Annotated in this window: 440 protein-coding genes, 2 tRNA genes, 1 other RNA gene, 34 pseudogenes and 1 riboswitch (2 of these 478 running past the window's edge); of the genes and pseudogenes, 275 read left to right on the forward strand and 202 right to left on the reverse strand. The window is 37.1% G+C overall.

Features of this window, described 5'->3' with window-relative positions; all coding sequences use genetic code 11:
- From HX13_RS08770 to HX13_RS08810, 10 genes and pseudogenes are all read left to right on the forward strand, one after another.
- Positions 1-941, forward strand: partial view of a helix-turn-helix domain-containing protein gene (locus HX13_RS08770; RefSeq protein WP_050020776.1) — the 3' portion only. It extends 196 nt beyond the left edge of the window; only the last 941 of its 1,137 coding nucleotides appear in the window; its start codon lies off the left edge, out of view; it ends in the stop codon at positions 939-941.
- 57 nt (positions 942-998) lie between these two features.
- Positions 999-1,643 carry a hypothetical protein gene (locus HX13_RS08775; RefSeq protein WP_050020777.1) on the forward strand — a complete coding sequence of 215 codons (645 nt, stop codon included), beginning with the start codon at positions 999-1,001 and terminating at the stop codon, positions 1,641-1,643.
- Between the two features lie 285 nt (positions 1,644-1,928).
- Complete coding sequence (locus HX13_RS08780; protein ID WP_050020778.1) at positions 1,929-2,108, forward strand: hypothetical protein; 180 nt, start codon at positions 1,929-1,931, stop codon at positions 2,106-2,108.
- 127 nt (positions 2,109-2,235) lie between these two features.
- Positions 2,236-3,639: a dihydrolipoyl dehydrogenase gene (gene lpdA, locus HX13_RS08785; RefSeq protein ID WP_050020779.1), complete on the forward strand. Its 1,404-nt coding sequence runs from the start codon at positions 2,236-2,238 to the stop codon at positions 3,637-3,639.
- Between the two features lie 377 nt (positions 3,640-4,016).
- Positions 4,017-4,841 (forward strand): S1 RNA-binding domain-containing protein, encoded by an 825-nt coding sequence (locus HX13_RS08790; protein WP_050020780.1) that lies wholly within the window; start codon positions 4,017-4,019, stop codon positions 4,839-4,841.
- Positions 4,842-5,027: 186 nt separating this feature from the next.
- On the forward strand, positions 5,028-5,621 hold the full coding sequence (locus tag HX13_RS08795; RefSeq protein WP_050020781.1) for a TetR/AcrR family transcriptional regulator: 594 nt from the start codon (positions 5,028-5,030) through the stop codon (positions 5,619-5,621).
- 90 nt (positions 5,622-5,711) lie between these two features.
- Complete coding sequence (locus HX13_RS25995) at positions 5,712-5,891, forward strand: hypothetical protein (RefSeq protein ID WP_316931282.1); 180 nt, start codon at positions 5,712-5,714, stop codon at positions 5,889-5,891.
- 7 nt (positions 5,892-5,898) lie between these two features.
- Complete coding sequence (locus HX13_RS08800; protein WP_316931298.1) at positions 5,899-7,065, forward strand: TolC family protein; 1,167 nt, start codon at positions 5,899-5,901, stop codon at positions 7,063-7,065.
- Positions 7,066-7,071: 6 nt separating this feature from the next.
- Positions 7,072-8,133 (forward strand): efflux RND transporter periplasmic adaptor subunit, encoded by a 1,062-nt coding sequence (locus HX13_RS08805; RefSeq protein ID WP_050020782.1) that lies wholly within the window; start codon positions 7,072-7,074, stop codon positions 8,131-8,133.
- A 7-nt stretch (positions 8,134-8,140) separates the two neighbouring features.
- Positions 8,141-11,327: pseudogene (locus HX13_RS08810) on the forward strand (efflux RND transporter permease subunit).
- A 287-nt stretch (positions 11,328-11,614) separates the two neighbouring features.
- Here the strand turns inward: HX13_RS08810 and HX13_RS08815 are convergent.
- Together HX13_RS08815 and metE are read right to left on the reverse strand one after the other, a co-directional pair.
- Complete coding sequence (locus tag HX13_RS08815; RefSeq protein WP_050020783.1) at positions 11,615-12,061, reverse strand: KTSC domain-containing protein; 447 nt, start codon at positions 12,059-12,061, stop codon at positions 11,615-11,617.
- A gap of 354 nt (positions 12,062-12,415) precedes the next feature.
- Positions 12,416-14,684 (reverse strand): annotated as a pseudogene (gene metE / locus HX13_RS08820) (5-methyltetrahydropteroyltriglutamate--homocysteine S-methyltransferase).
- A gap of 177 nt (positions 14,685-14,861) precedes the next feature.
- A riboswitch (cobalamin riboswitch) is annotated at positions 14,862-15,047 on the reverse strand.
- Positions 15,048-15,176: 129 nt separating this feature from the next.
- On the opposite strand from metE, the pseudogene HX13_RS08825 reads away from it, so the two are divergent.
- Positions 15,177-15,666: pseudogene (locus tag HX13_RS08825) on the forward strand (Lrp/AsnC family transcriptional regulator).
- 118 nt (positions 15,667-15,784) lie between these two features.
- Here HX13_RS08825 and HX13_RS23920 read toward each other — a convergent pair.
- The 3 genes from HX13_RS23920 to HX13_RS08835 all read right to left on the reverse strand — a co-directional run bounded on the left by HX13_RS23920 (position 15,785) and on the right by HX13_RS08835 (position 17,498).
- Complete coding sequence (locus HX13_RS23920; protein ID WP_238555190.1) at positions 15,785-16,039, reverse strand: hypothetical protein; 255 nt, start codon at positions 16,037-16,039, stop codon at positions 15,785-15,787.
- The gene (locus tag HX13_RS08830) at positions 16,011-16,544 is read right to left on the reverse strand and encodes a hypothetical protein (RefSeq protein WP_238555191.1); all 534 of its coding nucleotides are present in this window, start codon (positions 16,542-16,544) and stop codon (positions 16,011-16,013) included. The genes HX13_RS23920 and HX13_RS08830 overlap by 29 nt, the downstream gene beginning before the upstream one ends.
- Before the next feature lie 195 nt (positions 16,545-16,739).
- Positions 16,740-17,498, reverse strand: a complete 759-nt coding sequence (locus tag HX13_RS08835) for a hypothetical protein (RefSeq protein WP_050020784.1) — start codon at positions 17,496-17,498, stop codon at positions 16,740-16,742.
- Positions 17,499-17,736: 238 nt separating this feature from the next.
- Here HX13_RS08835 and HX13_RS08840 point away from each other — a divergent pair, with 238 nt between their 5' ends.
- Genes HX13_RS08840 through HX13_RS21990 form a run of 4 tightly spaced genes read left to right on the forward strand, consistent with a single transcriptional unit; the run spans position 17,737 to position 22,514 of the window.
- On the forward strand, positions 17,737-20,037 hold the full coding sequence (locus HX13_RS08840; RefSeq protein ID WP_050020785.1) for a tetratricopeptide repeat protein: 2,301 nt from the start codon (positions 17,737-17,739) through the stop codon (positions 20,035-20,037).
- A 15-nt stretch (positions 20,038-20,052) separates the two neighbouring features.
- Complete coding sequence (locus tag HX13_RS21980) at positions 20,053-21,516, forward strand: WG repeat-containing protein (protein WP_128572293.1); 1,464 nt, start codon at positions 20,053-20,055, stop codon at positions 21,514-21,516.
- A complete protein-coding gene (locus tag HX13_RS21985; RefSeq protein ID WP_128572295.1) occupies positions 21,485-22,246 on the forward strand; it encodes a tetratricopeptide repeat protein in 762 nt (253 codons plus the stop codon). Before HX13_RS21980 ends, HX13_RS21985 begins: the two co-directional genes overlap by 32 nt.
- Entirely contained in the window at positions 22,206-22,514 is a 309-nt protein-coding gene (locus tag HX13_RS21990; protein WP_128572297.1) for an SEL1-like repeat protein, read from the forward strand. The genes HX13_RS21985 and HX13_RS21990 overlap by 41 nt, the downstream gene beginning before the upstream one ends.
- Before the next feature lie 132 nt (positions 22,515-22,646).
- Here HX13_RS21990 and nudK read toward each other — a convergent pair whose 3' ends face one another.
- From nudK to HX13_RS08865, 4 genes and pseudogenes are all read right to left on the reverse strand, one after another.
- Entirely contained in the window at positions 22,647-23,228 is a 582-nt protein-coding gene (gene nudK / locus HX13_RS08850) for a GDP-mannose pyrophosphatase NudK (RefSeq protein ID WP_050020786.1), read from the reverse strand.
- A gap of 43 nt (positions 23,229-23,271) precedes the next feature.
- Complete coding sequence (locus HX13_RS08855) at positions 23,272-24,060, reverse strand: TIGR01777 family oxidoreductase (RefSeq protein WP_316931299.1); 789 nt, start codon at positions 24,058-24,060, stop codon at positions 23,272-23,274.
- Between the two features lie 138 nt (positions 24,061-24,198).
- A pseudogene (locus tag HX13_RS08860) lies at positions 24,199-24,568 on the reverse strand (hypothetical protein).
- 2 nt (positions 24,569-24,570) lie between these two features.
- Entirely contained in the window at positions 24,571-25,173 is a 603-nt protein-coding gene (locus HX13_RS08865; RefSeq protein ID WP_050020787.1) for an HPP family protein, read from the reverse strand.
- A 439-nt stretch (positions 25,174-25,612) separates the two neighbouring features.
- On the opposite strand from HX13_RS08865, the gene HX13_RS08870 reads away from it, so the two are divergent.
- Entirely contained in the window at positions 25,613-26,638 is a 1,026-nt protein-coding gene (locus HX13_RS08870; protein WP_050020788.1) for a methyltransferase, read from the forward strand.
- Positions 26,639-26,805: 167 nt separating this feature from the next.
- Here HX13_RS08870 and HX13_RS08875 read toward each other — a convergent pair whose 3' ends face one another.
- Positions 26,806-27,162 carry a helix-turn-helix domain-containing protein gene (locus HX13_RS08875; protein WP_050020789.1) on the reverse strand — a complete coding sequence of 119 codons (357 nt, stop codon included), beginning with the start codon at positions 27,160-27,162 and terminating at the stop codon, positions 26,806-26,808.
- Between the two features lie 328 nt (positions 27,163-27,490).
- Here HX13_RS08875 and HX13_RS08880 point away from each other — a divergent pair, with 328 nt between their 5' ends.
- From HX13_RS08880 to HX13_RS08915, 8 genes are all read left to right on the forward strand, one after another.
- Positions 27,491-27,823: a single-stranded DNA-binding protein gene (locus HX13_RS08880; RefSeq protein ID WP_045497669.1), complete on the forward strand. Its 333-nt coding sequence runs from the start codon at positions 27,491-27,493 to the stop codon at positions 27,821-27,823.
- Between the two features lie 14 nt (positions 27,824-27,837).
- Entirely contained in the window at positions 27,838-28,293 is a 456-nt protein-coding gene (locus tag HX13_RS08885; protein WP_228377656.1) for an HRDC domain-containing protein, read from the forward strand.
- A gap of 201 nt (positions 28,294-28,494) precedes the next feature.
- Entirely contained in the window at positions 28,495-29,844 is a 1,350-nt protein-coding gene (gene hisS, locus HX13_RS08890; RefSeq protein ID WP_050020791.1) for a histidine--tRNA ligase, read from the forward strand.
- Positions 29,845-30,049: 205 nt separating this feature from the next.
- Positions 30,050-30,910 carry a PH domain-containing protein gene (locus HX13_RS08895; protein ID WP_050020792.1) on the forward strand — a complete coding sequence of 287 codons (861 nt, stop codon included), beginning with the start codon at positions 30,050-30,052 and terminating at the stop codon, positions 30,908-30,910.
- A gap of 10 nt (positions 30,911-30,920) precedes the next feature.
- Positions 30,921-31,562, forward strand: coding sequence for a PH domain-containing protein (locus tag HX13_RS08900; protein ID WP_157837424.1), 642 nt, complete (start codon positions 30,921-30,923; stop codon positions 31,560-31,562).
- Positions 31,543-31,752 (forward strand): SHOCT domain-containing protein, encoded by a 210-nt coding sequence (locus HX13_RS08905; protein WP_050020794.1) that lies wholly within the window; start codon positions 31,543-31,545, stop codon positions 31,750-31,752. Before HX13_RS08900 ends, HX13_RS08905 begins: the two co-directional genes overlap by 20 nt.
- Positions 31,753-31,771: 19 nt before the next feature.
- Positions 31,772-32,419, forward strand: a complete 648-nt coding sequence (locus tag HX13_RS08910; RefSeq protein ID WP_050020795.1) for a GNAT family N-acetyltransferase — start codon at positions 31,772-31,774, stop codon at positions 32,417-32,419.
- 79 nt (positions 32,420-32,498) lie between these two features.
- Positions 32,499-33,311, forward strand: a complete 813-nt coding sequence (locus HX13_RS08915; RefSeq protein ID WP_050020796.1) for a class I SAM-dependent methyltransferase — start codon at positions 32,499-32,501, stop codon at positions 33,309-33,311.
- Positions 33,312-33,834: 523 nt separating this feature from the next.
- Here the strand turns inward: HX13_RS08915 and HX13_RS08920 are convergent.
- Positions 33,835-34,677: an isoaspartyl peptidase/L-asparaginase gene (locus HX13_RS08920; RefSeq protein ID WP_050020797.1), complete on the reverse strand. Its 843-nt coding sequence runs from the start codon at positions 34,675-34,677 to the stop codon at positions 33,835-33,837.
- Between the two features lie 140 nt (positions 34,678-34,817).
- On the reverse strand, positions 34,818-35,708 hold the full coding sequence (locus tag HX13_RS08925) for a cyanophycinase (RefSeq protein ID WP_050020798.1): 891 nt from the start codon (positions 35,706-35,708) through the stop codon (positions 34,818-34,820).
- Positions 35,709-35,903: 195 nt separating this feature from the next.
- Here HX13_RS08925 and cphA point away from each other — a divergent pair.
- Positions 35,904-38,535 (forward strand): annotated as a pseudogene (gene cphA, locus HX13_RS08930) (cyanophycin synthetase).
- A 71-nt stretch (positions 38,536-38,606) separates the two neighbouring features.
- Here the strand turns inward: cphA and HX13_RS08935 are convergent.
- The 9 genes from HX13_RS08935 to HX13_RS23930 all read right to left on the reverse strand — a co-directional run bounded on the left by HX13_RS08935 (position 38,607) and on the right by HX13_RS23930 (position 47,904).
- Positions 38,607-39,791 (reverse strand): hypothetical protein, encoded by a 1,185-nt coding sequence (locus HX13_RS08935; protein ID WP_050021383.1) that lies wholly within the window; start codon positions 39,789-39,791, stop codon positions 38,607-38,609.
- A gap of 263 nt (positions 39,792-40,054) precedes the next feature.
- Positions 40,055-40,888: a type 1 glutamine amidotransferase gene (locus HX13_RS08940; RefSeq protein WP_050020799.1), complete on the reverse strand. Its 834-nt coding sequence runs from the start codon at positions 40,886-40,888 to the stop codon at positions 40,055-40,057.
- A 33-nt stretch (positions 40,889-40,921) separates the two neighbouring features.
- Positions 40,922-42,040 (reverse strand): carboxylate-amine ligase, encoded by a 1,119-nt coding sequence (locus HX13_RS08945; RefSeq protein WP_050020800.1) that lies wholly within the window; start codon positions 42,038-42,040, stop codon positions 40,922-40,924.
- A gap of 31 nt (positions 42,041-42,071) precedes the next feature.
- Entirely contained in the window at positions 42,072-43,025 is a 954-nt protein-coding gene (locus tag HX13_RS08950) for a RimK family alpha-L-glutamate ligase (protein WP_050020801.1), read from the reverse strand.
- A 241-nt stretch (positions 43,026-43,266) separates the two neighbouring features.
- Positions 43,267-43,980, reverse strand: coding sequence for an alpha/beta hydrolase-fold protein (locus HX13_RS08955; protein ID WP_050020802.1), 714 nt, complete (start codon positions 43,978-43,980; stop codon positions 43,267-43,269).
- Positions 43,981-44,005: 25 nt separating this feature from the next.
- Positions 44,006-45,220, reverse strand: a complete 1,215-nt coding sequence (locus tag HX13_RS08960; protein ID WP_050020803.1) for an acetyl-CoA carboxylase biotin carboxylase subunit family protein — start codon at positions 45,218-45,220, stop codon at positions 44,006-44,008.
- Between the two features lie 140 nt (positions 45,221-45,360).
- The gene (locus HX13_RS08965) at positions 45,361-46,728 is read right to left on the reverse strand and encodes a M17 family metallopeptidase (protein WP_238555192.1); all 1,368 of its coding nucleotides are present in this window, start codon (positions 46,726-46,728) and stop codon (positions 45,361-45,363) included.
- A 53-nt stretch (positions 46,729-46,781) separates the two neighbouring features.
- On the reverse strand, positions 46,782-47,411 hold the full coding sequence (locus HX13_RS23925; protein WP_238555193.1) for an alpha/beta hydrolase: 630 nt from the start codon (positions 47,409-47,411) through the stop codon (positions 46,782-46,784).
- Entirely contained in the window at positions 47,368-47,904 is a 537-nt protein-coding gene (locus tag HX13_RS23930; protein ID WP_238555194.1) for a hypothetical protein, read from the reverse strand. The genes HX13_RS23925 and HX13_RS23930 overlap by 44 nt, the downstream gene beginning before the upstream one ends.
- A 202-nt stretch (positions 47,905-48,106) precedes the next feature.
- On the opposite strand from HX13_RS23930, the gene glgB reads away from it, so the two are divergent.
- The 5 genes from glgB (at position 48,107) to HX13_RS08995 (ending at position 53,798) form a co-directional block, all read left to right on the forward strand.
- Positions 48,107-50,053, forward strand: coding sequence for a 1,4-alpha-glucan branching protein GlgB (gene glgB, locus HX13_RS08975; RefSeq protein WP_050021384.1), 1,947 nt, complete (start codon positions 48,107-48,109; stop codon positions 50,051-50,053).
- A gap of 1 nt (position 50,054) precedes the next feature.
- Positions 50,055-51,461 (forward strand): glycogen synthase, encoded by a 1,407-nt coding sequence (locus HX13_RS08980; protein WP_050020805.1) that lies wholly within the window; start codon positions 50,055-50,057, stop codon positions 51,459-51,461.
- A 251-nt stretch (positions 51,462-51,712) separates the two neighbouring features.
- Positions 51,713-52,981, forward strand: a complete 1,269-nt coding sequence (locus HX13_RS08985; RefSeq protein WP_050020806.1) for a glucose-1-phosphate adenylyltransferase — start codon at positions 51,713-51,715, stop codon at positions 52,979-52,981.
- A gap of 228 nt (positions 52,982-53,209) precedes the next feature.
- Positions 53,210-53,440, forward strand: a complete 231-nt coding sequence (locus HX13_RS08990; protein WP_128572301.1) for a hypothetical protein — start codon at positions 53,210-53,212, stop codon at positions 53,438-53,440.
- A 46-nt stretch (positions 53,441-53,486) separates the two neighbouring features.
- The gene (locus HX13_RS08995; protein ID WP_238555291.1) at positions 53,487-53,798 is read left to right on the forward strand and encodes a hypothetical protein; all 312 of its coding nucleotides are present in this window, start codon (positions 53,487-53,489) and stop codon (positions 53,796-53,798) included.
- A gap of 53 nt (positions 53,799-53,851) precedes the next feature.
- Here the strand turns inward: HX13_RS08995 and HX13_RS09000 are convergent, their stop codons facing one another.
- Both HX13_RS09000 and HX13_RS23935 read right to left on the reverse strand, forming a co-directional pair.
- Complete coding sequence (locus HX13_RS09000) at positions 53,852-54,982, reverse strand: S41 family peptidase (RefSeq protein ID WP_238555195.1); 1,131 nt, start codon at positions 54,980-54,982, stop codon at positions 53,852-53,854.
- A gap of 92 nt (positions 54,983-55,074) precedes the next feature.
- The gene (locus HX13_RS23935) at positions 55,075-55,317 is read right to left on the reverse strand and encodes a hypothetical protein (RefSeq protein WP_238555196.1); all 243 of its coding nucleotides are present in this window, start codon (positions 55,315-55,317) and stop codon (positions 55,075-55,077) included.
- Between the two features lie 197 nt (positions 55,318-55,514).
- Here HX13_RS23935 and HX13_RS09005 point away from each other — a divergent pair, with 197 nt between their 5' ends.
- The 4 genes from HX13_RS09005 to apaG all read left to right on the forward strand — a co-directional run bounded on the left by HX13_RS09005 (position 55,515) and on the right by apaG (position 61,219).
- The gene (locus HX13_RS09005; protein WP_238555197.1) at positions 55,515-56,522 is read left to right on the forward strand and encodes an SRPBCC family protein; all 1,008 of its coding nucleotides are present in this window, start codon (positions 55,515-55,517) and stop codon (positions 56,520-56,522) included.
- Between the two features lie 114 nt (positions 56,523-56,636).
- Positions 56,637-59,450, forward strand: coding sequence for a 2-oxoglutarate dehydrogenase E1 component (locus tag HX13_RS09010; RefSeq protein ID WP_050020810.1), 2,814 nt, complete (start codon positions 56,637-56,639; stop codon positions 59,448-59,450).
- Between the two features lie 41 nt (positions 59,451-59,491).
- Positions 59,492-60,748 (forward strand): 2-oxoglutarate dehydrogenase complex dihydrolipoyllysine-residue succinyltransferase, encoded by a 1,257-nt coding sequence (odhB, locus tag HX13_RS09015; RefSeq protein ID WP_050020811.1) that lies wholly within the window; start codon positions 59,492-59,494, stop codon positions 60,746-60,748.
- Between the two features lie 81 nt (positions 60,749-60,829).
- Positions 60,830-61,219 carry a Co2+/Mg2+ efflux protein ApaG gene (apaG, locus tag HX13_RS09020; RefSeq protein WP_050020812.1) on the forward strand — a complete coding sequence of 130 codons (390 nt, stop codon included), beginning with the start codon at positions 60,830-60,832 and terminating at the stop codon, positions 61,217-61,219.
- Between the two features lie 135 nt (positions 61,220-61,354).
- Here apaG and HX13_RS09025 read toward each other — a convergent pair whose 3' ends face one another.
- The 3 genes and pseudogenes from HX13_RS09025 to HX13_RS09035 all read right to left on the reverse strand — a co-directional run bounded on the left by HX13_RS09025 (position 61,355) and on the right by HX13_RS09035 (position 63,912).
- Positions 61,355-61,909 carry a 3'-5' exonuclease gene (locus HX13_RS09025; RefSeq protein WP_050020813.1) on the reverse strand — a complete coding sequence of 185 codons (555 nt, stop codon included), beginning with the start codon at positions 61,907-61,909 and terminating at the stop codon, positions 61,355-61,357.
- Positions 61,910-62,035: 126 nt separating this feature from the next.
- Positions 62,036-63,019, reverse strand: coding sequence for a glycosyltransferase family 2 protein (locus HX13_RS09030; protein WP_050020814.1), 984 nt, complete (start codon positions 63,017-63,019; stop codon positions 62,036-62,038).
- Position 63,020: 1 nt separating this feature from the next.
- Positions 63,021-63,912, reverse strand: a pseudogene (locus tag HX13_RS09035) (lysophospholipid acyltransferase family protein).
- An 80-nt stretch (positions 63,913-63,992) separates the two neighbouring features.
- On the opposite strand from HX13_RS09035, the gene HX13_RS09040 reads away from it, so the two are divergent.
- Positions 63,993-64,562 carry a thioredoxin family protein gene (locus tag HX13_RS09040; protein ID WP_082129233.1) on the forward strand — a complete coding sequence of 190 codons (570 nt, stop codon included), beginning with the start codon at positions 63,993-63,995 and terminating at the stop codon, positions 64,560-64,562.
- A 69-nt stretch (positions 64,563-64,631) separates the two neighbouring features.
- Here HX13_RS09040 and HX13_RS26315 read toward each other — a convergent pair whose 3' ends face one another.
- From HX13_RS26315 to HX13_RS09065, 7 genes are all read right to left on the reverse strand, one after another.
- Complete coding sequence (locus HX13_RS26315; RefSeq protein ID WP_410493118.1) at positions 64,632-64,817, reverse strand: bacteriocin-like protein; 186 nt, start codon at positions 64,815-64,817, stop codon at positions 64,632-64,634.
- Between the two features lie 74 nt (positions 64,818-64,891).
- Positions 64,892-66,292 (reverse strand): aldehyde dehydrogenase, encoded by a 1,401-nt coding sequence (locus HX13_RS09045; RefSeq protein WP_262483537.1) that lies wholly within the window; start codon positions 66,290-66,292, stop codon positions 64,892-64,894.
- A 194-nt stretch (positions 66,293-66,486) separates the two neighbouring features.
- Complete coding sequence (locus tag HX13_RS09050; protein WP_050020817.1) at positions 66,487-67,254, reverse strand: hypothetical protein; 768 nt, start codon at positions 67,252-67,254, stop codon at positions 66,487-66,489.
- Positions 67,251-68,003, reverse strand: a complete 753-nt coding sequence (locus HX13_RS09055) for a hypothetical protein (protein WP_157837425.1) — start codon at positions 68,001-68,003, stop codon at positions 67,251-67,253. The genes HX13_RS09050 and HX13_RS09055 overlap by 4 nt, the downstream gene beginning before the upstream one ends.
- Positions 68,004-68,307: 304 nt before the next feature.
- Complete coding sequence (locus HX13_RS23940) at positions 68,308-68,856, reverse strand: HlyD family secretion protein (RefSeq protein WP_238555198.1); 549 nt, start codon at positions 68,854-68,856, stop codon at positions 68,308-68,310.
- 9 nt (positions 68,857-68,865) lie between these two features.
- Complete coding sequence (locus HX13_RS23945) at positions 68,866-69,357, reverse strand: biotin/lipoyl-binding protein (protein ID WP_238555199.1); 492 nt, start codon at positions 69,355-69,357, stop codon at positions 68,866-68,868.
- Positions 69,358-69,362: 5 nt separating this feature from the next.
- Positions 69,363-70,619 carry a TolC family protein gene (locus HX13_RS09065; protein WP_050020819.1) on the reverse strand — a complete coding sequence of 419 codons (1,257 nt, stop codon included), beginning with the start codon at positions 70,617-70,619 and terminating at the stop codon, positions 69,363-69,365.
- Positions 70,620-70,832: 213 nt separating this feature from the next.
- On the opposite strand from HX13_RS09065, the gene HX13_RS23950 reads away from it, so the two are divergent.
- On the forward strand, positions 70,833-71,114 hold the full coding sequence (locus HX13_RS23950; RefSeq protein ID WP_238555200.1) for a hypothetical protein: 282 nt from the start codon (positions 70,833-70,835) through the stop codon (positions 71,112-71,114).
- 80 nt (positions 71,115-71,194) lie between these two features.
- Complete coding sequence (locus tag HX13_RS23955) at positions 71,195-71,641, forward strand: helix-turn-helix domain-containing protein (RefSeq protein WP_238555201.1); 447 nt, start codon at positions 71,195-71,197, stop codon at positions 71,639-71,641.
- Between the two features lie 210 nt (positions 71,642-71,851).
- Here HX13_RS23955 and rplI read toward each other — a convergent pair whose 3' ends face one another.
- From rplI to HX13_RS09105, 7 genes and pseudogenes are all read right to left on the reverse strand, one after another.
- A complete protein-coding gene (gene rplI, locus HX13_RS09075; RefSeq protein ID WP_050020820.1) occupies positions 71,852-72,352 on the reverse strand; it encodes a 50S ribosomal protein L9 in 501 nt (166 codons plus the stop codon).
- A gap of 180 nt (positions 72,353-72,532) precedes the next feature.
- Positions 72,533-72,836, reverse strand: a pseudogene (gene rpsR / locus HX13_RS09080) (30S ribosomal protein S18).
- A 31-nt stretch (positions 72,837-72,867) separates the two neighbouring features.
- Positions 72,868-73,209 carry a 30S ribosomal protein S6 gene (gene rpsF / locus HX13_RS09085; RefSeq protein WP_047095723.1) on the reverse strand — a complete coding sequence of 114 codons (342 nt, stop codon included), beginning with the start codon at positions 73,207-73,209 and terminating at the stop codon, positions 72,868-72,870.
- 154 nt (positions 73,210-73,363) lie between these two features.
- Positions 73,364-74,713: a chloride channel protein gene (locus HX13_RS09090; protein ID WP_050020821.1), complete on the reverse strand. Its 1,350-nt coding sequence runs from the start codon at positions 74,711-74,713 to the stop codon at positions 73,364-73,366.
- 224 nt (positions 74,714-74,937) lie between these two features.
- A complete protein-coding gene (locus tag HX13_RS09095) occupies positions 74,938-76,368 on the reverse strand; it encodes a serine hydrolase domain-containing protein (protein WP_050020822.1) in 1,431 nt (476 codons plus the stop codon).
- A gap of 224 nt (positions 76,369-76,592) precedes the next feature.
- Positions 76,593-77,903, reverse strand: a complete 1,311-nt coding sequence (locus tag HX13_RS09100) for a dihydrolipoamide acetyltransferase family protein (protein WP_050020823.1) — start codon at positions 77,901-77,903, stop codon at positions 76,593-76,595.
- Between the two features lie 63 nt (positions 77,904-77,966).
- Positions 77,967-78,794, reverse strand: a complete 828-nt coding sequence (locus HX13_RS09105) for an S-adenosyl-l-methionine hydroxide adenosyltransferase family protein (protein ID WP_050020824.1) — start codon at positions 78,792-78,794, stop codon at positions 77,967-77,969.
- A 134-nt stretch (positions 78,795-78,928) separates the two neighbouring features.
- Between HX13_RS09105 and HX13_RS09110 the strand changes: the two are divergent.
- The 5 genes and pseudogenes from HX13_RS09110 (at position 78,929) to HX13_RS09130 (ending at position 83,225) form a co-directional block, all read left to right on the forward strand.
- Positions 78,929-79,890, forward strand: a pseudogene (locus HX13_RS09110) (PhoH family protein).
- A gap of 114 nt (positions 79,891-80,004) precedes the next feature.
- Positions 80,005-80,667 carry a porin family protein gene (locus HX13_RS09115; RefSeq protein ID WP_050020825.1) on the forward strand — a complete coding sequence of 221 codons (663 nt, stop codon included), beginning with the start codon at positions 80,005-80,007 and terminating at the stop codon, positions 80,665-80,667.
- 136 nt (positions 80,668-80,803) lie between these two features.
- The gene (locus HX13_RS09120) at positions 80,804-81,301 is read left to right on the forward strand and encodes a hypothetical protein (protein WP_050020826.1); all 498 of its coding nucleotides are present in this window, start codon (positions 80,804-80,806) and stop codon (positions 81,299-81,301) included.
- Positions 81,302-81,729: 428 nt separating this feature from the next.
- Positions 81,730-82,401: an outer membrane beta-barrel protein gene (locus tag HX13_RS09125; protein ID WP_050020827.1), complete on the forward strand. Its 672-nt coding sequence runs from the start codon at positions 81,730-81,732 to the stop codon at positions 82,399-82,401.
- Positions 82,402-82,589: 188 nt separating this feature from the next.
- Entirely contained in the window at positions 82,590-83,225 is a 636-nt protein-coding gene (locus HX13_RS09130; protein WP_050020828.1) for an outer membrane protein, read from the forward strand.
- Between the two features lie 82 nt (positions 83,226-83,307).
- Here the strand turns inward: HX13_RS09130 and ffh are convergent, their stop codons facing one another.
- Positions 83,308-84,669, reverse strand: coding sequence for a signal recognition particle protein (ffh, locus tag HX13_RS09135; protein ID WP_050020829.1), 1,362 nt, complete (start codon positions 84,667-84,669; stop codon positions 83,308-83,310).
- A 457-nt stretch (positions 84,670-85,126) separates the two neighbouring features.
- Between ffh and HX13_RS09140 the strand changes: the two genes are divergently transcribed.
- The 35 genes and pseudogenes from HX13_RS09140 (at position 85,127) to HX13_RS09315 (ending at position 119,942) form a co-directional block, all read left to right on the forward strand.
- Positions 85,127-85,498: a hypothetical protein gene (locus HX13_RS09140; protein WP_050020830.1), complete on the forward strand. Its 372-nt coding sequence runs from the start codon at positions 85,127-85,129 to the stop codon at positions 85,496-85,498.
- Between the two features lie 59 nt (positions 85,499-85,557).
- On the forward strand, positions 85,558-86,655 hold the full coding sequence (gene atpB, locus HX13_RS09145; RefSeq protein ID WP_050020831.1) for a F0F1 ATP synthase subunit A: 1,098 nt from the start codon (positions 85,558-85,560) through the stop codon (positions 86,653-86,655).
- Positions 86,656-86,706: 51 nt separating this feature from the next.
- On the forward strand, positions 86,707-86,901 hold the full coding sequence (atpE, locus tag HX13_RS09150; RefSeq protein WP_002979108.1) for an ATP synthase F0 subunit C: 195 nt from the start codon (positions 86,707-86,709) through the stop codon (positions 86,899-86,901).
- A gap of 81 nt (positions 86,902-86,982) precedes the next feature.
- Positions 86,983-87,480, forward strand: coding sequence for a F0F1 ATP synthase subunit B (locus HX13_RS09155; protein ID WP_050020832.1), 498 nt, complete (start codon positions 86,983-86,985; stop codon positions 87,478-87,480).
- A 2-nt stretch (positions 87,481-87,482) separates the two neighbouring features.
- Complete coding sequence (gene atpH, locus HX13_RS09160) at positions 87,483-88,022, forward strand: ATP synthase F1 subunit delta (protein WP_050020833.1); 540 nt, start codon at positions 87,483-87,485, stop codon at positions 88,020-88,022.
- Positions 88,023-88,038: 16 nt separating this feature from the next.
- Complete coding sequence (atpA, locus tag HX13_RS09165) at positions 88,039-89,616, forward strand: F0F1 ATP synthase subunit alpha (RefSeq protein ID WP_050020834.1); 1,578 nt, start codon at positions 88,039-88,041, stop codon at positions 89,614-89,616.
- 77 nt (positions 89,617-89,693) lie between these two features.
- On the forward strand, positions 89,694-90,557 hold the full coding sequence (atpG, locus tag HX13_RS09170) for an ATP synthase F1 subunit gamma (RefSeq protein WP_050020835.1): 864 nt from the start codon (positions 89,694-89,696) through the stop codon (positions 90,555-90,557).
- Between the two features lie 275 nt (positions 90,558-90,832).
- Positions 90,833-92,191, forward strand: coding sequence for a hemolysin family protein (locus HX13_RS09175; RefSeq protein ID WP_050020836.1), 1,359 nt, complete (start codon positions 90,833-90,835; stop codon positions 92,189-92,191).
- A gap of 15 nt (positions 92,192-92,206) precedes the next feature.
- Positions 92,207-92,512 carry an ATP-dependent Clp protease adaptor ClpS gene (locus tag HX13_RS09180; protein ID WP_050020837.1) on the forward strand — a complete coding sequence of 102 codons (306 nt, stop codon included), beginning with the start codon at positions 92,207-92,209 and terminating at the stop codon, positions 92,510-92,512.
- Positions 92,513-92,786: 274 nt separating this feature from the next.
- On the forward strand, positions 92,787-93,401 hold the full coding sequence (gene udk / locus HX13_RS09185; RefSeq protein WP_050020838.1) for a uridine kinase: 615 nt from the start codon (positions 92,787-92,789) through the stop codon (positions 93,399-93,401).
- Between the two features lie 2 nt (positions 93,402-93,403).
- Positions 93,404-93,758 (forward strand): annotated as a pseudogene (locus HX13_RS09190) (FtsB family cell division protein).
- Positions 93,759-93,805: 47 nt separating this feature from the next.
- Positions 93,806-94,846, forward strand: coding sequence for a methylmalonyl-CoA mutase family protein (locus HX13_RS09195; RefSeq protein WP_238555202.1), 1,041 nt, complete (start codon positions 93,806-93,808; stop codon positions 94,844-94,846).
- A 123-nt stretch (positions 94,847-94,969) separates the two neighbouring features.
- Positions 94,970-95,410, forward strand: coding sequence for a DinB family protein (locus tag HX13_RS09200; protein ID WP_050020839.1), 441 nt, complete (start codon positions 94,970-94,972; stop codon positions 95,408-95,410).
- Positions 95,411-95,629: 219 nt separating this feature from the next.
- Positions 95,630-95,863 carry a GxxExxY protein gene (locus HX13_RS26000; RefSeq protein WP_316931283.1) on the forward strand — a complete coding sequence of 78 codons (234 nt, stop codon included), beginning with the start codon at positions 95,630-95,632 and terminating at the stop codon, positions 95,861-95,863.
- A gap of 280 nt (positions 95,864-96,143) precedes the next feature.
- Positions 96,144-97,289, forward strand: coding sequence for a class I SAM-dependent methyltransferase (locus HX13_RS09210; protein WP_050020840.1), 1,146 nt, complete (start codon positions 96,144-96,146; stop codon positions 97,287-97,289).
- A 127-nt stretch (positions 97,290-97,416) separates the two neighbouring features.
- The gene (locus tag HX13_RS09215) at positions 97,417-97,692 is read left to right on the forward strand and encodes a hypothetical protein (protein ID WP_050020841.1); all 276 of its coding nucleotides are present in this window, start codon (positions 97,417-97,419) and stop codon (positions 97,690-97,692) included.
- A gap of 162 nt (positions 97,693-97,854) precedes the next feature.
- Positions 97,855-99,234, forward strand: a complete 1,380-nt coding sequence (locus HX13_RS09220; protein WP_050020842.1) for a dipeptidase — start codon at positions 97,855-97,857, stop codon at positions 99,232-99,234.
- Between the two features lie 244 nt (positions 99,235-99,478).
- On the forward strand, positions 99,479-100,288 hold the full coding sequence (locus HX13_RS09225) for a T9SS-dependent choice-of-anchor J family protein (RefSeq protein WP_050020843.1): 810 nt from the start codon (positions 99,479-99,481) through the stop codon (positions 100,286-100,288).
- A 131-nt stretch (positions 100,289-100,419) separates the two neighbouring features.
- Positions 100,420-101,229: a T9SS-dependent choice-of-anchor J family protein gene (locus HX13_RS09230; RefSeq protein ID WP_050020844.1), complete on the forward strand. Its 810-nt coding sequence runs from the start codon at positions 100,420-100,422 to the stop codon at positions 101,227-101,229.
- Between the two features lie 180 nt (positions 101,230-101,409).
- Positions 101,410-102,420: a T9SS type A sorting domain-containing protein gene (locus HX13_RS09235; RefSeq protein ID WP_050020845.1), complete on the forward strand. Its 1,011-nt coding sequence runs from the start codon at positions 101,410-101,412 to the stop codon at positions 102,418-102,420.
- 135 nt (positions 102,421-102,555) lie between these two features.
- Entirely contained in the window at positions 102,556-103,443 is an 888-nt protein-coding gene (locus HX13_RS09240) for a T9SS-dependent choice-of-anchor J family protein (RefSeq protein WP_050020846.1), read from the forward strand.
- Positions 103,444-103,521: 78 nt separating this feature from the next.
- Positions 103,522-104,229: an SDR family oxidoreductase gene (locus HX13_RS09245; protein WP_050020847.1), complete on the forward strand. Its 708-nt coding sequence runs from the start codon at positions 103,522-103,524 to the stop codon at positions 104,227-104,229.
- A gap of 196 nt (positions 104,230-104,425) precedes the next feature.
- Positions 104,426-105,172 carry an electron transfer flavoprotein subunit beta/FixA family protein gene (locus tag HX13_RS09250; protein ID WP_050020848.1) on the forward strand — a complete coding sequence of 249 codons (747 nt, stop codon included), beginning with the start codon at positions 104,426-104,428 and terminating at the stop codon, positions 105,170-105,172.
- Between the two features lie 39 nt (positions 105,173-105,211).
- Positions 105,212-106,159 carry an electron transfer flavoprotein subunit alpha/FixB family protein gene (locus HX13_RS09255; RefSeq protein WP_050020849.1) on the forward strand — a complete coding sequence of 316 codons (948 nt, stop codon included), beginning with the start codon at positions 105,212-105,214 and terminating at the stop codon, positions 106,157-106,159.
- 179 nt (positions 106,160-106,338) lie between these two features.
- The gene (locus HX13_RS09260) at positions 106,339-106,938 is read left to right on the forward strand and encodes a bifunctional nuclease family protein (protein WP_050020850.1); all 600 of its coding nucleotides are present in this window, start codon (positions 106,339-106,341) and stop codon (positions 106,936-106,938) included.
- Between the two features lie 21 nt (positions 106,939-106,959).
- Positions 106,960-108,342, forward strand: coding sequence for a nucleoside permease (locus tag HX13_RS09265; RefSeq protein WP_050020851.1), 1,383 nt, complete (start codon positions 106,960-106,962; stop codon positions 108,340-108,342).
- A gap of 357 nt (positions 108,343-108,699) precedes the next feature.
- Positions 108,700-109,083, forward strand: coding sequence for a hypothetical protein (locus HX13_RS09270; RefSeq protein ID WP_050020852.1), 384 nt, complete (start codon positions 108,700-108,702; stop codon positions 109,081-109,083).
- 28 nt (positions 109,084-109,111) lie between these two features.
- Entirely contained in the window at positions 109,112-109,522 is a 411-nt protein-coding gene (locus HX13_RS09275) for a hypothetical protein (RefSeq protein ID WP_128572305.1), read from the forward strand.
- Between the two features lie 57 nt (positions 109,523-109,579).
- Positions 109,580-110,758, forward strand: a complete 1,179-nt coding sequence (locus HX13_RS09280; RefSeq protein ID WP_050020854.1) for an acetyl-CoA C-acyltransferase — start codon at positions 109,580-109,582, stop codon at positions 110,756-110,758.
- A gap of 106 nt (positions 110,759-110,864) precedes the next feature.
- Positions 110,865-112,355: an MFS transporter gene (locus HX13_RS09285; RefSeq protein ID WP_050020855.1), complete on the forward strand. Its 1,491-nt coding sequence runs from the start codon at positions 110,865-110,867 to the stop codon at positions 112,353-112,355.
- Positions 112,356-112,522: 167 nt separating this feature from the next.
- Entirely contained in the window at positions 112,523-114,685 is a 2,163-nt protein-coding gene (locus HX13_RS09290; protein ID WP_050020856.1) for a M12 family metallo-peptidase, read from the forward strand.
- Between the two features lie 152 nt (positions 114,686-114,837).
- Positions 114,838-115,765, forward strand: a pseudogene (locus HX13_RS09295) (mevalonate kinase).
- Between the two features lie 10 nt (positions 115,766-115,775).
- Positions 115,776-116,706 (forward strand): annotated as a pseudogene (locus tag HX13_RS09300) (UbiA family prenyltransferase).
- A 65-nt stretch (positions 116,707-116,771) separates the two neighbouring features.
- Positions 116,772-117,941, forward strand: coding sequence for a proline dehydrogenase family protein (locus HX13_RS09305; RefSeq protein WP_050020857.1), 1,170 nt, complete (start codon positions 116,772-116,774; stop codon positions 117,939-117,941).
- A 933-nt stretch (positions 117,942-118,874) separates the two neighbouring features.
- Positions 118,875-119,942 carry a T9SS type A sorting domain-containing protein gene (locus HX13_RS09315; RefSeq protein ID WP_050020859.1) on the forward strand — a complete coding sequence of 356 codons (1,068 nt, stop codon included), beginning with the start codon at positions 118,875-118,877 and terminating at the stop codon, positions 119,940-119,942.
- A gap of 296 nt (positions 119,943-120,238) precedes the next feature.
- Here the strand turns inward: HX13_RS09315 and HX13_RS09320 are convergent, their stop codons facing one another.
- A complete protein-coding gene (locus HX13_RS09320; RefSeq protein WP_050020860.1) occupies positions 120,239-120,787 on the reverse strand; it encodes a helix-turn-helix transcriptional regulator in 549 nt (182 codons plus the stop codon).
- Between the two features lie 907 nt (positions 120,788-121,694).
- On the opposite strand from HX13_RS09320, the gene HX13_RS09325 reads away from it, so the two are divergent.
- Positions 121,695-122,804 (forward strand): M14 family zinc carboxypeptidase, encoded by a 1,110-nt coding sequence (locus tag HX13_RS09325; protein WP_050021386.1) that lies wholly within the window; start codon positions 121,695-121,697, stop codon positions 122,802-122,804.
- A gap of 84 nt (positions 122,805-122,888) precedes the next feature.
- On the opposite strand, the gene HX13_RS09330 is transcribed toward HX13_RS09325, so the two are convergent.
- A complete protein-coding gene (locus HX13_RS09330) occupies positions 122,889-123,398 on the reverse strand; it encodes a DUF4920 domain-containing protein (protein ID WP_050021387.1) in 510 nt (169 codons plus the stop codon).
- Between the two features lie 155 nt (positions 123,399-123,553).
- Here HX13_RS09330 and HX13_RS09335 point away from each other — a divergent pair, with 155 nt between their 5' ends.
- The 19 genes and pseudogenes from HX13_RS09335 (at position 123,554) to HX13_RS26320 (ending at position 138,299) form a co-directional block, all read left to right on the forward strand.
- On the forward strand, positions 123,554-124,951 hold the full coding sequence (locus HX13_RS09335; RefSeq protein ID WP_128572309.1) for an APC family permease: 1,398 nt from the start codon (positions 123,554-123,556) through the stop codon (positions 124,949-124,951).
- Positions 124,952-125,110: 159 nt separating this feature from the next.
- Positions 125,111-125,245, forward strand: a complete 135-nt coding sequence (locus HX13_RS25460; protein WP_262483517.1) for a hypothetical protein — start codon at positions 125,111-125,113, stop codon at positions 125,243-125,245.
- On the forward strand, positions 125,217-125,552 hold the full coding sequence (locus tag HX13_RS09340; RefSeq protein ID WP_238555203.1) for a GPW/gp25 family protein: 336 nt from the start codon (positions 125,217-125,219) through the stop codon (positions 125,550-125,552). Before HX13_RS25460 ends, HX13_RS09340 begins: the two co-directional genes overlap by 29 nt.
- A gap of 23 nt (positions 125,553-125,575) precedes the next feature.
- Positions 125,576-127,459, forward strand: a complete 1,884-nt coding sequence (locus HX13_RS09345) for a type VI secretion system baseplate subunit TssF (RefSeq protein WP_050020862.1) — start codon at positions 125,576-125,578, stop codon at positions 127,457-127,459.
- Positions 127,460-127,474: 15 nt separating this feature from the next.
- Entirely contained in the window at positions 127,475-127,660 is a 186-nt protein-coding gene (locus HX13_RS09350) for a hypothetical protein (RefSeq protein ID WP_050020863.1), read from the forward strand.
- Positions 127,661-127,721: 61 nt separating this feature from the next.
- Positions 127,722-128,405 (forward strand): DUF3829 domain-containing protein, encoded by a 684-nt coding sequence (locus tag HX13_RS09355; RefSeq protein ID WP_050020864.1) that lies wholly within the window; start codon positions 127,722-127,724, stop codon positions 128,403-128,405.
- 555 nt (positions 128,406-128,960) lie between these two features.
- Positions 128,961-129,092 (forward strand): hypothetical protein, encoded by a 132-nt coding sequence (locus HX13_RS25465; RefSeq protein ID WP_262483518.1) that lies wholly within the window; start codon positions 128,961-128,963, stop codon positions 129,090-129,092.
- 286 nt (positions 129,093-129,378) lie between these two features.
- The gene (locus tag HX13_RS22460; RefSeq protein ID WP_156173331.1) at positions 129,379-129,537 is read left to right on the forward strand and encodes a hypothetical protein; all 159 of its coding nucleotides are present in this window, start codon (positions 129,379-129,381) and stop codon (positions 129,535-129,537) included.
- A 248-nt stretch (positions 129,538-129,785) separates the two neighbouring features.
- On the forward strand, positions 129,786-129,938 hold the full coding sequence (locus HX13_RS22465) for a hypothetical protein (RefSeq protein ID WP_157837426.1): 153 nt from the start codon (positions 129,786-129,788) through the stop codon (positions 129,936-129,938).
- A gap of 54 nt (positions 129,939-129,992) precedes the next feature.
- Positions 129,993-130,142 carry a hypothetical protein gene (locus HX13_RS22470; RefSeq protein ID WP_156173329.1) on the forward strand — a complete coding sequence of 50 codons (150 nt, stop codon included), beginning with the start codon at positions 129,993-129,995 and terminating at the stop codon, positions 130,140-130,142.
- A gap of 72 nt (positions 130,143-130,214) precedes the next feature.
- A complete protein-coding gene (locus HX13_RS22475; protein ID WP_156173328.1) occupies positions 130,215-130,373 on the forward strand; it encodes a hypothetical protein in 159 nt (52 codons plus the stop codon).
- Between the two features lie 255 nt (positions 130,374-130,628).
- The gene (locus HX13_RS25470) at positions 130,629-131,372 is read left to right on the forward strand and encodes a lanthionine synthetase LanC family protein (RefSeq protein ID WP_050020865.1); all 744 of its coding nucleotides are present in this window, start codon (positions 130,629-130,631) and stop codon (positions 131,370-131,372) included.
- A 31-nt stretch (positions 131,373-131,403) separates the two neighbouring features.
- Positions 131,404-131,835: a lanthionine synthetase LanC family protein gene (locus HX13_RS25475; RefSeq protein ID WP_262483538.1), complete on the forward strand. Its 432-nt coding sequence runs from the start codon at positions 131,404-131,406 to the stop codon at positions 131,833-131,835.
- Positions 131,836-131,840: 5 nt separating this feature from the next.
- Positions 131,841-132,719, forward strand: a complete 879-nt coding sequence (locus tag HX13_RS25480; RefSeq protein ID WP_128572313.1) for a lantibiotic dehydratase — start codon at positions 131,841-131,843, stop codon at positions 132,717-132,719.
- Positions 132,703-134,046, forward strand: a complete 1,344-nt coding sequence (locus HX13_RS25485; RefSeq protein WP_050020868.1) for a lantibiotic dehydratase — start codon at positions 132,703-132,705, stop codon at positions 134,044-134,046. The genes HX13_RS25480 and HX13_RS25485 overlap by 17 nt, the downstream gene beginning before the upstream one ends.
- Positions 134,036-134,401: a thiopeptide-type bacteriocin biosynthesis protein gene (locus tag HX13_RS25490; protein ID WP_050020869.1), complete on the forward strand. Its 366-nt coding sequence runs from the start codon at positions 134,036-134,038 to the stop codon at positions 134,399-134,401. The genes HX13_RS25485 and HX13_RS25490 overlap by 11 nt, the downstream gene beginning before the upstream one ends.
- Before the next feature lie 31 nt (positions 134,402-134,432).
- Complete coding sequence (locus tag HX13_RS25495; RefSeq protein WP_262483539.1) at positions 134,433-134,933, forward strand: thiopeptide-type bacteriocin biosynthesis protein; 501 nt, start codon at positions 134,433-134,435, stop codon at positions 134,931-134,933.
- Between the two features lie 175 nt (positions 134,934-135,108).
- A pseudogene (gene uvrA / locus HX13_RS09390) lies at positions 135,109-137,941 on the forward strand (excinuclease ABC subunit UvrA).
- Between the two features lie 223 nt (positions 137,942-138,164).
- Positions 138,165-138,299, forward strand: coding sequence for a bacteriocin-like protein (locus HX13_RS26320; RefSeq protein ID WP_082129230.1), 135 nt, complete (start codon positions 138,165-138,167; stop codon positions 138,297-138,299).
- Between the two features lie 28 nt (positions 138,300-138,327).
- Here the strand turns inward: HX13_RS26320 and HX13_RS09395 are convergent, their stop codons facing one another.
- On the reverse strand, positions 138,328-138,882 hold the full coding sequence (locus HX13_RS09395) for a hypothetical protein (protein ID WP_050020871.1): 555 nt from the start codon (positions 138,880-138,882) through the stop codon (positions 138,328-138,330).
- Between the two features lie 198 nt (positions 138,883-139,080).
- Between HX13_RS09395 and HX13_RS09400 the strand changes: the two genes are divergently transcribed.
- From HX13_RS09400 to HX13_RS09415, 4 genes are all read left to right on the forward strand, one after another.
- Positions 139,081-139,593, forward strand: a complete 513-nt coding sequence (locus tag HX13_RS09400) for a DUF421 domain-containing protein (protein WP_050021388.1) — start codon at positions 139,081-139,083, stop codon at positions 139,591-139,593.
- A gap of 4 nt (positions 139,594-139,597) precedes the next feature.
- Positions 139,598-140,089: a GNAT family N-acetyltransferase gene (locus HX13_RS09405; protein ID WP_050020872.1), complete on the forward strand. Its 492-nt coding sequence runs from the start codon at positions 139,598-139,600 to the stop codon at positions 140,087-140,089.
- Between the two features lie 110 nt (positions 140,090-140,199).
- Entirely contained in the window at positions 140,200-140,382 is a 183-nt protein-coding gene (locus HX13_RS09410; protein ID WP_050020873.1) for a hypothetical protein, read from the forward strand.
- Positions 140,383-140,486: 104 nt separating this feature from the next.
- Complete coding sequence (locus HX13_RS09415) at positions 140,487-140,708, forward strand: hypothetical protein (RefSeq protein ID WP_050021389.1); 222 nt, start codon at positions 140,487-140,489, stop codon at positions 140,706-140,708.
- A 45-nt stretch (positions 140,709-140,753) separates the two neighbouring features.
- Here the strand turns inward: HX13_RS09415 and HX13_RS09420 are convergent, their stop codons facing one another.
- On the reverse strand, positions 140,754-141,068 hold the full coding sequence (locus HX13_RS09420; RefSeq protein ID WP_050020874.1) for a DUF4286 family protein: 315 nt from the start codon (positions 141,066-141,068) through the stop codon (positions 140,754-140,756).
- 149 nt (positions 141,069-141,217) lie between these two features.
- Between HX13_RS09420 and gyrA the strand changes: the two genes are divergently transcribed.
- The 9 genes and pseudogenes from gyrA (at position 141,218) to HX13_RS09465 (ending at position 151,427) form a co-directional block, all read left to right on the forward strand.
- On the forward strand, positions 141,218-143,812 hold the full coding sequence (gene gyrA / locus HX13_RS09425; protein ID WP_050020875.1) for a DNA gyrase subunit A: 2,595 nt from the start codon (positions 141,218-141,220) through the stop codon (positions 143,810-143,812).
- 28 nt (positions 143,813-143,840) lie between these two features.
- Positions 143,841-144,191 carry a hypothetical protein gene (locus HX13_RS23975; protein ID WP_238555204.1) on the forward strand — a complete coding sequence of 117 codons (351 nt, stop codon included), beginning with the start codon at positions 143,841-143,843 and terminating at the stop codon, positions 144,189-144,191.
- Between the two features lie 19 nt (positions 144,192-144,210).
- Positions 144,211-144,867: a tetratricopeptide repeat protein gene (locus HX13_RS23980; RefSeq protein ID WP_238555205.1), complete on the forward strand. Its 657-nt coding sequence runs from the start codon at positions 144,211-144,213 to the stop codon at positions 144,865-144,867.
- 254 nt (positions 144,868-145,121) lie between these two features.
- Positions 145,122-145,958 carry a 1,4-dihydroxy-2-naphthoyl-CoA synthase gene (locus HX13_RS09435; RefSeq protein ID WP_002979196.1) on the forward strand — a complete coding sequence of 279 codons (837 nt, stop codon included), beginning with the start codon at positions 145,122-145,124 and terminating at the stop codon, positions 145,956-145,958.
- Positions 145,959-145,982: 24 nt separating this feature from the next.
- Positions 145,983-147,353: a hypothetical protein gene (locus HX13_RS09440; RefSeq protein ID WP_050020876.1), complete on the forward strand. Its 1,371-nt coding sequence runs from the start codon at positions 145,983-145,985 to the stop codon at positions 147,351-147,353.
- On the forward strand, positions 147,350-148,279 hold the full coding sequence (menA, locus tag HX13_RS09445) for a 1,4-dihydroxy-2-naphthoate octaprenyltransferase (RefSeq protein WP_050020877.1): 930 nt from the start codon (positions 147,350-147,352) through the stop codon (positions 148,277-148,279). Before HX13_RS09440 ends, menA begins: the two co-directional genes overlap by 4 nt.
- A 17-nt stretch (positions 148,280-148,296) precedes the next feature.
- A complete protein-coding gene (locus HX13_RS09450; protein ID WP_050020878.1) occupies positions 148,297-148,743 on the forward strand; it encodes an SRPBCC family protein in 447 nt (148 codons plus the stop codon).
- A gap of 37 nt (positions 148,744-148,780) precedes the next feature.
- The gene (locus tag HX13_RS09455; protein WP_050020879.1) at positions 148,781-149,980 is read left to right on the forward strand and encodes a hypothetical protein; all 1,200 of its coding nucleotides are present in this window, start codon (positions 148,781-148,783) and stop codon (positions 149,978-149,980) included.
- A 759-nt stretch (positions 149,981-150,739) separates the two neighbouring features.
- A pseudogene (locus HX13_RS09465) lies at positions 150,740-151,427 on the forward strand (metal-dependent hydrolase).
- Positions 151,428-151,545: 118 nt separating this feature from the next.
- Here HX13_RS09465 and ffs read toward each other — a convergent pair.
- Positions 151,546-151,643: signal recognition particle sRNA small type (gene ffs, locus HX13_RS22005), an RNA gene on the reverse strand.
- Between the two features lie 130 nt (positions 151,644-151,773).
- Here ffs and HX13_RS09470 point away from each other — a divergent pair.
- The 13 genes and pseudogenes from HX13_RS09470 to HX13_RS09530 all read left to right on the forward strand — a co-directional run bounded on the left by HX13_RS09470 (position 151,774) and on the right by HX13_RS09530 (position 163,271).
- Positions 151,774-152,376: a DUF4199 domain-containing protein gene (locus HX13_RS09470; protein ID WP_050020881.1), complete on the forward strand. Its 603-nt coding sequence runs from the start codon at positions 151,774-151,776 to the stop codon at positions 152,374-152,376.
- A gap of 16 nt (positions 152,377-152,392) precedes the next feature.
- Positions 152,393-153,343, forward strand: coding sequence for a glycosyltransferase family 2 protein (locus HX13_RS09475; RefSeq protein WP_050020882.1), 951 nt, complete (start codon positions 152,393-152,395; stop codon positions 153,341-153,343).
- Positions 153,344-153,446: 103 nt separating this feature from the next.
- A complete protein-coding gene (locus HX13_RS09480) occupies positions 153,447-153,740 on the forward strand; it encodes a hypothetical protein (protein WP_050020883.1) in 294 nt (97 codons plus the stop codon).
- 368 nt (positions 153,741-154,108) lie between these two features.
- Positions 154,109-154,810 (forward strand): GIN domain-containing protein, encoded by a 702-nt coding sequence (locus tag HX13_RS09485; protein WP_050021390.1) that lies wholly within the window; start codon positions 154,109-154,111, stop codon positions 154,808-154,810.
- On the forward strand, positions 154,788-154,988 hold the full coding sequence (locus HX13_RS09490; RefSeq protein WP_050020884.1) for a hypothetical protein: 201 nt from the start codon (positions 154,788-154,790) through the stop codon (positions 154,986-154,988). Before HX13_RS09485 ends, HX13_RS09490 begins: the two co-directional genes overlap by 23 nt.
- A gap of 185 nt (positions 154,989-155,173) precedes the next feature.
- A complete protein-coding gene (locus tag HX13_RS09495) occupies positions 155,174-155,527 on the forward strand; it encodes a four helix bundle protein (protein ID WP_050021391.1) in 354 nt (117 codons plus the stop codon).
- A gap of 256 nt (positions 155,528-155,783) precedes the next feature.
- Entirely contained in the window at positions 155,784-157,499 is a 1,716-nt protein-coding gene (locus HX13_RS09500) for a phospho-sugar mutase (RefSeq protein WP_050020885.1), read from the forward strand.
- A 14-nt stretch (positions 157,500-157,513) separates the two neighbouring features.
- Positions 157,514-158,422 carry a hypothetical protein gene (locus HX13_RS09505; protein WP_050020886.1) on the forward strand — a complete coding sequence of 303 codons (909 nt, stop codon included), beginning with the start codon at positions 157,514-157,516 and terminating at the stop codon, positions 158,420-158,422.
- Positions 158,423-158,450: 28 nt separating this feature from the next.
- The gene (locus HX13_RS09510; protein WP_050020887.1) at positions 158,451-159,704 is read left to right on the forward strand and encodes a pyridoxal phosphate-dependent aminotransferase; all 1,254 of its coding nucleotides are present in this window, start codon (positions 158,451-158,453) and stop codon (positions 159,702-159,704) included.
- A gap of 258 nt (positions 159,705-159,962) precedes the next feature.
- On the forward strand, positions 159,963-160,934 hold the full coding sequence (locus tag HX13_RS09515; RefSeq protein WP_316931284.1) for a phosphatase PAP2 family protein: 972 nt from the start codon (positions 159,963-159,965) through the stop codon (positions 160,932-160,934).
- 220 nt (positions 160,935-161,154) lie between these two features.
- On the forward strand, positions 161,155-161,877 hold the full coding sequence (gene kdsB / locus HX13_RS09520; protein WP_050020889.1) for a 3-deoxy-manno-octulosonate cytidylyltransferase: 723 nt from the start codon (positions 161,155-161,157) through the stop codon (positions 161,875-161,877).
- A 118-nt stretch (positions 161,878-161,995) separates the two neighbouring features.
- Positions 161,996-162,659, forward strand: a pseudogene (locus HX13_RS09525) (histidine kinase).
- A 36-nt stretch (positions 162,660-162,695) separates the two neighbouring features.
- A complete protein-coding gene (locus HX13_RS09530; protein WP_050020890.1) occupies positions 162,696-163,271 on the forward strand; it encodes a glutathione peroxidase in 576 nt (191 codons plus the stop codon).
- Between the two features lie 118 nt (positions 163,272-163,389).
- On the opposite strand, the gene HX13_RS09535 is transcribed toward HX13_RS09530, so the two are convergent.
- Positions 163,390-164,049 (reverse strand): NAD(P)H-binding protein, encoded by a 660-nt coding sequence (locus HX13_RS09535; protein WP_050020891.1) that lies wholly within the window; start codon positions 164,047-164,049, stop codon positions 163,390-163,392.
- Positions 164,050-164,180: 131 nt separating this feature from the next.
- Here HX13_RS09535 and HX13_RS09540 point away from each other — a divergent pair, with 131 nt between their 5' ends.
- Together HX13_RS09540 and HX13_RS09545 are read left to right on the forward strand one after the other, a co-directional pair.
- Complete coding sequence (locus HX13_RS09540; protein WP_050020892.1) at positions 164,181-164,537, forward strand: MmcQ/YjbR family DNA-binding protein; 357 nt, start codon at positions 164,181-164,183, stop codon at positions 164,535-164,537.
- 85 nt (positions 164,538-164,622) lie between these two features.
- The gene (locus HX13_RS09545; RefSeq protein ID WP_238555206.1) at positions 164,623-165,117 is read left to right on the forward strand and encodes a hypothetical protein; all 495 of its coding nucleotides are present in this window, start codon (positions 164,623-164,625) and stop codon (positions 165,115-165,117) included.
- Positions 165,118-165,157: 40 nt separating this feature from the next.
- Here HX13_RS09545 and HX13_RS09550 read toward each other — a convergent pair whose 3' ends face one another.
- Positions 165,158-166,078 (reverse strand): bifunctional riboflavin kinase/FAD synthetase, encoded by a 921-nt coding sequence (locus HX13_RS09550; RefSeq protein WP_050020893.1) that lies wholly within the window; start codon positions 166,076-166,078, stop codon positions 165,158-165,160.
- 206 nt (positions 166,079-166,284) lie between these two features.
- Between HX13_RS09550 and atpD the strand changes: the two are divergent.
- The 3 genes and pseudogenes from atpD (at position 166,285) to HX13_RS09565 (ending at position 169,066) form a co-directional block, all read left to right on the forward strand.
- Positions 166,285-167,794, forward strand: a pseudogene (atpD, locus tag HX13_RS09555) (F0F1 ATP synthase subunit beta).
- A gap of 90 nt (positions 167,795-167,884) precedes the next feature.
- Entirely contained in the window at positions 167,885-168,166 is a 282-nt protein-coding gene (locus HX13_RS09560) for a FoF1 ATP synthase subunit delta/epsilon (protein ID WP_050020894.1), read from the forward strand.
- A gap of 81 nt (positions 168,167-168,247) precedes the next feature.
- Positions 168,248-169,066: a hypothetical protein gene (locus HX13_RS09565; protein ID WP_050020895.1), complete on the forward strand. Its 819-nt coding sequence runs from the start codon at positions 168,248-168,250 to the stop codon at positions 169,064-169,066.
- 181 nt (positions 169,067-169,247) lie between these two features.
- Here HX13_RS09565 and HX13_RS09570 read toward each other — a convergent pair whose 3' ends face one another.
- From HX13_RS09570 to HX13_RS09585, 4 genes and pseudogenes are all read right to left on the reverse strand, one after another.
- On the reverse strand, positions 169,248-171,443 hold the full coding sequence (locus HX13_RS09570; RefSeq protein ID WP_050020896.1) for a B12-binding domain-containing radical SAM protein: 2,196 nt from the start codon (positions 171,441-171,443) through the stop codon (positions 169,248-169,250).
- A gap of 83 nt (positions 171,444-171,526) precedes the next feature.
- Positions 171,527-172,414, reverse strand: a complete 888-nt coding sequence (locus HX13_RS09575) for a DMT family transporter (protein ID WP_238555207.1) — start codon at positions 172,412-172,414, stop codon at positions 171,527-171,529.
- 72 nt (positions 172,415-172,486) lie between these two features.
- Positions 172,487-173,759, reverse strand: a pseudogene (locus HX13_RS09580) (aminotransferase class I/II-fold pyridoxal phosphate-dependent enzyme).
- A gap of 83 nt (positions 173,760-173,842) precedes the next feature.
- On the reverse strand, positions 173,843-174,880 hold the full coding sequence (locus HX13_RS09585) for a PLP-dependent cysteine synthase family protein (RefSeq protein WP_050020897.1): 1,038 nt from the start codon (positions 174,878-174,880) through the stop codon (positions 173,843-173,845).
- A gap of 221 nt (positions 174,881-175,101) precedes the next feature.
- Between HX13_RS09585 and HX13_RS09590 the strand changes: the two are divergent.
- From HX13_RS09590 to HX13_RS09655, 15 genes and pseudogenes are all read left to right on the forward strand, one after another.
- A pseudogene (locus HX13_RS09590) lies at positions 175,102-178,589 on the forward strand (DUF2723 domain-containing protein).
- 88 nt (positions 178,590-178,677) lie between these two features.
- Positions 178,678-179,226 carry a hypothetical protein gene (locus HX13_RS23985; RefSeq protein WP_238555208.1) on the forward strand — a complete coding sequence of 183 codons (549 nt, stop codon included), beginning with the start codon at positions 178,678-178,680 and terminating at the stop codon, positions 179,224-179,226.
- Positions 179,223-180,014, forward strand: a complete 792-nt coding sequence (locus HX13_RS23990; RefSeq protein ID WP_238555209.1) for a hypothetical protein — start codon at positions 179,223-179,225, stop codon at positions 180,012-180,014. The genes HX13_RS23985 and HX13_RS23990 overlap by 4 nt, the downstream gene beginning before the upstream one ends.
- Positions 180,015-180,246: 232 nt before the next feature.
- A complete protein-coding gene (locus tag HX13_RS09600; protein WP_050021393.1) occupies positions 180,247-180,774 on the forward strand; it encodes a DUF1697 domain-containing protein in 528 nt (175 codons plus the stop codon).
- 346 nt (positions 180,775-181,120) lie between these two features.
- Complete coding sequence (kdsA, locus tag HX13_RS09605) at positions 181,121-181,930, forward strand: 3-deoxy-8-phosphooctulonate synthase (RefSeq protein WP_050020898.1); 810 nt, start codon at positions 181,121-181,123, stop codon at positions 181,928-181,930.
- Between the two features lie 44 nt (positions 181,931-181,974).
- On the forward strand, positions 181,975-184,212 hold the full coding sequence (locus HX13_RS09610) for a TonB-dependent receptor plug domain-containing protein (protein ID WP_050020899.1): 2,238 nt from the start codon (positions 181,975-181,977) through the stop codon (positions 184,210-184,212).
- A gap of 165 nt (positions 184,213-184,377) precedes the next feature.
- Positions 184,378-184,749 carry an HYC_CC_PP family protein gene (locus tag HX13_RS09615; protein ID WP_410493126.1) on the forward strand — a complete coding sequence of 124 codons (372 nt, stop codon included), beginning with the start codon at positions 184,378-184,380 and terminating at the stop codon, positions 184,747-184,749.
- Positions 184,750-184,864: 115 nt separating this feature from the next.
- Positions 184,865-185,338, forward strand: a complete 474-nt coding sequence (locus HX13_RS09620; RefSeq protein WP_050020900.1) for a DUF3347 domain-containing protein — start codon at positions 184,865-184,867, stop codon at positions 185,336-185,338.
- Positions 185,339-185,428: 90 nt separating this feature from the next.
- A complete protein-coding gene (locus HX13_RS09625; protein WP_238555210.1) occupies positions 185,429-188,203 on the forward strand; it encodes a multicopper oxidase domain-containing protein in 2,775 nt (924 codons plus the stop codon).
- A gap of 385 nt (positions 188,204-188,588) precedes the next feature.
- Positions 188,589-189,644: a hypothetical protein gene (locus tag HX13_RS23995; protein WP_238555211.1), complete on the forward strand. Its 1,056-nt coding sequence runs from the start codon at positions 188,589-188,591 to the stop codon at positions 189,642-189,644.
- Positions 189,575-190,336, forward strand: coding sequence for an outer membrane beta-barrel family protein (locus HX13_RS25500; RefSeq protein WP_262483540.1), 762 nt, complete (start codon positions 189,575-189,577; stop codon positions 190,334-190,336). The genes HX13_RS23995 and HX13_RS25500 overlap by 70 nt, the downstream gene beginning before the upstream one ends.
- Before the next feature lie 55 nt (positions 190,337-190,391).
- Entirely contained in the window at positions 190,392-190,778 is a 387-nt protein-coding gene (locus HX13_RS25505) for an outer membrane beta-barrel protein (RefSeq protein ID WP_050020903.1), read from the forward strand.
- Positions 190,779-190,830: 52 nt separating this feature from the next.
- Positions 190,831-191,502: a histidine kinase gene (locus tag HX13_RS09645; protein WP_050020904.1), complete on the forward strand. Its 672-nt coding sequence runs from the start codon at positions 190,831-190,833 to the stop codon at positions 191,500-191,502.
- A 164-nt stretch (positions 191,503-191,666) separates the two neighbouring features.
- Complete coding sequence (locus HX13_RS22480; RefSeq protein ID WP_157837427.1) at positions 191,667-191,834, forward strand: hypothetical protein; 168 nt, start codon at positions 191,667-191,669, stop codon at positions 191,832-191,834.
- A gap of 9 nt (positions 191,835-191,843) precedes the next feature.
- A complete protein-coding gene (locus HX13_RS09655) occupies positions 191,844-192,596 on the forward strand; it encodes a LytR/AlgR family response regulator transcription factor (protein ID WP_050020906.1) in 753 nt (250 codons plus the stop codon).
- An 18-nt stretch (positions 192,597-192,614) separates the two neighbouring features.
- On the opposite strand, the gene HX13_RS09660 is transcribed toward HX13_RS09655, so the two are convergent.
- The 3 genes from HX13_RS09660 to HX13_RS09670 form a co-directional block, all read right to left on the reverse strand.
- A complete protein-coding gene (locus HX13_RS09660; protein WP_050020907.1) occupies positions 192,615-193,115 on the reverse strand; it encodes a GNAT family N-acetyltransferase in 501 nt (166 codons plus the stop codon).
- 190 nt (positions 193,116-193,305) lie between these two features.
- Positions 193,306-194,172 carry an RNA polymerase sigma factor RpoD/SigA gene (locus tag HX13_RS09665; protein WP_002979276.1) on the reverse strand — a complete coding sequence of 289 codons (867 nt, stop codon included), beginning with the start codon at positions 194,170-194,172 and terminating at the stop codon, positions 193,306-193,308.
- Positions 194,173-194,451: 279 nt separating this feature from the next.
- The gene (locus tag HX13_RS09670) at positions 194,452-195,243 is read right to left on the reverse strand and encodes a S1/P1 nuclease (protein ID WP_050020908.1); all 792 of its coding nucleotides are present in this window, start codon (positions 195,241-195,243) and stop codon (positions 194,452-194,454) included.
- Between the two features lie 407 nt (positions 195,244-195,650).
- On the opposite strand from HX13_RS09670, the gene HX13_RS09675 reads away from it, so the two are divergent.
- The 5 genes from HX13_RS09675 (at position 195,651) to HX13_RS09690 (ending at position 199,978) form a co-directional block, all read left to right on the forward strand.
- Positions 195,651-196,592 carry a type VI secretion system baseplate subunit TssG gene (locus tag HX13_RS09675; protein ID WP_050020909.1) on the forward strand — a complete coding sequence of 314 codons (942 nt, stop codon included), beginning with the start codon at positions 195,651-195,653 and terminating at the stop codon, positions 196,590-196,592.
- A gap of 120 nt (positions 196,593-196,712) precedes the next feature.
- Positions 196,713-197,192: a TssN family type VI secretion system protein gene (locus HX13_RS25510; RefSeq protein WP_262483520.1), complete on the forward strand. Its 480-nt coding sequence runs from the start codon at positions 196,713-196,715 to the stop codon at positions 197,190-197,192.
- A gap of 22 nt (positions 197,193-197,214) precedes the next feature.
- On the forward strand, positions 197,215-197,550 hold the full coding sequence (locus HX13_RS25515; protein ID WP_262483521.1) for a TssN family type VI secretion system protein: 336 nt from the start codon (positions 197,215-197,217) through the stop codon (positions 197,548-197,550).
- A 26-nt stretch (positions 197,551-197,576) separates the two neighbouring features.
- Positions 197,577-198,716, forward strand: coding sequence for a hypothetical protein (locus HX13_RS09685; protein WP_050020910.1), 1,140 nt, complete (start codon positions 197,577-197,579; stop codon positions 198,714-198,716).
- Positions 198,717-198,814: 98 nt separating this feature from the next.
- Positions 198,815-199,978, forward strand: coding sequence for an aminotransferase class V-fold PLP-dependent enzyme (locus tag HX13_RS09690; RefSeq protein WP_050020911.1), 1,164 nt, complete (start codon positions 198,815-198,817; stop codon positions 199,976-199,978).
- A 67-nt stretch (positions 199,979-200,045) separates the two neighbouring features.
- On the opposite strand, the gene blaIND is transcribed toward HX13_RS09690, so the two are convergent.
- Positions 200,046-200,771, reverse strand: coding sequence for an IND family subclass B1 metallo-beta-lactamase (gene blaIND, locus HX13_RS09695; protein ID WP_050021396.1), 726 nt, complete (start codon positions 200,769-200,771; stop codon positions 200,046-200,048).
- Between the two features lie 204 nt (positions 200,772-200,975).
- Positions 200,976-201,635 (reverse strand): metal-dependent transcriptional regulator, encoded by a 660-nt coding sequence (locus HX13_RS09700; RefSeq protein ID WP_050020912.1) that lies wholly within the window; start codon positions 201,633-201,635, stop codon positions 200,976-200,978.
- A gap of 240 nt (positions 201,636-201,875) precedes the next feature.
- On the opposite strand from HX13_RS09700, the gene HX13_RS22485 reads away from it, so the two are divergent.
- The 4 genes from HX13_RS22485 to HX13_RS09720 all read left to right on the forward strand — a co-directional run bounded on the left by HX13_RS22485 (position 201,876) and on the right by HX13_RS09720 (position 206,659).
- Positions 201,876-202,049, forward strand: coding sequence for a hypothetical protein (locus HX13_RS22485; protein ID WP_157837428.1), 174 nt, complete (start codon positions 201,876-201,878; stop codon positions 202,047-202,049).
- Positions 202,018-204,888: a reprolysin-like metallopeptidase gene (locus HX13_RS09710; protein WP_050020914.1), complete on the forward strand. Its 2,871-nt coding sequence runs from the start codon at positions 202,018-202,020 to the stop codon at positions 204,886-204,888. Before HX13_RS22485 ends, HX13_RS09710 begins: the two co-directional genes overlap by 32 nt.
- A 218-nt stretch (positions 204,889-205,106) precedes the next feature.
- A complete protein-coding gene (locus HX13_RS09715) occupies positions 205,107-205,541 on the forward strand; it encodes a hypothetical protein (protein ID WP_050020915.1) in 435 nt (144 codons plus the stop codon).
- 86 nt (positions 205,542-205,627) lie between these two features.
- On the forward strand, positions 205,628-206,659 hold the full coding sequence (locus HX13_RS09720; protein ID WP_050020916.1) for a threonine aldolase family protein: 1,032 nt from the start codon (positions 205,628-205,630) through the stop codon (positions 206,657-206,659).
- Positions 206,660-206,696: 37 nt separating this feature from the next.
- Here HX13_RS09720 and HX13_RS09725 read toward each other — a convergent pair whose 3' ends face one another.
- Both HX13_RS09725 and uvrA (HX13_RS09730) read right to left on the reverse strand, forming a co-directional pair.
- Positions 206,697-207,197 (reverse strand): hypothetical protein, encoded by a 501-nt coding sequence (locus tag HX13_RS09725; RefSeq protein WP_050020917.1) that lies wholly within the window; start codon positions 207,195-207,197, stop codon positions 206,697-206,699.
- Positions 207,198-207,507: 310 nt separating this feature from the next.
- The gene (uvrA, locus tag HX13_RS09730) at positions 207,508-210,300 is read right to left on the reverse strand and encodes an excinuclease ABC subunit UvrA (RefSeq protein WP_050020918.1); all 2,793 of its coding nucleotides are present in this window, start codon (positions 210,298-210,300) and stop codon (positions 207,508-207,510) included.
- Positions 210,301-210,917: 617 nt separating this feature from the next.
- Here uvrA (HX13_RS09730) and HX13_RS09735 point away from each other — a divergent pair.
- Positions 210,918-212,729 (forward strand): TonB-dependent receptor plug domain-containing protein, encoded by a 1,812-nt coding sequence (locus HX13_RS09735; RefSeq protein ID WP_050021397.1) that lies wholly within the window; start codon positions 210,918-210,920, stop codon positions 212,727-212,729.
- Between the two features lie 156 nt (positions 212,730-212,885).
- Positions 212,886-213,521 carry a DUF2490 domain-containing protein gene (locus HX13_RS09740; protein WP_238555212.1) on the forward strand — a complete coding sequence of 212 codons (636 nt, stop codon included), beginning with the start codon at positions 212,886-212,888 and terminating at the stop codon, positions 213,519-213,521.
- Here HX13_RS09740 and HX13_RS09745 read toward each other — a convergent pair.
- From HX13_RS09745 to HX13_RS09795, 13 genes and pseudogenes are all read right to left on the reverse strand, one after another.
- A complete protein-coding gene (locus HX13_RS09745) occupies positions 213,518-213,964 on the reverse strand; it encodes a phosphohydrolase (RefSeq protein WP_050020919.1) in 447 nt (148 codons plus the stop codon). The genes HX13_RS09740 and HX13_RS09745 overlap by 4 nt on opposite strands.
- Before the next feature lie 80 nt (positions 213,965-214,044).
- Positions 214,045-214,380: a YegP family protein gene (locus HX13_RS09750; RefSeq protein WP_050020920.1), complete on the reverse strand. Its 336-nt coding sequence runs from the start codon at positions 214,378-214,380 to the stop codon at positions 214,045-214,047.
- 30 nt (positions 214,381-214,410) lie between these two features.
- A complete protein-coding gene (locus tag HX13_RS09755; RefSeq protein ID WP_050020921.1) occupies positions 214,411-214,725 on the reverse strand; it encodes a hypothetical protein in 315 nt (104 codons plus the stop codon).
- A 91-nt stretch (positions 214,726-214,816) separates the two neighbouring features.
- Positions 214,817-216,593: pseudogene (locus HX13_RS09760) on the reverse strand (acyl-CoA dehydrogenase family protein).
- A gap of 50 nt (positions 216,594-216,643) precedes the next feature.
- Positions 216,644-216,772, reverse strand: coding sequence for a hypothetical protein (locus HX13_RS26325; RefSeq protein ID WP_157837429.1), 129 nt, complete (start codon positions 216,770-216,772; stop codon positions 216,644-216,646).
- A 14-nt stretch (positions 216,773-216,786) separates the two neighbouring features.
- The gene (locus HX13_RS09765; RefSeq protein ID WP_050020922.1) at positions 216,787-217,965 is read right to left on the reverse strand and encodes a thiolase family protein; all 1,179 of its coding nucleotides are present in this window, start codon (positions 217,963-217,965) and stop codon (positions 216,787-216,789) included.
- Between the two features lie 101 nt (positions 217,966-218,066).
- On the reverse strand, positions 218,067-218,399 hold the full coding sequence (locus HX13_RS09770; protein WP_410493127.1) for a transposase: 333 nt from the start codon (positions 218,397-218,399) through the stop codon (positions 218,067-218,069).
- A gap of 72 nt (positions 218,400-218,471) precedes the next feature.
- A pseudogene (locus HX13_RS09775) lies at positions 218,472-220,867 on the reverse strand (3-hydroxyacyl-CoA dehydrogenase/enoyl-CoA hydratase family protein).
- Between the two features lie 56 nt (positions 220,868-220,923).
- Positions 220,924-221,376: a MarR family winged helix-turn-helix transcriptional regulator gene (locus HX13_RS09780; protein WP_050021398.1), complete on the reverse strand. Its 453-nt coding sequence runs from the start codon at positions 221,374-221,376 to the stop codon at positions 220,924-220,926.
- A 165-nt stretch (positions 221,377-221,541) separates the two neighbouring features.
- The gene (locus HX13_RS09785; RefSeq protein ID WP_050020923.1) at positions 221,542-222,465 is read right to left on the reverse strand and encodes an ABC transporter ATP-binding protein; all 924 of its coding nucleotides are present in this window, start codon (positions 222,463-222,465) and stop codon (positions 221,542-221,544) included.
- 101 nt (positions 222,466-222,566) lie between these two features.
- Positions 222,567-222,695 carry a GxxExxY protein gene (locus tag HX13_RS22015; RefSeq protein ID WP_082129228.1) on the reverse strand — a complete coding sequence of 43 codons (129 nt, stop codon included), beginning with the start codon at positions 222,693-222,695 and terminating at the stop codon, positions 222,567-222,569.
- A 153-nt stretch (positions 222,696-222,848) separates the two neighbouring features.
- Positions 222,849-223,820 carry a FecCD family ABC transporter permease gene (locus tag HX13_RS09790; RefSeq protein WP_050020924.1) on the reverse strand — a complete coding sequence of 324 codons (972 nt, stop codon included), beginning with the start codon at positions 223,818-223,820 and terminating at the stop codon, positions 222,849-222,851.
- A 23-nt stretch (positions 223,821-223,843) separates the two neighbouring features.
- The gene (locus HX13_RS09795; RefSeq protein ID WP_050020925.1) at positions 223,844-224,404 is read right to left on the reverse strand and encodes a TlpA family protein disulfide reductase; all 561 of its coding nucleotides are present in this window, start codon (positions 224,402-224,404) and stop codon (positions 223,844-223,846) included.
- A gap of 33 nt (positions 224,405-224,437) precedes the next feature.
- Between HX13_RS09795 and HX13_RS09800 the strand changes: the two genes are divergently transcribed.
- Positions 224,438-225,562, forward strand: a complete 1,125-nt coding sequence (locus HX13_RS09800; protein WP_050020926.1) for a ferredoxin--NADP reductase — start codon at positions 224,438-224,440, stop codon at positions 225,560-225,562.
- A 44-nt stretch (positions 225,563-225,606) separates the two neighbouring features.
- The gene (locus HX13_RS09805) at positions 225,607-226,176 is read left to right on the forward strand and encodes a vancomycin high temperature exclusion protein (protein WP_394331962.1); all 570 of its coding nucleotides are present in this window, start codon (positions 225,607-225,609) and stop codon (positions 226,174-226,176) included.
- Here HX13_RS09805 and HX13_RS09810 read toward each other — a convergent pair.
- A pseudogene (locus HX13_RS09810) lies at positions 226,173-228,774 on the reverse strand (BamA/TamA family outer membrane protein). The gene HX13_RS09805 and the pseudogene HX13_RS09810 overlap by 4 nt on opposite strands.
- On the opposite strand from HX13_RS09810, the gene HX13_RS09815 reads away from it, so the two are divergent.
- A complete protein-coding gene (locus HX13_RS09815; RefSeq protein WP_050020928.1) occupies positions 228,760-229,485 on the forward strand; it encodes a TrmH family RNA methyltransferase in 726 nt (241 codons plus the stop codon). The pseudogene HX13_RS09810 and the gene HX13_RS09815 sit on opposite strands and share 15 nt — an antisense overlap.
- A gap of 83 nt (positions 229,486-229,568) precedes the next feature.
- On the opposite strand, the gene HX13_RS24005 is transcribed toward HX13_RS09815, so the two are convergent.
- The 5 genes from HX13_RS24005 to porQ form a co-directional block, all read right to left on the reverse strand.
- Positions 229,569-229,709 carry a mitochondrial import receptor subunit TOM5 gene (locus tag HX13_RS24005; RefSeq protein ID WP_238555213.1) on the reverse strand — a complete coding sequence of 47 codons (141 nt, stop codon included), beginning with the start codon at positions 229,707-229,709 and terminating at the stop codon, positions 229,569-229,571.
- Between the two features lie 361 nt (positions 229,710-230,070).
- The gene (locus HX13_RS09825) at positions 230,071-230,379 is read right to left on the reverse strand and encodes a phage holin family protein (protein ID WP_050020929.1); all 309 of its coding nucleotides are present in this window, start codon (positions 230,377-230,379) and stop codon (positions 230,071-230,073) included.
- 79 nt (positions 230,380-230,458) lie between these two features.
- Complete coding sequence (locus tag HX13_RS09830; RefSeq protein ID WP_050020930.1) at positions 230,459-230,809, reverse strand: YtxH domain-containing protein; 351 nt, start codon at positions 230,807-230,809, stop codon at positions 230,459-230,461.
- Positions 230,810-230,901: 92 nt separating this feature from the next.
- Positions 230,902-231,576, reverse strand: coding sequence for a (d)CMP kinase (gene cmk, locus HX13_RS09835; RefSeq protein ID WP_050020931.1), 675 nt, complete (start codon positions 231,574-231,576; stop codon positions 230,902-230,904).
- An 85-nt stretch (positions 231,577-231,661) separates the two neighbouring features.
- On the reverse strand, positions 231,662-232,654 hold the full coding sequence (porQ, locus tag HX13_RS09840) for a type IX secretion system protein PorQ (protein ID WP_050020932.1): 993 nt from the start codon (positions 232,652-232,654) through the stop codon (positions 231,662-231,664).
- 167 nt (positions 232,655-232,821) lie between these two features.
- On the opposite strand from porQ, the gene pyrH reads away from it, so the two are divergent.
- Positions 232,822-233,529: a UMP kinase gene (pyrH, locus tag HX13_RS09845; protein ID WP_050020933.1), complete on the forward strand. Its 708-nt coding sequence runs from the start codon at positions 232,822-232,824 to the stop codon at positions 233,527-233,529.
- Between the two features lie 405 nt (positions 233,530-233,934).
- A complete protein-coding gene (gene frr, locus HX13_RS09850; protein ID WP_050020934.1) occupies positions 233,935-234,489 on the forward strand; it encodes a ribosome recycling factor in 555 nt (184 codons plus the stop codon).
- A gap of 173 nt (positions 234,490-234,662) precedes the next feature.
- On the opposite strand, the gene HX13_RS09855 is transcribed toward frr, so the two are convergent.
- The 4 genes from HX13_RS09855 to HX13_RS26335 form a co-directional block, all read right to left on the reverse strand.
- Positions 234,663-236,120: an LptF/LptG family permease gene (locus HX13_RS09855; protein ID WP_050020935.1), complete on the reverse strand. Its 1,458-nt coding sequence runs from the start codon at positions 236,118-236,120 to the stop codon at positions 234,663-234,665.
- Between the two features lie 121 nt (positions 236,121-236,241).
- Positions 236,242-236,889 carry a LolA family protein gene (locus tag HX13_RS09860; protein WP_050020936.1) on the reverse strand — a complete coding sequence of 216 codons (648 nt, stop codon included), beginning with the start codon at positions 236,887-236,889 and terminating at the stop codon, positions 236,242-236,244.
- A gap of 63 nt (positions 236,890-236,952) precedes the next feature.
- Positions 236,953-238,110 carry a DNA translocase FtsK gene (locus HX13_RS26330; RefSeq protein ID WP_410493119.1) on the reverse strand — a complete coding sequence of 386 codons (1,158 nt, stop codon included), beginning with the start codon at positions 238,108-238,110 and terminating at the stop codon, positions 236,953-236,955.
- On the reverse strand, positions 238,089-239,495 hold the full coding sequence (locus tag HX13_RS26335; RefSeq protein ID WP_410493128.1) for a DNA translocase FtsK 4TM domain-containing protein: 1,407 nt from the start codon (positions 239,493-239,495) through the stop codon (positions 238,089-238,091). The genes HX13_RS26330 and HX13_RS26335 overlap by 22 nt, the downstream gene beginning before the upstream one ends.
- Before the next feature lie 580 nt (positions 239,496-240,075).
- Here HX13_RS26335 and HX13_RS09870 point away from each other — a divergent pair.
- The 11 genes and pseudogenes from HX13_RS09870 to HX13_RS09915 all read left to right on the forward strand — a co-directional run bounded on the left by HX13_RS09870 (position 240,076) and on the right by HX13_RS09915 (position 252,317).
- Positions 240,076-243,036: a hypothetical protein gene (locus HX13_RS09870; RefSeq protein WP_128572323.1), complete on the forward strand. Its 2,961-nt coding sequence runs from the start codon at positions 240,076-240,078 to the stop codon at positions 243,034-243,036.
- Between the two features lie 30 nt (positions 243,037-243,066).
- A complete protein-coding gene (locus tag HX13_RS09875) occupies positions 243,067-243,567 on the forward strand; it encodes a hypothetical protein (RefSeq protein ID WP_050020938.1) in 501 nt (166 codons plus the stop codon).
- A gap of 228 nt (positions 243,568-243,795) precedes the next feature.
- Positions 243,796-244,011 carry a cysteine hydrolase family protein gene (locus tag HX13_RS25520; RefSeq protein WP_262483522.1) on the forward strand — a complete coding sequence of 72 codons (216 nt, stop codon included), beginning with the start codon at positions 243,796-243,798 and terminating at the stop codon, positions 244,009-244,011.
- On the forward strand, positions 243,968-244,363 hold the full coding sequence (locus HX13_RS09880) for an isochorismatase family protein (RefSeq protein WP_262483523.1): 396 nt from the start codon (positions 243,968-243,970) through the stop codon (positions 244,361-244,363). Before HX13_RS25520 ends, HX13_RS09880 begins: the two co-directional genes overlap by 44 nt.
- 71 nt (positions 244,364-244,434) lie before the next feature.
- Positions 244,435-245,007, forward strand: coding sequence for a Crp/Fnr family transcriptional regulator (locus HX13_RS09885; RefSeq protein ID WP_050020939.1), 573 nt, complete (start codon positions 244,435-244,437; stop codon positions 245,005-245,007).
- A gap of 161 nt (positions 245,008-245,168) precedes the next feature.
- Complete coding sequence (locus HX13_RS09890; protein ID WP_157837430.1) at positions 245,169-246,290, forward strand: serine hydrolase domain-containing protein; 1,122 nt, start codon at positions 245,169-245,171, stop codon at positions 246,288-246,290.
- 246 nt (positions 246,291-246,536) lie between these two features.
- The gene (gene ccsA, locus HX13_RS09895; RefSeq protein WP_050020941.1) at positions 246,537-249,812 is read left to right on the forward strand and encodes a cytochrome c biogenesis protein CcsA; all 3,276 of its coding nucleotides are present in this window, start codon (positions 246,537-246,539) and stop codon (positions 249,810-249,812) included.
- 198 nt (positions 249,813-250,010) lie between these two features.
- Positions 250,011-250,878, forward strand: a pseudogene (locus HX13_RS09900) (SPFH domain-containing protein).
- A gap of 86 nt (positions 250,879-250,964) precedes the next feature.
- The gene (locus tag HX13_RS09905; RefSeq protein WP_050020942.1) at positions 250,965-251,153 is read left to right on the forward strand and encodes a hypothetical protein; all 189 of its coding nucleotides are present in this window, start codon (positions 250,965-250,967) and stop codon (positions 251,151-251,153) included.
- A gap of 133 nt (positions 251,154-251,286) precedes the next feature.
- Positions 251,287-251,676, forward strand: a complete 390-nt coding sequence (locus tag HX13_RS09910; RefSeq protein ID WP_050020943.1) for a DoxX family membrane protein — start codon at positions 251,287-251,289, stop codon at positions 251,674-251,676.
- The gene (locus HX13_RS09915) at positions 251,676-252,317 is read left to right on the forward strand and encodes a sigma-70 family RNA polymerase sigma factor (RefSeq protein ID WP_050020944.1); all 642 of its coding nucleotides are present in this window, start codon (positions 251,676-251,678) and stop codon (positions 252,315-252,317) included. The genes HX13_RS09910 and HX13_RS09915 overlap by 1 nt, the downstream gene beginning before the upstream one ends.
- 103 nt (positions 252,318-252,420) lie before the next feature.
- Here the strand turns inward: HX13_RS09915 and HX13_RS22780 are convergent, their stop codons facing one another.
- Positions 252,421-252,570: a histidine kinase gene (locus tag HX13_RS22780; RefSeq protein ID WP_050020945.1), complete on the reverse strand. Its 150-nt coding sequence runs from the start codon at positions 252,568-252,570 to the stop codon at positions 252,421-252,423.
- 136 nt (positions 252,571-252,706) lie between these two features.
- On the opposite strand from HX13_RS22780, the pseudogene HX13_RS09925 reads away from it, so the two are divergent.
- The 8 genes and pseudogenes from HX13_RS09925 to HX13_RS09960 all read left to right on the forward strand — a co-directional run bounded on the left by HX13_RS09925 (position 252,707) and on the right by HX13_RS09960 (position 263,088).
- Positions 252,707-254,259: pseudogene (locus tag HX13_RS09925) on the forward strand (aldehyde dehydrogenase family protein).
- Between the two features lie 111 nt (positions 254,260-254,370).
- A complete protein-coding gene (gene lat, locus HX13_RS09930) occupies positions 254,371-255,696 on the forward strand; it encodes an L-lysine 6-transaminase (protein ID WP_050020946.1) in 1,326 nt (441 codons plus the stop codon).
- Positions 255,697-255,757: 61 nt separating this feature from the next.
- A complete protein-coding gene (locus HX13_RS09935) occupies positions 255,758-255,988 on the forward strand; it encodes a DUF2007 domain-containing protein (RefSeq protein WP_050020947.1) in 231 nt (76 codons plus the stop codon).
- A 174-nt stretch (positions 255,989-256,162) separates the two neighbouring features.
- Entirely contained in the window at positions 256,163-256,675 is a 513-nt protein-coding gene (locus tag HX13_RS09940) for a GNAT family N-acetyltransferase (protein WP_050020948.1), read from the forward strand.
- A gap of 116 nt (positions 256,676-256,791) precedes the next feature.
- Positions 256,792-257,133, forward strand: a complete 342-nt coding sequence (locus HX13_RS09945; protein WP_238555214.1) for a hypothetical protein — start codon at positions 256,792-256,794, stop codon at positions 257,131-257,133.
- 118 nt (positions 257,134-257,251) lie between these two features.
- Complete coding sequence (locus HX13_RS09950; RefSeq protein ID WP_050020949.1) at positions 257,252-258,439, forward strand: efflux RND transporter periplasmic adaptor subunit; 1,188 nt, start codon at positions 257,252-257,254, stop codon at positions 258,437-258,439.
- A pseudogene (locus HX13_RS09955) lies at positions 258,439-261,586 on the forward strand (efflux RND transporter permease subunit). The gene HX13_RS09950 and the pseudogene HX13_RS09955 overlap by 1 nt, the downstream one beginning before the upstream one ends.
- A gap of 86 nt (positions 261,587-261,672) precedes the next feature.
- Positions 261,673-263,088 carry an efflux transporter outer membrane subunit gene (locus HX13_RS09960; protein WP_050020950.1) on the forward strand — a complete coding sequence of 472 codons (1,416 nt, stop codon included), beginning with the start codon at positions 261,673-261,675 and terminating at the stop codon, positions 263,086-263,088.
- 118 nt (positions 263,089-263,206) lie between these two features.
- Here the strand turns inward: HX13_RS09960 and HX13_RS09965 are convergent, their stop codons facing one another.
- From HX13_RS09965 to HX13_RS22490, 3 genes are all read right to left on the reverse strand, one after another.
- The gene (locus HX13_RS09965; protein WP_128572325.1) at positions 263,207-263,521 is read right to left on the reverse strand and encodes a hypothetical protein; all 315 of its coding nucleotides are present in this window, start codon (positions 263,519-263,521) and stop codon (positions 263,207-263,209) included.
- Positions 263,522-263,591: 70 nt separating this feature from the next.
- Entirely contained in the window at positions 263,592-263,777 is a 186-nt protein-coding gene (locus HX13_RS26340) for a disulfide bond formation protein B (RefSeq protein WP_128572327.1), read from the reverse strand.
- 13 nt (positions 263,778-263,790) lie between these two features.
- On the reverse strand, positions 263,791-263,946 hold the full coding sequence (locus HX13_RS22490) for a DUF5993 family protein (protein ID WP_156173324.1): 156 nt from the start codon (positions 263,944-263,946) through the stop codon (positions 263,791-263,793).
- Between the two features lie 183 nt (positions 263,947-264,129).
- Here HX13_RS22490 and HX13_RS22025 point away from each other — a divergent pair, with 183 nt between their 5' ends.
- The 10 genes from HX13_RS22025 to HX13_RS10020 all read left to right on the forward strand — a co-directional run bounded on the left by HX13_RS22025 (position 264,130) and on the right by HX13_RS10020 (position 272,182).
- Entirely contained in the window at positions 264,130-265,101 is a 972-nt protein-coding gene (locus tag HX13_RS22025; RefSeq protein WP_128572329.1) for a GNAT family N-acetyltransferase, read from the forward strand.
- 377 nt (positions 265,102-265,478) lie between these two features.
- On the forward strand, positions 265,479-267,611 hold the full coding sequence (locus HX13_RS09980) for a type VI secretion system Vgr family protein (RefSeq protein ID WP_082129226.1): 2,133 nt from the start codon (positions 265,479-265,481) through the stop codon (positions 267,609-267,611).
- Positions 267,612-267,627: 16 nt separating this feature from the next.
- The gene (locus tag HX13_RS09985; RefSeq protein ID WP_050020952.1) at positions 267,628-268,872 is read left to right on the forward strand and encodes a polymorphic toxin-type HINT domain-containing protein; all 1,245 of its coding nucleotides are present in this window, start codon (positions 267,628-267,630) and stop codon (positions 268,870-268,872) included.
- A gap of 25 nt (positions 268,873-268,897) precedes the next feature.
- The gene (locus tag HX13_RS09990; RefSeq protein WP_050020953.1) at positions 268,898-269,188 is read left to right on the forward strand and encodes a GH-E family nuclease; all 291 of its coding nucleotides are present in this window, start codon (positions 268,898-268,900) and stop codon (positions 269,186-269,188) included.
- A gap of 70 nt (positions 269,189-269,258) precedes the next feature.
- A complete protein-coding gene (locus tag HX13_RS09995; protein ID WP_050020954.1) occupies positions 269,259-269,657 on the forward strand; it encodes a hypothetical protein in 399 nt (132 codons plus the stop codon).
- A gap of 18 nt (positions 269,658-269,675) precedes the next feature.
- Positions 269,676-269,855: a hypothetical protein gene (locus HX13_RS10000; protein WP_050020955.1), complete on the forward strand. Its 180-nt coding sequence runs from the start codon at positions 269,676-269,678 to the stop codon at positions 269,853-269,855.
- Positions 269,855-270,058, forward strand: coding sequence for a hypothetical protein (locus HX13_RS10005; protein WP_050020956.1), 204 nt, complete (start codon positions 269,855-269,857; stop codon positions 270,056-270,058). The genes HX13_RS10000 and HX13_RS10005 overlap by 1 nt, the downstream gene beginning before the upstream one ends.
- A 54-nt stretch (positions 270,059-270,112) precedes the next feature.
- Positions 270,113-270,508, forward strand: a complete 396-nt coding sequence (locus tag HX13_RS10010) for a tetratricopeptide repeat protein (protein WP_050020957.1) — start codon at positions 270,113-270,115, stop codon at positions 270,506-270,508.
- A 451-nt stretch (positions 270,509-270,959) separates the two neighbouring features.
- Positions 270,960-271,217 carry a hypothetical protein gene (locus tag HX13_RS10015; RefSeq protein WP_128572333.1) on the forward strand — a complete coding sequence of 86 codons (258 nt, stop codon included), beginning with the start codon at positions 270,960-270,962 and terminating at the stop codon, positions 271,215-271,217.
- Positions 271,218-271,297: 80 nt separating this feature from the next.
- Complete coding sequence (locus tag HX13_RS10020) at positions 271,298-272,182, forward strand: hypothetical protein (RefSeq protein WP_050020959.1); 885 nt, start codon at positions 271,298-271,300, stop codon at positions 272,180-272,182.
- Positions 272,183-272,251: 69 nt separating this feature from the next.
- On the opposite strand, the gene HX13_RS10025 is transcribed toward HX13_RS10020, so the two are convergent.
- Positions 272,252-274,744 (reverse strand): TonB-dependent receptor, encoded by a 2,493-nt coding sequence (locus tag HX13_RS10025; protein WP_238555215.1) that lies wholly within the window; start codon positions 274,742-274,744, stop codon positions 272,252-272,254.
- A gap of 452 nt (positions 274,745-275,196) precedes the next feature.
- Between HX13_RS10025 and HX13_RS10030 the strand changes: the two genes are divergently transcribed.
- Positions 275,197-275,385, forward strand: coding sequence for a bacteriocin-like protein (locus HX13_RS10030; RefSeq protein ID WP_050020961.1), 189 nt, complete (start codon positions 275,197-275,199; stop codon positions 275,383-275,385).
- 101 nt (positions 275,386-275,486) lie between these two features.
- Here HX13_RS10030 and HX13_RS10035 read toward each other — a convergent pair whose 3' ends face one another.
- Positions 275,487-276,461: a serine hydrolase domain-containing protein gene (locus tag HX13_RS10035; RefSeq protein WP_128572335.1), complete on the reverse strand. Its 975-nt coding sequence runs from the start codon at positions 276,459-276,461 to the stop codon at positions 275,487-275,489.
- Complete coding sequence (locus HX13_RS10040) at positions 276,409-276,615, reverse strand: hypothetical protein (RefSeq protein WP_128572337.1); 207 nt, start codon at positions 276,613-276,615, stop codon at positions 276,409-276,411. The genes HX13_RS10035 and HX13_RS10040 overlap by 53 nt, the downstream gene beginning before the upstream one ends.
- 297 nt (positions 276,616-276,912) lie before the next feature.
- Here HX13_RS10040 and HX13_RS22495 point away from each other — a divergent pair, with 297 nt between their 5' ends.
- The 3 genes from HX13_RS22495 to HX13_RS10050 all read left to right on the forward strand — a co-directional run bounded on the left by HX13_RS22495 (position 276,913) and on the right by HX13_RS10050 (position 278,353).
- Entirely contained in the window at positions 276,913-277,062 is a 150-nt protein-coding gene (locus HX13_RS22495) for a hypothetical protein (protein WP_157837431.1), read from the forward strand.
- Between the two features lie 167 nt (positions 277,063-277,229).
- Entirely contained in the window at positions 277,230-278,018 is a 789-nt protein-coding gene (locus HX13_RS10045; protein ID WP_202962915.1) for a cation diffusion facilitator family transporter, read from the forward strand.
- 261 nt (positions 278,019-278,279) lie between these two features.
- Positions 278,280-278,353 (forward strand) — tRNA-Ala (locus tag HX13_RS10050).
- 666 nt (positions 278,354-279,019) lie between these two features.
- Here the strand turns inward: HX13_RS10050 and HX13_RS10055 are convergent.
- Positions 279,020-279,964, reverse strand: a complete 945-nt coding sequence (locus HX13_RS10055; protein ID WP_050021400.1) for an MBL fold metallo-hydrolase — start codon at positions 279,962-279,964, stop codon at positions 279,020-279,022.
- A 555-nt stretch (positions 279,965-280,519) separates the two neighbouring features.
- On the opposite strand from HX13_RS10055, the gene HX13_RS10060 reads away from it, so the two are divergent.
- Complete coding sequence (locus tag HX13_RS10060) at positions 280,520-280,861, forward strand: hypothetical protein (RefSeq protein WP_050020964.1); 342 nt, start codon at positions 280,520-280,522, stop codon at positions 280,859-280,861.
- 34 nt (positions 280,862-280,895) lie between these two features.
- Here the strand turns inward: HX13_RS10060 and HX13_RS10065 are convergent, their stop codons facing one another.
- On the reverse strand, positions 280,896-281,459 hold the full coding sequence (locus tag HX13_RS10065; RefSeq protein WP_238555216.1) for a hypothetical protein: 564 nt from the start codon (positions 281,457-281,459) through the stop codon (positions 280,896-280,898).
- Positions 281,460-281,690: 231 nt separating this feature from the next.
- On the opposite strand from HX13_RS10065, the gene HX13_RS10070 reads away from it, so the two are divergent.
- Positions 281,691-282,263: a C40 family peptidase gene (locus tag HX13_RS10070; RefSeq protein WP_128572339.1), complete on the forward strand. Its 573-nt coding sequence runs from the start codon at positions 281,691-281,693 to the stop codon at positions 282,261-282,263.
- 110 nt (positions 282,264-282,373) lie between these two features.
- Here the strand turns inward: HX13_RS10070 and HX13_RS10075 are convergent, their stop codons facing one another.
- Positions 282,374-283,561 carry an MFS transporter gene (locus HX13_RS10075; protein WP_050020965.1) on the reverse strand — a complete coding sequence of 396 codons (1,188 nt, stop codon included), beginning with the start codon at positions 283,559-283,561 and terminating at the stop codon, positions 282,374-282,376.
- Between the two features lie 89 nt (positions 283,562-283,650).
- Between HX13_RS10075 and HX13_RS24010 the strand changes: the two genes are divergently transcribed.
- The 18 genes and pseudogenes from HX13_RS24010 (at position 283,651) to HX13_RS10155 (ending at position 299,853) form a co-directional block, all read left to right on the forward strand.
- Positions 283,651-283,872, forward strand: coding sequence for an AraC family ligand binding domain-containing protein (locus tag HX13_RS24010; protein WP_238555217.1), 222 nt, complete (start codon positions 283,651-283,653; stop codon positions 283,870-283,872).
- Positions 283,856-284,434 carry a helix-turn-helix domain-containing protein gene (locus HX13_RS10080; protein ID WP_238555218.1) on the forward strand — a complete coding sequence of 193 codons (579 nt, stop codon included), beginning with the start codon at positions 283,856-283,858 and terminating at the stop codon, positions 284,432-284,434. Before HX13_RS24010 ends, HX13_RS10080 begins: the two co-directional genes overlap by 17 nt.
- Before the next feature lie 139 nt (positions 284,435-284,573).
- Positions 284,574-285,185 (forward strand): methyltransferase family protein, encoded by a 612-nt coding sequence (locus HX13_RS10085; protein ID WP_238555219.1) that lies wholly within the window; start codon positions 284,574-284,576, stop codon positions 285,183-285,185.
- 83 nt (positions 285,186-285,268) lie between these two features.
- Positions 285,269-286,082 (forward strand): annotated as a pseudogene (locus HX13_RS10090) (2,3,4,5-tetrahydropyridine-2,6-dicarboxylate N-succinyltransferase).
- Between the two features lie 31 nt (positions 286,083-286,113).
- Positions 286,114-287,284: pseudogene (locus tag HX13_RS10095) on the forward strand (glycosyltransferase family 87 protein).
- Between the two features lie 5 nt (positions 287,285-287,289).
- The gene (locus HX13_RS10100; protein ID WP_050020967.1) at positions 287,290-288,219 is read left to right on the forward strand and encodes a glycosyltransferase family 2 protein; all 930 of its coding nucleotides are present in this window, start codon (positions 287,290-287,292) and stop codon (positions 288,217-288,219) included.
- A 1-nt stretch (position 288,220) separates the two neighbouring features.
- Positions 288,221-288,997, forward strand: coding sequence for a polysaccharide deacetylase family protein (locus HX13_RS10105; protein WP_050020968.1), 777 nt, complete (start codon positions 288,221-288,223; stop codon positions 288,995-288,997).
- 76 nt (positions 288,998-289,073) lie between these two features.
- A pseudogene (locus HX13_RS10110) lies at positions 289,074-290,173 on the forward strand (glycosyltransferase family 4 protein).
- 250 nt (positions 290,174-290,423) lie between these two features.
- Positions 290,424-291,281: an ATP phosphoribosyltransferase gene (hisG, locus tag HX13_RS10115; RefSeq protein WP_050021402.1), complete on the forward strand. Its 858-nt coding sequence runs from the start codon at positions 290,424-290,426 to the stop codon at positions 291,279-291,281.
- 12 nt (positions 291,282-291,293) lie between these two features.
- Positions 291,294-292,571, forward strand: coding sequence for a histidinol dehydrogenase (gene hisD, locus HX13_RS10120; RefSeq protein ID WP_050020969.1), 1,278 nt, complete (start codon positions 291,294-291,296; stop codon positions 292,569-292,571).
- 171 nt (positions 292,572-292,742) lie between these two features.
- Entirely contained in the window at positions 292,743-293,012 is a 270-nt protein-coding gene (locus tag HX13_RS24015) for a hypothetical protein (RefSeq protein ID WP_238555220.1), read from the forward strand.
- Between the two features lie 22 nt (positions 293,013-293,034).
- Positions 293,035-293,772, forward strand: coding sequence for an aminotransferase class I/II-fold pyridoxal phosphate-dependent enzyme (locus HX13_RS10125; protein WP_238555221.1), 738 nt, complete (start codon positions 293,035-293,037; stop codon positions 293,770-293,772).
- Positions 293,773-293,774: 2 nt separating this feature from the next.
- Positions 293,775-294,869, forward strand: coding sequence for a bifunctional histidinol-phosphatase/imidazoleglycerol-phosphate dehydratase HisB (hisB, locus tag HX13_RS10130; RefSeq protein WP_050020970.1), 1,095 nt, complete (start codon positions 293,775-293,777; stop codon positions 294,867-294,869).
- 2 nt (positions 294,870-294,871) lie between these two features.
- Complete coding sequence (gene hisH, locus HX13_RS10135) at positions 294,872-295,450, forward strand: imidazole glycerol phosphate synthase subunit HisH (protein WP_050020971.1); 579 nt, start codon at positions 294,872-294,874, stop codon at positions 295,448-295,450.
- Entirely contained in the window at positions 295,450-296,172 is a 723-nt protein-coding gene (gene hisA, locus HX13_RS10140; protein WP_050020972.1) for a 1-(5-phosphoribosyl)-5-[(5-phosphoribosylamino)methylideneamino]imidazole-4-carboxamide isomerase, read from the forward strand. Before hisH ends, hisA begins: the two co-directional genes overlap by 1 nt.
- Positions 296,165-296,917, forward strand: a complete 753-nt coding sequence (hisF, locus tag HX13_RS10145) for an imidazole glycerol phosphate synthase subunit HisF (RefSeq protein WP_050020973.1) — start codon at positions 296,165-296,167, stop codon at positions 296,915-296,917. The genes hisA and hisF overlap by 8 nt, the downstream gene beginning before the upstream one ends.
- Complete coding sequence (gene hisIE / locus HX13_RS10150) at positions 296,914-297,501, forward strand: bifunctional phosphoribosyl-AMP cyclohydrolase/phosphoribosyl-ATP diphosphatase HisIE (protein WP_050020974.1); 588 nt, start codon at positions 296,914-296,916, stop codon at positions 297,499-297,501. Before hisF ends, hisIE begins: the two co-directional genes overlap by 4 nt.
- Positions 297,502-297,729: 228 nt before the next feature.
- Positions 297,730-299,853, forward strand: a complete 2,124-nt coding sequence (locus HX13_RS10155; RefSeq protein ID WP_050020975.1) for a TonB-dependent receptor — start codon at positions 297,730-297,732, stop codon at positions 299,851-299,853.
- 165 nt (positions 299,854-300,018) lie between these two features.
- Here HX13_RS10155 and HX13_RS10160 read toward each other — a convergent pair whose 3' ends face one another.
- The 7 genes and pseudogenes from HX13_RS10160 to thrS all read right to left on the reverse strand — a co-directional run bounded on the left by HX13_RS10160 (position 300,019) and on the right by thrS (position 307,425).
- The gene (locus HX13_RS10160) at positions 300,019-301,194 is read right to left on the reverse strand and encodes a M20/M25/M40 family metallo-hydrolase (protein ID WP_050020976.1); all 1,176 of its coding nucleotides are present in this window, start codon (positions 301,192-301,194) and stop codon (positions 300,019-300,021) included.
- 200 nt (positions 301,195-301,394) lie between these two features.
- Positions 301,395-302,567 (reverse strand): M28 family peptidase, encoded by a 1,173-nt coding sequence (locus HX13_RS10165; protein ID WP_050020977.1) that lies wholly within the window; start codon positions 302,565-302,567, stop codon positions 301,395-301,397.
- 256 nt (positions 302,568-302,823) lie between these two features.
- Positions 302,824-303,168 (reverse strand): 50S ribosomal protein L20, encoded by a 345-nt coding sequence (rplT, locus tag HX13_RS10170; protein WP_050020978.1) that lies wholly within the window; start codon positions 303,166-303,168, stop codon positions 302,824-302,826.
- Between the two features lie 121 nt (positions 303,169-303,289).
- Positions 303,290-303,488, reverse strand: a pseudogene (gene rpmI / locus HX13_RS22030) (50S ribosomal protein L35).
- A gap of 281 nt (positions 303,489-303,769) precedes the next feature.
- Positions 303,770-304,591, reverse strand: coding sequence for an alpha/beta fold hydrolase (locus HX13_RS10175; protein ID WP_050020979.1), 822 nt, complete (start codon positions 304,589-304,591; stop codon positions 303,770-303,772).
- Positions 304,592-304,855: 264 nt separating this feature from the next.
- Positions 304,856-305,356 carry a translation initiation factor IF-3 gene (gene infC, locus HX13_RS10180; RefSeq protein WP_115960727.1) on the reverse strand — a complete coding sequence of 167 codons (501 nt, stop codon included), beginning with the start codon at positions 305,354-305,356 and terminating at the stop codon, positions 304,856-304,858.
- Positions 305,357-305,513: 157 nt separating this feature from the next.
- Positions 305,514-307,425 (reverse strand): annotated as a pseudogene (thrS, locus tag HX13_RS10185) (threonine--tRNA ligase).
- Positions 307,426-307,849: 424 nt separating this feature from the next.
- Between thrS and HX13_RS10190 the strand changes: the two are divergent.
- Positions 307,850-308,821 carry a dipeptidase gene (locus HX13_RS10190; RefSeq protein ID WP_050020980.1) on the forward strand — a complete coding sequence of 324 codons (972 nt, stop codon included), beginning with the start codon at positions 307,850-307,852 and terminating at the stop codon, positions 308,819-308,821.
- Between the two features lie 155 nt (positions 308,822-308,976).
- Here HX13_RS10190 and HX13_RS10195 read toward each other — a convergent pair whose 3' ends face one another.
- Entirely contained in the window at positions 308,977-310,521 is a 1,545-nt protein-coding gene (locus HX13_RS10195; protein ID WP_050020981.1) for a hypothetical protein, read from the reverse strand.
- Between the two features lie 148 nt (positions 310,522-310,669).
- Between HX13_RS10195 and HX13_RS10200 the strand changes: the two genes are divergently transcribed.
- The 4 genes from HX13_RS10200 (at position 310,670) to leuB (ending at position 315,084) form a co-directional block, all read left to right on the forward strand.
- Positions 310,670-311,833 carry a 2-isopropylmalate synthase gene (locus HX13_RS10200; protein WP_050020982.1) on the forward strand — a complete coding sequence of 388 codons (1,164 nt, stop codon included), beginning with the start codon at positions 310,670-310,672 and terminating at the stop codon, positions 311,831-311,833.
- Positions 311,834-311,861: 28 nt separating this feature from the next.
- A complete protein-coding gene (gene leuC / locus HX13_RS10205; protein ID WP_050020983.1) occupies positions 311,862-313,247 on the forward strand; it encodes a 3-isopropylmalate dehydratase large subunit in 1,386 nt (461 codons plus the stop codon).
- A gap of 123 nt (positions 313,248-313,370) precedes the next feature.
- The gene (gene leuD / locus HX13_RS10210) at positions 313,371-313,967 is read left to right on the forward strand and encodes a 3-isopropylmalate dehydratase small subunit (RefSeq protein WP_050020984.1); all 597 of its coding nucleotides are present in this window, start codon (positions 313,371-313,373) and stop codon (positions 313,965-313,967) included.
- Positions 313,960-315,084: a 3-isopropylmalate dehydrogenase gene (leuB, locus tag HX13_RS10215; protein ID WP_050020985.1), complete on the forward strand. Its 1,125-nt coding sequence runs from the start codon at positions 313,960-313,962 to the stop codon at positions 315,082-315,084. The genes leuD and leuB overlap by 8 nt, the downstream gene beginning before the upstream one ends.
- Positions 315,085-315,465: 381 nt before the next feature.
- On the opposite strand, the gene HX13_RS10220 is transcribed toward leuB, so the two are convergent.
- From HX13_RS10220 to HX13_RS10250, 8 genes are all read right to left on the reverse strand, one after another.
- Positions 315,466-316,071: a DUF4230 domain-containing protein gene (locus HX13_RS10220; protein WP_050020986.1), complete on the reverse strand. Its 606-nt coding sequence runs from the start codon at positions 316,069-316,071 to the stop codon at positions 315,466-315,468.
- A 2-nt stretch (positions 316,072-316,073) separates the two neighbouring features.
- Positions 316,074-316,637: a TlpA family protein disulfide reductase gene (locus HX13_RS10225; RefSeq protein ID WP_050020987.1), complete on the reverse strand. Its 564-nt coding sequence runs from the start codon at positions 316,635-316,637 to the stop codon at positions 316,074-316,076.
- A 2-nt stretch (positions 316,638-316,639) separates the two neighbouring features.
- Entirely contained in the window at positions 316,640-317,107 is a 468-nt protein-coding gene (locus HX13_RS10230) for a nucleoside triphosphate pyrophosphohydrolase family protein (protein ID WP_050020988.1), read from the reverse strand.
- A 267-nt stretch (positions 317,108-317,374) separates the two neighbouring features.
- Complete coding sequence (locus HX13_RS10240; RefSeq protein ID WP_238555222.1) at positions 317,375-319,894, reverse strand: reprolysin-like metallopeptidase; 2,520 nt, start codon at positions 319,892-319,894, stop codon at positions 317,375-317,377.
- Positions 319,797-320,306 (reverse strand): hypothetical protein, encoded by a 510-nt coding sequence (locus HX13_RS24020; RefSeq protein ID WP_238555223.1) that lies wholly within the window; start codon positions 320,304-320,306, stop codon positions 319,797-319,799. Before HX13_RS24020 ends, HX13_RS10240 begins: the two co-directional genes overlap by 98 nt.
- Before the next feature lie 387 nt (positions 320,307-320,693).
- A complete protein-coding gene (locus tag HX13_RS24025; protein ID WP_238555224.1) occupies positions 320,694-320,990 on the reverse strand; it encodes a DinB family protein in 297 nt (98 codons plus the stop codon).
- A complete protein-coding gene (locus tag HX13_RS24030) occupies positions 320,935-321,192 on the reverse strand; it encodes a DinB family protein (protein ID WP_238555225.1) in 258 nt (85 codons plus the stop codon). The genes HX13_RS24025 and HX13_RS24030 overlap by 56 nt, the downstream gene beginning before the upstream one ends.
- A gap of 17 nt (positions 321,193-321,209) precedes the next feature.
- Positions 321,210-322,349: an acyl-CoA dehydrogenase family protein gene (locus HX13_RS10250; RefSeq protein ID WP_027372239.1), complete on the reverse strand. Its 1,140-nt coding sequence runs from the start codon at positions 322,347-322,349 to the stop codon at positions 321,210-321,212.
- 222 nt (positions 322,350-322,571) lie between these two features.
- On the opposite strand from HX13_RS10250, the gene HX13_RS10255 reads away from it, so the two are divergent.
- The 6 genes from HX13_RS10255 (at position 322,572) to HX13_RS10280 (ending at position 329,641) form a co-directional block, all read left to right on the forward strand.
- Positions 322,572-324,431, forward strand: a complete 1,860-nt coding sequence (locus HX13_RS10255) for an endonuclease (RefSeq protein WP_238555226.1) — start codon at positions 322,572-322,574, stop codon at positions 324,429-324,431.
- Between the two features lie 280 nt (positions 324,432-324,711).
- On the forward strand, positions 324,712-325,317 hold the full coding sequence (locus HX13_RS10260) for a SatD family protein (protein WP_050020991.1): 606 nt from the start codon (positions 324,712-324,714) through the stop codon (positions 325,315-325,317).
- 3 nt (positions 325,318-325,320) lie between these two features.
- Entirely contained in the window at positions 325,321-326,016 is a 696-nt protein-coding gene (locus HX13_RS10265; protein WP_050020992.1) for a DUF3307 domain-containing protein, read from the forward strand.
- Positions 326,017-326,052: 36 nt separating this feature from the next.
- Positions 326,053-326,775, forward strand: a complete 723-nt coding sequence (gene purC / locus HX13_RS10270) for a phosphoribosylaminoimidazolesuccinocarboxamide synthase (protein WP_050020993.1) — start codon at positions 326,053-326,055, stop codon at positions 326,773-326,775.
- Positions 326,776-327,037: 262 nt separating this feature from the next.
- Entirely contained in the window at positions 327,038-328,537 is a 1,500-nt protein-coding gene (gene purF / locus HX13_RS10275; protein ID WP_050020994.1) for an amidophosphoribosyltransferase, read from the forward strand.
- Between the two features lie 84 nt (positions 328,538-328,621).
- Positions 328,622-329,641: a glycerophosphodiester phosphodiesterase family protein gene (locus HX13_RS10280; protein ID WP_238555227.1), complete on the forward strand. Its 1,020-nt coding sequence runs from the start codon at positions 328,622-328,624 to the stop codon at positions 329,639-329,641.
- A 181-nt stretch (positions 329,642-329,822) separates the two neighbouring features.
- On the opposite strand, the gene HX13_RS10285 is transcribed toward HX13_RS10280, so the two are convergent.
- The 4 genes and pseudogenes from HX13_RS10285 to aroB form a co-directional block, all read right to left on the reverse strand.
- On the reverse strand, positions 329,823-330,521 hold the full coding sequence (locus HX13_RS10285) for a porin family protein (protein ID WP_128572340.1): 699 nt from the start codon (positions 330,519-330,521) through the stop codon (positions 329,823-329,825).
- Positions 330,522-331,359: 838 nt separating this feature from the next.
- Positions 331,360-331,945, reverse strand: a pseudogene (locus HX13_RS10290) (porin family protein).
- A gap of 283 nt (positions 331,946-332,228) precedes the next feature.
- A complete protein-coding gene (locus tag HX13_RS10295; protein WP_050020996.1) occupies positions 332,229-332,873 on the reverse strand; it encodes a porin family protein in 645 nt (214 codons plus the stop codon).
- Between the two features lie 275 nt (positions 332,874-333,148).
- Positions 333,149-334,195, reverse strand: coding sequence for a 3-dehydroquinate synthase (gene aroB, locus HX13_RS10300; protein WP_050020997.1), 1,047 nt, complete (start codon positions 334,193-334,195; stop codon positions 333,149-333,151).
- A 169-nt stretch (positions 334,196-334,364) separates the two neighbouring features.
- On the opposite strand from aroB, the gene HX13_RS10305 reads away from it, so the two are divergent.
- Positions 334,365-335,477, forward strand: a complete 1,113-nt coding sequence (locus tag HX13_RS10305) for a pseudouridine synthase (protein ID WP_238555228.1) — start codon at positions 334,365-334,367, stop codon at positions 335,475-335,477.
- A 114-nt stretch (positions 335,478-335,591) separates the two neighbouring features.
- Here HX13_RS10305 and HX13_RS10310 read toward each other — a convergent pair whose 3' ends face one another.
- From HX13_RS10310 to HX13_RS10355, 12 genes and pseudogenes are all read right to left on the reverse strand, one after another.
- The gene (locus HX13_RS10310) at positions 335,592-336,149 is read right to left on the reverse strand and encodes a DUF4256 domain-containing protein (protein ID WP_050020998.1); all 558 of its coding nucleotides are present in this window, start codon (positions 336,147-336,149) and stop codon (positions 335,592-335,594) included.
- Positions 336,150-336,183: 34 nt separating this feature from the next.
- Positions 336,184-336,481: pseudogene (locus HX13_RS10315) on the reverse strand (DoxX family protein).
- 120 nt (positions 336,482-336,601) lie between these two features.
- Positions 336,602-337,180, reverse strand: coding sequence for a YdeI/OmpD-associated family protein (locus HX13_RS10320; RefSeq protein WP_050020999.1), 579 nt, complete (start codon positions 337,178-337,180; stop codon positions 336,602-336,604).
- Between the two features lie 125 nt (positions 337,181-337,305).
- Positions 337,306-337,764 carry an SRPBCC domain-containing protein gene (locus tag HX13_RS10325; protein WP_050021000.1) on the reverse strand — a complete coding sequence of 153 codons (459 nt, stop codon included), beginning with the start codon at positions 337,762-337,764 and terminating at the stop codon, positions 337,306-337,308.
- A gap of 64 nt (positions 337,765-337,828) precedes the next feature.
- On the reverse strand, positions 337,829-338,155 hold the full coding sequence (locus HX13_RS10330) for an ArsR/SmtB family transcription factor (protein ID WP_050021001.1): 327 nt from the start codon (positions 338,153-338,155) through the stop codon (positions 337,829-337,831).
- A 218-nt stretch (positions 338,156-338,373) separates the two neighbouring features.
- On the reverse strand, positions 338,374-338,655 hold the full coding sequence (locus HX13_RS10335) for a hypothetical protein (protein ID WP_128572342.1): 282 nt from the start codon (positions 338,653-338,655) through the stop codon (positions 338,374-338,376).
- A 7-nt stretch (positions 338,656-338,662) separates the two neighbouring features.
- Complete coding sequence (locus tag HX13_RS22040; RefSeq protein ID WP_128572343.1) at positions 338,663-339,160, reverse strand: ATP-binding protein; 498 nt, start codon at positions 339,158-339,160, stop codon at positions 338,663-338,665.
- The gene (locus HX13_RS10340; protein ID WP_050021003.1) at positions 339,130-339,936 is read right to left on the reverse strand and encodes a helix-turn-helix domain-containing protein; all 807 of its coding nucleotides are present in this window, start codon (positions 339,934-339,936) and stop codon (positions 339,130-339,132) included. Before HX13_RS10340 ends, HX13_RS22040 begins: the two co-directional genes overlap by 31 nt.
- Before the next feature lie 2 nt (positions 339,937-339,938).
- Positions 339,939-340,217, reverse strand: coding sequence for a DUF5131 family protein (locus HX13_RS10345; RefSeq protein WP_050021004.1), 279 nt, complete (start codon positions 340,215-340,217; stop codon positions 339,939-339,941).
- A 28-nt stretch (positions 340,218-340,245) separates the two neighbouring features.
- Positions 340,246-340,413: a DUF5131 family protein gene (locus HX13_RS26345; RefSeq protein ID WP_128572347.1), complete on the reverse strand. Its 168-nt coding sequence runs from the start codon at positions 340,411-340,413 to the stop codon at positions 340,246-340,248.
- Positions 340,373-340,699, reverse strand: coding sequence for a DUF5131 family protein (locus HX13_RS10350; RefSeq protein WP_050021005.1), 327 nt, complete (start codon positions 340,697-340,699; stop codon positions 340,373-340,375). Before HX13_RS10350 ends, HX13_RS26345 begins: the two co-directional genes overlap by 41 nt.
- A gap of 5 nt (positions 340,700-340,704) precedes the next feature.
- Positions 340,705-340,947, reverse strand: coding sequence for a hypothetical protein (locus tag HX13_RS10355; RefSeq protein ID WP_050021006.1), 243 nt, complete (start codon positions 340,945-340,947; stop codon positions 340,705-340,707).
- Between the two features lie 390 nt (positions 340,948-341,337).
- On the opposite strand from HX13_RS10355, the gene HX13_RS26350 reads away from it, so the two are divergent.
- The gene (locus tag HX13_RS26350; protein WP_128572398.1) at positions 341,338-341,388 is read left to right on the forward strand and encodes a hypothetical protein; all 51 of its coding nucleotides are present in this window, start codon (positions 341,338-341,340) and stop codon (positions 341,386-341,388) included.
- A gap of 228 nt (positions 341,389-341,616) precedes the next feature.
- Here the strand turns inward: HX13_RS26350 and HX13_RS10365 are convergent, their stop codons facing one another.
- The 6 genes from HX13_RS10365 to HX13_RS10390 all read right to left on the reverse strand — a co-directional run bounded on the left by HX13_RS10365 (position 341,617) and on the right by HX13_RS10390 (position 345,512).
- Positions 341,617-342,054, reverse strand: coding sequence for an ATP-binding protein (locus HX13_RS10365; RefSeq protein ID WP_050021008.1), 438 nt, complete (start codon positions 342,052-342,054; stop codon positions 341,617-341,619).
- Positions 342,029-342,934, reverse strand: a complete 906-nt coding sequence (locus tag HX13_RS10370; RefSeq protein ID WP_128572349.1) for a helicase HerA domain-containing protein — start codon at positions 342,932-342,934, stop codon at positions 342,029-342,031. The genes HX13_RS10365 and HX13_RS10370 overlap by 26 nt, the downstream gene beginning before the upstream one ends.
- A gap of 34 nt (positions 342,935-342,968) precedes the next feature.
- Positions 342,969-343,454, reverse strand: coding sequence for a hypothetical protein (locus HX13_RS10375; RefSeq protein ID WP_050021010.1), 486 nt, complete (start codon positions 343,452-343,454; stop codon positions 342,969-342,971).
- 10 nt (positions 343,455-343,464) lie between these two features.
- Positions 343,465-344,151 (reverse strand): hypothetical protein, encoded by a 687-nt coding sequence (locus tag HX13_RS10380; protein ID WP_050021011.1) that lies wholly within the window; start codon positions 344,149-344,151, stop codon positions 343,465-343,467.
- A gap of 153 nt (positions 344,152-344,304) precedes the next feature.
- On the reverse strand, positions 344,305-344,754 hold the full coding sequence (locus tag HX13_RS10385; protein ID WP_050021012.1) for a hypothetical protein: 450 nt from the start codon (positions 344,752-344,754) through the stop codon (positions 344,305-344,307).
- A 338-nt stretch (positions 344,755-345,092) separates the two neighbouring features.
- Complete coding sequence (locus HX13_RS10390) at positions 345,093-345,512, reverse strand: helix-turn-helix transcriptional regulator (protein ID WP_050021013.1); 420 nt, start codon at positions 345,510-345,512, stop codon at positions 345,093-345,095.
- A gap of 148 nt (positions 345,513-345,660) precedes the next feature.
- Here HX13_RS10390 and HX13_RS10395 point away from each other — a divergent pair, with 148 nt between their 5' ends.
- Entirely contained in the window at positions 345,661-345,891 is a 231-nt protein-coding gene (locus tag HX13_RS10395; protein WP_050021014.1) for a SymE family type I addiction module toxin, read from the forward strand.
- Positions 345,892-347,022: 1,131 nt separating this feature from the next.
- Positions 347,023-347,694: a YdcF family protein gene (locus HX13_RS10400; RefSeq protein ID WP_238555229.1), complete on the forward strand. Its 672-nt coding sequence runs from the start codon at positions 347,023-347,025 to the stop codon at positions 347,692-347,694.
- Between the two features lie 376 nt (positions 347,695-348,070).
- On the opposite strand, the gene HX13_RS10405 is transcribed toward HX13_RS10400, so the two are convergent.
- Positions 348,071-348,466, reverse strand: a complete 396-nt coding sequence (locus HX13_RS10405) for a VOC family protein (protein ID WP_050021015.1) — start codon at positions 348,464-348,466, stop codon at positions 348,071-348,073.
- 199 nt (positions 348,467-348,665) lie between these two features.
- Between HX13_RS10405 and HX13_RS25525 the strand changes: the two genes are divergently transcribed.
- The 3 genes from HX13_RS25525 to HX13_RS10420 all read left to right on the forward strand — a co-directional run bounded on the left by HX13_RS25525 (position 348,666) and on the right by HX13_RS10420 (position 349,796).
- Positions 348,666-348,866, forward strand: coding sequence for an SMI1/KNR4 family protein (locus HX13_RS25525; protein ID WP_202962916.1), 201 nt, complete (start codon positions 348,666-348,668; stop codon positions 348,864-348,866).
- Positions 348,847-349,119 carry an SMI1/KNR4 family protein gene (locus tag HX13_RS25530; RefSeq protein WP_050021017.1) on the forward strand — a complete coding sequence of 91 codons (273 nt, stop codon included), beginning with the start codon at positions 348,847-348,849 and terminating at the stop codon, positions 349,117-349,119. Before HX13_RS25525 ends, HX13_RS25530 begins: the two co-directional genes overlap by 20 nt.
- Before the next feature lie 80 nt (positions 349,120-349,199).
- On the forward strand, positions 349,200-349,796 hold the full coding sequence (locus HX13_RS10420) for a hypothetical protein (RefSeq protein ID WP_050021018.1): 597 nt from the start codon (positions 349,200-349,202) through the stop codon (positions 349,794-349,796).
- Positions 349,797-350,341: 545 nt separating this feature from the next.
- On the opposite strand, the pseudogene HX13_RS10425 reads toward HX13_RS10420, so the two are convergent.
- Positions 350,342-350,816: pseudogene (locus HX13_RS10425) on the reverse strand (DUF6428 family protein).
- Positions 350,817-350,872: 56 nt separating this feature from the next.
- Entirely contained in the window at positions 350,873-351,199 is a 327-nt protein-coding gene (locus tag HX13_RS10430; protein WP_050021019.1) for an ArsR/SmtB family transcription factor, read from the reverse strand.
- 234 nt (positions 351,200-351,433) lie between these two features.
- On the opposite strand from HX13_RS10430, the gene HX13_RS10435 reads away from it, so the two are divergent.
- Complete coding sequence (locus tag HX13_RS10435; RefSeq protein WP_050021020.1) at positions 351,434-352,042, forward strand: alpha-ketoglutarate-dependent dioxygenase AlkB family protein; 609 nt, start codon at positions 351,434-351,436, stop codon at positions 352,040-352,042.
- An 84-nt stretch (positions 352,043-352,126) separates the two neighbouring features.
- Here the strand turns inward: HX13_RS10435 and HX13_RS10440 are convergent, their stop codons facing one another.
- The gene (locus HX13_RS10440; RefSeq protein ID WP_050021021.1) at positions 352,127-352,396 is read right to left on the reverse strand and encodes a bacteriocin-like protein; all 270 of its coding nucleotides are present in this window, start codon (positions 352,394-352,396) and stop codon (positions 352,127-352,129) included.
- 413 nt (positions 352,397-352,809) lie between these two features.
- Between HX13_RS10440 and HX13_RS10445 the strand changes: the two genes are divergently transcribed.
- Complete coding sequence (locus HX13_RS10445) at positions 352,810-353,598, forward strand: XRE family transcriptional regulator (protein ID WP_050021406.1); 789 nt, start codon at positions 352,810-352,812, stop codon at positions 353,596-353,598.
- Positions 353,599-353,670: 72 nt separating this feature from the next.
- Here the strand turns inward: HX13_RS10445 and xth are convergent, their stop codons facing one another.
- The 5 genes and pseudogenes from xth to HX13_RS10470 form a co-directional block, all read right to left on the reverse strand.
- Positions 353,671-354,450 carry an exodeoxyribonuclease III gene (xth, locus tag HX13_RS10450; RefSeq protein WP_050021407.1) on the reverse strand — a complete coding sequence of 260 codons (780 nt, stop codon included), beginning with the start codon at positions 354,448-354,450 and terminating at the stop codon, positions 353,671-353,673.
- A gap of 167 nt (positions 354,451-354,617) precedes the next feature.
- Positions 354,618-355,103, reverse strand: a complete 486-nt coding sequence (locus tag HX13_RS10455) for a hypothetical protein (RefSeq protein WP_050021022.1) — start codon at positions 355,101-355,103, stop codon at positions 354,618-354,620.
- 197 nt (positions 355,104-355,300) lie between these two features.
- A pseudogene (locus HX13_RS10460) lies at positions 355,301-356,693 on the reverse strand (alkaline phosphatase).
- Positions 356,694-356,768: 75 nt separating this feature from the next.
- Positions 356,769-357,968, reverse strand: coding sequence for a GTP-binding protein (locus HX13_RS10465; RefSeq protein WP_050021023.1), 1,200 nt, complete (start codon positions 357,966-357,968; stop codon positions 356,769-356,771).
- 3 nt (positions 357,969-357,971) lie between these two features.
- Positions 357,972-358,310: a MerC domain-containing protein gene (locus HX13_RS10470; protein WP_050021024.1), complete on the reverse strand. Its 339-nt coding sequence runs from the start codon at positions 358,308-358,310 to the stop codon at positions 357,972-357,974.
- Positions 358,311-358,398: 88 nt separating this feature from the next.
- On the opposite strand from HX13_RS10470, the gene HX13_RS10475 reads away from it, so the two are divergent.
- Positions 358,399-358,815, forward strand: coding sequence for a Fur family transcriptional regulator (locus tag HX13_RS10475; protein ID WP_050021025.1), 417 nt, complete (start codon positions 358,399-358,401; stop codon positions 358,813-358,815).
- A gap of 82 nt (positions 358,816-358,897) precedes the next feature.
- On the opposite strand, the gene HX13_RS24045 is transcribed toward HX13_RS10475, so the two are convergent.
- A complete protein-coding gene (locus tag HX13_RS24045; protein WP_238555230.1) occupies positions 358,898-359,074 on the reverse strand; it encodes a hypothetical protein in 177 nt (58 codons plus the stop codon).
- Here HX13_RS24045 and HX13_RS26355 point away from each other — a divergent pair.
- Together HX13_RS26355 and HX13_RS10485 are read left to right on the forward strand one after the other, a co-directional pair.
- Complete coding sequence (locus tag HX13_RS26355) at positions 359,016-359,147, forward strand: hypothetical protein (RefSeq protein WP_394367070.1); 132 nt, start codon at positions 359,016-359,018, stop codon at positions 359,145-359,147. The genes HX13_RS24045 and HX13_RS26355 overlap by 59 nt on opposite strands.
- Positions 359,148-359,403: 256 nt before the next feature.
- A complete protein-coding gene (locus HX13_RS10485; RefSeq protein ID WP_050021027.1) occupies positions 359,404-359,901 on the forward strand; it encodes a hypothetical protein in 498 nt (165 codons plus the stop codon).
- Between the two features lie 53 nt (positions 359,902-359,954).
- On the opposite strand, the gene HX13_RS10490 is transcribed toward HX13_RS10485, so the two are convergent.
- Positions 359,955-360,464, reverse strand: coding sequence for a GNAT family N-acetyltransferase (locus tag HX13_RS10490; RefSeq protein ID WP_050021028.1), 510 nt, complete (start codon positions 360,462-360,464; stop codon positions 359,955-359,957).
- 207 nt (positions 360,465-360,671) lie between these two features.
- Here HX13_RS10490 and HX13_RS10495 point away from each other — a divergent pair, with 207 nt between their 5' ends.
- The 3 genes from HX13_RS10495 to HX13_RS10505 all read left to right on the forward strand — a co-directional run bounded on the left by HX13_RS10495 (position 360,672) and on the right by HX13_RS10505 (position 363,211).
- Positions 360,672-362,066 (forward strand): aminopeptidase P family protein, encoded by a 1,395-nt coding sequence (locus HX13_RS10495; RefSeq protein ID WP_050021029.1) that lies wholly within the window; start codon positions 360,672-360,674, stop codon positions 362,064-362,066.
- Between the two features lie 125 nt (positions 362,067-362,191).
- A complete protein-coding gene (locus HX13_RS10500; RefSeq protein ID WP_050021030.1) occupies positions 362,192-362,410 on the forward strand; it encodes a hypothetical protein in 219 nt (72 codons plus the stop codon).
- A gap of 192 nt (positions 362,411-362,602) precedes the next feature.
- Positions 362,603-363,211: a DNA-3-methyladenine glycosylase gene (locus HX13_RS10505; protein ID WP_050021031.1), complete on the forward strand. Its 609-nt coding sequence runs from the start codon at positions 362,603-362,605 to the stop codon at positions 363,209-363,211.
- Between the two features lie 174 nt (positions 363,212-363,385).
- Here the strand turns inward: HX13_RS10505 and HX13_RS10510 are convergent, their stop codons facing one another.
- The 4 genes from HX13_RS10510 to HX13_RS10525 all read right to left on the reverse strand — a co-directional run bounded on the left by HX13_RS10510 (position 363,386) and on the right by HX13_RS10525 (position 366,203).
- Positions 363,386-363,937 (reverse strand): TlpA family protein disulfide reductase, encoded by a 552-nt coding sequence (locus tag HX13_RS10510; RefSeq protein WP_128572351.1) that lies wholly within the window; start codon positions 363,935-363,937, stop codon positions 363,386-363,388.
- A gap of 1 nt (position 363,938) precedes the next feature.
- Positions 363,939-364,367: a hypothetical protein gene (locus HX13_RS10515; RefSeq protein ID WP_050021032.1), complete on the reverse strand. Its 429-nt coding sequence runs from the start codon at positions 364,365-364,367 to the stop codon at positions 363,939-363,941.
- Positions 364,368-364,462: 95 nt separating this feature from the next.
- Positions 364,463-364,642 carry a hypothetical protein gene (locus HX13_RS10520; protein ID WP_050021033.1) on the reverse strand — a complete coding sequence of 60 codons (180 nt, stop codon included), beginning with the start codon at positions 364,640-364,642 and terminating at the stop codon, positions 364,463-364,465.
- 187 nt (positions 364,643-364,829) lie between these two features.
- On the reverse strand, positions 364,830-366,203 hold the full coding sequence (locus HX13_RS10525) for an aldehyde dehydrogenase family protein (RefSeq protein ID WP_050021034.1): 1,374 nt from the start codon (positions 366,201-366,203) through the stop codon (positions 364,830-364,832).
- Positions 366,204-366,420: 217 nt separating this feature from the next.
- Between HX13_RS10525 and HX13_RS10530 the strand changes: the two genes are divergently transcribed.
- Complete coding sequence (locus HX13_RS10530; protein WP_050021035.1) at positions 366,421-368,079, forward strand: FAD-binding dehydrogenase; 1,659 nt, start codon at positions 366,421-366,423, stop codon at positions 368,077-368,079.
- Positions 368,080-368,090: 11 nt separating this feature from the next.
- Positions 368,091-368,895, forward strand: a pseudogene (locus tag HX13_RS10535) (SDR family oxidoreductase).
- A gap of 27 nt (positions 368,896-368,922) precedes the next feature.
- Here the strand turns inward: HX13_RS10535 and HX13_RS10540 are convergent.
- The 4 genes from HX13_RS10540 to HX13_RS10555 all read right to left on the reverse strand — a co-directional run bounded on the left by HX13_RS10540 (position 368,923) and on the right by HX13_RS10555 (position 373,094).
- The gene (locus HX13_RS10540; protein WP_050021036.1) at positions 368,923-369,702 is read right to left on the reverse strand and encodes a phosphatase PAP2 family protein; all 780 of its coding nucleotides are present in this window, start codon (positions 369,700-369,702) and stop codon (positions 368,923-368,925) included.
- 310 nt (positions 369,703-370,012) lie between these two features.
- On the reverse strand, positions 370,013-371,308 hold the full coding sequence (locus tag HX13_RS10545; RefSeq protein WP_050021037.1) for a sensor histidine kinase: 1,296 nt from the start codon (positions 371,306-371,308) through the stop codon (positions 370,013-370,015).
- Positions 371,309-371,426: 118 nt separating this feature from the next.
- Positions 371,427-372,041 (reverse strand): response regulator transcription factor, encoded by a 615-nt coding sequence (locus HX13_RS10550; protein ID WP_316931287.1) that lies wholly within the window; start codon positions 372,039-372,041, stop codon positions 371,427-371,429.
- A 57-nt stretch (positions 372,042-372,098) separates the two neighbouring features.
- Positions 372,099-373,094 carry an aldo/keto reductase gene (locus HX13_RS10555; RefSeq protein WP_128572356.1) on the reverse strand — a complete coding sequence of 332 codons (996 nt, stop codon included), beginning with the start codon at positions 373,092-373,094 and terminating at the stop codon, positions 372,099-372,101.
- Positions 373,095-373,302: 208 nt separating this feature from the next.
- Between HX13_RS10555 and HX13_RS10560 the strand changes: the two genes are divergently transcribed.
- From HX13_RS10560 to HX13_RS10570, 3 genes are all read left to right on the forward strand, one after another.
- Positions 373,303-374,568: an NAD(P)/FAD-dependent oxidoreductase gene (locus HX13_RS10560; RefSeq protein ID WP_050021408.1), complete on the forward strand. Its 1,266-nt coding sequence runs from the start codon at positions 373,303-373,305 to the stop codon at positions 374,566-374,568.
- Between the two features lie 57 nt (positions 374,569-374,625).
- Positions 374,626-375,624, forward strand: coding sequence for an SDR family oxidoreductase (locus HX13_RS10565; protein WP_050021039.1), 999 nt, complete (start codon positions 374,626-374,628; stop codon positions 375,622-375,624).
- 213 nt (positions 375,625-375,837) lie between these two features.
- On the forward strand, positions 375,838-377,685 hold the full coding sequence (locus tag HX13_RS10570) for a chloride channel protein (RefSeq protein ID WP_050021409.1): 1,848 nt from the start codon (positions 375,838-375,840) through the stop codon (positions 377,683-377,685).
- A gap of 98 nt (positions 377,686-377,783) precedes the next feature.
- Here HX13_RS10570 and HX13_RS24050 read toward each other — a convergent pair whose 3' ends face one another.
- From HX13_RS24050 to HX13_RS10600, 8 genes are all read right to left on the reverse strand, one after another.
- The gene (locus HX13_RS24050) at positions 377,784-378,155 is read right to left on the reverse strand and encodes an aldo/keto reductase (protein ID WP_238555231.1); all 372 of its coding nucleotides are present in this window, start codon (positions 378,153-378,155) and stop codon (positions 377,784-377,786) included.
- The gene (locus HX13_RS24055; RefSeq protein ID WP_238555232.1) at positions 378,118-378,729 is read right to left on the reverse strand and encodes an aldo/keto reductase; all 612 of its coding nucleotides are present in this window, start codon (positions 378,727-378,729) and stop codon (positions 378,118-378,120) included. Before HX13_RS24055 ends, HX13_RS24050 begins: the two co-directional genes overlap by 38 nt.
- A gap of 113 nt (positions 378,730-378,842) precedes the next feature.
- A complete protein-coding gene (locus HX13_RS10580) occupies positions 378,843-379,994 on the reverse strand; it encodes an efflux RND transporter periplasmic adaptor subunit (protein ID WP_050021040.1) in 1,152 nt (383 codons plus the stop codon).
- Between the two features lie 6 nt (positions 379,995-380,000).
- Positions 380,001-384,338, reverse strand: coding sequence for a CusA/CzcA family heavy metal efflux RND transporter (locus HX13_RS10585; protein ID WP_050021041.1), 4,338 nt, complete (start codon positions 384,336-384,338; stop codon positions 380,001-380,003).
- Positions 384,339-384,579: 241 nt separating this feature from the next.
- Positions 384,580-384,813 (reverse strand): hypothetical protein, encoded by a 234-nt coding sequence (locus HX13_RS10590; protein WP_050021042.1) that lies wholly within the window; start codon positions 384,811-384,813, stop codon positions 384,580-384,582.
- A 160-nt stretch (positions 384,814-384,973) separates the two neighbouring features.
- Complete coding sequence (locus HX13_RS10595; RefSeq protein ID WP_050021043.1) at positions 384,974-385,450, reverse strand: hypothetical protein; 477 nt, start codon at positions 385,448-385,450, stop codon at positions 384,974-384,976.
- Positions 385,443-385,580, reverse strand: coding sequence for a hypothetical protein (locus HX13_RS22500; RefSeq protein WP_157837432.1), 138 nt, complete (start codon positions 385,578-385,580; stop codon positions 385,443-385,445). Before HX13_RS22500 ends, HX13_RS10595 begins: the two co-directional genes overlap by 8 nt.
- A 500-nt stretch (positions 385,581-386,080) precedes the next feature.
- On the reverse strand, positions 386,081-386,863 hold the full coding sequence (locus HX13_RS10600; RefSeq protein WP_050021044.1) for a helix-turn-helix domain-containing protein: 783 nt from the start codon (positions 386,861-386,863) through the stop codon (positions 386,081-386,083).
- A gap of 71 nt (positions 386,864-386,934) precedes the next feature.
- Between HX13_RS10600 and HX13_RS10605 the strand changes: the two genes are divergently transcribed.
- Positions 386,935-388,140, forward strand: coding sequence for a CynX/NimT family MFS transporter (locus HX13_RS10605; RefSeq protein ID WP_238555233.1), 1,206 nt, complete (start codon positions 386,935-386,937; stop codon positions 388,138-388,140).
- A 94-nt stretch (positions 388,141-388,234) separates the two neighbouring features.
- Here HX13_RS10605 and bioA read toward each other — a convergent pair whose 3' ends face one another.
- The 6 genes from bioA to HX13_RS10630 all read right to left on the reverse strand — a co-directional run bounded on the left by bioA (position 388,235) and on the right by HX13_RS10630 (position 393,041).
- On the reverse strand, positions 388,235-389,527 hold the full coding sequence (gene bioA, locus HX13_RS10610; RefSeq protein ID WP_050021046.1) for an adenosylmethionine--8-amino-7-oxononanoate transaminase: 1,293 nt from the start codon (positions 389,525-389,527) through the stop codon (positions 388,235-388,237).
- Positions 389,528-389,633: 106 nt separating this feature from the next.
- Positions 389,634-390,617, reverse strand: coding sequence for a biotin synthase BioB (gene bioB / locus HX13_RS10615; RefSeq protein ID WP_050021410.1), 984 nt, complete (start codon positions 390,615-390,617; stop codon positions 389,634-389,636).
- 2 nt (positions 390,618-390,619) lie between these two features.
- Positions 390,620-391,231 carry a dethiobiotin synthase gene (gene bioD / locus HX13_RS10620; RefSeq protein ID WP_050021047.1) on the reverse strand — a complete coding sequence of 204 codons (612 nt, stop codon included), beginning with the start codon at positions 391,229-391,231 and terminating at the stop codon, positions 390,620-390,622.
- Positions 391,232-391,323: 92 nt separating this feature from the next.
- A complete protein-coding gene (locus HX13_RS24060) occupies positions 391,324-391,506 on the reverse strand; it encodes a hypothetical protein (RefSeq protein WP_238555234.1) in 183 nt (60 codons plus the stop codon).
- A 64-nt stretch (positions 391,507-391,570) separates the two neighbouring features.
- The gene (locus HX13_RS10625) at positions 391,571-392,425 is read right to left on the reverse strand and encodes an aminotransferase class I/II-fold pyridoxal phosphate-dependent enzyme (RefSeq protein WP_238555235.1); all 855 of its coding nucleotides are present in this window, start codon (positions 392,423-392,425) and stop codon (positions 391,571-391,573) included.
- On the reverse strand, positions 392,418-393,041 hold the full coding sequence (locus HX13_RS10630; RefSeq protein WP_050021048.1) for a hypothetical protein: 624 nt from the start codon (positions 393,039-393,041) through the stop codon (positions 392,418-392,420). Before HX13_RS10630 ends, HX13_RS10625 begins: the two co-directional genes overlap by 8 nt.
- A gap of 66 nt (positions 393,042-393,107) precedes the next feature.
- On the opposite strand from HX13_RS10630, the gene HX13_RS10635 reads away from it, so the two are divergent.
- The 8 genes from HX13_RS10635 (at position 393,108) to HX13_RS10665 (ending at position 403,918) form a co-directional block, all read left to right on the forward strand.
- Positions 393,108-394,694 (forward strand): PLP-dependent aminotransferase family protein, encoded by a 1,587-nt coding sequence (locus HX13_RS10635; protein WP_128572357.1) that lies wholly within the window; start codon positions 393,108-393,110, stop codon positions 394,692-394,694.
- A 194-nt stretch (positions 394,695-394,888) separates the two neighbouring features.
- Positions 394,889-397,120 (forward strand): TonB-dependent receptor, encoded by a 2,232-nt coding sequence (locus HX13_RS10640; RefSeq protein ID WP_050021049.1) that lies wholly within the window; start codon positions 394,889-394,891, stop codon positions 397,118-397,120.
- A 118-nt stretch (positions 397,121-397,238) separates the two neighbouring features.
- Positions 397,239-398,177 carry a pyridoxal phosphate-dependent decarboxylase family protein gene (locus HX13_RS25535; protein ID WP_262483524.1) on the forward strand — a complete coding sequence of 313 codons (939 nt, stop codon included), beginning with the start codon at positions 397,239-397,241 and terminating at the stop codon, positions 398,175-398,177.
- Between the two features lie 13 nt (positions 398,178-398,190).
- The gene (locus tag HX13_RS25540; RefSeq protein WP_262483525.1) at positions 398,191-398,757 is read left to right on the forward strand and encodes a pyridoxal phosphate-dependent decarboxylase family protein; all 567 of its coding nucleotides are present in this window, start codon (positions 398,191-398,193) and stop codon (positions 398,755-398,757) included.
- Positions 398,735-400,081 (forward strand): IucA/IucC family protein, encoded by a 1,347-nt coding sequence (locus HX13_RS10650; protein WP_050021050.1) that lies wholly within the window; start codon positions 398,735-398,737, stop codon positions 400,079-400,081. The genes HX13_RS25540 and HX13_RS10650 overlap by 23 nt, the downstream gene beginning before the upstream one ends.
- A complete protein-coding gene (locus tag HX13_RS10655) occupies positions 400,002-401,159 on the forward strand; it encodes a GNAT family N-acetyltransferase (RefSeq protein WP_128572358.1) in 1,158 nt (385 codons plus the stop codon). Before HX13_RS10650 ends, HX13_RS10655 begins: the two co-directional genes overlap by 80 nt.
- A 99-nt stretch (positions 401,160-401,258) precedes the next feature.
- Positions 401,259-402,596, forward strand: coding sequence for a lysine N(6)-hydroxylase/L-ornithine N(5)-oxygenase family protein (locus HX13_RS10660; RefSeq protein ID WP_050021052.1), 1,338 nt, complete (start codon positions 401,259-401,261; stop codon positions 402,594-402,596).
- Positions 402,572-403,918, forward strand: coding sequence for an MATE family efflux transporter (locus tag HX13_RS10665; protein ID WP_050021053.1), 1,347 nt, complete (start codon positions 402,572-402,574; stop codon positions 403,916-403,918). The genes HX13_RS10660 and HX13_RS10665 overlap by 25 nt, the downstream gene beginning before the upstream one ends.
- A 61-nt stretch (positions 403,919-403,979) precedes the next feature.
- Here the strand turns inward: HX13_RS10665 and HX13_RS10670 are convergent, their stop codons facing one another.
- The 5 genes from HX13_RS10670 to HX13_RS10690 form a co-directional block, all read right to left on the reverse strand.
- Positions 403,980-404,792, reverse strand: a complete 813-nt coding sequence (locus HX13_RS10670) for an alpha/beta hydrolase (RefSeq protein ID WP_050021054.1) — start codon at positions 404,790-404,792, stop codon at positions 403,980-403,982.
- Between the two features lie 6 nt (positions 404,793-404,798).
- Entirely contained in the window at positions 404,799-405,320 is a 522-nt protein-coding gene (locus HX13_RS10675) for a GNAT family N-acetyltransferase (RefSeq protein ID WP_050021055.1), read from the reverse strand.
- Positions 405,321-405,324: 4 nt separating this feature from the next.
- Entirely contained in the window at positions 405,325-405,906 is a 582-nt protein-coding gene (locus HX13_RS10680; protein WP_050021056.1) for a nucleosidase, read from the reverse strand.
- 141 nt (positions 405,907-406,047) lie between these two features.
- A complete protein-coding gene (locus HX13_RS10685) occupies positions 406,048-406,749 on the reverse strand; it encodes a DsbA family protein (protein WP_050021057.1) in 702 nt (233 codons plus the stop codon).
- A gap of 145 nt (positions 406,750-406,894) precedes the next feature.
- Complete coding sequence (locus tag HX13_RS10690) at positions 406,895-408,079, reverse strand: MFS transporter (RefSeq protein WP_050021058.1); 1,185 nt, start codon at positions 408,077-408,079, stop codon at positions 406,895-406,897.
- Positions 408,080-408,319: 240 nt separating this feature from the next.
- Between HX13_RS10690 and HX13_RS10695 the strand changes: the two genes are divergently transcribed.
- Positions 408,320-409,075 (forward strand): NUDIX hydrolase, encoded by a 756-nt coding sequence (locus tag HX13_RS10695; RefSeq protein ID WP_128572359.1) that lies wholly within the window; start codon positions 408,320-408,322, stop codon positions 409,073-409,075.
- Between the two features lie 83 nt (positions 409,076-409,158).
- On the forward strand, positions 409,159-409,890 hold the full coding sequence (locus HX13_RS10700; protein WP_050021059.1) for an MBL fold metallo-hydrolase: 732 nt from the start codon (positions 409,159-409,161) through the stop codon (positions 409,888-409,890).
- A gap of 23 nt (positions 409,891-409,913) precedes the next feature.
- On the opposite strand, the gene HX13_RS10705 is transcribed toward HX13_RS10700, so the two are convergent.
- Positions 409,914-410,543: a chloramphenicol acetyltransferase gene (locus HX13_RS10705; RefSeq protein ID WP_050021060.1), complete on the reverse strand. Its 630-nt coding sequence runs from the start codon at positions 410,541-410,543 to the stop codon at positions 409,914-409,916.
- Between the two features lie 194 nt (positions 410,544-410,737).
- Between HX13_RS10705 and HX13_RS10710 the strand changes: the two genes are divergently transcribed.
- The 8 genes from HX13_RS10710 to HX13_RS10740 all read left to right on the forward strand — a co-directional run bounded on the left by HX13_RS10710 (position 410,738) and on the right by HX13_RS10740 (position 418,558).
- The gene (locus tag HX13_RS10710; RefSeq protein WP_050021061.1) at positions 410,738-411,193 is read left to right on the forward strand and encodes a PPC domain-containing DNA-binding protein; all 456 of its coding nucleotides are present in this window, start codon (positions 410,738-410,740) and stop codon (positions 411,191-411,193) included.
- A gap of 124 nt (positions 411,194-411,317) precedes the next feature.
- Positions 411,318-412,340, forward strand: coding sequence for a ligase-associated DNA damage response exonuclease (locus tag HX13_RS10715; RefSeq protein ID WP_050021062.1), 1,023 nt, complete (start codon positions 411,318-411,320; stop codon positions 412,338-412,340).
- A complete protein-coding gene (locus tag HX13_RS10720) occupies positions 412,337-413,917 on the forward strand; it encodes an ATP-dependent DNA ligase (RefSeq protein ID WP_050021063.1) in 1,581 nt (526 codons plus the stop codon). Before HX13_RS10715 ends, HX13_RS10720 begins: the two co-directional genes overlap by 4 nt.
- Before the next feature lies 1 nt (position 413,918).
- Positions 413,919-416,351 carry a ligase-associated DNA damage response DEXH box helicase gene (locus HX13_RS10725; protein ID WP_082129223.1) on the forward strand — a complete coding sequence of 811 codons (2,433 nt, stop codon included), beginning with the start codon at positions 413,919-413,921 and terminating at the stop codon, positions 416,349-416,351.
- Positions 416,352-416,471: 120 nt separating this feature from the next.
- Complete coding sequence (locus tag HX13_RS26010) at positions 416,472-416,678, forward strand: histidine phosphatase family protein (protein ID WP_316931288.1); 207 nt, start codon at positions 416,472-416,474, stop codon at positions 416,676-416,678.
- Positions 416,605-417,075 (forward strand): 2,3-bisphosphoglycerate-dependent phosphoglycerate mutase, encoded by a 471-nt coding sequence (locus tag HX13_RS10730; protein ID WP_316931289.1) that lies wholly within the window; start codon positions 416,605-416,607, stop codon positions 417,073-417,075. The genes HX13_RS26010 and HX13_RS10730 overlap by 74 nt, the downstream gene beginning before the upstream one ends.
- Before the next feature lie 46 nt (positions 417,076-417,121).
- Positions 417,122-417,766: a ligase-associated DNA damage response endonuclease PdeM gene (gene pdeM, locus HX13_RS10735; protein WP_157837433.1), complete on the forward strand. Its 645-nt coding sequence runs from the start codon at positions 417,122-417,124 to the stop codon at positions 417,764-417,766.
- A 285-nt stretch (positions 417,767-418,051) separates the two neighbouring features.
- Positions 418,052-418,558 (forward strand): pyridoxamine 5'-phosphate oxidase family protein, encoded by a 507-nt coding sequence (locus tag HX13_RS10740; protein ID WP_050021065.1) that lies wholly within the window; start codon positions 418,052-418,054, stop codon positions 418,556-418,558.
- A 187-nt stretch (positions 418,559-418,745) separates the two neighbouring features.
- Here the strand turns inward: HX13_RS10740 and HX13_RS10745 are convergent, their stop codons facing one another.
- Positions 418,746-419,825 carry an Atu1372/SO_1960 family protein gene (locus tag HX13_RS10745; protein WP_410493120.1) on the reverse strand — a complete coding sequence of 360 codons (1,080 nt, stop codon included), beginning with the start codon at positions 419,823-419,825 and terminating at the stop codon, positions 418,746-418,748.
- A gap of 139 nt (positions 419,826-419,964) precedes the next feature.
- Between HX13_RS10745 and HX13_RS10750 the strand changes: the two genes are divergently transcribed.
- Entirely contained in the window at positions 419,965-420,783 is an 819-nt protein-coding gene (locus HX13_RS10750; RefSeq protein WP_050021067.1) for a helix-turn-helix domain-containing protein, read from the forward strand.
- On the opposite strand, the gene HX13_RS24065 is transcribed toward HX13_RS10750, so the two are convergent.
- The 13 genes from HX13_RS24065 to HX13_RS10805 all read right to left on the reverse strand — a co-directional run bounded on the left by HX13_RS24065 (position 420,765) and on the right by HX13_RS10805 (position 431,092).
- Positions 420,765-421,127: a DUF6766 family protein gene (locus HX13_RS24065; RefSeq protein ID WP_238555236.1), complete on the reverse strand. Its 363-nt coding sequence runs from the start codon at positions 421,125-421,127 to the stop codon at positions 420,765-420,767. The genes HX13_RS10750 and HX13_RS24065 overlap by 19 nt on opposite strands.
- Entirely contained in the window at positions 421,096-421,422 is a 327-nt protein-coding gene (locus tag HX13_RS24070; protein WP_238555237.1) for a DUF6766 family protein, read from the reverse strand. Before HX13_RS24070 ends, HX13_RS24065 begins: the two co-directional genes overlap by 32 nt.
- Before the next feature lie 30 nt (positions 421,423-421,452).
- Positions 421,453-422,982: an FAD-dependent oxidoreductase gene (locus HX13_RS10760; RefSeq protein WP_050021068.1), complete on the reverse strand. Its 1,530-nt coding sequence runs from the start codon at positions 422,980-422,982 to the stop codon at positions 421,453-421,455.
- Between the two features lie 27 nt (positions 422,983-423,009).
- Positions 423,010-423,168 carry a hypothetical protein gene (locus tag HX13_RS22505; RefSeq protein WP_156173320.1) on the reverse strand — a complete coding sequence of 53 codons (159 nt, stop codon included), beginning with the start codon at positions 423,166-423,168 and terminating at the stop codon, positions 423,010-423,012.
- Positions 423,169-423,191: 23 nt separating this feature from the next.
- Positions 423,192-423,938 (reverse strand): SDR family oxidoreductase, encoded by a 747-nt coding sequence (locus HX13_RS10765; protein ID WP_050021069.1) that lies wholly within the window; start codon positions 423,936-423,938, stop codon positions 423,192-423,194.
- A gap of 17 nt (positions 423,939-423,955) precedes the next feature.
- Positions 423,956-424,456 (reverse strand): CinA family protein, encoded by a 501-nt coding sequence (locus HX13_RS10770; RefSeq protein WP_050021070.1) that lies wholly within the window; start codon positions 424,454-424,456, stop codon positions 423,956-423,958.
- 112 nt (positions 424,457-424,568) lie between these two features.
- Positions 424,569-426,710 (reverse strand): catalase, encoded by a 2,142-nt coding sequence (locus tag HX13_RS10775; RefSeq protein WP_050021412.1) that lies wholly within the window; start codon positions 426,708-426,710, stop codon positions 424,569-424,571.
- 52 nt (positions 426,711-426,762) lie between these two features.
- A complete protein-coding gene (locus HX13_RS10780; RefSeq protein WP_128572360.1) occupies positions 426,763-427,122 on the reverse strand; it encodes a hypothetical protein in 360 nt (119 codons plus the stop codon).
- A gap of 419 nt (positions 427,123-427,541) precedes the next feature.
- Positions 427,542-428,114, reverse strand: a complete 573-nt coding sequence (locus HX13_RS10785; protein ID WP_238555238.1) for a ferritin-like domain-containing protein — start codon at positions 428,112-428,114, stop codon at positions 427,542-427,544.
- A gap of 126 nt (positions 428,115-428,240) precedes the next feature.
- Positions 428,241-428,519 (reverse strand): hypothetical protein, encoded by a 279-nt coding sequence (locus HX13_RS10790; RefSeq protein WP_050021072.1) that lies wholly within the window; start codon positions 428,517-428,519, stop codon positions 428,241-428,243.
- A gap of 470 nt (positions 428,520-428,989) precedes the next feature.
- Entirely contained in the window at positions 428,990-429,586 is a 597-nt protein-coding gene (locus tag HX13_RS10795) for a Crp/Fnr family transcriptional regulator (RefSeq protein ID WP_050021073.1), read from the reverse strand.
- Between the two features lie 289 nt (positions 429,587-429,875).
- Positions 429,876-430,082, reverse strand: a complete 207-nt coding sequence (locus tag HX13_RS10800) for a hypothetical protein (protein ID WP_050021074.1) — start codon at positions 430,080-430,082, stop codon at positions 429,876-429,878.
- Positions 430,083-430,207: 125 nt separating this feature from the next.
- Positions 430,208-431,092 (reverse strand): DMT family transporter, encoded by an 885-nt coding sequence (locus HX13_RS10805; RefSeq protein WP_128572361.1) that lies wholly within the window; start codon positions 431,090-431,092, stop codon positions 430,208-430,210.
- A 95-nt stretch (positions 431,093-431,187) separates the two neighbouring features.
- Here HX13_RS10805 and HX13_RS10810 point away from each other — a divergent pair, with 95 nt between their 5' ends.
- A complete protein-coding gene (locus tag HX13_RS10810) occupies positions 431,188-432,606 on the forward strand; it encodes a PLP-dependent aminotransferase family protein (RefSeq protein ID WP_050021076.1) in 1,419 nt (472 codons plus the stop codon).
- 153 nt (positions 432,607-432,759) lie between these two features.
- Here the strand turns inward: HX13_RS10810 and HX13_RS10815 are convergent, their stop codons facing one another.
- From HX13_RS10815 to HX13_RS10830, 4 genes are read right to left on the reverse strand one after another with little or no spacing between them, the layout of a single operon-like run.
- Entirely contained in the window at positions 432,760-433,356 is a 597-nt protein-coding gene (locus HX13_RS10815; protein WP_050021077.1) for a Crp/Fnr family transcriptional regulator, read from the reverse strand.
- Positions 433,356-433,733: a bacillithiol system redox-active protein YtxJ gene (gene ytxJ, locus HX13_RS10820; protein ID WP_050021078.1), complete on the reverse strand. Its 378-nt coding sequence runs from the start codon at positions 433,731-433,733 to the stop codon at positions 433,356-433,358. The genes HX13_RS10815 and ytxJ overlap by 1 nt, the downstream gene beginning before the upstream one ends.
- On the reverse strand, positions 433,730-434,191 hold the full coding sequence (locus HX13_RS10825) for a DUF1569 domain-containing protein (protein WP_238555239.1): 462 nt from the start codon (positions 434,189-434,191) through the stop codon (positions 433,730-433,732). Before HX13_RS10825 ends, ytxJ begins: the two co-directional genes overlap by 4 nt.
- Positions 434,185-434,649, reverse strand: coding sequence for a YfiT family bacillithiol transferase (locus HX13_RS10830; RefSeq protein ID WP_316931290.1), 465 nt, complete (start codon positions 434,647-434,649; stop codon positions 434,185-434,187). The genes HX13_RS10825 and HX13_RS10830 overlap by 7 nt, the downstream gene beginning before the upstream one ends.
- Positions 434,650-434,831: 182 nt before the next feature.
- Here HX13_RS10830 and pncA point away from each other — a divergent pair, with 182 nt between their 5' ends.
- Positions 434,832-435,437 carry a bifunctional nicotinamidase/pyrazinamidase gene (gene pncA, locus HX13_RS10835; protein WP_050021080.1) on the forward strand — a complete coding sequence of 202 codons (606 nt, stop codon included), beginning with the start codon at positions 434,832-434,834 and terminating at the stop codon, positions 435,435-435,437.
- Between the two features lie 767 nt (positions 435,438-436,204).
- Positions 436,205-436,276, forward strand: a tRNA-Arg gene (locus HX13_RS10840).
- 301 nt (positions 436,277-436,577) lie between these two features.
- Here the strand turns inward: HX13_RS10840 and HX13_RS10845 are convergent.
- Both HX13_RS10845 and HX13_RS10850 read right to left on the reverse strand, forming a co-directional pair.
- Positions 436,578-436,955 (reverse strand): T9SS type A sorting domain-containing protein, encoded by a 378-nt coding sequence (locus HX13_RS10845; protein WP_050021081.1) that lies wholly within the window; start codon positions 436,953-436,955, stop codon positions 436,578-436,580.
- Positions 436,956-437,067: 112 nt separating this feature from the next.
- Positions 437,068-438,516: a hypothetical protein gene (locus HX13_RS10850; RefSeq protein ID WP_050021082.1), complete on the reverse strand. Its 1,449-nt coding sequence runs from the start codon at positions 438,514-438,516 to the stop codon at positions 437,068-437,070.
- 566 nt (positions 438,517-439,082) lie between these two features.
- Between HX13_RS10850 and HX13_RS10855 the strand changes: the two genes are divergently transcribed.
- Entirely contained in the window at positions 439,083-439,541 is a 459-nt protein-coding gene (locus tag HX13_RS10855; RefSeq protein WP_050021083.1) for a PA2169 family four-helix-bundle protein, read from the forward strand.
- Between the two features lie 226 nt (positions 439,542-439,767).
- Here the strand turns inward: HX13_RS10855 and HX13_RS10860 are convergent, their stop codons facing one another.
- The 5 genes from HX13_RS10860 to HX13_RS10870 all read right to left on the reverse strand — a co-directional run bounded on the left by HX13_RS10860 (position 439,768) and on the right by HX13_RS10870 (position 443,719).
- Complete coding sequence (locus HX13_RS10860) at positions 439,768-439,953, reverse strand: hypothetical protein (protein ID WP_050021084.1); 186 nt, start codon at positions 439,951-439,953, stop codon at positions 439,768-439,770.
- Between the two features lie 42 nt (positions 439,954-439,995).
- Positions 439,996-442,497: a DNA ligase D gene (gene ligD, locus HX13_RS10865; RefSeq protein ID WP_262483527.1), complete on the reverse strand. Its 2,502-nt coding sequence runs from the start codon at positions 442,495-442,497 to the stop codon at positions 439,996-439,998.
- The gene (locus tag HX13_RS25545) at positions 442,472-442,711 is read right to left on the reverse strand and encodes a DNA polymerase ligase N-terminal domain-containing protein (RefSeq protein ID WP_262483528.1); all 240 of its coding nucleotides are present in this window, start codon (positions 442,709-442,711) and stop codon (positions 442,472-442,474) included. Before HX13_RS25545 ends, ligD begins: the two co-directional genes overlap by 26 nt.
- Before the next feature lie 45 nt (positions 442,712-442,756).
- Entirely contained in the window at positions 442,757-442,939 is a 183-nt protein-coding gene (locus tag HX13_RS22060) for a DUF3606 domain-containing protein (protein WP_128572362.1), read from the reverse strand.
- A gap of 270 nt (positions 442,940-443,209) precedes the next feature.
- Positions 443,210-443,719 carry an alpha/beta fold hydrolase gene (locus tag HX13_RS10870; RefSeq protein WP_202962918.1) on the reverse strand — a complete coding sequence of 170 codons (510 nt, stop codon included), beginning with the start codon at positions 443,717-443,719 and terminating at the stop codon, positions 443,210-443,212.
- A gap of 210 nt (positions 443,720-443,929) precedes the next feature.
- Here HX13_RS10870 and HX13_RS10875 point away from each other — a divergent pair, with 210 nt between their 5' ends.
- The gene (locus HX13_RS10875) at positions 443,930-444,784 is read left to right on the forward strand and encodes a hypothetical protein (RefSeq protein WP_050021085.1); all 855 of its coding nucleotides are present in this window, start codon (positions 443,930-443,932) and stop codon (positions 444,782-444,784) included.
- 367 nt (positions 444,785-445,151) lie between these two features.
- On the opposite strand, the gene HX13_RS10885 is transcribed toward HX13_RS10875, so the two are convergent.
- Positions 445,152-445,526 carry a hypothetical protein gene (locus HX13_RS10885; RefSeq protein ID WP_050021087.1) on the reverse strand — a complete coding sequence of 125 codons (375 nt, stop codon included), beginning with the start codon at positions 445,524-445,526 and terminating at the stop codon, positions 445,152-445,154.
- Between the two features lie 381 nt (positions 445,527-445,907).
- On the opposite strand from HX13_RS10885, the gene HX13_RS10890 reads away from it, so the two are divergent.
- On the forward strand, positions 445,908-446,135 hold the full coding sequence (locus HX13_RS10890) for a hypothetical protein (protein WP_050021088.1): 228 nt from the start codon (positions 445,908-445,910) through the stop codon (positions 446,133-446,135).
- A gap of 104 nt (positions 446,136-446,239) precedes the next feature.
- On the opposite strand, the gene arr is transcribed toward HX13_RS10890, so the two are convergent.
- The 4 genes from arr to HX13_RS24085 all read right to left on the reverse strand — a co-directional run bounded on the left by arr (position 446,240) and on the right by HX13_RS24085 (position 448,279).
- Positions 446,240-446,644 (reverse strand): NAD(+)--rifampin ADP-ribosyltransferase, encoded by a 405-nt coding sequence (arr, locus tag HX13_RS26015; protein WP_410493129.1) that lies wholly within the window; start codon positions 446,642-446,644, stop codon positions 446,240-446,242.
- Between the two features lie 217 nt (positions 446,645-446,861).
- A complete protein-coding gene (locus tag HX13_RS25550; RefSeq protein ID WP_262483529.1) occupies positions 446,862-446,984 on the reverse strand; it encodes a hypothetical protein in 123 nt (40 codons plus the stop codon).
- Between the two features lie 4 nt (positions 446,985-446,988).
- Entirely contained in the window at positions 446,989-447,654 is a 666-nt protein-coding gene (locus HX13_RS24080) for a hypothetical protein (RefSeq protein ID WP_238555241.1), read from the reverse strand.
- Between the two features lie 109 nt (positions 447,655-447,763).
- Positions 447,764-448,279, reverse strand: coding sequence for a hypothetical protein (locus tag HX13_RS24085; RefSeq protein ID WP_238555242.1), 516 nt, complete (start codon positions 448,277-448,279; stop codon positions 447,764-447,766).
- Between the two features lie 211 nt (positions 448,280-448,490).
- Here HX13_RS24085 and HX13_RS10905 point away from each other — a divergent pair, with 211 nt between their 5' ends.
- The 3 genes from HX13_RS10905 (at position 448,491) to HX13_RS10915 (ending at position 450,708) form a co-directional block, all read left to right on the forward strand.
- Entirely contained in the window at positions 448,491-448,736 is a 246-nt protein-coding gene (locus tag HX13_RS10905; protein WP_050021089.1) for a hypothetical protein, read from the forward strand.
- Between the two features lie 417 nt (positions 448,737-449,153).
- Positions 449,154-449,951, forward strand: a complete 798-nt coding sequence (locus HX13_RS10910; protein WP_050021090.1) for a serine hydrolase domain-containing protein — start codon at positions 449,154-449,156, stop codon at positions 449,949-449,951.
- Between the two features lie 22 nt (positions 449,952-449,973).
- Positions 449,974-450,708, forward strand: coding sequence for a hypothetical protein (locus HX13_RS10915; protein WP_050021091.1), 735 nt, complete (start codon positions 449,974-449,976; stop codon positions 450,706-450,708).
- Positions 450,709-451,070: 362 nt separating this feature from the next.
- Here HX13_RS10915 and HX13_RS10920 read toward each other — a convergent pair whose 3' ends face one another.
- Complete coding sequence (locus HX13_RS10920; RefSeq protein WP_050021092.1) at positions 451,071-452,063, reverse strand: T9SS type A sorting domain-containing protein; 993 nt, start codon at positions 452,061-452,063, stop codon at positions 451,071-451,073.
- A 236-nt stretch (positions 452,064-452,299) separates the two neighbouring features.
- Here HX13_RS10920 and HX13_RS24090 point away from each other — a divergent pair, with 236 nt between their 5' ends.
- On the forward strand, positions 452,300-452,611 hold the full coding sequence (locus HX13_RS24090) for a hypothetical protein (protein ID WP_238555243.1): 312 nt from the start codon (positions 452,300-452,302) through the stop codon (positions 452,609-452,611).
- 19 nt (positions 452,612-452,630) lie between these two features.
- The gene (locus HX13_RS10925) at positions 452,631-455,636 is read left to right on the forward strand and encodes a DEAD/DEAH box helicase (RefSeq protein WP_238555244.1); all 3,006 of its coding nucleotides are present in this window, start codon (positions 452,631-452,633) and stop codon (positions 455,634-455,636) included.
- Positions 455,637-456,656: 1,020 nt separating this feature from the next.
- Here the strand turns inward: HX13_RS10925 and HX13_RS10930 are convergent.
- On the reverse strand, positions 456,657-457,697 hold the full coding sequence (locus HX13_RS10930; RefSeq protein ID WP_050021093.1) for a M28 family metallopeptidase: 1,041 nt from the start codon (positions 457,695-457,697) through the stop codon (positions 456,657-456,659).
- An 87-nt stretch (positions 457,698-457,784) separates the two neighbouring features.
- On the opposite strand from HX13_RS10930, the gene HX13_RS10935 reads away from it, so the two are divergent.
- Positions 457,785-458,924: an aminotransferase class I/II-fold pyridoxal phosphate-dependent enzyme gene (locus HX13_RS10935; RefSeq protein ID WP_050021094.1), complete on the forward strand. Its 1,140-nt coding sequence runs from the start codon at positions 457,785-457,787 to the stop codon at positions 458,922-458,924.
- Between the two features lie 68 nt (positions 458,925-458,992).
- Here the strand turns inward: HX13_RS10935 and HX13_RS10940 are convergent.
- A pseudogene (locus HX13_RS10940) lies at positions 458,993-461,373 on the reverse strand (sodium-translocating pyrophosphatase) (it continues 359 nt past the right edge of the window).

Raw genomic sequence — 461,373 nt, forward strand, 5'->3', positions numbered from 1 at the left:
TTCCGGTATTAAGTATGGGAATGCTTTATCTTTACGTTATTTCAATTACTTTTAATATTCCGTTTCGTTCAGACTATCTGATCAGGCATTCTTTGTTCTTTCTGGGGTACAGTTTGTTTTTTATCGGGATTTCAATATTCTACAGCCGTATAGGGTTTAAAAATAGTATTCCTTATTTTACTGAAAAGGATCAAAACGGATTATTGAATCTGATAACATTTCCAATGGCTGTTGTGCCGGTGGTTTATATTGTTTTATGTTTTCTTGCTTTGAAAAAATATCAGAAAATGCTCCCTGAATATTATTCAGCACTTGAAAAGATCAATCTTAACTGGCTGAAGTATATTATTATTTCTTTAATTATCCTTTTTATTGGAGTTTTCTGCATGATTGCATTAGGAACACGAACGGATGTGATTCCTTTTGATAAGATTTTTCAAATTGTTGCTGTAGTACAAAGCGGATATTTATTCTGTATTGTATTCTTTAGCTTAAGACAGAGTATTGTGTTCCATCAGCAGACAACTCTTACTGAAGAGATCATCCTGAAACAGGAAGAGAAATCCGACGTTATGAATAAAAACAGTTCCGATGGTATTTCTCAAAAGCTTTTAGAATTCATGGAAACAGCTAAACCTTATCTGGATGAAGAGCTGAGTCTGCAGAAACTGTCTTCATTAATGAATATTTCCACCCATCAGCTTTCGCAGACTATAAATCAAGGACTCAATACGAATTTTTACAAGTTTGTGAATGCTTACAGAATAGAAGAGGTAAAGGAAAAACTGAAAGATCCTGAATTTGAAAAATATTCAATCTTAGGCATTGCATTTGAGTCAGGCTTTAATTCAAAATCTACTTTCAATAAGATCTTTAAAGAAGAAACAGGGATGACGCCTTCTGAGTTTAAGAAGTCCGGATCTGTCAAAAAAGAGTCCTAACCGATCATTTAGGACGATCAAACCTGTGTTTTATAGGAGTTTTGCCATCAAAAAATTATGGACACACCTCTTCATTTAAGTAATATTGTTGTGCATGTTATCAGTGGAACCATCGCACTCATTGTCGGATTTTTGATTCTGTTTAAAACAAAAGGAACACCTCTGCATGTAAAACTCGGAACCCTTTTTATCTATTGTATGATTGTTGTGGTAACGACTGGAGCTTTCGGAGTCATTGTATTTAAAAGAAACCTGTTCCTGTTATTAATTACTGTATTGGCAGCCTATAATACGTATTCCGGATTCCGGGTTTTAAAAGAAAAATCAAACCGTTTTTATTTAAAAGACCTTTTGGCCATGTTGGGTGCTTTAACCATTGCTTTGGTGTTTGTGTATTATCTTAAATTCATAGGCTTTTATTGGAACCCTGTAGTCATTTACTCCGGAGTAGGATATTTGCTGTTGGTGGTTTCTTATGATGTTTTTCGGTATTGTATTCCGGCATCCCGATATGGCAATTTGTGGCGCTATGAGCATTCCAGTAAAATGATCAGTGCAATGGGAGCGCTTTTATCTGCTTTTATAGGAACTCTTTTGCCGGATTATAAACCCTATAGCCAGATTTTACCGTCTTTGGTTATGATTTTGATTATGATTTTTTTCAACATTAAAATTTACATCCGATTGAAAAACAAGATGTAAGACCGAGTAATTAGATGTTTTGTATGTAAAAGAACCATTTACTTGAGGTATACTGTTGATTGTAATTTCAGGTTGATGGGTTTTTTAGTATTTTTGTGCCTCAAATAAGAAATACAATGAATATGATTCCTAAAATAGGGTGCGCTTGTGAAAAACCAGACCATAATTATACTGAATTTAGAAGCTCTGAACTAGGTATTGATCATACTAACGGAAGACATGGAGAAGTAACAATTCAGCAATGCAAATTATGTCAGAGAATATGGATTCATTATTTTGTTGAATATGAACATTATTCCAAATCGGGAAGATGGTACAAAGGAATTGTTTCTAAAAAAAGACCGTCCACAGATCACTCCGGAAAATGCCGTGGAGTTCTTAGAAAGTCTCGAATGGTATGTATATGGAGGTTCATTTTTTGACAGTACGGGAACGATCGGAAAAGGCGCTTTACAGCTAGATTGATCAACGCGTTAAGGTATTTAAATTTTTTTGATCTCAAAATTGATAAAACTCACTTTGGTGCTTGGTAATTTATATGTAAATTTGTGAGACTTAAGTAAGATAATAATAAACAAATTCATAAAATAACATGAGTCAATTCGATGTTACCGTAATAGGTTCTGGTCCTGGTGGTTATGTAGCTGCAATCCGTGCAGCACAGTTAGGTTTCAAAACAGCAATTATTGAAAAATATTCAACTTTAGGCGGAACTTGTCTTAACGTTGGATGTATTCCGTCAAAAGCGCTTCTTGACAGCTCTGAGCATTTCGAGAATGCAAAGCATAATTTTGCAAGCCACGGGATTATTATTAATGAACCTCAGGCAGATATTGCAAGAATAATTGAGCGTAAAAATGAAGTAGTGGATCAGACAACCAAAGGGATTAACTTCCTGATGGACAAAAATAAAATTACTGTTTTTGAAGGAGTAGGAAGCTTTGAATCTGCTACCCAGATCAAAATCACTAAAAAAGACGGTTCTTCTGAAACGATTGAATCTACATACACCATTATTGCAACAGGTTCCAAGCCATCCAGCTTACCTTTCATCTCTTTGGATAAAGAAAGAATCATTACTTCTACGGAAGCTTTAAATCTTAAAGAAATCCCTAAGCATTTAGTAGTGATCGGAGGAGGAGTAATCGGTCTTGAACTGGGATCTGTTTACTTAAGATTAGGAGCTCAGGTAACCATTGTTGAATTCATGGATAAAATTATTCCGGGAATGGATGGAGCTTTAAGCAAAGAATTGACTAAAGTTCTTAAAAAACAAGGAATGAAGTTCATGCTTTCTACAGCGGTATCTGCAGTTGAAAGAAATGGGGATACAGTAAAAGTTACAGCTAAAGATAAAAAAGGAGAAGAGGTAGTTGTAGAAGGAGATTATTGTTTGGTTTCTGTAGGAAGAAGACCTTATACAGAAGGTCTGGGTCTTGAAAAAGCAGGTGTGGAGCTTGATGAAAGAGGAAGAGTAAAAGTAAATGAACATTTACAGACTAACGTAGCCAACATCTATGCTATCGGAGATGTAATCAAAGGAGCAATGCTTGCTCACAAAGCGAGTGAAGAAGGAACATTGGTTGCGGAAATATTGGCAGGCCAAAAACCACATATTAACTATAACTTAATCCCTGGTGTTGTTTATACATGGCCTGAAGTAGCGGGTGTAGGTAAAACTGAAGAACAGCTGAAAGAAGAAGGAGTTGCTTACAAGGTAGGTTCTTTCCCAATGAGAGCATTGGGAAGAAGCCGTGCAAGTGGTGATGTTGATGGACTTGTTAAGATTATTGCAGATGAAAAAACAGATGAGGTTTTAGGAATGCACATCATAGGAGCAAGAGCTGCCGATCTTATTGCAGAAGGCGTGATTGCTATGGAGTTCCGTGCTAGTGCCGAAGATATTGCAAGAAGTTCCCATGCACACCCAACATATGCTGAAGCAATTAAAGAAGCAGCATTGGATGCTACAGGAAAAAGGCCTATCCACATATAGGATTTGATTAAATAATCATACATATAAAAAAGAGAAATCAGTTTTTGGTTTCTCTTTTTTTGTAAAAATCTACATAATCTTCTGAATCAGCAAGGCTTCTAATATTGCCTCAAACGCACTAAATCCGTGAAAAATCAAAAAACTTTATTGGTACTTTTTGATTTTCTTGGCTCTACAGCAATATACTGGTAAAACTTTTTAATGGCTTTGCAGTACCGAGATAGCTAGCAAGAAAAAGAAGGCTCTTATGATTTAGAATTTGTTTGAGGTAAATGTTATAGGTTTTATAGGATAAATACTCTTTAAAAAAGGGAAGATGATTCAATAGGTTTAAAATCTTTAAATTTCCGTACCTTTGTCAGCTAATTTTATCATCAATGCAACTCGGAAAAACTCAAAGTTTAGAAATTTCAGAAAAAAATAACTCAGGATGGATTCTCACGGATGGGTCTGGTGAAAAGGCTTTTTTACCTAAAATCTTTATTCAGGAAGAAAAAGAAATCGGTGAAGAAGTGGAGGTTTTCATATATCAGGATGATAGTAAATTAAAAGCGACTACCGAAATTCCATTGGCTGAAGTTGGTGAGTTTGCTGTAATGAGCTGTGTACAGAGCCTTCCCAGTGGGGCATTTATGGATTGGGGAATCATTAAAGACCTGTTTATTCCTTATAAGCAGCAGAAAACTAAAATTATTGAAGGAAAAAGATATCTGGTATATGTCTATGTGGAAGAAGACATGGAGCTGATCACCGGAACGACAAAATTCAAAAGAAACCCGCAATATCAGGATTTACCATTTAAAAAAGGTGATAAAGTAGACCTGATTATGATGAATGAAAGTGAACTGGGCTGGAATGTGGTGATCAATAAAAAATATATCGGGTTGATTTATACATCTGATGTTTTCAAAAAATTATATCCTTTATCAGAAGAAACGGGATATATTAAAGCAATCCGTGAAGATGGGAAAATTGATGTTTCTTTACAGCCTGAAGGATTTGAAAACATTGATGAATTCAAACAAAAGATTCTTAATAAGCTGGAAGAAAATTACGGACTCCTGTATGTTTCTGATAAATCTTCACCGGAAGAAATTAAAGAAGAGCTTCAGATGAGTAAAAAGAACTTTAAAAAAGCAATCGGAGGACTTTATAAAGATAAAATCATCGATATTTCAGATGATAAGATCAAATTGTTATAAACGCAATATTTTTATAAAAAAAAATAGAGAAAGGCTGCCTGTTGAGGCAGCCTTTTCTGTATCTCCAGCTTTTAATTAAAAAATAAAAACCTGATGCATATCATAACAATTCTGTTTAATTTTTTTGTTTAACAATTTTGTCAAAAACAAAAAAGAATTAATTTTGCACAAATTTGTTTAACAAAAATGTCAAATCAAGCAAAAAAAGACCAAACACAGGAATTGATCAAGGAGACAGCGAAGAATTTATTCTTTGTGAAAGGAAAATTTGATGCTACTACGCAGGAGATTGCCGATGCAGCGGGAGTGAACAGAACACTTATAAATTATTATTTCCGGTCAAGGGATAAACTGATTCAGATCATCTTTGATGAAGCCCAGAGAGTGGAACAGGAAAAATCAAAAATCATTCAGACAGCAAATCTTCCTTTCAAAGAGAAGATCAGCAAGTTTATTGAAAGCAGTCTGGCAACGAGTCTTCAGTATCCGTATCTGGAAACCTATATTGTTTCGCAGATCAACAAAGGGACCTGCCATCAGAGAGAAATTGAAGAAGATATCCTGGAAACCTTATACAAGGATATTGAAAAAGAAATGGAATTGGGAAATATTGAAAAAATGGCCCCTGTACAATTTATTCTGAATATGGTGTCGCTATTGGTTTTTCCAAGTGCTATAAGACCTTTATTTATGGAGAATCTTATGATTAGTGATGAAGAATATGATAAGATTATTTCTGAAAGAAAAGAAATAATTATCAATATGTTATTTAAAAGTTAAAAAAAACTAAAGTATTTCTAAAGATGATCCGTCATGCAGAAATAAAAATAATAACTAAAACAAACAAAAAATAAACGAAGTATAAAAATTATGAAAAGAAAACGTATAACTGCTAAAAAGCTAAAAATTGGGATAGCTGCAGCATTTATGATTTTCAGCTTTTCATCGGTGTCTGCCCAGCAGCAGGTTTCTCTGCAGGAAGCAATTAAACAGGCACTCCAGAATAAGGCAGAAGCTAAAAAAAGCTGCCTTACAGGTCAAAAAAGCTGAATACAAGATTGACGAGGCGAAGGCTGGAGCTCTTCCTCAGATCAGTGTCGCAGGAGGGGTTTCTTATAACCCGATTATCCAGGAGACTGTGGTGGAGATTATGGGGCAGAGAAACATTTTTAAAATGGGGCAGCCTTGGAACTCAAGCATTTCTGCAACACTTAATCAAGCTTTGTTTGATCAGAGAGTGTTCATTGGGTTAAAAGCAGCTAAATCTACAAGGGAGTTTTATGTGCTGAATTCTCAGTTGACCAATGAGCAGATCATTGTGAACGTAGCGACAGCCTATTATAATGTGTTTGTTCAGGAAGAGAATCTGAAAACATTGGAAACAAGCTATAAGAATACGGAAAAAGTAAGAAATATTATTAAAAGCTTGGTGGATAACGGGCTTGCAAAACCTATAGATCTTGACAGAACAAATGTTCAGCTTACCAATATTGCTTCCAATAAGCAAAAATTAATCAACGGAGTGGAGCTTGCCAAAAACTCTTTGAAATTTTATATGGGAGTTCCTATCGATTCACCTATTGAATTAGAGGAGAAAAGCATAGAACCGAGACCGGAACTTATAGCAGGACAGATCAACCTGGACAACAGGTCTGAAATTAAGGTTCTTAGAAAACAGATGGAACTTCTACAGTTTAATAAAAAAGCGACAGAAGCATTCCTTTATCCTACAGTAAGCCTTCAGGCTAATTATGGCTGGTACGGAATGGGAACAAAATTTCCTTGGTTTAATGGAATTAATAATGGGGTGAACTGGAGTGATGCAGCCTCTATAGGACTCAATGTAAACATACCGATCTTTACGGGAGGAGCTACGAAATCTAAAATCCAGCAGGCTGAAATCGATATTCAGGATCTGAACCAGGATATCGAAAATACCCAGCTAAGCCTGAGTTTAGATTATAAAAATGCAGCAACCAATATGGAAAATGCCTTAATCAATATTCAAAGTATGAAAGACAATGTTGCTTTGGCTGAAAAAGTACAGGCGAATACGCAGTCTAACTATCAATATGGTCTTGCAACACTTACAGATCTGCTTGATACTGATAATTCTTTGACTGAGGCAAAACAAAATTATGCGAACGCTTTATTAGATTATAAGCAAGCTGAAATTCAGTTGATGAAAGCAAGAGGAGAGTTAAACACATTACAAAACCCATAATAAACAATGAAAAAAACTTTAATATATATCATCGTAGCAGCTGTACTTATAGGATTGGCAGCATACAAGATTGCCGGCAACAAAGAGAAACAGACTCAGGAAGTAAAAGAGGTTGCCAAGCAGGTAGATAAAATCAATGTTAATATTGTAACCGTTACAAGAGAAAATATAGATACGGATTATTCTGCGAACGGAACTTTTATTCCTAAGCAGGAAATGAATCAGTCTTCCGAAATCTCAGGACGTATTGTCAACGTTTTGGTAAAAGAAGGTTCAAGAGTTTCTGCAGGTCAGGTGCTGGCAACCATTAAAAGAGACGCCATAGAGGTTGATGTTACCCAGGCTCAGAATAACCTGCAGAATGCTATTATTGATAACCAACGTTATGAAAACGCATACAAGACAGGTGGAGTTACCAAACAACAGCTAGATAACTCCAGACTTCAGCTTAAAAATGCTCAGGCAGCGGTGAGAGCCCAGGGAGTTAAAGTAAATGATACAAGTATCCGTGCTGGTATCAGTGGTACCATCAATAAAAAAATGGTTGAACCGGGAACTGTAGTTTCTCCCGGAACAGCGATGTTTGAAATCGTTAATATCAACAGCTTAAAACTTTCAGTTTTAGTAGATGAAAGCCAGATCGGAAAAATTCAGCTAGGCCAGGAAGTACCGATTAAAGTGAATGTTTTACCGGAAGATTCTTTCGTTGGAAGAATTACCTTTATTGCCCCTAAAAGTGATGCTTCTTTAAATTTCCCAGTTGAAATCGAAGTTCAGAACAGAGGCAACCTGAAAGCAGGTATGTATGCAACTGCTACGTTTAAAACAAACAATGGAGCAGAAACCCAAAATATGTTAACAGTACCTGCTGAAGCGTTTGTAAACGGAGTAAGCTCAGGACAGTTATTTGTAGTTGAAAATGGTGTTGCTAAAATGATCAAAGTAACCATCGGAAAAGTTTACGGAGACAAAGTACAGGTATTAAGCGGATTAAACGGTGGTGAAAAAGTTGTAACCAGCGGGCAGATCAACCTGGACAACGGGTCTAAAGTGAACATTATAAAGTAAACGATTTATGAAGTTAGCAGAAATATCGATTAAAAGACCTTCGCTGGTAATTGTATTGTTTACAATTCTGACGCTGGGAGGTATCCTGAGTTATACACTCATGGGATACGAATTGATTCCAAAGTTTGAAACCAATATGGTAACAATTTCCACGGTGTATCCGGGAGCTTCTCCCGCAGAAGTGGAAACTTCGGTCACCCGGAAGATTGAGGATGCCGTAGGTTCTTTGGAAAACGTAAAAAAAGTAGAATCTTCTTCATATGAAAGTTTATCCGTGATCATGGTTCAGCTGAACGATGGGGCTGATGTGGACTTCGCCTTGAATGATGCGCAGAGAAAGGTAAATGCTATTCTTGCAGACCTTCCGGATGATGTGAAAGCACCGTCATTGAACAAATTCTCCTTAGATGATTTACCGATTATTACGATGAGTATTTCATCAGATAAACTAAACAGTAAGGATCTCTATGACTTACTCGATAAAAAGATAGAACCTATTTTTTCCCGTGTAAACGGAGTGGCTCAGGTTGATCTTGTAGGCGGACAGGAAAGAGAAATCCAGGTGAACCTGGATGAAAAAAAATTGCAGGGGTATGGGCTTTCTATCGGGGATGTTCAGCAGGCAATTCTTTCTTCAAACCTGGATTTCCCGACGGGGAGCTTGAAAACAAGAACTACAAAATCCACGATCAGGCTATCCGGAAAGTATAAATCTATCGGGGAAATGAACAATCTTGTAGTCTCCAATAAAAATGGGGCACAGGTTCGTTTATCTGATATTGCTACCGTTTTTGACTCTCAGAAAGATGTAGAAAAAGTAGCAAGATTCAATCAGTTTCCAACGATCCTGATGCAGGTTAAGAAACAATCTGATGCGAATGCGGTAGCAGTATCTGAAAGTGTTCAGAAAACAATTAAAACCGTTGAAGAAGCATATAAAGTTCAGGGAGTAAAAGTAAAAATCGTAAACGATACAACAGAATTTACCCTTGAATCAGCAAACCACGTAATCTTTGACTTATTCTTAGCTATTATTCTCGTGGCCATTGTAATGTTGTTGTTCCTTCACAGTATCAGAAACGCATTCATTGTAATGGTTTCTATTCCGGCTTCATTGGTAGCAGCATTTATCGGAATGAATCTGATGGGGTATACGCTGAACCTGATGAGTTTGCTGGGACTGTCACTTGTGGTAGGGATTCTTGTAGATGATGCGATCGTGGTACTGGAAAACATTTACCGCCACATGGAGATGGGGAAAAGTAAGATCAGAGCAGCCTATGACGGAGCTTCGGAAATTGGATTTACGGTAGCAGCGATTACCCTGGTAATTGTGGTAGTATTCTTACCGATTGCGATGAGTTCCGGTCTTGTAGCCAACATTCTTGCACAATTCTGTGTCACGGTGGTTATTGCGACGATGCTATCGTTATTGGCTTCATTTACCATTATTCCATGGCTATCATCAAGGTTTGGTAAACTGGAACATTTGACAGGGAAGAACTGGTTTGAGAAATTTATTCTTTGGTTTGAAGGGTTAATCGACAAGTTTACTCACTGGGTTACAGATATCCTTGAATGGTGTCTGAAAACAACCTTAAGAAGAATTTCTACCGTTGTTGTTACATTCATTATTCTGATCAGTTCATTCTCTTTGGTAATCTTCGGATTTATTGGAGGCGAATTCTTCCCGCCGATTGACCGTGGGCAGTTCCTGGTACAGATGGAGCTTTCAAAGGATGCAACCGTTGAAAAGACCAACCAATTAACATTAGAAGTTGAGAAGTTTTTAAGAAACGATAAAGATGTTGTAGACCTTATTACAACCGTTGGACAGCAATCAACAGGTTTTGGTGGTGCTCAGGCAACTACTTACCAATCTGAGGTTCAGGTAAACCTTACAGACAAATCTGAACGTTCTGAAAGTACCAACATCAAGGCTGCAAAAGTAAAAAGAGCCTTAGAAGAGAAATTTACAGGAGTTGAGTTTAAAACAGCACCAATCGGTATCATGGGAGCAGAAAATGCACCGATCGAAATGGTAGTCACAGCTCCGGATAACGCAACAGCGGTAAAAGAAGCGACAAGAATTCTTGAGCTATTGAAAAAAAGTTCCGGGAGCAGTAGATGCAGAATTATCTACAGACTCTGGTAACCCGGAAGTACAGGTCAATATCGACAGAGACAAAATGGCTTCTCTGGGCTTAAACCTTTCAAGCGTAGGACAGACAATGCAGACTGCGTTTAACGGGAATACAGACGGAAAATTCAGAGCCGGAGAGTATGAATATGATATTAACATCCGTTTTGGGGACCTGAACAGACAGTCCATAGATGATGTTAAAAACCTGATGTTTACCAATCCTCAGGGACAGCAGGTTCGCCTGAGTCAGTTCGCTGAAGTGAAAATGGGTTCAGGGCCAAGTTTGCTTGAACGTAGAGATAAGTCTCCTTCTGTGAAAGTAAGAGCTAAAGCGGTAGGTAGACCGGTAGGGGATGTAGCCAATGAATGGGCCGCAAAATTCATGAATGATAAAAAGCCTGTAGGGGTAGATTATATCTGGAGCGGAGATATGGAAAACCAGCAGGAAGGTTTCGGTACGTTAGGAATCGCATTATTAGCAGCTATCGTATTGGTATATCTGGTAATGGTATCCTTGTATGACAGTTTTGTATATCCATTCGTAGTATTATTCTCTATTCCGTTGGCGATGATCGGAGTAATGGTGATCCTTGCCTTAACTGCCAACTCGTTGAACATCTTTACGATGCTAGGGATGATCATGCTGATTGGTCTTGTTGCGAAAAACGCGATTATGATCGTTGACTTTACCAACGCAAGAAAAGCAGCTGGTGCAACTACTCATGATGCATTGATCCAGGCTAATCACGCGCGTCTCCGTCCGATCCTGATGACCACGATTGCGATGATCTTCGGTATGTTACCGATCGCATTGGCAACCGGAGCAGGAGCGGAGATGAACAAAGGTCTTGCATGGGTAGTTATTGGTGGTTTGACATCATCTCTATTCCTGACCTTGATCATTGTACCGGTAGTATACTCCTTATTTGACTCTCTTCTGAGAAGAATGGGTAAAGATAATAAAGTAGACTACGAAGCTGAAATGAAAGCAGATTACGTACACAGAGAACTTAATGATGACGGGTTTACGCCTAAGCATCTGGATAAATAAAAATTAGCCTTTAATTAACCGGGAGCGCCTCAGATTTCTGAGGCGCTTTTTTATTAAAAATTACGACAGAAAATTATATGAAAAGAGATATAAATTTTGGCTGAAGTTGTATGATTGTTCTGATATTGAAAAATGGGCTTTAGCCCATTCCTATTAATGGTTATAAAAAATCAATAGGAGCGGGCTAAAGCCCGCTTAAGAATTTTAGCCTAAACACAATATTTTACATTTTTACAAAAAAAGACCTCTGGAACAACCAGAAGTCTCTCTATTTTAAATGGAAAAAATTATTCCGCCATTGCTTCCCCGGCTTTTCTATAGACAAAACTTCCATAGATATGTCTTCTCGCAAAACGGCTTGGTGAATCAGAGTTAATCATTTTAATATAGGTATTTCTCGGAACTCCCATATATTCATAGATATTTCCATTCAGATGCTGGACCGTTAAAACCGCTTTTTCAAGATAAAAATCCTGAATATTGGATTTTGTAATGGTTTCCGTATATTCTTCCTTGTATTTTTCCTGTGTTTCCGGATTGATACTTACCAGAAAATGATAGGCTTCGATCACAGACTTACTTTTTTCTTCCGCTTCCTGTTTACCGGCTTCATCATTGATAAATTTATCAGGATGCGTATCTTTCATCGTATTCCTGTAAATGGTTTTTAACTCTTTTAAGGTAACATTTTGATCAACTCCAAGAAGCTTTCTGTGTTCACCGATTCTTTTCATATGTAATTATCTATTGATTTCCAAGGATATTTCCAGTGCAATTTTTGCAGCCACCTGTTTTAGGAGACTTGTTCGTATTATCCTTATTTTCGGGGTGCAAAATTACAAAATTAAATCTGATAATCTGTAAAGTATTCATTATTAATTCATTTTATAATTATAATCACAGAAGTATTACCTGAAGGCTGCTGTTTACTATTAAGGAATGGATATCATAATAATGCGGAAGATTGCCTTCAACCGAAACAGACTTTAACCGCTAATGCTTACATTAAATTTGTTTTGGCCAAATATACAAAAGACAAAAGCAGAAGTTTGAACTCCTGCTTAAGAACTATCTCATTATGGTGCTGGCTATGCAAAGACCGCACTGGCCTCTCTTGAAGCTTCTACCATGGCAATAAGAGCTTTTTCAGTCTCTTCCCAATGGCGGGTTTTCAATCCACAGTCAGGGTTTACCCAAAGCTGCTGAGCGGGGATTACAGCCTGGGCTTTTTTCAGCAGCTCCAGCATCTCCTCCTTGGACGGCACTCTGGGTGAGTGGATATCATAAACTCCCGATCCTATTTCATTCGGATATTTAAAGTCTGCGAAGGCATTTAATAATTCCATCTGGCTTCTGGAACATTCTATGGTAATCACGTCAGCATCCATATCGGCAATATCCTTAATAATATCGTTAAACTCGGAATAACACATATGAGTATGAACCTGAGTAGAATCTTCAACACCGCTTGCTGAAATTCTAAAGGCTTCTACTGCCCATTTCAGATAATTTTGCCATTCAGATTTTCTTAAAGGAAGACCCTCCCGGATAGCCGGCTCATCGATCTGGATGATTCTGATGCCCGCTTTTTCCAGATCTTTAACCTCATTCCGGATAGCTAAGGCGATCTGCTTGCAGGTCAGGGAACGGGGCTGATCGTCACGCACAAAAGACCACTGCAGAATGGTAACAGGCCCGGTCAGCATTCCTTTTACCCATTTTTGAGTGAGAGACTGAGCATATTGTGACCAGTATACGGTCATAGGGTGAGGACGGTGTACATCTCCGTAAATGACAGGTGGTTTTACACACCGGCTACCATAACTCTGTACCCATCCGTTTTGGGTAAATGCAAACCCATCAAGCTGTTCCCCGAAATACTCTACCATATCATTGCGCTCAAATTCTCCATGAACCAGTACATCAATTCCGATTTCTTCCTGCCAGCGGATGGTTCTTTCCGTTTCTTTTTTCAGCAGCTCGTTATAATGAGCGGCTGTAAGTTCTCCCTTTTTGAATTGAGCCCTCCAGTTTCTTACTTCCATGGTTTGCGGGAAGGAACCAATGGTTGTGGTAGGAAATAATGGCAACTGCAGTACTTTTTGCTGAACTTCTTTCCTTACCGCAAAAGGATTTTTTCTTCTTGCATCTCCATCCGTAATGGCTCCGACACGGTTTTCCAGTGCCTTTTTGTTTTCGGCCAATAGCTGCAGCGTGTGATAATCGGGATTTCCTGACGCCAGTTTTTTTTAAGACAGCGATCTCATCTACTTTCTGTTTTGCAAAGGCCATCCATTGCTTGATTTCAGGCGATAAAATTGCTTCGTTTTTCTCCAGGTCAAGATCAAAAGGAGAGTGGAGTAATGAGCAGGATGGAGCAATCAATACTCTTTCCGGACCGATTTCATGGATTGCTTTTTTGATCAGTGCCAATGATTTTTCGAAATCATTTTTCCATATATTCCTTCCGTCTACAATGCCTAGTGAAAGGCTTAAAGTACCGGGTATTGCTTGCAGGACTTCATCCAATTGTTCAGGACATCTTACGAGATCAATATGCAAAACATCTGCTGGCAAAGAAACGGCCAGGGAAAGATTGTCCTTTAATCCCTCAAAATAAGTAGTTACAATAAATTTAAGATTGGGAAACTGTTTTCTGATTTCACCGTAAACCCATTGATAGGTCTCTTTTGTTTTTTCATTCAGGTCTAATGCTAAAAAAGGTTCATCAAATTGAACATATTCTGCACCATAGGCTTCCAGTTTCCGGAGGATTTCAAGATAAACAGGCAATAGATTTTGTGCTAAATCCATTTTGTCAAAACCATTTTCTTTTTCTTTACCCAGAAGAAGATAGGTAAGCAATCCGATTATAACAGGCTTTGCATTCATTCCTGCTTCCTTTGCACGGATAAACTCACTGATGATTTTATCGGAAAACAATCTGAACTGCTGGTTTTTTTGAAATTCAGGGACAATATAGTGGTAGTTGGTATCAAACCACTTTGTCATTTCCATAGCCGTGATATCCAATCCGTTTTTCTGGTAACCTCTTGCCATGGCAAAATAAAGATCCGGTTCTGAGTGAGATTCGTTTGAAGCAATTTCCTGGTAACGCTCCGGGATGGCTCCTACGGTCAAAGTCATATCCAGCACCTGATCGTAGTAAGAAAAATCATTACATGGGATAAGATCAATCCCTGCTTCCTGTTGCAATTTCCAGTTTTGAAGACTGATGGTTTTACCGGTTTCCAGTAATTGATTGAGAGAAATCTTGTCTGCCCAATAGTGTTCACAAGCTTTTTTAAGCTCTCTGTTGCTACCAATACGCGGGTAGCCAAGTAAGTGAGTTTGCATTTTTTATCAACTTTTAAATTAAACAATGATTTTAAAAGTTCCTTTGAATGCTTCAAAATACTTGCGCAGGAAGCTTGTAAAGAGGACAGGATACAAAAAGGACGTAAATTTCCTGTTAACGGTGGAATACGTTCAAAATGTATCATCTGTATGACCCGAAGCCTCAAACCGCGAAAGCATTGTCAATTCAGAACAGGCAGGTCTCCTGGCTTACAGCAGTATCTGTCATCCTTCCCGCTCTTTGGCAGTGGATATCCGGGACAGAACTTTTGGTATGCTGATTACAGTTGCGCGACAGCTCATGATTTACACATGATTCCCTATTAATTTACCTTACGTAAAACCTTTTCCGTTTGATGAAGTATTATAAAGAACAAAATAGGGTGTAAAGATATTTATTTAAGATAATTGATTGGGTATTTGATGAAAATTAAGGATGATATTTTTATTTTATGTTTTTTTAAAAGATAAATATTCTGTACATTTGAAAAAATGTCAGTAAAAAAAGAATATTATTCTGTGGATAGATTGGATGATAAGGATCTCCAGCTGCTGAGAATCCTTCAAAAAAAATGCGAAATTAACTGTAAAAGAGCTTGCGAAAGAAGTTAATCTCTCACCATCACCTGTTTTTGAGCGGGTAAAAAGACTGGAGCAGGAAGGGTATATTAAACACTATGCTGCCGTTTTGGAAGCTGAAAAGCTGAACCGCGGATTTACTGTTTTTTGCCAGGTTAAATTAAAGATCCATGACCGGGCTATCGGAAACAGCTTTGTAAAAGATATTATTCAAATTGAAGAAGTAGCAGAATGTTATAATATTTCCGGTGATTTTGATTTTCTGCTAAAAGTTCAGGTAAGAGATATGAGGCATTATCAGGATTTTGTATTCAATAAGCTTGGGTCGGTGGATTCTATCGGGAGCACCCATAGTACTTTTGTGATGGCGGAGGTGAAGAATACGCATGGGGTTTCGATATAGTATTGAATTTGTCAACGCGAAAACTTCGAGATGGATCCTATAATTCAATCCTCATATTATCAAATAAAAAACAGTACCCAATGGTGTACTGTCATTTAGTTTTATTATTTAATCAACCTTATGGCTCATCACAATTTTTCTTCAGCTTTGTAAAAATTTTATCAAAATCTTTATAGGCATTTCCCTCATCATCACGTTTAGGCCTGAAACTGCTGTTGGCACAGTTGTGAAAGCTTAGCCCGATCATGTCGATCAGTGCATAATCTTCTTTCTGGGGATCATTCATTTTAGCATTGAATCTTGCCATTACGCCTTTGGGATCAGCATTATTCTTACTTTTAAGCTCAATATAGGCTTTCCATGCAGCAAACATTTTTTTCTCGGTCAGGAGAAGAGATTGCATCAATGTGCTCTTTGCAGGTGCTGTAAAATTTACTGTCTTTAAGAGTGGAGGGATCAGAATAAGCGAGAATTTCTTCCTTATTCAGCTGATATTCATTCTCAAAAGACATAATGGTTTCCTGTTGTAGTTTTTTCCACATAGGGAGATTGATGACTTCAAGGCTGTAAAGCTCTTTTTTCTTTTCCTGATATTGTTTTTCTAATTGCTGTAAATATTCCTCTTTGTTTTTACGGATTTCTTCAAGGTTGGAAAGTTTAAATACAGGCTGGATATCAAATTGAACTCCATTGAATTGATACAGAAGTTTATTCACACCGTCTATTTCCTCTTTCTTATATTTGGTAGAATCAAAATATCCTTTGTTATCACAATTGAAAGTCTGATAATTGTAAGGGGTAAGATTGTTGTTTTTTGCAGGAGTTTTCTGCCCGCATATAGTAGTAACAGATAAGGCTAAAGAAAGCCCAACCATCATTTTTTTCATGTACATAGTAGTTGAAGAATCCGGATTTGCTATTTTGCTTCAAAATTAAGGCTTTAAATTTGAAAATTAAAGGATTAGACCAACTTTATATGTTTATTTTCTCACTTTGATAATTTTTTTAATGTCTATTGTTGTTTTGAGTGAATTTTTTGTTAAAAATCAGGAGGTTACATTATAATTCTATCCTTATGGTTCGTCACAATCTCTTTTCAGTTGTATGAAAACCTTTTCGAAAGTTTTCAATAAAATGTTCTCTTCATCAGCTTTGGGTCTGAAACTATGGTTTGCGCAATTATTAAAGGCATTCATAAGATCGATGAGTGCATAATCATCTTTTCGCGGGTCATTCCATTTAGCATTAAAGGTGTCGTTTGTTCCGGAATAAGAATCTTCATTTTTTTTAGGTTCAGATAAGCTCTTCCATACGAGGTGCATTTTCTGCTTATCCTGAGCAGTCATTGCATCAATATATTCTCTACAGGTATTGTAAAACTTAGTATTCTGAAGAGATTGCGGGTCAGTATAGCCCATGAGCAGGGCTTTGGTAAGCTGATATTCGTTTTCGAGAAGCTGAACAGATTCGTCACGCTGTTTTTTCCATATAGGGAGATCAATGAATCTGAGATTATTAAGCTCCTTTTTTCTTCCCAGGTATTCTTTTTCAGCTTGTTGTAAAAGCTGAGTGTTGTTTTTCCTGACTTTATCTAATTTTACAGGATTAAAAACAATAAGAGAAGAAAACGGGGACAGGGCCAGAGGATATAAAAGCTTATAGGTACCATCTATCTCTTCTTTTTTATATCGTGCAGGATCATAATACCCCTTGACATCACATCCAAAGGTTTGATAATTGTAAAGAACCAATGGACTTTTCTTAACAGAAGTCTTTTGTCCATAAGCAACAGCTGATAGCAATAAAGAAAAACCGATTATTGTTTTTTTCATATGAATTATTGTAAGGAAGCGGATTCTGATCTGATAACCGCAGAGTATATTCCGGACAAAATTAAGGTTTTATTTTCAGAATATATTTCGTCAGATAAAATCGTATACTTAAATTTTATAGATTTTAAAGAGCTTTTATGTGTTTTTAGTTTTGTTTTTTTTATTATTTTGCGTACACAAAGTAAACCTGGTCCTGTTTCCAGGAAATGCAACGATAGAATTATAAAACAAAATATTAATGTACGAAAACTTAGAACAACTGTTTTACAGGGGAGACCTGGAGCAGTGTATTGCAGAAGGAGAACACTACTTATTATCCCACCCGGAAGATGAAGAGGTTTTATTTTTAATGGCAGTTGCTTACCATGACATCGTTTATTATGACGGACATGAAGCAGTGTACGACGCCATCAGGGATCATGTAATACCTTACCTGCGCAGAATCCTGCATCTAAACCCAAATAATCAAAAAGCACTATACAATATTCTGGATTATCCTTTAGGCAATGAATATAACCTGATGCAGATAGCCAGAAGCAAAAAACATATCACCCAGGAAAATAAGGGGGAATTTATAGGGTATGCGGAACGTATGCTGGAAGACCGGGATTATGTAGGATATGGCTATGACTTTTTGGCTAAAATATATGAATCCCTTGAAGAAAATAAAGCGCTTTTGAACAGTCTTGAAGCCGGAATATATCATTTTCAGAAAGCAGATGCTGATAACCGTGAGATCAGGAACAAAAACACCTCGCTTTTCTGGATTAAAAAGATCTATTTACTGGACCGTACAAAAATGATTTCAGGAGAGGAACTTACAGCACTTATTGATAAAGAACATGCTACTTTTGTGAGCCGTAATGAATATGATTTTATCAATCTTGCCGATATTGCATTTGAAAATAATGCACCCGATCTTTCACTTAAAATGATGCTAAAGGCAATTAATGGTGAAAATTCAGCAGTTCATATTCATGAGAAACTGGCAGAATGGCACCAGCGTTTTGCGAAACTCATTCAAAACGGATTTAATAACCCTGATGTTTTCTATTATCAGCTCATTATTGAAAGAAATTATTGTGATCTGCTGAACCTTTCCCCGGACTTTTACTACTATCATGCTCTTGAAGTGATCAATTCCCGTCCGGAACTGTTCTCAGGATATCATTTTGCGGGTACATTCCTGTATGAAAACGAGCGCTATGCTGAAGCTATTCCTTTATTGGAAAAAGCTGTGCAATTATCATCCAATACTACGGCCTGGAGAAGAAAAGTAGAATCAGAATATCTTTTGAATGGAACCCTGCCATCCGAAATCCCTGTATTTTCTGATGATCCGACAGACATTTACAACGAAGGGGTTATGGTGAACGAGTTTATAGATGTATTAGAAGATGAAAGCGATAAACTGAAATGGCATGAAGCTGGCCGGATCGTATATGAGCAGGCACATGAAGCATTCCGAAAATATTTTGAGGAAGGTAAGTTTGAGAGTGATTATTATAACGATCTGCATACCAGGGCGATGTGTTGTAACAATTTAGCCATTAAGCATTCGTTGCTGGGAGATTATCAGGCAGCAATAGAGACTGCTTCTGAAGGACTCAGATATTCAGAGTTTATGGAACTTCACCTGACTTTGATTGATGCTCTGCTGAATGGAGGAAATTATGAAAGGGCAGAAGAAGCACTGAATAATTATTTCAGCTTATACGGAGAATCCGAAGATTATTTTTATAAAAGCCTTTACAACAGAGCACGTCAGGTTCAGCTTCATGCATTACTGGGAACTGATGATGTTTATAAAGAAGCAGAAGAAGTTCTTACCTATGCCTATCAGCATACGGTAGAGAATCCTGAAATTGATGATTATGACTACAGAGATCTGGAAGCCGGTAAAAATATATTGGAAGGTATTTTATTTCAACATCTGGACAGCCAGGAACTTCCTGTCAGAAAAGCTCATTATGAAGGGATGGCAGAACGTTTTCCACAGGAACCGAATCCTCAGTACGCCTTGATGCAGATTTATAATGAAGAGGAAAACTATGGAAAAGTAGCCTTAGCAGCGAAAAGATACCTTGAAAATAAAAAGGAATTCCTTTTAGATGCTTTTGATAAAGCAAAAACTATTTATATGATCGTGAAAAGTGATTTTCTTCAGGGAAATTACCAGGAAGCAGCTTCTGTTTTCAGTGAGTATGATGCTGAATGTGAAGAAGCCATGGATCCCGAAGAATATGTGCTTTGGTTAAGCTATGGAGTAAGAGTGTATGAAAAACTTAACAATAAAGAGCAGACTTTATCCCTCGCAGACCGATTCAATACTATTTATAATGCTGAAGGATGGGGCTATGACGATCTTGTGGAAAGTGTTGAGCTATCAAAAGCAGTTGTTTTGTATCAGTCCGGCAATTTGAAAGAAGCGCATGCCATATTGGATCAGGTGCGTTCGGTTGCAGATTATGATCCTGTTGCGGATGAATATAAAGCTTCATGGAAAAAACCGGGACTGTTTTCTAAATTCGGATTTTAATCACTAGAGCAAAAAATGGCACATCGTCTTTACGTTTATAATATAGATTCCAAAACAGGAGAGCAGTATCCATACTACCTGGGGGAATGGAATTACGAGATCCCGGAATTGCTCCTTCCTTTATTCTCGTGTGATCCAAGAGCAAAAGGAAAACTTCTGTATTTTGATAAAATTAATGGAGTAGAAAGGTTAAAATCATTCTATCAGTTGCTGGGCGAACATTATCAGTTGCTTTACAAAAAAGCATACTATGAACCCGTTAACAAAATGTTTGAAATGCTGGATAATCTTCCTTATGATACCTTCGTCATCAATGGATGGGATGTCTTCAATATGAGTGATGAAAAACATTCCGATCAGGCCAGAAACTGGGTATTTGAAATTAAGGAAAGAAGTAAGTTGTATGATAAAGCTATGGCCAAGCAGGATCTGGGCTGGCTGGAAAAAGAAATCATAACCAGAAGCGGTTATGGATCTTTTTTAGAAATGCTGGAAACAGACTGGATTGACTATGGTTTGGGTTACTGGAATGAAGATTTATATAAAGATATTTCAGAAACTTTTGAAGACAATGGCCTTTGGGGATTGAAGGACAAAAAAGGCAATATCATCACTCCGCCGGTTTATGAAGAGATCTTCGCTTTTAGTGAAGAAGGAATTGCAGTAGCACAGAAAAATGGTAAATATGGTTACCTGAGAAATGATGGGAAGGTCCTTATTGAATGTATTTATGAAGAAGCTTATGATTCTCTTTTTATCGGTAATAAAAATTATGGAATTATAGAAATAGATCAAAAATGTGGGTTACTTAATATTGAAACAGGGGAAATTGTAATCCCTTGTGAATATGAAGATCTTGAAATGTTAAGACATGTCTACCTTTTTAATGCTAAAAAAGAGGATAAGTTTTATCTCATTGATGTTTCCAATAAACGTGTTATTGAAGAGGGCTTTGATGAACCTTTCGAGTTTAATTATTCAGGATTGGTCTATCGTTCGTTGAAAGGAACATCCAAAAAAGCCTTTTACACATTTGAAGGGGTCTTTTTAGGAGAGCATCCTGAAGATGTATTGAGTGAAATTGGAGAAGGATATTATTGGGTTAAACCAAACAAATTTCAGAAAAAAATCAGTATTATTAAATCAGATGGAAGTCTTCTGGATACTGAAATAGACACCATAATGCTTCTGGATTATTATACTTCTTTTGCCTACAGGAAAGCCAAGAAATGGTACATCTATGATATAAAATCCGGTGAATTCAGGTTACAAACACATACCATCGAAAACATTCACAGGGATTGGTTTGTCCAGTTTATGAAAAATGTATTCCTGCTGTCTGATGAAAACGGCTGGGGCTTATATAACGCTGCTGAAGACCGTTGGCTGTTGCCTTCCTCTAAAGAATATAAAAAAAATAGAATCCTGCCGGGAAGAAATTTTCCGTGTGACTACTTCAGACGGAATGTTTTATTTTGATCAGAAAACTGATACTCAAAGCAGCATCTATGATTATATCGGTGAAGGAATAGAGTATAATGAACAGATGCTTTGTCTTTATAAAGGCGAGCAAATGTTTATATTGGACACCAAAAGACAATTACATCAGGTTTCAGATAACCAGCTGGGAGCTTTGTATGAAAAAAGACATAACCTTCGCGGAAAAGATCAAAAATATTTTCTTGATTTTTATAAAGGTTGGACGGAAAGAAAGGGCGCAGGCTATGAGAAATATTTTGATGACGCAACCCTGATGTCACGGGCTGAAGAATATATCAATGAAGGAAAAATTGAAGAAGCTGTAAGATTATATGAAATAGGTGTGAGCCGGGGAAATACAGACATGATGGTGGAACTCGGGTATATTTATGTTCACGATGATTACCCTGAGTTTTATGACCTGGAAAAAGGGCTCGCCCTCTATGAAAAAGCAGCTGCCAAGAATCACGCCATTGCATGGAATAACCTGGGCTATCATTATCAGAATGGTATTGGCTATCCTCAGGATATTAAAAAAGCGTTGAAATGCTTCAAAAAATCTGCAGAATCAGGAGAAGGGCTGGCCATGCAGAATCTTGGACTTCTGTATTTTTACGGCGAGTATGTACTGCAGGATTATGATCTTGCTTTAGAATACTATAAACAGGCAGAAAAGAAATTCTATTTTAATGATGAGAAGATCGCTGAAATCTATTACCAGAAAAAGTGATTATGACAATCTTCAGCGGTATTTAAGAAAAGACAAAGAAAATACCTATTCCAATATCTATTACGGAATCATGTATGACGAAGGGCTGGGAGTAAAGATGAACTCTAAAAAAGCAATTAAATACTACGAAAAATCGCTGGAATACGGCTATTACACTACGGCGTTAAGCAGGCTTTTATATTTTTATAAAGAAGATCCGGTCTTTACTGATCCGGAGAAATATCAGTACTGGAAGAGATTTGGTGAAGAGAATGATATGGAGCTGTAAGCAACATTTATTTTTTATATCATCATTACTATAAATGAACAGAGCTTTTGCCATTCCAAACTAATCCGACAGTGGAATGGCAAAGGTTTTTATAATACCGGGTTATTAATTACAAATATAGTATGCCAGAGCTTACAAAATTCCTTTTATACGCAGGTGTTGCAAAAGCATAATTGTTTTAGCATCATTTATATCCCCACTGTCAATCATTGTCAGTGTTTCTTCAAAAGGAAGCTCCAGAACTTCAATATTTTCACCCTCTTCTGCAAGTCCGCCACCGTCTGCCACTTTCATTTCATTAGAATATTCAGCAATGAAAAAATGTAGGATTTCCGTTACGGAACCGGGAGACATATAGGCTTCAAACACCTTTTCAACCTTGGAAATTTTATATCCTGTTTCTTCTTCCGTTTCCCGTTTGATGCAATCTTCAGGATTATCATTGTCTAAAAGCCCGGCACAGGCTTCAATAAGCATTCCGGAAGCATTTCCGTTAATGTAAGTCGGCAAACGGAATTGTCTTGTCAGAACAACAGTTTTAGATTGGGTATTATACAAAAGAATAACAGCTCCGTTTCCTCTGTCATATGCTTCTCTGCTATGTGTTTCAGTTGTTCCGTCTTTTTTTAGAATACTATAGGTTACTTTATTTAAGGTGTACCAGTTATCTGATAAAATTTCAGTTTTTAGAATGGTAATATTAGGATTTTGCATGGAATCTTTATGTTATGTCGTCAGACTTGTTTTTGATTAATTCTTATCTTTTTGGCTCCCTTTCTTGTAATAAATCAGATAATGCATCATTCAGATCCGGAAATTTAAAACGAAAACCCTCCTTCTGAATCTTAAGAGAAGAGGCCCGTGACCCTTCCAGTATTGCTGTAGCCAATTCCCCGAACATAAGCTTTAAAATAAATCCGGGAACATTAGGCAAAAGTAAAGGTTTCTTAAGAACATGAGCAATTTCTTTTGTTAAATCGCGGTTGGTAATATGCTGCGGTGAGGCTGCATTATAAGCACCATCAACGGCAGTATTCTTCAGGGCAAATTCATAGGTGTAACAGATGTCTTCAATATGAATCCATGGCATATATTGTTTGCCACTTCCCAGAGGAGATCCTATATAGTATCGAATGGGACGGACCATTTTCTTCAACGCGCCCTCTTTTTCACTCAGGACAACAGCTGTTCGTATTTTAACAACCCTTTCAGCAAGATGCTGCTCTTTAAAATGATCGGCAGCTTTCTCCCATAAAACGACTATCTCACTTAAAAAGTCGTTTCCCGGAGAATCATTTTCTTCATATATTTTTTCTTCGGTTTTTGTTCCGTAAAAGTTGATGCCGGAAGCTGAAATAAAGGATTTAAGCCTGATGTTTTTCTTTTTTAAAGTATCAGACAGCAATTTTGCAGAGTCAATCCTGCTGGAAATCAGAACTCTTTTTCTTTCCTTTGTCCATCTTTTTTCTGAAATATTAGCACCAGCCAGATGAATAATGTGGGATAGATTTTCAAAAGCAGCTTCATCTATACTTCCATTCTCAATATTCCATTCATATTCATTAGGTCGTTTTTTTCTTACGGGTGAGAAATCTTACATTGTATTCATGCTCAATCTTTTTAGCCAGTTCCTGTGCAATCAGTCCTCCGGCGCCGGTAATCAAAACATTTTCTTTCATAATATTTAGGTGATAAGGTGAACATTTATATTTGATTTTTTAACAATCAGAACAAAGTCTTCTTCTAAAAGTTTATAGCCGTAATCATAAATAAATCTGTATTCAGAGCCATTTTTATAAACTTTCAGATTGGTAAAATAATCAAAATCGAAACCTAAATTGTCGAGTCTGGATTTTGTAATTTTTGTTTTTCCGTCCGTATTTATTTCTTTTAGGATACGATAATTTTTGCGGAGCTTATTATTGACATTCCGCATCAGATTGGTAGAATCTTTGTTCTGCTTATTGTTATAGGCATTCCGGCAGGCATCATTGCAGAATTTTTTATCAGACCTCCCGATAATTTTTTTCGCCACATTCCAGGCAATTCATCATATTTATTTTTTCACTTTGTGTCCATGAGCATGTTTTTTCTTTAACAATCTTATAAACCTGCTGTGTGAAGGATAACTCCTGTTGGGCGTTATATTGTTGAAAAATAAAGCCACAAGCAGCAGGATAATACATCCTGATAAAACAGGAGAGATAACGTACCAATATCCTAATTCCGGGATTTTTCCGGTAGAACTTACCGCAATCAGAGCTGTTGCTCCCCCTGGTGGATGCAGTGTTTTGGTATACTGCATCAATACTATGGAAAAGGCTACTGCCAACGGCGCAGAAAGCCAGATAATATCCGGTACAAGCTGATAAACGGTAACCCCGGCCAATGCTGAAAGAACATGCCCGCCCACCAGATTCCTCGGCTGGGCCAATGGGCTTTGAATGGCTCCATAAATAAGAACACTGGACGCTCCGAAAGAACCGATCAGAAATATATTTTCCGTTTCTGCTAAAGAATGAGACTGTATAAAAGCAATCAGTCCAATCCCGAAAAAAGCTCCCAAAAATGACCAGAAATGCTCCTTGTAATCAACAAGTGTTTCTCTATAGATTACATATTTCGAGACCCTGTATGTTCTTTTTATTGTCTTCTTCATTGGATGTTCTTCTTTACTTTATAGATTGATTTATAAAACAAAGATACAGAATTATCCATTTGTAAATGGATCGTCTTGCGTTGGTAACAGTTTTTTTAAAATAAAAAATATAATATGAATGAGCAGATAAAATTGTTGTATGAAATAAGTTGTTTAATGTTGAAGCTGTTTAAATTTTTAGATTAATTATTTTAAACCACAATAGATTTACTAAATCCAAACTTTATGCATAATAATTAAGTAAACTTTCTACAGAATTATTTTAAACTTCCTTACGTGAACTGAAGTGTTTTAAAAAAAAACTCTTTGTTACTTTTGCGGTTGTGTGAAGTTTAAATAATTTCATTGAATATTTTGAATAAAAAATATTATTTTCATGTAATTGTTATAAATTGATTAATTGTAAATTATTATTAAAGCCAATTCAAAAACTATTACTATGGAAAAACAAGCCGTAAAACCGGAATTTACTTTAAAAATGTTTGAAGTATTGGGTGGTATGTGGATCTCCGGTTGTGTAAAAACAGCAGCAGAATTAAACATTGCAGACCTGCTGTCAGAGGCCCCCAAAACAATTTCTCTTCTGGCGAAAGAAACTCAATCTGATGAAAAAGCACTTTACAGAATCATGAGGGCATTAAGCAGTGTCGGGATTTTTGAAGAACTTGAAAACAAAACCTTTATTATGAATGATTTGGGGGCGGCCTTGCAGACGGATGTTCCCGGAACCGTAAAAGATTTTGTGCTGGCCAATATGGGTGAACATTTTCCGGGTTTTGGAGAGCTTACCCGTACTGTGAAAGAAGGTAAGGTTCCTTTCGAGCATGTGTACGGAATGAATCTTTGGGAGTATTATAAAAAGTATCCTGAACTGGCTGCCAATTTCGGAAGAGGAATGACAGGACTATCCAATATGGAATTGCAGGGAATTATCGGAAACTATGATTTTAAGCCTTATAAAACCATCGTAGATATTGGAGGTGGCAATGGGGTGATGATGTATGCTATGCTCAAATCGGCTCCTGAAAGTTCCGGAGTTATCTTCGATGAAGCTCATGTTATAGAAAAAACTGTTGAATTAATTCCTGAAAATTTAAAAAACAGATGTTCAACTGCTACCGGGAGTTTCTTTGATAAAGTTCCTGCAGGTGGAGATCTGTATACTATGAAGTGGATTATCCATGATTGGAATGATGAGGAGTGTATCCGGATTCTGAAAGTATGTTATGAAGCAATGCCAAAAGGAGCAAAATTATTAATTATTGATGGGGTAATTCCTGATGATTCCCGGAACCAACCTCATCTTGCAAAACTGTTGGATATTGTAATGATGGCCTGCCTCACAGGAAGAGAAAGAACTTTAGATGAATTTAAGCAACTTATACAAAAAGCAGGATTAAAGTTTACCCGGCTTGTTGATATAGGCACGCAAAGTAAAAGCATTGTGGAATGTGAAAAGATATAAAATATAAGTACCAAAATCTTTTAGCAAAAAACAGGAAATCTATTTAGCTTATCCTTTACAATCTAAGGTATTCTTAGTTAAAAAGAAAATCAGGATAGAACATCTTCTATCCTGATTTAATATATCTTAGTATCAGTCATCATTAGGTGGAAAGAATAGTCTTACTGTTACTTCTTCAGTCTATTGATTTCCTCTTTTAGCAGGCTGATGTATTCCTGTAGATTTTTAATGATTTCTATGCTTAACTCATTATTAATGGTAGCATTATTATTCCCAACATTAGCTTGTGTGTTATCATTAAAAACCGGATTATTTACAATAACGTTTGCTTCATCCTCTTCATAAATTTCATCAACAGGAACATCTAAAAAATTAGCAATCTTAGTCCATTCCGCTTGTGTTATCGATACAGCACCGCTTTCTTTTCTGCTATAATTGGAAACATCAGTGGGTATTATATCAGCCATTTGTTGTTGAGTATAGCCCTTTCTTTTTCGTACTGTGCGTAATTTTTCTTTTTGCATGTTAGACGTTTTTTACAAATTTGCAAAAAATAACTTATAAAAAATAGGGGGCTTTAAAAATTTTTATCATGAAAAATAAAATTTATTATTCCTGAGTAAGTTCATATTATTGCTCTTATTTTCAAACTGTATCAATATTTTTTTTTCTGTAGAAAATAAGTATTACTAAACAATTTTAATTTTACATATCCGACCGCAAACGACTACAAATGAATTTAAATAGTTTATAACCGACTGTTTTTAGGTGAGATCGCAAACTTTGCAACAGAGATTTGAGAAAGCAGTGAACGTCTCTTATCTGAATTATTAATTTTAAAATCTAAACGTTATGTCACTAAGAAACAAAGTAACATTAATTGGTTACACAGGTAAAGAAGTTGAAATGGTAAACTTCGAAAATGGAAATGTAAAAGCAAGTGTATCTTTAGCCACCAGTGATCACTACACCAATGCTAAAGGTGAAAAAGTAGAAGAAACACAATGGCACAATCTGATTGCTTTCGGGAAAGTTGCAGAAATTATGGAAAAGTATGTCCCTAAAGGAAAAGAAATTGCCATTGAAGGTAAGCTTACATACAGGTCTTATGACGATAAGGATGGTGTAAAGCGTTACATTACGGAAATTAGAGTAGATGAGATCCTGTTGTTAGGAGGTAAATAATTCTAAGAACTCAAATGATGAAAGTAAAAGTTTTTAAGATCAGACTTCCGGAAGAATTTCTCTACAAAGATCAGAAAATGCTTGATGATTTTCTGGAAGGAAACGAGATTATAAAAGTAGAAACTGCTTTTGTAAACGACGAATGTTATTGGTCAGTTATATTGTATTTTGACGAGCAAAAGCCAGTGAAAAATATGGTAAAAGAACCCAAAATTGTAAAATACTCCGCAGAAAATGATTCATTGACTTACGATGAAGAACAGATTCTCAACGCCCTTAAACTTTGGCGGTCTGAGAAAGCCAGAGAACAAAATCTGCCAACTTACTTTATTGCAAGTAATAAGGAATTAATGTCTGTAGCCAAGTATAAACCCGCTAAAAAAGAAGAATTGCTGGAGATTAAAGGTTTCGGAAAACATAAGATTGAAAATTATGGTGAAGAAATACTGGAAATCCTGGAGAGTGTCTGAACTGTCAGATTCAATTAAACGAAAAGAGCTGAAGAGAATATTTCTTCAGCTTTTCTGCTGTGAAAAAGTCACAATTCCTTATTTTTGCAATGCTTATCAAAAAAAGAACCTAAGGCCTTCAAAAAAAATGATTTACATCTTTTTGTAGTTTACTTTAGATAAGCGAAATAAATTTAATTATCATCATTTATCAATTATAAAATGAAGCCAAGTTTAGCAAAAGGAACGAGAGATTTTACAGCACAGGAAGTTTCCAGAAGAAAATATATCATCAATATTTTACAGAATAATTTTGAATTATTCGGATTTCAGCCATTAGAGACTCCAAGCTTTGAAAATCTTTCTACATTGACGGGAAAGTATGGCGAAGAAGGAGATCGTCTGATTTTTAAAATTCTTAATTCAGGAGAATATGCTGCCAAAGTAAATCAGGAAGACTGGGATAACAAGAACCATCAGAAACTTACCTCTCAGATTTCAGACAAGGCTTTACGTTATGATCTTACCGTACCTTTTGCAAGATTTGTAGCTATGAACCATGGGAAATTGACATTTCCTTTCAAAAGATACCAGATTCAGCCGGTTTGGAGAGCAGACAGACCACAGAAAGGAAGGTTCAGAGAATTTTATCAGTGCGATGCAGATGTAGTTGGGAGTGAGAGCTTATTCCAGGAAGTAGATTTGGTTCAGTTATATTTGAAATCATTTTCTGATTTAAAAGTTCCTGTAACGATTCATATGAACAACAGAAAAATCCTTTCCGGATTAGCAGAATATGCAGGTATTACCGATAAACTGATTGATTTTACCGTAGCTCTGGATAAGCTGGATAAAATCGGGAAAGAAGGAGTGGTTAAGGAATTATTGGAAAGGGAAATTTCCCAGGAATCTATTGATAAACTGGACTTCTTATTTGAACAATCTGATGATGCCCTGGAAAATCTTCTGCAATTGAAAGAAAAATTTGCAGGCAATGAAATCGGTATGAAAGGAGTGGAAGAATTAGAATTTGTTCTTACACAATCTTTAAACCTGGGTGTTAACAGCCAGAATCTTGTATTTAATATTACTCTGGCAAGAGGATTAGACTATTATACCGGAGCTATTTTTGAAGTAAAAGCAGACGAAGTAGCCATGGGCTCCATTGGTGGAGGAGGCAGATATGATAACCTTACGGAAGTTTTTGGAGTGAAAAATATCCCCGGAATAGGAATTTCTTTTGGATTAGACAGGATTTATCTGGTTATGGAAGAGCTTAATCTTTTCCCTGAAGAAGCATCTACTAAAATAGAATATCTGTTTGCTAATTTCGGAGGTGAAGAAACAACAGAAGCCTTGAAATTAATCATGCAGCTGAGAGCAAAAGGGATCTCAGCAGAATTATATCCTGAAAGTGCAAAGATTAATAAACAATTTACCTACGCAGAGAAGAAAGGCATTAAAAACCTCGTTTTCCTGGGAGAAGAGGAAATCAAAAACGGAAATGTTACCTTTAAAAACCTGGAAGCCGGAGAACAGAAAACCGTTTCTTTAGAAGAGTTTTTAGGATAACTCAATTAAAAAATATTAAAATGATTATAGTAGCGGCAAATCGGAGATTTGCCGCTACTATAATTTTGAGCCTGGAGCAGGTAAGCATTTCAATAATCAATATTTTAAACCTGAAATTAAATCAGAATTTGTAATTTGGATCCGATATAAGCGTAGAGCAAACATTGCTTTACAATATTAAAAAACTTTTAAACCTAAAACTCAGATGAATGCCATTTGCTCATTATGCGGAACCCCGCTTATCCCTGCAGATATGCTTGTAGGGAAAAACAGACTTGCTGACGGAGGTTATTTATGCTCAACATGTTTCAATAAAGCAATCAGTATCAATAAAGAACTTATCAATACCCTGCATCAGTTTTATTTTGCAGAAATAACAGGGATGTTCCTTAAAAGTAAAATTGATGCAAGTCAAAATCAGCCAGGAGCACAGCCGTCAGAAAGAAATTATTATGAGTATGATGCGCCTACCCGGCTCGATGAAATCAAGGATCAGATCGTTGCGCTAAATGCAAGACTGAGCGTTCTTGCCAATGAAGAAGTAAACGCATTGGAATATGTTCTGGAAAAAGATGAAAAACTATTGGCAATCGCAGAATGCATTTACCTGCAAAATAAAAGAGAGGGAATTGTCTTTGCCACTCCTGAAAGAGTCGTTTTTATTGATAAAAAGATTCTGGGAGGAATTGTCAGGAATGAATTTCCGCTCCGGGAAATTATTTCTATAGAACATCATGAACATTTACTGTATTCTATTCTTAAAATCAATATCAAAGGCGCTTCCGCAGAATTTAAGTTGCATAACAAAAATGACGGAAGGGCCTTTTGTACTGTAGTAAACGGAGGCGTTAAAGATTCCGGGAGTCCTTTGGAACAAGTAGGACAAATGCAGGCTTTTCACCAGAACATTCCCGGTCTGGCTCAGGAAGATGTATTTACCACTCAAAAACAATCTTCTGAAGTGATTTTTGAACAATTGGAAAAATTAGGTAAGCTGAGAGAAGCAGGAGTTTTAACTGAAGATGAATTTGCAGAGCAGAAAAAGAAACTGCTTGATAAATTGTAAAAATAAAAAAATGAATAAGAATTGTTCCTTATGCAGGGTAACACTAACTTCTATGGACACGCTTTTGGGAGAAAATAAGCTTTCAGATGGTGGTGTTTTGTGTAATCGATGCCTGGATAAAGCAAGTAATGTTAATCAGGAGCTGTTGTATAATCTTAGTAACTTCAGTATTGAGGATATTAAAAGTTTATTAGACAAACCTATCCAACCGGCAATAAAGCCGAAACAAACTCTTTCCGTTGTTACAGAGTCAGCGTCATATACTATTTCCAGAGAAGAATATAAACGCAGAAGAAGAAAAATTAAACATGAACTGGAAGAATTAAATGCTAGTCTTTCCGTATTTACCAAAGGAGAAATTAAAGAACTTCCTTACTTGATTCCTGAAGATGAAAAGATTATTGCAATTACCGACGCCCAGTTCATTAATACACTTGATGCAGGGGTATTGGTAGTAACTCCTTTAAGAATACTTTCAGTTTCCAAATCAATGTTTGGGGCTGCCAAGATCAATAACTATCCTAACGAAAAAATCAAAGCGGTGAATTTTGTCGCCCATCAGAGATCACCTATTATCCAGTTCCATTCAGACGAGAGACTGGTTGAATTTGAATGTTATATGGATAAAGAAGATGCAGAAAAAGTTTTATGACCGAATAAAAGAACTCTACAATACCTCTGAGATGCAAGACCAAAAGCAAAGGCATACTCCTGTGAAGGAAATCTCATCCAAAGAAATTTTTGAACAATTGGAACAATTAGGCAAGCTGAGAGAAAATGGTATTCTTACCGATGCAGAGTTTACAGAACAAAAAAGAAAACTGTTGGAACAGTTAAAATAAAAACTTTTAATATTGAATAATGAAAAATAAAGTGGAAATAGTGGAAAGATGGCTTACAGGATGGTGCATATCAAGGGAAGTGTTTTTTCCTGTTCAGTATCAATCCGGATTCTACGTTTTTGTAGGAGATGAAAGACAAAAAGAACGGTATGTATTTCCGGAGCTTAATGACGATTTCTTTGAACTTGCCCGGTCAATTGAAGAACCTTGGGTTTACCTTAAAGTCTGCACTTCTTCTGATCAGTTTATAGGAAATATTCCTGAAAGATGGCAGCTTCAGCCACAAGGATATATGATGACCTGTTTTCATCCAATGAGTTTTCAGGAGATTAGCCTGGCTACCGGGTATCGCTTGGAATTTTCCCGGTACAATTCAACTTTCGTGATTAAAATTCTGGCAGAAAATGGTGAACAAGCTTCGATAGGCCGTGTTTCCCTGGTTAATGATTTTGCTGTTTACGACAGAATTGTTACAGAAAAACACCATCAAAGGAAAGGATTGGCTACCTTTTTACTTAAAGAACTTGAGAAAATAGCCGTATCAAAAGGATTTTTGAATAATATTTTAGTGGCGACAGAAGAAGGGAAATTATTGTACGAAACCTTGGGTTGGAAGGTATATAGTTTATATACTTCTATTGTCATCCCATCCGGAACAGAAATTTAGTGTTTTAGCCGACAAAATAAAGATGAAAAATTGCTGAAAAGAACAATCATGCTTTCAGTACTTAATAAAAAGAATAAGTATGGAAAATTACCTTGAAATTAATAAAAACTCCTGGAATGCTAAAGTAGAACCGCATTTGAAGTCGGATTTTTACTTCGTTGATGAATTTTTAAAAGGAAGAAGCTCACTCAATTCAATAGAGCTTGACCTTCTCGGGGATATAAAAGATAAAAGCATTTTGCATCTGCAATGCCATTTCGGGCAAGATTCTATTTCACTATCAAGAATGGGAGCGAAAGTAACCGGAATTGATCTTTCTGATAAGGCTATCGAAACAGGGAAGGACCTGGCCGGGCAATGTGGTACAGATACGGAATTTATCTGTTCCGATGTCTATGATTTACCCAATATTCTGGATCGGAAATTTGATTTTGTATACACCAGCTATGGAACTATAGGATGGCTTCCCGATCTTGAAAAATGGGCCGGAGTCATTCATCATTTTTTGAAGCCGGGCGGAAAATTTATTATGGCTGAATTTCATCCTGTGGTCTGGATGTTTGATGATGATTTTACCAAAGTGGCTTACAATTATTTTAACGAAAAACCTATTGTTGAAACCTATGAAGGAACTTATGCAGATCCGTCTGCACCCATTGTCCAGCAATATGTTATGTGGAATCATTCTCTGGCAGATGTTCTGAATAATCTGATTAAAAAGGAAATGCGGCTGGAAACTTTTCAGGAATTTGATTGGTCACCATATCCGTGTTTCAGACATGTTGATGAGTTTGAAAAAGGAAAATGGAGAATTCCTCAGTTCGGGAACAAAATACCATTAGTGTATGCTTTAATAGCGCAAAAAAATAGAGGAGATCAGGAGCAAAAGTAAAAGAGTATAACTTGTACCATTTAAATCAATTTCATTGATCCTTTTTAAGCGTACATATCCATTGGCTTATTCAGTGACTTTATCGCTTTCTTTAAAAAGGTAACAGTATAATAATCAAAAAAGTCATCGCAATAGTATACGATGACTTTTTCTATATGAATGTTAAAAAAACTACTTTCAGCTTTTTAGCTTAAAGAATCTTCAGCTTTTGTCTTAGCTTCGTCTACTTTATTCTGAACCTGGGAAGCTACGTCATTAGCCTTATTCTTAAGATCATTTCCCCATTTGTTAAGATTATCCTTAGCTGTATTAATTTTATCTTTTACCGCCTGTTGATCCTCAGGAGAAGAATTTTTTATATTTCCAATATGCTAAAGCACCTAAACCTAATAAAGCCAATAGGCCTTTTGTTTTATTTCCCATGATTTCTATTTTTTTTAAATATTAATATTAAATTTGTTATAAGTAGTTATGTAAAATACGTGCCAAAAAAATAATAGGAATTATAAAAAAAATGTTAAATTTATGAGAAGACTTCAAAATTTTCGCCGTCAAAACTTGCAAAAACCATGGTAGGATAAGAGTCCTGGTGAAATATATTCCCTTCTTTATCAATGGCAATAGCTCCGGCAAATCCATCAATTGTTTTAAGCTCTTCAAATGTTTTGCTAAAGGCAGTCTGAAGGTTCATACCATCCGTAACACGGGTCACAATTTTAGCAGCAGTAGCATTGCTTACAATATCTTCTCCCACACCGGTACAGCTTACGGCACAGAATGAGTTGGCATAATTTCCTGCCACGGTTGCAGAATCCGAAATTCGTCCCGGGATTTCAAAACCTTTACCTCCTGTAGAAGTAGCAACGGCCAGTTTACCGTTCTTATCAATAGCAACACAGCCTACCGTTCCTTTTCCTCCATTGTTACGCTTGGCTTCATATTCTTTTCTTCGTTGAGGGATTTCAGTAGAAAAATCATCAAAACCATGTGATGAAGCATAGTTCTTGGCTCCCTGACCTCCCAGAACCCTGTCATCTTCCCTGATCAGATTTTTGGCAACGAAAATAGGATTTTTTACATCCTGAATATTGATGACACCGCTTAATTTCTGGGTTTCGCCATCCATAATAGCTGCACTCATGCGGATAATACCGTCACTCTGGATTTGAGAACCGGTTCCTGCATTGTACAGCGGATCATCCTCAAGAAGAGAAACGGCATACGCTACCGTGTCAAAGGCAGAATGATCCTGAAGATATTCATAGGCTTTCTTCGCAATTTCCTTTAATGAATTTTGTTTTGCCGTTTTTATTTCATGGCTTTGGTCGCTTTCTGAGAAAAAACCGCCGTGGATAATGATTTTCATAATAGTAGAATTTCGTATGGCAGGAATTTGTATTGCTAATAATACTGTTCCTGGTTAATCACGGAGAAAAGATAAGGATTTTATTCATACCGGATCTCTCATTCAAAATGAAATTCAGACCCTGCATCTTATGATGTACATTATCTATCCTGGGGAATCGGGTTAAACTGGGAGTTTTCTATGGTAAGTACTTTTGTTGTCAGGTCATAGTGATCATTCATAGACATGACATGTACGGTTAAATTGTCTATGGAAATAGGCTCTCCCAAATTGATATTGGTAAGGTTGGTATCCTTAATAAATCTTCCGTCTACTAAGATTACAAGCCCCGAACCTACTGCGGTCATGACATCATTATGAATAAAAAGACCGGTGTCTTCTCCCAGCCCGATTCCCAATGTTCTCGGATTGTTGACAACAGCCTGGAAAAGGCGTCCGATCCGGCCCCGTTGTACAAAATGGGTGTCTATAATCACATTATCAATGAGCCCGAGGCCTTGTGTTGTTTTAATTTCTCCTTTTAACAAAGCTTCCGAGCTGCTTCCCTGGTAAATCATATTTTCTGAAGCTGCGGCAGCCCCGGCAGAAGTCCCGGAATAAATGAAATCCTGTTCCTGGTATTTTAATAAAACCGTATCATGAAACCTGGTGCCTCCCAGAATAGATGTAAGCCTCAGCTGATCTCCACCGGTAAACATCATGACATCGGCAGCATTGGCTCTTGCCACTATCGCATCAGAATTGGCTTCTTCACGGTTGTGAACATCAAGAATATTGACATTCTTTGCGCCAAGAAATTCAAAAGCTTTTTTATATTCGGCACCTACAATCTGTGGAATCTGCGATGCGGTGGTGATGATTTCAATGACTGAATCTTCCTTATGCTTTGACTCGTTGATAATCTTTCTTAGGATTCCTCGTTCAAAAAAGTTAAGATTCTTTTCGATATTCTGGTCATAATCGGTTTCTGCAAAGCTCCCTTTGTTCACAGCTCCACCGATAACTATTAATTTTCCAACAGGTTTCGTCATACTACAAAATTAAAAAATAATTAACATTTGGCGAAATTCATGCCATCTTTAAATCGATTTTTAATGTTTTAAAAATGCTAATTAAAATTATTTTTTTTTAGTAAATCTTTAATTACGGTATGGTTTTGTTTGGGGTTTTACATTATCTTTGAGAGGTAAAGGAGTTATTGTTAACTGTTAAAATGCCCACAGACTATGAAAATCGAAAAGATTCAGGCGCTACGTGGTCCTAACATCTGGAGTATCAGAAGAAAGAAGCTGATACAAATGAGATTGGACCTTGAGGAGATGGAAGAATATCCTACCAATAAAATTGCAGGATTCAGAGAAAGAATTGAACAATTAATCCCCTCGTTGATTACCCACCGTTGCTCGGAAGGAGTAGAGGGAGGCTTTTTCCATAGAGTGGAAACAGGAACCTGGATGGGGCATGTCATTGAGCATATTGCATTAGAAATTCAAACATTGGCGGGTATGGACGTTGGTTTCGGAAGAACCCGTGAAACAAAAAACGCCGGGAGTTTATAATGTAGTCTTCAATTACCTTGAAGAAAATGCAGGTATTTATGCCGCAGAAGAAGCAGTTAAAATTGCAGAAGCATTAATTGAAGGGAAAGACTATGACCTGAATGCATGTATCCACAAATTAAAAGAAATCAGGGAGCGTGTGCGGCTCGGGCCATCTACAGGAAGTATTGTAGAAGAGGCCGCTTCCAGAAAAATTCCGTGGATCAGATTAGGAACCAACTCTTTGGTACAGCTTGGCTATGGAGTGAACCAACAGCGTTTTCAGGCAACGATTACAGGAAATACCAGTTCGATTGCTGTGGATATTGCATGTAATAAAGAACTAACAAAGAAAATGCTTCATGATGCAGCTATTCCGGTGCCATTGGGAGATCTGGTTGCAGATGAGGAAAGTTTGAAAAGTGTTATCGGAAAAATTGGTTATCCTGTTGTTTTAAAACCTTTGGACGGAAACCACGGAAAGGGTTCTTCCATAAATGTAAACGATTGGGAAGCTGCTAAGAAAGGTCTGGAACATGCCCAGCAATATTCCAAAAAGGTCATTGTTGAAAAATACATCACCGGTTACGATTTCCGCGTGTTGGTAATTAATAATAAAATGGTGGCCGCTGCAAGAAGAGTTCCTGCTCATGTTGTAGGAGATGGAGATCTGAATATTCAGCAGCTTATAGAAAAGGAAAACAAAGATCCGAGAAGAGGATACGGACATGAAAATGTGCTTACCGAGATTGATGTGGATAAAGATACTTTAACGTTATTGGAAAAACTTCAATATACCCTTGAAACTATTCCGCAGAAAGGGGAAATTGTTTATCTGAAATCTACAGCCAATCTTTCAACAGGAGGTACATCAATTGATGTTACAGATATGGTACATCCGGAAAATATTACCATGGCTGAAAGGATTTCTAAAATCATAGGCCTGGACGTATGCGGCATTGATATCATGGCAGAAAACCTTACACAGCCTTTAAAAGAAAGCGGTGGAGCAATCATAGAAGTGAATGCAGCTCCCGGATTCAGAATGCACCTGGCTCCAAGTGAAGGTTTACCAAGAAATGTAGCAGCTCCTGTTGTGGATATGCTTTATCCGCCGGGAAAACCTTTTACTATTCCAATTATTGCTGTAACAGGAACCAATGGAAAAACCACCACCACAAGACTGATTTCGCATATCGTTAAAAGTAATGGATATAGGGTAGGCTTTACCACTTCAGACGGTATTTATATCCAGAACACAATGCTGTCTAAAGGAGATACCACAGGACCGCTTTCTGCAGAATTCATTTTAAAAGATCCTACCGTAGAATTTGCTGTTCTTGAAACTGCCAGAGGAGGTATCCTGCGCTCAGGTTTAGGCTTTTCCCAATGTGATATAGGTGTACTAACGAATATTGCCGAAGATCACCTGGGAATGAACGATATCCATAGCCTGAAGGATCTTACCAAAGTGAAAAGAGTGGTATTGGACAGTGTGAAAAAAAATGGCTGGAGCGTACTGAATGCTGATAACGAATACTCCATGAGAATTGTAAATGATCTCGACTGTAATGTAGCTATCTTCAGTATGGATGAAAATAATCCTCATATGGTAAGGTTTGCCAAAGAAGGAAAAATTACCTGTGTATACGAAGAAGGGTTTGTAACTATTAAAAAGGGGGATTGGAAGATCAGAATAGGAAAAGCCAAAGATTTTCCGATTACTATGGAAGGGAAGGCCCGCTTTATGATTGAAAATGTATTGGCTGCAAGCCTGGCAAGTTATCTTTATGGATTTGGAATTGAAGACATATCCAATTCCCTGAGGACATTTATTCCAAGTGCACAGCTTACTCCGGGTAGACTGAATGTTTTCAAATTTAAAAACTTTAAAGTATTGATCGACTTTGCCCACAATCCGGCAGGTTATGAGGCGATTGAAGATTATCTTAAAAATATAGAATCCACCAAAAAAATAGGTATTATTTCCGGTGTCGGAGACAGACGTGACAATGATATCAGAGAATGCGGAAAGATCGCGGGAAGAATGTTCGATCATATCATTATCAGGAATGAAAAACACCTTCGCGGAAGAACTGAAGATGAGATCAATGGACTGATTATTGAAGGAATGCAGTCTTCGGGAAGGGATGTGAGCTACGAAATTATTCCTAAGGAAATTGAAGCATTGAAGCATGCCATAGGAATGGCTGAAGAAGGTACCTTTATTACAGCATTAAGCGACGTTATTTCCAATGCTATTGACCTGGTTCAGGAATACCAGACAAAAGAGTTACTGGAAGACGACAAGAATTTGTAAAATCAAGAATTTGAAATAAGAAATGGCTGTACTGTAAAGTATAGCCATTTTTTTAAATATGCATACCTTACTTATTCTTCTGTAAAAAAAGCATTAGAACTTCCGATCCAGATCGCATCTTTTTTATTGAAATCCACGTTTACCATGGCTGCTTTCGTCATCCTTCCCAGATTTTCCATCAGAACAGGACGCTCATCATTTTCTTTCCAGATATACAATAAACGGATTTCAGCTTTTGAAAAGTCTCCATTAATATCTTCAAAAACAGGTTCGTAGGTTACCTTTCTCTGCAGGATATAATGCTCTTTGTCTTCAATAGCATCAGTGATCTCCCTGGTTGGATTTAAATTTACACCGCTTCCGGCAAATGAAAACAGCGGTTTCAATACAAAGTTCTCAAGGTTTTCATCTTCTGGAAACTCATGAAGAAAATAACTTTTAGGAACAAACTGATGTTTCAGGAATGGAAGTAAGAATTTTGAAATTTTAAAAAACCAGTTCGGATGAGTAATCCATTTGACATCCACTTCTTCCCGGAAATCAAATTCAGTTTTAAGATCAGGTATATTGTCAAGTTCATCGAAAATAACACGGTTGTAAATTCTTTTAATTTCAACAGATTGTCCGTTATTTTCATAATAAAGCTTCATGCCTTTTTTCTTTACTTGGGTCAGGCAGACTGTCTTTATGCCGAGCAATTGCTCCGTGAGGGCAAAATCAATAGCTGTTTTTTGTTTTTCAGGGAAAATTTCAAGAAGGACAACATTTTCCGGATTTTCATCTCCTACGATAAGTTCCTTCAGGTAATTTTTAAAGGTTTCATAGGACATTGGATTCCTGATGCCGGCAAGAAAAGGATAAACTTCACAAAAAGTATCTTCAAAAGTTTTTTGAAAGGCGTAGAGTGAAGGGAATGCCTGTAGCTCGATGAGCTGTGGCTCAATTTCCCCGTTCGCATTTCTGCAGATTCCAAAGTCTATCGTGAAAAAATGAGGTTGCCGTGTGTCATTGGGTACCCTGCAGTTTTCAGGAATAGCTTTTTGAAGAACTTCTGAAGGAATGGCTTTGATCTGGCTGATAATACTGTCACTCGCTTCGATAAGTTTATTTTCAAATTCTTTAGTAAGGAAAAGAGGGCTTTCTGAAATTCTGAAAGAGGGCTCTATACCACTTTTTTGTTTTAAAATATCTTTAAGCTGTTGATATTTTTCTTCTGAAAATTCCCGGTTAAACTGCTTTCTGTATTTTGGGATCATATTTTTTCTTTGTGTGATGTTGAAAAAACGAGCATTTTGGCCCGATTTGGTATTCAAAATAATTTAACTACAAAAGTCACAAAATATTGTTATAAAAAGCTTAGTATGCTTATGTTAGTTTAGAATGATTATGTTTAAAAATCCACATAAAGATGACAATCAAATATTTTTAGGAAACTTAAGTGTACTTTTTAAACAGTTAGTAGTAACTTAAAGAAACTTAAGTGTTAAAAAAATGTGACTTTTGTGTTTTATTTTATGCATTAAGCCAAAGACTCAGCTTCCTTTAAGATATTTTTTCTCGCGAACTGCAGGAACCTGGGAAGAATCTGGTTTCTGGTCAGGATGATTTTATCTTCATCATCTATTCTGTCTACGGTTTCCAGGTATTTTTCCATGCCGAAATTTTCAATCATTGCCTTTTTGTTTTTTTCATCCTTGAGATTTTCAATCAAAGCTTCGGGGCTGGCTTCCGGGTGGAATTGAGTTCCGAATATTTCTTCTGAAAAACGAATTGCCATTACAGCCCTTTCAAGATTAATATGAGGACGGAATTTTTCAATGGCCATAATTTTCATTCCCAATTCTTCAAGACGGTCGTGGTCCGGCTCTATAAACTGATAAGCTCTGGAATCTACTGCATAGAAAGGATCCTTGAGGTTTTTGAATAAAAATTCATTCTTTCCTTCTTTGGTTTTGTGAACCGGCATTACTCCAAAAGAATAAGATTTTCTTGGACAGATATTGCCCAGTTTCCAATGGATGCTGGCCAGCTGAAACGAATGGCAGATCAGGAAAAGGTATTTTTTATCTTCATTGTGTTGATTATGTTCAAAAACTGCATCTAAAAAACAGGCAAATCTGTTTTCCCATTCAAAACCTTCTCTGTGGGGAGTTCCCGGTCCACCTGAGGAAATAAAAATATCAAAGTTTCCGATCTCCGGCATTTCATCTTTAAACCTCACATCAAATGTTTGGATGGTTACATTTTCTTCAGAGTTCTGCTGGAATGCTTCGGAAATCTCTTTAATGTTCCTAAAGCCTTGATTCACATGGTTGTTGTTCATGTCCAGCAGAGCAATTCGAATATCTTTCATTACATCATATTTTTTGTAAAGTTACCAAAAATATTACGAAGCGGGTTCGCCATGTGTTATGCCATACTCGGTTTCTGATATCATATAGTCTACAACTTTTGTCAGATCTCCTGTTTCTTTGAAAATTTGTAGCTGGCGGTCGGCTCCGGTTCCGTTTTCAAGAATTTTCCAGGCATATTCCACCTCCTTACGGCATCCTAAATCATCTACAACATCGTCTATAAATTCTAAAAGCTCTTTTAATAAATGAGGATAGGGAACCGATTCTTCTTTTCCGAAATCGATAAGATGGGCTTCGATACCGCTTTTGGAGGCACGCCATTTATTTTCATTCAAAAGCAACCTTCTGTAGCTTCTGAAGCTCAGATTCTGCTGATGCAATTTGTAGATCTTGGCAACCAGGCTTTGCATAATAGCGGCAAGGCATACAGTTTCGTCAATCCTGAGCGGCATATCGCAGATTCTAAATTCAATAGTAGGATAGAAGGGATGTACCCTCAGATCCCACCATATTTTCTTGGCATTATCAATGGTTCCTGTTTTAACAAGAAGATCCACATAGCTGTCAAATTCAGATAAAGAGTTGAAATAACTCGGAATACCGGTCCTTGGGAATTTTACAAATATCTCCTGCCGGTAAGATTTGAAACCTGTATACCTTCCGATCCAGAAAGGCGAATTGGTGGAAAGGGCGTAAACATGAGGAAGAAAATACCGCATTACATTCTGTATCCTTACCCCTTCTTCACGGTTGGGAATACCGATATGGACGTGAAGTCCAAAAATCAGATTTTCACGGGCCACATCTCCCATGTCGTCAACGATTTTGACGTATCTCTCTCCCTGAGTAATTGTATTATCTGACCAATGCGAAAAAGGATGGGTTCCGCCTCCGGAAACCCGCAATCCCTGTTCGTGAGCAATATTGATCAGGTGTCTTCTTAAATTGGTTAACTCTGCTCTGGCTTCCTGAATATTCTGGCAGATACCCGTTTCCATTTCAATCATGGATTCGTGCATTTCATGTTTTAAATTTTCACTTAAAACAGCTTTTCCACCTTCAATGATCTTTGAAACATGAGAAACGAGATCCCTGCTTTCTACATCAATGATTTGATATTCTTCTTCGATTCCAATAGTAAACTGATGCATTTTTCTTGTGTTTTTTTATTTATGTTCAATGTTATTGTATTGAATCCCTTACAAAGGTTCCCCAGGCGATATTAGGTTTCCCCGGAACATATTCTTTGGCTTTTTCCACAGCCAGTTTTGCAGCATGTTCTATGATCCACGCAAAATTTTCTTCTCCTACGGAATTCCTGTCTGCATCAGGAGCTGGGTTGCAAAAATCGATAGCGTAAGGAATACCGTCCCTCACGGCAAATTCCACCGTATTGAAATCATAGCCTAGGGCTTCATTCATTGTAATGGTGTAATCATGAATGGTTTTCAGTAATTTTTCCAGTTCTTCTCCTTGTGTTTTATGAGTTGTTTCATATCGTAAATGCGGAGCATTTCTGGGTTCATAAGGCATAATATGAACATATTTTCTGCCCAGGCAATAGACCCTGTAGTAATCATCAAAGACAATCTCTTCCTGAACCATCATTACCAGTTGTTCCGTTTCTCCCAGTTTATTCCAAAGGTCATCCGGATTTTCCACCCTGTATACATTTCTCCATCCTCCTCCGTCGTGAGGCTTCATATAGGCCGGAAAACCAATATAGCTGAAGATGTATTCCCAATCGTGAGGGAATTTCAAATTCCTGAATGAAGTTTCCGAAGTATTGGCAGGCCTTTCATGGGAAGGCAGTAATACTGTTTTTGGAAGGGGGATTCCCAGTTTAGTCATCAGGGCATTATTGAAAAACTTTTCATCAGCACTCCACCAGAACGGATTGTTGATCACGTAAGTGCCATTAAGCGCTGCATTTTTCAAATAAGCCCTGTAAAAGGGAACATCCTGTGAAATTCTGTCGATGATTACCGCATAGCCATAATCTGCACCCTGTTCCAGTTTGTCAATGGTAACAGGTTCGGCTACGATTTCTCCACCTCCCAGTTCATTTACTTTATCTATAAATGCCCAGGGAAAGGTGTCTTCCATACCGAATAGAATTCCTACTTTTTTTGTCATAATTTTTGTTTTTAATGGTGTATATTCTGTTGATTTTTTATAAGTGTCATAATTTCTGCGGTCCTGTTTTAAATATCACCTTTTTACCACTCAGCCCGATATTTCATCTGCATCCCCGGGGAAGAGAATATTACGTCTTCAATTGTGAAATCCGGAAAATTGAAACCAAATTTTCAAAGACTTAAGTACACTTCTTAAACAGTTAGCAGTCCTTTAAAATAATTTTAAGTGCTATAAAATTTTAAGAGAAATAGGCTCCGATAAAGGTTGGAAAAACCATTCTCCACAGCGGCCAGTCATGACCGATCCATTTTCTTTCATCGTACCAGAAATCTATCCCTTTTATTCTTAAAATTTCAGCCATTTCAACATTTTTATCTTTACAGATATCCTGATCGGAAGTGCTCAGAACAATATGCATGTGCTTGTATTTCCAGGCCTCATCATTTCTTACAAACTCTCTGGGGCAGTTGAAATAGACCAGATCATCGGAGTATCCATCCATGAAATTTCTGATACTGAACGCTCCTGAAAGACAGAATAAGTGCGATACAACATCCGGAAACCTGAAAGCAAAATTGGCCGCATGATAACCTCCGAAACTGGCTCCGGCTACGGCCACACGATGAACTTTATGAAGTTTCTGGATATAAGGCACAAATTCTTTGATCAGAAACTGTACATACCGCTCGTAGTTCCTTATCCTTTGTTTAGGAGGTATTTTGTCATCATAAAAACTCCAGCTATCAATGGTCTGAATATTATAAAGCTTTACTTTCCCCTGCTCAATAAACCAATTGATACTTCCGTTAAGGTGAAAATCATGGTTTTGGGTGTATTGTCCCTGTGAGGTAGGAAACATAATAACAGGGTAGCCGTAATGTCCGGTTACTTCTACTTTAAGGCTTACACCTAGTATGTTTGAATAATATTCCGTGTGTTCTGTTTGAGGCATTGATTACATGTTTAATAATTATGAATTAGCTGCTCAGTTTACTGCTTTTGGGAGGCAGGATATTCAACATTTCCGTATGGATCTTTTTAGCAGCACTGTCTAACCTTTCCTGTATAATATCAGCATCAGGGGATTTATAAACTATCCCTACATGGTAATCTATCGGAAGAAATTTTACTGCTTCTTCGCATTCAAATTGGCTGTAATCAGGTTCTCTATCTTTAATCAGAGCAACAATTAATCCCGAATAATATTCTGCAGGAGGAGAGATATGATAACTCTTACCTCTTAAAAGGGCATCTTCAATCCTTGCCCATTCTCTCCAGATATTGATCCCGCTGGAAGCTTCTACCAAATCGGGAATATGGGCCCCTCCAACTCTTGATGAGGTTTCCAGGAAATACCATTTTCCATCTTCTTTCCCCCGGATAAACTCCGTATGGGTAGCTCCATTGATAAGACCAAATCCGGATAGTACTCTGGCATTAACCTCCTCCAGTGCTTTAAATTCTTCAGAATCTCTTCCTAATGTTTTGGACCTGAATACCCCTCCTTCATGGGATACCTGCATAGGTGGAGCAAGGTATCTGGAAGCGGAAGTAAATACGATTTCTTTATGGAAGGTCAGACTGTCTACATGATATACATCTCCGGGTTTAAAACTTTCCAGCAAAAAAAGATGACGCTCTTCTCCCAATGTGTCCAAAGCTTCAAAAAGCTGTTCTTTGGAAGTAATTTTTTTGATACCTGATGCAGATGCTTCCGACCGGGGTTTCAATACCCAGGGGGGAGGTGTTCTGTCTACAAAATCATTTACTATATCATCATTAAAGACTGCTGTGAACTCCGGAACATTGATGTCTGATTCTTTTGCTTTTTGCCGCATAGCCAGTTTATCTCTGAAATAACGATGGGTAGTTTGTCCCATTCCCGGAATACGAAAGGTTTCCCGGATCAGGGCTGCTTTTTCCACATCATAATCATCAAGGGCAACTACCGCGTCTATTTTCCTTGTTTTCATCAGGTGTGAAAATCCCTGGATCAGATGTTCCAGGTTCCAAACGGACGGTTTAAGCTCAGGCATATAATATGCCTCTTCAATAGCATGCCAGGGCCAGTTTTTTTCTTTAAGGTTCTCTGATGTTACTAAGATGATTTTATTACCAAGCTTCTTCATTTCGTCCATGAAATCGTAGCCTTTGTAATAGCACGAAATGCATACAATAATTTTCTCCTCCATATAATGTTTTTTTAATTTTAGTAGATTATCAAAAATAAAAGCAAATCTTTATTGTTTGATTAATATCAAAAATGAAAATATGATGTACTTTTGAAAACTACTAATCAAGTATACAGAGAATTTTTGTAATAAACTAATTTTTAGTGATAATTTTCGATTAAATTCACCAGCAATTGGACACCAAAACCAGTAGCCGCTTTTTCCTTGGCATAGCCTACATTTCCGAATGCCACACCTGCAATATCCAGATGAGCCCATTTAGAATGGCCTTCAATGAAATGCTCTAAGAATTTGGCAGCGATAATACAATCTCCAACAGGTTTTAGGGACATGTTTTTCAAGTCGGCTACGTCAGACTGTATATCGTCTTTCCAAACCTCCCACAATGGCAGATTCCAGAGCCTTTGATTGGTTTGGTCTCCGGTTTTTATCAAAAGGTTTTTCAGTTCTTCATTGTTGGAAAAAAGTGCCCCGCAGGTGTCCCCAAACATCCTTACCGAACTTCCTGTCAAAGTGGCCAGATCAATAAGGAAATCTGTTTTATAGTTTTTGGCTAAGTACGAAAGCCCATCGGCAAGAATCAGCCTGCCTTCGGCATCAGTATCCATAACCTCAATGGTCTTCCCGTTGTAGGCTGTAATAACATCACTTGGAAGCAGGGCTTTTTCAGAAATAGCATTATCTGTGATAGGAAGAACAGCGATGATATTAACGGGCAGATTCATTTCTGCAGCGTAGATTAAAGTTCCCAAAACAGCGGTTGCCCCACCCAAGTCAGATTTCATATAATGCATATTGGTAAAGGGTTTCAGGGAAATTCCTCCGGTGTCAAACAGTACACATTTTCCCACCAAGCCAAATGTTTTGGCATTTTTTACCGTGGTTTTATATTCCAGGATGGTGAATGCTGCATCATACGCACTCGCCTGATTGACGGCCAGATATGCACCCAGTCCTATCTCTTCACACTTCTTTCTGTTGAAAACCGTATATTTTAAATCATATTTTTTAGCAAGGTTTTTAAGGTACAGACTGAAAGTATCCGGTTTTTTAAGGTTTGCGGGTTTATTCAGCCATTCCTGGCAGGCAATTTGTCCATTGCTGATCGCTTCTGATCTTTGGATGATATGATCTAGTTTTTTCTGGCTCAGGTTTTCGAAATGAAGTTCAAATTTAGGGGACCAGAAAGGATGGCTTTTTTCAAAAGGGTAATGATAGGTTCCGATAAGCAATCCTTTTACAAACTCTTCAAATTGTTTTTCGTTAAGAAAATCTGCAATCATTAATGTTGGAACATTTTGTAGCTTTTCTTTTTGGGTTTGTGAGAACTTCACGGCCACCTGCTGAATCTCGAAATTCTGAAAGGTGGATTTTCCCAGACCAATAAAGTAGATAATTCCCTCTTCATGAGTACTGATGAAAACCTCATGCTTTTTCCCTGTGAAAAATGTATCTATGTTTTTGTTGAAATTTTTCCCTGATTTTATCCATTCTTCTTCAGTGAACAACTGGAAAACCTGAGTGTAGTTTTTTATTTTTTTTATTGATTAGTTTCATAAAATTAGTTCTTAATGCTTTGTTGCTGAGGTTTTACTTCTACCGGGTTTTCAGTATTGTCATAAAACAGCCATTCGATGGCTCTTGGAAATTCCTGGGACCAATAAAATTCATTGTGTGTACCTTCAGGATTAATATTGGTCCTGAATTCAAAATCAAAAAGGTTTTTCTTTTCCCATCTTTTCAGATACTCTTCGAAAATATGAATTCTTTTGACCATTTTAGAACCTTCCTGCCCTCCGCCATATAAATAGATTTTTGTTTTAAAAGGAACCCTGAAGTTCATCATGGGAAAATTATTATTAGGTTCTACCCAGAGTGAGGGAGAAAAAATCAACAATTTAGAATATACTTCCGGGTAAAGGAAACCACTGTAAATGCTGATAAGGGCACCTAATGAGCTGCCGCCAATACCTGTATTTTCACGATCTTTTTTAGTACGGTAGTTTTCGTCTACAAAGGGCTTTAAGGTGTCGGCAATGAAGCGGATGTATTTTTTGCCCTCAGAGCCATTGGCAACGTTATCATTATCAAAAATATATTCTTTAATTCTTTCTTCACTTCCATGTTCTATTGCAATAATGATCAGGTCACCACGCCCGTATTCCGAAAGAATAGAGAGTTTTTTTATCAATTTCCCAGTTTCCGAAACCGCTGCCTTCATTGAAAAGGTTCTGAGCATCCTGAAGGTATAAAACCGGATAGCTTTTATTGGATACATAATAATCATGGGGAAGCAGGGCCCATACTTTACGGTACCGGTCAAGCTGGGGAATATAAAACTCTTCAGAAATTACTTCAGCGATGGGAAAGAACTCGTCTTTGAAAGGCCCCCAGTTCAGCCTCCATTTTTCAACCGTATCACAGGTTTTTCCTGCTGTTAATTTTACTTTCCGGTTGGGAGTGATATTTCCATATTGGTCCAGTTCTACGTTTTCCCAGCCTCCTTTGGTGAATTTGTACTCAATTTCGTCCGGGAGAATCCGGTTGTCTATCTCTGTAAAGTAAGTGTTGGAATTTTTCTGTTTGAGCTGATAGTTGTAGTCTTTAGGATTCCAATTGTTGAAATTTCCCGTGATAAATACAGGTCTATCATCTTTTTCATCTGTATACAGTTCAAACCTCATCGTGTGTGTTTAGTTAATGTTGATGCTAAATTTATAAAAAAGTTTGTTTCGAAATCATAAAAAAGTGAGTTTAAAAAAATGATATATTTGATAGATTGAGTGGAGGAGAAAAATTAACTTGACGATTATTTGATTAATTATTAACCGCTGTTGTCAGTATTTTTCTTAGTTTCAGAGAAAATATAAATACAAACCGGTCTTGATGAATTCTGTTAAAACCTATACGCTTTTCACTGATCATGATGTGTACCTTTTCAAAGAAGGCAGGCACTATAAGCTATATGGTAAATTCGGTTCCCATTCTGTAGAGAAGGACGGTATACAAGGCGTCTACTTTTCAGTCTGGGCACCCCATGCAAAAAAAGTTTCCGTGATCGGGAATTTTAATAACTGGAATCATAAAGATCATATCCTGTTTCCGAGATGGGACGGATCAGGGATCTGGGAAGGATTTATAGAAGGACTTACCTGGGGAACGTTATACAAATATGCTATTGAAACGGCAAGAGGTGAAATCCTGGAAAAAAGTGACCCTTATGCTTTAAGCTGGGAGCAAAATATTCAGGCTGCCTCATTGGTTTCTACCACCTGGTATGAATGGAATGACGCAGGATGGATGGAAAAAAGATGGAAAAAAAATAGCCTGAAGGCCCCGCTATCCGTATATGAAATGCATCTGGGATCATGGATAAGAGATAAAGATGCCCCCGAACGGTTTTTAAATTATCGTGATATTGCCCAAAAACTTATTCCCTATATTAAAGAAATGGAGTTTACCCATGTGGAGTTTATGCCGGTAATGGAGTATCCGTATGATCCCAGCTGGGGATATCAGATTACAGGTTTTTATGCAGCGACTTCACGTTTTGGCTCACCTCAGGATCTGATGTTTCTGATTGATGAGCTCCATCAGAATGATATCGGGGTTATTCTGGATTGGGTACCTTCCCACTTTCCGGGAGATGCCAACGGACTTCATCGTTTTGACGGTACCCATCTCTATGAACACGAAGATCCCAGAAAAGGTTTTCATCCCGACTGGAAATCTTATATTTTCAATTACGGAAGAAATGAGGTAAAATCTTTCCTTATTTCCAATGCCATGTTCTGGCTGGACCGGTATCATGCTGACGGATTACGGGTAGATGCAGTAACTTCAATGCTTCATCTGGACTATTCCCGGAACGAAGGAGAATGGGAACCCAATATATACGGAGGAAATGTAAATCTCGAAGCAAAAACTTTCCTGGAGGAATTCAATACAGCAGTATATAAGGAATTCGGGGATTATATTATAACCATAGCAGAAGAAAGCTCAGATTTTCCTATGCTTACAAAACCTGTTCATGATGGCGGGGTGGGCTTCGGAATGAAATGGATGATGGGATGGATGCATGACACGCTGGATTATTTTAAGGAAGATTTTATCAACAGGAAATTTCATCATCATAAGCTTACATTTGCTTCTATGTACATGTATAATGAAAATTATATGATGCCCTTGTCCCATGATGAGGTGGTGCATGGAAAAGCAAGCTTAATTTACAAAATGAGAGGTGATGAGTGGCAGAAGTTTGCTAATCTTCGTACCTTGTATGTATATATGTTTACCCATCCGGGGGCCAAACTGCTTTTTATGGGAGATGAATTCGGACAAACCAATGAATGGAATTTTACCCGAAGCCTGGATTGGCATCTGCTGGAATATCCTGTCCATAAAGGATTGCAGACTCTTGTAAAAGAACTGAATCATCTCTACAGGACAGAATCTGCACTTTATGAAAATCAGTTTGAGAAAGCCGGTTTTGAATGGGTGGAGGCTGATGATCTGGAAAATTCAATATACGTATATGTAAGGAAAGGGAAAAAGAGGGATGATGTTTGTATGGTGATTCTTAATCTGGCTCCCAGGGTGCTTGACTATAAAATCGGGACTCATACGGGAACACATTGGGACGTGGTTTTAAATTCAGATGATATGGAATATGGTGGTAGCGGAGTGAATCCTGAAATCCTGGAAGAGAAATATGAAGAATGGCGAGGATATCAGAAAACAATAACAATAAAGCTGCCCCCGTTAGCAGGAGTTATTTTGAAACAGAGAAAAGATAAAAAATATAAATTGCACAGAATTAAACACAAAAGATAAAATGGTTGTCTATCATTTAAGTACAGAATGTTATCCTGTAGCCAAAGTAGGAGGACTTGCAGATGTAGTAGGGGCCCTTCCGAAATATCAGAATAAAATAAAAGGAGTAGATGCCAGGGTAGTAATGCCCTGGTATAATAAACCTTTCGTGTATGATCATGAGTTTGAGCTTGTTTTTGATGGTTTTATTCATCAGGGACCTAACATGCTCCAGGTTCAGGTTTTAAAAGAAAAAAACGATGCGCTGGGATTCGGATTATATATGGTGAAAATTCCCGGATTGCTGGACAGGGATAATCCCTATGGATATCAGGATGAAAGTTTTCAGTTCCTGGCCTTTCAGCAGGGGCTGTTGCATTGGATGTGTGCAATGGAAATCCGGCCGGATATTTTGCATTGCCATGATTATCATACAGGTCTGGTCCCTTTTATGATTGAAAATTGCCCCGAATTTATATCCCTGAAAGGGGTAAAGACTATCGGGACTATTCATAATGGGGAGTATCAGGGAATGATGAGTTGGGATATGGCGAATTACATGCCGTCTTTTGACCGGTATAAGTGGGGACTTATGGATTGGAACGGATTGATTAATCCGCTGGCCAGTATGATTAAATGTTCTCATGCTTTTACCACGGTTTCCGAAGGATATCTGGAGGAACTTTTTATCAGTTTCAGAGGACTGGAAAGTCTGGTCCGTCAGGAATTCGGGAAGGCTTACGGAATTATCAACGGTATTGATACAGAAGTCTGGAATCCTGAAACAGATCCGATGCTTGATTTTAATTTCACCAGTAAAAATGCCGTTGCCCAAAAGAAAAAAAATAAAGAGAAATTATGCAAAGAATACGGGCTTAAACCTGAACTTCCTTTATTTGCTTTTATCGGAAGGTTTGCTACTGAAAAAGGTGCAGATCTCTTGCCTGATGTCGTGTGGAAAAGTATCAAGCAAAGCTATGGCGCTTTAAACATCATGATTCTGGGTTCAGGAAATACTTATATAGAGAATAAACTGAAAGAATATGATTATACCTATACCAATTTTGCATTGGATCTTGGATATAAAGAGCACCTTTCTCATAAAATCTATGCATCTGCAGATTTTCTTCTGATGCCCTCAAGAGTGGAACCTTGCGGATTGAACCAGATGTATTCGATGCGATACGGAACCGTTCCTGTAGTAAGATATACGGGAGGACTTAAGGATACCGTAGAAGACATTTCCACAGGAGGAGCAGGGTTGAATTTTACTTACCCGGGCGTAGATGATATTGTCCATGCAATGAATAGGGCGCTGGGAGTCTATAATCAAAAAGGAATGATGGAAAATCTTATTCATGCCAATATGAATTTTGATTTTGCATGGGAGAAATCTGCGGAAAAATACATAGCTTTATATAATAGCTGAAAAGGTAAAGAACTTTATCTTTTATCTCTATAACAGGACCTGGTTACCAATCGGCCAATCAGGGAACAGCTTAAGAAATGTAATAGAAATTGATGGGGCAGGTAAAGAGATAAATTGCAGGGTCATGCAGAAATGTATGAAGTGAAAATCTATGCTTGTGACTAAATAATAAGAGAAACAATTGCTGTACGGTGCATGCAGATATTAAAATAGAACAGTCAACTTAATACAATAAAAAACGCAAGATATTTATGAAACGAAACGTAATCTCCATTGTTTTGGGAGGCGGCAGAGGGACAAGACTATTCCCGTTAACGTATTCAAGATCTAAACCGGCAGTTCCTATTGCGGGAAAATACAGGTTGGTAGATATTCCTATTTCAAATTGCCTGAATTCAGGATTAAATAAGATTTTGGTTTTAACACAGTTTAATTCCGCATCCCTCAATTCACATATCAAGAATTCCTATCATTTTGATATTTTCAGTAAAGGATTTGTAGATATTCTGGCGGCTGAGCAGAATGTAGAAAATGACAGCTGGTATCAGGGTACAGCAGATGCAGTACGCCAATCTATGAAGCATCTTGAGAAATATGATTATGACTATATCTTAATTCTTTCAGGAGACCAGCTCTACCAGATGGATTTCAGGGAAATGCTTGATTTCCATATTGAAAATGGCGGTGATCTTACGATTGCAACCATCCCGGTCAATGCCAAAGACGCTACAGGTTTTGGAATTTTAAAATCTGATGATGACGGCAATATTACCTCTTTCGTGGAAAAACCCGGTTATGATATGCTGGAAGGTCTTCAGTCCGAAGTTTCAGAGGAAAATAAACATAAGGGAAAAGAATTCCTGGCTTCCATGGGAATTTATATTTTCACAAAGAATATCCTTAAAAAAATGTTTGAAGAAGGAGCGGGAGATGATTTCGGAAAAGATATTATCCCAAGTTCGATCGGGAAATATAAAACCCTGAGCTATCAGTATGAAGGATACTGGACAGATATCGGAACCATTGAGTCTTTCTACGAAGCCAATCTGGATCTTTGTCAGGATTTTCCTCAGTTCAATCTTTTCTCTTCTTCTCCTATCTATACAAGAGCGAGAATGCTGCCTCCTTCTAAAATTAACGGCTCATATGTCAGCAAAGCTGTTTTTGGAGACGGATGTATCATTATGGCTGATAAGATTGAAAACTCTGTGATTGGAAACCGGACAAGAATTGATAAAGGCAGTACGATTGTTAATTCCTATGTAATGGGAGCTGATTTTTATCAGAATACCACAGATATTGTTGCGAACGACAGAGCAGGACGCCCTAATATGGGAATCGGAAAATATTGTTATATCGAAAAGGCAATTCTGGATAAAAACTGTTACATCGGCGACAATGTAAAGATTATCGGAGGAAAACATCTTTCAGATGGTGATTATGGAACCTACTCGGTGCAGGATGGTATTGTGGTGGTGAAGAAAGGAGTGGTCCTGGCTCCGGGAACGCATATTGGATAAAAAGTAGAAAAACAGATGTTTATCTGGGCATCAAAAATAGTTTTCAGCGTAATGTTGAAGAGAATAATTTTACTGAAAATATAGATAAAAGCACTTCAGATTGAGGTGCTTTTGTTGTTTTTATACTATTTTATACGTTAGTTTAAAGATATAGTATGAAATATTGATCACTGGTGTGGGATTAATTATTTTTTTATACATTTGGAGCTGAAAAATACAATTGAAATTATGAAAAAAAATTTGATCATTGCAGCTATTGCTGTGTTCGGAATGATGAATGCGCAGAAAAACACCTTGTTATTAGGAGGAAATATCGGGTATACCAGTGATAATACCAGTGTTTCAGGTAAGAAAAGTGAAGTGGAATCCTTTAGTTTTACCCCAACCGTAGGGTATCAGTTTAATGACCACTGGACAGTAGGTATTAATTCCACCATTACATCAGGAAAAAAAACCTGACGATTTAGGTACATTAAAGGAAAATAGTTTTGCTATCGGGCCATTTATACGTTACGCGGTACCATTAAGCCAGACTTTTGCCGTGTATGGAGATTTGGGGGCGGGATATCAGAACATGAAAGACACCTATACTATTGCTGCAACCACCAGTGAAAGAAAAATGAATGGTTTCTATGCCAATTTTACGCCGGCATTGTTTATTAACTTTAGAAACGGCTTTGGGTTAAACTTCAATATCGGAGGGATAAGGTATGGCTATTTGAAAGATAGTGATGCTGATGTTACCAATAACAGATTTAATTTTTCTTTCGGTAAGGAAGTCGGGGTAGGTATCTCGAAGAATTTCGGACTAAAATAGGTTTCTATTGAAATACAAAATGAAAAAAGCCGGGATTTTCCGGCTTTTGTTGTTTATTTTTTAGAAAATAAAGTAAGTGAATACTCCAGTTCAGGATCCTTATGTGCTTTCAGTGACGTTAAGAAATCATTACTGCTTATAGTATGGTCGGGGATTACGCCTTTACAGTTGGAAACATTTTCTTTATCATTATTGTTGAAGAAAATTTCCGTCCGGGGAATAGAGATAACAGCTTTAGTGTTCGGAAGCCTGTAAGTAAGAAACCATGCGGCGGTAGTAAAATTACTGCAAGAGCCTGTTTCTTTTCCTACGATTTTACCTCTTTTTTCACTTTTGAACAGAGAAGCAAAATAAGTTGCAGCAGAGAAAGTACGGTTGTTGGTAAGCACTATAACCTTTCCGCCAAAAAACAATCCGTCTCTGGGATAGTTCTTTATATAAGTATTATCAAGTCTTGAATTGCCAAAATAGTAATCTCCTTTTTCTGCTTTGTCAAACCGTTGTCTCATAAAATTATTCTGGTCCGCAATGTCTTTATCAGAATAATATCGGTTGGTTTGGGGATCCACCAGATAATCGGTATACTTAATGTCTACCACTTTAGTGGCATATTGATACTCATTATTAAAGCTTTTGTCCTTGGCAATAAAAGAATATAATAAAGGAACGTTACTGATGGCTCCTCCCGAATTATTGCGGATATCTATAATCAGCTTCTTAGAGGAAAGGTCTTTAATCTCCTGGAAATATTTCTTTAATCGCTCATAAAAGAAACTTTCATCATAGGAAAAAGATTTTACAGACAAATAATAGGTGTCAGCATCTATTTTATATCCATAAATCCCATAACTTTCAGAAATCAGATCAATAGGCAGTATGGCATGTTTGGCCTCGTAATAAAATCTTGGATATTGTATACCGCTTAGCTTGGCGGTTTTATTTTCGCCGGTAAGCGTCTTATATTTTAAGGTGAAATCTTGAGGGTGGTTTTTCAAAATAAACGGAATATAAAAGGGAAGGTCTACATCTTCTACTTTAATATTTCCATCTGCTGCTTTAGGAACTGCTTTTAACAGATCCGGAGCAGTTACATTATTAATCTCAAGAATCTGGCTGCCCACTTCAATATGGTAAGGATTGTCTCCATTTACATACAACTCGTTGTTATGTACATAAATCTGCAAAGGAAAAAAAATAAATAGAACTCAGAACGTCCTCAAAATAATTAGAATCAGCGCTGAAATTACTGTGGCCATCCCCGATAATCCGGGTTGGGTTATGAATCAGTAAATTGGTATAGCTGGGATCTTTTTTTAACAATAGTACGCAGAGAGTCTATTTTCTTAGTAATACTTTCCTTACTGTGAAACCGGTAAGGATTAGGGTGCTGTTTTTGAATGATATCAACGGCAATATCGAAGTCTTTGAGATAGCCATCTTCCGGAATTTCTGAAACAGAATATTGAGAAAATACCATGGATGAGAACACCATCAAAGGAAATGCGAATAACTTCTTCATAGGAAAAAATTTAAAATTAAGCTATACCTGGCATCAACATATATACCACCATACCTGCTGAAGTAGTTGATTTTAATCATTAAATCAATATTTTCCAGCAAAAAAAAATTTTACAGATCATTCAGCATATTGGTCACTTTTTTTATTTGTATTACTTTTGTGCGATGCGTATTTTTAAAATCATAACTTTAATCATTGTGCTTTTGGGGGGAGCTTATGCTGCTTCCATGTATTATTTTGTGGATGAAAGCAAAAACTTTACGATTGAAAAAGAAATCGATTATCCGGTGGATAAAGTATTTGCCCAGTTTAATAATCTCCAGAATTTTACGCGTTGGAATAATTTTTTCACCAGCTCACAATCAATCGATATAGATTATTATACGCCCTATGAAGGACAGGGAAGTGCTATCAGTTATGTAGATCCTAAAAATGATACCGGTGGTGAAATGTTTATCCGGTACGAAAACCCCAATAAGACTTTAAAATATCAGCTTTTCGAGGATGAAAATGAAAATCCTACCCTGGTGGATGTTAAATTCAAACCTGTTTCCGCAGAAAAGACAAAAATTATCTGGTACGTACATACTCCTAAGCTTCCGGTATGGAAGAGGGTGGAAAACTTCTGGACTGAGGACCGCTTTGCAGAAAACATTACCAAAAGTATGGTCAACCTGAAAAACGTGCTTGGAAATAAGGTGGAAAAAGATAATCAGATGGCAGCCATTAAATACGATAGTCTGATGGTGGAAAACGAAGAAGATAAAATGCTGCTCGGAATCAATGTAAGTACCTCCAACAAGAAAGATGCCTTGTATAAAAACATTGTGATGAACTATAACAAGATTTATAATTTTGTTACCATGGATCTTGGGAAAAAAGACGATGAATTCGGGTACCCTATTCTGATGACCGATGCCGATAACTATAAAGATAAAGAAGTTTCCTATTTCCTGGGTATTCCGCTTTCCAAAAAAATAGGAATTACCGACAATAATTTTAACTTCAGAACGGTGAATCCGTCCCAAAGCTATGTGATGTACTATAAAGGAACCTATGAAGGCAGAATTAAGGCAATTCAGCAGCTGATTCAGAAAGCAAAGAAGGATCAGATGCGTTTTGGGGACATCTCCCAGACTTTTATTGAACGCCCCATGGAAGGACAACCAGTGAACATGAAGCTCTCATTATCAGTGTTTAAGTGATTTTTATTTTCTTAATTTTTTTTAACGGTTTGAGACTGTTCTAAGTCGGTTTTTTTTATTAAATTTGAAGATTAATTCTACAAATAAATTTTAATAAATAGATAAACTGTAATAATGGACAGATTTTCATTCCTAAACGCAGCTCATTCTCAGTTAATTGAGGATTTATACCAACAGTACTTAAAATTCCCGGATTCCCTAGAACCATCATGGAAAGCTTTCTTTCAAGGCTTCGATTTTGCTTTAGAGAACTACGGAGATGACGATAACATCCAATTTACTCAGGCTTCGGCCAGCACTGCTCCGGCAGTACAGCAAATTTCTCAGGCCGTATCAAATGGAGAGGTTCCTGAGCACATTAAAAAAGAATTCAAAGTTGTAAACCTTATTGAGGCTTACAGAACAAGAGGGCATCTGTTTACAAAAACAAACCCTGTCAGAGAAAGAAGACATTATACCCCTACTTTAGATATCGAAAACTTCGGTCTTTCTAAAGAAGATTTAAATACAAAATTCAACTGTGCCGTTGAAACAGGAATGAAAGAGCCTGCTACATTAGCAGAATTGATCAAGCACCTTGAAAATATCTACTGTGATTCTATCGGGGTGGAATATATGCACATCAACAATGTTGAAGAAAAAGATTTTATCAAGAAATGGCTGCAGGTAAATGAAAACCATCCGAGTCTTTCTGCGAATGAAAAAACAGAAATCTTATTAAAATTAAATCAGGCAGTTGCGTTTGAAAACTATCTTCATACGAAATTTGTAGGTCAGAAGAGATTCTCTCTGGAAGGAGGAGAAACATTGATTCCTGCTTTAGACCAGCTGATCTCAAGATCTTCTCAATTGGGAGTGGATGAAGTGGTATTAGGAATGGCTCACAGAGGGAGATTAAATGTATTGACCAATATTTTCGGAAAATCCTATAAGCAGATCTTTTCAGAATTTGAAGGAAAAGAATTCGAAGAAGATGTATTCTCAGGGGATGTTAAATACCATTTGGGATCATCCAAAAAGATCAAAACGGCTTCAGGAGAAGAAGTTTGCATTAACCTGACTCCGAACCCATCTCACCTTGAAACGGTTGCTGCTCTTGTAGAAGGGATCTGCCGTGCAAAGGTAGACGATAAGTACAAGGATTTCTCTAAAGTTTTACCTATCATCATTCATGGTGATGGAGCTATTGCTGGACAAGGTATAGCTTATGAAGTTGCCCAGATGATGACATTGGAAGGCTACAGAACAGGCGGAACAGTTCATATCGTTGTAAACAACCAGGTATCGTTTACAACAAATTATATGGATGCAAGATCTTCAACCTACTGTACAGACATCGCAAAAGTTACGGAATCTCCTGTAATGCATGTCAATGCAGATGATGCTGAAGCTGTTGTTCATGCCATTCACTTTGCTGCTGATTTCAGGGCTAAATTTGGTAAAGATGTTTATATCGACCTTTTAGGATATAGAAAATACGGTCACAACGAAGGTGACGAACCAAGGTTCACCCAACCTAATTTGTATAAAATAATTTCAAAACACCCGAATCCAAGAGAAATTTATAAAGATAAATTACTGAAAGATAGTGTTACTTCAAACGATGTAATCGCTAAAATGGAGACGGAATTCAAAGCCCTTCTGGATAAGGATTTTGATGCTTCCAAGGAAATTGAGAAAAATGTAATGGATGTGTTCATGGCCGAAGATTGGGTAAATTATCCGATCGGAAAAAGAGGAGCACTTCAGTTACCGGTTGATACAAAATATGACCTGGCCAAATTGAAAGAACTGGCTATTAAAATGTCAACCCTTCCTGCAGATAAGAAATTCATCAATAAGATTACAAGACTTTTTGATAACCGTATCAAAGCGATCGAAGGAAACTCATTAGACTGGGCGTTAGGAGAGTGGCTGGCATATGCAACCCTTCTTGTAGAAGGTCATAATGTGAGAATCTCCGGAGAAGACGTGGAAAGAGGAACTTTCTCTCACAGGCATGCTGTAGTAAAAACAGAAGATACAGAAGAAGAATACATCCCGTTAAGACACGTATCTGAAAGCAGATTTGATGTTTACAATTCCCATCTTTCGGAATATGGGGTTTTAGGCTTCGATTACGGATATGCAATGGCTTCACCAAATACATTAACGATCTGGGAGGCTCAGTTCGGAGATTTCGTGAACGGTGCCCAGATTATCGTAGACCAATATCTGGCGGCAGCAGAAGAAAAATGGAAAATCCAGGATGGTTTAGTAATGCTATTGCCTCACGGATCAGAAGGCCAGGGTGCAGAACACTCTTCAGCAAGACTGGAAAGATTCTTAACACTTTGTGCTAATGAAAATATGGTAGTAGCTAACGTTACTTCACCAGCCAACTATTTCCACCTGTTGAGAAGACAACTGAAATGGGCATTCAGAAAACCATTGGTGGTAATGAGTCCTAAATCCCTGTTGAGACATCCAAAAGTAGTTTCTCCGCTTGAAGACTTTGCAAACGGTTCATTCCAGCCAATTCTGGATGATCCTACAGCAGATCCTAAAAAAGTTGAAAAATTAGTTCTTTGCTCAGGTAAATTATACTTTGAACTATTGGCGAAAAAAGAAGAATTAAACTGTGAAAATATTGCATTGGTAAGATTTGAGCAGCTATATCCTCTTCAAACGGATGCTATTGAAGCTATTTTCAACAAATATGAGAACAGGAAACAGTTGATTTGGGCACAGGAAGAACCTGAGAATATGGGAGCCTGGTCTTATATCCTGAGAAACTTCAGAGACACCGGAATCCAGGTAGTGGCTCCGGTACCAAGTGGTGCACCGGCTCCGGGTAGCCACAAAATGTTCGAGAAAAACCAGAACGCAGTAATCAACAGGGTTTTCGACAGAGACGATGCTCCGGCAAAAAGACCTGTTACCGCTTAATTTAAATAATAATCAATTAAAAAAATAAAAAAATACTCAATATGTCAGTTTTAGAAATGAAAGTTCCTTCACCGGGCGAATCAATTACAGAAGTTGAAATTGCAACTTGGCTTGTAAAAGATGGTGATTATGTAGAAAAGGATCAACCTATCGCTGAAGTAGATTCAGACAAAGCAACTCTTGAATTGCCGGCAGAACAAAGTGGGGTCATCACTTTGAAAGCAGAAGAAGGTGATGTGGTACAAGTAGGTCAGGTAGTTTGTTTAATTGATATGGATGCTGCAAAACCAGAAGGTGGAAGTGCACCTGCTGCTGAAGCTCCAAAACAGGAAGAAGCTCCGAAAGCTGTTGAACCTGCTAAACAAGAAGCACCAAAACCAGCTGCTCCGGTTGCTGCTGCACAAACTTACGCAACGGGAGCTCCATCTCCGGCTGCTAAAAAGATCCTTGATGAAAAAGGAGTAGATGCTGCACAGGTTTCAGGAACAGGAAGAGACGGAAGAATCACTAAATCTGACGCTGAGTTGGCTGCAGTTCCTGCTTTAGGAGGAAGTCCGCTTACTGCAACAGGTTCAAGATCTACTACTACAACCAAGCTTTCAGTTTTAAGAAGAAAAATTGCTCAGAGATTAGTTTCTGTGAAAAATGAAACGGCAATGTTGACTACTTTCAATGAAGTTGACATGTCTGAAATCTTCAGATTAAGAAAACAATATAAAGAAGAATTCGCTCAAAAACATGGAGTAGGACTTGGTTTCATGTCCTTCTTCACAAAAGCGGTTACAAGAGCATTACAAATGTATCCGGATGTAAACGCATCTATCGACGGAGACTTCAAAGTAAACTATGATTTCTGCGATATTTCAATTGCAGTATCAGGCCCTAAAGGATTAATGGTTCCTGTATTGAGAAATGCAGAAAACATGTCTTTCAGTGCAATCGAAGCCAATATCAAAGACCTTGCTACAAAAGTAAGAGACGGTAAGATTACTGTAGATGAAATGACCGGCGGTACTTTCACCATTACAAACGGTGGTACTTTCGGATCAATGATGTCTACACCGATCATTAATCCGCCACAATCTGCAATCTTAGGTATGCACAATATCATTCAGAGACCGGTAGCGGTTGACGGACAGGTGGTAATCAGACCAATGATGTATGTGGCTATGTCTTATGACCACAGAATTATCGACGGAAAAGAATCTGTAGGTTTCCTTGTTGCAGTAAAAGAAGCTATCGATAATCCTGTTGGAATTTTAATGGGAGGTGACGAAAGAAAAGGCCTTGGCTTATAAGTTTTAATAAAATTATAATGCAAATATATAATCTCGCCTTAAAAAAGGCGAGATTTTTGTATCTATTAAGGAAATACTACAATGATGTTTTCAAAAATGACTTCCAATATCAAAGTTTCAGTAATACCTGAATATGATAGTAAAAACAGTTACCCATCCGAAAACCGATATGTTTTCAAATACAGTATCACTATAGAAAATGACGGAAGCTTTCCTATAAAAGTACTGAAAAGGAAATGGTTGATTTTTGATGTAGGCTTTGGATATACGGAGATTATAGGAGACGGAGTAATCGGGTTAACACCGGAAATAGGAACAAATGAAAATTTTGCTTATTTCTCGAATGTAATGCTTCGTTCCGGAGTGGGAAATATGAGCGGAAAATACCTGGTTAAAAACCTTGAGACGCAGGAAACCTTTGAAATAGATATTCCGAAATTTAATCTGCTATCTGAAGTTCTAAGCAATTGAAGTAAAAAAGCAGATACAGGATAAAGGAATATTATACATAAATCATCTGTGCCAATCTGCAAAATCTGTGATTAAAATCCTGAACAGCAAATAAGATCAGAAAAACTATATCCGTATTCTGTGGTCAAATATGAATCAAAGCTTCCTGATTTTTGCTTTCATATATTCATTGACTTCATCATTACTGGTGATGAACAGTTTTTCAAAAGCAAGCAGGGATATTTTGGCGCAAACTTCCGCATCAGCCCCGGCTCTGTGGTGATTAAATTCGATCTGATGATATTCAGCAAGAGGCTTTAAACCATACCTGGGAAGATAATTCCATGACTTTTTAGCGAGTTGTATACTGCACAGGTAATTGAGCTTGGGCGTAAACATTCCGTAATGCTCAAAACATCCCCTTAAAACTGAAGCATCAAAACCTGCATTGTGGGCAATCATCAGGCTTCCATACATCATTTCCTGAGCTTCATACCATATTTCATCAAAAGTAGGAGCGTCCTTTACATCTTCAGGCTGAATTCCATGTACTGCAATATTAAATTTATTGAAATATGGAAAGCTGGGTGGCTTGATCAGCCAGGTCTTAGTCTCTACAATTTTAGAATCCTGTACCACACAAATTCCCATTTCACAAGCAGAACTTTTCTCGTGAGTAGCTGTTTCAAAATCTATTGCGCAGAAATCCATTTATTGTAAATTAGTTGTTTTTTTGTTTCTTCTCCTGGTTAAAATTTAAACGTTTGAAGGATGATTTTTTCTGTTGATTAAAATTAATATTTAAAATTCAAAGAAAGAGATTTTAATCTGCAATCTTTAACTATTTTTCCCGCCTAAAAAATGTTTAAAAATGAGCCATTTTGATTGATAGAATTTTTCTTTCTGATGTTTTTGTCTGAGTTTCCAGGTTCCCGGAGCCTGTGCATAAAACCCAAAGTGGGCTCTTACAACAGCCCATAAATGAGGAAAACCATGCTTCAATCCGAAATAAATCCCCGCAACACCATCCAGGCACAGCCTGAAAAAGATCAGCCAGATCAGCCTTGGAAAAGGCAGGTTTTTTAACATCATAGAAAGATTGTTCCTGATATTTAAATAGGTTTTTTGAGCATTTTGCTTGTTTAAAGTTCCGCCACCTACATGATATACCGTTGATTTCGCAGTATAAAAAATCTTTTTTCCCGAATTGATAAGCCTCCAGCACAGATCTATTTCTTCCTGGTGGGCAAAAAATCTTTCATCAAAACCTTGCTGGTCCCAGAAATCTTTAGAGCGGATGAAAAAACAGCATCCGGAAGCCCAGAAAATTTCTGTTTCATCATTATACTGACCTTTATCTTCTTCCAGGTCATCAAAAATCCTTCCCCGGCAATAAGGATAGCCCAGATTATCAATCAAACCGCCTGCAGCTCCTGCAAACTCAAAATATTCCTTATAATCATAAGATAAAACTTTGGGCTGTATTGCTGAGATCTGAAGGTCTTTTTCAAACAATTCCAATACAGGATCTATCCAGTTTGCGGTAACCTCTACATCAGAATTCAGAAGGCAGTAAAATTCATGGGTAATACTTTTTAATCCTTCGTTATAACCGCCGGCAAATCCGTGGTTTTTATTGTTTCGGATAATTGTTACGGTAGGAAAATGAGATTCTACAAATTCTATAGAATCATCTGTAGAAAGATTGTCAATAACAAAGATATCTGCATTTTGAGAAGATTGGACCACGCCTGGAAGAAATTTCTCAAGCCAATTTTTTCCATTCCAGTTTAAGATGGCAACTGCCAGTTTTTTCTGCATTTCAATCTAATTTTTTTTCAGAATCATACGTTTTGATAGAGTCCTGGTATTTCCATTTACGGTGAGACCAGAGGTAATTATCAGGATGTTTGTGTAAGGTGTTTTCCAGTAATTTGTGGAACTTTCTTACCACCTCATATTCGGTAAACTTTTCGCCATCAGGTTCTATTCTGTGATAATTAACCTGGTAATAGCCACGTTTTACCTTCTTCATTTCACAGTAAATAAAAATGAGGTCCATTCTTGTAGCCAGTTTATCATAGCCTATAAAAACAGGAGTCCGTTGGTTCAGGAATTCTAAGCCATAAGTAACATGGGCAAAATGCGGGGTCTGATCAGCCACAAACATATATGCCGAATCACCATTGTTTTTAGAACGGAATATATTTAATATAACGGAATTGGCTTCCAAAGCTTCATTTCCAAATTTATTCCTGACTTTCTTCATCTGATTTTCCCAGAAGTCACTATTTACTTTTCTGTAGACAGGATGGCAGTGAGATTGTGGTATAACTCTGGCCAACGCATTGATCCATTCCCAATTGAAAACGTGTCCTGCCAGTAAAATGATATTTTTTCCTTCTTTTTTGGCATCATGAAACAGTTCCTGGTTGATATGCTGCATTCTGACTCTTGATTCCGTTTCAGAAATACTGAAAGATTTAATGGTTTCTACCAGATAATCTGAAAAATTGCGATAAAATTTCTTACGGATTTTTCTTATTTCTTCGTCAGACTTATCCGGGAAAGAGTTTTTCAGATTTTGGGTAATGACATTTTTTCTATATCCTACCAGATAATAGTTTAAAAAAAAAGATAATGTCTGAGAAAATATACAATACTCTCAGTGGTAGTTTGGAAACAAAAAATAATATTTTGATCAGGAAATTCATAAAACATGCAAATCTAGTGATAATAAAATTATGGTTCTATTTTTGCTGGGGGATAAGTATTATTTTTTTATTTTTATATTATGAAAAAACTGATATGTATAGCTTTCCTGGGATTAAGTGTACTTGGCTTTTCCCAGGCTACCAATAAACCAAAGGAGGAAAGGAAAGGGGATAATACCCTTTTGGTAAAAACGGATCATGCAGAACTGGAAGCAAAGAAAAAAGCAGCTGAAGAAAAAGCGAAGCTTCCTAAACCTTATAATCCAAAGGCTGATGCTGAAGCAGATATTAAAAAGCTGGTTGCTCAGGCGAAAAAGGAAGGTAAGAATATTATGATTCAGGCCGGCGGAAACTGGTGTGGATGGTGCCTTCGTTTTAATAACTTTGTACAAACAACTCCTGAACTGAAGGAAGTTGTAGATAAAAATTACCTTTATTATCATTTGAATGATTCTCCTGAAAATAAAAATGAAAAAGTCCTATCAAGATATGGGAAGCCTGGGGAAAAATATGGATATCCGGTTTTCATTGTTTTAGATACAAATGGTAAAATGATTCATGTTCAGGATAGTAAACCATTAGAAGAAGGAAATGGTTATGATTTATCCAGAGTAAAAGAATTTTTTGAAACTTGGAAAACTAAAAAGTAGACGTACTGTTTGATAATAATAATTCCTGTTACAATTTTGTAATAGGAATTATTATTACGTAAATTTTGCTTAGCAGGTTTCAACATAAATGCTCTGCTCATGTGAATTATAACATGCTGCTCCACCTGAATAATCGATACATGATGTACATGAACTAACATATACAAAAGAACCATTAGAGCATGTCGCAACACAAGAATCTTTTCCTGAAACAGTTCTTAACTGATCACGAGATAATTTTTTTAAATTTTTCATAATGTTTTTATTTTGTTGACCAACAGAAATAAAACTACAATATTATTTTAAAAATTCTCTACTTTGGGATTAAATTACATTAATTTCTTTATCCAGCTTAATTTTTTCTCAGAATAAGGTGGATATTTAATATCAGGTTCGCCCCATGTTCTTTTTTCCAAAATGGCTTTTTGGTGTGAGAAGGCCGCAAAGCCATATTTTCCATGATAACTTCCAAAACCTGAGCTTCCTACTCCTCCAAACGGTAGATGATCATTACTCAGATGCATTACAGTATCATTGATACAGCCTCCTCCGAATGACAATTTTTTGGTGAACAGGTCTTTTTCTTCAGCATTATTGGTGAAAAGATATGCTGCCAATGGCTTTTCAAGTTCCATGATGGAATTCAGTGCTGCATTATAACTTTGGAAAGTAATAACGGGAAGAATCGGTCCAAAAATTTCTTCCTGCATGACTTCATCATTCCAGTTCACATCACTCAGAATTGTAGGTTCTATGTAAAGCTGTTCCTCATTGAAATTTCCGCCGCAATAGATTTTATTTCTGTCAATAAGGTGGGTCAGCCGTTGATAATGGCTATGGTTAATAATCCTGGTGTATTGTTCAGCCCCGGATTCGTACCGGAATTCTTTGATGTATTTTCTCAGCATTTCCAGAAACTGTTCCTGCACAGGTTCTTCAATCAAAAGGTAATCGGGAGCTACGCAGGTTTGTCCGGCGTTTAAAAATTTGCCCCAGACAATTCTCCTGGCGGCTATTTCAAGGGAAGCATCCTTCGTTACAATAGCAGGAGACTTGCCGCCCAATTCAAGCACTACGGGGGTCAGGTGTTCGGCAGCGGCCTTGTAGACAATTTTCCCGACACGGGTACTTCCGGTGAAGAATATTTTATCAAACTTCAGCTTCAAGAGCGCTGTAGTTTCATTAATTCCACCTTCGTAAACATAGAGGTATTCGGAAGGAAAATTCTGGTTGATTATGGAAGATATTGCCTTCATGGTATTTTCAGCAATTTCACTGGGTTTCACAATGCAACAGTTACCCGCTGCAATGGCTGCTATCATAGGGGATAATGAGAGCTGGTAGGGATAGTTCCAGGCTCCGATGATTAAAGTACAGCCCAGGGGTTCGGAATAAATTTTACTTTTCCCAAGTTGATTAACAAGGTTTGTTCTAACTTTTTCAGGTTTGGCAAGAGATTTTAAATTTTTTATATAATAATCAATATCATTCAGAATAAAGGAAATCTCTGTAGTGAAAGTATCAAATCTGGATTTGCCAAAGTCTTTATGGATGGCTTCATAGAGTACATTTTCATTGGAAATAATAAGATTCCGAAGCTTCTCAAGGTACATTTTTCTAAAAGCAAGACTTTTGGTCTGCTGCGTCATAAAAAAATCTCTTTGGCGCAGTAAAATTTTTTCAATTTCCATACGATCGCTTTTTGTGGTTTTGTAGTGAAAAACAAGCAACAATAAACCGGCCAAAGTTGGTTAGGCTGGAAGCTGGGAGAGGGAAGCTGGAAGTTTGATTTTGTCGTTTGGGAGGGGCTGTTATTTTAAGGGAATTATTGTAAAGAGATTTAAGGTTTTATTCAATCAATAAGAGCTCAGATTATTTTTAAGACTTCAGGAACTTCGGACTTCCAGCCTCCAGCTTCCCTCCTTTACATAATATTTCTCACTGCTATCTTTACCGGATGGTAAAGCAGCAAAAGAAGGGCTGTAATCAAAGCCAGCCAGAATAATCCTGTGAAAATTTCCATATTGGAAAGAAGAATGGATTGTGCTGTAATTTTTGCTTTAAAAGTTCCTGCAGTCACTGATAACGATTCATTAACGGGAAGTTTTGAAATATGGGTTCCAAAAACCTGGTTCCACTGCGTATAAAAAACAGGATTGGTAGCTGTAAGATTAAAACTTAAGGTATCGGAATGCTTTAATGTCAGAAATAACATCAGGTTTTGCATTAAGGCATACCCAATGGCTGTGGCCCAGAAGCGGGTAGTGGTTCCCATTGCACTGGCATTAGCTACAAATTCTTCCGGCATTCCTGAAATCAGAAAGAATACCAAAGGAGTAAATAACAATCCTTGTGCTACCCCCTGTAGGAACAGCGGCGGGCAGATAGTTGCTAAGGTGGTGTCAGGGTAAAAGGTGTAGGTAAACCATGCACAGTCTATTGCGAGCAGGAGAAAACCTGTAAAGAATACAATCCTGGATGAAATGCCACGAACCAGGCAAATTCCTGATAAAAGAACTCCAATGAGTGTTCCTGCCACATTCCAGTACTGGATGTTAACAATATAATCCCACGGCCATCTCCATACTGTTGCCATAATGCCGTATACATTATTTAGCCCTGAACGAATGAGATAGAAAATGAAAAACAAGATCATTCCTGCAATCACATTTTTTTGAACTGAAAATTTCATAATGAAATAAAGGACGTTTTTGAATTCCTTTGTTTCAACATGAATAAACCGCCGGAAATCAGGAATATAAAAATGCAAATAATGATGGTATCAGATTCAAACCACATCAATCTCTTTCCATACACAATAGCATATGCCCCGGACTGGAGGCAAACCCAAAGCAAAAACCAGCTTGGGATATCCATTTGGTATAACGGTTTTTTGGGGAAGAAACGGTTCTTGTTGAAAATAACAAAGCCCAGAATCAAAACGAAAACATGAAAGTAAGCCATCATTAAAATCATATGCTGAAAATCATAATCCTGGATGCTTGATTTAAGCAGGGTAGTCGTTACAGTTCCCCCTGTCAGCATAAGAGCATACATGAAAAGGTAAGCGATAACTTTTGCATGTTTTGTTTTTAATTCAGCGATGATTAATGGAAGGAAAACAGCCCCTTCCAGCAATCCAAAAAAGCCTTCTAAAAAGCGGATTACCAGAATGACATGATAATCATTGGTGACAGATAAGATATAAAGAAGGATCACAGAAACGGAAGACATAAGCAGTACATAATACTTCACACTGAAATACGACATAAACCGCTGTAAAACCAAAAGAGTGACTACGAATGTTCCATACATCAGCATCATCAGATATTGAATGTCATCTGAATCCACATCCATAAAAGAAGAGGTGAAAGCACTATTGGAATGCAGCAATGACAACAACATGATGTGAGGGAATAATGCCAGGATAAGAAGAGGCAATTTTAACCATTGCGGTAACCATTTATGATAAACTGTATTGTGCTGCATAGTAGTTTAAAAGCTAAGAAGGTGAATCAGTAAATTCATTTTGTTTATAATAAAAATGCGAAAAGACAAAAAGCAGTGGGGTAAAGTAAAAGGTAAAATGCCAAATATGCTTAACATAAGCACGCAGGCCACTTCGCGGTTTGCCTTTTCGCGATGATAAATCCGGTAATTTGAAATAATTTAAACCAAGTTCGAAATAAGAAAAATGAATGGTTATTTTAGTCCCAGCTTCCCACTTCCATCTTTTCCATCAGGTTTATATTTTTTTCGCACTCACCAGAACATTCATTCCGGAGAGTAATTTTTCGTTCTCTTTATTATTATCAAGAATAATTTTTACAGGAAATCTTTGCTCTATTTTTACAAAGTTCCCGGTTGCATTATCAGGTTTTACAAGGGAAAATTGAGAACCGGATGCCGGGGAAACAGAAACAATTTTTCCTTTAAATTCAATATCAGGATAGGCATCTGCCGTAATTGTTACTTCCTGTTTGGGATCAATTTGTCCAAGTTGGGTTTCTTTGTAATTGGCAATAATCCATTTTTCTTTGCTGACAATTTGTACCAGGGCCTGGCCTTCTTTGATCAATTGTCCTTCCTGAATCGTTTTTTTGCCTACCCAACCGTCATAAGGAGCTGTAATTACCGTATATGACAGGAAAAGCTTGGCATTGTTCAGGCTGGCAGCGCTTTGTTGTATCTGGCTTTTTGCAGGAGCTACTTTCGTTTGTTGTTCATTAGCACCTGCTTTTATCGCGTTTTTTTTGTTGCTCCAGAGCCAGAAGATTCGCTTTGGCCTGTTCATAGGAAGCTTTCACATTCTCAAACTCTTGTTCTGTGGCAGCATCTTCCGCCAACAGATTCTGATATCTTTTATAATCCTGTTCATTTTTCCAGATATCAATTTTTTGCAGAAGCAATTTTTCGCTTCTATAATCCTGGTATCACTTTCCTTCGTAGTAACACCACTCTGAATGGTTGTAATATTTTCAGTATTGGCATGAAGACTCGCCTCTGCCATATGTACCTGATTGACAAACTCCCTGTTATCAATGACAATTAACGTGTCTCCCTGATGTACAAACTGATTTTCATTAAATTTTATCGTTTTGATGAATCCTGATACTTTGCTGGATACGGGAGTAATATATTGCTCAATCTGTGCATCATTCGTAGTTACATTTTTTCTCGAAAAAAGATAAAAACTTACCATTCCTGTTATTCCGCTTATGATCAGGATCCAGGCCAGTAACGTGATGACCCTGTTGATTCTTTTTTCCTTTTGTGTCAGTTGTTTTTTTGCCATAGTTTTTACAAGTTTCCTATCGTATATTGGAGTTGATAATATTTGAGCTGTCGGTTAATTTTTACAGAGATAAGATTAGATTCGGCTTCCAGATAAGCATTGTCTGCATCAATGAGTTCCGTAATCAGGCTGAGTTTGTTGGCGTATTTGGTTTTTACAATACGATAATTCTCTTTAGCCTGGTCAATAGCTTCTTCAGCAATTTTTACCTTCTGGTCTGTTTCCTCAAACCTTTTGTAAGCTTCATAGACGCTATGCCTTATTTTTTCTTCGTTCTCTTCAACCTGAAGTCTGGCCAGATCAATGTTTTCCCTGGCCTCCTGCATTTTGTATTTGTTCTTATACAGGTTTTCTATGGGATAGGTAAGATTCACACCCACCATTCCCAGACGATAGGCATAAGGTTCCGGAGGAAAAAACATCATATTGGGATATTTCAGAAAATATTCTCCACCCGCTGTCACCTTCGGTAAATAATTAGCCTTGGTTATCTTTTGATCCAGCTCTTTTAAAGAAAGGTTTTTGTGGGTGATTTCAACAGATTCATTTTTATTCAAAGCGGTTTCTATCAGCTCATCGATGTAGGGTATTGCTGCTTTGTCTGAAATAAGGTCTTCCGTATTTACATGTATTTCTTGCTTTTCAGGTAGTGAAAGTATGGTTTTCAATTTGTGTTCGGCAATCTGGATATCATTATCCAGCTCCGTCCAGCTCATTTTATGATTGGATAGCTGTAAAGAAGTTCTTAATACTTCATTTATCGTTACAACACCATTCGCTTTCAGTACTTTTACCTGTTTAATGTTCACGGAATCTTCTTTCATCTTGTCGTTGATAAGGTTTTGTTGCTCTTTTAAATGATGAATCTGCAGAAAAGCTGTAATAATTTCCATGGTAAGCTGTCTTTCATCCCGATGGGTTTTTAATGCAGAGATTTCCGTATCAATAGCTGCTTTCTTTTCGGTGTTTTTTATTTTTCCACCCATATATACCGGAATGGAAGCTGATAAGGTAAAATCATACATTCCATTGATGACATCGTATTTTGCAGGGGTATTGAATACACCATCCTGGTATTGGAAAAGATTGGTTACCTGATTATAACTGGTATGGAATTCAATGTCCGGAAGCCTTTCCATTGCAAGATCCTTCTCTTTTGTAACAGACATTTCCTGTTTCAGATAGCTGATCCGGATATTTTTGTTGTTTTTCAAGCCTATCTCAATAGCTTGTTGTAAGCCAAGGTTGTGATAGTCTATCATTTGTGCAGGTAAAAAAATGGCTCAGTAATAAGCACAACGCAATGCACTGATATCGGCATGCGTTCAATATCATATTCATAAATTTATTAAAAGATTTTTGCTAAAAAGATTTTGATGCAGCAAAGTTACGACAGCCGGTAATAGTCACGATTTGTGAAAGCAGAAAAAGATTTGCTCATTTACGCCATTTAAAAAAAAACTTCTTATCTTTATTTGATGAATGACAGTCATTTTCAGGCAGTAGAAGACGATGATGCCGAATTTTACGTGTATCATGTGCTTACGGGAAATATTACCACGGATATTCATTATCACAGTTCTGCACAGCTGGTCTATGCGGAAGGGGGAATTGTACATGTTTTTACAGATTTAAAACATTGGTATCTTCCGGCAAGATGCTTTATGTGGATTCCTGCGGGCACGCCTCATTATCTATTTTCTACAAGCCCTAAAGTAGATCTGTATAATTTTTACTTTAAAAAAAGAAAAAAATGAAAGTGGCTTTTTTGATGAAATTAATATTTATTCAGTCAATGAGCTGCTAAGGGAAATGATTTTATATACCAAAGACTGGGATGGGAAAATCAACAAAAAATGATGGATCTAAGTATTATTTTCTTAAAGCGTTAAAAGGAATTCTACCTGAAAAAAGAGATAAAAAACTGGCATTTCCTGTACAACATCCTTTTCCCAAAGATGAAACATTACTGAAGATTGCAAGATATATTCATGCCAACCTGGAAAAGCCCCTTACCATTGAATCTACGGCCAAAGAGTTCGGAATGAGTACCCGAACCCTTTCCAGAAAGTTTAAAGAGATTCTGGGCATGAATTACGTCCGGTTTTTAAGAGCTTTAAGAATTACCCGTTCCCTTGAATTGATGCTGGAAGGAAAATACAATATGTACGAAATTGCAATGATGGTAGGTTACAACAGTCTGTCATCTTTCAGCAATATTTTTAAAAAAGTGATTGGGGTTGCGCCAACGGAGTATCAGCAGAAATTAAGAGGAGACCGGTAGATTTAAAATTCGTAGAGACCTGTAAAGAACCGTGTGAATCCAGATCCTGATCTTTTTAATTTTTTTACAGTAATATTTTCAAGGCATTATACTAAAACTGCTGCACAACCGGCCTGAAGATGTTTTTTGTTTGTAAAAAAGAACGGGGCACAAAAAAACCACCTCAAAAATTGAGATGGTCCTATATGGTGAGAAATTCTCGGTCGCTTATTAAGCTTCTTCAGTTTTAGCTTCTTCTTTTTTAGCAGGAGCAGCTTCAACCGGAGCATCAGAAACGATATCAAACTCATAATTGTACTCAACATTTCTGTGAAGTCTGATAAGAGCTGAGAATTTACCAGTTCTTTTGATTGTGTTACCAGGGATTTTGATGTATTTTTTCTCTACAGAAACACCAGCTTTTTCTAAAGCAGCAGATAGATCAGCATTGTTGATAGATCCGAATAGTTTATCACCACTACCTACTTTTGCAGGAATAGTGATAGAAGTTTTCTTCAATTGATCAACTACAGCGTTAGCAGCAGCGATTAATTTAGCTTCTTCTTCTTTTCTGGCTTCTAATGTAGCTTCTAAAGCAGCTTTGTTTTTAGGGGTAGCTAAAAGTGCAAATCCTTGAGGGATTAAGAAGTTTCTAGCATAACCTGGCTTTACGTTTACTGTATCAAACTCAAGTCCTAAGTTTTCTACGTCTTTTTTTAGGATAATTTCCATTGTTGTTGTCCGTTTTTTAGTTTTAGAGAAAAGAGCAAAGAAAAAAGAAAAAAGACTGATGTCTTAGAAATTATTTCTTTTCTTTAATCTAAAAATCGTTAGAATTAATGATGTATTCAGCAACTTAAAAAAAGAGAAAAAGATCTGGATCTTTCCTCTTTCTTCTTGTTTATTTTTGTCTTATTTTAATAAGTCAGCTACGTATGGTAGTAATGCAAGGTGTCTTGCTCTTTTGATAGCAGCAGAAACTTTTCTTTGGTATTTTAAAGAAGTTCCGGTGTATCTTCTTGGTAAAATTTTACCTTGCTCGTTCACGAACTGTAATAAGAAATCAGCATCTTTGTAATCAACGTGCTTAATTCCGTATTTTTTTGAATCTACAATATTTCTTTTCAGATTTTGTATTGATATCAAGCGGAGTAAGGAATTTTACTTCTGATTCTCCTCCTGCTGAGGCTTGTTTAGCCATTTCATCTATTGCCATGTCTTGTCTTTTTAAAAAATAGGGTTAATAATTAAGCTTTAGCTGCTTTTACTTTTGCTCTTCTAGTTACAGCGTACTCAACAGCGTGTTTGTCAAGTTTTGTAGTAAGGTAACGGATTACTCTTTCGTCACGCTTGAATGCTAATTCTAAATCAGCAACTACAGAACCTTCTCCTTTAAATTCAATTAAAGTGTAAAATCCGTTCTTTTTCAATTGGATTGGATAAGCTAATTTTTTTAATCCCCAGTTTTCTTTAGCAACGATTTCGCAGTTCTTTTCTTTGATAAGATCTACATACTTGTTCACTGCTTCCTCTACCTGTGACTCAGATAGAACGGGAGTTAAAATGAAAACAGTTTCGTAATTGTTCATAATGTTAAATGAATTTGTTAATTATTTCGAGGTGCAAAAGTAGAGAATATATTTGTAATATACAATAGTAATGTGAAATAGTTGCTGGTGCCAACCGAACGATAACAGATGTTTTTGTATACTATGAAAACCAAATTTATTTATTTTCAACTAATCACGTTGCCTGATTTCTGTTAAAAAAATTCACTTTCAAAACATCATATAAAGAATGCCTGCTTACCAAAATAGAGGCAATAGAAGAAACCATCCCGGCCAGCATCAGATGAAAAATCAGTGAATGTCTGTCGGTCATTTCCAATACAATGATGGCTGATGTAAACGGCGCTCTGGTAATTCCTGTAAGGAAAGCAACCATCCCACCAAGAATGACTACATTGGTTTCATTGGGTGTGAGATGAATTGCTCCTGAAATGACAGAACCAATACTGGCCCCCGCAGTAAGAGCCGGAGCAAAAATTCCTCCTGCACCTCCGGAAGTGAAAGACAGGGCAGGGCCCAGCATTCTTAAAACCGGGACATACCAATCTTCATGTTTGTCTTTGGTGAAAAGGACACGCTCCATAATTTCTTTTCCGGAGCCCAGGATTTCTCTGTTAATAAAATAAGCGATAGAGGCTATAAACAAAGCACATGCAATCAGGAAAATAACATTAGCTTTATCTGTTTTCAGTGTTTTCTTTTTCCAGCCGTTAATTTTTAGCATAACCACGGAAAGCTGGCTGGCAAGAATTCCGGCTGTGGCAGCCACCAGAATGATCGGAAACATGATCATTAAAGAAACATCATTTGTTTTTGGATAACCCAGATATAAATAAGACCCGGCCAGGGTTTGGGCAGTTAAGCCGGCGATAATAACCGCCGTAAATAAAGCTGTTTTAAAATAATTAATATGTGTTTTCGACAATTCCTCTACAGCGAAAACAATTCCTCCGAGAGGAGTGTTAAAAGCAGCAGCAAGCCCGGCCGCAGCTCCTGTCATGATCATGTTCTTCTTGGAGATTTTAGGCCACCAATCCGGAAGATATTCGTTTACTTTTCTGAAAACCGAGCCGGCAATCTGAATGGTAGGACCTTCACGTCCTACGGCACCACCTCCGATCACCAGAACTACTGAGGAAATAATTTTAAAAATGATGATTTTAAGGCTTAAAAGGCTTCTGATCTTTTTATGTTCTTTAGGATTGGCCAGTTCCACTGCGGCCATCACTTGCGGGATACCACTTCCTTTGGCATTGGGAGCAAATTCTTTTACCAGCCACCATGAAAGCACAAAACCTACAGGAGCAATGATAAATATCATCCACGTATGCCAGTCAAGAATGAAATTCAGGAGGTTTTCTCCCCAGGCAAATAGTTGTGCATATAATACAGCAAAAAAGCCGGTAATCACTGAGCCTATCCAGAAAGGAATGGCCTGAAGAAGGTTGTACTTCAGCTGTTCATTCCGGATATTATCAAAGGAATTTTTAATGGATCTTCGTATCAGGACAAGGATTTTCAGCATTTGTTCATTTTGTGGGATGAAATTACGGCAAAATTTTGAGAATTATAGGTCTTCTGAAAATTTTGCGGCCATTAAGCATTATCAATACTTAGTGTCTTTGGTATCCAATCAGATTAATGATAAAAAGATAAGAGATATTTATTTTTACTTTTGAGGGTAAACAACAAGAACCTTTCAATCAAGAATTTTAATCAGAGTGAGCAATACTAAAAAATCCAATATATTTATTTCTTTTTCATCAGATCTTCTAGCTTATGAATCATATTTACAGCATTGGTATTATCAGGATTTAATGCTAAGGATTTTTTATAATTCTCTAAAGCTAAAGCATAATTTTTGGATAAAAAGTAACCTTCACCCAAGCTGTCAAAGGCATTTGCCGATTGTGGATTTTCCTTGGAATTTAAAGAAAATACCTTAACGGCTTCATCAATTCTCGAATTTCTCAAAAGAATATAACCTATTTCATTCAATGTGTTTTCAAAATTCCATTTTGAATTTTTTGCTTTCATTGAATAGTAGATTTTTTCTGCATCAAGATTATTTTTTTTTGAAAATTCAGAGATGATGGTTTCTTCTGCTAATGAATAGTCGTCTGCTAAACTTTTATCAATAATAGCTGCAATGTGATTGACAATCCGGTATTGAACAGGAAATAAACTGTATCCGTTAGACATCATAACTATTGCCAGATTATTTTGCGGATAAATTTTATAGGAGCTTACATTGCCACCGGAAAAATTGTAAGAGGTTATATTATTTACTTTCGTAATGTCCCATCCGTAGGAAAAAACATCTTTTTTATTACCGAAATCAAAAGGCTGCCACATCATTTCTTTGGTTTTTTGATGAAGTAACTCATTTTTACTAAGATGGATGCTCCATTTTAAAAAGGCAGGAAGTGTGATTGCTATTCCATTGGCGGAATGAGCCCGAGTTCCATTAACATCTGTGGATTTTTCATATTGTTCTTTTGCAGCATTGTAATTGTATTTTACAACACGATGGGGGATTGTTTCAAGAGCATTTGAAGAAAAAACAACCTGGTTTTTAGCATCTGAAAACTGGTTGTTTATAATGAAATCTTCAAAAGACTGTCCCGTGATTTTTTCGATAATCATGGTAAGAAGAAAATAATTGGTCTGGTTATAACTGAATTGATTTCCTGTTTTAAATTCCATTTTTTCCTTAGCCAGTCTTTCAATAACCTTGGCATTAGAATCATCTGCTAAAATATCATTATAAGCAATAAGATTGGGAATTCCAGAAGAATGCGTCAATAGATGTTTTACTTTAACGCCCTGCCATTCTTTAGGGAGGTTTTCAATATACTTTGAAATATTGTCTTCTAAAGATAATTGACCTTTTTCAACCAGTTGAAAAACACCAACATTTGACATCAATTTTGAAGTGGAATATATCCTGAATATTGAATTTGAATCAACCTTTTTATCACTTTCCAGCGTTTCTCTGCCATAATATTGCTGGAAAATAATCTTATCATCTTTTATGACTCCAATAGCCAAACCCGGGATCTGGTTGATGGTAATCATTTCTTTCACATACTGATCAATCAATGCCGATTGTTCAGCTTTCTGAGAGAAGACTGTCATAGAAATACTTAACGCTAATGTGGTCAAAATGAATTGCTTCATATGTAATTTGGTTATGTTCTTATATTAGACAACCTGAATCCTGTTTATGTTACTTCTTAATTCAAAGATACACAGATTGATCTACAAAAAAAACCTCCGATAATATATCGAAGGTTTATCATTTTAAATATACCGGATAAGCCTGAATCATTAATCAATTATCACTTATCCTCCATCAATTATAATAGACAGTAAGTAAGTTACTCATTGCTTATTACCCGTACTTATATTTCCGTGTTCAGATCCCAGTTTTCAAGATAGTCGTGAACATGCTTCAGCATCATTCCTCCTAAGGATCCGTCAACTACTCTGTGATCATAAGAGTGAGACATGAACATTAAGTTTCTGATCGCGATTACGTCACCATCTTTGGTTTCAAGAACTGCAGGCTTTTTAACGATAGCCCCAATTGCTAAAATAGCCACCTGAGGCTGAGGAATAATTGGAGTTCCCATAAGGTTTCCGAAACTTCCTACGTTAGAAATTGTATAGGTTGCTCCCTGAGTATCTTCAGGTCTTAGTTTTTTATTTCTTGCCCGGTATGCCAGGTCATTAATGGCTTTTGCCAGTCCTGAAAGAGACAGCTGATCTGCATTTTTGATAACAGGAACAATAAGGTTACCATCCGGAAGGGCAGTAGCCATACCAATATTGATGTTTTTCTTCTTGATGATGTTTTCACCACTTACAGAAACGTTGATCATCGGGAAATCCTGAATTGCTTTCACTACCGCTTTTACAAAAATTGGCATGAAAGTCAGTTTTTCACCTTCACGTTTTTCGAAAATCGCTTTGTTTTTATTTCTCCATTTTACAACGTTGGTAACGTCTGTTTCAATGAAAGAAGTAACATGAGGAGCAATTTGCTTAGCTTTTACCATGTTTTCAGCGATGATCTTTCTCATTCTGTCCATAGGAATGATTTCGTCACCAGCACTTACCGGAACGGTAGCTGCAGGGGCTGAAACTGCTGGTTGCGGAGTAACAGCGGTTGGTGCAGGAGCCGCCTGTGGAGCAGGTTGGTTTCCTCTGTTGGCAACATATCCTAATATATCTTCCTTGGTAATTCTTCCTTCCAGACCACTTCCTTTGATAGATTTCAGCTCAGCTTCAGAAATATTTTCCTGTTGTGCAATAGATTTTACTAATGGAGATAAATAAAGATCTCCTGAGAATTCTGTCGTTGAAGTTGCTGCTGTTTTTAAAGGCTCTTCAATCGTTTTTAATGTTTCGGTATCCGGAGCAGCGGCTGTTGTTGTTTCTGATGATACTTCTTCTGAAGCCGTTCCTTCACCTTCAATTTCTAAAATAGCAATCGGCTCACCTACTTTTGCAACTTCATCTTTTTGCTTTAAAATTTTTACAATTTTTCCCGAAACTGGTGTCGGTACATCTGAATCTACTTTATCTGTTGCAATTTCTACTACGGAATCATCTTCTTTAACATTATCACCTTCATTGAATAACCAAGTGATAATTGTCGCTTCCATAACCCCTTCTCCCATAGAAGGAAGCAATAATTTGTATTCTGCCATTTTTGATTTTTAGATTTTGACAAATATATAAAAAAAATCGGTTTTTTTATGAAATATATAATTTTAGGCAAATTCAATGTAAATATTCTCGCCTACATTCAATCCAAACAGGCTTTTTGCCCCGTTTTTCCTGCTTCCCTTATAGATGGTAAGTTCTAATAACTGACTGTCATTAAAGATTGCTGCAGACTGCCCATGGAATTCAGTCTCTCTTTCCCAGTCAGAAACCACTTCTGTGTGGCTGGAAAATACCCTGGAAAGAGTTAAATTCCTGAATTTTATCGTAAAACTATTATATCCTTTGCCGATATTTTCAAAGAAATCTTTGCTGATATTTGAGATTATATTTCCGAAATTATCAATATAGGTAACTTCCCCGATGATCATTCTTTCGGATTCATTATAAACCGGCTTAGGGAACATCAGCTGTTTGGCGGTATCTATTTTTCTTCCGATGACCTCCGGAAGTCCTCCATTGGCAAGATGTACAGCCGCAGGGACAAAAATATCCGTAGAAGTAAAATTGATAATGTCATCAAAACGGTTATTTAAGGTAATCTCATAGATCGCCTCGGGTTTGATGTCAAAAAATATAAGGCTTAAAATACCATTGTCGGCCGCCAGGAAATAAGATCCGTCCGCCTTGTAAAGGATATTTTTTCTTGATCTGTTATAAAAACTATCTACAGAAATGATATGAATGGTTCCTTTAGGGAAATATTTATAAGCATTTCGTACGATATAAGAAGTCTGTATGAGGTTGAATGCCTGGATATCGTGGGTTATATCAATAATATTAACCTCAGGGTTTAGAGACAGAATTTTGCCTTTTACAGCGGCTACTCTGTAATCTAAATTTCCGAAATCCGAAGTAAGGGTAATAATTGACATGAGCAATTTATAGAATAATGTAATATCGCAAAGTTATTTAAAATAAAAAGAAAGCCCGAAAGATTGTTGAAAAGAATTTGATATAAATTTGAAAAAAAACTTTAATTTTAAAAATCTAAAAATAAAAATACTGCATGTTTGAATTAACATATGATTTGGAAGATATCGACGCTAAAATCTTCTATGGAGTTAATAACCAATATTTCAACTTAATAAAATCTACTTTTCCGACTCTTAAAATCACAGGGAGAGATCACTTTTATCTTTGCGATGGGAAACCAGGAAGCTTTAGATATTCTGAAACAAAAACTGGATGATATTGTCCGTTTCATTTCTAAAAAACAACTCAATAGGCCTGAAAGATGTTGAAAATATCCTGAATATTAAAGATGAAAATGAGAAACAACTGATTTTCGACCAGGATATTATTGTAAAAGGAGTAAACGGGAAAATAATCAAAGCCAAAACGACCAATCTGAAAAAACTGGTAAAGGAAACCGAGAAAAAAGATATGGTCTTTGCCATAGGTCCCGCAGGTACCGGGAAAACCTATACCAGTGTAGCCTTAGCTGCAAAAGCATTAAGAGATAAAGAGGTTAAAAGGATTATCCTGACAAGGCCGGCAGTAGAAGCAGGGGAAAGCCTTGGATTTTTACCCGGTGATCTTAAAGAAAAGCTGGACCCTTATTTACAACCTTTGTATGATGCCCTTCGCGACATGATTCCGCATGAAAAACTGGAAGGTTTTATGGAAAAGAAAGTTATAGAGGTGGCTCCGTTAGCTTTTATGAGAGGACGTACCCTTGATGATGCTTTTGTAATTCTTGATGAAGCACAGAATACGACTCATGCACAGATGAAAATGTTTTTAACCAGGATGGGGATGAATGCCAAGTTTATCATTACAGGGGATCCAAGTCAGATTGACCTGCCTAAAAACCAGCAATCCGGGCTGAAAGAAGCAATGAGAATCCTGAAAGGAGTCAATGAAATCGGTTTTGTACATCTTACAGAAGAAGATGTGGTAAGACACCCGGTAGTAAAGAAAATCATTCTGGCTTACAATGATGAAGAAAAAAGATTAAGAAATGACTGATTCTAGGATTAAAATTCTAGTAAAATCTTATTAATGTTTATTTTTTATATTAAAATTTGGTAATCTGGAAAAATTAATTAGTTTTGCTTTCCTAAAAATTAAAACTAATTAACAATGAAAAAACTTTTACTGATTGCAGCTGTAGCTGTTATGGGAATTACAGCCAATGCGCAGGAATTTAGATTTGGTCCGAAGGCAGGGTATTCATATTCTACCTTAAAAGCAAAAGGGGATGGACAGTCTGAAACTTCAGATCCGTTACATACCTTTTACATCGGAGGAATCGCCGAATATAAACTGAGTGATAAGTTTGCCCTTCAGGGAGAACTTTTATATTCACCATTAGGAGGAAAGGTAAAGATACAGGAAGCTGATCCCGATGATCCGACTACTTTTTTTAATTTCAAAGCCAAGCAGACTTTCCATACTTTATTGGTTCCTGTATCGGCTAAGTATTTTATTACTGAAGGGCTTTCTGTTTCTGCAGGAGTAAATGTAGGACTTATCCTTTCTGCGAAATCAAAGCTTTCTGCTGATCTGGGAATGGGCCCATTATTTGAATTTGATGCGGATAAAGAGGTGGATATCAAAGATCAGGTGAATACACTAAACCTCGCTCCTTTCCTTGGAGCTGAATACGCGCTGGAAAACGGATTGTTCTTTGATGCAAGATATAACCTCGGTGTTTCCAATCTTGCTAAAAATGCACAAGGAAATGAAAAACTGACGAACAGCTTTATTCAGGTGGGTGTCGGTTTTAAATTCGGAGGTAATTAATGAAGGATTTTAATATATAAACAAAAACAGGATTAATTTTAGTCCTGTTTTTTTTATTTTAAGGAACATGATTCATGAAAATTTTATCAATAAAGAAAATAATTAGTATTTTTGGGCGATAATTAAACAACTAAAAATGAAAAAACTGTTATTACTAGGTGCTTTTGCGCTTTTAGGAGGTGCTGCACAGGCGCAGGAAGGTTTTAAATTAGGTGGACATATTGGGGTACCGGTAGCTGATGCAAGTGATATCTCTTCATTTACATTAGGAGTGGATGCCGCTTATATGTGGAATATCACTAAAGGTCTTGATCTTGGTGTTACAACAGGATATTCTCATTTTTTCGGAAAAGATCATTTTGATGATTTCGGATTTATTCCCGTAGCAGTTTCCGGAAAATATAAATTTAAAGGTGCTCCTATTTTTGTAGGATTGGATCTTGGATATGGCATTTCTACTAAAGATGGTATAGACGGAGGTTTCTATGCACAACCCAAATTCGGATACCAGATGTCTAAAGGAGAATTGTATATAGGATACCAGTCTGTAAGTAACAGACGTGACTACGGTTGGTACAGAGACAGCTGGAATATAGGTGCTGTAAACTTAGGATATAACTTCTTTATCAAATAAGGATAGCTAAAAGATAACAGGACTCCGGCCGAAGGCCGGAGTTTTTTTTATCATAAAATTTGAGCTCAGTAGAGCTGATTCCCGAACAGGCCAGCTTTGTTTTATCCAGATATTATAATATTGGTTGAATTTTAAGATTTAATACCCTTATTGTTAACGTTTTGTATCGTATATTTTCATTAAACAGATAAAAAAGGAAAAGGGTTGATAAAAATGAAGGATTGTACATTATAAGAATATTCCGCTCTTGTTAAATAAAAATTATTTTTTTATTCATAATATTGTGAAAAAGTCAAAAATGTTTTATCGGATATAATTTATTTCTATAAATACCAATATTTAACAATGATATTAATCACATTAACAAATTTTAATATTAAAGGCTGCCTCTGTAAATTTGCTCCCAGAAAGTATTAAAATTTTTTAAAATGAAAAAAATATTATTAGCGGGTGCTGTTGCACTTTTTGGTTTATCAAACGCTCAGATTGCTAAAGGAACTACATATTTATCAGGACAAGTTGGTTATTCTCAAAAAGAAAACAACAATACAGATAAAAAAGTTGAAAGCTTCAAAATTCTTCCAACTGTAGGATATTTTGTAGATACTAACTTAGCAGTAGGTTTAGGTGTTGGTTACAAAAACGATAATGAAAAAGTAACAAAAACTACAGGAACTAATCCTTTAATGGTAACTGAAGGTAAAGTAACTGAATCTGCATTCGTTGTTGCTCCTTTCGTAAGAAAATATTGGACTTTAGCTGATAAATTATATATCTTCGGTCAATTAGAAGTTCCAATGGCATTTGGTCAAAACAAAGTTGAAGGAACTACTACAACTACAACAACTACTGCAGCTGGAACAACTACTACAACTTCATCTGCATCTGATAAAGCTAACTTCACTTCAATCGGTGTAAACATTAAGCCAGGTTTAGATTATTTCTTAAACAAAAACTGGACTATCGAAGCTACTATCGGTGAATTCGGATACAACACTTACAAGCAAAATGTTGACGGAGCTAAGAGAGTTAATGATTATAACTTCGGTTTAAACTTAACTTCTGTAACTTTCGGAGTTAAATATGTATTTTCAAAATAATAAATACAGCATATAGCAATAGAGCCCTGAGATTTTCTCAGGGCTTTTTTATTGAAAATAAAATGTTGTTTTAATATTTTATCATAATTAATTGTTCTTAATTAAATAAAATCATTGAAAACGACATATTTTGTTTAAATATTTAACTTTTTATTATCTTTGCACCCGAAATTTTTAATATAATAATCATGAAAAAACTATTACTAGCTGGTGCTATCGCACTTTTTGGGTGGTCTAATGCTCAAATGACTAAGGGAGATTGGGTGATCAGTGGAAATACAGGCTTTGGCTTCAACAGTGTTACTACAACCGTGAAAGTAGGAGGTCAATCCGCAGACGGCCCTAAAGTAAGTACGATCTCATTAACGCCTTCAGTAGGATATTTTGTAATTGATAAATTGGCTGTTGGTATTGACTTGGGGCTTACAAGTGCTACTACAAAATATCAAGGTGTAAAGGCTACTACAACGAGTTTCTCTGTAATGCCTACAGCTACTTATTACTTTGCTAATGAAAGTAAATTTGTTCCGTTTTTAGGAGCCGGAATTGGATATGCTTCAGTAAAAAACAAAGGAAATGTTACTCTTGGTGGAGTTTCCAGCTCTGATGAAAGTACCACTGATGGTCTGGCATGGAAAGTAAAAGGAGGAGTTACGTATATGGCAACACAGTCTTTAGGAATAAATTTAGGTGTTTCCTATGACCAGTTTTCTAATAAACAGACCTATTACGGAATGGATGTTAAAACGAATGTGAAAACTTTCGGAGTAAATGTTGGTTTCTCTTATTTTATCAAAGCTAAGGCTCAAAAATCTGATAAATAATCAAAACTGTTTAAAGATAAGAAATAAAAAAATCCGACTCAATTTTGAGTCGGATTTTATATTTTGATTAGATGTTTCAGCATTATTTTCCAAACATTCCGCCCATTCCAGGCATGTTTGGCATCTTGCTCATCATCTGCATCATTTGCTTTCCTTGAGGTCCTTGCATCATCTTCATCATTTTACCCATCTGATCAAATTGTTTCATCAATTGATTCACATCTTCGATTTTTCTTCCCGCACCTTTTGCAATCCTGTTTTTCCTTTGCGTATTGATGATGGATGGTTTTCTTCTTTCTTCAGGAGTCATAGAGTAGATAATTGCTTCAATATGCTTAAACGCATCGTCACTAATCTCTACATCTTTAATGGCTTTTCCTACACCAGGAATCATCCCCATCAGATCCTTCATGTTACCCATTTTCTTAATCTGGTTGATCTGCTTCAGGAAGTCATCGAAACCAAATTCATTTTTAGCAATTTTCTTGTGAAGTTTTTTGGCTTCTTCTTCATCAAACTGCTCCTGGGCTCTTTCTACCAAGGAAACAACGTCCCCCATTCCCAGGATTCTGTCTGCCATCCTTTCCGGATAGAAAAGGTCTAAGGCTTCCATTTTTTCTCCTGTGGAGATAAATTTGATTGGTTTTTCAACTACAGAACGGATCGTTAATGCAGCACCCCCTCTTGTATCACCGTCTAACTTGGTAAGAACAACCCCGTCAAAGTTCAAAGCTTCGTTGAACGCCTTTGCCGTATTTACAGCATCCTGACCGGTCATAGAGTCTACCACAAAAAGGGTTTCCTGTGGCTTGATGAAATAATGTACGGATTTAATCTCGTTCATCATCTGCTCATCAATTGCCAGACGGCCGGCAGTATCCACGATTACGACATCATGGTGGTTGGCTTTTGCAAAATTGATAGCATTTTCAGCAATGGTAGAAGGATTTGTGGCTCCTTCTTCAGTATATACAGGAACATTAATTTGTCCTCCTAAAACCTTTAGCTGGTCAATCGCTGCAGGACGATAAACGTCACAAGCCACCAATAAAGGTTTCTTATTTCTTTTGGTTTGTAAATAATTGGCAAGTTTTCCGGAAAAAGTTGTCTTACCTGAACCCTGAAGACCTGCAATAAGGATTACCGTCGGTTTTCCTGAAAGATTAATACCTTCCTGAGAACCTCCCATTAAATCTACTAATTCATCATGAACAATTTTAGTCATTAATTGTCCCGGAGTCAGGGAAGTAAGAACATTTTGTCCTAAGGCTTTGTCCTGAACTCTCTTTGTAAGGTCTTTTGCAACTTTATAGTTAACGTCGGCATCTACTAATGCTCTGCGGATCTCCTTTACGGTTTCCGCCACATTGATTTCTGTAATTTTTCCACGTCCGGAAATATTATGTAATGCCTTGTCTAATTTATCCTGTAAACTATTAAACATATGTATTGTAAATTATAGGTTTGCAAAAATAAGGAATTTTTAGCATATCCAAAGGATGAATACACGTAATATTATATATAGAAAAACTCGTTGGGCATTTTGAGCCAAAAATTACAGTTCGGAGTAGGAAAGTCTGGTAATGGGTTGGAAGCTGGAAGAAAGAAGCTGGAAGTTACTTTCGGTTGTAAAGACTGACAGCTATTACATCATTAATTTTTGCCTCAAGATCGATAAAAAAGATGAATCGTTATTCTTTACGACCTTCATGACTCCCAGCTCCCAGTTCCCCGGCTTTAAAACTGCTTTATTCTGAACTGCCATTTAATATCAAAATGCACAACGGCTATATGGAAAAATGATAATTATCAAATCATAGGATAATACGATAGAAAAAGTCTATTTTTGCGATCAATTGAATAAACCATGTTTTATACATGGATGAAAATTTAACGAAAGAATGAAATCTAATCCTAATATTCTTGTTGTAGTCTTATTTTTCCTGACATTCCTGATTCATTTTTCTCTTTGGAAATTTGTTTTTCATCTGGATGAAATTGTCATTATTAAATTTTACCTTTTCCTGAGCGTTATGTTTATGATGATGATAACTTTGATTGTTTTGATCAATAGGGTAGCTCCTGAGTTTTTAGGGCTGTCTGTCATCGGATTGATCCTTTTAAAATTCGGTTTAATGTATTTAATCCGGAAAAAATTGAACTTTGAAGCCATTCCCGGCTATAAATTTCATTTTATCATGCCTTATTTTGTCCTGACAACGCTGCTTACGTACTATGCGATTAAGCTTATTAATCATGATAAAAAACAGTAAAATTATTTATTGAAACTAGAAAAAATATTATATTTTTGCACAACGAAAAAAACCTATCAATGTTTAAGAAATTCGCAGTTTTATTCTACAGTATTTTTGTATTAAACTTGGTGTCTGCACAGCACGGCGAGGCAACTGCTGGGGCGGCTCCTGCTCAAGAGCTTTCAGAGAAAGACAAAGTAAGTAAAGAAAACAAAGAATTCATCGATCATCACTTATTGGATGCGCATGATTTCACATTGATGGTTGACAAAGAAGGTCACCACATCGGTTTCCCTCTTCCTGTTATTTTTTATGATAACGGTTTCCATGCTTTCATGAGCAATAAAGAAGGTTTTATGCATGGTGAGCCGACTGAGGTGGATGGAGCTTATTACATGTTGCACCACGAAAAGATTTACAAGACTGATGCAGCAGGAACATTGCCTGTGGATGAAGCAGGTCATCCTACCGCTGAGAAAGTGCTGGATCTTTCTATTACGAAAAGTGTACTGATCATAATCTTGGTGTCAGTTTTCATGTTGGTATTGTTTACCGGAATGGCTAAGTCTTATAAAAAATCACCGGTTCCAAGTGGAGCTGCCAGATTCCTGGAGCCATTGGTAATCTTTGTGAGAGATGAAATCGCTATTCCAAACATCGGACATAAGTATAAAAGATTTATCGGTTATTTATTAACAGTGTTTTTCTTTATTCTTTTCCTGAATGTTTTAGGATTAATGCCATTCGGAATCAATGTTACCGGTAATATTACCATGACTTTCTTCCTGGCTATCCTTACTTATCTGATTACTACATTCTCTGCCAATAAAGATTACTGGAAACACATCTTCTGGATGCCGGGAGTACCAGTGCCAATGAAGCTGATCATGCTTCCTATCGAATTATTAGGAACCATCACTAAGCCATTCGCATTGATGATCCGACTTTTTGCCAACATGACGGCAGGTCACATCGTCGTAATGAGTTTGATCGGGTTGATCTACGTATTCAAGAATGTTATTGCAGGAGTAGCATTCCCGTTCTTAACATTAGTCATTTATTTATTGGAAGTATTAGTAGCATTCCTACAGGCTTATATCTTCACGATGTTATCAGCTTTGTTTATCGGAATGGCGGTGCAGGAGCACGAGCATGAACACCACGCAGCTCACTAATCATTTGAATTAAAAAAAGTATTTAAACAAATTTTTTTAAAATTATATATTATGGAAATCCCTAAAATTGTAGGTGCTGGTATCGTAGTACTAGGTGTAGGTATCGGTCTTGGTAAAATCGGAGCTGCTGCTCTTGAAGCTATCGCTAGACAACCTGAACAATCTGGAAAAATCCAAACAGCTATGCTTATCGCAGCTGCACTTGTAGAAGGTGTTGCGTTTGCTGCTCTATTCGCAGTAAACTAATTCAATCAGATCATTATCTGCAACGGTTGGTTGCAGGTAATGATTCTTTAAAAAAGTAATAATTATTTATACATTTATATAATGGAATTAATTCATCAGTTTTCATCAGGATTATTTATTATCCAGTCTGTTATCTTTCTAGCGTTATTATTTCTGTTAGGTAAATTCGCTTGGAAACCTATTTTAAAGTCTATTAACGACAGAGAAACTTCTATAGTTGACGCTCTTAATCAAGCTAAATTGGCTAGAAAAGAAATGGAAACTTTAAAAGAGGATAACGAAAGAATTATTCGTGAAGCTAAAATCGAAAGAGATGCTATCCTTAAAGAAGCTAGAGAAATTAAGGACAGAATCGTAGGAGAAGCCAAAGATGCTGCTAAAGCTGAAGGAGACAAAATGATCGAAGCTGCTAAGCAGACCATCACTGCTGAGAAGAATGCTGCCATGGCAGACATCAAAACCCAAATCGGTACTTTATCTGTGAACATTGCTGAATCTATCCTGAAGCAAAAACTCGATAACACTGAAGCTCAAAACGAATTAGTTCAAAATTATTTAAACAAATCAAACCTTAACTAAGAATGCTTACATCTAAAGTAGCTAAAAGATACGCACAAGGTTTACTTGACTTCACGAATGAAGCAGGGCAAACGGCTACTGTATTTTCTGAAATGAAAGATGTAGTAAAGGTAATGACTGAATCTAAAGATTTAAATAAGTTTTTCCTTACTCCTTACATCGATTCTAAAAAGAAAATAGAAGTAGCAAACGAAATATTCAAAGGTTTATCTGTTTCTACCCAAAATCTGATCACACTGGTGATTAAACACGGACGTGAAAACCAATTGAAAAATATCGCTCAGGAATTTATCAATAAAGTAGAAGACCTTAACGGTGTGCAGAGAGTAACGCTTACTACAGCAACTCCGCTTTCAAAAGAAAACCTTGACCAGATTTTAAGATCTACCAATCTTGTAAATACTGACTCAAACTTTGATCTGAAAGTAAATGTTAAGCCTGAAATCCTTGGAGGATATATTCTGAGAGTAGGAGACCAGCAGGTAGATGCATCTGTGAAGACCAAACTGAACCAAGTTAAAAAAGATTTTCAATTAAATTAAGAAAAACAACCATACAATGGCAGAAATAAATCCGGCAGAAGTATCTGCGATCTTAAAACAGCAATTGGCCAACTTCGACACTCAATCAAACGTTGAGGAAGTAGGTACAGTTTTAACCATCGGTGATGGTATTGCTCGTGTATACGGGTTAGAAAACGTACAATACGGAGAGTTGGTGAAATTTTCTAGTGATGTAGAAGGTATTGTACTTAACCTTGAAGAAGACAACGTGGGGGTTGCTTTATTAGGTGAAAGTAAATTAGTAAAAGAAGGGGATACAGTAAGAAGAACAAACAGAATCTCTTCTATCAAAGTAGGAGAAGGAATGTTAGGAAGAGTAGTAGATACTCTTGGTAACCCTATCGATGGTAAAGGTCCTATCACAGGGGATTTATACGAAATGCCACTGGAAAGAAAAGCTCCTGGGGTTATCTACAGACAGCCGGTAACTGAACCTTTGCAGTCAGGTATCGTGGCAATTGACTCTATGATTCCTGTAGGAAGAGGACAAAGAGAGCTTATCATCGGTGACAGACAAACAGGTAAAACAACTGTTGCGATCGATACGATCATCAACCAAAAAGAATTCTTTGATGCTGGTAAACCAGTATATTGTATATATGTAGCTATCGGTCAGAAAGCTTCTACTGTAGCACAAATCGTTAAAACTCTTTCTGATAAGGGAGCTTTGGCATATACGGTAATTGTTGCGGCTAACGCATCAGATCCGGTTCCGATGCAGGTATATTCTGCGATGGCAGGTGCTGCTATCGGTGAGTACTTCAGAGACACAGGTAGACCGGCATTGATCGTTTATGATGATTTATCTAAACAAGCTGTTGCTTACCGTGAGCTTTCCCTACTTTTAAGAAGACCACCGGGCCGTGAAGCTTACCCTGGAGACGTTTTCTATCTTCACTCAAGACTATTGGAAAGAGCTGCAAAAATCATTGCTGATGACGAAATTGCCAAGCAAATGAATGACTTACCAGAGTCTTTAAAGCCAATCGTAAAAGGTGGTGGATCATTAACGGCACTTCCAATCATCGAAACTCAGGCAGGTGACGTTTCTGCGTATATCCCAACTAACGTAATCTCTATTACAGATGGACAGATCTTCCTGGAGTCTGATCTATTCAACTCAGGGGTTCGTCCTGCGATTAACGTAGGTATCTCTGTATCAAGAGTAGGAGGTAATGCTCAGATCAAATCAATGAAAAAAGTATCTGGTACATTGAAACTTGACCAGGCTCAATATAAAGAATTAGAAGCGTTTGCCAAGTTCGGTTCTGATCTTGATGCTTCTACTTTAGCAGTAATCTCTAAAGGAGAAAGAAACGTGGAGCTTCTTAAGCAGCCGGTTAACTCTCCACTTCCGGTAGACAGCCAGGTAGCAATGATCTATGCGGGTACTGAGAACTTATTGAGAAACGTTCCATTGAACAAGATTAAAGAATTCCAACATGAGTACATCGAGTTCCTGAGATCTAAGCACCCTGATACAATGGCTGCGATCAAAGCTGGAAAAATCGATAATGATATTACAGGTGTTCTTAAGCAGGCAGCTAACGATTTAGCTTCTAAATACAACTAAAAAAATTCAATGTTTAAGGTTTAAAATATAGCGTTTTAAGCCTTAAACTTTAGACCTTAAACTTTGAACCCAAATTAATGGCAAACTTAAAAGAAATACGAGGCAGAATTACGTCAATTTCATCTACGATGCAGATTACACGTGCTATGAAAATGGTTTCCGCTGCGAAACTTAAAAAAGCACAGGATGCAATCGTAATGTTAAGACCATATTCTGAAAAATTACAGGAGCTTATCCAGAATGTAAATTCTAGCTCTGATCCTGATCAGATTTCTGTATATGCTCAGAAAAGAGAGGTTAAAAGAATACTTTTCATCGCTGTTACTTCAAACAGGGGTCTTGCGGGAGCTTTTAACTCTTCAATCGTAAAAGAGCTTAACCTTCAGTTTCAGAACAATTCTCAATATGAGATTGAAGTTCTTCCTGTAGGAAAAAAGGTATATGATGCAGTAAGAAAAAGCCGTACGGTATATGCCAATGGAAGCTCTGTGTACGATAACATGAACTTTGATACTGTTGCTCACATCGTTGAAGGAGTAATGACTAGTTTCACGGAAGGAAAATTTGACGAAGTTTATGTTATTTACAATAAATTCGTGAATGCAGCGACTCAGGAAGTAACAACAGAAAGAGTTCTTCCTATCTCAATGCCTGAAAATACAGAATCAGAAGTTGAAACAGATTATATCTTTGAGCCAAACAGAGCTGAGATTCTTGATAATTTGATTCCAAAATCTATCAAAACTCAGATTTTCAAAGCAATTTTAGACTCAATTGCATCAGAGCACGGAGCGAGAATGACTGCAATGCACAAAGCAACAGACAACGCCCAGGCTCTAAAGAATGATCTTGTGATCTTCTACAACAAAGCGAGACAGGCAGCAATTACCAACGAAATCCTGGAAATTGTTTCCGGAGCAGAAGCTTTGAAAAATTCGTAAGAATTATTTTAACATACCATCAAAAGCATCGATATTATCGGTGCTTTTTTTATGGTTAAAAGCTAAAAACTCTCATTTACTGCCTTAAAATCTTCTTTAGGAATAGTTGGGGACAAAAGATATCGGAATATTTTTTCATGAGAAATTAAGGCTGTTTTAAAGCCTCGTTTTTTCACTTCAAAAAGCGCCTCCATTGAAATAAGTTAACTGTACCGGATTCAGGTTATTTATATTTTGCATATCTTTGTAGTTAATAAAATTTATACAACTTCTAAATGGATTCGGACATAGTCAGGCTTTTGCTGGCCTTATTTCTTGTTTTACTAAATGGCTTTTTCGTAGCCGCAGAATTTTCAATTGTTAAAGTTCGTTATTCACAGATTCAACTTAAAGCCGCAGAAGGTGATTCTATGGCAAAACAGGCAGAACATATCATTAAACACCTTGATGAGTATCTTTCTGCTACTCAGTTAGGAATTACATTGGCTTCCCTTGCCCTGGGTTGGGTGGGAGAAAGTGCTTTGCATCATATCGTTGAAAATATTTTTCATTCACTTAATTTCAATATGAGCCAGGCTACTGTTACCTCAGTTTCCCTGGTGATCAGTTTTGTTTTGATTACCATTATGCATATTGTATTTGGTGAGCTTATTCCAAAATCCATAGCGATCAGAAAATCAGAAGCTACAACGATGGCCACAGCGGTTCCGTTGAGAGTTTTCTATACTATTTTTAAACCGTTTATCTGGTTGATGAACTCTATGTCAAACGGTTTCCTGAGATTGATCAAAATACACCCGGCTTCTGAGCAGGAAATCCACTCCACGGAAGAACTTCAGCTTTTGGTAAAACAAAGTGCAGACAGCGGTGAGATCGAAGAAGAGAACTATGAAATCATCAAAAATGCCTTTGATTTTACAGATCACTCTGCAAAGCAGATCATGGTTCCAAGGCAAAATATTACTTCAATTGATTTTGAAGAAGATGTCAATGAGATTATTAATAAGATTATGGATAGCGGTTATTCCCGTATTCCTGTCTATATTGGCTCTATCGATAATGTGATCGGGATTTTCTATACCAAAGAAATCATAAGGGAATTTGTCAAAAGAAAAGGAGACCTGGATCATGAAGACCTTAAGGACTTAATGCGTGATGCCTTTTTCGTGGTAGAAAGCAAGAAAGTTTCAGACTTATTAAAAACCTTCCAGCTTAAAAAACAGCATATTGCTGTTGTTATTGATGAATTTGGAGGAACAGAGGGGATTATCACCCTGGAGGATATCCTTGAGGAATTGGTAGGAGAAATCCAGGATGAAGAAGATGATGAAGAAAAAATCGTTGATAAAATAGGAGATAATACGTATTGGGTACAGGCAACCCAACCTTTGGATGAGATTAATGAATTCTTACCGAAGAAACTCCCTCTTTCTGAAGAAAGTGAGTACAATTCACTGGCAGGATTTATTCTTTATGAACTTGAAGAAATTCCGGAAGAAAACCAGGAATTTGATCTTGATAATTATCATTTTAAGATCCTGAAAATGAATAATAAAAGTGTAGAATTGGTAGAGCTGGTATATCATGGGCCTAATTCTATAGATAATTTAGCAGAAAAAATCGGAGAAGTTTAAAAAAAATTACTTACAATGAATTTTTATAATACGATCAAAGATTACGAAAATCCGAAACGACAGTATGAAGAAGAAGTTCTGGTCCTGGATGATACGGATGATGTTTATAAATTGGTATTGCATAATGATGATGTTCATACTTTTGATTATGTCATTGACTGTTTAATTGAAATTTGTAAGCACACGCTGGAACAGGCGGAACAATGTACGATTCTGGTGCATTATAAAGGTAAATGCACAGTGAAAACAGGCTCAATGGATATTCTGAAGCCTATGCATGAAAAACTTATTTCACGGGAATTAACCAGTGAAATCGTATAAAATAAGAGCCGGTCAATTTATTGACCGGCTTTTTTATGAAAAACATTTAACGTATTGATTATTTATTTTTGAGAAAGACTTATGGTAGTTGTTCCTACTACTTAACGTAACGCTCCATACAGCTTTCTAAATTCTTAGCGTATTTTCTGGTGCTTTAAAGATCAATTTTAACCTCAGGATATAAGAATTTCTTAATTGGTCAATTTCTCTATCTTCGTTGTCATATTTTATCTAAAATAGTATATTTGTACCAACTATAAAGAAACAAAAAAGAATGCTTGTAATAGGAATTGCCGGTGGTACAGGATCCGGCAAAACTACAGTTGTTGACAAGATACTTCAGCAGCTAGATATTGAAGGAATGAATATCCTTTCACAGGATAATTATTATCATGACAATCAAAACCTTACCCTGACAGAAAGAGAGGCGCTAAACTACGACCACCCCAAGTCTATTGATTTTGAATTATTGATAAAACATGTTAAAGCTTTAAAGAATAATGAGCCGATTGAACAGCCGATTTACAGCTTTGTAACCCATTCCAGAACAGGAGATCATGTCACTGTAGAACCTAAGAATGTATTGGTCGTAGAGGGAATTTTGGTTTTAACCAATAAAGAACTGTTGAAAGAATTTGACCTGAAAGTGTTTGTGCATGCAGATTCAGATGAAAGGCTGATCAGGAGGATCAGAAGAGACACCCAGGAAAGAGGAAGAGATCTGAGCGAGGTATTACACCGCTATCAGACCACTTTGAAACCAATGCACCAGGAATTTATAGAGCCTTCTAAAAATGAAGCCGATCTTATTATCCCTAATATGAGACAGAATTCCGTAGCGATTGATTTTTTAACTACGGTTATTAAAAACTCGTTGAAAAAACATTAAAAATGGAAGAAAATAACCTTATCAAAGACATTCAGCCGAAATCTGAAAACTTTAAATTAATCCAGAAATATATTCTGAATAAGTATACCATTACGATCTGTCTGTTTTTGGTATGGATGATTTTCTTCGACAAAACTTCATTTTTGGTGATTAACGAACTGAATGGGGAGATCAAAAAATATGAAGAACAATTGGAGTATTACAAGAAAGAATACGAAAAGAACGATGCTTTTTATAAAAAAACTGATGAACAACAAATCAGAGAAAGAAAAGTACGCAAGAGAAAACTATTTTATGAAAAAACCGAACGAAGAGATTTTTATTCTGGTAGTAGACAGTACTAAAACCAAAAAATAATCATTCCTTCATAAAATACCCATTTTCAACTTATAACCTCCATCGCAATGTCAGATACCAATACATTTCCAAACTGGGAAAACTTAGTAAAAAAACAGCTTAAAACAGAAGATATTTACACGATCCTTGAAAAAGAAAACCTGGAAGGGATAGAAGTAAAGCCTTTTTACACAGAAGTTCAGAAACCTTTGGCCAACCTGCCAAAAGTAGAAGAAAGTACCCATCTGGTCGCCAGGTACCATGAAAGTCTGGAAGATGAAGTATTTGCTTTCCTGTTAGACCATAATGTGGAAAACCTTGAACAAAAAACAATTTTTGTCAATAATAAAGATCTTGCTGGTCACATCAGTCCTAAAGAAGAAGACCAGTATTTTTCACTGATTGACGTTTTTAACGAAAAAGAAGGAATCATTGATGATCAATTGACCAAAGAACTTCTTTCAAAAGATTTTAGAAGAAGCATTTGTGTTGATATTTCATTGCACCAGAATGCAGGAGCAGCTATTTATCAGCAATTAGGTATTGCCCTTGCCAAAACTAAGGAACTGATAGAAGCATATGGCACAGATATTCTGAATAAGCTGATCTTCCGAATCGCCATTGGAGGAAATTATTTCTTTGAAATGGCTAAGCTGAGAGCCTTTAAAATGGTTTTCAATCAACTTTCAAAAGAATACGGACTGGATGATATCCCTTATATTTTTGCGGAAACCTCTTTGAGAAATAAAGCGGTCTCCGACAATGAAAATAACCTCATCCGCTCTACATTGGAACTTGCTTCAGCAATGATTGGAGGGGCAGACGCTGTTTTTACCAATAATTACCTGGTAGACAGAACTACAGACAACTCAGAAGAAATATCCTTTAAACAACAGATAGTTTTAGCTTACGAAAGCATTATCAACGTATTTGAAGACGCTGCCAACGGAAGCTACTACGTGGAAGATATCACCAGACAGATTGCTGAAAAATCATGGGCGCTGTTGGTAGAAATAGAAGAAGCCGGAGGTTATCTGGAGCTTATTAAACAGGGAATTATTCAGAAAAAAAATCTGCGAACATGCCATAGCAGAGCAGCAATGGATTGAAGAAGGTAAAATAAAGCTGATTGGCGTTAATTTATACCCTAAATTAGAAGTTAAAAAGTCTATCGCAGAATTATATAACGAAAAAGAAATAAAAGCAGTCCGCTGGGCGGAAATGTTTGAGTAATGAAAGAAAAACTGATTGATTTATTTGAATACACCCATCATTTCAACCTTGAAATGATTAAATTGATTGCTGAAAACAGAGCGGCTGTAGACGATAGAGTAATCAGTCTGATGAACCATACACTCAATGCTCAACAAATCTGGAATGCCCGGATATTAGGAGAAAGACCTTTTGAAGTCTGGCAGCTTAATCCCTTGGATACGCTCACAGAAATCAATCATCAGAATTTTCTGAAAAGTATTGATATTATTCAAAAATTTGATCCGGACAAACAAATAGAATATCAGAATTCGGGAGGTACAAAGTTTAGGAACAGCGTTTTTGAAATGCTTTTCCATGCAGTGAATCACTCTACCTATCATAGAGGACAAATCAATTCTCTCCTTAAACAGAACGGCATAAAACCTATATTGACTGATTATATTTTTTACAAAAGGTAAATAATGCTTCCATAAAAATATAAAACGTATTTGATTTTGTGTAGATTTACGAAACACAAAATACAAATACGATGAAAGAAAATGAAATAAGTTTTTATATCAGAAAATCAATATTTTCTGTTTATAATGAGCTCGGCCCGGCCTGTTAGAAAAGGTATATGAGAAAGTCCTGGCTTATGAACTGAAAATAATGGCTTAAAAATTAGAACTCAGGTCCCCATGAGTGTCAAATTTAAAAATACTTTTATTGATTCAGGTTTTATTGCTGATATTATAGTTGAAGATAAGGTAATTATCGAAGTTAAAGCAGTAGCGGAAATCGCCAATATTCATCATCAACAATTATTGACTTATTTAAAATTAACAGATTTAAAACTGGGAATTCTGGTCAATTTCAATACCGACTATATTGGTAAAAGTATCTTTAGAAAAATAAATGGAGATTTAAGTTAAATATAAATAAAAAATCTGCGAAAATCTGTGGTTTATAATTTAAAGATTTTGTATCACCTCAGATGGCACAGATTGACACAGATGATTGCGGATAAATGAGGCTAGTTTTCCGAGCTCACAACCTGACATAAGTTTTTGTAGGATGAGTATAAAAATCTGTGAAAATCTGCGGTTTATAATTTAAAGATTTTTTGTATCACCACAGATGGCACAGATTGGCACAGATGATTGCGGATAAAATAAGATATAAACCTGGGATAATATAGAATAATACAAAACTGTGGTTAAACTTTTAAATAAAGAAGTTCAAAATTATATCAATGCCAATCTGAACACAGATTTGCATGCATTGTTGTTGAAAAAATCTCCGTTTCCTGATATTACTATGCAGGAAATCGTTCAACAGATCAAAGGAAAACAGGTTGCACAGAAAAAATTTCCTTTTTTATTGAAAGACGGGATTATTTTTCCACCACAACTCAATTTAGAACAGTCATCCTCTGAAAAAACGGCAATCTACAAATCTGAAGCTCTAAAAGGAGAAAAATTTATCGATCTTACCAGTGGTTTTGGTATTGATGCTTATTACCTGTCCCGGAATTTCAATGACATTACTTTAATAGAACAAAATCCTGAGCTCCTGGCAATTGTCGAGCATAACTGGGCTATGTTGGACAAAAAAGCAAAGTTTGTCAATGCTAAGCTGGAAGATTTTTTATACAATAATCAAGAATATTTTGATGTTATTTATTTGGATCCGGCGCGTAGAGATCAGAATAAGAACAAAGTTTTTCTCCTGGAAGACCTCTCTCCGGATATTTTGGAAATTCAGGAGAAGTTGCTATCTATCTCGGATCAGGTCGTTATTAAACTTTCACCGCTGATTGATCTTAAATATCTTATTTCCGTTTTACCCCGGATTTCCAGGATTGATATTGTTGCTTTAAAAAACGATGTGAAAGAGGTGGTGATTTTTCTGTCTAAAGAGGCTCAGAATGAAATTATCTGCCATTGCGTAAATCTGGAAAGTGGAGAATCTGAGTTTAGCTTTAATTTTGGAGAAGAAGAAAATGCCAATTCAGAATACTCCGAGCCTGAAAGATATATTTATATCCCTAATAATTCCGTTTTAAAGGCTGGAATATTTAATCTGATCGCTGAAAAGTTTAATTTAAAAAAGCTTCATCCTAATACCCATCTTTATACTTCAGACGAAATAAAAGCGGATTTTCCGGGAAGGATTATGGAAACAGAAGTTATTGATTCTAAAAGCATTAAAAAGAAAGGGCAATTTAATATTATCTCGAAAAACTATCCTTTAAAACCTGAAGAAATCAAAAAAAAATATGGGTTGAAAGATGGGGGAGATGACTACCTTATTTTTACACAGTCCAAAAAAGGAAAAATTATATTAAAATCAGTATAAAAATGTTGCCGAAAAAAGCAGGATTTCTTACTTTTGGGCAATCAAAAATTTAGTATGAAATCGTCAACTGTTTCAATAATTAATACAGGGCGATTCCATATGATCTTTAAAAATTAAAAATTTACATATGAAAAAATTAGTTATATGTTTAGCCATTGCAACGGTAGCAGTAAGTTGTAAAAAAGTAGCAGCAGGAGGGAATAGAGGTACTTTGAAACTGGAAGAAGGAGTAGAAAGATATTCTGATGATGCTCAGGGTGGGGAAGCCCATGGAGGACATGAGGCTACTGCTGAGCACAAAGAAGAAGCTGCAAAGCCTGAAGCTGAAGCTCCTAAAACTGACAGTACTGCCGCTGCTGCGAAGCCTGCTGAAGCTGAAAAAGCTCCAAAAGCTGAACACTAATTATGACTATAAGATCTCTGATGCCCTGTTTTTGCAGGGCATTTTTTATTTTTTGAAATGACTGCCGGGTGAATCATCAGAAATAATCTTTTCTTAGAAAATCCTGTTTTTACTTGGTCCAGCGGTGCATTTTTTTTAATTTTAACCAAACAAAATTTTACAATGCAAGAGACATTAAATTACATCAACGAAAACAAGCAGCGTTTCGTGGATGAATTATTTGAGTTATTGAGAATTCCTTCTATTTCTGCAGATCCGGCTTATAAAAATGACGTGCTGAAATGTGCAGATGTATGCGCGGAACACCTTAGAAATGCAGGAGCAGACCATGTTGAAATCTGCAAAACTAAAGGGTATCCTATCGTTTTTGGAGAGAAAATTATAGATAAAAGCTTACCAACGGTACTGGTATATGGACATTATGATGTGCAGCCTGCAGATCCGCTGGAATTATGGAGAAAGCCACCCTTTGAACCGTATATTGAAAAAACTGAATTGCATCCTGACGGTGCTATTTTTGCAAGAGGAGCTGCTGACGATAAAGGACAGTTCTTTATGCATCTGAAAGCTTTTGAAGCGATGATGAAAACCAATACCCTTCCATGCAATGTGAAGTTTATTTTGGAGGGGGAAGAAGAAGTAGGCTCCGTTAGTCTGGGAGATTTCGTTAATGAAAATAAGGAAAAATTATCTTGTGATTGTATTCTGATCTCAGATACTCATATTTACAGCAATGAACAGCCTACAGTAACAACAGGATTAAGAGGGTTGAGCTATGTGGAAGTAGAAGTGGAAGGCCCAAACAGGGATCTTCATTCAGGACTTTACGGAGGTGCTGTTCCTAACCCGATTCATGTTCTTTCCAGAATGATTGCCAAGCTAATTGATGAAGATGGACATATTACCATTGATGGCTTCTATGATAATGTTGAAATCGTATCTGATTCCGACAGGGCTGAAATGAACAAACTGAAGGACAACCCTGAAGAGTTCAAGAAATCTATCGGATTGAGCGGAGTAGAAGGTGAAAAAGGATATACAACCCTGGAAAGAGCTTCAATTCGCCCTACTTTAGACTGTAATGGTATCTGGGGTGGATATACAGGGGAAGGAGCTAAAACAGTGATTCCTTCCAAGGCTTTTGCTAAAATTTCCATGCGTCTGGTGCCGTATCAGACTCCGGAAGAAATTACAGAGAAATTCACAAAATATTTTGAAAAAATAGCGCCGGATACCGTAAAGGTAAAAGTAACTCCTCACCACGGAGGAATGCCTTACGTGTTGCAGAGCGATACTAAAGAATTCCTGGCCGCTAAACAGGCAATGGAAACAGCCTTTGGTAAAGAGGTGCTACCTTATAGAAGCGGAGGAAGTATTCCTATTACAGCTATGTTTGAGAAAGTTTTAGGTGCTAAATCAGTATTAATGGGCTTCGGATTGGATTCTGACGCTATCCATTCTCCAAACGAGCATTATGGTTTATTTAACTTCTATAAGGGAATCGAAAGTATTCCATTATTTTTTGAAAATTATTCAAAATAATTATTGATTTTATACAGTATATTATACAAAACAAGGTGTTTCAATATTGAAACACCTTGTTTTTTTGTTATAACTGACCAAATAATGAAAAAAAATCTTTTTAAATGCCTCAATCTTCCTTTTTTTAAAAGTATTTTGATTTTTATTCACAAAGGATTTGTTTTGATCTGAAAGTTAAATAAATTTGGATGTAAGATGCAGTATAATAATTGATTAGATATTACTTAATCTTAACACACATTTTATGAAAAAAACATTATTTTTTACAGCATTATTAGGTGCGGTTTTGTCCTTTAATGCTCAAACTGTTATTTTTGAAGAGACTTTTGAGTCGCTATCGCAACCTGGCTTGCCTTCCGGTTGGATAACGATCGATAGAGATGGAGATGGGCAAAAATGGGAAGGGGCAGACGCTTCTTCTTTTACTGATCCACTGGGATTTTCGGGGAAGGTTGCTGTAACTGGATCAACTCCAACATCTGATCATCTGTTGGTATCTCCACCGGTTAATTTACAAGCAGGAAATACTTACTCTTTATCGTTTTTAATTGGAACGTGGACACTCGGGGGCTTTTATCCAGCCGATAATTATTATGCTGTTTATATACTCCCCAGTACAAGCACATTTATGGGTACAGAGACTCCTGTCCTGGAAGAAAGCATCGCTACTGGTGATATAGCAATGCTGAAAACTATTGATTTATCAAGCTATGCGGGGCAGAGCGTTACAATTTATTTCAGGCAATATAATTTTCCACAACAAGGAGTTTTAATAGTTGACACTGTCCGTGTTACCCAACAATCAATGCTTGGAACAGTAGAAACCAATTCTACATCAGGGGTTCGAATTTATCCCAATCCTGCTTCAGAATATGTGTATCTGAAATCCAAATCAAAAATTACCCATGCGGAAATTTTTGATATGACAGGCAGAAGAATGGATGCGCAATACAGTGGAAGCCGTATAGATGTCAGGAATCTGCAACCAGGAACATATCTGATAAAAATAACCAGTGGAAATGAAACGTATTCTCAAAAACTGATAAGGAAGTAACATTCTCTAAATGTATTATTGGAAGCATTTTCAAACTTATCTAGCTTTAATGAAAGGAAGATTGAGATTTTACTCTTAATAAACTGATTATTTATTATTTGCTTGCATATTAATCTTAAAAACACATTTTTATGAAAAAAACATTATTTTTTACAGCATTATTAGGTGCGGGTTTACACTTTAATGCTCAAACGGTTATTTTTGAAGAGACTTTTGAGTCTGTCAGTGCTCCCAATTTGCCTGCTAACTGGATTTCAGAAGACAGGGATGGCAATGATGATTATGACTGGACGACATTCCCTTCCAATATTCCCGGCTTTTCCGGGAATGTTGTAGCAGTTGCATCAACTTCGACAACGGCTGATCATCTTTTGATATCTCCGGAAATAAACCTTGTGCAAGGAAATGCCTATTCACTGGAGTTTATGATAGCAGCTGTTAATTTTACCCTTGTAAACCCTCCGGATAATCATTATGCGGTATATGCACTTCCAAGCAATATGGCATTTACAGGAACAGAAACCCCGGTACTCGAGGAAAATATATCAACCGGGAATATGGCAGTTCCAAGGATGGTTAATCTGTCAGCTTTTGCAGGTCAGAAGGTAAATATTTACTTCAGGCAGTTTAATCCAACCTCTGACGAAGGGATGCTACTTGGGCTGGATAATATTAAAGTGACAGAGGGAGCTATGCTTGGAACAGTAGAAACCAATTCTACTTCAGGGGTTGGAATTTATCCCAATCCTGCTTCAGAGTATGTGTATCTGAAATCCAAATCAAAAATTACCCATGCGGAAATTTTTGATATGACAGGTAGAAAAATGGATGCGCAATACAGTGGAAGCCGTATAGATGTCAGGAATCTGCAACCAGGAACATATCTGATAAAAATAACCAGCGGAAATGAAACATATTCCCAAAAACTGATAAAGAAATAAAAGTTCTTTCCAAACGCTTCAATCCGGAGCGTTTTTTTATGCCTTATCTGGCTTAATGGAACAGAAAAATGAACTTTTTCTGCTTAAGCTATTGAAATCAAAGCTTTATTATTATTTGTTGCAGGTTACTTTACTTTTCATGGAAAGTTTATATTTTTAATACAAAAACTTCACTTTACTATGAAAAAATACTACTCAATAGCATGTGCCTTATTTTCAGTTCTTTCTTTTGCACAACAGACTATTTCTTTTGAAAGCATGGAAGGTTTTATATCAGGCGATATCCAGGGACAAGCAGGGTGGATCAGTACCCCGACAGGAGGAATGCCTGCCCATGTGGAAAATCAGACGATTACAACGGACAAAGCCAGTGATGGGTACAGTGCCTTAAAAATTGTCAAAGAGCCTGTGTATGGCACACAAACAGACCCTGTTATCGGAGGTTTTTATAACCTGCCTGCACCTTTTGCTTCTGCCGGGTTTTCCGTTTCATTTGATATCAATATATCACAACTGGGCGGTTCTGTTTTTGGATTTCAGGGGGTAAACAGTATTGATGATCAGTTTGTTGTCAGGGTAGATTTTGATAAAACAGGTATTATAAAGGTTTTAAGTACTACTTCCGGGGTACCGGCCCTGGTTTCTGCTACAGCTTCATGGTCACCCAATGTATGGAACAGGCTTAAAGTGGTAGGAACTTCTGCGGATATCCGGTATTACCTGAATGATGTTTTGATTTATCAAAGCCCGGCCGTTAACTACTCAGCTATTGATCAATTACGTTTTGTGCATAATAATGCGGTGGGATCGGCATATATTGACCAGATTAAGATTAATACCGAAATGGTATTGGCTGTAAAAGACGCGGCTCCCAAAAGCAGTTTATTTTCATTATCTCCCAATCCGGCATCGGATTTTATAAAAATAAATTCTTCACAAGCAATAGGAAAGATAAGAATATATGAGGCTGCCGGAAAAGAGGTGAATGTAATATTGAATAAGGATGTTTTGGATATAAGAGGACTGACTCCGGGTGTATATCTGATAAATGTAAAGACTGACAACCAGAATTTTACAGAAAAAATTTATAAAAAAAATAAAAAAAAATCATATTGTTGTTTTCTGTCAATTTTTTTAATGTTAAAAAATTTATTTTATAGATTTTTTTACTCTCAAAAGTTGTATTTATAGATTGTCTACCTTGTTGTAATTTTCCAGATAACTTAGCAAATATGTTTTTATTATAATGTTTTGATATTGAATTGATTATAATTTGGTTAATTGAATAAAAATAATTACTTTTATAGAGAACTAAAAATGATAATCATGAAGAAATATTTACTATTAAGTGCCTTTTTAGGTTTATATTCTTTAAATGCACAAACTACAATTTTTGAAGACAGTTTTGAAACGTATACTAATTTTGCAATTAGTAATGTGGGAAATTGGACCCTAACGGACGCTGATTTGAAAACTACATACGGGTTCACAGGGATTTCTTTTTTAAACTCAGGAGTAGCAAAGTCATTCCAGGTTTTCAATTCAACGGCAACAACCCCTCCGATGACTTCAACAGCAACATCAAACTGGACGGCTAGAACAGGTTCTAAAATGATGGTTGCTTTTGCTTCTTCCTCTATTCCGTGGAATAATGACTGGATGATCTCACCACAAATACAACTTGGATCTTCAGGAAATGTACTTACTTTTTGGGCTAAGTCTTGTGATTCTACCTATGGAAATGAAAAATTTAAAGTTCTGGTGTCTACAACCAATACAGCAACGGGTAGTTTTACTTTAGTCAGCGCCAATCCGGTATCTTCACCTGCAGATTCGGCATGGCATCAATATACTTATAATCTGGATACCTATAGTGGACAAAATGTTTATATTGCTATTCAGTGCATCTCTCAGGATCAGTTCGGATTTGCAGTGGATGATTTCAAGGTAACAACAACAGGAACACTGGCTACTTCTGAAGTTTCGAAGAAGGTTTCTGCAGCTGCCGTTTATCCTAACCCTGTGTCGGATATTCTTACGATTTACGCTAAAGAAAAAATAAACAATATAGAGATTTTTGATATAAGCGGAAGAAAAATCAATGCTATTCTGAATAATGAAAAAGTAGATGTAAAAAATCTTAATCCGGGAAGTTATATCATTAATATTGAAACAAAAGAAGGAAAAATAACTGAGAAGTTTATAAAAAAATAAGTACTGATAAATCTTAGTATCACAATAGCGCTCCAATTGGAGCGTTTTTTGTTATTTTAGAGAATTAAAATTTTACCTATGTCTGAAAAGAAAGTAGCTTATATAACAGGCGGAACCAAAGGAATAGGTTTCGGAATTGCGAAAGTATTGCTTGGAAATGGAATATCAGTGGCATTTTCAGGGCGAAGAAGAGAAGATGTACTGAAAGCAGAGCAGGACCTCAGAAAATATTCAGCAGATGTGCTGGGAATTGTTTCTGATGTAAGAAGCCTTGAAAGCGAACAGGAAGCCGTACAATATATACGGGAAAAATTCGGAAGGTTGGATTATGTTATAGCTAATGCTGGATTAGGCATATTTAAGCCTGTGGATGAACTGAGTGCTGCAGAATGGAATGACATGATAGAAACAAACCTTACCGGTGTTTTTTACACCTTAAAAGCTTCTGTGGAAGAATTAAAAAAGACACAGGGGTATTACATCACCATTTCAAGTCTGGCAGGAGCCAATTTTTTTGAAAACGGGACCGGCTATAATGCATCAAAATTCGGGGTAGTAGGCTTTACCCAGGCCGCAATGATTGATTTAAGGAAATATAATATCAAATCTACGGTCATTATGCCGGGATCTGTGGCTACCCATTTTAATGGAAATGTTCCTTCAGAAAAAGACAGCTGGAAGATCCAGCCGCAGGATATGGGAGAACTGGTGTTGGATATTTTAAAGATGAATCCGCGTGTTTTGCCTAGTAAAATAGAGTTCAGGGCAATGAAACCTGCTCAGTAAATACATTTAATGTATTGAATAATAATTTAATAAGTATTATGCATGCATAATATATTTTTTATTTATATTAGCAAAAAATTAAAACAACCAAAATCTCTGCATGAACCTTATGAACTTTATGCTGAAAGAGAAAAATAAAACAGTACACATGAAACCATAAGGTTACCTATACCAGATAAAAAATTAAGAACAACATATGAAAATATTAGTTTGTATTAGTAGTGTTCCGGACACTACTTCAAAAATTAACTTTACAGCAGATAAATCTGCTTTCGACAAAAACGGAATTCAGTGGGTAATCAATCCGTTAGATGAATTTGCGTTGACAAAAGCGGTTAAACTTCAGGAATCCCAGGGAGCTACTGTGACGGTAATAAACGTAGGGGATGCTGCCACAGAACCGGTAATCAGAAAAGCTTTGGCCATTGGTGCCAATGATGCGGTAAGAGTAAACCTTGATCCGAAAGATAGCTATTCTACAGCAAAAGAAATTGCAGCTGTAGCTCAGAATGGTGGTTATGATCTTATCCTTTGCGGTAAAGAATCAATTGACTATAACGGAGGTTCCGTTCCGGGAATGGTGGCTCAGCTATTGAACCAGCCTTTCGTAAATGCTTCAGTAGGCCTGGATGTTAATGGAAGTGAAGCTACTGCAGTGAGAGAAATTGAAGGAGGAAAAGAGACGATTTCTGTAAAATTACCGGCAGTGATTGCTGGTCAGAAAGGACTGGTAGATGAAAAAGATCTTATCATTCCAAATATGAGAGGAATTATGTCTGCAAGAACAAAACCTTTACAAGTGGTAGAGCCTGCATCTTCCGAAGTGAAAGTTCAGGGAGTATCTTATGACAGCGTTCCGCCAAGAGCTGCTGTAAAAATGGTTTCTCCGGACAATCTTGATGAATTGGTAAGATTACTTCACGAAGAAGCAAAAGTAATCTAATCTTTTATTCTTGAATTTTTAATCTTTAAATGTAAAAAAATGGCAGTATTCGTATACGCAGAAAATATAAACGGAGTTTACAAAAAAGCAGCTTTTGAAGCAGTTTCTTATGCTAAAGCTGTTGCAGACAAAGCCGGGGATACCGTTACGGCAATTTCTATAAACCCTACTGATTCTTCAGACTTATTATACAAGTATGGAGCATCAAACGTGATTAATATCAAAGACGAGGGTCTTAAAAACTTTTCAGCAAAAGCATTTGCTCAGGCAGTAAGTGAAGTAGCGGATGGAAATATCATTGTTTTTCCACACACTACCGATGCTTCTTCTATTGCTCCAATGCTTGCCGTAATGAAGAATTACTCATTAATCACCAATGTTCTGGAAGCTCCTGAAAGCCTTTCTCCTTTCCAGGTAAAAAGAAAAGCATTCTCAGGAAAAGGATTTATGCATGCAAAAGCTGAAGGAAACGGAGTTATTATTACTGTTTCTCAAAATGCCTTCGGAGTAAAGGAAAATGCAGTATCCGGCTCAGAAGAAATCAAGAATCTTTCAGTGGCTAATGAAGATACTAAAGTTATCTCCCATGAGCAAAGTTCAGGAAAATTAGACCTTAAGGAAGCTGAAATTGTGGTTTCCGCAGGAAGAGGAATGAAAGGACCGGAAAACTGGGGAATGATTGAAGAATTGGCCAACGTTTTAGGAGCAGCTACAGCATGTTCCAAGCCCGTTTCCGATATCGGATGGAGACCTCACACAGAACACGTGGGACAAACCGGTAAAGCGATTTCACCTAACCTTTACATTGCAGTAGGGATTTCCGGAGCTATTCAGCACCTTGCCGGTGTGAACTCTTCCAAAACTATTGTAGTGATCAACAACGACGCTGAAGCACCATTCTTCAAGTCTGCCGATTACGGAGTAGTAGGAGATGCCTTCCAGATTATTCCGGCTTTAACGGAGAAAATCAAAGCAATAAAAGGATAAAAACATTGTCAATAATCAGTTACTTTGGCTTATCAATTCTTAATGAATTACTTGCAAAGAAAAATTAACTGTTGCTATTGACAAATCATATACAGCACAATAAAAGCTCGGCTTTCCGGGCTTTTATTTTTGTGTGAAAAAGTAAAATCACTATAAAAAATTAATCTATATTTGCAATTATGGATTATAAGCAGCTAATTATTCGCGGAATATCGTACAGCCAGACACAATCAGGAGCGTACGCATTGCTACTGGAGCATGAGGAAACACATATAAAATTACCTGTTGTTATAGGAAATTTCGAAGCTCAGTCTATCTCTCTCGGACTGGAAAAAGATATCCATCCCCCTCGTCCTCTTACTCATGATTTATTTACAAAATTTATAGTTTCTGCTAACTATGAATTGATTTCTGTAATCATTTATCAGATTGTAGACGGCGTTTTCTTTTCAAATATCAATTTTAAAAATAAGATTACGGAAGAAGAGCTTATTCTTGATGCAAGAACTTCCGATGCTGTTGCTATGGCCGTAAGATTTGATGCCCCTATTTTCACTACACAGCAGGTTTTGAATGAAGCAGGAATTTTACTGGAACTGGAAGATGTTTCAAAAGAAGAACAATCTTTCTCAGAAACCATACAAACGGAAGACAGCTTGAAATCCCTTTCCATGGAAGAACTTCAGAAACTGCTTGATGAAGCCGTTAAAGAGGAAGACTACGATACTGCCCTTGAAATTCAGGAAGAAATCAAGAGGAGGAAAAAGAAAATTGACTAAGAGATACTTTTTATATAAACTATGAATTTAAAATTACGACTGACCATCCTCAGTTTTCTCCAGTTTTTTGTGTGGGGAGCATGGCTGATTACGATGGCAAACTTCTGGTTTGGTACTAAACACTGGGAAGGAACACAGTTTGGAGCTGTTTTCGGAACCATGGGGATTGCCTCCATTTTTATGCCAACCATCACTGGAATTATCGCCGACCGTTGGGTAAACGCTGAGCGTATTTTTTCAGTTTTACATATCCTTTATGGAGTTATTCTTTTCATATTACCCCATTCTGCAGATCCCAATTCTTTCTTTTCGATAATGCTTGTTGCCATGTGTTTCTATATGCCGACTATTGCTCTTGCCAATTCGATCTCATACACAATCCTGAAAAACAATAATATGGATGTGGTAAAGGATTTTCCGCCAATTCGTGTGTGGGGAACCATAGGCTTTATTGTAGCCATGTGGATTACCAACCTTAGTGGAAACAAGGCAACAGAAGGACAATTTTACATCGGGGGTGCTGTAGCTATATTCCTGGGAATTTACGCCCTCACATTACCTAAATGTCCTCCACAAAAGTTAATTGATAAAGACGCCCCACTATCAGAACAATTAGGATTAAACGCGTTCAAGCTTTTTGGAAACTATAAGATGGCGTTATTCTTCTTATTTTCGATGCTTTTAGGAGCAGCACTTCAGCTGACCAATGCTTATGGTGACGTCTTTTTAAGTGAATTTGCACAGTTTCCCAAATATGCTGATTCATTTGTAGTACAGAGATCTACGATCATTATGTCTATTTCCCAGGTATCTGAAACCCTGTTTATTCTGGCAATCCCTTTCTTCCTGAAAAAATTCGGAATAAAAAAAGTAATGCTGATGTCTATGCTGGCATGGGTATTAAGATTTGGATTTTTTGCTTATGGTGTCCCGGAAGGATTTGGTCTGTCTTTAATCATTCTTTCGTGTATTGTATATGGGATGGCTTTTGACTTCTTTAATATTTCCGGATCGCTTTTCGTAGAGACAACAACAGATAAAAATATCCGTTCTTCCGCACAAGGGTTATTTATGATGATGACCAATGGATTCGGGGCGGTTTTCGGAAGCTATATAGCAGGTTGGGCTATTGATAAATTCTTTACCCATAAATTTACTACTGCTTCAGATTTATCCGCTTATTTAGAAACTACACCAGATAACCCTACATTCCTGGAAATCCTGAAAACAAGCTTTAATGCTATGGTAAATTCCGATGGAACACTTTCTTCGGTGGTGATGGTAAAAGACTGGCATCAGATATGGCTTTCCTTTGCCATTTATGCATTGGTGCTGGCCCTCTTTTTTGCAGTATTATTCAGGCATAAACATAATCCGGAAGATGTTTCTTCGGTAAAACATTAATGTACTCCGGTATTATTTAAATATTAAATTGCACTTTTGAAAAAAAGTGCAATTTTTTTATGTCTAAGCTAATCTTTTCAAAAAATACGGGGCAGTTCATCTGGTAATCTGTTTATTCAAAGATTTTTACCCTGCCCTAATAATGTGTCTTTGCTCAATAAAAATATGGACTTAATACCGGGGTAAAAGGATTAATTCTGATTTTCAATTAAGTAATAATTTGCCATTTTTTTTATTTATTAGATAAATTTATAGTATTTTTTTTTATGGCTAACAAGCGTTTGGGTAGAAAAATTTCTTTTTAAAATACACGAATTAAAAGTGTGTTTTTTTTTGTATTTTGGCACTTTAGTAAATATGAAGAATATTCAGTTATTAGGATTGATATTAGTAGTTGCAGGCAGTTTTTTGCCTCTGGTGCATATACCTGTTATCGGAAACTGGAACTACTGGAAACTGGACCATTATTTAGCAATAACATGCTGGATTCTTGCAGCATGTGCAGTTTTTGGAATTGTAAACGGAAATGTCAGAATGGTGAGACTCTTCGGTTTCCTGCTTGTCTTTTTATTCGGGTTCACATTGGTGGCGGTTAAAGTACAATCATTAGACTATTTCAGCTTTTTGCCTTTTAAATCCTGGAGAGAAAGCATGGCAGGAATTGTTAAACTAAAATGGGGATGGGGCGTAGAATTTTTAGGTGCTTTCCTGATGATTGTAGCTGCTAAAGGAAATGAATAAAAATAAATAAAAAAGGATGTAAAGATATATGAATTTTTTAAAAATCTTTTCAATAGGAATACTGGTGATGACCGCCTCCCAAGTGAAGGCTCAGCAAACCGAAATGAAAAAACCTGATAATCCGGCTAAGTGTGCCAACATAAGGGAAGGTAAATTCTTGCGTGTCAATTATCCTGAAGGAATATGGTATATGACCATCAAAGATAACGTTCAAACGGAATATTTTAATAACGGGAAAGATTATATCAAATCTACATTGGTTTTTGTGGATGACTGCAATTATAAATCAATTGTTATGGAAAAATCCGATAAAAATGATCCTGCACAGATAGGAGATGTTTTCAATAATAAAGTGATTGAAACCCAGGATAATTTTCTGAAAATACAATCTAAAATTGAAAATACCCAATTTGATGTGGTATATGTAAAGGTAAAATAAATTTAAAATTGAAGATGAAACCCCGGTTTCATTTTGACTAAAATAAAAATTATACACATGAAAGAAGTATTCATTGTTTCCGCAGTAAGAACCCCAATGGGGAGTTTTATGGGAAGCTTGTCAACAGTTCCGGCTACTAAACTTGGGTCTGTTGCTGTAAAAGGAGCATTAGATAAAATTGGTCTTGATCCTGAGAAGGTTCAGGAAATCTATATGGGAAATGTACTGCAGGCAGGAGAAGGCCAGGCACCGGCACGTCAGGTGGCTTTAGGAGCAGGCCTTTCAATCAATACACCGTCTACTACCGTAAATAAAGTTTGTGCTTCAGGTATGAAAGCCGTAACAATGGCAGCCCAGGCAATTAAAGCAGGTGATGCCGAAATAATCGTAGCAGGAGGTATGGAAAATATGTCTATGGTTCCCCATTATTATAATGCAAGAGTAGCTACAAAGCTGGGCGATATCAAAATGCAGGACGGAATGGTACTGGACGGCCTTACCGATGTTTACAATAAAGTCCACATGGGGGTATGTGCAGAAAAATGTGCTGTCGACTATACTATTACAAGGGAAGACCAGGATAATTTTGCCATAGAATCTTATAAGAGGTCTGCAAAGGCCTGGAGCGAAGGTAAATTTGCCGAAGAAGTGGTTCCTGTTTCTATTCCACAAAGAAAAGGAGAACCTGTAATTTTTGCAGAAGATGAAGAGTATAAAGCGGTAAACTTTGACAGGATTGCAACTCTTCCTACAGTCTTCAAAAAAGAAGAAGGAACAGTAACGGCAGCTAATGCCTCTACTTTGAATGATGGAGCATCTGCCCTGATCCTTGTTTCCAAAGAAAAAATGGAAGAATTAGGATTGAAGCCTTTAGCCAAAATCATTTCCTATGCTGATGCAGCTCAGGAACCTGAAAACTTTACAACGGCTCCTGCAAAGGCATTGCCTATTGCCCTTAAAAAAGCAGGCCTGGAGATTTCTGATATCGACTTTTTTGAATTTAATGAAGCTTTCTCTGTAGTAGGCCTGGCAAACAACAAAATCTTAGGATTAGACGCTTCTAAAGTAAATGTAAACGGAGGGGCAGTTGCATTAGGACATCCTCTGGGAAGTTCAGGATCGAGAATCATCGTTACATTGATCAATGTATTAAAGCAAAACAATGCCAAATATGGTGCAGCAGCAATCTGCAACGGTGGTGGAGGAGCTTCCGCTATCGTGATTGAGAATATGTAATACATTGTTTAATAATATATTGCCATTAAGGAATAGATAATTTTTTTAAAAACTTATCCATTTCTTAATGGTTTTTTTATTTTTGTGCTACTAATATTTATTTGAAATGTCTGAAACTGAGAATCGACAGCCTAAAAACATAAAAAATAATCCGAAGATTATGAAGGCCTGGGCTGTATATGACTGGGCAAACTCCGTGTATTCCCTGGTCATTACCTCTACTATTTTCCCTATTTATTATTCCATCCTTACCACAGCGTATGAAAAGAAAGAATATGTAGCGGAAACCAAAACATGGATTGACGTTCCGGTGAGGCATATGATCAGAATCTTTGGTGAAGAATACCAGCCGGATGCTGTATATGGATATTCATTAACCATTTCATTCTTTATCGTGGTATTGCTTTCTCCGTTTTTATCCTCTCTGGCCGATACCATAGGAAACAAAAAATCATTCTTGCAGTTCTTTTGTTATCTGGGTGCTACCTCATGCATGGGATTAGCAATGTTTACAGGAATGCATAACGTATTTTTAGGGCTTCTTTTCAGTATTACGGCAAGTGTAGGATTTTGGGGAAGTCTGGTTTTTTACAATTCATTTTTACCTGATATTGCCACGCCGGATAAACAGGATGCATTGTCTGCAAAAGGCTATGTATACGGATATATCGGCTCTGTGGTGTTGGTGGTAATCTGTCTGGTGTTAATCCAGGTTTTTGCCAAAGGAGCAGCACAGCAATTGTTATTCACCAGGATTAGTTTTTTACTGACCGGGGCATGGTGGTTCGGTTTCTCACAATATACTTTTAAACATCTGCCACAATTTGGTAATGTAAAAGATAAATTACCTAAAGACCTGGTTCTCCTGAACTATAAGAATATCTTCAAGAAGCATGAAGAACAGGGGGGCTTTTTTGAAGTGTTAAAAGATAATATGAGCTTTTATCTGGATATTGCTAAAGAAAGCTTTCATGAACTCTTCAAGGTAGGTAATTTACTTTTCAGGGATAGGAACCTGAAATTCTTTTTATCGAGTTTCTTCTTTTACAGTGTGGGGATGCAGACTATTTTCCTGATGGCCACTTTATTCGGGAAAAGCGAAATCAATCTTGCCCAGGATAAGCTGATCGGAACACTTTTGGTCATTCAGATTGAAGCCATTATAGGAGCGGTTATCTTCTCAAGACTGTCCAAGAGGATTGGCAACAGGAATGTGATTTCAATTGCCATTGTACTATGGATAATAGCTTGTTTATGGGCCTATTTCCTGAACAAGGAAAACCCTACGGTGGAATACCAGTTTTATGGGGTGGCTGCAGTAGTAGGTTTGGTAATGGGAGGGCTTCAGGCAATGTCAAGATCCACGTATTCAAAATTACTTCCGGAAGACTCCATGGAGAATACCACTTATTTCAGTTTTTATGATGTACTGGAGAAGATAGCCATCATTATCGGTACATTTATTTTTGCTACATTGATTGAGCATTTCAATAATATGAGAATTGCAGCCTTATCAATGACTGTATTTTTCGGTGCAGGATTGATATTGATCCGGTTCCTGAAGGTAAAAATGAGAAAAGATAGGGAAACCTTATAAAAATTAAAGACGTTATTTTTAACGTCTTTTTTTTATTTCTGCGAATCAATTTTTTTATTTTCAGGTTTTACCTTATTTAATTAATATACATTTTAATAATTACTTTAATTAATATCTGTTTTTCATTATATTGTGATTTTTTTTGTTTATTTATAAAAAAATATACTATGAAAAAAATTATACTGCTTTGCATGCTGCAATGTTTTGTCTTAGGGTTTTCACAGAAATTAAGACCGGTTGCTCAGAGAGTTTCTGAATATCATAATGGTAAAATAGAACTTAAAGGCTATCAGTTATTTGAAGTCAATAAAGACGCAGATAAGCTGACTGAATACAAACGTGCAGCAACAGATATCACAGTCATGTCCCTGCAAGCTGCTGAACTGAAAAGGTTGATCAATGAAAAACCTGATTTCCTCGAAATCTCTTTTCCTTATGACGGAGGACGGAAGATCACTGTTGAAATGTACAAAAATCAGTTTTTTACTAAAGATTTTAAAGTGGTTACAGACAAAGGGAACACTGTAAACTACACACCAGGTGTTTATTATCAGGGAATTGTAAAAGGAGATAATACTTCTATCGTAGCCTTCAGCTTCTTTAATAATGATATCATAGGAGTGGCTTCTACCTTGGAACTGGGCAATATCGTCATCGGAAAGGTTAAAGATACTGAAGATTTTGTCAGTTATTCGGACACCAAATTGACAGGTACCAATCCATTTGTTTGTGGTGCAGACGGACTTAAAGAGAATCAGGTTCAAAGATCCTCTTTTAATCCCAACAATGTAAATAAGAAGAAAACAGATAACTGTGTCAGGATTTTTTATGAAGCAGGTTTTGGTCCTTATACACAAAATGGAAGCAATGTAACCACTACCACCAATTGGGTTACCGCTATGCATAATAATGTATCAACACTGTATACCAATGATGATATTAATGTAGCACTAAGTGAAGTTTTTGTATGGACGACTACCGATCCTTATTCGGGATCACCAAGCGCTATTCTTAATCAGTATAAAAATACCCGTACTAACTTTAATGGTGATTTGGCACAATTATTAAGGAATCCTGCCACAACAAGTATTGCCTTTGTCAATAGCTTATGTACTAATTCGAGATACTCGTATTGCGGAGTTAACTTCACCTATCAGAATGTCCCTACATACTCCTGGAATATTGAAGCTATGACACACGAGATTGGACATAATTTAGGTTCACCCCATACCCACGCTTGTTTCTGGAACGGAAACAATACAGCAATTGATGGCTGTGGGCCTGCCGCAGGAAATAATGAAGGATGTACTGCGCCTCTTCCTCCTGCCGGTGGTGGTACCATTATGAGCTACTGCCACCTTGTAAGCAGTGTAGGGATTAACTTTGCCAATGGATTTGGAATACAACCGGGGACATTGATCAGAAATACAGTTGATTCTAAAGGATGCCTGGGTACTAATTGCACCACATCATGTCCGACTTCAATTACCAATATCAATATTTCAGATATCACCCAGACTGCGGCCAATGTTACTTTCACAGATGCCATTTCAACATCCTGGAAATACAGACTTTCCAGCCCTGGCGGAACCGTAATATCTTCAGGGAATACCAGCACACAGGCTTTCAGTTTTACCAATCTCCAGCCTGCTACTTATTATATTCTAAATCTTGGAACTAATTGTAGTGGCCCGAATGCTTTTCAGCTATCGAGACTCTTTCTGACGGATGGTGCCTGGTGTGATGGAATTCCGTTTACAGATACAGGCGGACCAACCGGTGAATATAAGGATAATGAAGAACTTATTAAGACATTTTATCCCGCTTCCGGCTCTTCCATGACCATGGCATTTACAGCATTTGATCTGGAACAAGATTATGATTTCATGTCTGTATATAATGGCCCCTCTACAGCATCACCTGTATTTGCCAATGGAAATAACCTGACAGGAACCACAATTCCTGGTCCGTTCACATCGACAAATCCTTCAGGAGCTATAACTGTGAAATTTACTTCAGATGGAGGCGTAACTGCTAATGGATGGAATGCCAGTTTCTCCTGCAGTGTTTTGGCAGTGGAAGATCTTAATGTAAAAAACAGTTCCATTAATATCTATCCCAATCCTGCGAAAAACCTGATGGTTATCACAGCCGGTGATCCATTGAAGTCCTATAAAATCTATGATGAATCGGGAAGACTGGTAATGGCAAACCCTTCTCTGAAAGGGAAAAAAGAAGAAATCAATCTTTCATCTATTCAGACCGGAAACTATGTCATCACTATAGAAACGGTAAAGCAGACAGTCCATAAAAAGCTGATCAAACAATAACTTAAAATTGATAAAAAAGCCTGATATTTTTCAGGTTTTTTTGTTTTTTAACAGTAGTTAGAAGAAATATGGCAAACAGATACTAATTCGGTCTGAATTTTGCTTATATTCAGCGGAATAATTTTAACTTTGCAAAAAGATTTATTGTCGATATGACCAATCCTTTATTTTATGCAAAAATAATCCTGTTTGGAGAATACGGAATGATTGAAGATTCCCAGGGGCTTGTAGTACCTTACAGCTTCTATAAGGGAACTTTAAAATTTTCAGATTTGAGCTCAGAGTTTGAGCTTACATCCAACAGGCACCTGCAGAAATATTCAGATTTTCTCATGACGCTTAATCTTTCCGATGATTTTACATTGGATATTGAGAGCTTCAAAAAAGATATTGCAAACGGACTTTTCTTTGATTCCAATATTCCCCAGGGATATGGAGTAGGAAGCTCCGGGGCTCTGGTTGCAGCAATTTTTGAAAAATATTCGGTCAGCAAACTAAATCCTGAGAATATATCCAAAGATAATCTTAAAAAAATTAAAAGCCGTTTTCGGAGAAATGGAAAGCTATTTCCATGGTAAAAGTTCCGGAATGGATCCTTTGATTTGCTATATGAACCTGCCTATTCTTATCGAAAATAAAGAAAACCTCGACAGGGTTTCTATTCCGGACGGAGAAGAAGGAAAAGGCGCTATTTTCCTGATTGATTCCGGAATGACGGGAGAGACAGGACCAATGATTCAGATTTTCTTTGAAAAAATGAAGACAGAAGGGTTCCGGAAAACATTGAAAGAAGAATTTATCCGTTACAATAACGCATGTATAGAATCTTTCCTGAAAAAAGATATGAATCCTTTCTTCAGAAACTTAAAAAAGCTTTCTCATTGGGCTTATGAACACTTCCGTCCTATGATTCCAGAGAGTATTTTCAATATCTGGAAAAAAGGACTGGATTCCAATGCTTACTATTTAAAACTCTGCGGAAGCGGTGGAGGCGGCTATATCCTGGGTTTCACCAAAGATTATGAAAAAGCAGAAAAAATGCTTGAGGGCTTCCAAAAAGAGGTGATTTACAGATTTTAAACAGACTGGAATGAATTCTGAAAAAGAAACTTTCCAATCAAAAAATGATATCTCTAAATCTCTATATTACAGATTTTCACAATTCGTGGGCTTTCTGCTCGGAGCACGCTTTTTTGTAGCGGCTTTATTAACGTTTGCCCTTTATGTTTCCACTTTTTTCCTGTTTAATCAGGATGAATCATTCAGGAACTTTGTCTTTGATTTTAAAGTACACGGCATTATTTTCTGTACGGTTCTCACCATTTTAGCCGGAGGAATTATCAACCAGTTTTACGATCTGGAAAAAGATCATGTTGTGAAACCGTTCAGGACAAGAATCCAAAGCTTTATCAAACAAAAATATTTTTTATATGCCTATCTTGGGCTGAGCTTTATTTCCCTGGGAGTGGCATGGCTGATTTCTCATAATGTTTTCATTTTTTTCCTTGTGTACCAGTTTTTTTATGTGGCTATACAGTCATAAGCTGAGCAGGGTTTTAATTGTCAATAATCTTACATTCGTTAGTCTTACCCTATATCCCTTCTTCGGAATGATGGTCTATTATGAAACCTTTTCTAAAAAAGTATTCCTGATGGCCGTTTTTCTTTTCCTGATTCTCCTATGTATTGATATTGTAAAAGATACCCTTACAAAAAGCGTAGACAAAGCTTTCGGATATACAACCATTCCGAACTATTTTAAAACAAAGAATACGAAAATTATCCTTACCGCCCTGTTGATTATAACAATGATTGTTTCCATGAAGATTATTACCAGGACAGGCGTTTCCGGTTTTATGGCCTACTATTTTGCAGGAGGGTTATTTGTTATGATTTTCTGTATATATCTTCTTTTCAATTCTTCCAGGAAAAGTAATTTCCTGACACTGAATATATTACGCATCTGGGTTTTTATAGGAATCATTGCCATGCTTTTGAACGGAATTGAAAGTAAATTCTAAAAAAAAAATCTTTAAAAAAACTCAGGTTATTAGTACCTTTGTCAAACTAAATTTAATAAATAGGAATGCCCATTTTTAATGATACCAAAGTTGCATTTGCAGACAAGACAGATGCACAATTGAGAAAGGCGTACTGGATGTTTAAAATGATTGAACAGCCTGCACTTACCAGCCTTGGAACATCTATCCTTAATTTTACAGTACACAATAACTTTCCTTTCGTTACAGGAATTGTGAAGAATACTTTATTTGAACAATTCTGCGGAGGAGAAACCCGCGAAGAAAGTATGAAAGTCGTAAAACAGCTTTTCAAAAGAGGTGTTGGAAGTATTTTCGACTATTCTATTGAAGGGAAGGAAGATGAAGAAACTTTTGATGCAGTGTGCAAGGAGATTAAGGATATTGTAAGATTCTCAGTAGGAAATCCGGCAATTCCTTTTATTGTATTTAAACCTACTGCATTTGGAAGAATTGATCTGTATGAAGCGGTTGGAAAAGGAGTAGAGCTCACAACGAGCCAGAAGGAGGAATGGGAAAGAGTGGTAAGAAGATTTGATGAGGTATGCAGCCTGTGCCATGAAAATGATAAAAAAGTAATGGTAGATGCAGAAGAAACATGGATGCAGGACGCAGCTGACCGTCTTTGTGAAGAAATGATGGAGAAATATAACCAGCAGAAACCTATCGTCTGGAATACCATTCAGATGTACAGAACCAAGAGATTGGAATATATGGAAGAACACCTTCAGAGGGCGAGGGAAAAAAATTATTTTATCGGTTACAAAATCGTTCGGGGTGCTTATATGGAAAAGGAAAGAGCCAGAGCAGCAGAAAAAGGATATGAAGATCCGATTCAGCCCAACAAAGAAGCTTCCGATAAAAATTATAATGCAGGAATTGATTTTGTAATGAATCACCTGGATAAAGTTTCGGCTTTCTTCGGTACCCATAATGAGGTTTCTTCAGAATTGATTATGGATAAAATGAAGGCCAAATCTCTGGAAAATGGAAATCCTCACGTTTATTTCGGGCAGCTTTACGGGATGAGTGACAATATTACTTTCTATTTGTCCGATAAAGGCTATAACGTGGCCAAATATCTTCCCTATGGTCCTGTAAAGGATGTTGTACCCTATCTTACAAGAAGAGCCCAGGAAAATACCTCTGTAGCCGGACAAACCGGAAGAGAACTGGGGCTTATTAAAAAAGAACTGGAAAGAAGAAAAAAACAATAATATCAGTATTATATTATTAATTGTAAAAACCATGTATTGCAGATAAATTAACTTTTATGATGTATTACATGGTTTTTTTGAAATTGCAATATTTGTTGCAATTACAAATTACTGATAATCAATTTATTATATATTAGTTAAATTCTGAAATCCTAATAACAAGTATTTTGTAGCAAAAAAGATTAATACTTATTTCAAATATTTGGGATATAATTTAACCAACATATTCTTTTTATGTTTAAATTTGTTTAAAATTAAACATATCTTAAAAAACACATGAAAACGAATCTATTACCAGGAAAACCTTTTCCCAAAGGCCATTTTCCATAAGAATTTTCAGCCTCCTATTATCGCGGGATGGACTTTGCTCCATCATTACCGAATGCGGATATCACATCATAATCCGGGAAAAATAATATTATCCACTTTATCGAAAGGTTTTGTGATTGATTACAGGTATAAATGATTTATATCCGGATTATTCCGAAGTAAAAATAAATGCCATAACAATATGTCGTTCTTTAATGATGTTTACCCTCTGCAATATATATAGAACCAAATTAAATTTATATACTATGAAAATTAATTTATTATCAGTCGGGCACAGCCACTTAAAAGTGGTATTTGCCATCATCTTTGTGCTGTTAAGTACAATGTCGTATGCGCAGGATAAAGTGTATGTAAGCAACCAAACCAATCAAATCACTGGATTTTGTGCATTATGCTTTATGCAAAATGGGCAAAACGTGGTGGGCAGTAATGAGAATGATTATGCTACTATGATACTCCCCTTAGGCGTGTCCGGAAGGATTAGCCAAACATTGTTTTTCCCGGCAACTACTAAAAAAAATAACAAAAGTAGTTATTGGTATTGGTTCCGGAAATACAGTGTTATCCCTTCAGTTATTAGGAGGTGTGTCCATAGAGACATTTATGGGGAATACTTCTAACAATGATGCTACCCAGGTTGACAGCAGTATGCTGAAGCTGGCACAAGGCTCCAATAGGGGGACTGTTGAGCTTGTGCCCAAGAAACCTTTTGACCGTGTTAAAATAACATTAGCAAGTGGAATTCTTGGTCTGAATGATGGATTGAGGATATACTACGGCTACTATCTTACCGCATGTGGGATTCCTCCCTTTGATCCTGTGTATTATTATTCTTTTAACGGAAATACAGAGGAGGCAGTGTCAGGGTTGAATCTACATCCGGAGGATCCGGATTTTACTCCCGTATATCAGGATAATATGATTTGTAACCAGGGGCTTGGTACATCCTCTCTTAACAAAGCGATACAGTTATATAGCCCACCAGTATCTCCGGCTCTTGATTTCACGATATCTTTTTGGGCATTTTCTGATAAAATTCAGGCAACTCCAGGGTTTTCACCGTTGATAAATATTCACGCTTTCGGAGGAGATATTAAAATAGGCCCCAATTATATAAAAGTAAATGGAGGCGGAAGTGTTTATCCCCATACGTCAGATACACTTGAACATTATGTCTTTGTTTATAGTAATAATAGGACACAGTTGTACATAAATGGACAGAAATCTGTTTACAATGAGATCTGGTCTCCGGGAGCGGTAAATACACCAGAACCTATATATATATACCTTTCACGAGGTAAATTAGATGAGCTGGCTATTTATAACAGGAAACTTACCGATGAAGAAATTAGTGAATTAACCTGCTCTTATGGAATTGCTGAATTTTGCCATCCTTATCCTAAGAATTTGCCTTTAAAAACAGCTGTGCCTGAAGAAGTATTCACTGTTTCACCCAATCCAACAACAGGAAGGATTAACCTTGATGGGAATATCCTTTTAGAACAGTCGGAAATTTCTATCAGCAACATCAGCGGAAAAGAGGTGTACCATTCAAAATTCAGATCAAAAACAATTGATTTACCGGCTACGCTGCCGGGAGGGGTTTATATAGTAACCCTGAAAACCCAGGCAGGGAAGACGTATTCCCGTAAGGTGATTCTTTCGCAATAACGTATTATTGATAAGCTATTTATTTATTGTTAGATTATTTAAGCTTATTAATGATAATTGCATGGATTTACTCATTATATTAATTAATTATTAAAAAAAAATAAATTCTATTGCTGATTTAACTTTAAATTTTTATATTTGATATAATCATAAAAATGACAAGGATATATTACTATTCAGATAGCTTAAAGCTGTTGTAAGAGTGAAATAGATGTAAATAAAAACAAAGTAAAGCAATAGCTTTAGTTTTCTTCTTCAAATATTTTTTAACCTGACTGTTTCTTGGTCAGGTTTTTTTAGGGCTCAAAACTCTCAAATTTTCCGTTTTCATAAAATAAAACGATGCGTTTAATTTTATTTTCCTGATTTCCAATGGCTTGGCTGATTATCTGGTCAGCAGTATTTTCTAATCGCTGAGAATCGGATATTTTTTCCGGGGCTGTATTTTGGTGCGGTATAAACGATTCTCCGGAACTTTGCTTGGGAGCTTCATCTTCTGTTTCATCAGCCCCAAATTCATCATCTTCATTGATCATGGTAAACAAATCGGGGAGAGGAGTAGCAGATTTTGTCTTTTCTTCTTCTTCTTCATTATTCTGTACCGGAATGACGGCAGGCTCCGGAAGTTCAGATTTCAGCATTACCCCTTCTCCTGTAACAAGCCAGTCCCATAGAAGCTCCGGGAACCGGGATTTTATTTTTATGATAAACTCCAGCGACGGTTTATTTCTTCCCGAAGTAATGTGTGAGATGGACGAACGCTGTACATCAATTTCATCTGCAAATTCAGAAGGAGTCAGATTGGAATACTCTATAACTTTTGAAATTCTTTCATTTAAACTCATAAAAATAAGCCATTGATTATTTTACAAATGTAAAAATTAAAATTTACAACTGCAAAACACAAATGTAAATAAATGAAATAAATATTTGTATACAAATGTAACATGAATATAACCTGTTGATTTATATAATATTTATGAATAATTACAATTGTGTTTTATAAATAGAAGAAACTGCTTGGCGGAAATTACTATATTAAATACTATTGACTTCTATAATCTAAAATATAACCACGAAAAGCTTATGTAAACATGCTCATAGATCTATTTACAGTACTGATTCCCTGTTGTGCATATAAAGCTCTTTTAAAACCCTTTTTTAAAGGTAAAAGTATTGCCTGAAGATGTATACAAAAGTAAATTAAATATGTAATTCGCTAATAAACAGAACCATATAATCTTATAATTGAGTAAATATCTATATTTCCACAATAAATCCTCAGGTAAGACAATAATTTATAAAAATTAAAAGAAAATTGGATTTTTATCAGATTTTATTCGTTTTACATTTGTATACAGAAGATAGAATACAAGGTTTTCCACATTTCTAATGTTTAATAAAATAATGAATATATAGATAAAATCTAGTTTTAATATACTTCAAGTAGAGTTCTTATTATAATTGAGTTAAATTTTATAACTTGCTCATAAACATGTATTTATATATTTTATATTAAATTATTCGCAATCCACAATTTTATCCACAGACAAAATGTCAGTTCAGGATGTTTAATAAAATTACAAATGTTATCTGTTCGTTTTCAATTGAAGATTAACCAATTGTCTCTTGTAAATACCGGTTTAATTTTGTAAAAGCAAAGAAATTTCGATTTTTTGCTCTTATTTACAAATGTTAATTGATATTTTATGCTTTAAAATGGCTAAATTTGATTCTTGTAAAATTTGTAAAATGAATTTTGAACAGATCTATTCTCAAAACCCTAATTTCTCTAATCGCTATATTTCTCCTGAAAAATTATTTTCTTACCTACGGCAGAATCTCAGCGATTATATTCAGGAAATCGGAACATCATACTTGAATAAGCCAATTTATAAGTTAAGTATTGGAACCGGAACAATTCAGGTATTAGCCTGGTCGCAAATGCACGGAAATGAGTCCAACGCTACCCATGCTATGCTGGATTTATTAATAAGCCTGGATAAAGCTCCTGAAATAAAAGAGGATTTGTTCAGCAAAATCAGCCTGGATTTTATTTTTATGCTGAATCCCGACGGATCGGAAAAATGGACGAGACTGAATGCAGCTGATATAGACCTGAACAGAGATTTTCATAATGAAGCCAGCAAGGAGATTAAATTCCTCAAACAAACCGCCGCTGCCAAAAAATATGACTATGCTCTGAACCTGCATGAGCAAAGAACCATTTTTACCACTGACGGGATTCATCCGGCTACGCTTTCTTTCCTGGCCCCTTCAGAAAATGTGGAACGTACCATTACTGAAAACAGGAAAAAATGTATGGCAGTTATCGGAAGGGTATATAACCATTTAAAAGAAATAATTCCTGACCAGATCGGAAGGTATTCTGATGAATTTTATCCGACTTCCACCGGAGATAATTTTATAAAAGCAGGCATGCCAACTATCTTATTTGAAGGCGGGCATTTTGTAGATGATTATACAAGAAAAGGAACCAGAAAATATTACACTATTGCACTTTATTACGCTTTAAAAGCCATCGGTGATCTGAATTCTGATACTACAGGCTGGGAAAACTATCTTGAAATACCGGAAAATAAAGAAACCCATTATGATATCATTTACAGGAATGTAAAACTGAATACAGACCATGAATGTATCCTGGATATTGCAGTTCAGTACAGGGAAGTAATAGAAGAAGGTAAAGATGAGATTTCTTTTGTCCCTTTCGTAATGGAAGTAGGAGACGTTAAAAAAAGAAAAGGCTGGAAAGAAATAGACTGTACCGGGAAAAAATTTGTTTCTGCCTCGAAATATCCGAAACTGGATGCGGTAATGGATTTTACGATAGAAGACTAAAAATGCGGCAATCTCCGATTGCCGCATTTGCTTTTATACTATTCTGCTCTTAAAACAGGTCTGTTTTTATAATTATTCAGATGTTTACTGAACCACCTTTATTCCGTTGGCTACGAATCGTACTTCTTCCTTAGGCTGGGTAATAGCATCAATCTCAGACTGAGGTTTTTTAGCATCCTCTGCATAATGTTTTTGCTCATTTACAGAAATCACTTTTCTTTCAGCATTTCCTTCCAGTACTACATTTTTACCTTTTAAAGCTGTTGGTACGAAGAATGCATAGTCTTTCATTTTTACAAAAAACCTGGAGTTATCTTCCGTCTGAATCGTAAGCCAGCAGCCTTTTTTCTCGCATACATCCGTAACTTTTCCTTTAACGACAATATTTTCAGCCTTTTTGTTGTCTGCTTTAAGCTTTTTACTTAATTGGTTAACGGTAATTGCTTTAGACTCTGCCGATGAGGCGATTCCCCCTCCATAAGTATCACCTGCCAGGGCTTTTCCTTCAGGAGGGCCAACTGTTGATGTCTCCTGAGCAAATGCTACAGTAGAAATACTTACAGCTGCTGCAAATAATAGAGCTTTGAATTTCATTTTTAATATTTTTTCAAAAGTACTAATTAAAATTGAATCATAAATCGTTAATATGTTAATAAAAACGATATACTTTGGCAAACTTGTAATAAAATTCAAAATCAATAGCATATTTGTTTATATTTGATGCCTATACTTGACTATGCAAAAAAAAACTGAAACTTTGGGACGCTATTATGCTGGTAATGGGGTCTATGATCGGAAGCGGGATCTTTATTGTAAGCGCTGATATGATGCGTAACCTGGGATCAGGATACTGGCTTATCGTGGTGTGGGTGATCACGGGAATAATGACGGTAGCAGCAGCCATAAGTTATGGGGAATTGTCTGCGTTGTTTCCTAAAGCCGGCGGGCAATATACCTATCTCAAAGAGATTTTTGGAAGAAGGATGGGCTTTCTGTACGGGTGGGGGCTGTTTACAGTGATACAAACAGGAACAATTGCGGCAGTAGCAATGGCATTTGGAAAATTTACAGCCTATTTAGTTCCTTCTTTGAATGATGCCGCGCCTATTTTTCAAAGCGGAGAATTCAAAATTACCTGGATTCAGATCCTGGCGATTGCAGTTATCCTTTTGCTGACCTATATTAATACAAGAGGGGTGGAAAGTGGTAAACTCCTTCAGAATATTTTCACAGGATCTAAAATTGTGGCATTGCTAGGGCTTATTGCTGCAGGATTTATCCTGGTAGATGTTTCACATTTATCCGAAAACTTTAGCTTAGGCACTGATTCATTCAATAACCTTAAAAAAGATTTACATGGAAATTTCCTTACAGAAGGTTGGGAACCTATCGGGGGAATGACTCTATTGGGAGGTATTGCAGCCGCAATGGTAGGGTCTGTTTTCAGTTCTGTTGCGTGGGAAAGTGTAACCTTTGTGTCAGGAGAAATAGATAATCCGAAGAGAAATGTCGTAAAATCAATGATTTATGGTACTTCCGCTGTGATGCTTTTATATATTGCAGTGAATTTTATCTATCTCAATGCCTTAGACAGGGACGGGATTGCCTTTGCTGCCAATGACAGAGTTGCAGTAGCTGCCTCCCAGAATATTTTCGGAAGTGCCGGAACCATTATCATTGCTTTATTGGTTATGATATCTACATTTGGATGTGACAATGGGCTTATCCTTGCAGGGGCAAGGGTTTTCCAGACAATGGCAAAAGATGGGATGTTCTTTGCTTCGGCAATCAGGAATAATAAAAATGATGTACCTGAAAATGCTTTATGGATGCAGGGGATCTGGGCTTCTGTTTTATGTTTGAGCGGGCAATATGGCAATCTTTTGGATATGATCTCTTTTGTAATCGTTTTGTTTTATATGATTACCGTTTTCGGAGTGATTCATTTAAGAAGGAAACAGCCTGAGCTGGAGAGACCTTATAAAACATGGCTGTATCCCGTGACGCCCATTGTTTATCTGGTTATAGGAACGGGTTTTTGTATTTTACTTTTAATTTATAAGCAACAATATACATGGCCGGGATTTTTAATGGTTTTGCTGGGACTTCCGGTGTATTATCTTATCAACAGGAAAACTGCGGACTAACGTACAGATACATATAATAATAGGGCTTTCAATGTATATTGGAAGCCCTGTTTTTTGAATATTATTTAAGGTATTATAACAATTATTTAGTGAAAATGCGTATTTTGGTATTTCGTTTTTAAGTAAACATGACCATGAAGTAAAAATTAGAAGTTGACTATGGATACACCAAATTACAGAATGCCCTTCGTACCATCTACTCTGATGACAGAAGGCGGAAGTATCGATACCTGCGATATGGGGGGAAAGCATCGCTCACAATATCATGCTGCTGATCACCACCAAAAAAGGTGAAAACAGATACGATGAAAACTACGGAAATGATGTCTGGAACCTGGAATTCGATAACGGGGTGACAAGCGCCATCTGGGAAAGTGTTTTTATTAAAAGCCTTAAAAGACAAATTCAGGAATATGAGCCACGGATTGTCAATCCCCAGATTGATGCTCACATACAATTTGTAGAACATAGCTACGATACTAAAGAACACACCGAAATCAAAAAGAAAGTAAGAATTGCCATCAATGCTAAGATGGAGGCAACCGGAGAGCGTTTCAGTTTTTCAACTGAACTGTTCCTCAGTCCGATGTCTATTGATTAATATGTCAAACAGCACCAAAACTTATGAATTTAGATCAGAATATTTATTCCAAAGAATCTGTAAAAGCCAGAATGCTCCAGAATGCGACCAAGGTTTGGGGATTAAAAAGTCCACAATCTCTGGATCCTTTTGTAAAGCTATTGATTGATGCATTCAGTACGGAAGTTTTTAAAGCGAATAATGAAATACAAACAGTAAATGCCCGGATTTTAGAAAAGCTGGCCAAACTTCTTACGCCATCCATCTATACCCATCCTATTCCTGCTCATGCCGTTGCTTTTACGCAGCCTTATGAGTCTTCTGAAATTTTATTGGAGCATACGGAATTTTTCTTCCGGAAGCAAATGACATCAACGATCAAATCAGAATCTGACAAGCAGGTAAACATTCCTTTTACTCCCATAGGGAACGTAAGGATCAATAAAGTGCATACTTCCATCATGTTCGTAGGAAATACCTGCTATAGCATAGATGACAGGTTTAATAAAATTCCTATTGCCAGATTTCAGGGAAGACCTGAAGATTACAGGAAGATTACCGTGGGAATTGATGTCAGTAAATATATAAGTGAAAATTTCCCAAAATATATAAGTATTTTCTGTTCTAACCCTGCATTTGAACACCTGGATTTCGTGTATAAGCTCCTGCCTTACATTACGGTTACCAGCAATGGGAATCCTTTATTTGTGAGAGAAGGATTAAGCTACCTTACCGAAAATCACGCGGAGGGATATGAGCAGATGTTCCGGGAACAGTCTATCCGGAACAAAGTGATTGAAGATATTAAAAGTATATACCGTCATAAATTTATCGAAATTACAGGAATTTCCAGTTCTTTATTTTCTGAACCCGGACAACTGCCGCAGAATCTTGACTTCCTTGCCGAAAAAGAAGAAATTGTAAGGTATTTAGATAATAAAAAATATTTATGGCTTACATTTGAGTTTCCGCCTCAGTTTTCTGCAGAAATTCTCGATAACTTTTCATTTGTATTGAATGCTTTTCCAATTTACAACAGGGGATGGAAGAAAACTGAATACAGCCTGGATATTATGGGAAATAATATTCCTTTAGTAACAGATGAAGGGGAACATTTCCTTTATGTAGATGAGGTTCAGGATGGTGACGGAAGAAAATATTCAGAAATCCCTTTTACTCCTGCAGACGACCTTAAAAAAGGGTTGTTTACGGTAAGGAAAGGCGGCATGGAACGTTTTACCAACAGGAATGCCGTAGATATGATTGCCAATGTCCTGGAACTGACAAGGGATGAAATTGCAGCATTTTCTTTACTCAACAGAGATAATGTAAAAGGAGTTCTCAGCGAAATGTCAGATAAGATGAAATCGATGGTACAGAAAGTCAATAATGCCAAAAGGAACATCCGGCAGGAGCTGAACTACGTCATCATGGAACCGGTAGAAAAAACGGATCATACATATGCTTCATTCTGGGTTACCCATTGTACACTGGCCAACCACATGCGTCCGGGGACAGAGCTTTCCAATCAGTTGAAATCACAGACTGTAGTACTGCTTACCGAAACCTTAGGCGGAGCAGAAGAGCAGAAAGGTACAGACAGTATTCAGGCTTATAAATATGCCCTGACTACCAGAGATAAAATTATTTCCCTGGAGGATGTCAAAAACTATTGCCGTATGGTTCTGAAAGATGAAATGCGGGAGGTAAGGGTAAGGAGAGGGACCATGATCAGCAATAAACCGAAAGAAGGTTTTGTAAGAACGGTAGAAGTGGAGATTATTCCGCAAAATTACTCTTTTTACGGAAGGGCCTATTGGGAAAACATGGCCAACATCCTCAGAAACCAGATCATTGCAAAAGCGATAGATGGTATTGAATATGTGGTAAAGATCACTAATGAAGATGTTGAATTTCAGGATATGTAATAAAACAAAAAAGATATGAAGAAGATTATAGTATTGGCAATGGCTTTGTCTCTGACAGCTACTGCTATAAGTTGTAAAAAAGAGACCGGCAAGATGGGCAATACCGTTTTAAATCTTGGCGGAGAAGCAGAAGCAAATTCTGTCATTGATTTCAATAATAATTTTGTAGACTCCTATAAAAAATACGTCCAGGCAGATTGAAAGCATCTTAAAATACACGGAAGAGGCAGTCGTTAAATCCAAAGGAGGAAATGTACTGATTATGCCTATTATTACCAGTTCAATGGATTATACGCTTTCTAAGATTAAAGAAATTCCTTCAGGGTTTGGAAAAGACAAAGCAGCTATTGAAGCAGATTTTAATACCTACAAAACCAGGAAGGAGAATATAGAGAAAAAGTTTGAAGAACTTAAATCCTATATGAATTCTGAAGACTATAAAGACGATAAGGGAGCTAAGGCAGAGGCTATCAAAAAAGAAATAGAAACTGATGCTGATGCTTTGTATACTGCAGGAGAAAGTGTGATAGCAAAAATAAAACCTGCTACAGATGCTGCAGAAGAAGTGGTTTTGAAAGACCATCCGATGAAAGAGTATATTATCTCATCTAAAAATGTGATGAATTCCCTGGACTCGGTTATTGAACTTTTAGGAAAGCAATATGCAGGGAAGTTTAATGAAGCAGAAGCCCAGAAAAAATATGACGAATTTGCCAGGTTGGTGGAAGCCAATTCAAAAATGGATTTTAATGTTAAAGGCCAGCAGTATGCTTATAAAAAAACTCAGTTTGAAAACTTCAATAAAGCAGCTGCCAACTTTGTAGATCATTACAGGAAACTGATCAGAGATTCAAAAGAAGCGGGTAAAATTCCCGATAATGATATCCAGCAGATGGATTCTTCTTATGAATCGGTACTCAATTCGTATAATTCTTTTGTGAAGTAAGACTTTATTTTTCTGATAAAAAGACTGGTATAATGTATATCAGTCTTTTTTTGTTTCTAAAAAAATACAATGTGTTATTAATTTTTTGAAATTTTTTTTACTTGTTATCTGTTTTTTGAATAATAAAATAAATTAATAGCTTTTTTTTATGGTTTATTTTTAATATATCACTTTTATGGGAATTATGAAATTTAAAAATATTAAATTATAATAATGTAATAGCTAATTCATTGTAGCTTTACAATGTTCAATAAAAAGCATGTAAAATTATTATTAGTTTAATCATAGTTTGTTAATAATGGTATTATCTCATCTATAATGTTGTTTAATTTTAATTATAATAATGTGTAAATATTAGATGGTAACCATTTTTTCTGAGTATAAAGTCATTATCATTAACTATAAATTATCAAACCATAAAATAAAAAACATCCAAGTTCTAAAAAGAAGTGGCTCTTGAGTGAAGAAAGAATGAACATAACCCTGTGTGGACTGTAAAGAAAAATCTCTTTTCAATATAACTTAAGACAATCACAAACCCATAAAATATTACATATGAAAACAAAAACATTAAAATTCTCAAAAGAAACAGTAATCCTTTTGGATGAAGCAACTAAAAAATCAAGTCAGCAACAGGCAGGGAAGTTTTCTATTGTTGCGGCAACCTGCAATGCTCAGTGTATATAATAACAGCAGTATCTGTTCTATTTATTACACTTATATCAGAAACCTATAACAACTCACATAAAATTATTTATTATGAAAACCAGAAAAACATTAAAATTTTCAAAGGAAACAGTGATTCTTTTGGATAAAACAGTAAAGAAATCGATTAATGGAGGTGCTAAACAGTTGAACGCGGGTGCAAGTAGCCCCCCAGTCTGCGCAACAGGACGTTGGTCTGATTGCTGGTGCTAAATATGAAGAATTATCTCAAAATAAACAATACCATTAACCCATAAAATATTACATTATGAAAACCAGAAAAACATTAAAATTCTCAAAAGAAACAGTAGTTCTTTTAGATAACGCAGTTGATCAAAGGGGAGCATTTCAGCCTGTAGGAGAAACCCGTTCCTGTTATAAAATATGTAGTGTTTATGCTGTACATGGATCTATCGCGTGCAAGTAAAATAAATTATTCAAATCAACCAAAATTATTTATTATGAAAACCAGAAAAACATTAAAATTCTCCAAAGAAACAGTAATCCTTTTGGATAAAACAGCGAAGAAATCGATTAACGGAGGGGCTAAACAGTTGAACGCGGGTGCGAGTAGCCCCCCAGTCTGCGCAACAGGACGTTGGTCTGATTGCTGGTGCTAAATATGAAGAATTATCTCAAAATAAACAATACCATTAACCCATAAAATATTACATTATGAAAACCAAAAAAACATTAAAATTCTCAAAAGAAACGGTAATTCTTTTGGATAACGTATCTCAATCATCAGTTGATCACAGAGGAGCATTTCAACCTGTAGCAGAAACCCGCTCCTGGAATAAAAATATGTTCTTAACCGACACTATATAGATTCTGCACTATATAAATACAATAAATTACTAAAACCAACCAAATTATTATAATATGAAAACTAAAAAAAGTTTAAAATTCTCCAAAGAAACAGTAATCCTTCTTGATAACACAGCTAAGAAACTGATCAACGGAGGGAATCAGGCGTTTGCAAGTAACACCAGACCTCAATGTACCAGTCGTATCTCCGACTGTTTCTGTTAATTATTAATTATTCCAATTGTGCCTGCTTCATGCAGGCACAATATCTCCAACCAATCCATAAAATTATTTAGTATGAAAACCAGGAAAATTTTAAAATTCTCTAAAGAGACAGTAATCCTTTTGGATAAAACAGCAAAACAATCGATTAACGGAGGAAATGTATATAAGCAGGAAAAGGCTTCTGAACTTCTGAATTGTAGTTTTATAATTTGCGATATCAATATAAAATAAGAAACATTGGTAGTTTATATTTTGAAAGCTCATAAAGGAAATAGTGAGTTTGAAAGAACAGCCAATTAGCTACAAGAGGCTTTTTATCATAAGAAAGCTCAGTTCCCAACTATCACTTGTGCTTTTTGCCTGTAATAATCTGCCAGCCATTATATTTCTGTATTTAAAAGATAAATACAGGTAACGCAAATGTCAATTATAAACCAGATGAGGCTGTTTTGGGCAGCCTCTTTTCATTGATTAATTATAGGAAAAATGGAAAAAACAATCAGCATTATTGGTGGAAAACAAAATGAAATAAACGAAATATTATCATCTATTGCCCAAACAATAATCAATAAAAGTAAGAGTCCTGGTCCTGATCTTGGCTTGCTGTCAGGAACAATGGGAGAGATCTTATTTTTACATGAATATTCAAAAATAAACAATAAGTATAAACAATATATCCCTGAAAACCTTGACTGTCTCTTTGAGTCTATAGAATACGGCAATGTATATCATACCTATTGTAGCGGGCTGGCAGGTATTTGCCTTGGGATCGATTATATAGAATCTGAAAAAAATACAGCGTATGAACACTTTGACTTTATAGACGATCAGATTGATGCATGGCTGGCCGGGCAGCTCAATAAGTGTATCAACGAAGGTAATTACGATTTTCTACATGGCGCAATCGGAATCGGTTTTTATTTTCTTGAAAGGTTTAAAGCAGGGAATGACCGGTCAGAAAAAGCTTTACATCATCTGTTACAGTTTCTGAATGATACTGCAATAAAGGAAAAAGATCTTATAAAATGGAAGAATCATAAGCAGAAAGTTAATATATCCTTATCCCATGGGATGTCAAGTATTATCATTTTTTTATTGGAACTGTATATATCAGGCTTCAGATCGGAATACGATGTTAAAAGGCTTATTGAAGGAGGAATCAGCTTTATTTTAAAACAGGAAATAAATCCGGACGTTTTATCATTCCTACTTTCCTTATACCTCTGTTGAAGAAGAAACAGATGAAATCAAAGGAAGCAGGCTGGCCTGGTGCTATGGAGATCTTGGAGTGGCTGTAATGTTGGGAAAAGCTTCCGGAATCTTTAATAACTCAATATGGAAGAGAAAATCAGCTGAAATAATGGAGTTTTCTGCCGCAAGAAGAACAGATGATAAAATCAGGATCCTGGATGCGGGAATATGCCATGGAAGTGCCGGAGTAAGTTTGATATTTTATAATGAATTTCTGAAAACCGGAAACGAAAAGTACGCGGTAGCTGCTAAGTTCTGGCTCAATAAAACATTGGAATATTATAAGGAAGACCCTGACCATTTTTCAAGAGTATCGTATAACCCTGTCACTGAAGAATATTATCCCAATAACAGTCTGCTTGAAGGAAGCGCCGGAGTGGGATTGGCCTTATTGGCAATTATGGAAGATACATCAGATTGGTCAAAATTTTTATTAATATAAATCATATGAAGAAAGAATATTCCGCTTCAGATCAGTTTATCATACGTTATCCATTTTTTCCTTTTGCCTATGATAGCGGATGGAGCCTCAACGATATGTACGAATCAGAAGAATTTTTACATCCTTTATTTATTGCTTCTCCCATCCTTTATGATGAATTCAAAAAGTGTAAAGAGGGGAAAATTAAAGACAGGAAAACCATAGATAAAATTAATACTTCACTTTATAAATATTGGAGCAGGATAAAATCAAGGTCTACTCCCTTTGGACTGTTTGCAGGAGTATCCATTGGTAAAATTGATTACCGCAACGAAATGGTATTTAGTGAAAACGCTTATTCCAGGATAAGAATGGATATGAAATACCTGTACAATGTTTTCTTGTTTCTTAAAGATCTTCCTGAAGTAAAAAGGAAGACCCTTTTTTATCCCAATGACAGCATTTATTCTTTTTATGGTAAATACCGTTTCATAGAAAGAAAGTACAGCAAGGATAGTATCAGGTATGAGATTTCAGTTACAGACAAAAGCGCAGCGTTGAAAAAGATCCTGGTATTGGCCAGAAAGGGGATTAGCTATAAGGAAATACTGGATTTCCTTGTATCAGAAGGATATGAGGAAGATGAAGGATTGTATGAATATATTGATCAGATTATTGATTCCCAGGTTTTAATCAATGAGCTGGAGCCTACATTGATCGGGGAAGATTATTTGGAAAAAATAATAATGACGTTGGAAAAACGGGGTATTAACCATGATATGGTAAAGCAGCTACAGGAGCTGAAATCGGGGCTGGACCGGCTTAATCATCAGGGAGCGACCATAAAAACCGGAGATATCCTGCCAATAGAAAAAAAAAGTACAAAATATGGGAATCCCTTTTGAATCTCAACACCTTATCCAGGTTGACTCTTCAAGGCAATTCCGATCATTATCTCTTAGTAAAGATTATACGGATGAATTGTCAGAAGCTATTTCTTTCCTGTCGAAAATAGGAGCCGTTAAAAATGAAAATACTGACTTAAAAGCTTTTATTCATGATTATTCGGAAAAATATGAAACAGAAGAGCTTCCCCTTCTTCATGCATTGGATCCGGAGATAGGTATCGGATATCCTCCCGGGAAAAATATGGGGAACGGGTACACCAATTCATTGATCCATAATTTTCAGACCTATTCAGAAGATGCTGCACAGGAAAAAAAAGGATGGAACCCGGTACAGGATGTTTTAATAGAGAAAATTATGAAGGCCAAAGAGAACCGGCAAAATGAAATCATCCTGTCTCAGGAAGATTTTCCTTCCTGGGATACAATGAAACCCGTCAATATGCCTCCCGTAATCCATTCCATGTTTGAAGTGATCAATGACTCTGCTGATAATACCTTATTGCATATTCACTTTGTAGGCACAGGATCAGGAGCTAATCTCATGGGAAGGTTTTCACGTCTTGACCAAAGTATGGAAGGCTATATAAAGAACCTGGTAAAAACAGAACAGGTAAACAGCAATGCCGAACTTGTTGAAATTTCCCACTTATCAGACTCTCCAAGGATTGGAAATATTTCCATAAGGCCTAAGCTGACTCAATATGAAATCACCTGCCTGTCAAATTCTAATCTGGATCAGCAATTTGTAATTCCGTTATCGGATATTATGATATCGGTAAAGCATGATAAAATTGTTTTGAGATCTGAAAAATTGAAAAAAGAAATCCTGCCGGTCCTTACTACTGCACATAACTTCAAAAATTCCTCATTGGATATTTACAGGTTTCTGTGTGATATACAACACCAGCATTCCCTTTTCAAAGGGTTTATGGTAAACCTTAATCTTGCCCTCAATCATATTCCGAGGATAAAATATAAAAATACGGTCTTACGCCTTGCAAGCTGGAAGGTAACGAAAAATGAACTTAACCATATCCTGGAAAAAGAGGTGGATGAGGAAGTGAAAAAAGAATATGTTGCAGAATGGACAAAAAAAAGAAATATACCACAATACGTCCTGATTGCTGAAGATGACAATGAGATGTTTGTTGACTTTTACAATATTCACAGCATCAATGTATTTTTATCCTTACTAAAGAGGAATAGCACACTTGCTTTAATTGAGTTCCTGTTCAATGATAAAACGGCTGTTGTAAAAGATCATTTGGGAAACTCTTATAGAAACCAGATTATTTTACCATTATTTAAAAACAATGAAAACTAGAAAATACGCTCCCGGCTCAGAATGGCTGTATTTTAAAATCTATACAGGCTATAAAACTGCAGACACATTATTATTGAATACGATCTACCCTTTGATTACAGATTTGAAACGTAAACAATATATCAGGCAATTCTTTTTTATCCGATATTCAGACCCTCATCATCATATAAGAGTGAGGTTGAATATCACAGATCCCCAATATTTAGGCGAAATAATGATATCGTTGAACCGGATTTTTTCCAGACTACTCAATAGCAACACCATATGGAAAATCCAGATGGATACTTATAACCGGGAAATAGAAAGGTACAACATTCATTTAATAGAACAGGCAGAGCATTTTTTTCCATATTGACAGTGATTCTGTTATTAAAATTCTAAAAACAATCGGTACCCGGTATAAAAACAGTGAAGATGTAAAATGGATTATCGGTTTAAAACTGATCGACGATACCTTAGACTTGTTTTATACTGAAGATGAAGATAAAATGGACATCATAAGCAGGATGAGCGACTCATTTAAAACGGAGTTCGGATTTAATCAATTCAACTCAAAACAATTGAATGAAAAATACAGGGAAAATAAGATAAAAATAGAAAGTGTGTTTTCGCAGGTTGAGATTATTGAAGATCAGAACTATAACAGCTTATATACACTTTGTAAAAAAAGATATAAAGAACTGTCACCCATTGTAGCCTCAATGAAACAAATACAAATAGAAAAGAAACTATCATCGGGCACAATCGCTTTTGATTTGATACACATGTTGCTCAACAGGCTTATTCCTGCCCAGAATAGGTTGCATGAGCTCATCCTGTATGATTTTGTAAAAAGACATTATGCCAGTACAATAGCCAGGAAAAAGAATGCTGCAGTTAAAGTGTAAATCTTTAACAACAGACCGGGTAAAAGTGATGGCGTATAAGATAAAACCGGAAATATTTCAGACAACATACAAGTATCTCATTGACAAGAAACTTTTATCCTGTTTACAATTAAAAAATTCCATAAAATTCCGTAATTTTGCACGTTGTGATTTTCAGGCAAAATCACTCTGAATTATGAGCAAATCAACAGAATATATAGAAGTTTACGGAGCTCGTGAACACAATCTTAAGAATATTAATGTTAAAATTCCGCGCAATGAGCTGGTTGTTATTACCGGTCTTTCGGGAAGCGGAAAATCTTCACTGGCTTTTGATACCATCTTTGCGGAAGGACAGCGCCGTTATATAGAAACATTCTCTGCGTATGCACGTCAGTTTCTCGGAGGATTGGAGCGTCCAGATGTAGATAAAATTGAAGGACTTTCACCCGTTATTGCAATTGAGCAAAAAACAACCAACAAAAACCCGCGTTCCACAGTAGGAACGGTCACAGAATTATATGACTTTCTCCGTCTTTTATATGCCAGGGTTTCTGATGCCTATTCTTTGGCTACAGGAAAAAAAACTGGTGAGCTATACCGAGGATCAGATCCTGGAAGCCATCAAAGAGAATTATACCGGAGAAAAAATTATGCTTCTGGCCCCCGTTGTACGTTCCAGAAAAGGTCATTATCATGAGCTTTTCGTTCAGATGGCGAAAAAGGGCTATGGGCAGGCAAGAATTGACGGTGAGCTTCAGGATATCGAATACGATCTGAAACTTGACCGTTATAAAACCCACGATATCGATATTGTTATCGATCGTTGGATTATAGGGGAAAGCGCTTCAGAAAGCAGAATGGAAAAATCACTGCGAACTGCCATGGAAATGGGGGAAGGAATTATCGGGATCCAGAAACTGGGAAGTACGGAAATCGAATATTTCTCCAAAAATCTGATGGACGCAGAGACCGGACATTCCTTAGCATTACCGGAGCCTAACACCTTCTCGTTCAATTCACCGAAGGGAAGCTGTCCGAACTGTAAGGGATTGGGAACCATTAAAAAGATAAATACAGATTACTTTATAGACAATCCTAAACTATCAATCAATCAGGGGGGATTGCTGCCGTTGGAAGATATTAAATCCAATAAATGGATTCTGTCACAGATTAAAAATATTCTTGAAATCTTTGGCCTTGGAATGGCGACTCCATTACAGGACATTCCTGAAGAAGCATTGGATTATATTTATAACGGCTGTCATAAAGAATTTAATAAAGACCTGAAATACGCGGGAATTACCAAGAAAATAAAGATCAGTTTTGATGGGTTGATCGCCTTCATGGAAGAAATTATTGATGAAAGGGAATCTTATGAAGCCATTGTATTGGAAAGACACTTCACCACAGAAGAAACCTGTCCGGAATGTCATGGAACCCGTCTTCAGCCGTCGAGCCTGAGTTTTAAAATAGACGGGAAAAATATTGCTGAGGTGAATGCATTAAGCCTGGCTGATTTAAAAGAATGGCTGGCTGATGTTAAAGATAAATTCTCAGAGAAAAATAAAATCATTGCCCATGAGATTTTAAAAGAGATTGAAACCAGGCTTCAGTTCCTGCTGGATGTAGGCTTGGACTACCTGAGTTTAAGCAGGAGCTCTAAAACCTTATCAGGAGGGGAATCCCAAAGGATCCGTTTGGCAACACAGATCGGGTCCCAGCTGGTGAATGTATTGTATATTCTGGATGAACCCAGTATCGGGCTTCACCAGAGGGATAATGAAAGACTGATCCATTCATTGAAAAACCTCAGGGATATCGGAAATTCAGTATTGGTGGTAGAACATGATAAAGACATGATCCTGGAGGCTGATGAGGTGCTGGATATTGGTCCGAAGGCCGGAAAATTCGGAGGGGAGATCCTTTGGCAGGGAAAACCGGAAGATTTAATAAAAGCCGATACGATTACCGCTCAGTACATCAACGGGAAAAGAAAAATTGAAGTTCCTGCAGAAAGAAGAGCAGGCAGCGGAAAGAGCATAGTATTAAAAGGGGCCACAGGAAACAATCTTAAAAATGTAACCCTCGATATTCCTCTGGGAAAACTGGTAGTGGTAACCGGAATTTCGGGAAGTGGAAAATCTTCACTGATCAATGGAACCTTATATCCGATTCTTAATAAACATTTTTATAGGGCCGTTCAGGAACCTTTACCATACAAAAAAATTGAAGGCCTTGATAATATCGACAAAATTGTAGATGTAGACCAGACGCCGATCGGAAGAACACCCCGTTCAAATCCGGCGACTTACACAGGAATGTTTACAGATATCAGAAACCTGTTTGCAGAGTTACCCGAAAGTAAAATCCGGGGGTATAAACCGGGAAGATTCTCTTTCAATGTAAAAGGGGGAAGATGTGAAACCTGCCAGGGCGGGGGACTGAAAGTGATCGAGATGAACTTCCTTCCCGATGTATATGTACATTGTGAAACCTGTAACGGAAAACGCTTCAACAGGGAAACTCTTGAGGTACGCTACAAAGGAAAGTCTATTTCTGATGTATTGGATATGACCATCGATGAAGCAGTGGAATTTTTCCAGCCGATTCCTAAAATTTTTGCAAAAGTGAAAACATTACAGGATGTGGGGTTGGGATATATTACTCTTGGGCAGCAGTCTACAACACTTTCCGGAGGAGAGGCGCAACGTATCAAGCTGGCCACGGAATTATCCAAAAGGCAAACCGGAAATACCCTGTATATTCTGGATGAACCTACAACGGGACTCCACTTTGAAGACGTAAAAATCCTGATGGATGCCATCAATCAATTGGTGGAGTTAGGGAACTCTTTCATTATCATTGAACATAATATGGATGTGATAAAACTGGCGGACCATATCATCGATGTAGGCCCCGAAGGAGGGAAACATGGAGGGCAAATTGTAGCGCAGGGAACCCCTGAAGAGATTGTAAAATCTAAAAAGAGCCTGACAGGGAAGTTTCTGAAAAGAGAGCTGGAGTAAAATTAATCAGTTCAACTACAGGAACTCTGAAAATTAATTTTGGTACCTCTGGAATCTGAAAAATATCAAAATTCCATATCTTGCTTGATTTCTTTGAGTTATATATTTGTATTCGTTCTAATTTTATATTATATATGAAAATTTTGTAAAATTTTAAAATGAATTTGTAATATATCAAAAATAAATTCGTTATAATTTTACAAAACCATAAAATTAAAACTATATGAAAAATTTAAAGAAACTGTCTAAATCAGATTTGAAGTCAGTGTACGGAGGAGAACCTAAACAATATTGTACCTACTGTGAATGGGCTGGCAAAGTAATTTGCAGCGAAATTCCAATCGTTCAGTGTCCTTAAAAAAATAAACCGCTTTTTAGCGGTTTTTTTATTGATGGGTGCTCTTTGCAAAATCAGTCAGTGTTGCTTTAAGATCTTTGGAGTTGCCTATCGTGTCAAAGATGATATTATCAATCCTCCATCCTTTATCTGTATTGATGAGGTGTACCTTATCTGTCCACAATAGTTTTGGGGTTGTCTGGTTGTATTCGAACTGAACAAATGCACTCGCTGTTTTATTATGCATGTCTATAGAACGGATTTTATATCCGGTATATCCTTCATACAAACTTGAAAAAATTGCTCCTTCAAATATCAAAGGTTTTTCATCAGGATGGGTACTGTTTTTTACTTTCTCAATATCCGCTTTGGAAGCATTTATGGCATTCTCTACTATTTTTTTGAGATCGGGGGTGAACAGATCATCCGCAATTGGTTGGTTGTAGATAGCTTCATTGGATTTTCCGTATAAGCTGTAAAGTTCATTTATCTTTTTCGTAATGGAGATATTGTCGTTTGGTACAGCAATTGAGGATTCTTTTTTCTGACAAGCTATAACGCTCAGAAGGAAGCCTAAATATAGAAAAAACAGTCTTTTCATCATTATAATATAATATCCTCATATAGCTTCAAAATGTATACCAGATACATATGTGAAAACAGGGCGACACGGAATAAAATAATAAAAGATGCGAATAACAATAAGCTTTAAAATACTCCTGTTTCTATCATTACTACATTTGTATGAAATACATTAATACAATAATAAAAAAATCAATACATTTGAATTGATAAAAAAATGATGGACCCTATTCTTAACGTTGCTGTTCGCTCCCTTTGTGTTTACCTTTTTATGGTAATTGCAATTCGGTTATTTGGTAAAAATCAATTATCTCAGCTGAATGCAGGAGATGTGGTTTTATTGCTTTTAATTTCCAATGCTGTTCAGAATGCGATGGTAGGGCAGAATACTTCGCTGGAGGGAGGTCTTGTAGCCGCATTGGTTTTGTTTGTGGCTAATTTTATTTTAAAAAGAATTATGTTTTCCAGCCGCTCGTTTGAGACATTTATGGAAGATGACCCTGTGATCCTTATAAAAGATGGGGTAGTAGATCAGGCGGCATTGAATAGGGTGAAAATTACCAGGGGAGAACTTGAAGAAGCTATAAGAGAACATGGTATTGAAACAATAGATCATGTAAAACTATCAGTACTTGAAGTGGATGGTAATATCAGTGTGGTTTCCGAAGATGAAAAGACAAAACAAACCCACTATTCAAGAATCAAAAGAAAAATGAAAAGAAAATATCATTAATACAATGAATTACGAATTAAGAGAAATGATTCCCGGGGATGAACCCAGAGTGTTGGAAATCTTCAGGCAGGGAATCGATAGTGGTATGGCCACATTTGAAACGGAAGTGCCTACTGCAGAAGCCTGGGATATGGAATACTTTAATACCTGCCGCTGGGTGCTGGAAAATGAAAATAACGAAGTGGTGGGATGGTGTGCTTTAAAACCTGTAAGCAAGAGAGAATGTTTTAAAGGGGTTGCAGAAGTAAGTATTTACTTTGACAATGATTACCAAGGGAAAGGATTAGGATCGGTTTTGTTAAAAAAACTGATTTTAGATAGCGAGGATCACGGTTTCTGGACTTTGCAGACCAATATCTTTGCCGATAATGAAGCTTCTGTTAAGTTTCATCAGAAAAATGGTTTCAGAATAGTAGGGGTTCGCAAAAAGCTTGGAAAACTTAATGGAGAATGGAAAGACGTTATTATGTTTGAAAAAAGAAGCGGAATGATGTAATGAAACCGGAATGGGGGACCGGATATTCATTATCCCTCAATTCATTTTCAGCCACTGCGTGTGAAGGATTGGCACTAACCTTGATATATTTCACAACTAAGATTTAAAAAATGAAAAGTATAATCAAAATGACGGGTGTTCTTATTGTAACACTCATGTTAACCTCTTGCGTTGTCCATGATTATGGTCATCGTCCGAAACCACTTCCACCGGGACAGGCCAAAAAAATATATGGAGGAAGCGCAAAAGATTATGCCCCGGGGCAGGTTAAAAAAAGACATGGCCGCTATTAAACTATAAATTTTGCAGTTAATTTTTTAGCTGTAGTATCTTGTTTTCAGCATTTTTGGCATTAAGCTTGATATATTTCGCTACTAAGTTTGAAAAAGTGAAAATAATGAAAAGTATGTTTAAGATTATCGGGGCCGGTGTGGTGATGCTGATGCTGTCCTCTTGTATTGTACATGAGCCTCACGGAAGGAGAATGCCTCCCGGTCATGCAAAAAGATTTTATGGTGGAAGCGCAAGGTATTATGCACCCGGACATGTTAAAAAAGTGTATATTTATGAGGATCGTGGTCACCACCACAGGGGACGTGGTCGTGGACATCACAGATAAAAAAAGAAAAGCACCGAATCCAATCGGTGCTTTTCTTTTTTTATCTTATAATCTTGATTTTTTCGGATTCAGGAAAGTATTAAAGATCATGACTTCCTGACCAAATTTCTTTTCAATTCTCTCGGAAATATTTAAAAGCTCACTTTTAACGAAATCTTCCCGGAGCTCATCATTATCAAACATTAAAAGGAGGTTGTAATTTTTACCTTCTTCAATATAATCACTATGTACGTCAGAAAGGATATATTTGTTGACATCCATTAAGTTTTCAGTCATTAAAACCAGGGTTTCATCAATATAATTTTCCCATTCTTCAAGGTTATCTTTTGTACAATGGAAAGTTATACTTAATACGCTCATATTTTATGAATTTTTTAAGATTTTTTGGATAAATTCTACAGCAAAAATCGGCAATTTTTTTCGTAAATTAGCCCGTTAATAAAAATTGGAAATAAATAATTTTCAGACACACAGCTAAAGGTCTGACTATCATTATAATAAATTTGTTTATGCAAAAAGAAGGAGAAAGACTGATTCCTATCAACATTGTTGATGAAATGAAGTCGTCTTATATCGATTATTCGATGTCGGTTATCGTTTCAAGAGCGTTACCCGATGTAAGAGACGGCTTGAAACCCGTTCATAGAAGAGTGCTATATGGTATGTATGGATTAGGGGTTTTTTCTAATAGAAAATATTTAAAATCTGCGAGAATTGTTGGGGATGTTTTGGGTAAATATCACCCACACGGAGATTCCTCTGTATATGATGCAATGGTAAGAATGGCTCAGGAATGGAGCTTGCGTTATCCACAGGTAGACGGACAAGGAAACTTCGGTTCCATGGATGGCGATCCACCGGCAGCAATGCGTTATACTGAAGCAAGATTGAAAAAAATCTCTGATGAGGTTCTTTCAGACCTGGACAAAGAAACCGTTGATTTCCAGAATAACTTTGACGACAGTTTGCAGGAGCCAACCGTGATGCCTACGAAAATTCCAAACCTTTTGGTGAACGGAGCTTCAGGTATTGCAGTAGGGATGGCGACGAATATGGCACCTCACAACTTATCGGAATCTGTAGACGCTATCTGTGCTTATATCGATAACAAAGAAATTACCATCGATGAATTGATGCAGCATATTATCGCTCCGGATTTCCCTACAGGGGGTATCATCTACGGTTATGATGGTGTAAGAGACGCTTTCCACACCGGTAGAGGAAGAGTAGTGCTAAGAGCAAAAGTTAACTTTGAGGAAATCGGTAACAGAAATGCAATTATTGTAACGGAGGTTCCTTATCAGGTGAACAAAGCTGAGATGATTGCCAGGACCGCAGAATTGGTGAAAGATGAAAAAATTCCCGGTATCCATGAAATCAGAGATGAATCTGATAGAAAAGGACTTCGTATCGTTTATGAATTAAAAAATGATGCTATCCCGAATGTGGTTCTGAATCTTCTATATAAATATACAGCTCTGCAGACTTCTTTCAGCGTAAATAATATTGCGCTGGTACACGGAAGACCGGAGCAGTTAAACTTAAAAGATATCATCAGTCATTTCGTAGAGCACAGACATGAGATCATCATAAGAAGAACTCAGTTTGAACTTAAAAAAGCAAAAGAAAGAGCACATATCCTGGAAGGATTCATGAAGGTGATCGGAACCCAGGATGCCTTGGATAAAGCCATTTCTATCATCCGTCACAGTGCTAACCCTCAGGCTGCAAAAGAAGGTTTGATTGAGGCATTCGAGCTTTCAGAAATTCAGGCCCAGGCGATTCTTGATCTGAGATTAGCTCGTCTTACAGGAATGGAGCTTGATAAGATCCGTGATGAATATGATGCGATCATGAAAGAAATTGCAAATTTGGAAGATATTTTAGCTAATGAGCCTAGAAGATTCCAGATCATTAAAGATGAATTGATCGAAATTAAAGAAAAATATGGTGACGAGAGAAGAACTGAAATTGATTATTCAGGAGGAGAAATGTCTATTGAAGACATCATTCCGAACGAATCTGTAGTTCTTACCATTTCTCACGCAGGATATATTAAGAGAACTTCTCTTTCAGAATATAAAATCCAAAGTAGAGGCGGTGTAGGAAATAAAGCTGCTACCACAAGAGATTCTGACTTCCTTGAATATATTGTTTCTGCAACCAATCACCAATATATGCTGTTCTTCACAGAAAAAGGAAGATGTTACTGGCTGAGGGTGTTTGAAATCCCTGAAGGCTCAAAAACAGCAAAAGGAAGAGCGGTACAGAACCTTATCAACATTGAACCGGATGATAAGATTAAAGCATATATCAGAACCAATAACCTTAAAGATTCTGAATATGTAAACCAGATGAGTGTTGTAATGGTAACAAAGAACGGAACCATTAAGAAAACATCACTTGAAGCGTATTCCAGACCAAGGGTAAATGGGGTAAATGCTATTGAAATCAGAGATAATGACCAATTGTTAGGGGCTTATCTTACCAATGGTTCTTCTCAGATCATGATCGCTACGAAAAACGGTAAGTGTATCCGTTTCCCTGAAGAAAAAGTAAGGGAAGTAGGTAGAGGATCTATCGGGGTAAGAGGTATTCTTCTTGAAGACGGAGACGAAGCTATTGGTATGATTGTTGTGAATGATGTAGAAAATGAAACAGTTCTTGTGGTATCTGAAAAAGGATATGGTAAGAGAACTGCAGTAGAAGATTACAGGATTACGAACAGAGGAGGAAAAGGAGTTATTACCCTGAACATTACCGAAAAAACAGGAAACCTGATTGCTATTCAGAATGTGACAGACGAAGATGGATTGATGATCATCAATAAATCCGGTGTTGCCATCAGAATGGGAATGGATGAAATGAGGGTAATGGGAAGAAATACCCAGGGAGTAAGAGTGATCAATCTTAAGAAGAATGACGAAATTGCAGCCATCGCAAAAGTAGCAATGGATAAAGATGTAGAAGATGAAGAGGTGGAAGCTGAAGAAAATGAGGAAGGAACAGGAACTTTATTTGATAACCTTGAAGACGAAAATATAGCACCTCAGGCTGAAAATGACCCGGCAGAGGATGGGGGGAATTCTGATTCTGAAGAATAAATTGTACAATTAATATAAAATAGTTATTATGAAGAAACTAATTTTAGGAATGGCTATCGTAGCTTCTGCCTTTGTTTTCGGACAGAAAGGAGATGTGAATGCTAAGCTTCAGGAAGCTAATAAGGCAGCTATGGATGCATATAATGCAAAAAATTATGCAGCTGCAGCACCTAAGTTTGTAGAAGTTTACGACTTATTGAAGGCAAATGGTCAGGACAATAAAATATATATGTATTATGCAGGACTTAGTCAGGCGTTAGCAAACAACGCTGATGCTGCAATTAAAATATATACAGACCTGATCAACTCCGGATTTACAGGAGTGGAGACTACCTATACTGCAAAAGAAAAAAAAGACAGGTCAGGTAGTAAACCTTGATAAAACAACCTGGGAGCTTATGAAAAAGAATTCTGATTATTCAGATTTCAAAACAGAGCAATCTAAAAGTATTGAACCGGATCTGTATGAAACATTAGCTTCTTTGCTTCTTAACCAGAAGAAAGGAACTGAAGCTCTTGCCATTATAGAAAAAGGATTAGCTAAATTTCCAAACAATGCTAAACTTAAAGAGGCTCAAACTACAGCTTATCTTCAATCAGGAAATACGGATAAATTCGTTGCAGGTTTAAGAGAGCAGTTGGCTAAAAACCCTAATGATGCTACCAACTGGTATAATCTTGGGGTAATGCAGGCTAAGAATCCTGCTACTACAAATGATGCTATTGAATCGTTCAAAAAAGCAATAGAGCTTAAGCCTGGCTTTGCAGATGCTTATCAGAACCTGGTATATACAACTATCGGAGATGATGCAAAAACAGTATCTGATATCAATGCTTTGAGAAAAGATAAGCCGGACGAAGCTTCAAAGCTGATTGACGCAAGAAGAGATAGGTTCGCCAAAGCTTTACCTTTTGCAGAAGCATGGTATAAATCGGCTCCTGAAAGTCTTGATGCAGTTACTACTTTGAAAGAAATTTATGTAGTGACTAAAAATATGGATAAAGTTAAAGAAATGAAAGCTAAAGAAGCTGAGCTTAGCGCTAAAGCAAAGTAATCATCAATAACTCAATTTATAAAAGCCGGAATGTTCACGTTCCGGTTTTTGTTTTTTAGGAAATAAAAGCGGCTATTACAGCTTTATTATCTTCAGGTAAAATTAATGATGTCATTGACTTTCAGTAATGACGGCCGAAGCTTCGGGCTTCTTTTCTTCCAGCTTCCAGCCTTTGTCAATGACAATGCGGGAGTGCTAAATTTCAGCCCGGAAATTCTTTGTAATTCCGTATCTTTGAGAAAAATTTTTATACGATGATCGAGTGGAAAACCGCCAAAGAATACGAAGATATTACCTACAAAAAATGTAATGGGGTTGCAAGAATTGCTTTCAACAGACCGGAAGTCCGTAATGCCTTCAGACCTAAAACGACTTCAGAATTATACGATGCTTTTTATGATGCCTATGAAGATCCTTCAATAGGGGTGGTTTTACTTTCAGGAGAAGGACCGAGCCCTAAAGACGGAGGCTGGGCTTTCTGTAGTGGAGGAGATCAGAAAGCAAGAGGTCATCAGGGATACGTAGGAGAAGACGGAAGACACCGTTTGAATATTCTTGAAGTGCAGCGTTTGATCCGTTTTATGCCTAAAGTAGTCATTGCGGTGGTTCCCGGATGGGCTGTAGGAGGTGGTCACTCCCTTCATGTTGTTTGTGACCTGACATTGGCAAGTGAAGAGCATGCAATTTTCAAACAAACCGATGCAGATGTAACAAGTTTTGACGGAGGATACGGATCGGCTTACCTTGCAAAAATGGTAGGACAGAAAAAAGCCCGTGAGATCTTCTTTTTAGGAAGAAACTACTCTGCTCAGGAAGCGTTTGAAATGGGAATGGTAAACAAAGTGGTTCCTCATGCCGAGCTGGAAGATACCGCTTATGAATGGGCCCAGGAGATATTAGCAAAATCCCCAACTTCTATCAGAATGCTGAAGTTCGCTATGAACCTTACAGACGATGGTATGGTAGGACAGCAGGTGTTCGCAGGAGAGGCAACCCGTTTAGCTTATATGACAGAAGAAGCCAAAGAAGGAAGAAACGCATTCCTGGAAAAAAGAAAACCGAACTTCGGAGAAGATCAATGGATATCGTAGATTGGTAAACTATTTTTGTAGGCCATGAGAATTCGTCGGGAAGATCTTGAGAGAAATATAGCAAGTAAAGAAAGAAGAAAGGAAAGTGAATTTCTTCTCTATACTGATTTTGAACAGTATTTATCAGATCGGTATTTCTATGATAATCCTGATAAGGATTTCTCTGGGAAAGATTGTTTTCCACTAATTGAATTCAAATCTGAATATAGTGAGCATATCTGGTATCGTTTCCATATGAATGACCGTGAGTTTGAAGTAGGCAAAATGCCTTCTGAAGACTGCAGTTCAAGATTTAGAAATATTTATCTGACAGATACAAAGGCTATAAATCCATGGAAATACGGAACCTGTTATGGTATTTGTTCCGAAGAGAATAATAGCATACTCATATTGCCTTATTTTAATTCAGTCCGGTTTTATGAGCTGTTTAATGTTTTTGTTTGTACCACTTCTTTTGAAGATACAGTAGAACCGGAAACTTTCTTAGAACAAATGTATTATTTTGATGAAAAAGGCAGATTTATCAAACAGGAAAAAAGAGGTAATATAGGTTTGTTTCCGGATATCGCGGTGATCGATAATGAGGTAATAGAAATAGAACTGGATGGTTTCAATGTGGATGAAGTTTATAGATATAATCTGTTTGTGGTCTGTATAATAGACTATGATAATGTTGTAAGAAAGCAAGTTATAGATAATACAGGAAATTATATTCTAGATAAAGCTTATCTTGATGTTATTGTGAGAACTGCTGAAGAGACCATCTTTGCTGTAGATGAAAATGAAATAATCTGTTTTGATACCGAAGGCAATAAGAAAAGAACCTATCCTGGTTTCAATCATATTGATGAGGTAGTTGAAAACGGTCTCAGAATTGGGAAAAAGTCGGAGAAAAAAACAGATTTTAGCATTATCAATTTTAATGGAGAGCAACTCTTGAAGCAGACTTATGATTTTGTTGAAAAATGCTCAATGAGTAAAAACTTTAAGATTTTTCAAGGCAACTGGTATTCATCTACAGGATATACGGACGAAATTGATCCTGAAACAGAAATTGTCCAGGCTAAGCTGAATAAAATCCGCACAGATATATCAGTTCATCGTTTTCATCCCAATGGCAAATGGGGAATAATAAATGAAAATGAAGAAATTATCCTTCCGGGCATCTACAGCTGGATTGAGGAGATAGGCGAAAATACTTTTCTGTTGAATGAAGGGGGAAGACTGTTGCGCTGTTCAAAATGTATAGATGAATGGGATCTGGACAATGTAGATAAATTGATTATTCATGGAGGTAAATGGTTTACTTATAATGTTTTGAATACAAAATTTGAAGCTACAGAAATAGAATACGATTCAAATAATTTTATAAATTCAGTATATAAAATAGAATGATTGATTGGATAAAAGCCGCAAGGCTACGAACTTTACCGCTTTCATTAAGCGGGATTATTATGGGAGCTTTCATTGCCAAATGGAGATTATACAGGGAAGGCGGAATATGGGACTGGAGAATTTTTGCACTCGCACTTTTGGTAACGCTTTTGTATCAGATTTTATCAAACTATGCCAATGATTATGGCGATGGAGTAAAAGGAACGGATGCCAAAAGAATCAATGAAGCGGAAGCAAGGGCAGTGGCATCAGGAAAAATTACAGCAAAACAAATGAAAAATGCTGTGATTCTTTTCTCTGCATTATCTTTTATGGCGACAATTGCGTTGCTATATGTAGCTTTTATTCCGGAACATATGAATGAATTTTATATCTTCATCGGATTGGGAGTGGCAAGTATTTTAGCAGCTATCGGATATACGGTAGGGAAGAAGCCTTATGGGTATATGGGGCTTGGAGATATTTTCGTATTTATCTTCTTTGGATTGGTTTCCGTATGCGGCAGCTATTTCCTGTTTACAAAAACTTTCAGCTGGGATATGTTATTGCCGGGAACAGCAGTGGGTATGATGAGTATGGCGGTCCTTAACCTTAACAATATGAGGGATATTGAAAGTGATAAATTATCTGGAAAGAACAGTTTTGCATTGAGAATCGGATTCAAAAATGCCATGATTTATGAAATGATCCTGTTACAGCTTCCTTTGATCCTTATCCTTATCTTTTTAGGCGTAAACGGATTTATACAGGAGCAAAATTATTATGTTTTTATTGTAATGATCCTGTTGTTCCCGTTAGCAAAACTGAGAAGAAATATTATGTCGGTAAAAGAGCCGAAAGAATTAGATCAATATTTGAAGCAGGTGGGAATCATGACGTTTGTAATGGCTATTCTTACGGCGGCCGGACTTAATTTATTTAATTAAATCTAAAATAGTATATCATGAGTTCCAATGTCTACGTCGAAGCACAAATGCTTATCAGAAAACCGATTGAAGATGTTTTTGAAGCATTCATCAATCCTGAAGTAACGACTAATTTCTGGTTTACCAAATCTACCGGAAAATTAGAAGAGGGTAAAACGGTTACCTGGGAATGGGAAATGTATGGAGTAAAAAACGTAGTGAAAGTTCATCAGATTATCCCGAACCAACTCATTAAAACAGAGTGGGGTGAACCTTCCGTGAATGTAGACTATGAGTTTAAAACCATGGAAAACGGAACCCTTGTTGTGATTAAAAGCTATGGATTCAGCCAGACCGGGGAAGACCTTTTAAGACAGGTTAATGACAATACAGGTGGTTTCACAACAGTTTTAGACGGCTGTAAAGCCTATTTGGAGCATAGAATCAAACTGAATTTGATTGAAGATAAATTTCCGCCGAAATAATAGATAAAATTTATCCATCATCGAAGCCCTTTAGCTTATGCCACCAGGAGTAGAATACGATGTAAAAAAAACTATAAAAAGAAAGCTCCTCTCCATGTACTTTGTGAGAGGCTGGTGGACGGATAAAGATGATTGTTCTATAAAGGAAGCCGGTATAGGAGGCACCATCCGCTTTCATATAGAAACCGAACATGTGGATGACGGCGATGAAATCATTTTTACGGTATATGATTCTGATGGGGTAGAATTTCTGGATGATAGGCTTAGTCTTACTGTGCAAGGGACCACAACAGCTTATAATAAAGTGAAAATAATCGGCAATAAAGGCTTTATAGAATGGACAACCGGAGAAGGTAGTCTTGTCCTTTTGCAGGAAAACTTTGAAGGGGATGAACTGGAACTGTATGTAAAATGTGAATACAAAGGTAATATCGTAAACTTACCTCATGACAGCGATGACTATCTGATGCTGTATGAAAAAGAGGTGCTTATTACGGTTTTGATAGAATTGCCGCATTCGTCTTATACATTACTAAATAATCCTCTTAGTGCCTTAGGTTTAGCAGGACACTCAGCTATGGCAATTGGAGATAGATACTTTGATTATGGACCAGACTATGCACAGACAATTGTAAGTGAAAAAAGATATGATTATGATTTTAATGAAGATGGAGATAAGGATGATAATATTGATCTAACAGCACTGGATAAAGATGGTCAGCCTGTTTATACCATTAATGAAAAATTTGCACCGGGGAGACCTTGGTGGGGCGAGAGTATAGCAGAGAGAAAAAAAATTAAAGCAGAAGAAGTGACATTAAAAATGGCTCTTGAACATATTGCATTTCCATGGAATGGAATAAAGGATAGTAATGGTAATTATATAGTAAGACCAACTAATATTTATGGAGAAGTTCACAAAGTGGAATTTTATGTAAAAGAAAGAGAAGCTAAAAAAATGATAGAATGGTGGGAAGAAAGATATGAGCATTTAAAAGTTTATAGTGTTTGGCCTTGGGCAGGAGAGCAATGTACTACAGCCGTGAAAACTGCTATACAACAGGCATTTCCGTTTAACATTACAAAACCTCTAATGAGTAATTATATTCCAGACACAACTCAAATGCCAAGCGGTTTACTAGAGGATTTAAAATCTTTTATTAGCACCTCTAGACAACATTCAAACCAATTTGCAAAGCAAAATATTATTAAAAATGAAAGTAAAAACTTTCCATAAAATGAAAAAATACATTATTATGTCTTTTTTAACGTCAGTTTTTACATTATTAGGGTGTAAAAATTCTAACAGTAAAATTTATTCTGGCTCACCTGAGTTTTCTGCTTTTGAAAGATCGTCCAAAGTAAATTTAGAGAAGCTTAATCAAATTTATGAAGGTAATTTTGAAAGAATATTTAAGATGAAAATATCTTCGACAAACGATGTTTTTCATAAAACAGTATTTGTACAAAAAAAAAATATATAATATTGGCTTTTTTCATCAAGACGATAAGCTTGGAAAAGAAGGCAGAATATGGTATCTCATGAAGATTGATCCTAATACTGGAGAAATATTAGAGTTTAAAGAATAATAATGAAAAAGAGTTTAAAGACTTAAAACCAATTTTTTTATTATTTTGAGGATGGATACTACTACTTTGGATATGAGACTGATTCTACAAATGATAAATTAAGGTAGAAAAAAAGTCCTTATGACATAGATTCGTTTTATCAAGTTATGTATATATATGAGTTTTATTACATTGGCTTTGCAAATAAAAACGATAAGAGAAATAAAGAAGAAGCTCCATTATATTTTTTAGCAAAAGTAAATTCCAAAACAGGGGAGATTTCAGTTGAAAAATAGAATTGATATAAAATAAAAAGAATAAACCACGGATGTCACAAACACTTTCACGAATGTCACTACCTCATTGTGTATTTGTGAAATTATTTGAGCCATTGGTGTTTCATAATAATTGAAAAATTAAACGTACAATGAAAATACAATTTTTAGGGCAAAATTGTTTCTTGTTTACTTACAAAGACAAGACTATTTTAAGTGACCCTTTTTACAATTACAAAAAAGCAGAGTCGGGATTTAATATTGCCGCTCAGAAAATCGATTACATTTTGTTGACCCATGCGCATGGTGATCATATTGCAGATGTTGCGGAAGTTTTGCAGCATTATCCGGAGGCTACTGTAATCGGGGTACCTGAAGTATGCGGGTATTTTAAACAGGCAAAAAATACAGACGATGTAAACTTGGGAGGATCAGCAAAAATCGACGATCTTAAAATTTCCATGGTTCCGGCTCACCATACAAGCTCTTTCCCGGATGGAAGCTACGGAGGGGTTCCTGTAGGGTATATTTTCAGGCTTCCTGAAGGTAAAAACATCTATTTGGCAGGAGACACAGGGGTAATGGCAGATATGGAACTATTCCCAAGATTATACGGGAATATCGACCTTTCTATTCTTCCTATCGGTAGTCACTACACCATGTGCCCGAGAAAAGCATCTTTTGCGGCTGCGGAACTTTTAAAAACGCCAAAAGTAATCGGGTGTCATTTTGATACATTCCCTGCAATCGAGATCAACCACGAAAGTGCATTAAAGCATTTTGCAGATAAAAAATGTAGAACTTGTTTTACCGAAACTGGGCGAGACATTCGAATTTTAATCAATAAAAGAAAGGAGGTAATTTTAAAAAATCAACAATGAAAATAGTGCGTAAGGTATTAAAAACAAAAAAAGATAATTATCCAATTACCTCTCTTCTCACATTTAAACCAAAAAAAAAATGGCAAGCTACCTAAATCACACCGCTACGACCGATTACCTTTGCTGCGTTCCCACCCTGGAGGATTCTCAGGAGCTGGTTGTTTAGGACTTGCCGTTGCAAAGGTAGGAAATATTTGTAAACTTCAAAACATTATTAAAGAAAATTTGTCGAAAAAATGCAGTGGTAGAGCTAAGCAGCTGACATTTAGAGGAATAATTTTTCACTTTTTTCTAAAAATTTAAACATGACGAAAAGTCCATCAACACTAGGAATTATACTATTTATCGCTACAATGATCGTTTTTTTTGTAGTATACACTTTTTTTTCAGGAATCAATTATTTTGATATCTCACTGAAAGCCAATGCTTTTATTTTACCTGTTTTATATGCGGGTGCTGCTTTCTGGTCTGTTAAATCATATTGGAACAACCATAGAGTTGTAAAGTTTAAAGAAGCTTTCAAGAGGGCATTTATTCCGATGTTCATAGGGGGAATTCTTTCCATTTTCAGTATTTATGCTTTTCTAAACTTTGTGGATCCGGCTGCCAAAAGCCTATTGAACTATCAATATGTTCAAAGACAAAAATCAGAACTGGATACAGAATATACTTCGGCAAGAAAAATTTTAAAACATCAGAAAGATATTGATGAGCTGGATCAAAAATACAAAGAAAGGTTGCAAAGCTTTACTCCTGAAGCTGTGAAAGGAAAAGATATGCTTACGGCAAGTCATTTTTCAGGATATTTTGCAGCAATTCTTATATTTTACGTAGTTTTGTCGGTGTTTTTCGGAGCATTTTTCAGAACGAGAAGTGTTTATCAGCCCGAAGAAGCCAATCAAGCCTAATTTTATTAAAAATTAAATGAATTTATCTATAGTTATTCCGTTACTGAACGAGGAAGACTCTTTGGAAGAGCTTTTTTCAAGAATTGATAACGTTTGCAAAACCAATAATTTATCTTATGAAATCTGGTTTGTAGATGATGGAAGTACGGATTTGTCGTGGAGTATTATTGAGAATATGAAAGTACAGTATCCTCAGATCCACGCTATTAAATTTTCCAGAAATTACGGGAAATCACAGGCACTTCACGCCGCTTTTGCAAGAACGAACGGAGATGTGGTAATCACCATGGATGCAGATTTACAGGACTTCCCGGAAGAGATTCCTGAGCTCTACAATATGGTTGTTAATGAAAATTACGATATCGTTTCCGGTTGGAAAAAGAAGCGTTTTGATAATGTGATGACGAAAAATATACCGTCAAAATTATTCAACGCTGCTGCCAGAAAAGTTTCGGGAGTATATCTTCACGATTTCAATTGTGGTTTGAAAGCCTACAAAAAACAAGTCGTAAAATCCGTTGATGTATACGGGGATATGCACCGTTATATCCCGGTATTGGCTGCCAATGCAGGATTCAGAAGAATTACTGAAAAAGAAGTACAGCATCAGGCAAGGCCTTACGGAACTTCAAAATTCGGAACAGAAAGATTTATCAGAGGTTTTTTAGATCTGGTAACGCTTTGGTTTGTAAGCCGGTTTGGAGGAAGGCCCATGCATTTTTTTGGAGCAGTAGGAACCTTAATGTTTATCTTCGGTTTTCTTTCAGCCCTTTGGTTGGGAGTATCCAAACTGATTGATGTAGCCAGAGGGATTTATGGACACTTGATTACCAATAACCCTTGGTTCTATATTGCTTTAACGATGATGATCATGGGAACCTTATTATTTGTTGCCGGATTCTTAGGAGAAATGATTATCAGAACCAACCGTGAGCATAAGAACTATAATATTGATGAAGTGATATAATGGAAGAAAAATTACCCAAAATTTATTCTAAAAAATCAATTTTAGGATTTTCTATTTTTTCTTTCTACGCTTTTCGGAGGTGTTTTTATTGTTTCAAAACCTATTGGATGTCAATAAGAAGAAAGAAGCTTATACTGTTTTAGGAATTTCTATTGTAATAACCATATTGACAGGTATTATAGTCAATATTCCGGATAAACCCATCAGTGCTCTGGCTTATGTTTGCGGGTTTGCAGGAGGGATATTATTATCGGATTATTTTGTTCCGAAATATTTTCCCAACGAACCGGAATATCCAAAGAAACCCATATGGAAACCTTTAATTATTGGAATTATTATTGTTGTTATTTTGGTAGCACTAGCAATTTATTCTGCTTCGGCGGAAAATAGTTATTAAATGATATCAATATATATTATAAAACATCTCAAAAAGTAATGTTTTTTGAGATGTTTTTTCTTTTATGGAATGCCTGTAAGTAGAAATTACTGGCTTTTATTTTTAATGGGTTAAATTTCAACCTCTGATTTTATAAGAATAGGACAAAAAAGAAAATTAAACTTCTCCCTGAAAAGTAAAAAAAATTGAAAATTATCAGGTATTTTTATTGTCAAAAGACAAAGTTTTTTTAAAAAATTTTAATCCTATTTTTGTTACATAATAGAGTTGGGAATTCTCTGGATCAGATGTAAAATGGCTTTGAGGATTTTCGATACGAATGATTATGTTTAATCATCAGAATGATAATAGATTATTTAAAATTAAATATGAAAAAAATAGTATACACATTAATGCTGATGGCGGTTATTTCCTGTGGTAAGGTTTCTCCAAAAGGAAATATTGAAAAGAAAGATGTGGATGTTTCAGAGTTTGTTAATCTGGATCTGAATGGTAAATTCCGTGTATTTTATGCCAGGGGCCCGAAAAATTTTGTGGAAATTGAGACGTATCCCAACATAGCAAATAACCTTGACGTTGATGTAAAAGATAAAACACTTTTCATTAAAGAAAAGAGAGGAACAAAAGGAGTGGATTTTTATAACGTGACCATTTATTCAAAATATAACCTAGAAAAAGTAGCAGTTTCCGATTCCGTGGAAATGAATATTTCGAGTGAAATTAAAACAGATAATTTCAGACTCAATATGAAAAACAATGCAAGTTTCATGGGATCTGTAAACACCAGAAGAGCAGAAGTGGAGATGCAGAACAGAAGTAGAGCCAATTTTTTGGGATTAACGAAAGAAGCCGTAATAAAGATTTCAGACACAGCAAGTTTAATTGCTCCCTACTGGAAAATCACCAACCTGAATATTGATTCTAAAAACGGAAATTATGCAGAGGTCAATGTTAAAGATTCTTTGAAAGGAAATATTCAGAATACTGCCAAATTTATCTATTATAACGATCCGATCAGAGCGTTTAAGGTAGAGAAAACGGCAAAAGTTGAAAATAAGAAACTGGATTAGTAGGCTGGAAGAAGGAAGCCAGAAGTCGGGAGAACTTTTAGTTTACCATACTTTTTCCTCTTTTAACCTAAAAACAAAATATAAAAACAAAGGCAGAAAGCTTGAAACTGGGAAAAGAGAAAACTTCCATCTCCCAGCTTCGATCTTCCAGCTTAAAACAAAACAGAATAATAAATAAAGAGCAAAGGTTTGAATTTAGGCTAGAAGAAGGAAGCCAGAAGTCGGGAGAACTTTTAGTTTACCATACTTTTTCCTCTTTTAACCTAAAAACAAAATATAAAAACAAAGGCAGAAAGCTTGAAACTGGGAAAAGAGAAAACTTCCATCTCCCAGCTTCCTTCTTCCAGCCAAAAAACAAAATGTATGAGCTTCAAATTTGAAAAATTAGTGATCTGGCAAAAATCGATGGATTTTGGAGAGCATATTTTTAATTTGTCTCAAGGATTTCCAAAGAACGAGATGTTCAATCTTACCTCACAAATAAGACGGGCATCAGATTCTATAGCACTGAATATTTCGGAAGGAAGCATTTTACAATCTAAACTAGAATTTAAAAAATTTTTAGGATACTCAATCCGCTCTTTAGCTGAAACGGTAACCTGTTTATATAAAGCAAAAAATAGAAAATATATTACAGAAGAAGAATTTAGTAAATTGTATGATGAAAGTTACAACCTTATGAATCAGGTTGTGGCTTTTAGGAATCAGATAGTTTAGGCTGGAAGAAGGAAGCCAGAAGTCGGGAGAACTTTTAGTTTACCATACTTTTTCCTCTTTTAACCTAAAAACAAAATATAAAAACAAAGGCAGAAAGCTTGAAACTGGGAAAAGAGAAAACTTCCATCTCCCAGCTTCGATCTTCCAGCTTAAAAACAAAACAGAATAATAAAAAAAAGCAGAATTCTGAAGCTCGGCACAGAAACATCTTCCAGCCTCCAGCTTCCTTCTTCCAGCTTAAAAAACAAACATAAATATGACAACATTAGAAAAAGCAAAACTTTGGCTACATGAAACATTCGATAAAGAAACAAGAGATGCCGTACAATTATTAATTGACAGCAATTCACCTGACCTCGAAGATTCTTTTTACAGAGAACTTGAGTTCGGAACAGGAGGAATGCGCGGTATTATGGGAGTAGGAACCAATCGCTTAAACAAATATACATTGGGACAGGCCACCCAGGGACTTGCCAACTATATGCTGCAGCAGTTCAAGGGAGAAGAAATCAAAGTCGCTATCGCTTATGATGTTCGTAATAATTCAAAAGAATTCGGAAAATTGGTTGCCGATGTTTTGACAGCAAACGGAATTAAAGTATTGCTTTTCAAAGACCACAGACCCACTCCGGAACTGTCTTTCACTGTTCGTGATAAAAAATGTAACGGAGGAATTGTATTAACAGCCTCTCACAACCCACCTGAATATAACGGTTACAAAGTTTATTGGAATGACGGGGCACAGATCGTACCACCCAACGATGAAGCGATCATCAAGGAAGTATATTCTGTAAAATTCGATGAAATTAAGTTTAACGGAAATGATGATCTGATCGAATGGATCGGAGAGGAGCAGGATGATGTGTACATCGATGCCTGCATTGAAAATTCTACCTATCAGAATGTAGGAAAAGAAAACTTAAATATTGTTTTCACATCCATCCACGGAACTACCTATACAACCATTCCAAAAGCTTTAGAAAAAGCCGGGTTTAAAAAGATTGATCTGGTAAAAGAGCAAATGATCCCAAGTGGAAACTTCCCAACGGTAGATTCTCCAAATCCGGAAGAACCGGCAGCGTTGGAAATGGCGTTGGATCTTGCAAGAATAACCAATGCTGATATCGTGATCGGAACAGATCCGGATGGTGACAGATTGGGAATTGCTGTAAGAAACCTTGAAGGTGAAATGCAGTTACTGAACGGTAACCAAACCAATACCATCCTTACTTATTACATTTTGAACGAATGGAGAAAGCAGGGAAGAATTACAGGAAAAGAGTTTATTGGTTCTACGATTGTAACATCTGATATCTTCTATGATATTGCTCAAAAATTCGGAGTAGAATGTAAGGTAGGTCTTACAGGATTCAAATGGATTGGGAAAATGATCCGTGAAGCAGAAGGAACACAAAAATTCGTATGCGGTGGAGAAGAAAGTTTCGGATTTATGACAGGAGATTTTGTTCGTGATAAAGACTCTTGCGGAAGTATTCTCTTGGCTTGTGAAATTGCTGCATGGTGCAAGGCTAACGGAAAAACAATGTATCAGTACATGATTGAGATCTACAAAGATCTTGGAATGTATTATGAAGGATTAATCAATATTGTAAGAAAAGGAAGAGAAGGAGCAGAAGAAATCCAGAGTATGATGAAAAACTTCCGCGAAAATCCTCCAAAAGAATTGGCAGGTTCTCCGGTAGAAGAAATCAAGGATTTTAAAGAGCAGACAAGCTTTACCGTTTCTACGGATGAGAAAAAGGTAATGGCTGATATTCCAAAGTCTAATGTATTGATATACTATACTCAGGATGGAACAAAAGTATGTGTAAGACCTTCAGGAACAGAACCCAAAATTAAGTTTTATGTTTCCGTAAAAGATGCCATCACTTCTGAAGCTGACTTTAAGGATAAATTGAAATCATTGGAAGCTAAAATTGGAGCGGTTAAAACAGATTTAAAACTGGATTAATCACCGGATAGCAGATGATAAAAAATATTATAACAGTTTGTATACTGTTTGCAGCTGTAGTTTCCTGTAAAAAGGAAGTTACAGTTTCTGATGTAAAACCAGCAAATGACTCAATTGCCAAAAACGAAACCAAAGAAGATCTGTATAAACCAATTGATACAGCCTGTTCTCCGGCCAATAAAACGGAGGATTATATAAACTCCCTTCAATGGTATCGTACTAAAACAGATAAGGAGATTGCAGGAAACAGTCTGGAACAGAATGATAAAACGTATGAAGACTTTCTAAAAATAAGAGAAAAATATACAGAATGCCTAAGTTCTTTGCATGCTGACATTTTAGACAAATATGTCAATTATTATGATGCAGAAAAAGAACGATACAATCTTCCGGATAATGTGAAAAAACTCGCAACCGAATTTAAAAAAGCAGGTCTCGAATTCAGGGAAGTAGGAGAAGGGATGACTGAAATCTGGACGGTTCCGGGATATTATTCATCTGTTTTTAAGAATAAAGTGACACCGGATTATGAGACTTATATTATGCAGAATGACAAAGAAAGCGAGACCAATTATGCAGCAGATGCCGGTTTGATGATCTCTTGGGAAGAATTGGGAAATAGGTTGATGTTCTGGGAAAATTTCATCAACAAATATCCTAAAAGTAAGTTGATGAAAACGGTAAAGGAAGGGTATAATATGTACCTGATCGATTATCTTCTGGGAATGGATAATACGCCAACCTACCAAATAGATTTCGACAAAGGGACCGGAAAACTATACGATGAAAACAGAGCGGAATTCAATAGGATTATCAAAAAATATCCGAATTCCAATACGGCAAAAAAAGCAAAAGAACTAATAGCCCTTTTTGATGCACAGATGCCGGTAGATCAAATACATGAGAGAATCCGTGTAGAGTAATAATAGTAAATTTTAAATAAGAAATAAAGTGAAAGTTTCAAAATTAGCGGCGAACCTGATTGGTTCTGAAATTGTAAAAATTGGTAACGAAGTAAACGATCTAAAAGCAAAGGGTGCAGAAATTGCCAATCTTACTATTGGTGACCTGAATTCTAATATCTATCCTATCCCGGCATTGCTGAAGGAAGAGATTCAGAAAGCCTATCAGAATAATCTGACAAATTACCCACCTGCCAACGGACTTTTATCTTTAAGAAAAGAGGTTTCCAAAGATCTGAAAAACAGATGGAACCTGGATTATGCTCCTAATGATATTTTAATTACCGCAGGATCAAGACCTTTGATCTATGCTGTATACAAAACTATCGTAGATGAAGGAGATAAAGTTGTATACCCAACTCCATCCTGGAACAATAATCATTATGCTTACCTTACTTCTGCGAATGCTGTAGAGGTAAAAACAAAGCCGGAAACCAATTTCCTTCCAACAGCAGATGATTTAAAACCTCATTTGGATGGAGCCGTTCTATTGGCTTTGTGTTCTCCACTAAACCCAACAGGAACAATGTTCACCAAAGAGCAGCTTTCAGAAATCTGTGAATTGGTAATTGCTGAAAACAAAAAAAGAAGAGCGGATGAAAAACCGTTATACTTAATGTATGACCAGATTTATTCTAACCTTACTTTTGGTGCAGAGCACGTAGATCCGGTTTCCCTTTTCCCTGAAATGAAAGAATATACCATCTACATCGATGGTATCTCAAAATGTCTTGCAGCAACAGGAGTACGTGTAGGATGGGGATTCGGGCCGGCCCACATTATCGATAAAATGAAAGCGCTTCTTACCCACGTAGGAGCCTGGGCACCGAAGCCTGAACAAGAAGCTACTGCAAAATTCTATGAGAATCCTGAAAATGTAAATACATTCGTAGCTGATTTTAAAGCTAAACTGGAAGAAAGCTTAAAAGTTCTTCACGGAGGCATTCAGGATTTGAAAGGAAAAGGATTATCCGTAGACAGTATCGAACCGATGGGAGCACTTTATCTTACCATCAAACTGGATTATATCGGAAAAACTAAACCTGACGGAGCTGTAATTGAAAACTCATCAGACCTGGTATTTTATCTGATTAATGAAGCAGGGGTTGCCTTGGTTCCTTTCTCTGCATTCGGAGAAGAAAAATCAGAGCCTTGGTTCCGTGCGTCAGTAGGAGGTCTTGCTATCGACGAGATCAAAGTGATGCTTCCGAAACTGGAAAGCGCTTTGAATAAGCTAAAGTAATAAACGTAAATTAATTTATAAATGTACCAGTGTAACAGCCTTCCAATTTTCATTGGTGGTTATTGTTACACTGGTATATTGATATATTGATCATTATTATATCCTATGGAATTATTTTTTTATCACATTACCTTTTGTAAAAAAAATTAAATAAAAAATTAAAATTAAATAAATATTTGTAGTATAATCTGACAGGAATTACCTTTGGGATTTCATAAGTTAAGATAAACAGGGTTGAAAATAACAAAGATGAAAAAAATGAAATTTCTGCTTTTACCAGTATCTCTATGGCTCTCCGCACAGGAGCAGGATACATTAAAGGTGAAAGAATTACAAAAAGAAGTCCTTAAAGTACAAACTTATACACTGAAAGACGGCTCTGTCCGGACCTATCCTAAGCCCAGACTATTGGATTTTGTCACCAAATTACCCAGAAATTTTATTGATACCAATAAAGATTTTGTAGCGAAAGACCATGCTTATTATTTAGGGGGAGCAGTAGTTTCTACGTTAATTCTTTTGCCTTTTGATCAAAAACTGATAGATAATTCAAGAGAATTGGGGGAAAGATGGGGTATGGACAAGGATAATAATTATACAAAGCTCGGTGGAGTTTTTAAAATACCCAAAGATATCGGTTCAACCTTATATTTGATAGGAAACGGTTCCACACTGGTATTGCTTGGAATCGGTTTTGGTACTTACGGATTGATCAAAAATGATTACAGGGCACAGGCTACAGCAAGCGGATTGATGGAAAGCTTAATTCTCTCAGGAGTTTTTACTCAAACCATTAAACGAATTACCGGAAGAGAAAGCCCGTTTATTGCAGAAGAATATGGACATAAAGGCGGAGCCTGGAATCCTTTCCCAAGTTTTTCCGCATTCAGTAAAAATACGTCGAATTATGATGCAATGCCGTCAGGACATTTAACAACCTTTATGGCCGGTATCACCGTTATTGCAGACAATTACCCGGATGCCAAATGGATAAAACCTGTGGGATATACCTTGGCCGGGGCATTGTGTTTTCAAATGATGCAAAGTAAAGTACACTGGGCTTCAGACTATCCGTTGGCTTTATTGATGGGATATTTTATCGGGAAAACCATCTCAAAAAGCAGGTATACATCTTCAGAAGGTACTATAGGAAAAACAAAATATAAATTTGACCTTACAGCTTCCCGGCAATGGGAGTACAATATGGTAGGCGTAAAGCTTTCTTTTTAATTTTCACTCATTTAAAATTTATACAATTCTCACATTTGCATTAAAAGTGTGGGAGTTTTTCTTTTTGAAGACAGAAAAGATTGCTGGACGCCTGGACAGAATACTATATTTTATAGAACAAAGTAAATAGTTTTCACTATTTTTGGTCTGAGATAAGCCTTATTATTCCTTGCAAAACGGAATGGCGATTTTAAAAAAAACTTAATTAACATTTTACTGAATGAAAATAATTGCTGTGATCCCTGCCCGTTATGAAGCGAGCCGTTTTCCGGGGAAATTAATGCAGACTCTGGGAGAGAAGACCGTTATTACCACTACTTATCAGAATGTGGTGGAAACAGGTTTGTTTGATGAAGTGTTTGTAGCTACAGATTCCGGAATTATTTTTAAAGAAATCGAAAAAAATGGAGGGAAAGCTGTTATGACAGGACAACATGAGACCGGAAGTGACCGTATTGCTGAAGCCGTACAAAATATCGACTGTGATATCGTGATCAACGTTCAGGGAGATGAACCGTTCCTTAAACTGGAACCTCTGCAACAATTGATCGACGTTTTCAAAGCAGATGATCAACAGGAAATTTCCCTGGCTTCCCTAAAAATAAAGCTGTCTGAAAAAGAAGAAATAGAAAATCCCAATAATGTAAAAGTCATTACGGACAATAATGGTTTTGCCCTGTATTTCAGTCGTTCTGTGATTCCTTTTCACAGGGAGGTTTCTTACGATATAAGCTATTTCAAACATATCGGGGTGTATGCTTTCAGAAAAGAAGCCTTGCTGCAGTTCTCCAAGTTGGAAATGAAACCATTGGAAATTTCTGAAAAAATAGAATGTATCCGTTATCTCGAATATGGCATGAAAATTAAAATGATAGAAACCAACTTTGTAGGAGTAGGTATTGATACTCCTGAAGACCTTGAAAAAGCCAGAAAGTTGATTTGAAAATGAAAGCAAAAAGTGAATCGCTGATTTACAGGTTTGTCTTTCCGCTTTCTCTGCTTTCTTAACCTTTTGTTATTTCGCTTAAATCCCCTTATATTTGAATTTATAAATAAAATTAATGAAGAAGTTACTTTTAGTATTTAGCCTGATATTTTCGCATTATGCTTTTGCCCAGACGGCAAAAGAGATCATAGACAAAAACATTGAGCTATCCGGAGGATTAACGAATTGGAAGCTTTTAAATTCAGTATTGCTGCAGGGAAAAGTAGTGTTGGGAATCAAAGATGAATATCCTATAAAAATTTACCAGCAACGCCCGAACTTCACCAAAACGATCATTACGATCAACGGGAAAGATACTGCTATTGAAGGTTTTGACGGAACTAAAGGGTATGCAATGAACTACGCTGCCAATAAACTTCAGGAATATCCGGAGTATGTACCGGAAAGCTTTGATAATGATTTTATCGACTGGGAAAACAAGGGATTTGATGCCAGATATCTCGGAAAAGAAAAAGTAGGAGAGATCTATTGCCATAAAGTGGAACTTACCAAAAAACGTCAATAAGAACATGTATTATTTTGATGCAAAAACGTATATGTTGCTAAAGGAAGTGAAAAAAGACGAGACGGTAATTTATTCAGACTATAAAAAAGTGGGTAACCTTACAATGCCTTTCAGGATAGAATCTTCAAGCTCCAAAAAGGACGGTGACTATGTCATGCTGCTCAATAAAATAGAGGTGAATAAAGTTTTTCCGGCCAATATTTTTAAGTTTTAATCCAACTGCTGTAACCGGCAAATAAATTAATAAGAAATGAAAAAGATTTTTTTACTGCTGCTCTCCTTTATGGCATTTTTGCAGAGCTGCACCAATCAAAAAAGCGAAATTTCTAAAGCTAAAACCAAAGAACTTATGGGAAAAACGATATACGACTTCAAAGTGGAAAGCCTGGATGGTAAAGAAATCAACTTTGCAGACTTTAAAGGGAAGAAAATCCTTATTGTCAACACTGCTTCAGAATGTGGTTTTACTCCACAGTATGCAGATCTTGAAAAAGTATATGAGCAGTATAAAGATAAACTGGTAGTGGTAGGATTTCCAGCCAATAATTTTGGTGGGCAGGAGCCGGGAACCAATACTGAAATCGGAGCATTCTGCCAGAAAAATTATGGAGTCACATTTCCAATGGCCGCAAAAGTTTCTGTAAAGGGGGATGATATGGCACCTATCTTTAAATATTTAACAGAACAGGAATTAAACGGAGTAAAAAATACCACGATCCTTTGGAACTTTACGAAATTCCTGATCGATGAAAACGGAAAACTGATTGATACGTATGTAAGTACTACCAAGCCGACAAGCGAGGCAATTACAAAACATCTGAAATAACATCACAAGAAATTTATAAGTTCGAAGTGGATTCCCCTGGATCCACTTTTTTATTTTTTGAAAACAAGCTGCAAGGAAAAACTCTAGAATCCGAATAGGTTAGCCGTGACTTATTTAACTATTGCTCAATGACTTTATCTGCAAAGCAGAAAATATTTCCCAGCTTAATACTGGAATAGCCGTTGCTTTTTATTTTGGAAGAATTGATCATTGCTTTAGCCAGAACATCAGTAGGCAAGGGTTTTTGGCTCTCCAGCAAGCCGAATTTGTTGGCAAACTTTATAATCCGGCTGCCTAATACTTCACCGGTTCTTTCAGAATTTCTTCGTTCCAGCATCCCCGGTTTGAAAATGGTAATTTTATTAAAATGAAGTTGTTTTACCGCTTCCTCCAGCTCTCCTTTCATTTTTGAATAGAAAATTTTGGATTTCGGATTGGCCCCATAGGCGGAAACAAGAATATAATCTTCAACATTATTTTCTTTGGCGGCCTTTGCAAACTCATATTGATAATCAAAGTCCACCTTTTTCTGGGCTTCTTTACTTCCGGCATCCTTTAAAGTCGTTCCCAAACAGGAAAATGCAACATCACCTTTTACCATATTCTTCCATTCTTCAGGTTTTTCAAAATTAACAATATGAACCTTAAGTCTTTCGTTTTCAATGTCAACAGGTCTTCTGACAAAAATATCAACTTCGTCAAAATCTTTATCATTCAATAACTGATTAACCAGGTCTTTTCCTGTGGCACCTGTAGCGCCGATTACCAAAGCTTTCATAATATTGTAATTGGTGAAACTATTTTTCTCTTCTAAATTTACTAAATTTGAATTAAAGGATTAAATATTTTTATTCAATATCATTTATCGTTACAAATATTACTTACAATCACTTACTTACCCTTATTGTCATGAATGCTAACGAAATTTTAGATTATTGTCTGACCAAAAAAGGAGTTACGGAAAGTTTCCCCTTCGATAATGAGACACTGGTATTAAAAGTAGATACGAAAATGTTTTTACTGATGGGGCTTGAAAAACAACCGTTATCAATTAATGTGAAAACAGATCCGGAATGGAGTGCTGAACTCCGGGAACAATACCCTCAGATTACTGGTGCCTATCATATGAATAAAACCCATTGGAACTCTGTAATGGTAGATGGATTAAAAAAAGATTTGATCCTTAAACTTATTGATCAGTCCTATGAGCTGGTTTTTCAATCTTTGACAAAAAAAGCCCAGAATGCTGTTAATGATTCTTTATAATCCGGATGAAATCTGCTCTTTAGGTATGGATTTTGTTATCAATAATTAGTGAAATAGATGAACAATATTAATAAAATAAGAACAAATGAAAAATCACCTTTTAGTATTTATAGCAGCCGGTACATTGATGCTATCAAGCTGCAGCAAGCCCCCGCAAAAACCTGGCCCTGATGAAAAGGCTCCGGCTCCAACAGTGGCTCATCCTGAAACCTCAAACAATCTGAAAATTGAATTTTCGGGAACAGAAAATTTTACGATTAAAAATCCTAAGCTTAAGGTAAGTTTGTATGGTGCTGATGAAAGGCTGGCAGATGCTCCTGCTACATTGATTACAGAAATGGAATACGAGCAAAAATCAGTTCCTTTTACTATTGATTTACCGGTACCTGAGAATGCAGAAAATAAAATCAATTCCAAACCGGCAGGCCCTGTTAAATATTATGTGACAATAAGCTGGGATTCCGATGGAAATGGAAAAGCAGGAGAAAAGGGAGATATATTTATTGACTATGATAAGCAGTTTCCTAATGTAAAATTAAATAATGAAACACAGAAAGTTTACCTAAAAGTTTTGAAATAAATAAAAAGAGCTATTCATCATTGTTGAATAGCTCTTTTCATTAGAAATTAAATCCTTCTGTTAATCGTTTATCTTCATCTAACCTTTCAATTAGTTTTTCAATTCCTTCAAATTTGATTTCATCATGAAGGAAATCCCTGAATCTCACGGTAATTTTTTCATCATAAATATCATTATCAAAATCAAGGATATAGACTTCTACCGTAAGTTTTTCACCATTTACCGTAGGGTTGGTTCCAATACTCAGCATTCCTTTGTAGAATTGTCCCTTTATATCAACTTCTACGATATAAGCTCCCTTTTTAGGCAAAAGTTTAATTGATTCTGTATCAATATTGGCTGTAGGATACCCAATAGTCCTTCCGATTTTCTTACCATGAACTACCGTTCCTGAAACAGAGTAGGAGTATCCCAGCATTTCATTGGCCTCCCGGATCTTTCCTGCTAAAAGGGCATTCCGGATCTTTGTTGAGCTGATATTATTTTCATGAATATTGATAGCTTCCATCTGTTCCACTTCAAAATCAAGTTCTTTGGATAACTTTTGGAGGAGTTCAAAATTTCCGCTTTTGTTTTTGCCGAAAGAATGGTCATACCCGATAATAAGGTATTTTACATTCAGCTTGTCAATTAAAATCTGACGTACAAATTCTTCTCCGGTTAAATTTCTGAACTCTTCATCGAATTCTTTCAGAAAAAGATTATCAATGCCGTATCTTTCAACCAGTTGCTTTTTTTCCTCCAGTGTATTCAGAAGTTTTAAATCTTCATTAGGATTAAAAACAAATCTTGGATGAGGCCAGAATGTAAGGATAGCAGTCTCCAGATTGTTTTCTGTACCTCTTTTAATAAGTTCGTCGATGATACTTTTGTGTCCGAGATGCACCCCGTCAAACATACCTAAAGATAGTGCCAGAGGCTTTTGGGAGGAGTAATCTGTAAAATTCTTGAAAACTTTCAAAACGGAAAAATTTTGATTGCAAATATAGATATAATGTAACAATCTATCAATATAACGATGTATCAATATTTTTGCAGGTAAACAGGCTGGACAGATAGTAAACTGCTGCATAGGTAAATTTGTAAAAAAGCATGATAAAAATCTTTTTTTTACCAATTGCGGGTTTATGAAGAATCACTATATTTGCACCAAGAAAAAATTTAGCAATGGCAAACCAAATTAAAGGTAAAATTTCTCAAATTATTGGTCCGGTAATCGACGTTGTCTTTACAGATGTGGAAGCTGTTCCAGCAATCTATGACGCGTTAGAAATTACAAAAGAAAACGGTGAAAAAGTAGTTTTAGAGGTAGAACAACATATTGGCGAAGATACAGTAAGATGTATTGCAATGGACGCTACTGACGGTCTTAAGAGAGGTCAAGAGGTAATCGGATTTGGAAATCCTATTACTATGCCAATCGGTGAGGCAGTAAACGGAAGACTATTCAACGTTGTTGGTGATGCTATCGATGGACTTCAAGATATTTCTAAGGAAGGTGGTCTTCCAATTCACAGACCAGCTCCAAAATTTGATCAATTATCAACTTCAGCAGAAGTTTTATTTACAGGTATTAAAGTAATCGACCTAGTTGAGCCTTACGCAAAAGGAGGTAAAATTGGTTTGTTCGGTGGTGCCGGTGTAGGTAAAACAGTATTGATTCAGGAGTTGATTAACAATATTGCAAAAGGGCACGGAGGTCTTTCTGTATTCGCCGGAGTAGGTGAAAGAACGAGAGAAGGAAATGACCTGTTAAGAGAGATGCTGGAATCTGGAATTATCAAATATGGTGATGATTTCATGCACTCTATGGAAAATGGAGGTTGGGATCTTTCTAAAGTAGACTTGGAAGCTATGAAAGATTCAAAAGCAGCATTCGTTTTCGGACAGATGAACGAGCCGCCAGGTGCAAGAGCGAGAGTAGCCCTTTCTGGTCTTACATTAGCTGAATACTACAGAGATGGTGGTGAAACCGGACAAGGTAGAGATGTACTTTTCTTCGTAGACAATATCTTCCGTTTTACACAGGCTGGTTCTGAGGTGTCTGCACTTCTTGGTCGTATGCCATCAGCGGTAGGTTACCAACCGACTCTTGCTTCTGAGATGGGTGCGATGCAGGAGAGAATTACTTCAACTAAAAATGGTTCCATTACTTCAGTACAGGCGGTATATGTACCTGCGGATGACTTAACTGACCCGGCTCCTGCAACTACGTTTGCCCACCTGGATGCAACTACAGTACTTGACAGAAAGATTGCTTCATTGGGTATTTATCCAGCGGTAGATCCACTGGCTTCTACTTCAAGAATCCTTGCTCCGGAAGTTATTGGTCACGATCACTACAACTGTGCTCAAAGGGTAAAAGAAATCCTTCAAAGATATAAAGCACTTCAGGATATTATCGCCATCCTTGGTATGGAAGAACTTTCTGAAGAAGATAAATCAGTTGTTTACCGTGCAAGAAAAGTTCAGAGATTCTTATCTCAACCTTTCCACGTAGCAGAGCAGTTTACAGGTATCCCTGGATCATTGGTTGATATCAAAGATACAATCAAAGGATTCAATATGATTATGGATGGTGAATTGGATCACTTACCAGAAGCAGCTTTCAACCTGAAAGGAACTATCGAAGAAGCTATCGAAGCTGGACAAAAAAATGCTAGCTGAAAACGCTTAATATAATTAGACATAAAGATAGCAGATAACAGACATGAGACTTTAAGGTTGTCTGAAATCTGAAATCTGAAATCTTCAAATCTAAATTAAAATGAATATAAAAATTTTAACACCAGAATACGTAGTTTTTGAAGGAGACGTAGATTCGGTATTATTGCCTGGAAAAAATGGTGAGTTTCACATCATGAAAAACCACGCAGGAATCGTTTCTTCTTTAATCGGAGGTGATGTAAAGCTTTTTGCTAATTCTATTGATGAAGCTTATGCTAAAAACTTCACTAAAGAATCCGGAAAAGACTCTGTTTTTGCTTATGCAATCAAAAGCGGTGTTGTAGAATTTAATCATAATAAAGGAATTATCCTTTGTGAATAATTAAATGAAAAGCTAAATATATTTTCAAGAAAGTGTAACTTTGTGTTACACTTTTTTTTATGCATGTAAAAATCTGATTCTATGAAGAAAAGTATAATCATATTCTTTACAGTTCTGGGAATATTCCTCAATGCCCAGAATATCAAAACCAAAAGAGGAATTATCAATGTAGACGGTATCCCGGTAGCCAAGATTTCCGGCAAATCCAATGAGTATACTTTTATGGATTTAAAGGAAACTCCTTTATATACTATGAAGTTTATTGATAAAAGTATCGTAGATTCTGTCAGGGACAGCTATATACAGCTCAATAGAGTATATAACAGGGATAAGGTAATAGAACTGGATTATATTTCACCTTCAGCATTTTCAGGTGAAGAGAAATCTGCCGTTTATACTTCTGTAAAAGGACTTAAAATCATAGATAATAAAGGAATTAATATCAAATCCCTGGACGAACTTTTTTCTAATGTTCCTAAAAGAAAACTGGATACCAAAACCAAAGAAGCCTATACAATCAGAACCAAGATTGATAAACTGAATATTGAAGTAAATAAAGTAGGAGAAATTTTAAGCAACGGTGTCCCTGTAGGCTATTTTACCAATTTGCCGGTGAGCTTCGGGTCAGATGATACAATTATGGACAAAACTTTTGTAGATATTGAGATTTACGATGCCAAAAGTAAATATATCGGAAAATACATCACAACTACAAAACAGCTTAAAACAGCAGGAGGAAAAAGCTTTACTCTTTACAGGGAAATGTCCGGAAGAGCATCTATATTGAAATATCCCACCTATAAAGCTATTGCAGAAAGAATGGCTATTATGGATCCCAATTTTATTAAAATACAGGAAAAAGTTTCCGTAGGTCCTGTTGTAAAAGAAGGAACCCATTAGTAAAAAAAACTTACGGGAATTTTAACATCAACAATAAGTGCCATCAACAGAAGCTGTCATATATTATAAAATTAATGATAAACATCAATAGGAACGGACTTTAGTCCGTTCTTAATAATATGATAATTCCAAACTGGCTTCAGCCAAAACCTGAAATCACAATATTAAAATTGGGAAAAATCTATAAACTTAAAATTACCCCATTTTCTTTCAATTGCTGTATGGGCTTGGAAAACCAGAACAATTCAAAATCCTCAAAACTCTCTTCAAACTGGGTTTTAAGCTGCTGTAACGTAGATTTTTTATTATTTTCTATAGCATTTTCTTTCAGAATGGCCATCAGCCATTCCGCTTTTTCCTGTTCCACTTCCACTTTTACGATATTGGTTTTTAAATGGAACGTGAGCAGAGTATAGCTACCGGGATATTTCTTTTTATTTTTTATACGATTCTCAGCGATTACGTTTTTGGTTAAAAAGATAATTTTTGAATTTCCTTTAAAATTGAACTGTTCGTCATCCAGAAGACAATCGTGGATATAATCCGGATGAATAGTTGTTTTCGGAATTTTAAAATCGAACCATTCCTGAAGCGGTAATTCAAAATTAATTCCGTGCATATAATTGAAGAGAGATTTTTTTAAACCAAAGCTGAATTTATTGTGATCGATTCCGGTTTTATCTTTAAAATCTATATCGTTGTTGGCAAATTGAATTTCCTGCTTTACCGGAATAACTCCAAAATCATCGGGGCTGATACCGACAGGAGAGTGAGCCGTCATAGCAAACTGATGCCAGAATCCACTCTGAAGAATTCCCATTTCAAACATCTGGCGTACCATTTCCAGAGAATCTACAGTTTCCTGAATGGTTTGAGTCGGGTAGCCGTACATCAGATAGGCATGGACCATAATTCCTGCTTCCGTAAAGTTTCTTGTTACTTTAGCCACTTGTTCTACGGAAACTCCCTTATCGATTAGCTTCAACAACCGGTCACTGGCAACTTCCAATCCTCCTGAAACCGCCACACATCCGGAAAGTTTAAGCAGATAGCATACATCCCGGGTAAAGCTTTTTTCAAAACGAATATTAGTCCACCAGGTAACCACCAGATTCCGGCGAAGGATTTCCAGAGCCACCTCTCTCATTAATGCCGGTGGAGCGGCCTCGTCTACAAAATGAAACCCTGTTTCTCCGGTGGTTCTGATCAGGTTCTCCATTCTGTCTACCAGAATTTTGGCGGAAATAGGCTCATAAATCCTAATGTAATCCAAAGAAATATCACAGAAAGTACATTTTCCCCAATAGCAGCCGTGAGCCATAGTTAACTTATTCCATCTTCCGTCACTCCATAAACTGTGCATAGGATTGGCAATTTCAATGACGGAGATATATTGATCCAGCTTTAAATCTGTATAATCCGGAGTACCAATTTCAGCTTGCTTGTAATCGTGCTTCTTAGAATTGTTTTTATAAACAACTTCCTGATTTTCAATTAAAAATGTTCTTTTGTATTGGGGCTCATCACTTTGTTTGAAATGGCAGACATTTTCATAAAGAAGCTCAAGGGGAACTTCACCATCATCTAAGGTAATAAAATCAAAAAATTCAAAAACTCTCTGGTCTTTTACTTCTCTTAATTCAGTATTGGGGAAGCCTCCGCCCATAGCGGTTTTAATGTGAGGGTAATTCTTTTTTATAAATTGGGCACATTTGAACCCTGAGTATAAATTCCCCGGAAACGGTACAGAAAAACAAACCAGTTTTGGCTGCACAGTTTCTATTTTCTCACGAAGGATTTTCAGTGTAAAATCATCAATAAATGTTTGTTCTCCGGATAATTTTGAATATAATTCATCAAAGGAATTGGCGCTTTTACCAAGTCGTTCTGCATATCGGCTGAACCCAAAGTCGGGGTCAATATTTTCAACAATATAATCTGAGATATCTTCTAAATACAGTGTAGCCAAATGCTTGGCTTTATCTTGCAAACCCATGTTTCCGAATGCAAATTCCATATCATCCAATTGGTTGAAACGGGAAGCTTCCGGGAGAAAATTCATGCTGCAGATCTGTCTTGCCAAAGTGGGGGTCTTACCCTGTAAAAAAGGAATAACCTGGTCAATGGTTTTTAAATACTCCTCTTTTAATGCAAATATTCTCTGTGTGTTTTCTGATGCATTTTGAAGGTCAATCTTTTTATCAAAAACTTTTTGAAGGCCTTCTTTGGAAAATAATTCCAAAATAACATCAATCCCCAGATCAATCTGATAGCTGGATATATTTTTGGTATTCAAGAACCCTTTAATATAAGCTGTCGCAGGATAAGGAGTATTAAGTTGGGTAAAAGGTGGAGTAATGAGAAGCAGATCTTTCAACGGAAATTTTTTACAAAGTTATTCCAAAAGTTTTTTCAAAAAAAAATATTTTATCCTGTTCGCTTATAAGTAAAATGTAAGAATCATTTTTTTAAACATGAGCTGTATTTTTGCGGTCGGAAATAACATTCAGTATAACTCCGAGTAAGATAAGGGTAATCCCAATAAGCAAAATTGGTGGTAAACTTTTCATTAAATATAAATACGCTTACCATTACAGCAACTACCGGTTCCAGTGCTCCCAGAATGGCAACCGGTGTAGAGCCTATATGTTTAATGGCATATACCAGGCATAAACTGGAAATAACCGTGGTAAGGAAAGCAAAAATAAGAAAGTTTAAAAAGATAGCCGTAGAGGGAATAGCAAATGATTCATGCCCTATAACAGATTTGGTCATAAAAAATAAAGAAGTAAAAAGCATAGAGTAGAAGGTGAGCTTAAACCCCGAAACTTTCAGATTTGATTTGTTGACAATCACCATATAAAGTGCATAAAATAATGAACTGAGCATAACAATTCCAAGGCCTGCAAAATTGATTTCAAAACCGGTTCCTTTCAGGCATAAAACAATTACTCCTGCAAAAGCGAAAAGGAGAGAAATTATCGATAATCTGTTAAGCTTCTCTTTATAAAAGAAAAACATAATCAAAGCTACAATAACAGGATAAATGAACAGAACGGTGGAGGCAATTCCCGGGGTAAGAAAGTCATAGCCTAGAAACAAAAATTCTGAGGAAAGGGCATAGCATATTCCCAGAATAGCCAATATTAAAGCTTCTCTTTTATTAATTCTGAAATTTTGCCGGGAATAAATCAGATATCCGCCTATCATCAGGGCAGAAAAGAAAAACCTGTAAAACAGGGTAATGTCCATTGAAAAATGAGCCTGCTTGATCGGCAGGATGAAGATTGGTATTAATCCGTATGAAACGGCTGACAAGATCCCCAATATATATCCTCTGAGTTTCATTCGTTTTTATAGTTTATAGCTTTTAAAATAAAAAACCACTGATGAATTTTCAGTGGTTTTTTATTGTTATGATTAAATCGGTTTAAAACTTAATCCTTGTTCCTGCAGTAATTTTTGTTCCTGTTCTTTATAGTAACCACTTACTAATTTATCATGAATAGCTTCAAATGCCGCAAGAGTTTCATTAATCTCAGAATCGGTGTGAGAAGCGGTAGGAATTAATCTTAACAGAATCATTCCTTTTGGAATGACCGGATATACTACAACAGAGGTGAAAATCCCGTAAATTTCTCTGAGATCTTTTACCAGAAGAGTAGCTTCTACAGGAGTTCCCTGCATCATTACCGGCGTTACACAGGTATTGGTATCTCCAATGTTGAATCCTCTTTCTCTTAATCCGTTCTGTAATTTATAAACATTTTCCCAAAGCTTTGCCTTGATTTCAGGTCTCGTTCTTAATAGCTCCAGTCTCTTTAATCCTCCGATTACCATTGGCATGGTAAGAGATTTTGCAAAAAATTTGTGATCTAAGATTGAATTTCAGATATCTGATAACCTCTTTATCTCCGGCAAGAAATGCCCCGAAACCAGCCATTGATTTGGCAAAAGTAGAGAAATATACGTCAATCTGATCCTGGCAGCCTTGTTCTTCACCGGCTCCGGCACCTGTTTTTCCAAGTGTTCCGAATCCGTGAGCATCATCTACCAAAAGCCTAAAGCTATATTTTGATTTCAGGTCGCAGATTTCTTTCAGTTTTCCCTGCTGTCCTCTCATTCCGAAAACCCCTTCTGTAATAACCAGAATACCTCCTCCGGTCTCTTCAGCTACTTTAGTGGCCCTTTGCAGGTTTTTTTCAAGACTTGCCATATCATTATGCTTGTAGGTAAATCTTTTTCCGGAATGAAGCCTTACTCCATCCACGATACAGGCATGAGAGTCCATATCATAAACGATTACATCATTTCTGTTGACCAGGGCATCGATAGTAGATACCATTCCCTGGTAACCAAAATTTAATAAGTAGGCCGATTCTTTTTGTACAAAGTCTGCCAACTCTCTTTCCAGCTGAAGGTGCTGGTCTGTTTCACCTGACATTGCTCTGGCACCCATAGGATAAAACATTCCGTATTCTGCGGCAGCTTGCGCATCGGCTTCTTTTACTTCAGGGTGGTTACAAAGTCCCAAATAATCATTGGCACTCCAGAAAATTACTTCTCTACCTTGAAACTGCATTCTGGGACCGATAGGGCCCTCTAGTCTTGGGAAAATAAAATATCCTTCTCCATAATCTGCAAATTGTCCAAGTGGTCCTGGATTTTCTTTTATTCTTTCAAAAATATCCAACATTGTATCGTAATTTTTAAGTAAAAAAGCCTTTTTTGTAGAACACGCAAAAGGCTTTATTTATATCGTGATTTTATTTGTTCTTATTTGATAAACTCTGTTTTGAAAACTTCGTCATAATTGTGAACGCAGTTATTGACAAATCCTTGTTCAGCCATCCATTTATCGCTATACACTTTGGTAATGTATCTTGAGCCATGGTCAGGGTATATTAAAACGATCACATCATCTTGAGTAAGTTCATGAGATTGTGCATATTGTATTAATCCCTGGGTAACGGCTCCGGTTGTGTAGCCTCCCATAATGGCTTCTTTCAAAGCGATTTCGCGGGTTCTGTAAGCGGACATTTCATCATTTACCCTTACAAACTCGTCTACTTTATCAAAAAGAAGAGCGGAAGGAATTAAATTTTTCCCCATTCCTTCAATCTGATAAGGATGTACATCTTCCTTGTGGATTTCTCCTGTTTCGTGAAAGCTTTTCAATATGGATCCGTCTGCATCTACTCCGATGATCTTGATATCCGGATTTTTTTCTTTCAAAAACTTGGCGGAGCCTGATAGGGTACCTCCTGTACCGGTACAGGCAAAAAGGTGAGTAATCCTACCTTCAGTTTGTTCCCAGATTTCAGGGCCGGTGGTTTGATAGTGTGCATCAATATTCAATTCGTTAAAGTATTGATTGATGTAAATAGAGTTGGGCGTTTCCAGAGCGATTCTTTTAGCCACTTCATAATATGATCTCGGATCATCTGCTGCTACATTGGCTGGACATATGTATACGGTAGCTCCCAATGCCTTTAAGTAAGCGATTTTTTCAGGTTTTGTTTTATCGCTTACCGCAAGAATGCACTTATATCCTTTAATAATACAGACCATTGCGATAGAAAAACCTGTGTTTCCGGAGGTAGTCTCTACCACTACGGAATCTTCTTTTAATAAGCCTTTTCTTTCTGCATTTTCTATAATGTGAAGTGCAATTCTATCTTTTGTGGAATGTCCAGGATTATATGATTCTAACTTGGCATAAACGGTTGCTGGTATATCTTTTGTCACAGTGTTTAGCTTCACCATAGGGGTGTGTCCTATTAGGCCAAGGATATTATCGTAAACATTACTCATTATTTGTTATTTTCAATAAAAATCTGACTGCAAAAATACAAAAAAATAAATAATTACTAAACTTTTGTTTGATTTCTAGAGGGTCGTTTCTTAATTTTTTTTTTCTTGTTTACAGTTTAGATAGGACTATGATCACAAATTCTGCGCCAAATTTTTAAATTTTGTTAAAAGCTCCCTAAAATAATATAAAAGCCTTATTTTCGCATAATTGATTTAATACTATGAAAAATTGGACTTTTAGGCAATGGAACACCGTTTTAGGATGGGTGATTTTCGTCATTGCGTTTTTCACGTACTTGTCCACAATAGAACCCAATTTCAGTTTCTGGGATTGTGGTGAGTACATTTCTTCTGCAGTAAAACTTGAAGTAACGCATGCTCCGGGAGCAGCTTTATTCCAGATCGTGGGTGCCGTGGCAGCCATTTTTGCATTAGGGAAAGGCGAAAATTATTCCATCATAATTAATGCGATGTCTGCATTGTTCAGCGCGTTGACTATTTTATTTTTGTTTTGGACGATTACTCATCTTGTAAGAAGGCTACTCAACAAAGATTTTGAAGAAATTACAAAACATCAGGAAATTTCTATTTTATTTGCCGGAGCAGTGGGAGCATTGTGCTTCACTTTCTCTGATACCTTCTGGTTCTCGGCGGTAGAAGGAGAGGTTTATTCGATGGCTTCAATGTTTATCGCTCTTTTGGTCTGGTTGATCACGAAATGGGAAAATGAGTATCAGGCGGCAGACAGTGAAAGATGGATTATCCTTATTTTCTTTATTTTAGGACTTTCCGTTGGGGTACACATGATGTGTATGCTGGCAACTCCTATGGTATGTCTCATATATTACGCACGAAACTACAAGTTTACCTGGAAGAACTTTATCTGGGCTAACCTTATTACATTGGGAATTTTAATTGTTGTTTTCAAAATTATTTTCCCTCTGATTATGACGATGTTCGGAAGACTGGAAATTTTCTTCGTGAACGGGCTGGGACTTCCTTTCCACTCAGGAACAATTGCTGCATTTATTTTAATGGCTCTGATTTGCTATCTTATGATCAAATATGCCAGAAAAACAAAAAGAAACCTATATCAGACTATAGCTTTATCTGTAGTATATATGATCATCGGTTTCTCTTGCTGGATGGTAATTCCGATCAGGGCAAATGCCAATCCGCCAATGAACCTTAATGATCCGGATACGGCGATCGGGATGCTGGATTATTATAACAGGGAGCAGTATGGTGACTGGCCAACGATCTACGGACAAAACTATACAGCATTTCTTGATGCAAACGGAATCGAGAAGAATGAGGACGGTAGTTTTAAAACGAAGAAAACCGGAGAAATTTATGAAAAAGATGAAAAAACCGGAACTTACAGAAAGACAGGAGACCGATTCAATTATGTATTCAATAAATCTCATATAAGCTTAATGCCAAGAATGTTTAATGAAGATAAAGATGTCATGGCCAATTATATTTCGATGTATGGGGCTCCTGATTTTACCTTCAATTATGCCAATGAAGATGTGGCAGACAATCCACAGGCTAAGCAAATCTTTGATGAACTAAGAACAAAATATGAAGATAAAACAATCACGGCTTCAGATTATTTAAAAGTGAAACCTTATAACCTGATCAATGTTCAGAAGCCTTCATTGCTTCAGAATATGGATTATTTCATCTCCTTCCAGAATGGATATTATTTTGTAAGATATCTGATGTGGAATTTTGTAGGAAGACAAAATGACCTTGAAGGAAATATGGAAAGCACAAAAGGAAACTGGATCTCAGGAATTCCGTTTATAGACAATCTTTTGGTAGGAAATCAGGATAAATTGCCTGCTAAATTCAAAAATGAAAGCACCGTAAAGTTTTTCTTCCTTCCATTAATTTTAGGTTTAATCGGATTCTTTTTCCAGTTGAACAGAGATTTCGGAAGATTCTATGCACTATTATCTCTGTTTATTATAACGAGTGTGGGAATTATTTTCTATACGGGGGTAAAACCTTTTGAACCAAGAGAAAGAGACTACGCTATGGTAGGATCTTTTTATGCATTTGCTATTTGGATCGGATTGGGAGCAGGAGCTATTTTATGGTTCTTACAATCCAAAATAAAATCTAACGGAGCCAATATCGCTTTAGGCGTGGTATTACTGGGAGTGCCTTTTATGATGGGATTCCAGAATTACAATGTACATGACAGAAGCAACAGGTATACAGCTTATGATTATGCATATTCGGTATTAAAATCATTGCCGAAAAACGACATTTTGTTTGTTTACGGGGATAATGATACGTATCCGGTTTGGGCAATCCAGGAAACGGAAAGATTCAGAGATGATGTGAAAGTGGTTAACTTTACCCTTGCTTCAACACCTTGGAACTTAGATCAGGTGAAAAGAAGAACCTACAATGCGATGGGAATCCCAAGTGAACTGACACATGAAGATTACCGAGACGGGGTAAATGACCAGATCTATATGATGAAGAAGGAAGATTGGGAAGGTGTTTTCTCTATGTTGAAAGAGCAAGGGGCTCCTGAAACAGAATTCCAGTCTTTCAGAAAGTACCTCACCCAGGATTCGTTAACATTAAAACAGGCAATTGAATTCATCAAATTCAAATCCCCGGAAAAAGATGAATTATTAAAAATGTATTTCGGAGAAGAGAAATACGAAAAGTATAATATTCTTCCGGTAAACAAATTCGTCCTTCCTGTCAATAAAGAAAATGCTTTAAAAGCTGGAATTATCAATCAGGCAGACCTTCCAAATGTTGCCAATCAGATTATGATTACTTATAAAGGAAATACCCTTTATAAAAACAATTTGATTTTATTGGATCTATTGGCCAATTTCGATTGGAAGCGTCCCATCAACTTTTCATCGGGAGGTATTTATGACAGCGAAAATATATTTTATCTGAATGAATATCTTCAGTTTGATGGTTTCAGTTATAGATTAGTACCAATTCATACACCTCCGACTCCTGACGGAGATATGGGTAGAGTGGATGCTAACTCTCTTTACAATGTGGTGAAAAATTTCAGATGGGGGAATTTTAAAGATTTAAGTGCTCACTTTGATGAAACTGCGACATCCAATATTATGAGTTACAGAATGTCTGCAAGCAGAGCTGCTTCAGCACTTGCCTTAAGTGGACAAAAAAGCGAAAGCAATCGAATTATTGGATCTTGCTGCTAAGGAAATTCCTGCTGAAAAATACAATGATCCACGTTCATTAAGTTCTATCGTATCTGGATATATCATTGCCGGTCAGGAACAAAAAGGTCTTCAATTGGCAGAAGTACTTAAGAAAGGAATTTTTGATGAATATGATTATTATTTGAGCCTTTCAAAAACGGATCAAAGCTATCTGAGAAGACAAATAAGAACAAAACCTATGGAATATTCACTGGTAGTTTCAGCAGTAACAGATGCTTATACCAAGATAGGGCAGAAAGAAAAAGCTTATGCATATCTGATAAAATCCGTTGAGCCAATAGATAAAAAAATTCAATGCTTTTGTAAAGGATTTACAGCAGATGGGTAAAGAAAAAGCCATAAAAGAATCTGAAGAAGTTCAAAAGATTACGCCGTTCTATCAGTATTTATTTGATGTGATGGAGCCTTTTGATTCTACCTATTCAAAAGAAAAAGAAAATCAGATTACTTCAGCAATTATTAAAGCAACACAATAAACACTTTAAAACGGAACTTCGGTTCCGTTTTTTTATTATTGGGAATCCTGAATTTTAAGATTATATTTGTGAAACTTAAAAATACAGAATGTCCGAAACAAAAAATAGCAGGTTCCCCATCTATGCTGTAATTTTTACGGTAGCTTTTAAACTTCTTTTTTTATTAACGCATTATATCCAGGAAGATGCTTTTATCACCTGGAGAGTTGCCCAGAATTTACTGGATTACGGGGTTATTGGTTTCAATGGGGAAACAAAAATTTCAGCTTCTACTACCCATTTATATGTTTTTGTATCCTATTTTTTCAACCTGATCTTTGGAAAGGAGCACTTTATTGTACCAATTTTACTCTTCAATTCTATCCTTTTTACCATAGGAACATTATTTCTTTCTCATCTGGTTCTTAAAAAAGGCTGGCAAAAGGCTGTTTTTATATTTTTAATAGGAATTTTGCCTCCGGCGATCAAAATTTCAATCCTGGGTATGGAATACGGAATTTTATTTTTCCTGGAAATGGCATTGTTGTATTATGGTTTTAATAAAGGAAAAAAATGGGCCTTTATTTTTCTTCCTGCTTTGATCATGTTTACAAGGATCGATACGGTTATTTTCCTCGGAATTGTTTTTTCTCGTTGACTTATTCTGGAATAAAAAAAATCAGATGGAGCTATGTTTTCGGAGGAGTTCTGGGAGTTTCTGTTACAATGGCTTTCAATTGGCTGTACTTCGGTGAACTGGTAAATAATACCATCACAGCTAAGAAATTATTATACGAACAGGCTTTTACTTTTCAGCAAAGCCTTCATTACTTTTTAGTAAGTTTTGGAAATTTCTGGGGAATGCTGAAGGTTCCGGGAGAATTTAATCCGGTAACCATTATCGTATTGATCTTTGAACTGCTTTGCTTTATATACCTTGTAAGGCAGAGACAATCCAGAAATTACTTCCTTTGGATCATCTTTATGTTCGGGTGGACAAAACAGATTATTTTTATTTCCCAGAAAAGCTTGTTCGACTGGTATTATTGGGTGCCTCAACTTTTACTTTTTGTACCCGTAGTTATATTTGTACTGGAACAGAAAGAGAAAAGAAAACTATGGTTATCCCTGTTAATTATATTTTATATCCTTCCGATGTTTGCCTTTCAAACTATTCATTCTATTGCCACCGGAAATGGAGAATGGAACTACCGCAGAACAATCGGAATATTTCTAAACCAGTATGAAAAGGATAAAAACCAATGGATTTTACTGGAACCCGCCGGTTATGTGCCATATTTTTCAGGATTGAAAACAATAGATGAGGTAGGATTGGTAGACAAACAGATTCAGGCAGAAATTAAAAAAGATAAAGCCAATTATTGGATCAATACTGTAAAGACAAGAAAGCCCAAATATCTGCTTTCCTATAAAAAATTTATATGAAGGGAATACCGCTGATGCTTTTTATTACCAGACCCATTATAGACTTTTAAAGGAGTTCAGGGTAAAGGATCATTTGAAAAGTGATAACAAAATCCTTGAAAAAATTTATAAGTTAAAACCTTCCGGAACGGATTATAATCTATATATAAGGATTGATTAATTGTTGAATCTGCTCTTCTTATTAAGCGATCCGGCTGAACTCTGTAATCTGTTTGAACCTAATACCCGAAATATGAAATACTGTGCTTTTCTCCGTGGCGTCAACGTAAAAGGAACCAATATGAAAATGGCAGACGTCTGTCAGGTTTTCAAAGATGCCGGAATGAAAGAAGTAAGTTCCGTACTTGCCTCCGGAAATATTGTTTTCTCATCAGATAAAAAGGCCGGCGATTTAAAAATAATATTGGAAAAAGCAATGTCTGAGCGTTTTGGCTATGAAGCCTTTCTATTTGTGAAATCTCAGGAAGAAACGGAAATGTTCTGGAATAGCATTCCCTTTGAAAAAGATGAAAATTTCCATCTCTATGCTTTTGTAGGGATGCCGGGAATAGAACATGTTCTGATGGATGAATTTCAAAAAGCTTCCCGGACAGAAAACGAAAAAGGAATCATTGTGAATGATATATTTTATTGGCGGGTTCCAAAAGGAAATACATTAGATTCTACCTTTGGTAAGGTTTTAGGAAAGAAAAGTCTGAAAGACCGGTTTACCAGCAGGAACGTCAATACGTTTGAAAAAGTATTGAAAAAAATGGGATAGATATTTTGTGCATTCAGAATTTGAGCGTAATAAAAAAAAATTATTACATCACCAACAGAAAAAATAAACCATATCATCAATAGGGACGGACTTTAGTCCGTTCTTCTTTTATATAAATTCCATTGGCTTCAGCCAAACCTAACATCTGCGATCTTTTTCTGACAACCTGATACAATTTCCTCCGCAGATTTAGCTGATAACGCAGATTCTTTAAAGAAATGCCTCCAAATTTTTGTCATTTCGTCAGGAATCTTCTTTCCTTAAGCCTAAACTGCACTCTCTCCTCAAATAATTTCCAGGTCTGAAACTTTCTCAGTATTTTTACTGAACTTTTAATTACAACAAAATGATTCAGTATTTAGATAATATTCATCACAAAGATTCAAAAAACTTTTTCCTTATTGCCGGTCCCTGTATTATTGAAGGGGAAGATATGGCACTCAGAATAGCCGAGAAAGTGATCAGCATCACAGATAAATACAATATTCCCTATATCTTTAAAGGAAGTTTTAAGAAAGCAAACAGAAGTCGTGTAGACTCATTTACAACAATTGGTGAAGAGAAGTCTCTTGAAATTTTGAAAAAAGTGGGAGAGACGTTCAATATTCCAACCACTACAGATATTCATGAAAATGAACATGCTGCGCTGGCTGCACAATATGTGGATGTCCTTCAGATTCCTGCTTTTCTGGTTCGTCAGACAGACCTTTTGGTAGCGGCTGCAAAAACCGGGAAATGTGTGACATTGAAAAAAGGACAATTCCTTTCGCCGGAAGCTATGAAGTTTGCAGTTCAGAAAGTGACCGATTCCAATAATCAGAAAGTCGCCATTATTGAAAGAGGAAATTCTTTCGGATATACAGACCTGATCGTAGATTACAGAGGAATTCCTACAATGAGGGAATATGCCCCTGTTATTTTGGATGTTACCCATTCTCTTCAGCAGCCTAATCAAAGCTCCGGAGTGACCGGAGGAAGACCTGATCTTATTGAAACAGTAGCTAAAGCAGGAATTGCAGTAGGTGCCGATGGTATTTTTATAGAGACACATCCAACCCCGGAAACAGCATTATCTGATGGTGCCAATATGTTAAGATTAGATTTGTTAGAAGATTTGTTGCAAAAATTAACAAGAATTAGAGAATCAATTTTGTAATTGTTAAAAAAACATTAATTTTAGAAATTCTTAAAACATTTCTTTTGAAAAAACTAGTTTTACCGCTAAGCCTTATGGTTCCCGTCCTTATTTTTTCCCAACATAGAAAAAAAGATACGGTGGCCACTAAAGTTACCGATATTGAGGAAGTTGTATTCCAGAAAAAAGTAACAGGAAGAACCAATGACATTACCAATGTCAAAATTTCAGCTAAAGAAGCCAAATCTGTGGCTTCCATAAGCGGAGGTATTGAAGGATTGATCAAAACACTTCCTTCTGTCAACTCCAATACCGAGCTGTCTTCCCAATATATGGTACGTGGCGGAAACTATGATGAAAACCTTATTTATATTAATGATATCGAGATTTACAGACCTTTCCTGATCCGGAATTCGCAGCAGGAGGGGATGAGTATCATTAATCCGGATATGGTTTCAGCAGTAAACTTTTCAGCAGGAGGATTTGAACCTAAATATGGAGACAAAATGTCTTCTGCCCTTAATATCTATTATCGTGAACCTGAAAAATTTGAAGTCTCCGGAGAAGCCAGTTTAATAGGTGGGAGGCTTACAACAGGGCTGACATCCAAAAATAAAAAGCTGACCGCTTTATTTTCAGGCAGATACAGGAATACCAATCTTGTGTTGAATACCTTAAAAGAAGATACGGATTTCAATCCTACTTACTGGGATTTTCAATCTTATATCAACTATCATGTTAGTGATAAGTTTTCCATGTCATTCATAGGATACTATTCCAAGAATGATTATCAGATGATCCCCCGGGAAAAAAGTGTGACTTTCGGGAGTCTTCAGCAACCTATCACTGTGGATATAGGATATGCAGGACAGGAAAATGACCAATATAAAAACATGATGGGGACTTTTTCCATGAACTATAAACCATCTGATCAATGGAAATTTACCCTGGACAGTTTTGCTTACCAGAACAGGGAAAAAGAATATTATACCATAGAATCGGGGTATAGATTACAGACGTTTGATCCAAAGACAAAAGAACCTGTTACCTCCTTTGATCTGGGAGGACAGACAGAGCATGCCAGAAATGACCTGTTTGTAAGAACGTACGGTACTCAGTTCAGAGCAAAATTTTCCCCTAATGTGAATACCGATATTGAAGTTGGATTTAAATATGAGAAAGAAAACCTGAAAGACCTTACCAATGAATGGAAGGTGGTAGATTCTGCAGGCTATAGTCTTCCAAGACCTCATGTAATAGATCCGAGAACCGGTACAACAGGAGGCCTTAAACTGTTTTATTATATTGCCGGCCAGAATAATATTGAGCCTACAAGATTATCGGCTTATGCACAATATTCACAGAAATTTTATTGGGGGGCAAGCAAAGTATTTGTAAACGCCGGGGTACGTGTTGCCAACTGGAGCTTCAATAAAGAAACGATCTTCTCACCGAGATTCCAGTTTGCGATAAAACCTGATTGGGACAGTGATATGTTGTTTAAACTTTCCGGAGGAATTTATTACCAGGCCCCTTTTTATAAAGAGATTAAAGACCTGGATGGGAATTTCAACTCAGATATCAAATCACAGCGTTCCATACAGCTTATCCTTGCCAACGATTATGAGTTTTATATGTATGACAGGCCGTTTAAGCTTACCACTGAGCTTTATTATAAAAAAATGGATAATCTGATCCCTTACTATATGGATAATGTAAGAATCCGTTATTCAGGGAAAAATAATGCAACAGGATATGCTTATGGAGTAGATGCCCGCTTATTTGGAGAATTTGTGCCGGGAGTTGATTCATGGTTATCTGCGAGTTATGCAAGGGTATATGAAAATATCGATGGAAAAGGAGATATTCCGAGACCTACCGATCAGAGATTCAGATTTGCTATGTTTTATCAGGATTATATGCCTCAGTTTCCTTCCATGAGGGTAAATCTTACGTTGGTATATGCAATGGGACTGCCTACAGGATCCCCTGTATTGTTTGACAGTAATGGCCAACCTGATTTTAATGCTGCCTATACCTATCAAAAAACATTACCTTCCTATAAAAGGGTAGACATCGGCCTCACAAAAGTGTTTATTGATCCGAAAGATAAAAATAAGAGATCCGGCTTCTGGGGTAATTTCCAGGAATTGACTTTGGGAGTACAGGTTTTTAATGCCTTTAATATCAATAACACGGTAGCCAATCAGTGGATTACAGATTATAATACCAATTATATGTACCCGGTTCCGGTACGTCTTACAGGACGCTTCTTTAACGTTAAACTGGAATTCAAATTATAAAAGCCAGGGATTGTATCAGATTTAAATCTGCCTTACCAGTATAAAAATAAAAGCATCTGAACATTACCAGATGCTTTTTTTATTGCCGAATTTTATAACAACATTACAGAATTTTATAACAAGGATTTCCCGGATATTTCTATCTTTGTCTCATCATGAAAAAAGATTCTTGCCATAGTGTTCTCTGTTTTCTACTTCGGATTTTCTTCCGGAGCAGCTTTCAGCGTTCATTACTGTATGCAGGAATTTGTTTCTGTCAGTCAGAAAACCAGTGATATCTGTGGTAAATGTGGGGTTAGAGATAAAAAAGGATGCTGCAAAACAGAAATTAAAGTGGTAAAGGTTGATGATTCTCAAAAATCTGATTTACTAACCATTAATTTTTTAAGCCAGCTTTCAGAAGTCCCGGTAAAATCTTTATTCACGCAGGCAGACCGTTCTTTTTCGGCCTTGAAATTTACCCGGATTCAGATCAATGCACCCCCGGAATACAGTCCGGTACCCATCTATATCAATCATTGTAATTTTAGAATTTAGAATAGGTCAGTCGTTTCCGGTATTCATAAAAATATCGTTACCAGCGACATGCCCTGACGCATACTGTTGCGTCTTCAATTATTCTTTACTTAAAATTAATTCTAAAATATAAACAATGAAAAAGTATATCATTACAGCAGCCTTATCCTTATTCTCAATCATTTCACTTTCAGCACAATCAAAAAAGGATATCCAGGTTTCCAAGCTGTATCAGAATTATATAGCGATCAAAACAGCTTTAGCGTCAGATGATGCTGACAAGACCTCAAAAGCAGCAACAGAATTCATTAAAACTGCTTCCACAATTGATTATAAATTGGTTTCCGAGGGCAACCTTAATATTTTACGAAAAGATGCTTCTGCCATTTCAGAGGCAAGAACAGTTACTGCCCAGAGGGAAACTTTTATGAATCTTTCGGACAATATGATTGCACTGACCAAGCAGTTCAAACTTTCTGAAAAACCGGTTTATGTACAATATTGCCCGATGGCTGACGGAAGCTGGCTAAGCGATGAAAAACAAATTGCCAACCCCTACTATGGAAAAGCCATGTTGTCTTGCGGAAGCGTAAAGTCAGAAATTAAATAATAGTTTTATTATTCTTTAAATTAAATGGTTGCATAGCTTATGGTATAATTTGCTTTAAGTTATGCAGCTTCTAAAAAGTTTCGAAATATTATGAAAAAATTAATAATGTTTCTTGCCTTTTTCTTTTCTGTTTTTACTTTCGCCCAAACAACAAAAACTTATTATACCTGTCCTATGCACCCTGAAGTAGTATCCCCAAAACCGGGAGACTGCCCTAAGTGTAACATGACACTGGTAAAGAAAACAGTGGTTATACAACCAAAAGTTGTAGCAAAACCTCAGGAGAAACAGATACCAAAGGCAGAAACCAAAACAAAACCTGTTGGGAAAAATAAAGCTAATGTTGATAAAAAGATTGATATTCAAAAAGTAAGGAAGCCCATAGGAACTGAAAAGACGAATGATACTAAGCCTGATAAGCTTAAAAAAGGATCTCAGGTTTTATCCCAATCTCAGATTTCCTATACCTGTCCCACGCACCCCGACGTGGTTTCTGATCAACCGGGAAAATGTCCAAAATGTGGAATGGATCTGGTGAAAAAAGAAAACCAAACTCATGCAGTGACTGAAAATCAGGTAATTGGAAGTCCGGTTTTAAAAAGGAATTCTGAGAACGGGAGAGTGAGCTTTGGCGGGAAAACTGTCCGTTATGACCTGTATGTAAAAGATACTATTGTTAATTTCACCGGGAAAAACCGAAGAGCACTGGCCATCAATGGTAAGCTCCAGGCACCTACCTTGTACTTTACCGAAGGAGATACCGCTGAAATCTACCTGCACAATATGTTGAAGGAGAATACAGGATTACATTGGCATGGAGTTATTCTTCCCAATGAACATGACGGAGTTCCTTATCTGACCACTAAGCCTGTAAAGCCCGGCGAAACTCATTTGTATAAGTTTAAAATTTCTCAAAACGGAACGTATTGGTATCATTCCCATGAAGCCCTTCAGGAGCAGATTGGGATGAATGGTATTTTGGTCTTTAAAAAAAGAGATGGAGAACCTAGGACAGAATATAATGCTGAAATTCCCGTATTGCTTGGGGACTGGAGCGATGATGACCCTATGCAGATTGCCAGAAGACTTCATATGGCTAATACGGACTGGTATGCAGTGAAAAAAAATGCTGTTCAGAGCTATTGGGAAGCAATCAAATCCGGAAATTTAGGAACCAAAGCATTGAATGAATGGAAAAGAATGGAGGCTATGGATGTAAGCGATGTGTATTATGATAAATTCCTGATAAATGGACTTCCAAGCTCTACCTATTCTAACCTGAAAGCAGGGGATAAAGTGAGATTAAGGATTGCCAACGGAGGCTCATCCACGTATTTCTGGCTGAATTATGGCGGTGGAAAAATAAAAGTGATAGGAAACGATGGAAATGATGTAGTTCCGGTAGAAGTAGACCGCTTGATTGTAGGAGTTTCTGAAACCTATGACATTGAAGTAACCATCCCTGAAAATAAAAGTTTTGAGTTTCGTGCCACTTCTGAAGACAGGATAGGGCATGCTTCACTCTGGCTGGGCTCAGGTGAAAAGGTAGAAGCTCCCAATCTACCCCGATTGATGCTTTTTGAAGGAATGAAAATGATGAACGGAATGATGGAGATGAGCGGAAATATGAAGCCGATGAATATGACTATGGGAAATCAGATGATGGATATGAATGAAGTGATGTATCCTGAACTTCCGGAGAGCCAAAGAAAAATGACGATGAAACATATGAATGAAATGATGGGGATAAAAACGAAGGAAGAGAAAAATAAGGAAGATCATTCCCAACATGCCGGAATGGATATGAAAGAAGAAAAAACGATCAAAAGATTATCTTATAATATTTTAAAATCTCCTGAAAAAACAATTCTTCCAACCGATAGTATCCGTGAAATGAAGTTTACACTGGAAGGAAATATGAATCATTATCTATGGACATTGGATAATAAAACAGTTACTGAAACAGACAAAATCCTGATAAAAAAAGGAGAGATCCTTAGAATTAAAATGTATAATAATTCTATGATGCGTCATCCGATGCACCTTCATGGTCATGATTTCAGACTGATCAATTCGAAAGGAGAATACGCTCCCCTGAAAAATGTGGTTGACATTATGCCGATGGAAACTGTTACGATTGAATTTGCCGCTAACCAGGATGGAGACTGGTTTTTCCACTGTCATATCTTATACCATATGATGGCCGGAATGGGAAGGGTATTCAGCTATGAAAATTCAAAACCCAATCCACAGCTTCCGAATAGAAAACTGGCCTGGAAAAACTTCCTGAAAGATAATAAGATGATCAGTTCTATGGCAATGTTAGATGTAGCAAGCAATAAAATACATGCCGAAACCATGACGATGTTCGGTCCGAGATGGGCTAATTTGAATGAGTTTCATTCTAACTGGGATTTCAATCACTTTGAAGGAAATGTAAAAGTAGGAAGATTCTTAGGAAAGTTCCAGTGGGCTTTGCCTTATGCTGGATTCAGGGTTCAGAAAAATCATGAAATCATGGAAAGGCAAATGGCTGAAGACAGAGGAATGGATTTTCATGGTAAGAAAACCTGGTTTGGACAGCAGAAGGCATCAAAAAGTAAATATGCTTTTATTGTGGGGATGCAGTATGTATTACCTATGTTGATCACCGCTGATGCAAGTATTGATCATAATGGAAAAGTATTATTGGAATTAAGCCGCGAAGACATTCCGCTTTCAAGAAGATTAAGAGGAAACTTCAGTGTCAATTCTGACGGAGAGTTTTCAACAGGAATCAGATATATCGTGCAGAAATGGTTATCTCTTTCCGGAAACTATGATAATGATATGGGGTGGGGAGCCGGAGTTACTTTAACCTACTAATTAAAATCTGATATACAACGACTGCTTCATTGAGGTGGTCGTTTTTTAATTTAAACTAATTTCATTTAAAATATTCCTTATTCTATTTCAGAATTTAGTCAATCTGTTTAATATGACTATTTAGAAGTTTTTTTGTTTCAGAGTTTTGTACTGTTTAACGAAAAATATTCAAAATGGACTCAAACTTTAAAGGTCGTTTTTTTTTCATTCATCGTCTTGTTAATAGTATACGCTGCCACGGATCTTAATGCTCAGAACAGGATCATGGGATTGATTTTAGATTCCAATCAAAAGGAGCTCATCAATATCCCTGTTATCCTGACATCTATAAAAGACACCCTTTCTTCTCAGCATACTCTAACTGATAGCATCGGAAAGTTCCGTTTTGAGATCAAAGAATCCGGATCTTATTCTATCTATGTTAAGACACAGGATTTTAAAGAGTATAAAGGCCCGGCTTTTTTATCTGGATATCAATGGTGGTGTAAAAGAATTACCTTCAATTGTATTACAGGATAAGTTCACCTCTGTAGAGGAAGTAGTCGTTACCGGTAAAAAGCCACTTTTTACTCAGAAAACGGACCGTCTGATTTATCATGTCAATAATTCTCTGGCTTCCCAGGGGGGAGACGCAATAGATGTATTAAAGAATACTCCTTTATTAAAAGTAGATGAGGCTGATATTTCTATGATTGGGAAAAATAAATTGAATGTGCTTATTAATGGAAGGCCGGTTGAGCTTAAAGCAGAATCCTTAATTTCTTATTTAAGTACTATTTCCAGTGATGCAATTTTAAAAATTGAGATTATTACAACACCGCCGGCAAAATATACAGCGGAAGGAAATGCCGGGCTTATCAATATTATTTTAAAGAAAAATCCAAATTTAGGTTGGAATGCAAGCTGGAATTCTTCTGTTACTCAACGTACTTTCTTTTCAAGTAGAAATAATGTTAATTTAAACTATCAAACCGAAAAGTTCAGCCTTACAGCTAATTTCCTATATAATAATAACAGAACAGCAGCTTATGAAAAAGATCAAAACTCATTTACTGATAATTTTTTCAGTAATAACAGGCAGGATAAAATAACCAACTTACAAGATTTTGCTCCTTCTATTAATTTTAATTATAAATTTAATGACAAAACAGATCTGTCATTAATTTATGAATACAACGGATCTGACTTTGCTTCCGATGATCAGTCCAAAAGCTTATTTTATGATAATTCTGTTTTAAAAAATGAAATTATTAAACAAAGGTTATGGCACTATAAAAAAATGATTTCCACCGTATTCACGGATATATTACTCATAAGCTGGATCAACAGGGAAAATCTATCGATTGGGGTTTTCAATGGCTGGATAATAAAATTAAAAATGAAAGAAACAACCAGATCAATAATAATCAGGAATTGTCTGCTACAAGTAATTTTTCTTTAAACAATTATAGGCTGGGAATTTCAAATTTAGATTTTGACCTTCCTTTTAATCATATCAATATTAAAACCGGAGCACGTTATACTTTTCTGAATAATAATAGCGATGTTCGTTTTTTTGATATAGCAGACGGTGTATCTGTATTGAATCCTGCACTTACAAACATGTTCAACTATAAGGAGGACATCTGGTCCCTTTATGCTTCTTCAGAGATAAAGTTGGGCAGTAAATGGACTGTTCAGGGAGGGTTAAGGTATGAGAGTACTTATTACAATGGAAAGTCACAGACCAATAATGAAACGACAACCAGAAGGTATAATAATTTTTTTCCAAGTTTTTATATCACCTATGGGCATTCTAAAAAATCGACCTATTCTTTTAAATACTCAAAAAGAATTAACCGCCCTAAACTTGAGCAGCTTAATCCTTTCCAATGGTTCATTAACCCTTTTCAATACGTAGAAGGTAATCCGTTATTAAAGCCTTCATTTTCAGATAATTTTGAATTTACCTATTCGGATAATTCAAATTTAAGTCTTACAGTATACCATTCCATTACCAAAGATCAGATCAGCTATATTGCACAATTTTTAGATAATGGTAAAATACAGCGTTACAGCTATTACAACCTGCTAAATGTTTACCAATACGGAGTATATGCGAATTATAGCTTTACTAAGTTAAAAAAATTTTGAAAGTCAGTTTAGCGGAAGTTATTATTGGCAAAAAACAAAATCCCAGGATCTTTCATTGGTCCCTTCCACAAGCGGGCAAGGTGCCCGTATTTCATTGAACAATACCTATAAATTCCGGAATAATTCTGTACAACTAAACTATATGCATAACTTTCCAAGCTCTGACGGTACTTTAAATACTAATGCCTTTGGTTTTTTAACATTAGGCTTTAAAAGATCCTTTTTAGATAAAAGATTGGATCTTGGAATGACTCTGTCTACGATCATTAGTAAAAGAAACGAAATTACATACAGCAATGTTAGAAATAATGCTTCATTAAATGGACAGAATGAATATGATTATCAAAGCATCCGTTTCAATTTAATTTATAGGTTTGGTAACAATAAAGTTAAGGGGAGTAAGCAGAAAATTGAATACGAAGAGGCTTCCAGGATTAAATAATATGACTAAGTTTGTAATACCAGATGTACATTTCTAAAATGACCGAATCTTTATGAAAAAAGCATTGCCAATCCTGTTTATTCTGTTTCTTCTGGCTCTATTCAATAGCTTTCAGGTTTACAATTATTATATTGTCAGGATTAATGGGGATATTAATTTCTATGATATTCCGACCCATATTTCCACCTTTTTGTATTCATTAGGTTCTTTTGGGATTACGTTAATGGTCTGGAGGTACCTGGGAAGGCTTGTTGCCAGTAAGCTCAAATTTATCTATGTCTTTTTATCAGCCATTCCGTTATTTGGACTTTACGCATCGATTGTCTATCTTATGATAAGGAATTATTACGGAGCTCCAACCTCTTTAGAAATGCTTTGGGGTAATTTTATTTTTACACTATCCTTATCCCATTTTTATATTTCGGGACTTACGATTGCGTATCTTTTTTTTATTGAAACCAATGAACTGAAAGAGAGACTTATGGAATCTAAATATGAGATTGAAAATATGCAGCTTCAGATGCTGAAGAAAAATATAGAACCTCACTTTTTATTTAATAATCTGAGTATTTTATCTTCTTTAGCCCGGAAAGATGTCAGTCATATTGATGAATTTATTGAAAATTTAGCGGATGTGTATCGTTATTTTTTAGTGCATAATGCGGTGGATAGTGTTTCACTGAAGGAAGATTTGAAATTTTTTAAAAAAAATATATTGCTTTAACAACAGAAAGGTTTGGCAATTCCTATTCAATTGTTCTTAAAATTGATGATCAGGAAGGTGATATTATTCCCTTTGCATTACAGATATGTCTGGAAAATGCAATTAAGCATAATGAAGGTAATGAAGCAGATCCGTTGGTTATTGAATTCATAAGAAACGGAGATATGATCACGGTAAGAAATCAAATCCGTCCTGTTGAAATGTATTCAAATACAGGGCTTGGACTTTCAAATATTGCTAAAAGATATGACCTTATTTATGGAGAAACTTTAACCTACGGACCGTTTGATAATTATTTTATCGTTGAATTACCCGTTATTACAAACAAATAATTTTTTAATATGGATATTGTATTAATTGAAGATGAGAGTCTTAGTGCTGAGCAGCTATTATTTTATATTTCCAGATATGATCCTTCTATCGTTGTGAAAGCTGTATTAAAAAGTAATAAAGAAATCAATGAATGGTTTGCTGTAAACCAGGCCCCATCTTTAGCTTTTTGTGATATTAACTTACTGGATGGCAATATCTTTTCTTCCCTGCATAATAATATGATTACCTGTCCTATTATTTTTACAACTGCTTTTGATAATTTTTATCAGGAAGCTTTTGATAGTAACGGGATTGCTTATTTATTAAAGCCCATTAGTTTCAAGAGTTTTGAATTGGCAATGGATAAATTTAAAAGGCTGACTCCGGCTTCCGTCCCAATCGACTGGTTGACTATTTCCTCAGTAATAAAGAAGCTCAGTATTCCCTATAAAGAACGTATTCCTGTTAAAGTTAATGTGAATACAATACTTTTAGAGGTTAAAACTATTATGTATGTTTCAACTCATCTGGGAATTTGTAAGGCAACCGATAACAAAGGAAAGACCTATGAGTTCCGGCAAAAATTTTCTGAACTGGTTGAATGTTTAAATCCTGATATTTTTTTTCAGATAAACAGGGGAGAAATAGTTAATATTAATTTTATAGAATTAATTGAGCCTTATTTTAATGACCGGCTATCAATTAAAATAACGAATCATCCCGGACGTCTCATTACTTCGGTTGCTTCAACTCCCGGATTTAGAAAATGGATTGACCGTTGAGTCTTGATGAAATTGAGCTTATAGTGTCAGAATATAGCTTTCCGATACTTTTTTAAACCCATATCTGTTGAAAAACTGATGGGCACCATGATTATTCACTCCGCTTTCCAGCAGGATGAAGCTGATATTCCAGTTTTTAGACTCCTCAATAGCTTTTTCCAATAGTTTACTTCCAAGAGATTGTCCTCTTACAGACTGATCTAAAAGCATATCCTCCAGAATTGCATACTTTTTAAACGGACTGTTGATCACATTGAAAACCATCATACCGACAATTTCTGCGTTCTCATTTTCTGCAATCAAAATATTCAGCTTAGAGCTGCCATCGGAATTGAAATCTGTAAGGAGCTGTTCCGTTAAAATTACATCAAGGTCCGGGTTCCAATGCTGACTGTCTAAAGCTCTGCCAGACATTATTTCGCCATGGGAAATATAGGAGTCTGTTTTATGTGTGATAAAAAAGTCTACAAGTTCCCTGACACGTGCTTTATTTGTAAGCCATTGGGTGGTATATTTCATGAGGTGTTATTTTAAATTTTTAATTTATTCCTTATCCTGTTTATTGATAAAGCTACACTAAATTAATTATTCCGGTTCTATTACAGATAATAATGGATATGATTTTAATTAGTTTGTATGGGCTTCTGTATTGTTACAAAAAAGCGGAGCCTGAAAACAGACTCCGCCTATAACGTTTTGTTGCGCTAAATTATTTACCCAAATAAGATTTCAGGATCTTGCTTCTGGTATTGTGTTTTAGTCTCTTAATTGCTTTTTCTTTAATCTGACGAACTCTCTCCCTTGTAAGATCGAAAGTTTCACCAATTTCTTCTAAAGTCATCGGGTGTTTTCCGTTCAGTCCGAAGTACAATCTTACTAAATCAGCCTCTCTTGGCGTCAAAGTATTCAATGCTCTTTCAATCTCAATTTGCAGAGATTCAAGCATCAGATCTTTATCCGGGCTAGGAGATTCTCCTGAACGCAATACATCATAAAGATTAGAATCTTCACCTTCTACTAAAGGCGCATCCATAGACAAATGTCTTCCGGAGTTTTTCATCGATTCTTTAATATCCTCCTCGCTCATGTCAAGAACTTCAGCCAGCTCTTCCGGAGAAGGTGGTCTTTCATTTTCCTGCTCAAGGTGAGCGTATGCTTTATTAATTTTATTGATGGAGCCAATTTTGTTCAACGGTAGCCTTACAATTCTTGATTGCTCAGCCAGCGCCTGTAAAATTGATTGACGGATCCACCATACTGCATAAGAGATAAATTTGAAACCTCTAGTTTCATCGTACCTTTTTGCCGCTTTCATTAATCCTAAGTTACCTTCATTAATCAAATCGGGTAAAGAAAGACCTTGATTTTGGTATTGTTTAGATACAGAAACCACGAAACGAAGGTTGGCTTTGATTAATTTCTCCAATGCAGCTCTGTCGCCTGCACGTATTCTTTGTGCCAGTTCTACTTCTTCGTCCGCAGTAATCAGTTCCACTTTACCAATTTCCTGCAAATACTTGTCTAATGAAGCAGTTTCCCTGTTGGTAACCTGCTTAGTGATTTTTAATTGTCTCATTTATTTTTATCCTCAAAAAAGAGTTACTATATAATATACGTTTGAAGGAGTAAAAAGGTTACACGGGTTACAATATTTTTATAAAAACTTAAGTATAAAGGCTGGAAGCTGAAAGAAAGGGGCTGGAAGTCACTTTTCAGTTATGTAATTATTGACAGTTACTTTAAAGAAACATACGGAACGACCTGTTTACAGCCTCCTACTTTTAACCCTGAGCTCAAATTTTTAAACAAAAAAACGAAACCGAAGTTCCGTTTTATAGATTTTAAAAGAGGTTTATTAAAAAAGTTCGTTTAAAACTTTTGCTAATCTTAACCCCCCGTATAAAAGTTGTCTTTCAAGAGTGTCATTGAATTTGTACTGATAGTCGTAGGACAATTTTGATCCGTCAGGAGTCTGTGCATAGATTCTGTTGGCAATTTTATGTGAATCATACAGCCAGTCCTGCAGGGTTCCGGCCTGAATTTGTCTAACCTCTTCTTTCGGTTTAATGTCCAAAAGCCTGGCATATTCTGTATAGCTGTATTTCTGAGAATCTACCAGCTTTCCGTCCCATACTGAATGCAAATTGGTTTTGTCACCAAAATAAGTAACGTTGATTTTATTTCCCCCCAGATCTTCAGCCCTTCCCACGTGTAAAGGTTGTGCAAGATCACCCATAATATGGATCAGGAAAATAAGTGCAATCTTCCTGTCCTTTTCAGAAGTGTTTTTATCCCTGATCTGGCTGGATAAGGTATTTACCTGGGTATAAAGACTTGGGCCTGCCTGTGCTTTTAAGTTTTGTTCAAAAGCCTTGAAATCTGTCTGAGGATCAATGTTTACATAATGCCATGATGAAGCCTGTTTCCAAACACCTGTGGTATCGGATTTGATGAAATCCGGCCAGTTGGCCCAGTAAGCAAGGCGTTCCTTGCCCATGATTTTTCTGATTTCCCTTCTTGCTTTTCCGGAGAGATGGTTTTCCGCAATCTCTGCAATTACTCTATGCCCTGTCAATCCCCATGCATAAGAATAAAGTGAAGAGGCCATGAATGCTAAAATCAAAATTTTAGAATAAATACTTTTCATTTTAAATAACAATTTTCAGTCTGCAAAGATACGGCCCGTTTCTGAATCAGCATTAATTATCCCTGATTTCTTTTCTGAAATGGATGTTAATAAAAATTAATTTGAAATAAAAGACATTTTTACAGCATGAATTCATGTTTGTTTCTGCAAAACGGTATTATAGTAACCAGAATGAATGAAAACAGTACAAGAAAGTAAATAAAAATAGTAAATATCTGATATTGAATATTAAACTTTAAATATTAACCATTGAAAAAGATTTCTTTTACCGTATTTTCACGGAAATTACTGAAAATTTTTCCTACTAATATCAATAATTAGTATTTTTAGAATAAAATTATTGGCGAAATACTTTTTCAAACTTATGAGATATATTATCTTTACAAGTCATAATCACAGGAAACACTATGCATGAGAATAATATTGTAGATATGAATTACAATAAGCTGCAGACAGACTTTAAAGCGGAGGCTGTAGCAGTGAACCTTTTGAAATATCATAGGGCGGTAAGTAATATATTTATTGAACGGATCGGGATCAATGACCGTGCTTACCTTAAAGACATTAAAAGCATTTCGAGCAGTTATTTAGGATTTGATGAAGAGGTTTTTACAATAGAATGTTACAGGGAAGGAATTTACGATTATCTTCCGGAAGGATTGTTTCATCCACCATCCCTGGGCGCCTCCAGAAAAAATGTCGATACTATTGTAAGGGAAATCCGGAAACAAAAAAGAGTAGAGGAGGATGCCCGCAGGTTTTTCCGGCCTTTTGAGCTGGAGGTATTTTTCACTGAGATCAGCGCCCTGCTTAAAGAGTCGGAATTTGATATTACAAGTAATACGGATTCCTTGCTGGAAACGGTAAGTGAACTTTGGCCCCTGATTAAGATGCTGGACAAGCAAAATGCCTATATTTTTATGCATATTCTACCTTTTTTTCATCAGATTAGAGGAAGTAAAAGGTGGTTTGAAAGATGTATGACTGCTTTTCTCCAGGTTCCGGTGGAAGTGAGCTTTTCTCCTAATGTTATTGACCGGATAGAGGAGAATGATGATTCCATGCTTCTGGGAAATTCAAGATTAGGGGTAACGTATATCCCAAGCGGAAAACATATGGACGGACAAAGGAATTGGGTGGTGAATATTGGTCCGATTCCCTATGAAGAAATGAAAAAATATATTCCCGGAAGTCCGTTCAGGAAAGTACTACAGGCACTGTATGATTATTTTCTTCCTGTCACTGTAGATGTAGAGGAGAATTTTGTGACAGAAAAACAGGTATACTCATTCAGTCTTGAGGATGATGAAAGAAATGCCAGCCGCCTTGGTTACTCTACTTTCCTCTAGATTATTTTATTATATTTACAGCTACCAACAAAGTATAAATTCGAAAAGAAACAAATGGAAATTTCTTCAGTAAAAGGTATTTTTTTAAGGTATATATTAATGCCTTTAATCGCGGTAATTATGATGGTTATACTGGGTATAATCAGAAGGAATAAACCTGCTATAAAAATTAAAGTAATTATTGTATACGTCCTGTTATGCAGTTTATGTCTTGCCCTTCCAGGGGTTTTCGGATTTGCCGATAATCTTTTTAATCCGTACTGGTATCTTATTGCGCAGGTGATCTACCTTATTTTTGGAATCATCCATGTGAATTTGCTGCATAAATATTTTAAAAAACATATTGATTCCGTTGCGATGAGCATCTTGTTTGAATCTATACTTTCATTGACCTGTATTGCTTTTGGCGGATACCTCTTTACCCTGATCTTTAACTGGATGAGCAAAGGGTTAGGAAATGCGGTAATGGCGGCCACCAGCATGTTGATCTTTCTGGTTCCTATGGTATTTTATTATTGTTATATCCAGTTTATCAGCATTCCTTTCGATATTTATAAAACATGGAGATATTCTCCGGAACAAAAAACTCCCGGATTTTGAGGGTGCGGATTTTGACAGATTAATGGTTCTGAACGTAGAACTAAGCAAAAATTTAGAAGATGCCAACCGGTTCAGAATCAAAGCTAAAACCCTTCCGACCGGTGTGACTTTTGGAGACTGGTTTTATAGGGTAGTGGATGACTACAATCATAAGAATCCGGGGTCTATCATTCATCTTTCAGACCAGGAAAGGGAACCCTATTATTGGATCTTCTATACTAAAAAATCGTTTTTCAGCTTTAGAAAATATATAGATTTTGACCAGGACATTTCAACAAACAACATTTCTGAAAATGAAGTAGTGATTTGTAAAAGAGTGGTTCAGCATGAAGAGGAAGGTGTTTCCAGAAAATCATAATCACAAAAAAATTAAAAGTATTAAACATGATACAGCCTATTAAACATTTTGCAATCAATTGGGTGGATGGGATGAAGGTTTCCCAAAGGCACCTTAATGATCAGGATAATTTCTTAATCGATACTATCAGAGATTCCAATTCACTGGGAATTACTACATATAATTACGGTCTCCTTCCTATTTCCAACGAATATACAGACCGTACGATTTTTGACGTTCACAATACGGCTACCAATGATGTACAGCTTGTCATCAAACGTTGTAGTGCTGTTACTATGGCCGGATACCGTATTGAACTGAATGACAGAAGAATCAGCGTGAAGTCATTAGCGAAGTCAATGAGCGAAGAGCAGGCTGACGGTGAATATTATATTCTGATTTCAGTAAATCCTTTTGATAAGGTTCCTTTTGGAGATATTGACCCGGAAGAAATTCCACCACGTCATCCCAATGCGCAACCTAATCATCATATCGAACTGCTTCCGGTAACTTCGCTGAACAGCAGCTATTCAGGAGGTAATTATCTGATCATCGGAAAAGTGGATCTAAGGGCAAATATTGCTCAGGTGGATTCTAATTTTATTCCCCCTTGTACTTCTATTCAAAGTCATCCGGCTTTGACCGATTATTATAATAGTTTTGCTAAATCTATTGGTAACCTGCAGCAGTACGCATTTAAAATTATTCAAAAAGCATCCCATAAAAACCAGAATACGGCATTGGCGCAAAATGTTAAGTTTTTGTGCAGCACCATGGTGAATACTTTTGGAGATATGTACTTCCAGTTCAGAAACATTATCCCCTGGCAGCCACCGGTATTTCTGATTGAATCCTTTGCAAAACTGGCCCTCCACTTATACAATTCGACCCAGCTTCTGGTACCTGCCGAATTGGAAGAAATGCTGAATTACAGTCTGGAGTGGAGTGAAATTGCACCTCACACCTTATTAAACCAACTTTCTATTGTGGCAGAGACCAATTATGATCATCACAATTGTGGAGAACCATTACTGTATATCCAGCAGATGCTGAGAAGCCTTGAAACAATTTTCTCGAAATTAAGCGAGCTGGATTACATCGGACAGAGAAAAGAAAATATTATTGTTAATGAACAGGAAGTTTCTTCCAATACCAATCCAAAAAGAGGTTGGAGTGTTCTGGATTAACTAAAATTTTTGAAAATACAGGTCCCGGATATGCATTCGGGATTTTTTGTTTCTTATAATCTTATAAAAGGAAGAATTACAGGTAAAAATTTGAAGGAATGAATATAGATTTAATCAGGAAAGATACAATCGGGTGTTCGGATAAAATTTTTTTAAATAATGCCGGATCATCATTGATGCCTGAAATTGTTGTCAATACGGTTGTTAATTATTTACGGGAAGAACAGATGTTCAGCGGATATATTACTGCCGGTAAAAATGCAGAATCAATTCATCAGTTTTATGAAGAGGCCGCCAGGCTGATTAATGCTTATCCCCAAAACATGGCCTTTACAACAGGTTCTACTGACGGGTATGCAAAAGCGTTATCAAGTATTCCCTTTCAAGAAGGGGATTGCATCATAACCACCAATGATGATTATATTTCGAACCAGATGGCTTTTATTTCTTTACAGAAAAAGAAGAATATCAAAATTATCCGGATGAAAAACCTTCCTGATCATGAACTGGATCTTGAAGACTGTGAAAAGTTAATTAAAAAGCACTGCCCTAAATTAATCGCCGTTACCCATATCCCCACCAATTCGGGATTGATTCAAAATGTGGAAGGAGTGGGAAGGCTGTGCAGGCAATATGATATATTGTACCTCGTAGATGCTTGTCAGTCTGTAGGACAAATGCCTGTTGATGTTCAAAAAATCGGGTGTGATTTTCTAACGGCAACAGGAAGGAAGTTTATGAGAGGTCCAAGAGGGACCGGATTTTTATATGTTTCTGATAAAGCTTTAGAACAAAACCTTTCCCCTTTGTTTTTAGATATGAGTGACGCAGCATGGACAGCTTTTAATGATTATGAATTAGGAAAGACAGCCAGGAGGTTTGAGATCTGGGAGAGATCCAATGCTTCTCTTCTGGGTTTTAAAGAGGCATTGAAATATGCCAGTGCCGTAGGGTTGCCCTATATTGAAGATTATAACCAGAAACTGTCAGAAAAACTGAGAGCCGGGCTTCAATACAAAGGTTTTACGGTTTTAGACAAAGGAAACAGGTTAAGCAGTATTGTAACTTTCTGTGACCGGAACGGAAAGATAGATGCGATTCAGGAAGTATTAAAAGAGAATGAAATTTATTTTTCTATAAGTAATAAAAGCAATGCATTAATTGATTTTACATTGAAAAATATTGATCATGCCATCCGGCTGTCGCCTCATTATTTTAATACAACGGAAGAAATTGAAAGGGTATTGGAGGTGCTGGAATGAGAGGATTTTAAAATGTACTTTATTCATTCCACAGCCCCGGCCGAAGGCCGGGGCTGTGGAATGAATTTTATTTTTTATTGAGCAGTTCCTCTGTACGTTCTATATGTCCGCCACCTTTCCATTCATCATGTCCCGGGATCACCAGTGCTGCCTTTCCATATTTCGATTTTAGTCTGGCAATGGTTTGTGGCCATTGAGCTACATTAGCCTCTCCTGTATAGCCTAAATCAGTAGCGGTTCTGCTTTTTACCAGGCACCCGCCGTCCAGGACTTTATATTTGGGAAACCATACTACTACATTATCTGCAGTATGTCCTTCGCCAAGAAAATCGATAATAAATTCTTCCCCACCTATGCGATAAGGTTTACCTGTTCTAATAATTTCAGTAGAGGTTGCTTTCCCTTCTTTTTTCAGCAGTTCATTGGTTTTAGCTGTTGCGTAGGTCTTGATTCCTTTGGCGTTATAAAAGCTTAGATCTCCTGCTCTGTCATCATGGGAGTGGGTTGCAAATACCGCTATAACAGGTAGGTTGTGACGTTTTTTTTTATGGTGTCCATAAGGCTTTGATATTCTTTTTTTTTGCCAGGGAACGTCAAATAAAACAACTCCTTTTTTGGTGATGAGGTATGCCGCATTGGCGGAATATTCTTTTCCACCAAATACTCCAAATGTTTTGTAAATATATAGGTTGGGCTGAATAGGTGGTTCAATAACAAAATCCCTAACAGCCTGTGCATGGGCCAATGAGCTTAATAAAAAGGCAATAGCAAAAAAACGGATGCTTTTTTTCATAATTCTTTTAAAATAATTAAAATTGTAACGCTTGTCAGACAATGAAGAATCAAGCAGAAGTTTTGCAAACCTAATAAAATTAAAAGATGGAGCTTTTTATAAAAGAGATTTTAACCGTTTTTTAACAATTAAGAGAGTAGAAGATATTTCAGAGTCCGGGATTCTCTTATTATTTTAATTAATAAAGGAACAGAAAAGGGCACATCAGATTATTTTTTTACCAATATTTTTTTCTGTAGCTTTTTTACTGAGTATTTCTTTTTTACCACTAATTTCTATGGTCATAGACTTGTCAAAGTTTTCGATTTTAACCACTTTTACCTTAGTGTTGAGGAGGAGCTTTCTGTCATTCAGATAGCTTAGAAAGGCATCATCTGAAAGGGTGACAGAAGCGAAAATTACCGTTTCTCCTGCCTCACAATTACTTAATTTTTGTAAATCCTGGGCAATAATATTCCCATCTTTATCCGGAATAGGCTCTCCGTGCGGGTCGAATTTAGGATAATCCAGAATTTCATCCATTTTGTCAAAGAAAATCTGCGAATGAACATGTTCCAGCTGTTCTGCAATCTCATGAACGTTTTCCCAGCCAAAATTCATTTTCTTTACCAGAAACATTTCGGTAAGCCTGTGCTTACGGACAACCAATGCTGCTTCCCGTCTTCCGTTTTCCGTAACAATAAGCGGTTTATACGTTTCATAAATCACCCATTTCTTTTCGGCAAATTTTTTCATCATATTATTGACACTCGGCATTTTTACATTTAAAAATTTGCTAAGCTCATTAATGGTTACCTTCCCCTCATTATCCACTAAATGAAATAATGCTTTCAGGTAATTTTCTTCTGTTAGTGTTGTTTTCAAAATGTTAGATGATTTTCATCACAAATCTAACAAAATAATATTAAAAATGGAATAAGAGTAGCAGCTAATTCTTGTGTTGCTATTGTGAGTTTATTCTTATTTTATGTTAAATTGTTTGGAATATTTTCATTAATAAATTATTTTGATAAATATTTAACATTAAATATGTTGATTTTTTATTATTTTATTCTCTGCGTGTTGATTAATTATTTATCTTTGGTTGGCAAAAAAACCGCAACAATGAAATTAAGAATTACACTTATTTCTATCTGTGCATCTTTCCTTATGAATGCACAGGTATTGAATACTAATGGATTGGGTAGTGACGATCTTCCCGGGACTACCTTTAAATTGAATATCGATGCTTTTAAAAGAAGTATTGATGCTAACAGGAAAAGCCCCAAAAAAAATTAGTGGGCAGTCTATTGTATTAACCCTTATTGACGGAACTCAAAAGGAATTTATTCTTTCTGAGAATAATCTTGTCAGTAAAAGGCTTGATAACATTATTACCTTTGACGGATATTCAAAAGACAGACAGGATAAGATAAAACTGACTTTAGTAGGAGACGAAATATCGGCAATGGTTAAATCCAGCCAGGGCTATTATATTATTGAACCTTACAAAACAAAAAAAGGAGAGTACCGGATTTATAATTCCTTTGAAATGTTCGGTGAGAAATTTCAATGCGGAACTGATGAAAATGAATTTAAAGAAAGCCTGGATGCTATTGCTAAAGGACTGAATGTTCAAAGGTCAGTCTCCGGTTTTCCGTACGGAAGCAGCCTGAAAACATTCAGAATGGCTGTTGCCACTACTGGTGAATTTACCACTGCTCTTGGAAATCAGGATGCAGCCCTGGGAGAATTGGTAGCGATGCTGAATCTTATCAACCAGATCTATGAATCAGAACTATCGATTTCCTTTAACCTGATTGATAAAACAACCAATAAGACCCTGATTTTTACAGATGGGACCACGGATCCTTTTACCATAGATCCTTCTTTTGCATCGGCGGCCAATTCACAGACCGGATTCAATACGATGGATTCAAACGGAACTCTTCCTTATGCCGATTATGATATTGGCCATACTTTCCATATTATGCCGGGGACGAACGGAAGCGCCCAGGGCCAGGCAGGTCCAAGGCCTTGTACGTCAACCCTTAAAGCAAGAGCCTGGAGCCAATGGACACTTTCCATGCCGAAATCATTGGCCGCTAATCTGATTGTTCACGAAATGGGACACCAGTTTGGAGCGGGACACACCTATAATGCAGTGGGAGGAACTCCTTCAAGCCCTACATTCTGTACTTCCGGATGGAATTCTGCAGCAGCAGTAGAACCGGGCTCAGGATCCACAATCATGGCATACAAAAATAACTGTACGACTCCGAATGACCAGACCAATACCGGAAATAACGGCTTGAATTATTTCCATGCCAAAAGTATTGATCAGGTATTGAATACCCTTGCCGTATCTTCCACTTGCTTTACCTCGGTTGCTGTCAATAATACACCTCCTTCCGCCAACGCAGGAAACACAGCGATCAGTATTCCGAAGAATACACCTTTCAGATTAAAGGGAATAGGAAGCGATGCAGAAGATACAAACTTATCTTATACCTGGGATCAGGTAGATGTGGCTACTGCCAATGATAAAGGAGCGTTCGGAAGTACCATTAACGGAGCTGGCGGATATTCTGCGGTAAACAGTACAACGGCACCATTGTTCAGGTCTGAGCAGAGTACCACTACTACTGAACGGTATTTTCCTAAAATGAAATTTGTTCTGAACAATCAGAATACACCTCCTACCAATGAAGCAGAAGCACTTCCTTTGGTAGCCAGAACTATGAAAATGAGATTTACGGTAAGGGACAACAGTGTAATTTCCGGCGGAGCAGATTCTGATCAGGTGGTAGTTACAGTAACCAATCAAGGACCTTTAACGGTTACCTATCCAAATTCAAATGTCTCCGTGAATGCGGATTCCAATATCAATGTAACATGGGATGTCAATCAGACTGATGCTTTAAAAAGTACGGTAAATATTCTTCTGTCTACGGATGGAGGAGAAACTTTTCCTTATACACTTGCTGCCAATGTGCCGAATAATGGTACCGCTACCGTAGCCATACCATTTGTTCCATATACGGATAAGGCAAGGATAAAAGTGACAGCCGTGATTAATGATTATGCAGAATTTTTTGATGTATCCAATACCAATTTTACAATTAATTCAAGCTGTAACGCTTTCCAGACAATTATTGCAGAAAATCCTAAATCGGTAACAGCTATCCAGGGAAGCCCACAGGCAAATCTTAATCTACAGCCACAGACTTCATCCAATGATACTTATAGTTCTAAGACATTGACTTTTGATGCGGCTAATATGAGCCCTCAAAGCTGGTATATTTATAATCAGACACAAACAGCTCCCCACTTGCTTGTATCAAGTTCAAGCATGCTGTCTTTCAGATTTAAAGTAACAGAGACTGGTTCTTATACATTAAGTTACCCTTCTCCTAACGGGGTTTCGGTTACTATTTATAAAGGAACTCAAACAGGGACAGCTAACTTTGTAACATCTAATGCTGTTTATTCGGGAACGGGTACCAGCTTTACATATTATAGATCATTTACGGCCAATCTGGAAAAAGGGGTGGACTATTTTGTAACAACAAGGAATTTAAGCAATACTCCTGCAGGATCAAGTGTAGTTCTTAGTATTTCAGGTCCGGGGAATTTCTATAATATTGTTAATAATCCTGTAGGTGTTAATTATACTTACATTGCTATTAATACAACCACTAATGCCATAATCGGTACAAGTGCAACGGCTGACTTTACGACCTTGCCACCGGGAACATATACGGTACAGGGGATTTCATTTACAGGAGCAGAAAGTGCTTTGCTGAATAAGACAATCAATGAACTTAATCAAAACAAAGTTTGTTATCAACTAAGCAGAAATACGGTTAACCTTACCATTACTTCATCTTTGGCAACAAAAGAGGTTGCTAAAAAAACAATTGGCCTGGTTCCTAATCCGGTAAAAGATTATCTTCAGGTTCATAGTGACGAGAAAATCACACATTATGAAATCTATGATGCTTCCGGAAGACTGATGGAGAATAATACGATGAATAATTCAGAAATCAACTTCTCCAGATTTAAAACCGGAGTTTATATGTTAAAATTATTGAATGGTAAAACATTAGTACACCAATCTAAAATCATCAAGAAGTAACAGGTACTATTTGTTTATGTAAAGAGGCTGTCTCCTATGTTTGTGTTAGCAAACTTAAGAGACAGCCTTAATTATGATAGAATTCAATTTTTAATAAATTCTCGATGGATGTATTTAAAATATGTTCCAATATTGTAAGAGATTTAAGATTCTTTGATTAAATACTATTTTTTGTACAAAATTTGCATAAGCAATCATAAGAATTATTACATCATAAGATGAAAGACCTTTTAGTATTGATAAGTTTGTTTTTAGCTGTATACGGCAAGGCGCAGGGCCAGTCTCAAAAATTTAATTTTACTTTTAATCCTTCGAAATTTATCCAGATCAATAAACTGAATAAAGCCAGCGGGAAAGAGGTTATTTTTGATCTGTATGATATCCATGGTAAAAAAACAAAATACATTACTGCAGACAAAACAAGTGAAGCGCTGAGGAGACAGAAAATTTACAGCTTCAAAGGAAAGTCAGAAGATGGGACGAAGCTGATTACCTTAACCATTGCTTCCGGTAAACTGACGGGTGCTTACCTGGAAAACGGAAATTCTTATTTTATTGAACCTCTGGATAAAAACTGCAAAAAGAAATACAAAATATATACAAAACCCGATGGAAACTATCAGGTCGGACAAATTGAGGATGCTGTAAAATAAGCATTACCTGCCTCAGGCAGATTACTATTTCCAATATTTAATTCTTTTTCATAGGACTGATTCTTTCATTTTTTTAATTTTACCCTATGAAATTTTCATTTAAAAACGACTATTCCGAGGGAGGTCACCCGAATATATTACAAGCTCTTTTACAACATAATCTTGACCAGCAAGCCGGTTATGGGGAAGATGAATACTCAGTAAAGGCAAAAGAAGCCATTAAGCGGAAGATGAATAAGGAAGATGCTGAAATTTTCTTTGTTTCAGGAGGAACACAAGCTAACTTAATTGTGATTTCTTCCATTTTAAAACCTTATCAATGTGTCATTTCTGCTGCTACCGGACATATTCTGAATAATGAAACCGGAGCGATTGAGGCAACGGGGCATAAAGTGTTGGGCATTGAGACTCCGGATGGAAAGCTGAGGCCAGCGGATATTATTCCGGTACTGGAAAATCATCAGAACGTTCCGCATCAGGTAATGCCTAAACTGGTGTATATTTCGAATTCTACCGAATTGGGAACAGTTTACCATAAGAAAGAACTGAAAGAACTCTCAGATTTTTGTAAGGAACGGCATTTATTTCTGTTTATGGATGGGGCGAGGTTGGGACATGGCCTGACCTCGGAAGCCAGTGATCTTACCTTAGAAAATATAGCGGAACTGACCGATGTTTTTTACCTGGGCGGAACTAAAAACGGAGCATTAATAGGAGAGGCTATTGTTTTGAATAATCCTGATCTTCAGGAAGATTTTGCATTCAACATCAAGCAAAAAGGAGCTTTACTGGCAAAAGGAAGACTTTTAGGAATACAGTTCCTGGAATTGATGAAAAATGATCTGTATTTTGACCTTGCCAGACATGCCAATCAGCAGGCTATGAAAATTAAGAAAGCATTGCAGCAAAGAGGAGTAAGTTTTCTTTCAGATACCTTCACCAATCAGATTTTTCCCATTGTGAGCCAGCATCTTATTGAAGTTTTGTCTGAAGGGTTTGAATTCTATGTATGGAAAAAAATAGATGATCAGTTTTCTGCGATCCGCCTTATTACTTCATGGAACACCCCAGATGAAGCAGTAGATCGTTTTATTGAAATTATTGAAAAGGAATTATAAAAAATGATGCTCTTCCATTTTGAAGAGCATCATTTTTTTATTTCAAAGCCTTAGCCACAATCTTACAATCTGAAGTACTCAGCTTTTGCCCGTCTTTATAGCTTATTTTCTTCTCATTGGCATATTTAGACTGTCCGTCTTCCTCTTTATGATCACCAATTCCTTCCGTTAATGTATTGTCTTTTTGAAGGAAGTAAATATCTCTTTTACTGGTTTTGCCTTCAGAAACAAATTCATACGTCAGTTTTAAAGTGTCACCGGATTTAAAACCTGTTACATCACCTTTTGAACTATCTTTCTCACTGTTTTTGTACAACAACTTTCCTGTAATGGTTCCCAGATTATCATCAATAGAAGCAAAAACACTGTCTTTTCCCGTAACTCCTACATAGCAAAATGATTTTGGCCCTAAGGTATCAATCACAGGTTCTTCTACTGCAATAGTGTCTGCTTCCGTTTTGGGAGCCGGAGTTTCCGTTTTCTTGTTACAGTTCATTAAGAAAACTGAAACGGCGCTCAATAAGATTATTTTTTTCATACCCTAATTATTTAAGTCAGATTTATCTGCTGCTAAATTAATAATAGTATTTGTATATTAAAAATAGGATATCAACAGAAAATTAAATATATGATGTAAATTAATTTTAAATATCGAGATATTAAGAAAAAAATATTAAATTGATTCACAGATGATAAAATGGTAATTGTCTGTAATCCATTCGGAAAACTTCAGACTCCAAAATGCTGAAATTGTAAAAGGAGGTGTAAAGAATTATAACACGACCGTAATCAGGCAATTGATTTATTTACCCTAAAAAAGAGAGCTTAATTTGCTCTCTTTTCCTATTTTAATGTTCAAGTTTCTCTTTAATATACCTGGCGGTATATGATTGTTTATTTTTTATCAGCTCCTCGGGAGTCCCTGCAAAAACTACTTCACCACCGTGTTTTCCGGCTTCCGGTCCGATATCAATGATGTAATCGGCACATTTGATGATATCCGGCTGATGCTCAATAACAATCACGGAGTGGCCAAGGTCAATCAAAGCCTGCAGGGATTTCAGTAATTTCTGGATATCATGGAAATGCAAACCGGTAGAAGGCTCATCAAAAATAAATAAGGTTTTGTCTGTTGTAACTCCTTTTACAAGAAATGAAGCCAGCTTCACACGCTGTGCTTCCCCTCCGGATAGAGTAGAAGAGCTTTGCCCCAATTGTAAATAACCCAATCCGACCTCCTGTAAAGGTTTCAGTTTGGTGACAATTTTTTCCTCGTGATTATCCTTAAAAAATTCCAATGCTTCATCTACAGTCATGTGAAGGATATCTGAAATATTTTTTTCATCAAACTTTACTTCCAGAATTTCATTTTTAAAGCGTGTCCCCTTACATACTTCACATTCAAGCTCAATATCGGCCATAAACTGCATGGAAACATTGATCACCCCTTCACCTTTACATTCGTCACATCTTCCTCCATCTACGTTGAAAGAGAAATGTTTGGGTTTGTAACCCATCATTTTGGCTACTTTTTGTTTGGCAAAAAGATCACGGATATCATCATAAGCTTTCAGGTAGGTTACAGGGTTTGAACGGGAAGATTTTCCGATCGGATTCTGGTCTATCAGTTCAATATTTTTAATCAGTTTTTTAGGAAATTCTACGGAGTCATAGTCTCCTTTTTTCCCGCCCATTCCTAATTGAATCTGAATGTCATTGGTCAGAATCTCCTTCATCAAGGTAGATTTTCCACTTCCGGAAACCCCGGAGATCACAACGAGATTTTCCAGCGGAACGTCCACATCAATATTTTTAAGATTATTCTGACGAGCACCTTTAATGTGAATCCATTCTTTTGCTTTTCTTCGTTTTGAAGGAACTTTGATCTCCAGCCTTCCTGTAAGGTATTCTGAAGTAAGCGTATTGGCTTTTTTCAAATCTTTATAATCACCGGCAAATACCAGCTCTCCTCCAAGATAGCCGGCTTCCGGACCGATGTCAATAATATAATCGGCAGCCCGCATGACATCTTCATCATGTTCTACAACAATGACGGTATTTCCCAGGTCACGAAGGTTCTTTAAAACATCAATCAGGTTTTCCGTATCCTTGGAGTGAAGCCCGATAGATGGTTCATCCAGAATATAAATGGAGCCTACCAGGGAACTTCCGAGACTTGTTGCCAGGTTGATTCTCTGGCTTTCTCCTCCGGATAACGTATTAGAGGTTCTGTTTAAGGTTAAATATCCTAAACCTACTTTTAATAAAAATTCAATACGGGTAGTGATTTCGTACAATAATCTTTTGGCTATTTCCTGGTCATGCTCTGAAAGCTTTAAACCATTGATCAGTGGAAACAGTTCATCCAAAGGCAGCTCAATCATCGATTGGATGTTATGCCCGTCTACTTTTACCCAGCTGGTTTCTTCACGTAATCTTAGCCCCTCACAGGTAGGGCAAAGGGTTTTCCCCCTGTAGCGTGACAGCATTACGCGGTATTGAATTTTATAAAGGTTTTCCTCAAGCATTTTGAAGAAATTATTGATACAAGGGAAATTACTTTTACCATCTCCTTTCCAAAGGAAATTTTTCTGTTCTTTGGTCAATTGATGGTAGGGTTTGTGGATAGGGAAGTCACCTGCTTTTTTGATAAAATCCTTTTTCCATTCGCTCATGCTTTCCCCTCTCCAGCAGACAATGGCATCTTCGTAAACAGACAACGTTTTGTTGGGAACCACAAGATCTTCATCAATTCCGATTACTTTTCCGTATCCTTCACAGGCAGGGCATGCTCCGTATGGGTTATTGAAGCTGAAAAAGTGAACATTCGGTTCAAGGAATTCCATCCCGTCCAGTTCAAATTTATTGGAGAATTCTTTTACTTTTCCCGTATCGGTATTTTTCAGTGAACAATACCCCCGGCCTTCATAGAATGCCATTTGAATAGAGTCGGCAAGTCGCTGTAAAAAGCTTTCATCTTCCTCATAAGAAAAACGGTCAATGACAAGATTGATAGTCATTCCTTTTTCCGGAGTAAATCCAAAACTTTCCAGATCTTCAATTCCAGCTACATTTCCATTGATTTCCAGACGGGTAAAACCTGCGAGTTTCAAAACATTTAAGGTTTCTTTAAAATTGTCGGCATCATACTCCAATGGGGCTGTCAATAAGAAAGAAGTATCTTTTTTAGAGGCTTTGATGAAATCAACCACGTCTGAAACTGAATCTTTTTTTACTTCTTCGCCCGAAACCGGGGAAAAGGTCTTTCCGATTCTTGCAAATAAAAGTTTCAGGTAATCATAGATTTCTGTGGAAGTTCCTACCGTAGAACGGGGATTGGAAGAAATTACCTTTTGCTGGATCGCAATAGAAGGAGCCAGTCCTTTAATATCGTCTACTTTAGGTTTTTCTAATTTCCCTAAAAACTGACGTGCATATGAACTCAAACTTTCAACATATCTTCTTTGCCCTTCAGCGTAGATGGTATCGAAAGCCAGGGATGATTTGCCACTTCCTGAAACCCCTGTAATAACAATAAGTTTGTTTTTTGGAATCAGGACATCTATATGTTTCAGATTGTTAAGGTGAGCATTCTTAACGAAAATCTGTTTTTTAATATCTATTTCTGTTGTATTAGCCATATTTTGTTTATTCTAAGTTGCCGTACAGTCCTTAGCTGCCGGTGTTAAATGGTATTGTAAAACAATGTTTTTATACCTGTCATCAATTGGATTATTACATCCCGGGCCATTCTGATCTTTAACAACATTCGCTAAAAAACAGACATGAAAAAGAATGGTTTTCATCGTAAAATTAAGACCCACAAAATTACGAATTTTTGATGGAATTGTATGCTCGTCATCTTCTTAAAAATAATAATATCAGCAGCCAAAAAATAAGTCACAGGTAAGAAAAAGATCCCTGGAAAATAAAAACAAAAAACATTTTTTGTGATTTATTCTGTTTTTTCAGTTTGCTTTATTAGATATAAAGCGATATTGCTGAATTTGTTATGTTTTTTCATGTAGGTGTTGTTTTATGTTTTAAAATTAATTAAAATTGCATTCATAAATATGTAATATAGAAATGAGAAAACTATTCAGAGATCTAGTTACACATTTAATGAGAAAAAGATAAAAACTACCCTCAGACACAGATGCAGCATTACGCTGCATTTTTTTATGACAAGTATCATTTGTCTGTCTTAATGAACTCCCTTACTTTTGAACCTGCTATTAAAAAACTACGAATTACAATTATGGTCAAGAAGATAGGAAGTATTTTTTTTCTCGGGTCCCTGCTTTGGGCTCATGCTCAGGAAAAGACAACGGATATTGAAAGCATTGAATTCCAGGGTAAATTTATTTCCACACCGTATAAAAGCGCCAACCAGAATATCACCGTTATTACCAAAGAAGAAATAGTGAATTCGCCGGCCAGAAGTATTGATGAAATTCTTCAACAGGTTCCGGGGATGGATATCAGGAGGAGAGGAGCTAACGGGGTTCAGAGTGATATAGGATTTCGTGGAAGTTCTTTTGAACAGGTTTTACTGTTGCTGAACGGGATCAGAATGAATGATTCCCAGACAGGGCACAATAATATGAATATTCCGGTAGACCTGGATGAGGTTGAAAAAATTGAGATCATAAAAGGTCCGGCGGCCAGACGTTTCGGCCAGAATGCATATGCCGGGGTAATTAATATCATTACCAGGATAAATCCGGGAAAACGGGTGAAAATAAGTGCTGAAGGCGGAGATTACAGTACCTACGGACTGGGATTCAATGCACAGTTGGGAAATGAAAAATTTTCCAACGCTCTTCAGGCCAATTCCGCATCCTCACAAGGATATATGTACAATACCGATTATGAGATCAGAAATGTATTCTATCAGGGAAAATTGAACCTTCAAAACGGAGACCTCAGATTGCAGGCCGGATTTTCCGAAAAGAAATTCGGGGCCAATGGGTTTTATTCGTCCAAAGCAGCTACCGAGCAGTATGAGGAAACCCAGGCATCTATTGTAAGCATTGCTTATCAGCAGAGATTCGGGAAGTTGAGACTGAATTCTAATGTCTATTGGAGAAGAGGCCAGGATATGTACCTTTTCAACAGACAAAATCCTTCCATTTACAGGAATATGCATATTGGGAATAATGTAGGAGGAGAAGTTAATTCCAGTTACCAATGGGGACTGGGAACAACGGGAGTAGGCGTTGAATTGAGAAAAGAGCTTTTGGTGAGCAGTAACCTGGGAAATCCGGACCGCTTTGTATCCCAGGTTTTCTTTGAACATCATTTTTCATTATTTGATAAAAAATTAAATATCAGCCCCGGCATTTCATGGGCAAATTATTCTAAAGAAGGAAACTTTTTTTATCCGGGCCTTGATGTAGGATACAACTTTAATCCCAATAGTAAAATTTACGGAAATATTGCAAAAGTGCATCGGGTTCCTACCTTTACAGAGCTTTATTATATCAGTAAAACCGAACAGGGAAACCCGGAATTGTTACCTGAAAATGCCCTGTCATCAGAGATTGGTTATCAGTATCAAAACAACAGAATCCTGGCAAAAATCAGCGGTTTTATGAGGAATTCTGATAATTCTATCGACTGGGTAAAAAACAGCATAGATGATATGGTATGGCATGCCCTGAATGTAGGAGAGATTAAAACCAGAGGGATAGAAGCTGAAATAAATCATAAGGCGACGGATTGGCTGAGATACTCCCTGGGGTATACTTATATTGACAGTAGCTATAAGGAGTCAAATGATTTTATTTCGAGATATATTCTGGATAACCTGAGGCATCAATTCGTAGCAAAACTGGAAACCAAATTCTTTGGAAATTTCACAAACGAATTGGTATACCGATATAACGAAAGAGTAAATCTGGGAACATACAATCTTCTTGATGAAAAGCTGAGCTTCAATCAGAAAGACTATTCGGTCTATGTATTAATCAATAATATAACAAATACAAAATATACGGAAGCATTTGGAGTGGAAATGCCGCAAAGATGGTTCCACATTGGGTTTTCTTATAATATCAATATTAAGTAGATGTTAAGTTGATATTAATTAAAGTTAATATTAACAAATTGTTAAAAGATATACATTTGCAAAAATTTTTTTTATGAAGCTTTTTTTTAAGTCTGGGTTTGCTTTTCAGTATTACATTTTTTTAAATCACAGGAACATGTTTCCAGCTTCAATGCAGTGACTCTGACCTATAAGTTTCATCCAAAATTTTTCCTCTATGCAGAAGGTCAGCTTCGTGGTAATGAAGATTACACGTACCCTGACTATTATGAAATAAAAGGAGGGGTAGGGTACAATTTAACCAAGAATCATAAACCTTTCATAGGACTCGGAAGATATGTCAATTATAAAAATCATAGCTTAAGCAGGGAAGAGTTCAGGGTATGGCTTCAGGATGTAATAGATTTCAAAAAGGGGATCGTAAAGTTTGAAAACCGTTTCCGGGCCGAGAAAAGCTGGTTTTATGAACCCCAGACCGACAATACCTCACAAAGAATGCGTTACCGGTACCGTCTGAATGTCAGTGTACCGTTAAATTCAAAAACGATTAAGAAAGGGACAATTTTTGCCAATGCTTATGACGAAATTTTCCTGGTAAGTCCGATGAAGCCTACTTTTGCACGAAATAGAGTATACGGCGGTTTCGGCTATCAGATTGATGAATATTTCGGAATCTTAACCGGTTACCTGTGGCAGCGCGAGTTTGAAGCTAAAGGAAATAAAAACCTGCATTTTATTTATCTTGCTTTAAACATCAATATTGATGGAACAGATCATCATGTGAAAACCTACGATTTCCCGGGGGCAGATTAATACTTTTCTATCAGGTAACGATAGGCTTTCAGATACTTATTGAATCTTTTAATATCTTTAGGAGTAAGTTCTCTGTTTACTCTTCTAAGGTCCATATTATCACGAAGGTCGTTAAGTTTTACCGCTACGGCAAGAGGAGATCTTTCTGTTCGTTTGATGAATTCGTCATAATCTTCTTCAGGATCAAATTTGGTAAGGCAGCTTATCGCAAAAATGATATATTCCGGAAAGCCTTCGGTTCTTAAATAATCAAGACTGAATTCCAGGGGATGATCTTCTACCACATCGTGCAGGACTCCTACAATTTTTTCATCCAGTGTTTTACCGTATTCCATAACGCGCATAACGTGGGCAATATAGGGAGCATGGTATTTGTCCGTTTGTCCTTTATGAGCCTTATCGGCAATCTTTATAGCTTTATTCAGCAGTTCTTCTTTTGTCATTTTTTCTATGAAAATAGAATACAAAAATAAAAAATGCCTTAAAAAAATAAGGCATTTTTTTCAGATTATTTCAGATGATTTTAATTGTTGATTTCCTCTTCCACAGATGCATTGGGCGCATTGTTTTTTACAGATTCTATTCCGTTTTCCATTCCGTTATCAGATTCATACATCTGGCTTGTTCCTATGATTTGTCCGTTTCCGGCTTTAAGGTTAAAGTAGCATCTGCCATCTTTAGCTGTATTTCTTTCAAACTTGGAATAGTCCTGTGCATTTGTTTTTACAGATTCTATGCCGTTTTCACAGGAAGGTTTTGAGCTATACCCCTGGCTGGTTAAAATTACCTGGCCATTACCTGCTTTAAGGTTAAACTGAAAGTCACCGTTGTTTCTTTTAGAAATAATAAATTTTCCCATATGAATAGTTTTTAAAATTGTTGCTTGTGATTATTTGGAGGGTATGATCTTTTTTAAATCCACCTTGGGGATCTCAGGAATGATGGAATTTAAAATTTTATATTTTGAATAGTCTTTTTGAGGTTCTTTTAAGGCCATATAAGTAATGTCCTTTTTAGGTTGTGAAACCAGAATTTTATAGAATTTTTTTTGTCGCTTGTTCGGATTGGATTCAAACTTTTTCAGCAATTGATTCTCACTGTATATTTTTGCAGTATCTGTCTTCGGAAAAACCTTAAGCTGTTCTTTTTCCTGGCCAGATAAACTCACAGAAAATAAGACCAGGGGAAATAATAATGTTTTCATGTGTTATTAATTTAAACTAAAATTAATAAATTTTTTTGAAACAAAAAGCGCCTCAAAATGAGACGCCTGAATCAAATGTATGTTATAAAGACTAATAAGCTCCTTTTTCGATATAGTGGGCTGCAATCTTTTCAGTTAGAGCCACTACATTCGGGTGATTGGTATATTTCGTGAATCTTCTTAATCCTGACAGCATCATTCTCTGCTCATCTCCTTCAGCGAAAGAAACAATTCCTTCTTTAGCCGCAGTGATGATTTTTTCAACAGCTTTATAAAGGTTCAATTGAGCCATAGCCGCTTCTACAGAATCAGGAGAGAAATGTTTTTCTGCTCTCAATACAGCAGATTCTGCCATATAAATCTGGTTAAGAATTTCGGAAGCATTCAATAATAAATGCTGTTGTTTTTCAATCTCCGTCATATATTTCTGAAGGGCTGCTCCTGAAACCATTAAGAATACTTTCTTAAGATTAGCAATAATGGCTTTTTCCTCACTCATGAATTCTGAATAATCAGGAACTTCAAAAGAAGGAATGCCCATCAGTTCTTTGCTGATAGCCATTGCAGGAGATAAAAGATCCAGCTCGCCTTTCATGGCTCTCTTGATCAGCATTCCTACCGCCAATAGCCTGTTAATTTCGTTAGTTCCTTCGTAGATTCTTGAAATTCTTGAATCTCTCCATGCAGCTTCCATTGGAGTATCTTCGGAGAATCCCATACCACCATACACCTGGATTCCTTCATCCGCAGTATGCTGGGCAAGATCGGAAACGAATACTTTAAGAATAGAGCATTCTACAGCAAATTCTTCAACACCTTTCAATTCTGCAGCCTGATGATCCATTCCGCCTGCTACCAATTCATCAATCTTATCCTGAACGTTTTTAGCAGCCCTGTAAGAACCTGCCTCGCTTACGAACACCCCCGTTGCCATTTCAGCAATTTTCTTTCTGATGGCTCCGAAAGTAGAGATAGAAACTCCAAACTGCTTTCTCTCATTAGAATACTGAATAGAATGGTTTAAGATTCTTCTTTGTGCATCCAGACATGCTGCTGCTAATTTGATACGGCCTACGTTCAATGCATTTAATGCGATTTTAAAACCGTTATTTCTTTCTCCTAGAAGATTTTCCACAGGAACTTTCATATCATTGAAGAAAACCTGACGGGTGGAAGAGGCACGGATCCCCAATTTATGCTCTTCTTCTCCGAAAGTTAAGCTCTCTGGATTTTCAAGCTCAGATCTGTTGATAACGAAACCTGTGATGTTTTTGTCATCATCAATTTTAGCAAATAATGTGAATGTATCTGCGAAACCTGCATTAGAGATCCACATTTTCTGACCATTGATGATATAGTGTTTCCCGTCTTCAGAAAGTTTAGCTCTTGTTTTTCCTGAGTTGGCATCAGAACCAGCATCCGGTTCAGTCAGGCAATAAGCCCCGAATTTTGTTCCTGTAGCCAGGTCCGGAAGATATTTTTTCTTTTGCTCTTCAGTTCCGTAAAGAACAATAGGAAGGGTCCCGATTCCGGTATGTGCTCCATAAGCTGTAGCTAATGAACCTGTAGTTCCCGAAAGGTAATCACAAGCAAGCATAGTGGTTACAAAGCCCATTCCAAGACCCCCGTATTCTTCAGGAACTGCAATTCCCAGCATTCCCATTTCTCCAAGCTTACGCATTGTTTCTTCAGTAAATGCATAATCTTTCTTTTCAAAACGTTCCCTCTGAGGCACTACCTCTCTATCTATAAATTCTTTCGCGGAATCACGAAGCATTTTTTTGTTCTTCATTCAGTTCTTCAAGACTGAAAATTTCATTTGCAGGAATTTGTTTGATCAGGAATTCCCCTCCTTTTAATGTAGCCATATATTATTTTATTTTTTTAGATTAAAGAACAAAGAGAAAAGAATAAAGACTTACAATATTAAATTCTTTTGAAAGCCAGAAATCATTCTCTGTAGTTCTATGATTTTATTTTCTATTTTTTCGGTTTTAGAAATTTCTAGGTAATTTCTGTTGCCTGAAATAATAATTTGAGTTTGCAATTCATAAAGAGAGTCTATAACAATTCAAAAATCGAAGCCGCACCTTGTCCGGTTCCCACACACATAGAAACCATTCCATACTTATTGCCACGTTTTCTCATTTCGTCTAAAAGCTGAACGGTTAATTTTGTTCCGGTACATCCAAGTGGGTGACCTAAAGCAATGGCACCTCCATTGACATTTAAAATATCAGGATTTAAACCTAATTCTTTTTTAATGGCAACCGATTGGGAAGCGAAAGCCTCGTTAAGTTCGATCAATTCAATATCTTTTAATTCCAGACCAGCTTGTTTCAACGCCTTTGGAATAGCATAAACAGGTCCCATCCCCATGATTCTTGGTTCAAGCCCGGCTGCTGCATAAGCTACTAATCTAGCTTCCGGCTGTAAACCCAATTCTTTTACCATTTCTTCACTCATTACCATTACGAAAGCAGCTCCGTCACTCATCTGAGAAGAGTTTCCGGCTGTTACGCTTCCTCCGTTGGCAAATACAGGTCTAAGCTTCGCTAACCCTGCTAATGAAGTATCCGCTCTTGGGCCTTCATCCACTGAGAAATCAAATTTCTTTGTCTGCATCTTCTGGTTTTCATCCAGGAAGTTATATTCTACAGGTACCGGAACAATCTGATTCGCAAATCTGCCTTCCTGATTCGCTTTCAACGCTTTCATGTGAGATTCAAAAGCAAACTGATCCTGTTCTTCTCTGGTAATGTTGTACTGTTTAGCCACTTCCTCTGCAGTGTAACCCATTCCCCAGTAATAATCAGGGTTTGTTTTAGCAATATCCGTTTCAGGTACAGGCTTGTAACCACCCATTGGGATGTACGACATAGATTCGGTACCACCAGCGATGATACAATCAGCCATTCCGGCCTGGATTTTTGCAGAAGCAATCGCAATCGCCTCACTTCCTGAAGCACAGTATCTGTTTACCGTAACTCCCGGAACCTTATCCGTGTTTAACCCCATCAGAGAGATCAGCCTTGCCACATTAAGCCCTTGCTCAGCTTCCGGCATTGCATTTCCTACAATAAGGTCATCAATTCTGTTTTTATCTAATTGAGGAAGCTCAGCCATTAATTTTTCAATAACCGTAGCCGCCATTACATCGGGACGTGTAAAACGCAGGGAACCTTTCGGCGCTTTTCCTACTGCTGTTCTGAATCCTTTTACTATGTATGCTGTTTTCATTGTTTTGTATTAAAGTATTTTGTTAGATTTTAACCTCGTATAGGTATCCTGTTTATAGCTTTTAAGTTTTGTAAATTTTGGAGCTCCGTAGGAGCGACCTGTTAATCTTCAATCCATTCAAATAAATATTTTGGATCATATTCTATTTCAAATTTTGACATTACATCCAAGTATTCTTCTTTGAAAGTTTTCTTTTTATGATGTTCTTCCTGATTCAAAATATATTTTATAACCGAATCTACACTGCTTTTAGAATAAGAAAAAGCTCCGTATCCTTCCTGCCAGTTGAACTTTCCATTTATCCACCCTTTCTCATTGATGAACTTTGAAGAGCCTGCTTTAATATCCCTTACTAAATCAGGTTTTGCCTTCCTTTTACAGCGAAAACAATCTGAAGATAAATCTGTGTGTAGGTATTTGCCATAAAAATTAATAGGTCGCCTCTACGAGGCTCTGTAATTCTTAATTATTCAGCTATTAACAGTCCGCTCCTACGGAGCTCCCTGCTAGTTTCTCAAAGGTTTTCCGTTTTGCAACATGTATTGAATTCTTTCCAGAGTTTTTCTTTCACCGCAAAGCTGAAGGAAAGTCTCTCTTTCAAGGTTCAATAAATACTGTTCGGTAACAACTGTTGGTTCGGATAAATTTCCACCTACCATTACGTTGGCTAGTTTATCTGCAATTTTCTTGTCGTGCTCAGAGATATAGTTTCCTGTTAACATCTGGTCTGTTCCTACGTAGAACATTCCTAATGCATCTTTACCAAGAACTTTTACTTTTTGCTCAATAGGTTGGGTGTAACCTTGCTCTGCTAAAAGTTTTGCTATTTTTTTAGCTTCAGCAATCTGTCTGTTTTTGCTTACAGAAACAATATCTTTTCCTTTTTCAAGGATTCCCATATCGTAAGCTTCGTAGGCAGAAGTAGCCACTTTTCCCATGGCAATATTCATGAAAGCATCACGAAGCCTGTTGTTTTTAACATCGTCATTATGGAATTCCCTGGATGTTCTTAAAGTCAGCTCTTTAGTTCCGCCCCCTCCGGGTATTACACCAACACCTGTCTCTACAAGGCCAATATATGTTTCTGCTGCGGCAACCACTCGGTCTGCGTGCATGGTCATCTCGCAACCGCCTCCTAAAGTCATTCCGTGAGGAGCTACTACTACAGGAATAGAAGAGTAGCGCACTCTCATCATCGATTTCTGGAAGTAAGCGATTGCCATGTTTAAATCATCCCAATCCTGTTCGATGGCCATCATAAGGATCATGGCAAGGTTGGCTCCCACAGAGAAGTTGGCACCTTGATTTCCTATTACCAGTCCGTCGTATTCTTTTTCTGCCAGGTCAATGGCTCTGTTTAATCCGTCAAGGACTTCTCCCCCAAGGGAGTTCATTTTTGAGCGGATCTCAAAGTTGATGATACCGTCACCTAAATCTTCAATAGCAGCACCTGAATTACTCCAAAGTGTTTTATTTTTTCTGATGTTATCCAGTATAATGAAAGCGTCCTGGCCAGGGATCTTGTTGTATTCTCCGGAGTTTTTATCAACATAGATGCTTTGTCCTTCGTCATTTACTTTATAGAAGGTTTCTACATTTTTCACCCAGTCTGAAACCTCATACCCGGCTTCTTTGGCCAGTTCAATTCCTTTTTGAACACCTACAGCATCCCAGATTTCAAACGGGCCATTTTCCCATCCGAAGCCGGCTCTCATGGCATCGTCTATTTTATAAACTTCATCAGAAATTTCTGGAACTTTATGCGAAACATAAGCAAATAATGCTCCTAATGATTTTCTGTATAATTCGCCGGCTTTGTCTTTACCTCCGATCAGTACTTTGAACCTGTCAATGGGTTTATCAATTGTTTTTGTTAACTCCAGAGTAGGGAAAGATGATTTTCCCTGAAGTTCATATTCTAATGTATCAAGATTTAATCCGTGGATTTCAGATTTTCCTTCTGCATTTTTCACTTTTTTTATAGAAACCTTGTTCTGTTTTTGAGCCCAGCCATTTATTATCCATCATTTTCTGGATATAAGGAGGAAGTGCAAACACATCATTGAAATCATTGGCTTCTGCGCCACTTTGGCGTACCCCATTGGCTACCATTACCAGAGTATCAAGACCTACAACATCAGCTGTTCTGAATGTTGCCGATTTTGGACGCCCGATAACAGGGCCTGTCAGTTTATCCACATCAGAAACCGTAAGTCCAAGTTTCTGTACATTATGAAGAAGATCCATCATAGAGAATACTCCGATTCTGTTGGCGATGAAAGCCGGAGTATCTTTTGCTAAAACGGTTGTTTTACCTAAGAATTTCGCTCCGTAATTCATGTAAAAATCTACAATCTCAGGATCTGTATCGTTGGTAGGAATAATCTCAAGAAGAGGAAGATATCTTACCGGATTAAAGAAGTGGGTCCCTGCAAAGTATTTTTTGAAATCTTCGCTCCTTCCTTCAGTTAATAAGTGGATAGGAATACCCGAAGTATTGGAAGAAATTAATGTTCCCGGTTTTCTGAATTGCTCAATTTTTTCGTATACAGATTTTTTGATATCAAGTCTTTCAACTACTACTTCAATAATCCAGTCTGTATTCTTTATTTTTGGTAGGTCATCATCGAAGTTGCCTATTGTGATTCTATCTGCAAACTTTGGAGAGTAAAGAAGTGCAGGACTTGCTTTTTTTAAGTTTTTCAAAGTTTTCGGAAGCAATTCTGTTTCTTACTGCTTTGTCTTCTTTGGTCAAACCCTTTTTCTGTTCAGCTTCAGTCAATTCAAAAGGAACAATATCCAAAAGTGACACTTCTACACCAATATTGGCAAAGTGTGCTGCGATACCGCTTCCCATAATTCCTGAACCAAGAACCGTTACATGTTTGATTCTTCTTTTCATATGTAAATTTTTAGTATTTAAATAAGGTCACATGAACCATACGGTTTCATTATAATCTATTTTCTGTTATTTAATAATTCGTTGGCTATTTTCATGATTTCAGCCATGACCTCTTTAAAGGTTTCCATTTTCTCCGGAGTAATCTTTTCCATTACTTTTTTGTTAAAGTTGACAACAACTTCCTTAGACATATTTCTGGAGTTTAGGCCTTTATCTGTAAGTTTTATGATCACTTCCCGTTTGTCAGTAGTGGTTTTTTCCTTATAGATGTATCCGTTATCTTCCAGAAGTTTAATAATTCTTGTTAAAGAAGTCGGTTCTATCGCCATCTTGGGGCCAAGATTTGTACTTCGGGTCCCTTCTTTGGGATCAATTTTAAGAAGGGTAAGGGCTTGTACAGCCGTAGAATCATGCTCCTGGGCAAGTTCTGTGTACATTTTCGAAACAGCCAACCAGGTCTGTTTTAAAATTAAATCTACGTTTTCTATTTTTTCCTTGTTATGATCCATCATTGATGCGCTAATGGTTTTACCCAAATTTAATAAATATTATGCATGCATAATATTTATTAACGTTAAATTTTGTTAATAATCTGATAATAAGGTGATTAAATTGTATGATAAGCATAATACTATGCATGCATAGTATGTGAAATAATCAAATAAAATGAAGTATTAGTGAATATTTTTGATGTAATCAACGATTTCTTCAAAAGATTCGCATTGGTATTGATGGTAATCTTTAGTAATAATCCAAAAGTTGTTTTTCAATTCAAAACGGAGTGAAGAAAGGTCTTTTTGAAAGTTTTTTTGAAGCAGGGAATACAGCATTTCTTTATAAACCTGTGGTGCTACGATATATGGCGCCACAAAATTCTCGTTTATTTGAAATAAAGAAGCATTGGTAAGTTCGTTATGCTTCAATAAAATATCTTCCACGATTCCTGTATACAATCGGGTATTTTTCACATACCATATCTTATCGGCAAATTCTTTGGCCAATCGCCAGTCATGAGAAGAAAATAAAATGAGTTTATTTTGCTCTTTAGCAAGTTTTCTGAGGGTTTTGAGAATGATAATCTTATTCTTTTCATCCAGATGGGTAGTGGGTTCATCCAATATAATAACAGGAGCGTTTTGAGTAATTGCCCGTCCGATAAATGCTTTTTGCAGGTTACCATCCGAAAGGTTTTTGAGAAGTGTATCCTTATATTGCCGGAGATCCAGCTCTTCAATGATATGCAAAACCTCTTCACGGTCTTCCTTTTTTAACTCAAAATAAAAAGGATAGTAGATATACTTTCCTAATGAAATAAGATCCTGAACGGTATAATGCTGTGGAACCACAGATTTTGAAAAAACAATAGCAATGTTTTCAGCGATTTCTTGGACGGAAAGTTTCTTTACATTTTCATTATTGATCAAAATTTCTCCATCCAGCAAAGGGATCTGATGCAGAATAGATTTAATCAAAGTGGTTTTTCCTACACCGTTATTACCAATCAATAAGCAAACATCACCAAGTTTCAACTCAGCATTGGCATTTGAAATTAATGTTTTGTTGTATCCGATATTGGCCTGTTTGATTTGTAGGTGCATTCCTGATCTTGACTAAAACGCAATGGCGCAGATTGTTTTACAAAAATACTATTTTTAAGATGCAAGGATTATACTTTGTGAATTTTTATTCTGTTTTTTAATTATAAATGATTGACAACTCTCGTGACTCCATTTTTGAAAACATCAGATTGAAAATTAAGTAACAGTTCTAGCTTGCATCCTGTCATTTTTAAATAGGTTAAAAGTTGAGCTTTATGGATTGAACTGATATGTTTTAAGACGCAAGAAAATTAAAGATTTTCAGCAAGTGCGATGTTTTATGTACGTTATTAAATTTTATCGGAGATAAAATCCTTGCGCCTTAAAGCAGAATGTAGGTTAAAAAAAACTTGCGCCTTTGCGTTTTTCAACAAAACAAAAAATTATATTTTATTCTGCTTCAATAGCATCCCCAGAATCACAGGAATCCCAAATACAGAACTGATAACATTCAACGGGATTTGTGTTTTTTCTGCGATAACAGAGAAAAACAACATGATAAGCATTCCCAGAAACATATTCAGAATCCATTGCTGCCATAATTGGGAAGGATTATAGATCAGTCTGCAAAAGTGTGGGACAATAATTCCAATAAACAAAATAGGACCTAAAAAAGCAGTAATAGAGGCGGAGAGGAGAGAAGATGCTACAATGATCAGCAATTTTAATTGCTTCAGATTTACTCCTAAGCTTTGTGCATAGGAAGTACCCAATGAATTACCAATAAGAGGTTTTATCGCTTTAAAACAAAAGAATAATCCTGTTAGAACCAGTATCAATAGTACATAAATCTGGTTTCTGCTCACCATATTATTGGCTCCGAAGGACCACAAAATATAGTTTTTCAAACTCTGATTTTCTGCATAAAATTGAAGTAAAGAAACAATAGCTCCTGCAAAAGCAGACATCAGAAACCCGAAAATAATGAGATAAGATTTATCCTGAAATTTATTAGACATGGATAGTAACACCAGCATCAACACCAGGCTTCCCCCGATTGCCGACAGGCTCAGGAAACTATTTTGCAGAAATTCAGGGAGAAGAATATCATGTGAAAAGAAAATATAGAAAGCAACAGATAGACTGGCTACAGAAGTAATTCCCAATATATCCGGGCCTGCTAATGGATTTTGAAAGTATTCCTGCATCAGAAAACCTGATGTGGGGATTGAAATGCCGGCTAACATCATGACCCATACACGGTTGACACGGATTTCAGCAATTTGACTATGATCGGTATTCCGGAAAAAATCCTGGAATCCTAAACTTAAAAATCCTGTATTCAGATTAATAATTGCACTTGCTATAATGGCAACTATTAATAATAAACACAGGATTTTAAACCTTTTTGACATTGTTCAGAAAGTATTCTGTAGATTTATTTTAAGAAAGCATCAATTTTCGAATTCAATACTTCTTCCGTCATCATTCCTAAATATTCATCCGTTTTATCCCCTTTTCTCATGAAGGTAAAAGGAATTGAGCCGCCGTCCCATTGCCGGAAATTATTGGCAAAAAAGTTTTGATCCAGTTTTTGCCCATCCAATAGAATAATATTTCCACCAAGATTATTTTCTATTGCAAAATTTTTAACTGCTCCATTCCAATCCGATTTATCATCCAGGTTGATGAAAGTAAATTTTACGGGTTTTCCTTTTAATTCCTGCATTTTATCTTTGAAACTTGGAATTTCTCTCATACAAGGGCCACACCATGTTGCAAAAAAATTAGTTACGTATAAAGTATCATTATTTTTTGCCAGGTGCTGGCTGATATTTTCAGGGGAAAGTTCCCTGGGAATATAAGGAACAACTTCAGCAGCCGTATTTTGAGTCACAGAAAGTGAGTCTGTAGTATTTACAGCATCCGTTTTCTGGCTTTCCTTTTTACAGCTGTACACTGCACTTAAAATCATGATGGATAAAATTATCTTCTTCATAAATTATTTTTTATCTATTTTTGAATTGAAGTTATGGAACAACAAATCTATAAAGGGAAACTGACACAGTTTCATCCGTTAAAAGTAGCGAAAAAGGAAGACCTGACCAAAAATACTTTTTCTCTGGAGTTTGATATTCCCGAGAATCTGAAAGACCATTTTAAGTTTGAGGCCGGACAGTATGTTAGTGTAAAATTTCAATCTCATGGAGAGGAAGTAATCAATGATTATTCAATGACCTCTGCTCCTTATGAAGGAAAAATATCACTGGGGATAAAAGTAAACTCCCCTGACGGAGCGACTTCCCAGCTATACCAGAACTATAACGTGGGAGACGAGCTGCTGGTGAGTGAACCCGGAGGAAGATTTACTTTAGTATCCAAACCAAGTGAGTTCAGAACTATTGTTGCTTTTGCAGCAGGAATTGGAATTACACCAATTTTGAGCCATTTCAAGAATATTCTTCACAATGAGCCACGTACGAGATTGTTTTTATTCTTTGGAAACAAAAGTTCAGAAGATCTGGTTTACAGGGATCAATTGGACAATCTTGCCAGAACATGTGGGGACAGACTACAGATCTTTTATTTTTTTTCGCAGGAAAATACGGGTGATCAGTTTTTCTATGGCAGGCTGGATGAAAAGAAATTAAGCCTGATCATCAATCAGATTCTGCATCTGGATGATACGGATGAAGAATCTACAATCTGGGATGCAGTGGATGAAGTTTTAATTTGTGGAAAAGGAGAAATGATCAAAACACTGGCGAATGCCTGCTACCATCATGGGATTCCTAAAAAAAATATTCATTTCGAACTTTTCGAAGAATTCAATGATGATATTTATCCTGTAGAGAAAGAATTTCCTCTCATTGAAAATATTGAAGTGGAATTCACAATGATGGGCAAAAATTATTCAACACAATTGCCGGACAATAAAGATAAAATTTTACAGCAGCTTTTGATTCAGAATTTTCCTGTGCCTTATTCCTGCAAATCGGGGATTTGTGGAAGCTGTGAATGTTTATTGGAAGAAGGAGAGGTGGAACTGCTGGAAAATGAATATCTTACGGAAAAAGAAGAGATGCAGGGACATATACTGGCCTGTATGTCTATAGTGAAAAGTAGAAAAATAAAGCTTAACTTTGATTTTAGTTGAGAATTATCAGGAACATATTTAACCTAGGTTGTATATCAATAGAATTGGGAATTCTATTGATATGTTTCTGTAATGTCTGGGTTTTTGGGCTTACCAACGGGCGTACTTACACCAAAATATCCAAAATTCCTCCACGGGAAATTGCTTTGGTCCTGGGAACTTCTCCTAAAATGAGATCAGGGCAATCCAATCCTTATTTTACCAAAAGAATGGATGCTGCCGCGCTCCTTTATCATCACGGGAAAATCAAAAAAATTATTGTAAGCGGAGAAAAAAGCAAGGGATATAATGAACCTGCTGCCATGAAAAACTATTTGGTCAATCAGGAAGGGGTGCCTGAAGATATTATTATAGAAGATCCAAAGGGTTTCAATACCTATAAAAGTATTCTCAGATGTAAAGATGTTTACAAAAAGAAGAATGTGATCATTGTCTCACAAGGCTACCATAATCTTCGGGCCTTGTTTTTTGCAAGAAATAACGACATGAATGCCTTGGGTTTTGATGCCCAGGATGTGACTAAACCTGAAAGTTTTTACAGAAATCAGGCGAGGGAAATCCTCGCCCGTGTAATTGCTGTAGTATATTTTATCTTAGGCGTTTCCCCGGATTAGAAAGGATATCCGAACGCGATATTAAGGGTAGGTTTGAAAGGCTGGAAGTTTTTGAATCTCCATCGGTCTCCTTCAGGTTTATTAGGATCATAAATTTTGTAAGCAAGATCCAGCCTGAAGGTAATATAAGCTACATTTACCCGTAATCCGAATCCACTACCGATACCCATTTGTCCTAAGAATTTCCCGAATTTAAATTGATCATTATGAGCATCCTGATGATTACGTAGGCTCCAGGTATTTCCGATATCTGTAAATATTGCTCCCTCATACATATTATTGAATGGAATCCTGTATTCAATATTAGTAGTAAGCTTTACATCATTGGTCATATAAGTTCGTACCCTTTCATCTACCTGGGAATCAGCAGGGCCTAGTCCGCCGAATGCTACCCATGCCCTGATATCATTGGAACCCCCGTTGAAATAGGATTTGATAATAGGCATTTCTTCAGAATTTCCGTAGGGAACACCCACCCCGATAAACTGACGAAGAACCAATGTCTGATTTCCGTTAAATTTAAAATACTTTCTTGCGTCAATATCAAATTTTACGAACTGTGCATAAGGTATCCCGAAAATGGTTTTTTGAGGTCCTGAAATAACTCCTCCGTCATTGCTTCTTTTATTGAACAGGCTTAAAATATTACCGGCAAGTTCAACTTTCCCATTAAAATAAAAAGCATTGGGATAATCTTTTTTACCAATTTCACTATATACAAAGTTATAGATCATGGAAGAAATAAGAACATCTTCCGTCTGTCTTTCCTTATTGATAAGACTCCCTCTGAATGTAGTCAAAAGATCATTACCCTGCTGGTTGAGCCCTTGCTGATATTGTGTATCCTCTAAAATTCTCTGGGAAACTTCATCTATAGTAAGCTGCCCGTTGGCCAACTGATTTCCGATATCTGGTCTGAAAGTGAAATAATCATTAAATATTTCATCTTTTACAAGCCTGTCATTCACGAAGTAATCATAATAGGCATTTTTATTTTTAGTCAAACTGACCTGGGTATTGAACAGGGTAAGCTTGTGGTATACCTGATCATTTACGTTGGCCTGATAATTTAATCCGGTATTGAAATTGACTCTTCCCAGACCTATATTCGTCTGTATAGAAGATCCCAATAAAATGGATGAGGTAGGCGTGTACCTCTTAGGAATAAACTTATAATAATTAAAAGGTAGAAGCAGTCGGGGAAAATTAAGCGAAGCCTGTGCAGATATTTCATAAGCTAAAGATCTTTTATTAATATCCTCGGTACTTCTGATAGATCCGAATGTACCGGAAATACTGGTGGAAAGGTTTTCCGCACCTCTGAAAACATTCCGTGTCGTAAGATCTACAGAAGGGGAGACCCCCAGATTAAGTATCTGAGAATAATTACCATCCAAACCTACCTTCAGCTCATATTTCGGAAGCGGTTTCAGCACATACAGAACATCCACAATACTGTCATTGGGAGCAGACATTCCCCCTTGTCTCAAAGAGTCCCTTGCTTTTACAATACTGAAGTTGTTCATGGCCAAAAGATTTCTTTTGGTAACATCCAGCTTTTTTTGATCAAATATCTGTCTGTTATCCGGAATAATGGCTCTCCATAATGATGAAATTTTGTATTTGTCGTTCACAGTATGGAATCTGATCCTTCTTAAGCTGTCTTTAACCGTATTTTTAGGGTAGTCACCAGGCTCATCCACAATAGCTACATCAATATTACCAAAAGTGGAAACTTTATAACGGCTGTCCAGAGAGTCTTTATGAATCTCTAATGTAAGCGGTACATTTTTTTTTATTTTTTAAAGAATCTGCTACAAAATAAACTTCATCATTAAGGTTATTGAATTTATAATATCCAAATTCCCGCATGAGGTCGGTAATTCTTGTCACCTCTTTTTCAAGAATCGTCTGGTCAAGGATATTTCCTGACCGGATCAGGCTTTTGTTAAGATTGGCAGTATAATATCCTTTAATTCCCAAATCAGGAATATTGTAATAATAATCTTTGATCCGGGTAGGCTCGTTATGTTTGATAAAATAGTTGACTGCAGCTTTTTTAGAAGCGGTATCCAGATCATGCTTGTATTGTACATCAGCATCCCAGAAACCCCTGTAGATAAGTCTTTTCTTAATAGATTCGGCACTTTTCTCACTTCTGGTCTGATCCAGAATTACAGGAGGAGTTCCCCAATTATGCAGGATACGGTCCAGAACAAGGCTTTTCCCTATACTGCTTTTCATATTATACTTGATGAATAATGAATCCCTTAGTTTTTGGTTTCTCATCTCACTGGGATAAGTCATATATTCATTAAGAATGGTATCATACTTTGGGTTGGCCATATTATAAAAAGCCAAACTTAATGGCATAAAAAGAAGCTGCTTTTTATTAGGTTTTTGCTGAACATAATCTTTCAGCTCCTCATCGAAAAATTCTTTTTTATCTTCGAACTCAAAGTTGTTCTTGGTAAGCAGGTATTCACCTTCCGGAACTTTTTTTGTTGTACTACAAGCATAAAGGAGGCCAACAAATGTTGCAAATGAGATAATTTTATAATATTTTTGAGGAGAATTCTTATAATGCTTACAGCTCATACAATAAAAGTTTTACAATCTTTAGATAAAAAGAAGTTCAGACAAAAATACAATTTGTTTTTGGTTGAAGGTAATAAAATCATTTGTGAACTTTTCAATTCTAACTTTAAAGTTAAAGAAATATTATCAACCGATCCGCAAAAATTGGACCGTACTGATATCCCTGTTACCCATATCTCTGAAAATGAGTTAAAAAAAATCAGCTTCCTGAAAACGCCAAAAGATTCTGTAGCCGTATGTTACCTGGCTCAGGAACAAAAAACGGAGGATAAAGACATTCAGCTGGTTCTGGACGGAATTCAGGATCCTGGAAATCTGGGAACCATTATCCGGCTGGCAGACTGGTTCGGAATAGAACAGATTATTTGCAGTGAAGATACGGTAGATTTTTACAATCCGAAGGTCATCCAGGCTACAATGGGATCTTTTACCAGAGTAAATATCGTTTATACCAATCTTGTAGAATATCTTTCCCAAACGGAAAATGTCAATATCGGAACTGATATGGACGGAGAGAATATTTATACCTTTGAAAGGCCGGAAAAAATCAATCTGATTTTAGGAAATGAGGGGAACGGGATGAGGCCGGAAACGGAGGAACTGCTTCAGAAATCCATCAGCATTCCAAGATTTGGAAAATCCCGGTCTACAGAAAGCCTGAATGTTTCGATGGCAGCGGGGATTATTTTAGGACAGTTATTTTCAAAATAGAAATCAGAAACCGGAGGTTAGAAATTAGTATAAACTACGGATGAATCATCATGTTCTAACTTCTGGTTTCTAACATCTAATTTCTATATAAGTTGTTCCATACTGGAAACACTTTTATTTTTCTGATATTCTTCCAATTTTTTCCTGACAAATTTTAAAGCGATAGGAGCAAGGTAGATCAGAGCTGCGCCCACAAGTTTATTTTTCCAATTGGTACTTTTCATGTTTTTCTTGGCATAGTTACCTATGATGGCAGTAACTCCAAGCTTAACAAGGCTATCGGTAATATTTCCTTTAAAAGCTGAGCTGGCAAGACCAACGGCGGTATTTTTACTGATAAAAAGGTCTTTTACTTCTGAGGTAAGCTGCTTGGCAATAACATCTTTTCTGAGAACTACTTTTTCATCACCATCTTCATCTATTTTTTCCTGAAGATACTGGTCTGATAAACCATTGGTAAATGCACTTAGACTTTCTTTTGTGTTTTTAAAAGTAAGAAGGTTTTCAAGATCACTTATTTCATTTTGAAGCAGTTTTTTTCTTTCTTCTTAATTCTTCTATACTTTCATATTTTCTGCCCATAACTTAATGATTTAAAAATTTAATAACCTGATCTGCAACAGTATTGACAATTTTACTTTTAAAGGCAATTACAAAAGCCATTATCAGCGCATAAAAAGCAGCAACAATTAAGAATCCATAGGAATAGTTATCCAATGCTTTTCCGATAAGAAATGCAATTCCAAAATTAAAAAGGATAATAAAAAAAGCAAAAGCAACAAGCAATACTACAAAGTAGGTAATGAGCCCGGCAGAAAGAGAAGACTTTTCAGTAGCTTCAATTTTCAGAAGATCTATTCTCTTCGAGGCGTATTCTTTAATAGTTTCTATCATCGTTTTTTTTTAAAGTTACAAAAAAAGGAACTTTCATACAAAAGTTCCTTCTTGTAATTTACTTAAAAAGATAAATTACTTATTTTTTTAGATCATTCAGTTCTGCTTCTACATCTTTTACTACATCTGCAGTTTTAGAAACAATCTGATCCTTATATTTGTCATATCCGTCTTTCACCGTGTGGGCAACGTTATTTGCTGTTTCTTTGAAGGTAGAAGAAATATTGCTGTACTGGTCTTTTACTTTTTCAGAAACCTCACCATACTTGTTTTTTGCCTGATCTTTAAGATCATTTGCTTTTGTTTTGATTTTCTTTCTGGTTTCCTTACCCTCTTCCGGTGCGTAAAGCATTCCTAAGATTACACCTGCCGCAGCACCTGCAAGAAGTCCTGCCAATATACCTGCTGTATTTTTTCCTTTTCTAGACATTTTAAGTTTTTTAAATTAATAATAGATTAGTTTTTATAGTAATAAAACTTACAATTTGTATACCAAAGGAGACTATATACTATTAAAAATTGTTAAAAATTTTGAATGTAAGAGAGAATAAGCTTTATTGTTTCCTCTTTGGTCAATGCAGAGTTGTCAATAATAATAGCATCATCAGCTTTTCTTAACGGAGCTATTTCGCGTTCACTGTCTATTTTATCCCTTTCTATAAGGTTTTGCTTTACCTGTTCCCTGTCTGCCTGAATTCCCAGACCGGACAGTTCGAGGAATCTCCTGTTGGTTCTTTCATCAATACTGGCCGTCAGAAAAAATTTATAGTCTGCATCTGGCAAAACTACTGTCCCAATGTCACGCCCGTCCATAATAACGCCTCCTTTTTCTGCCAAAGAGCGTTGGGATTGTAATAAAAAGTCCCTTACTTCTTTTTGTTTTGCCACGAGGCTTACATGATCCGAAACTTCATTCGAGCGAATTTCTTTAGAAATATCTGTGTTATTAAGATAGAGAATAAGTATTCCATCGTGATTTTTAAACTCAAGTTCAATCTGGTGTAAAGAAGAGAAAAGCCTGTTCAAATCGATAGTACCTTTTTCATCCAGGCAATGTTGCAATGCATACCAGGTAATCCCTCTGTAAAGCGCTCCTGTATCCATATGGATAAGTCCCAGCTTATCTGCAATGATTTTGGAGATAGAACTTTTTCCGGTAGACGAGTACCCATCGATAGCTATTACAGGTTTTTTCATACTGCAAATTTCAAGATTTTTTTTTAAAAAATCAAGAAAAGCGAAGAAAATTCTTGCTTATAATAAGATTTTCAGGGAAATAAAGTTATTCTCCTCTATGGCTTGAAAGGTCTACTGAAATTCCTATCTGGTTGACATTTGTTGAATTATGATATCTCACATGGGCATAGTCTATACGGAATCTTGATACTTTGACACCAAATCCTGCCGACAATCCTGAAAAATTTCTTTGATCTGCCACAGCCAGTTCATTTCCCCTTTTAACGTTATAGCCCAATCTGATGTTGAAGTTTTTTTCCGGAAACAATTCTGCTCCTAAAGAGAAGTGATCTGCAATCTTTCTGCCCGCATTTACCTTTTGTCCTTCTACATTATATTCTGAAGAAATGTCAAACTTCTGAAGATCATGTGCTGTAATGGTAATGGCAAGAGGAAAGTTTTTGATGGTTTTGGTATATCCCAGGTCAACTCTGAAAGGAAGATTTTCCTTTACGCCGTTGAATGATTTCAGCTGAAATCCGAAATTCCTTAATACCAGGGAAAGAACTTCCTTGTTTTTTTTATTGTGATAGGTTACTCCTGCGGTTCCTGAGATGGCAGAAGAAGTGTAATTATCAATTTTTGAAGTAATAAAATTAATGCCTCCACCGATCGTCCAGTCCTCTTCAAACTGGTAAGCATAACCGGCACCAATGGCAACATCGGAAGCCTTGAATTCTCCGTTTTCAAAACCGCTTTCATCTGTTCTCGGGATACTACCATAGCTCATATACCGGGCATTGATGGTAGCCATATGACCATTTTCAAAGTCTTTAGCATAAGCAATCGTACCGTATTTTGAATCGGCAAGATATGCTGTAGCATTTACTGAAAGCTGTTTGTCAGAATCTTTATTCAACAGGGCCGGGTTTGCAATTGCAAAGGAAACATCATAATCTCTGACAGAAATTGCATCACCACCCAGGGCAGCTTGTCTTGCAGATACAGGTACATTTAAGAATGGATAAACATTTGTTCCCGTTTGCGCATAAGAAACAATTCCTGATAGAAATAATGAAAAAATGATAATTTTCTTCAATTCAATTTATAATTAATGCAAAAATAATCCTTTTTCGTACTTTTCAAAATATTTCTGACATTATTTGTGTGTAAATATTTTTCTTTTACCAATATTTTTAATGATTATATTTGCAAAATCAAATTTCAGAGAATCAAGTCTAGTAAAAAGCTATTTAAAAATAAAAGATGAAATATAAAAGAATCCTTCTAAAACTTAGTGGTGAGGCCTTAATGGGGAGCAGACAATACGGTATTGACAACGAAAGACTGCAGGAATATGCTGCAGAGATTAAGAAAGTAGTTGACAAAGGATGTGAAGTGGCTATCGTCATCGGAGGAGGAAATATTTTCCGTGGTGTTGCAGGAGCTGCCAAAGGAATGGACAGAGTACAGGGAGATTATATGGGGATGCTGGCAACTGTGATCAACGGCATGGCATTGCAAGGGGCTCTGGAAGATGCAGGAATCAAAACGAGACTTCAGTCTGCTATTGAAATGGATAAGGTAGCTGAGCCTTTTATCAAAAGAAGAGCAGTGAGACATCTTGAGAAAGGAAGAGTTGTAATTTTCGGTGCAGGAACAGGAAACCCTTATTTTACTACCGATACTGCTGCTACTTTAAGAGCAATCGAAATCGGAGCTGATGTCATCCTGAAAGGTACAAGAGTAGACGGAATCTACGACAGCGATCCTGAAAAGAATGCTGATGCTGTAAAATACAATTCATTGTCTTTCGATGAAGTATTTGAGAAAAATCTTAAAGTAATGGATATGACGGCATTTACTCTGAGCCACGAAAATAAGTTACCTATCATTGTATTCGATATGAATAAGGAAGGGAATTTAGAAAAAATTGTAGCAGGAGAGAATGTTGGAACTCTGGTAGACTTGTAACAAAGTCCAGTAACAGAAACAAGTTATAAAACTTATCATATTTTAGCCGCCGGACATAAGATTATGTCCGGCGGTTTTATTTTTGAAATAATAATTTTTTTGCCAGCGGATTGTTCTGGGCTTGCTCCGTATTGTTAAGGGATTTTGAGAATTTTTATATCAGATAAGGATAATAAAAGGATCATACAATAACAATGGATTATTTGAGAATTGTATTGTAACAGGATGTTGAATAAAAAAATAGACAAATTATACACTCTTTATATCAAAAACAATCATTATTTTTGCACCACTGAATACTGAAAACTCAGGAAATAAACTATTAAAAGAGCGTTTTGTGAAAATTAACAAGTTGATTTTCAGGCGTTATAAGCAATGTGTAATTTATCAAATTTTAATTATATAATGGAAGAATTAGATCTTATATTAGAATCTGTAAAGCAGGATATGGACGCAGCTGTAAAGCACCTGGATCATGCATTTCAAAGAATCAGAGCGGGACGTGCTTCTACAACTATGGTGCAGGATGTAATGGTAGAGTATTATGGAGCTCCTACTCCCATCAACCAGGTGGCCAATGTTTCTGTTCCGGATGCCATGACCATCTCTATTCAACCTTGGGACAGAACAGCAATTAATGCGATTGAAAAAGCTATTATCAATTCAAATTTAGGTTTTGCACCTTCCAATAACGGGGAAAATATTATTCTGAATGTTCCGCCTTTAACGGAGGAAAGAAGGAGAGAACTGGCAAAACAGGCTAAAGCAGAAGCTGAACAAACTAAAGTAACGGTGAGAAATGCAAGACAGGACGGTTTGAAAGAACTGAAAAAGCTGGAAGGTATTTCCGAAGATATTATTAAAGGAGCAGAGGCTGATATCCAGGAGCTTACTGATAAATATGTAAAGCTTTGTGATGAGCATCTTAAGATAAAAGATGCTGAAATTATGAAAGTATAATTTTCAGTTTTAAAAAAACACAAGAGGTTCCGATGGGACCTCTTTTTTATTGTAAAATGCTGCAATCTTTATTGTATAGGAAGTTTTGATTTAAATGTAAATTGATTTATTAAAAGCAATAAAAAAAGATCCAGAAAATTCTGAATCTTTATTTTATCTAAATCACTGAGCAGCTACTGATACCTTTGATGTTCTTTGCTTTTTGAAAACCTTTTGGTAATAGGCTTAAATAACGCTTTGTATTTTTCGGCATCAAACAATTGTGAATCAGTAAGCGCTTTGTAGGTCATCCAGATTCCAAAAGGAAGAAGAATGAAGTTAGGCAGCCATGCAGCCAGGTAAGGATTCATTTTTCCGCTCCAGGACATGTTTTCCACTCCCACATTCATTACGTAGAAAATAATGAAAATAATGATGGCAATGATCACAGGAAGTCCCATACCTCCTTTACGGATGATGGAGCCTAAACTTGCCCCGATCAGGAAGAAGATGATACAGGTCACGGAATATGAAACAATTCTTTGCTGGTAGATAACTACTTTACTGAAGTATTTTACATTGGAGCTGAATTCATTTTTCTTGGTCTCCAATGTGCTTTTCAGATTTTCCAACCTGTTATAGGAATTGTAGATAATTTCCAGTTTTTTATCACCTTTTATGGTATCCAGTTTTATCTGTGCCTTCGGAGTCGCTTTATGTTTATTTCCTTTATCCATATAGCTTATCACAGAATTCGTTTGGCTCAGGACATCCGTTCCGATATTGTTGAAAAACATTTGGTTTTCCTTTTTGCTTTTGGCAATTGTCTGATTAAGCTGGTTATAGGTCTGGAAACGGTAGTCATCTGTGATTTGTTCTTTCTCGATGGCTTTGTCAATGATCTCGCTTACATCAAAGTGGGAAACCAGTGTATCAAATTTGATGGCCTGATCAGGTTGTTTCAATCTTACATTTTCTCCTTTTCCTGCAAAATTATCTTCAAATACATATCCATTATAAAGCTCAAGCTTAAGAAAGTGACTATTAGCAGCCGGAACAAATTTACCCTTTTCTGCTACAATAGACTGCTGGTTTTCGTAAGTACTGGCTTTTCTATGAACAAACACCCCTTCAAGATTTTCCGCATTTTCTCCATGAATCTTATCGAATTTAACCATATACCCGGGAATCTGATCAATAAACTGTCCCGCAGTAAAATTCAGGGCAGGCTTGGTCTGGGCAATATTGAAAAGCATGTTTTTCGCCTTTTTCTGAAAATCGGGAATAATGTTGTTTGAAAAGAAAAAGAGAAGGATGGCCAGTATAGTAGCCACTCCCAGCAAAGGTGTCATTACCCTTGTAAGAGAAATCCCGGCGGCTTTCATTGCGGCAAGCTCATACCTTTCCCCAAATTCTCCAAAAGACATAATACTTGCCAGAAGAATGGTGAGGGGGAGTACCATACTGATAACGCTGATCCCAAGATAAAACAAAAGTTTAATGATTTGCCAGTAGCTCAGCCCTTTTCCCATAAACTGACCTAACTGAACCCAGATAATGTTTACAATAAAAATGAAAAACAATACACTGAATATAAAGAAAAATGGTCCAAAAAAGGTCTTTATGATATATCGGTCTAGTATTTTTAACATGCGCCAAAATTAATCAAAAAGCCACAAAGTTGTACTTGCGGCTTTTATATTTTGTTATTTTTTTCTAAAGTAAAACTGTAAAAAGGCTTGTTTGCCCATTTGCGGTTTTGTGTAACGTTCTCTAAAGTTCTGTAATTACGTAGTTTTTAAACTTATTTTTGTCAAAAACAAACATATTGGGATCCAGATTCTGGTTTTCTTTATATTCCTTAATGGCTATTACTGCTACATCTTTATTATTTCCGTGCTGTTCCAGTTTTACCATCTGTTTTTTTGCTGAATCTACAAAAAGGTAAACGTACTTTATCCCGTTGGCTTTTACAGGAGTCAGTTTAATGAAATCTGCATTCACGCCATTTACCATTTTCTTTCCGTTGTATGTTACATTATAGTCGTTTCTATAGGTTGTAAGATAATTGATAGGGGAGAACATGGCACTGTTTCCGTTAGGCTTTGCAATGGTTACCTCCATATCATCAGCATTGATGTTATAGATTTTACTTCCGTCAAAGATCTGCTCGGTATCCATGATTTTCAGTTTGTATTTGTCCCCGGCAATATAATAAATACCCGGTTCGGTTTTAGTAACCTGTCCGTTCAGGCCGCTTCCAAAAGAAAATTTAAAGTAAGAATTCTTTTTAGAATTGTAATTGGCTGTAATGTCATCCAATATCTTTTTAGCTTTTGCGTCTATTTTCTGAGCATTGGCCATACCTACTGCACCTACAACAAAACTTCCTAATATAACTTTTGAAATAATATTTTTCATTTTTCTTATTTAATAATCTTAGATATTTTCAAACTTTAAAGGTTAAACCTTAAGTTTTTCCCTTTAGTTACGCAGATCTTCCAAAAACTGTTCCAAAGAGTGTAGGTCGCTGATCAGCACCTCTCTGGCCTTAGCTCCATTAAATCCTCCTACAATACCGCTTGCTTCCAGCTGATCCATAATTCTTCCGGCTCTGTTGTATCCCAATTTCAGCTGTCTCTGTAACATGGATGTGGAACCTTGCTGCGTAGAAACAATAATCCTTGCTGCTTCCTCAAACAGGGCATCCTTTTCATTAGGGTCAAAAGTACCTGCTGAACTTGTAGCATCCTCAGAAACATATTCAGGAAGAAGGAATGCTGATGAATATCCTTTTTGCTCGCCGATATACTCTGCAATTCTTTCTACCTCCGGGGTATCTACAAAGGCACATTGAAGTCTTAATATCTCATTTCCGTTAAAGTAAAGCATATCCCCTTTACCGATAAGCTGATCTGCTCCCGGGGAATCGAGAATTGTTCTTGAGTCCACACTGGAGATTACTCTGAAGGCAGCCCTTGCAGGGAAGTTGGCTTTGATCATTCCGGTAATAACATTCACAGACGGCCTTTGAGTGGCTACGATCAGGTGGATTCCCACAGCTCTCGCAAGCTGGGCCAGTCTGGCAATTGGTAATTCCACTTCTTTACCGGCGGTCATAATAAGGTCTGCAAACTCATCCACTACCAGAACGATGTAAGGCAGGAAACGGTGGCCGTTTTCAGGGTTTAATTTTCTTTCTGCAAATTTTTTGTTGTATTCTTTCAGGTTTTTACAGAAAGCATTTTTAAGGAGATCATACCGGGTGTCCATTTCAATACATAAAGAATTTAATGTATTGATTACTTTATTGGTATCTGTAATGATTGCTTCTTCCGCGTCCGGTAATTTTGCTAAATAATGTCTTTCAATTTTTGAATATAAAGAAAGCTCTACCTTTTTAGGGTCTACCATTACGAATTTAAGCTCACTTGGATGCTTTTTATAAAGAAGGGAAGTAAGGATAGCATTGATCCCGACTGATTTACCTTGTCCCGTTGCTCCGGCCATCAATAAGTGAGGCATTTTTGAAAGGTCAGCCATGAAAATTTCATTGGAAATGGTTTTTCCGAAAACCACCGGAAGGTCCATATCCGTATTTTGAAACTTGTGTGACGCAATCACGGAACGCATAGAAACCATGGTTGGATTTTTCTTGGTACTTCAATACCAATAGTTCCTTTTCCGGGCATTGGGGCAATAATTCTGATTCCTAAAGCGGAAAGATTCAGCGCAATATCATCCTGTAGCTTTTTAATGGCAGCTACTCTGATTCCTGCTTCGGGAACTATTTCATATAAAGTAACTGTAGGGCCAATCGTTGCTTTGATCTCTGCAATTCCTACGTTGAAATTTTTCAACAGGCCTACAATTTTATTTTTATTTTCTTCTAACTCTTCTTTGTTGATAGAGATTTCTTCACTTCCATAATCTTTCAATAAGTCTACAGGAGGCATCTGGAAATTAGCAAGATCCAGTTTGTGATCATAAAGGCCGTGTTTTTCTACCAGCTCCTGTGATTTTTTGTCCGTATCATCCAGAATGTCTACTACCGGAGCCACTTCCACATTGAATTTAATATTTTCCTGTGCAGGGGATACAGATGGGGCAGTCTGAGAAGGCCTGATATCAAAAGCTTCTTCAGGAGTAGAAACCGGAACGCCGGGTTTGGTATTCAGGTGTAAGCTGACAGGCTCGGAAACCTCCTTTGGCTCGCTTTCAAAAGAAGTATGGTTAGGTGTTGTAATAGTTTCTATATCTGCAGAGACCGGAACTTCAGGGAATCCTTTCGGGGGATTGACAGGTTCAGGTGTTTTTATTTTAGGACGGTTATCCGACGCATCTGTTACTGTAACGTTTGGGGTAACTTCATCAATCTCTTCCTTCAGTTCTTCATCGGCTTCAAAATCCTCATCGGAATCTGGCATCATTGATTTTACTTTGCCAATTGTATTTTCGTTGAGCTTGTTTAATTTTGCTTTGATAGAGCTTGGACGAAGGTTAAATTCCAGGATGAAATATAAAATAATACTTGCAGCCAGAACAGTCCATAAACCTACTGTTCCGATAATAGCATTAAGATAATCCATGATTTGATATCCATATACGCCACCTAAAACCCCCTGACCTTTCGTAAGGGCACCCATGAAAATAGGGAGCCAGCAAATGAAAAACAAAGAATGTCCGATTGTTTTCCAGGGTTTGAATATTTTCTTTTTAAGGATGAGAGTTCCTACAACCAGAAACAAAAATGCAATAATGAATGAAGCAATACCTATGCTTTCGAATATGAATATATTGCCCAGCCAGTCACCGGCTTTGCCGAAAATGTTGGAAGATTTTATACTCTTATCAAGCATGGTTCCTGCCTGACTTTGATCTGCCTTCCAGTTCATCAGATAGGAGATAAACGAAAATGTAAGAACCACAGAGAAAAGTATAAAAGTAAGCCCGAAAAATATGCGTGGCTTAGATAAAATTCTGCCTTTTTCAGGCGATTCAGTCGTTTTTTTTTTGTGTCTTTTTATCCATAATATCAATGGGACAAATTTAATGTTTTTTCCATACTAAAAGAATCTTTTTTCTTCAAAAACATTTTGTAATTCCCGCTTTTACTACAACTATTAAAATTAATCAGAAAAATAAATAAAGGTTATTTTTTTATTCAGTCTTAAATTGATTGATTTTCTAAATGTAATAAAGTTTTAATAAAAACCATAGTAAATAGTAATAAATGAACGTAAATAAAATAAAACAACGAAAAATATTAATATAATTCCAAATGCCTACTTGTGAATTTTCATTATTTTATGGTATATTTTATTAATAATTATGTTAATTTTTTAATAATTTATTATGTATTTGTTAAAAAAATAAATTATATTTGTGTATCTATGCTTGGTCAATGTAGAAAGTCAATCTCTAAATAAAAACGAATGAAAAAAATACAAAATACCTTCTATAATATTGTATTGACATACTGATAACAAATAGAGCTATTAGCTTCAACGGCTGTTTTTATTATTTTTTTATTTCCTCTTAGTTGTTATTAGAAGAAACAGCAATTCTAACCTTAATAAAAAACAATATTTTAAAAACGTTACATCAATGAAAAAACAATTTTATTTTGTATTTCTGGTGTGTGGTACGATGCTCTGGGCACAATCTCCGGGTGGTGTCTCTAATAATTTGCAGATATGGGTAAAAGCAGATGCGGGTACAGGTACCACAACAGATAATACACAGGTTCCCATCTGGATTAATCAGAAAACAGGCGGAGTGAATGGTATCGCCAATCAGGGGATACCCGGCAACTATGCTGATCCTGGTGCCGGTGCCAGACCTGTTTACCGGGCAGCGTCTTCCATTCCAAGCTTCAATTTTAATCCTGCTATTCAAATTGTCAGTACGGACGGCTATAGGTCCGGATATAAATTTCCCTTAGGTTTTCCGGATAATTCAACCAATGCACTTACTTCATATACCCATCTTACCAGGACTACTTCCGGTGTTTACAGATCGGTATTTGTGATGAACGGGGTGACCCAAAACTCTAATACGACCTCAATAGCCGGGGTGTGGCAGTCTCCTTTTTTTGGAACGCAAAACGACCGTCCGGAGTTCTATAATGAGAAAGAATCGGGAGATGTATTCTTTGGCACCAATAGCATCAGTACCGTCGGAAGTAATGTACCCAGTATACAGTCTTACTATAATAGTGTATCGGGTGGTAATATGAATTACTTGTTTGATAATAATGGCTTGCTCTACGGACAGCCTTCCAATAATGTATCCTCTACCGGTAATTATCCGGGAATGGTTCTTCTGATGGAGAATGACGGAGGTAACGGCAGTACTTCGCTGGCAGGAGACCGGATCGGGGAATTTATTTTATATTCAGGAACCCAGACTCCAGCCGAAAGGCAAAGGGTTAATTCCTATCTTGCTTATAAATACGGGATCACATTGGATCAAAGCACCGCGCAAAGTTACATTGCATCTGATGGGACTACGAAAATGTGGGATCATACTGCAACGGCGGCCAATACTTTTAATAACAATATTGCAGGAATTGGAAAAGATGACGGATCTGGTCTTCATCAAAAGCAATCTAATTCTGTAAATACAGACAGGGCTCAGGTAGTGATTGCTGCAGGTAATTTTGCCACATCCAATGAAGCCAACACCAGTAACCTGGCTAATCTGCAATTTTTAAGCTGGGGTGATAACGGGCTGAGAAGAGGATATAATGTTCCCATTGTCCCACCGACAGGAAAGATGGCCAATTACAGAATGGATGCTATATGGAAAGTACAGCGTTCTCCCGGTTTTACCCAACCGGTTACCGTAGCTTTTCCTGCCAGCCCCATTAATACAATATATTTTATAAGATCTGTAGATGCTGTTTTTGATGCCACGGATACATGGGTTCCTTTAACGGTGACAACAGTGAATGGAGTTAGCTATGTACAAACTCCTGCCAATATAGATTTCTCTAACACGGATGGAGAATATTTCACATTTTCCACTTTTGTTGTAGGACCGGGAGGAGTAGACAGTGATTTGAGAATCTGGCTGAGGGCGGATAAAAGTTTTGCACCCAATCTATGGAAAGATCAGTCTGTAGCAGGGAATGATTTTACACAAACTAATTCAGCAAGACAACCAGTTATTGTAACGGCAGATCCTAAACATAACTTTAATCCTTCTGTGGATTTTGGAGATGCAACGGCAGCTGGAGCAAAATTTATGGTGGTACCTACCGGAAAACCTTATTCTGCCAATGGTCTGAATTCATCATTTTTTATGATGGTCAATTCCAGAAGTTTTGGTACGAGTACTTATAATGAATACTTTGGTTTTGGAGGAACCACACCCACGGCTACACTTACAGAAGCAAATTGGCCATCCTATACGAATTACGGAACTACCGGAACGATGGAGGTCTGGCCTTATGCTGTTTCTACAATGCCCAGGGTGAAAAACAAGACTCATCTCACAGATTATTCCTATACAATCGGAAGCTCAATTACTTATGGTCTGGATGGACAAAGCCAGGGAAGCTCCAGTACCGTAGCGGTAGGATATAGTCAAACAGCAAATGGTGCCATTTTAGGAAGTCAGCCTTCTTATTTTCCGGACTCAGATATAGGTGAAGCAATTGGATACGAGAGAGAGTTATCTGCCATAGAAAAACAAAGGGTACGATCTTATCTTGCTGTTAAATATGGGGTTACCCTGAAGCAACCACAGGATTATATTGCTTCCGACCAGACAACCGTTACCTGGAACTCCGGCCTGAATGCGCTTTTCAATAATAATATTTTTGGTATGGCAAAAGATGACGTGACGATTTTGGACCAGGCTATTTCTAACAGTGTCAATACTGAGAATAACATTATGCTTACTATATCAAACACTAATAATTTTGTTTTGCCTAATACTGATCCAAGCAGGGTTACTTTTCTACAGGATAAAACCTTCCTGATGATAGGTGATAATAACAACGGGGCACAAACTCTTGTAAATTACGGGGCAACAGGAAAAATTATCCAGAGGTCATGGCTGGCGCAAAGAACCAATAATACAGGGACTACCTGGCTGCAGGCTGATCTTTCAGGTTATAGCAGTATTGTTGCTACTGATAGAGCATATATGGTAGTAGCTGATGACAGTAGCTTTACACAAAACGTACAGCTCATTCCTGCGACTACCTTTACCGGAGGAAAAGCAGTATTCAGATATGCATTCCCGGCAAACAAATATTTTACTTTTGGAGTTAATCTTGAATCCTACTGTACCAAAGATCCTGCAACGGGAACTCCTGATGCCTATACAAAAATAGGAATTACAGGGCAGACTGATATGCAGGCAGGATGGCCAGGAAATATTCCAAACGGATTTATGGCTCTTGAATCCAGAAATAGAGGAATGGTAATAACCAGAACTACTTCTGCAAGCATAACAATACCGGTAGAGGGAATGCTGATCTATGATACGACAGACAAATGTTTTAAATTGTATAATGGTACTGCGTGGAAATGCATAACAAGGTCTTGTAATGATTAAGCTGAATATCAAAAAAGATAAAACAACGAAATGAAAAATATAATCATAATAATAGGGCTGTTCTTTGCGGCATCAGTGCCTGCTCAGATGGCAGTGGAAAAAAACCAGGCTGATGGGGACGGACTCCTGGATTTTGCAGCCAATACTACAAAGGGCATTTTATTGCCTATTGTGGAAACACTACCTGCAAATGCGGTAGGAGGAACTCTTTTAATGGACAGAAACGACCAGATCCTGAAGATGAACGTGGAGTCTTCATGGATGCCTTTAAGTGATACAGGATCTGTTGCCGGTGTCACATTTAATACCAGTGGGGAAATCCCGGGAGATAATAGAATCATTATGGGGGCTCCCACCTCGGTTGCTCCGGGAGTTTTAGTACTGGAATCGCCTAATAAGGCTTTGGTACTGCCTAAAATAGCAAATCCGCATATTAATGTCAAAAGTCCATATCCTGGAATGATATGTTATGATACGGTGAGTAAATCTATGGCAGTGTTTGATGGATTAAAGTGGAGTTACTGGAAGTAACATGAGTATACAAAATAATAAAGTGACCGGGAATATCTTTCCGGTCTTTTTTATTGGAACTTACATAAATACAGGACAGAGATCTTTTTTTGAACTAGTTCAAAGGCCGGGAAAAATAACTGCTGTAATTTTGTCATATACAATTCAGACATGAAAAATATTTTCAAAAAAATCATTGTTTTATCCCTTGTTTTTATTTCATTAACCTCAATTAAAGCACAGCAAAAAATGACAACAGACAACACTGCATTACTGATTATCGATGTACAGAATGATTATTTCCCGGGAGGAAAAATGCCACTGGAAGGCTCTGAACAGGCAGGTAAGAATATCCGGCAGCTTTTAGACGAATTCAGAAAGAATAAGCTTCCGGTGATTCATATCCAGCACATTGCAACTAATGAAGGAGCAGATTTTTTTTATTCCCAACACCGCCGGAGCTGAGATATACCATGTAGTTTCTCCGGAAGCTGATGAAAAGATAATTACGAAACACTTTCCCAATAGTTTCAGAGAAACCGGTCTTTTAGAGTATTTGCATTCAAAAAAGATTAAAAATCTGATTATTACAGGCATGATGACAGATGTATGTGTAGCTTCTACAACCAGGGCCGCTTTTGATTTTGGCTTCAACAATGTGGTTATTGGTGATGCTACTGCGACCAGAGACAGGGAGCTGGAAGGACAGGTTGTAAAAGCTGCAGAGGTACAAAGATCTTTTTTGGCAGGATTGTCTGCTTTAGGAAATCTTTATGCTGAAATTGTCAGTACAAAAGATTTTTTAAACGGGAAATAGGCCATTAATGCGGAGAATAACTCATAAAGGTATCAATAATATTGGTATCTTTATTTTTGTTTTACAAACTTATGTACAATCTACTTTATAAAAATATCAGCAGGTATATCAATCTTCCGGAAGAAAATTTTAAACAATTTGCCGATTTGTTTCAGCTTAAAAAAATTAAGAGAAAAGAGATGGTTCTTAAAGAAGGAGAGTACTGTCTGTTTGAAGGATTTGTTCAGGAAGGATGTTTTAAGGTATATTATTTGAATGAAAACGGTTTTGAGCAAACCTTATACTTTGCTGTTGAAGGATGGTGGATTACGGACCTGGATAGTCTTATCAATCATGTTCCGTGCACGCTTAATATTGAAGCTATCGAAGACAGTGAGGTTCTGATGATTTCAAAAAAAGATAAAGAATACCTGTATGAAACAATGCCTCAGGTAGAAAAGCTTTTCAGGATAATGAACCAGCAATCATCGGTAGCGCTTCAAAGGAGAATCCTTTCTTTAACCGGTAAAACAGCGGATAAACGGTACCTGGAATTCCTGGAAAAATACCCGGGTCTGGAACAAAGGCTTACCCGGCAGCAGGTAGCTTCTTATTTGGGAATTACCCATGAATTTTTAAGTAAAATCAGGAGAAAACTTCTTTAGCCACCTATTCACTGTTTGATAATTTGTATTTTTTTTTTTTATGATGAGCTAATAAATTATTAACTTGTCAATAGTCTTAATAGTATTGATAATGAAAGTTATACGAATTGTTCTGATATCGTTTTCCATAGCTCTTTCAAATGGATTGTCCGCTCAAAAAATTGAGTGAAGAAATTAAACATAAAATTGAAAAAGTAGAAAATTCATTAAGTCCGTCAGTAATTTCGGGTAATAAAGTGCCATCTTATAATATTCTGGAGAGAATGAAAGAGTTTAACGTAAAGGGAGTAAGTATTGCCGTGATCAATAATTACACGATAGAATGGGCAAAAGCTTACGGATATGCGGATGAAGAAGAGAACAGGAAAGCAGATGTTAATACCTTGTTTCAGGCAGCTTCCATAAGTAAAACAATCAATAGCTTAGGATTTATAAAGCTTGTACAGATGGGAAAAATAGATCTGGATCAAGATATCAATACTTATCTTAAAAGCTGGAAGTTTCCTTATGAAGGCCTTTCTAAAAATAAAATAATTACTTCCCGAAATCTGTTGAGTCATTCTGCTGGTTTGGGTGTTTCCGGTTTTGGTGGATATGAAAGAACTGCAGAAATTCCTGATATTGTTGAGATCTTAGACGGAATCTTTCCGGCAAATTCGAAAGCCGTTCGCTCTGTAAAAGAGCCGGGAATCGCTTTTGACTATTCAGGAGGGGGAACTGTTATTTCTCAACTCATCCTTACTGATACAAGCGGAAGAGAATATGAAGAATTTATGAAAAAGGAAGTTTTTGATCCTCTGCAAATGACTCATAGTATGTACTCTGTAAATGACACATTGAATGTAGCTTCAGGATATTATACAGATGGGAAGAAAGTAAAAGGAAAATATCATCTTTATCCTGAATATGCAGCTGCCGGGCTTTGGACAACTCCCGAAGATCTGGCTAAATATATGATTGAATGTCAATTGGCATTACAGGGGAAATCTGAAAAAGTTCTGCCTCATAAATACATGAAAGAAAGATTTACTCCAGTTGTAAATTATAATGAAAGTAAAGTTGCGTTGGGTGTATTTCTCCGGTATAAAAACGGAGTCTATTATTTTAATCATAATGGTGGTAATGAAGGTTTTACTTGTGCTTCTTACGGAAGTCTGGATAAAGGATATGGAGTAGTGGTAATGACGAATAGTAATAATCAGGCTTTGATGCTGGAAATTTGTAATAGTGTTGCAAGGGTTTATGATTGGGATCATTTTTTCGTTCCCCGATTTTCCCAATAGTTATGGGATATTTATCAGTTGTAAAATAAAAAAGCAATAGTTTAAATAGAATATCTCGATCACCCGAATAGGTAATATAAATCTGTATTTTTTCGAATTTTCAAAATGAATTTTCGGTAATAATTTTGCTGTTATTAAGAATGATTCAAAATAAGCAAAACTCATTCCAAAATGATAAAAAACAGCTTTTTTTCAGCACTTTGTAGTTTATCATCCTTATTTTTGCATGTCAAGTATAAATAAATCATGAAGAAGCTCCAAGATATTCTTATCTCAACCAGGACAATGGCTGTATTGTTGCTGGTGTACGCATTTGCGATGGCTTATGCAACGTTCTTAGAAAACGACTACGGAACTCCTACAGCAAAAGCATTAATTTATGAGGCAAAATGGTTCGAACTGATCATGGTCCTGCTCATTCTCAACTTCATAGGAAATATCGGAAGATACAGACTTTGGAAAAAGGAAAAATGGCCGGTTCTGGTTTTTCACCTTGCCTTTGTTTTCATTTTTATTGGAGGTGCTATTACCAGATACATCAGTTTTGAAGGTACCATGCACATCAGAGAAGGAGAAACTTCCAACGAAATCGTAACAGATAAAAATTTTTTTAAGATTCAGATCGAAGAAAAAGGAGATGTTCTCAACTATCAGGATGTTCCTTACCTGATGTCTCCGTTACATAAAGATTTCAAAGCAACCTATGACTTCCACGGAAAAGAAATAAAAGTATTTGCTAAAGAATACATTCAAAGAAAAAAAGACAGTCTGCTGGCTGAACCTAACGGTACAGAATATCTTCACCTTGTTTCTACAGGAAATACAGGAAGACAGAATATTTACATCAAACCGGGAGAGACAAAGTCTATCAACGGAACCCTGGTAACCTTTAACAGGGCAATTGATGGCGCTGTTGAATTCAAAAATGAAGGAGGGAAACTATTCATCAAAACTCCTGTAGATGCAAGCTATATGACCATGGCTACGCAAGTGACAGGAAATACGAAAAAAGATGAGTTCCAGCCTTTGGCATTGAGAAGTCTATATACCATTAACGAACTGAAACTGGTAGTTCCGGAAGGGCTTAAAAAAGGAAAGCTGATGGCTATTGAAGGAGACAGAAAGAAAGATGTTAACGTTCCGGATATGCTTCAGATCGAAATCCAGGGACCGAAAACAAAACAGATTGTAGATCTTTCTGTAGAAAAAGGCAACCCGAATGCGTATAAGCAGGTAACAATGGACGGTTTAAACATAATGGTAGGATTCGGGCCGAAAATATACAATACTCCTTTCGCTTTGAAGCTGGATGATTTCGTAATGGAAACCTATCCGGGAAGCTCATCACCAAGTGCTTACGAAAGTCACGTGAAAATCATTGATGAAGGAAAAGAAACCCCTTATAAAATCTATATGAACCACGTTCTGAATCATAAAGGGTACCGTTTCTTCCAGTCAAGCTTTGATCCGGACAGAATGGGAACCGTACTTTCTGTAAACCACGATTATTGGGGAACTTTAATTTCCTATATCGGATACGGAATGTTGTTTTTAGGAATGTTTGTGATTTTCTTCTGGAAAGGAACCCATTTCTGGAAATTAAATAAAATGCTGGCTGATGCTAATAAAAAGAAAGCAAAAGCTGTAACAATAGTACTATTATTCCTGAGTATAGGTTTGCAGGCGCAAAAGATTGAAACTCACGGGACCACAGACGGAAGCAGGGAACATATCCATGTAGAAGGCGACGGACACACGCATGCTCCTGCACCGGAAGCACAGTCAAGCCAAAATACTACCCCTAAACAAAATTCCCTGGCTGCTCCGCTGAGCAAAATGAGATCTATTTCTCCTGATGAGATCATCGCCAGAAATAAAATCAGCAAGGAACATGCTGACAAATTCGGATATCTTTTGGTTCAGAGTTTTGAGGGAAGAATTGTTCCTATCAATACAGAAGCGCTGGATGTTTTAAGAAAACTATACAAAAAAGACAAATTTAAAGGAACAGACGGAAAATACCTTACTGCCAACCAGTGGTTCCTTTCAGTAAATACAGATACACCAAGCTGGACAATGGTGCCTATGATCAAAGTAGGACCCAAAGGCGGAGACGAACTGAAAAATAAGACAAAAGCCAATGATGACGGATATACTTCGTTAATGAATCTTTTCCCGGCAGATGCCAATGGAAATTTAACGTACATTCTGGAACATGATTATAATACGGCTTTCCGTAAAAAACCGGCTGAACAGACGAATTATGATAAAGAAGTAATTGCCGTAAATGAAAGGGTTCAGATCTTTAATGAATTCTTCAGCGGACAATTTATGAGAATCGTTCCTGTGAAAAATGATGCCAATCATACATGGCATTCATGGCTGGATCAGAAATTTGAGCCGGATATGGAATCCCAGCAGGTAATGGGGCCTTATTTCGCAGAAGTTTTGGCAGCGCAGAAAACAGGAGACTGGAGCAAGGCCGATGCTGAATTGATCAAACTTTCAGATTATCAGCAAAAATGGGGTAAAGCGGTTGTTCCTGCTAAATCCAAAGTGGACCTTGAAGTCTTTATGAATAAAGCGGATATCAATTTTAAATTATTGATTTTCTATACGCTGGTTGGAGGACTTCTTTTGATCCTGGGATTTGTTGAATTATTCAGACCAAGCAAAATATTAAACAAGATTATCAAAACGATTATTGCCATTGGGTTAATCGGGTATACCTGTCATTTTCTGGGTCTTGTTGCGAGATGGTATATCTCAGGGCATGCTCCTTGGAGTAACGGATATGAAGCAATTATCTTTATCTCCTGGGTGGGGATTACTGCAGGCTTAATTCTTTACCGAAATTCCAACGCATTGATTCCTGCATCCGGATTTATGGTTGCGGTAATTATGATGGGGTTTGCACACGGAGGTTCAGCACTTGATCCGCAGATTACACCGCTTGTTCCGGTATTGAAGTCCTATTGGCTGATTGTTCACGTAGCTATTATCACATCAAGCTATGGTTTCTTCGCCTTGTCGATGATTATTGCTGTGATCTCATTGGTATTCTATATTATTTCCAATAAAGAAACCTATAAAATCCACCATGATACTACCCTGAAGGAATTGGTTATCGTTTCCGAAATGTCACTGACAATAGGTCTTTTTGCTCTAACCGTTGGGAACTTCTTAGGAGGAATCTGGGCTAATGAATCCTGGGGAAGATACTGGAGCTGGGATCCTAAAGAAACATGGGCATTCATCTCAATTATGGTTTATGCTTTTGTATTGCATATGAGACTGGTGCCGGGGTTAAGAAGCAGATGGGCCTTTCACGTAGCGACCATGTTTGCATTCTGCTCTATGGTAATGACTTATTTTGGAGTGAATTATTACCTGAGCGGGCTCCATTCTTATGCCGCAGGAGATCCGGTACCGGTGCCGGCCTGGGTATACATTGGAATCTCAACAATGATTCTTCTGGCAGCTCTGTCTTATTTCAAGTTTAAAAATTTAACGAAGAAATAATCTTTAAAATATAATTACTAAATCCCGGAAGTTTATTTCCGGGATTTTTTTTGCATATATAAATAAGGTATATTACTTTCATCCCTAACTAATGGTCTCACAAGTCATACCATATCTATTAAAAAAAATCTGTCATTCAGAATAAAATTTATTGCTATCTTTATGATATCAAAATAATATCAAATTAAAAATTCAATCATGGAAAAAACATTAAAACCTATTTCAGGTTATCTCACATTGGTCATTTGCCTCATCTTATTTGCAGTCTCCGTTTACTTTTTTGTTGCAGGAGTAGATCAAAGCGTAGTGTATGTTATTATTGCTATCTTATGCTTTCTTCTTTCATGCTTTTTTTTTAAAAGGATTAATGATTATCCAGCCTAATCATTCAAGGGTGTTGAACTTCTTCGGAAAGTATGTGGGAACAGTAAAAGATAATGGATTGTTTTTTATTAATCCTTTGTATTCTTCCCAGAGAATAAGCCTTCGTTCAGAAAACCTTCAGGGGCAGACGCTGAAGGTCAATGATAAGATGGGAAATCCCATTGAAATTGCAGTAGTGATTGTATGGAAAGTAGGAGATACTTATAAGGCTGCTTTTGATGTTGAACGCTATTCAGACTTTGTAAAAATGCAAAGTGAAGCTGCTGTACGTCATTTGGCGATGAGTTTTCCTTATGATAATCTGGAAGATGACCATGCACCCATTACATTGAGAGAAGGGGGAGACAAAATAAATTCCATTTTAGAACAGGAACTTACGGATCGTCTTTCAAAAGCAGGAATTATAATTCAGGAGGCCAGGATTTCACATTTAGCCTATGCATCCGAAATTGCAGGGGCAATGCTTCAGAGACAGCAGGCTACTGCTATTGTGGCTGCGAGAACAAAAATCGTGGAGGGAGCCGTAGGGATGGTAGACCTTGCCTTAAAAAAGCTGTCTGAAGATAATATCGTAGAACTTGATGATGAAAGAAAAGCAGCAATGGTAAGTAATTTAATGGTGGTTCTATGCGGTGAAAAAGCAGCAACACCAATATTGAATGCGGGTACCTTATATAATTAGCAATTCAGGTTTCAGGAATTGTATATTATGAAACCATTGTAAGCCAGAAAACAATTTTGCACACTTTGTACTAAAAAACAAGAAAAATGAAAGCCGAAAAAGCTCAGAAATCTTCAGAAACCAAAGGTAAAAAATCCTTCGTTATAAGAATAGATGAGTCTACCTATAAACTCCTTGAAAAGTGGGCGAACGATGAATTCAGAAGTGTTAATGGCCAGATTGAATACCTGCTGCATCAAAGCCTTATCAATTCCGGAAGAAAAAAGCAGGAATAATAATTACTGAAAATCAATATTATACAGATATTTGGTGCGTAAAATGCTGCTTAATTAAGAAAGCTTGTAACCTTTTTATTTTAGCCTGACTCTATTGTTTTAGAAGTTCAATTTTAATCTTAAAAAAATAAAAATGGAAACAATTCAGCAAAAACAGATTGTTCAACAGGTGTATACTACCTTAAGAATTGTCTTTGTGATCGTACCCATTGTGGCAGGATTGGATAAATTTACCAATATCCTTTGCCAATGGACACAGTATATTAATCCCTCAGTTCTTAATTTCCTGCCATTCTCAGGTGAAACTTTCATGATGGTTGTAGGAGTTATCGAAATCATTGCAGGGATTTTAGTATTATTAAGTCCCAGAATAGGGGGCTTAATCGTTTCGGTTTGGTTAACTTTAATTGCATTGACATTATTAGCCTGGTGGAACTTTTTGGACGTTGCTGTCAGGGATCTGGTAATGGCCATAACAGCTTTTTCAATGACAAGACTGGCTTCAATTTTTGACCGTAAATAATGAAGGCTGAGGAGAAATACACAGACAAGCAACTGATTGATAAGATTCTGAATAAAGAAACTGCTATGTTTGAACTGATCATCAGGAGAAATAATCCTTATCTGTACCGCATCGGAAGGATGTACCGTTTCAGTCATGAAGACACGCAGGACCTGATGCAGGAAACCTACATGGAAGCATTCATGCATCTTCATCAGTTTGAGAACCGGTCTTCCTTCCGGACGTGGATATCTAAAATAATGCTCCATCAATGCTATCGCAAAACACAAAAATGGTCTTCGAAGCATATTCAAACCCCTGAAAATGGAGATCATGTCTTTGAAAACCTCTATAACACTGAAACGTCAGCCCAGGTGATGAACAGAGAATTAAATTCAGTAATTGAAAAGAGCCTGCTCAGCATTCCTGAAGATTATAGAGTAGCTTTTACCTTAAGAGAAATTAATGGTTTAAGTGTTCAGGAAACTGCGGAAGCTTTAGGAATCAGTGAAAGTAATGTAAAAGTCCGCGTCAGCAGGGCTAAAGCTTTTCTGAGAAAAGAAATAGAAAAATATTATATCAGGGAGGAAATTTTTGAATTTAACCTGGTGTATTGTGATGAGATCGTCAACAGGGTTATGCGAAAATTAAAAGAGATATAACGGATATAAGTAAATTGGACGCTAAGCATCCTTGAGTCTCATATGATGGATTGTATAATCTTATGACACAAAAAAAGAAAGCAGAGAAAATTCCTCTGCTTTTTTATTGAATACAACTCTGAAGCGTATCAGCCCCAAAGTAGAATATAACGAGCCAAACCAAGCCTTTGATGGTAAAGAAAGCCAATCCGGCCCATCCCACACGCTTGAACCATTTTTTAAACTTTGAGTTATTTTCTTGTGAATTTTCCATGGGTAAATATCAAAAAGATTATCTTACAAAGATACGCATGTTTATAATTAGTCCAAATAAAACAGGTGGTAAAAAATTAAAGTTTTGAGGTTCGTATAATATTTTTATCTTTAGAGAGAACGAAAAGTAAGATTTTATGTCAAAAAAAGTAAAGGATTTCGGAATCGAAAAAACCGCTAAAAAACTTAGGTATTAAAGAAGAAAACAAAGGTACTTCAGTAGGCGGTAAATATTTCGCTTCGGGAAAGGTGATAGAAAGCATCTCTCCTGTAGACGGAAAGCTGATCGCTAAAGTAAAAACTTCCGGAGAAAGTGATTATGACAAAGTAATTGAAACAGCTCAAAAGGCTTTTCAGGAATTCAGGCTGATCCCCGCACCCAAAAGAGGAGAAATAGTAAGACAGCTGGGGTTAAAATTAAGAGAATATAAAGAAGATCTTGGAAAACTTGTTTCCTATGAAATGGGTAAATCATTGCAGGAGGGATTTGGAGAAGTTCAGGAAATGATTGATATCTGTGATTTTGCAGTAGGTCTTTCCAGGCAGCTTCAGGGATATACGATGCATTCAGAAAGACCTGGTCACAGAATGTATGAACAATATCATCCGTTGGGAGTGGTTGGGATCATTACTGCATTCAATTTTCCGGTAGCTGTTTGGTCATGGAATACGGCCCTGGCATGGATCTGTGGTAATGTTACCATCTGGAAACCATCAGAAAAAAACTCCGCTCTGTGCTGTTGCATGTCAGAATATCATGACTGAGGTTTTAAGGGAAAACAACCTTCCGGAAGGAATTTCAAGTGTATTGGTAGCAGACCACGAGATCGGACAAAAGCTGGTGGATGATAAAAGAGTGGCTTTAGTATCTTTCACCGGGTCTACAAGAGTGGGAAGAATGGTATCTTCCAAAGTAGCGGAAAGATTCGGAAAATCTATTCTTGAACTGGGCGGAAATAACGCCATCATCATTACGAAAGAGGCAGATCTTGATATGGCTATTATCGGGGCCGTTTTCGGAGCTGTGGGAACAGCCGGTCAAAGATGTACTTCAACCAGAAGGCTGATTATTCATGAAAGCGTTTATAATGAAGTAAAAACAAGACTGGTTAAGGCATACGGGCAGCTGAAAATCGGAAATCCACTGGATGAAAGGAATCATGTTGGGCCATTGATCGATACGGATGCTGTCAATCAATACGAAGAAGCCATCAGGAAATGTAAGAAAGAAGGTGGAAAATTCGTTGTTGAAGGCGGAGTTTTATCAGGAAAAGAATACGAATCAGGATGCTATGTGAAGCCTTGTGTAGCAGAAGTGAAAAACTCATATGAAATTGTTCAGCACGAAACTTTTGCTCCTATTTTATACCTGATTAAATACAAAACGCTGGAAGAGGCAATCGCAATCCAGAATGATGTTCCGCAAGGTTTATCTTCTGCAATCATGACACAAAATCTCAGAGAAGCAGAATTATTCCTTTCTCACGCAGGTTCAGACTGTGGTATTGCCAATGTAAATATCGGGACTTCCGGGGCAGAAATTGGAGGTGCTTTTGGTGGAGAGAAAGAAACCGGAGGAGGAAGAGAGTCCGGATCCGATGCCTGGAAATACTATATGAGAAGACAAACAAATACTATAAATTATACCGCTCAACTTCCTTTAGCACAAGGGATTAAATTCGACTTGTAAAAGCTTTAGTTAAAACACTTGAAAAAACAAAAACTTAATAACCTGAGTGGGAAGAATCTCTGAGTGCTGATATTCTGATCATTCATTTATTAAATCACACAACAATTTATTATGGAACAAACAATTGATATAAAAGCTAATAAAGTAAAAGAAACCGTAGGAAAACATGTTTTGGCAGACGGCTTTGATTTTGTGATGGACATTGAAAAATCTCACGGATCATGGCTTTATGACAAACTTACAGACAGAGAATACCTGGACATGTTTTCCATGTTTGCCTCTGCTTCAGTAGGATATAATCACCCTTATCTTGTAGAAAAGTCGGACTGGCTGGGTAAAATGGCTGTTAATAAACCTACTCTGGCAGATGTATATTCAGAAGAATATGCCCACTTTCTGGAAGTGTTTGAAAGAGTGGTAATTCCCGAAGAACTGCAGTATGCTTTCTTCATTGAAGGCGGAACCTTGGGAGTAGAAAATGCTATGAAAGCATGCTTCGACTGGAAGACGCGTAAAAACTTTGCGAAAGGACTTGATACGGAAGCCGGAATCTGTATTCACTTCAAACAGGCTTTTCATGGAAGAAGCGGCTATACTTTGAGCCTAACCAATACTTCTGATCCAAGAAAATACCAATACTTCCCGATGTTTAACTGGCCGAGAATCATCAATCCAAAGTTGAAATTCCCGATCACAGAAGAAAACCTTGAAGAAACCATCAAAAATGAAAACCTTGCTTTACTGCAGATTGAGGAAGCTATCCTGATGAATCCTGATAAAGTGGCTTGTATCATCATTGAACCTATCCAGGCAGAAGGTGGTGACAATCATTTCAGAGACGAATTCTTATCAGGATTGAGAAAAATCTGTGATGACAATGAAATCTTACTGATTTTTGACGAAGTTCAGACAGGTATTGCCATTACAGGTAAAATGTGGGCTTTCCAGCATTTCACAGCTAAACCGGACATTATATCTTTCGGTAAAAAAGCACAGGTATGTGGAGTATTGGCCAATAAAGAAAAGTTTGATGAAGTTCCGAACAATGTTTTCAGGGAAAGCTCAAGGATTAATTCCACTTTCGGAGGTAACTTTATTGATATGCTTCGTTTCCAGCTGGTAATGGAGGTGATCGAAAAAGAAAACCTTGTAGAAAATGCAAGAGTGGTAGGAGATTATTTACTGGAAAACCTCAAAGCTATGGCAGATAAGTATCCTGACAAAATTTCCAATGCAAGAGGGAGAGGATTGATGTGCGCCATTGACCTTCCGTCTGCTGCACAAAGGAATCAGCTGATGAAAGAACTTTTCAATGATGGTTTGATTATTCTTCCTTGTGGTGATCAGTCTTTACGTTTCAGACCTCATCTGAATGTAACCAAAGAAGAAATTCAACTGGCATTAGACAAAATCGAAAATAATATTAATAAAATTTAAAATCAAAGATTTGTAATTTTCGAAAAAACATTGTATATTTAGATATTCAAACAATTAGAATATGGAAAGAAGCACGAGAGTATCGGTTTATGAAAGTGATAACCCTTCAGAAATTCAGTTGGTTAAATCTAAATTGGATGATGCACAAATTACAAACACCGTTGAAAATAATTATCTTACCTTCACCACTACGCCCACGGCAACATCGCTGAAACTGATGGTGGATCTGGAAGATGAGAAAAAAGCATTTGAAATTATTGATGCTTACCTTCAACAAAGTGAAAATCAATAAAACAATTTCATAATTTTAAATTTTACTACTTCGAACCGAAAATTAATATTAATTAGTTTTCGGTTTTTTATGATTACAAAACTATTTAAAGGATAAACAAAATCCCAGGTCAGGCATTATCCGTTGCTTTGGCAAACAGGTATTTTTGTTTCATCTTTTCTAAGACTTTACAACATGGATACGGAAATTAAACTACGAAAAGCGGAAATTGAAGACAGAGACACTATTTGGAATATTATCCAGCAATCTATTGAAAGAAGAAAACAGGATGGCAGTACGCAATGGCAGAACGGATACCCCAATCTGGGTACTGTAGAAAGCGATATTGCAAAAGGATTTGCACACGTTCTTACCGTGAATAATGAAATTGCAGTGTATGCAGCATTGATCCTGAATGATGAACCGGCCTACAGCACTATAGAAGGAGCCTGGCTTAGTGACGGAGAGTTTGTGGTAGTCCATAGAATTGCTATTGATGAAAAGTTTGCAGGACAGGGAATGACCAGGAAACTGTTTGACCATATTGAAGATTTTACCCGATCCCATGGCATTCAGAGTATAAAAGTAGATACCAATTATGATAATATAGCAATGCTGAAGATCCTTGAAAGTAAAGGATTTTCTTATTGCGGAGAGGTTCTTCTTGCAGATGGGATGAGAAAAGCTTTTGAGAAGATTATAATTTAAGCAAAAAGTTAAATCCAGTTTCATTGAATTTTTAAAACAGGCTGTATTTATAAACTCTATCAGCTTTGTTCGTTTGGTTCTGAACTAATTTCTACTTTTGTTCAAATTTTTATATTATGCACCAAAGTATAGAAATTGATGAAAAAATTTTTCAGGATGCCGTAAAATTCTATGGCACCGTGTTCAGCTTACCACCTTTAGCTTCAAAAATTTATTCCTACCTTCTTTTTGATTATGAGAAAGTAGGAATTACTTTTGATGAGTTTGTTGAAGTGCTTTCAGCCAGCAAAAGCTCGGTTTCTACAAGCATTTCATTATTACTCAATGCCCAGCTTATTGTAGACCATAACAAAATGGATGAGCGGAGACGGTATTTTTTCATCAATGACGAATACAAAAAAAATTCGATTCGAGAAAATTGTCCAGAAGATGCAGGACGAATTAAAACTATTAGATGAATTTAAACAACTTTAAAAAAAAGTAAAGACGATGGATACAACGAAAGAATAGAAGTTTACAAAGCACTCTTAAATAAAAACATACAAAATATTCAGGAATCTCTTAATAAACTATAAAATGAATAATAAGCTAGTTATACTTTCTATTGCAGCGTTTTCACTGACGGCCTGCAAAAAAGAAGCTCCGAAGCAGGACGGTGCCAAGCCGTATCCTGTAGTGAATGTGGAGTCGAAAAATATAGTGGGGTATCAGACGTTTCCGGCTACCATTCAGGGTAGGGTAAACAATGATGTACGCGCAAAAATTCAGGGATATATTACCCAGGTACTTGTAGACGAAGGACAGTACGTTACAAAAGGACAGCCTTTATTCAGACTGGAAACTAATATTCTGAGCGAAAATGCTGCCGCTTCCAAAGCAGGTATCGGTGCTGCCGAATCCAATATTGCAGCTGCGCAGGCTGCTGTAAACGCTGCACAGGTTGAAGTGAACAAACTAAAGCCTTTGGTTCAGAAAAATATTATCAGTAATGTACAGTTACAAACTGCCCAGGCAAATCTGGCCCAGGCCCAGGCCCAGCTGCAACAGGCCAATGCCGCTAAAAGACAGGCTGTAGCCAACTATAAAGGAGTAGAAGCCAATATCGAGTATTCTATTATCCGTGCACCTATTTCCGGGGTGATCGGAAAACTTCCATTGAAAGTAGGGAGCCTGGTGGGACCTTCAGATCAGACTCCGCTGACAACAATTTCTGATACTTCCCAGATATTTGCCTATTTCGCCATGAATGAAAAGGAATATTTTGACTTTCTTGAAAAAGTTCCCGGAGCATCCATGCCTGAAAAAATCAAGAACCTTCCGATGGTTGAGCTTCAACTGGCGAATGGTAGCCTGTATCCTGAAAAAGGGAAAATTGAGGCCATTACAGGCCAGATTGATCCTACAACAGGAACCATTCAGTTCAGAGTGGCCTTCTCCAACGCCCAGAAACTGCTAAGTAACGGAAACAGCGGTACCATAAGATTCCCGCAGCGTTATGATAATGTTTTAGTAGTGCCGGAAAGTGCGACTTACGAACAGCAGGGTATTGTTTACGTTTATAAAGTAGCAAAAGGAGATACCGCCAAAAATGTCGTGATCAATGTCATCGACAGGATCGACAATATGGCTCTTGTTAAATCAGGAATCAATAAAGGGGAAACTATTGTTGCAGCAGGTATCGGAGGCCTTAAACCGGGAACTGTTGTGAAACCTAAACCTGTTAAAATGGATAGTCTTGTTCAATCTATAAAACCGAAATTCTAATGATAAAAAACTTTATTAACAGACCGGTTTTATCTACCGTAATCTCAATTTTGATTGTGATTCTCGGTATTTTAGGACTTGTCTCGTTACCGGTTACACAGTATCCGGATATTGCACCTCCTACGGTAAGTGTTACTACCAACTATACGGGAGCCAATGCGGAAACAGTCATGAAAAGTGTTGTTGTTCCTTTGGAGGAACAGATCAACGGGGTGGAAGGAATGGATTATATTACTTCTTCTGCCGGAAATGATGGTTCTGCGAATATTCAGATCTTCTTTAAACAGGGAATTGATCCTGATATTGCTGCGGTAAACGTACAGAACCGTGTTGCCAGGGCAACTCCTTTATTGCCTGCCGAGGTAACCCGTTCAGGGGTTGTAACACAGAAACAACAGACAAGTGCCCTGATGTATATGTCTTTCTATTCTGAAAATAAAGATCTGGATGATGTATTTCTTCAGAACTTTTTGAATATCAATATTATTCCTAATTTAAAAAGGGTGAATGGTGTAGGGGATGCTAACGTTTTTCGGAGGTAAAAACTATTCAATGAGAATCTGGTTGGATCCCGCAAAAATGGCAGCTTACGGAGTGACACCTGCTGATGTAACCAACGCGATCAATGAGCAGAGTAGAGAAGCCGCCGCCGGTTCTATCGGGCAAAACAGCGGAAGCTCTTTTGAATATATCATTAAATATGTAGGTAAGTTCAACGATAAGGGGCAGTATGATAATATCATTATCAAGGCTCTTAAAGATGGGCAGAATCTAATGTTGAAAGATGTCGCCAAAGTGGAACTGGCAGGACAGTCTTACACGGGGATCGGGGAGAACGGAAACAATCCTTCCATCAGTATGGGGATTTTCCAGACACCGGGTTCCAATGCACAGGAAATCATTAAAAACATCAAAGCTTACCTGAAATCAGTGGAAAGAACTTTCCCGCAGGGGATTAAATATACATTCAACTTTGATACCAATGAATTCCTCGAGGCCTCTATTGATAAGGTAGTACATACTTTGATTGAGGCATTTATCCTGGTATTTATTGTGGTATATATTTTCCTTCAGGACTTCAGGTCTACATTAATTCCGGCCATTGCCGTTCCGGTATCTATTGTGGGAGCTTTCTTCTTCCTGAACCTGTTTGGATACTCGTTAAACCTCCTGACGTTATTTGCTTTGGTGCTGGCCATTGGTATTGTGGTGGATGACGCCATTGTAGTCGTCGAAGCTGTCCATGCGAAAATGGAGCATGGTATTGCTGATGCCAAAAAAGCAACGGTAGAAGCGATGGACGAAATTACAGGAGCTATCATCTCTATTACCCTGGTAATGGCATCGGTATTCATTCCGGTAACGTTTATCAAAGGACCTACAGGGGTGTTTTATCAGCAGTTCGGGATTACACTGATTGTGGCGATCGTAATTTCTGCCATCAATGCATTGACACTGAGCCCCGTTTTATGTTCTTTATTTCTGAAGCCCCACGCGGAACATCATGAAAAGTATCAGAGCATGAATTTTATGCAGAAGTTCTTCTATAAATTTAATATTGCTTTTAAAACAACGACTGAACGTTACGGTAGAGGATTTGTTTTCCTGTTGAGACATAAATGGGTAACCCTGGTTATTTTTGCTGTTACCGGTGGTATTTTATACTGGGCAAGCGGAACAATGAAGAAAGGTTTCGTTCCTACGGAAGACAGAGGGATTATATTTACGGATGTACAGCTTCCTCCGGGTTCTTCCATGGAAAGAACTTATAATGTGCTGAAAACGCTTCAGAAAAATGCGATGAAAGTTCCGGGAGTACAAAATGTTACCATATCTACAGGTAGAGGTTTCTTATCAGGAAACGGTAGCAATAACGGTCTCGCCTTCATCAAACTCAAACCGTTTGATGAAAGGAAAAAAGATGGCCAGACTTCTGAAGATATTACCAAAAAATTATTTGGAATTTCAGGATCAGTTCCTGATGCGAAAGTAGTATTCTTTCAACCTCCAAGTGTACCAGGTTTCGGGAGTAGCGCAGGTTTTGAGATGGTGTTACTGGATAAATCAGGAGGTGAATATGCAGAGCTGGATGCGAAGACGAATGAATTCATCGGTAAACTGATGCAGAGACCTGAAATTGAATTTGCCCAGACATCGTTCAACACAAGATATCCTCAATACCAGATGGATATCAATGTTCCCCTGGCAAAGCAGCTCGGCGTTTCTGTAAGCGATATCCTGTCAACCATGCAAGGCTATATAGGAGGAATTTACACGGCGGACTTTACCAAGTATGGAAAGCAGTTCAGGGTAATGGTTCAGGCTCTTCCTGATAACAGAAAGAGTATTGATAATCTTAATGAGCTGTATGTAAGAACAGGTTCAGGAGTGATGTCACCTATTTCCCAGTTTGTAACCCTTTCAAAGGCATACGGTCCTCAGTCGGTAAGCCGTTATAATCTCTTTACTTCCGTGAAGATTACAGGAGCAAACTCTGCGGGATTCAGTTCCGGGGATGCAATTGCTGCTGTGCAGCAGGTGGCCGGAGAAACGTTAAACCAGAATTATGCGGTTGAGTTTACAGGATTATCCAGAGAAGAGCTGGCATCAGGGTCACAGACATTACTGATCTTTGCTTTAAGTTTAATTTTCGTATACTTTATTCTTTCTGCACAATATGAAAGTTATATCCTACCGCTGATTGTTGTTATTTCACTTCCTTTAGGGGTAATGGGTGCTTATTTCGGACAGAAGATCATGGGCTTGGAAAATAACATTTATTTCCAGATTGCCTTGATCATGCTCGTCGGGTTATTGGCGAAAAATGCCATCCTTATTGTAGAATTTGCGATCCAGAGAAGGCATCATGGCGAAACTATCGTGATGTCTGCCATCAATGCTGCAAAAGCAAGGCTAAGGCCGATTCTGATGACTTCATTTGCTTTTATCTTCGGTTTATTACCGCTGGTTCTGGCGAGTGGAATCGGAGCTGTAGGTAACCGTTCGATTGCGACAGGAGCAGCTATTGGATTGCTGATAGGAACCATTTTAGGACTTTTTGTAATTCCGGTATTGTTTGTCATTTTTGAAACATTACAGGAAAAAATCAAACCTATCAAGAAAGAAGATATCAATTTAGCAGAATAAAAATAATGATTCAGAAGTTGGAAGTTAGATTCTGGCCAAGCCAAACTAACTTCTAGCCTCTGATGTCTAACCTCTAATTTTACATAATGAAGAGTTTATTAAACATCATAAAAGGAATAACTTTCTCCGTCTTCATATTGGGAGCCATTACATCCTGTATGGCCAGAAAAGAATATGAAAGACCGAAGGGTGTGGTCGACGAAAAGCTTTTCCGTACAGATATGCTTCCTTCGGACAGTACCAATATGGCGGATATTTCATGGAAAGAAATCTTTACAGATCCTATTTTACAGGGACACATTTCCAAAGCACTGGACAATAACCTGGATATCAGGATTGCCCTGCAGAGCATTAATTCAGCTGAAGCTTATCTTAAGCAGAGTAAAGCAGCCTATTTGCCGACACTTACGGTAGGGCCCAATTATACCTTTCAGACACAGTCTATCAATACCCAGTTTGGGCAGATTATCGGGGAAAGACGTTATGTCAACCAATTTGATATTACGGCCACGCTGGGCTGGGAAGCCGATCTCTGGGGAAAACTGAAAGCCCAGGAGAAAGCCCAGATTGCTACCTATCTCGGAACTGTGGCAGCACATAAAGCGGTAAAAAGTAGCCTTGTAGCTTCAATTGCCTCTGCCTATTATCAGTTGCTGACGTTCGATGCCCAGAAAAAGATCATCACGAAAACCATTGAAGTGCGTGAGAAAAACCTGGAAACAACCAGGGCATTAAAAACTGCAGGAACCCTTACAGAAGTGGCAGTACAGCAGAGTGAAGCTCTTGTCTTCAATGCAAAGTCTTTGCTGATCGATATTGATACGCAAATTCAACTGTTGGAAAACACAATGAGTTTATTAATGGGAGAACCTTCACATACCATTGAAAGATCTACTTTAGAAGGGCAGAAGCTTCCGCTTGACTTAAAATTGGGATATCCTGCTCAATTATTAGCCAACCGTCCTGATGTAATGAGAGCAGAATATAATCTGATGAATGCTTTTGAGCTTACCAATGCTGCTAAAGCCCAGTTTTATCCGACATTGAAAATTACAGGAAGCGGTGGAGTACAGTCTGTAGATATTGATCATCTGTTCAGTGTAAATTCATTATTTGCCAATGTAGTGGCAGGGCTGGCACAACCGATTCTGAATAAGAGACAGATTAAGACAAATTATGACGTAAGCCTTGCGAATCAGGAAACTGCTTACCTGAATTTCAGAAAAACGGTTCTTACAGCGGGAAAAGAAGTTTCAGACGCTATAAGGGTATTTTCAGTACAGGATTCATTTATTGAATTGAAACAAAAAGAGCTGGATGCCTATAAAAAATCTGTTGACTATTCCCAGGAACTGGTTAACTATGGTATGGCGAATTATCTTGAAGTATTGAATGCAAGCGTCAATTCATTAAATGCAGAACTCAATATATCAAATGCACAATACAATAAAATGAAAGCTGGCGTAGAGCTTTATCAGGCGCTGGGCGGAGGCTGGAAATAAAAGTATCGCATTGATTTAATAGTAAAACGTATGTCTGTATTGACATACGTTTTTTTTTGTTTATTTGGGCTGTAAGCAAAGAGATGGAAGAATGCCAATCCAGTTGAAGTATATCTTTTTATCCCCATTGTCCTTTAAAGATCATATAAGAATCAGGATTATCGGGGCAGAATCCGATTCCGCATTCAAAAAAAGTAGCAATTCCGTTGGTAAGAGCCAGCAGAAAACAGAGTGTAAAAGCGATGCCTGATAAAAAATCGAAAATAGGATTGAGTGTATGATCTTCCGTTTTTTCGAATTGCTTTGGAAATAACATTAAAAAAGCAATGGCCAGTATACCCGTTAAAAAGGCAATTAATGCCCAGGTATAAAGATGCATTCCTAAAACAGGGGTTCCAAAGCCAAAATCCGTTGGACTTGGGCATATATGCAATAATATTTGACGGTAAGAAATCCCGGCCCCCAATAATGCACTCAGGATAGATATCCCATAGTGAGCAGAATTAAATCCAAAATTTTAAATTTAAAAACAGCCCAAACATAACTCCAAGGAAGCACAATCTCTGCAGTAAACATAAAGGACATGGATGTTCATGCATAATAAACTGAAAATAATAAGCACCCGATAAAATAGCAGAGATGATTAATATTCCTGAAATATTAATATAAGCAATAGTGTGATTGTTCATTGTAAGTTCTTTATTAAAATTGGAGGTTGAGTGGGTCTGTGATATGATACTTTGCCAGTACAACAATAAGTACAATGCTTACCACGAATGCTATAATTGCAGATTTTTTACGGTTTTTAGAACCTAGCCAGAATGCCAGGGCAAATGAAAGAAAGGGTAATGCCATCATTAGTGTTTATTTTTTATTGATCCGATAAATATACTATAAATTTTTCATTTGGATATATGTAGTTAAATACGTAGTTTTGTACTATAAATTAAATCATAAGAAAGGCGTGGCTTAGGTGATCAGATGAAACCATTATTTTCTGCTGACTTCATCATCCATGTTTTAATTTAAATCAAAATAAAAATGGAACTAAAGATTCAACCCATCGGCAATTCATATTCAGATCAGGCGATTGATCTTATTCTGAATATCCAGCAAAAGGAATTTAATATTCCTGTTACATTAGAGGATCAACCGGATCTGGCAGCAATAGAGCACTTTTACCATGAAAAAGGAGGGCATTTCTGGGGGGCTTTTATAGAAGGAGAACTGGTAGGCACTATTGCCTTGCTGAAATTTGACAAGCACGCAGGAGCTATCAGGAAAATGTTTGTGAAAAAGGAATTCAGGGGAAAAGAACTGAATATTGCCCAGGCTCTACTGGAGGTTTTAATCTCTTTCTGTCATGAAAATCAAATCAACGAACTGTATTTGGGAACCATAACGGTATTAAAAGCAGCTCAGCGATTCTATGAACGTAACTTTTTTGTTTCAATAGAGAAAGAGAAGCTCCCGCCTCTGTTTCCTTTAATGAGTGCAGACAATATTTTTTTATCATTTATCTATCCATTGAATATGAATGTTATCAATGAAGCAGGAATTCTTGCCATATCAACCAGGTTGCACCGGCTCAGTGAACAATTGAGAAAGGATGGTGCCATGATTTATAAAGCGTTCGGAATTGATTTTGAACTTAAATGGTTTCCGGTCATTTTTACCATCTATAAAAAAGAAATAGCGGGAGTCGTTGAAATCGCCAACGAAATAGGCTATACACATCCTTCCACAATAAGCCTGCTCAAAGAACTTGAAAAACTGGAGCTGATACAATGGGAAAAGGATAAGCAGGATGAACGGAAAAGGTTGTTTAAGCTGACTTATAAAGGGAGCGAGCTTATTGAGAAAATGAAGCCGGTCTGGGAACTGATGTCTCAGGTTTTGGGGGATATTGCAGACAACCCGAACAACTTATTGGCTGCTATTAACGAAGCTGAAGGGAAAATTGCCAGTCAATCTTTTTATCAGAGGGTTTTGCAGTATAAAAATTCAAAGTAAATATCTGTGATATTCAGGGAATCTTTTAATGAAAAGCTTTTTGAAAATTCGTTGTCGTAGTTTTACGACAATTTTTAAAATAATAGGTAATTCATTTTGACGTGAGTACTTAAGGTTATATATTGCATTACCAAAATCACCGAAATTTATGAAAAAAAATAAAAAACAATCCTGTAAAAAAGTACTGTCAGATACTTAAAGTGGAATTATTTTTCTGAAAATTCCAGCTGCACCCATCTCAGATCAATCACAAAAATCAATCACAAAAAAGCTTGTTCAAGAGGCCGTTGCAACCTGCCGATTGGTTCTTTGAGTTAAAGGGTCTCACCTGTAAAGGTTGAATGTCCAATTAAGTCATACACCAAAAAAATAATGTCATGTTTAAGGAACAGAATAATCTTCCAAAACCGGAAATAGATTCAGACAAGACAGGTTTTGTAAACAAAATCCAGGAAAATAAAAAAATCAAAGAAGTAAAGAAAGTTGCTTCAAAAGTAAATAATGCAGTGAATGCGGTGAATACGGGAAAACAATTCCTGAATCAGCCTTTATTACCAAATGAACCTGCCATTGTTAAAGAAAAACTTTGGGCAAAACAGCCTACTTCCAGAATATTCAATGCAGACCGTATCCCTGAGAGTGCCATTGCAGGGATTAACCGCGTGGTAAAACTTGATATTCATGTGGAAGGGAAGGCTATAAAATATTTCAAACATTTTAAACTCACCCAAAGTGCAACCAGGCATCATGAGTTTGAACTCATTCTGGCCCATGATACATTAGGAAGTGCAGAAAACCATAATCTTGAAGAAGTGCAGAACTTCCTGGGAAAAAGGATTACGGTTGTTTTCAAGTATAAAGATGTGGAAGGGGGTGCTGAACGAAATTTTGTGGGCGTTATCACAGAAGTTGGATTCAGCCAGGAAAAGGGAAGCCTGGGGAATCTGGTTTTGTCAGGGTTCAGTCCAACCATTTTGCTGGATGCTGCACCCCATATTCAAAGCTTTGGCGGAGCTCAGCCCATCAGCCTGAACACTATTGCCAATGAAGTGATTAAAGAGGGACTGGGACAAGGAAAATATGATTTCAGGGTAGACGCCCGTCATGGAAATGTCTCTTACAGCTGCCAATACGAAGAAACCCATTATAATTATCTGGCAAGGATAGCTGAAGCTTACGGTGAGCAATTCTTTTATGATGGGGAAGTGCTGCATTTCGGGCAGCTGCCTCCACAGGAGAAACCTGTGATACTGACTTATGGCAGTAATCTCACAGATATTAAAATCAAAATGAAAGCCCAGCATGTCAATCCGTCATTTTATGGGTATAACAGCAGTAAAAATGAGAAATTCAAAGGTGGAAATTCAAAAATCAACCATACTTCAGATATAGCTAAAAGAGCATATGAAATCTCGGAAAAAACTTTTCAGACACCGTCTTTACGCGTTGCTCCCATCAAAGCTACTTCTTTCATGGATATTGACGCTTCACAGAAAGGAGCTGCCGGAAGTAAAGCTTCAGAAGTTTTTGTAACCTCCGGGAATACAACAGTACCCTTCCTTTATCCGGGATGTATTGCAGATATAGAAATGCGTAAAACGGATACCAATGATACCGGATATTTTACCAAACTCATGCTTATAGAAGTAACCCATGAAGTGGATGCAAGAGGATATTACGACGGATCTTTCCAGGCTATAGCTGCTGATACCGGATTTATACCAAGACCTGAATTCACCGTACCGGTGGCAGAACCCCAATTTGGAAAAGTAATTTCAAACACAGATCCTGAAAACCAAGGCCGAGTACAGGTGCAGCTTGACTGGCAAGGTGGACAGGACACTACGGAATTTATCCGTGTAATGTCTCCGGATGCCGGAAGCAGTGAAAAAGTAGGGAAGAATCGTGGCTTTATGTCTGTTCCTGAAGTGGGAGACCAGGTAATTGTCAACTTTGTACATCTTCATCCGGACCGTCCTTTTGTCATGGGCGGAATGTATCATGGAGGAATTGCGTCCGGTGGCGGGACAGGAAATAATATCATGAGTTTTAGCGGCAGAAGTGGGGCCGAACTGAAATATGACAATGGTGCCGGATCTGTGAATCTTAAAGATCAGGGTGGTGCCAATATGCATTTTGACGGAACCGGGAATGCCACAACCAACGCCAACAGCAATCATACCGTAAATGCAGGTAGTACCAACGTTATCAATGTGGGAGGAAAAAAAGATTCTCCACCACAATCCTTATTAAAAATGGATGCGGGAGGAAATATTACCCTTGACGGGAAAACGAGCATTACCCTGCAGGTTGGAGAAAATTCTATTACCATATCCGAAGCAGGAATTACCGCATCAGCAGGTAAAGGAACTATTGATATTACAGCACTGGCAGGAGCATTAGCCCTCTCCAGCACAGGTGGAACAATGGATATTACTACAGACTCGACACTTACGATTACCGGAGGGCCAAGTGCGGTAATGTCTTCCGGGGATACTAATATCATGTAATTCTAAAACAGAAATCATGGATGAGTTAGAATACATCACCCTCAATGCCTTAATGATGTGCGATCAGGGAGCAGCCCCGGATTTCTTCAAACCTACGTTCAATACGAAGGTGAAAATCCACGGCTGTCTGGTGGCGACCAATCAAGACGCCAGGCCCCTGATTAACATACCTTCTTTTAAGGTGTGCAAGATTAGTGGTGGTCCTTGTACCCCAGGCACCGTTCCTATGACCTGGAAGGATACCTGGCAGGTAAAAATTAACGGGATCAATTCCCTGATCGGAAAAAGTACTTGCCAATGTCCTGTGGGGGGAAAAATAGAGTTTATGACCAGCGGACAGGTTCCCCTGCCGGATGATGCCGCACAGGAAGTAAAAGATATGCAGGACCAGGCACAGCGTGAACTTGATGACAGCGGGCAGGGCAATAGTGTAGGGGAAGCCGGTCTTGTAGAAGGGATGATTCCAGTTTGGGGAAGCGGCCGGGACCTTATCAATGATATACAAACAGGAGATGTAGGCGGCAGTCTTATGAATGCCGGATTTTTAATATGGGATGTAGCTTCCATTGCTGTAGGTGTGTTTTCATTTGGAGCCGGAACTGTAGCGATGCAAGGGGCAAAAGCCGGAGTGAAAGGCGCTATCAAAGCAGGGGCAAAAGCGATCTCTAAAGAAGCTTTGCAGCAGATGGGAAAAGCTGCGATGAAAAAGCTGAGCAAGGAAGCCTTAAAGAAAAGTGTGGACGATGTAGCCAAAAAGCTGCTCAAAACCTGTGTTTTTGCCTGTTTTCCGGCCGGAACCCCTGTTCATACCGAGGATGGAATTAAAAATATTGAAGACATCAGGATTGGAGATCTGGTATGGGCTTATGATGAAGATACAGACACTGTAGCCCTTCAGCCGGTGATTGATCTTATCACCAATGAAAGTGACCATACCATTAGTATTTATACGGAAGCAGAAGTCATTGAAACTACAGCAATACATCCTTTTTATACTGAAGAAGGTTGGAAAGATGCTTCAGAACTGGAAGCAGGTGAAAAAATTCTAACCAAAAATGATGAAAAAGTTACCATTGAAAGAACAGAATATAGCTATGAACCTAAAAAAGTTTATAACTTTACGGTAGACAACTTTCATACGTATTTTGTAGGTATGTTTGCGTGGCTGGTGCATAATGCTGGCAGATGCTTGTCGAATGTTGTTAAAAAAGTATCAAAAACGACTTCAATATTTAGGAAGAACCCCTGGAAAAGCAAGTAAAACAGGACGAGAAGTTTTTGATAGAATGATGAAAGAAGTTCCTCCAACAGCTAGGATTGAAGACGAATTTGGAAATGCTGTAAAAGAATTTTGGGACGATGGAAATAAAGTTTGGAGAGATATAAAAGAAGCAGATATGGGACATATAGATGACGCTGTAAGCTGGTGGAATAAAACAGGCCGACATTATGGGGCAAAATCAAAAGAAGTAAGAGAATGGATGTTAGATAGTAAAAATTATGTTTTAGAATATTATAAGACCAATAGAAGCAAAGGAGCAAAACTTCTTGAGCAATATTTACCTCCATTAAAATAAATTTATTATTAATATAAAAAAATAAATATGGCAGTATTAGAAGCAGAAAAGTATAATAATGTAATTGATTTTGGAAAAAAAAGCAATTACCAGTTTAAAAGAAAATAATCTTGACCAATTTTCAGTATTAGCTGAAGAAGGATGGAACTGTTTTCCAGAACCAAAAAACAATTGGAACCAAGGATACAATTATGCAAAAATGATTTACAAAGGTTTTTTTAGCCATAAACAATTTGATCAAGCAAAGATTTGGTTGAATAGAATGATAGAAAATAATAATACCCTTAACTTATTTGATGAAGATGTTTGGTTTGAAACAGCAAAGTATCAATTTGAAACAGCAGATTATAAAGAGTCATATAACAAATTAAAACAGGTAGTAGAAGTCGCAGGTTTCAGATATTTTGAAAATGAAGATCCAAAATATCTTGAATTCTATAAAAATCCCGATAAATATTTTCAAGATTAATATTTTGAAAAATAAATAATGGAACTACCAAACCAAATTCAAGATCAATTTGAAAAAATTGATGAAAAAATCGAAAACTATTATGAGAAAGGAAATCATAATAAGATTATTGAATTAGAATTAGAAAAATGGAGTTTACTTCCAGATGTTAAAGAAAATTATGATGAAAGTTTTTTTTATAGCAAAATCATTAGTTGATGAGTATACACAACTTAAAAAATAATAGTGAAGCAAAAAGATGGATTGATATATTCTTTCTTTGTGATAAAGAAAGATTAGATGACGGTGAGAGAGAATTTGTTGCAGGTAAAAGTCATTATGAATTTAATGAATATCAAAATGCATACGAGGAATTTAAAAATTGCATTTCAAAAGTCAGAGGGAAGATCATTTCAGGATGAAGATCCAAAATATCTAGACCTTTATAAAAATCCCGGAAAATATATTAAGTAAATATGGAACTGTCTGATGAAAAGTATGAAACTATAATGGAATCTCTGGAAAAAGGAGATTCCCTTGCAGAGAGAGGAATACTAAAGGAAGCTCTAAAAAAATATATGGAAGCTTTAGATAATATACCCAATCCTAAAAATGATTATGAAATAGCGTTACATGTTTACACAGCTTTAGGAGACTGCTATTTTAATCTGAAAGACTTTCAAAATTCCTGTAATAATTATAATGAAGCTCTCAAATGTCCTGATGGCTTAAGTCATGGCTATGTATGGTTAGGTTTAGGTGAATCTTATTTTGAACTTCAAGAAATAGATAAGGCCCAAGATGCTTTAATGAGTGCATATATGCTGGAAGGGAAAGAGATATTTAATGGTGAAGAAGACAAATATTTTTGATCTGATAAAGCAAAATATTTAGAGCTTATTTAAAAGAAAAATTTTCAAATCAAGTATCTAATTGTTGATCCAGTGTATGATAAGGAAACAGATGATTTTATTATGCCATTAATAAATAGAGATAAAGAGTTGAATGAAAACTCTGAATAGCATTTTGTATAAAATACTGTCTATTGAATTAAAAAAAGATCTTAAAAACTAGCCTATTTTGAGTCTATAAATTTTTTATGAAAACATATCAAAGAATTCAGCCTGAAGTTATTGTGGGCTAGGCGAAAAAACTGAATTTCTGGAGAAAGAAGCTCCATTTTTAACAGTTATAAAATTACATATACAACTTGAAGACTGGTTAGGTGATGACTTAATGGAATGCCATCCTTGTTATATTGTTACTGAAAAGCTCAAAACCGGATTACAAACAACAAAATTCACTGGATTTGAGTTTTCAGAAATGATTGTAACTAAAGGTGAGTACCTCAACGATAATTACCAATTGAATAAATCATTACCTGAATTTTACTGGATGAAGATTATCGGAAAGCAGGATGTTGACGATATCATTATTGGTCCGGAAAAGTCGTTATTAGTTGATGAAGAACTGCTTAATTATTTGAAAAACAATTTCACACTCAATTATATGGATATCAATCCGGAAAGAAATGAGTTTGATGATTTATTAGATCAGATGATAGCAAAAAGTAAAAAATAAAGTAAAAAATAAAGTAAAAAATATAAATTTTATCTTTAAAAGAGATCATTGTAAAATTGCACCGGAGTCAAAATAAAGTAATGAGTATTTCAAATTTCTTTTTCGGGGAAAATATTCCCCTTCTTCAGCTCGAAAAATTCTCACAGGAATACACCCTGAATGTAGAGAATACCTTTCTGATGGGAAAGGAAAATCCTCCGATCTCTTTAAAAACCTCATCTGAACTGTTGATTGGTCAACAGAAAGAATCGGATTTTGTTTATAACACCATAAACCTTCTTAAAATTACAGGAGATACGGAAGACCATGTGATGAAACCTTTTTTACTGCAAAGCCTTGCTCTTGCTGATATTTCCCGTAATATTTATATCAAACGAAATGCAAACGGAAAGATACTTTCTGTGGAGAATAAAGATGAACTTTGGAAGAGCTGGAAAGAATGGAAAGAACATAAACTGGCCACTGTTTTTCCGGAAGAAAAAGATCAGGTTAAACTGGCTGCCGATTATGAAAAAGGACTGAAAAGCTTTGAGGGAGAACTGAAGAGAAACCTGCAGTATATTCTGCTGTTACCGGAAGTTTACAGTCTTATATTCCCACCAAATGAATATTACAGCTTTTTATCCAGCCCGTTGAGTATCCGTTCCAGATTGATTCAGGGAGTAGAGTACAGCTATCAGCTGAAACTGGTAAAGCTTGAAGAGGAAAAAAATATTCTTTTTGTAGAGTTTCATGCTGTACTGAATAACCGGGAAGAACTCATTAAAAGTCATATCAAAAAGCTTTATGAAAATGAGAAAGTATTCTCTGTTGACCAGTTTGAATTCAGTGTCAAAACAAAATATAATTTTGAAAAATCAACCGGCAAGATTATGGACGCAGAGCTTCATTTTGCAGAAAAAATGCATGAGCATCTTGCTTATATCATTGATATGGATTTAAAGATTAAATCAGTTGAGGATTAACTTAATTCGTTAAATAAAAGAACCCGCCAAAAAATGACGGGTTCAATTAATTTATATCAGATATATTGATTAGAACCTGAAAGTCGCAGCCACAGACCACGTTCTTCCAAAACCAAGGAATCCTGTGTTTCCATCAGCGATTCCCTGATAGACTCTGCCGGTTTCCTGATAGGTTTTTCCTGCATCAGGACCATTGGCAATCTTATCACCCGGGTGAATATTAGAGCTTAGTTCGGAAATATAATATGTATTGAACAGGTTATATACATTCGCTCTTAAAGTTAAAGATCTTTTCTGATCAATATTAAACTTGTAAGTTGCTCCCACATCAAATAAATGATAGCTTGGTAATTTTACAACGCCTTTCTCCCGGTCAGCAGCAGTAAGGAAGTTGATAGGATTGAATTGTGCATATAATTTGTCATAATATTCCCAGTTGGCATCAATGCTGAAAGCTTTGGTGATATTATAATCAACCCCGATGCTTGCGGTAGTTTGTGCAGCATCACCCACCTTAAGATCTTTAATATTGATCATTCCGGTAGCTCCTGAAACTTCCTGGTTGTTTTGAACATCAATGATGTTGAAATTGGCATCTCCTTTATACTTCCAGTTGCCCAGTGACAACATTCCTCTAAGTCTTAGGTTAGTGAAAGGTCTTGCTTTTGCTTCCAATTCAACTCCCTGGTGAACTTGTCCCACATTCAGGGCATTGTAGTAATAAGCGTTTCCGAGCTTTAACTGAGAGAACTTGGCAATATCTGCAGAAGTGGCATTGAAAGTTCTTGAAATAAACCTGTCATCCCATTGTGTTCTGTAGGCATTGATGTTCACATCTACATAACGGGATTTGAAGCCATACCCAAGCTCTACAGAAAAAATTCTTTCATTCTTCGCATCGTTATAGATGTTTTGGTTGGATGGAAACAAAGCATTAAACAATGGCTGTCTGGAAATAATCCCTGTATTGAAAAATACATTATGATGATCATCAATATTGTAATTGGCACCTCCTTTTACAATATAGCCGGTCTTGTTATACCATTTGGTTTCCTGGTTTCCGGGAGTATACAACATATAATCCCTTCTCTTGTAGTATTGTTGGGAAACCGATCCCTGAACAGATGCACTCAGCTTTTCAGAACTATATTCAACCATTCCGTATACACCGGCCCATTTTACCAGACCTTCGTTGTATATAGATACCTTCTGGGCATTATTAAGTTTAGTAAGAGGTTCTGGTTTTACGGTACGATCAATATAGTAGCCATTAGGAGCATTTACCGTATTACGGACAAATAAAGCATCTGATCCCAACATATCGGTAACAATATCATACAGGGCTCCTTTATAAGTTTTAAGATCGATACCTCCGTTAAACGTCCAGTTATTCTTATGGTAATTTAGGTCAGCGATAGCTCCATACCAATCATGAGAATTGATACTCTGCTTTCTTACGATACCGTTGGTTCCGTTTAAAGTTGTTACGTATTGTCCGTTATAATCAGTTGGGGAGCCTGCAGGAGCTGTAAAAGCCCCTTTCTGGAAAGTCTTTCCATTATAATCTGTTACCATGCCCCCTCTGTTATAACGGTAAATCATATCCCAATTGATGGTACCGTCTCCGCCCGGACCGTAATTCATGAAATTCATGGTGTCTCCGTTAGCGTTTTTAATGGAACCGTTAAGCCCGGTACCACCGCCGCCACGTCCCCATGAACCGTAAACAACAGTTGATAATTTCAGGTTGTCATTAATGGTCCAGTCCCAGTTAAGAGATGCAATAGGTTTATGGTAAAAATTAGGTGCTAAATTGAATTGAGAACCATTCAGCATTCCTGTCTGCGGATTATATCTTCTTCCATAGGTTTCAAACTGCTGCAGGGTTGCCACATTGGCTCCGGTGGCAGAAGATCTTCTTGTATCGTGTACTTGTGGTGCACCCGTTGCAATGAAGTTGAACGCGTGCTTTTCATTGGGCTTAAATCCTGTTGAGAAAAACCACGAATATCCCTCACCTTTAGTTCCGTTGATATACCCATCACCTTGCCAACGGGAAAGCAATACGGTAGTTCCCCATTTGTTTTTCAACCCGGAAGAGTACATTGCTGAAAGTCTGGAATAGTTATCGTTGCCAGCCTCTGCCTTTATCATTGCTTTTTGCTCAGAATCGGTAGCTTTGGTTACGATATTGATGGTTCCTCCTACAGAAGGTACCACAAATTTAGAAGCACCCAAGCCTCTCTGTATCTGAATAGAACTCGCAATATCTGCTAACCCCGTCCAGTTGGACCAGTAAACAGTACCTCCCTGCATATCATTCACAGGCTGTCCGTTGATAATAACTGCGATATTGGCCCCGTCGAAGCCCCGCATGTTGATTCTGCTGTCTCCAAAACCTCCTCCTACTTTGGTAACATACACAGAAGGAGTAGACTTCATAATTTCAGGGAATTCTCTATTTCCCAGTTTCTCCTGGATCTCAGCTGCCTTAATGTTGGAAACTGCAACAGGTGTTTTTCTTTCTTTGGCTGTCTGGCTAAGGTTTCGCCCTACCAGCATCACCTCATCAATGGATTTGGATTTTTCTAATGAATCCTTCGTACTCTGCCCGTAATATAAGGCTGCAGTAGGTAATGCAAGCGCTATGATCAGGCGCTTTTTTAAAAAATAATGCTCATGAATAAACTAGCGTGTTTGAGTTTGAGGCTGCAAATATGAATATTTATTTTTGAATAGTGTATTAAATCTTTATTATGAGTACTCATAAAGGAGGCATAGCACTATTATCCGTTTATGTTTTTGATAATATCAATTTATTTTTGTTGTTGATTTGTAATGCGTTAGGTGAGTGCTTGTTCAGAGCAGGATAATTTAGATGACATTAGTCATAAACTATGATGTAGTAATATATTGATGTTCGATATGCTTTTTTCGTAATATTTTTTTATGTTAAATTGTTTATTGACGGATTATTTTTACATTTATCACTCAATAAACTAAAATCAAAAACCATGAAAAATTTAAAGAAGGTTTCAAGAGAGAAACTAAAACAAGTTAAAGGAGGAGGTCCGTTTGATCCGGTTGAAGGTGTAGACCCTATAGGACCGGCATGTGGAGGATCCCATTGCCCGGATGATAATTATCGTTGTTGCTATCATCCTGCCGGAAATTATTGTGCTATTAATCACTGTGACGATTAGAAATACAAGAGGCTGCCACAAAGGCAGTCTTTTTTCGTTATATAAGGTCAATAGAAACTGCAATGAGCTCGAATCATAGATACAAGCCCAGCTTTACTGAACTAATTCTTAATATTGTCAATAATACTTTTCCTGAGTAAATTCAATTCTTCTTCTTCCATTCCCAGGTTCGTTAGAATAACAATACCTTTTTGTATTGTAGGATACAGATAACATAACGAGGTAAAACCGACACCATCTTTACCAGTGTGCATCACATACGGTACACCACGATCATCTTTCCCTAAATGCCAGGCTAATCCGATCTGCATGCCATCCGGTGTTGTATAGGTTGGCTGATGACTCAGCTGCATTACGATGTCATGATCATCAAGATTGGCTTTTATATATTTTAACATATCATTAGTAGTGGAAACCATTGAAGGGGCGGCTCTGTACCCTTCATCTTTGGTTAATGGTGCCTGTTTACCCGAGCTGTCATACCCCATCAGAAGAGCCTTTTCATCAGCTTTACTCAAGAAAGGTTTAGTGTGGTTCATGCCATATTTTTTACTGAGATATGTGGTAACTAACTGAGGGTAGGGTATTTTATAGGTTTCCTGAAGTATGGTATTCAGGACCATAAAGGCATTGCCATTGTAGCGGTATTTTGTACCGGGAATTGTATCCAGCCTAAAGCGGTGCATATCTTTAAGCAGGCTGTCGGAAGTATACACTCTGAAAAATTCTTCTAATTTATCGGGTGGGAGCTTTGTAATACGATCCATTTCTTTACCGGAATATTCTCTCGACATAGAAGGTAACCCGGAAGTATGATTGGCAAGATGAACCAATCGTACCGGATGGTTTAAATAAGCCAGATTGGGATAATGATCAGGAAGAAACCTTCGGATGTCATCATGTAAGTGCATTTTTCCTTCAACTACTGCATTTGCGAGCATCAGTCCGGTAAAAGTTTTGGCTATTGAACCAAGACCATAATAACTATTGCCAGTAGGAAGTATACCCTTACCCCTGTGATAATTATACAGATATGGCTTCCCCTGCGAATAAATTCCAATAGAAATATCGAAGATATGATGCTTTTTTTATAAAACCAGAAACGGACTTTTCTACTGCAATATCTAACTCGGTTTGAAGTGGATTATCAGATTTTATTTCTGATAGCTGGCCACAAGCCGATTGAGAGGTCAGCAAAAATAATAAAAAGAAATATAAATAATTTTCCATAATAATGGCATTAGGCTTTATTTTATAACGAGCTTGTAGGATAAACAATGATTCTGTTTAAAGTGTTAAATAACAGTATATTATACCTAATGTAAATGTACAGATTATTTCCGGTAGTACCTCATATTTCATTCAGCTCATTTCTTAAATTTTCCATTCGGACGATCTTATTTGTAGGAATGTAAATATTAAAACTTTTATAGTGCAAATCTGTGTTATGGTAAAGTATATTTTTCGCTGAACGGCTTAATTTTTGCAATTTTTTTCATTACTAATAGATTTCTTAAACATCAAACCATGGCAGAAAACAAATCCAAAAAAGATAAATCCTACAGAAATAGGCTAAGCAGACCAGGAAATTACGAAATTCCTTATTTTAAAAAGAAAAATGAACGTATCCTTCCAGACAGGACCTACTATAGACTCGGATGTCAGGAAGTTTCTTAAAAAAACATCTGAAAGAGTGCCAAGGAAACTAAATCTATTCTGCATTCAACTATATGTTATACCAATACTACCAAAAAAGTTCTGCCGAAAAATTCTGCACTTCCGGCGGCGAACAGCCGGAAAGAATTACGTTTTGTTGTGTAAACATGATGCCTCACTACTAGTTTATGAACAATAATCAAAAATCAATCTATAGTGCCCTTGCTGCAAATTTGCTAATTGCACTTACCAAATTCATCGCCGGAGCGTTCACAAACAGTTCGTCCATGATCTCGGAGGGTATACATTCAACGGTAGATACTGCTAATCAATTGCTGATACTTTACGGGATGAAAAGAAGTAAAAAAGCCCCGGATCAATCACATCCTTTTGGCTATGGCAAGGAGCTTTATTTTTGGTCCTTTGTGGTCTCCATACTGATATTTGGATTGGGTGGTGCTTTATCTGTTTACCAGGGAATTGCGCACATAATGGAGCCGGAAGTAATGAAAGATCCTTTCTGGAATTATATTGTATTATTACTTTCTCTTATATTCGAGGGTACTTCTTTTATTATTGCAGTAAAAGCATTTAATCAAACCCGTAATGGCATGAGGTGGTGGGATGCGATTATAAAAAGTAAAGATCCTTCAAGCTTTCTCGTTGTTTTTGAAGATGGTGCAGCCGTAGCCGGACTGATTATTGTTATGATACTGATGTGGCTGAGCCATTCGTTACAAATTCCGGAACTCGATGGATTAGCTTCTGTAATTGTCGGGTTATTACTGGTTTTTGTTTCCTTTATTCTGGCCAGGGAAAGCAGGAGCTTATTGATGGGAGAGGGAATAGCCACTGAAACCAGGGAAAAAATTGCTCAACTTGCAGAAAAAAGATGCTGCTGTAGTGAAAACCAAAAATATCCTGTCTACATATCAATCGCCGGAAGAAGTAGTCCTGATGCTCATAATAGATTTTGAGGATCACCTTGATACAGAAGAAATTACTGAAGCAATACGCCGTATCCGTAAAGACATAAAAAATGAATTTAAATTTGTCCACTTTGTAATTATACAGCCGGAATAAATACCAGTACAATTTTATAGATACTATATAGGCCGTTCGGGTCAGGTACAAAAGTTAGGGAGTTAAAAATACCTATTTCATGCAATACACAATAAAAATTCAAAAAAAATTTGTAAATATCATTTAAATACTTACATTTGTACCGCTTTAAAAAAGGGGGATTGGCGCAGTTGGCTAGCGCGTTTGACTGGCAGTCAAAAGGTCACGGGTTCGAATCCCGTATTCTCCACTTTGTGTTATTGAAGAATTCCTCTAAATACACTAAAAACTGACTAATCCTGCAAAATTCAATTTTGCAGGATTTTTTTTTGCAGTGAGAAATATCTAATAAAAACGGATCAAGCGCAAAAGTTGTGGTCTTATAACATTTAGATCTATTTAATTTTTAAAATTCACACAAAGATTTCTTTTTAAGTACTCTTTATTTTAAGTAAGCTGAGAAATGAATCGATTTTTAATCGATTCTGATGAAGCGAAGACTTTGCTTGCGCTTAGTCAGCAGCTATGCTGCCTTCTTTACCTACTTGAAATCGGACATTATTTTTTTAAACTTTGCGTGAAAAACGATCTCAATAATTTTGACGCTAATCAATAATGAACAGAATTTTTTTATATTCAGATCCAATTTATTATGTCCCCAACTTTTGCTCCTGATCCATAAAACACAAAGATTCTAATCATTTTGTAAATGAGCAAAGAAAGCACCCAATCGCTGAATATATCTGATGGATATAGGTACACTTAGAAAGATCAATGAATTGATTTTACCTTTGTACTCTTACAATATGATAACAATTCCAAAGCCATCTTTTACCATTATAACATCATTTCTGATGCTGTGAGGCTTCATCAATGAAAAGATGAGTCCGGTAGTGACTCATCTTTTGTTTTTTATTTAAGGTAAGCTTATCTTTTTACCCTGTTCCGGGAAAATATACTGTACCTGTAAAGGATTGTTTTCTAATAATTCTTTTTTGATAATCTCAGGGTTATCTTTGGTAGGTTTTCTATGGGTTACTACGATATGTAGGTTTTTCAAATCCTTCTGTCCGGTTTTTTCTTTTAATTGGTTTAATTCTTCTACCAGCAGTTTAGGGGTAAGATGGCCAAACAAAAGGTGTTCAGGTTGGCTGTTCGGAAAAGAAACTTCAATTAATATGGTGTTCAATTGACCTTTTTTAATCAATGGAGCAATATTTTTCCAGAGCTGCTCAAGCTGATTTGACTTTTCAATCCGGTCTGCTCCGGTATCACCTAAATAAAGCAGATAGTGATTGTCATATCTTACCAACGCTGCACTGCTTTTATAAGGATTTACATGACTGAGTTCATATCCTGTTAAGAAAAGTGAAGTTTGCTCCACCGGTATTTCTGTCCCCGTTTGCAGTTCATTATAATGGTATTTTCCGAGAATAGGTTTTTGCCCCTGATCCGCAAAATTAATCCAGGTATCGGTGATGAAATAATGGTTTTGCAGAATCTGGATTACAGAGGGAATGGCAAAAATGTTCTTTTTGCTGTCTGCCGGAGAATTGATGATAAGACCGGCTAAATGATCCAGGTGACCATGTGAGATAAAATATCCTTTTATCTGGTTCTTTAGGATGTCTTCCTCCGTTCCGCTGAGACTTTTAAACTCAATGGCTTTTCGTATTCCGGTATTGACAGTGCCTGCATCAAGAGAAAGAAAAGAGTTCTCTTCAGGGGCTCCTACCAGATAAGCTGATAGATTGTCTTCCTGTTCTCCTCCATATATTCCCAATGGGATAACGTCAAAATGCTGTGCCTGGCAAACGGTATGGATAACAAATGCCAGTAAAGAAAATGTTAATTTTTTCATGATATTTAAACTCAAAATCATCCTTTGTTGCGATGGATGGGGCAAATTTACATCATTTTTTATTGACGGATATGGAATCCCAGTTTGTAGTCTGGTCCTTACCGTATACAAGTGTTTTTTATAGTGTTGAACTTCAGTTTTTTATGAAATTTATTTTTTCCGAATTTTAGCAAGTACGATAAAGATTACGCATCAGTTTTTAACTACAATAAGGATATTGTTATTTTATAAATTACAATTCATTTCTTACAGCGATGGATAGTAGCTACTAACATCATATAATATTATGAAGAGGATAATCTCAATCTTTAAAAAATAATTCAAAAATTCAGTACTTATTTTATTTGAAAAATAATTGTATTTTAGCCGGAATATGTTGAATATTAATAAACATATGGCCTGCTGATTAAATTTCAGATAATTTGAATAAAAAATTAGTAGATTTGCACGAAATAGAATAATAAATATTAAGCTCAATTCCTTAGTAAGGAATAACAGGATTTTTAGATTATAAAATTACTGAAATTATGAAGAAACTTTTTTTTACTTTTTTTAATGGCATTTTTATTTATCGGTTGTAGCTCAGAAGACGATACGATTTACGATTATGTAGGAACATGGTCAGGGTCTTACGAAGGAAGCGATAAAGGAGTCTGGAATTTTGTGGTAGATACTGAAGGTAAAGTATCAGGAACCATGCATTCTGATCTCAATAATGAAAATTATGTAATATCCGGTAATCTAAGTCCTTCAGGTGATCTGAACGCCGTAGTGGGACTTCCTTCCAAAGGAGATTTCAGAGGAACCCTGAGCACAGATAAAAAAGGTAATGGAAACTGGTCTAATTCACTTCCGAATCCTGCAAAAGCAGGAACCTGGAAAGGGGACAAAAAATAAATAGAAGTCTGCAGATTGCTGCAGGCTTTTTTATTTATATGAATCCCATATGGGTAATGGATCCGTCCTCTTTTTTTATTACCATAAAATAAAGCAGAAAATCATCTTTTGAGAATCCGGGTTTCAGACTTACAGATTGTCCGGAAGCCAACGGGAAGGTTTCTTCCACAAATTCCATTCTATAATTTTCAAAATCCGGTTTTATTATTACTAAGGTAATATTATTCGTTACAGTATGATAATGATTTGTATACAGGGTTTGAGCTTCAATCCTAACTTCCGGTACTATATTCTTTACATTACCAAATTGAAATTCTTTCAGCAGCTTTTTCCCTTGCTCGGTTTTTAAACCGTTTCCGACAGTTCTTTTTCCTCTCTCCGAAGTAAGGTCCAGATCTTTAACCGAAGTCATCAGTCTTGCAAACTTCTGATAGAGGAGGGGATCACCTGCTTCTTTAATATATGAAGATAAACAACTTCGCAGGGCTTTACCCATTCTGGAGCAATGTCCGAATTCCGTGCTGTTTTGGCGTACTTTCTCATAAGAAGGATTCTTTGTAAAGGCTGTTTTATTAAACCCGCTTTTCTTCCGGACCACATTTTTGCCATTCAGAGTATAAAAAAACGAGGTCGCCTACAGCCCCTTTGATCTTGATAATGCTTTCATATGTTGCCATACTGCCAAATTGGTCTCAAATATAGTAATAAATAACGGGAAATAAAATTTTAACATATATTTATCATATAGTTGTAGTATACTTATAGCATAGTTAATATATAAAATGTATATTTGTAAAGAATTTTATAATCGGGTAAAAATCAGATGGATATGAAATCGGGATTATTGGAAGATACATTGAAAATAAAGCGGCTTGCTATTGCACTGGCGGCCTCCGTTTTAGTTGTTTCCTGCGGAAGTTCAAAAAAAGTTTCTGCCAGCAGGAAATCAGGCACCAAAACAGTGGCAAAATCTGAAAATCTCAGAAAGCTAGACTCTACATTTGACGGTAAAGTCCCGCGGTCCATCAGTGATATTCTGAAAGATGCTGAAAAGTATCTTGGAACCCCGTATAAATTCGGAGGAAATACTTCTTCAGGATTTGATTGTTCCGGATTTACCGTGAAAGTTTTTGAAGAAAATGATTTTAGTCTTCCCAGAAGATCATCAGACCAGGCGGTAGCCGGAAAAAATATAGATATCAGAGACGTAAAACCGGGGGATTTGCTGTTTTTTGCGACAGGTGGCGGAAGCAGGGTTTCTCATGTAGGGATTGTCCACGATATTGGGCCCGATGGAGAAGTGAAATTCATCCATGCTTCTACTTCCAAAGGAGTCATCATTTCATCTTTGAATGAGAAATATTGGAATAAAGCATATCTCCATGCGCAAAGAGTTCTATAAAAAATAGTAATCAACCGGTCATAAGCCTGATTGCCGGAGCCTGGTAATTGGAAAAGAATAAAAAAGCAACCCATCGTGAGAAGAGTTGCTTTTTTAAAACAATAATCCGGTTACAGATTTTCACATACAGACGCTGTAAATTCTTCCTGACCGGTTTCTTCATTTTCCGTAATCTTTTTGGGAAACGAAAAGAAGCTCAGAATAAAGGTAACCGCAAGGAGTAATATACTTACCGAAAGTACATGCTGAACCCCATAATAAGAACTTACGATTCCGCCAAGAAAAGCGCCCAGCGAAATTCCGATATTATAAGATGATGTGAGTAAGCTGTTGACAAATTCCAGTGCCTGATGGGGAATAGACTGGGTGGTCCGGATATTGGAAACCAAAAAGCCGCCCGTATGGATCATTCCCCACAGTGAAACAATAATAATCATAGGAATAAAAATCCCTCCCAGATAATACGCAAGAATTTGTACTGTAATTAACAGGATTAAAAACAGTCTGCTTGTTAACTGTACATTTTTGTGCAGGGCAACTCCCATCAGCCAGTTTCCAATAGTTCCCATACCACCGAAGAGGAGAAGCATCATGCTGATCTGTGCTCCATCCAGTTTTGTGATTTGTTCAAGGAAAGCAGTAAGATAAGTATAGCTTGAAAACATAGCAGAAAGTGTACAGATCGTGGAAATAAGATTAATCCACAGAAGAGGATCTTTTAGTATAACCAATTGATCCTGTTCAGACTTTGCTTTGTCTCCCGGAATGGAAGGAACAAAAACCAACAGCCCGATAAAAGCAATCAGACTTATTACGCTGCTGAGGAAAAATGATGCTCTCCAATCATGAAAAAGATCTGCGGCATATGTTGTAATCGGAATCCCGAGCACTGTAGCTAAACTTAAACCCAGCATGACAGTGGAAACTCCTTTTGCTCCCTTTTCTTTGAATGCAATGGCATTGGAGATATTCCAGAAAAGCGGATGCAATATGGCCGGTAAAATACGGGCAATCATAAGCATAGTGAAATTGGTGGAAAAAGCAGATATAAGATTTGAAAGCACAAATATGCTCATGACAAGACACAGAAGCAGCTTCCGGTTTATTTTAGTGGTAAATGAAGTAATAAAAGGGGAAGAAATGGCAACCGTTATTGCAAAAGCGCTTAATAGCCATCCTGCTGTATCTATGGATACTCCAAATTGCCGGCTGATGGTAGGTAAAATACCTACAACTCCAAATTCGGTGGTAATAATACCAAATGCACCGAGTGCCAGCACATAAATTGATCTTTTCATTGATTTTTAAAAATTTTGATCTAGCAAATTTGGACAGAAAAAATGTAAAAAATCAGTATATTTCAATGATAAATAAGTAATTTTGCCTTATGAAAAGAGAGAATATAGATCAGTTAGTAAAAGTAGAATATCTTCAGACAGAAAACTGTCCGCTGAAAGGGAATCAGTTTTCTTTTTTTCAGATTATATATGTCATTTCCGGGAAAGGGTCACTTAAAATCAATAATAATCTTGCCTCTTACAGCAAAGGCAGCCTTATTCTGCTTACTCCCGATGACGAGCATTATCTGCAGATTGAAGAAAAAAACTGAGCTCTTACTCGTAAAGTTCAGTGAACACTATATAAAAGACTATAAGTGGAACAGTATTAATTCTATAGGTTGCCTGCTTTATGGAGCTTCTTATCTTTCAGGATGTATATTGCAGAATAAATCTGATGTTGTTCTGGTTGATTCCATCATCGCTTCTCTTCTCCATGGACTTCACTATCCTGATCTTTACCAGGAGGAACTCACTTTACATTATGTGAATGCGCTTATCGTAATTGCAGCAAGGAACATTTCAAAGATGAGAGTAGAGCATATTGCATCCAATACTGATAAAAGGATATTGGAAATCATTAATTATATCCAGGGAAATATCCATGACCCGGCTTTGTTGAAAGTTTCTGTAATAGCCCGGCAATTTGGTCTTTCTGAAACCTATCTCGGAAGCTACTTTAAAAAGCAGTGTGGGGAAACCATTACCCATTATATCCTGAATTATAAGATGAGACTGATTGAGCACCGCCTTCTTTTCAGTGATATGAGGATCAATGAAATTGTCACAGAATTTGGCTTTTCAGATGAAAGCCACCTGAACAAATTTTTTTAAAAAACAGCATAAAATGAGTCTGACCGAATTTAAAAAGACCAAAAGATCCGTTAAATCAATGATATAAGTGAAAACTTTAATGCAATAGATTTGCATCCTGAAATTCATGAAATTTGTCAGAAACATAAACATTTTCACCATGACAGATTTCATCAGATTCTTTATTCCTTTTTATTTTATTTTGTTCTTTGCGGTTTCATTTTTGGTAATCAGCATAGCGGTTGCCAGGAAAATTGGTAAGAGTCCTGATGTTTTACCAAAAGATGATTCAGCCTATGCATTGGTAGGTTGGTATTTTAAACTCATTATGGCTGCTCTTTTTATCTACACCTTTCTGTTTTTATTATTTCCCGAAACGATGGAAGAAGCTTTTAAAATACCGCTTTGGGAAGCTGAAGAAGTTCAATATGCAGGGATTATAATGATGATTCTTGCCTTCATCTGGGTAATTATAGCCCAGTGTCAGATGAGAGAGTCCTGGCGGATTGGAATTGATAATCAAATGAAAACCGAACTTATTACCCACGGCTTATTCCAATACTCCAGAAATCCTGTCTTTTTAGGAATGACGGTAAGTCTTGCCGGTTTTTTTCTGGTAGTTCCCACCGCAGTCACTTTCTTGTTTTTACTGGTGGGAAGTATTGTAATGCAGATCCAGATACGGCTGGAAGAAGAGTATTTATTAAAACAGCACGGCCCCACCTATCAGTCTTATAAAAAGAGGGTTGGGCGTATGTTTCGCCTTTATTAAAAGCAACAACTTAAAAACTGTTTTGCTGAACTTTTTTGTATCTTTGGCGCGTATAATTTTTCAAACTAATTTAAACAAGAAACATGTCGTTACAACAAACTATTGAAAACATTTGGGATAATAGAGACCTATTACAGAATGAAGACAGCCAAAAAGCGATAAGAGAGGTAATTTCTTTATTAGATTCCGGGGAACTTCGTGTAGCAGAACCTACGGAAAACGGATGGCAGGTAAATGAATGGGTGAAGAAAGCCGTAGTAATGTATTTCCCGATCCAAAAAATGGAAACTATTGAAGTAGGTCCGTTTGAATTCCATGACAAAATTCCTTTAAAGAAAAATTATGCGGAAAAAGGAGTAAGAGTAGTACCCCATGCGATTGCAAGAGAAGGTTCTTTTGTAGCTTCAGGAGTGATCATGATGCCTTCTTATGTAAATATCGGGGCATACGTAGATTCGGGGACAATGGTAGATACCTGGGCAACCGTAGGAAGCTGTGCACAGATTGGTAAAAATGTTCACCTGAGTGGTGGTGTAGGAATTGGCGGGGTATTGGAACCATTACAAGCCGCTCCGGTAATCATTGAGGATGATTGTTTCATCGGATCAAGATGTATCGTGGTGGAGGGTGTTCACGTAGAAAAAGAAGCAGTACTGGGAGCTAATGTAGTATTGACGGCCTCTACAAAAATTATTGACGTAACAGGAGATACACCGGTAGAAATTAAAGGAAGGGTTCCTGCCCGCTCTGTAGTGATTCCGGGGAGCTATACAAAACAATATCCTGCAGGAGAATATCAGGTTCCATGTGCTTTGATCATTGGTCAGAGAAAAGAATCCACAGACAAGAAAAACGTCTCTTAATGATGCATTGAGAGATAACAATGTAGCTGTTTAAGATTAATTTTTTAAGCTAATATTCCACAATTTTGAAAGAAAAATTTCTTAAAATACTATTAAACCCTAAATATATATTTGGGGTTTATCTTATTATATCGGTTGTTACCGCAATTTCCAAATATTTCAGGGGAGACTATGCGATTAATAATTATCTGATCTTTAAAAATGTATTTTTCAATACCATTCATCAGAAAAACCTGTTTATCCATTATCCCGATCTCTATTTTGATCTGAATCATTACGGGGTCTTTTTCAGTGCATTGATTGCGCCATTTGCCATGATGCCTGACTGGCTTGGAATTTCCCTCTGGAATGTAGCAAATACCTTTATCTTCATTTATGGAATTTATAAACTCCCGTTTTCAGATTCCAAAAAAGCAATTTTTGGGTTGCTTTGTCTTCAGGAATATATTACCGCAGCTTTAAGCCTGCAGTTTAATGTAGCTTTAACAGGGCTTTTGCTGCTGTCTGCTGTCTATATCTATGAAAGAAAAGAAGTAAAATCCGTTACGGCCATATTAATAGGAGTATTTGTGAAAATTTACGGTATTGTAGGACTTACCCAATTTTTCTTTATCAAAAATAAGACGAAATTTATTCTTTCAGGAATTGGCATTGCATTGTTATTTTTTGTACTTCCGATGGCATATTCAAGCCCGGCATTTGTCATACAGTGTTATTCGGACTGGTTTCAGTCTATTATAGAAAAAAATAATGAGAACCAGGTATTGGGCAATATGCAGGATATTTCATTAATGGGCTTTTTCAGAAGGATTTTAGGAGATGCCTCTATCTCCAACCTTGTTTTTTTAGCAGCAGGGCTACCGCTTTTTGCATTACCTTATATCAGGATCAGGCAATATAAGCACTATGCCTTTCAGCTAATGATCCTGGCTTCAACCTTACTGTTTTTAGTCTTATTCAGTTCCAGCTCTGAGTCTCCTACTTATATCATTGCCGTGGTAGGCGTTTTTAATATGGTTTTTTCTTCAAAAAGAAAGAACTCCTTTCATTATCGGGTTGCTTGTCTTTGTGATTATTTTTACCTGTTTCTCCACTTCAGATTTATTTCCCAAGTTTGTAAAAGAGAACTATATCATCAAGTATTCCTTAAAAGCCGTACCTTGTATCTTGGTTTGGCTGAGAGTAACTTATGAGCTTTTGACCAAGGATTTTGAGAAAAACTACAGTCTGAATTAATCATTATGAAGAAAATTTCAATTGTAATTCCTGCCTATAATGAAGAAGGAAACGTTGCTGTGATCCATCAGAAAATCAAAGAAGTTTTTGATGGGCTGCATCATTATGACTTTGAAATTATATTTGTAAATGATGGGAGCAGGGACAATACGCAGAAGAAACTGGAAGAGCTTTCAGAGCGGTTTGATGAAGTGAAATTTATTGAATTTTCAAGGAATTTCGGGCATCAGCCAGCTGTAAAAGCAGGCATGGATAATGCCCACGGGAATGCAGTCATTTCTATGGATGGAGACCTTCAGCATCCGCCGGAACTTATCCCGGAAATGATAAAAAAATGGGAGGAAGGATATGACGTGGTTTTTACTGTACGAACCTATCCCAAGGAGATTTCCTATTTTAAAAGAAAAACATCGGATCTTTTTTATAAGCTTTTATCCAACTTGTCAGATGTTAATCTAACAAAAGGAGGCGGCTCCGATTTCAGGCTGATGGATGCCAATGCCGTGGAAGTAATGCGCAATTTTAATGAAGATGATTTATTCCTGAGGGGGCTGACAAGCTGGATGGGATTCAGGCAGACCGGGATTAATTTTACGGCAGCCGAAAGGATGTCCGGACAAAGCAGCTATAATCTTAAAAAAATGTTCACTTTTGCCTTTACCGGAATTACAGCTTTTAGTGTAAAACCCCTTTATATTGCGGCTTACCTTGGTTTTTTATTTTCAGCAATTTCTATTATCGGATACGGGATATATGTCATCCATTCATTTATTGCCAAAACAGAAATCTCAGGTTGGGCCTCGCTTATTATGACGATTGTATTCTTTGGAGGATTACAATTGATTATTATGGGGATAATGGGAATCTATTTAGGAAAAATATTTAAACAGGTGAAAGACAGACCTAATTATATTATTAAAAACAAAAACTTTTAGAATGGTTTTATTAAGTTTTGACATTGAGGAATTTGATATGCCATTTGAATACAAAGGTAAAATTCCTTTTGAAAAGCAAATTTCAATTTCGCAGACCGGATTGGAAAGGATATTGGATATCCTTAAGAAATATAAAGTGAAAGCTACTTTTTTTTCTACGGTAGTTTTCGCAGAAAACAGCAGGCCCCTTATCGAAAGGTTGTTACAGGACGGGCATGAATTGGCTTCCCACACCTGGTTCCATTCAGAATTTGAAGTGAAACATCTTAAAGAATCGAGAGAGCGGCTGGAGGAACTTTTCTCCACCAAAATAACAGGACTAAGAATGCCGAGAATGATGCCTGTTGACAACAAAGACGTCGAAAAAGCAGGGTATTCCTATAATTCTTCTATCAATCCAACCTTTTTACCGGGCAGATATAACAACTTAAAAGTGTCAAGAACGTATTTCAAAGAAGGAAACGTAATGCAGGTTCCGGCTTCGGTAACACCCAATTTCAGGATTCCGTTATTCTGGCTGAGTTTTCATAATTTTCCTTTGGCAGTGTACAAAAAGCTAGCTTCCGATACGTTAGGAAAAGATAAATACCTTAATATTTATTTCCATCCGTGGGAATTTGCAGAAATTAAAGATGAGGCATTCAGGCTTCCGGGTTTTACCGTAAAAAATTCCGGAAAAGATATGGTACAAAGGTTTGATTCGTTCGTAGGATGGCTGAAAGATAAGGGACATACGTTCGGCACCTTTCAGGACTTTCAGAAACAGATACAAAGATAAATTCTCGATGGATCCCGGGATTATGCCGGGGAAAATTGATGAATTCTAATAATTTTGATAAAATTACAGATACACTATGAAAATTGCCTTTGACGCAAAACGTTTTTTTTCACAATACTTCCGGGTTGGGCAATTATTCACGCGATCTTGTCAGAATACTTTCCGAATATGCACCGGAAAATGAATACCTGCTGCTCAATAAAAATAAATCTGAACGCGGAAAAGAGATTCTGAACCGCTCCAATGTACGGTTTATTGAAATCTCAAAAGGAAACTTTTCCCGCCAGTTTAAAATGGGAAAAGATGCGCAGAAACAAGGCGCTGACATTTTTCACGGACTCTCCGGGGAGCTTCCTTTAAAATGGGGGAAAGATCCTATCAAAAAGGTGGTGACCATTCATGATTTAATCTTTGTACGGTATCCACAATACTATTCTTTTTTTGACCGGAAAATACATTTCTGGAAATTTAAGAAAGCGGCTGATACCGCAGATAAAATTATTGCCATTTCAGAGCAGACCAAAAGAGATATCATTCAGTATTTAAAGGTTCCTGAAGATAAGATTGAAGTGATTTATCAGGGATGTCATCAAGCTTTTAAAGAACAACAGCCAGTAGAATTCATACAAAGTGTCAAAAACAAATTCAATCTGCCGGGGCGTTTTTATTCTTAATGTCGGAACCATTGAAGAGCGTAAGAATCTTCTGAATGTGGTAAAAGCTATTAAAGAGACAGAAATACCCCTGGTAGTTGTAGGCAGAAAGACAAAATATTATCAGAAAATAGAACGCTTTTTGAAAAAAAATAAAATGGAAAAACAGGTTCTATTTCTGGAAGGAGTTTCTATGGAAGAGCTGGCAGCAATCTATAAACTGGCAGATATTTTTATATATCCAAGCTTTTTTGAAGGCTTCGGAATCCCTGTGATAGAGGCTCTTTTTTCGAAAACGGTAGTGGTAACAAGCAATACAAGTTGCCTGCCGGAAGCAGGAGGTAAGGACTCTGTCTATATAGATCCTCACAATGAGCTTGATATCAGAGCCAAGCTTACATTTCTCTGGGAAAATGAATCAGAGGGAAAACGCCGTGCAGAAAAGGGTTTTGAGTTTGTTCAGAAATTTAATGATGAATCAATTGCAAGAGAACTGATAAACCTTTATCAAAAAATTATCTGAAAAAGCTTTGCATTTTAAAAATAAATCCTACATTTGCATCATAATTCAATACAATGAAACCAACTTTTTTAGCATTACATCATTATCATCATCATCTCTGCTAGACGGAATTGATTGATAATTGTTGATGCTAAAATCAAAAATAATTAAAAACCGTCTGAGTAAATAGACGGTTTTTTTGTTTCCTGAATTCTCCTCAGAAATCTTCAACAGATCAGTTTTTTATTTACTCGGACTCAAAAAAGACGAAATGAGTAAATTAAAAATTGCGATTCAAAAAAGTGGCCGGCTTTACGAAGATTCCTTACAGCTCCTCAAAGACTGTGGAATATTAGTCAACAACGGTAAAGAACAGCTTAAAGTTTCGGTAGATAACTTTCCGATGGAAATCATGTATCTCCGGAATTCAGATATCCCGCAATACCTTGAAGACGGGGTAGTGGATGTTGCCATCGTAGGAGAAAATCTGCTGATTGAAAAACAAAAAAATATTCCCATTATCCAGAAGCTGGGATTCTCCAAATGCAGGGTTTCCCTTGCTGTACCCAAGGAAGTGGAGACCGATGATCCCTCGTATTTCCAGGGGAAAAAGGTGGCCACATCCTATCCTAATACCCTTAGAAATTTTCTGGAAAAAGAAAACATCGTTTCAGACATTCACGTCATCTCCGGCTCCGTGGAAATTGCCCCGAATATTGGATTGGCGGATGGGATCTGTGATATTGTAAGTTCAGGAAGTACCTTATTCAAAAACGGATTACGGGAAACAGTCACTTTACTGAAATCTGAAGCCGTTTTAGCCCAAACTCCCCGGTTATCACCTGAAAAAGAAATCATTCTCGAAAAATTTTTATTCAGAATCAAAGCAGTTTTAAAGGCTAAAAAATCAAAATATATTCTGATGAATGTTCCCAACCATAAAATAGAAAAGGTTGCCGGAGTGCTTCCTGTTTTGAAAAGTCCTACGGTAATTCCTCTGGCTGAAGAAGGATGGAGTAGTATTCATTCTGTCATTGAAGAAGAAAGATTCTGGGAAGTAATTGATGAACTGAAGGAAAACGGTGCCCAGGATATATTAATTATCCCGATAGATAAAATGGTTATTTAAAAGATAGTACAGATGAAAATATACAGGTACCCCACACAAGATACATGGGCTGATTTAATCGAGCGGCCGGTTTTAAAGCAGGAAGAAATTTCCGGGATTATTAAAGAAATATTTCAGGAAGTCGCTAAAAATGGAGACCGGGCTTTAATAGAATTCAATAAAAGATTTGATAAAGCAGAAACCGGTAGTATTGCAGTAACCCCATCTGAAATTGAAGAAGCGGAAAACAGGATCAGTGATGATCTGAAACAGGCGATCCGGGAAGCAAAGGAAAATATTGCTCAATTTCATACTTCCCAGGAGCAGGAGATCCGGAAAATTGAAACAACAAGAGGAGTCTTCTGCTGGCGGGAGAACCGTGCCATAGAGAAAGTGGGAATTTATATTCCGGGAGGTACGGCACCTTTGTTTTCAACGGTTCTGATGCTTGCTGTTCCTGCCAATCTGGCTGGCTGTAAAGAGATTATCCTTTGCACACCACCCGATAAAAACGGAAAGATTAATCCGGCGATTTTATATGCCGCAAAGATATGCGGAGTTTCCAGGGTTTTTAAAAGCGGAGGGGCACAAGCCATTGCAGCGATGAGTCTGGGAACAGAAAGTATTCCGGAAGTATATAAAATTTTCGGTCCCGGAAACCAGTTCGTAGTAGCAGCCAAAGAATATGCCCAGCGCTTTGGAGTAGCAATTGATATGCCTGCGGGGCCCAGTGAGGTACTAGTAATTGCCGATGAAAATGCCGTTCCTGAATTTTGTGCCGCTGATCTTCTTTCCCAGGCAGAGCACGGAAACGACAGTCAGGTTATTTTTATTACGACAGATCTTGAAGTCTTCAACGAAACAATAGAAGCTGTTGACCGGCAGTTAAAAGCCCTGCCCAGAAATGAAATGGCCTCCAAGGCTTTGGAAAACAGTTCCTTTATACTTACAGATACCATTGATGCTGCCATGGAATTCAGTAATCTGTATGCTCCGGAACACCTTATCCTGGCCATAGAAAATTTTGATCAGTATACCGCACAGGTCCGGAATGCAGGATCTGTTTTCCTTGGGAATTATTCCTGTGAAAGTGCAGGAGATTATGCCAGTGGAACCAATCATACCCTTCCTACCAATGGCTTTGCAAAGAATTACAGCGGTGTTTCACTAGACAGTTTTGTGAAAAAAATAACATTTCAGCATCTTTCCAGAGAAGGACTTCAAAATTTAGGAAAGACAATAGAGCTTATGGCCGAGGCGGAAGGACTGTTTGCACACAAAAATGCAGTGTCAATACGATTAAGATCTTAATTTTTAAGGGTTACACAAAGTAGAGAGAGCGGTCAGAAAGCCTTACGTCTTATAAGCTTAGTTGAATTGCCCCAATTTTACATTTCATCTTAATCTTAGAAATTAGAATAATTAATTACATTATAACCAGCTTTTAGCTGTCTTGTTTATTTGGAAATGAAAAGTGTTACAATGAAAAATAACAGTATCAATACTTTAGTTAGAGAAAATATATTAAAACTACAGCCCTACATCAGTTTCAGGGATCAGCATGAATTTAATGCACCTGTCATGCTGGATGCCAATGAGAGCCCGTTTGGAGAATTTAACCGCTATCCTGACTCTACACAGAAAAAGCTTAAAAACAAATTGGCAGGGCTTAAGGATGTTTCGCCATCACAGATTGCAATAGGAAACGGAAGCGACGAGCTGATCGACCTGATTATCAAAATTTTTTTGTGAGCCTAAAAAAGACTCTATACTTATGATGAATCCATCCTTTGCGATGTACGGGTTTTATGCTGCCATCAATGAGAATAACGTATTAAAACTCAATCTTGATGAAAGTTTCGAGATTGTAAAAGAAGACTTTCTAACCCTTGTGAAAGAACCGGTCAAAATTTTCTTTTTGTGCTCCCCAAATAACCCTACGGGAAACAGCATAGATGACATTGAATTTTATCTTCAGAATTTCAATGGACTTGTGGTGGTAGACGAAGCCTATATAGAATTCTCCGGAAAAAAATCATGTCTGGGACTTCTTGAAAAATATCCCAATCTGATTGTACTTCAGACTTTCTCAAAAGCATGGGGTATAGCAGGAGCCAGGGTAGGAATGGCTTATGCTTCAGAAGAAATTATCAGTCTTATTAATACGGTAAAAGCACCTTATAACGTCAATATATTAAGCCAGGAATTAATTCTGAAAACACTGGATGAAGAAACAAAGCTTCAGCAGAATGTGCAGAACATTTTAATAGAAAGAGAATGGTTGGAAGATCAGCTTCGGGATATTGAATGCATTGCGAAAATTTTTCCTACGGATGCCAACTTCTTTTTGATTAAAATGAAAAATGTAGATCAGGTATACGGAAAAATGCTGGATCATGAGATTTTGGTAAGCAGAAGGGATCCTGCTATACCAGGATGTATCAGGATTAACGTAGGAAGCCGGCAGGAAAATGAAAAGCTGGTCAATCTTTTAAAAAATATAACAGACTAAATATGAAAAAAGTATTATTTATAGATCGTGACGGTACGCTTATCATTGAGCCGCCCATAAATTTCCAGGTGGATTCACTGGAGAAGCTGGAGTTTTATCCCGGCGTTTTCAGCAACCTTTCAAAAATTGCCAATGAGCTGGATTATGAATTGGTGATGGTAACCAACCAGGACGGTCTGGGAACAGAAAGTTTTCCTTTTGAAGACTTTACCGGCCCGCATGAAAAGATGCTGAAAGCTTTTGAAAACGAAGGGATCATCTTTAACGATATTTTAATTGACAAAAGTTTCGAGCACGAGAATCTGCCGACCCGGAAACCGGGAACAGGTATGCTTGAAAAATATAAATATGGAAAGTATGATCTTGCAAATTCCTATGTAATTGGTGATCGAAATACAGATATTCAACTAGCTGAAAATTTGGGTGCTAAATCTATTTTTCTCAATGAAAGCTTTAATGAGAAAGCGGTACTCTCTACTACGGACTGGGCGGATATTTACCGGTTTTTAAAATCGGGTATGAGAAGGGCAAATGTTTACAGAAAAACCAAGGAAACGGAAATAGAAGTGGAAGTACATATCGACGGAAAAGGGAAATCAGAAATTTCTACAGGGCTCCATTTTTTTGATCATATGCTGGATCAGATCGCCAGACATGGTAATATGGATCTCAGAATTAAAGTAAACGGAGATCTTTCAGTAGACGAACACCACACGATAGAAGATACTGCTATTGTACTGGGAGAAGCAATTTTGAAGGCATTAGGACAGAAAAAAGGGATTGAAAGGTATGGCTTCCTTCTTCCGATGGATGATTGCCTGGCACAGGTGGCTATAGATTTCGGAGGCAGGCCATGGCTGGTTTGGGATGTTGAATTTAAAAGAGAAAAAATAGGAGATGTTCCTACAGAAATGTTTTACCACTTCTTTAAATCTTTTACAGATGCTTCAAAATCCAATCTGAACATCAAAGCGGAAGGAAATAACGAGCACCATAAGATAGAAGCTGTTTTTAAAGCTTTTGCAAAAGCGATTAAAATGGCGGTCAATCAATCTGATGCCAATTACAGTTTACCATCAACCAAAGGAAGTTTATAAAGATGATTGCTATAATAAAATATAACGGAGGAAATGTCAATTCCGTTCAAAATGCTCTGAATCGGTTAAATATTGATTCGGTAATTACGGATGATCCTGAGCAGATCATAAAAGCGGATAAAGTGATTTTTCCGGGAGTTGGAGAAGCCTCATCTACCATGAAGCGGTTAAAGGAAAAGGGATTGGATGTACTGATACCCGATTTGAAACAGCCGGTCCTGGGAATATGCCTGGGAATGCAGCTGATGTGTAAAGACAATGAAGAAGGAGATACCGAAGGAATGGGGATCTTTGATATTAAGGTCAGAAAATTTCCTTCCCATGGCCTGATTCCTCATATGGGATGGAATGCCATTTCGGCTCAGGATGGGACATTGTTTAGAAAGGTTGAAGCCGGAAGCGATATGTATTTTGTTCACAGCTATTATTGTGAACTATCCGGTTTTACAACCTCGGTGTGTGATTATATCCTGCCATTTAGTGCTTCTTTGCAAAAGGACAATTTTTATGCGGTGCAATTTCACCCTGAAAAATCAGGAGAAATTGGCAGCCAGATTTTAAACAATTTTATAAGATTATAATGAAAATAATTCCGGCCATTGATATTATCGACGGGAAATGTGTACGCCTGTCAAAAGGAGATTATACCACCAAAAAAATTTATAATGAAAACCCTGTAGAAGTAGCGAAAGAGTTTGAAAACTCCGGTATTCAGTTTCTTCACCTGGTAGATCTGGACGGGGCGAAATCCAGGCATATTGTTAATCAGAAAGTACTGGAAGACATTGCCCGTTCAACATCCCTTCATATTGACTTTGGTGGAGGATTAAAAACGGAGAAAGACATACAAACCGCCTTTGATTCCGGTGCTCAGCAAATTACACTGGGAAGTATTGCTGTACAGGATCCCGGGTTTGGTTTCAGGATGATTGAGCAATATGGTCCGGAGAAAATTATTCTTGGGGCGGATTGTGAGAACAGAAAAATTAAAACCTCCGGATGGCTGGAAGAAAGTGATCAGGATATTATTGATTTTATCCTTGGATATCAGGAAAAGGGAATCCGGAATGTGATTTGTACCGATATTGCAAAGGACGGCATGCTGGAAGGTCCTGCAGCAGGTTTATATAGCGAGATCTTATCCAGAACTTCGGTCCGGTTAACCGCAAGCGGTGGAATTGCCAATATTAAAGATGTCTATAAAATGAAAGATCTCGGATGCTCCGGAACAATCATTGGAAAAGCCATTTATGAAGGTAAAATAAGCTTGCAACAACTTCAAAATTGTATTGAAAATGCTTAAAAAAAGAATTATTCCGTGTCTGGATATTAAAGATGGAACTACTGTAAAAGGAGTTAATTTTGAAGACTTAAAAAATGCAGGAGATCCTGTGGAGCTTGCCAAAAAATATGAACGTGAAGGTGCTGACGAGCTGGTTTTTCTTGATATCACGGCTACGATTGAAAACAGAAAAACATTTGCAGAACTGGTAAAAGAAATTGCAAAGGAATTAAGCATTCCATTTACTGTTGGAGGAGGAATTTCTATTGTTGAAGATGTTAGGAAACTATTGGAGGCAGGGGCAGACAAAATAAGCATTAATTCTTCGGCAGTAAAAAATCCGCAGCTCGTTTCTGAGCTTGCCAAAGAATTTGGCAGCCAGTGTATTGTTGTGGCCATTGATACAAAAAGAATAGGAGCATATGATTTTGTTCATATCAAAGGAGGAAAAGAAACCACCGCACTTACTACTATAGACTGGGCCAGGGAAGCAGAAAAATTAGGAGCAGGAGAAATTCTTTTGACCTCTATGGATGGTGATGGTACTAAAAATGGTTTTGATCTTCGCATTACAAAACTGGTTTCGGAAAACATTGGTATTCCTGTTATTGCTTCAGGAGGTGCGGGTAAAATTGAAGACTTTGTTAAAGTGTTCAGTGAAACGCAGGCAACAGGAGCATTAGCTGCTAGTGTATTTCATTTCAATGAAATGACTATCCAAGGATTAAAACAACAACTTAAATTAAAAAAAATCCAGGTACGATGAAAGTTAATTTTAATAAAGACAACGGGCTTGTTCCTGTTGTGATCCAGGATAACAGGACATTACAGGTTCTTATGCTGGGATATATGAATGAAGAAGCTTTTGAAAAAACGGAAAAGGAGAGAATTGTTACCTTCTTCAGCCGTTCCAAAAACAGGCTCTGGACAAAAGGAGAGGAGTCCGGTAATTTTTTAACAGTAAAAAGTATAGACATAGATTGTGATAGGGATACAATTTTGATAAAAGTGATTCCTGAAAATGTAGTCTGCCATACAGGAAGCTTTAGTTGTTTCGGGGAAAAAGAAGCCAAAGGATTTTTATATGAACTGGAAAATACAGTTTCCCAACGGATTGATCAAAAATCAGAGGGATCTTACACGTATTCTTTATACCAAAGAGGGATCAATAAAGTTGCACAGAAAGTAGGCGAGGAAGCTATAGAACTGGTAATTGAAGCTAAAGACAATAACGCTGAACTTTTTAAAAATGAAGCTGCCGATCTTTTATATCATTTTCTGATTTTATTGAAAACAAAAGGTTTTTCTTTAGAAGATATAGAGAGGACTCTTGAAAGCAGGAATCAATAGCGGCTGTGAGGTCTTCAATAGATTTACTTGAATTCCATATATGATGATTATCAGTTAAGATAAATATATTGATGTTAATTGGTAAATAATGTTAATTATTTTCGTTTAATACGGTTTATGGTGTTATTTTAAACATGATTTTGAAATAATGTATTTAAAAGGGATGAACTTTGATGATGATTAAAAAAAACTACCTTTGTTTTTAATTATTCTAAATAACATTACGGTATGAGAAAATCTATTTTTTTGATCGGCAGCCTTATGGTATTTTCCCATGTGACAGCCCAGAAAAAAGATTCGGTAAATCAAAACAGATTGGAGGAAGTAATTGTTACGGCATCCAGGACGCCTGAAATTGTCAAAAAAACAGCTTCTACAGTAAATATCATCAATAAGAAAGAAATTGCTGAGCAATCATTAATTTCTCCGGATCTCAGCACTATTCTGGCATATACAGTACCAGGACTGGCATTCGGAAATAATCTTGTCAGCAACAGGGGACAAACTTTGAGAGGAAGAAATGTTCTTATCATGATTGACGGAATCCCCCAATCCAGTCCTTTACGGAATAATGACAGGGAAATCAGAAGTATTGATCCCTCAGTGCTGGAACAGGTTGAAGTCGTAAAAGGAGCTACCTCGATCTATGGTAATGGAGCAGAAGGGGGAATTATTAATTATATCACGCAGAAAAGTATTTCAGACAAACCTCTTTCAGGTAAAACGGTATTGGGTTTTACCAGTCATGAGCTGTTTAATAACAAAATGTTTAAAGCAGATGGAGGGGCAGGATACAGGATTTCGCAAAGCTTCTATGGAAATGCAGGAAAATGGGATTATCTTGTCAACGGAACTTTTACTCAGAACGGGGTGAAAATAGATGGTGAAGGATTGGTTCAGAATCCAAGATATGGATTAGGAGAAACAGCCGTGAATAACGCCTTTGCTAAAATAGGATATAATATTAATACCGGCAGCAGACTGGAAGTGATGTACAACTACTATTCAAGTTTGCAGGATTCCAGGTATATACTGGATCCCGGTAAATACGGAGAGCGGCCTTCTACCGGGAAATTAGGAGAAAGGGAAGGAGTGAAAGAAGGAACAAGATACAATCACAACGGGTATTTTAAATACAGTAATAAAAATATTTTCCATCATACCAGCCTTACCACCATTCTTTATTTCCAGGACTTTTATACCATTTATGATTACCGCAATCCGCCACGATGGAAAACCGGCGGGCAGTCAGCTATTTTAGAAAAAAAATATGGATTCAGAGCAGATTTTAATACGGAATTTGGCCGGGATAACGGATTAAAGGGTTCATTAACTTATGGTCTGGATCTTTTGAATGAAAAAACGAGCCAGCCTCTGGTAGATGGGCGAATCTGGGTTCCTGAGATGAATATGATTGCTGCAGCACCTTTTGTGCAGGGGAAATTATTTCTTACCACTGATCTTACTTTAAAAGCCGGGCTTCGATGGGACAAGATGTCTGTGAAGGTGCCGGATTATACTACTTTACCATCCAATAAAGACATACCGTTCAATGTGCAGGGAGGAAGGCTGAATTATTCCAATTTATCTTACAATGTAGGAGTAAGCTATGTGGCATTTGATTTCTTTCAGCCCTTTACTTCTTATTCAAGAGGATTTAATATCTATGATTTAGGACGTGTGCTCAGGGATGCTAAAAGTAATGTTCTTAATGAGATCAATACAGATCCGGTAGTGATTGACAATTACGAAATAGGGTTCAACAGTAAAATCGGAACACATGTTGATTTCTCGGCAAGCTATTTTTATAACTATTCCAAACTGGGAGCAGACCTGGTTTCTGTGAATGGTTTCTGGACTCCTCTCCGGGCTCCGCAATACATTAGCGGAGTAGAGCTGGCGGTTACTGCTTATCCGGTACGAGGATTAACAGTAGGAACACATTATACGTATCAGGAAGGAAAAGTAGACGTAAAGAATGACAATAGCTACGGTAAATACCTGAGCGGCTTACGAATAGCCCCTGCAAGATTGAATTCTTACATTAAATGGAATGATAAAAGCCAAAACCTGCAATTGGGAATCTATCATATGTATTCGTTTAAAAGAGAAAAATTTGAACCGGCTGCTTCAGGAAAGTATGATGAAGGAGAAGGTCCTGTAAAGGATTTTAATCTGTTCAATTTCCAGGGAAGCTATAGATTCAATAAGTTAATTACTATCGGGCTGGGAATAGAAAATGTGCTCAACACTTCTTATTTTACACCTACCTCGATGTATACAGCACGTGACGCCGAATACGTAAGAGGAAATGGAAGATATTATACCGTTTCCCTTAACTTTAATTATTAAAAGATATTGGGTGTTTCTACTTGATTTGCAACTGGATAAAGAAAGTGTATCACCGTTAGACGATGCGGGTCAAAAATCGTTTAAACGAAAATAAGTTACAGGAAATTTCATAAAAAAAGGCCGTTTTCACGAGTCGTGATACGGCCTCTTCATTAAGACAAGGTCTTATTTCTCTATCAGAATATTTTTTGAGATAGTCTGTTCACCTACTGTTAAAACTCCGATATAAACCCCGTTTTCCAGGTTAGAAACATTAATCCTGGTTTCATTGTTTGCTTTAAGAACGGTTCTTCCCATCAGGTTTTTCATTTCAAAACTGAAATTACTTTCTTTGGAGCCGGGGAATTCTATATTTAAAATACTGCTTGCCGGATTGGGATAGATTTTTGTTGTTTCCAATGAATTTTTCGATGTCTCCCTGTTTAAGGGTAAAGTTGTGGAAGCTGTTGCAAAATGCTGCAAAGCCCCTACTGTTGCTTTTCCTATATTATAAACATACACCGGATCCATATTGGCAAAAGTGTCTCTGGATGAATGCGGATAAGTACTTCTGATCCTTTCAAAGAAACCGGTAATTACTTCTCCTTTTTGCTCAAAAGGAATATAATCTGAAGCTTCAGCCGGGTCTACTTCAGTCTGAAGAGGGGAATAGAGAGCCGTACAATTTCTAAGCTGTTGTGTCACCGCTGCAGAAGCGGCATTATTAGACGAAACACCTCCCTGATCTTCGTCACAATATACTGTATTATTGTTGTTTCCTCTTACTCCTCCTACCTGGTCAAGATTGAAAACCAATTTGATGTCCAGTTTACGGACCCCTCCCTGGTATACTATATTATTCACATAATGGCTGCTTCCTCTTAACCCTTGTTCTTCCCCGGAAAAGTGAATGAATTTTATAGAATATTCTGTAGGAACATCTTTTAAAATTCTTGCCGCTTCCAAAATGATAGAAGTTCCGCTACCGTTGTCATTGACCCCCGGGCCATAAATGGTATCGAAATGTCCGCAGATAATAACATACTTGTTAGGATAGAGCGTACCGGTTTTGGTAATAATCAGGTTTTTTGAACTTGTATTTCCGAAGGTAAAAGGACTTTCTACAATCTGGCTGGCAGTATATCCATAAGACAGATACTTGTTTTTAATCCAGTTTAAAGTGTTGGCATTTGCCTGTGAACCCGTGGTTTTTATGCCCAAATTGGCAAATTCCTGCAGATTGGCCGTAATATTTGCCTGGGTAACCATATCAGCCCTGTTTTTATAGGCCTGGATAAAAGTCTGGGCCGCCATACTCTGAACGAGTAGCGAAGTACATAATAATGTAGCAATTCTTTTCATAATATTTATTTGTTTTGGTATTGCTAATGTAATAATTAAATCCCAATACAGTGGTTAATTTTTTAGAAAATATGTTAAAATATTAATTATTTAGTTGTTAATGGGTGTTTTGGACTTGTTATGCATACTTTGACGCATCATAAAAAAAAGCCTCTGAAATAATCAAAGGCTTTGTATATACGAAGGCTAAAAATTATCTTTCAATCAAAATTTTTTCTTACCACAGTCTGATCATTTGCTTTTAAAATCCCGATATAAGCACCGCTCTCCAGATTGGTTACATTGATTTTTGCTTCATTTGTCCTTTTCAATAAGGAGCGTCCTGATACATCTGTAATTTCAAAACTGAATTTCTGTATTTTAGAATCAGGAAGTTCAATATGGATAGTATCCTTTGCGGGATTAGGGTAAATCTTTACAGCTTCCAACGAGTTTTTTAAACCTGTTTCATGTGTTCCAAGGCTGCTTGCAGATGCAACGGCAAAGTGTTGTAAAGCCCCTACGGTAGCCTTTCCTACATTATAAATGTATACAGGATCTGTATTGGCAAAAGTATCAGTTGGTTTATGAGGGTAAGTACTTCTTATCCTTTCAAAGAAGCCCGTAATCACTTCGCCTTTTTGTTCAAAAGGAATATAATCGGTATCTGCGGCGGGATCCACATCTGTTTGCAGGGGCGAATACAATGCAGTACAGTTTCTTAGCTCCTGGGTTACTGCTGCAGAAGCTGTATTATTATCAGGAATACCTCCCTGGTCCTCATCACAATAAATTGTATTATTGTTATTTCCCATCACCCCTCCAACCTGATCCAGGTTGAAAACTAATTTAATATCTAAAACACGGATGTTATTCTGATAGGCAACGTTATTAGCATAATGTAAACTTCCTCTAAGGCCCTGTTCTTCTCCGGAGAAATGAATAAACTTGATAGAGTATTCCGTAGGTACGTCTTTCAAAATCCTCGCTGCTTCCAGGATGATAGAAGTGCCACTTCCGTTGTCATTTACCCCCGGGCCGTTGATGCTGTCAAAATGCCCGCAGATAATAACATATTTATTAGGATATACCGTACCGGTTTTGGTAACGATTAAATTTTTGGAACTTGTGGTTCCGAATGTGAAAGGATCTTCTGCAATCTGACTGGCAGAATATCCATACGAAGTATACTTGTTTTTTAGCCATTCCAGGGCATTGGCGTTGGCCTGTGAACCGGTTGTTTTTATTCCCAGATTGGCAAATTCCTGAAGATAGGTGGTAATATTTGTCTGGGTAACCATATCGGCTCTATCCTTATAGCTTTGAATAAAACTTTGGGCGTTGGTGCTTTGTGCCACCACAGATGCAAATAAAAAAGCAGCGATTTTTTTCATTTATTTACTTAACTTATTTTCTGATTGCTAATATAGCAAATAATAAGATTTGTTTTTATATATAGTGGGTGTTTGATGTAGTTTTAATGAAATTTTATTAAAAATAGAATGTATTCTATACAATTCACTTTTTGTACGAATTAAATTTATTAAATTGGTTAAAATGATTCTCTTTTTATGCTTCGCAAGGGATAAACATGAAAAAGGTCCCGGGCTTTGCCCGGGACTTATATTGATAACAAAATAGTATTCTACATTATTTTACTTGATCTACAACAGCTTTGAAAGCTTCAGGGTGATTCATTGCTAAATCTGCTAAAACTTTTCTGTTAAGCTCAATGTTGTTCTTTTTAAGAGCTCCCATAAATTGAGAGTAAGACATTCCGTGCTCTCTGGTTCCCGCATTGATACGAGTAATCCAAAGTGCTCTGAAGTTTCTCTTTTTCTCTTTTCTACCACGGTAAGCATATTGCATTGCTTTTTCTACCGCGTTTTTAGCTACAGTCCAAACGTTCTTTCTTCTTCCGAAATAACCTTTAGCTTGCTTAAAAATTTTCTTTCTGCGAGCTCTTGAAGCTACGGCATTTACTGATCTTGGCATAATTTAAATTGTTTTTTTGAAATGTGCGACAATCTGTTTCATTGTACTTGGCTGCTCCATTTCAGGGTTAAAATTTTGAATTTGTTTGAATTCTTATAAACCGAATATAGATTTATAAAAACTACTTAATGGCTAATTGACGTTGAACGCTTTTCTCATCCACTTTAGCTACGTAAGAAGTAGTAGTAAGATTTCTCTTCTGCTTAGTTTCTTTCTTAGTTAAGATGTGGCTTTTGTAAGCGTTTTTTTCTTTTGATCTTACCTGTTCCGGTAAGAGCAAAACGTTTCTTAGCACCTGATTTCGTTTTTAATTTTGGCATTGTTTTGCTTTTTTTATTGTTTTGTTATCAATATCTGTTTTGGTTACTCCCAAAAGATATCAGGAATAATAGTCTGCAAAATTAAGAAAAAAAAAGTGATATACAAAAGACTCCGGGTTATATATTAAGATGATAGCCATGCAAAGCTTCGGTTTTTGTAAAGATAACCTTGAGCTTTCAGCTTTATATCATATTGACTTTATTCTCTGATCCTTTTATTCCGAATATAAATGCACGGATAAGAGGAATCCGTGCATCGTATATATTGTCTGCTTAAAGAACTATGATGTAAAGAAAGCCAAAAGGTCTTTGTTAATTGTTTCAGCTTCCGTTGTCGGCATGCCATGAGGAAAGCCCGGATAAGAAATCAGTTTTCCGTTTTTAAGTAGGGTAGCGGCCACTTTTCCTGTTGTCTCAAACGGAACGATCTGATCATCTTCACCATGCATAACCAATACAGGAACATCTACACTTGTAAGGTCTTCCGTAAAATCTGTTTCCGAGAATGCCTTGATACAGTCGTAGTGAGCTTTAATGGAGCCATTCATTCCCTGTCTCCACCAGTTTCTCTGAATGCCTTCCGATACTTTTGCACCTTCTCTGTTGTACCCGTAAAAAGGAAAAGTGATATCTATAAAAAACTGTTGCCTGTGTTTTGCCGTATTATTTCTGATATCATCAAAAACGGACATAGGAACTCCATTCGGATTATTTTCATTCTGAACCATAATCGGGGTCACTGCACTTACCAGAACAGCTTTGGCAACTCGTCCGTTACCATGCCTGGCAACATATCGTATTACTTCACCTCCTCCGGTAGAATGCCCTACGTGGATCACATCTTTTAAATCCAATGCTTCAACAATTTCTGCAACGTCCGAAGCATAAGTATCCATGTTATGTCCGTAAGGAGTCTGTTCAGATCTTCCGTGACCTCTTCTGTCATGAGCAATTACCCTGTAGCCCTGTTCTAAGAAAAAGAACATCTGCGCGTCCCAGTCATCACTTGATAATGGCCATCCGTGGTGAAAAAAAACAGGTTGTCCTTTTCCCCAATCTTTGTAGTAAATCTCTGTCCCATCTTTTAATGTAAGTGTGCTCATTGTTTCTTTTTTAATGATTAATAAATAGTGTATTTGACTTTTTATAATCACAAATGTAGATAGAAAGTTTTCACAATATCTTGATCTAAGATAATAACTGATTAAAATTTTAAAAAACAATAATGAAATATCAATGCTATTATTTTGAATAAACTAATCTCATATCATAATAATAAATATATGCAATCAGTTAACGGGAAATGCTTGGTACAATAAAAAAAACCTCAAATTACTTTGAGGTTTGTATGTAAAATAATAGTTGAATTATTTTGCCGGTTTTTTAGGACTCATCATCATAATCATCCTTTTTCCTTCAAGTTTAGGAAGCTGATCTACTTTACCCACATGCTCAAGTTCCTGAGCCAGTTTTAAAAGCAAAATTTCTCCCTGGTCCTTAAAGATAATCGAACGTCCTTTAAAAAATACGTAGGTCTTTAGTTTAGAACCTTCTTCAAGGAATTTCTCAGCATGCTTTTTCTTAAATTCATAATCATGGTCATCAGTCTGAGGTCCGAAACGGATCTCTTTTACCACCACTTTTACCTGCTTAGCTTTAAGTTCCTTCTGTTTCTTCTTTTGCTCGTATAAAAACTTTTTATAGTCTAATATTCTCGCAATGAATGGTTCTGCCTTATCGGAAATTACTACAAGATCCAATTCCTGTTCAGAAGCAAGCTGTCTTGCTTTGTCAATTGGATACACTCCCGGCTCTACGTTATCGCCCACTAAACGAAGCTCTCTCACACGAATTTTATCGTTGATCAAGTGAGCGTCCTCTTGTACCGGACGTCTCTGTGGGCCCCTGTTGTTAAATCTTTGTGCTATTGTATTATAATTTTATTGGTTAACTTTCTATTTAAAATACTCAAAAATTAATGATTAAAGATAATATCAGTTTTAATCCTTTAATCTTAAATTTTTATTAAATCGCTGCCTCCTTTTTGAAGTAAGCAACAAAATCCTCCATCTTCATTACTCCAAGATCTCCTTCACCACGTCTTCTTACAGAAATCGTGCCTTCTTTTTCTTCATTTTCTCCTACTACAAGCATGAAAGGAATCTTCTTCAATTCTGCATCACGGATCTTTTTACCGGTCTTCTCGTTTCTGTCATCAATCTGACCGCTAATATCGTGATTTTCCAAAAATTGTGAAACTTTTTTTGAATAATCTACATATTTTTCACTGATAGGTAGAATAATAAATTGATCAGGGCTTAGCCATAATGGAAAATCTCCTGCTGTATTTTCTAATAAGATGGCAATAAAACGCTCCATAGAACCAAAAGGAGCCCTGTGGATCATTACCGGTCTGTGTTTTTCATTATCGCTTCCGATGTAATGAAGATCAAATCTTTCCGGCAGGTTATAATCTACCTGAATGGTTCCAAGCTGCCATTTTCTTCCTAACGCATCTTTAACCATGAAATCAAGCTTAGGTCCATAGAATGCAGCTTCCCCATATTCAATTACAGTTTTCAGTCCTTTCTTTTCTGCAGCATTGATGATTGCGTTTTCTGCTTTCTCCCAGTTTTCGTCCGATCCGATATATTTTTCTTTGTTGTCAGGATCTCTCAATGATACCTGGGTGACAAAGTCTTCAAATCCTAAAGATTTAAATACATAAAGAGTAAGGTCAATTACTTTTTCAAACTCTTCAGAAAGCTGATCCGGAGTACAGAACAGGTGGGCGTCATCCTGAGTGAATCCACGAACCCTTGTTAAGCCGTGAAGCTCTCCACTTTGTTCATATCTGTATACCGTACCGAATTCTGCATATCTCTTAGGCAGGTCCCTGTAACTCCATTGTGAAGTTTTATAAATTTCACAGTGATGAGGACAGTTCATTGGCTTCAATAAGAATTCTTCTCCTTCATTCGGCGTTTTTGATCGGCTGGAAGCTGTCTGCTCCATACTTATCCCAGTGTCCGGAGGTTACATACAATTCCTTAGCCCCGATATGAGGAGACATAACGAATTCATAACCACCTTTTTTCTGAGCTTCAGAAAGGAAATTTTCTAATTTTCTTCTTAAAGCAGTTCCTTTGGGTAGCCAAAGCGGTAAACCTGCACCTACTTTTTCAGAAAACGCATAGATTCCCAGCTCTTTACCTAATTTCCTGTGATCTCTTCTTTTCGCTTCTTCCAGTCTTTCAAGATATTCAGTAAGATCTTTCTGCTTAGGGAAAGAAATACCATATACTCTTGTCAGCTGAGGATTGTTTTCATTTCCTCTCCAATAGGCTCCCGCTGCATTTAAAATTTTAACAGCTTTTACGATTCCCGTATTAGGAATGTGACCACCACGACACAAGTCTGTGAAATTATCATGGGTTACAAAAGTGATTTCACCATCATTAAGGTTAGAGATCAACTCAACTTTGTAAGGGTTATCTGCATAAGTTTTTAAAGCGTCTTCTTTAGAAACAGGATATAATGAGAATGTAGAACCTTTCTTTGCATTTTCAAGGATTTTCTTTTCAATTTTCTCAAAATCTTTTTCAGATAAACTTTCGTCACCGAAATCTACATCATAGTAGAAACCGCTTTCAATTGCCGGACCGATGGTCAACTTAGCATTAGGATAAAATTCAAGGATTGCCTGCGCCAGAAGGTGGGCAGATGAATGCCAGAAAGCTTTCTTTCCAAGATCATCATTCCAGGTCAAAAGCTGTACCGTAGAATCCGTGGTTATAGGTGTGGTCGTCTCTACTTGTTTACCGTTAACAATTGCGGAAATGGTATTTCTAGCCAATCCCTCGCTTATAGATTTTGCCACATCTAGAGGAGTCACTGCTCCCTCGAATTCTTTGACACTATTGTCTGGAAGTGTAATTTTTTATCATTGTATACTAAGAAATTTTTAAGATGCAAAAATACGCATTTTTTTAGATAATATACTATATGAAGACCTATTTAGATGAGAATTAATATTGATACTGATCCGTTCGGACATAAGGCCTTTTTTATGTCCGGTATTTTATATATCATCAATATGCATACATCAGGTAACCTGTGGTCTACGATATTGCTAAAAAAAACAGGCTGTTAAAGGACTTCTGATAAGCCAGAGAAAATCATAGATATGTTAAATTTTATACGCTCATTATAAATATGATAAACAATGAATAATAGTAGTAATTTAAACACCTGAAATAATATACTCAATTAATATGATTCAATCATCCGGCAGATTATTTCATTACCGTACAGTTGACCGTATTATTGGATTTTGAGAAATCATTTAAAACTAACTCATAATGAATATGATAAACATTGATTTGCATTGCGACCTCCTTTATTATTTATTACGATCCAATGCTGCCCTTGATGACAGGGAAATAGGTTGTTCTTTACCATATTTAAAAGAAGGAAATGTGGGACTTCAGGTAATGGCCATTTATTCGGGAACGGGAAAAGACAGCACAGTATACGGATTAAAGCAAAGCCGGTTGTTTTCAGAATTGGTGAAACATGAAAATTTTTTCCTTTTCAATACGGACAATTATAAAAATCATGAAAACGAAAATCGGGTAGGAGTGATTGCTTCTATTGAAAATGCCTCTTCTTTTTGTGATGAGGATGAAAGTCTTGATACAGGATTTAAAAAGCTTGAAACAATCATTGAAAATACACAAAAAGTTTTGTACATCGGAATTACTCACCATCTGGAAAACCGGTTTGGAGGAGGAAATAATGCAACAGCAGGATTAAAAGATGATGGAAAAGTACTGATAGACTATATTTCTGACCGGAAAATAGCCATTGACCTGGCCCATACCAGTGATCAGCTGGCCTATGATATTTTTAATTATATTGATCAGAAAGGGTATTCAATTCCTGTCCTGGCGAGTCATTCCAACTACAGAACGGTCTGTAAAAACAACCGGAACCTTCCTGATGAACTGGCCAAAGAAGTGATCAGGAGAAAAGGACTTATCGGCCTGAACTTTATCATGGATTATATTGACCTTGAACACCCCGAAAGATTATATGAACACATCCAATATGGTCTGGATCTGGATGGGAAAGAAGCGATTGCTTATGGAGCCGATTACTTTTACTGGAAAGACCATCCGGACACTTCCCGCCACCCGTTTTTCTTTCCCGAACATGCTAATGCTGCAACCTATCCGGCCATCAATAAAGAAATTGAACAACGCTTTTCCCATGAAATTATGGAAAAAATCAGTCATAAAAATGTATTGAATTTTATAGAAAGGAATGGATAGTGTAAGCAGAAAGATAAAATAATTTCCTTCCATAATATAATGTATAACAACAAGTCTATACTCTGTAATAGTCAGTTCTATCTCAGATAAGATCACTGGGCTTTAAAACGGAGTAGCAGGTAAAGTCAATGCCTTTTCGTTTCAACAACATAAAACTAATTTTTTCTCTTATACTTCACTTTCTGCTTGATAATCTCAATTACATCTACATTTTGAACCTTAGACCTGATCCATCCGTGAATGTCAATATAAAATAATGACCTTCTGTAATATTCGTTGCGGGAAAATTCTTCCAGTTTTTTGTCAAAAGCTTCAAAAGCCTTTTGCTGCTGGTCTAAAACCTGGTTATTCAGGTTCTTAAAAAACTGTATACTTTCAAAATGGAACTCTTCCGGTTTTTTCATTTTCTTGGCAAACTTTAAAGTAGAAGCTACAAACTCATCATAATCCTCATCATTTCCTGATTCATACTTAGCCATCAAAATCAAAATGCGGGTATGGAAAAGAAGGTCTTCCTGCACATTTCCTTTTGATTCTATCACTTTCATGGAATATGCGATTGATTTTGAGAACATTTTGCTTCCGAAAAACATGGCGGCCATTTTCAGGTATAGGATCATAAAATGGTGTTCGTCAATTCTTTCACGGAGTTTTTCCATTTTAAGTTCAATCTCAGGAATGAGTTTGGTTCCTGTGAAAAATTCACCTTTTACAAAATGAATATTCATCAATGTATTGTAATGGGTAAGAAAGACAAGAGACTGAAGGTTTTCATTCTGGGCAAAACTTTCAGAATTCACGGTTTTATTAAAGTTTTCAAAATGTTCTTCTAGGATATCTATATTCCCATACAGGAATAAAATCTTTAAGAGGTAAGTATTTCCTTTAATGTACCAGACAGGATGGCTGAAAATCATTTCAGGCTTTTTGTGGAAGAGATCTACCCATTGATAGGCATATTTTAGCGTATACTTATAATCCTGCAAAAGCTGGTTTTTCCATACATGGGCTTTAAAATACCAGAGCTTTTCTGTAAAATTCAGTTTTTCAAGCCTGATATTCTTAATCTGGGAATTAAAAAAATCAAGGACCTCCTGGCGGTCTGCGTCATTTTTTACATAGCCGTGGGTAAGCATTTCACTGTATAATTTCAGTGAAAGATTGGAAAGCTTTGTGGTATACCGGTTTTGCCTGCTGATTTCCTGGGATTGCCTGATCAGTTCATCAGCCCGGCCGTCAAAACTCCTGGTAATAAACTGTGATTCAATAACCTTTTCCAGGTCGATGATCTCAGATGCAATGCTTTTTTCATCCAGTTCCAGAGCAGATTGTTTGGTTTTATCCAGTATTTTCAACGCTTGTTTGTACAATCCTTTCTGATACAGAATATTAGCGAAATCCAGCTGTTCCCTCAGTTGAATTCTATAATTCTGATGACTGGGATTGGTACGAAGACTGATTAAAATCTGTTTATAAAGATGTGCTTTGAGATTAGAAAGCTGCTGCTTGGTGGATATTTTCTTCTGGATAATAATATTTTCATCATATTCTTTCATTTTGTCCATTTCTGAAAATAACAAAAGAAATTTGGCGTCTACATTGATACCAAGACGGTTAACATACAGTTTAAACTGTCGTTTTTCTGAAGTGTTCAATGACTTTATCAATACAAACAAAAAATCTTTCTGCAATTCTGCCATTGTAAATTTTTATATGTTAAAATTCTGGTTAATAATTAGATACATCTGTTTCTCCAACTGTTGAATATTGTAATTTTCAAAAAAACTGAAAACGGAAAAATATTGCAAGCTGTAGTTTTGAATCAAAATTAAGTAAAAAACTTTAGTTATGAATTCCGAAAAAATTGAAATTTTTGATACGACATTGCGAGATGGGGAGCAGGTCCCGGGATGTAAACTGAATACGGAGCAAAAACTGATTATTGCCGAAAGACTTGATGAGCTAGGGATTGATATCATTGAAGCCGGATTTCCTATTTCCAGTCCGGGGGATTTTGAGTCTGTTTCCGAAATTTCAAAACTGGTAAGGAATGCAAAAGTATGCGGGTTAACCAGAGCTAATAAAAAAGATATTGATACGGCTGCTGAAGCCCTGAAGTTTGCCAAAAGACCAAGAATACATACAGGAATAGGCACTTCGGATTCTCATATTAAATACAAATTTAACTCTACAAGGGAAGACATCATAGAACGGGCTGCTGAGGCAGTACGGTATGCCAAAGGGTATGTGGAAGATGTTGAATTTTATGCTGAAGATGCGGGAAGAACAGACAACGAATATCTGGCCCGGGTATGTGAAGCCGTAATTAAAGCGGGAGCCACCGTATTAAATATTCCTGACACGACTGGGTATTGTCTGCCTGAGGAATATGGGAAGAAGATAAAGTACCTGAGAGAAAATGTAAAAGGAATTGAAAAGGCGGTACTTTCATGTCATTGCCATAATGATCTCGGACTTGCCACTGCCAATTCTATTGCCGGGGCAATCAACGGAGCCCGGCAGATTGAATGCACGATTAACGGACTGGGAGAAAGGGCAGGGAATACAGCCTTGGAAGAAGTAGTAATGATTTTAAAACAACATAAAAACTTAAATCTTTACACAGATGTCAATTCCAGGATGCTGAACGAAATGAGCAACATGGTTTCCGATTTGATGGGAATGTCTGTACAGCCTAATAAAGCCATAGTAGGAGCAAATGCTTTTGCCCACAGCTCCGGAATTCATCAGGATGGTGTGATTAAAAACAGGGAAACCTACGAAATTATAGATCCTGAGGAAGTAGGGGTGAACGCCTCTTCCATTATTCTTACAGCAAGAAGCGGACGTTCCGCATTAGCATACCGTTTTAAGCATATAGGCTATGATGTTACTAAAAATGAACTGGATTATCTGTACCAGGAATTCCTGAAAATAGCTGATCTTAAAAAAGAGGTGTGCAATGATGATCTGGCCCGGATCATGGGTAGTTTTAGCAGAAAAATAGGGTGAGTTTGATTTAAAATCAAGTAAAGTAAAAATGAATAACGAGAAAAAGACACTTTTTGATAAAGTTTGGGACGCTCACGTAGTGGAAACAATTCCTGACGGCCCCCAAATCATATATATTGACAAACATCTGATCCATGAGGTAACAAGTCCTCAGGCTTTTGCAGAGCTGGAGTCGAGAAACCTTGAGATTTTCAGGCCCGCTCAGATCGTAGCCACAGCAGATCACAATGTCCCTACACTCAATCAGGATTTACCCATCCGCGATGAGTTATCAAGAAATCAGGTTCAGCAGCTTACGGAGAATTGCCGGAAAAATAATATCGAATTATTCGGACTGGGACATCCTTATCAGGGAATTGTCCATATTATTGCTCCGGAACTGGGAATTACCCAACCGGGAATGAGCATCGTTTGCGGAGACAGCCATACTTCAACGCACGGAGCGTTCGGAAGCATTGCCTTCGGAATAGGAACAAGCCAGGTAGCCCAGGTATTTGCCAGCCAATGCCTTCTTCTCAGTAAACCGAAATCAATGAGAATTACGGTGAATGGAAAATTGAATGATAACGTTCAGCCTAAAGATGTGATTCTTTATATTATTTCAAAAATCGGGACCGATGGCGGAACAGGATATTTCTGTGAATATGCCGGAAACGTTTTTGAAGAGATGTCGATGGAAGGTAGGATGACCGTTTGTAATATGAGTATTGAAATGGGTGCCAGAGGCGGAATGATTGCTCCTGATGAAACCACTTTTGAGTATGTGAAAGGAAGGACATTCGCCCCGCAGGGAGAAGAGTGGGAAGAGAAAGTGGAATATTGGAAGTCTTTAAAAACTGATGAGGGTGCCATCTTTGATAAAGAATTGGTTTTCGATGCTGCTGATATTTATCCTATGGTTACTTATGGGACAAATCCGGGAATGGGGATTTCTGTCCGGGAAGTAATTCCGGTACCCCAGAATGAGTCAGAGGAGAAGGCATTACAATATATGGGTTTAAAAGCTGGCCAGGCCCTTTCTGATATCAAAGTGAATTATGTATTTATAGGAAGCTGTACCAATGCGAGGATTGAAGATTTCCGTTCGGCAGCGCAATATATTAAAGGCAAAAGCAAATCTGAAGCCGTAAAGGCTTTAATCGTTCCGGGATCCCAGCAGGTTGTAAAACAGATCTATGAAGAAGGGCTGGATAAAATTTTCAATGATGCAGGATTCCAGATCCGTCAGCCCGGATGTTCGGCGTGCCTGGCGATGAATGATGACAAAATACCCGAAGGAGAGTATTGTGTTTCTACTTCGAACAGGAATTTTGAAGGAAGGCAGGGACAAGGAGCAAGAACAATTCTGGCAAGTCCGCTTACTGCGGCTAAAGCAGCCATTGAAGGCAGAATTTCAGCTTATGAATTCAACTAAAAAGGAGTTTTAAAAATATATGGAACCACAAATAAGAGATGATAACGCTCTAAGTAGAAAGATATTATCTGTTTACATAAAAGAACGTATGCTTTTGTGGTTCTAATCCAAGAAATAAAATACATGCAAAAATTAGTTATTATAAAATCCAGTGGTGTTCCGTTGCCGGCAGAAAATATAGATACGGATCAGATCATTCCCGCAAGATTTTTAAAAAGTATTGATAGAAAAGGTTTCGGTGAAAACCTGTTCAGGGATTGGAGATTTAATATTCATACGGGAGAACCGAATCCCGATTTTGTTTTAAATAATCCCGTTTTCAAAGGGGAAATCCTGGTAGCCGGGAATAACTTCGGGTGTGGAAGCAGCCGTGAACATGCTGCGTGGTCCCTTACGGATTATGGATTTAAAGTTATTGTTTCCAGCTATTTCGCGGATATTTTCAAAGGAAATGCCTTAAATAACGGGTTGCTTCCCGTTAAGGTTTCTGAAGGTTTTTTAAAAGATATTCTAAAAGGAATCAATGAAAACCCTGAAAGTGAAATTGTGGTGGATGTTGAGCAGCAGACTATCAGCTTTAATGGAACTATGGAGACTTTTGAACTTGATTCTTATAAAAAGATATGCCTGATGAACGGTTATGATGATATTGACTTTTTAATCAGTAAAAAACAGGCAATCAAGGAATTTGAACTTAAAACACAAACAACAAATGCATAGAAATTACTTTAAAATTGCAGTTCTTCCCGGAGATGGGATTGGTCCTGAAGTGATCCGAGAAAGTATTAAGATATTGGATGTCATCGCTGAAGTTTTTCAATGTCAGTTTCAATTTGAGTATGGTTCTATTGGAGCGGAAGCTATTTTTAAAACCGGAGACCCATTGCCTGAAGAAACTTTAAAAATCTGTAAGGAATCCGACGCGGTCCTTTTTGGAGCAATAGGCGATCCTGCATTTGATAATAATCCTGAAGCGAAAGTAAGGCCTGAACAGGGATTGTTGAAACTGAGAAAAGAATTGGGTTTATTTGCCAATATCCGCCCTCTTCAGACATACCCTTCGCTTATTGAAAAAAGCCCGCTGAAAAGAGAAGTTATTGAAGGGGCAGATATCCAGATCTTCAGGGAACTGGTAAGCGGGATTTATTTTGGAGAGAAATTTACAGATCCTGAAGGTTCTTATGCCTATGATGTTTGCCAATACAGCAGGGAAGACATTACCCCGATTGCTCATATGGCCTTTAAAGAAGCTCAGAAGAGAAGAAAGAAACTTACACTTATTGACAAAGCTAATGTATTGGATACTTCAAGGCTGTGGAGAAAGGTCTGCCAGGAAATTGCACCGGAATATCCTGATGTGCAGCTGGACTACATGTTTGTAGATAATGCAGCCATGCAGCTGATCCTTAATCCTAAACAGTTTGATGTTATTCTGACCGAAAATATGTTCGGGGATATCATTTCTGATGAAGCAAGCGTAATTGGCGGTTCTATCGGGTTACTTCCGTCTGCCTCCATAGGTGAAAATAATGCCCTGTTTGAACCTATCCACGGATCCTATCCACAGGCAAAGGGTAAAGGAATTGCCAATCCTGTTGCCTCTATCCTGAGTGTTGCCATGATGCTTGATCATCTTCAGCTTCATCAGGCAGCGGATAAATTAAGACAATCGGTAGAACATGCCATTGAAAATAAATATGTTACTATTGATCTTAATACAAAGCAGCATTATTCTACCGGTGAGGTGGGAAGCTTTATTGCAGATTATATCAAATATTCCGAGAAATCGTATTATAACTTTGAAAACGTGAAAATCGGAAAATCAACTATCGTATAATTTTTATAGTCCACTTAAATAAGATTAGTTAGAAGAAAAGTACTGCTGTGAAGCAGTACTTTTCAATTTTATCCGGTAATAATCCAGTAGGAGATTATTCTTTCGTATTATCCGTTTTTCCTGATTTATTCTTTGAAGCTTTCTGAACATCTTCTTTATCAATATCAGGAGGGTTGGCTTTTTTTGATGAAGCAGGAATGTTTTGAAAATCCTGATTCTGTTTTTTAGTTTCTGCAGTATTGGCAGATGTATCCTTTTTTATTATTTTCTTTTGAATTCATGACTTTAAATTTTTTAATTAATTTCAAGAATCTTGATTTTAATATTCTTCAAAGCGTTTGCCAAAGTAAATAAAGGACCGTAGTTTCTTTTATTACCGTATCAAAGATTTAAAATGCCGATTTTGCCGGTTTTATCTTCTATGGTATAGTTTAAAGCTTTTGCCAAAACAAAGATATTATCGAGATTTTCCAATAATTGTTTACGGCCCTGGCTTCTCAGTTGATTCTGATCAATAGATTTAATAGCAGTTTCTTTGGCTTTTTCCGTTACGTTTTTAATATCTTTCTCTGTAATCCTGTTGAAAAATGAATCATCCAGGGATTGAATTTCAACGCTTGGGGTGATTCTGATATCTGCATCAGGAAGTTCGGTGATCACCAGCTTTTTGTTGATAGAATCTACCTCGATCTTCATTTTATTAAGATCATAGGAAACCTGTGCATTGGTTTTGGTATAGGTAATAATGCTGTTGTTAGACACTTCCTTTCCAAATACTTCATAGCCCATCTTGGTTTTCTGCATACTGGATGTGTTTTGCTCTATCACCACCATTTTATTCATCTTGGAAATCTGGTTGGTCAGAATATAATAATCTGATTTTTCCGTTTTTCCACCCATATTCAGGCATGATTTAAGACCAAAAAACAACAGCAGTACAACACCTGCACCTGCCAGAAACGATATAATTACTTTATAATTTCTCAAGTTTATTTAAAAATTTCTTTGATTACAGATGAATCGTTCTTTTTCAAAATTTCTGCCAAATCTCTTTCAATATATCCGCTAGTAGGCATCTCTACAATTCTTCCCACTTCCTTCCCGTATCTTTTGACAATGATGGTAGGAACTTTCTGGACATTATAAAGACTTTCGTCTCCGGTGGGAGATTCTTTTTTACGGTTAACCGCAATAATGGTAAGCTTACTGTCGGGATAACTTACTTCCTCCAGTATTTTCATTAGCCTTGGGAAATCTCTGTGGCTGTCTTCACACCAGGTACCTATGAAAACAATCATGTCATAAGAACTGATTCTTTCCTTTTTCAGTTCGCTGATAGCTTTCTGATCAAGGGCGTATTCATCATGTTCTTTTACATACCAGTCGGCATAAGGAGCTTTTAAAAACTGATCCTTAGACTGATGTCCTAAAAGCATTTTTCCATCCTTTTGGGACTCTACCTCGCGGTTAATAACTACTTTTTGGGCACTCAATTGCTGGGCAGCAAAAAAGAGGCTCGAAAAGGCAACAATATGGGTAATAAATTTTTTCATATTTATTTTTCAATAATTGATTTTAAATCGGCAGGAGAGTAGTATTTGTTCTTTAATACTTTATGATCAGCACGTCTGTAAACATTTAGTTTTTCTCCGGACTTTTCATAAAAAGATTCTACTCCTTTTTCTTTATAAAATTCAACCGTTTCTTTTGCCTGCTCTTCATTATCACAAGCCTTTGACATATTGGAACGCTGAACTTCGTTGAATAATTCTACAAATTTGTTGCCAAGCCCGAATTCAAGCACAGCACCACTCAAAACATACTGAAGATCACAAAGTGCATCAGCAATTTCTACAATATTCTGGTCGGCAATAGCCTGTTTTAATTCGTTTAATTCTTCCTGTAGAAGCTCTACCCTAAGGTTGCACCTTTCAGGAGAAGGAATTTGTGGGGTATCTAAAATAGGGGCTTTAAAAGTAGTATGGAATTCTGCTACTTGGTTCAGACTATCAATTTTATCCATGAATTTTTTTTATTTACGCAAAGATAGAAAACGATTTGTAAATTTTGAAATGTACAGGGGAAAATGTACGGCTGCAGGAAGTAAAAGCGGTGTTATCTTTTCAAGACTTATGATCGATAAAATCTACAACCATGGGGTTGTAGACTTCTATTTTGGGTATTTATATAGCATGGAAAATTTTATCCGGATAAATTGGGAGTATTAAATTTCATCATAAAAAAGGCTGCCCGGACGGGCAGCCTTTCACATCGTTTAATGATAAGGTTATTAATTTTTGATAAATCTCTTTGTTGTTTCTCCGATTTGAATCATATAAGCTCCTTTTACAAGGTTATTTACATTTACTGATCCTCTTTGAAGTTTTCCGGAATCAATTAGTTTTCCACCCATATCGAAGATTTTATAATCTTCAGATGACGTATTTGAAATATATAATTGATCTTTTACAGGGTTTGGATACAGCTTAATATCTGTGATCAGGTTATTGGTGTTCGAGATATCTCCTTTTCCTGAAGAAACGATATTCAGGGTATAATCTTCAACCTGTCCATACGTATAGGCTTCACAAGATGAAGTAGGAATGCTGCTGTATTTCATCATTACCCGCATTCTCGTTGTTCCAAGAGTAGCTGTTGACGGGATCGTAATGGAACCAGTTACAGGTGATGTTGTAGATCCAGCTTTTGACCAGGCAAGCTCACCGCTGTCTGTGAAATCTCCGTCACCGTTATAATCAATATATACAGCATAAGCCTCGCTATATTTTGTGGAAGTCCACACAGGAGTTATAGAAAGGGTATAGGCTGTTCCTCTGGTAACATTGGTAGAGATTGCAGTAAAGTTCTCATAGCCGGCTGTTCCTGTTGAAGTATTGTTGATAGTTCCGAATTTAACATTTCCGATTCTTTCATCAGCAGTATTGGATGCTGAAGAAGAACAATAGCTGACTGTTCCTCCCGAAAGCGTTGTAACATTTACGGTATTGCTTGAAGAAGAAGCGTTTCCTGCTGCATCTTTAGCTTTAACAGAGAAAGTGTAAGTGGTAGATGGAGTCAATCCGGTAACCGTATACGTTGTAGAAGCAGTAGAACCGATTAATGAAGTGCCCTGGTATACATCATAGCCAGTCACCCCAACATTGTCTGTGGCTCCGGACCAGGAAAGATTAGTGCTGGTAGCAGTAGTTCCTGAAGCTGCAAGAGTAGGCGCAGTAGGTGCGGTAGTGTCCGGAGTTCCTGAACCTGCATTCACTGTAATATTGGCATTATTTACATCAAAGAAGATATGATTAGACCCTTTTACCATGATTCTTCCGGATGTTGTGGAAGTATTAGGAATCGTTACCGCTTGTGAACCATCATTTGGAGTGCCTGCTAATAGGGTAGTCCAGGTATTTCCATTATCGGTGGACCAAAGAATATCTACGTTGGCAGCATTCACATTGTTTGCTGTAGTTCCTGCAACATTCCAGGTAATGGTTTGTGAGCTTCCTCCTGTATAAGTTGTTGCGGAGTTTTGAGAAGTTACACTAAATGGACCGGCAGTACCGTTTACAGTGATTACCGCATCATCAGAATTGTTTCCCGAACCTCCGGCTCTGTTATCGCGTACCGTAAATCTGAAATTAAGAGTCCTGGCCACTGATGAAAGAGCTTCAACAGTAATTTCTGAGCCTGCAGTAGTAGTCGCCCCGTTTAAGATGGATGCCATCCTTGGGAAATATCTTGTAGGAGATGCAGTAGGTGTCCAGGATCTGAAATTAGGCCCGGATGTTTTGGTTGCACTTGCAGCGGAACTCGACCCGGTCTGAGAAGATGATGCATTATCCATCTGTTCCCAGATGTACGTTAGAGAATCCCCGTCAGCATCTGTTCCTGTTCCGGTCAGCATAAACGGTGTCCCTTTCGGAATGGTATAATCCAGGCCTGCATTAGCGGTAGGGATTGAATTTCCTGTACTGGTGTTTACGGAACAGGTTTTTGCCTTAATATTGTTTGTGATTTGCTGAATACTGATGGCATGGAAAAATGCATCTGAGTGAGGCTGGATATCCTGGCTTGTGATTCCTGCATACCCCATAATGGTAGAACCCGAACCCGGTTCCATATTGGCTCCTGTGCCTTCATTGCTCATTGAGAAAGTATGATTTCCTCCGAATTGGTGTCCCATTTCGTGAGCTACGTAATCAATATCAAAATTATCTCCTGAAGGAATGGCATCTGCCGGAGAAGTATAACCGCTTCCTTTAGATCCGTTAACACAGATACAGCCTATGCAGCCTGCATTACCTCCACCTCCGGATGCACCGAATAAATGACCGATGTCATAATTGGCTTCTCCGATTACGGAAGTTAAAGTGCTTTGAAGTTGTGAATTCCAGTTGTTCATTCCTGAAGATGGAGAATAAGGATCTGTAGAAGCGTTGGTATAAATAACAGCATCATTATTGGCAATGAGTACCATTCTTGCAGCAAAGTCTTTTTCAAAGACTCCGTTTACGCGGGTCATCGTATTGTTCATTGCTGCTAAAGCCTGAGCTTTTGTCCCTCCAAAATAAGCCGTATATTCTCCCGTGCAGGATAATGCCAGCCTGAAGGTTCTTAATTTGGAATCATCTGCATTAGGTCTTGCGGCAAGGGCTGAACTGGCAGCGCCTTTCTGTGCTACATCTATTACAGAGCATTCAAATTTACTGAGGTCGTCTTTTTTTATCCGATTTTCTATAAACCACGTACGTGGAAAGATCTTTAGAGTAAGGCTCGATGAATACAGCTGATCTGTCGCCATATATTTCCATTGAGGATAGTCCTAGCGGAGAAACACTGAAATATACCGTTGAATTTGGGTCTTCAAGTCCTTGGCCGATATAGGATTTGATATCCGGATATTTTGCAGCCAATTCAGGGGTAAAGTTGGAATTCTCTCTCACTTTGAAATTTTCCATTTTTCCTTGAGAATTTGGAAAGGAAATAATGAGTTCCGATTTTTCGCCAACTGCCAGTCTTTTGGGAGCCTTTGCCAGAGCATTTTTCAATCCGTTGATATCCAGGTTGTATACCTTTGGATTGTTGATTCCGGATTTGTTTTCAAAGATCTCTGATGAGGTTCTTTTAGAAGTTTCGGACCAAAGGCGGTCAGTTTGTGCGAAAGAAACACCCGTAATGAGAAGCATTCCGATCAGGGTTAGTTGTTTTTTCATATTAATTATTTGTTTTAATTGTGGAATATCAAAGCTAATAAAAAATATATTACGAAAAACGAAATTATTTAAGAAAAATTCTGAGTATATGTTTAATGTATTATGCAATGCATTAAATTTAATTGAAAACTGCCTTCAATACACGAAAAATAAAACACTGTCATTTGATTTATTTTATAGAAATTTAAAAATAAGATGAAATTTTATTTAATTTCTATAAATGAGACAATAATATTTTTGATTTTTTTCAGAATTAACGAACTAATTATTGTGTCGCATTAGCATTTCTTCTTCCGTTGTAATGGTATAAAACAGCCGGACCTGATAACAAAAAAGCTGTTTCGAAGAGTGAAACAGCTTAATGAGTTGCTATAAAATAGTTTTCAGTTACATTTTATCATCAGCAGTAGGTCCGTAAAGCCCGGGAACTTTATTGCCGGTTGATCTTAAATAGACCACAAGCTCTCCTCTGTGATGATACAAATGATTATACAGAAAGCCTCTAACCACCTGAATCCTTGGGGAAGGAGGAAAAAGCACATTTCCATGCATCTCCATTTTCCATTCATTGAAATAAGTGGCTTCGTCAGAGTTTTCAAGCGCGTGCTGTGCTTTGGCAACATTTTCTTCAAATTTTTGTAAGGATATTTTCAGCTTTGGAAATATCTCCTTTGTCGTATTCATATTTTCCCATATCAAAAGTATCCTGGTTGAAAGTGGGTTCATACCAGTTGTATACTTCAGCAATATGAGAAGCCAGTTGGGCAGTCGTCCAGTTTTTTTCAGACGGTTTCCAGTCCAGGGCGCTGTCAGGAATTGCTTTCAAAATTTTTCTGGTGTTTTCTGCTTCATGCAGAAATTCACCTAAAAGTGCCTGTTTAATCATTTGTTTTAAATTTTAGTTTATTTTGTGATATCTCTTCCGATCACCAGTCGCTGGATTTCAGAAGTACCTTCTCCAATAGTGCAAAGTTTGGAATCTCTGTAGAATTTCTCAGCAGGGAAGTCCTTGGTGTATCCATAGCCACCAAAAATCTGAACGGCATTATTGGCAATCCTTACGCAAGCTTCAGAAGCATATAATTTGGCCATTGCCCCTTCTTTAGTCATTTTTTGTTTGGCATTTTTCAGTGTGGCTGCTCTCTGGATAAGCAGTTCCGCAGCATCAATTTCCGTTGCCATATCGGCAAGCATAAAGTTGATTGCCTGGAATTCAGAGATTGCCTTCCCAAACTGGTGTCTTTCTTTAGCATATTTTAAAGCGGCTTTGTAAGCGCCTCTTGCAGTACCCAAGCTTAAAGCCGCAATAGAGATTCTTCCTCCATCCAAAATCTTCATAGCTTGTTTGAAGCCTTCACCTACTTCACCTAAACGGTGTGAATCCGGAACACGTACATTGTCGAAAATAAGCTCTGCCGTTTCTGAAGCACGCATACCTAATTTATTTTCTTTTTTCCCGGAAGTAAAACCAGGCATTCCTTTTTCCAAAACAAAAGCTGTAGAATTGTTTTTAGCACCTTTTTCCCCTGTTCTTGTCATCACAACGGCAATATCTCCCGAAATGGCATGGGTAATAAAGTTTTTAGCTCCGTTGATGATCCAGTCATCGCCGTCTTTTACAGCTGTAGTAGACATTCCTCCGGAATCTGAACCTGTATTATGCTCCGTTAATCCCCAGGCACCGATTACTTTTCCTGAAGCCAACTGAGGAAGCCATTTATTTCTTTGTTCTTCGTTACCGAATTCATAAATATGATTGGTGCAAAGAGAATTGTGTGCTGCTACAGAAAGACCGATTGACGGATCTACCTGAGAAATCTCGTCAAGGATTGTAACATATTCATGATATCCCAAACCAGAGCCTCCATATTGCTCAGGAACTACAACACCCATAAAACCCATTTCTCCCAGTTGGTGAAATAAATCTTTAGGGAATGTCTGGCTCTCATCCCATTCCATTATATTCGGACGGATATTCTTCTCTGCAAATTCTCTAGCTGTCTCCGCTATCATTTTGATGTTGTCAATAGTCTCTGTATTCATATAGATAATAGTTAGTTCCCAAAGATAAATAAATTGATGGAATGCTAAAAGAATTTATTTTATCCATAATATTTTAGACGCAAAATTTTTAGTTTTCAATTTTTTATATTTTAAAAAATTAATGTTTTCGTAATAAAATTTCAAGAGCTATGCGTTTTTTTATTTACTATTTTAGTTTCCCCAAATTTTAAGGCATGAAAAAAAATTCTACTCCCTGTTATTTTGATTTCTTCTTATCTGTCTGCACAGGCACCTCCCGGATATTACAATGGCACTGCCGGACTTACCGGTTATGCTTTGAAATCAAAACTTCATGATATTATTGCAGAGAAAACAATCAGCTGGCATTATGGTGATCTTCCCGGATACTATAACCAGACGGATCTGGATGTTTACTACGATCATAACCCTTCCAATAATACTACTTTTCTGCTGGATATCTATTCAGAAGTACCATCAGGCCCTGATGCTTATGAATACACCTCAGCGCAGCTAATATCCTCCTCAGGCGGGGAAGGAATGGGATATAACAGGGAACATATGATGCCGCAAAGTACATTTAACAGTAATTATCCGATGTATTCCGATTTGTTTTATGTAATTCCCACGGATGCAAAGATCAATCAGTTGAGAAGCAATTATCCTTATGGGATTTCCAGCACGTTACCTGCCAACATAGCTTATACTTTCACCAATAGCTCCAAGATAGGTACGAGTATGATTCCGAATTTGCCATATACAGGCAACGTTTACGAACCTATTGATGAGTTTAAGGGAGATATAGCAAGATCTTTATTGTATTTTGCAGTAAGGTATGAAGGAAAACTGGGTACTTTCAAATACAATACGAATGCAAATCCCGCTTTAGATGTAAATCCACTTGACGGTACAGAAGAAAGGGCATTTGAGCCCGCTTATCTGGCTATGCTCCTTCAATGGCATCAGCAGGATCCTGTATCACCAAGGGAAATTGACAGAAATAATGCAGTATATGCAATCCAGAAAAACAGGAATCCTTTTATAGATAACCCTGCCTGGATTAATGCCATCTGGAGCCAGACTCCGGATACCATTGCTCCCCAGGCTCCCTCCAACCTAACCTCCACACAAATCAGCGCTTATTTTTCTAATTTGAGCTGGACTCCCAGCCCCGATGCAGATGTAATTGGTTATAAGGTGTATCAGAACGGTACCTTAGTTGCTGCTACAAAAGGCACGTCTGTTACCATTGATCACCTTAGTCCTTCTACAACGTATAATTATACGGTAAAAGCATATGACAATGGTTATCTGCTTTCACCGGACAGCAATATTCTTCCTGTCACTACATTAGCTTCGGATTCGTATGCTAAAGATCTCTTTATTTCAAAATACCTGGAAGGGTCAACTAACGGTAACAAAGCGATCGAAATCACCAATAAAACAGGTCATTCCGTCAATTTAAGTGATTATAAATTGTCTATTCAGCTGCAGGGAAGCAATAACAGTCATTATTTTCCTGCTCCTTTTGAAATGGAAGGGGTAGTTCAGAATAATGAAACTTTTGTTGTTTTAAATCCGTCGGCCAGCTTTTCTTGCTATACGAATGATCAGGCAAAGTTTGTAACAGCTGCCCCCCAGATGACCTTTTATGGATATAATTACCTTGAATTGAGATACAAGTCTGTAACAATAGATGCATTGGGTATGGCAGGGCAAAATAATTCTACAGCTTTAAAAGATGTTTCTTTGTATAGAAAAGCTTCTATCAACCAACCGGCGAGTACTTTCAATCTTAATGAATGGGAGGCTTATCCTACGGATTATTGTCAGAACCTTGGCGGAACATTGTCAACTTCAGAACTAATCACTTCTGCAGACAAAGTCCTGAAAATATACCCGAATCCGGTATACGACAACCTTTTTGTAAGCGGAGACCCTGAAAAGATAAAAACTGCCCAGGTCATTGACCTTTCAGGAAAAGTGATCTATACAGAGAAAAATCCGTTCAGAAACAAAAAAAATATTTCTATGCAGGGAATTCCTGCAGGGACATACTTTCTGAGGCTTGATGACAAAGTAGAGCAGTTTATTAAGAAATAGAGCAAGAAATTGTCTATACAAACCCTGATAAACTATAAAACTATTATGGTTTTTTATTAGAGAAATATAAGCTTCTTACATGAAAAGAATTAAAAGGTAAGTTAATATTTCATCTGTCATGAAAATTTTTAATTTATTTTGTCTTTTTGTGATTTAAATCAGGCTTAAAAACCGTATGTTTACAGTATCATCGATATAAGCAGATTCACTAATAATCAATATCTATAAGTGTTTCTGCTTATATTTTTTATTTATAAGTAATTATGCTTATATTTGCAGTATGATAGCGGTCATTACCGGTGATATTATAAATTCACAGCATGCGGATACTGAAGTTTGGATAACCAAACTTAAAAATCTTCTCGAAACCTGGGGAAGCGCTCCTCATACATGGGAAATTTACAGAGGGGATGAATTTCAGTTCAAATGTGGTATAGATGATGTTTTCTGGCATTTTCTTGCCATAAAATCCCTTATTAAAAGCCAGGAAAATCTTGATGTAAGAATGGCTATCGGTATCGGTGAAGAAAGTTTTTCTTCGGAAAAGATTACCGAATCCAACGGAACGGCCTATGTGAATTCCGGAAGATTGCTGAACGACCTTAAAAATGACGGACATACCGTTGCGATCAAAACTTCCAATGACTCTGTTGACAGAGACCTTAATATTCTTCTGAAATGGTCATCCAAAGATTTTGATAACTGGACGATGGCTACTGCAGAAATTATCCATGAAATGATTATGAACCAGGACATTACCCAGGAAGATCTCGCCAGGAGATTTGCTATTTCACAGTCTTCAATAAGCCAGAGACTGAAACGAGCCAACTATGAGCTCATCGTGGAAACCAACCAGTATTTTAGAAAGAAAATCTCAGAACTTTAAAGCATGATCTTCATCAAACTCATATTGGCACATCTACTCGGAGATTTTATACTTCAGCCAAATTCATGGGTTGCGGATAAGGAAAACCATAAACTGAAAAGTGCATTTTTATATTTTCATGTTTTGATTCACACTGTTTTAAGTCTTATTTTCCTTTGGGATCTACGGCTTTGGTGGGTGGCTATGCTGGTGGGAGTAACTCATTTCATTATTGATGCTGCCAAGCTGACGTTTCAAAATGTGAAAACAAAGAAAAGATGGTTTTTCATAGACCAGCTGCTGCATATTCTGGTAATTGGAGGTATTTCTTTTTATTTCAGAGAATTCAGTTTCGGTTTTTTACAAAATCAGGAATTTTTAAAGATATTGATGGCTGCTTTGTTTCTGACAACTCCGGCTTCCATTTTTATCAAAATACTATTATCATCCTGGACACCCGCTCCGGATGGTCCCAATACTATTCAGACCGAATCTTTAACAAGTGCCGGAAAATATATAGGAATTTTAGAACGCCTTCTGGTATTTACTTTTATTATGGTAAATCACTGGGAAGGGGTAGGTTTCATGGTTGCCGCCAAGTCTGTTTTCAGATTCAGCGACCTTGCACAGGCAAAACAAAGAAAGCTTACAGAATATGTTCTTATCGGAACGCTCCTGAGTTTTGGATTGGCTGTTTTAACAGGGATAATAATTAAATAAATCAATAAATCTAACTACAATTTAGAAAGTAAAATTATGAGTCAAAAGAAAGAAATGTTGTACGAGGGGAAAGCGAAACAAGTATTTGCTACCGATAATCCTGATGAAGTAGTAGTACGTTTCAAAGACGATGCTACAGCATTTAATGCTCAAAAAAAAGGTCAGGTTGACCTGAAAGGAGAAATGAATAACGCCATCACTACTCTTATTTTTGAATATTTAAATGAAAAAGGGATCAAAACTCATTTCATCAAACAATTAAACGAAAGAGAACAGCTGGTAAGAAAAGTATCCATTATTCCTCTGGAAATGGTGGTAAGAAACTATTCTGCAGGCAGTATGGCCCAAAGATTAGGAGTAGAGGAAGGCATTAAATCTCCGGTAACGATCTTCGATATTTGTTATAAAAAAGACGAATTGGGAGATCCGCTTATCAATGATCACCATGCGGTTTTCCTGGGAGCGGCTACTTATGAAGAGCTTGACGAAATGTATGAGCTGACTTCTGATATCAACGAAATCCTTATCGATCTTTTTGATAAAATCAATATCATTTTAGTGGATTTCAAAATTGAATTAGGTAAAACTTCCGACGGAGAAATTATTTTAGCTGATGAAATTTCTCCCGATACCTGCAGACTTTGGGATAAAGATACAATGAAGAAACTTGATAAAGACAGATTCAGAAGAGATTTAGGAGAAGTAACGGAGGCGTATGTGGAAATCTACAACCGTCTTAAAAATTTACTTGGTAAATAAACTTAGAAATTAGAAGTTAGTTATAGAACTTAATATCAAATTCACACCGGATAGAAATTGGAAGGTTGGAGTAAGTCTATGGGTTCAGTAAAAGAATTGATTTGAATTTTATTTCTGAAGAAAAATTATTCCTCTAAAAGTAATAGGACCTTTAGCTGAAAATGATTTATTCATTAAAACAAGTTTAAAAATATAATTGAAGTTAACTTAGATTAATTTCTAACATCTAATATCTAACTTCTAATCATTAGAAAAAATAGAAATGAAAAGTTTAGACATTCATAAAAGTGAATATTTAAAACAATTTGAAAACCAGACTTATGGCAGAAACCTTTTTAGAACACAAGAAGAGGAAAGGTTAGATGCACCCAATGAAGAGTGTGGTATCTTCGGATTGTATTCAGATAATGATCTTGATACATTTTCTCTTTCACAGTTCGGTCTTTTTGCTTTGCAGCACAGAGGTCAGGAGGCTTGTGGGATTTCCGTTTTAAAGGATGGGAAAATCACCAATATGAAAGATGAAGGACTGGTTCTCGACGTGTATAAAGACATTAAGGAACCTGCAACTTTTATGGGAAATTCTGCAATCGGGCATACCCGTTATACCACGGCAGGAGATAAAAAGAAATATAATTTCCAGCCATTTTTCGCGAAAAACGAATATGACCAGATTATACTTTCTATAGCACACAACGGTAACCTGACCAACGCGAAAGAACTTAAAGCAGAACTGGAAGCGGAAGGTGTTGTTTTCAGGGCTACTTCCGATTCTGAAGTAATCCTGAGATTAATCCAGAAAAACCTGGACCTTGGACTTCGTGGAGCTATTAAGGCAACGATGGAGAAAATCGAGGGAGCTTATTCTGTAGTAGGAATGACAAGAAATAAATTCTTTGCTTTCCGGGATTTTAACGGAATCCGCCCATTGGTTTTAGGAGCTATTGATGAGAAGTCCTATGTTGTTGCTTCAGAATCTGTAGCATTAGACGCTGTAGGAGCACAGTATGTGCGGAATATTCTTCCGGGGGAAATTATCTATACCAACGAAAATGAACCTGGAAAGCTGCATTCATATATGATGGATGAAAAGAAAGGGAAGCAAAGAATCTGCTCTTTTGAATACATCTATTTTGCAAGACCTGACTCTACTCTGGAAAATATTAATGTATATGAGATCAGAGAAAAATCAGGAGAAAAAATCTGGGAACAAGCACCTGTAGAAGCCGATTTGGTAATCGGAGTGCCGGATTCCGGAGTTCCTGCTGCCATTGGGTTCTCAAAAGCTTCAGGAATCCCTTTCCGTCCTGTTTTGATTAAAAACAGATACATCGGAAGAAGCTTTATTGTTCCTACACAGGAAATGAGAGAAAGAGTAGTAAACCTTAAGCTGAACCCGATTATTTCAGAAATGAAAGATAAAAGAGTGGTTATTATTGATGACTCTATTGTCAGGGGGACTACTTCCAAGAGATTGGTTAAAATCCTGAAAGACGCGGGGGTAAAAGAGATCCACTTCAGAAGTGTTTCTCCGCCTATTATTGCTCCGTGTTATCTGGGAATTGATACTCCATCAAAAGATGATCTGATCTCAGCGAATATGACTACAGAAGAACTTAAAAACTATTTAGGAGTAGATTCTTTAGAGTTTTTAAGCATAGACAACCTGAAAGAAATTTTAGGATCTTCCAATCACTGCTTTGGGTGCTTCACAGAAGAATATCCGGTAGGAAAAGGAGAAGAGATAGAATTATTCAACTAATTGTTATATACAATAGCATAAGAGCCGGGTATTACCTGGCTCTTTTTTATTTTCAGATCCGTGTTAAAAAATATTTACATTAATGTGATAAAGCTTAATATTCCTGTAGTATATAGCCGTGGGGTAAGTTTTAATTTTATCAGATTAAAATTCCAGGATATGAAAATTGCTTTTTTTTCGGGTATTATACTTGTATTTACGCAGCTTTGTCAGGCACAGTCTTTTGATACACAGGCTCATCGGGGTGGAAAATCCCTGTATCCTGAAAATACAATTCCGGCGATGAAGAATGCTTTAAAAATGAACGTTACCACGCTGGAAATGGATTTGGCAATTACCAGAGATAAGCAGGTGATTCTTTCCCATGACGCTTTTCTTTCACCGGAATTGGTAACAAAAGCTGATGGAAGCTATATTCCAAAAGATTCCGGGTTTTATTATAAAATTTATGATATGCCCTATACCAGGATCCAGACCTTTGATGTAGGGCTAAAAAAGCTGGATCATTATCCCGACCAAAAGAAAATAAAAGTTCAAAAGCCACTCTTTTCATCGGTAATAGATGAATGTGAAGCTTATTCCCGTGCATTGAAAAGACCGTTACCTTTTTATAATATAGAAACAAAAACCCGGCCTTTCTCAGATAATATCTTTCATCCGGAGCCTGAAGAGTTTGTAGACCTGATGATGAAAATCATTCTGGAGAAAGGAATCCAGGACCGTGTTATCATTCAGTCTTTTGATCCCAGGACGCTCGAAATTATCCATAGAGAGTATCCTGCGGTTATGACTGCTTTACTGGTGGAAAAAGTAGATGATAAAAAATTGGCTGAGCAACGGGCTAATTTCAAAAATATACCTTTGGAGCGGTTTAAATTATATCCTGATCATCTAAGTGGAGTAGCCGGAGATATGAAGTTTCTGAGCTTTACTCCTACGATCTATAGTCCTGACCATCGTCTTATAACGCCTGAATTGGTAAGGGAATGTCATGCCCTGGGTATGAAAGTGATCCCATGGACAGTGAATTCAAAAGAAAGATTACAGGAGCTGAAGGATATGGGAATAGATGGGGTGATTAGTGATGACCCAAGAATATTTTAAAACCAAGGTTTGGAAAAGAATTCTGTGCTGTGGGTTTGAACTGGAGAAGGAACAGTTACGAAAATCATCGTTTTCTTATTCTACCTGAGGCCAATTAAAATAAATCGCCGGAAGAATTTCTTCCGGCGATTTTATACAATGCATTAGTATGCATTTAAGTTAAAAAATTGGTTTCTTTTGATTAGAACTTATAGTTCAGGCCTAATTGGAAAACTCTGTTGTTGTTTTCAGCAGCAGGTCTGCTCTTATCGATCTTTGTCAAGCTATTTACATATCTTGCGCTGATTCCGATATTGTTAGTAATGTCATACCCTAAACCAAGACCTAACCCGAAGTTGAATTTGTTGATTTGATCTTTATCCACATCTTCAGAGTGGGATTGAGTGGTTGTAGTAGTAATACCTCCTGTAGTAGTAGTTCTTGTTACATCACCTTTATTTTTACCATTGATGAAATAACTGAATTCAGGACCTGCTTCTACATAAAACTTCTCTGTAGGTCTCATTTGAACCATTAAAGGAACAGAGATATAATTCATTGTTACTTTATCCTGTATTTTTACAGTTCCGTTTTCAATAGGAGTAGAAGAGATTACGTCTCTTGCCCCCATTTGGTTATATAAAACCTCCGGTTGGATACTGAATTGTTTAGAAACCGGAATATTTACGAATGCTCCTGCATGGAATCCTAATTTCTGGCTATTCATACCGAATTTTTGCGCACTGAAATAAGCTGAGTTACCTCCTGCTTTAATACCGAATCTTACAGGCTGTACATCTTTTTTTAAGAGCAGATGTAGTAGTTGTAGTTGTTGTTTTTTATTTCTTGAGTTTCCTGAGCGAAAGCTAATGTACCAGCAGTTAATGCCAATCCTAAAAATAACTTATTCATAATTTTATTTTTAATTTTACTATTTGCTTCTTTAGTTTGCAAAATGCTTGCCAAACTAAAAAAAACCTTGAATAGAAGCTGTTTGACAAAGGTTTTGAGCTTTGAAAAAAAGATTAATTTATTCAGGTTTTAATAAAATATTTCAACACATATTGAATATTTAAGGTAAATTTTAAGTTAAATATTCGTTTAATTTATAAATATGTCTTATTTGAACTTTATAAGCCGGTTTATTCTTAAAACTGAACTAAACAGAAATTGAACTATTACATCAGTCGGATTTCGAAATCTTCATAATTTAAAGCATATCAATATCAACACTGTATTATCCCCGAATTTTGAGTTTACCCCAAAAATTCAATAAAAGTGAAAAGGTCAGACTTAAAAAACTAAGCCCGACCTTTTCTATTGAAATCAAAATGTATTACTTATGATGTCTCCGAAATCTCTTCCAAAAACAAAACTGAATTAAGGATATGATTTAAAATAACTGATTCGTTTGAATAAAACGATGTGTATTAAAAAAATGATAAAACGGAGTTGTTAAATGGAGAATCGGAGAGAGGGTACAATTAATTTACAAACCGCAAATTTCTTGCCAAAATAGCAGGTGAGTTTTAAAATTTGAGAGCTAAGCATAACAAGTTCTCAGGATGATATGCCTGGAAAATGAAATAATGTTGATTCATTTTTGCTCCAAATAGGATACTGAACATCTTTTATTGCCATTCCAATTTAACAGGCATCTGCAGGTGGTGTTAAAACAAAATATCAGATTAAAATTTTAATCTGATATTGTTTATTGAGTTAAAAATGATTAAAAACTATTAGAATTTATAAGCTAAACCAAGCTGGAACACTCCGTTCTTAGAAGAGTCACCTCCGATTCTGTTTTTCGCTATATCTGTTAGTCCTGCAACGTATCTTACATTAACTCCGATGTTAGGAGTAAAATAGTATCCTGCACCAAGTCCAAGTCCGAAATCAAAAAGTTTTGTGTGCATCCTTTGCATCAATAGAACCTGATGGATATTTAACCTTTGAGTTTATCAGGAAGCTAAATTGAGGTCCTGCCTCTAAATATAAATTAGGCAATGCGTTATATTGGAACATTACCGGTACTGCAATATAATCTAAATTTAATTTGACATCGCTGTTTGCTTTTGCTTTTGCTCCCATACCGCTGTACAATACTTCCGGCTGTACAGAGAAATCCTGAGCTACAGGAATATTGGCAAATACACCACCGTAAAATCCTGCTTTTGAATTCATATCAGAGTTTGATACGCTGGAAATATTAAGACCTGCTTTTAAACCAAATCTAACTGGTGATGAAGCTGTATTAGTAGAAGTCTTTTGTGCGAAAGCCAATGTACCCGCTGTAAGAGCAAGGCCTAAAAAAATCTTTTTCATAAGATATTTAATTTATAGTTATTTTAAGTTTTGTTTAACATTTTCTTTATTAGCAAACATTGTGCCAAATACATTTTTTTAATTATTGGGTTGTTAACCAATGTCTTTATTTAGTGGAAATAATTAAGGGTTTAACAGAAATCGTTTAATATCTATAAATATTTTTTCTTTATAATTTGTAAATTATTAACATTTCTAATAAACCTTTATAAAAAAAGACCGGATTAAAAATAATCCGATCCTTCTATTGAATATAAAATTTGTTAGTGAATGTTGTGGCTTTTTATTTAAATTTAAAAGCCAGACCTACCTGGAATACATTGTTTTTCACAGCGTCACCAGAGTTGTTCTTATAGATATCTGTAAGACCTGCTGTATATCTTGCTGTAATTCCTAAGTTAGGTAAGAAATAATAACCAGCTCCGATACCGATTCCAAAGTTGAATGTCTGGAAATCATCCTTATCAAGGGTTGCGATTTGAGAGCTATTATTGTTGTTATTTGTCGAACTTTTGAATTTATCCTTTGCACTTACCAGGAAGCCAAATTCTGGTCCTGCTTCAAGGAAGAATTCCGGAGTTGCATTATACTGGAACATTACCGGTACTGCAATATATCCTAAATTTCTGGAATATTCGCTTTTGTAGGTGTTTCCTAATGCAGTATATTCCCTTGTTACTTTTGAACCCAGGTCATTGTAAATAACCTCAGGCTGAACGCTGAAATTGCTTGCTACCGGAATGTTGGCAAAAACTCCTGCGTTAAAACCTATTTTAGATTTTGAATCACTTAAATCAGCTCCATTGGAAAGTGACGATACGTTCATCCCACCTTTTACCCCGAATGTTACCGGATTAGTAGATGGTGTCTGTTGAGCGAACGCTAATGTACCTGCAGTTACTGCTAATCCTAAAATTAACTTTTTCATAACTTTAATTTTTTAAGTATTTACTATTCTTAATTTTAAATTTTACTACTTGTCATCATTTCTGATTGACGGGGAGTATCTTTCAAATTGCTTGCCAAAAAAAATAAATATGATTAAAATCAATAAAAAATCCATCTTAAGAAAAGATAGATTTTAATTTATTTACCTGATTTATAGCTACTTAACAAATTAATTAAACATTTGTTTAGAAAAGGTCTAAATAGATAATCAGTCTATTTTTTGCCGGATTGAAGACTCATTTTTTTTTAAATCGTTTACGCATCATTCAGCTTTCTGTAAAAATCTATGGACTTCAGGATGTTTTTGCGGCTGCATTGATGGTCATAGGTGCATTCACCAATGGCAGTGAGCAGTGAAAAGTTAATTTTACTGTCCGTATTCTTTTTATCATTCAGCAGCAGTGCTGTAATATCTTCATCTTTAAGATCACTGATATCTAAATAAGGATAATACCTCTGAATGCTCTCAACAATTAACTGAGAGTCCTCCTTTGAAATAAGGTTTTCAAGATATGCAAGATGGGCTTCACTGATCATTCCCATGGCAACAGCTTCACCATGAAGAATAGGATTACCTTGCTGCAGGCGCAGGCTTTCAACGGCATGGCCTATAGTATGCCCGAAATTCAGGGTCTTTCTGATATTTTTTTCATGGAAGTCTTTATTTACCACATCCTGTTTGATATCCATCGATGTCTGGATATGGGGCGTAATTGCTTCCACATCAAGTTTATGGATACGGATAAGCTGTTCCCAATGTTTTTTATCAGCAATCAATCCGTGTTTCAGCATTTCTGCAAAACCACTTCTCAATTCCTTGAAAGGCAATGTTTCCAGGAATTTTGGATAGATGAAAATTTGTTCAGGAAAGGAAAAGGTTCCTACCATGTTTTTATAATGCATTAAATCTATTCCTGTTTTTCCTCCAATGGAAGCATCACACATAGATAAAAGGGTAGTAGGGATATTGATAAACTGTATTCCTCTTTTATAGGTAGAAGCTACAAATCCTCCCATATCTGTAATCACTCCTCCGCCAAGATTGATAACAAGAGCTTTTCTGTCTGCCTGCATTTCCGTAAGAATTTCCCAAAGCTGGTTAGCGGTCTGGATATTTTTCATTTCTTCACCGGCTTCTATCTCCAGAATTTCAAAGCCCAGATCTGTTTCCATATTTCCTAAAAGTATGGGAAGGCAATATTCATGGGTGTTTTCATCTACCAATATGAAAATTTTACTGAAAGATTTCTCGTGAAGAAAGGTGTTTAGCTGAGAAAAACTATCATTTAATATTGTTATCATCTTTTGATTGTATATAAAATTAAAAGTAAACTATATTGCAAAGTTATGATTCTTAATTTTTAACTCGTAACTAAATTACTATCTTTGCAGAAATTTTTAGAATGAGCAGAGATAATAATAATTCAGACAAACCCAAAAGACCAAGAATTTCAACCAAAAAAAAGTTCTGATGATTCTCGCGCTTCCAGATCTGGAAATTCTTCAGGATCAAAGTCTTTTAAAAAGCCTTTCTCTAAATCGGGAGACAGAAAAAGGCCCGGAACATAAAGGATCCAATTCAAAATTTGAACAGAAATCTTTCAAGAAGAACACCGGAAGCTTTGATGGTTCCGACGAGGATTTTGGTTCAAAATCTGAAAGAAAGCCTTATATCACCAATAAAAGTGAAAGCTATGAGAAGAAATCTTTTGGAAAACCCAAAAGAGGTGGAAAAAACTTTGATACAAGAGACAAGTATGAAAGAGGTAGCCTGAAATACGGTAGAAGGCCGTCTAACGGTGACGAAAGAGAAGACAGGGCAAAATCTTTTGTGCAAAAGAGAAGACTGAACAAAATTGAAAAAGATGTTCATAAGGACAGCATCCGTCTTAATAAGTATATTGCCAATTCAGGAATCTGCAGCAGGAGAGAGGCTGATGAGCTGATTACCCAGGGACTTGTAGAAGTAAACGGAAAGGTAGTTACTGAAATGGGATACCAGGTGCAAAAAACGGACAGGGTGGTTTTTGACGGGCAAAGCATTACGCCTGAAAAACCTGTTTATGTACTTTTAAATAAACCGAAAGGATATATTTCTACGACTAAGGATGATAAAGCCAGAAAGACTGTAATGGACCTCGTGGCCAATGCCTCTCCTTACAGGCTCTTCCCGGTAGGAAGACTGGACCGCTCAACAACAGGAGTTATTCTATTGACCAATGACGGGCATATGACCAAAAAACTGACACATCCATCTTTCGATGCGAAAAAGATTTATCATGTAACGCTTGATAAAAAGCTTACCGGTGAAGATTTGCGTCTTATTGCTGAAGGTATCCGCCTTGATGAGGGAATTGCGGTTGTAGATCAGATCTCTTATATTGAAGGTAAACCAAAGAATGAAGTGGGAATTGAAATCCATATCGGATGGAACCGTGTTATCAGAAGAATATTCCAAAGATTAGGATATGAAGTGGAATCTTTAGACAGGGTAATGTTTGCCGGACTAACGAAGAAGAATATCAAGAGAGGACACTGGAGAATCCTTACAGAACTGGAAGTGAATAATCTTAAAATGCTTTAGAAAATGATGCGCCTGAATTCAATTCATGCGACGTTTCTTTAGGTATTCAATAATAGCGCAGATCACTCTGCGCTTTTTTGTACTTAAATAGTTCCGGTTGGTGCATAAAATGAATCAGACTTTCAGTATTCCTCTGAATCCCCTGGCGGCATAATAAGAATCGGCGCCATTATGATAAAGGAATACGGTATTGTAGCGTCTGTCGCAGAAAAGGGCACCGCCAAGTTCCCTGACGGAAGCCGGAGTCTGTACCCAGCTTGATGTTTTCTGGTCAAATTTTCCCAGTTCCTGAAGCCTGCGGTATTGTTCTTCAGTCAAAATTTCAATGCCCATTTCTGAAGCTTTATCAATGGCGTTGCCTTCCGGTTTGTTGGCTTTTCTTGATTCCCATGCCTGATAATCGTAGCAAAGGCTTCTGCGTTTTGGACTTTCGGGTGAACAGTCACAGAAGATATATTCGTCTGTTTTTTTGTTGTAATCAGTAACATCGGGTTCGCCTTCTGTTTCTTCCATTTGGTATAAAGACCATAGCTTTTCGGGACTGGCATCCAACTTAGCCTGAATTTTTTCCCATTTCAGGCCTTTGTGGCGGTTCATGTTTTTTTCAAAACGGGATTGCAGTACTTTTAAAAGAGCTTCGCTTTGTTCGGGGGTTAATTGTTTCTTTTTCATATCAAATTCAAGTGATTGATTTAGACTAAAATTACTAAGATTGAATAGAAATTTTTCTATCAGCAGGTCTGAAATACCATGAAATAATGACCAATACAAACAGTAAGACAGCAGGGAAGGTTCTTCCGGCGGTATCTCCAACAATAAGGTGGGAAATAACCGCTCCGGACATTACAAAGAAAAATCCTGCATAGGCCCATTCTTTTAACAATAAAACGTTTTGGAATGAGTATGGCGATAATTCCCAGGATCTTCCAGACTCCGATGATGGTCATCAGGTAAGCGGGATAGCCAAGATTGGTGAAATTGGCAAGTTCATCTTTGTTTTTCATTAGCTGAACGATAGCTGTAGAGACCATGCCTAAGGCCATCCAGAGCGTAAAGATCCAATAGATGATCTTTGTTCTTTTTTCTGATCGGTTTGAGGTTTCCATATAGATTAAGTTTTGTGATTAGTCGTTAAGGCCTTTTCCGTCGAGGATTTGCGGGATGCATTTTTCAATTCTTGCTTCCCTGGTTTTGGATTGCTTGGCAGAGGAAAAGTGGAGCAGGTAGGCTCTTTGCCGGCCTGGAGTAAGAGTTTCAAAGGCTTCTTTTAATACAGCATCATTGTCCAGCTTGTTTTGAAATTCTTCCACCATTTCGAAGTCTTTGGTTTTCTTCATTTCAACTTTTGCTCCGGATTCTTCAATCTCTACAGCTTCAAACATATAAGACCGAAGTTCATTTTCAAGATCGTTAATCTGTTGAAGATTTGTAAAACGAATTTGCCTTGCCGCCTGTACGTTTTCAGACTGCTGGATTAAAATCTTATCCGAATCTTTCATCAAAGCTCCTTTAAAAAAGAGCAGGGCACAATATTCTTTAAACCCGTGGATCAGGAAAATGTTTTTCCCTTCATAGGTATAGCAGGGACAGCCCCATTTTAAATCTTCTACAAGTTCGGTGCTTAAGGCAATTGTTCTTAATTTTTCAAATTCTTCTTTCCATTGTCCGGCTTTATTGAAGAAGAAATCAACTTTTGGATTCATACTTGTTTGGTTTTGAGAGTATTAGAGTGGGAGCTTTGAGTTTATAAGTTTGAGGAGAAGAGAGTGATTGAGTCGAGGGTATTTAAACTTCTAACTTTCAGTATCTGACATCTGACATCTTATATCTATTCAAACATTTCCTGCAAACGATTATGCGCCATATTAATTCCCTGGGCAAAAGGCATTTTCAGGTGCTGGTCTCTGAAATCAACGGATTTATAAATGGTTTGAATGGTGATTTTGCTGGTAGTATCGGTTAGTTTTTCAAATTCTAAAAACTCGAGTTGAGGCGGAAAAGGTGTATTTTCCATCTGGAAAGTTCTTATAATTTTCTCATTCTGAACAATATCATGAATAGTTCCATTGGCGCTGAACATTACTTCTCCCTGAGGATTTGAAGTTTCGAAGCGGTAACTTCCGTGGGGTCTGTTTTCAAACTTTGTTACTTTGGTTCCCATCCATTGTTCGAACAGTTCAGCTTCTGTATACGCTTTGAAAAGCAATTCTACCGGCAGGTCAAATTCCCGGATGATAAAAATTTCCTGTTTTCCGTCTTCTGCGTGGATTTTTGTTTTAAGTTCCATGATTTTGGGTTTGGTTTTAAGTTTGAGGGTGGGAGAGTATTAGAGTAAAAGTTGTTGGGTTCCATTACTTATTACTTCTTTGATAGGCTTTCATCACACTTTCCAGTGTATTGAATTTTTCATCCCACATTTTGCGGAACGGCTCTATAAAGTCGGCTATTTCTTTCATTTTATGGGGATTAAGGTGGTAAATAATTTCACGGCCGTTCTGTTCAGATCTCAGCAGTTCGCATTCTGTAAGGATCTGAAGGTGTTTGGAAACGGTAGGTCTTGCGGTATCGAAATTGGAAGCAATGGCTCCAGCGGTCATGGATTGCGCAGCCACCAGCATCAGTATAGATCTTCTGGTAGGGTCTGCGATGGCCTGAAAAACATCTCTTCTTAAATTCATTGTGTAGTTATTTGACTACAAATATATGTGTAGTTATTTAGCTACGCAAGTTTTTGGAGAAAATTTATATTAAATAATTAAATTCTGTCTATTAAGAAAATGGAGAACTCAATGCTCTCCATTTCATTATCTAAATAATGCTTCTGTAAATTTCTTATTTACTACTTTGTCTCTCACCATTATGTAGTAGCTCAAATTTTTATATGATCATATTTTTTTTAATACAATTTTTTCTTTCTGATTATTAGATGTAGAATAATTTTTATATTAGAAAGAACTTTTTTTAAAGCGCTTTGACCTTTGCTTGTTATGAAAAATATTTTACTCTTATCTGATTGTTTTATGCCTATTAAGCCATTCGTGGTAAAAAAATCCAATTCATCACTTATATCTATATCAAATAAAAATCCTATTTCAGCCTCAAATATAGGTGCATTTGAAAATTTTTCTAATATAATTTGTTGATTATTTGATAATGTAAATAATTCTAAGCCATCCATGGGATTGTTAGTTTCCTCGGGAGCATCTGGATGAATTCGAAAAACAACCAAAAAAATGTGATCTACCCGCGTCAGTAGATAAAATTGGTTTGGGTGATCCATTTGTATCCAAAGCACTTAAAATAGTAGGTATTCCAGTAGCATATTTTTCTGCGAGTCTCAAATTTTTCAACCAATCTCCTAATTTCAAGTTCCTATAATTCCTCGCTGTAATTTTTAACTGTACCAAAGCATTTTCATCAATTGGGGGAAGAGGACCTGGATAACTTAATATTTCAATTCTTCGATCATTCCCAGCTTTATATATTCTTATTTCATTAGGAGTGGGATTGTCGTAACTTCTATGGTACAATGCATTTACAACGGCTTCTTCTAATGCTTGATAGGGGTAATTTACGAACCTAATAGATTCTGCTCGAGATGTGTCTTTACGAACAAACTCTTTTATTACATTGTTTTTCAAATAGTCAATAATTAACCGAATTTGAACATGAACAGGCCCCATAAACGTTTTTTTTCAGAATATTCTGTTCCTGCTTCATCTTCAAATTCTACTAAGTTTGTAATACAGCCTTCAAAATATTTTTCTGGATTTTTGCAGAACATTAATAAGCCTATATTAAGAGGCTTTAAGTTTTCTGCTGTTCCTCTAACTATTTGCATTTTAATGGCAAGTTCTTGTAAAGTTATCTTATTTGCTTCTTCGTATAAGCTACTTTTAATCTCCTGTAAATAAGATTGGATTAAGCCCAGATCTAAGTCATCTATATTTGCCTTTGCATTTAAGCGATCATCAAAATGCTTAAATGCAGCTAGCTCTCTCAATGTTAATTCTTGTTCTTTGTTAGCTTCTTTTGTTACTGCACCATGCCTAACAAATATTTTCATTTGAGCATTCTTGCCAGGTGAATCTGATGCAAAGTATGGGCGCTGTTCACCTGTAGTAACCCAAATTACTATTATCCACTTACCTTGTAGTTCGATTGGCTCAATAATAGGAAAAACATTTTCCCTTATATTATCCTTGCAAAGTTTAAAAAACTCTTTTTGTATATTGTCAATATCTTTCTGTTCAACCCCAAATGGTGGTAATATTGGACTTCCATTTTTTTCCTCAATACCAATAATAATATATCCTCCTCCATATTCATTAATGTCATTCGAAAAAGCACAAACTGTCCTTAGAATGTTATATGGATTCCATCCTCTTTTAAATTCAATTCTAACAGATTCTACTGTTCTTGCATTTATAAGGTCTTCAATGTTTATTGGTAAAGCCATTGTTATTTTATATTTGGATATTCTCTATAAATTTCATTATTAATCATGCACCCTCCTTTTGCATGGAAAGGATGGTTCTTATCAATTGTTGGATCATTTTGGTTTGGGTTAAAAATTCTTTTTCCCCATTGTTTAAAAAAGAAAGCGGTATTGTATCTTTTACAGTTATTTCTTATTGATATAATCCATTCTTTTTCAATTTTTCTTGCTTTTCCTCCTGATTCTCCGCCAATTAGAACCCAGTCAATATCTGTAAAATCATTATATTTAATATTACTCAATAAGGGTTCGAATGATATAAATTTTATTTTAGCAGGTGTTTTTTTTCAGCATTTCAATCCGTTCAACAAACTCATTGTTTTCAACCGAAACACCTAACCATATATTATCTGACCAAAATATATTATCTGACAATTCTTTTACTCGTTCAATTCTTTTAGTAAGTATTTGATAAGTATGTTGTGGAGTACTGTTCATAACTGAGAAAACTTTTTTTTACATATTCAGTTTCTACTTTATCATGAAACAAATCACTCATTGAATTTACAAAGACTATTTGTGGCTTTTTCCATTTCAAAGGATCATTTAATCGTTCTGTAGCCAATGTCAATTCAAATCCATTTCTATATTGATTTATCCCTCGTATATGTTGCATATTTGCCCATCGTTCAGCATAGCAATTTTTACAACCTGAAGAAACTTTTGTACAACCAGTAGTCGGATTCCAAGTGATTTCTGTCCACTCAATATTTGACTTGTTCATACCTCCTAATAATTAGAAAGTTCGTTAATGCAATCTGAAGTGGCTGGTGGCTTAGACACTTTATAATATCGTCTTAACATTCCATGAAATCGACTACCAAGCCAGGTTTCCTCCACCAGATTTAGCCAAAAGGAATTTACTGTTTCATTATGTGCTCTTAAGCCTGCAATCTTGACGGCTTTATCTAGTTCTTTACTCATTTCATCAACTTCTAATGGTAAAGGATTTTCACTAATATCCCTATGCATAAGAAGTCTTCTTAAAAACGTCTTCTCTTTTGAATCGCATTGAATGAAATTCGCCATGAGTTATTGATAAATGCTTAGGTTTTAGCAATATTAATAATGTAGGAAGAATAGGAAGTGTTGATCCACATGTATCCAAATCAATTAAATCAATACGGATCTTATTGACTTTTAAATCAGCAGCAGCATCAATTGCATCACCTATAAAAAAGAAAACTTGTTTTTTATTTTTTTTATACAAATTCCATAAACAATCCTTTGTATCAACTTTCTTAAATCCTTTCTCCTCAGCAGTTTTCTCAAATTGTTTGAGCTTTGACTTCATTTTTTCGGATGCATATACAACATCCGCAATACTAATCCATTCAAAAGTCTGATGACCAGCTCCCGCATATGCATCAAAAACTGATTTTGGCTTTGCTTTTTGTGCTATTTTTAGAGTGAAATTTTCTTTATCTCCTCTATATGATTCTCCAAAAAGATCATGTTTTATTCGCAGCTTTCTTACTTTACTTCTAATACTTGGTAAAGTTCTATTAGGAAACAGTTCTCTAAGCAATTTGGCATCAAAAGCTTCTTTTTTAAGATAACTCAACAAAATTACCTCTTCTTCCTCTCTCCATGGAATAGGAATTGTGTTAGCTTTTCTTCGTTCAAGTGCCATTTTAAATTTTATTTTTCAAGTTTAGCTTGATTCATCATCTTTTCTCTAAATACCTCCATTGAAACATGTGGAACAGGAGGTGCTACACTATGTACTCTAACCCAATCAGGAGTACCATTAAAAGGACTCTGTATCCAAAATTGTCCTTGACTAAAGCTATTTGCAACATGTGCTAATTCCTTATCAAGAAACGCATATTGTGCATTTTTAGGGTTAATTTTCATTACAACTCTAGTCGGACATTGTTCTGGAACGATAGGGTGTAAATCCTGAGGGTTTTGTGTGCTTAAAACTAAATTCAATCTGAATTTTCTACCTTCTCTGGCTAATTTTTCAAAGTTTGATCTTAATCTACTAAAGACTTCTGCACTGCTGTTTGACCCGCTTGATTTTGTAGCAGGTATAATTTGGTGAGCTTCATCAAAAAAGACATATGTATTCTGCATTTTTTTTCTTCTCTCTATATAACCAACTTACAAGTTGCATTTCCCACATTAACCTTTCCTCATGATTTAAATGATCTAGATATAAAATTGTAGTTCCTTCAAAATTAAAATCATCAAGAGGATTTTTATCTTCTAGCAATCCTAAAGAATCTAAATCAAAATATTCTTCCAAGCCTCTTAATGCTCGTCTACTTGCTTCAAATGTACTTCTATAATAAGAAACCCCATTTGTAGGAATGGTAATTTGTGAGGTTGTATTCCTTGTAAGAAGCCTTGAAATTGCTGTTTGTAATCTTGACAAAGAAGCGGGTTCTCCACTAGATTTTAAACCTTCTGACAAGTCTTCTATTAATAAGGCTGCTTGATCTGAGCTTGTTCTAAATAAGTACTCAGCATCTCTTGGAGAGTCTAAATCTTGAAAGCGCAAACTTATTCTACGAACATCAACCTCTCTTTTTTGAGCTAATTTTATTATAGAGGCGACTTCGGTTTCTGCATAAGAATCTTTTGTCATAGGAACAATTAGCCTGAAATCACCAAATACTTTTTTTGCCTCTTCAAATTTTTGATTTGTAATATTGGGTTGCCACCCACTAGGAGGAATATTTTTTATAAAATCCCAAAATAATAGCTGAGAAATATCTCCTTGTACATCAGTGAGGATAATTTTATTATTAGAATTATGTTTTCTGATTTCGTAAGCGAGGTTTTTTAAGAAAACTGTTTTTCCAGATCCACTTTCACCAACAATAAAAATATGTTTATTATCAAGTCTATCAATATCCCATTTATATTCTATAAATTGGTTGTCATTCCATCCGTAAGGTTTGTTTCCAAAACCAATCATTCCTAAATTAAGCCCTTCGTTTTTTACCCTCAAAATATCTTTAAGGGTAGGTGAAGGATCACCAACTTCATTTTTTTAATTTTGGAAAGAATAATCTACTATGCCCGGAAGGTGGTCTTTGTATTGCAGAATCAATGAAATCACCAGAGTTATTTTCAATACTAGACAATTCCCTAGTTAATGCAACTTGTATAACCATAGGTTGATGAGTGTGTGGTCCATTAATAGAATCTAAAGGAAGAGTGGGATCCATCAAACTATCTTCCTGATAGAGCATACTTGTTCTTTCTGGATTAAAGGGAGAAACGGCTTTTAAACCGATAATTCTTCCTGCATACCAAAAATCTCGATACACATTAGTAGAAATTCCATCAGTTTTTCTATCTCTAATCAAAATAGAGGCCCCTAACGCTAATTGAGGCATTTTTTCTGGGTCATTAATTATATATTCAGCCAAGGCTCCATTTTCATCTATAGAAAATGGAGTATTAATATCATGATACGGTTTAGCAACCTCAATATTGTTTAAAATATTATTGTTTACTTTTGTCATTTCATTCTTTTTAAAATTCTATAAGACCTAGGTTTTTCTTCTCAAATGCTGCTTTCATTTGTTGTTCTATAACCCAATGCTCGTGATCTAATACACATCTTTCTGCTGCTGTTTTTATTACTAAAGGACGGTCACCTCCAAGCTCGTATTGCCAAATTGCTATAGAAATAGCAAATTCGACTTGTTCTTTATTTTCTTCCCACATGAATTTTGGAACTTCAATTCTTATAAAGTTATAAGGTTTTGATCTTTTATGATAATAACATGTAAGAGGTTTTAAGCCCTCATAGCCTTCTTTTTGGATGATAGGTTCTCTTGTTTTTTCAATATACTCAATTAAGGGAGTTCTATATCCAGGTCTTAATATTTTCTTTAGTAATAATGCATCTGTTCCAAATGAATTAATAACTCCTGTTGTAATATTTTGATTTGGAAAATATTCTTCAATTAAATGAGGGAATGCATTTAATGTATTAATTAATACTCTTGAATCACTTATTTTTGATGATAATGCTATGAAAGTCTTATTTTTTCCTGACCATGAAAACAATTTCTGCAAACCATTTTGAATATCCGAAGGTTTACTACTATTTGAAAACAATGCACCATCTTTAATACAGACCAAAGGATTATTGTCTTTTATATTAACATCTGTGATTGATAATAATTCTAAAGAGTGTTGAAATTTTACTGCCAATCCTAAAGATTGGGAGGTTGGAGCTTTTTTAAATTTATCATAATTATATTTAAAAATAAAAAGGCTTCCCTTTACTTTTTAATTACATGATCATATATTGGAGTATCTGTTTTATCTATTAATTCATTATATGTGTACAGACTATATGCGCTATCAAAAAATATTACTATCCAGTACTAATAGAGCAGATGATTCTCTATTCCTTGTGTAAAAATAGGGTTTTTCAAAACCTTTTGTATATCTGAAATTTACAACATACGATCGAGATAAAATTAAATGAAATGAGGTAGTTATTATTCTATTATTAGCTCCAACAATTCCTATTACATCCAATCCGTCAAGCATATTTGAGTCGGGGAGTAAAACTTCTTTAATTTTAGCAGATTCTACAACCTTTATTCTATCTGAAGAAATTAACGTTCCATCTTCTTCGTCTTCACCATAAATATCTTGGTCAATAGATATTAATTCTTCATCTTCGACCGAAGCAAATGGAAGGTCAGCAGGACCTTTAGGTGGTAATAAATCATATTTTTTACCATCTACTAAATTATCCAGTATGCTATTAAAAGCATTTAATATATCTTTTTGATTCTCTTCCATTTTATTTTTTTGAAGACCAAAACAAATCTTTTATGTCTACCTGTAATGTATTTGCTATATCTAAAAAATGCTTCTAAGATGGCTTAATATCATTATTATACCATCTTGAAATAGTAGTAAGATTCTTTTTTTTATGCTTTCCGCTACAGTTTTTTCTGCTAATACTATATGCACCTATTAATGTCTTTATTTGCCATTGTATAGACTATTATGTAAATCTATTTACAAATATAGTTAAAAAAAATAGCGATAGATTATCGTTCTTAAGAGCATATTCAGCTTAATAATCACTATGAATTTGGGGCTAACTTTGAAAAGAGTTTTTAAATTTTAGTCACTTATATCCCTTCAATCAATTTCTCCAGCTTCTCAATTATCTCCTTCTGTTGCTCCAACATACGCTCATAAAGCTCAACCATTTTGTCAATAGGGTTAAAGCTTGGTTGATAATTGAAAACTGCCGGATTTGTCATCGTGGCATTATCATTATTATTGATTGTGTTAGCTATAATATTTATTGCAGAATCTTCATCAAAATTCTCAATCGCTTCCGCAGGCACTTTTAAAATCTTTGCTACCTGCGCCAAAATATCAGATTCTACCGTTTCTTTTTGTTCTAAAAGAGAAACTTTCTTCTGGTTCCAGTCATCGCCCAGTTCAAAAGCTAAGGCTTCCTGTTTAATGCCCAGCATTTCACGGAAACGTTTTATATTTCTACCCTGATGTATTTTTTTATTTTGCATATCTGTATAAGTCATAATAACAAATATAAAGTTTTTGACATTGAAAAAGAAGCTCCTCCCTAAAATAAATTATCTTCTAAAATAGCTGCTTTTTAGCATAAAATATCCTCTTTATAACTGGTACAGACGCCTAAATATTTCTTGCTTTGTTAAAAACAATAAGATGAGAAAAATAACTATCAGGGGCAAATATAAGATTGTGTCCATCCGTAACCTTACGGTTTCCCATAAAGCATTTGAAAGAGCATACAGAAGACTGGTTTTCTTCCCGGAAATCCGGTTGGCAGGGAAGTGGCTGCTGGAGTGTGGTTTTGAACCGGGAGATAAAGTGCTGGTGACGGTTCGGAGGAATCAGATTATCTTAGAAAAAGAGATGAATTATGAAGAGGTGTAAATAATACAGGTTTCTGGCTGATATTGCTGAGACTTGTTTTTTAATCTCTCGCCGATTTCGGAGATCAAGCAGATGATTGGGGATTACAATCTACGATATTTGCTTAATCTGTGTGAGGTTTTTAATTAAATGCAAAGTTAAAGGTATCTCATTTTTTGAAAGAGCTACCCTGGAAAGGTAGTATACTGTAGACGCGAAGTTTTATGATGGTGACTGTATTATTTTTAGGGAGCTAAGGATGGACAAGTGAACTTGCCTGATGAAGGTTGTGGATAATGGTCTCGCAGATTTGGGAGATTGCAGATTTTGAAAGTGCTATGAAATTTGCGTTATCAGCTTGATCTGCGTGAAATTATTTTTGTTTGACGCAAAGTTTTATGACGGCGGTGGTATCATCCTTAGTGAGCTAAGGATGGGCAAGTGAACTTGCTTGATGAAGGTTGTGGATAATGGTCTCGCAGATTTGGGAGATTGAGCAGATTTTAAAAGTGCTAAGAAATCTGCGTTATCAGCTTGATCTGCGAGAAATTATTTTTGTTTGACGCAAAGTTTTATGATGGTGGCTGTTATATTTTTAGTGAGCTAAGGATGGGCAAGTGAACTTGCCTGATGAAGGTTGTGGATAATGGTCTCGCAGATTTGGGAGATTGAACAGATTTTGAAAGTGCTATGAAATTTGCGTTATCAGCTTGATCTGCGTGAAATTATTTTTGTTTGACGCAAAGTTTATGATGGTGACTGTATTATTTTTAGGGAGCTAAGAGTGGGCAAGTGAACTTGCCTGATGAAGGTGAGTGAATAGAGTTTCTGCTTTTATAGTAAGTGTGATCTGCGGGAGAATTTTTTTAGACGCAAAGTTTTGATGGTGACTTTTATATTTTTAGGGAGCTAAGGGTGGGCAAGTGAACTTGCCTGATGAAGGTGAATGGATAGGGTTTCGGCGGCCGGAGGCCGCCGAAACTTTTTATTATAAACCTAGGTGTTTATCTTTTTATTGTTTTTTTCCTTAATAATCTTAACACTTATTATATTCTTAATGGTTCAAAAGTATACCGGTAAAAAGAGTAGTTGTGAAATAACCTTATCTTTGCAAATTCAATGTTTTCTTTGCATTAATCAATACTATCATAGATGAAATTTTTACTGGACTTTTTATTTCGTGTTTTTCAGCTTTTTACGGAACCGTACTTTTTAGTATTTCTTGCAATTGTTATTATTGCCGTGTTAAAAAGGAAAAATAAGGGTAAAAATCTGAGAATAGGAATTTTTATATTAACAGTTGTTATGGTTATCTTTATAGGGAATGGTTTTCTGGGGAAAATGATTTCCGGGTATTTACAGAAAGCTTACCTCAATACTTCTGAAATAAAGACTACAGCTGTTCAGAATCCTGTTATTGTAGTATTGGGTGGCGGGATTGTAGAGATTAACAATACAGAGAAACTGCATACCATGTCTTATTCCAGAATGGTTACTGCGTATCAATTGTACCATGAATACAGAAAAAATAATCAATCCTGTAAAATATTAATTTCCGGAAAAGGGAGAGGACACAGAAGTGAAGCGGAATTATTCAGTGAAGATTTTAAAAGGATGGGCGTTCCGGATGCTGATATCATTAAGGAAGATCAAAGTATGAATACTTATCAGAATGCGAAATTTTCCAGCCAGATACTGAAAACAATGGCTCCTTCTAGCTTATTTTTGGTGACTTCAGGATTTCATATGAAGAGATCTGTTGCTTTGTTCAAGACGTTTTGGATTAAATCCTGTTCCGCAGGCCTCAGATTTTATAGATACTGAAATAACATGGTTTCCTAACAGCTATAATGCTGCCTTTACATTCGTTATGCTGAAAGAGGTTGTGGGAGTATGGCAGGTGCAGGTATATAACAGTTTGGGAATGAATAAATAATATTTTACAGTTTATTATAAGATTAACAAACCGCCGCCTTGAGTTTACATTACAGTATTTAAATCATCAGGTTATTTTCTTCAACGAAATTAGGGCCTGTTTTTTATAAAAATTTGTGCAAAATCACAGAAAAAAGCTCTTAAATACATAAAATCAAAATAAGCTCAAATAACCAGTGTTTTTTTCATCCTCAACCTATGCTATCCGCTTGCAAATAAAGGAGATTTATGGGCGAAAATTAGTTTTAATCGGATTTCAGAATTTTTACATTTTAAAGACATTAAATTTATGTCCATCCGGATCTGCGAAAACAAAACCATAATAATTGTTTCCAAAACTTTCAGGTTCTGAAACAATGGTCCCGCCAGCTTTTTTAACTTCTGAAGCCCATTGATCTACCTGATCTTTAGTTTCAGCAGAAACGGTAAATATAATTTCATTTGAAGTTTGAGAATTACCGAAAGAGACTCCTTTTACATTAGTTTCCAGTATGTTTTTCAGGAAGAAGTGGATAACAAAATTATTTTCTCCGAAAAAAAAGCTTACCAGCTCATTAGAAGTATGAGGATTGTTGGGAGTACATCCTATGGCTTCATAAAACTTTTGGGTACGTTCCAGATCGGCGACAGCCAGATTGGCCCAGATCATTTTTGGTTTCATATTATTTTATTTTTGGTTGGTGTAAAGGTAGTTTCTTTTATAAGGATAAAGATTGTCATGTGGCAAGATTTTGTATTTTTAATGTGCAGAAAGAAATCAATGGAAGAAATACTTAAGAAATTAGATGTACATATTAAAAATATTCAGACCTGAATTTTATGATAGATTAAAAATTCCATTGGTTGAAAATGATATTCAAATGATTGAAATTCAATATAATATTCAGATCCCGAAAGACCTTAGAAGACTTTACCAATGGAAAAACGGGCAGGAGAGCAGTTGTTATGATGCCTTTGTGAATAATTCAATGTTTATTCCTTTGGAGGAAGCACTTGATATTGCTCAGGAACTGGCTTTAATGATAGGGACAGATTTTGAGGTTGAAAAATTGGTGGAATGAAAACTGGATTCCTATTTTCCATAATGGTGGCGGAGATTATATCTGCTATGATCTAAAAGGTATTTTTACCGGAAATAAAGGACAGATTCTGGAATTTTGGAACAGAGATTATGACAGAAATATTATTGCAACAAGTCTTGAAGACTTTCTCGATCTGTTAAATAGCTATTATGAAGAGAAATCAGGAGATTTGGATGAATTTCTTACTGTTGAAAATAGAAAAGGGTATCCCAGGAAATTTAATGTTGGTTAATTTAACATAATATTTAAATTGTATTTGAAACGGCTGAAAAGCGGATGACAGATTGAATTACAATACAGTAAAAATAACATATGAAAGATACTATTATCAATAAAATAAAAACTTTAGGAGGTAATACGGATGCTGTAGATCAGGGTAAAAACTTCATCGAAAACTGGAGGAGCATTACTTTTAATCATTATTTATACGATAAAGATTGGGATGTTTACGGAATTGACCAATTTTATGAATCCAATAAAGAACTGTATCATAATCAGCCGGAAAAGTTTTATGAAAATCTGTTAAACCATTATTTTTCAGCTCATGATTCAGCGTATGGGCAGTATTTTGTGAAAGACTGGATGTTTACACCTTTTAAAGAAGGCTCAGAAGATCAGAAAGAATTTGATGATTTAATAGATGAAGATTATGTACAGGAAGTGGTGGGAATTTCTAAGCCCGAATTTATGTGTATACTGTATTCTTATGGGTATCCGGATCATTATTTCGTGTGTACAACAGATCCTGATCCTTCTAATCCGACAGTTTACAGTACAGATCATGAAGTGTATTTTGACGAACTTGAAAATGAAGGAAGCCTTGAGGAATTTTTAGACCGGTTTATGACGAAGGAAGAGTTCCATAAGGTTGTTACAGGATATTTAACGAAGAAATTTAATTTAACATAATATATGTGTTTAATTTTTTCAAATATATAATTCCTTAGAATCGATTCTACAGAATTAAAAATTATTTTAAGGGGAATATCCAGAACTCTGTTATAGATCACTCAAAAAATGTAATTTAGTCAAAAACAAAAAGAGCGCTTTACAGGAAATATTTATCTGTTGACAAGTGGACAGACTTTATAATTTTAGCTGGAGAAGTTGTAGAAAGACAATTACCTAATTCAAAATTATTTCTGAACATTAATCCCATGTACAATAGATTTAATATTGAAGAAAACAGGAAATAACAGGCGTGATGTAATTTCTGATATTCGGTTCAGGCAGAAGAAGCTCTGGGAGAAGCTTATAAAGTGATTAGCGTGGCTGATATATACTCTCCTTTGTAATATTTATTTTTTCCTATAATTTATATTATGTTAAATTGTATTTGTTTTTACATTCCCATTTGAAACACAATGACTCTCATAATTTACTTTGTGAAGATAAATCTGGAGCTGTATCATTTAATAATTCTCCGGGGAATGTAAAATTATTTTTCGGCCTTACTAGCAGCATCCACTTCCTGGTTTACAAGCAGAATTTTGGCTTACGGTTAATTCACTCAGATTTTTCTTTTGCTTTTCTGAAGGAATTCCACAGGCGTCCTGTGCCAGACAAGCTGTAGTTTTTGGCTTCAGTACAAATGTCTTTCCATTAAAAGTAAGATCATACTTACCAATGGTATCGCTTTGATATTCAACTTCAATTTCGGCATCTTCAATTTGTAGTTTTTCTTCAGAAAGCCTGATGATGTTCAATAATTTCGCGGGTTTCAAACGATGTTCATAGTCATTGGCATTCCAAAGCTGGAAGTTTACGGACTTTTCATCACGTACCACTCCTCCACAGTCGATAAATTTTTTTATTGACCTGGCCTACTTCGGTCACATGGAAATGCTCAGGAACAAATGTTCCGTTTTCTAACTGAAATTCAACATGTTCCAATGTAGGGAGAAGTTCTTTAATTTCCGATAATTTCATATTTATCAATTATTTATAGTTAAAATGTAATATTACGATTCTTGTGAATAAAATAATTAACAGCATTTCCGATCGGTTACTGTTGTAATAATTTTTGAAAAGTATTCTTTTAAAACACTAAAAGTGTTTTCATCAATACAATAGCAAACCGAATTTCCTTCTACAGTTCCCTTAATCAGACCTGCATTTTTTAATTCTTTTAAATGCTGTGAAATGGTGGGTTGTGCTAAAGGAAGCTCATTTACGATATCACCGGTTATACAGGTATCTACTTTCAGCAGATATTCTATGATAGCTACTCTTGCAGGATGTCCTAATGCTTTCGCAATAACTGCTACCTGATTTTGATGTTCAGTAAAGTGATCTGTTTTTGTTACCCCCATATAATTATTTCTATATTGCAATATTACGATTTAAATTTTAATAGAAATCATTTTTGGCTTTTTTGAGTTTTTGTAAATCCAAAATTTTAATTTAATGAATTAAAGTCAGATAATCAACATGATACTTTTCTTTATTAAATTTACTGTTATATTTTTGATCATAAATTGTATTTTTGTTGATATAATTTAGAACAGCAATAGAATCCACTTTGCTCTTATCTTAAAATTTTTATCATGGGACAACTTGCTTTATTTGATTCAGAGGAATATTATCAGTTTCCAAAAGAGCTTCTTGAATATACGGAACATTTTCTATCAGAAAATGAAGCTGTAAAATTGCAGGAGTTATTGATGAACACTGTTCCCTGGAAACAAAGAGTACAAAAAATGTATGATAAAATGGTTATCACTCCACGGCTCACTGCCTGGTATGGTGATAAGGGGAAAACCTATCAGCTGGGCGGAACTTCTTTTACCGCCAATCCCTGGCTGCCTGAACTATGGGATTTAAAACTGCGTATTGAAAAAAGTACGGGCTATCAGTTTAATTCCGTACTGTTAAATTTATACCGTGACAAAAACGATTCTGTCGCCTGGCACAGAGATAAAGAAAGTGAGCTTGGAAACCGCCCTGTAATTGCTTCTGTAAGTCTTGGCCAGGTCCGTAATTTTGAATTCAGGAAATTTGATGATCACGCAAACAAATACAGCCTACCCCTTCAACATGGCTCTTTACTGATTATGAAAGGAGATCTACAGTTGAATTGGGAACATCGTATCGCCAAATCTGTTATGGCAATGAAACCAAGAATCAATATGACATTCCGGTGGGTAAAAGAATGAATAATGCGCCTGGAGCATTTGATGGTATCTATTTAAAACAAAAAAACCGCCCTTTGCAGAGCGGTAATTTTTTCTAATTTTTTCTTATTTGCAAGAATTGCTTCCACAGCTAACAACTGTGATGTGAACTACATTGTTAATTCCACACTGTACTTCACATAATCCGTTTTCAAGATTTTTGATGACCTGAACAACAGTTCCGCCAACAGCACCTCCAACAGCGTTAAGGGTACCACCAACGATAGTTCCAACACCACCAAGAATTCCTCCGATAGCGCCTAGAACCGGATCAAGAAATCCATCTCCTGAAATAGTTTTTAATTGCTCTCTGTCTAATTTTTTTAAGTTTTTCATAACGATAATTTTATATGATTATTACATCACGAATATAGGAATAAATAACATTATCACAGTAATATTTTTTAAAAAATCAATAAAATATTTTTATAATTTAATATTTCGTTAATATAAACATAATTTAGTGAATTTATCATTTTATGATATATCTTATTGATTATCCAAATGTTAAAAAAAATATCTCAAATTTGAAATTTTAGAGTTAATAATTTTTAAATAAATATTGTTTTTTATGATTATTCTTCAAATCTATGTTTTTGTCTTCTTTTCTTGTTTTTACTAAAAAGATTGCTGCTTCCAATCTGAAAACTAATGAAGGAAAATTGAATTTCTTTTTTATTACTGTAAAACCTGTTCTGATTATTGGTTACGGGGCCAAATTTTGTATTTTTGCCGTCATACTTTGTATCATGTCAATTTTTTCAAATAATATCCGCTTTTTAAGAGCTGGCAGAAAGCTCTCACAGCAAAATGTAGCCGACGAATTATCTATTTCCCGTGTACGGTATTCCAAATATGAGAATGGAATATCCGAACCTCCCATTGATCTTCTGGTAAAAATGTCCAAATATTTTCATGTCAGTATCGATCTTCTGGTGTCGGTAGATATCCGTAAATATCCTATTGATGAAATGCTGAAACTTCCGGATAACAGGATTGTCCTTCCGGTTGCAGTAGATCATCTGGGAAATGATACCATTGAAATTATTCCCCAGAAAGCCTCCATGGGTTATCTTGAAGGATATAGTGATGTAGAATATATTGAAAGTCTTCAGAGGATTGCCCTTCCCTTTCTGACCAATGGAAAATACCGGGCATTCCCTGCAGATGGTGATTCTATGCCTCCGTTTAGAAATGGCTCCTATATCGTAGGAAAATACGTGGAAGGAATCGATGAACTGAAACCGGGAAAAACATATGTTTTTGTAACATTAAATGACGGAATTACTTATAAACGTTTTAAGGAGAGAAAAAACAATGTAATCTGTGTAAGTGCCGACAATTCTTTCTATGAGCCTTATGATATTCCTTTTTCGGAAATCGTTGAAATCTGGCAATATGCTTCGGGAATTTTCCCGGAGGATTTTGAGCCGGGAGATTATGAAAATTACAACTTTAAAGAAATGTTTCGCGAACTGAAGAAGGACATCAGGAACCTGGACAAAAAGATTTCAGGCCGTCGCCGTAAGCAATCTTAATGTATAACCTTACAATGTACTTCTGAGGTTACACAAGTTCAGAAGTACATTGTACAGATATTCCTGGTGCAATTACATTTCATCAGCAAGTTCTATCCAGACGGGAGCATGATCGCTGCTTTTTTCCCAGCCTCGTACATGGCTGTCTACTCCGGCAGATTGTAACCTGGAATGGAGATAAGGACTCAATAATATATGATCCAGCCTCATACCTGCATTCCTGTCGTAAGCTTTATATAAATAATCCCAGAATGTATAGATCTTTTCTTCCGGAAAAAGCTTGCGGATGGAATCAAGCCAGCCTTTCTTTTGAAGCTCCTTATAGGCTTTCCGTACTTCCGTTCTGTACAGGGCGTCATTTTCCCAGCGCTCGGGTTTATAAACGTCAACAGGTTCCGGAATAATATTGAAATCCCCGATGAGAATAGCGGGAAGTTCCATTGCAATCAATTGATTTGTTCGCTTTTTGAAACGTTTGATCCAGGATAATTTGTAATCAAATTTAGGCCCGGGATAAGGATTTCCATTGGGAAGATACAGGCAGCAGATTACCATCTTGTCTATAATTGCTTCTATATACCGGCTTTGAATATCTTCAGGATCACCAGGTAAAGACCTCTGTACTTCTGTTATTTCCCTGTCTTTTGCCAATATAGCTACTCCGTTCCAGCTTTTCTGTCCGTTCCAGATCGCCTGATACCCTGCGGCGTTGATCTCCTGCAAGGGGAAACGTTCCTGAGGGGCTTTTAATTCCTGGAGGCAGACAATATCCGGTGAAGCTTCTTGCAGCCATTTAAGTAAAACAGGCAGCCTGCCGTTGATACCGTTGACATTATAGGTTGCTATCTTCATATGGTTATTTAAGAAATCAGTTTTTTTAATTACGGCAATAATTATTCCATCATTCAACTGTCAATAAAGCCTACTGCAATCGTTAGAATTGTATTATATACGCTATAAAAGATAATGCACTCCGGCCGGTTTCAGACAGGGTGCATCATTTTTTATAAACCTTAATATTATAAGGAAGATATATACACTTCTATTTTAGTTCCGTCATAATTGAAGGTTCCATCAGAATTTCTGTTACCTAAAACCCAGCTTAGGTCTACCCTTTCATTCCATCCCGAACCTAGTTTAAATCCGTTTACTGAACGTACTTCATTAATGTTTCCCGTAGTGATGGCTGAATGAAAAAAAGTTTTATCCACAAGTCTGTAAAATCCAACGGCTTTTCCTTTCGGAATAATAGAATATCCATCCCATTTTTCTCCTCTGAAATAATCAAATTTATCCAGCCATTTCTGACCGGTTGACTGCACAAGTTCCGTTGCACTGATTCTTGCCCCACGCATATAAAGCGTATAGGCTACTACATCGTGACATACCCCCGTGTTATACTTTACAATGTTTTCTGCCCCTGCAAGAAGTGCATTGGCAACCAATGCCCTGTCTGTGGCGTCAAGCTGAGCCTTTCTGGCTCCTTCTGCTGTAATAAATGACATATTAATAATTTTATGGTGTATGTAAAGATACTGTTTTAAAATTAAATGGACTGGTGGTGAATTATCAGCTGGTTTATGATGCCTTGAGAAAGATTGTAAATGAAGACTATAACATAAAAAAACAGGATGAATACACATTCACCCTGCTCCCAAACTTGTTAAAAAATGTAAAATATAGATATAAAAAAACTTTCTGTTTACAGTTGTGCAGCTTTCAGCATTAAAAAATGAAGATCCGTGTTTTTAATAAACGGCTGCAACAATTCACTTCCCGGTCCATATGCAGCTACTTCAACATAATCTCCCGAATGATCCATACTGATCCACCCTACTGAATTATGCTTTTTCTGAATTTCAGAATACCATTTGAACGGGAGCTTTTTTATAATTGTAAAGCCCTTCTTCCTTTTCGAGACCGTTATAGAAACTAAGAAGATGCCGTGCTTCATCATCATTCAGACGAATTTTATTTCCTTCATAAATCCAGTCTGTGATGTCCTTTACAGAATAATCTTTGTGAATAGCATTCAAAAGATATTCATTGGTATATTTATAATTGGAAATGCTGTTGAAATTCTCAGTGGCATTATTTCCGTAAATAGTTCCCGGGTTGGCATTTCCATGGTCTGTGGTGATAATGACTAAAGTATTGCCGTCCTCTTCTGCAAAATCTATTACTGCTTTTACCGCTTCATCAAAGGCAAGCTGGTCATGAATAAGAGCAGCAACATCGTTGGCATGAGCAGCCCAGTCTACCTTCCCTCCTTCTATCTGAAGTACAAATCCTTTTTGATGGCCTTTCAATTGATTGATGGCTGCTTTTGTCATATCTGCCAAAGTGGGAGTATCTTTGAATTCTTTTACATGCATTCTGTCTATACTGTAAGGTAAGGCTCCGGCATTAAAAATTCCCAGGACTTTTTTTCCCGGCGTAATATTCTTAAGATCATTACTGTTTTTAAGGATTTGATATCCCTTTCCGGCATATGAGGCATAGAGGTCTTTCTTATCTTCCCTTTTCCGGAAATTAAAAAATTCGTCTCCGCCGCCCATCAGCACATCCAATTCCAGATCCACATACATTTCTGCAATCTCAGGCTCCGCATTTCTTCTGGCGGAATTCACACAAAATCCTGCCGGGGTAGCATGAGTTATGGTAACAGTAGTTACACAACCCGCTTTCTTGCCTGCTTTTTTAAACTTTTGCCACACAGGAAGATGTCTTTCCCCGTTTGTACCCATATTAAGAACTCCGTTTTGTACCCTGACCCCGCCACCGAACGCAGAACTGGCTGCAGCAGAATCGGTCACTACAGAACTGGCGGAAGCGGTATCCATTAAAGCTCTCGTTACCTTTTTTTCCTGATAAAGATTGAGCCAATTGCTGCCTTTTCCCAGGATATTCCTGGAATAGGTATCAGCCATAGTAAGGGTTCCCAGGCTCATTCCATCACTGATCATGAATATGATGTTTTTGGCATTCTTTCCCGGGGATTCAATCTGCTTCCGTGTGCTCCAGAGACTTGCTGGCGATAAGGTAAATGCTCCCGACAGTAATGCGGATCCTTTTAAAAATTTTCGTCTGTCCATACTGCAAAATGTGAATGCAAATTATTATAATTATTCTTTCAAATGAAACTATGTTGCATTAATAGATTGTTAATTTTAAATCTCTTCAGGAAACGGATCCTCGAATACCATTCCTGCATTCCAGAGATTCTCTTCCTGATCTGTAATAAGACAATGGCTTAATGCTGTACGAATTTGATCATGATCAAGATTTTGCCCGATAAAGACAAGTTCATTGATTCTGTCACCCCAGTTTTTATCCCATCTGCTTTCAATAAACTCCTGGTTTTCTATAAAAGAAGCGTATTGTACTCTGGAACTCATAGGCATACTACCCCACCAGACCCCGGCTTTTTCTAACCGGAATGAGCCGCCTGCCTGGGAAAAGTTGAGCGCAACATCCGGTCTGGAAGCTAACCAGAACAAACCTTTAGCCCGGATGATGCCTTCAGGATAATTTTCATTGAGGTATTTCCAAAGCCTCATGGGATGAAAAGGTCTTTTATTCCTGAATACAATGGAGCTTATTCCATATTCTTCGGTTTCAGGTGTATGGTGGGCAGCCTGTAATTCCTTTTGCCACCCTGCAGAAGCCTGGGCTTTATCAAAATCAAAAAGTCCGGTGTGCACAATTTCTTTGATATCTACCCTGCTGAATTCCGAATGGAGAATTTTTGCTCCGGGGTTAAGCTTTTGGAGCGCAGTCTGTAAAAATCCCAATGTTTCAGTATCAACAAGATCGGTCTTGTTAAGAATAATTACATTGGCAAATTCTATTTGATCAGTGAGAAGATTGACAATCGTTCTATAGTCTCCTTCCATGTCGGTAAGTTCCCGGTCCAGAAGCAACTCGGCAGATCCAAAATCTTTCATAAAATTGAAACAGTCTACCACCGTCACCATAGTGTCGATATAGCTGAAGCGGGAAAGGTCAATTCCGTTTTCTTCATCGGTGTAAGTAAAGGTCTGGGCTACAGGAATAGGCTCACTGATTCCTGTACTTTCGATTAACAGGTAATCGAAGCGGTTCTCTTTAGCCAGGCGTTCCACCTCTATCATAAGGTCTTCCCTGAGGGTACAGCAGATACAGCCATTGCTCATTTCCACGAGTTTTTCTTCTGTTCTGGAAAGGGTATGCTGATTTTCTATGAGACGGGCATCAATATTGATTTCACTCATATCATTCACAATAACAGCTACTTTCAACCCTTCTTTATTGTGCAGGATATGATTCAGCAATGTGGTTTTACCGGACCCCAGAAAGCCGCTCAATACGGTTACAGGAAGTTTGTTCATCTCTTAATGTTTATGGTTTTTAAAATTGATGCTATGAGCTACTATTAAACCCAGGGCGCCAATGTAAATCAAAGGAACATGAATTTCAAATAACAAATCAAGCCCTACTGAAACTGAAATAAGAAAAATTGAAACCCAAAACAACCATTTTAACCTTACATTCCTGATTGTCCTGGTTACCCGGTAAACAACAACGGCTCCGATCAGCAGAAAAGCCAGGTCTATATAAGGATTATGGGATATTCCCAAAGGAACGATCAGTAATAACGGGAAAATGATACAGTGAATGAGACATACAACCGCAGCGGAAATTCCTATTGTGTCAAGTATTTTTGATTTCATAAATAGGGAGATTTAAATTTCTTATAGTAACTTTGTTGCAAAAGTAGAAATTAATTTTTAAATAACGCAACTTTGTTGCATTAAAATAATGAAACAAGTCAGAAATACCCAGGCCAAAACTGAAATTCTTAATCTTATTAACAGTTCGGATATTGCCCTTACCCACTCGGATATTCAAAAGAAACTGGGTGATCTATGCAATAGAGTGACTATTTACAGAGTATTGGAAAGGCTCGAAAATGAAGGAGCTATTCATAAGATCGTTAATGTGGATGGTGTTGTTAATTTTGCAAAATGCAGCGGGAAATGTACGAATGAGCAACATTTTCATAATCATGTTCATTTCAATTGCAAAGAATGTCATTCCGTGACCTGCATAGAAAATGCAATCCCGGAAATTAGTTTACCTGAACATTTTGTTCCTCAGGACTATAATTTTATCATCAGCGGAATTTGCCCGAAATGTTCAGGGCATAAAATAACCAATTCATCGAAACATTTTTAATATGCTTCAATGTCAAAAAATAACACTTCAAAGCTTTTAATTTCCAATTGACGTAGAAAATAGCCCGGCGGGATGTACAAACTTAGTTGCTTTGTAATGAATAATTATATTTCATTACTATGACTAAGGGAAAATTAGGTGGCAAAAAGATACTGGGATTTATCCTGATGGGGTTGGGAATCTTATCCTGGATAATATTTCTGTTACTTTCCTTTTCCGATTTTCCCGATAAAGCAGCTACCGCTATACTGGTACTCATTACAGGAGAGGTTTTATTCATTATAAGTATTATCTTATTAAAGAATGCTGGAAAAGTGTCAAACAATCGATAATGCGATTCTTTATCCTGAAAAAAGAGATAAGTCAGAGTAAAAATCCTTCCTTACAATATTGGTAACCTCAATCTCCTTAACTCTTATCGGGATTTTTCAATCTTAACGTCTTCCCTTCAAAAAAACTGAAAGATAAACGGATTCCCAACAAAAATCTTATTCAGAATGGGTATAAATATGGCTCTATCCATACGATTCCGTTGAGAAAAGTAAAAAAAAATACTATTTTTATCGCCCGATAAAGAAAAGACTAATTATGCCGACCGACGCTTCTCATAAGCTGATCCCGATGACCACTTTCGTGATTGAATATTATTCAAGCGAAGGATATGCTGATCTTCAGATTTTAAATTTGATGAATAATTATGCCGTTTTTTTAAAGAAATCCCTTCATCTCGGGATGTTTGTTCCCGTTGATGAAAAAGGAAATGTACTTAAGGAGCCCAAAAATTATTCGTCCTGGAAATCCCTTGACCATAATGACGGGGAAAGAACAGATATTGCCGGATTTGAAGAATATGCAGCCTATCAAAAGGCAGAACAGAACTGCATGTTTGAAGGCTTTAAAGTAGATTATAACGGTTATTCGAAAGTGAGAATCATAGCTTCTTATGATCCTTCCATCGAGCTGTCTTTCAATAAAAATGACCTGATGCCTACCGGCTACAATGACATAGAATCACTCACCGTTTTTAGTGATATCTTTTTGACTTCTGCAGCTTTAAAAGTAATAGGAATCAAAAATAAACAATAAGCAATTAAGGAATAAAATACAGATTCAAAAAACCTTTACAACTGATAAAGGCTTTATTTGTCATTATCTGAGGTTTTTGAAAACACGAAATAAGCCAGCGTTGTATTTTCCCGTACCAGGTTATCAATCCTCTTAAATCCGCTTTTGGTAAGAACTTTTTGTGAGCCGATATTATCCGGATCCGTCACAGCGACAATATCTTTTTCCTGTTGTAATGAAAGACAATATTCAACGAGGGCTTTGCACACTTCTGTTCCGTGACCTTTTCCCCAGTAATTTTCTCCCAGTGTATATCCGATTTCTATCTGGTCCGGCCGGTCAAGGAATGTCCTGGCCAGGCACATCCCCATACAATCATTATTTACAGGATTGAAAATTCCCCATCTGCTGAATGGCCCTTCTTTATAATCAGCTATTGCTTTGTCAAACATTTCTTTATATTCTTCACGGGTTTTATAAGGAAGATAACGGGTAACATTTTCATTCTCAAAGAGTGCCGAAAAAAGAGTAAATTCTTCCGGAGTAAATTCCCGGATAATAAGGGTATCGTTTTTATAATGCATACATAATAATGTTTCTGCCAGGATTAAATGCTTCAGTAAAAGTAGGAAAATAAAGCAGAAAAACCTTTAGGATCAGAATTTATTCATCATAATGATTTACTCATTTTATTATTCAATACAGGATCACCTTTTATTTTCAGGAATAACAGCTGCAAATAGTACAAAATCGTACCTTTAAAGCTTAAAAATAAAAACTATTCATAATATATGTTTTCAGCACAAACTTATCAAGACAGAAGAGCAGTATTGCAAAGCAATATCGCTAATGGAATTTTATTGTTTTTAGGAAATATAGAGAACCCGGTAAATTTTGAACACAATCCTTATTATTTCCGTCAGGACAGTACTTATTTGTATTATTTTGGAATTCAGGAACCCAGGATTGCAGCTATCATTGATATTGATGAAAATAAGACCATTATTTTCGGAGACGAATTAAGTATAGATGATATCGTCTGGATGGGCAGGCAGGAAACCCTGAAAGAAAAAAGCCTGAAATCAGGAGTACAGGAAACTCTACCCTACGCGGAACTTTCTCAGTATATTCTGAAAGCGCAGGCTTCAGGAAGGAAAGTGCATTACCTGCCGCCTTATCAGTCTTTCAATAAAATTGTATTGGCTGATTTATTAAGTGTCAGAATAGCAGAACTGCAGCCGTCTGTGGAACTGATCAGGGCTGTTGTAAAACAACGCTCTATTAAGGAACCTCAGGAAATAGAACAGATAGAACAGGCAATCAATGTATCCAATGAAATGCATCTTTTAGCGATGCGCATGGGCAGGCCGGGAGTTAAAGAATATGAAATAGCCAATGCCATACAATATCTGGCAGCCAATAAGGAATGTCAGATGGCATACCCTCCCATTGTTACAATAAATGGTGGTATTCTTCATAACCACTACCGTCTTAACACGCTCAGAGAAGGAGATCTTTTCCTGAATGACTCAGGGGCTGAAACAGCAATGGGGTATGCCAGTGATTTAACCAGAACATTTCCTGTAAGTCCGGCTTTTACTACCCGGCAAAAAGAACTGTACGAAGTGGTACTGAATGCTTTTAACAATGCTCAACGTCTGCTGAAACCGGGAATCAGGTTCAAAGATATCCACCTGAAAGCTGCCCAGCATCTTGTGGAAGGACTTGTCGATCTGGGATTGATGAAAGGAAATCCCGAAGATGCCGTTAACAACCATGCCCATACGTTGTTCTTTCAATGTGGATTGGGACATATGATGGGGCTCGATGTGCATGATATGGAGGATCTTGGGGAACAATATATTGGCTATACTGAAGAAGAACCGAAAGATACCCAAACATTTGGTCTTAAATCCTTACGCCTGGGTAAAGCTTTGGAATCCGGATTTGTATTAACTGTTGAACCCGGTATCTACATGATCCCGGAGCTGATCGATATCTGGCAGTCTGAAAATAAGAATGCAGACTTTATTAATTATGATAAAGTAAATGAGTACCGGAACTTCGGGGGAATACGTATAGAAGATAATTTCCTGGTTACTGATGACGGCTACAGACTTCTTGGGAACGGCCTGATTAAAACCATCGAAGAGATTGAAAATTACAGAGCCGAACATTTGTCTTAACTCACAATTCTTCGGAAGAAAATAATTAGAGTCTCACAATCATGTGGGACTTTTTGGTTTAAATAAAGAAGATAACGGAGATTCTATTTTTATAAAATTTTCAGCTTTCTTCGTATCTTTGCCCAATGGAAAATCAGGAAGAAATAGAGAAACAAATACTAGAGATTGTCAGAGCTCAACATGAAAAAGACGGAGGCAATAACGGGGTTACTTTCGGTGCTTTTGATCATATCCTGAATATGTCAATTGAAGAAAGAAACAAGGTTCTGGAACGAATGGCAAAGGAAAAGAAAATCTTTATTTTTAACAGCCTGAATATGAGGCGAATTACACTGCCGAAATAAAATCCCCGGAATGCTCCGGGGATAATTGTGTCAAAAACTATATTTTTAAAAGTGATTCATAATGATATTTTTTAAAATGCAATGAATATGCCAAATTAATCACTATCAAATGATTTTTTTATTCATCGTTCATTATTTCTCTTTTCATAGGATTATCGTTAATTTTGAACCGGAAATACTAAAACTATTGATTTGAAACTACCACTCTCCTATTATTCTGATCAGGATGTTCTTTTTCTGGCTCAGGATCTCCTGGGAAAAGTTCTTTTTACCAACCTTAACGGTCAGATAACTGCCGGAATTATTGTAGAAACAGAAGCTTACTTCGGAATAAAGGATAAAGCCTCCCATGCCTATGGTGGCAGACGTACCAATAGAACTGAACCTTTATACAGCCATGGTGGCATTTCTTATGTCTATTTATGCTATGGAATACATTATCTCTTTAATGTGGTTACTTCAGTGGAAGGCGATCCTCATGCAGTTCTGGTAAGAGCCATAGAACCTTTAATCGGTAAAGAAATTATGGAATCCAGACGGAAAATGCCTGCTTCGAGGGCAGCTATCTCTTCTGGCCCGGGATCTGCAGCCAAAGCTTTGGGAATTGATCAATCTTTCAACAGAAAAGATCTGGGCGGAAATGAAATCTGGATTGAAGATCATGGGATTCAATATCCTCCGGAAGCTATTGTAGCCTCAACCCGCATAGGGGTTGCGTATGCACAGGAAGATGCACTTTTGCCATGGCGTTTTTTTGTTAAAAATAACAAGTACGTCAGCAAACCTAATACAGTATGTTAAAAGTTATCATTCCCTTTTCCATGCTGTCTGGTTTGCTCGTCGTTACATAAATCGTTGGTCTCCAGATCTTCTGATCATCAAAGAATAAATCTTCCAAATGAAATCTTTTATCTCTAATAGCTCTTATTCAGCAATATCTGCTTGCAGGAGCCAATCATTTTCAAATATTGAAATCTAAAACTCACATCTCCACTGAATGAATATAAAGATTATACCTCTTATTGCTGTTTCAGATTTTTGCTTAAAAAATTCTTCCAGTTCTTTATCATGGAGGTTTTTTGCGATAATGATGCCATTACCATCTATAATAAGATTAAAAGGGAGCTCCTCAATTCCATATGCTTTTGCTACAGGACTTTTCCAAAACTTCAGATCACTGATCTGTATCCAGCTGATTGCAAAACGGTCTATAGCCTTTTGCCAGCTTTCTTTGCTTTTATCTAAAGATACTCCTACAATTTCAAACGAATTATTTTTTACCTGGTCAGAAAACTGAGCATACAGTTTTTTAAGCTCAGGCTGCTCATTCACACATGGGGCACACCAGGTCGCCCAGAAATCGATGAGTACAAGTTTTCCTTTTAATGAAGAAAGCACAAATGAACTCCCGTCTGCCCGGGGCATCGTAATTTCCGGTGCTTTCTGGCCTATTTCCGTATTGTTCTGTGCGGACATAAGCCCTGAAATAAGAACTAAAAATACTATTGCAATCCGAATCATCTTCATACTAATCATTTGTAGGGTAATCTTTATCCAGCCAGTCTGCTTTGATACTTTTAGGGAGATTAAGCAATTTAGCATTTCTGAATCCCATTTCCATCAATAATCCAAATGCAGGACGAATATTAGGACACTTTACAAAAGGGCAACATCCGCAATAAATCACAACTTCTTTATCTTTGGGTATGCTTTTAAGATAATTTCTCAGTTTTTCCAGATTTTCAGGCTCGTGAGTGGGGCCAATGTCTACTGAGCCTTTGATAATAGCTTCAGGACCTACTGAAATAATCACCAGATCTTTAGTCTTGTTCTTAACAATTCTGGAAGCCAGTAAGGCAGGATCCATCAGCTGGTTTTCTCTCCAGGGATCCTGTTTTTGCTGTGCCTGACTAAATAGTGAGCAGACAAAGCAAACAATGATAAACAAATACTTCATACTTCTATTTTTCACAAAGATAAAAAGTTGAAACCTGAAAACAGAATATCAAAAACGGATATTTTTGTTTTTCAAAGACTATTTCAACAATTCAACTAATATTTCTTTGGAGTAACGTGGATCACATTGGCTGCTCCCGGTTCTATGACCAGCCGGGTTCCTGCTCCTCTTTCCTGCTCACGGCCCTGAATGGCAGAACCTGTAGCTAAAGTCACTTTTCCCTGAAAAGCCGGATGAACAGGGACAACCGAAATTTCGATCTCTTCCTCTTCCATCACTATGATAATCGACTCCGCTTCAATTAAGTGTTTTGTCCCGTCTTTTTTTTACCGCAAATATCTGATAAGGTATTATTTCATTCATTTCTTATTGATTTCTACAAAGATAGAAAGAGTCTTTATAAAAAAAGCTCAATACAGCTGATGTATTGAGCATAACTATGAAGTAATCCGGTAATCTATATCAACTAAATATACTTAAATTCTTAGCGATATCTTTTCCTGCATACGGAGGGAAAACATCAAGCTCCAGGTCAGGGTTTCCTACCAGCATTGCTTTGGTATTGCTTAAAGCATCAAATCCAGCTTTCCCATAATATTTGCCCATTCCTGAGTAGCCTACGCCACCAAAAGGCAGGCTGTCTATCCAGCAATGCAAATTCGTCTGATTAACACATCCTCCTCCGAAAGAAACCGAATGAAGAAAATAGTCTATATTTTGTTGATTTTTACTGAAGATATATGCTGCTAATGATTTGGGTTTACGCTTGATAATATTGGTAATCTCTTTTAAATCAGAATAAACCAGTACAGGTAATACAGGTCCGAAAATTTCCTGCTGCAATGCAGGATCTTCCCACGTGCTGGGAAAAAGGACAGTAGGTTCCACGTATCTGTTGCCCACATCATAACGTCCGCCGATTACTACTTTTTCAGGGACAATATAGGAGGCAACTCGCTCTGTATCACGCTCACTGATCATTCGGGCAAGATCCGGACTTTGCTGAGGATCTTCTCCGTACATTTTACGAATAGAAGCCTTCAGTTTTTCAATAAATTCATCAGCAATACTTTCATGTACATAAACATATCCGGGAGCAATACACCATTGCCCGGAAATAGCATTATGTCCCCAGGCAATCCTGTCCACGGCAATATCAATATTTGCAGTTTCATCAACTACAGTAGGATTCTGGCCGCCCAGTTCCAGAATAACCGGAGTAAGATTTTCAGCAGCAGCACGCATAACCACTTTTCCCACATCAGAACTTCCGGTAAAGAAAATAAAGTCAAAAGATAACTGGAGCAGTTCCGTAATTTCATTTCTTCCGCCGGTAACTGTTGCTACTGCATCGGGCTCGAAATACTTCGGGATAAGCTCCTGAAACAATTGAGCTACTTTTGGTGTTGTATTGGCGGGCTTTAAAATTACCGTATTGCCAGCAGCAAGTGCTGCAATAGCCGGATCCAGCAAAAGTAATACAGGAGCATTGAAGGGTCCTATTACCAAAGTTACCCCATAAGGCTCCTTATAGATCATTCCGCTATTCCCGGTATCTTCAAGTCCTTTTGGAATTTCAACCGGCTGGGGAGCCATAAGCTCCCGGAGATTTTCTTTATAGTATTTTATTACTCCTAATGGAACTGTAATTTCAAATAACTGCTCAAAAGGAGGTTTGCCAAAATCCTCCGCAAGAGCCCTGCAAAAAGATTCCTGGTTTTCTGTGAGAAATTTCTCCATCCGGTTCAGCTGATCCATACGCCACTCATAGGTTTTTGTATCGTCTGTAAAGAAAAACTCTCTTTGGGTATCGAAAATGTTCTGGTATTTATTCATGATTTTGTATTTTGGTGTATAGCAAAGTTATAGAAACAAGGGAGTTATGTATGGTGTACTTTTCGGAAGTTTATAAAAAGTGATAACCGGAACAGGCTAAATTTAATGCTGGTATTGCCGTGAGAAGATTGTTATACCGCAACCTTGTTATTAATTTTAATTATAGTCTAAAATTGCTAATTTTATACTAAATAACCCAGAATAAAATATCAATACCATGGAAGATCAATTCCAACCGGATGCCATTATCATAGGAACCGGGCTCGCAGGGCTTACTGCTGCTATGGAAATAACCAATGCAGGAAAAAAAGTTTTGCTGCTCGATCAGGAAACGGAAGAAAATATCGGAGGACAGGCATTCTGGTCTTTTGGAGGACTTTTTTTGATCAATTCGCCGCAACAGAGAAGAATGGGTATCAAAGATTCCTATGATCTGGCTTTACAGGATTGGAAAGGTACGGCAGGATTTGACCGTAAAGAAGATTACTGGCCCCGTAAATGGGCTGAAGCTTATCTGAAGTTTGCTGCCGGTGAAAAATACCAGTATATTTCAAAATTGGGAATTAAACTCATGTTTATGGTAGGATGGGCGGAACGGGGGGACGGTTCTGCCTATGGTCATGGAAATTCGGTGCCCAGGTTTCATGTGAGCTGGGGTACAGGAACCGGAGTAGTAAAACCTTTTGTGGAAAAAGCATATCAGGCTAAAGAAAAGGGACTCCTGCAGATGAAATTCAGGCATAGAGTTACCGGACTGAATATAGAGCATGGGAAAATAAAAGGAGTAAAAGGGGATATTCTTGAAGCTGATTTAAAAAAAAGAGGAGAACCCACCAGCAGAAATGTCGTTTCACATTTTGAGTATACGGCTCCTCATGTTATCATTGCCTCAGGAGGAATTGGAGCCAATCATGAACTGGTCCGGAAAAACTGGCCCGAAAGGCTGGGAAAAGCACCGGAAAATATGGTGTGCGGCGTTCCGGCGTATGTAGACGGAAAAATGATTGGCATTGCAAAAAATTCCGGTGCTCACATTATCAATCCTGACAGGATGTGGCATTATACGGAAGGTTTACAAAATTGGGACCCCATCTGGCCCAGCCATGGAATCCGGATATTGCCAGGGCCTTCTTCCCTATGGTTTGACGCTAAAGGGAACCGCTTGCCAGCACCGTTTCTACCGGGATTCGATACTTTAGGAACTCTGAAATATATACAGGAAACAGGATTTTCTTACTCCTGGTTTATCCTGACTCAAAAAATCATTAAAAAAGAGTTTGCCCTTTCAGGATCCGAGCAGAATCCTGATATCACCAATAGGGATTACACCCTTTTCATGAAAAGGATTTTTGGTAAAAAAGCCCCGGAACCTGTAGAAGCTTTTAAAGAACACGGGAAAGACTTTGTCGTATCGGATAACCTTAAAGATCTGGTAGAAAAAATGAACCTTTTATCCGGGAACCGGCTGCTGGATTATGAAAAGATAAAAGCTCAGATTGAAGCCAGAGACCGGGAATTAGATAACACATTCTCAAAAGATACCCAAGTGAATTACATCCGCAATACCCGGAATTATTGGGGAGATAAACTGGGCCGCGTTGCTCCTCTACATAAAATATTGTCTCCTGAAAACGGACCTTTGATCGCCGTACGTCTCAATATATTAACACGTAAAACCCTGGGAGGGATAAAAACCAATCTGAATGCGCAGGTCTTAAGAGAAGATGAAAGTGTCATCGAAGGATTGTATGCTGCAGGAGAAGCGGCTGGTTTTGGAGGTGGCGGAATGCATGGCTACAGGGCATTGGAAGGAACTTTCCTCGGAGGTTGTATTTTTTCGGGAATGGTGGCAGGAAAATATATCGCAGGATTATAAAATTTATCAGAATGAACACCTATTTTAACAATAAAACGATATGGATCACAGGAGCCTCATCGGGCATCGGAGAAGCTTTAGTGAGAGAGCTGGCACTGAAAAGCAACGCAAAAATTATCCTTTCATCAAGAAATGCAGATCAATTATATCATGTTGCTGAAAAATCAGGGTTAAAAACTGATCGGTATGCAATAATCCCTTTAAACCTGATGAACTACAAAGAAATGCCCGGTATTGCAGCCCTGGCCATTGAAAAATTCGGAAAGATTGACCTCCTTATCAATAATGCAGGGCTGTCCCAGCGCTCGTTAGCCATAGAGACCGATATAGAAGTTGATAAACGTTTGATGGATGTAGATTTTATCGGCACAGTGGCACTTACCAAAGCTATCCTCCCCTATATGATTCAAAATGGAGGCGGTCAGATCGCTGTAGTTTCCAGTCTTATGGGAATATTTGGCGCCCCTATGCGAAGCGGTTATGCCGCTGCTAAACATGCTCTGCACGGATTCTTTGATGCCCTGCGTGCAGAGCTTTACAATGATAAAATCAGGGTGACCATTATTTGTCCCGGCTTTATACAAACTGATATTTCTATTCATGCTGTTACCGGCAACGGTTCACAGCAGGGAACAATGGATGATGCCACAAAAAAAAGGAATGCCTGTGGATATTTTTGCAGGGAAGATGCTGAAAGCAATTGAGCAACAAAAGAATCAGAAAGCCATTGGTGGTAAAGAAGTAATAGGGGTTTATCTGAAAAGATTCTTTCCTGCTTTGCTGGCAAAGGTTGTCCGAAAAGCAAAAGTAGTTTAGCAATATATTCTGTTCTATACCTGTACTCTAAAAGTTCTTTATCACTCCTATCCCTACAGCTTTATTCTGATAGAATGGCATTATCATTGCAGAAGATTGGTTTTTATTTTTCTTTCCGGTCAGCAGGTTGTTGATCCTTGGAAAGAGCCAGTAGGCCAGTTCTGTAGACAGGATCCCAAAACCGGTGCCGGCAACTACATCCCCGAGCCAGTGTTTGTCATTCAGCATCCGGTATACTCCTGTAAAGATCGCAAAAGGATAACCGGAAAGGCTTAGCCATATATTGGTATCCTTATATTCCCTGAACATGAACTGGGCATTTGAAAACGCTGTAGCAGCATGACCGGAAGGAAAAGACATCGTATTGGAACGGTCAGGCCTCTCCTCCTTAACCATATACTTCAGAGGAAGTGTAAAAGCCGCTGCTATTAACTGTGAAGAAGCATAAATGATAGTCCGGTCCCTTAAATTATATTTCCCCTTTACTCCTGCAAGATTGAGCCCATACACAATTAGTCCCGGAGCATACTGGGTATAGTCATCAAATTTGACGCGGGTCGGCTGATGTTCATCAATTTCAATTTTTGTATCTCTATTAAGTTCCTTCAATCCTCTTACAGATAACCCTGCTACTCCATATCCGATAAAAGCCGCCGGAATAATCAGACTTTTATAATTCAGGGTGCTCTTTTGAATAGTGGTAGCCATGATACTGTCCTGTTTCGGATTTTTAACTGCAACCGTATCATTTCCCTTTGCACTGATCTTACTGAAAGCTGATATCAAAATAATTAAATAAATCAGCATTTTTTTGACTGTGTTTTTTCATCTTTGACTGTATTATTGAACTTCAGTGATAAGTATAAACCCCTGGAAGATTAGCCGTAGTAAAGGGCAAAGCAAACCACAAAAGTTCTTCCGGTGGATGTGTTTTTCAGAAACAACAATCCGGGCGGCAGAACCGGTAAAAGTGCCTATTGCCCGAAGGACTCCTGAAAATAAGAGAAAAATATTAGGTATCATGTTCTAAATAAAGTTACACATCCTTAGATTTTTCAATTCAAAGGTGTAATCTGATTTAGAAGAAATTTTGAATTTCCAGATTTCCGGTGCTTTTTTAAGATAATTTTAACCTTATTGAAAATACATGGTTATTGTTCTCAAACATATAACCGGCAGTCCAATGATGGAACCTGCAAATCTCCTGGATAATAGATAATCCAAGACCACTCCCGTTATTATCTGCCGATAATTTGGAAAATCTTTTAAATAATAATCCGGTATTGAGTTTCTCTGTTCCTGAATTAGAAACTTCAAAGACAGAATCTGTCAGCTGTATAGAAATTGTTCCTCCCGGAGAAGTATGGCGGATTGCATTAATGATCAGGTTACTGATCATTATTTCAGTTAAAATACTGTTACCGCTGACCCGGATATCAGATGCAATCTGTTTCTGTATAATAATATTTCTCTGTTCAAAATGTTCCTGAAGAATTTCTATGCTTTGGCAAAGCAGATTATCAAATGAAATAATTTCCGAATTGTCAAACTGATTATTGTCTATTTTAGCCAGCAATAAAAGGTTTTTATTAATCCGGGAACTTCTTGTGAGGGCTTTATTCATATCTTCAGCGATCCTGTATTGCCTTTCGGTAAGATCCTGGTCCTGCATCAGGATATCCAGCTTATTCTTGATAATGGCAAGCGGGGTCTGAAGTTCATGGGAAGCATTTTCTGTAAATTCTTTTTGGGTTTTATAAACAGAAATATTACGTTCTATCAATTTATAAAGAGATTCGTTAAGCTCTTCAAATTCAGCAGTGTCTGAAGCCGGAAATGAGATTGTTTTCTGGCTGTTGAGATTAAATGTTTTCAGACGGTCCAGGGTTTCCCGGAATGGTTTCCAGACTGATGATGACAGCCTCCTGTTCAAATATAGTAAGCCTACAACAATGATGATAAAGAAAAGAATGGTGATCATGGCAATAATGCCCATAGTCTCATGAGATTCTTCAATATTGGTCTGTATGGTAAAAAGATAAGGTTTATCCTGAATATAAACAACTTTCTTAAGGCACCGGTAACGTTCCTTTTTCTTATCAGAGATAAAAGGAAGTTGCTTTTCACTCGTATAGACACTGTCTTTCCTGATCCGGTCCGCAGAAATTTTTTCAATATTGGTTTCAGGCTGGATATGATTCCAAAGTTTCAGGCTCGTTTCCAGCTGGTCATCGGATAAATGTAATTGTTTGAATTCATATGCCGTTTTTTCTACTATAAGCTGATTATGCTCATCCAGCTCGCTTTTCCAGATCATATCTATCACCCAATAATACACCGGAATACTGATCATCAGAACAATAAGAACATAAATAAGGAAAGGCTTGGTTGTTTTGCTTAATAGAGGTTTCAAAATAAATAGGAATTATGAATGTAATCCGGAAGGATGTAAAGTTATCTAGAGATTTATCTATGTTTCCCATTTATAGCCGGTTCCATACATTGTTTTAAGATAATGCCCACAGCCGGCATCATATAGTTTTTTTCTTCAGATTTTTCACATGGGCATATACGAAATCATGATTATCCAGCATATCGGCAAAATCACCGGATAAATGTTCTGCTAAAGTACTTTTAGAGATTACTTTATTTTTGTTTCCAATAAAATAGATCAGAAGGTCAAACTCTTTTTTGGTAAGGCAAATGTTTTCCTCATGAACAGACACTTTCTTAGCCAGCAGATCAATCTGTAATTCATTTTGCTTAATGGTATTGGAGCTGCTGAACTGTTTTCTGCGGATGATAGAATATATTCTTGCCATCAGTTCAGAAAGATGAAAAGGTTTGGTAAGGTAATCATCCGCACCAAGTTTCAGTCCGTTAATTTTATCATCCAAAGCATTTTTGGCAGAAATAATGATCACACCGTCCTGCTTATGTTGTTTTTTTATTTCTTCCAGAATTTTAAGGCCGTTTCCATCAGGAAGCATGATGTCCAACAGAATGCAGTCATAATGAAACATTTCTATTTTATTCATTGCTTCACTGAAGGTATTGGCCGCTTCACAGAGATAACTCTCTTCAGAAAGATATTCTGAGATACTTCTGGCAAGCTGTGTTTCATCTTCAACAATTAAAATTTTCATCCTTGTAAATTAGCTTTAAATTTTGAAGAAATTTTGAAGAAAGATTTTCATGATACGTTATTCCCTTGATGGAACCTGAGCTTTTTCATAGATCAGGCCTTCAGCTTTTAATTCCTTCCAAAAATCAAAAGGAATAGGCGTTTCAAAAGCTTTCATATTATGCTGTACCTGTTCAGGAGTGCTGGCTCCCGGAATAATAGAAACAAATTCATCGGCTGCAAGCACAAAATGGATAGCCGCACTGATGAGATCAATATTATATTTCTCTGCTATATTAGCAATTCGTGATCGCTTTTCAGCCATTCCTTTCGGAATTACGTCCTTATAATTATAACGTTCCCTTCCTGCTATGTATCCTGAATTGTATCCTGCTCCTGAAACTAATTTCACACCTGCTTTTTTAACCGCAGGAAGAAGTCTGTCGACCGCATCTTCATGTTCCAATATCGAATACTGGGTGGCAGAAAGGCAAATGTCCGGATCTGCAGATTCAATACAATCCAGAATCGGTTCAATTTTGTTTACTCCCATTCCCCAGGCTTTAATAATTCCCTGGTCACGAAGCTCAGAAAGCACTTTAAAAGCCCCTTCCCTGGCTTGCTTCAGAAAATACGGATAGCGGTCTCCTACCTGATCTTCAGACAAATCATGAATATAAACAATATCAATATAATCCAACCCGGATCTCTGCAGACTGTCTGCAATTGATTTCTTGATAGCATCAGCCGTATAATCATGTTTGAAATCGTAATTCAAAGGGTTTTTCCACATCGTCGGAGGAACTTCCGATTCGGGAACTTCATGAAAAAGTCTTCCTACTTTTGTTGAAAATATAAAATCCTTCCTGTTTTTGCTCTTCAGAAAATCTCCGAACCTTCTTTCACTTTTCGTGAGCCCGTACCAGGGGGAAGTATCATAGTATCTGATTCCCGAATTCCATGCGGCATCCAGTATTTTGCGGGCCTGTTCATCGGTTACATCTTCAAAAGCTGTACCTATTGCTACGCCCCCTATTCCCAGTCTGTGGCTTTCTGTTAAAATCTGTGGCTTCATATGTATATTTTTGATGTTGGTCATAGATAACCTGCAAACATCGTGCAGATATCGGTAAAACAGAATCGGCCGGAAGTCTTTACGCTATGGCTTGTCCGGATAAATACAGATATTTTTATATTCCCTTATGTTATGTTAAATATTTGTATTATACCTTATTTGGTCCTGTTCTTGAATGAATATAAGACACCATTTCAATCAAATTATTATGAAAAAGCATATTCTGGTCGTAGGAGGAGGATTTGCCGGCATTAACCTTATCAAATCTCTCAAAAATGACAAAAGGTTTAAAATAACGCTGGTAGATCAAAATAACTATCACTTTTTTCCACCACTTATCTATCAGGTGGCTACTTCTTTTATTGAAGCTTCCAATATCAGCTATCCTTTCCGTAAATTATTTTCTGAGAGTAAGAATGTAAATTATCATATGGGTAAACTTGTTCAGGTATATCCTGACAAAAAGACCATAGAAACAGATACCGGAACATTAAGCTATGACTATCTTGTTTTAGCCATGGGCACAGAATCCAATTTTTTTGGAATGGAAAACGTTCAGAAATGTGCCTTACCTATGAAAACTATAGAAGAAGCGCTTTATCTGAGAAACCATATCCTGTTAACATTTGAAGAAGCTTCCCGGAATAAAGATATGGAAAAAGCAGAGCGGCTTCAGAATATTGTCATTGCAGGTGGCGGGCCTACTGGTGTGGAGCTTGCGGGAATGCTTGCTGAAATGGGAAAATATATTGCACAGAAGGAATATCCTGAAATTAAATTAGGACTTTCCCATCTCTACCTTATTGATGCCTTGCCTTCCCTGCTTTCCCCGATGAGCGATCTTGCCAAGAAAACCGCTTATCAGACCCTGGAAGAACTTGGGGTAAAAATTCTTTTAAACGTTTCAGTAAAAGACTATGTAGACGGTAAAGTCATTTTAAGTGACGGACGGTCTATTGAAACAGAAACACTGATCTGGACTTCAGGGGTGATTGGCAGGGAAGTTCATGGTGTGCCGGAAACAAGTATAGGAAAAGGAAGACGTTTACTGGTGGATGCTTACAACAAGGTCGAAGAAACCACAAATATCTATGCAGTAGGAGACCTTTGCCTGATGCTTTCTGAAGAAAAATATCCGAAAGGACACCCTCAGCTTGCGCAGGTTGCCATTCAGCAAGGAAAAAATCTAGCTGCCAATTTTAAACGGATAGAAGATGGGAAAGTCCTGGAACCTTTCCGGTATAATGATAAAGGCAGCATGGCTATAATCTCAAAATATAATGCAGTAGTAGACCTTCCCAAATATTCATTTAAAGGGTTTGTTGCATGGCTTACCTGGCTTTTTATCCATATCATTCCCCTTGTTGGTTTTGGAAGTAAAATCCGGCTCGCTTTAGACTGGCTACGATTATTTATTACCAATAATCCTTCCATAAGGCTTATTCTTTTTCCTAAAAGGAATACCGGAAACTGATCAGAAGAATATTTCAGATAATAACAATAATAACAGAACACCTTAAATCCAACTGATATGAAAAATCAAAGAAAACCTCCGTTTTTTGGAGAAACAGTAGTGATCACAGGAGCATCCAGTGGAATCGGTATGGCCACTGCGGAAGCTTTTGCAGAACAAGGAGCAGATCTGGTTCTTGCGGCACGGGGTGAGGAGGCCCTTAATGAAACAGCAAAGACATGCAGGAAATTTGGAGTAGAAGTACTTGTGGTGCCTACTGACATTTCTGTGGCCGAAGAGGCTCACCGTCTTGTAGAAGAAGCCCTTGCTTTCAGTGGAAAAATTGATTATTGGGTTAATAATGCAGGCGTTTTAGCTTTTGGGAAATTTGAGGAGATCCCTTCAGAGGTTACCGATCAGATTGTAAAAACAAACCTCTTAGGCTATATGCACTCAGCACATGCTGTTTTACCTGTTTTTAAACGACAGAAAAAAGGAGTGTTGCTGAATAATATCTCAATTGGCGGATGGATGCCTGCTCCTTATGGTACAGCCTATACCGCATCAAAATATGGAATCCGCGGAATGGTGGAAACCCTGCAGGGTGAGGTTTCTGATTTCCCCAATATTCACATTTGTGCACTGTATCCCGGATTCCAAAGATCATCAGGAATAGGGCATGCAGCCAATTATTCAGGGATACAATTAAGCACACCTCCCCCATCATTTGATCCCCGTCGTTTAGCTGCAGCCATCGTAAGAACAGCTAAAAATCCTGTAGAGGCCTCTTATCCGGACTGGTCTGCAGTAGTCTTTAAAAATTTATATGAAATCTGTCCTGGCGTCATCCGGTACGTTTCTTCCGCTGCAGTAAGACTGCTTATGAAGAAGGCACATAAAGGAGAAAATACAGAAGGTAATGTTTTGGAGGCTTCAAAAGGAAATACGGGAATTTACGGGAAAAGTCTTGTTTCTGTTTCTTCCGGGACATTAACTTGGGCTGCTGCAGGAATTATAGGCCTCATTGCAGCCGGATTCCTGTTTTCAGGAAAATCAAAAAAATTGGCTAAACCGTAAAAACTGCAACAGATTTCGAGCATACAATATATAAACATATTACCTTATTTTAATTAATAATCCACACCCTAATCTGCTGTAAATTATAAAGTTACCCAAGGTAACCCAAAACGAAAAGTGTAGTGTAAGGGAACCTGGTATGAATTTTTTTGGCAGATATTTCATAAATTTACAGTGTTGTATCAGATTATTGCAACATTAAAATTCTTCCAAGTGAAAATTCACAACAAAAAAAAATACCTGAGTTTCCTTAAATTTAAAAGAGATTTCCAGAAATACGGACTGGAAAAAGCACGCAGCTATGAACTTATCTTGCATTGGCTGAACAACAGGCTGAGCAGGAATCAGTTTCTTGTTCTATCGGGTATTCTGGTAGGGTGTACTGCAGGGCTGGCAGGAGTTATTCTGAAAACCCTCGTACATAATATACACTATTTTATCACGAATAAAGTTCACTTTGAATATCAGATATTATTCTATATTGTTTTTCCTTTTTTAGGAATAGTGCTTACCACCTTGATTGTTATAACTTTGTTTAAAGGACAGGACCGTAAAGGAATTGGAGCGATTTTATATGAAATTGCACAAAACTCCAGCATTGTAGCTTCTGTGAAAATGTATTCACAGGTCATACAAAGTGCGGTTACGGTTGGATTAGGTGGCTCTGCCGGACTCGAAAGTCCTATCGCCGTTACCGGAGCTGCAATTGGTTCTAATTATGCCCAGACCTACAGACTGAACTATAAAGAACGCACCCTGTTACTGGCAGCCGGCGCTACGGCTGGGATAGCCTCTGCATTTAATGCTCCTATTGCCGGGATTATGTTTGCTTTTGAAATCCTGCTGACCGGTGTTGTTTTTACAGACTTTATCCCGTTAGTGGTGGCCGCAGTCTGTGGAAGTCTTCTATCCCGGGTTTTGCTTCAGGAAGATGTCCTTTTCAGGTTTTATACAAGAGATCCTTTTAATTACAAAAACGTTCCTTATTACCTTATTCTGGGGATAGTCACCGGCTTATATGCCCGTTATTTTGTTGTTATTTCCCAAAAGGTGGAGCATTTTATAAAAGGACTCCGGCTTTCAAGGATGCGTAAGGCTATGTTCGGAGGAGCTGTATTGTCCCTTCTGTGTGTTCTGTTTCCGCCATTATTTGGGGAAGGTTATGAAACGGTAAAAGCTTTTACCAACGGTGATACTTATTCTATTATCGAAAACAGCCTTTTCAGGTATTTTGAAATCGGAGACTGGACAATCATTATATTTTTAATTCTGGTATTGCTTTTGAAAGCCTTTGCAACCTCTTTTACCATATTCAGTGGTGGGAATGGCGGAAATTTCGCGCCTTCTCTTTTTGCAGGGGGTACATTGGGCTATTTATTTGCTCTGGTCTGTCAGCATTTGGGGTTTACAGATGTTCCGGTAACAAATCTTGTTCTTGTAGGAATGGCGGGCGCCATGAGCGGTGTACTCTATGCCCCGCTTACAGCCATATTCCTGATTGCAGAATCCAGTTTTGGATATGACCTGTTTATTCCCCTGATGATTGTAGCGGTAATGTCGTACCTTATTGCCAAATGGTTCTCTCCTATTTCTCCGGAGTTGAAATCTCTGGCTGATGAAGGTAAAATTTTCACGAATAAACACGACAAGAACCTTCTTTTTGCCTTAAGAACAGAAGATTTTATCGATCAGTATTCCCAGATGATTTATGAAAATGCGACAGTCACGGAGCTGTTTGAGCTTGTAAAAAGTGGAAATAAAAACATTTTTGCTATAACAGATGAACATAAGAAACTGAAAGGTGTGCTTACATTAGATGATATCAGGCCTTATCTTTTTAATAAGGAGATAGATCCGCTGCAAACGGTATCTCAAATTATGAAAGCACCGCCTGCTATTCTTCACCGTGAAAATAAACCGCTGGATATCCTTCAGACTTTTGATGATACCGGTGTATGGAACCTTCCGGTAGTAAATACGGATAATGATTTCATCGGATTTATTTCAAAGTCGTCTATTCTTATGAGCTACAGGCAACTGCTGAAAGAATATTCAGACTAAAAATGACAAAATCCGTTCAATATCAGAACGGATTTTTTTATATTGACCTACAAAATTTGCCAGTGAAGATTTCGCCTTATATAGAAATCTTTGGAAGATTAATGGCTTGCCTTATTAAGACAATCAAGATCTTCCTGATCTAAAACCAGTTTGGGAGCATTGAACAGGGTATCAAGCTGAGCTGCACTCGTAGCACTTACAATGGGTGCTGTGATCAAAGGATTAGCTAATAGCCATGCCAGGGCGACTGTGCTTTGCTGTGTATGATGCTTTTCACTGACCTGATCCAATGCTTTTAAAACATCCCGCCCTTTAGGAGTTAAATATTTTCTTACCCCTTCACCTCTCGGGCTTTTGGTAAAGTCTGATTCTTCACGATATTTACCTGTTAAAAAGCCGGCTGCAAGAGACCAGTATGGAAATACACTCAGGTCAAATTCCTTTACCAAAGGAGCGTAATTTTTTTTCAAAACCTTCTCTTTCCATCAGGTTGTAGTGAGGCTGTAAAGCCACATATTTAGGAAGATTGTTTTTCTCAGCAGCATCAAAAGAAGCTCTCAAGCGTTCCGGGGAAAGATTGGAGGCCGCAATATAGCGCACTTTCCCAGCTTTGATAATTTCATCATATGCCGAAAGTGTTTCTTCTACAGGAGTAACATTGTCATCAAAATGTGTGTAATAAATATCAATATGATCGGTCTGGAGTCTTTGCAGAGACTCATCTACCGATTGAAGGATATGTTTTTTGCTGATGTCAAAACCATGTTCTTTGGTTTCTGATCCTACTTTGGTAGCCAATACGATATCATTACGATTGGAGCGGTTTTTCATCCATTTACCGATGATTTCTTCAGATTGTCCGCCCTTACCGTTTACCCACCATGAATACGTGTCTGCAGTGTCTACAAAATTAAATCCCGCTGCAGTAAACCGGTCTAATATATCAAAAGACTGTTTTTCGTCCAGCGTCCATCCAAAAACATTTCCTCCGAAATTAACAGGTGCTACTGTTAAATCAGTATTTTTGATTTTTCTTTTTTCCATAAATGAATTGTTATTATAAATACTAAGGAAGCCCTAAGATAAGCAATATAGCGCAGGATTCCTGATTCAAAATAGGCATCCCGGTTATAGTTATTATAAATAAAACTATATTATTACTCTGCTTTATTCTTAAGCATCATCAGAAGGCTATAGGCTCCTTTCTGCACAATCTTTTTATCTTTTAATATTTCCGGTTTTAATATTTCAGTAAACTGATCATCAGAAATCCCGGTAGTAACCTGGACCATCTTATAATCTGATTTTCCGAGATCTTCAAAAACATAGTTTTTATTTTCAAAAGAGACTACGGCTTCGTTAGGCAATCCTTGTGTATATCTGCTGCTGATATTCACTTCAGCATTCACATACATTCCTTTTATAAATTCTGAATGGGGAGATGAAAGTTGAGCCACAGCAATCGCTGCCCCGCCAGCCTCAATACTTGGAACAACACTTACAATCCTGGCATTGGATTTCACATCAGGATTCCGGTTGTTGTAAACTACAATCTCCTGACCTGTTTTGATATCATTCACATCATTTTCAAAAACTTTTAATTCCAGAAGCAACCCCGTAGGATTGATCAGCTCAAATAAAGTATCAGCCGGGTTGATGTACTGCCCGTTATTAACTAGAATTTTACTCACAAAACCACTGAAAGGAGCATATATATTAATTTTACTCCTGATATTTCCAGCTGTTAATCCTTTTGCATTAATCCCGATAATGCGTAGCTTCTCTTCCAGTCCTTTTAAAGTAGCATTCAGGGTAGAATAATCAGCCTGGGCGGTCTGCAGCGTTTTATCACTGCTTGCCTTGCTGGTATTAAGGTCTTTCTGACGGTTGTAATTAAGCCTCGCGGCTTCAAGCTGTGCTTTGGTGACAAGATAATCCTGCTGCAGCTGTATAAATTGTGGATCTTCCACAACTGCCAATACCTGGCCTTTATTGAAGTGGCTCCCGTTGATCACATTGATCGACTTGATATGCCCGCCCATAATACTGGAAACGGAACTGATATGGGAGGGCGAAATTTCCGCTTTACCGTTCAATCTTACCAGTTTTTCCATATTCCTGCTCTGGATGGTAGTTGTAGTCAGCCCTACCGATTGAACCTGTTTTTCTGCCAGATGAACCGTATTTTCACTGTTTTTGGTAAATTTCGTATTTTCATATACTGTTTTCTCCTCTTCCTTCTTTCCTGAACATGAAGATAAAACAAGTGTTGCAGCGAGACTGTATATTGATATTTTTCTGAATTGCATTCTGTATTATTTTGAAAGTAAAAAATTAAGCTCTGCCCCTATTTGATTCAGTTTTTCCAATTGATCGATATAATCAGCTTTGGTTTTTACAGCCTGATTTACCAATATTACCCAGCTCAGGTAATCAATTTCACCGACATCCATTTGCTTCTGGGCTGTTTTTAAGATCGTTTCAGATTTTGGAAGTTGTTTCTGCTCATAATTTTCAATGATTTTCTGCTGGTTGGCATAATTGCTGACCTGTTGGCTCAACCGGTTTTTGAGTTCAATTTCTTTCCGGTGATATTCATTTTCCGAGATCGCTATTTTTGCCTGTGCAGCTTTCGCCAAAGCCCGCTGACCTTTGGTAAATAATGGAATCCCCACTCCAATCTGGACAGAGTTAAAGCGGTTATTATTAATATTTTTCATACTCTGATTGGTATACCCTAAAAGAAGTTCAGGAAGTAATTTGCTTTTTTCGAGCTGAACTTCGGCTTCCCCTACTTTAATTTGCTGTTGTAAATATTGAAGTTCGGGATGTTGCTTTACCATGTCTTCAGAAATCTGAAGATTAATATCCATAACCGCTTTGTCTGAAACAGGCTGATAAGCTTTTTCAGACTGAAGCAGTAACTGGAGCTGCAGTCTGGCAATATTCAGGTCATTTTCCAGATTGTTCAGTTGTATTTTTATTTGTTCTTTCTGAATTTCAGCGGTTGATTCTTCTAAAATATTGGCTTCTCCTTTTTTAAGTCTTAGCCCTGCTTTATCAGCAAAATTATTGTATAATTGACTGATATATCCGAGTACTTGTTTCTTTTCCTGAAGGACCAGGATTCTGTAAAAAACATCTGTTACTTCTTTTATCAACTGCGCTTTTGTAAGATTTTGATTGATAACACTTGCCGTCCATTCCGCATCCAGCATTTGTTTTCTCTTTGAATATACGGTTGGAAAACTGAACCTTTGGGAGATAGCTAATGAATTATCCGTTTCTTCCCCCTGAATCTGGCCGAATCCTCCAGTCACTTCCAGTTGGGGAATATCCAGGTAACTTGCTTTTAATTTTTCCTGATATTCGGAAATCAATTTTGTTGTTTTAAGGGTGCCGTTTTGCTGTAACGCTTTTTCCAGCGCCTGTCCATAGCTTATATTTTCCTGGGCCTGCATTCCTCCGAAAGACATCAGCAACAGGAAGACAGATAGTTTTTTATAGTTTGTTGTTTTAGGGAATTTCATTTTGTCTTTATTAATATGTTCAAATACAACGTAAAGGATGGGAAGTACAAATAAGGTTAAAAGGGTTGCCAGCATCAGTCCTCCGATTACTACCGTAGCCAAAGGTCTCTGAACTTCAGCACCCGCTCCGTTACTCAGGGCCATAGGTAAAAAACCTAATGAAGCTACAAAAGCTGTCATTAAAACCGGACGGAGCCTGATTCTTGTTCCCATCAGTACAATTCTGCCGGTATTGGTTATGCCATTATGTTTCAACCGGTTAAATTCTGATATCAAAACAATTCCATTAAGTACGGCAACACCGAATAAGGCAATAAATCCTACTCCTGCACTGATACTGAATGACATTCCCCTTAACGCAAGGAAATAGACTCCTCCAATCGCTGATAACGGAATTGCCGTATAGATAAGTAAACTGTGTTTCACAGATCCAAAAGCAAAAAATAAGAGCAGGAAAATCATCACCAAAGAAATCGGAACAGCTACTCCCAGTCTCGCTTTGGCCTCATTTAAATTTTCAAAAGCTCCTCCATACGAAATGGTATAGCCGGGAGAAAGTTTCAGCTTTTTACCTGCTTTCTGCTGAAGTTCCTCTACAATGCTCTGAACATCCCTGCCCCTTACATTAAAGCCTACAACAATCCTTCTTTTGGTATCTTCCCGCTGAATCTGATTGGGACTGTTTTTAAGCTCTACTTTTGCGAGCTGAGATAATGGAATCTGTTCTCCGGAAGAAGTGGGTACCAATAAATTGCGGATACTGTTAATATCTTTTTTGTACGCATTATCCATACGAACCACGATATCAAACTTCTTTTCTCCTTCATACAGGGCTCCGGCAGTTTGTCCTGCAAAGGCCATATTGATAACCCTGTTGATTTCCGCTACGGAAATATTGTAACGGGAGAGTTCTGAACGGTTATAATCAATAACAACCTGTGGTGCTCCAACTACCGGTTCCAGATACAGATCCTGAGCACCCTTTACCGTATTGATGATGCTCCCAAGCTGCCTGGCATACGAGGCAAGGCTATCCAGATCTTCTCCATAGATTTTACATACCACATCCTGTCTTGCGCCGGTCATCAGCTCATTAAAACGCATCTGTACCGGAAACTGGAATCCGGTAGTCAGTCCTGGAATAACTTTTAAGGCATCACTCATTTTCTTGGATAATTCAGGGAACGATGTTGCAGAGGTCCATTCTTTCTTTGGTTTCAGGACAATGATCATATCTCCCGCATCCATTGGCATTGGTTCTGTAGGAATTTCTGCACTTCCGATTTTGGTTACCACTTTTTCTATCTCGGGAAACTGCTTTAGAAGGATATTGGCAGCCTGAGTCGTTACTTTTTTAGTTTCGTTGATATTACTTCCCTGGAGGATCCTCATTTCGACAGCAAAGTCACCTTCTTCAAGCGATGGAATAAACTCTCCTCCCATCCTGGAAAGTGTAAACACTGCTCCTGCAAAAAGGACCAGCACACTTAAAATAATGGTTTTTCTGTATTTAAGGGCTTTCATCAGAAGCTTTTGATGGCCTGCTTCTACTTTTGCCATTACTTTGTCGGAGATATTCTCTTTTTCCTTTTTCTTTCTGCTCAGAACCAAAGAGCTCATCATGGGAATATACGTTAAAGAAAGCAGGAAAGCTCCGATCAGGGCGAATGCAACAGTCTGCGCCATGGGCTTGAACATTTTCCCCTCAATTCCCTGAAGGGTAAAAATAGGAAGATAAACGATCAGGATAATAATTTGTCCGAAAACGGCACTGTTCACCATTTTAGTTGCAGAACCAGACACCTGTCCATCCATTTCTTTTTTGGTAAGCCTGTTATCCGGTCCGAAATGCTTTTTATGAGCAAGCTGGTGAAGCACCGCTTCCACAATAATAACGGCACCATCTACAATAAGGCCGAAATCCAGTGCTCCAAGACTCATCAGGTTTCCTCCCACTCCAAAAATATTCATCATAATGATGGCAAAAAGCATCGACAAGGGAATTACCGAAGCCACCAATAATCCTGCCCTGAAATTTCCCAGGAATACCACCAGTATAAAAACAACAATTAAAGCACCTTCCATCAGGTTTGTTTTTACGGTACTTATGGTATTGTTGACCATTTTGGCCCGGTCAAGGAAAGGTTCAATAACCACTCCTTCAGGCAAAGAGTCCTGGATTTTTTCCAGTCTTTGCTTGATGTTGGCAATCACTTTATTAGCATTCTCACCTTTAAGCATTAATACAATAGCTCCGGATACTTCCCCCGTATCGTTATAAGTCATTGCTCCATATCTGGTTGCATACCCTGTTTTAACGGAAGCTACATCTTTAATAAGAACGGGGATGCCATCCTTTGTTTCGGAAACCTGAATGTTTCCTATGTCCTCAGTGCTTCCCAAAAGCCCTTCACTCCGGATGAACAAAACCGTTTCCTGCTTTTCAATATAGGCTCCGCCGGTATTCTGGTTATTTTTTTCCAGTGCAGCGAAAACATCATTGATATTGATATTATAAGCCTGCAGCTGATTAGGGTTGATGGCAATTTCATATTGTTTCAGCTTCCCTCCGAAACTACTGACATCTGCTACTCCTTTGGTCCCAAGCAATTGCCTTCTCACGACCCAATCCTGTATGGTTCTCAGCGCTGTTTCATCATAAACATTTTCGTAGCCTTTTTTAGCCCTTACCACATATTGGAAGATTTCACCCAATCCGGTGGAAATAGGTCCTAGTTCGGGCTTTCCGATTCCTTCGGGAATATTCTCCTGAACAAGCTGCAAACGCTCCTGAACCTGTTGACGGGCCCAGTAAACATCTGTATTGTCATCAAAAACCACCGTTACCAGGGAAAGCCCGAACCGCGAGAAGCTACGGAGTTCGGTGATTCCGCTGATGTTGCTTGTAGCCTGCTCAATCGGAAAGGTGACAAGACGTTCTATATCGGCTGCTCCGTAAGAAGGGGCTGTAGTAATAATTTGCACCTGGTTATTGGTAATGTCAGGCTGCGCATCAATAGGAAGTTTTGTAGTCTCATATACTCCAAAAAGAATGAGACCTGTTGTAAACAAGGCAATGATGAGTTTATTCTTTACAGAAAACTCAATAATTTTATTTAACATGAAAAAAAATTAATTGATAATCGGAAGTGTTTTTATAAAAGTAACAATGATTACATTTATAATACACAAAAGATTAATGGATATAAAATACGATTTCTTTGCATTAAGAAGAGCTTAACACATTGATTTTCAATATAGATTAAATCAAGAAAACCGTGGTGGCTGGAAAATCCGGGAAAGGTAAAGGTTGGAAAAGTCTTTTTCCTGGTAAATACTGTTTTTCTGAGAAACCGTAACTTCCTTAGGTTTTTTTTATTTCAAAACTGATTTCAGGAAGCTGGGCATATACAGTGAGTACTATAGGTGGATTGATAAAAGGCAGTTTTTGATCGGTATCCCAATCAGCATCCTTTTTATGATTATCGTAATGTTCTATGACAAATTCTGAAAAACTTCCGTGATATTCCATAAAATGTTCTACAAACATAGGCACTTTAAGAACTTCCGCCGTGTTGGTGGTAGCAAATGCATACATTATCGAACATAATATAGAGAACCATTTTAACATTGTACTGCAAATATAAGGCTTAAATTTTTCCTGAAATGGCTCTTATATTAATTTTTTCAACATTTTTATAGAATATAGATTCGCTGATGATTACTTTTGATGCAGATTAAAAGAAATATTTTTTTATTCAAAATCTAAAAAAACCGTCTGTGAGCACTTTCCACTGAATTTTGGCAATTCCCATAATTCCGCCTGCTGCCACAAGAAGATTCCTGATGACATCAATAAACTTAGCCTTAAAATTGGGAGACTCATTCCGGCCGTATACTGCAGTTTTTAAATGAGAAGAAGTTTTGGAGATCATAAAGGTAGATGTGGCTTTGGAACTGTAAAAATGAGCAATATGACTGCTTTTTTTATTCTTCGGATCTCTGCTGGGTTTACAGATTATCATAATAGTTTCTGAGAAAGAATCCTGGTAATAGCAGATCTCTAAAATTTCAACCCAGTCATACCCTCTCGCTTCGGGTTCACCGGGTCCGGGAATATCTATTCTTATAAAGTCTCCTTTCTGAGGATCACGATCAACAGGCCCGGCATTGGAATCATATAGTTTAAAGGCAGCAAAGGCACTTCCGCAATAGCTCTGCCAATGATTAATCATAAAAAAATCTTCTTTTTAATATTTCAAACTTTAAGGGAAGCAATTCAGGGGCAAATTGTTTTTCACTTTCAGTATCATGAAAGCCTCCGGATATCTGATGGGGTACTCCTTTAATTGATTTCGGTTTCATAGCATATTCTTTAAAGCAAGGTAGCGAAAATCAAAGATGATTATTTATGAGTAGGGTCATAATAAGAATGGCTGAGCAGCACAGAATGTAATTAGTAATAATTTGAAAATTTAAACCATATTCTGTTTAAATGAGTGTAGTTATAAAAAGTTTAAATTCCATAATCTTAAAGAAAATTCAAATCATTTGTGGAATAGCTATTTTTACTTAAAATAAATAAATATTTAAAAAAAATACCCATATAATGCTTTGCATAATATTTTTTTTGCTTATATTTGTGAATCGAAATAATTTTTTTTTCATCATTTGTGTTTTTTTTAAGGTCTCCATACATGGAGGCCTTTTTATCTTTAATATCTCTATAAATAATTATTCCCTATTGAAGTGGAAAAACACGAAAAATGTGAATTAAATATGACTAATCAGACTTTAACTTCTCTGGTGCAGGTGAATATTTTCAATATAAAGTTTAAATAAATCACTTTTACATTTGATTTTCTTCATTTTATATTTTTGATAAAATCGGACGGACGGAATTGTAAAACTGTCTGGAAACTTCTGGTATACGCCTGAACACTCTTATACCCCACTTCATAAGCTGTTTCCGAGATCGTCATATAGTCTGAGCTTAGCAATTCCAGGCTTTTAATGATCTTAAGCATCTGCTGGTACTTACTTAAAGTTAATCCCGTTTCTTTTTTAAAAATGCGTTCCAGCGTACGGGAAGACAGCATTGCGATATCGCTGAGCTCATTTATTTTAAATTCTTCCCGGTAATGATCATGCAGATATTCAATAACTTTGGCTAAACGCTTATCTCTGGGAAGGCAGATATGAAGTTTCAGGGACTGCTCTACAAAATGAGGAAGTTCATTAAAAAGTGCCTGTAAAAATAAAGTTTCATCAGTTCTCGTGTCCAACAGTTTAGACCATTTTTCCGCATATTTTATCATTTCTCTTAATACAGGAGGAACGGAAAATACATTGACCTCGCGATAAAATGATTTTTTTTGATCCACCTCTGCAAACATGATCATGAGTTTTATCCTTTCAGAATGTGAATTGGTTTTGTGGATGGTATTGGGAGGAATCCAGACGGCATGGTTCTGAGGTAAAAGATAAATCCTTTCTTCAATGGTGATATATTGAAAACCACTTTCTACGTATACGAGTTGTCCTTTATTATGCTGATGAAGAACATCATCATGAGTCCAGTTTTCTTCAAACCAGACAAAATAAGGTTTGTTGAGCTTATCTATATCAATAGTATTATGGGGCTCCATGTCGTTTCAGGTTAAAATTTTGGCAAAATTAAACAAAAATTCCTATGCTAATTTTGCACAAAAGTTTTATTATGATGAAGAATGGAATAAAAAAGAATGCTTCTTATGTTTTATTAGTGATCAATATATTGGTGGTTATCCTGGTTTCGAGTAATCTCAGGTCCCCTATTGTTGCTGTTGCACCTGTACTTGGGGAGATAAGGGAAGCCCTGAAGCTTGATAACTTTCAGGTCAGCCTTCTGACATCTATTCCACTTTTTATGTTTGCTGCCTGTTCAGTGCTGGTCAGTAGATTTTCCAATACATTGGGCATCAGTAGACTACTGGTATATTCATTAATTATTTTAGGCGTTGGGTTGTTTCTCCGTATTACAGGCTCGCTTTGGGCTTTGTTCTCAGGATCCATACTGATTGGATTGGGAATTTGTATAGGAAATGTGGTGACTCCGGGTTATGTTAAGAATAACTTTCCGAAGCAAATCGGTTTAATGACAGGCATTTTTGCAGTTTCAATGAACCTTACGGCAGCTCTGGCTTCAGGATTCAGTGTAAAAATCGGTGAATGGACAGGATTCGGATGGCGTGGTTCTTTAGGAATATGGCTTATCATTGCAGGACTGGGCTTTTTGGTTTTACTCCTGGAACTTATCATTAATAAAAATAATCCTGTAAATTCCGGCACAGCACTAAGCACTTCCGGTTTCAATATGTTCAGATCTCCACAGGCATGGAATATCAGCATTTTCATGGGACTGCAATCTTTATTTTATTATTGTATGGTAGCCTGGCTTCCTTCATTTCTTACGGATTATAGCATGCAGGAGGAAAGTACCGGATGGGTTTTATTCGTGATCCAGATTACGATGATTCCGGTCACATTTTGCAGTCCGATTATTGCCAGCAAAATGAAGGACCAGCGAATACTGATTTTGTTTATCTGTGCATTAATGTTTGGAAGTACCATGATGTTTGCAGGGTTTAAATCCCAATGGATTTATGTAAATGCTGTCATCATCGGTATTTCCAATGGTTTATCCTTCAGTTTATCAATCCTGTTCTTTTCTGCAAGAACGAAGAGCAGTATCAATGCTGTAAAAATATCCGGTATGGCTCAATCAGTAGGATATCTGATAGCAGCCTTTGGCCCACCCGTTTTTGGAAAGCTTCACGATTGGGATAGCTCATGGAATATGTCATTCTATTTTCTGAGTATTGCTGTACTGTTTATGCTTTACTTTGGCATGAAAGCGGCGAGAAATAAATATGTGGAAGATTAACTTCTATGGATTTTTAATAAAAAGGAAACCTTTCTTAATGAAATGTTTCCTTTTTTTATACCCGGAAAGTCAAATGACTCGGGCTTTCCTGTGGCTATTGATCCTTAAACTGATCAAGGACTTCTGTGATATTCCGGTAAACGTAGTCCAGCTCTTCAGAAGTAATACAATAAGGAGGTACCAGGTAAATCACGTTTCCCAGTGGACGCATGATCATACCTCTCTGTAAAAACTCGTTATAAAGCTTTTTTCCTACCTCATTAAAATAGGAGGTGCCATATCCTGTTTTAAAATCAAATGCTAAAATAGTTCCGATATGGCGGGCATTTTCAACTTTCGGATGCAATTCCAGCGTTTTTACAAAAACGCAATGCTGCCGGGTGATTTGTTTGATATTCATCTGGGTTTCTTCTTTAAGTAATAGTTCCATACTGGCCAAAGCAGCCGCACAGGCCAGCGGGTTGGCTGTAAAAGAATGGCCGTGGAATAGTGTTTTATGCCGGTCATCCGACCAGAAAGCCTCATAAACCTGTTCGGAACAGGTAGTGATTCCCATAGGCATGGTGCCTCCTGTTAGTCCTTTTGAAAAACACATGATATCAGGCTGCTCTGAAAGATAACGGGCAGCGAAAAGTTTCCCCGTCCTTCCGAAACCCGTAAAAACTTCATCCTGAATCATCAAAATGCCTTGAGCCCTGCAATATTTCATCAATTCATCCAAATCCCGAGCCTGATACATCAGCATTCCGGCCGCTCCCTGGACTAGTGGTTCATAAATAAAACAGGCCACTTCATCAGCTATATTTTCAATCTGTCGTTTTAAATCTTCCAGATTCCCGGCATGAGGTGTATCTATAAAAACGACTTCAAACAGCATATTTTCAAAGGGTCGGGTCCAATAGCTTTTCCCGCTTACAGACATCGCCCCAAAGGTATCACCATGATAGGCATTCTTAAAAGCCAGGATTTTATTCTTTTTCTTCCCCTGATTGTAGGTGTACTGAATACACATCTTTAAAGCAACTTCTACTGCGGTAGAGCCATTGTCAGAATAAAACACTTTTCCCTGGTTATCAGGAAGCAGTTTCAGTAAGTTCTCGGAAAGCTGTATGGCCGGCTCATGGGTAAATCCTGCAAATATTACCTGCTCCAAAGTAGTAAGCTGTTCAAACACCTTTTGCGCAATATAAGGATGAGCATGTCCGTGTAAAGTAACCCACCAGGAAGAAACCACATCCAGGTATTTCTTTCCTTCAAGATCGTACAGATAAGCTCCTTCCCCCTTTACAACAGGAATAATATCGTCAGCAGTTTTCATTTGGGTATAGGGATGCCAGTTGACTGCCCTGTCCCTTTGTTGAAGACCGGTTTGTGTTATTGTATTCATGTATTTGATTAAAAAATATATGGATAACCGATATTTATCAATCAGCTATCAGGTTGATAATACGGTTAGAATACCTTTAATTCATAAGGTATTATTATACTCTATTCTAGCAACAGGTTTCTTTTTTTAGCATCGGCTTAAGGCCAAGGGTTTCCAGCATCTGCATGTCTTCTGATACCCCCGGATTAGGTGTAACGAGCAAAGTTTCTCTTTCTCCCGTAAAAATAGAATTAGCTCCGGCCATAAAACACCATGCCTGCTCTGTTTCGGTCATTTCTATACGTCCGGCACTTAACCTTACCATTGAAGACGGCATTACAATTCTTGCAGTAGCAATCATCCTTACCATTTCCCAGGTATCTACTTTTTTGTTATTTTCAAGTGGAGTTCCTTCTACCCTTGCCAATGCATTGATCGGAACAGATTCCGGGTGTTTAGGCATAGTAGCCAGGGTCAGCAACATTGAAATTCTGTCTCTATGTGTTTCGCCTAATCCGATAATCCCTCCGGAACATACTGTAATTCCCGCCTTCCTTACATTATTGATGGTATTGATTCTATTGTCGAATGTCCTGGTAGAAATGATTTCTTCATAGTATTGCTCGGAAGTATCGAGATTATGGTTGTAAGCATATAAACCTGCTTCCTGTAATCGAACGGCCTGTTCCTCAGTAAGCATTCCCAGGGTACAGCACACTTCAAGGCCTAATTCATTGACTCCTTTCACCATATCAATCACCCTGTCGAAATCCCTGTTATTACGTACTTCACGCCACGCTGCCGCCATACAGAAACGGGATGATCCACTTTCTTTTGCCTTTCGGGCATGGGCGATAACAGTCTCTGTAGGTAGTAAGGCCTGTACTTTAATGTTGGTATGATAACGGGCAGCCTGTCCGCAATAAGAGCAGTCTTCCGGGCAGCCTCCTGTTTTAATTGACAATAAAGTAGAGATCTGTACTTCGGAAGGATCGTGCCATTCGCGATGTACGGTAGCTGCTTTATAAATCAGCTCCATAAGGGGTAAATGATAAATTTCCTCAATTTCTTCTTTTGTCCAGTTGTGTCTGGTTTTTGTTTTCGTATCCATAATCATAAATTTGTTATTGTTAATGCTTTGGCAGCGGTTGTAATGGTTTGCCTGTCTGGCTGCCCGATTTCAGGAATTCTGATGATTTTTGTATCCTTTTCAATGAAGCTGCAAATCACTCTTTCAGTATCTTCAGGGAATTCACCATTCAGGATCAGATATTCCAGCGGTATATTTCTTTGCTGTAAAGCCATGATTGATAACAAGCTGTGGTTGATGCATCCCAGGTAGTTTCTGATTACCAGTGCTGCCGGCAGGTTCAGGGTTTCTACAAGATCAATCATAAACCTGTTGTCTGAAAGCGGAACCATCAATCCTCCTGCTCCTTCTACAATCAATATATTTTCTGTATCGGGAAGCCGGAAATCATCCAGTTTAATGTGTACATTTTCTTCACGTGCAGACTGATGGGGTGATGCCGCCAGCTGAAGACGGTATGTTTCCGGATGGCAGAAAGGAGAATCTGTCCAGTTTTTAATTTTATTGCTGTCTGTATTATGGAGGTCTCCGGACTGTACCGGCTTCCAGTAATCTGCTTTAAAATGCTGGACTAAAATAGCCGAACAAACGGTTTTTCCTATTTCTGTCCCAATTCCTGTTATAAATATTTTCATATGAGTTGTGACTGTAAAAAGCAAGTTTTCGAGCGGCAAAAGCGAATGGTCATTTCTCCATTTTTAGCTCTTGCATCTTTTTACTTTTTGTTTTAAATAAATTCTTTAATTAAGGCCGTAAGTTTTACGATTTCGTCTTCTGTGTTGAAGCTATGAAGACATATCCTAAGTCTCTCGGTTCCTTTTTTTACTGTAGGACTATAAATGGCCGATGTTAAAAATCCATGGTCATACAGGTGGGCCTGAAGAGCTTTCAGCTGCTCATTATCTTCCATTAGAATGGCCTGAACCGGACTGATTTCTGAAGAAGGTGACCGTAAATTCTGATCTCTGAAAACCTTAATATTCTCCTGAAGTTTTTTTTGAAAGCTCTTTGTTATGATCTAAAAACTCATATCCTGCTTTGATAGCCATCCATTGAAAATCCTGCGCTGAAGTAGTATAAATAAATGGAGAAGCAAAATTGATAAGGTAGGATTTCACGGTATCATTGCAAAGAATGGCTGCACCATGAGCTCCCAGGGCTTTTCCATACGTCATAACTGCTGCTAAAACCTGGTTTTGTAATTGATGCTTATCCACCAATCCATATCCCAATACTCCCAATACATGGGCTTCGTCCACGATTAAATCAGCCTCATATTGTTCAGCAAGTGCTGCAATTTCCTGGATAGGAGCAAAATCCCCTTCCATCGAATAAAGGCTTTCAATAGCAATATAGCAATGAGAATTCTGTTTTTTCAACAAATTTTCAAGATCCTTCAGATCATTATGTTTCCATTTTAATTTTCGGGCATTTGACAATATACATCCGTCATGTACGGAACGATGAATTTGTTCATCTACCAGAATAACATCATGTCGGTCTGGCAATGTTGAAAACAAGGCAAGATTGGCATTGTACCCTGACGGAAAAAGTAAGGCTGATGAAAACCGGTGCTTCTGAGCAATATCATTTTCTATAACAGTAACGGTATCTGTATTCCCGCTAATCAATCTTGAACCAGAACTGCCGGACAGGAAGTGAGGATGTTTCATAACTTCCTTCAAAAGAATATCCTGTAATTCTTTATTTCTTGCAAACCCCAGATAGTCATTTGAATAAAAATCCACTCCTTCGGATCGTGTTTTTAAGCTTCTGAATGTTCCCTCCTGCATTCTTTTCCCGAGGATCTCCTGAAAATTCTTAAGCATAATCCAATTGTGATACTTCTTCAGTTATGGCATCAATCCATTGATTGTATAAGGCTTTTTCTATTTTCAATATATTTTCTGCATGCTGTTGCCAGTCACCGGAAAACTCGTTCAGCTGGTTGATCATTTCCTCAAGATGACCTTCTTCTTCCAGAATAATTGATTTTACCATAACCTTTGAAGCCTCTTTGGTAAGAATATCCTGATAGACGGGATACAATTCATCAGCACGGACTTCAATAGCATAGGTTACAAACAGATACGCTGCATATTTCAGTTCTTCCTGATTCAGCTGAAAGACAGTACGGAGATACCTGCAGGCTTTAGTATCCAAAGAATGCAGATATTGCCTGGTTGCAATGGGAGCCATAAGCTCTTCACTTTTATAAGTTTTGCAGAGTTCCGGATGTATCTTAGCGATCTGTTTTTTCAGGTAATAGGCATGGCGATGTTCTTCAGCAGCATGCTTCAGCTGAATCAATGTTACAGAAACCGGATGTTCGCATTTTGATATTTTTCTTGCTCCGGCATTTTCCATAAAAGATAAAGTATTCAGCCATTTGGCATGAGTACTGTTATCCTGCACAATTTTTTGCAGCAGATGATGAAATTCCATATATTTTTATTTTGATGTCAAATGTAGTATATTGCCGGATGGTTATATGGTGCCAGTTTTAATATTATGGATAGTCCGGTTAAGATTCCTTATGAAAGTTTTATCAAAATTGACAGAAAATCTGAAACATCAATTTATTTACAGATCGCCAATCAGCTGGTGAATGCCATCCAGCGAGGATACCTTCCTTTAGGAACAAAGCTTCCGGGCACAAGAACCTTTAGTGAAATACTAGATGTACACCGCAATACTGCAGTTGCCGTATATGATGAATTGTCAGCACAGGGCTGGACACAAAGTTTCCCCAATAAAGGTACTTTTGTCATCGGGAAAGATCAGGATATTCCTGTAAAAGTAAAAGATTTTGAAGAGAATAATCTTCAGCAATATCCTAAAATTACCGGTTTTTCTTTTAAAACATCAAATATTCTGGATAACCCTTTTGAACATTCAGACTGTGAATATGTATTTAATGACGGGATTCCGGATATCAGGTTGACACAGATCGATCAGCATTCGAGATTTTACAGTTCAATTCTCAAACGGAAATCCAATCAAAAAGCATTGGGACATTATAATCATGACGGAAGTGAGTTTTTTAAGGAACATCTGTCCCGTTATCTGAATCTTTCCCGCGGGCTTCCTATATCCAAAAACAATCTTCTGATTACCCGGAGTACGGAAATGAGTATTTATATTGTTTCCGAAATACTTCTTTCTCCGGGAGATATTGTTCTGGTGGGAGCTTTAAGCTATTTTTCAGTCAATATGATCTTCATGAAAGCCGGGGTCCGTATGATACCTATCTCCATTGATAAAGATGGAATTATCGTAGAAAGTGTAAGAGAAGCCTGCCAGAAGCACAGAATAAGAATGCTGTACCTGACTCCGCACCATCATTATCCCACCACCGTAGCATTAAGTGCCCAGAGAAGGTTTGAGCTCCTGGAATTAGCCAATGAGTACGGGTTCGTTATTCTTGAAGATGACTATGACTATGAATTCCATTATGATAAAAGCCCTATTCTTCCCCTGGCCAGTGCTGATACTAACGGAATGGTAATCTATATCGGCTCTTTCGGAAAATCGCTTGCTCCAGGATTCAGGACAGGCTTTATTGTAGCTCCGGAGAATATTATGGCGGAAATGCGGAAATACCTTGGGATTATTGACCGGCAAGGAGATATCCTGATGGAAAGGGCATTGGGGGAAATGATTGAAGAAGGAGAAATTAACCGTTACCTGAAAAAGTCTCTAAAAGTGTACCGGGAAAGGCGTGATTATCTGGCTTTATTACTTCATGAAACGCTAAGTGACCTTATTACTTTTGAAAAACCTTCAGGAGGACTCGCAATCTGGATGGAATGGAACGTTCCTGTAAATCTGATGCAGCTTAGCAGAAATTGTTCCCGGGATAATCTTTTTATTCCTAAAACCCTTCTCTACCAAAACAAAGGACTTACCGCCATGAGAATAGGATTTGGTGATCTCGACTTCCGAGAGATGGAGAAAAGTATTGATATTTTTTCGAAAAATTTAAAAATTGTTGATCTAACTCATCATTTTGGGGATTTTTTCAGCAATAAATTGAACTATTTTTTTCCTTTTTTCATAGCTACTCGTATTATTTTTTTGTTAATTTTATCTTTATAGCCGGCTTTTTATGTCTCATTTTGAGACTGAAAAGAAATGAGCGGTACTCCACTTTTTTAAAAACAGGAGATTCTTTTTTAGCTTCTTTTTCTGACCGCACTCACTTTGTTTTGAAATATGTGACAAATATCATTTTGATTTTTTGAACAATATTATTTTATATTTACTTCATTATTTTTAATTGTTCTAAATAAATGAAACGAGAATATGTACTTTCAGTCTTTCTATTGGCTGCCTTGTCTGCACATACTTCTGCTCAAAACAAGCAGGACAGTATTACTACAAAAGATATCAATGAAGTTGTTCTTGTATCTTCCCGTTCTCCCAAACAGATCAGTGAAATTCCTGGTACAGTCTGGGTTATCGGGGAAAAAGAACTTCAGACCCAAATAAGAGGTGGCACCGGATTGAAAGAAGTATTAGGGAATATGATTCCGGGTTTTGATTTCGGAAATCAGGGAAGAACCAATTATGCCCAGAATATGAGGGGAAGAAATGTTCTGGTAATGCTCAACGGGGTCTCATTAAACAGTACAAGGGCTGCAAGTAGGCAGTTTGATGCCATTGATCCTTTTAACATTGAAAGAATTGAAGTTTTATCCGGAGCATCTGCCATTTACGGAGGAGATGCAACAGGAGGTATTATTAATATCATCACCAAAAAACCAGCATCCAAGACCCTGGCTTTCGAAACTTCTGCAGGCCTTAAAACAGGATTTCACAAAGACGACCTGGATAAAAGGATCGCCCAATCTGTGGAAGGGGGAAATGACGCGGTAAAGTTCAGGCTCGGAGCTGCATTCACCCAAAATGAAGGGGCTTTTGATGCCAATGGAGACCAGATTATTACCGATGTGAAGCAGGCCGATTTTCAATATAACCGTTCTATTGACATCTTAGGAGGACTCAGCGCAAGGCTCAGTCCTGATCAGGATATCAGTCTGGATCTTCAATACTATAATTCAAAGGTCAGAAACAAAAAATGGCTTTCCTTCGGACAAAATTTTGCAGGATTTACCACAAAGAATCCTGATCTAATCAATGTAGCAGGAAGAGCTGAATCGGATGTGGTACCCCGGACAGAGCGCTTTATGGCCAACCTGCAATACAACCTCAGAAATATTTTAGGAGGACATCATTTGCTTCTTCAGGCCTATGGAAGAAGAGAAGAGGCAGATTTCGGTGCTTCTTTTGCAGAAATCCCCAAACCTCCGGCAGGAGTGATTCTCCCTGTTTTTCTATCCTCAGGGAGAGGAAATACAGATGTATATGGAGCGAAAGCCGTACTATCCAAAAAGTGGAATGCTTTTAATTTTACCTACGGAACAGACATTGATTATGAGAAATTCAACGGAGATCAGGCGATCTTCAATCCTAAAATAAGCAGCGAATCCGGAGGCCTGATCAATAAAGCGGACGCTTTTGTAGGAAGATACCCCGATACAAAAATATTTACACTGGCAGGCTTTATCCAGGCAGACTGGAACATTACGAAAGAACTCATCCTTTCCGGCGGCATCAGACAACAGTTCATCAATGTAAAACTGGAAGATTTTGTAGGATTTAAAGAACAGGTTTATATGCATTTCGGCTATGGTAACTCAGCCGATGTGGTAAAAGGAGGGAAAAATAATTATGAGGTGACATTGCTTAACGGAAGTTTATTGTACAAAATAACTCCATCATGGCAGACATGGTTCAGTTTTTCCCAGGGGTTTGCGGTACCTGATGCAGCAAAATCCTATGGTTTCGGAAAATATGAACTGGTGAACAACCATTGGAACCTCCTGAACAGTATAAACATTGCCGAGCAGCCTCTAAGTGGTATTAAAACGGATCAGATCGAATTGGGCTTCAGACATAACAGGACTTCAGAAAGCGGTTGGTATGCCCAGGGATCATTTTTCTACGCACTTTCCAGCAAGACTTTGAAAATCGACAATGCTGCTTTTACCGTTTCCCTGCTCGATCAGAAACTTAGAAATTATGGTTTTGAAGGTGCTTTAGGCTACCGGTTTATTGAAGGTCTGGAGTTAGGAGGAAATATTTTGCTCATGGCATCCGAAACTCAAACCGTAGATAAGGGGTGGCAAAATCAGTCGGTTTATACTACCAATCCGTCAAAATTCATGGTTTTTACAGGCTGGAATGCCAAAAAGTTTTCATTGAGGCTACAGATGCAGAATTCTATGAACTATACGGATCTGGCTGATATGAAAATTAACGGATACACCTTATTCGATTTTGTAGGTGACATCAAGCTGAATAAAGGGACCCTTAATTTCGGAATCCAGAATATTTTTAATAAGCAATATACTTCCATTTGGGGGCAACGTTCCGTTTTTTTCTACGGAGCTCCTCAAAAAGCATTTGCTTATCAGGGCCGGGGAACTACATTTTCCGTCGGCTACACGATAACCTATTAACAGGTGTGAATTCAATTTAATTACCCTAAAATTAACGGGTATTTACCAGAAACTATTATTCATCTCTTCATTAAAGCGATAATATAAGATAGTAAAAAGAACACAAATTCAATATATTATGAATACGGTCATTACCAGGCAGATTGCTTCGGAAAAGGATAGTCTTTTCCCAAATCTGGAACATTTATTCTGTGATATCAATATTCACGAATACCAAAATGCAATGTACAGGACACAACAAAGTGTTATTGCATTTTTGGAGAATAGTCGCCAGCCTTTCAGTGGAGTTTCACCTGAAGAGCTGAGAAAACAGTTTGAATCTGTTGATCTCAATGCTCCTCCCGTAAGTTACGAAGCGCTTTTCGAGGAAGTAAACAACCTTTATACCAAGCATGCCATAGCTTTCCATCATCCCAAATATGTTGCTCATCTCAATTGTCCGGTGGTTATTCCTGCCGTTGCAGCAGAAGCGATGATCAGCTCTATTAATTCTTCCCTGGATACATGGGATCAGAGTGCCGGGGGAACGCTGATGGAACAAAAACTCATTGAATGGACCTGTAAAGAAATAGGTTTCGGTGAATCATCGGATGGAATTTTTACCAGTGGCGGCTCCCAAAGTAACCTGATGGGAATGCTTTTGGCGAGGGATCATTTTTCGATGACCTTTCTGAATCATAACATCAAGAAGGACGGCCTGCCTGAAGAAGCTCACCGTTTCAGAATATTTGTTTCCGAAGCGGCCCATTTCAGCATTCAGAAAAGTGCATCTATTTTAGGACTTGGAGAGCAGGCAATTGTTAAGATCAGAACAGACCGTTCTTTCAGAATGAACAGTATATTGCTGGAAGATGCTGTCAAAAGGGAAATTGAGAACGGAAATATTCCTATTGCTGTTGTAGCGACCGCAGGAACTACTGATTTTGGAAATATTGATCCATTGATTAATATTTCGGGAATTGCAAAAAAGTACAGCTTATGGTTCCATGTGGATGCAGCCTATGGATGTGCCCTGCTTTTAACAAAAAAAATATCGCCATCTAATCAATGGTATTGAGGATGCAGATTCTGTGACGGTAGACTATCACAAAGCTTTCTTCCAGCCCGTAAGCAGCAGCGGATTTATGGTTAAGGATAAAAATTATTTCAGGCTGATCACCCATTATGCCGATTATTTAAATCCCAAAGATCATGATGAAGATGAAATTCCCAACCAGGTCAATAAATCAATACAGACAACCAGGCGCTTTGATGCCCTGAAGCTTTGGTTTACCCTCAGGATCATCGGAAAGGAAGGATTAGGAAATTACATTGACAGAATTATCCGGGTCTCCGCTGAAGCTGCAGAAGTTCTGGAACAGGATCCGCATTTCGAATTATTAAACCATTCGGATATTTCAGCATTAGTATTCCGATATTCGGCAGATCCTTTTAAAACATTTGACCTGAACAGGATCAATACTTATATCAAATCACAGCTTTATAAACAAGGGAATGCCCTTACAGCAGGAACCAAAGTAAACGGACAGTTTTATCTGAAGTTTACCATCCTGAATCCTTTAACCACCATTGAAGACATTAAATCTATACTTATCATCATTAAAAAATACGGAAATGAATACATTGCAATCAACTAATATCCCTGACTATGCAGAAAGGATAAACTATACTGCCCTTATCAACTGCTATATGAAAGAATTTACCAATTGGAGCCGCTATCTTGGTATCCCCAAATACGACCAGGGAATAGCCGCCTATCTCCAAAAAACACCCACTGATCTTCATATCAGAATAGATTTTTCCTCCATAGGATGTGATGTGTATGTTCCTGTGACTTACTTTTCTGAAAGTGGAAGACATCTTTTTGATTTTCCTGTATTAATGAGGGTTCTGGCTACAGATGAAGTTTCAGAACTGGATGTTTACGGCTTCATGGCCTTAACTGCTGAATATGCAAAAGGAATTTATCCTGGCATTGAGGTTTCAACCATATTGGAAAGGCTTAACAACAGCATTGAAAACCTTTCAGAATACCTGTACCACTCCATGCATAGTAAAAAGCCGGTCAATGATCTTGAAATGTCTTTTATTGAAGCGGAACAATCTCTTATTCTGGGGCATATCCTTCATCCCGTACCGAAATCCAAGCAAGGATTTACGGGTGAAGACTTATTAAAATATTCTCCGGAAACCTCCGGAAGATTTCAGCTATTTTATTTCCTGGTACATCCTGAAAACATGATCGAAAAAAATGCGGACGGAGAATGGGTAAGTAAAGAGTTGGCGGAAAAAGTCTATCCACTTCTGAACCCTGAGCATAAAAAACTTTGGGATCAGCATCCGGAGTACCATATCCTTCCAATGCACCCATGGGAGGCAGATTATCTGTTGGCACAGGAAAACGTGCAGATTATGCAGGAGCAGGGACTCCTTTTTGCACTAGGCCATTATGGAGACTTCTTCACGCCTACTTCTTCAGTAAGAACAGTTTACAATGAGGATTATAAATGGATGTTTAAATTTTCGTTGCATGTAAAGATTACCAATTCAGAAAGAATTAATCTGTACCCGGAACTTCACCGTGGTCATGACATCAGCATGCTGTTGAAAACCGAATGGGGGAAAAATCTTCAGAGAGATTTTCCTGAAATAGATTTTATGGTAGATCCCGCTTTTATGGCTGTTACATTCAACGGGAAAATAATTAACGGGTTCAACATCAGTATCAGAAGGAATCTTTTCCAAGGAGAAAATAAGAATAAAAAACGTAACCCTTCTGGCAGCTTTATGTCAGGATGGAATTCTTGGGATACCTTCCAGACTTCAGAATATTATAACCAATACAGCGGAAAAGCTAAATCAGCCAATAGAAAAAATTGCATTGGAATGGTTCAGGCAATATCTGCATCTCTGTGTAAGACCCATTGTCAGAATTCTGAATACCTATGGGCTTGCCTGTGAATTCCATCAGCAGAATGTTATGGTAGAGCTGGATAAAAAAGGTTTCCCGGCCAAGATTTACTTCAGGGATAATCAGGGATTCTTTTTCAGGGAAGGAAGAAAAGAAATGGTTTCCCAGGCTCTTCCGGGAATTGCAGATGAGAGTCAGTCTATTATAGATGAGGAATCCTTAGCTCCAAAATACACGTATTATCTGGTAACCAACAACATTCTCGGAGTTGTTAATGCTTTAGGATGCAACAGGTTAGCGGATGAAAACAAGCTGATCAACCTTATTTACAAAGCATTTAAAGAACTTGAAAATGAAGATGAAACCGGCTTGGTAAACTATATCATCAATACAAGAAACTGGTATACAAAAGGAAATCTGATCACCAGTTTACAAAATATTAATGAAGCCGATGAATCAATGGAATATCCTGCCGTTTTCCTGGATACACCCAATCCTCTTAACAAGTACTTTTACAGCCACAGGCTTATAAAGCCTCAAACTACAGGAACAGTATATTCCCGTCGTTTTGAGGAAGAAAACATAGACATAAGTATAAGACCTTTCGACTTTGACCGGGATTTTGAAATGGTTCACGAATGGTTCAACAGGGAACATGCCAAACCTTTCTGGAAAATGGATGGACCTAAACGGGACCTTGAGCTTTGGTTCAGAACTATCCTTCCAAGTGATGAGCAGCACAGCTTTATAGGAGAAGTGAATGGAGTGGCACAATTCAGCTTTGAACCGTACTGGCCAATGAGGGATATTGTTGGTGCTTATTACGACTCACTTCCTACGGACTATGGAACTCATTTTTTTGTAGCAGAAACACGCAAGGATAAGAAGTTTTCTTTCCAGTCTTTCCAGGTTGCCTTGGATTATATATTTTCCCTTCCGGAAGTTGGGAAATGTATTGGAGAAGCATCAATAGAGGCTGTTCCTACCGACAGGCTGATTACCCGGTTAGGATATACAAGAGAAGGAGTGATCACAATGCCTCATAAAACAGCTTACCTTACTTTCTGTACCCGTGAGAATTATTGGGAGAAATGTCCGGAAAGCAGGCTGGAGACGAATAATGCTTAAAACTATACTAAACGGAATTAAATAATCAGAACTTCGGCTCCGGTTGCTTGACAACAGATATCCATGCAATAGTCTGAAACGGAGTTGAAGTCTTTCTCAATGAAACATTTAAAATATAATACATTGGAAAATAATAAAATATATGATATTATCGGGATCGGGATTGGTCCTTTTAATTTAGGACTGGCCGCGCTTCTTGAACCGGTGGAAGGTATTTCGGCACTATTTCTTGACCAGGCGGAAGGATTCGACTGGCATCCGGGACTGATGCTGGATAATGCAACACTGCAGGTTCCGTTTATGGCAGACCTGGTAACGATGGCAGACCCCAAAAGCCAATACAGTTTCCTTAATTTTCTAAAAGAAACAGATCGTTTGTATAAGTTTTACATCAGAGAAAACTTCTACATTTTAAGAAAAGAATACAACCTTTATTGTCAATGGGTAGCAAGGAAGTTGCAAAATTGCCAGTTCGGAAAAAAAGTTGAGAATATTATTTTTAACGGACCTGAACAGCTATTTACTATTGATGTCCTGGATCTGAAAAATAATGATGTCAAAAAATATTACGCAAAAAAAATAGTACTGGGAACCGGAACACAACCGAATCTTCCTGCATTTATGGAGGATAAAAATTTTCCCAATGTCATTCATACCTCAGAGTATCTGAAACATAAAGAAAGCATTCTGGATGCGGGTTCTGTTTCCATTATCGGATCGGGGCAAAGTGCAGCAGAAATTTTCCGGGATCTTCTTCCTGAAACTGATAATGGGCTTTTTATGAGCTGGTTTACCAGACCGGACCGGTTTTTCCCGATGGAATATTCAAAACTGACGCTGGAACTGACTTCACCGGAATATGTGGATCATTTCTACAATATGCCTCCATCCCAGCGCAAAGCAGTTTTGGCAAAGCAACCCCCGCTTTATAAGGGAATCAATTTTGATCTGATCAATGATATTTTCGATACTTTATATGAAATGAGTGTAGGAAATGCTCCTTTGAATGTTGCCTTAAAACCCAGCTGCCAGCTAGACAGTATTTCCCCTGAAGGAAATTCATATGCGCTGAATTTCACTCATGTTCAGGAACACATTACATTTACTCACATTTCGGATTATATTGTTCTGGCCACAGGTTATAAGTATAAAGAACCTAAGTTCCTGAAGGGAATTGAGGAACTTATTCAAAGAACGGAAGAAGGTCTCTTTGAAGTAAGCCGTTACTATACAATTGACCAGGCTGGGAATATTTTTGTGCAGAACGCAGAGCTTCATACCCACGGTTTTGTTACACCTGACCTTGGGATGGGCGCCTACCGGAATGCTTTGATTATTAATACTATTGCTGGAAAAGAGGTTTACAAGGTAGAAAAAAGAATCGCTTTCCAGGAGTTTAATACCCGGAAAGCATGGACCGCAAAACATTCATCTTAGAAGGTGGTATGAAAAAGGTTATGTGGGAAACCTCATGGCCTGCCGTTGCCGCTATTGTCCTGTATGGAATCAATAATTTTCTGGATGCTATTTTTGTAGGTTATCTTATCAATACCCAGGCTTTGGCTGCAGTAGGAATGGCTTATCCCCTGTCCCAGATTGTGCTGGGATTTGGGAGATGGGCAGGAACGGGAGCCGGAGCAGCCGTAAGCATATGGATCGGAGAGAATAATAAAGACCGGTTGTACCGTTTATTCGGAAGTTTCAATTTCCTGTGTATCTTTTTTTCCGTCTTATGCGCTGTTCCTGCTTATATGTTTGCTCATGAGCTTATGGCAATGATGGGTGCGAGGGGAAATCTTCAGATGATTGCCGTAGAATACTTTCGTGTCACCCTTATCGGAACTGTTTTATGGATCTATGGACTGGCATTGAATATGCTGATCAGGGCCGAAGGAAAGATGAAAACTGCAGCAGCCATGATCACTGCAGGTCTTGTTATTGATATCATTCTTAAACCTGTTTTTATATCAGGATTCGGATGGGGTGTTGCAGGTGCCGCATGGGCTACCAATTGTGGAATGCTTATATATTCCCTCTTAGGTTTTTATTATTATGCCAGAGGTAAAAGCTCTTTTTCTACGCAATGGAAATCATTTTCCTACGATAAAGTAATCGGGAAAAGGATTTTAAAACTGGGGCTTCCTGAAATGATACTTTCCGTAATGAGCGTCATTCAGAGTATTATTATTTTCAATGCGATTGCTGCCTATGGAACGGAGAAAGATATTTCCTTCTTCACGGTACTGAACAGGTTTTTTCTTTTCCTCCTTACTCCTTTATTTGGACTAATGAGGGGCTTGCAGCCGGTAGTGGGAATCAATTTCGGAGCAGGGCAGTTTCATCGGGCAGGAAAATTTCTCAGGACCTATATTATGGCGGGAGTGGCAATACTGGCTCCATTTTTCCTGGTTGCCTTGCTTTTCCCTGAAAAGCTGATCGCCCTGATGCTTCCGGGATATTCTGCGGAGCAGCATCAGATTCTCGACTTCAGGCTATTTTTTTCTGTTTTGCCTTTATTGCCGGTAACGGTATTAGCACTCTCCTATTATCCGGCAGTCAACCAGAGTAAAAAGGCGAGCTTTCTGGTTTTCCTTCGTCAGATTATTCTTTATATCCCACTGATGTTGATTTTGCCTCATTATTTTGGAGTAAAGAGTATTTATTGGGGAAGTGCCATGATAGAGCTTGTAGTGGGAATTGTTACACTGTTTTTACTTAAGAATTATAAGATGAGGGGGAATGAAGTTAGAATTCATTAGATTTATATTTTTGTTAAACAGCCCGGCAGATTGGCCAGGCTGTTTTTTTGGTATGCCGCTGTTATTTTTTAAAAAATCTTTCAAACAAAGCAAGCTGTTCAGATAATGACCTGCTCCAGTATTCAGGGACATGGCCACCCAGAGATTCTATATATAAATGCTGAATTTTAGCTTCTGTAAGCTTTTTATGGAAGTCCCGGTTCATAGTGATCATCTGGCTGTCATCTGTACCACAATCAAAGATGTATTGCTGATCAGCACCGGCCATTAATTTTATTTTGCTGTTTGTAAGGAAATTGGGATTTAAAAACTCTAACGGTCCCAATACCCTGTTCACCATATATTTCTGATATCCTTCCTTAAGAGAATTAAAATCAAGAGCACCGCATGAGCTTCCGACAATTCCAAATGTTTTGTTGTAAGTAACCCCGATATTGGTAGCTCCGTACCCTCCCATACTCCATCCCAGAATTCCCCTGGACTTTTTTTCGGCCTTTACGGGATAATTTTTATCAATAAAATCTACCAGCTCCTTCCCGATAAAAGTCTGATATTGTGAATCCCTCATAATAGGACTGTCTACATACCATGAACTGTAATCTCCATCCGGCAGTACATAAATGGTTTTATATTCCTGTGCTTTCTGTACCAGATCAGGAATATCCTCTTTGATAATTCTATCCGGATTACCGCTGAAACCATGAAGAATATATACTGATGGATACGTGGTATCAGGCAGAAGATTAGGAGTAATAATGATTGTTTTGATCTTTTTATTCATTTTAGGACTGAAAACTTCCTGATGAATAATTTTCTGGGCTGAAACCTGTACAAAAGCTGTCAGGATAAGTACAATGCTGATAAACTTTTTCATGCTGTATTAATCAAGTATTTTCTTCATCATCAGATCCGTCTGTTCTTCATCTCCAAGCCTGAAAATATGCTTGTCAAACTCTACAAAACCATTTTTCCTGTAGAATTGTAAAGCCCGCAGGTTTTCTTCCCAAACTCCCAGCCATACATAAGATTTTTGTAAAGCTTTTGCAGTATCCACAGCCTGGTCATATAAAAGTTGTCCCACTTTTTTCCCATGATGGCTTTTCTTTACATAGATCCTTTCAATTTCAAGACTGTTGTTATCCTGCAACTCTGTTTGTGCATTTCCTGAATTTACCTTAAGATATCCTACAGGATCATCTTCTTCCCAGGCAATATAGAAAATCGAATCAGGATTATTCAGCTCCGACTTTATTTTTTCAGTATTGAAGCTTTCTTCCAGATACTTTTCCATTGCTTCTTCAGAATTATCTTCAGAAAAGGTTTCAGTAAAAGTAAGAATGCCCAGTTCCTGTATGATCTCCCAATCTTCCGGGGATGCTTTGTTGATAATAATTGATGTCATTTTTTTATGAAAATAAAATGGTTTTAAATGCTTCAGAAGCCAAATGTACCTGAACGCTCCAGTCATCTGCGGCATCATTTCCTGCATCGTCGGAGATATATTTCAGGCACAGAAACGGAATATTTTCTTTCCGGGCAATAAGTGCTAAAGGGTATGCTTCCATATCTACGATATTGTAATCCGTTTCGGAATGATTCATTTCAAAACTGTCCCCACTTCCACAAATCCCTTCTTTCAGCTTGTCCATTTTGAGGCCATATTCCAGAACAGGCGGAATTCCGGATAAGGGCGTTTCATACATTTTAAATCCCAGCCCTCTGACATCCATATCCCTCTGAATAAATTTTGTGCAGCATACAACTTCTCCTTTACGAAATTCTTTACTGCCTGCCGAACCTAAATTGATAATTAACTTAGGCTTTCTCTGATGAATTTCTTTGGTTAATTCTATCGCAGCATTTACTTTTCCGATACCTGTTATCAATTTATTTTTCCCGTCAAATACAGTTCCTGCCTCCGAATCCAGGGCAAATACAAAAAGAGTATCTGAAACCGGGAACTGAAGTTCTTCATTAATCTTTATCATTGAAAAATTAGATTTATATAGCTTGTTTAGTGTATAACAAAGATATAACAGTTTCCTGTAATATTTTGCCCTATACTGAAAATACTCCTGTTGTCAAAAAAAATAAAAACCCCAAATAATCAAGATATCCGGGGTTTTATATTAAATGCTGCAGCCGTCAGCGTCGCATGAGGCACCACTGCCACCGGACAAATCTTTAAAAGGACTTACAGTTTCTTTATAGGTCTGTTCGAGAGCCTCTTTAAATACTTCTACCGGTTGTGCCCCCGAAACCGCATATTTCCCGTTCAATACAAAAAAAGGCACTCCGGAAATACCGTTATTCCTGGCTTCCTGAATATCCTGATGCACTTCATAATCTAATTCCTCTGAAGAAACTACCTTTCGGGCTTCCTCTTTGTCAATTCCAAGATTTTCAGCAAGAGCAACCAGGACATCCGTATCTCCCACGTTTTTACCATCGATGAAATGAGCAATAAACAATGCTTCTTCCATTTCATTCGATAAATTGTACTTTTTAGCCAGATGAAGCAGTCTGTGAGCGCTGAACGTATTCGTGATTAATGCTTTCTCAAAATTAAAATCAATTCCCGCTCCTTTCCCCATTTGAGCCACCTGACTGATCATCTGACTGGCCTGAGCTTCGGGAAATCCTTTTTTTTCTTTAAAGTATTGAATCGTGTTTTGCGTTTTTTCAGGATCTAAACCTGGGTCCAGCTGAAAACTCTTCCACTCTACTTCCACAGCCTCTTTGAAAGGAAGCTGCTGTAAGGCCTGTTCAAAATTATTTTTTCCTATATAACAAAACGGACACATGATGTCCGACCAGATTTCTATTTTCATAATTGAATATTGTATTAACGAATTTACCCTGCAAATTTAGTGCATTTTATTTAATGTAACAAATTTTATTACAATTAAGTATCTCACCTATTTTACTTCGTTTTGTTATGATTTTTTACCTATTTATATGCAAAAATCAAGGCCATTATGCTTTGTTTACCTTGTTACAGAACACGATGTGTGCAATAAGCCCCAATACCCCGAAAGTTGCCCCTATAAAACATACTCCTGGCCATTGTGCCTTTTGCCATGCAATAGAAGCCAGCCAGGTCCCCAGTGAACCTCCAATAAAATAAGAAACCATATACACCGTATTCAACCTGTTGACAGCATTGGATTTAATCAGGAAATAATTGGTTTGATTCATAATATGGCTTGACTGTACCCCGAGATCCACAAGGATAACTCCTACAATAAGTCCCCAATAGGTTTCTCCTGCAAAATAAGTAAAGCCCCAGCTCCCTATCACAATCAATAAAGAATACAAGATAATCCTGTTAAGGTCTAAATATTTCTGAAGTGCCCCCACTTTTGCCGCTGCCAATGCCCCCACAGCTCCTGCCAGTCCAAAACTTCCGACTACGGAAGATCCTGCGTTAAACGGTGGCTTCTCCATATGAAATACCAATGTCGTAAATAAAGCACACATGGATCCGAAAGCCATAGCCCCACGGAAAGATGCCAGTTGAAGAATAGGCTGCGTCCTGGCAAGATGAATCACAGATTGCATTAATTCTCTGTAGGTTCCTTTGAAATTAGGGTGCAGCTCTGGTAGCATTTTATACACTGCCAGCCATACCAGGACCATGAGTCCTGCGGCAATACCAAACATAGCTCTCCATCCCCAGATTTCCCCTACTATCCCTCCTATGAAACGGGAAAGAAGAATCCCTAACAACAGTCCGGACATCACCAATCCGATATTGGAGGATTTCTCCTTATCTGTTGATAATTCGGCAGCAATGGGAACGAAGAGCTGTGGAATAACAGAAGTAGCTCCAATCAACAAGCTGGCAGCATACAGCATCCATAACTGATCGGCAAAAGTCATCCATAGCAGGGAACCGAAGACAAGAAACAGGTCTATCAGAATTAATTTCTTACGGAAAAATTTATCCCCGAGCGGTACAATCAGCAATAATCCCAGCGCGTACCCAATCTGCGTAAGTACGGAAATCCGGCTTGCCGCACTTTCAGAAACCTTAAGATCTTCGGAAATAAGAGCCAGTAAAGGCTGGTTGTAATAATTGTTTGCGACTACAAGTCCTGAAATAATGGCCATCAACCAGATTACAGTCCGGGAAATACCGTTGGAAGAATTCACCTGCATGTTACATTTAAAATTTTATTGGATAAAAGTATTTTGAATAGTTGATATCAATAAATCTCCTATTCAAAATCTACTGATTTTAAGGAATCAAAGGTAATCATTTTAACAAAAAATAACCGGCTGTAACACAAAATTAATGTCGGGCAACAAAATATCTTTTTCTTTACTACACCTCAATCAAGTATTTTTCAAATTGTTATTTCATTTTCTTTACATTTGTAATAACACAGTTTTTTATGAATGAAATGGATTCTAAAGAACAGATTCTCAAAAGATCTGTTGAAGCAAAAGAAATTTACCTCCCTCATATTTCTGCAGATCCGGTCGTTTTTTGGCTTTGATCAGAACGAACTGAAAGTGCTGCTGGCAAAAATGCATTACAGAAAACAATGGATGCTTCCGGGCGGCTATGTAAGAAAAGATGAAGACCTGGATGAAGCCGTTATCAGAATATTAAAATCCAGAACGGGAGTAACTAATGTTTTTCTTGAAGAATTTGGAATATTCGGAAAGAAAAACAGAAGTGAATATTACTTCGAAGATTTTGATGATACCTTGTTTCAGAAACAAAGATTTATTTCTGTGGGCTACTATGCCCTGTACAATTCCTCCGAAATCTATCCTGTTGCAGATGAAATCAGCGAAACCTGCGAATGGATTTATTTAAAACAGCTTCCGGAGATTGAGCTTGCCATGGATCACAGGGAAATAATCGAAAAGGCTTTGCTTACTTTACGTGAAAAGATTTCGTACAAACCCATTGGCTACAATCTTCTGCCCGAGAAGTTTACCTTTCCTGAACTGCAAAAATTATATGAAGCCATACTAGGTAAAAAACTCAATCGTGGAAACTTTTATAAAAAGATTAAAAATTCAGGAGTCCTGAGAAAACTTGATGAACAAAGACGGGGCGGTGCTCATAAGTCCCCTGATCTCTACTCTTTTGATCAGATCAATTATACCAAAGCCCTGGAAGATGGCCTGAATAGCTGGTAAACCTTTTGTCTGATTGTTTTTGTTGATCATTTATATTGATGAAAAATGGGTCGATTTTTAGAAATATTAAAGAAATTTGCAGCATGAAAATCATTCCACTCAAAGAAGGCAATTTCTCAACAAGCAAAACCAAAGATTTTACTCTTTTAACTGAAGAAAACTTTGAAACTGTTACAGGAATTAAAATGGCTGTACAGCCCTTCCTTATCATCACCAGAAACGATTATATTCTTTTGGACGCAGGCATTGGCTGGAAAAATAATGATGGAACTTCAGTGATCTCCGGAATTCTTGAAAAGGAAAAAATAAATCCGGACCGGATTACGAAGATCCTGTTCTCTCATCTGCATAAAGACCATATTGAAGGAGCCGTAAAAATTACGACTGATGGCTTTGAAGCTGCCTTTCCCAATGCAAAAATGTACATCCAGAGGAGAGAGCTGGACTTTGCCATGGAAAATAAAGGAAATCCTTCTTTTGATTTTGATATACTGGAAAAACTGGTTCAATTACCCAATGTTGTTTGGATGGAGAAAGATCAAGGGCAGATCACAGACGAAATATCCTATGAAGTGGCAGGAGGACATACGCCTTTCATGCAAGTTTTCTGGATCAGAGAAGACGGGGAAACCGTATTCTATGGGGCTGATGATCTTCCACAGGCCTCTTACTTAAAATACCATCTGGCGTATAAAACTGATTTTGACGGAAGAAAAGCAATGTCACTGAGGCTGCAGTGGGAAAAAGAAGCCAGGGAAAACCATTGGAAAATACTGCTTTATCATGATCTTGATAAAGCGATTATTGAATTTTAACAATAGAATTCAAATCTGGCTCATCATTCTCTGTTGAGCTCTTTCTGAAATGCCTCCACATATTTTGCGAGATGAATTCCGTCTGCCAACCCGTGGTGGGCTTCAATGGAAACCGGAAGATATTTCCTTCCATCCCGGATACTAAATTTTCCAAAGGATATTTTGGGTACGGATTCATTCGTGTTGAAATCAGTAGGATGGACAATAGCACTAAAGGAGTTCCAGGGAATTGTTGTATGCCTGATATGGTCTTTGCCCAATCTGTTGTTGCTTAACCTTAATCCCGTAGATGCGTGTACCTCCTGTATTTCTTTCTGCAAAGAAGTATTAAAAACTTCAAAGTCTGCCGAAAAATGGGTAAATGAAAAGCCAAATGTTCCATCCGGCCTTCCGATTGTACTTCCGGCATGAACGGTATCAAACTGAACTACCTGGCCATCCAGAATCCTAAGCTTTAATTCATCTACAGAATTAGCAGCCACCATGGACTTGTGAAAGTAATACGCAAAAAAGGAATATCCTTTTTCTTTGGCAATATCATAGGCCTTTGTACAATCTACTTCAGTTGTAAATCCAAAGTATGGGTTTGCCATACCGGAAAAAAATTCAAAGTGTTCTTTCCTGTTCCAGCTTTCAATGTCTACAATCTTCATTACTTCTTATTTGCTGCAAATTTCCGTAATTTTCATTAATTTCCGGTGTTCCGGTCATAGAAACTTTGTATTGACACAGTATTTTTTGTTTAAACCAGTAATAAAGCATAATTATTGCATGCATTTACCGGAGATTTCATCTGTAAATGTTTCGGTCTGTTTTACGGCTTATTTTTAACTATAAATCGTTCATCATGAATACACAAAACCTCAAAGGAAATAATTGGTCCGCAAGAAAAGTAGAATTTGCATATATCGTAAGTGTCAGAAATAAATCCAAAATCGTTGAGACATTAACGGATTTTATTAAAAATCAACATATTACAGCAGGTGAAGTAACAGGAATTGGTGCCGTAAGTGAAGCAACCTTAAGGTTTTTTAATCCTTCTACAAAAAATTATGTAGACAAAACTTTCAAAGAGCAAATGGAAGTGACCAATATTTCCGGAAATGTTTCCGAAATAGAAGGCAATCCACTGCTTCACTTGCATATTACCCTGGGACGAGAAGATTACACTGCCCTCGCAGGTCACCTTTTAGACGCTACAGTCCGGGGAGCAGCTGAATTTATTTTTTACCCGTTAAATACCAGAGTTATAAAAGTGAAAGATGAAGAAACCGGGATCAACCTCTATGATTTTGAAAAGTAATTCAGAAAAGTTCTTTATTTATAACGAATTGATCATCGCCGACTTTGTCTAAAATTTAAAAAAAATCAACAGTTTATCGTAATTTGGTGAAGTTTTTGAAGGCTAATTAAAACAAATCACACCATTGAAACTAATCACACTTACTAATAAAGGTATTTATTGTCCCCAAGGAAAATTCTATATAGACCCGTGGAGGCCTGTCGATATGGCAGTCATTACCCATGGCCACGCAGATCATGCCCGGTGGGGAATGAAAAAATACCTCTGCCACCATTTTACCAAGCCTATTCTGCATCAGAGAATTGGAACAGACATCCAATGCCAGAGTGTGGAATATGGTGAAATAATAATGGTAAACGGTGTTCAGCTTTCTCTTCATCCGGCGGGCCACATTATTGGTTCAGCACAAATAAGGCTTGAATACAAAGGATATATTACTGTGATTTCCGGAGACTATAAAGTTCAGCATGATGGATTGAGTACTCCTTTTGAACTGGTAAAATGCAATGAATTTGTTACGGAGAGTACTTTTGCTCTGCCTATCTATAACTGGCTGGAAGTTGAAGATCTCAACAAAAAACTCCAAAACTGGGTACTGAAAAACCGCGAGAACAATAAAACATCTGTGTTTATCGGCTATTCACTGGGAAAAGCCCAACGGATTATGAAAGCTGTAGAAGGATTGGGAAAAATATATGTTCATCAATCCATCGGAAAGCTCAATGAAGCTTTTGAAACAGTGGGCATTGATCTCCCGGATTATACCGTCGCTGACTTTAAAGAACGTCCAAAGGAAATGGAACATGAAATTGTAATAGTTCCTCCTGCTTTGCTGGACAGTAATATTATCAAAAAAATTCCGGATCATGCAACGGCAATATGTTCCGGCTGGATGCAGGTACGGGGTGCCCGGAGATGGCGGAGTGCAGATGCCGGTTTTGCCATGAGTGATCATGCAGATTGGAAAGGGCTCCTGGAGACTGTAAAAGCAACAGAAGCTGAAATAGTACATGTTACTCATGGTCAGACTGAAATATTTTCAAAATACCTGAACGAAATCGGAGTGAATGCAGATGTAGTAGAAACGCTATTTGGTGAGGATGAAGAAGAATCAGAAAAAGAAATCATTGAAAACCCTGAATCATGAAACATTTTGCAGAGCTTATCAATGCCCTGGAGACTACCAATAGAACGAACGCCAAAATTGAGGCTATTATTGATTATCTGGAACGGGCTCCGGATGAAGATAAAGTCTGGTTTATCGCTCTTTTTACAGGAAAAAGACCTAAGAGGAATGTAGGTACCAACTCTATGAAAGAATGGGCACTTGAAATCACAAAACTCCCGTTCTGGCTGTTTCAGGAAAGTTATTCTTCTGTAGGAGATCTTGGAGAGACCTTGTCACTCATCCTCCCTCCACCACAGGAAAAAATTGAATATACCCTTGCACAATGGATGAATGCTATTGTTGATTTAAAAAATAAAGCTGAAATTCAGAAAAAAGAGTTTGTATTGAAATCGTGGAACGGTTTGGATTATACAGAGCGTCTGATCTTTAATAAACTTATAGGCGGCAGCTTTCGTATCGGGGTATCAGCAAAGACATTAATCAATGCCCTTACAAAATTTTCAGGACAGGAATCCAGCACCCTGATGCACAGCCTGATGGGAAAATGGCAACCCGGTGAAGTGTCTTTTAATGATCTCATTTCAGCAGAAAATATCAATCCGGATAATTCTAAGCCCTATCCTTTCTGCCTGGCATACCCGTTGGAAAAAGAGCTTAAAGACCTTGGTGAGCCTGATAAATGGCAAGCCGAATATAAGTGGGACGGGATACGTGGGCAGATTATCAGGAGGAATGATGAAGTCTTTATCTGGTCACGGGGTGAAGAACTGGTAACGGAACAGTTCCCTGAAATTAAAGAGGCTGTAAGTGCAATGAAAAGCGATTTTGTTTTAGATGGAGAAATACTTGCAGTAAAAGACAATATCATATTGAATTTTAGTGATTTACAAAAAAGATTAAACAGAAAAACTTTAAGTAAGAAAATGCTTGCTGAAATTCCGGCTGAGGTATTTGTTTATGATCTTCTGGAACTTGAAGGACATGACCTGAGGGAGAAACCGGTTTCTGCAAGAAGAGCGATGCTTGAAGAGCTGCTATTAAATGAAGCTCCTAAAAATATAAAACTTTCCCGGAATATTAATTTTGAAAAGTGGGATGATCTTCATCAGATCAGGGAAAGCTCCAGGGAAATCAATAGTGAAGGACTCATGCTGAAACAAAAAAATTCCCCGTACCATTCCGGCAGGAAAAAGGGTGACTGGTGGAAATGGAAAGTCAATCCGTTTACCATTGATGCTGTTTTAATCTATGCCCAGAAAGGAAGCGGCAGACGAAGTGCTTACTATACGGATTATACTTTTGCAGTCAAAAACGGAGATGCTCTGGTGACTATTGCAAAAGCCTATTCCGGACTGACAGATAAAGAAATTATGGAAGTGAGCCGGTTTGTTACTAAAAATGCACTGGAAAAGTTTGGCCCTGTACGAACCGTAAAAGCAGAACTTGTTTTTGAAATTGCTTTTGAAGGAATCGCTTTAAGCAACCGTCATAAAAGTGGTGTGGCCCTGCGGTTTCCCAGGATTGTCCGCTGGCGGAAAGACAAAACAGTTAATGATATTGACAACCTTGAAGAAATCAAAAAATTAATCTCATAATTTGACAGCTTTTGAACATACGAACGGGTTTGCAATCATTCAGCAATGGATGGCGGATAAAGGTATGTCTCCTTTCAGATTTCAGGTAGATACGTGGCAGAAATTCGGAAAAGGATACAGCGGAATGGTCATTGCTCCTACAGGTTTCGGAAAAACCTTCTCGGTCTTTTTAGCGTTGATTTCGGATTTCCTGAATCATCCTGAAGAGTATAAAAAGGGCCTGAAAATGATCTGGATCACTCCACTCCGTTCTCTTTCCAAAGATATTGCCAAAGCCATGCAGGAAGCTATCGATGAAATCGGGCTGGACTGGGCTGTAGGAGTACGAAATGGCGATACTGATCCAAAAGTGAGACAGCAGCAGGTTAGAAAAATGCCTGAAATCCTGGTGGTAACTCCCGAAAGCCTTCATCTTCTCCTGGCACAAAAGAACCATGAATCATTTTTCAGGAATATGAAATGTATTGTTGTTGACGAATGGCATGAATTACTGGGTTCAAAGCGAGGCGTAATGGTAGAATTGGGGATATCACAACTTAGAAAATACGTCCCCGGATTAAAAATATGGGGAATTACGGCAACAATCGGAAATCTTGACGAGGCTATGGAGGTATTAATTCCTTACCCTGTCAAAAAGACAAAAATTACGGCTAAAGAACATAAGAAAATCGATATTATTCCTGTTTTTCCCGATGAAGTTGAACTTTTACCCTGGGCAGGACATCTCGGCCACAAACTGGCAGACAAAGTCGTTCCGATCATCCTGGAATCAAAATCTACCATTGTTTTTACCAATACCAGAAGCCAAAGTGAGATGTGGTATCAGCTGCTTTTGGATGCTTATCCTGACTTTGCAGGCCAGATAGCTATTCATCATAGCTCTATAGACGCGCATTTACGGATCTGGATTGAAGAAAATTTAAGCTCCGGAAAACTAAAGGCTGTTGTTTCCACTTCGTCATTAGATTTAGGAATAGATTTCAAGCCTGTTGATACTGTCATTCAGATCGGATCGGCTAAAGGGGTAGCCAGATTTCTTCAACGGGCAGGACGGAGCGGGCACTCCCCTTTTGAAACATCCAAAATTTATTGCGTTCCTACCCATTCCCTGGAACTGATTGAGGTATCAGCTCTAAAAGAAGCCGTAAAGAAAAAAGTGGTAGAACCCAGGGAACCACAGGTTTTATGCTTTGATGTATTGGTTCAGTTCCTTATGACGTTAGCCGTTGGAGATGGCTTCTACCCTGATGAAACTTTTACAAGGATCAAAAATACGTTTGCATTCCGGGAAATTCTTGATGAAGAATGGAAAAGTATCCTGGAATTCCTTACCATTGGTGGAAATGTTCTGAAAAACTATGAGGAATTCCATAAAATTGTCATTATGGATGATGGGTTGTATAAAGTGACTTCCCGGAAAATTGCGATGCTTCACCGGATGAATATGGGAGTGATTGTAAGCGATGCCATGCTGAAGGTAAAGTTTATTTCGGGAGGTTACATAGGAATGATCGAGGAATATTTTATTTCCAAATTAAAAAAAGAAGAAAAATTCATCCTTGCGGGGCGCACTCTTGAAGTGGCCATGATTAAAGATATGACGGTTTATGTAAGGTCAGCAAAGGGAAAAGCACTCGTACCAAGTTACCTGGGAGGAAGATTACCTTTAAGCTCGGATCTCGGGCATTTTTTAAGAGAGAAGCTTTCCCATGCTTTAAATCCGAAAGCTTCAGAAAAAGAGCTAAAATTTTTGCATCCGTTGCTTGTTAACCAGGAAGAAAATTCACACATTCCTAAAGAAGATGAATTTCTGGTAGAGTTGATCAGAAACCGCGAAGGTTATCATTTATTCATGTATCCTTTTGAGGGCCGTTTAGTGCATGAAGTTATGGCAGCATTAATTGCTTACCGGATCTCAAAACTCGCTCCCATTTCGTTTTCAATGGCGATGAATGATTATGGATTTGAATTGTTCAGTGATAAAGAAATTCCTTTGACAGAAGAAAATCTCCAGCAGATTCTGACCAGGGATCATTTAATGACCGATGTGATTGCCAGCATTAATTCTGCAGAAATGGCCAGGAGAAAATTCAGGGATATTGCCATAATTTCCGGAATGGTCATTCAAAATTATGCAGGACAGCAGCGCTCCAATAAATCTTTACAAAGCTCCGCAGGGTTGATCTTTAAAGTATTGGAGGATTATGATCCGGGGCATTTTCTCATTAAGCAGGCCTATACAGAAGTCTTCAATATGCAGCTTCAGGAACAACGTTTAGTAGAAGCATTCAAAAGAATTGAAAAGTCTCAGATTGTTTTAAAACATTCCCGTTCCTTTACTCCTTTAAGTTTTCCTATAAAGGTAGACAGTCTCAGGCAAACCCTTTCCAGTGAAGGATTGGATGCAAGAATTAAACGGATGCTGAAACTGTGATGAACCCAGCCTCCAAAGCTACACAAATCTCATGTTTTTTATCAATAATTTGCTTGATCTGGTTAAATAATCGCCGTAACTTAGTTTGAAATAACACCTACCATTAACAAAGGTAAAACAATGGAAAAATTATTCCTTGTCCGTCACGGACAGTCACTCTGGAATCTGGAAAACCGGTTTACAGGATGGCATGATATCGATATTACTGAAACAGGAATTGAAGAAGCCAGAAAAGCAGGAATTGCTTTAAAAGGTGAAAAAAATAGATATTGCTTTCACTTCCGTATTAATCAGGGCGCAGCATACTTTGTCCGTTATCCTGGATGAAATAGGACATCCTGATATTCCGGTGATCAGGGATAAGGCATTAAACGAACGCTCATATGGCAGTCTGGAAGGACTCAACAAAGCTGAAACAGCACAGAAATACGGGGATGAGCAGGTATATATCTGGCGCAGATCATATGATGTGATTCCTCCGGGAGGTGAAAGCCTTAAAGACACCTACAACCGGGTAGTTCCTTATTTTGAAAGAGAAATCGTACCTTTACTGAAACAAGGAAAAAATGTATTGATCGTAGCCCATGGCAACAGTCTCCGTGCATTGATCATGTATCTTGAACATTTATCCCCTGAAGAAATTCTGAAAAGAGAAATAGCCACAGGAATTCCGCTCACCTATCTGTTTGATGAAAATTTTCATATAAGCAGAAGTGTCAATTAATTTTAAAAAAAGTCCTGATTTACAACCTTTAACTAAACGATCAACAGTGTATATTGTAACCAAAGAAATCTCCGTTCAGCAGAATGTTTTTATTTTAACCAATCAGCGTGCTGTATTTTGGGAAAAAGAAAAAGCTTTGATTCTTTCTGACCTTCATATCGGAAAGACAGCCCATTTCAGAAAAAACGGAATTGCACTAGCCAATCATATCATGAAAAGCGATCTGGAAAGATTGTCCGTACTTATCGAATATTTTCAACCCCAAAAATTTATCGTAGTTGGTGACCTTCTTCATGCCGGGGACAATTCTGATGTAGATGAATTCTGTGCCTGGAGAAATCAATATCCTGACCTTAAACTTTATCTCGTGGAAGGAAATCATGACAGGCTCACTGATTCCCTGGAAAAGAAGCTTTGTCTGAACCATAAAACCACCTCTTTACATCTGGATGAGTTTCATTTTATCCATCATTTTGATCCTGCACAATCGGGATTTCAGATAACAGGACATATCCATCCCGGGATTATTCTGCCATCTTCCGTAAAAAACATCAGGCTTCCCTGTTTTGTGCTAAGTTCCAACCAATTATTGCTGCCTGCTTTCAGCGAATTTACAGGATTGGATACGAAGAATATTCCTCAAAAGGGTAAGTATTTTGTTTTCACAGACTCGGAAATCTACGAAATTTAATATTAAAGCTGACTTTATTTTTCATTCAGCCAGGCAACTGATGCTCCTGTCCTTATAATATTTCTGTACAGTTCAGGTTTCTGACTTTAGAGTTGTGAATGTTTACATTGCCCTTATCAAAAGCCATAGCTTTTAATTTTAAGAAAAATTTAAATAATAACACTTTGCTTTTATCTTCTTTTGGTCAGGTATTTGAATGTTTTAATGGAAATTATTTAGTGCTATTCAATATAGCGGTTTTATAATTTTCTTTTATTCATTCTACAATCACTAAAATATTATATTATGTCAACACAAAATCTCACCCATCTGGAAGCGATCAGAAAGATCAAAGAATTGTCGGAAAATGCAAGGATATGTATGTTCTGTACAGAACTTGGAACCATTCCTGTCAATGCAAGACCAATGACCTTACAGGAAACTGATGACAGCGGTAATTTATGGTTTATCAGCAGCGGCACAAGCAACAAAAATTTTGAAATAAAAGAAGACCGCAGGGTACAGTTGTTTTTCATGAACAATAGCGATTCCCAATATCTGTCAGTGTACGGGGAAGCTTCTGTTTACAAAGATAAGGCAACGATAGAGGAAAAATGGTCTCCATTGGCAAAAGCATGGTTTGATGGAAAAGACGATCCCAATGTTACCATTATCCGGGTGGAGCCTAAAGAAACCTATTACTGGGATACCAAAGCTGGAAAACTTGTCAGCCTGTTTAACTTTATAACATCTGCTATTACCGGGAATAAAACTGATAATTCAGATGGTGTGGAGGGTAATGCGTTAATATAAAAACAAAGAGGTTGTCTCAAAAGGTAAACTAATACTCTGAAAATCTTCTGCCTGACAAATTTTGTCAGGCAGGAATCCTGAAGAATGAATACTTGAGATAGCCTCTTTTTCAGTTTTATGCATATATAACCTGCGAAAGCCTTGCATTTAGACTCAATGTTAAATCATATTTAATTTATTCTATACCTTACTCCACTTCAAAAATAGCCTGAATCTCAACAGAAGAATTGACAGGAATAGAAGAAGCTCCCAAAGTGGCTCTTGCATGCTTTCCTTTTTCTCCAAAGATTTCAACTGTGAGATCAGACGCCACATTCATAAGGTTGGCATGTTGGGTATAGTCATCTTTTGTATTGAAAATCCCCGTTAACTGTACACACTGTTTTACTTTACCCAAATTACCCCCTACAGCTTCATTTAAAACGGATAAAACATTTAGCATAGTCACTTTCGTTGCCTCTTTCACTTGCTGTTCATTAACATCTACCCCTAACTTCCCGGCATTAAAGATTTTACCATCTTTTAAGGCTACCTGATTGATAAACACAAGATTTCCGGAACGTACAAACGGCTGATAATTTCCGGCAGGTTTGGGAACTTGGGGAAGAACAATGTTTTTTTGTTTTAAAACATCATTGAAGTTGACATGATGCTCATGAAGTACTGTTGTTTTTGGAGGATGTGTACCTTGTAAAGCCAATGTTACTTTAGCAAAATTTTTCCCTTGCAGCTCTGCCAGGTGCCTTTCTCCTTTTGTAGGTCTCTCGACATCTTTAAGCGACGCCATGCTGGTTACTCCCAGAACAGAATTTCCTTGTGGAATAGCTTTGTTGAGTTCTTCCGTTCCACGGATCCCATTGGATACCAAAACCATCCCGTGTACCGCGAGGGTGTTCCAGAACGCCTGAAGAGCCAGTTCTTTCCCGGCCCCGCTTCCTGCTGACATAAAAACTGTCGCAGGAACTCCTTCCAGGGCATGAGCTGTCCATAGCTGAACGGTTTTAGATAAAAATTCACTCATTCCCGTGCTGATATTTCCAAAATAAACCGGCGAACCAAAAGCAATTCCGTCATAGCCTGTGAGCTCATCCACAGTGGCCACCGGCAAATCTTTTAAGAGCGGGTTTTGTGAAGGCTTAACCAGCTTGATATAAGAAACTGCAGTATTTTCACTTTCAATTCCTTTGGCGATTTCCTTTGCCAATTCGTAAGTTCCTCCATTATCCGAGTGGATGAGGACCAATATTTTAGATTTATTTTGTGCCATAACTGAAATGTTAGTTAATAAAGTTAAAACAAAAAAAGAACATATTTTTTTCATTGGGAAATAAGAATAGGTTTATAATTAATCATTTTAAGGATACAAAATTAATATTGGCGTTTTTATTAAATTTGCCAAAAAACATATGCAAAACGACAATATCAAATGTGGACTAACCAGGAAAAACAACAGTTATTTTGTAGATACCATTCCCAAAGAAGCCTATGTATGGTGTGAAAAAAACTGGAGGCATGATGATAATGAACATATTCATGCCCGCTCGCAGCTTACTTTTGTAGAAGAGGGCTACCAGTATTTCCACATAGAGAATAAGATTCATCTTGTGCCCCAGCACCATGTTATCTGGATTCCGTCTGAAAAGGCTCATAAAATAACATCCGAAGCCCAGACGGTTGAGCTTATGGTCTTTTTATTCAAAACTGTTTTCCCGGAAGATTTTTATCAGGATGTACATGTTTTTGCAGCGCCTCCGGTTCTTAAAGAAATGCTGTTATATGCCTCGAAATGGAATAAAGTATTGGCTGAAAATGATGAACAGGATATTTTTTTCAGAGCGATATTGAGAAGCCTTCCCAATTTCTGCAAAGAAAGTAACGGACTGGAGATCCCTGTTCCTGCCGATAAGAGGCTAATCCCGGTTTGCCAGGACATCAGCTCTAATTTTAAATACCATTTAAATATCGATTCTTTGGCTGAAAAAGCACAAATGTCTGTAAGGAGCCTTCAGCGGATTTTTAAACATGAAACCGGAATTACTTTACAGAAGTATCTTCAGCTGACAAGAATTCTGAAAAGTATTGAGCTGATCGACACCCGGCAGTATACATTAAGCGAAATTGCTTATAAAGTGGGATATCAGAGCTTGTCTGCCTTTACAGCCTCTTATTTTGCCGTGATGAAAACAAAACCCAAAAATATAAAAAGTCAGGGAGTTTCATCATGAGGCATATCCACGGGTTTTGATTCCGGGGAGCCTTTTTCCCGGAGCCAGATTGACAAAATGACCAGGGATACAACCGCCAGAAATTCACTCTGCCAGTTCTGGAAAGATTCAAACCAGAATCTTGATTCTGAAATATACTGCATCATCGTTACCGGAGACTGCTTTTTCATCAGCTGCTCATTATTAAAATCTTTAAAACTTCCATAAAAATGCAGTGTAAAACTCATAAGAAAAAGAAGCCCAAAAGCCAGGGACAATGAGTGTTTATAAATGGCAAGCCATATTCCTCCTTTTTTTACCGGCCATGGGGCCTTAGGATGCGGGCGGGGTTCTTTTATCAACATCTTCTTCCTTTTCCAGGGATTTGGACTCGCTGGAACCTTTTTGTCTTAAAGAAACCGTTAACAGAACATATAACAGCATCTGCAGAAACTCACTTTCCCAATTCTCAAAAGTAGCCTGAATAAAATGTCCGCTATACAGGTATTCTCCTAACCGCAAAGGAGGCATACCGTTTTCAATAAGTTCTTTATTTTCTGTAGTCCACCCTGTAAAGAACTGTCCTGTAAGGGAAAGCATCATTAAAGCAAACAAAACCAGACTCAGGCTGTTGCGGTAAAAAAAACCAGGTTGTGACATTTTTCGTGATTTTTTGTTTGATAGACAGACTCATGATTTATTGCTCTGGTAAGGGAATATCTTCTCTAGTTTTTTAGTAGTAGGGCCTGTAAGTACTTTTCCGTTAACATTAAACCGGGAGCCATGACAAGGACAGTCCCAGCTTAATTCAGCACTGTTCCATCTTACTTCACAGCCTGCATGCGGACAGGTACTTCTCAGCAGATGGAGCATACCGTTATTTTCTTTATATAAGGCATAAGAGTTACCTTCATACCGTATTACTTTCGCTTCTCCCTCCCTCACTTCTGAAAAAGATTCAATCTTCTCTATAAAAGTCTTATCTTTTATAAAATCAAAAGCTACGGACGCATTTTCTTTTACAAATTCTGTAAATCCGGCCAGAGGTTTTATTCTTGAAGGATTGAATATTTTCTCATATTTACTTTCTCCGTTAATAATCAGATCATGAAAAATCTGCGAAGAAAGGGTTCCGAATATCATCCCGTTTCCCCTGAAACCTGTAGCCACATATATTTTTTCATCATTTCCCGGAAGCTTTCCAATGTAAGGAAATCCATCCACAGGTTCGTAATACTGACTTGACCAGCTGTAATACACCGTTTCAACATTAAAATACTCCCGGACATAATTCTCAAGCCTTGAAAAACATTCCCCGGTATCGTCAGAATGCCCCGTTTTATGATCTTCACCTCCTGCGATCAGTAATTTTTGTCCATCAACATCCTGTATTCTGTAATAGTGATAAGGATCTTCCAGATCATACCCCAATTCCCATGGATAGTTTTCATCTTTCAGAGTGAAAGCAATGGCATAACTTCTGTAGGGAGCATTGGTAAAATGCAGAACATTAACTCCAGGAGGAATATGGGTAGCATAAATCACATATTCTGCTTTAATTTCTCCTTTGGAAGTTGTTAGAATAATACTGTCATCTTTCTTCTCATGCGATTCACAGAAACACTCTTCCACAATGGAACCTCCTAATTGAATAAAGGCATCACATAATCCTTTAATATATTTGATGGGATGGAAGCTGCCCTGCCCCGGAATAACCACGGCTTCTTTAAAAGGAACAGGAAACGGGATTTCACTTACATACATCATTTCATGTCCTACCCGGGAAGCTCCTTCTACAATATCTTTCAATTGTTTTTCCTGTTTCTCATCCAAAGCAAAAAGATAGGCCGGTTTCCTGACAAAATCACATTGGATATTGTATTTCCGGATATTATCCTCAATAATATCAATGGCATCCTTTCCGGATTCTGCATATAGCTTGGCATTTTCTAAACCGAAACGGTTAATGGCTTGTGTAAAGGTAGTATCAAAAAAATCATTTAAATGGGCCGTTGTCCCGCCGGTTGTTCCGAATCCAATGTTGGCAGCTTCCAGAATAAGGCATTTTTTTCCGGATTCCTGAAGTTTCAAACCTGTGGATACCCCTGTAATCCCACCGCCTACTATCACGACATCAAACATCCGGTAAAGATCCGTTTCTGTCGACTTTTTTTTGATTTCCTCCTGCCATATGCTTTTTCTTGCTCCATCTCTGTACATGATCAAATAATTATAAGGTTAAACTTCTTATCGTATGCGTAAAGTATCATTTTCAGACTCCTTAGTCTTCCGGTTATTTTCTTCAGTCTCCGGTTTTTTTTCAGATTCATCTTCATCAAGGTTGCATCTGCAGGAAACAAAAGTGAATAAGCCCATAATACCTAAAATAAATGCTGTTGTTTTCATACTGAAGTATTTTAAAATTTTTATTATCCATTTACAATTAATCCCCCGTTAGGATGAATGACCTGCCCTGTAATCTGTACAGCGTCATCGCTTGCCAGAAATAAAAAGCTTGAGGCAATCTCTTCAGGAGTAGCGTTTCTTTCAAAAGGGGGCAGATTGGGATTTTCTTTTTTTTCATTGAATGTTTCTTCCGTAAGCGGGGTTGCCACAGGCCCCGGAGCTACAGCATTAATCCTGATGTTCTGAGGTTTTGCCTGTAAAGCCAACGAGCGCGTAAAAGCGACAATAGCGCCTTTTGTTGCTGAATAATCCAGCAGTTCAGGATGCCCCTGATAGGCAACCGCAGAAGTGGTATTAATTACACAGCTTCCTTCTTTCATATACTGGAAAACCACTTTCGTGAGTAAGATCATTCCTACAATATTGGAATCAAAGGTTTTCCGGATATTCTTTTCTTCCAGGTTTACAATATTATCTGATGGAAACTGAACGCCTGCATTATTGACAAGAATATCAATTTTCCCTAATTCCGAAACTACATCCTTAGCCGTCTTTTCGCAAAATTCGTAATCATTAATATCTCCTTGAAAAAGGATGCACTTTCTGCCCAGGTTTTCAATTTCAGCTTTCGTTTTTTCAGCATCATCATCACTGCTATGATATATAATAGCAATATCGGCTCCTTCTAATGCGAAAAGCAGTGCTACCGCTCTCCCGATTCCGCTGTCAGCACCGGTAATCAGTGCTGATTTGTTTTCTAATTTTCCCATGTGTATTCTTTTTTACATCACTTTAATATCAGCAGTCTGTTGATCTCGCTTTTAAAACAGCCCAGAATAAATTCCGTGTAGTATAACTGGGCATTTAAAGCTTGTGTTTTAGGATGTAATTCTAATTTTTTGGTAAGGATAATCTCTCCTTTATACGAAAATGAGAAATAGGCAAAAATTTTATACGCCGAATTCCGGATCGGGGTACAATAACCTGTGGTTGCAATGGACCAATCCGATTCATAAAGGGAAGCCACGTTCAATGCCATTGTTTCAGCGATGTTTTCTGAAACACAATCACATTCCTCGGCTTCCTTTCTGTTTACATGTAATAATCTTACCTTTTCAGGTAAAGTATAGGCTGTCATTCCTCCCTTATAGAATAATGAGGCATTTGGCATTTGTGAAAAAGCCAGCTGTAAGCACCCTGAAGTAACACTTTCAGCCACTGAGATCGTTTCATCTGTAGTCATCAAAGATTGACTTATATATTCCAGAAGATTCTTTTGAAATTCCATAATATTCTATTTTAAGGTGATTGATGGAAAATGGATAAAAAAGCTGCTGTTTTATACATCCAGACAGCTTTTTTTATCATTTTCAATAATAAATGGTGTGAAGGATATGTTGTTATGATTGGGTGTTCCTTTCCAGTTCAAGATCCCAAACCCTATGTTGGGCTATGGCATTAATGAACTTATCTGCAGGATTTTGATCATCCCAGGTAATAATTCCCGGATCCTCATGCTTTCTTAAAGCAACATTTGAACTCTGGTAAAGAGGCTCCGTATTTTCACCAAAATAAATGGCTTTACAATGTTTATAGGCTTCATTGATAAAGTGAAGCACATGATGCTTATTGTCAGGAGCCATAAGTTCTTTCACAGCGTCTTCACCGGCACAAATATAAAGGGCATCAAAACAAACACTTCTTATACTGGTTAAAGAATGTTTTGGGATAAGATCTGTACCATCATTTGTACGTACAGGGGCTAAGCTGGGAGCAATAATTTCAGTTTTGGCTCCTTCTTTCTCCAGTTTTTCTTTAAGATCATAAATGGTGCCTGCTTCTACGCCATTGGCCATGATAAATCCAATTTTCCGGGTTTTAATGGTATTTTTAACCGTATTTTTCATACTTAAGGCATCCGAAACCTTGGTATTAGGCTCTCTTTCCTGGCTTTGGAGTTCTATAGGATCAGCATCGGCAGGTATGCTTTGGTTAGGCCACTCCAGCTGCTTTACTTCAACCCCCAGTTTTTCAGCTACCCTCCATGCCAAGAACATATCGATATACCCAAGCTGTCCTACTACTCTTTCTCTTATTTTAGGATGCGTTACTTTTGAAAGCTCAAAAATCAATGCATTCTGTAGATGTATTTTTTCCGGAGTTGACTGGCTGTTATAAAATAATTTGGCCTGAGAATAATGGTCTACAAAGCTTTTGCTCCTTTGTCGGATTTTTGCCCCGGAGACTCTTTCCTCGTGGGAAGTAAATCCTCCTTCAGACATCATAGCCTGGAAAGGACAGCCCATTCCTATAGAATTAGGATCATAGCTACTTTTCCCTTTGACAATCTGCTGCCTCATATGGCCATCCCGCTGATTATTGTGGACGGTATTGATAGACCTGTTGATCGGGATTTCGTGGAAATTTGGAGATCCCAGTCTGGATAATTGGGTATCTGTATATGAAAATAATCTTCCCTGCAATAGCGGATCATTGGTGAAATCAATTCCCGGAACAATATGTCCCGGATGAAAAGCAATCTGTTCCGTTTCTGCGAAAAAATTATCCGGATTTCTGTTTAATGTTAATGTCCCTACAAGTTCTACGGGAACCTCTTCTTCAGGAACCAGTTTTGTAGGATCAAGAAGATCAAAATCAAAACGATCTTCATCTTCTTCAGGAATCAGCTGTACTCCCAAATCCCATTCAGGATAGTCTCCGTTTTCAATGGCTTCCCACAGATCTCTTTTATGGAAATCAGGATCCACTCCCGAAATAGTCTGAGCTTCATTCCAGGCTACCGAATGTACTCCAAGCCTAGGTTTGAAATGGAATTTAACAAAGTGTACTTTTCCTTCATCATTAATAAATTTAAAAGAATGTACCCCAAACCCTTCCATCATCCTGAAACTTCTCGGAATAGCCCTGTCACTCATCAGCCACATGATCATGTGCATGCTTTCAGGCATCAATGATATAAAATCCCAGAAAGTATCATGTGCAGAAGCGGCCTGGGGAATTTCATTATCGGGTTCCGGTTTTACGGCATGAACGAGATCTGGAAACTTAATGGCATCCTGAATAAAGAATACCGGCATATTATTCGCTACCAGGTCATAATTTCCTTCTTCTGTATAAAATTTTACTGCAAATCCGCGCACATCTCTTGCCAGATCTGTACTTCCTTTACTTCCGGCAACTGTTGAAAACCTTATAAAGACAGGAGTTTCCTTACCTACCTCCGTTAAAAATTTAGCTTTGGTATAATTTTTAAGGCTTTTGGTAAGCTTAAAAACACCATGTGCTCCCGAACCTCTGGCATGAACCACCCTCTCAGGAATTCTTTCATGGTCAAAATGGGTGATTTTTTCCCTCAAAATAAAATCTTCCAGCAAAGTCGGGCCCCTTTCTCCTGCTTTTAAAGAGTCCTGGTTATTGTTAATCTTCAGCCCCTGATTCGTGGTTAGCTTTTCATTCTCATTATAAGTGGTGTGCCACTTCAGCTGGTCTGCTTTTTCATTATTTTGTTCATTCGTTTTCATATATTCATAAATTTTGGATTGGTCTATATATTTCAAGCAGTCAGATAAAAAATTAATCTCTTTTACCATTCTCCAGTAGATGAAGGAGTCTATGGATATACTCTTCTTCTTTTAATACTTTATAGTAGGCCATTTTAGCATATAAAGTAAAAGAAGGCGATTCAATTCTTATTTCAGTGTTTTCATCGATTATATTCATTGTATTTTTAACATGAAATTCCTGAAGATGGAGAATGTATTCTTCCATGTATCTGTCAATTACTTTTCTAAGAATTTCACATTGTGCATTCTTTTTGATCTTTTCCAGTGATTTGATCAAAAAAGCAGTTACTCCGTAGGAATTAATCATAAGCGGAAACAAGGTTTCATTTTCCAGTGCGTTATTTTTATCATTCAGTGCGGAATTCTGCAAAGTGTCATTTTCAAATATCATATTCAAAAAAGTATTAATTATCAGAAGTTTTTAAATATTGATCAAAATAATGGAGGTCTTGCTTATCCTTAATAGAAAGATAAAACATAATCTGTTCCGGCTCTTTCAGTCCAATGCTGCTGAAACAATCAAAGTGAGCAATCAATGCCTGAATATTTTCAATATGCATTCCTTTAAGGATAATAAATAATAAAAAAATATTATCTTTTATTTCTTTTGCATAGATAGCTGCTCCTTCTTCAAACCAATTCCCTTTATTATCGACTTTTTATAAAATCTTTATGTCTCAGGGTCTTTATTATTTTCTGACAATCCATATATACTTGAGTTCATGATTAAGGTAGGCCACCCTCACAAGATCGATGGCATAAGTGGGCATCTAACCTTCTTTTTCTGCATCAAAAATTGATGAAGTTTTCTGCAATTTCTGTGAGCCCTTCATCGGTATCTTCTTCCTCCTGAAGGGTTCTCTCAAGAAGTTCAGCAGCTTTATCATGTCCCATGGTAATTGCCAGCTGTGCAAGACCACCATAAGTAGCAATTTCATAATGTTCTACTTTCTGAGCAGCAATAATAAGTGCGGCATCTCTTGTCATGGAACCTTCTTCAGTAGATTTGATAACCTCTTCACCTTCTTTAATGATTCCTTTTATGGCCTCACATTCTTTTTTTTCAGGTTTTTCATCAATAAGCCCGAAAACCTTTTCAAGCCGTTTTACATGCTTTTGAGTCTGAAGATGATGGTCTTCAAAAGCTTCCTTCAATTCATCAGTAGTAGCAGCATCCTGCATTTTTTCCAATGCTTCCAGGATGGCATTTTCAGCGTAATAGATATCTTTAAGGGCACTGATGAAGAACTTATGCAGAGATGAATTTTTCATTTCATCTTCTTTTACAGATGCATTATCTACAGTCATTTCTTTTACCGGAGAAGCCGTAGTGCTGGTTGTTTTTGTGGTTTTACTAATCATAATGTGAGGTGTTTAAAGTTGAAAAAGACTGCCCCTTTATGGTGATTAAAGAGGCAATCATGGAAAAAGAATTATGAATTACGTCTGCCTCCGATTTCGGAAGATCTTATTTGTTATTGTTGAATCTTACGTCCGGTTTGCGTTAAAATGACCGGGCAGATGGCTTCTGGAGTTCTCATGAAATCCGCTTCTCGCTGAAATAAATTTTCCCCGATTCTCCCATAGCTGCCCCTGTCTTTCTTTGTCTACTCTTTGATGGCTAGCGTCATTGATATGAATATCATATTCTGGAAAAATATCATAATCTTCGTTTTCCCAAATATCCTCATAACCATAGTCATACCCTAATTGATAAACTTCTTTAAGGCTTTCAGATGAATGTCTTTTTGAATTTCTAGTGTTCATAATTAGTTTTTTTTATAGTTAAATATATAATGATGCCTTGCCGGGTTTATGCAGAAGGCAACCAAATGGAATCGATAATTTCAAACTGAATAAAAGGGCTTGGTCCCTTCTGCTAAGATTTTAGAATTGTATCATACAATTAACTAATCAAATATACTATTGAATAAATCACTTTTTTATGATCTGAGTCATAGTACATCAAATTTAATATAAAACTTACATTTTTTTTATTATAATATGATTTGATTTTACTGTTTTCCTTGAAATGAAAAGAATATTTTTCATATATATTGGAAGTTTCTTAAAAAAATGTAATTTTCAAAACTCAGGTAGCCTGCTGCTTGACTGTTCGTACAAACGGACTATAATTACCTTCAGAATTCACAAACTTTATAAGTCCTGTCCCCTGTAACAATGAGTAGAAGGTTATACTCAATACCAATAGTCATAAATTGATTAAAACTTACTGTTTAATACAAAATTTTACGATTTTCGATTTTAACAATCTTGTTTCTTTCCATGTGTTTGATGGTCCGTATCGCGGTTTCCACACAAAGGCCGGTAAGACTGGCCATTTGTTGTCTTGTTAACGGAATCATGAATGAATAGGGCCTCTCATCTATTTGAAAGCTTTTAAGATAATCCATTAATCCCTTAAGCCTTTTAGAAGGGCTTTGGGAGGATATATTCTGCATCATTATAAATTTATAGTAAAGTCTTTCAGAAAGAAAGCTGTTCACTTCCATACACAGTTCCGGCGATTCATTCAAAAGGGCAAAGAAAGTTGACTTAGAAAGCTTGAAAACACTACATTCAGTGATGGCTTCAGCATTCATCGGATAAGGCTTGTCTATAAAAAGGATAGACTCGCCACAGCTCTGCCCTTTTGATAATATATTCTGTATAAACTCTTTCCCTTCTTCATCATAATTATTAAGTTTTACCTCTCCTGTAATAATCTGATAGTAGTAATGAGGGGAATCACCTTCACAGAATAGGTTTTCTGTCGGGTGGTATTCTTTAATTTCTGCTCCCGCTGAGTGCAAAATGCTTTCATTAATAACCATAATAGTTGTTTTTAAATGTTATTCTTCTTCTCTTATTTTATCTTAGCAAAAATATTGGGGAACTGATTTTATAGAGTGCAAATATTAAACCTAACTAAGTGTTTAAAAGTTAAATAAATTTAATTCATTGTTAATTTTTATAAAATATCAACAATATAAATAATCATTTGATAGAAAAAAATAAATTGTATTTAATTATTCCTATCAAAAACAAAATGAAAATTTTTGTAATCTTACAATAAAAGAAACATAAGTTATATTCGCTCTTATAATGGAGGGAATTTCATGCTTATTTTCCCATAGCTTTATTTTTATGGGCTTTTACAGTATCCTTATTTTTATTTCCGGAAATACTGTCATAATGTATAGTATCTGCTAAAGCCGGAGCTGGCGTATAATTGCTTGATATAGTATCTACAGTTACGGTATCATTTATGATACTGTCTGTAGGAATTGATCTTTCTGTTCGGGACTCTTTTTTTACAGCTCGTAACAACGAGCCCCAAGATTAGCAATGGTGCGGTACATTTCATAATAATATATTTTGTGATGTGGAATAACAAAAGTAGTTTATGATCTAGGCTTTTTCTTATGACTTAAATCATAATGCATTATTTTTAATTATTTTGCAAATTTTTTAGTTCCTGCAACACATACAATAACTCCAACAGTCACTCCCACCATTCCTGCACTTACCTGCTCATGAAGAAAATATGCCGCCAAAGCAAGTCCGAAGAAAGGCTGTAACAACTGAAGCTGCCCCACAGAGGAGATTCCTCCTTGTGCCAAGCCCTTATACCAGAATATAAAACCAATAAACATACTAAATAAAGAAATATACCCTAATCCGAACCATCCCTTAAAGCTGATGGTTCCTGGATTGTTTGGAAAATAAATAAAAAACAGCGGAAGCATTACAGGTAAAGACAATACCAATGCCCAGGAAATAACCTGCCATCCTCCAAGGCTTTTTGAAAGTTTTGCTCCTTCAGCATATCCCAGTCCACACAAAATTACAGCAAGAAGCATCAGTAGATCTCCTACAGGCGAAGCTGAAATCCCCTGCGAAAAAGCATATCCCATAACCAATAAACTACCCACAACGGAAAAAAACCAGAATACAGGATGAGGTCTTTCTCCTCCACGGAGGACTCCGAAAACTGCTGTTGACAAAGGAAGCATCCCAAGAAATACAATAGAATGCGCTGAGGAAAGATGCTGCAGGGCTAATGAAGAAAGCAACGGAAAACCTATGACACAGCCTATAGCGACCAGTATCAAAGAAAAAATCTGAGTTTTCTCAGGCCGTTTTTCCTTATATAATAAAAGAACGGAAAGGGCCAGGATTCCCGCAATTACAGCGCGGGCGATGGTCACAAATACAGGGTTCATTTCCATCACGGCCAGTTTTGTAGCAGGCATTGATCCACTGAAAAGCAATACTCCTATGAATCCGTTAATCCATCCGTTTATTGCCTGTTCTTTTGATATTGTATCGGTCGTCATTTTAATAAAGTTGTCATTAATTATTCAAAATTAGAAAGGAAAATCGAATAAGCACAGTATCAGTTTTGTATATTTGCATGGACACAGTTAACGATATGAGCAAAGAATTTTTATATACAGAAATTGCAGACGGCATTGCCGGGCAAATTAAAAATGGGATATTGAAAGCGGGAGACAAACTTCCATCCGTAAGAATGCTATGTCAGGAACACCGGGTAAGCATGAATACTGCAAAACGGGTCTTTCTGGAGCTTGAATCCCAGTCCCTGATTGAGTCTAAACCCCAATCAGGGTACTTTGTAAGCCAATTTCTGTCCGTTAACCTTCCCTTACCTGAAATAAGCCGGCCATCTCTGATCGCCAATAATGATGAACCTGATGAACTTATCAGTAAGGTTTACGAGAATATGGGGCGGAAAGACTTTACCTTTTTTTCGATCGGTATTCCGTCCGGTGACCTTCTTCCGCAGGCTAAGCTGAAAAAAGAAATAGTTCAGGCTATCCGGGAACTGAAAGAAGGGGGCACAGAGTACGAAGAACTCCAGGGAAATCTCAAATTAAGGAGAATGATTGCCATACGTTCTTTACAATGGGGAGGTAACCTCCATGAAAACGATCTCGTTACAACCAATGGTGGGATGAATGCACTGTCTTTCTGTCTGATGGCTTTAGGCCAACCAGGTGATACCATCGCTATAGAAAGCCCTTGTTATCCCGGAATCCTGCAATTAGCCAACGGATTGGGACTCAAAGTACTTGAGCTTCCTACCCATCCTACTACCGGAATTGAAATTGAAGCTTTAAAAAAAGTAATTCCTAAGATCAATCTATGCCTGCTGATTCCCAACTTTAATTCTCCTTTAGGCAGTTGTATGTCTGACGAAAATAAAAAGGAAGTGGTGAAAATTCTTTCTGAAAATAACATCCCGTTAATTGAAGATGATGTCTATGGTGATCTTTATTTTGGAGCTTCCCGTCCCAGATGTTGTAAATCTTTTGACACAGACGGAAATGTTTTATATTGCAGCTCTATTTCAAAAACACTGGCTCCTGGCTATCGGGTTGGATGGATTGCTCCCGGAAAATATAAAGATAAAATCTTAAAACTTAAACTGCTGCATTCCACATCTTCAATCTCCATCGTGAATGAAGCTGTGGCTAATTTTATGAAATCCGGAAAATATGAAAAGCACCTTCAAAAGCTTCGCAGAACACTCCAAAGCAATTATCAGAATTATGTACAGACCATTGCAGAATCATTTCCTGAAGGAACCAGGACAAGTCGCCCACAGGGAGGGCTTTCCCTTTGGGTGGAATTCGATAGGAAAATCCGGACGACTGAGCTTTATGATCTGGCCATTAAGCAAAACATCAGTATCGCCCCGGGAAGGATGTTTACCTTTCAGGAACAGTTTGAAAATTGCATGAGGCTTTGTATCGGCCTTCCCTGGTCGGAAGATACTCAGGCTAAACTCAGACAAGTAGGAACTCTTGCTAAAAAAATCAGTATTTAACTTCTTTTCTGCAGAAGGAAAAAAGCCGGAGGCCGGCAATTACAAAACTGCAGAAAATAGTTGTATTTATTTTCCGGAAATGTCATTTACGGGAGTAACTGCTATAAGCTGCCGGCAGGAAATCCAATTTGTTTCTGCTCAGTCTGATTAATTTTACTTTTTATCCGGAACGAAATTTTTTCTTGCCAGCTCTTTTCTTACCCTGCTTAAACTTTCAGGAGTGATGCCCAGATAAGAGGCAATCATCCATTGAGGAACTCTTAACAACAAATCCGGATACATTTTGATGAATTTCATATATCTTTCTTCTGCCGTTTCTCCCAGTAAAGAATTGATCCTGTTTTGTAAACTCCTGATGTGTTTCTGAAGCAGGAAATCACTTCTTTCAATACTGTTAGGGAACTGTTCTACCAGTTTATTGAAGAAATCGGGATGTAAGAATAATATTTCAGAATCTTCAACAGCTTCTATATAATAGATGGATTTCTCATTAAAATAAAGACTGCTGCGGTCAGAAATCAGCCAGCTTTCCGGTGCAAACTGAATGATATGTTCCTTTCCGTTCTTGTCAATGGAATACATTTTTAAAAGCCCTTTCTCTACAAAAAATATATGCCTGCAGATTTCTCCATACTGGAGAAGAAACTGGTTTTTAGGAATTTTCTTCGCTTCGTAATGGAGGCTGCATGTATTTACATTTTGAATAGGAACGTTTAAAACTTTGGCTAAATAATTATTAATATTCTTCATTATACAATCTGGCTTAAAGAAATATCCTGGTGCGAGGCGCTGTTCACGGGCTTTCCGTTTTCAATAACGATCAATTGCGGACTTTCATGTCTGATGTCCAGATCTGCAGAAATTTTATTGGAAATAGACCTGTAAGCCAATAAATCCAAATAATACAATTCTACTTTCTGATTTGAGCTTTCTACTTCCCGTTCAAAATTTTTCAGTACTGTCCTGCTGATAAAACAGCTGGTGGAATGTTTAAATATTGCTATTTTATGATGGTAGGAACTCTCAATGGCTTTTTCCAGATCTTCTTCAGATTCTATCTTTTTCCAGAAAGATTTTTGATCAGGGGATTCATTTTTTCCACCGAATATTTTATCAAAAAAACTCATACACTAAATTGTTTTAAATGATGATCAAGATGTTTATATTCTAAAAAATCCCAGTCTTTTTCAGTCATACTTCCGAATAATCTGTGACGGTCCGGCAGTTTTGAAGCTTCACACGCTTTCCGGAATTCTTCCAGGGTATTCAGCAGATTGGTTTTTGATTCATCAAAATCACACTCAAAATTAACAATTAGTTTTTGAAAAGTAGGCATGTTTCTGGGAATTCCGTTATTAAAAACATACATTTCTATCTTAGTGGTTGCCCCTATTATCCTAAAAAGAAGATTAATCCGGGGTAATTCAACTTTTTGCAATGCGATCTGAAGGACCAGATCACAATGTTTCAGCATTTGGCAGACATTCATTTGCCCCCATTTCGCTTTGGAATCCTGAGACAACCTGGAAATTCTGTCTTTAATTTCCTCAAAGTAGATAGCGTTGCTTAATCTTTTCCTTACCAACCTTTTTCTTTCTTCAGGTTTTCAATATGTGCAAAATGATGGTTACAATGCCATACATACAAAGCAAGATTATCCCTCAAATTATAATTCCTGTTATGCTCGGGATGATGAAAAGTACGCTCAAACTGCTTATTGGTAAGACTTTTAAGAAGTACTGTCCACCTTTGATGAGTCCCTTTTATCATTCTCATGGCGGGCTTTATTGGCATATGAATGCTGTCCTGCAGCTCTGCCCATTTGGCTTCATCATAAGGCTTAATGGTCGGATTGTCTTCCGTAAGGGCTAATTTAAAGCGGATAAAACTATTCATATGGCTGTCTGCAATATGATTGATAACTTGTCTTACAGTCCATCCCCCTTCTCTGTAAGGCGTATCCAGCTGGTCATCTGTAAGGTTTTCAATGAGATTCTTTAGTTTACCCGGAAAGTCTTTTATCACTTTAATATAGGCATCCAAAGTGGTATCGCAAATATTTTCCGGTACTTCAAACGGACCTATAGGAAATTTTTTTTTTCTCTAAATTACTCATTGTTCAGGTTTTAATTTTTTAATATGGCCGATTTGTCCGAAAATTCAGATTTGGACAAATTTTTGTGTATTTGTTTTGTAAATTTATCAAAAATTCGAGAAATCTAAATATGAAAAAAGCGTTAATAATAGTCGATGTACAGAACGATTTTTGTGAAGGAGGGGCACTTGCCGTACCGGGAGCCAATGAAATCATCCCTTACATTAATCTCCTGATGGAAGAAAATGAATATGACCAGATCGTTCTGACTCAGGACTGGCACCCCGCGGGACATAAGAGCTTTGCAAGCAGTAATGGCAGGAATGTGGGGGAAAGTATCATCCTCAATGGTATTCCGCAGTTTATGTGGCCGGATCATTGTATTCAGGGAACTTTTGGTGCAGAATTCCACAAAGACCTTAACCGTGATAAAGTGACCCATATTATACAAAAAGGTAAGAATATCGAAATCGACAGCTATAGCGGCTTTCAGGATAACAACCACTTTATGAAAACAGGATTGGATGATTTCTTGAAATATCATGATATCCAATTGTTGGAAATTGTAGGATTGGCAATGGATTATTGTGTTAAATTTACCTGCCTGGATGCCGTAGCAAACGGTTATGTAACTTGCCTTCATTTTAACGGAACCCGCGCGGTGAATGTAAAACCGGACAATGGCAGAGATGCCATCTATGAAATGATCGAAAAGGGAGTAACTATCCTTGGATAATAAACTCTTTGTTTTTAACCAACATCTGGCATTTTGAAATGCCGTGATAAACAGCAGTTTCAGACTTATCCACAATAAAATGTGGATAACTTGTGAATTTTAACATTTAATTCATACTTCATATTAAAAATATTAGTACATTTACTATGTAATACAATTGAAGTGGAAACATTTTTTGCTTTTTTCAATCGTAAAACTGCAATTAAATTTGAAATAAAAATTTAAGCACAGCATTGTCGGCTGTGCTTTTTATTGTTGTCTAATTAAAAAAAATGAGATGTTTATCTACTGGATCCGCTCCTAAAGAGCGGATTCTTTTTGGATCAGTGCAAAAGTTGGTAGTCAGACTACTTTGGATCAGGAGCAAAAGTTGGAGGCATAATAAATTGGGTCTGAATATAAAAAGTTCTGTTCATTATTGATTAGCGTCAAAATTATTGAGATCGTTTTTCACGCAAAGTTTAAAAAAAATAATGTTCCATTTCAAGTAGGCAAATAAGGCAGCCTAGCTGCTGACTAAGCGCATGCAAAGTCTTCGCTTCATCAGAAGCGATTAAAAATCGATTCATTTCTTAGCTTACTTAAATAAAGAGTAATCAAAAAGAAATACGTGATTTTTAAAAATTAAATAGATCTAAATATTATAAGACCACAACTTTTGCGCTTGATCCACTCCTTTACTTTATCTTTTAAAGGTCTGATAACCCCTATTGACTGAAAAAAATGCTGATTATTTTAAAAGAATTTGTATTTTTGATGCCTCCAAAGGCCTCATAGTTCAATGGATAGAACAAAAGTTTCCTAAACTTTAGATCCAGGTTCGATTCCTGGTGGGGCTACATATCGCCTTTATTTAAGCGGATTTTGAAGGAATACCCCCGAAAATTACAACAATAACAAAAGGAGCTATTAAAGCTCTTTCTTCTTTTTTGGAAGGAATTTTAAAAATCTGATCAATGAAGACAAAATTAGTTTTTTAACAGCTTTACCGCCGCTCTCCTTTACTCATGCTCTGACTCTGATCGAGATAATGAGTTAAATAAAGAAGGAGTTGAAAAAATTAATTTAGTATAGATATATTACAAAAAATCTATCTCAGCTATGAGACAGATTTTGTTTGTAGTATTAATTGATATTATTTTATCTTCGAAGAATGATTTTTTGAGAATAGTTTTTTCTTTCCTTTGTTTTCACATTAAGGATATAAACTCCCCCTGATAATGTAGCGGGTAATTCAAATGTTTTGTATCGGAATTTTGAATGGTATACTTCTTTCCCAAAAGTATCAATAACAGAAATTTCCGAATCATTAAATTCAATATTTCCGGCAAGTGTGATGAGTCCTGAAGTTGGGTTCGGGGAAAGTTTTAATTTTTCTTCTACTAAATCTGTGTTATTATTATTAACGCCTGAGATCGGGTAATATTTTCTAGGAATCTGTGGTTTATTATAGGATAGAAATAATTGCTCTGCTTCCGTCGCCGAAAGAGCACGGTCATATATAAGAAGTTCATCCATACTAAAGTCTGGGCTTGCAGGAGGTAGTGTAATTGATAAATTTCCAGTTATATTGTAATTAGGGTTATGAATTTCTAAAATGTCTGTTGTTATACATGATGCTTCATTAAGTTTAGCGTAACCATTTTTTATACAAGCATAGTTTTGCTTCGTTATTAGGGCGATCTTCTGAGTAAGTTATTGTAAAATGATTATTTTGACCAGTTTGGAATTCTTCAGTAATTCTACCATCAGCTGCAAATACTGAAAAAGTACCCTCTTCATTAGCTATTAAAATTCCATAGGCTTCTATTGAAAGAGGTAGAATGGGAAGTCGTGCCCAAAATGAAATTGTTTTGGAATGATTTATAAAATTTTCATTCGATGCTGTATTATAAGTGCCCCGATTATGCAAAACTGTACGGAGGGCCTTATCGCATATAGCATCAGGCTCAAGTATAATAAATGAATTGTCAGTAGGGATAAGGTGTAGTCCTCCTATTGCGTCTTCAATATTATTATTAAATGGATAATGATGGATTGGATTAAACGGCGGAGGATCACAACTAAATAAACTTGGGGAGGTATGATAGATATAGAAAACTTTAAGTTCCTGATCGATATCATTCAGTGATTCCATACTGATTTTGACTTTGTCAAATGATTTGGTAGGTGTGAATTCTATTATTCCTTCATTAGGATTCAAACCTATGGAAAGCATATTCTGCGAGACGTATTTTTTGTCCACATTGGAAACTTCGCCTTTCATTGTTTCGATGCTTATTTTTTTTAAGAGCTCAGGGGTAAGAACAGGCTGATCTGTGCCAATGCCAATAACAACTTTTGTTAAAAAATTATTAACAGGAAATAAGAAACTTAATGTTTGTTCGACAGTTCCCAGTTGCCCTCTCCCAATTCTCAATACGGAACAGTTGACTTCGTCGTTTCCTACTGCAAAATTGGGATTAACTACTCCATTGCCTGTAACAGGATCAAATTTAGTTGAGGTCTGAAAATTCGCATATGCTTTGGAATCCTGCACTTGATATGCATAGTATATTCTTAGCTGATCATTTAATGCAAGAAGCCCTCCATGAAGAGTTATTTTAATACGATCATATGGCTTAGAGTTTGTTAGCTCAATCGTTCCTTCTGTTGGGTTTGCCCCTAATTTAATCAAGCCATTGTTTAACATTCTGTAATCACCGTTAGTGGTATTTCCATTAAAAGTTTCTATAGAAATTGAGCCCAATACATTGGCTGATAGTGCTACTCCTCCAGTGCCAATACCAATGGCGACCTTGGAATAATCAGCTTTTGAATTTGGAAATATTACAGATTGCTCTATTCTAGCAAATAATCCTAACGGAACCTGAAGAGAGGAAAAATCAGCTTCATTAGAGCCAACAGCATTTTCGGGATTCAAGACGTTACAAGCCGCACATACTCCATTGATTTGGAAATTTTGGGCGCTTGCATAAATTCTAGTTTGTGCAAAAAACATCGAGTTTGTTAAAAATAAGAAAACACTCAGTATTTTTATCTTTATCAGTAAGGAACGTTCAAATAAATTTATTTTCATAATGTAGTGATTTAAAATATTGTTTAAATCTAACAAAAATATAAATACTACATGTTATTAATTTGTTTTTAATACAAGGTTTTATTTGTTATTTTATTAATTATTATTGATTAACATTATGAACTTTCGAAATTATGTAATGCGTACTGGAAATAGTTGTTCTAATACCACGTAAAACAATATCAGATATGACTTGCTCGCCAACCTTGAGAAATACCGGTCCTAAACGCAAGTTTATTATAAGAATATATTGGTAAATTTTAACTATTAACTAATTGTGATTATTATCGTTACAAGTTATATAAATATTTTTTTATCACCATTATATGAAAGTGCAATTTGTATTTTTTTATTATGTAAAATAGAGCTTTCTTGTTGGTTTTTAACTGTTTTTCTTTCAATAAATTGAACTGAACATATTCAATCTTCTTTCTATCTTCAATAAAGTATCTGGCTGCAATATGATTCAAATAATAAAAAATACTAACCAGTAAACACTAATTTTGTAATACAGATGTAATATACACTGGTAAGAAACACTAAACCATCACAAAAAAATTTATATTATGAATAATGAACAAACAATATCAGTACTGAATGATTTGCTTCAGATCACCAATGACAGGATAAAAGGATTTGAAAAAGTTGAAGGAAAAGTATGGGAAATGTATCCTGATATAAAAGATGAATATGACCGCATGATTTCCCAATCGAAAGTCATGAAAAACGAACTGATCAACCTTATTACAGAAAAAAATGGCATTCCTCAGGATTCTCCTTCCATTGCAGGAGCAATCCACAGAACATGGATTGACATTAAAAATTCATTTACTGTAGGTAACCTGGAAAACTCAACATTAGAAAATGTGGTATTTGGTGAAAAAGCTGCTATAGAAGCTTATCAAAATGCCCTGGATACCGGAGAACTTTGCGAAAAGAGCACAAAAATTGTTGGTGAACAATTACGAAACCTGAAAGATTCTTATCGTCAATTCAAAAAAATTGAAGAATATAAAAAAGAATAATTCTTTCAGCCTATAATTTTAATAAGTAAGCATCTCTTTTTAGAGGTGCTTATTTTGTGTAGCCAGAATACTGCATTTGATGGCTGTTTATGCAGATTCTGTTTTGATTTATGATTGAAATCATAAAAGTTTAAAAGAATACAATTTATGATTGGGACCCAAGATATATTCTTGTATCCTGCATAATCTCCATCTGATGAACAATATTTATTGCTTAAAGCAGATTTCAGCTCTCGTCCCTGGTATTCTTGACTAAACTTATTCCTGCGAAAAAGAAAAGCAAACCAATAACCCCCACTACAATAAGAGTTGTATTAGCGACTCCTTTATTAATCAGACCATTGCCAACATATAACAGACCACCGATTCCCAAAATGGTCAAAACTGTACCAAATATTCGTTTCACGTTCATAACAAAAATATTTAAGGTTCTTTTAATAACTATTTTAATTTCTTACTCCCCAGGCTCCTGAGCAAATTTTTGAATTACTTTTTTGAGATCTATTCCTTTACCGAGAACGGGTTTAAAAATATCTCCTTCACTATTCATCCGCTCCATAGCATTCAGAATATGAAAATCACTGATTTTTAATCCAGATTTTACCTCATCCCAATGCAATGGCATTGATACGGTGGCCCCGGGTTTTGGACGTACGGAATAGGCTGCTGCAATAGTCGCATGAGGCCGGTTCTGTAAAAAATCCAGATACATTTTTCCTTTCCGGTCCTTAATGGTCCGTTCGATGCTGGTATATTTGGGGAGCTCATTATGTACAAGTGTTACAATTACTCTTGCAAACTCCTTGGATTGTTCATAAGTATATTTATTAGCCAGGGGAATATAGATATGCAGGCCTGTAGAACCGCTTGTTTTACAATAGCTCGGCACTCCCATATCATCAAGGATATTCTTGGTCACCTGAGCAGCTTCAATAACCTGATCAAATGAGTTCTTATCAGGGTCCAGATCTATAATACAGAATGTCGGATAATCTGGTTTCTTAATAGTACTGTTCCATGGATTCATTTCTATACACCCCAGATTAGCCATGTACAGCAAAGTTGCTTCATCCTTTCCTACAAGGTAATGCCGGTCTTTATTGTCGGCATCACTATGATACAGATAGGTAGATGCCCAGTCGGGAGCTGTATCGGTAACATTTTTGAAATAAAAACCTTCCCCTTCAATCCCATTGGGAAACCGGTTCATGCTCTGGGGCCGATCTTTCAGATAAGGCAGAATAAAAGGTGCCGCCTGGTAATAATAATTGATCAGATCTCTTTTAGTTATCCCTTCTTTAGGCCAGAAAACCTTATCAAGATTTGTAAATTTCAGTTCGTGACGGTTTATTTTCCGGACCTGGCTTTTATCCTTGGGATTAAGAAGTGTTTTCCGGCCTGTTTTTTCACGTGGCAAAATAATACGGTGCACATCGTTTTCCTTAACCGCTTCTTCAGTAGCTGTTTCTTCTTCCATTACAACTTTCCTTGCACTTTTATCATCCCTCATACCGTCAAAAGATGGATGTCGCATAACTCCATCATTTGTCAGTTCCGTAAAACTCACCTCACATACAAGCTCCGGCCGTAACCATGTGACTGTTGCATGAGGTGGATCCGGGCGGAAACGGGAAGGCTTGTTCACATCCGGTTCTTCTGCAAAAGGGGTTTTCTTAGTAATGAGTGGCTTAAACAGTTCCATCATTTCGTGCTGGATCTTTTTATTAAATCCCGTACCTACTTTTCCCGTATAAATAAATTTCTTTCCTTCATACACCCCTACGAGGATACTGCTGAAAAGTTTACTGGAATCATCATTTAAGGTATAACCTCCAATGACGACTTCCTGCCTTTTATTAGCTTTGATCTTTAGCCAGTCACGGGAACGACTGTGTGTATGATAAACGCTGTCTTTTTTCTTAGCCATAATTCCCTCCAATCCAAGCTTTTTCGCTTCTTCCAAAAAAGTGATACCGGAAGTTTCAAAATGTTCGCTGGGAAGAATTTTTGTGCTTTCGGGAAGTACTGCCCTGAGAATTGCTTTGCGTTCCAGCAAAGAAAGATCTTTCAGGTTTTTACCTTTATACCATAAAATATCAAATACATAATAAACAAGATCGCCATCAGCTTCCGATCTCCAGTTCTGCAGAGAGCCGAAGTTCGCGGTTCCCGCTTCACCCAGCACTACTATTTCACCGTCTAGAATTGCATCCAGACCGAACTTTTTGAGTTCATCGTAAACCGGATAAAATTTATCATTGAAGCTTTTGTCATTGCGCGATTTTATTTCGACCTTTCCTTTGTTCATTAACGCAACAGCGCGGTATCCGTCCCATTTCACCTCATATACCCATTCCTCATCATCAAAGGGTTTATCAACTAAAGTGGCAAGCATAGGTTCTACATGGGTATAGAATTTCTGCCCGGGAGCTTTCTTTAACAATGGCTCAATGTGTGCCGCTTCTTCTTTCTGCTGTGTGGGAACCGCTTCAAGCTGGTCATTAATAATTTCGGATGCTTCTTTTTTGGAATTTTTTTTGCCTTTATCTGCAGAATTTTTTTTGATGCTTTCTTTACCGTACACTTTGTCCGGCTCCTCTTCCATTTGGGCAATGGTTTTACCTGAAATAACGGACTGATCTTTTTCAGTAATATCTTTCCTGCTTGCGTACTCATCGTTAAGCTTCATCAGGAGCCAGCCGTTATCGCCCCGGCCATGAGCTTTTACCAATGCGAACTCCCCTTTCAGTTTTTCACCGTGAAGTGTAAACCTGAGCTTCCCGGAATACAGCTGGTGCAAAAGTTCTTTTTCCTGCTTTTTACGATCAGTTTTTTCGGAATCTGCAGGTTCATAGGTTCCTTCATCCCACACAATCACAGTTCCACCGCCATATTGCCCTTTGGGAATGATTCCTTCAAAATTACGGTAGTCATAGGGATGGTCTTCTACCATCATTGCAAGGCGTTTTTACTTCAGGATCCAGCGATGGCCCTTTTGGAACAGCCCAGCTTTTCAAAACACCGTCCATTTCAAGGCGGAAATCATAATGCAGATGCGAAGCATCATGTTTTTGTATAACAAACCTGAGTTCGCCACCGTCTGATTTTCCACCAAAAGGTTCGGGTGTATTCTTCATCGAGCGTTTCTGCCGGTATTTAGATAAGCCCATAGCAATATTCTTTAAAGTTGAACGAATTGTTGAATGTCAGTATTGTTATTTTCCGTGACGGTTTTTCAGGTATTTTTCCAGGACCTTTCTATCATTGGAGCCTGTAGCACGGATTGCTCCCGTTACTGCCTGGGATGATACGTTCATTTTCTCCTTAAAATACTGAATTTCGTAATTTTCCGATCCGCTTACCTTATTTCTGTCGGACTTACCTTTTTTTAGATTTATTGTCTGCCATGATCTGGTGTTTTTTAAGGATTAATATTTTGATGATTAAAAAAAATTGCAAAAATTGAGCCGTTCAGTGAAAAATATTCAATTAACCTACATCATATAATCTCCAAATATCAAATTTTTCCATACTAAAAATCATCAGGTTCTTACGTTTCTATATGCAGTAACAATGCCTGCCGGCCGGCAATATTGTCCGGTATATGATTGCTTTAGCGATTCTTCCCGGAGTTTGCAGCAATATCCATAGCTACAATGGATACATCATTATTGAACTGGTGTCCCCCCATCAGTATTTCCCGGAAGCTGGCCCAGGGAACTTCTTTTTTTATAACGGGCAAAATGCTCATAAGGAACTACATCGTCATCTTTACACTGATAGAAAAAAATAGGAATATCCTGAGAAAGCTGTGATGCAAAATTCTTTTTGAGCTTTAACGGCTGAACCCAGTCCCGGTCTCCACTCCAAAATGGTGGAGCAATGAGAAAAATCCCGGTAATATTTACAGGAACCCGCCATTCCGATAAGTATTTTAATATCATAGAGCCACCCAGAGAATGTCCCACCAATATTATTTCTCCATGAATTTTTGAGATTTCACTGTCTATTTGTGCAAGCCATTCCGCAGCCAGTTTTTCTTCTTCTATAGCTCGCATTACGGGATACAACACTTCATACTCTCCTTCCAGGTTTTTTTGCAAAGAAAGCTGCAGTTTCTGGTCGGTTTCGTAACCATTGTCACCACCTCCGTGAATGAATAATACCTGTTTTTTCATTTTTCACAAATTACTATTGACATAAAGGTACACAGAATAATCTTTTGATAAATTTTAATACAATTTATGGTAAAACAACCGCTCTTTCTAAAATATTTTCAGACAATAGTAATTTTAATACACCGAAAAGTGATAAAATCATACACTCTGTTAAATAAATCTTTTGAGATGAAATACAAATACCTATTTTTGTATAAAACTTATTTAACCATGAAAATAAAACTAATACCATTAGCCATTTTAACTTCGTTTTTTTCATTTGCACAATCCTGGAATCTAACCGGAAATGCAGGAACAGATGCCTCTTCAAATTTTCTGGGAACCTCAGACCCCAAAGATTTGGTGTTAAAAACCAATAATATAGAGAGGATTCGTTTAAATGCGGCCGGAAATATAGGTATTGCAGGAGCTCCTAAAGACGGAATAGCTTTAAGAGTGTCAGGAAGAACACAAGTTTCGACAGATATTTTATCTGATACCTTCTATGTAGGAAATGAGGGTGTCAATCATCCAAGTGGGAACTCTCTTGTTTTTCTGAGATTTACCCAGTACCAGCAAAACAATCCCGGAATTCTTGACGTAGCAGGCTGGCCAACCCCTGCCGCTTATGGGTGGATCATGTCATTAAGAGCCAATGGAAAACTTTTTTTGGGAACTAATCCTGAGGTAGTCTGTGGAGATTGTGCAGAGTTCCGGATGTTTGTAAAAGATGGAATCAGAACAGAAAAAGTAAAAGTTGACGTAGCAGCAGCCAATGGCTGGGCAGATTATGTCTTCAAAAAAGATTATCAACTTCGTTCCTTGGAGGAGGTAGAAAAACACATTGCCGAAAAAGGACACCTACCCAATATCCCTTCTGCAAAGGAAGTGGAGAAAGACGGAATAAATCTGGGAGAAATGGATGCTAAACTTTTGGAAAAAATTGAAGAATTAACCCTTTACTCAATCCAGCAGAATAAAGATATTCAACAACTTAAGAAAGAAAATGAAGCTTTAAGATCCCAGTCTGAAGAGATCAAAGAACTCAAAGCATTAGTAAAGCAGTTACTGCCTGCAAAGAAATAAATATACGCTTATTGTAAGAGTATTTATACGATCAACAAATAATTGAAAGTGGGACTATGATCTATAGCCCCACTTTCTTATTATCCTGTTTTTTATGTTTTACTAAAATATAAACAAGCAAGATTATCCAAATACAAAATAGCAAATAATGCAAGTAATTTATATATTCAAAAACGGTAATATTATAATTATAAATCAAAAAAATAAGCAATAATAAAGATAATATTACAACACTTACAAGAATAATCTTTAAAGGTAAATTTATACCGTTATCATTCCCTTTATTTCTTTTCTTCTGTTGATATAATATAAAAAAGGTAATTAACGCTAAAAGTGTTTGAATGTAAATTATACTTGATTCCATTTATTACTTTTTACATCTAACCGCTTGAGCTACAGTTGCTGCATAGTAACCAGCAGTACTTACAGCACCAATTGCTGCTCCAACACCTGTTGGTGAAATTATTGCTGTTGCAGCTGCTGAAAGAGCTGTATCTACAACTCCTGCTGCAACACCCCATCCACAACCTTTTGGATTAATTACTGAAACCAAAGCCCCAAATATTAATCTGGTTCCCGGTGATACCGTTGAATTATAAAGTTCTGCCTCATTCGTGATTGCTGCCTGAAGTTCTTCTCTGTCAATTTTTGAAATCAAACTCCGGTTATTGTAAATAACAGTAAATAGTTCTACTGTCGCATCTTTATCAATACCAAAATAATTTTGGAATACTTCACCCATTTCTGCAAATGTTACATATTCAGATGTAAATACACCACCTTTTTCAAGGTCATCCTTAAATCTCTGAATAGAATTTTTTTCATTTTAATTATTAGTTTTTAATTAACTTAATGAATCATAAGTTTATACACATTAGATTCTTCTAGATGTGCTTGCAGTATAATTATATTTTGTACAGCATGAAAAAATATAATTATACTTTAACATTTTTCCAAAAATAATAAATATTATTTAGTTATTCAAGACATACATAATGCTTTATTCTAATTTTAGGCATATATATTAAGTAAGTGACAAAACTTGTTACTTTAAATAAAATTCCATTAATAAACTTGACGGAAAAAAATTATCTTTACCGGCAAATGATTTAAAATTCCGACCATGAACAAAAAAATCGTAAGTATTACCCATACAACGGGAAAATACACTTTGGATATCAAAGATGGCCAGCTTAAAGAGATTCAGGAACAGCTTGACAGGTGTTTAAATAATGAACAAGCCGCAATCGTTGTTAAAGGTAAAAAGGGAGAGCAGTTTATTTATCCCTCCGATTTACTCAAAAACAGCTTTATCGCAATATTGGACAAACCCGAAACCCACACATTTTAAAATAAGCCCCGATTTGAGGGCTTTATCCTATAATTCTGAATATTGTATGATATTGCTCTTTAAAAAGAAGGCTACTCTATTACTGCCTGCTATCTTTTCTGAGATCAGTTAATAATATCTCCTTTACTGTTTTCCAGTTTATCACGAAATCTCTGAAGTTCTTCGGGATCCGGTTTCACCCAATCTGTTACTTCTCCTATAATCTTCAGAGGTTTTTCGGACCGGTACGAACGGGTCGGGTTTCCAGGGAACTTTTTGTCTGTCAGGTTAGGGTCATTTTCAAAGTTTCCTGTGGGCTCTACGATGTACACACGCTCCCGGCCTTCTCCTTTTGCCAGGGCAGCAGCCAGACCCGCCCCATTTACTAAGGCGGTAAAATAAATATGATTCATTTTGAATTCAGATTTATAATTGGACAGGCCACCTGCCGTCAGCACATCACCTATCTGTAAATCGGCTTTTGTACCGTGATAAAAAGGGCCCTTATCTGAGGGATTGTCCTTATACAACCGGGCCAGTTCAAGATTCTCCCTGGATTTTACAGGATCTGACAATTTTTCATAGCATTCGGCAATTCGGATATAGAGAGCGGGAAAAGCGCTTTTAACTGTATCATCATTGAGTTTTATAGCATGGCTTAATGCTGTTTCCAGCCATTTTAAAGTATCAGCAGTTGTCCTCTGATGACGGGCCATATAATAAGCGGCAAGGAACTTTTCATGATCATTATCTGCTTCCTTCCAACCTTGCATAAAAAAAACGGACTGCTTCTTCAGGTTTTCCCTGTTCCTCTGCACTCATCCCCTGAATACAAAGTTTAACTACTTTATTGAATGGTGAAAATTCCATAGTATTACTTTTTTATAAGTCTGTAATTATTGGCTTTATCTTTTTCTAAAGTATAACCGTCTGCAAGATCAAGAGTCCAGCCCTCTCCGGTTATTTTCTTTCCTTCTGTGCGTACAGGGTTCGTTATTGAAACCTTATCCCAATCAGGGCTCATCAGGGCTCCCTTTTCTACATTCAGTATTCCCCATGAATCCGTAAGTTTCATATTCGGATATACCGTTCCTTTATTTTCTATCGGAATGATATTTCTGGGATCAAAGGAGACGTTCATCTTTTCAAACTTTATTTCAAAATGGGGCTGTTCGATAAATTTAAATTTATAATCAGCAATAATCTTTTTAATCTTTTCATGCCTTTGCGTTTCTTCCTGAGAGATTATCATTCCATTATATTGATTCATATTATCTTTAACGGCTTTTTCTATGTCAACAGGAATGCTGATCTGAAATGCATTGATGAAATAACGGGTCAAATTGGTTGTATTGGTTATCTTTTTATTCCAGTTTTTATCCCGGTTATACAACAGGTAGCCATATACAGGGATGGTATGGTAAGCAAATGAACGGACAAATGTCGGGTTGGTAAAAAAACGGTTGATTCCGTCTGCCAGGTAAGCGGCAGTTTGTTTTTTATTTCTGTTGCTGATCATTACTCCCGTAAATTCTGCCATTCCCTCATTAAGTTCCAGGTCATTTTCGCTGGTATCAGAACCTTTATAAAGAATATACCTGTATTTTCTGAAGACCAGGGCATTGATAAGATGTTGTCTTATTTCTTTTTCAGAAGAAGATAAAACTGCTTTTTTTTAATGCTTCCAGCTCCAGACGGAGATACGTTCTCCCATCCATTTGATCAAGATGATTATTATCAGGATTATTCAGAGTAAATCCAAGTGAGGGTTGGGCACTGTGAAACAGCTCATGGGCCAGGAGATTAATCCGGTCCTTCTCATGGGCTGGAAGCGGAAGCATAACCATGGCCCATCTTTTCCCATTCCAGTTGATAGATGTATTGGCTATATTAACCTTATCCGGCAAAATTCCTGTATACATGTTCTGGTCAGGCTGTAAACTTCCTATAGAATCTGGTTCATTGGCAAAAACCTTTCTGGTTTGGGGTTCTACAAAAAGTAGTGCATTATATAAATCTTTATTCCAAAGATTGCTCTTCTCCCTGGTTGCCTTTTTAATTTCGCTGAAAAAAACACGAATACTGTCATTGGAAATATGTCTTTGCTGTGCGGCTGTATTCTGGTTCAACAGGAAAAGTATAATCACTAAAATGATCTGCTTCATTATTATGCATTTACTTGTTAAAGTTATCCAATAAAATTAAGGTATGAGATAATTTTTTATATTAAAAAGTGCAATACTCTTATAAATCAAATATATAATAAAAACCAATATCTGGCAGCATCATTCACCCGCTTTTATCCATAAAAACAGCTCTTTATTTGTAAAGATCGGACACAAGGTTGTATCTTTACCCTGGAAAACAGAAAGAAGTATGGAACAACCACTTGAACTACCTGTTACTTATAAAGGTGAAGAACTTATTTTTAACGGGCGGCTTGCCACATTCTCTTATGGATATAAGCTCTATGTCGACATCTATGGCAACGAAGTGGTTTTTGAAAGGGATGATGAAGGAAATCTACGGGCTATCGTATCGGATGCCTCAGCCAGTCCACCTGTAGAAAAAGGGCTTATTGAGGCTATTATCGAGCTATTCGATGAGCTTCAGGTTTTATAATATTCCTTTATTTTTAACAACAGTTCCTTCAAGTCTGTAAGCCTTAAGGCTTTTCCTTTTATGCCTTTAAAAAATTGATTAATATAGCTTTCGTCGGCAATCTCATGAATACGCCTGTCACTGAAGCAAAACCTGGAGTATACGAATATCGGCATTGGATGAAATATTCCCCGGACTTAATAAGCCTGAGATACACCTGATTCCCCCTCTTCCCGGCCTATCTGGGATGCAAAATAACCTTATGAAGTGCAATAAAGCTTCAAAAGAAGATTTTTATTACACTTGTATTCTGGAACATATGATTTATATTTATTGGTCGAAAGATACTGGTCATAGATGTCTTTAATGAAGTAGACAACAATGGCCCAAAGAATTGAAACACCTTTAACAATAACAGGTATGTAAAAAATCTTAACCATGAAAAATATTTGGCTTTTATTTCTGATAATCATCACTGAAGAACTGCATTCGCAACAGTCAGAGATTAATCGTTTCAGTGCCGGATTAGATTCTATACGGGCTCAATTGAAAATACCCGGTATGGCAGTAGCTGTAAAACAGGGAAATACAATTATATTAGAACGGGGATTAGGATTTTCGGATGTAGAAAAAAGAATTCCCGTGACCCCGAAAACTACTTTCAGGGTAGCTTCAGTAACAAAAACGTTCACCTCTACTCTTGTCATGAGATTGATAGAACAAGGCAAACTGAATCTTGACAATCCGGTACATCAATATGGTATTTTCCCTGATAATATTTCCATAACTGTAAGGCAGCTGCTTACTCACACTTCTGAAGGTATTCCCGGGACTTACTTTCATTATAACGGGTATCGTTACGGACTTCTGGGTCCCATCCTTGAAAAAGTATCCGGAAAACCATTTTACCAGCTGCTTATGGAGGAAATTCTTATCCCTTTACAAATGAATTCTTCGGCTCCTTCCATTGCATTGGATCAATTTTATGAATACAGAAACATAAAACCTTCTGTCCGTCCTTTTTTTGATAACACTTTTACGCAGCTTGCGAAACCTTACGAACTAACCTCTGACGGAAAAATCAAACGTATCGAATACCTTAATGAGTTTGGAGCATTTGGAGGGCTAGCAACGAGTGTACAAGATTTACTCAAATATTCAGAAGCTATAGATAATCATTTGTTAATTCCGGAAAAAGCACAGAAACAAATTTTTTATTCCTCATCACATCAGTAATGGCTCTGTTACTCCATATGGATTGGGATGGTTTGTGCAGTATTATAAAGGGGTACAGTATTATTGGCATTATGGACAGACCCAAGGCGAATCAGCTTTATTTGTAAAAGTCCCCTCTTTACAGCTTACATTAGTTGTTCTGTGTAATACCGATAAGCTCAGTCAGCCATTTCCATTGGCTGATGGTGATTTATTCATGTCCCCTGTAGCCAGTTTATTTTATCATCACTTTATAGATAAAACCGGTATAAAGGATCAGGAAATGAGCAACAAAGAGCTGATCATAAAGTCAACAATGGCTAATATCCAGGGAGATACCATTAGAGCGCAACAATTTTACAATGAATATAAAAGATATAATAAGCTTAAAAAGTTATGGTTCCCACGTGAAAAGATAATCGCTGGTATTCAGAATGTAGGAATTGATAAACACCTTACACAATCTTTTGTTATTGCTCAACCTACTTCAGTTAAAATCTATGGTGTAGGAGAAAATTGCTCATGGAACGGCAGTTCATGGTGTGATTATGGGTGGATTGAGGACCAAGCTGGAAATGTAATCTGGCAAATGCAAAATCAATCTTCACTACATGCAGGAGGGGCTATAAAAAATCAAAAGGTCAGTCATGAAATTACTCTTCTGCCTGGCTCATATTCCCTTCACTATAAATCGGATTCAGGGCACGCTTATAATCATTGGGACTCATTCCCTCCCGAAGATTTTTTCTGGGGAATCATTGTGCTGAAGAATCACTAATAATCATCGATAAGTTATTCATATACTATATAATTACTTTATCTACATCCGTATTTCTGGATTTTCATGATAGACCATAACAGTACCAAGGAATAAGACCACTACAAATAGAAGGCGGTCAAATAAAATGAAGTAATTACAAACTAAATAAAAACGGCTTCAAATGATATTGAAGCCGGAAATAAAAGCGCTGGCAGTTTTTTTAAAATAATAAACATTCATTGAATAGCAAAACATTTCGCCAGCTCCTTTAAAGTATGCTATTCCTCTTTTTGAAAACTTCAAAAACCACAAATCAGTGAGGAATAGTTACGATAAACTGAAAGTTTCTCTATGAAATTAAATTCAAAATTTGATTTCTTCTATTTTTTGATAATTTTCCTGGATACGGATTGTCCGTTCCTTAGCTCTCCCTGAAGGATGTAAACTCCTTTCGGCAATTTTGAAAGATCTATATAATCAGACATTCCTGATGCCACCGTTTTACCATCCAAAGAAGTAACGGATATCTTTTTAATTTCCTCTTTTGATCTTATTTTTATAAAATCAGAAGCTGGATTCGGGTATACTGAAAATTCAGCTTTTTTGCTATCCAGATTAATGGTAGATAAAGCTCCTGATTCAGGATAAGATACACTTTTCGTCACATTGGTAGTTCCGTTAAGAACAAAAGAATTGATAGCAAAGCTGAATACAATGCCTGCACTTTGGCTAATCCAGATATAAGCTTCGTTAGTATAGGTGAAAGGAGGTAATCCAGGAACCGTTTGTATCCCTGTTCTCATTTTTTTCACCCTGATCACATTTGAAAATGTTCCTGCCGGAGTTGTAATCGTTCCGTAGGCATCCACATTATTCACCACCTGTCCCGATTCAGATGAGCTTCCAATACCTCCTGAAACAGTGTTAAACTGGTAGTTATCTGTAAATTGCTGTAAATAGGTAACTGGAAATTTAAAATCAATCAACGGATCAGTGTAGGTCATGGTAACATCACCAAAACTTGGTCCGGCATAAGATCCAAGCATGATCGCTTCCGCATCACTCATGGAAGTAAAATCATAGACATCGGAAAGTGTTGGCTTGGTAATTCTGTTGGCTCCCGGAAACCTGAAACAGTTGCTTTGCCCGGGACATTCATTAGTAACAGTGGAATTTACATTAGGAACAATATAAGCCGAAAAATCCCATGATACATTTGCCCCAGCGGATCCTTGTGTAGCGGTAAGCGGTACATCTCCGGCCTTAAAAGTTCTTGTAACATTGATCTGATCCAAAGCAGATCTTGTTATCGAAGGCTGTGCATAGCCTATTATACCGATAACGATACACAAAATTGAGTTTAGTTTTTTCATATTGCTTTATTTAATTGAAATGGAGTTATTTTTATCAAATTTATTTTTAGTTTTAAAGGCTTACAATCCTAGAAAAAAAGTATTTTTATCTACCTGAAATCAGGTATTGTTTATTAGAGATTAAATCAGTATTTTCCTTTAATAAAAATACAGGGCATTTCTGAACCAGGTTTCAAAACAGATATTCTTCATTCCATTCATTCAGATGTTTTTTGTAAGTTTGCCTCTATCAATTTATGCCAGAATATATCCTTGAAAATATCAGTTTCAATACCCTTTCCGTATACGATCTGCTGAAACATACAGCAGGAAGCTCCTTTATAGAAAATAAAGATTTTGATACGGTATACCCTCTCGCTATTGAGAATAACCTGGGAATATTTACAAAATCTTCATTGCATCCGTTCCCTACGGTCACCATTAGTAAAATAGGAAACTCATTGCTTTGCTCCTGCACATGTGACCATACAGAAAAGAAGCTGTGCCTGCACCAGGCAGAGATTATCCACTGTATTCTGGAACAAAAAAAGCTATCGTATTTTTTTTGATGATACCCTCCGCCGGAAAATGATTATTCCCAAAGCACGGGAATACGGCCTGGAGAATGAGCCTGAGACAGACTCCTATTTTCAGGTAGAATATGTGGATGGAAAGGTTAATATTTTACCCAAGATCAAAGAAATGCTTCCTATAGATGAGCAGGTCTTAAAAAGGGAATTGCTTCCGTATCACGATTCTCAAGGGGAACAGCTTGTAAAACCTGAAACCGGTAAAAAACAAATATTGGTTATTAGCCAGCACCGTTATTACAATCACCTTATTTTTTCGTTGATGGAGGCTGAAATAACTCAGGCAGGAAAAATAAAGAACCCGGTTTCTCCTGTAGATGCCATGCAGCTGATCTGGAATGCAGAAAAACCCTCGGAAATTAAGTTTTATACTGCTATCGCTGCCTTTCAAAATAATTATAATGAAGATTATAATCCTGCTGAACTGCAAGCCTTACAACTTATCATCCGTAATCCATTGGGACTGGAAGTATATTATCATGACCGGGAAATTGCAGAAAATATTTCATCGAAGTCTCTTCTCCCGGTTGAATTAAATACTTTAGATGCGGAGGTTCAACTAACTGTATTTAAGAAAGATCCCTTCTATGAGATCACAGGAGAATTGCTATTTAACAATGTATCTGTACCTTTTAAGAATATAGCTCTCAAAAATGATTATTTTGTATATAACAATAACACTTTCAGCTTTATAGATCACCCGGATATGCTTCGGGTAATCCGGTTTTTCAAGGCTCATCATGAAATACTATTGATTCATGCTTCTAAATATGAGAAGTTTATGCAAAATATTTTATCATCCCTTGAAGAGCGTATTCATATCAATTACAAATACATACAAAAAGCAACGAAAGTTCAGCTTGAAGATAAAAATTATCAAACAGAAAGGATTATTTACCTCCGTCAGCAAGATCAATATATCGGAATTACGCCCGTTATGAGATACGGAGAACTTGAGGTTCCGGTATACTCACGGAAGCAGCTTCTTGATACTGATCAAAACGGTAATATTTTCAAAATAGACAGGAATGAAGCCCTTGAGGCCCGCTTTACTTCACTTATTATGCAGCAGCATCCGGATTTTGAAGAACAAATGAATGGATACCGGTATTTCTACTTGCATAAGGACAAATTTCTGGATAACAACTGGTTCCTGGAAGCTTTTGAAAGATGGCGAAATGAAGACGTTACTATCCTGGGATTTAATGATCTGAAAGACAATAAACTCAATCCTCATCGTGCAAAAATCAACATCCAGATTACCAGTGGCATGGATTGGTTTAATGCCAGGTTGAAAGTAAAGTTTGGAGATAAAGACGTTTCCTTAAAGCAACTTCACAGGGCTATTCGCAATAAAAGTAAATTTGTGCAGCTGGATGACGGCACTTCAGGGTTTCTTCCGGAGGAATGGATCAGCAAAATTTCTTCCTATTTCCAGATCGGAGAGATTGATGAAGACCTGTTAAAGATTCCTAAGATTAATTTCACAGAAGTTTCGACCCTGTTCGAAAAAGAAGTGCTAAGCCAGGAAGTACAGGATGAAATAGCCTCCTATGCTTCTGAGCTTTCATCAATTAAAAATATTCCAGAAATCAGTATCCCTGCCGGACTGAATGCCCGGTTAAGAGATTATCAGCACCATGGACTGAACTGGCTGAATTTCCTGGATCATCTGAACTTCGGAGGATGTCTTGCTGATGATATGGGACTCGGGAAAACGTTGCAGATTATTGCATTTATTTTATCCCAGAGAGAAAAACGGGGACATACAACAAATCTTATTGTGGTTCCCACATCACTGTTGTTTAACTGGCAGGAAGAGATCAAAAAATTTGCACCATCCGTACAGGTACTGTTACATTATGGCCCGGACAGACAAAAAAACATACAGCATCTGTCTGAATTTGAAGTGGTGCTTACCAGTTACGGAATGCTTCTTTCAGACATCCGTTTTCTGAAAACATTTTCTTTTGATTACGTCTTTCTTGATGAATCACAGATGATTAAAAATCCAAATTCAGAAAGATATAAAGCTGCCCGTCTGCTTCAGTCCAGAAACAGGATTGTACTGACAGGAACTCCTGTTGAAAACAATACTTTTGATCTTTACAGCCAGCTTTCTTTTGCCTGTCCGGGGCTATTGGGAAGCAAACAATACTTCAAAGACATTTATGCAATTCCTATTGATAAATTTGAATACAGTAAACGGGCTGCAGAACTTCAGAAGAAAATAAGCCCGTTTATTCTCAGAAGGACAAAGAAACAGGTTGCCAAAGAACTTCCTGAAAAAACTGAAACGGTAATTTACTGCGAAATGAATGCCGAACAACGCAAAATCTATGATGCTTATGAAAAGGAGCTTCGCGAGTTTATTGCCTCTAATGATGATGATCTTCATAAAAACAGCATCCATGTCCTTGCCGGACTTACCAGGCTCAGACAAATCTGCAATTCTCCTGTTTTGCTCAAAGAAGGTTATTCCGGTGAACACGCCGTAAAGATTGAGATTCTGATGGAACAGATTCTGAATAAGACAAAAGACCATAAAATCCTTATTTTCTCACAGTTTGTAGGAATGCTTGATCTTTTGAAAACAGAGTTGGAACATCACGGGATTCTATTCGAATACCTTACCGGACAAACCAAAGACAGGGGAAAAAAAGTTAATAATTTTCAGGAAAACGATAAGATAAGGGTATTTTTAATTAGCTTAAAGGCTGGTGGCGTGGGCATCAATTTAACGGAAGCTGATTATATCTACCTGGTGGACCCGTGGTGGAACCCCGCCATAGAAAACCAGGCTATTGACCGTAGCTATCGTATAGGACAGACTAAGAATGTCATTGCAGTTCGTATGATCTGCACCAATACGGTAGAAGAAAAGATTCTGACTCTTCAGAAAAAGAAAAAGGACCTTGCTCAGAATCTTCTCCGTACAGATGGGAAGAAGCTTCAGGGACTTTCCAGGCAGGATCTTTTAGAAATACTGAACCCTGAGCCTTAGAAGTAAGCTAATGGAGATTTTTAGGATCAAAGCGCAAAAGTTGGGGGCATATAATATTTTAGATCTATTTAATTTTTAAAATTCACGCAAAGATTTCTTTTTGACTACTCTTTATTTTAAGTAAGCTAAGAAATGAACCGATCTTTAATCGATTCTGATGAAGCGAACACTTTGCATGCGCTTAGTCAGCAGCTACGCTGCCTTACTTGAAATAGAACATTATTTTTTTAAAACTTTGCGTGAAAAGCGAGCTCAATAATTTTGAGGTTAATCAATAATGGACAGAATTTTTTATATTAAGACTCATTTATTATGTCCCAATTTTGAGACTGATCGAATTTTAAAGTTTAAAAACCGGCAGATTATCCTGCCGGTTAAAAAAACAAAAATTGATATGGATATGATTAGATATGTGTTTAATGGTACAATATTTCGTCTCTGCTAGTGAACAAAAGTAATGACAGAAAAGGCAGTTCTTTTACTGAGTTCTTATTTTGATAGAACAAATTTATATTTATTTAGAATTAATAAAAATAATACAGAGGTGATTTTTATCAGTTTATTAAAATAGGGAAATAACAGGTATGGATTTTTTAACATGATATCTTCAATCCCATCATAATCTGAAAGGAGTAAAAACGGCTTCATAGCTTCAAAACCACTATAATTGCTTTGAAGGCCTCAAGTCCTAAAACAGAAGTTCTTTCCAAAATTCATCTGTGCTACCAACTTCCATAAAAACTATGGTATTGTGTACCCAGTCTTTAGAATGATAATCCAGAAGATAGAAAACCGGTTTCCTCCCGTTTAAAATAACGAAAGTTTAGGTTTAGGAACAATTTCCTTTAAAACCGAGATCCCTTTAAAAATTCCTGCTCAATTCAAAATTTTGGGATCCGATGAAAGATCTTATTGATTTTAAAGGCTGTTTCTATGATTTGATGATAGTATAAATTTCCCACAGAACCCCAATACAGCTTCAGCTTATCTATGGAATGATCTGTGGGAAATTTTTATATTTTATTTTTTGTCTACAACAATTCTCTCCGTCCTGTTTGCAATATCCCATGCTGTGGTAAAAATAAGCTGGGTCCTTTTTTCCAGGAGTTTGTAATCAATTTTGTCAGGATCATCTGTTGGCTTATGATAATCTTCATGGATTCCGTCAAAGAAAAATGCTACGGGAACATTATTTTTAGCAAAATTATAATGATCTGAACGATAGTAAAGTTGTTCAGGATCATTTAAATCATCGTATTTATAATTAAGTTCCAGGTTATGGGTTTTCTTGTTGGCCTCTTCATTGATTACTTTAAGCTGGGAACTGAGCATATCGGAACCAATTACATAAATATACTGCTTTCCTCTGTTAGCAGGATCGTCACGTCCGATCATATCAATATTTAGGTCCACCACGGTATTGGCTAAAGGAAAAACAGGGTTATCAGTATAATATTCAGATCCGAACAGCCCATGCTCTTCTCCTGTCACGTGAAGGAACAGAACAGATCTTTTAGGCCCTTTTCCAGCCTTTTTCGCAGCCTGGAAAGCTTTTGCCATTTCCATCACTGCTACCGTTCCGCTGCCATCATCGTCAGCTCCGTTGTATACCACCCCGTTTTTGGTTCCTACATGGTCATAATGACCGGAAATAACAACAATTTCATCCGGTTTTTCACTTCCTTCTATAAAAGCCATGATATTTTCAGAGTCAGGAAGGTTACCGCCTCCTCGTTTTTTCATAAATTCAGACGGAACTTTCTGGTAATAAGACCCTAATGCCTTTGGATAGGAAACACCCAGGTTTTTATAATAATTTACCATATACTCTCCCGCTTTTTTCTGTCCGGGACTTCCGGTATCTCTTCCTTCCATTTCATCAGAGGCAATAACATATAAGTTTTTCTTTAAATCTTCTGCGTTAATCATTTTATACCCAATGGCATATCCTTTATCATGTTTTGAAGAAACAGACTGTGAAGAAACAGTATTAGAAACATTTGCAGTTCCGCAGCCGGTCATTACAACAAGTGCCAATAACGGAATAAGTATTTTTTTCATAAAGAATAAATTTCTTAAAAATAACAAATTTTATTTAATCACAGATCAAATGTTATTTTCCTTATATTTGATATCAATGCAAAATAAATGAATACAATTGATGGATTTACTCATTATTCTTTCTTTACGGAAATGTCTGCTCTTGCGGTACAGCATGGAAGCTTTGATCTTTCTTTAGGTATTCCTGATTTTGATATTGACAAAAGGTTAAGAATATTCCTACAGCAGGCAGCAGACCTTGATAGCCATCATTATGAACCTCTTGCAGGCAACCCGGAACTGATTGAAAAAATTATATATTTTAATGGGCAAAGGAAAAACAGTCTTTCTCTTACGGCTCATGAAATCACCATTGTTCCCTGCGCTACTTTTGCTTTGCATACTGCCCTTACCTCAGTTTTAAATCAGGGAGATGAAGTGATCATCATTCAACCGTCCTATTACACCTATGCCCCTTCAGTAGCGATGAATGGCGGTATCCCTGTTTACTACGACCTTGATGTTGATTTTAAAATAAACTGGGAAATCCTGAAAGAGCGCTTTTCTGCAAAAACAAAAGCCGTTATCGTTAATTCTCCACAGAACCCGACAGGAAAAATTTGGAAGAAAGAGGATTGGAATCAATTGTATGAATTAATTAAAAACCAGGAAATCTATTTAATTTCCGAAGAGATTTACGATACCTATTGCTATGATGAAGCGGAACACTACAGTTCTTTTCTTCATCCGGAGCTTAAAAACAGAACATTTTGTATTTTTTCTTTTGGGAAAATGTTCCACACTTCAGGATGGAAAGTCAGCTATATGATTGCTCCCAAAGAGCTAACCTCATTATTTCAATGTCGCCAGCAATATATTTCTTATGGGGCCAATGCTCCTGCCCAGCGTGCTCTGGCGAGTTACCTGGAAATTTTTGACCCTTATACCAATAAAAATATGATGCAAAAGAAAAGGGATCTTTTTAATGAATTACTCCTGGAAACCCCTTTTCAGGTTGTGAAACAGGCGGAAGGTAGTGTTTTTCAGATTGTCAATTTCAGAAATATCTCCAAAACAATGACCGATGTAGAGTTTTCCAAATGGCTTACTATTGAGAAAAAAGTTTCCTGCCTGCCCCTTTCTGCTTTCTATAATTCAAAACAGGATTCTGATTATGTGAGGTTCAGCTTTGCCAAAAAGGATGAACTTATCATACAGGCCCTGGAGCATTTGAAAAAAAATCTTTAATAAGTTTATAGGTCGCTGACAATAAAAAAAACACTGCCGAGGCAGTGTTTTTTCATTATTTAATTGATTTAAAGAGCTAATATCCTTACATCAATTCTTCTATTTTTGGCCTTGCATTCATCGGTATCATTGGCCTCGCAAACCGGGTGCTGTGAACCGTATCCTTCAGCTTCAATCCTGTCAGCCGGCACTCCTAGTTCCAATAACTTCAGTTTGGCAGTCTGTGCTCTTAAATTGGATAATTGCTGGTTACTCTCTTCATTTCCTGAATTATCCGTATACCCTCCCAGCTTTATTTTAAGATCAGGATAAGCATTAATAATCTCAGCCAGGTTATTCAGTGTCAACTCATATCCCGGCTTCAGGTCACTGGATCCTGTTTCAAAATAAAGATTTTCAATGGTATACCATGTATTAGGATCCAAAGCTGTTTTATCCTTTTTCTTTACTGCAGTATACAACTGATACATCTGGCTTTCCTCTCCTATTGCAATGGTTTTTCCATCATTTAATTTTACCTTCTGAATATTTCCTGTTTCATATACAAAATCCCCGCTTTCATTCAGGTGGCCTTTAATTTCTTTTGGACCTGAAGAAACGGTTTGAGGACCGCCACTTACTGCAGAAAGATTCATATCTGAAGCCTGTGCTAAACTTTCCAGTTTTGCTTTTCTGCTAGCTTCGATTTTGTCTTTATGTAAAACGGCTAATGTAGGGGCAATAACCAATGATACAATAGACATTAATTTGATCAGGATATTCATGGAAGGTCCTGAAGTATCTTTAAACGGATCCCCTACCGTATCTCCTGTTACAGATGCTTTATGAGGCTCAGAGCCTTTGTAATAGGTCTGCCCGTTGATATCAACCCCTTTCCTTCAAAAGAATTTTTTGGCATTATCCCAGGCACCTCCGGCATTATTCTGAAACATTCCCATCAGGACACCACTCACTGTAGCCCCTGCCAGAAAACCTCCCAATACTTCAGGACCAAAAATAAATCCGATCAGTAATGGTGATATAATGGCAATTGCTCCGGGTAACATCATTTTTCTGATGGAGGCATCGGTAGAAATGGCCACACATTTTTCATATTCAGGCTGGGCTTTTCCTTCCAGTATTCCAGGGATTTCCCGGAATTGTCTTCTTACTTCTTCCACCATAGCCATTGCTGCCTGTCCTACCGCTGTAATTGCCAGGGAAGAAAAGATAAACGGAATCATACCGCCTACAAAAAGCCCGGCCAAAACATCTGCCCTGTAGATATCAATTCCATCTATTCCTGCTATGCCTACAAACGCAGCAAATAGTGCCAACGCCGTTAAAGCAGCTGAAGCAATAGCAAATCCTTTGCCTGTAGCCGCAGTGGTATTTCCTACGGCATCTAAAATATCGGTTTTCTCACGTACTTCTTTAGGAAGCTCGCTCATTTCAGCAATTCCTCCTGCATTATCTGCGATGGGCCCAAAGGCATCAATGGCCAATTGCATTGCTGTAGTCGCCATCATACCGGCCGCAGCAATGGCTACACCGTATAAACCGGCACACAGGTAGGATCCGTAAATTCCGCCTGCCAGCACAATAATGGGGAGTAATGTAGATTCCATCCCTACAGAAAGGCCTCCGATAATATTGGTAGCATGGCCTGTTGACGACTGTCTCACAATGCTAGAAACAGGCCGTTTACCCATAGCTGTATAATATTCTGTAATAATACTCATTAAGGTTCCGACAACCAAGCCAACCATGATCGCTCCAAAAACTCCCATTTTAGTAAACTCATGTCCTCTAAGGGTCATCTGCTCAGGGAGAATGTAAGTTACCAGGAAGTAAGAAGCTATTGCAGTAATCACAATACTTCCCCAATTCCCAAGGTTCAGGGCATTTTGTACGCTGGAAGTGGAAGAGCCCTCATTATCATTGATTCTTACAAATAAAGTTCCTATAATTGAAAAAATAATTCCTGTCCCGGCAATAAGCATGGGTAAAAGAATCGGGGCAAAACCGCCAAATGCATCATCGGAAACAGTTTCTCTCCCCAAAACCATGGTTGCGAGTACCGTTGCCACATAGGACCCGAAAAGGTCGGCTCCCATTCCTGCAACATCTCCTACATTATCTCCTACGTTATCTGCAATGGTAGCAGGATTCCGTGGATCGTCTTCCGGAATTCCGGCCTCTACCTTTCCTACCAGGTCGGCTCCTACATCTGCTGCTTTTGTATAAATCCCTCCTCCAACTCTTGCAAAAAGCGCAATAGATTCGGCTCCTAAAGAAAATCCGGTAAGAATTTCAATTGTCCTTTCCATTTCAAAGGAGTCTACAGCCGCTTCGGGAGCAAAGATCTGCTTAATGATCAGAAACAATGCGCCTAATCCTAAAACTGCCAGCCCGGCTACACCCATTCCCATCACAGAACCTCCTGTAAAAGATACTTTAAGGGCTTTGG

The sequence above is a fragment of the Chryseobacterium sp. P1-3 genome (assembly GCF_000738495.1).
GTDB lineage: Bacteria > Bacteroidota > Bacteroidia > Flavobacteriales > Weeksellaceae > Chryseobacterium > Chryseobacterium gallinarum.

Coding starts and splice junctions, on each gene's coding strand:
- leuD (WP_050020984.1), top strand. CDS start 313,371: ATGCAAAAATTAGTTATTATAAAATCCAGTGGTGTTCCGTTGCCGGCA.
- HX13_RS09915 (WP_050020944.1), top strand. CDS start 251,676: ATGAAGGCTGAGGAGAAATACACAGACAAGCAACTGATTGATAAGATT.
- HX13_RS10650 (WP_050021050.1), top strand. CDS start 398,735: ATGAATACATTGCAATCAACTAATATCCCTGACTATGCAGAAAGGATA.
- hisH (WP_050020971.1), top strand. CDS start 294,872: ATGATTGCTATAATAAAATATAACGGAGGAAATGTCAATTCCGTTCAA.
- HX13_RS22480 (WP_157837427.1), top strand. CDS start 191,667: ATGATCACGGTAAGAAATCAAATCCGTCCTGTTGAAATGTATTCAAAT.
- HX13_RS09560 (WP_050020894.1), top strand. CDS start 167,885: ATGAATATAAAAATTTTAACACCAGAATACGTAGTTTTTGAAGGAGAC.
- kdsA (WP_050020898.1), top strand. CDS start 181,121: ATGATTCAGTATTTAGATAATATTCATCACAAAGATTCAAAAAACTTT.
- ligD (WP_262483527.1), bottom strand. CDS start 442,497: ATGATGGTAGAAGACCATCCCTATGACTACCGTAATTTTGAAGGAATC.
- HX13_RS22490 (WP_156173324.1), bottom strand. CDS start 263,946: ATGATGGCATTACCCTTTCTTTCATTTGCCCTGGCATTCTGGCTAGGT.
- HX13_RS08780 (WP_050020778.1), top strand. CDS start 1,929: ATGAACATTATTCCAAATCGGGAAGATGGTACAAAGGAATTGTTTCTA.
- HX13_RS10265 (WP_050020992.1), top strand. CDS start 325,321: ATGATCTTCATCAAACTCATATTGGCACATCTACTCGGAGATTTTATA.
- HX13_RS09290 (WP_050020856.1), top strand. CDS start 112,523: ATGAAAAAAATTATACTGCTTTGCATGCTGCAATGTTTTGTCTTAGGG.
- HX13_RS08910 (WP_050020795.1), top strand. CDS start 31,772: ATGAAAAATAAAGTGGAAATAGTGGAAAGATGGCTTACAGGATGGTGC.
- HX13_RS09405 (WP_050020872.1), top strand. CDS start 139,598: ATGAATTACGAATTAAGAGAAATGATTCCCGGGGATGAACCCAGAGTG.
- HX13_RS08945 (WP_050020800.1), bottom strand. CDS start 42,040: ATGCATCAGTTTACTATTGGAATCGAAGAAGAATATCAAATCATTGAT.
- HX13_RS10015 (WP_128572333.1), top strand. CDS start 270,960: ATGATTGTAACTAAAGGTGAGTACCTCAACGATAATTACCAATTGAAT.
- HX13_RS09395 (WP_050020871.1), bottom strand. CDS start 138,882: ATGATGAAAAGACTGTTTTTTCTATATTTAGGCTTCCTTCTGAGCGTT.
- HX13_RS08830 (WP_238555191.1), bottom strand. CDS start 16,544: ATGATGGTTGGGCTTTCTTTAGCCTTATCTGTTACTACTATATGCGGG.
- HX13_RS09725 (WP_050020917.1), bottom strand. CDS start 207,197: ATGAAAAAAATAATCTTATTGAGCGCCGTTTCAGTTTTCTTAATGAAC.
- HX13_RS09285 (WP_050020855.1), top strand. CDS start 110,865: ATGTCTGAAACTGAGAATCGACAGCCTAAAAACATAAAAAATAATCCG.
- HX13_RS09870 (WP_128572323.1), top strand. CDS start 240,076: ATGAAAAAACAATTTTATTTTGTATTTCTGGTGTGTGGTACGATGCTC.
- udk (WP_050020838.1), top strand. CDS start 92,787: ATGCTTGTAATAGGAATTGCCGGTGGTACAGGATCCGGCAAAACTACA.
- hisIE (WP_050020974.1), top strand. CDS start 296,914: ATGAAAGTTAATTTTAATAAAGACAACGGGCTTGTTCCTGTTGTGATC.
- HX13_RS10890 (WP_050021088.1), top strand. CDS start 445,908: ATGAACAAAAAAATCGTAAGTATTACCCATACAACGGGAAAATACACT.
- HX13_RS10430 (WP_050021019.1), bottom strand. CDS start 351,199: ATGGGGGTAACAAAAACAGATCACTTTACTGAACATCAAAATCAGGTA.
- HX13_RS09690 (WP_050020911.1), top strand. CDS start 198,815: ATGAATATAGATTTAATCAGGAAAGATACAATCGGGTGTTCGGATAAA.
- HX13_RS10630 (WP_050021048.1), bottom strand. CDS start 393,041: ATGGAATTTCATCATCTGCTGCAAAAAATTGTGCAGGATAACAGTACT.
- HX13_RS08870 (WP_050020788.1), top strand. CDS start 25,613: ATGGAAAAACAAGCCGTAAAACCGGAATTTACTTTAAAAATGTTTGAA.
- HX13_RS10540 (WP_050021036.1), bottom strand. CDS start 369,702: ATGCTGATTTATTTAATTATTTTGATATCAGCTTTCAGTAAGATCAGT.
- HX13_RS24070 (WP_238555237.1), bottom strand. CDS start 421,422: ATGTCACAACCTGGTTTTTTTTACCGCAACAGCCTGAGTCTGGTTTTG.
- pyrH (WP_050020933.1), top strand. CDS start 232,822: ATGAAATATAAAAGAATCCTTCTAAAACTTAGTGGTGAGGCCTTAATG.
- HX13_RS10340 (WP_050021003.1), bottom strand. CDS start 339,936: ATGGCTTTACCAATAAACATTGAAGACCTTATAAATGCAAGAACAGTA.
- HX13_RS09720 (WP_050020916.1), top strand. CDS start 205,628: ATGAAATTTTCATTTAAAAACGACTATTCCGAGGGAGGTCACCCGAAT.
- HX13_RS09815 (WP_050020928.1), top strand. CDS start 228,760: ATGCTTACAGCTCATACAATAAAAGTTTTACAATCTTTAGATAAAAAG.
- HX13_RS22025 (WP_128572329.1), top strand. CDS start 264,130: ATGGAACTAAAGATTCAACCCATCGGCAATTCATATTCAGATCAGGCG.
- HX13_RS22465 (WP_157837426.1), top strand. CDS start 129,786: ATGAAAACCAAAAAAACATTAAAATTCTCAAAAGAAACGGTAATTCTT.
- HX13_RS26340 (WP_128572327.1), bottom strand. CDS start 263,777: ATGAACAATCACACTATTGCTTATATTAATATTTCAGGAATATTAATC.
- HX13_RS09685 (WP_050020910.1), top strand. CDS start 197,577: ATGATACAGCCTATTAAACATTTTGCAATCAATTGGGTGGATGGGATG.
- glgB (WP_050021384.1), top strand. CDS start 48,107: ATGAATTCTGTTAAAACCTATACGCTTTTCACTGATCATGATGTGTAC.
- hisB (WP_050020970.1), top strand. CDS start 293,775: ATGAAAAAAGTATTATTTATAGATCGTGACGGTACGCTTATCATTGAG.
- HX13_RS08920 (WP_050020797.1), bottom strand. CDS start 34,677: ATGAAAATCATTATCCACGGCGGTTTTTTCTCAGAAAGCGACCAAAGC.
- HX13_RS10375 (WP_050021010.1), bottom strand. CDS start 343,454: ATGACAAAAGTAAACAATAATATTTTAAACAATATTGAGGTTGCTAAA.
- HX13_RS09450 (WP_050020878.1), top strand. CDS start 148,297: ATGAGTTCCAATGTCTACGTCGAAGCACAAATGCTTATCAGAAAACCG.
- HX13_RS10860 (WP_050021084.1), bottom strand. CDS start 439,953: ATGAACGTGAAACGAATATTTGGTACAGTTTTGACCATTTTGGGAATC.
- HX13_RS09790 (WP_050020924.1), bottom strand. CDS start 223,820: ATGTCAAAAAGGTTTAAAATCCTGTGTTTATTATTAATAGTTGCCATT.
- HX13_RS10365 (WP_050021008.1), bottom strand. CDS start 342,054: ATGCAGAATACATATGTCTTTTTTGATGAAGCTCACCAAATTATACCT.
- HX13_RS10005 (WP_050020956.1), top strand. CDS start 269,855: ATGAGTATACACAACTTAAAAAATAATAGTGAAGCAAAAAGATGGATT.
- blaIND (WP_050021396.1), bottom strand. CDS start 200,771: ATGAAAAAAAGCATCCGTTTTTTTGCTATTGCCTTTTTATTAAGCTCA.
- HX13_RS09065 (WP_050020819.1), bottom strand. CDS start 70,619: ATGATAGACTATCACAACCTTGGCTTACAACAAGCTATTGAGATAGGC.
- HX13_RS09660 (WP_050020907.1), bottom strand. CDS start 193,115: ATGAAATATACCACCCAATGGCTTACAAATAAAGCACGTGTCAGGGAA.
- HX13_RS10640 (WP_050021049.1), top strand. CDS start 394,889: ATGAAACGAGAATATGTACTTTCAGTCTTTCTATTGGCTGCCTTGTCT.
- HX13_RS08905 (WP_050020794.1), top strand. CDS start 31,543: ATGCAGAAAAAGTTTTATGACCGAATAAAAGAACTCTACAATACCTCT.
- HX13_RS08835 (WP_050020784.1), bottom strand. CDS start 17,498: ATGAAAAAAACAATAATCGGTTTTTCTTTATTGCTATCAGCTGTTGCT.
- bioB (WP_050021410.1), bottom strand. CDS start 390,617: ATGGATACGAAAACAAAAACCAGACACAACTGGACAAAAGAAGAAATT.
- HX13_RS24045 (WP_238555230.1), bottom strand. CDS start 359,074: ATGAGTACCAGTATAGCGGTAGCTGCTTTATCGGGAAAATCGGAAAAG.
- HX13_RS08885 (WP_228377656.1), top strand. CDS start 27,838: ATGATGAAAGTAAAAGTTTTTAAGATCAGACTTCCGGAAGAATTTCTC.
- HX13_RS09155 (WP_050020832.1), top strand. CDS start 86,983: ATGGAATTAATTCATCAGTTTTCATCAGGATTATTTATTATCCAGTCT.
- HX13_RS09095 (WP_050020822.1), bottom strand. CDS start 76,368: ATGAAGCAATTCATTTTGACCACATTAGCGTTAAGTATTTCTATGACA.
- hisS (WP_050020791.1), top strand. CDS start 28,495: ATGAAGCCAAGTTTAGCAAAAGGAACGAGAGATTTTACAGCACAGGAA.
- HX13_RS23975 (WP_238555204.1), top strand. CDS start 143,841: ATGAAGAAACTAATTTTAGGAATGGCTATCGTAGCTTCTGCCTTTGTT.
- HX13_RS09675 (WP_050020909.1), top strand. CDS start 195,651: ATGCATGAGAATAATATTGTAGATATGAATTACAATAAGCTGCAGACA.
- HX13_RS09400 (WP_050021388.1), top strand. CDS start 139,081: ATGGACCCTATTCTTAACGTTGCTGTTCGCTCCCTTTGTGTTTACCTT.
- HX13_RS10385 (WP_050021012.1), bottom strand. CDS start 344,754: ATGGAAGAGAATCAAAAAGATATATTAAATGCTTTTAATAGCATACTG.
- HX13_RS09270 (WP_050020852.1), top strand. CDS start 108,700: ATGAAGAATATTCAGTTATTAGGATTGATATTAGTAGTTGCAGGCAGT.
- HX13_RS09940 (WP_050020948.1), top strand. CDS start 256,163: ATGGATACGGAAATTAAACTACGAAAAGCGGAAATTGAAGACAGAGAC.
- bioA (WP_050021046.1), bottom strand. CDS start 389,527: ATGAATACAATAACACAAACCGGTCTTCAACAAAGGGACAGGGCAGTC.
- HX13_RS09180 (WP_050020837.1), top strand. CDS start 92,207: ATGAATTTTTATAATACGATCAAAGATTACGAAAATCCGAAACGACAG.
- HX13_RS10055 (WP_050021400.1), bottom strand. CDS start 279,964: ATGAAAAAATTAACATTTTCTTTACTGGCATTTGTTATCCATACCGTT.
- HX13_RS24025 (WP_238555224.1), bottom strand. CDS start 320,990: ATGAATACGACAAAGGAGATATTTCCAAAGCTGAAAATATCCTTACAA.
- HX13_RS10025 (WP_238555215.1), bottom strand. CDS start 274,744: ATGCTGGTAGGGCGAAACCTTAGCCAGACAGCCAAAGAAAGAAAAACA.
- rplT (WP_050020978.1), bottom strand. CDS start 303,168: ATGCCAAGATCAGTAAATGCCGTAGCTTCAAGAGCTCGCAGAAAGAAA.
- HX13_RS10100 (WP_050020967.1), top strand. CDS start 287,290: ATGAAGAAAATTTCAATTGTAATTCCTGCCTATAATGAAGAAGGAAAC.
- HX13_RS09785 (WP_050020923.1), bottom strand. CDS start 222,465: ATGCACCTACAAATCAAACAGGCCAATATCGGATACAACAAAACATTA.
- HX13_RS25995 (WP_316931282.1), top strand. CDS start 5,712: ATGAAAAGAAAACGTATAACTGCTAAAAAGCTAAAAATTGGGATAGCT.
- HX13_RS08805 (WP_050020782.1), top strand. CDS start 7,072: ATGAAAAAAACTTTAATATATATCATCGTAGCAGCTGTACTTATAGGA.
- HX13_RS08985 (WP_050020806.1), top strand. CDS start 51,713: ATGAAACGAAACGTAATCTCCATTGTTTTGGGAGGCGGCAGAGGGACA.
- HX13_RS10680 (WP_050021056.1), bottom strand. CDS start 405,906: ATGATAAAGATTAATGAAGAACTTCAGTTCCCGGTTTCAGATACTCTT.
- HX13_RS25515 (WP_262483521.1), top strand. CDS start 197,215: ATGGTTCTGAACGTAGAACTAAGCAAAAATTTAGAAGATGCCAACCGG.
- cmk (WP_050020931.1), bottom strand. CDS start 231,576: ATGAAAAAACCTGTAATAGCTATCGATGGGTACTCGTCTACCGGAAAA.
- HX13_RS25510 (WP_262483520.1), top strand. CDS start 196,713: ATGATGGTTATACTGGGTATAATCAGAAGGAATAAACCTGCTATAAAA.
- HX13_RS08865 (WP_050020787.1), bottom strand. CDS start 25,173: ATGAAGAAGACAATAAAAAGAACATACAGGGTCTCGAAATATGTAATC.
- HX13_RS09215 (WP_050020841.1), top strand. CDS start 97,417: ATGAAAAAATTAGTTATATGTTTAGCCATTGCAACGGTAGCAGTAAGT.
- HX13_RS25470 (WP_050020865.1), top strand. CDS start 130,629: ATGGAAAAAACAATCAGCATTATTGGTGGAAAACAAAATGAAATAAAC.
- HX13_RS09750 (WP_050020920.1), bottom strand. CDS start 214,380: ATGGGAAAATTTATTATTTCTAAAAGAAACAACGGTGACTTTCAGTTT.
- HX13_RS09275 (WP_128572305.1), top strand. CDS start 109,112: ATGAATTTTTTAAAAATCTTTTCAATAGGAATACTGGTGATGACCGCC.
- HX13_RS10085 (WP_238555219.1), top strand. CDS start 284,574: ATGACAGATTTCATCAGATTCTTTATTCCTTTTTATTTTATTTTGTTC.
- HX13_RS09340 (WP_238555203.1), top strand. CDS start 125,217: ATGCTGCTGATCACCACCAAAAAAGGTGAAAACAGATACGATGAAAAC.
- HX13_RS09625 (WP_238555210.1), top strand. CDS start 185,429: ATGAAAAAATTAATAATGTTTCTTGCCTTTTTCTTTTCTGTTTTTACT.
- HX13_RS09440 (WP_050020876.1), top strand. CDS start 145,983: ATGAGAATTCGTCGGGAAGATCTTGAGAGAAATATAGCAAGTAAAGAA.
- uvrA (WP_050020918.1), bottom strand. CDS start 210,300: ATGGCTAATACAACAGAAATAGATATTAAAAAACAGATTTTCGTTAAG.
- HX13_RS25545 (WP_262483528.1), bottom strand. CDS start 442,711: ATGGGCTTATCTAAATACCGGCAGAAACGCTCGATGAAGAATACACCC.
- HX13_RS09495 (WP_050021391.1), top strand. CDS start 155,174: ATGAGCTTCAAATTTGAAAAATTAGTGATCTGGCAAAAATCGATGGAT.
- HX13_RS10490 (WP_050021028.1), bottom strand. CDS start 360,464: ATGCATTATAAAAACGATACCCTTATTATCCGGGAATTTACTCCGGAA.
- HX13_RS10125 (WP_238555221.1), top strand. CDS start 293,035: ATGATGAATCCATCCTTTGCGATGTACGGGTTTTATGCTGCCATCAAT.
- HX13_RS10920 (WP_050021092.1), bottom strand. CDS start 452,063: ATGAAAAAACTAAACTCAATTTTGTGTATCGTTATCGGTATAATAGGC.
- HX13_RS10855 (WP_050021083.1), top strand. CDS start 439,083: ATGAATAATGAACAAACAATATCAGTACTGAATGATTTGCTTCAGATC.
- HX13_RS09665 (WP_002979276.1), bottom strand. CDS start 194,172: ATGAGACAATTAAAAATCACTAAGCAGGTTACCAACAGGGAAACTGCT.
- HX13_RS09455 (WP_050020879.1), top strand. CDS start 148,781: ATGCCACCAGGAGTAGAATACGATGTAAAAAAAACTATAAAAAGAAAG.
- HX13_RS10790 (WP_050021072.1), bottom strand. CDS start 428,519: ATGAACACTAGAAATTCAAAAAGACATTCATCTGAAAGCCTTAAAGAA.
- HX13_RS21990 (WP_128572297.1), top strand. CDS start 22,206: ATGATGAGAAGATCGCTGAAATCTATTACCAGAAAAAGTGATTATGAC.
- HX13_RS10325 (WP_050021000.1), bottom strand. CDS start 337,764: ATGGAACTTAAAACAAAAATCCACGCAGAAGACGGAAAACAGGAAATT.
- HX13_RS25520 (WP_262483522.1), top strand. CDS start 243,796: ATGACAACAGACAACACTGCATTACTGATTATCGATGTACAGAATGAT.
- HX13_RS10240 (WP_238555222.1), bottom strand. CDS start 319,894: ATGGCGACAGATCAGCTGTATTCATCGAGCCTTACTCTAAAGATCTTT.
- HX13_RS09980 (WP_082129226.1), top strand. CDS start 265,479: ATGTTTAAGGAACAGAATAATCTTCCAAAACCGGAAATAGATTCAGAC.
- HX13_RS09050 (WP_050020817.1), bottom strand. CDS start 67,254: ATGAAATTTTCAGTTCAAAAAAATGTGATTGCAGGAATGATCTTGTTT.
- HX13_RS10030 (WP_050020961.1), top strand. CDS start 275,197: ATGAAAAATTTAAAGAAGGTTTCAAGAGAGAAACTAAAACAAGTTAAA.
- HX13_RS10310 (WP_050020998.1), bottom strand. CDS start 336,149: ATGAAAAAGAAACAATTAACCCCCGAACAAAGCGAAGCTCTTTTAAAA.
- HX13_RS10405 (WP_050021015.1), bottom strand. CDS start 348,466: ATGAAACCAAAAATGATCTGGGCCAATCTGGCTGTCGCCGATCTGGAA.
- HX13_RS25465 (WP_262483518.1), top strand. CDS start 128,961: ATGAAAACAAAAACATTAAAATTCTCAAAAGAAACAGTAATCCTTTTG.
- HX13_RS10020 (WP_050020959.1), top strand. CDS start 271,298: ATGAGTATTTCAAATTTCTTTTTCGGGGAAAATATTCCCCTTCTTCAG.
- HX13_RS10335 (WP_128572342.1), bottom strand. CDS start 338,655: ATGGATGGCTTAGAATTATTTACATTATCAAATAATCAACAAATTATA.
- HX13_RS10665 (WP_050021053.1), top strand. CDS start 402,572: ATGGACCGCAAAACATTCATCTTAGAAGGTGGTATGAAAAAGGTTATG.
- HX13_RS09225 (WP_050020843.1), top strand. CDS start 99,479: ATGAAAAAAACATTATTTTTTACAGCATTATTAGGTGCGGTTTTGTCC.
- HX13_RS24030 (WP_238555225.1), bottom strand. CDS start 321,192: ATGATTAAACAGGCACTTTTAGGTGAATTTCTGCATGAAGCAGAAAAC.
- HX13_RS25490 (WP_050020869.1), top strand. CDS start 134,036: ATGAAAACTAGAAAATACGCTCCCGGCTCAGAATGGCTGTATTTTAAA.
- atpA (WP_050020834.1), top strand. CDS start 88,039: ATGGCAGAAATAAATCCGGCAGAAGTATCTGCGATCTTAAAACAGCAA.
- HX13_RS23955 (WP_238555201.1), top strand. CDS start 71,195: ATGGGAAAATCAACAAAAAATGATGGATCTAAGTATTATTTTCTTAAA.
- HX13_RS09710 (WP_050020914.1), top strand. CDS start 202,018: ATGCTAACAGGAAAAGCCCCAAAAAAAATTAGTGGGCAGTCTATTGTA.
- HX13_RS25480 (WP_128572313.1), top strand. CDS start 131,841: ATGAAGAAAGAATATTCCGCTTCAGATCAGTTTATCATACGTTATCCA.
- HX13_RS24085 (WP_238555242.1), bottom strand. CDS start 448,279: ATGAAGCAGATCATTTTAGTGATTATACTTTTCCTGTTGAACCAGAAT.
- odhB (WP_050020811.1), top strand. CDS start 59,492: ATGTCAGTTTTAGAAATGAAAGTTCCTTCACCGGGCGAATCAATTACA.
- HX13_RS09195 (WP_238555202.1), top strand. CDS start 93,806: ATGTCAGATACCAATACATTTCCAAACTGGGAAAACTTAGTAAAAAAA.
- HX13_RS10040 (WP_128572337.1), bottom strand. CDS start 276,615: ATGGAAAATTATTTATATTTCTTTTTATTATTTTTGCTGACCTCTCAA.
- HX13_RS10475 (WP_050021025.1), top strand. CDS start 358,399: ATGAAACAAGTCAGAAATACCCAGGCCAAAACTGAAATTCTTAATCTT.
- HX13_RS23930 (WP_238555194.1), bottom strand. CDS start 47,904: ATGAGGTTTGAACTGTATACAGATGAAAAAGATGATAGACCTGTATTT.
- HX13_RS10635 (WP_128572357.1), top strand. CDS start 393,108: ATGGATAGTCCGGTTAAGATTCCTTATGAAAGTTTTATCAAAATTGAC.
- HX13_RS09575 (WP_238555207.1), bottom strand. CDS start 172,414: ATGAAACTCAGAGGATATATATTGGGGATCTTGTCAGCCGTTTCATAC.
- HX13_RS10720 (WP_050021063.1), top strand. CDS start 412,337: ATGAAACATTTTGCAGAGCTTATCAATGCCCTGGAGACTACCAATAGA.
- HX13_RS24010 (WP_238555217.1), top strand. CDS start 283,651: ATGAAAAGAGAGAATATAGATCAGTTAGTAAAAGTAGAATATCTTCAG.
- HX13_RS09125 (WP_050020827.1), top strand. CDS start 81,730: ATGAAAAAAATATTATTAGCGGGTGCTGTTGCACTTTTTGGTTTATCA.
- HX13_RS10850 (WP_050021082.1), bottom strand. CDS start 438,516: ATGAAAATAAATTTATTTGAACGTTCCTTACTGATAAAGATAAAAATA.
- HX13_RS24060 (WP_238555234.1), bottom strand. CDS start 391,506: ATGGAAGATAATGAGCAGCTGAAAGCTCTTCAGGCCCACCTGTATGAC.
- HX13_RS09470 (WP_050020881.1), top strand. CDS start 151,774: ATGACGAAAAGTCCATCAACACTAGGAATTATACTATTTATCGCTACA.
- HX13_RS09505 (WP_050020886.1), top strand. CDS start 157,514: ATGATAAAAAATATTATAACAGTTTGTATACTGTTTGCAGCTGTAGTT.
- HX13_RS26320 (WP_082129230.1), top strand. CDS start 138,165: ATGAAAAATTTAAAGAAACTGTCTAAATCAGATTTGAAGTCAGTGTAC.
- HX13_RS24065 (WP_238555236.1), bottom strand. CDS start 421,127: ATGTTGATAAAAGAACCCCGCCCGCATCCTAAGGCCCCATGGCCGGTA.
- HX13_RS09585 (WP_050020897.1), bottom strand. CDS start 174,880: ATGAGTAATGTTTACGATAATATCCTTGGCCTAATAGGACACACCCCT.
- HX13_RS09255 (WP_050020849.1), top strand. CDS start 105,212: ATGGCAGTATTCGTATACGCAGAAAATATAAACGGAGTTTACAAAAAA.
- HX13_RS26315 (WP_410493118.1), bottom strand. CDS start 64,817: ATGAAAAATTTAAAAAAATTATCTCGTGATCAGTTAAGAACTGTTTCA.
- HX13_RS09320 (WP_050020860.1), bottom strand. CDS start 120,787: ATGAGTTTAAATGAAAGAATTTCAAAAGTTATAGAGTATTCCAATCTG.
- HX13_RS10400 (WP_238555229.1), top strand. CDS start 347,023: ATGAAATTTTTACTGGACTTTTTATTTCGTGTTTTTCAGCTTTTTACG.
- hisD (WP_050020969.1), top strand. CDS start 291,294: ATGAAAATATACAGGTACCCCACACAAGATACATGGGCTGATTTAATC.
- HX13_RS10670 (WP_050021054.1), bottom strand. CDS start 404,792: ATGAAAAAGTTTATCAGCATTGTACTTATCCTGACAGCTTTTGTACAG.
- HX13_RS09565 (WP_050020895.1), top strand. CDS start 168,248: ATGAAGAAAAGTATAATCATATTCTTTACAGTTCTGGGAATATTCCTC.
- HX13_RS09990 (WP_050020953.1), top strand. CDS start 268,898: ATGATGAAAGAAGTTCCTCCAACAGCTAGGATTGAAGACGAATTTGGA.
- HX13_RS08935 (WP_050021383.1), bottom strand. CDS start 39,791: ATGATCCCAAAATACAGAAAGCAGTTTAACCGGGAATTTTCAGAAGAA.
- HX13_RS24015 (WP_238555220.1), top strand. CDS start 292,743: ATGAAAAATAACAGTATCAATACTTTAGTTAGAGAAAATATATTAAAA.
- HX13_RS08795 (WP_050020781.1), top strand. CDS start 5,028: ATGTCAAATCAAGCAAAAAAAGACCAAACACAGGAATTGATCAAGGAG.
- HX13_RS10925 (WP_238555244.1), top strand. CDS start 452,631: ATGATTATTCCCAAAGCACGGGAATACGGCCTGGAGAATGAGCCTGAG.
- HX13_RS09200 (WP_050020839.1), top strand. CDS start 94,970: ATGAAAGAAAAACTGATTGATTTATTTGAATACACCCATCATTTCAAC.
- HX13_RS22040 (WP_128572343.1), bottom strand. CDS start 339,160: ATGGGGCCTGTTCATGTTCAAATTCGGTTAATTATTGACTATTTGAAA.
- HX13_RS09435 (WP_002979196.1), top strand. CDS start 145,122: ATGATCGAGTGGAAAACCGCCAAAGAATACGAAGATATTACCTACAAA.
- apaG (WP_050020812.1), top strand. CDS start 60,830: ATGATGTTTTCAAAAATGACTTCCAATATCAAAGTTTCAGTAATACCT.
- HX13_RS26330 (WP_410493119.1), bottom strand. CDS start 238,110: ATGGTTTCTATGCGTTCCGTGATTGCGTCACACAAGTTTCAAAATACG.
- HX13_RS09260 (WP_050020850.1), top strand. CDS start 106,339: ATGGATTATAAGCAGCTAATTATTCGCGGAATATCGTACAGCCAGACA.
- HX13_RS10435 (WP_050021020.1), top strand. CDS start 351,434: ATGGGACAACTTGCTTTATTTGATTCAGAGGAATATTATCAGTTTCCA.
- lat (WP_050020946.1), top strand. CDS start 254,371: ATGGAACAAACAATTGATATAAAAGCTAATAAAGTAAAAGAAACCGTA.
- HX13_RS10470 (WP_050021024.1), bottom strand. CDS start 358,310: ATGAAATCAAAAATACTTGACACAATAGGAATTTCCGCTGCGGTTGTA.
- HX13_RS22485 (WP_157837428.1), top strand. CDS start 201,876: ATGAAATTAAGAATTACACTTATTTCTATCTGTGCATCTTTCCTTATG.
- leuC (WP_050020983.1), top strand. CDS start 311,862: ATGAATAACGAGAAAAAGACACTTTTTGATAAAGTTTGGGACGCTCAC.
- xth (WP_050021407.1), bottom strand. CDS start 354,450: ATGAAGATAGCAACCTATAATGTCAACGGTATCAACGGCAGGCTGCCT.
- gyrA (WP_050020875.1), top strand. CDS start 141,218: ATGCAAAAAGAAGGAGAAAGACTGATTCCTATCAACATTGTTGATGAA.
- HX13_RS10795 (WP_050021073.1), bottom strand. CDS start 429,586: ATGGTTATTAATGAAAGCATTTTGCACTCAGCGGGAGCAGAAATTAAA.
- HX13_RS09105 (WP_050020824.1), bottom strand. CDS start 78,794: ATGTCAATTATTACCCTTACTTCGGATTTCGGAAATTTAGATTACAGA.
- HX13_RS10910 (WP_050021090.1), top strand. CDS start 449,154: ATGAAAAATATTTGGCTTTTATTTCTGATAATCATCACTGAAGAACTG.
- HX13_RS08990 (WP_128572301.1), top strand. CDS start 53,210: ATGAAAAAAAATTTGATCATTGCAGCTATTGCTGTGTTCGGAATGATG.
- HX13_RS10000 (WP_050020955.1), top strand. CDS start 269,676: ATGGAACTACCAAACCAAATTCAAGATCAATTTGAAAAAATTGATGAA.
- HX13_RS09530 (WP_050020890.1), top strand. CDS start 162,696: ATGAAAAAGATTTTTTTACTGCTGCTCTCCTTTATGGCATTTTTGCAG.
- HX13_RS10690 (WP_050021058.1), bottom strand. CDS start 408,079: ATGCAGGTGAATTCTTCCAACGGTATTTCCCGGACTGTAATCTGGTTG.
- HX13_RS10935 (WP_050021094.1), top strand. CDS start 457,785: ATGAATACAATTGATGGATTTACTCATTATTCTTTCTTTACGGAAATG.
- HX13_RS23980 (WP_238555205.1), top strand. CDS start 144,211: ATGAAAAAGAATTCTGATTATTCAGATTTCAAAACAGAGCAATCTAAA.
- HX13_RS25485 (WP_050020868.1), top strand. CDS start 132,703: ATGGGAATCCCTTTTGAATCTCAACACCTTATCCAGGTTGACTCTTCA.
- HX13_RS09325 (WP_050021386.1), top strand. CDS start 121,695: ATGAATTTTGAACAGATCTATTCTCAAAACCCTAATTTCTCTAATCGC.
- HX13_RS10175 (WP_050020979.1), bottom strand. CDS start 304,591: ATGAGCACACTTACATTAAAAGATGGGACAGAGATTTACTACAAAGAT.
- HX13_RS10745 (WP_410493120.1), bottom strand. CDS start 419,825: ATGGCACAAAATAAATCTAAAATATTGGTCCTCATCCACTCGGATAAT.
- HX13_RS10295 (WP_050020996.1), bottom strand. CDS start 332,873: ATGAAAAAGTTAATTTTAGGATTAGCAGTAACTGCAGGTACATTAGCG.
- HX13_RS09935 (WP_050020947.1), top strand. CDS start 255,758: ATGGAAAGAAGCACGAGAGTATCGGTTTATGAAAGTGATAACCCTTCA.
- HX13_RS10740 (WP_050021065.1), top strand. CDS start 418,052: ATGTCAACACAAAATCTCACCCATCTGGAAGCGATCAGAAAGATCAAA.
- HX13_RS09620 (WP_050020900.1), top strand. CDS start 184,865: ATGAAAAAGTATATCATTACAGCAGCCTTATCCTTATTCTCAATCATT.
- HX13_RS22505 (WP_156173320.1), bottom strand. CDS start 423,168: ATGAAAACAACAGCATTTATTTTAGGTATTATGGGCTTATTCACTTTT.
- HX13_RS10625 (WP_238555235.1), bottom strand. CDS start 392,425: ATGCTTAAGAATTTTCAGGAGATCCTCGGGAAAAGAATGCAGGAGGGA.
- HX13_RS09735 (WP_050021397.1), top strand. CDS start 210,918: ATGGTCAAGAAGATAGGAAGTATTTTTTTTCTCGGGTCCCTGCTTTGG.
- purF (WP_050020994.1), top strand. CDS start 327,038: ATGAAAAGTTTAGACATTCATAAAAGTGAATATTTAAAACAATTTGAA.
- hisA (WP_050020972.1), top strand. CDS start 295,450: ATGAAAATAATTCCGGCCATTGATATTATCGACGGGAAATGTGTACGC.
- HX13_RS10675 (WP_050021055.1), bottom strand. CDS start 405,320: ATGACATCAATTATTATCAACAAAGCATCCCCGGAAGATTGGGAGATC.
- leuB (WP_050020985.1), top strand. CDS start 313,960: ATGCATAGAAATTACTTTAAAATTGCAGTTCTTCCCGGAGATGGGATT.
- HX13_RS09350 (WP_050020863.1), top strand. CDS start 127,475: ATGAAGAAGATTATAGTATTGGCAATGGCTTTGTCTCTGACAGCTACT.
- HX13_RS22475 (WP_156173328.1), top strand. CDS start 130,215: ATGAAAACCAGGAAAATTTTAAAATTCTCTAAAGAGACAGTAATCCTT.
- HX13_RS10010 (WP_050020957.1), top strand. CDS start 270,113: ATGGAACTGTCTGATGAAAAGTATGAAACTATAATGGAATCTCTGGAA.
- HX13_RS10845 (WP_050021081.1), bottom strand. CDS start 436,955: ATGGATGAACTTCTTATATATGACCGTGCTCTTTCGGCGACGGAAGCA.
- HX13_RS09600 (WP_050021393.1), top strand. CDS start 180,247: ATGAAATACTGTGCTTTTCTCCGTGGCGTCAACGTAAAAGGAACCAAT.
- HX13_RS09130 (WP_050020828.1), top strand. CDS start 82,590: ATGAAAAAACTATTACTAGCTGGTGCTATCGCACTTTTTGGGTGGTCT.
- HX13_RS22780 (WP_050020945.1), bottom strand. CDS start 252,570: ATGGAAAATTCACAAGAAAATAACTCAAAGTTTAAAAAATGGTTCAAG.
- HX13_RS10160 (WP_050020976.1), bottom strand. CDS start 301,194: ATGAAAAGAATTGCTACATTATTATGTACTTCGCTACTCGTTCAGAGT.
- HX13_RS10930 (WP_050021093.1), bottom strand. CDS start 457,697: ATGAAAAAAATACTTATTCCGTTATTGGCACTTGTTGTAATGACCGGC.
- ccsA (WP_050020941.1), top strand. CDS start 246,537: ATGAAGAAGCTCCAAGATATTCTTATCTCAACCAGGACAATGGCTGTA.
- kdsB (WP_050020889.1), top strand. CDS start 161,155: ATGAAAATAATTGCTGTGATCCCTGCCCGTTATGAAGCGAGCCGTTTT.
- HX13_RS09780 (WP_050021398.1), bottom strand. CDS start 221,376: ATGGATCATAACAAGGAAAAAATAGAAAACGTAGATTTAATTTTAAAA.
- HX13_RS10390 (WP_050021013.1), bottom strand. CDS start 345,512: ATGACTTATACAGATATGCAAAATAAAAAAATACATCAGGGTAGAAAT.
- HX13_RS10695 (WP_128572359.1), top strand. CDS start 408,320: ATGAAATGGATTCTAAAGAACAGATTCTCAAAAGATCTGTTGAAGCAA.
- HX13_RS09115 (WP_050020825.1), top strand. CDS start 80,005: ATGAAAAAACTTTTACTGATTGCAGCTGTAGCTGTTATGGGAATTACA.
- HX13_RS10305 (WP_238555228.1), top strand. CDS start 334,365: ATGATTCTCGCGCTTCCAGATCTGGAAATTCTTCAGGATCAAAGTCTT.
- menA (WP_050020877.1), top strand. CDS start 147,350: ATGATTGATTGGATAAAAGCCGCAAGGCTACGAACTTTACCGCTTTCA.
- HX13_RS09305 (WP_050020857.1), top strand. CDS start 116,772: ATGCCCATTTTTAATGATACCAAAGTTGCATTTGCAGACAAGACAGAT.
- HX13_RS09655 (WP_050020906.1), top strand. CDS start 191,844: ATGGATATTGTATTAATTGAAGATGAGAGTCTTAGTGCTGAGCAGCTA.
- HX13_RS09645 (WP_050020904.1), top strand. CDS start 190,831: ATGAAAAAAGCATTGCCAATCCTGTTTATTCTGTTTCTTCTGGCTCTA.
- HX13_RS10530 (WP_050021035.1), top strand. CDS start 366,421: ATGGAAGATCAATTCCAACCGGATGCCATTATCATAGGAACCGGGCTC.
- HX13_RS10550 (WP_316931287.1), bottom strand. CDS start 372,041: ATGAAAATTTTAATTGTTGAAGATGAAACACAGCTTGCCAGAAGTATC.
- HX13_RS10485 (WP_050021027.1), top strand. CDS start 359,404: ATGCCGACCGACGCTTCTCATAAGCTGATCCCGATGACCACTTTCGTG.
- HX13_RS09945 (WP_238555214.1), top strand. CDS start 256,792: ATGCACCAAAGTATAGAAATTGATGAAAAAATTTTTCAGGATGCCGTA.
- HX13_RS09825 (WP_050020929.1), bottom strand. CDS start 230,379: ATGATAGAAACTATTAAAGAATACGCCTCGAAGAGAATAGATCTTCTG.
- HX13_RS09315 (WP_050020859.1), top strand. CDS start 118,875: ATGGGGAATACTTCTAACAATGATGCTACCCAGGTTGACAGCAGTATG.
- HX13_RS09100 (WP_050020823.1), bottom strand. CDS start 77,903: ATGGCAGAATACAAATTATTGCTTCCTTCTATGGGAGAAGGGGTTATG.
- HX13_RS10190 (WP_050020980.1), top strand. CDS start 307,850: ATGAATATGATAAACATTGATTTGCATTGCGACCTCCTTTATTATTTA.
- HX13_RS10750 (WP_050021067.1), top strand. CDS start 419,965: ATGCAAAACGACAATATCAAATGTGGACTAACCAGGAAAAACAACAGT.
- lpdA (WP_050020779.1), top strand. CDS start 2,236: ATGAGTCAATTCGATGTTACCGTAATAGGTTCTGGTCCTGGTGGTTAT.
- HX13_RS10495 (WP_050021029.1), top strand. CDS start 360,672: ATGTTTTCAGCACAAACTTATCAAGACAGAAGAGCAGTATTGCAAAGC.
- bioD (WP_050021047.1), bottom strand. CDS start 391,231: ATGAAAATATTTATAACAGGAATTGGGACAGAAATAGGAAAAACCGTT.
- HX13_RS08790 (WP_050020780.1), top strand. CDS start 4,017: ATGCAACTCGGAAAAACTCAAAGTTTAGAAATTTCAGAAAAAAATAAC.
- HX13_RS09860 (WP_050020936.1), bottom strand. CDS start 236,889: ATGAAAAATATTATTTCAAAAGTTATATTAGGAAGTTTTGTTGTAGGT.
- pncA (WP_050021080.1), top strand. CDS start 434,832: ATGAAAAAAGCGTTAATAATAGTCGATGTACAGAACGATTTTTGTGAA.
- HX13_RS24090 (WP_238555243.1), top strand. CDS start 452,300: ATGCCAGAATATATCCTTGAAAATATCAGTTTCAATACCCTTTCCGTA.
- HX13_RS10515 (WP_050021032.1), bottom strand. CDS start 364,367: ATGAAGTATTTGTTTATCATTGTTTGCTTTGTCTGCTCACTATTTAGT.
- rplI (WP_050020820.1), bottom strand. CDS start 72,352: ATGGAAATTATCCTAAAAAAAGACGTAGAAAACTTAGGACTTGAGTTT.
- HX13_RS10320 (WP_050020999.1), bottom strand. CDS start 337,180: ATGAATCCAAAAGTTGATTTCTTCTTCAATAAAGCCGGACAATGGAAA.
- HX13_RS26010 (WP_316931288.1), top strand. CDS start 416,472: ATGGAAAAATTATTCCTTGTCCGTCACGGACAGTCACTCTGGAATCTG.
- HX13_RS23920 (WP_238555190.1), bottom strand. CDS start 16,039: ATGTTTGCTGCATGGAAAGCCTATATTGAGCTTAAAAGTAAGAATAAT.
- HX13_RS10230 (WP_050020988.1), bottom strand. CDS start 317,107: ATGGATAAAATTGATAGTCTGAACCAAGTAGCAGAATTCCATACTACT.
- HX13_RS08950 (WP_050020801.1), bottom strand. CDS start 43,025: ATGACAAAAAAAGTAGGAATTCTATTCGGTATGGAAGACACCTTTCCC.
- HX13_RS24005 (WP_238555213.1), bottom strand. CDS start 229,709: ATGAAAAGTACCAATTGGAAAAATAAACTTGTGGGCGCAGCTCTGATC.
- HX13_RS09515 (WP_316931284.1), top strand. CDS start 159,963: ATGAAATTTCTGCTTTTACCAGTATCTCTATGGCTCTCCGCACAGGAG.
- HX13_RS09415 (WP_050021389.1), top strand. CDS start 140,487: ATGAAAAGTATGTTTAAGATTATCGGGGCCGGTGTGGTGATGCTGATG.
- rpsF (WP_047095723.1), bottom strand. CDS start 73,209: ATGAACAATTACGAAACTGTTTTCATTTTAACTCCCGTTCTATCTGAG.
- HX13_RS10555 (WP_128572356.1), bottom strand. CDS start 373,094: ATGAAGCCACAGATTTTAACAGAAAGCCACAGACTGGGAATAGGGGGC.
- aroB (WP_050020997.1), bottom strand. CDS start 334,195: ATGATAACAATATTAAATGATAGTTTTTCTCAGCTAAACACCTTTCTT.
- HX13_RS10155 (WP_050020975.1), top strand. CDS start 297,730: ATGAGAAAATCTATTTTTTTGATCGGCAGCCTTATGGTATTTTCCCAT.
- HX13_RS22495 (WP_157837431.1), top strand. CDS start 276,913: ATGGCAGAAAACAAATCCAAAAAAGATAAATCCTACAGAAATAGGCTA.
- HX13_RS08955 (WP_050020802.1), bottom strand. CDS start 43,980: ATGCCTCAAACAGAACACACGGAATATTATTCAAACATACTAGGTGTA.
- HX13_RS10580 (WP_050021040.1), bottom strand. CDS start 379,994: ATGCAATTCAGAAAAATATCAATATACAGTCTCGCTGCAACACTTGTT.
- HX13_RS09280 (WP_050020854.1), top strand. CDS start 109,580: ATGAAAGAAGTATTCATTGTTTCCGCAGTAAGAACCCCAATGGGGAGT.
- HX13_RS09175 (WP_050020836.1), top strand. CDS start 90,833: ATGGATTCGGACATAGTCAGGCTTTTGCTGGCCTTATTTCTTGTTTTA.
- HX13_RS09540 (WP_050020892.1), top strand. CDS start 164,181: ATGAATGCTAACGAAATTTTAGATTATTGTCTGACCAAAAAAGGAGTT.
- HX13_RS09345 (WP_050020862.1), top strand. CDS start 125,576: ATGAATTTAGATCAGAATATTTATTCCAAAGAATCTGTAAAAGCCAGA.
- HX13_RS09830 (WP_050020930.1), bottom strand. CDS start 230,809: ATGTCTAGAAAAGGAAAAAATACAGCAGGTATATTGGCAGGACTTCTT.
- HX13_RS09545 (WP_238555206.1), top strand. CDS start 164,623: ATGAAAAATCACCTTTTAGTATTTATAGCAGCCGGTACATTGATGCTA.
- HX13_RS10440 (WP_050021021.1), bottom strand. CDS start 352,396: ATGAAAAACTTAAAAAAATTAGACAGAGAGCAATTAAAAACTATTTCA.
- hisF (WP_050020973.1), top strand. CDS start 296,165: ATGCTTAAAAAAAGAATTATTCCGTGTCTGGATATTAAAGATGGAACT.
- HX13_RS08900 (WP_157837424.1), top strand. CDS start 30,921: ATGAATAAGAATTGTTCCTTATGCAGGGTAACACTAACTTCTATGGAC.
- HX13_RS10760 (WP_050021068.1), bottom strand. CDS start 422,982: ATGTACAGAGATGGAGCAAGAAAAAGCATATGGCAGGAGGAAATCAAA.
- HX13_RS09500 (WP_050020885.1), top strand. CDS start 155,784: ATGACAACATTAGAAAAAGCAAAACTTTGGCTACATGAAACATTCGAT.
- HX13_RS08960 (WP_050020803.1), bottom strand. CDS start 45,220: ATGGAGGAGAAAATTATTGTATGCATTTCGTGCTATTACAAAGGCTAC.
- HX13_RS09355 (WP_050020864.1), top strand. CDS start 127,722: ATGCCTATTATTACCAGTTCAATGGATTATACGCTTTCTAAGATTAAA.
- HX13_RS09670 (WP_050020908.1), bottom strand. CDS start 195,243: ATGAAAAGTATTTATTCTAAAATTTTGATTTTAGCATTCATGGCCTCT.
- HX13_RS08895 (WP_050020792.1), top strand. CDS start 30,050: ATGAATGCCATTTGCTCATTATGCGGAACCCCGCTTATCCCTGCAGAT.
- frr (WP_050020934.1), top strand. CDS start 233,935: ATGGAAGAATTAGATCTTATATTAGAATCTGTAAAGCAGGATATGGAC.
- HX13_RS10525 (WP_050021034.1), bottom strand. CDS start 366,203: ATGAATAAATACCAGAACATTTTCGATACCCAAAGAGAGTTTTTCTTT.
- HX13_RS10710 (WP_050021061.1), top strand. CDS start 410,738: ATGAATACACAAAACCTCAAAGGAAATAATTGGTCCGCAAGAAAAGTA.
- HX13_RS25550 (WP_262483529.1), bottom strand. CDS start 446,984: ATGGAATTTTCACCATTCAATAAAGTAGTTAAACTTTGTATTCAGGGG.
- HX13_RS10060 (WP_050020964.1), top strand. CDS start 280,520: ATGGCATTTTTATTTATCGGTTGTAGCTCAGAAGACGATACGATTTAC.
- HX13_RS09795 (WP_050020925.1), bottom strand. CDS start 224,404: ATGAAGAAGATAATTTTATCCATCATGATTTTAAGTGCAGTGTACAGC.
- HX13_RS09330 (WP_050021387.1), bottom strand. CDS start 123,398: ATGAAATTCAAAGCTCTATTATTTGCAGCAGCTGTAAGTATTTCTACT.
- atpH (WP_050020833.1), top strand. CDS start 87,483: ATGCTTACATCTAAAGTAGCTAAAAGATACGCACAAGGTTTACTTGAC.
- HX13_RS08915 (WP_050020796.1), top strand. CDS start 32,499: ATGGAAAATTACCTTGAAATTAATAAAAACTCCTGGAATGCTAAAGTA.
- HX13_RS08880 (WP_045497669.1), top strand. CDS start 27,491: ATGTCACTAAGAAACAAAGTAACATTAATTGGTTACACAGGTAAAGAA.
- HX13_RS09950 (WP_050020949.1), top strand. CDS start 257,252: ATGAATAATAAGCTAGTTATACTTTCTATTGCAGCGTTTTCACTGACG.
- HX13_RS09880 (WP_262483523.1), top strand. CDS start 243,968: ATGAAGGAGCAGATTTTTTTTATTCCCAACACCGCCGGAGCTGAGATA.
- HX13_RS10905 (WP_050021089.1), top strand. CDS start 448,491: ATGGAACAACCACTTGAACTACCTGTTACTTATAAAGGTGAAGAACTT.
- atpG (WP_050020835.1), top strand. CDS start 89,694: ATGGCAAACTTAAAAGAAATACGAGGCAGAATTACGTCAATTTCATCT.
- HX13_RS08980 (WP_050020805.1), top strand. CDS start 50,055: ATGGTTGTCTATCATTTAAGTACAGAATGTTATCCTGTAGCCAAAGTA.
- HX13_RS23945 (WP_238555199.1), bottom strand. CDS start 69,357: ATGGCAAAAAAACAACTGACACAAAAGGAAAAAAGAATCAACAGGGTC.
- HX13_RS10805 (WP_128572361.1), bottom strand. CDS start 431,092: ATGACGACCGATACAATATCAAAAGAACAGGCAATAAACGGATGGATT.
- HX13_RS23940 (WP_238555198.1), bottom strand. CDS start 68,856: ATGAACAGGCCAAAGCGAATCTTCTGGCTCTGGAGCAACAAAAAAAAC.
- HX13_RS10605 (WP_238555233.1), top strand. CDS start 386,935: ATGATGAAGAATGGAATAAAAAAGAATGCTTCTTATGTTTTATTAGTG.
- HX13_RS09475 (WP_050020882.1), top strand. CDS start 152,393: ATGAATTTATCTATAGTTATTCCGTTACTGAACGAGGAAGACTCTTTG.
- HX13_RS09910 (WP_050020943.1), top strand. CDS start 251,287: ATGGAAACAATTCAGCAAAAACAGATTGTTCAACAGGTGTATACTACC.
- HX13_RS08815 (WP_050020783.1), bottom strand. CDS start 12,061: ATGAAAAGAATCGGTGAACACAGAAAGCTTCTTGGAGTTGATCAAAAT.
- HX13_RS10870 (WP_202962918.1), bottom strand. CDS start 443,719: ATGAAAAAACAGGTATTATTCATTCACGGAGGTGGTGACAATGGTTAC.
- nudK (WP_050020786.1), bottom strand. CDS start 23,228: ATGCAAAATCCTAATATTACCATTCTAAAAACTGAAATTTTATCAGAT.
- HX13_RS09040 (WP_082129233.1), top strand. CDS start 63,993: ATGAAAAAACTGATATGTATAGCTTTCCTGGGATTAAGTGTACTTGGC.
- HX13_RS09240 (WP_050020846.1), top strand. CDS start 102,556: ATGAAGAAATATTTACTATTAAGTGCCTTTTTAGGTTTATATTCTTTA.
- ytxJ (WP_050021078.1), bottom strand. CDS start 433,733: ATGAGTTTTTTTGATAAAATATTCGGTGGAAAAAATGAATCCCCTGAT.
- HX13_RS10810 (WP_050021076.1), top strand. CDS start 431,188: ATGAGCAAAGAATTTTTATATACAGAAATTGCAGACGGCATTGCCGGG.
- HX13_RS24080 (WP_238555241.1), bottom strand. CDS start 447,654: ATGGCAGAATTTACGGGAGTAATGATCAGCAACAGAAATAAAAAACAA.
- atpB (WP_050020831.1), top strand. CDS start 85,558: ATGTTTAAGAAATTCGCAGTTTTATTCTACAGTATTTTTGTATTAAAC.
- HX13_RS10395 (WP_050021014.1), top strand. CDS start 345,661: ATGAGAAAAATAACTATCAGGGGCAAATATAAGATTGTGTCCATCCGT.
- HX13_RS10455 (WP_050021022.1), bottom strand. CDS start 355,103: ATGTCATTTATTACAGCAGAAGGAGCCAGAAAGGCTCAGCTTGACGCC.
- HX13_RS10075 (WP_050020965.1), bottom strand. CDS start 283,561: ATGAAAAGATCAATTTATGTGCTGGCACTCGGTGCATTTGGTATTATT.
- HX13_RS09265 (WP_050020851.1), top strand. CDS start 106,960: ATGAATTTAAAATTACGACTGACCATCCTCAGTTTTCTCCAGTTTTTT.
- HX13_RS10500 (WP_050021030.1), top strand. CDS start 362,192: ATGGAAAATCAGGAAGAAATAGAGAAACAAATACTAGAGATTGTCAGA.
- HX13_RS09855 (WP_050020935.1), bottom strand. CDS start 236,120: ATGTTAAAAATACTAGACCGATATATCATAAAGACCTTTTTTGGACCA.
- HX13_RS10355 (WP_050021006.1), bottom strand. CDS start 340,947: ATGCATAGGGATATTAGTGAAAATCCTTTACCATTAGAAGTTGATGAA.
- HX13_RS10585 (WP_050021041.1), bottom strand. CDS start 384,338: ATGTTAAATAAAATTATTGAGTTTTCTGTAAAGAATAAACTCATCATT.
- HX13_RS09235 (WP_050020845.1), top strand. CDS start 101,410: ATGAAAAAATACTACTCAATAGCATGTGCCTTATTTTCAGTTCTTTCT.
- HX13_RS08940 (WP_050020799.1), bottom strand. CDS start 40,888: ATGAAAGATATTCGAATTGCTCTGCTGGACATGAACAACAACCATGTG.
- HX13_RS10195 (WP_050020981.1), bottom strand. CDS start 310,521: ATGGCAGAATTGCAGAAAGATTTTTTGTTTGTATTGATAAAGTCATTG.
- HX13_RS10685 (WP_050021057.1), bottom strand. CDS start 406,749: ATGAAAATAGAAATCTGGTCGGACATCATGTGTCCGTTTTGTTATATA.
- HX13_RS09010 (WP_050020810.1), top strand. CDS start 56,637: ATGGACAGATTTTCATTCCTAAACGCAGCTCATTCTCAGTTAATTGAG.
- HX13_RS23985 (WP_238555208.1), top strand. CDS start 178,678: ATGTCCGAAACAAAAAATAGCAGGTTCCCCATCTATGCTGTAATTTTT.
- HX13_RS09800 (WP_050020926.1), top strand. CDS start 224,438: ATGGAACAACAAATCTATAAAGGGAAACTGACACAGTTTCATCCGTTA.
- HX13_RS10595 (WP_050021043.1), bottom strand. CDS start 385,450: ATGATTAATCATTGGCAGAGCTATTGCGGAAGTGCCTTTGCTGCCTTT.
- HX13_RS10225 (WP_050020987.1), bottom strand. CDS start 316,637: ATGAAAAAATTTATTACCCATATTGTTGCCTTTTCGAGCCTCTTTTTT.
- HX13_RS09755 (WP_050020921.1), bottom strand. CDS start 214,725: ATGAAAACATTATTATTTCCCCTGGTCTTATTTTCTGTGAGTTTATCT.
- HX13_RS09030 (WP_050020814.1), bottom strand. CDS start 63,019: ATGCAGAAAAAACTGGCAGTTGCCATCTTAAACTGGAATGGAAAAAAT.
- HX13_RS24020 (WP_238555223.1), bottom strand. CDS start 320,306: ATGAAAAAACAACTAACCCTGATCGGAATGCTTCTCATTACGGGTGTT.
- HX13_RS10330 (WP_050021001.1), bottom strand. CDS start 338,155: ATGAATTTAAGAAGAGATGTTTTTCAGGCCATCGCAGACCCTACCAGA.
- atpE (WP_002979108.1), top strand. CDS start 86,707: ATGGAAATCCCTAAAATTGTAGGTGCTGGTATCGTAGTACTAGGTGTA.
- HX13_RS09765 (WP_050020922.1), bottom strand. CDS start 217,965: ATGAAAACAGCATACATAGTAAAAGGATTCAGAACAGCAGTAGGAAAA.
- HX13_RS22500 (WP_157837432.1), bottom strand. CDS start 385,580: ATGAAACCGAAATCAATTAAAGGAGTACCCCATCAGATATCCGGAGGC.
- HX13_RS10260 (WP_050020991.1), top strand. CDS start 324,712: ATGATAGCGGTCATTACCGGTGATATTATAAATTCACAGCATGCGGAT.
- ffh (WP_050020829.1), bottom strand. CDS start 84,669: ATGTTTAATAGTTTACAGGATAAATTAGACAAGGCATTACATAATATT.
- HX13_RS09960 (WP_050020950.1), top strand. CDS start 261,673: ATGAAGAGTTTATTAAACATCATAAAAGGAATAACTTTCTCCGTCTTC.
- HX13_RS26000 (WP_316931283.1), top strand. CDS start 95,630: ATGAGTGTCAAATTTAAAAATACTTTTATTGATTCAGGTTTTATTGCT.
- HX13_RS09245 (WP_050020847.1), top strand. CDS start 103,522: ATGTCTGAAAAGAAAGTAGCTTATATAACAGGCGGAACCAAAGGAATA.
- HX13_RS08925 (WP_050020798.1), bottom strand. CDS start 35,708: ATGACGAAACCTGTTGGAAAATTAATAGTTATCGGTGGAGCTGTGAAC.
- HX13_RS10660 (WP_050021052.1), top strand. CDS start 401,259: ATGAAACATTTAAAATATAATACATTGGAAAATAATAAAATATATGAT.
- HX13_RS08875 (WP_050020789.1), bottom strand. CDS start 27,162: ATGCAAAAAGAAAAATTACGCACAGTACGAAAAAGAAAGGGCTATACT.
- HX13_RS10885 (WP_050021087.1), bottom strand. CDS start 445,526: ATGGGTGAAGTATTCCAAAATTATTTTGGTATTGATAAAGATGCGACA.
- HX13_RS08775 (WP_050020777.1), top strand. CDS start 999: ATGGACACACCTCTTCATTTAAGTAATATTGTTGTGCATGTTATCAGT.
- HX13_RS09120 (WP_050020826.1), top strand. CDS start 80,804: ATGAAAAAACTGTTATTACTAGGTGCTTTTGCGCTTTTAGGAGGTGCT.
- HX13_RS10520 (WP_050021033.1), bottom strand. CDS start 364,642: ATGGAAGAGGAAGAGATCGAAATTTCGGTTGTCCCTGTTCATCCGGCT.
- HX13_RS10250 (WP_027372239.1), bottom strand. CDS start 322,349: ATGAATACAGAGACTATTGACAACATCAAAATGATAGCGGAGACAGCT.
- HX13_RS25460 (WP_262483517.1), top strand. CDS start 125,111: ATGGATACACCAAATTACAGAATGCCCTTCGTACCATCTACTCTGATG.
- HX13_RS09905 (WP_050020942.1), top strand. CDS start 250,965: ATGAAAGCCGAAAAAGCTCAGAAATCTTCAGAAACCAAAGGTAAAAAA.
- HX13_RS09090 (WP_050020821.1), bottom strand. CDS start 74,713: ATGCTGAAAATCCTTGTCCTGATACGAAGATCCATTAAAAATTCCTTT.
- HX13_RS10165 (WP_050020977.1), bottom strand. CDS start 302,567: ATGAAAAAAATCGCTGCTTTTTTATTTGCATCTGTGGTGGCACAAAGC.
- HX13_RS09410 (WP_050020873.1), top strand. CDS start 140,200: ATGAAAAGTATAATCAAAATGACGGGTGTTCTTATTGTAACACTCATG.
- HX13_RS21980 (WP_128572293.1), top strand. CDS start 20,053: ATGGCACATCGTCTTTACGTTTATAATATAGATTCCAAAACAGGAGAG.
- HX13_RS09420 (WP_050020874.1), bottom strand. CDS start 141,068: ATGAGCGTATTAAGTATAACTTTCCATTGTACAAAAGATAACCTTGAA.
- HX13_RS10700 (WP_050021059.1), top strand. CDS start 409,159: ATGAAAATCATTCCACTCAAAGAAGGCAATTTCTCAACAAGCAAAACC.
- HX13_RS24055 (WP_238555232.1), bottom strand. CDS start 378,729: ATGGAAAAAAGAAAAATCAAAAATACTGATTTAACAGTAGCACCTGTT.
- HX13_RS10045 (WP_202962915.1), top strand. CDS start 277,230: ATGAACAATAATCAAAAATCAATCTATAGTGCCCTTGCTGCAAATTTG.
- HX13_RS08840 (WP_050020785.1), top strand. CDS start 17,737: ATGTACGAAAACTTAGAACAACTGTTTTACAGGGGAGACCTGGAGCAG.
- HX13_RS09715 (WP_050020915.1), top strand. CDS start 205,107: ATGAAAGACCTTTTAGTATTGATAAGTTTGTTTTTAGCTGTATACGGC.
- hisG (WP_050021402.1), top strand. CDS start 290,424: ATGAGTAAATTAAAAATTGCGATTCAAAAAAGTGGCCGGCTTTACGAA.
- HX13_RS10445 (WP_050021406.1), top strand. CDS start 352,810: ATGTCAATTTTTTCAAATAATATCCGCTTTTTAAGAGCTGGCAGAAAG.
- HX13_RS10350 (WP_050021005.1), bottom strand. CDS start 340,699: ATGAACAAGTCAAATATTGAGTGGACAGAAATCACTTGGAATCCGACT.
- HX13_RS09745 (WP_050020919.1), bottom strand. CDS start 213,964: ATGACAAAAGAAGAACTGCTGAATAAAGCTATAAAGATTGCCGATAAG.
- HX13_RS25525 (WP_202962916.1), top strand. CDS start 348,666: ATGATTGAAATTCAATATAATATTCAGATCCCGAAAGACCTTAGAAGA.
- HX13_RS10765 (WP_050021069.1), bottom strand. CDS start 423,938: ATGGGAAAATTAGAAAACAAATCAGCACTGATTACCGGTGCTGACAGC.
- HX13_RS10200 (WP_050020982.1), top strand. CDS start 310,670: ATGAATTCCGAAAAAATTGAAATTTTTGATACGACATTGCGAGATGGG.
- HX13_RS25535 (WP_262483524.1), top strand. CDS start 397,239: ATGAATACGGTCATTACCAGGCAGATTGCTTCGGAAAAGGATAGTCTT.
- HX13_RS10875 (WP_050021085.1), top strand. CDS start 443,930: ATGAAAATAAAACTAATACCATTAGCCATTTTAACTTCGTTTTTTTCA.
- HX13_RS09220 (WP_050020842.1), top strand. CDS start 97,855: ATGCAAGAGACATTAAATTACATCAACGAAAACAAGCAGCGTTTCGTG.
- HX13_RS10815 (WP_050021077.1), bottom strand. CDS start 433,356: ATGAAGAATATTAATAATTATTTAGCCAAAGTTTTAAACGTTCCTATT.
- HX13_RS22470 (WP_156173329.1), top strand. CDS start 129,993: ATGAAAACTAAAAAAAGTTTAAAATTCTCCAAAGAAACAGTAATCCTT.
- HX13_RS10465 (WP_050021023.1), bottom strand. CDS start 357,968: ATGAACAAACTTCCTGTAACCGTATTGAGCGGCTTTCTGGGGTCCGGT.
- HX13_RS09230 (WP_050020844.1), top strand. CDS start 100,420: ATGAAAAAAACATTATTTTTTACAGCATTATTAGGTGCGGGTTTACAC.
- HX13_RS10420 (WP_050021018.1), top strand. CDS start 349,200: ATGAAAGATACTATTATCAATAAAATAAAAACTTTAGGAGGTAATACG.
- purC (WP_050020993.1), top strand. CDS start 326,053: ATGAGTCAAAAGAAAGAAATGTTGTACGAGGGGAAAGCGAAACAAGTA.
- HX13_RS09140 (WP_050020830.1), top strand. CDS start 85,127: ATGAAATCTAATCCTAATATTCTTGTTGTAGTCTTATTTTTCCTGACA.
- HX13_RS09250 (WP_050020848.1), top strand. CDS start 104,426: ATGAAAATATTAGTTTGTATTAGTAGTGTTCCGGACACTACTTCAAAA.
- HX13_RS10600 (WP_050021044.1), bottom strand. CDS start 386,863: ATGGAGCCCCATAATACTATTGATATAGATAAGCTCAACAAACCTTAT.
- HX13_RS10705 (WP_050021060.1), bottom strand. CDS start 410,543: ATGAAGATTGTAGACATTGAAAGCTGGAACAGGAAAGAACACTTTGAA.
- HX13_RS10770 (WP_050021070.1), bottom strand. CDS start 424,456: ATGGAATTTCAAAAGAATCTTCTGGAATATATAAGTCAATCTTTGATG.
- HX13_RS10565 (WP_050021039.1), top strand. CDS start 374,626: ATGAAAAATCAAAGAAAACCTCCGTTTTTTGGAGAAACAGTAGTGATC.
- HX13_RS09985 (WP_050020952.1), top strand. CDS start 267,628: ATGGATGAGTTAGAATACATCACCCTCAATGCCTTAATGATGTGCGAT.
- HX13_RS09535 (WP_050020891.1), bottom strand. CDS start 164,049: ATGAAAGCTTTGGTAATCGGCGCTACAGGTGCCACAGGAAAAGACCTG.
- HX13_RS09025 (WP_050020813.1), bottom strand. CDS start 61,909: ATGGATTTCTGCGCAATAGATTTTGAAACAGCTACTCACGAGAAAAGT.
- HX13_RS10510 (WP_128572351.1), bottom strand. CDS start 363,937: ATGAAGATGATTCGGATTGCAATAGTATTTTTAGTTCTTATTTCAGGG.
- HX13_RS09885 (WP_050020939.1), top strand. CDS start 244,435: ATGTACAATCTACTTTATAAAAATATCAGCAGGTATATCAATCTTCCG.
- HX13_RS09875 (WP_050020938.1), top strand. CDS start 243,067: ATGAAAAATATAATCATAATAATAGGGCTGTTCTTTGCGGCATCAGTG.
- HX13_RS10070 (WP_128572339.1), top strand. CDS start 281,691: ATGAAATCGGGATTATTGGAAGATACATTGAAAATAAAGCGGCTTGCT.
- HX13_RS10590 (WP_050021042.1), bottom strand. CDS start 384,813: ATGTATGCATTTGCTACCACCAACACGGCGGAAGTTCTTAAAGTGCCT.
- HX13_RS10560 (WP_050021408.1), top strand. CDS start 373,303: ATGAAAAAGCATATTCTGGTCGTAGGAGGAGGATTTGCCGGCATTAAC.
- HX13_RS10105 (WP_050020968.1), top strand. CDS start 288,221: ATGGTTTTATTAAGTTTTGACATTGAGGAATTTGATATGCCATTTGAA.
- HX13_RS23935 (WP_238555196.1), bottom strand. CDS start 55,317: ATGAAGAAGTTATTCGCATTTCCTTTGATGGTGTTCTCATCCATGGTA.
- HX13_RS22460 (WP_156173331.1), top strand. CDS start 129,379: ATGAAAACCAGAAAAACATTAAAATTCTCAAAAGAAACAGTAGTTCTT.
- HX13_RS26345 (WP_128572347.1), bottom strand. CDS start 340,413: ATGAACAGTACTCCACAACATACTTATCAAATACTTACTAAAAGAATT.
- HX13_RS09485 (WP_050021390.1), top strand. CDS start 154,109: ATGAAAAAAATAGTATACACATTAATGCTGATGGCGGTTATTTCCTGT.
- HX13_RS10775 (WP_050021412.1), bottom strand. CDS start 426,710: ATGAAAACGAATGAACAAAATAATGAAAAAGCAGACCAGCTGAAGTGG.
- HX13_RS10785 (WP_238555238.1), bottom strand. CDS start 428,114: ATGATTAGTAAAACCACAAAAACAACCAGCACTACGGCTTCTCCGGTA.